At 70.2% G+C, this 459308-nt stretch carries 391 protein-coding genes and 42 pseudogenes (2 of these 433 running past the window's edge); 215 read left to right on the top strand and 218 right to left on the bottom strand.

All coding sequences use genetic code 11. From position 1 onward, the window contains the following. A protein-coding gene (locus QFZ76_RS47425; RefSeq protein WP_307680345.1) for a sugar ABC transporter permease crosses the window boundary here: on the top strand, positions 1–16 show its 3' portion. Its footprint begins 1256 nt before the window's first position; only the last 16 of its 1272 coding nucleotides appear in the window; the start codon falls outside the window, past its left edge; it ends in the stop codon at positions 14–16. Between the two features lie 74 nt (positions 17–90). Here QFZ76_RS47425 and QFZ76_RS47420 read toward each other — a convergent pair whose 3' ends face one another. Then, complete coding sequence (locus QFZ76_RS47420) at positions 91–498, bottom strand: SpoIIE family protein phosphatase (RefSeq protein WP_307679511.1); 408 nt, start codon at positions 496–498, stop codon at positions 91–93. 66 nt (positions 499–564) lie between these two features. On the opposite strand from QFZ76_RS47420, the gene QFZ76_RS47415 reads away from it, so the two are divergent. The 7 genes from QFZ76_RS47415 to QFZ76_RS47385 all read left to right on the top strand — a co-directional run bounded on the left by QFZ76_RS47415 (position 565) and on the right by QFZ76_RS47385 (position 8835). Further along, the gene (locus QFZ76_RS47415; protein ID WP_307679510.1) at positions 565–1362 is read left to right on the top strand and encodes an FAD-dependent monooxygenase; all 798 of its coding nucleotides are present in this window, start codon (positions 565–567) and stop codon (positions 1360–1362) included. Beyond that, a complete protein-coding gene (locus tag QFZ76_RS47410; protein WP_307679508.1) occupies positions 1359–2663 on the top strand; it encodes an MFS transporter in 1305 nt (434 codons plus the stop codon). The genes QFZ76_RS47415 and QFZ76_RS47410 overlap by 4 nt, the downstream gene beginning before the upstream one ends. Then, a complete protein-coding gene (locus QFZ76_RS47405) occupies positions 2660–3763 on the top strand; it encodes a maleylacetate reductase (RefSeq protein WP_307679507.1) in 1104 nt (367 codons plus the stop codon). Before QFZ76_RS47410 ends, QFZ76_RS47405 begins: the two co-directional genes overlap by 4 nt. After that, positions 3760–4620 (top strand): dioxygenase, encoded by an 861-nt coding sequence (locus QFZ76_RS47400; protein WP_307679506.1) that lies wholly within the window; start codon positions 3760–3762, stop codon positions 4618–4620. The genes QFZ76_RS47405 and QFZ76_RS47400 overlap by 4 nt, the downstream gene beginning before the upstream one ends. A 245-nt stretch (positions 4621–4865) precedes the next feature. Then, the gene (locus tag QFZ76_RS47395; RefSeq protein ID WP_307679505.1) at positions 4866–6218 is read left to right on the top strand and encodes an MFS transporter; all 1353 of its coding nucleotides are present in this window, start codon (positions 4866–4868) and stop codon (positions 6216–6218) included. Positions 6219–6721: 503 nt separating this feature from the next. Continuing rightward, the gene (locus tag QFZ76_RS47390; RefSeq protein ID WP_307679504.1) at positions 6722–7486 is read left to right on the top strand and encodes an IclR family transcriptional regulator; all 765 of its coding nucleotides are present in this window, start codon (positions 6722–6724) and stop codon (positions 7484–7486) included. Between the two features lie 233 nt (positions 7487–7719). Further along, positions 7720–8835 carry a PP2C family protein-serine/threonine phosphatase gene (locus QFZ76_RS47385; RefSeq protein ID WP_307679502.1) on the top strand — a complete coding sequence of 372 codons (1116 nt, stop codon included), beginning with the start codon at positions 7720–7722 and terminating at the stop codon, positions 8833–8835. 51 nt (positions 8836–8886) lie between these two features. Here QFZ76_RS47385 and QFZ76_RS47380 read toward each other — a convergent pair. The 4 genes and pseudogenes from QFZ76_RS47380 to QFZ76_RS47365 form a co-directional block, all read right to left on the bottom strand. Further along, positions 8887–9607 (bottom strand): annotated as a pseudogene (locus tag QFZ76_RS47380) (LacI family DNA-binding transcriptional regulator); the annotation flags it as partial. Positions 9608–9695: 88 nt separating this feature from the next. Next, a complete protein-coding gene (locus QFZ76_RS47375) occupies positions 9696–10358 on the bottom strand; it encodes a 3-oxoacid CoA-transferase subunit B (protein WP_307679501.1) in 663 nt (220 codons plus the stop codon). Next, on the bottom strand, positions 10355–11050 hold the full coding sequence (locus QFZ76_RS47370) for a 3-oxoacid CoA-transferase subunit A (protein ID WP_307679500.1): 696 nt from the start codon (positions 11048–11050) through the stop codon (positions 10355–10357). Before QFZ76_RS47370 ends, QFZ76_RS47375 begins: the two co-directional genes overlap by 4 nt. Continuing rightward, on the bottom strand, positions 11047–12252 hold the full coding sequence (locus QFZ76_RS47365) for a thiolase family protein (RefSeq protein WP_307679499.1): 1206 nt from the start codon (positions 12250–12252) through the stop codon (positions 11047–11049). Before QFZ76_RS47365 ends, QFZ76_RS47370 begins: the two co-directional genes overlap by 4 nt. A 71-nt stretch (positions 12253–12323) precedes the next feature. On the opposite strand from QFZ76_RS47365, the gene QFZ76_RS47360 reads away from it, so the two are divergent. After that, positions 12324–13205: a LysR family transcriptional regulator gene (locus QFZ76_RS47360; protein WP_307679498.1), complete on the top strand. Its 882-nt coding sequence runs from the start codon at positions 12324–12326 to the stop codon at positions 13203–13205. On the opposite strand, the gene QFZ76_RS47355 is transcribed toward QFZ76_RS47360, so the two are convergent. Then, positions 13186–13680, bottom strand: coding sequence for a recombinase family protein (locus QFZ76_RS47355; protein ID WP_307679497.1), 495 nt, complete (start codon positions 13678–13680; stop codon positions 13186–13188). The genes QFZ76_RS47360 and QFZ76_RS47355 overlap by 20 nt on opposite strands. Positions 13681–13743: 63 nt before the next feature. On the opposite strand from QFZ76_RS47355, the pseudogene QFZ76_RS47350 reads away from it, so the two are divergent. From QFZ76_RS47350 to QFZ76_RS47340, 3 genes and pseudogenes are all read left to right on the top strand, one after another. Continuing rightward, positions 13744–14838 (top strand): annotated as a pseudogene (locus tag QFZ76_RS47350) (GNAT family N-acetyltransferase); the annotation flags it as partial. A 930-nt stretch (positions 14839–15768) separates the two neighbouring features. Beyond that, positions 15769–17925, top strand: coding sequence for a hypothetical protein (locus QFZ76_RS47345; RefSeq protein ID WP_307679496.1), 2157 nt, complete (start codon positions 15769–15771; stop codon positions 17923–17925). Between the two features lie 5 nt (positions 17926–17930). Continuing rightward, positions 17931–19550, top strand: a complete 1620-nt coding sequence (locus QFZ76_RS47340; protein WP_307679495.1) for an ABC transporter substrate-binding protein — start codon at positions 17931–17933, stop codon at positions 19548–19550. A 296-nt stretch (positions 19551–19846) separates the two neighbouring features. On the opposite strand, the gene QFZ76_RS47335 is transcribed toward QFZ76_RS47340, so the two are convergent. Beyond that, the gene (locus tag QFZ76_RS47335; protein ID WP_307679494.1) at positions 19847–21382 is read right to left on the bottom strand and encodes a fused MFS/spermidine synthase; all 1536 of its coding nucleotides are present in this window, start codon (positions 21380–21382) and stop codon (positions 19847–19849) included. Between the two features lie 290 nt (positions 21383–21672). Here QFZ76_RS47335 and QFZ76_RS47330 point away from each other — a divergent pair, with 290 nt between their 5' ends. From QFZ76_RS47330 to QFZ76_RS47315, 4 genes and pseudogenes are all read left to right on the top strand, one after another. Continuing rightward, on the top strand, positions 21673–22533 hold the full coding sequence (locus QFZ76_RS47330; protein WP_307679493.1) for a DUF1963 domain-containing protein: 861 nt from the start codon (positions 21673–21675) through the stop codon (positions 22531–22533). Between the two features lie 115 nt (positions 22534–22648). Continuing rightward, a pseudogene (locus QFZ76_RS47325) lies at positions 22649–22762 on the top strand (IS5/IS1182 family transposase); the annotation flags it as partial. Between the two features lie 359 nt (positions 22763–23121). After that, the gene (locus QFZ76_RS47320; protein WP_307679492.1) at positions 23122–24183 is read left to right on the top strand and encodes a hypothetical protein; all 1062 of its coding nucleotides are present in this window, start codon (positions 23122–23124) and stop codon (positions 24181–24183) included. Between the two features lie 69 nt (positions 24184–24252). Beyond that, positions 24253–25362 carry a CapA family protein gene (locus QFZ76_RS47315; RefSeq protein WP_307679491.1) on the top strand — a complete coding sequence of 370 codons (1110 nt, stop codon included), beginning with the start codon at positions 24253–24255 and terminating at the stop codon, positions 25360–25362. Positions 25363–25518: 156 nt separating this feature from the next. Here QFZ76_RS47315 and polX read toward each other — a convergent pair whose 3' ends face one another. Continuing rightward, a complete protein-coding gene (gene polX / locus QFZ76_RS47310; RefSeq protein WP_307679489.1) occupies positions 25519–27273 on the bottom strand; it encodes a DNA polymerase/3'-5' exonuclease PolX in 1755 nt (584 codons plus the stop codon). A gap of 252 nt (positions 27274–27525) precedes the next feature. Between polX and QFZ76_RS47305 the strand changes: the two genes are divergently transcribed. The 4 genes from QFZ76_RS47305 to QFZ76_RS47290 all read left to right on the top strand — a co-directional run bounded on the left by QFZ76_RS47305 (position 27526) and on the right by QFZ76_RS47290 (position 32649). Then, positions 27526–28101, top strand: coding sequence for an IS607 family transposase (locus tag QFZ76_RS47305; protein WP_307679487.1), 576 nt, complete (start codon positions 27526–27528; stop codon positions 28099–28101). Continuing rightward, positions 28098–29549, top strand: a complete 1452-nt coding sequence (tnpB, locus tag QFZ76_RS47300; RefSeq protein ID WP_307679486.1) for an IS607 family element RNA-guided endonuclease TnpB — start codon at positions 28098–28100, stop codon at positions 29547–29549. The genes QFZ76_RS47305 and tnpB overlap by 4 nt, the downstream gene beginning before the upstream one ends. A gap of 422 nt (positions 29550–29971) precedes the next feature. Further along, entirely contained in the window at positions 29972–31189 is a 1218-nt protein-coding gene (locus QFZ76_RS47295; protein ID WP_307679485.1) for an IS110 family transposase, read from the top strand. Positions 31190–31602: 413 nt separating this feature from the next. Continuing rightward, the gene (locus tag QFZ76_RS47290) at positions 31603–32649 is read left to right on the top strand and encodes an endonuclease/exonuclease/phosphatase family protein (RefSeq protein ID WP_307679484.1); all 1047 of its coding nucleotides are present in this window, start codon (positions 31603–31605) and stop codon (positions 32647–32649) included. A gap of 106 nt (positions 32650–32755) precedes the next feature. Here the strand turns inward: QFZ76_RS47290 and fxsT are convergent, their stop codons facing one another. The 3 genes from fxsT to QFZ76_RS47270 all read right to left on the bottom strand — a co-directional run bounded on the left by fxsT (position 32756) and on the right by QFZ76_RS47270 (position 37566). Next, entirely contained in the window at positions 32756–34777 is a 2022-nt protein-coding gene (gene fxsT, locus QFZ76_RS47285) for an FxSxx-COOH system tetratricopeptide repeat protein (protein WP_307679483.1), read from the bottom strand. Between the two features lie 129 nt (positions 34778–34906). Continuing rightward, a complete protein-coding gene (locus QFZ76_RS47280) occupies positions 34907–35431 on the bottom strand; it encodes an ATP-binding protein (RefSeq protein ID WP_307679482.1) in 525 nt (174 codons plus the stop codon). A gap of 416 nt (positions 35432–35847) precedes the next feature. Then, complete coding sequence (locus QFZ76_RS47270; RefSeq protein WP_373464467.1) at positions 35848–37566, bottom strand: dolichyl-phosphate-mannose--protein mannosyltransferase; 1719 nt, start codon at positions 37564–37566, stop codon at positions 35848–35850. Between the two features lie 136 nt (positions 37567–37702). Here QFZ76_RS47270 and QFZ76_RS47265 point away from each other — a divergent pair, with 136 nt between their 5' ends. After that, on the top strand, positions 37703–37960 hold the full coding sequence (locus tag QFZ76_RS47265) for a hypothetical protein (protein ID WP_307679481.1): 258 nt from the start codon (positions 37703–37705) through the stop codon (positions 37958–37960). 231 nt (positions 37961–38191) lie between these two features. Here the strand turns inward: QFZ76_RS47265 and QFZ76_RS47260 are convergent, their stop codons facing one another. From QFZ76_RS47260 to QFZ76_RS47250, 3 genes are all read right to left on the bottom strand, one after another. Continuing rightward, the gene (locus tag QFZ76_RS47260) at positions 38192–38698 is read right to left on the bottom strand and encodes a SigE family RNA polymerase sigma factor (RefSeq protein WP_266446521.1); all 507 of its coding nucleotides are present in this window, start codon (positions 38696–38698) and stop codon (positions 38192–38194) included. Positions 38699–38988: 290 nt separating this feature from the next. Continuing rightward, on the bottom strand, positions 38989–41166 hold the full coding sequence (locus QFZ76_RS47255) for an MMPL family transporter (protein ID WP_307679480.1): 2178 nt from the start codon (positions 41164–41166) through the stop codon (positions 38989–38991). A 383-nt stretch (positions 41167–41549) separates the two neighbouring features. Next, on the bottom strand, positions 41550–42479 hold the full coding sequence (locus QFZ76_RS47250) for a haloalkane dehalogenase (protein WP_307679479.1): 930 nt from the start codon (positions 42477–42479) through the stop codon (positions 41550–41552). A gap of 213 nt (positions 42480–42692) precedes the next feature. Here QFZ76_RS47250 and QFZ76_RS47245 point away from each other — a divergent pair, with 213 nt between their 5' ends. The 5 genes and pseudogenes from QFZ76_RS47245 to QFZ76_RS47225 all read left to right on the top strand — a co-directional run bounded on the left by QFZ76_RS47245 (position 42693) and on the right by QFZ76_RS47225 (position 47499). Then, complete coding sequence (locus QFZ76_RS47245) at positions 42693–43322, top strand: TetR/AcrR family transcriptional regulator (RefSeq protein ID WP_307679478.1); 630 nt, start codon at positions 42693–42695, stop codon at positions 43320–43322. Positions 43323–43691: 369 nt separating this feature from the next. Beyond that, a complete protein-coding gene (locus QFZ76_RS47240) occupies positions 43692–44795 on the top strand; it encodes a 4Fe-4S binding protein (protein WP_307679477.1) in 1104 nt (367 codons plus the stop codon). A 269-nt stretch (positions 44796–45064) separates the two neighbouring features. Next, positions 45065–45592 (top strand): annotated as a pseudogene (locus tag QFZ76_RS52045) (YhgE/Pip domain-containing protein); the annotation flags it as partial. A 75-nt stretch (positions 45593–45667) separates the two neighbouring features. Next, positions 45668–46332 (top strand): annotated as a pseudogene (locus QFZ76_RS47230) (SDR family NAD(P)-dependent oxidoreductase). A gap of 192 nt (positions 46333–46524) precedes the next feature. Continuing rightward, complete coding sequence (locus QFZ76_RS47225; protein WP_307679476.1) at positions 46525–47499, top strand: NmrA family NAD(P)-binding protein; 975 nt, start codon at positions 46525–46527, stop codon at positions 47497–47499. A 494-nt stretch (positions 47500–47993) separates the two neighbouring features. Here the strand turns inward: QFZ76_RS47225 and QFZ76_RS47220 are convergent, their stop codons facing one another. The 5 genes and pseudogenes from QFZ76_RS47220 to QFZ76_RS47200 form a co-directional block, all read right to left on the bottom strand. Next, positions 47994–48995: an aldo/keto reductase family protein gene (locus QFZ76_RS47220; protein ID WP_307679475.1), complete on the bottom strand. Its 1002-nt coding sequence runs from the start codon at positions 48993–48995 to the stop codon at positions 47994–47996. Between the two features lie 148 nt (positions 48996–49143). After that, positions 49144–49296, bottom strand: a complete 153-nt coding sequence (locus QFZ76_RS47215; protein WP_307679474.1) for a hypothetical protein — start codon at positions 49294–49296, stop codon at positions 49144–49146. Positions 49297–49382: 86 nt separating this feature from the next. Beyond that, a pseudogene (locus QFZ76_RS47210) lies at positions 49383–50604 on the bottom strand (RNA-guided endonuclease InsQ/TnpB family protein). 408 nt (positions 50605–51012) lie between these two features. Next, positions 51013–51561, bottom strand: a complete 549-nt coding sequence (locus QFZ76_RS47205; RefSeq protein ID WP_307679473.1) for an SRPBCC family protein — start codon at positions 51559–51561, stop codon at positions 51013–51015. An 83-nt stretch (positions 51562–51644) separates the two neighbouring features. After that, positions 51645–51968 (bottom strand): zinc-binding dehydrogenase, encoded by a 324-nt coding sequence (locus QFZ76_RS47200; RefSeq protein ID WP_307679472.1) that lies wholly within the window; start codon positions 51966–51968, stop codon positions 51645–51647. Positions 51969–52595: 627 nt separating this feature from the next. Here QFZ76_RS47200 and QFZ76_RS47195 point away from each other — a divergent pair. The 3 genes from QFZ76_RS47195 to QFZ76_RS47185 all read left to right on the top strand — a co-directional run bounded on the left by QFZ76_RS47195 (position 52596) and on the right by QFZ76_RS47185 (position 55788). After that, positions 52596–53276, top strand: coding sequence for a TetR/AcrR family transcriptional regulator (locus QFZ76_RS47195; RefSeq protein ID WP_307679471.1), 681 nt, complete (start codon positions 52596–52598; stop codon positions 53274–53276). 159 nt (positions 53277–53435) lie between these two features. Further along, a complete protein-coding gene (locus tag QFZ76_RS47190; protein WP_307679470.1) occupies positions 53436–54233 on the top strand; it encodes a DUF899 domain-containing protein in 798 nt (265 codons plus the stop codon). A 160-nt stretch (positions 54234–54393) separates the two neighbouring features. Continuing rightward, entirely contained in the window at positions 54394–55788 is a 1395-nt protein-coding gene (locus tag QFZ76_RS47185) for a Mucin-2 (protein WP_307679469.1), read from the top strand. Between the two features lie 378 nt (positions 55789–56166). Here the strand turns inward: QFZ76_RS47185 and QFZ76_RS47180 are convergent, their stop codons facing one another. Continuing rightward, positions 56167–57360, bottom strand: a complete 1194-nt coding sequence (locus tag QFZ76_RS47180) for a serine hydrolase (RefSeq protein ID WP_307679468.1) — start codon at positions 57358–57360, stop codon at positions 56167–56169. A 254-nt stretch (positions 57361–57614) separates the two neighbouring features. Here QFZ76_RS47180 and QFZ76_RS47175 point away from each other — a divergent pair, with 254 nt between their 5' ends. Together QFZ76_RS47175 and QFZ76_RS47170 are read left to right on the top strand one after the other, a co-directional pair. Beyond that, positions 57615–60272 (top strand): glycosyl hydrolase, encoded by a 2658-nt coding sequence (locus QFZ76_RS47175; protein ID WP_307679467.1) that lies wholly within the window; start codon positions 57615–57617, stop codon positions 60270–60272. Positions 60273–60345: 73 nt separating this feature from the next. Further along, on the top strand, positions 60346–61164 hold the full coding sequence (locus tag QFZ76_RS47170; protein WP_307679466.1) for an IS5 family transposase: 819 nt from the start codon (positions 60346–60348) through the stop codon (positions 61162–61164). A 238-nt stretch (positions 61165–61402) separates the two neighbouring features. Here the strand turns inward: QFZ76_RS47170 and QFZ76_RS47165 are convergent. The 5 genes and pseudogenes from QFZ76_RS47165 to QFZ76_RS47140 form a co-directional block, all read right to left on the bottom strand. After that, positions 61403–63601, bottom strand: a pseudogene (locus QFZ76_RS47165) (bifunctional serine/threonine-protein kinase/ABC transporter substrate-binding protein). Then, complete coding sequence (locus tag QFZ76_RS47155; RefSeq protein WP_307679464.1) at positions 63601–63810, bottom strand: hypothetical protein; 210 nt, start codon at positions 63808–63810, stop codon at positions 63601–63603. The pseudogene QFZ76_RS47165 and the gene QFZ76_RS47155 overlap by 1 nt, the downstream one beginning before the upstream one ends. 248 nt (positions 63811–64058) lie before the next feature. Then, positions 64059–64385 (bottom strand): GYD domain-containing protein, encoded by a 327-nt coding sequence (locus QFZ76_RS47150; protein WP_307680342.1) that lies wholly within the window; start codon positions 64383–64385, stop codon positions 64059–64061. Between the two features lie 270 nt (positions 64386–64655). After that, positions 64656–65123, bottom strand: a complete 468-nt coding sequence (locus tag QFZ76_RS47145; protein ID WP_307679463.1) for an SRPBCC family protein — start codon at positions 65121–65123, stop codon at positions 64656–64658. 132 nt (positions 65124–65255) lie between these two features. Then, complete coding sequence (locus QFZ76_RS47140; RefSeq protein WP_307679462.1) at positions 65256–66692, bottom strand: 3-hydroxybutyrate oligomer hydrolase family protein; 1437 nt, start codon at positions 66690–66692, stop codon at positions 65256–65258. Between the two features lie 368 nt (positions 66693–67060). On the opposite strand from QFZ76_RS47140, the pseudogene QFZ76_RS47135 reads away from it, so the two are divergent. Both QFZ76_RS47135 and QFZ76_RS47130 read left to right on the top strand, forming a co-directional pair. Beyond that, positions 67061–68680, top strand: a pseudogene (locus QFZ76_RS47135) (IS200/IS605 family accessory protein TnpB-related protein). A 225-nt stretch (positions 68681–68905) separates the two neighbouring features. Next, positions 68906–69973, top strand: a complete 1068-nt coding sequence (locus tag QFZ76_RS47130) for an IS110 family transposase (RefSeq protein ID WP_307672140.1) — start codon at positions 68906–68908, stop codon at positions 69971–69973. Between the two features lie 43 nt (positions 69974–70016). Here the strand turns inward: QFZ76_RS47130 and QFZ76_RS47125 are convergent. Both QFZ76_RS47125 and QFZ76_RS47120 read right to left on the bottom strand, forming a co-directional pair. Continuing rightward, positions 70017–70311, bottom strand: a pseudogene (locus QFZ76_RS47125) (putative quinol monooxygenase). A gap of 86 nt (positions 70312–70397) precedes the next feature. Then, positions 70398–72959 (bottom strand): GH32 C-terminal domain-containing protein, encoded by a 2562-nt coding sequence (locus tag QFZ76_RS47120; protein WP_307679461.1) that lies wholly within the window; start codon positions 72957–72959, stop codon positions 70398–70400. Between the two features lie 453 nt (positions 72960–73412). Here QFZ76_RS47120 and QFZ76_RS47115 point away from each other — a divergent pair, with 453 nt between their 5' ends. The 10 genes from QFZ76_RS47115 to QFZ76_RS47070 all read left to right on the top strand — a co-directional run bounded on the left by QFZ76_RS47115 (position 73413) and on the right by QFZ76_RS47070 (position 83436). After that, entirely contained in the window at positions 73413–74435 is a 1023-nt protein-coding gene (locus tag QFZ76_RS47115) for a sugar ABC transporter substrate-binding protein (RefSeq protein ID WP_266446451.1), read from the top strand. Positions 74436–74577: 142 nt separating this feature from the next. Further along, the gene (locus tag QFZ76_RS47110) at positions 74578–75573 is read left to right on the top strand and encodes an ABC transporter permease (RefSeq protein WP_307679460.1); all 996 of its coding nucleotides are present in this window, start codon (positions 74578–74580) and stop codon (positions 75571–75573) included. After that, positions 75570–76406, top strand: coding sequence for an ATP-binding cassette domain-containing protein (locus QFZ76_RS47105; protein WP_307679459.1), 837 nt, complete (start codon positions 75570–75572; stop codon positions 76404–76406). Before QFZ76_RS47110 ends, QFZ76_RS47105 begins: the two co-directional genes overlap by 4 nt. Positions 76407–76481: 75 nt before the next feature. Further along, complete coding sequence (locus QFZ76_RS47100; protein ID WP_307679458.1) at positions 76482–77513, top strand: LacI family DNA-binding transcriptional regulator; 1032 nt, start codon at positions 76482–76484, stop codon at positions 77511–77513. A gap of 241 nt (positions 77514–77754) precedes the next feature. Then, the gene (locus QFZ76_RS47095) at positions 77755–78537 is read left to right on the top strand and encodes a DUF899 domain-containing protein (protein WP_307679457.1); all 783 of its coding nucleotides are present in this window, start codon (positions 77755–77757) and stop codon (positions 78535–78537) included. 366 nt (positions 78538–78903) lie between these two features. Next, a complete protein-coding gene (locus QFZ76_RS47090) occupies positions 78904–80031 on the top strand; it encodes a PQQ-binding-like beta-propeller repeat protein (RefSeq protein ID WP_307680341.1) in 1128 nt (375 codons plus the stop codon). A gap of 74 nt (positions 80032–80105) precedes the next feature. Continuing rightward, positions 80106–80600, top strand: a complete 495-nt coding sequence (locus QFZ76_RS47085; RefSeq protein ID WP_307679456.1) for a hypothetical protein — start codon at positions 80106–80108, stop codon at positions 80598–80600. 258 nt (positions 80601–80858) lie between these two features. Continuing rightward, positions 80859–81578: a hypothetical protein gene (locus QFZ76_RS47080; protein ID WP_307679455.1), complete on the top strand. Its 720-nt coding sequence runs from the start codon at positions 80859–80861 to the stop codon at positions 81576–81578. A 225-nt stretch (positions 81579–81803) separates the two neighbouring features. Beyond that, positions 81804–82397: a helix-turn-helix domain-containing protein gene (locus QFZ76_RS47075; protein WP_307679454.1), complete on the top strand. Its 594-nt coding sequence runs from the start codon at positions 81804–81806 to the stop codon at positions 82395–82397. 157 nt (positions 82398–82554) lie between these two features. Then, entirely contained in the window at positions 82555–83436 is an 882-nt protein-coding gene (locus QFZ76_RS47070) for a trans-aconitate 2-methyltransferase (protein ID WP_307679453.1), read from the top strand. Between the two features lie 16 nt (positions 83437–83452). Here the strand turns inward: QFZ76_RS47070 and QFZ76_RS47065 are convergent, their stop codons facing one another. From QFZ76_RS47065 to QFZ76_RS47055, 4 genes and pseudogenes are all read right to left on the bottom strand, one after another. Further along, positions 83453–84784, bottom strand: coding sequence for a cytochrome P450 (locus tag QFZ76_RS47065; RefSeq protein ID WP_307679452.1), 1332 nt, complete (start codon positions 84782–84784; stop codon positions 83453–83455). 187 nt (positions 84785–84971) lie between these two features. Then, a pseudogene (locus QFZ76_RS52040) lies at positions 84972–85733 on the bottom strand (terpene synthase family protein); the annotation flags it as partial. Between the two features lie 146 nt (positions 85734–85879). After that, positions 85880–86107 (bottom strand): annotated as a pseudogene (locus QFZ76_RS47060) (putative RNA methyltransferase); the annotation flags it as partial. A gap of 306 nt (positions 86108–86413) precedes the next feature. Continuing rightward, entirely contained in the window at positions 86414–86956 is a 543-nt protein-coding gene (locus QFZ76_RS47055; RefSeq protein WP_307679451.1) for a DUF1707 domain-containing protein, read from the bottom strand. A 92-nt stretch (positions 86957–87048) separates the two neighbouring features. On the opposite strand from QFZ76_RS47055, the gene QFZ76_RS47050 reads away from it, so the two are divergent. The 3 genes from QFZ76_RS47050 to QFZ76_RS47040 all read left to right on the top strand — a co-directional run bounded on the left by QFZ76_RS47050 (position 87049) and on the right by QFZ76_RS47040 (position 90669). Beyond that, positions 87049–88425, top strand: a complete 1377-nt coding sequence (locus tag QFZ76_RS47050) for an NAD(P)/FAD-dependent oxidoreductase (protein WP_307679450.1) — start codon at positions 87049–87051, stop codon at positions 88423–88425. 95 nt (positions 88426–88520) lie between these two features. Then, positions 88521–89720, top strand: a complete 1200-nt coding sequence (locus QFZ76_RS47045; RefSeq protein ID WP_307679449.1) for an NAD(P)/FAD-dependent oxidoreductase — start codon at positions 88521–88523, stop codon at positions 89718–89720. A gap of 10 nt (positions 89721–89730) precedes the next feature. Further along, positions 89731–90669, top strand: a complete 939-nt coding sequence (locus QFZ76_RS47040) for a sigma-70 family RNA polymerase sigma factor (RefSeq protein WP_307679448.1) — start codon at positions 89731–89733, stop codon at positions 90667–90669. 225 nt (positions 90670–90894) lie between these two features. On the opposite strand, the gene QFZ76_RS47035 is transcribed toward QFZ76_RS47040, so the two are convergent. From QFZ76_RS47035 to QFZ76_RS47015, 4 genes and pseudogenes are all read right to left on the bottom strand, one after another. Beyond that, positions 90895–91143: a hypothetical protein gene (locus QFZ76_RS47035; RefSeq protein WP_307679447.1), complete on the bottom strand. Its 249-nt coding sequence runs from the start codon at positions 91141–91143 to the stop codon at positions 90895–90897. Next, positions 91140–92158: pseudogene (locus QFZ76_RS52035) on the bottom strand (MFS transporter). Before QFZ76_RS52035 ends, QFZ76_RS47035 begins: the two are co-directional and overlap by 4 nt. A 454-nt stretch (positions 92159–92612) precedes the next feature. Then, a complete protein-coding gene (locus QFZ76_RS47020) occupies positions 92613–93425 on the bottom strand; it encodes an LLM class flavin-dependent oxidoreductase (protein WP_307679446.1) in 813 nt (270 codons plus the stop codon). Next, a complete protein-coding gene (locus QFZ76_RS47015; RefSeq protein WP_307679445.1) occupies positions 93422–94276 on the bottom strand; it encodes an alpha/beta fold hydrolase in 855 nt (284 codons plus the stop codon). Before QFZ76_RS47015 ends, QFZ76_RS47020 begins: the two co-directional genes overlap by 4 nt. A gap of 72 nt (positions 94277–94348) precedes the next feature. On the opposite strand from QFZ76_RS47015, the gene QFZ76_RS47010 reads away from it, so the two are divergent. Beyond that, positions 94349–95278 carry a LysR family transcriptional regulator gene (locus tag QFZ76_RS47010; protein ID WP_307679444.1) on the top strand — a complete coding sequence of 310 codons (930 nt, stop codon included), beginning with the start codon at positions 94349–94351 and terminating at the stop codon, positions 95276–95278. Positions 95279–95814: 536 nt separating this feature from the next. Continuing rightward, positions 95815–96606: a glutaminyl-peptide cyclotransferase gene (locus QFZ76_RS47005; protein ID WP_307679443.1), complete on the top strand. Its 792-nt coding sequence runs from the start codon at positions 95815–95817 to the stop codon at positions 96604–96606. Between the two features lie 211 nt (positions 96607–96817). Here the strand turns inward: QFZ76_RS47005 and QFZ76_RS47000 are convergent, their stop codons facing one another. Then, positions 96818–97156 (bottom strand): MerR family transcriptional regulator, encoded by a 339-nt coding sequence (locus tag QFZ76_RS47000; protein WP_307679442.1) that lies wholly within the window; start codon positions 97154–97156, stop codon positions 96818–96820. Positions 97157–98306: 1150 nt separating this feature from the next. On the opposite strand from QFZ76_RS47000, the gene QFZ76_RS46995 reads away from it, so the two are divergent. The 14 genes and pseudogenes from QFZ76_RS46995 (at position 98307) to QFZ76_RS46925 (ending at position 109459) form a co-directional block, all read left to right on the top strand. Next, positions 98307–98945 carry a hypothetical protein gene (locus tag QFZ76_RS46995; protein WP_307679441.1) on the top strand — a complete coding sequence of 213 codons (639 nt, stop codon included), beginning with the start codon at positions 98307–98309 and terminating at the stop codon, positions 98943–98945. A 155-nt stretch (positions 98946–99100) separates the two neighbouring features. Next, a pseudogene (locus QFZ76_RS46990) lies at positions 99101–99382 on the top strand (SDR family oxidoreductase); the annotation flags it as partial. Between the two features lie 240 nt (positions 99383–99622). Then, positions 99623–100362: pseudogene (locus tag QFZ76_RS52030) on the top strand (transposase). 449 nt (positions 100363–100811) lie between these two features. Beyond that, positions 100812–101309 (top strand): SRPBCC family protein, encoded by a 498-nt coding sequence (locus tag QFZ76_RS46975; protein WP_306934976.1) that lies wholly within the window; start codon positions 100812–100814, stop codon positions 101307–101309. After that, positions 101306–102154 carry a helix-turn-helix domain-containing protein gene (locus tag QFZ76_RS46970; protein WP_307679439.1) on the top strand — a complete coding sequence of 283 codons (849 nt, stop codon included), beginning with the start codon at positions 101306–101308 and terminating at the stop codon, positions 102152–102154. Before QFZ76_RS46975 ends, QFZ76_RS46970 begins: the two co-directional genes overlap by 4 nt. Positions 102155–102399: 245 nt before the next feature. After that, positions 102400–102690, top strand: coding sequence for a hypothetical protein (locus QFZ76_RS46965; protein ID WP_307679438.1), 291 nt, complete (start codon positions 102400–102402; stop codon positions 102688–102690). Between the two features lie 48 nt (positions 102691–102738). Next, positions 102739–103350 (top strand): cysteine hydrolase family protein, encoded by a 612-nt coding sequence (locus QFZ76_RS46960; RefSeq protein WP_307679437.1) that lies wholly within the window; start codon positions 102739–102741, stop codon positions 103348–103350. Then, on the top strand, positions 103341–104078 hold the full coding sequence (locus QFZ76_RS46955; protein WP_307680340.1) for an SDR family oxidoreductase: 738 nt from the start codon (positions 103341–103343) through the stop codon (positions 104076–104078). The genes QFZ76_RS46960 and QFZ76_RS46955 overlap by 10 nt, the downstream gene beginning before the upstream one ends. Positions 104079–104446: 368 nt before the next feature. Next, positions 104447–105481: pseudogene (locus tag QFZ76_RS46950) on the top strand (IS630 family transposase); the annotation flags it as partial. Positions 105482–105698: 217 nt separating this feature from the next. Further along, on the top strand, positions 105699–106793 hold the full coding sequence (locus QFZ76_RS46945) for an IS110 family transposase (protein WP_307672412.1): 1095 nt from the start codon (positions 105699–105701) through the stop codon (positions 106791–106793). 17 nt (positions 106794–106810) lie between these two features. Then, a pseudogene (locus QFZ76_RS46940) lies at positions 106811–107128 on the top strand (IS630 family transposase); the annotation flags it as partial. Positions 107129–107247: 119 nt separating this feature from the next. After that, positions 107248–108092: pseudogene (locus QFZ76_RS46935) on the top strand (GNAT family N-acetyltransferase); the annotation flags it as partial. Positions 108093–108100: 8 nt separating this feature from the next. After that, positions 108101–108556 (top strand): hypothetical protein, encoded by a 456-nt coding sequence (locus QFZ76_RS46930; RefSeq protein ID WP_307679436.1) that lies wholly within the window; start codon positions 108101–108103, stop codon positions 108554–108556. 63 nt (positions 108557–108619) lie between these two features. After that, complete coding sequence (locus QFZ76_RS46925) at positions 108620–109459, top strand: transposase family protein (RefSeq protein ID WP_307679435.1); 840 nt, start codon at positions 108620–108622, stop codon at positions 109457–109459. Between the two features lie 294 nt (positions 109460–109753). Here QFZ76_RS46925 and QFZ76_RS46920 read toward each other — a convergent pair whose 3' ends face one another. Next, the gene (locus QFZ76_RS46920) at positions 109754–110362 is read right to left on the bottom strand and encodes a DUF6817 domain-containing protein (RefSeq protein WP_307679434.1); all 609 of its coding nucleotides are present in this window, start codon (positions 110360–110362) and stop codon (positions 109754–109756) included. A gap of 181 nt (positions 110363–110543) precedes the next feature. On the opposite strand from QFZ76_RS46920, the gene QFZ76_RS46915 reads away from it, so the two are divergent. The 3 genes from QFZ76_RS46915 to QFZ76_RS46905 all read left to right on the top strand — a co-directional run bounded on the left by QFZ76_RS46915 (position 110544) and on the right by QFZ76_RS46905 (position 114060). Then, positions 110544–111446, top strand: coding sequence for a LysR family transcriptional regulator (locus tag QFZ76_RS46915; RefSeq protein WP_307679433.1), 903 nt, complete (start codon positions 110544–110546; stop codon positions 111444–111446). Positions 111447–111600: 154 nt separating this feature from the next. After that, entirely contained in the window at positions 111601–112929 is a 1329-nt protein-coding gene (locus tag QFZ76_RS46910) for a S28 family serine protease (RefSeq protein WP_307679432.1), read from the top strand. A gap of 429 nt (positions 112930–113358) precedes the next feature. Beyond that, entirely contained in the window at positions 113359–114060 is a 702-nt protein-coding gene (locus QFZ76_RS46905) for a 2-phosphosulfolactate phosphatase (protein WP_307679431.1), read from the top strand. A 291-nt stretch (positions 114061–114351) separates the two neighbouring features. On the opposite strand, the pseudogene QFZ76_RS46900 reads toward QFZ76_RS46905, so the two are convergent. Further along, positions 114352–114641 (bottom strand): annotated as a pseudogene (locus tag QFZ76_RS46900) (transposase); the annotation flags it as partial. A gap of 368 nt (positions 114642–115009) precedes the next feature. Beyond that, positions 115010–115990: a threonine/serine dehydratase gene (locus tag QFZ76_RS46895; protein WP_307679430.1), complete on the bottom strand. Its 981-nt coding sequence runs from the start codon at positions 115988–115990 to the stop codon at positions 115010–115012. Between the two features lie 907 nt (positions 115991–116897). Between QFZ76_RS46895 and QFZ76_RS46890 the strand changes: the two genes are divergently transcribed. After that, the gene (locus tag QFZ76_RS46890) at positions 116898–117038 is read left to right on the top strand and encodes a hypothetical protein (protein ID WP_307679429.1); all 141 of its coding nucleotides are present in this window, start codon (positions 116898–116900) and stop codon (positions 117036–117038) included. 314 nt (positions 117039–117352) lie between these two features. Here the strand turns inward: QFZ76_RS46890 and QFZ76_RS46885 are convergent, their stop codons facing one another. Then, positions 117353–118363, bottom strand: coding sequence for an NADP-dependent oxidoreductase (locus QFZ76_RS46885; protein ID WP_307680339.1), 1011 nt, complete (start codon positions 118361–118363; stop codon positions 117353–117355). Positions 118364–118474: 111 nt separating this feature from the next. Between QFZ76_RS46885 and QFZ76_RS46880 the strand changes: the two genes are divergently transcribed. The 3 genes from QFZ76_RS46880 to QFZ76_RS46870 all read left to right on the top strand — a co-directional run bounded on the left by QFZ76_RS46880 (position 118475) and on the right by QFZ76_RS46870 (position 120222). Next, positions 118475–119068, top strand: coding sequence for a TetR/AcrR family transcriptional regulator (locus QFZ76_RS46880; RefSeq protein WP_307679428.1), 594 nt, complete (start codon positions 118475–118477; stop codon positions 119066–119068). A gap of 556 nt (positions 119069–119624) precedes the next feature. Continuing rightward, positions 119625–119831 (top strand): hypothetical protein, encoded by a 207-nt coding sequence (locus QFZ76_RS46875; RefSeq protein WP_307679427.1) that lies wholly within the window; start codon positions 119625–119627, stop codon positions 119829–119831. A gap of 214 nt (positions 119832–120045) precedes the next feature. Further along, complete coding sequence (locus QFZ76_RS46870; protein WP_307679426.1) at positions 120046–120222, top strand: hypothetical protein; 177 nt, start codon at positions 120046–120048, stop codon at positions 120220–120222. Between the two features lie 7 nt (positions 120223–120229). Here QFZ76_RS46870 and QFZ76_RS46865 read toward each other — a convergent pair whose 3' ends face one another. Next, on the bottom strand, positions 120230–121162 hold the full coding sequence (locus tag QFZ76_RS46865; protein WP_307679425.1) for a LysR family transcriptional regulator: 933 nt from the start codon (positions 121160–121162) through the stop codon (positions 120230–120232). A gap of 84 nt (positions 121163–121246) precedes the next feature. Here QFZ76_RS46865 and QFZ76_RS46860 point away from each other — a divergent pair, with 84 nt between their 5' ends. The 4 genes from QFZ76_RS46860 to QFZ76_RS46845 all read left to right on the top strand — a co-directional run bounded on the left by QFZ76_RS46860 (position 121247) and on the right by QFZ76_RS46845 (position 124241). Continuing rightward, a complete protein-coding gene (locus tag QFZ76_RS46860; RefSeq protein ID WP_307679424.1) occupies positions 121247–122008 on the top strand; it encodes a sulfite exporter TauE/SafE family protein in 762 nt (253 codons plus the stop codon). A 557-nt stretch (positions 122009–122565) separates the two neighbouring features. Then, on the top strand, positions 122566–123393 hold the full coding sequence (locus QFZ76_RS46855) for an LD-carboxypeptidase (protein ID WP_307680338.1): 828 nt from the start codon (positions 122566–122568) through the stop codon (positions 123391–123393). Positions 123394–123465: 72 nt separating this feature from the next. Further along, a complete protein-coding gene (locus QFZ76_RS46850; protein WP_307679423.1) occupies positions 123466–123876 on the top strand; it encodes a hypothetical protein in 411 nt (136 codons plus the stop codon). Beyond that, a complete protein-coding gene (locus QFZ76_RS46845) occupies positions 123825–124241 on the top strand; it encodes a DUF6234 family protein (protein ID WP_307679422.1) in 417 nt (138 codons plus the stop codon). The genes QFZ76_RS46850 and QFZ76_RS46845 overlap by 52 nt, the downstream gene beginning before the upstream one ends. Here QFZ76_RS46845 and QFZ76_RS52025 read toward each other — a convergent pair. Beyond that, complete coding sequence (locus QFZ76_RS52025; protein ID WP_373464466.1) at positions 124183–124536, bottom strand: hypothetical protein; 354 nt, start codon at positions 124534–124536, stop codon at positions 124183–124185. The genes QFZ76_RS46845 and QFZ76_RS52025 overlap by 59 nt on opposite strands. A 3-nt stretch (positions 124537–124539) precedes the next feature. Here QFZ76_RS52025 and QFZ76_RS46840 point away from each other — a divergent pair, with 3 nt between their 5' ends. Beyond that, entirely contained in the window at positions 124540–125508 is a 969-nt protein-coding gene (locus QFZ76_RS46840) for an FAD-binding oxidoreductase (RefSeq protein ID WP_307679421.1), read from the top strand. A gap of 186 nt (positions 125509–125694) precedes the next feature. On the opposite strand, the gene QFZ76_RS46835 is transcribed toward QFZ76_RS46840, so the two are convergent. Together QFZ76_RS46835 and QFZ76_RS46830 are read right to left on the bottom strand one after the other, a co-directional pair. Beyond that, entirely contained in the window at positions 125695–125823 is a 129-nt protein-coding gene (locus QFZ76_RS46835; RefSeq protein ID WP_307679420.1) for a hypothetical protein, read from the bottom strand. Between the two features lie 61 nt (positions 125824–125884). Next, entirely contained in the window at positions 125885–126772 is an 888-nt protein-coding gene (locus QFZ76_RS46830; protein ID WP_307679419.1) for an aminoglycoside phosphotransferase family protein, read from the bottom strand. Between the two features lie 450 nt (positions 126773–127222). Here QFZ76_RS46830 and abc-f point away from each other — a divergent pair, with 450 nt between their 5' ends. Together abc-f and QFZ76_RS46820 are read left to right on the top strand one after the other, a co-directional pair. Continuing rightward, the gene (gene abc-f, locus QFZ76_RS46825) at positions 127223–128869 is read left to right on the top strand and encodes a ribosomal protection-like ABC-F family protein (protein WP_307679418.1); all 1647 of its coding nucleotides are present in this window, start codon (positions 127223–127225) and stop codon (positions 128867–128869) included. Positions 128870–129044: 175 nt separating this feature from the next. Next, positions 129045–129902, top strand: a complete 858-nt coding sequence (locus QFZ76_RS46820) for a phosphotransferase (protein WP_307679417.1) — start codon at positions 129045–129047, stop codon at positions 129900–129902. Positions 129903–131398: 1496 nt separating this feature from the next. Here QFZ76_RS46820 and QFZ76_RS46815 read toward each other — a convergent pair. Together QFZ76_RS46815 and QFZ76_RS46810 are read right to left on the bottom strand one after the other, a co-directional pair. After that, positions 131399–131991: pseudogene (locus QFZ76_RS46815) on the bottom strand (SDR family oxidoreductase). A 433-nt stretch (positions 131992–132424) separates the two neighbouring features. After that, positions 132425–133147: a VOC family protein gene (locus tag QFZ76_RS46810; protein WP_307679416.1), complete on the bottom strand. Its 723-nt coding sequence runs from the start codon at positions 133145–133147 to the stop codon at positions 132425–132427. A 506-nt stretch (positions 133148–133653) separates the two neighbouring features. Between QFZ76_RS46810 and QFZ76_RS46805 the strand changes: the two genes are divergently transcribed. The 3 genes and pseudogenes from QFZ76_RS46805 to QFZ76_RS46795 all read left to right on the top strand — a co-directional run. Then, a complete protein-coding gene (locus QFZ76_RS46805) occupies positions 133654–134610 on the top strand; it encodes a LysR family transcriptional regulator (protein WP_307679415.1) in 957 nt (318 codons plus the stop codon). A 408-nt stretch (positions 134611–135018) separates the two neighbouring features. Next, positions 135019–135435 carry a hypothetical protein gene (locus QFZ76_RS46800; protein ID WP_307679414.1) on the top strand — a complete coding sequence of 139 codons (417 nt, stop codon included), beginning with the start codon at positions 135019–135021 and terminating at the stop codon, positions 135433–135435. Positions 135436–136243: 808 nt separating this feature from the next. Further along, positions 136244–136491 (top strand): annotated as a pseudogene (locus tag QFZ76_RS46795) (LysR family transcriptional regulator); the annotation flags it as partial. A gap of 107 nt (positions 136492–136598) precedes the next feature. Here QFZ76_RS46795 and QFZ76_RS46790 read toward each other — a convergent pair. Beyond that, entirely contained in the window at positions 136599–139601 is a 3003-nt protein-coding gene (locus QFZ76_RS46790) for a protease pro-enzyme activation domain-containing protein (protein ID WP_307679412.1), read from the bottom strand. A 415-nt stretch (positions 139602–140016) separates the two neighbouring features. Between QFZ76_RS46790 and QFZ76_RS46785 the strand changes: the two genes are divergently transcribed. Next, entirely contained in the window at positions 140017–140370 is a 354-nt protein-coding gene (locus tag QFZ76_RS46785; RefSeq protein ID WP_307679411.1) for a hypothetical protein, read from the top strand. Between the two features lie 257 nt (positions 140371–140627). Here QFZ76_RS46785 and QFZ76_RS46780 read toward each other — a convergent pair whose 3' ends face one another. Further along, positions 140628–141044, bottom strand: coding sequence for a nuclear transport factor 2 family protein (locus tag QFZ76_RS46780; protein WP_307679410.1), 417 nt, complete (start codon positions 141042–141044; stop codon positions 140628–140630). Between the two features lie 179 nt (positions 141045–141223). Between QFZ76_RS46780 and QFZ76_RS46775 the strand changes: the two genes are divergently transcribed. Continuing rightward, a complete protein-coding gene (locus QFZ76_RS46775; protein WP_307679409.1) occupies positions 141224–142156 on the top strand; it encodes an NAD-dependent protein deacetylase in 933 nt (310 codons plus the stop codon). A gap of 280 nt (positions 142157–142436) precedes the next feature. On the opposite strand, the gene QFZ76_RS46770 is transcribed toward QFZ76_RS46775, so the two are convergent. Next, entirely contained in the window at positions 142437–142589 is a 153-nt protein-coding gene (locus tag QFZ76_RS46770) for a hypothetical protein (protein WP_307679408.1), read from the bottom strand. 66 nt (positions 142590–142655) lie between these two features. On the opposite strand from QFZ76_RS46770, the gene QFZ76_RS46765 reads away from it, so the two are divergent. Both QFZ76_RS46765 and QFZ76_RS52020 read left to right on the top strand, forming a co-directional pair. After that, positions 142656–143051, top strand: a complete 396-nt coding sequence (locus QFZ76_RS46765) for a GNAT family N-acetyltransferase (RefSeq protein WP_307679407.1) — start codon at positions 142656–142658, stop codon at positions 143049–143051. Positions 143052–144569: 1518 nt separating this feature from the next. After that, positions 144570–145418 (top strand): hypothetical protein, encoded by an 849-nt coding sequence (locus QFZ76_RS52020; protein WP_373464464.1) that lies wholly within the window; start codon positions 144570–144572, stop codon positions 145416–145418. Here QFZ76_RS52020 and QFZ76_RS46755 read toward each other — a convergent pair. Further along, positions 145352–146337 (bottom strand): IS5 family transposase gene (locus QFZ76_RS46755; protein ID WP_373464362.1). Its coding sequence is split into 2 segments (ribosomal slippage): positions 145352–145927 and positions 145930–146337, totalling 984 coding nucleotides; the frame shifts between segments, so codons are not numbered across the junction. The genes QFZ76_RS52020 and QFZ76_RS46755 overlap by 67 nt on opposite strands. 437 nt (positions 146338–146774) lie before the next feature. Between QFZ76_RS46755 and QFZ76_RS46750 the strand changes: the two genes are divergently transcribed. Then, positions 146775–146975 carry a hypothetical protein gene (locus tag QFZ76_RS46750; protein WP_307679406.1) on the top strand — a complete coding sequence of 67 codons (201 nt, stop codon included), beginning with the start codon at positions 146775–146777 and terminating at the stop codon, positions 146973–146975. A gap of 414 nt (positions 146976–147389) precedes the next feature. Here the strand turns inward: QFZ76_RS46750 and lpdA are convergent, their stop codons facing one another. Continuing rightward, complete coding sequence (lpdA, locus tag QFZ76_RS46745) at positions 147390–148802, bottom strand: dihydrolipoyl dehydrogenase (protein ID WP_307679405.1); 1413 nt, start codon at positions 148800–148802, stop codon at positions 147390–147392. Positions 148803–149128: 326 nt separating this feature from the next. On the opposite strand from lpdA, the gene QFZ76_RS46740 reads away from it, so the two are divergent. Beyond that, on the top strand, positions 149129–149761 hold the full coding sequence (locus QFZ76_RS46740; protein WP_307679404.1) for a TetR/AcrR family transcriptional regulator: 633 nt from the start codon (positions 149129–149131) through the stop codon (positions 149759–149761). Positions 149762–149821: 60 nt separating this feature from the next. On the opposite strand, the pseudogene QFZ76_RS46735 reads toward QFZ76_RS46740, so the two are convergent. After that, a pseudogene (locus tag QFZ76_RS46735) lies at positions 149822–150139 on the bottom strand (LLM class flavin-dependent oxidoreductase); the annotation flags it as partial. On the opposite strand from QFZ76_RS46735, the gene QFZ76_RS46730 reads away from it, so the two are divergent. Both QFZ76_RS46730 and QFZ76_RS46725 read left to right on the top strand, forming a co-directional pair. After that, positions 150138–150932, top strand: coding sequence for an NADP-dependent oxidoreductase (locus tag QFZ76_RS46730; protein WP_307679403.1), 795 nt, complete (start codon positions 150138–150140; stop codon positions 150930–150932). The pseudogene QFZ76_RS46735 and the gene QFZ76_RS46730 sit on opposite strands and share 2 nt — an antisense overlap. 185 nt (positions 150933–151117) lie before the next feature. After that, positions 151118–151816 carry an SDR family oxidoreductase gene (locus tag QFZ76_RS46725; protein WP_307679402.1) on the top strand — a complete coding sequence of 233 codons (699 nt, stop codon included), beginning with the start codon at positions 151118–151120 and terminating at the stop codon, positions 151814–151816. A gap of 174 nt (positions 151817–151990) precedes the next feature. On the opposite strand, the gene QFZ76_RS46720 is transcribed toward QFZ76_RS46725, so the two are convergent. Then, positions 151991–153211, bottom strand: coding sequence for a transposase (locus tag QFZ76_RS46720; RefSeq protein WP_307679401.1), 1221 nt, complete (start codon positions 153209–153211; stop codon positions 151991–151993). After that, the gene (gene tnpA / locus QFZ76_RS46715) at positions 153208–153630 is read right to left on the bottom strand and encodes an IS200/IS605 family transposase (RefSeq protein WP_307680337.1); all 423 of its coding nucleotides are present in this window, start codon (positions 153628–153630) and stop codon (positions 153208–153210) included. The genes QFZ76_RS46720 and tnpA overlap by 4 nt, the downstream gene beginning before the upstream one ends. Positions 153631–153785: 155 nt before the next feature. Between tnpA and QFZ76_RS46710 the strand changes: the two are divergent. Both QFZ76_RS46710 and QFZ76_RS52015 read left to right on the top strand, forming a co-directional pair. Next, positions 153786–154084 (top strand): annotated as a pseudogene (locus QFZ76_RS46710) (MFS transporter); the annotation flags it as partial. After that, the gene (locus QFZ76_RS52015; RefSeq protein ID WP_373464585.1) at positions 154041–154364 is read left to right on the top strand and encodes a hypothetical protein; all 324 of its coding nucleotides are present in this window, start codon (positions 154041–154043) and stop codon (positions 154362–154364) included. The pseudogene QFZ76_RS46710 and the gene QFZ76_RS52015, both read left to right, overlap by 44 nt. Positions 154365–154530: 166 nt before the next feature. On the opposite strand, the gene QFZ76_RS46705 is transcribed toward QFZ76_RS52015, so the two are convergent. Beyond that, positions 154531–155415 carry an alpha/beta fold hydrolase gene (locus QFZ76_RS46705; protein WP_307679400.1) on the bottom strand — a complete coding sequence of 295 codons (885 nt, stop codon included), beginning with the start codon at positions 155413–155415 and terminating at the stop codon, positions 154531–154533. Between the two features lie 64 nt (positions 155416–155479). On the opposite strand from QFZ76_RS46705, the gene QFZ76_RS46700 reads away from it, so the two are divergent. Further along, the gene (locus tag QFZ76_RS46700; RefSeq protein ID WP_307679399.1) at positions 155480–156091 is read left to right on the top strand and encodes an ABATE domain-containing protein; all 612 of its coding nucleotides are present in this window, start codon (positions 155480–155482) and stop codon (positions 156089–156091) included. Positions 156092–156107: 16 nt separating this feature from the next. On the opposite strand, the gene QFZ76_RS46695 is transcribed toward QFZ76_RS46700, so the two are convergent. Beyond that, entirely contained in the window at positions 156108–156581 is a 474-nt protein-coding gene (locus QFZ76_RS46695) for a helix-turn-helix domain-containing protein (protein WP_307680336.1), read from the bottom strand. A gap of 356 nt (positions 156582–156937) precedes the next feature. Here QFZ76_RS46695 and QFZ76_RS46690 point away from each other — a divergent pair. Continuing rightward, positions 156938–157477, top strand: a pseudogene (locus tag QFZ76_RS46690) (TetR/AcrR family transcriptional regulator). Between the two features lie 1123 nt (positions 157478–158600). Here QFZ76_RS46690 and QFZ76_RS46685 read toward each other — a convergent pair. Continuing rightward, on the bottom strand, positions 158601–159191 hold the full coding sequence (locus tag QFZ76_RS46685; RefSeq protein WP_307679398.1) for a TetR/AcrR family transcriptional regulator: 591 nt from the start codon (positions 159189–159191) through the stop codon (positions 158601–158603). 685 nt (positions 159192–159876) lie between these two features. Next, entirely contained in the window at positions 159877–160377 is a 501-nt protein-coding gene (locus tag QFZ76_RS46680) for a PaaI family thioesterase (RefSeq protein WP_307679397.1), read from the bottom strand. 102 nt (positions 160378–160479) lie between these two features. Between QFZ76_RS46680 and QFZ76_RS46675 the strand changes: the two genes are divergently transcribed. Continuing rightward, positions 160480–160947: a helix-turn-helix domain-containing protein gene (locus QFZ76_RS46675; protein WP_266451860.1), complete on the top strand. Its 468-nt coding sequence runs from the start codon at positions 160480–160482 to the stop codon at positions 160945–160947. Between the two features lie 755 nt (positions 160948–161702). Here QFZ76_RS46675 and QFZ76_RS46670 read toward each other — a convergent pair. The 3 genes from QFZ76_RS46670 to QFZ76_RS46660 form a co-directional block, all read right to left on the bottom strand. Continuing rightward, the gene (locus QFZ76_RS46670; protein WP_307679396.1) at positions 161703–162620 is read right to left on the bottom strand and encodes an alpha/beta hydrolase; all 918 of its coding nucleotides are present in this window, start codon (positions 162618–162620) and stop codon (positions 161703–161705) included. A 63-nt stretch (positions 162621–162683) separates the two neighbouring features. Continuing rightward, the gene (locus QFZ76_RS46665; protein WP_307679395.1) at positions 162684–163745 is read right to left on the bottom strand and encodes an alkene reductase; all 1062 of its coding nucleotides are present in this window, start codon (positions 163743–163745) and stop codon (positions 162684–162686) included. A 208-nt stretch (positions 163746–163953) separates the two neighbouring features. Next, entirely contained in the window at positions 163954–164745 is a 792-nt protein-coding gene (locus QFZ76_RS46660) for an SDR family oxidoreductase (RefSeq protein ID WP_307679394.1), read from the bottom strand. A gap of 406 nt (positions 164746–165151) precedes the next feature. On the opposite strand from QFZ76_RS46660, the gene QFZ76_RS46655 reads away from it, so the two are divergent. From QFZ76_RS46655 to QFZ76_RS46650, 3 genes are all read left to right on the top strand, one after another. Next, the gene (locus tag QFZ76_RS46655) at positions 165152–165718 is read left to right on the top strand and encodes a TetR/AcrR family transcriptional regulator (RefSeq protein ID WP_307679393.1); all 567 of its coding nucleotides are present in this window, start codon (positions 165152–165154) and stop codon (positions 165716–165718) included. 433 nt (positions 165719–166151) lie between these two features. Then, entirely contained in the window at positions 166152–166316 is a 165-nt protein-coding gene (locus QFZ76_RS52010; protein ID WP_373464577.1) for a CGNR zinc finger domain-containing protein, read from the top strand. A gap of 469 nt (positions 166317–166785) precedes the next feature. Then, on the top strand, positions 166786–167799 hold the full coding sequence (locus QFZ76_RS46650) for an NADP-dependent oxidoreductase (protein ID WP_307679392.1): 1014 nt from the start codon (positions 166786–166788) through the stop codon (positions 167797–167799). Between the two features lie 414 nt (positions 167800–168213). Here QFZ76_RS46650 and QFZ76_RS46645 read toward each other — a convergent pair whose 3' ends face one another. After that, positions 168214–169224, bottom strand: a complete 1011-nt coding sequence (locus tag QFZ76_RS46645) for an enoyl-CoA hydratase/isomerase family protein (protein WP_307679391.1) — start codon at positions 169222–169224, stop codon at positions 168214–168216. A gap of 73 nt (positions 169225–169297) precedes the next feature. Further along, positions 169298–170458, bottom strand: a complete 1161-nt coding sequence (locus tag QFZ76_RS46640) for an iron-containing alcohol dehydrogenase (protein ID WP_307679390.1) — start codon at positions 170456–170458, stop codon at positions 169298–169300. A 128-nt stretch (positions 170459–170586) separates the two neighbouring features. On the opposite strand from QFZ76_RS46640, the gene QFZ76_RS46635 reads away from it, so the two are divergent. The 7 genes from QFZ76_RS46635 to QFZ76_RS46605 all read left to right on the top strand — a co-directional run bounded on the left by QFZ76_RS46635 (position 170587) and on the right by QFZ76_RS46605 (position 180213). Then, positions 170587–171549, top strand: a complete 963-nt coding sequence (locus QFZ76_RS46635) for a LysR family transcriptional regulator (RefSeq protein WP_307679389.1) — start codon at positions 170587–170589, stop codon at positions 171547–171549. A gap of 289 nt (positions 171550–171838) precedes the next feature. After that, positions 171839–172750 carry an alpha/beta hydrolase fold domain-containing protein gene (locus tag QFZ76_RS46630; RefSeq protein WP_307679388.1) on the top strand — a complete coding sequence of 304 codons (912 nt, stop codon included), beginning with the start codon at positions 171839–171841 and terminating at the stop codon, positions 172748–172750. 195 nt (positions 172751–172945) lie between these two features. Further along, a complete protein-coding gene (locus QFZ76_RS46625; protein ID WP_307679387.1) occupies positions 172946–174835 on the top strand; it encodes a propionyl-CoA synthetase in 1890 nt (629 codons plus the stop codon). A gap of 92 nt (positions 174836–174927) precedes the next feature. Next, the gene (locus QFZ76_RS46620) at positions 174928–175137 is read left to right on the top strand and encodes a hypothetical protein (RefSeq protein WP_307679386.1); all 210 of its coding nucleotides are present in this window, start codon (positions 174928–174930) and stop codon (positions 175135–175137) included. Positions 175138–175326: 189 nt separating this feature from the next. Then, the gene (locus QFZ76_RS46615; RefSeq protein WP_307679385.1) at positions 175327–177069 is read left to right on the top strand and encodes a GAF domain-containing SpoIIE family protein phosphatase; all 1743 of its coding nucleotides are present in this window, start codon (positions 175327–175329) and stop codon (positions 177067–177069) included. Positions 177070–177809: 740 nt separating this feature from the next. Then, complete coding sequence (locus QFZ76_RS46610; protein WP_373464463.1) at positions 177810–178919, top strand: polysaccharide lyase family 1 protein; 1110 nt, start codon at positions 177810–177812, stop codon at positions 178917–178919. Positions 178920–179259: 340 nt separating this feature from the next. Further along, positions 179260–180213, top strand: coding sequence for a GNAT family N-acetyltransferase (locus tag QFZ76_RS46605; RefSeq protein WP_307680335.1), 954 nt, complete (start codon positions 179260–179262; stop codon positions 180211–180213). Between the two features lie 178 nt (positions 180214–180391). On the opposite strand, the gene QFZ76_RS46600 is transcribed toward QFZ76_RS46605, so the two are convergent. Next, positions 180392–180880, bottom strand: coding sequence for a hypothetical protein (locus tag QFZ76_RS46600; protein WP_307679384.1), 489 nt, complete (start codon positions 180878–180880; stop codon positions 180392–180394). 90 nt (positions 180881–180970) lie between these two features. Here QFZ76_RS46600 and QFZ76_RS46595 point away from each other — a divergent pair. Continuing rightward, positions 180971–181956 (top strand): IS5 family transposase gene (locus QFZ76_RS46595; RefSeq protein WP_373464271.1). Its coding sequence is split into 2 segments (ribosomal slippage): positions 180971–181378 and positions 181381–181956, totalling 984 coding nucleotides; the frame shifts between segments, so codons are not numbered across the junction. Between the two features lie 131 nt (positions 181957–182087). Further along, positions 182088–182462 (top strand): annotated as a pseudogene (locus QFZ76_RS46590) (cysteine hydrolase family protein). Positions 182463–182652: 190 nt separating this feature from the next. Here the strand turns inward: QFZ76_RS46590 and QFZ76_RS46585 are convergent. The 3 genes from QFZ76_RS46585 to QFZ76_RS46575 all read right to left on the bottom strand — a co-directional run bounded on the left by QFZ76_RS46585 (position 182653) and on the right by QFZ76_RS46575 (position 186953). After that, the gene (locus QFZ76_RS46585) at positions 182653–183528 is read right to left on the bottom strand and encodes a PhzF family phenazine biosynthesis isomerase (protein WP_307679383.1); all 876 of its coding nucleotides are present in this window, start codon (positions 183526–183528) and stop codon (positions 182653–182655) included. Positions 183529–183587: 59 nt separating this feature from the next. After that, a complete protein-coding gene (locus tag QFZ76_RS46580; protein WP_307679382.1) occupies positions 183588–184331 on the bottom strand; it encodes an SOS response-associated peptidase in 744 nt (247 codons plus the stop codon). Between the two features lie 279 nt (positions 184332–184610). Continuing rightward, a complete protein-coding gene (locus tag QFZ76_RS46575; RefSeq protein WP_307679381.1) occupies positions 184611–186953 on the bottom strand; it encodes a glycoside hydrolase family 95-like protein in 2343 nt (780 codons plus the stop codon). Between the two features lie 431 nt (positions 186954–187384). On the opposite strand from QFZ76_RS46575, the gene QFZ76_RS46570 reads away from it, so the two are divergent. From QFZ76_RS46570 to QFZ76_RS46535, 8 genes and pseudogenes are all read left to right on the top strand, one after another. Further along, complete coding sequence (locus QFZ76_RS46570) at positions 187385–188938, top strand: ABC transporter substrate-binding protein (protein WP_307679380.1); 1554 nt, start codon at positions 187385–187387, stop codon at positions 188936–188938. A 15-nt stretch (positions 188939–188953) separates the two neighbouring features. Continuing rightward, on the top strand, positions 188954–189880 hold the full coding sequence (locus QFZ76_RS46565; protein WP_307679379.1) for an ABC transporter permease: 927 nt from the start codon (positions 188954–188956) through the stop codon (positions 189878–189880). A 14-nt stretch (positions 189881–189894) separates the two neighbouring features. Further along, a pseudogene (locus tag QFZ76_RS46560) lies at positions 189895–190788 on the top strand (ABC transporter permease); the annotation flags it as partial. Positions 190789–191097: 309 nt separating this feature from the next. Continuing rightward, positions 191098–192063 carry an ABC transporter ATP-binding protein gene (locus tag QFZ76_RS46555; RefSeq protein ID WP_307680334.1) on the top strand — a complete coding sequence of 322 codons (966 nt, stop codon included), beginning with the start codon at positions 191098–191100 and terminating at the stop codon, positions 192061–192063. Further along, positions 192056–193084, top strand: coding sequence for an ABC transporter ATP-binding protein (locus QFZ76_RS46550; protein ID WP_307679378.1), 1029 nt, complete (start codon positions 192056–192058; stop codon positions 193082–193084). Before QFZ76_RS46555 ends, QFZ76_RS46550 begins: the two co-directional genes overlap by 8 nt. 116 nt (positions 193085–193200) lie before the next feature. Next, positions 193201–193857, top strand: a complete 657-nt coding sequence (locus QFZ76_RS46545; protein ID WP_307679377.1) for a hypothetical protein — start codon at positions 193201–193203, stop codon at positions 193855–193857. Between the two features lie 329 nt (positions 193858–194186). Beyond that, the gene (locus tag QFZ76_RS46540; protein ID WP_307680333.1) at positions 194187–195839 is read left to right on the top strand and encodes a glycosyl hydrolase family 28-related protein; all 1653 of its coding nucleotides are present in this window, start codon (positions 194187–194189) and stop codon (positions 195837–195839) included. 110 nt (positions 195840–195949) lie between these two features. Beyond that, positions 195950–197227 carry an alginate lyase family protein gene (locus QFZ76_RS46535; protein ID WP_307679376.1) on the top strand — a complete coding sequence of 426 codons (1278 nt, stop codon included), beginning with the start codon at positions 195950–195952 and terminating at the stop codon, positions 197225–197227. Positions 197228–197288: 61 nt separating this feature from the next. On the opposite strand, the gene QFZ76_RS46530 is transcribed toward QFZ76_RS46535, so the two are convergent. The 3 genes from QFZ76_RS46530 to QFZ76_RS46520 all read right to left on the bottom strand — a co-directional run bounded on the left by QFZ76_RS46530 (position 197289) and on the right by QFZ76_RS46520 (position 202918). After that, positions 197289–198515 (bottom strand): glycoside hydrolase family 88 protein, encoded by a 1227-nt coding sequence (locus QFZ76_RS46530; RefSeq protein ID WP_307679375.1) that lies wholly within the window; start codon positions 198513–198515, stop codon positions 197289–197291. A 129-nt stretch (positions 198516–198644) separates the two neighbouring features. Beyond that, a complete protein-coding gene (locus QFZ76_RS46525) occupies positions 198645–200546 on the bottom strand; it encodes a glycoside hydrolase family 97 protein (RefSeq protein WP_307679374.1) in 1902 nt (633 codons plus the stop codon). A 53-nt stretch (positions 200547–200599) separates the two neighbouring features. Further along, positions 200600–202918: a Tat pathway signal sequence domain protein gene (locus QFZ76_RS46520; RefSeq protein WP_307680332.1), complete on the bottom strand. Its 2319-nt coding sequence runs from the start codon at positions 202916–202918 to the stop codon at positions 200600–200602. 397 nt (positions 202919–203315) lie between these two features. Between QFZ76_RS46520 and QFZ76_RS46515 the strand changes: the two genes are divergently transcribed. Beyond that, positions 203316–204503 carry an acyl-CoA dehydrogenase family protein gene (locus QFZ76_RS46515; protein ID WP_307679373.1) on the top strand — a complete coding sequence of 396 codons (1188 nt, stop codon included), beginning with the start codon at positions 203316–203318 and terminating at the stop codon, positions 204501–204503. Positions 204504–204676: 173 nt separating this feature from the next. After that, positions 204677–204892, top strand: a complete 216-nt coding sequence (locus QFZ76_RS46510; protein WP_307679372.1) for a DUF4177 domain-containing protein — start codon at positions 204677–204679, stop codon at positions 204890–204892. A 240-nt stretch (positions 204893–205132) separates the two neighbouring features. Here the strand turns inward: QFZ76_RS46510 and QFZ76_RS46505 are convergent, their stop codons facing one another. Further along, positions 205133–205570: a hypothetical protein gene (locus QFZ76_RS46505; RefSeq protein ID WP_307679371.1), complete on the bottom strand. Its 438-nt coding sequence runs from the start codon at positions 205568–205570 to the stop codon at positions 205133–205135. 292 nt (positions 205571–205862) lie between these two features. Between QFZ76_RS46505 and QFZ76_RS46500 the strand changes: the two genes are divergently transcribed. The 4 genes from QFZ76_RS46500 (at position 205863) to QFZ76_RS46485 (ending at position 208892) form a co-directional block, all read left to right on the top strand. Further along, the gene (locus tag QFZ76_RS46500) at positions 205863–206693 is read left to right on the top strand and encodes an SGNH/GDSL hydrolase family protein (RefSeq protein WP_307679370.1); all 831 of its coding nucleotides are present in this window, start codon (positions 205863–205865) and stop codon (positions 206691–206693) included. Positions 206694–206907: 214 nt separating this feature from the next. Continuing rightward, positions 206908–207579, top strand: a complete 672-nt coding sequence (locus QFZ76_RS46495; RefSeq protein WP_307679369.1) for a formylglycine-generating enzyme family protein — start codon at positions 206908–206910, stop codon at positions 207577–207579. Positions 207580–207767: 188 nt separating this feature from the next. Next, positions 207768–208121: a hypothetical protein gene (locus QFZ76_RS46490; RefSeq protein WP_307679368.1), complete on the top strand. Its 354-nt coding sequence runs from the start codon at positions 207768–207770 to the stop codon at positions 208119–208121. A 114-nt stretch (positions 208122–208235) separates the two neighbouring features. Continuing rightward, complete coding sequence (locus QFZ76_RS46485) at positions 208236–208892, top strand: DUF3105 domain-containing protein (RefSeq protein ID WP_307679367.1); 657 nt, start codon at positions 208236–208238, stop codon at positions 208890–208892. A 139-nt stretch (positions 208893–209031) separates the two neighbouring features. Here QFZ76_RS46485 and QFZ76_RS46480 read toward each other — a convergent pair whose 3' ends face one another. The 9 genes and pseudogenes from QFZ76_RS46480 to QFZ76_RS46440 form a co-directional block, all read right to left on the bottom strand. Further along, complete coding sequence (locus QFZ76_RS46480) at positions 209032–210177, bottom strand: RNA polymerase sigma factor (protein ID WP_307680331.1); 1146 nt, start codon at positions 210175–210177, stop codon at positions 209032–209034. Between the two features lie 6 nt (positions 210178–210183). Further along, entirely contained in the window at positions 210184–210591 is a 408-nt protein-coding gene (locus QFZ76_RS46475) for a YciI family protein (RefSeq protein WP_307680330.1), read from the bottom strand. A gap of 105 nt (positions 210592–210696) precedes the next feature. Continuing rightward, positions 210697–210955, bottom strand: a pseudogene (locus QFZ76_RS46470) (hypothetical protein); the annotation flags it as partial. Between the two features lie 151 nt (positions 210956–211106). Further along, positions 211107–211865, bottom strand: coding sequence for a hypothetical protein (locus QFZ76_RS46465; RefSeq protein ID WP_307679366.1), 759 nt, complete (start codon positions 211863–211865; stop codon positions 211107–211109). Positions 211866–211919: 54 nt separating this feature from the next. Beyond that, positions 211920–212381 carry a DUF2199 domain-containing protein gene (locus QFZ76_RS46460; protein WP_307680329.1) on the bottom strand — a complete coding sequence of 154 codons (462 nt, stop codon included), beginning with the start codon at positions 212379–212381 and terminating at the stop codon, positions 211920–211922. Between the two features lie 169 nt (positions 212382–212550). After that, a complete protein-coding gene (locus QFZ76_RS46455) occupies positions 212551–213198 on the bottom strand; it encodes a histone-like nucleoid-structuring protein Lsr2 (RefSeq protein WP_307679365.1) in 648 nt (215 codons plus the stop codon). Between the two features lie 323 nt (positions 213199–213521). Further along, complete coding sequence (locus QFZ76_RS46450) at positions 213522–214250, bottom strand: spermidine synthase (protein WP_307679364.1); 729 nt, start codon at positions 214248–214250, stop codon at positions 213522–213524. 112 nt (positions 214251–214362) lie between these two features. Next, a complete protein-coding gene (locus tag QFZ76_RS46445) occupies positions 214363–216048 on the bottom strand; it encodes a ribonuclease J (RefSeq protein ID WP_307679363.1) in 1686 nt (561 codons plus the stop codon). Between the two features lie 457 nt (positions 216049–216505). Then, on the bottom strand, positions 216506–217165 hold the full coding sequence (locus QFZ76_RS46440; protein ID WP_307679362.1) for a dihydrofolate reductase family protein: 660 nt from the start codon (positions 217163–217165) through the stop codon (positions 216506–216508). 117 nt (positions 217166–217282) lie between these two features. Here QFZ76_RS46440 and QFZ76_RS46435 point away from each other — a divergent pair, with 117 nt between their 5' ends. Further along, positions 217283–218146, top strand: a complete 864-nt coding sequence (locus QFZ76_RS46435) for a LysR family transcriptional regulator (protein ID WP_307679361.1) — start codon at positions 217283–217285, stop codon at positions 218144–218146. Positions 218147–218704: 558 nt separating this feature from the next. Beyond that, complete coding sequence (locus QFZ76_RS46425; RefSeq protein ID WP_307679360.1) at positions 218705–219076, top strand: VOC family protein; 372 nt, start codon at positions 218705–218707, stop codon at positions 219074–219076. Positions 219077–219102: 26 nt separating this feature from the next. Here the strand turns inward: QFZ76_RS46425 and QFZ76_RS46420 are convergent, their stop codons facing one another. Then, positions 219103–219792 carry a response regulator transcription factor gene (locus QFZ76_RS46420; protein WP_307679359.1) on the bottom strand — a complete coding sequence of 230 codons (690 nt, stop codon included), beginning with the start codon at positions 219790–219792 and terminating at the stop codon, positions 219103–219105. Between the two features lies 1 nt (position 219793). Then, positions 219794–220954, bottom strand: a complete 1161-nt coding sequence (locus QFZ76_RS46415) for a sensor histidine kinase (protein ID WP_307679358.1) — start codon at positions 220952–220954, stop codon at positions 219794–219796. Positions 220955–221198: 244 nt separating this feature from the next. Here QFZ76_RS46415 and QFZ76_RS46410 point away from each other — a divergent pair, with 244 nt between their 5' ends. Beyond that, positions 221199–221807, top strand: a complete 609-nt coding sequence (locus tag QFZ76_RS46410; protein ID WP_307679357.1) for a hypothetical protein — start codon at positions 221199–221201, stop codon at positions 221805–221807. Between the two features lie 78 nt (positions 221808–221885). Here QFZ76_RS46410 and QFZ76_RS46405 read toward each other — a convergent pair whose 3' ends face one another. Both QFZ76_RS46405 and QFZ76_RS46400 read right to left on the bottom strand, forming a co-directional pair. Beyond that, positions 221886–222278: a VOC family protein gene (locus tag QFZ76_RS46405; RefSeq protein ID WP_307679356.1), complete on the bottom strand. Its 393-nt coding sequence runs from the start codon at positions 222276–222278 to the stop codon at positions 221886–221888. Beyond that, positions 222275–222577, bottom strand: coding sequence for a helix-turn-helix transcriptional regulator (locus QFZ76_RS46400; RefSeq protein WP_307679355.1), 303 nt, complete (start codon positions 222575–222577; stop codon positions 222275–222277). Before QFZ76_RS46400 ends, QFZ76_RS46405 begins: the two co-directional genes overlap by 4 nt. A gap of 227 nt (positions 222578–222804) precedes the next feature. Here QFZ76_RS46400 and QFZ76_RS46395 point away from each other — a divergent pair, with 227 nt between their 5' ends. Beyond that, positions 222805–223512: a DNA alkylation repair protein gene (locus QFZ76_RS46395; RefSeq protein ID WP_307679354.1), complete on the top strand. Its 708-nt coding sequence runs from the start codon at positions 222805–222807 to the stop codon at positions 223510–223512. A 96-nt stretch (positions 223513–223608) separates the two neighbouring features. Here QFZ76_RS46395 and QFZ76_RS46390 read toward each other — a convergent pair whose 3' ends face one another. Continuing rightward, on the bottom strand, positions 223609–223824 hold the full coding sequence (locus QFZ76_RS46390; protein ID WP_266453164.1) for a hypothetical protein: 216 nt from the start codon (positions 223822–223824) through the stop codon (positions 223609–223611). Positions 223825–223905: 81 nt separating this feature from the next. Next, positions 223906–224585: pseudogene (locus tag QFZ76_RS46385) on the bottom strand (hypothetical protein). A 148-nt stretch (positions 224586–224733) separates the two neighbouring features. Between QFZ76_RS46385 and QFZ76_RS46380 the strand changes: the two are divergent. Next, positions 224734–225081 (top strand): annotated as a pseudogene (locus tag QFZ76_RS46380) (alpha/beta hydrolase); the annotation flags it as partial. 68 nt (positions 225082–225149) lie between these two features. Here QFZ76_RS46380 and QFZ76_RS46375 read toward each other — a convergent pair. The 3 genes from QFZ76_RS46375 to QFZ76_RS46365 all read right to left on the bottom strand — a co-directional run bounded on the left by QFZ76_RS46375 (position 225150) and on the right by QFZ76_RS46365 (position 227952). Then, the gene (locus tag QFZ76_RS46375) at positions 225150–225416 is read right to left on the bottom strand and encodes a hypothetical protein (RefSeq protein WP_266451749.1); all 267 of its coding nucleotides are present in this window, start codon (positions 225414–225416) and stop codon (positions 225150–225152) included. Positions 225417–225776: 360 nt separating this feature from the next. Further along, entirely contained in the window at positions 225777–226262 is a 486-nt protein-coding gene (locus tag QFZ76_RS46370) for a hypothetical protein (protein ID WP_307679352.1), read from the bottom strand. Positions 226263–226440: 178 nt separating this feature from the next. Next, the gene (locus tag QFZ76_RS46365; RefSeq protein WP_307679351.1) at positions 226441–227952 is read right to left on the bottom strand and encodes a hypothetical protein; all 1512 of its coding nucleotides are present in this window, start codon (positions 227950–227952) and stop codon (positions 226441–226443) included. An 814-nt stretch (positions 227953–228766) separates the two neighbouring features. Here QFZ76_RS46365 and QFZ76_RS46355 point away from each other — a divergent pair. Beyond that, positions 228767–229759 (top strand): phosphotransferase enzyme family protein, encoded by a 993-nt coding sequence (locus QFZ76_RS46355; RefSeq protein ID WP_373464576.1) that lies wholly within the window; start codon positions 228767–228769, stop codon positions 229757–229759. An 89-nt stretch (positions 229760–229848) separates the two neighbouring features. Here QFZ76_RS46355 and QFZ76_RS46350 read toward each other — a convergent pair whose 3' ends face one another. Further along, positions 229849–230292, bottom strand: coding sequence for a hypothetical protein (locus QFZ76_RS46350; RefSeq protein ID WP_307679348.1), 444 nt, complete (start codon positions 230290–230292; stop codon positions 229849–229851). Between the two features lie 73 nt (positions 230293–230365). Continuing rightward, positions 230366–232951 carry an AMP-binding protein gene (locus QFZ76_RS46345; protein WP_307679347.1) on the bottom strand — a complete coding sequence of 862 codons (2586 nt, stop codon included), beginning with the start codon at positions 232949–232951 and terminating at the stop codon, positions 230366–230368. Positions 232952–233141: 190 nt separating this feature from the next. On the opposite strand from QFZ76_RS46345, the gene QFZ76_RS46340 reads away from it, so the two are divergent. The 3 genes from QFZ76_RS46340 to QFZ76_RS46330 are packed head-to-tail and all read left to right on the top strand — an operon-like array spanning position 233142 to position 236867. Beyond that, a complete protein-coding gene (locus tag QFZ76_RS46340; protein ID WP_307679346.1) occupies positions 233142–234188 on the top strand; it encodes an iron ABC transporter substrate-binding protein in 1047 nt (348 codons plus the stop codon). A gap of 34 nt (positions 234189–234222) precedes the next feature. Further along, positions 234223–235824 carry an iron ABC transporter permease gene (locus tag QFZ76_RS46335; protein ID WP_307679345.1) on the top strand — a complete coding sequence of 534 codons (1602 nt, stop codon included), beginning with the start codon at positions 234223–234225 and terminating at the stop codon, positions 235822–235824. Further along, entirely contained in the window at positions 235821–236867 is a 1047-nt protein-coding gene (locus tag QFZ76_RS46330; protein ID WP_307679344.1) for an ABC transporter ATP-binding protein, read from the top strand. The genes QFZ76_RS46335 and QFZ76_RS46330 overlap by 4 nt, the downstream gene beginning before the upstream one ends. A gap of 88 nt (positions 236868–236955) precedes the next feature. Here QFZ76_RS46330 and QFZ76_RS46325 read toward each other — a convergent pair whose 3' ends face one another. The 15 genes and pseudogenes from QFZ76_RS46325 to pdhA form a co-directional block, all read right to left on the bottom strand. Then, positions 236956–238161, bottom strand: coding sequence for a beta-propeller fold lactonase family protein (locus tag QFZ76_RS46325; RefSeq protein ID WP_307679343.1), 1206 nt, complete (start codon positions 238159–238161; stop codon positions 236956–236958). 191 nt (positions 238162–238352) lie between these two features. Continuing rightward, positions 238353–238676: pseudogene (locus QFZ76_RS46320) on the bottom strand (universal stress protein); the annotation flags it as partial. A 435-nt stretch (positions 238677–239111) separates the two neighbouring features. Beyond that, positions 239112–240227 (bottom strand): 1,2-phenylacetyl-CoA epoxidase subunit PaaE, encoded by a 1116-nt coding sequence (gene paaE / locus QFZ76_RS46315; protein WP_307679342.1) that lies wholly within the window; start codon positions 240225–240227, stop codon positions 239112–239114. Next, positions 240224–240769 carry a 1,2-phenylacetyl-CoA epoxidase subunit PaaD gene (paaD, locus tag QFZ76_RS46310; RefSeq protein WP_307679341.1) on the bottom strand — a complete coding sequence of 182 codons (546 nt, stop codon included), beginning with the start codon at positions 240767–240769 and terminating at the stop codon, positions 240224–240226. Before paaD ends, paaE begins: the two co-directional genes overlap by 4 nt. After that, entirely contained in the window at positions 240763–241629 is an 867-nt protein-coding gene (gene paaC / locus QFZ76_RS46305) for a 1,2-phenylacetyl-CoA epoxidase subunit PaaC (protein WP_307679340.1), read from the bottom strand. Before paaC ends, paaD begins: the two co-directional genes overlap by 7 nt. 9 nt (positions 241630–241638) lie before the next feature. After that, entirely contained in the window at positions 241639–241965 is a 327-nt protein-coding gene (gene paaB, locus QFZ76_RS46300) for a 1,2-phenylacetyl-CoA epoxidase subunit PaaB (RefSeq protein WP_307679339.1), read from the bottom strand. After that, positions 241962–242942 (bottom strand): 1,2-phenylacetyl-CoA epoxidase subunit PaaA, encoded by a 981-nt coding sequence (gene paaA, locus QFZ76_RS46295; protein ID WP_307679338.1) that lies wholly within the window; start codon positions 242940–242942, stop codon positions 241962–241964. The genes paaB and paaA overlap by 4 nt, the downstream gene beginning before the upstream one ends. A 33-nt stretch (positions 242943–242975) precedes the next feature. Beyond that, the gene (locus tag QFZ76_RS46290; RefSeq protein ID WP_307679337.1) at positions 242976–243821 is read right to left on the bottom strand and encodes an enoyl-CoA hydratase/isomerase family protein; all 846 of its coding nucleotides are present in this window, start codon (positions 243819–243821) and stop codon (positions 242976–242978) included. Continuing rightward, positions 243812–244584: pseudogene (locus tag QFZ76_RS46285) on the bottom strand (3-hydroxyacyl-CoA dehydrogenase family protein). The gene QFZ76_RS46290 and the pseudogene QFZ76_RS46285 overlap by 10 nt, the downstream one beginning before the upstream one ends. Continuing rightward, positions 244581–245396, bottom strand: coding sequence for an enoyl-CoA hydratase/isomerase family protein (locus tag QFZ76_RS46280; RefSeq protein WP_307679336.1), 816 nt, complete (start codon positions 245394–245396; stop codon positions 244581–244583). The pseudogene QFZ76_RS46285 and the gene QFZ76_RS46280 overlap by 4 nt, the downstream one beginning before the upstream one ends. Next, positions 245393–246574, bottom strand: coding sequence for a thiolase family protein (locus QFZ76_RS46275; RefSeq protein WP_307679335.1), 1182 nt, complete (start codon positions 246572–246574; stop codon positions 245393–245395). Before QFZ76_RS46275 ends, QFZ76_RS46280 begins: the two co-directional genes overlap by 4 nt. Next, positions 246567–248279: a phenylacetic acid degradation protein PaaN gene (gene paaN, locus QFZ76_RS46270; RefSeq protein ID WP_307679334.1), complete on the bottom strand. Its 1713-nt coding sequence runs from the start codon at positions 248277–248279 to the stop codon at positions 246567–246569. The genes QFZ76_RS46275 and paaN overlap by 8 nt, the downstream gene beginning before the upstream one ends. Before the next feature lie 75 nt (positions 248280–248354). Then, on the bottom strand, positions 248355–249875 hold the full coding sequence (locus QFZ76_RS46265) for a dihydrolipoamide acetyltransferase family protein (RefSeq protein ID WP_307679333.1): 1521 nt from the start codon (positions 249873–249875) through the stop codon (positions 248355–248357). Continuing rightward, positions 249872–250891: an alpha-ketoacid dehydrogenase subunit beta gene (locus QFZ76_RS46260; RefSeq protein ID WP_307679332.1), complete on the bottom strand. Its 1020-nt coding sequence runs from the start codon at positions 250889–250891 to the stop codon at positions 249872–249874. The genes QFZ76_RS46265 and QFZ76_RS46260 overlap by 4 nt, the downstream gene beginning before the upstream one ends. 5 nt (positions 250892–250896) lie before the next feature. Further along, positions 250897–252033 (bottom strand): pyruvate dehydrogenase (acetyl-transferring) E1 component subunit alpha, encoded by a 1137-nt coding sequence (gene pdhA, locus QFZ76_RS46255; protein WP_307679331.1) that lies wholly within the window; start codon positions 252031–252033, stop codon positions 250897–250899. A 120-nt stretch (positions 252034–252153) separates the two neighbouring features. Between pdhA and QFZ76_RS46250 the strand changes: the two genes are divergently transcribed. Continuing rightward, positions 252154–252654, top strand: coding sequence for an Lrp/AsnC family transcriptional regulator (locus QFZ76_RS46250; protein WP_266451715.1), 501 nt, complete (start codon positions 252154–252156; stop codon positions 252652–252654). Between the two features lie 63 nt (positions 252655–252717). On the opposite strand, the gene QFZ76_RS46245 is transcribed toward QFZ76_RS46250, so the two are convergent. Together QFZ76_RS46245 and QFZ76_RS46240 are read right to left on the bottom strand one after the other, a co-directional pair. Further along, complete coding sequence (locus QFZ76_RS46245; RefSeq protein ID WP_373464575.1) at positions 252718–254454, bottom strand: aldehyde dehydrogenase family protein; 1737 nt, start codon at positions 254452–254454, stop codon at positions 252718–252720. Further along, complete coding sequence (locus QFZ76_RS46240) at positions 254442–255488, bottom strand: histidinol-phosphate transaminase (protein WP_307679329.1); 1047 nt, start codon at positions 255486–255488, stop codon at positions 254442–254444. The genes QFZ76_RS46245 and QFZ76_RS46240 overlap by 13 nt, the downstream gene beginning before the upstream one ends. A gap of 341 nt (positions 255489–255829) precedes the next feature. Here QFZ76_RS46240 and QFZ76_RS46235 point away from each other — a divergent pair, with 341 nt between their 5' ends. Continuing rightward, on the top strand, positions 255830–256468 hold the full coding sequence (locus QFZ76_RS46235) for a hypothetical protein (protein WP_307679328.1): 639 nt from the start codon (positions 255830–255832) through the stop codon (positions 256466–256468). A gap of 125 nt (positions 256469–256593) precedes the next feature. Here the strand turns inward: QFZ76_RS46235 and QFZ76_RS46230 are convergent, their stop codons facing one another. From QFZ76_RS46230 to QFZ76_RS46200, 7 genes are all read right to left on the bottom strand, one after another. Next, positions 256594–257112 (bottom strand): flavodoxin domain-containing protein, encoded by a 519-nt coding sequence (locus tag QFZ76_RS46230; RefSeq protein ID WP_307679326.1) that lies wholly within the window; start codon positions 257110–257112, stop codon positions 256594–256596. A 6-nt stretch (positions 257113–257118) separates the two neighbouring features. Continuing rightward, positions 257119–257382, bottom strand: coding sequence for an SHOCT domain-containing protein (locus QFZ76_RS46225; protein WP_307679325.1), 264 nt, complete (start codon positions 257380–257382; stop codon positions 257119–257121). Between the two features lie 18 nt (positions 257383–257400). Then, complete coding sequence (locus tag QFZ76_RS46220; protein ID WP_307679324.1) at positions 257401–258129, bottom strand: CBS domain-containing protein; 729 nt, start codon at positions 258127–258129, stop codon at positions 257401–257403. A 28-nt stretch (positions 258130–258157) separates the two neighbouring features. Continuing rightward, positions 258158–260851 carry a bifunctional GNAT family N-acetyltransferase/acetate--CoA ligase family protein gene (locus QFZ76_RS46215; RefSeq protein WP_307679323.1) on the bottom strand — a complete coding sequence of 898 codons (2694 nt, stop codon included), beginning with the start codon at positions 260849–260851 and terminating at the stop codon, positions 258158–258160. A gap of 800 nt (positions 260852–261651) precedes the next feature. Further along, entirely contained in the window at positions 261652–262533 is an 882-nt protein-coding gene (locus QFZ76_RS46210; protein WP_307679322.1) for a universal stress protein, read from the bottom strand. Between the two features lie 5 nt (positions 262534–262538). After that, positions 262539–263561 carry a zinc-dependent alcohol dehydrogenase gene (locus tag QFZ76_RS46205; RefSeq protein WP_307679321.1) on the bottom strand — a complete coding sequence of 341 codons (1023 nt, stop codon included), beginning with the start codon at positions 263559–263561 and terminating at the stop codon, positions 262539–262541. A 26-nt stretch (positions 263562–263587) separates the two neighbouring features. Beyond that, a complete protein-coding gene (locus QFZ76_RS46200) occupies positions 263588–264493 on the bottom strand; it encodes a universal stress protein (protein WP_307679320.1) in 906 nt (301 codons plus the stop codon). Positions 264494–264809: 316 nt separating this feature from the next. On the opposite strand from QFZ76_RS46200, the gene QFZ76_RS46195 reads away from it, so the two are divergent. From QFZ76_RS46195 to QFZ76_RS46155, 9 genes and pseudogenes are all read left to right on the top strand, one after another. After that, positions 264810–266516, top strand: coding sequence for a SulP family inorganic anion transporter (locus tag QFZ76_RS46195; RefSeq protein WP_307679319.1), 1707 nt, complete (start codon positions 264810–264812; stop codon positions 266514–266516). A 195-nt stretch (positions 266517–266711) separates the two neighbouring features. Further along, positions 266712–267119, top strand: a pseudogene (locus QFZ76_RS46190) (oleate hydratase); the annotation flags it as partial. Between the two features lie 62 nt (positions 267120–267181). After that, the gene (locus tag QFZ76_RS46185) at positions 267182–267538 is read left to right on the top strand and encodes a zinc ribbon domain-containing protein YjdM (RefSeq protein ID WP_307679318.1); all 357 of its coding nucleotides are present in this window, start codon (positions 267182–267184) and stop codon (positions 267536–267538) included. Positions 267539–267688: 150 nt separating this feature from the next. Then, on the top strand, positions 267689–268030 hold the full coding sequence (locus QFZ76_RS46180) for a metalloregulator ArsR/SmtB family transcription factor (RefSeq protein WP_307679317.1): 342 nt from the start codon (positions 267689–267691) through the stop codon (positions 268028–268030). Beyond that, positions 268027–269760, top strand: coding sequence for a SulP family inorganic anion transporter (locus QFZ76_RS46175; RefSeq protein WP_307679316.1), 1734 nt, complete (start codon positions 268027–268029; stop codon positions 269758–269760). Before QFZ76_RS46180 ends, QFZ76_RS46175 begins: the two co-directional genes overlap by 4 nt. Then, complete coding sequence (locus tag QFZ76_RS46170) at positions 269757–269969, top strand: hypothetical protein (protein ID WP_307679315.1); 213 nt, start codon at positions 269757–269759, stop codon at positions 269967–269969. The genes QFZ76_RS46175 and QFZ76_RS46170 overlap by 4 nt, the downstream gene beginning before the upstream one ends. Next, a pseudogene (locus QFZ76_RS46165) lies at positions 269969–270426 on the top strand (ATP-binding protein). Before QFZ76_RS46170 ends, QFZ76_RS46165 begins: the two are co-directional and overlap by 1 nt. Positions 270427–270431: 5 nt before the next feature. Next, positions 270432–270827: an anti-sigma factor antagonist gene (locus QFZ76_RS46160; RefSeq protein WP_307679314.1), complete on the top strand. Its 396-nt coding sequence runs from the start codon at positions 270432–270434 to the stop codon at positions 270825–270827. 351 nt (positions 270828–271178) lie between these two features. Next, positions 271179–271529 carry a metalloregulator ArsR/SmtB family transcription factor gene (locus tag QFZ76_RS46155; protein ID WP_307679313.1) on the top strand — a complete coding sequence of 117 codons (351 nt, stop codon included), beginning with the start codon at positions 271179–271181 and terminating at the stop codon, positions 271527–271529. 43 nt (positions 271530–271572) lie between these two features. On the opposite strand, the gene QFZ76_RS46150 is transcribed toward QFZ76_RS46155, so the two are convergent. Beyond that, the gene (locus QFZ76_RS46150) at positions 271573–273942 is read right to left on the bottom strand and encodes a glycoside hydrolase family 65 protein (protein ID WP_307679312.1); all 2370 of its coding nucleotides are present in this window, start codon (positions 273940–273942) and stop codon (positions 271573–271575) included. A 345-nt stretch (positions 273943–274287) separates the two neighbouring features. Here QFZ76_RS46150 and QFZ76_RS46145 point away from each other — a divergent pair, with 345 nt between their 5' ends. Further along, the gene (locus tag QFZ76_RS46145; RefSeq protein WP_307679311.1) at positions 274288–274443 is read left to right on the top strand and encodes a hypothetical protein; all 156 of its coding nucleotides are present in this window, start codon (positions 274288–274290) and stop codon (positions 274441–274443) included. 335 nt (positions 274444–274778) lie between these two features. Here the strand turns inward: QFZ76_RS46145 and QFZ76_RS46140 are convergent, their stop codons facing one another. From QFZ76_RS46140 to QFZ76_RS46130, 3 genes are all read right to left on the bottom strand, one after another. Further along, positions 274779–275039, bottom strand: a complete 261-nt coding sequence (locus QFZ76_RS46140) for a hypothetical protein (protein ID WP_307679310.1) — start codon at positions 275037–275039, stop codon at positions 274779–274781. Between the two features lie 301 nt (positions 275040–275340). After that, on the bottom strand, positions 275341–277065 hold the full coding sequence (locus QFZ76_RS46135; protein ID WP_307679309.1) for a GAF domain-containing sensor histidine kinase: 1725 nt from the start codon (positions 277063–277065) through the stop codon (positions 275341–275343). 240 nt (positions 277066–277305) lie between these two features. Continuing rightward, on the bottom strand, positions 277306–277998 hold the full coding sequence (locus QFZ76_RS46130) for a response regulator transcription factor (RefSeq protein ID WP_307679308.1): 693 nt from the start codon (positions 277996–277998) through the stop codon (positions 277306–277308). A 426-nt stretch (positions 277999–278424) separates the two neighbouring features. On the opposite strand from QFZ76_RS46130, the gene QFZ76_RS46125 reads away from it, so the two are divergent. Continuing rightward, complete coding sequence (locus QFZ76_RS46125) at positions 278425–278898, top strand: pyridoxamine 5'-phosphate oxidase family protein (protein WP_307679307.1); 474 nt, start codon at positions 278425–278427, stop codon at positions 278896–278898. A 77-nt stretch (positions 278899–278975) separates the two neighbouring features. Here QFZ76_RS46125 and QFZ76_RS46120 read toward each other — a convergent pair whose 3' ends face one another. From QFZ76_RS46120 to QFZ76_RS46095, 6 genes are all read right to left on the bottom strand, one after another. Then, on the bottom strand, positions 278976–279599 hold the full coding sequence (locus tag QFZ76_RS46120) for a DoxX family membrane protein (protein WP_307680328.1): 624 nt from the start codon (positions 279597–279599) through the stop codon (positions 278976–278978). A 147-nt stretch (positions 279600–279746) separates the two neighbouring features. After that, complete coding sequence (locus tag QFZ76_RS46115) at positions 279747–282131, bottom strand: phosphoketolase (RefSeq protein ID WP_307679306.1); 2385 nt, start codon at positions 282129–282131, stop codon at positions 279747–279749. A gap of 271 nt (positions 282132–282402) precedes the next feature. Further along, a complete protein-coding gene (locus QFZ76_RS46110) occupies positions 282403–282843 on the bottom strand; it encodes a pyridoxamine 5'-phosphate oxidase family protein (RefSeq protein ID WP_307679305.1) in 441 nt (146 codons plus the stop codon). Positions 282844–283027: 184 nt separating this feature from the next. Next, complete coding sequence (locus tag QFZ76_RS46105) at positions 283028–283762, bottom strand: hypothetical protein (RefSeq protein ID WP_307679304.1); 735 nt, start codon at positions 283760–283762, stop codon at positions 283028–283030. Positions 283763–283808: 46 nt separating this feature from the next. Further along, positions 283809–284507, bottom strand: a complete 699-nt coding sequence (locus QFZ76_RS46100) for a pyridoxamine 5'-phosphate oxidase family protein (RefSeq protein WP_307679303.1) — start codon at positions 284505–284507, stop codon at positions 283809–283811. A gap of 47 nt (positions 284508–284554) precedes the next feature. Next, entirely contained in the window at positions 284555–285625 is a 1071-nt protein-coding gene (locus QFZ76_RS46095; RefSeq protein ID WP_307679302.1) for a zinc-dependent alcohol dehydrogenase family protein, read from the bottom strand. A gap of 292 nt (positions 285626–285917) precedes the next feature. Between QFZ76_RS46095 and QFZ76_RS46090 the strand changes: the two genes are divergently transcribed. After that, positions 285918–286277 carry a hypothetical protein gene (locus QFZ76_RS46090; protein ID WP_307679301.1) on the top strand — a complete coding sequence of 120 codons (360 nt, stop codon included), beginning with the start codon at positions 285918–285920 and terminating at the stop codon, positions 286275–286277. A gap of 45 nt (positions 286278–286322) precedes the next feature. Here QFZ76_RS46090 and QFZ76_RS46085 read toward each other — a convergent pair whose 3' ends face one another. Beyond that, positions 286323–286712, bottom strand: a complete 390-nt coding sequence (locus QFZ76_RS46085) for a hypothetical protein (protein WP_307679300.1) — start codon at positions 286710–286712, stop codon at positions 286323–286325. An 87-nt stretch (positions 286713–286799) separates the two neighbouring features. On the opposite strand from QFZ76_RS46085, the gene QFZ76_RS46080 reads away from it, so the two are divergent. Beyond that, entirely contained in the window at positions 286800–290201 is a 3402-nt protein-coding gene (locus QFZ76_RS46080) for a BTAD domain-containing putative transcriptional regulator (protein ID WP_307679299.1), read from the top strand. A 42-nt stretch (positions 290202–290243) separates the two neighbouring features. Here QFZ76_RS46080 and QFZ76_RS46075 read toward each other — a convergent pair. The 6 genes and pseudogenes from QFZ76_RS46075 to QFZ76_RS46050 all read right to left on the bottom strand — a co-directional run bounded on the left by QFZ76_RS46075 (position 290244) and on the right by QFZ76_RS46050 (position 297839). After that, positions 290244–291380 (bottom strand): annotated as a pseudogene (locus tag QFZ76_RS46075) (amidinotransferase). 509 nt (positions 291381–291889) lie between these two features. Continuing rightward, positions 291890–292705, bottom strand: coding sequence for an AfsR/SARP family transcriptional regulator (locus QFZ76_RS46070; protein WP_307679298.1), 816 nt, complete (start codon positions 292703–292705; stop codon positions 291890–291892). Positions 292706–293063: 358 nt separating this feature from the next. Further along, positions 293064–294278, bottom strand: a complete 1215-nt coding sequence (locus QFZ76_RS46065; protein ID WP_307679297.1) for a S9 family peptidase — start codon at positions 294276–294278, stop codon at positions 293064–293066. Next, the gene (locus tag QFZ76_RS46060; RefSeq protein WP_307679295.1) at positions 294275–294961 is read right to left on the bottom strand and encodes a TetR/AcrR family transcriptional regulator; all 687 of its coding nucleotides are present in this window, start codon (positions 294959–294961) and stop codon (positions 294275–294277) included. The genes QFZ76_RS46065 and QFZ76_RS46060 overlap by 4 nt, the downstream gene beginning before the upstream one ends. 5 nt (positions 294962–294966) lie before the next feature. Next, the gene (locus QFZ76_RS46055; RefSeq protein WP_307679294.1) at positions 294967–296574 is read right to left on the bottom strand and encodes a DHA2 family efflux MFS transporter permease subunit; all 1608 of its coding nucleotides are present in this window, start codon (positions 296572–296574) and stop codon (positions 294967–294969) included. Between the two features lie 488 nt (positions 296575–297062). Further along, the gene (locus QFZ76_RS46050; RefSeq protein WP_307679293.1) at positions 297063–297839 is read right to left on the bottom strand and encodes a 4'-phosphopantetheinyl transferase superfamily protein; all 777 of its coding nucleotides are present in this window, start codon (positions 297837–297839) and stop codon (positions 297063–297065) included. A 243-nt stretch (positions 297840–298082) separates the two neighbouring features. On the opposite strand from QFZ76_RS46050, the gene QFZ76_RS46045 reads away from it, so the two are divergent. The 9 genes from QFZ76_RS46045 to QFZ76_RS46005 are packed head-to-tail and all read left to right on the top strand — an operon-like array spanning position 298083 to position 308667. Further along, the gene (locus QFZ76_RS46045; protein ID WP_307679292.1) at positions 298083–299906 is read left to right on the top strand and encodes a fatty acyl-AMP ligase; all 1824 of its coding nucleotides are present in this window, start codon (positions 298083–298085) and stop codon (positions 299904–299906) included. A gap of 41 nt (positions 299907–299947) precedes the next feature. Next, positions 299948–300283 (top strand): acyl carrier protein, encoded by a 336-nt coding sequence (locus QFZ76_RS46040; protein ID WP_307679291.1) that lies wholly within the window; start codon positions 299948–299950, stop codon positions 300281–300283. After that, on the top strand, positions 300280–303327 hold the full coding sequence (locus tag QFZ76_RS46035) for a type I polyketide synthase (RefSeq protein ID WP_307679290.1): 3048 nt from the start codon (positions 300280–300282) through the stop codon (positions 303325–303327). The genes QFZ76_RS46040 and QFZ76_RS46035 overlap by 4 nt, the downstream gene beginning before the upstream one ends. Beyond that, entirely contained in the window at positions 303327–304349 is a 1023-nt protein-coding gene (locus tag QFZ76_RS46030) for a 3-oxoacyl-ACP synthase III family protein (RefSeq protein WP_266451672.1), read from the top strand. The genes QFZ76_RS46035 and QFZ76_RS46030 overlap by 1 nt, the downstream gene beginning before the upstream one ends. After that, entirely contained in the window at positions 304346–306280 is a 1935-nt protein-coding gene (locus QFZ76_RS46025; protein ID WP_307679289.1) for an HAD-IIIC family phosphatase, read from the top strand. The genes QFZ76_RS46030 and QFZ76_RS46025 overlap by 4 nt, the downstream gene beginning before the upstream one ends. Next, the gene (locus QFZ76_RS46020; protein WP_307679288.1) at positions 306277–306516 is read left to right on the top strand and encodes a phosphopantetheine-binding protein; all 240 of its coding nucleotides are present in this window, start codon (positions 306277–306279) and stop codon (positions 306514–306516) included. The genes QFZ76_RS46025 and QFZ76_RS46020 overlap by 4 nt, the downstream gene beginning before the upstream one ends. Next, a complete protein-coding gene (locus tag QFZ76_RS46015; protein ID WP_307679287.1) occupies positions 306513–306758 on the top strand; it encodes a hypothetical protein in 246 nt (81 codons plus the stop codon). Before QFZ76_RS46020 ends, QFZ76_RS46015 begins: the two co-directional genes overlap by 4 nt. Continuing rightward, positions 306755–307864 (top strand): alpha/beta fold hydrolase, encoded by a 1110-nt coding sequence (locus QFZ76_RS46010; protein ID WP_307679286.1) that lies wholly within the window; start codon positions 306755–306757, stop codon positions 307862–307864. Before QFZ76_RS46015 ends, QFZ76_RS46010 begins: the two co-directional genes overlap by 4 nt. After that, positions 307861–308667, top strand: a complete 807-nt coding sequence (locus QFZ76_RS46005; RefSeq protein ID WP_307679285.1) for a thioesterase II family protein — start codon at positions 307861–307863, stop codon at positions 308665–308667. Before QFZ76_RS46010 ends, QFZ76_RS46005 begins: the two co-directional genes overlap by 4 nt. On the opposite strand, the gene QFZ76_RS46000 is transcribed toward QFZ76_RS46005, so the two are convergent. The 5 genes from QFZ76_RS46000 to QFZ76_RS45980 are packed head-to-tail and all read right to left on the bottom strand — an operon-like array spanning position 308606 to position 315313. Further along, positions 308606–309484, bottom strand: coding sequence for an MBL fold metallo-hydrolase (locus QFZ76_RS46000; protein WP_307679284.1), 879 nt, complete (start codon positions 309482–309484; stop codon positions 308606–308608). The genes QFZ76_RS46005 and QFZ76_RS46000 overlap by 62 nt on opposite strands. Before the next feature lie 35 nt (positions 309485–309519). Beyond that, entirely contained in the window at positions 309520–311514 is a 1995-nt protein-coding gene (locus QFZ76_RS45995; RefSeq protein ID WP_307679283.1) for an AMP-binding protein, read from the bottom strand. Next, a complete protein-coding gene (locus QFZ76_RS45990; RefSeq protein WP_307679282.1) occupies positions 311511–312686 on the bottom strand; it encodes a thiolase family protein in 1176 nt (391 codons plus the stop codon). The genes QFZ76_RS45995 and QFZ76_RS45990 overlap by 4 nt, the downstream gene beginning before the upstream one ends. Positions 312687–312692: 6 nt before the next feature. After that, entirely contained in the window at positions 312693–314114 is a 1422-nt protein-coding gene (locus tag QFZ76_RS45985; protein WP_307679281.1) for an MFS transporter, read from the bottom strand. After that, positions 314111–315313, bottom strand: a complete 1203-nt coding sequence (locus tag QFZ76_RS45980) for a S9 family peptidase (protein WP_307679280.1) — start codon at positions 315311–315313, stop codon at positions 314111–314113. The genes QFZ76_RS45985 and QFZ76_RS45980 overlap by 4 nt, the downstream gene beginning before the upstream one ends. A gap of 110 nt (positions 315314–315423) precedes the next feature. Between QFZ76_RS45980 and QFZ76_RS45975 the strand changes: the two genes are divergently transcribed. The 3 genes from QFZ76_RS45975 to QFZ76_RS45965 all read left to right on the top strand — a co-directional run bounded on the left by QFZ76_RS45975 (position 315424) and on the right by QFZ76_RS45965 (position 317945). Continuing rightward, complete coding sequence (locus QFZ76_RS45975; protein ID WP_307679279.1) at positions 315424–316041, top strand: TetR/AcrR family transcriptional regulator; 618 nt, start codon at positions 315424–315426, stop codon at positions 316039–316041. A gap of 191 nt (positions 316042–316232) precedes the next feature. Beyond that, a complete protein-coding gene (locus QFZ76_RS45970) occupies positions 316233–316994 on the top strand; it encodes an FAD-dependent oxidoreductase (protein WP_307679278.1) in 762 nt (253 codons plus the stop codon). Positions 316995–317147: 153 nt separating this feature from the next. Beyond that, on the top strand, positions 317148–317945 hold the full coding sequence (locus QFZ76_RS45965; protein ID WP_307679277.1) for an IclR family transcriptional regulator: 798 nt from the start codon (positions 317148–317150) through the stop codon (positions 317943–317945). A 293-nt stretch (positions 317946–318238) separates the two neighbouring features. Here QFZ76_RS45965 and QFZ76_RS45960 read toward each other — a convergent pair whose 3' ends face one another. The 5 genes and pseudogenes from QFZ76_RS45960 to QFZ76_RS45945 form a co-directional block, all read right to left on the bottom strand. Continuing rightward, complete coding sequence (locus QFZ76_RS45960) at positions 318239–318523, bottom strand: hypothetical protein (protein ID WP_307679276.1); 285 nt, start codon at positions 318521–318523, stop codon at positions 318239–318241. Positions 318524–318542: 19 nt separating this feature from the next. Further along, a pseudogene (locus QFZ76_RS52005) lies at positions 318543–318836 on the bottom strand (aldolase/citrate lyase family protein); the annotation flags it as partial. 27 nt (positions 318837–318863) lie between these two features. Continuing rightward, entirely contained in the window at positions 318864–319259 is a 396-nt protein-coding gene (locus tag QFZ76_RS45955) for a hypothetical protein (RefSeq protein ID WP_307679275.1), read from the bottom strand. A gap of 124 nt (positions 319260–319383) precedes the next feature. Next, entirely contained in the window at positions 319384–319779 is a 396-nt protein-coding gene (locus QFZ76_RS45950; protein ID WP_307679274.1) for a nuclear transport factor 2 family protein, read from the bottom strand. Next, positions 319764–320216 (bottom strand): VOC family protein, encoded by a 453-nt coding sequence (locus QFZ76_RS45945; protein WP_307679273.1) that lies wholly within the window; start codon positions 320214–320216, stop codon positions 319764–319766. The genes QFZ76_RS45950 and QFZ76_RS45945 overlap by 16 nt, the downstream gene beginning before the upstream one ends. A gap of 9 nt (positions 320217–320225) precedes the next feature. On the opposite strand from QFZ76_RS45945, the pseudogene QFZ76_RS45940 reads away from it, so the two are divergent. Together QFZ76_RS45940 and QFZ76_RS45935 are read left to right on the top strand one after the other, a co-directional pair. Then, positions 320226–320777, top strand: a pseudogene (locus QFZ76_RS45940) (aldo/keto reductase); the annotation flags it as partial. Between the two features lie 68 nt (positions 320778–320845). Continuing rightward, positions 320846–321112 (top strand): hypothetical protein, encoded by a 267-nt coding sequence (locus QFZ76_RS45935; RefSeq protein ID WP_307680395.1) that lies wholly within the window; start codon positions 320846–320848, stop codon positions 321110–321112. Positions 321113–321254: 142 nt separating this feature from the next. On the opposite strand, the gene QFZ76_RS45930 is transcribed toward QFZ76_RS45935, so the two are convergent. The 9 genes from QFZ76_RS45930 to QFZ76_RS45890 all read right to left on the bottom strand — a co-directional run bounded on the left by QFZ76_RS45930 (position 321255) and on the right by QFZ76_RS45890 (position 330552). After that, positions 321255–322040, bottom strand: a complete 786-nt coding sequence (locus QFZ76_RS45930) for an enoyl-CoA hydratase/isomerase family protein (RefSeq protein ID WP_307679272.1) — start codon at positions 322038–322040, stop codon at positions 321255–321257. Further along, positions 322037–323284, bottom strand: a complete 1248-nt coding sequence (locus QFZ76_RS45925) for a cytochrome P450 (protein WP_307679271.1) — start codon at positions 323282–323284, stop codon at positions 322037–322039. Before QFZ76_RS45925 ends, QFZ76_RS45930 begins: the two co-directional genes overlap by 4 nt. 93 nt (positions 323285–323377) lie before the next feature. After that, positions 323378–324757, bottom strand: a complete 1380-nt coding sequence (locus QFZ76_RS45920; RefSeq protein WP_307679270.1) for a cytochrome P450 — start codon at positions 324755–324757, stop codon at positions 323378–323380. 10 nt (positions 324758–324767) lie between these two features. Beyond that, positions 324768–325328, bottom strand: coding sequence for an ATP/GTP-binding protein (locus QFZ76_RS45915; RefSeq protein ID WP_266451626.1), 561 nt, complete (start codon positions 325326–325328; stop codon positions 324768–324770). Positions 325329–325331: 3 nt separating this feature from the next. Continuing rightward, the gene (locus QFZ76_RS45910; protein ID WP_307679269.1) at positions 325332–325718 is read right to left on the bottom strand and encodes a DUF742 domain-containing protein; all 387 of its coding nucleotides are present in this window, start codon (positions 325716–325718) and stop codon (positions 325332–325334) included. Further along, positions 325711–326556 carry a roadblock/LC7 domain-containing protein gene (locus QFZ76_RS45905; RefSeq protein ID WP_307679268.1) on the bottom strand — a complete coding sequence of 282 codons (846 nt, stop codon included), beginning with the start codon at positions 326554–326556 and terminating at the stop codon, positions 325711–325713. Before QFZ76_RS45905 ends, QFZ76_RS45910 begins: the two co-directional genes overlap by 8 nt. Beyond that, entirely contained in the window at positions 326553–327719 is a 1167-nt protein-coding gene (locus QFZ76_RS45900) for an ATP-binding protein (RefSeq protein ID WP_307680327.1), read from the bottom strand. Before QFZ76_RS45900 ends, QFZ76_RS45905 begins: the two co-directional genes overlap by 4 nt. A 645-nt stretch (positions 327720–328364) precedes the next feature. Further along, positions 328365–329447 (bottom strand): tartrate dehydrogenase, encoded by a 1083-nt coding sequence (locus QFZ76_RS45895; RefSeq protein WP_307679267.1) that lies wholly within the window; start codon positions 329445–329447, stop codon positions 328365–328367. 202 nt (positions 329448–329649) lie between these two features. Beyond that, positions 329650–330552 (bottom strand): LysR family transcriptional regulator, encoded by a 903-nt coding sequence (locus QFZ76_RS45890; protein ID WP_307679266.1) that lies wholly within the window; start codon positions 330550–330552, stop codon positions 329650–329652. 47 nt (positions 330553–330599) lie between these two features. On the opposite strand from QFZ76_RS45890, the gene QFZ76_RS45885 reads away from it, so the two are divergent. After that, positions 330600–330881, top strand: a complete 282-nt coding sequence (locus QFZ76_RS45885) for a hypothetical protein (RefSeq protein WP_307679265.1) — start codon at positions 330600–330602, stop codon at positions 330879–330881. Here QFZ76_RS45885 and QFZ76_RS45880 read toward each other — a convergent pair. Continuing rightward, positions 330875–331987, bottom strand: a pseudogene (locus QFZ76_RS45880) (cation:dicarboxylate symporter family transporter); the annotation flags it as partial. The gene QFZ76_RS45885 and the pseudogene QFZ76_RS45880 overlap by 7 nt on opposite strands. Here QFZ76_RS45880 and QFZ76_RS45875 point away from each other — a divergent pair. Then, positions 331905–332249, top strand: a complete 345-nt coding sequence (locus QFZ76_RS45875) for a hypothetical protein (protein ID WP_307679264.1) — start codon at positions 331905–331907, stop codon at positions 332247–332249. The pseudogene QFZ76_RS45880 and the gene QFZ76_RS45875 overlap by 83 nt on opposite strands. Before the next feature lie 114 nt (positions 332250–332363). Here QFZ76_RS45875 and QFZ76_RS45870 read toward each other — a convergent pair whose 3' ends face one another. The 5 genes from QFZ76_RS45870 to QFZ76_RS45850 form a co-directional block, all read right to left on the bottom strand. Continuing rightward, positions 332364–334100: an amylo-alpha-1,6-glucosidase gene (locus QFZ76_RS45870; protein WP_307679263.1), complete on the bottom strand. Its 1737-nt coding sequence runs from the start codon at positions 334098–334100 to the stop codon at positions 332364–332366. 76 nt (positions 334101–334176) lie between these two features. Beyond that, positions 334177–335001 carry a carbohydrate ABC transporter permease gene (locus QFZ76_RS45865; protein ID WP_307679262.1) on the bottom strand — a complete coding sequence of 275 codons (825 nt, stop codon included), beginning with the start codon at positions 334999–335001 and terminating at the stop codon, positions 334177–334179. Further along, positions 334998–335969: a carbohydrate ABC transporter permease gene (locus tag QFZ76_RS45860; RefSeq protein ID WP_307679261.1), complete on the bottom strand. Its 972-nt coding sequence runs from the start codon at positions 335967–335969 to the stop codon at positions 334998–335000. The genes QFZ76_RS45865 and QFZ76_RS45860 overlap by 4 nt, the downstream gene beginning before the upstream one ends. Positions 335970–335989: 20 nt before the next feature. Next, positions 335990–337237, bottom strand: coding sequence for an extracellular solute-binding protein (locus QFZ76_RS45855; RefSeq protein WP_307679260.1), 1248 nt, complete (start codon positions 337235–337237; stop codon positions 335990–335992). 138 nt (positions 337238–337375) lie between these two features. After that, the gene (locus QFZ76_RS45850; RefSeq protein WP_307679259.1) at positions 337376–338422 is read right to left on the bottom strand and encodes a LacI family DNA-binding transcriptional regulator; all 1047 of its coding nucleotides are present in this window, start codon (positions 338420–338422) and stop codon (positions 337376–337378) included. Between the two features lie 490 nt (positions 338423–338912). On the opposite strand from QFZ76_RS45850, the gene QFZ76_RS45845 reads away from it, so the two are divergent. From QFZ76_RS45845 to QFZ76_RS45825, 5 genes are all read left to right on the top strand, one after another. Next, positions 338913–342575 (top strand): LamG-like jellyroll fold domain-containing protein, encoded by a 3663-nt coding sequence (locus QFZ76_RS45845; RefSeq protein ID WP_307679258.1) that lies wholly within the window; start codon positions 338913–338915, stop codon positions 342573–342575. Positions 342576–342697: 122 nt separating this feature from the next. Next, positions 342698–343387: a transcriptional regulator gene (locus QFZ76_RS45840; protein WP_307679257.1), complete on the top strand. Its 690-nt coding sequence runs from the start codon at positions 342698–342700 to the stop codon at positions 343385–343387. Positions 343388–343398: 11 nt separating this feature from the next. Continuing rightward, on the top strand, positions 343399–344403 hold the full coding sequence (locus QFZ76_RS45835) for an ornithine cyclodeaminase family protein (RefSeq protein ID WP_307679256.1): 1005 nt from the start codon (positions 343399–343401) through the stop codon (positions 344401–344403). After that, a complete protein-coding gene (locus QFZ76_RS45830; protein WP_307679255.1) occupies positions 344400–345587 on the top strand; it encodes a DSD1 family PLP-dependent enzyme in 1188 nt (395 codons plus the stop codon). Before QFZ76_RS45835 ends, QFZ76_RS45830 begins: the two co-directional genes overlap by 4 nt. Positions 345588–345670: 83 nt before the next feature. Continuing rightward, positions 345671–346453 (top strand): dienelactone hydrolase family protein, encoded by a 783-nt coding sequence (locus QFZ76_RS45825; protein ID WP_307679254.1) that lies wholly within the window; start codon positions 345671–345673, stop codon positions 346451–346453. A 35-nt stretch (positions 346454–346488) separates the two neighbouring features. On the opposite strand, the gene QFZ76_RS45820 is transcribed toward QFZ76_RS45825, so the two are convergent. Genes QFZ76_RS45820 through QFZ76_RS45810 form a run of 3 tightly spaced genes read right to left on the bottom strand, consistent with a single transcriptional unit; the run spans position 346489 to position 348725 of the window. After that, positions 346489–347583 carry an ArsO family NAD(P)H-dependent flavin-containing monooxygenase gene (locus QFZ76_RS45820; protein WP_307679253.1) on the bottom strand — a complete coding sequence of 365 codons (1095 nt, stop codon included), beginning with the start codon at positions 347581–347583 and terminating at the stop codon, positions 346489–346491. Next, positions 347580–348371, bottom strand: coding sequence for an MIP/aquaporin family protein (locus QFZ76_RS45815; protein WP_307679252.1), 792 nt, complete (start codon positions 348369–348371; stop codon positions 347580–347582). Before QFZ76_RS45815 ends, QFZ76_RS45820 begins: the two co-directional genes overlap by 4 nt. Positions 348372–348410: 39 nt before the next feature. Beyond that, positions 348411–348725 (bottom strand): helix-turn-helix transcriptional regulator, encoded by a 315-nt coding sequence (locus QFZ76_RS45810; protein WP_307679251.1) that lies wholly within the window; start codon positions 348723–348725, stop codon positions 348411–348413. Positions 348726–348928: 203 nt separating this feature from the next. Here QFZ76_RS45810 and QFZ76_RS45805 point away from each other — a divergent pair, with 203 nt between their 5' ends. Beyond that, positions 348929–349351 (top strand): arsenate reductase ArsC, encoded by a 423-nt coding sequence (locus QFZ76_RS45805; RefSeq protein WP_307679250.1) that lies wholly within the window; start codon positions 348929–348931, stop codon positions 349349–349351. A gap of 94 nt (positions 349352–349445) precedes the next feature. Here the strand turns inward: QFZ76_RS45805 and QFZ76_RS45800 are convergent, their stop codons facing one another. The 3 genes from QFZ76_RS45800 to QFZ76_RS45790 are packed head-to-tail and all read right to left on the bottom strand — an operon-like array spanning position 349446 to position 351096. After that, the gene (locus QFZ76_RS45800; RefSeq protein ID WP_307679249.1) at positions 349446–350426 is read right to left on the bottom strand and encodes an NAD(P)-dependent alcohol dehydrogenase; all 981 of its coding nucleotides are present in this window, start codon (positions 350424–350426) and stop codon (positions 349446–349448) included. After that, positions 350423–350671 carry a helix-turn-helix transcriptional regulator gene (locus tag QFZ76_RS45795; protein WP_307680326.1) on the bottom strand — a complete coding sequence of 83 codons (249 nt, stop codon included), beginning with the start codon at positions 350669–350671 and terminating at the stop codon, positions 350423–350425. The genes QFZ76_RS45800 and QFZ76_RS45795 overlap by 4 nt, the downstream gene beginning before the upstream one ends. Then, positions 350668–351096: a hypothetical protein gene (locus QFZ76_RS45790; RefSeq protein WP_307679248.1), complete on the bottom strand. Its 429-nt coding sequence runs from the start codon at positions 351094–351096 to the stop codon at positions 350668–350670. The genes QFZ76_RS45795 and QFZ76_RS45790 overlap by 4 nt, the downstream gene beginning before the upstream one ends. 112 nt (positions 351097–351208) lie before the next feature. On the opposite strand from QFZ76_RS45790, the gene QFZ76_RS45785 reads away from it, so the two are divergent. Both QFZ76_RS45785 and QFZ76_RS45780 read left to right on the top strand, forming a co-directional pair. Next, positions 351209–352570, top strand: coding sequence for a hypothetical protein (locus QFZ76_RS45785; RefSeq protein ID WP_307679247.1), 1362 nt, complete (start codon positions 351209–351211; stop codon positions 352568–352570). A gap of 78 nt (positions 352571–352648) precedes the next feature. Then, entirely contained in the window at positions 352649–352936 is a 288-nt protein-coding gene (locus tag QFZ76_RS45780; protein ID WP_266453152.1) for a metal-sensitive transcriptional regulator, read from the top strand. A 56-nt stretch (positions 352937–352992) separates the two neighbouring features. Here QFZ76_RS45780 and QFZ76_RS45775 read toward each other — a convergent pair whose 3' ends face one another. Beyond that, positions 352993–355158, bottom strand: a complete 2166-nt coding sequence (locus QFZ76_RS45775; RefSeq protein ID WP_307679246.1) for an MMPL family transporter — start codon at positions 355156–355158, stop codon at positions 352993–352995. Positions 355159–355264: 106 nt separating this feature from the next. Here QFZ76_RS45775 and QFZ76_RS45770 point away from each other — a divergent pair, with 106 nt between their 5' ends. Next, entirely contained in the window at positions 355265–355663 is a 399-nt protein-coding gene (locus QFZ76_RS45770; RefSeq protein ID WP_307679245.1) for a DUF302 domain-containing protein, read from the top strand. A 19-nt stretch (positions 355664–355682) separates the two neighbouring features. Here the strand turns inward: QFZ76_RS45770 and QFZ76_RS45765 are convergent, their stop codons facing one another. Further along, on the bottom strand, positions 355683–356144 hold the full coding sequence (locus QFZ76_RS45765) for an Lrp/AsnC family transcriptional regulator (protein WP_307679244.1): 462 nt from the start codon (positions 356142–356144) through the stop codon (positions 355683–355685). A 98-nt stretch (positions 356145–356242) separates the two neighbouring features. Between QFZ76_RS45765 and QFZ76_RS45760 the strand changes: the two genes are divergently transcribed. Both QFZ76_RS45760 and QFZ76_RS45755 read left to right on the top strand, forming a co-directional pair. Beyond that, positions 356243–357349, top strand: coding sequence for a histidinol-phosphate transaminase (locus QFZ76_RS45760; RefSeq protein ID WP_307679243.1), 1107 nt, complete (start codon positions 356243–356245; stop codon positions 357347–357349). Further along, positions 357346–357981 carry a YitT family protein gene (locus QFZ76_RS45755; protein ID WP_307679242.1) on the top strand — a complete coding sequence of 212 codons (636 nt, stop codon included), beginning with the start codon at positions 357346–357348 and terminating at the stop codon, positions 357979–357981. Before QFZ76_RS45760 ends, QFZ76_RS45755 begins: the two co-directional genes overlap by 4 nt. 113 nt (positions 357982–358094) lie before the next feature. Here the strand turns inward: QFZ76_RS45755 and QFZ76_RS45750 are convergent, their stop codons facing one another. Beyond that, positions 358095–359759, bottom strand: a complete 1665-nt coding sequence (locus tag QFZ76_RS45750; protein WP_307680325.1) for a VanW family protein — start codon at positions 359757–359759, stop codon at positions 358095–358097. A 458-nt stretch (positions 359760–360217) separates the two neighbouring features. Here QFZ76_RS45750 and QFZ76_RS45745 point away from each other — a divergent pair, with 458 nt between their 5' ends. Both QFZ76_RS45745 and QFZ76_RS45740 read left to right on the top strand, forming a co-directional pair. Further along, the gene (locus QFZ76_RS45745) at positions 360218–360688 is read left to right on the top strand and encodes an NAD(P)-dependent oxidoreductase (protein ID WP_307679241.1); all 471 of its coding nucleotides are present in this window, start codon (positions 360218–360220) and stop codon (positions 360686–360688) included. A gap of 4 nt (positions 360689–360692) precedes the next feature. Then, complete coding sequence (locus QFZ76_RS45740) at positions 360693–360947, top strand: NAD(P)-dependent oxidoreductase (protein WP_307679240.1); 255 nt, start codon at positions 360693–360695, stop codon at positions 360945–360947. Positions 360948–361097: 150 nt separating this feature from the next. On the opposite strand, the gene cpt is transcribed toward QFZ76_RS45740, so the two are convergent. Together cpt and QFZ76_RS45730 are read right to left on the bottom strand one after the other, a co-directional pair. After that, entirely contained in the window at positions 361098–361631 is a 534-nt protein-coding gene (cpt, locus tag QFZ76_RS45735) for a chloramphenicol phosphotransferase CPT (RefSeq protein ID WP_307679239.1), read from the bottom strand. Positions 361632–361722: 91 nt separating this feature from the next. Continuing rightward, entirely contained in the window at positions 361723–362310 is a 588-nt protein-coding gene (locus tag QFZ76_RS45730) for a carboxymuconolactone decarboxylase family protein (RefSeq protein WP_307679238.1), read from the bottom strand. A gap of 228 nt (positions 362311–362538) precedes the next feature. Between QFZ76_RS45730 and QFZ76_RS45725 the strand changes: the two genes are divergently transcribed. Continuing rightward, a complete protein-coding gene (locus QFZ76_RS45725) occupies positions 362539–363477 on the top strand; it encodes a hypothetical protein (protein WP_307679237.1) in 939 nt (312 codons plus the stop codon). A 129-nt stretch (positions 363478–363606) separates the two neighbouring features. On the opposite strand, the pseudogene QFZ76_RS45720 reads toward QFZ76_RS45725, so the two are convergent. From QFZ76_RS45720 to QFZ76_RS45710, 3 genes and pseudogenes are all read right to left on the bottom strand, one after another. After that, positions 363607–364128, bottom strand: a pseudogene (locus tag QFZ76_RS45720) (transcriptional regulator). 339 nt (positions 364129–364467) lie between these two features. Beyond that, entirely contained in the window at positions 364468–364923 is a 456-nt protein-coding gene (locus QFZ76_RS45715) for a pyridoxamine 5'-phosphate oxidase family protein (RefSeq protein WP_307679236.1), read from the bottom strand. Between the two features lie 61 nt (positions 364924–364984). Continuing rightward, entirely contained in the window at positions 364985–365611 is a 627-nt protein-coding gene (locus tag QFZ76_RS45710) for a glyoxalase (RefSeq protein ID WP_307679235.1), read from the bottom strand. A 310-nt stretch (positions 365612–365921) separates the two neighbouring features. Between QFZ76_RS45710 and QFZ76_RS45705 the strand changes: the two genes are divergently transcribed. Continuing rightward, positions 365922–369530, top strand: coding sequence for a WD40 repeat domain-containing serine/threonine protein kinase (locus tag QFZ76_RS45705; RefSeq protein WP_307679234.1), 3609 nt, complete (start codon positions 365922–365924; stop codon positions 369528–369530). Between the two features lie 42 nt (positions 369531–369572). Here the strand turns inward: QFZ76_RS45705 and QFZ76_RS45700 are convergent, their stop codons facing one another. From QFZ76_RS45700 to QFZ76_RS45670, 7 genes are all read right to left on the bottom strand, one after another. After that, a complete protein-coding gene (locus QFZ76_RS45700) occupies positions 369573–370466 on the bottom strand; it encodes an amidohydrolase family protein (protein ID WP_307679233.1) in 894 nt (297 codons plus the stop codon). Between the two features lie 123 nt (positions 370467–370589). Further along, on the bottom strand, positions 370590–370784 hold the full coding sequence (locus QFZ76_RS45695) for a DUF2795 domain-containing protein (protein WP_307679232.1): 195 nt from the start codon (positions 370782–370784) through the stop codon (positions 370590–370592). Positions 370785–370955: 171 nt separating this feature from the next. Continuing rightward, entirely contained in the window at positions 370956–372398 is a 1443-nt protein-coding gene (locus QFZ76_RS45690; RefSeq protein ID WP_307679231.1) for an FAD-dependent oxidoreductase, read from the bottom strand. Positions 372399–372473: 75 nt separating this feature from the next. Next, entirely contained in the window at positions 372474–373697 is a 1224-nt protein-coding gene (locus QFZ76_RS45685) for a polysaccharide pyruvyl transferase family protein (RefSeq protein WP_307679230.1), read from the bottom strand. A gap of 588 nt (positions 373698–374285) precedes the next feature. Next, positions 374286–375161 (bottom strand): 3-hydroxybutyryl-CoA dehydrogenase, encoded by an 876-nt coding sequence (locus tag QFZ76_RS45680; protein WP_307679229.1) that lies wholly within the window; start codon positions 375159–375161, stop codon positions 374286–374288. A gap of 55 nt (positions 375162–375216) precedes the next feature. After that, entirely contained in the window at positions 375217–378462 is a 3246-nt protein-coding gene (gene icmF, locus QFZ76_RS45675; protein WP_307679228.1) for a fused isobutyryl-CoA mutase/GTPase IcmF, read from the bottom strand. Positions 378463–378629: 167 nt separating this feature from the next. Beyond that, positions 378630–379850 carry an acyl-CoA dehydrogenase family protein gene (locus QFZ76_RS45670; RefSeq protein WP_307680324.1) on the bottom strand — a complete coding sequence of 407 codons (1221 nt, stop codon included), beginning with the start codon at positions 379848–379850 and terminating at the stop codon, positions 378630–378632. Positions 379851–380067: 217 nt separating this feature from the next. Between QFZ76_RS45670 and QFZ76_RS45665 the strand changes: the two genes are divergently transcribed. The 7 genes from QFZ76_RS45665 to QFZ76_RS45635 all read left to right on the top strand — a co-directional run bounded on the left by QFZ76_RS45665 (position 380068) and on the right by QFZ76_RS45635 (position 387743). Beyond that, positions 380068–380892, top strand: a complete 825-nt coding sequence (locus QFZ76_RS45665; RefSeq protein WP_307679227.1) for an enoyl-CoA hydratase/isomerase family protein — start codon at positions 380068–380070, stop codon at positions 380890–380892. Between the two features lie 149 nt (positions 380893–381041). After that, the gene (locus QFZ76_RS45660; RefSeq protein WP_307679226.1) at positions 381042–381674 is read left to right on the top strand and encodes a hypothetical protein; all 633 of its coding nucleotides are present in this window, start codon (positions 381042–381044) and stop codon (positions 381672–381674) included. Continuing rightward, positions 381671–384247 carry a putative PEP-binding protein gene (locus QFZ76_RS45655; protein ID WP_307679225.1) on the top strand — a complete coding sequence of 859 codons (2577 nt, stop codon included), beginning with the start codon at positions 381671–381673 and terminating at the stop codon, positions 384245–384247. Before QFZ76_RS45660 ends, QFZ76_RS45655 begins: the two co-directional genes overlap by 4 nt. After that, complete coding sequence (locus QFZ76_RS45650; RefSeq protein WP_307679224.1) at positions 384244–385386, top strand: acyl-CoA dehydrogenase family protein; 1143 nt, start codon at positions 384244–384246, stop codon at positions 385384–385386. Before QFZ76_RS45655 ends, QFZ76_RS45650 begins: the two co-directional genes overlap by 4 nt. Before the next feature lie 32 nt (positions 385387–385418). Then, the gene (locus QFZ76_RS45645; protein ID WP_307679223.1) at positions 385419–385838 is read left to right on the top strand and encodes a Zn-ribbon domain-containing OB-fold protein; all 420 of its coding nucleotides are present in this window, start codon (positions 385419–385421) and stop codon (positions 385836–385838) included. Then, a complete protein-coding gene (locus QFZ76_RS45640; RefSeq protein WP_266451573.1) occupies positions 385835–386989 on the top strand; it encodes a thiolase family protein in 1155 nt (384 codons plus the stop codon). The genes QFZ76_RS45645 and QFZ76_RS45640 overlap by 4 nt, the downstream gene beginning before the upstream one ends. A gap of 46 nt (positions 386990–387035) precedes the next feature. Beyond that, positions 387036–387743 carry an SDR family NAD(P)-dependent oxidoreductase gene (locus QFZ76_RS45635; protein ID WP_307679222.1) on the top strand — a complete coding sequence of 236 codons (708 nt, stop codon included), beginning with the start codon at positions 387036–387038 and terminating at the stop codon, positions 387741–387743. A gap of 44 nt (positions 387744–387787) precedes the next feature. Here the strand turns inward: QFZ76_RS45635 and QFZ76_RS45630 are convergent, their stop codons facing one another. Continuing rightward, positions 387788–388447 (bottom strand): TetR/AcrR family transcriptional regulator, encoded by a 660-nt coding sequence (locus tag QFZ76_RS45630; RefSeq protein ID WP_307679221.1) that lies wholly within the window; start codon positions 388445–388447, stop codon positions 387788–387790. A 140-nt stretch (positions 388448–388587) separates the two neighbouring features. Here QFZ76_RS45630 and QFZ76_RS45625 point away from each other — a divergent pair, with 140 nt between their 5' ends. Continuing rightward, the gene (locus tag QFZ76_RS45625; protein ID WP_307679220.1) at positions 388588–389196 is read left to right on the top strand and encodes a TetR/AcrR family transcriptional regulator; all 609 of its coding nucleotides are present in this window, start codon (positions 388588–388590) and stop codon (positions 389194–389196) included. 79 nt (positions 389197–389275) lie between these two features. On the opposite strand, the gene QFZ76_RS45620 is transcribed toward QFZ76_RS45625, so the two are convergent. The 4 genes from QFZ76_RS45620 to QFZ76_RS45605 form a co-directional block, all read right to left on the bottom strand. After that, positions 389276–390697, bottom strand: coding sequence for a 2-oxo acid dehydrogenase subunit E2 (locus tag QFZ76_RS45620; RefSeq protein WP_307679219.1), 1422 nt, complete (start codon positions 390695–390697; stop codon positions 389276–389278). Positions 390698–390701: 4 nt separating this feature from the next. Further along, the gene (locus QFZ76_RS45615) at positions 390702–391727 is read right to left on the bottom strand and encodes an alpha-ketoacid dehydrogenase subunit beta (RefSeq protein WP_307679218.1); all 1026 of its coding nucleotides are present in this window, start codon (positions 391725–391727) and stop codon (positions 390702–390704) included. Positions 391728–391732: 5 nt separating this feature from the next. Further along, complete coding sequence (locus QFZ76_RS45610) at positions 391733–392743, bottom strand: thiamine pyrophosphate-dependent dehydrogenase E1 component subunit alpha (protein WP_307679217.1); 1011 nt, start codon at positions 392741–392743, stop codon at positions 391733–391735. A 105-nt stretch (positions 392744–392848) separates the two neighbouring features. Further along, positions 392849–393352 carry a VOC family protein gene (locus tag QFZ76_RS45605; RefSeq protein WP_307679216.1) on the bottom strand — a complete coding sequence of 168 codons (504 nt, stop codon included), beginning with the start codon at positions 393350–393352 and terminating at the stop codon, positions 392849–392851. Positions 393353–393601: 249 nt separating this feature from the next. Here QFZ76_RS45605 and QFZ76_RS45600 point away from each other — a divergent pair, with 249 nt between their 5' ends. The 4 genes from QFZ76_RS45600 to QFZ76_RS45585 all read left to right on the top strand — a co-directional run bounded on the left by QFZ76_RS45600 (position 393602) and on the right by QFZ76_RS45585 (position 397857). Then, the gene (locus tag QFZ76_RS45600; RefSeq protein WP_307679215.1) at positions 393602–394867 is read left to right on the top strand and encodes an aromatic ring-hydroxylating dioxygenase subunit alpha; all 1266 of its coding nucleotides are present in this window, start codon (positions 393602–393604) and stop codon (positions 394865–394867) included. Further along, on the top strand, positions 394864–395688 hold the full coding sequence (locus tag QFZ76_RS45595; protein ID WP_307679214.1) for an SDR family NAD(P)-dependent oxidoreductase: 825 nt from the start codon (positions 394864–394866) through the stop codon (positions 395686–395688). Before QFZ76_RS45600 ends, QFZ76_RS45595 begins: the two co-directional genes overlap by 4 nt. A gap of 32 nt (positions 395689–395720) precedes the next feature. After that, the gene (locus QFZ76_RS45590) at positions 395721–397457 is read left to right on the top strand and encodes a PEP-utilizing enzyme (RefSeq protein ID WP_307679213.1); all 1737 of its coding nucleotides are present in this window, start codon (positions 395721–395723) and stop codon (positions 397455–397457) included. A gap of 73 nt (positions 397458–397530) precedes the next feature. After that, positions 397531–397857 (top strand): putative quinol monooxygenase, encoded by a 327-nt coding sequence (locus QFZ76_RS45585; protein WP_307679212.1) that lies wholly within the window; start codon positions 397531–397533, stop codon positions 397855–397857. Positions 397858–398355: 498 nt separating this feature from the next. Here the strand turns inward: QFZ76_RS45585 and QFZ76_RS45580 are convergent, their stop codons facing one another. The 4 genes from QFZ76_RS45580 to QFZ76_RS45565 are packed head-to-tail and all read right to left on the bottom strand — an operon-like array spanning position 398356 to position 401349. After that, complete coding sequence (locus tag QFZ76_RS45580; RefSeq protein WP_307679211.1) at positions 398356–399399, bottom strand: NADP-dependent oxidoreductase; 1044 nt, start codon at positions 399397–399399, stop codon at positions 398356–398358. A gap of 4 nt (positions 399400–399403) precedes the next feature. Further along, the gene (locus QFZ76_RS45575; protein WP_307679210.1) at positions 399404–399622 is read right to left on the bottom strand and encodes a transposase; all 219 of its coding nucleotides are present in this window, start codon (positions 399620–399622) and stop codon (positions 399404–399406) included. A gap of 3 nt (positions 399623–399625) precedes the next feature. Next, positions 399626–399946: a 2Fe-2S iron-sulfur cluster-binding protein gene (locus QFZ76_RS45570; RefSeq protein ID WP_307679209.1), complete on the bottom strand. Its 321-nt coding sequence runs from the start codon at positions 399944–399946 to the stop codon at positions 399626–399628. Beyond that, positions 399943–401349, bottom strand: coding sequence for an aromatic ring-hydroxylating dioxygenase subunit alpha (locus QFZ76_RS45565; protein WP_307679208.1), 1407 nt, complete (start codon positions 401347–401349; stop codon positions 399943–399945). Before QFZ76_RS45565 ends, QFZ76_RS45570 begins: the two co-directional genes overlap by 4 nt. A 439-nt stretch (positions 401350–401788) precedes the next feature. Between QFZ76_RS45565 and QFZ76_RS45560 the strand changes: the two genes are divergently transcribed. The 6 genes from QFZ76_RS45560 to QFZ76_RS45530 all read left to right on the top strand — a co-directional run bounded on the left by QFZ76_RS45560 (position 401789) and on the right by QFZ76_RS45530 (position 408919). After that, positions 401789–402931, top strand: a complete 1143-nt coding sequence (locus QFZ76_RS45560; RefSeq protein ID WP_307679207.1) for a substrate-binding domain-containing protein — start codon at positions 401789–401791, stop codon at positions 402929–402931. 65 nt (positions 402932–402996) lie between these two features. Further along, the gene (locus QFZ76_RS45555) at positions 402997–404586 is read left to right on the top strand and encodes a sugar ABC transporter ATP-binding protein (RefSeq protein ID WP_307679206.1); all 1590 of its coding nucleotides are present in this window, start codon (positions 402997–402999) and stop codon (positions 404584–404586) included. A 1-nt stretch (position 404587) separates the two neighbouring features. Then, positions 404588–405724: an ABC transporter permease gene (locus QFZ76_RS45550; protein WP_307679205.1), complete on the top strand. Its 1137-nt coding sequence runs from the start codon at positions 404588–404590 to the stop codon at positions 405722–405724. 512 nt (positions 405725–406236) lie between these two features. Further along, positions 406237–407379 (top strand): substrate-binding domain-containing protein, encoded by a 1143-nt coding sequence (locus QFZ76_RS45540; RefSeq protein ID WP_307680323.1) that lies wholly within the window; start codon positions 406237–406239, stop codon positions 407377–407379. A 74-nt stretch (positions 407380–407453) separates the two neighbouring features. Beyond that, a complete protein-coding gene (locus tag QFZ76_RS45535; protein WP_307679204.1) occupies positions 407454–407879 on the top strand; it encodes an ATP-binding cassette domain-containing protein in 426 nt (141 codons plus the stop codon). Beyond that, a complete protein-coding gene (locus tag QFZ76_RS45530; RefSeq protein ID WP_307679203.1) occupies positions 407876–408919 on the top strand; it encodes an NAD(P)-dependent alcohol dehydrogenase in 1044 nt (347 codons plus the stop codon). Before QFZ76_RS45535 ends, QFZ76_RS45530 begins: the two co-directional genes overlap by 4 nt. Before the next feature lie 283 nt (positions 408920–409202). Here QFZ76_RS45530 and QFZ76_RS45525 read toward each other — a convergent pair whose 3' ends face one another. The 3 genes from QFZ76_RS45525 to QFZ76_RS45515 form a co-directional block, all read right to left on the bottom strand. Further along, positions 409203–409703 carry a ThuA domain-containing protein gene (locus QFZ76_RS45525; protein ID WP_307679202.1) on the bottom strand — a complete coding sequence of 167 codons (501 nt, stop codon included), beginning with the start codon at positions 409701–409703 and terminating at the stop codon, positions 409203–409205. A 283-nt stretch (positions 409704–409986) separates the two neighbouring features. Continuing rightward, complete coding sequence (locus QFZ76_RS45520) at positions 409987–410751, bottom strand: SDR family NAD(P)-dependent oxidoreductase (RefSeq protein WP_217238095.1); 765 nt, start codon at positions 410749–410751, stop codon at positions 409987–409989. 74 nt (positions 410752–410825) lie between these two features. Continuing rightward, positions 410826–412067, bottom strand: a complete 1242-nt coding sequence (locus tag QFZ76_RS45515; RefSeq protein WP_307679201.1) for an acyl-CoA dehydrogenase family protein — start codon at positions 412065–412067, stop codon at positions 410826–410828. 262 nt (positions 412068–412329) lie between these two features. On the opposite strand from QFZ76_RS45515, the gene QFZ76_RS45510 reads away from it, so the two are divergent. From QFZ76_RS45510 to QFZ76_RS45495, 4 genes are read left to right on the top strand one after another with little or no spacing between them, the layout of a single operon-like run. Continuing rightward, positions 412330–413868, top strand: a complete 1539-nt coding sequence (locus QFZ76_RS45510) for an AMP-binding protein (protein ID WP_307679200.1) — start codon at positions 412330–412332, stop codon at positions 413866–413868. Positions 413869–413909: 41 nt separating this feature from the next. Further along, positions 413910–414515, top strand: coding sequence for a histidine phosphatase family protein (locus tag QFZ76_RS45505; RefSeq protein ID WP_307679199.1), 606 nt, complete (start codon positions 413910–413912; stop codon positions 414513–414515). Positions 414516–414552: 37 nt separating this feature from the next. Next, a complete protein-coding gene (locus QFZ76_RS45500) occupies positions 414553–415740 on the top strand; it encodes an acetyl-CoA C-acyltransferase (protein WP_307679198.1) in 1188 nt (395 codons plus the stop codon). A gap of 54 nt (positions 415741–415794) precedes the next feature. After that, positions 415795–416799: a PDR/VanB family oxidoreductase gene (locus QFZ76_RS45495; protein ID WP_307679197.1), complete on the top strand. Its 1005-nt coding sequence runs from the start codon at positions 415795–415797 to the stop codon at positions 416797–416799. A 52-nt stretch (positions 416800–416851) separates the two neighbouring features. Here the strand turns inward: QFZ76_RS45495 and QFZ76_RS45490 are convergent, their stop codons facing one another. Continuing rightward, entirely contained in the window at positions 416852–417346 is a 495-nt protein-coding gene (locus QFZ76_RS45490) for a hypothetical protein (RefSeq protein ID WP_307679196.1), read from the bottom strand. An 11-nt stretch (positions 417347–417357) separates the two neighbouring features. Continuing rightward, positions 417358–417579 carry a hypothetical protein gene (locus QFZ76_RS45485; protein WP_307679195.1) on the bottom strand — a complete coding sequence of 74 codons (222 nt, stop codon included), beginning with the start codon at positions 417577–417579 and terminating at the stop codon, positions 417358–417360. 5 nt (positions 417580–417584) lie between these two features. Between QFZ76_RS45485 and QFZ76_RS52000 the strand changes: the two are divergent. Both QFZ76_RS52000 and QFZ76_RS51995 read left to right on the top strand, forming a co-directional pair. Then, positions 417585–418792: pseudogene (locus tag QFZ76_RS52000) on the top strand (WD40 repeat domain-containing protein); the annotation flags it as partial. 408 nt (positions 418793–419200) lie between these two features. Continuing rightward, entirely contained in the window at positions 419201–419896 is a 696-nt protein-coding gene (locus tag QFZ76_RS51995) for a WD40 repeat domain-containing protein (RefSeq protein ID WP_373464574.1), read from the top strand. 6 nt (positions 419897–419902) lie between these two features. Here QFZ76_RS51995 and QFZ76_RS45470 read toward each other — a convergent pair whose 3' ends face one another. Continuing rightward, on the bottom strand, positions 419903–420805 hold the full coding sequence (locus QFZ76_RS45470; protein ID WP_307679192.1) for a hypothetical protein: 903 nt from the start codon (positions 420803–420805) through the stop codon (positions 419903–419905). Positions 420806–420987: 182 nt separating this feature from the next. Next, positions 420988–421758, bottom strand: a complete 771-nt coding sequence (locus QFZ76_RS45465; protein WP_307679191.1) for an SDR family NAD(P)-dependent oxidoreductase — start codon at positions 421756–421758, stop codon at positions 420988–420990. Positions 421759–421837: 79 nt separating this feature from the next. Between QFZ76_RS45465 and QFZ76_RS45460 the strand changes: the two genes are divergently transcribed. Further along, positions 421838–422710 (top strand): LysR family transcriptional regulator, encoded by an 873-nt coding sequence (locus QFZ76_RS45460; protein ID WP_307680322.1) that lies wholly within the window; start codon positions 421838–421840, stop codon positions 422708–422710. A gap of 54 nt (positions 422711–422764) precedes the next feature. On the opposite strand, the gene QFZ76_RS45455 is transcribed toward QFZ76_RS45460, so the two are convergent. After that, complete coding sequence (locus QFZ76_RS45455; protein WP_307679190.1) at positions 422765–423265, bottom strand: PaaI family thioesterase; 501 nt, start codon at positions 423263–423265, stop codon at positions 422765–422767. 297 nt (positions 423266–423562) lie between these two features. Between QFZ76_RS45455 and QFZ76_RS45450 the strand changes: the two genes are divergently transcribed. From QFZ76_RS45450 to QFZ76_RS45440, 3 genes are read left to right on the top strand one after another with little or no spacing between them, the layout of a single operon-like run. Next, the gene (locus tag QFZ76_RS45450) at positions 423563–424162 is read left to right on the top strand and encodes a sulfite oxidase-like oxidoreductase (RefSeq protein WP_307679189.1); all 600 of its coding nucleotides are present in this window, start codon (positions 423563–423565) and stop codon (positions 424160–424162) included. A 2-nt stretch (positions 424163–424164) separates the two neighbouring features. Then, complete coding sequence (locus QFZ76_RS45445) at positions 424165–424875, top strand: ferredoxin reductase (protein WP_307679188.1); 711 nt, start codon at positions 424165–424167, stop codon at positions 424873–424875. A gap of 20 nt (positions 424876–424895) precedes the next feature. Further along, positions 424896–425168: a DUF6510 family protein gene (locus tag QFZ76_RS45440; RefSeq protein WP_307679187.1), complete on the top strand. Its 273-nt coding sequence runs from the start codon at positions 424896–424898 to the stop codon at positions 425166–425168. A gap of 39 nt (positions 425169–425207) precedes the next feature. Here the strand turns inward: QFZ76_RS45440 and pgm are convergent, their stop codons facing one another. The 3 genes and pseudogenes from pgm to QFZ76_RS45425 form a co-directional block, all read right to left on the bottom strand. Continuing rightward, positions 425208–426848 carry a phosphoglucomutase (alpha-D-glucose-1,6-bisphosphate-dependent) gene (gene pgm / locus QFZ76_RS45435; protein WP_307679186.1) on the bottom strand — a complete coding sequence of 547 codons (1641 nt, stop codon included), beginning with the start codon at positions 426846–426848 and terminating at the stop codon, positions 425208–425210. A gap of 125 nt (positions 426849–426973) precedes the next feature. Further along, positions 426974–427414: an OsmC family protein gene (locus tag QFZ76_RS45430; protein ID WP_307679185.1), complete on the bottom strand. Its 441-nt coding sequence runs from the start codon at positions 427412–427414 to the stop codon at positions 426974–426976. Between the two features lie 408 nt (positions 427415–427822). Beyond that, positions 427823–428265: pseudogene (locus QFZ76_RS45425) on the bottom strand (sugar ABC transporter substrate-binding protein); the annotation flags it as partial. Between the two features lie 56 nt (positions 428266–428321). Here QFZ76_RS45425 and QFZ76_RS45420 point away from each other — a divergent pair. The 5 genes from QFZ76_RS45420 (at position 428322) to QFZ76_RS45400 (ending at position 433425) form a co-directional block, all read left to right on the top strand. Beyond that, complete coding sequence (locus tag QFZ76_RS45420) at positions 428322–428576, top strand: hypothetical protein (protein WP_307679184.1); 255 nt, start codon at positions 428322–428324, stop codon at positions 428574–428576. A gap of 114 nt (positions 428577–428690) precedes the next feature. Next, positions 428691–430016, top strand: a complete 1326-nt coding sequence (locus QFZ76_RS45415) for an ATP-grasp domain-containing protein (protein WP_307679183.1) — start codon at positions 428691–428693, stop codon at positions 430014–430016. 16 nt (positions 430017–430032) lie between these two features. After that, positions 430033–432081 (top strand): CocE/NonD family hydrolase, encoded by a 2049-nt coding sequence (locus QFZ76_RS45410; protein ID WP_307679182.1) that lies wholly within the window; start codon positions 430033–430035, stop codon positions 432079–432081. Positions 432082–432226: 145 nt separating this feature from the next. Next, positions 432227–433156, top strand: coding sequence for an ABC transporter ATP-binding protein (locus QFZ76_RS45405; protein WP_307679181.1), 930 nt, complete (start codon positions 432227–432229; stop codon positions 433154–433156). Further along, positions 433156–433425 (top strand): hypothetical protein, encoded by a 270-nt coding sequence (locus QFZ76_RS45400; protein WP_307679180.1) that lies wholly within the window; start codon positions 433156–433158, stop codon positions 433423–433425. The genes QFZ76_RS45405 and QFZ76_RS45400 overlap by 1 nt, the downstream gene beginning before the upstream one ends. Before the next feature lie 21 nt (positions 433426–433446). On the opposite strand, the pseudogene QFZ76_RS45395 reads toward QFZ76_RS45400, so the two are convergent. From QFZ76_RS45395 to QFZ76_RS45385, 3 genes and pseudogenes are all read right to left on the bottom strand, one after another. Beyond that, positions 433447–433620 (bottom strand): annotated as a pseudogene (locus QFZ76_RS45395) (VOC family protein); the annotation flags it as partial. A gap of 7 nt (positions 433621–433627) precedes the next feature. After that, positions 433628–434824, bottom strand: a complete 1197-nt coding sequence (locus tag QFZ76_RS45390; protein ID WP_307679179.1) for an IS110 family transposase — start codon at positions 434822–434824, stop codon at positions 433628–433630. Positions 434825–434909: 85 nt separating this feature from the next. After that, positions 434910–435314 carry a VOC family protein gene (locus QFZ76_RS45385; protein WP_307679178.1) on the bottom strand — a complete coding sequence of 135 codons (405 nt, stop codon included), beginning with the start codon at positions 435312–435314 and terminating at the stop codon, positions 434910–434912. Positions 435315–435520: 206 nt separating this feature from the next. Here QFZ76_RS45385 and QFZ76_RS45380 point away from each other — a divergent pair, with 206 nt between their 5' ends. Next, positions 435521–436720, top strand: coding sequence for a glycoside hydrolase family 64 protein (locus tag QFZ76_RS45380; RefSeq protein ID WP_373464459.1), 1200 nt, complete (start codon positions 435521–435523; stop codon positions 436718–436720). A gap of 89 nt (positions 436721–436809) precedes the next feature. Here the strand turns inward: QFZ76_RS45380 and QFZ76_RS45375 are convergent, their stop codons facing one another. Both QFZ76_RS45375 and QFZ76_RS45370 read right to left on the bottom strand, forming a co-directional pair. Further along, positions 436810–437610 (bottom strand): DUF6585 family protein, encoded by an 801-nt coding sequence (locus QFZ76_RS45375; protein ID WP_307679177.1) that lies wholly within the window; start codon positions 437608–437610, stop codon positions 436810–436812. Positions 437611–437656: 46 nt separating this feature from the next. Then, on the bottom strand, positions 437657–438760 hold the full coding sequence (locus QFZ76_RS45370) for a M20 family metallopeptidase (RefSeq protein ID WP_307679176.1): 1104 nt from the start codon (positions 438758–438760) through the stop codon (positions 437657–437659). 265 nt (positions 438761–439025) lie between these two features. On the opposite strand from QFZ76_RS45370, the gene QFZ76_RS45365 reads away from it, so the two are divergent. Both QFZ76_RS45365 and QFZ76_RS45360 read left to right on the top strand, forming a co-directional pair. Further along, entirely contained in the window at positions 439026–439979 is a 954-nt protein-coding gene (locus QFZ76_RS45365) for a LysR family transcriptional regulator (RefSeq protein WP_307679175.1), read from the top strand. 18 nt (positions 439980–439997) lie between these two features. Continuing rightward, positions 439998–440081, top strand: a pseudogene (locus QFZ76_RS45360) (GNAT family N-acetyltransferase); the annotation flags it as partial. A gap of 116 nt (positions 440082–440197) precedes the next feature. Here the strand turns inward: QFZ76_RS45360 and QFZ76_RS45355 are convergent. Together QFZ76_RS45355 and QFZ76_RS45350 are read right to left on the bottom strand one after the other, a co-directional pair. After that, positions 440198–440641 (bottom strand): GNAT family N-acetyltransferase, encoded by a 444-nt coding sequence (locus QFZ76_RS45355; RefSeq protein WP_307680320.1) that lies wholly within the window; start codon positions 440639–440641, stop codon positions 440198–440200. Positions 440642–440808: 167 nt separating this feature from the next. After that, entirely contained in the window at positions 440809–441291 is a 483-nt protein-coding gene (locus tag QFZ76_RS45350; protein WP_307679174.1) for an alpha/beta hydrolase-fold protein, read from the bottom strand. Between QFZ76_RS45350 and QFZ76_RS45345 the strand changes: the two genes are divergently transcribed. Next, positions 441266–441472 carry a hypothetical protein gene (locus QFZ76_RS45345; RefSeq protein WP_307679173.1) on the top strand — a complete coding sequence of 69 codons (207 nt, stop codon included), beginning with the start codon at positions 441266–441268 and terminating at the stop codon, positions 441470–441472. The two genes, QFZ76_RS45350 and QFZ76_RS45345, sit on opposite strands and share 26 nt — an antisense overlap. 188 nt (positions 441473–441660) lie before the next feature. Here QFZ76_RS45345 and QFZ76_RS51990 read toward each other — a convergent pair. The 3 genes and pseudogenes from QFZ76_RS51990 to QFZ76_RS45335 all read right to left on the bottom strand — a co-directional run. Continuing rightward, positions 441661–441942, bottom strand: a pseudogene (locus tag QFZ76_RS51990) (hypothetical protein); the annotation flags it as partial. Next, a complete protein-coding gene (locus QFZ76_RS45340; protein WP_307679172.1) occupies positions 441905–442558 on the bottom strand; it encodes a maleylpyruvate isomerase N-terminal domain-containing protein in 654 nt (217 codons plus the stop codon). The gene QFZ76_RS45340 and the pseudogene QFZ76_RS51990, both read right to left, overlap by 38 nt. 334 nt (positions 442559–442892) lie before the next feature. After that, entirely contained in the window at positions 442893–444485 is a 1593-nt protein-coding gene (locus tag QFZ76_RS45335; protein WP_307679171.1) for an amidase, read from the bottom strand. Positions 444486–444740: 255 nt separating this feature from the next. Between QFZ76_RS45335 and QFZ76_RS45330 the strand changes: the two genes are divergently transcribed. Continuing rightward, positions 444741–445004 carry a GlsB/YeaQ/YmgE family stress response membrane protein gene (locus QFZ76_RS45330; protein WP_266451468.1) on the top strand — a complete coding sequence of 88 codons (264 nt, stop codon included), beginning with the start codon at positions 444741–444743 and terminating at the stop codon, positions 445002–445004. Positions 445005–445168: 164 nt separating this feature from the next. Here QFZ76_RS45330 and QFZ76_RS45325 read toward each other — a convergent pair whose 3' ends face one another. From QFZ76_RS45325 to QFZ76_RS45310, 4 genes are read right to left on the bottom strand one after another with little or no spacing between them, the layout of a single operon-like run. After that, the gene (locus QFZ76_RS45325; protein WP_307679170.1) at positions 445169–446023 is read right to left on the bottom strand and encodes an ABC transporter ATP-binding protein; all 855 of its coding nucleotides are present in this window, start codon (positions 446021–446023) and stop codon (positions 445169–445171) included. Positions 446024–446036: 13 nt separating this feature from the next. Next, positions 446037–446819, bottom strand: a complete 783-nt coding sequence (locus QFZ76_RS45320; RefSeq protein WP_307679169.1) for an ABC transporter permease — start codon at positions 446817–446819, stop codon at positions 446037–446039. Beyond that, positions 446816–447649 (bottom strand): ABC transporter permease, encoded by an 834-nt coding sequence (locus QFZ76_RS45315; protein ID WP_307680319.1) that lies wholly within the window; start codon positions 447647–447649, stop codon positions 446816–446818. Before QFZ76_RS45315 ends, QFZ76_RS45320 begins: the two co-directional genes overlap by 4 nt. A 23-nt stretch (positions 447650–447672) precedes the next feature. Then, the gene (locus QFZ76_RS45310; protein WP_307679168.1) at positions 447673–448650 is read right to left on the bottom strand and encodes an ABC transporter substrate-binding protein; all 978 of its coding nucleotides are present in this window, start codon (positions 448648–448650) and stop codon (positions 447673–447675) included. 309 nt (positions 448651–448959) lie between these two features. On the opposite strand from QFZ76_RS45310, the gene QFZ76_RS45305 reads away from it, so the two are divergent. The 4 genes from QFZ76_RS45305 (at position 448960) to QFZ76_RS45290 (ending at position 452900) form a co-directional block, all read left to right on the top strand. Continuing rightward, positions 448960–450351, top strand: a complete 1392-nt coding sequence (locus tag QFZ76_RS45305) for an alpha/beta hydrolase family protein (RefSeq protein ID WP_373464458.1) — start codon at positions 448960–448962, stop codon at positions 450349–450351. A 49-nt stretch (positions 450352–450400) separates the two neighbouring features. Then, positions 450401–451255 (top strand): PaaX family transcriptional regulator C-terminal domain-containing protein, encoded by an 855-nt coding sequence (locus tag QFZ76_RS45300; RefSeq protein WP_307679167.1) that lies wholly within the window; start codon positions 450401–450403, stop codon positions 451253–451255. Between the two features lie 226 nt (positions 451256–451481). Further along, positions 451482–452315 carry a class II glutamine amidotransferase gene (locus tag QFZ76_RS45295; protein ID WP_307679166.1) on the top strand — a complete coding sequence of 278 codons (834 nt, stop codon included), beginning with the start codon at positions 451482–451484 and terminating at the stop codon, positions 452313–452315. Between the two features lie 12 nt (positions 452316–452327). Next, a complete protein-coding gene (locus QFZ76_RS45290) occupies positions 452328–452900 on the top strand; it encodes a GNAT family N-acetyltransferase (RefSeq protein WP_307679164.1) in 573 nt (190 codons plus the stop codon). Between the two features lie 18 nt (positions 452901–452918). Here the strand turns inward: QFZ76_RS45290 and QFZ76_RS45285 are convergent, their stop codons facing one another. The 6 genes from QFZ76_RS45285 to QFZ76_RS45260 all read right to left on the bottom strand — a co-directional run. Then, entirely contained in the window at positions 452919–453587 is a 669-nt protein-coding gene (locus QFZ76_RS45285; protein WP_307679163.1) for a hypothetical protein, read from the bottom strand. Between the two features lie 78 nt (positions 453588–453665). Then, complete coding sequence (locus QFZ76_RS45280) at positions 453666–454295, bottom strand: TetR/AcrR family transcriptional regulator (RefSeq protein ID WP_307679162.1); 630 nt, start codon at positions 454293–454295, stop codon at positions 453666–453668. Between the two features lie 62 nt (positions 454296–454357). After that, entirely contained in the window at positions 454358–456412 is a 2055-nt protein-coding gene (locus QFZ76_RS45275) for a discoidin domain-containing protein (RefSeq protein ID WP_307679161.1), read from the bottom strand. 192 nt (positions 456413–456604) lie between these two features. Continuing rightward, a complete protein-coding gene (locus tag QFZ76_RS45270; RefSeq protein WP_307679160.1) occupies positions 456605–457198 on the bottom strand; it encodes a hypothetical protein in 594 nt (197 codons plus the stop codon). Between the two features lie 224 nt (positions 457199–457422). Then, positions 457423–457998 (bottom strand): phosphatase PAP2 family protein, encoded by a 576-nt coding sequence (locus tag QFZ76_RS45265; RefSeq protein WP_307679159.1) that lies wholly within the window; start codon positions 457996–457998, stop codon positions 457423–457425. Further along, positions 457991–459308, bottom strand: partial view of a diacylglycerol kinase family protein gene (locus tag QFZ76_RS45260; protein WP_307679158.1) — the 3' portion only. The gene runs 65 nt beyond the window's last position; only the last 1318 of its 1383 coding nucleotides appear in the window; its start codon lies off the right edge, out of view; the stop codon is at positions 457991–457993. The genes QFZ76_RS45265 and QFZ76_RS45260 overlap by 8 nt, the downstream gene beginning before the upstream one ends.

The following is a 459308-nucleotide window of genomic DNA, read 5'->3' as shown; positions in this document are numbered from 1 at the left end:
ACACGGCCGGGCTTGACTCGTCCGTCTCCGGGCGCGGGGAGCCGACACCCGCTCAACGGCCCGCCGTAGCGCAGGGCGTTGGTGACCAGTTCACTGACGACAAGCTCGGTCGTGAAGACCGCGTCCTCGGGCAGGTTCCACGCGGACAACTGGGCACAGGCCAGTTCGCGGGCGCGGGCGACGACCGCGAGGTCGGCGGGCAGGTCCCACGTGGCGACCCGGTCGGCGCCCAGCGTCCGGGTGCGGGCCAGCAGGAGTGCGGCGTCGTCGGTGCGGGAGTCGGACAGCAGACTCCCGCACCGCCGTCTCGCACGTCTCCTCCAGGGGGCGGCCGGGGTCGGCGAGGGCGTCCCGGAGCAGGGCGTACCCGGCATCGGGGTCACGTCCTCCGGCCTCGACGAGGCCGTCGGTGCACAGGGCGAGCACGTTGCCCTCCGGCAGGTCGAATTCTGTGCCTTCCGCCTGCCCAGTGCCGCGGACATCCCCAAGGCCCGTCACGTCTGCGACCCCGAGCAGCCGATCTCGATCATCTCGCTGGGCCCTGAGCACCACCGGTTCAGCTTCATGCTCGACTCGGCTGACTCCTTTCCCGTCGAGCGGGAGCCCGACCGGGTGTGGGCCAGGGTCGCCGCTTACCTCGACCGCTCGCAGGCCGACCTCGTCCGCGTCGCCACGTACACGTTCCGCTCGCTCGTCGCGGAGCGCTGGCGCAACGGCCGGATCCTGCTCGCCGGAGACGCGGCCCACCGAATGCCGCCCTTCCTCGGGCAGGGCATGTGCTCGGGCATCCGCGACGCCCAGAACCTCGCCTTCAAGCTCGACGCCGTACTGCGGGGCGCCGACGACGCGCTCCTCGACACTTACCAGAGCGAACGCGAGCCGCATGTGCGGGCCATCATCGCCAAGGGCATCGAGCTCGGCCGCGTCCAGACCATGCGCGACCCGGTGGCAGCTGCCGAGCGCGATGCCCGCCTGATCGCGCAGCGCGAAGCTGACGGGCGCCCCGAGAAGATGCGCTTCCCAGGGCTCGGCCCGGGCCTGCGCGACGCGTCCCCGCAGGCCGGACACCTGATGCCACACGGCCGAGTGGAAGCGCACGGCACCGAGGGACTCTTCGACGAGGTCCTCGGCCGCGGATTCATCCTTCTCGTCGACGGCCGCGAGGGCGCATCGCTCGACGCCTCGGCCATCGGGCCGGCCGCCGGGCTCGGCGTGGCCCGTCCACCACCTCACCGACCGCCGCCTCACCACCGAGGGGATCACCGATGTCGGCGGCGTCTACGGACGCTGGTCACCACACTTGCCTCAGCAGTCGAGCCGGTACAGGCTCCTGCCACAGCTGGGGAAGGGATCCGGCCATGACCGCACCGTCCGTCACCCGCCCGCAGGCCCGCAGAGTGTCCGCGAGCACGTTCATGCTGATCGCGGCCTGGGTCGTCGCGTCCCTCGAGGGCTACGACCTCGCCGTGTACGGCGTCAGCGTGCCCGCGATCCTGGGCGACCCCTCGCTCGGCATCGACAAGGCCGAGGCAGGCACCATCGGCTCGCTCGTCGGCATCGGGATGCTGATCGGCGCGGCCCTCGCCGGGGCCCTCGTGCACCGCACCGGCCCGCGCCGCCTCCTGCTCGTCGGCACCACCGTGTTCTCGCTCGGCATGGCGGTCTGCACGTTCGCCGGTGGCGTCCCGTCCTTCGGGGCCGGACGTCTGGTCGTCGGCCTCGGACTGGGCGTCGTACTGCCGACGATCAACGCATACGTCGCCGACCTCAGCGAGCCCGGCCGCCGCAGCCGCAACATCGCCCTGATCATGAGCGGCTACGCGGTCGGCGCCCTGTGCTCCCCCCTGCTCGGCACGGCTCTGCTGCCCGACGTCTCGTACCGCCGGCTGTACGTGATCGGCGTGATCCCGGTGTTCCTGGCCATACCTCTGGTGATGCGGCTCCCGGAGAGCCCGTTCCACCTCAGCCGTACGGGCTGGACGGCCGAGGCGAGGGCGGTGGAGGAGCAGCTCGGTCTCGCCCCGTCGGACTCCTCCCCGACGTCGGACCCGGGTCGCCGCCTCGGTATCGGACCGCTGCTGACGGGCGGGCTCGCGGTCTCGACCGTGCTGTTCTGGTCCATGTCCTTCTGCGGACTGCTGCTGGTCTTCGGCATCAGCACCTGGCTGCCCAGCATCATGCAGGCCGCGGGCTTCTCCCTCGGCTCGGCGCTGCTGCAGACGGCGGCCATGTGGCTGGGCGTCGGCGTCGGCGTCGGCGTCGGCGTCGGCGTCGGCGGCCGGGTCGCAGACGCGCTGGGTGCCAAACGTGTGGTGGTCGTCGCGTTCCTGGTCGGCACATTGAGCCTCGTCGCGATGAGCACCCGCCCGCCGACACCCGTTATGTTCGTGCTCATGTTCATCAGCGGGTTCGGGTTCATCGGTTCGCAGATCCTCGGCAACGCGTTCATCGTCACGCGCTACCCGGACGCCCTGCGCGGCAACGGCCTCGCCTGGGCCCTGTCGATCGGCCGCTTCGGCGCGATCGCCGGCCCATCCCTGGGCGCGTTCGTCCTCAACTCGGGCGCCGACATCGAGTGGGCCTTCTACGCCTTCGCCGTACCGGCGCTGATCGGCGCGTTCGCGGCGGGCGCGGTACCCCGGGTGCGGGCGGTGACGGCATGACGCGGGTCGTCTACGAGTCCTGGGGCCAGCGGGTCGTCTTCGGGTCGGGCACCGCACGGGAGGACGTGGCGGCCGAGGTCGCGGGACTCGGCGCGCGCCGGGTCCTGGTGATCGCGGCCGAGGGCGAACGCGCCCTGTCCGAGGACATCTGCAAGGACATTCCCGTCGTGGCGACGTTCAGCGCCGTCAGGCCGCATGTGCCGGCCGAGGTGGCGCAGGCCGTGCGGGCGGCAGCCCGCGAACACACGGCCGACCTGCTGCTGAGCGTCGGCGGCGGCTCCACCACGGGCACCGCCAAGGCAGCCGCGCTCACCACCGGCCTGCCGATCCTCGCCGTCCCCACGACATACGCCGGCTCCGAGGCCACCCCCGTCTGGGGCCTCACCGAGGAGGGCCACAAGCGCACCGGCGTCGACCCGAAGGTGCTCCCCCGCATCGTCGTCTACGACGCGACCCTCATGCTGTCGCTGCCGACCCGCCTGTCGGTGACGTCGGGGCTCAACGCGCTCGCCCACTGCGTCGACGCGTGGTGGGCCCCCCGGCACAACCCGATCAGCTCCGCCCTGGCCGTCGAGGGCGTCCGCTCGCTGGCATCGGCGCTGCCACGCATCGTCGCCGACAGCCAGGACGTCGCGGCCCGCCGGGAGATCCTCTTCGGCACCTACCTCGGGGCGGTCGCCTTCGCGGGGGCCGGTTCCGGACTGCACCACAAGGTGTGCCATGTCCTCGGCGGCGCGTACGACCTCGAACACGCCGCCCTGCACTCGGTGGTCCTGCCGCACGTGGTCGGCCTCAACCTGCCCGCGGCACCCGAGGCGGCGCGGCACCTCGCAACGGCGCTCGACGAACGCACCGACCCCTTCGGTGCGCTGCTCGCCCTCTACACCCGGCTCGAACCTCCGCGCTCGCTCAGCGAGTTGGGACTGGCCGAGGAGGAACTCGACCGGGCCAGCGACCTCGTCATGGCACAGATCCCCGACACCAACCCGCGGCGCGTGACCCGCGACGAGATGCGCGAGCTGCTGGGGCACGCGTGCCGCGGGGACACCCCGGTGCAGATCCCGCTCACCTCCCCTCGCACGGAAGAGCACCCCCGATGACTGACACGACTGAACAGGAACTGACCGACACGGTCGTCGCGAGCTTCGACACCGCGAAGGACGAACGGTTTCGCGAGGTCATGCAGGCCCTCGTTCGGCACGCCCACGCGTTCGTGCGCGAGACCCGTCTCACCGAGGACGAGTGGGGCGCGGCGATCGAGTTCCTCACCGCGGCCGGTCACATCACGACCGACACCCGCCAGGAGTTCGTCCTCCTCTCGGACGTCCTCGGCATCTCCATGCTCACCGTCGCGGTGAACGAACCGGGCCTCGACGAGTCGACGCAGGCCACGGTCCTCGGCCCGTTCTTCGTCCAGGACTCGCCGGAGATCGAGCTCGGCGGGGACATCGCGGGCGGCGCGACCGGTGAGCCCGCGTGGGTCGACGGCCGGGTCACGGACACCGACGGCAACCCCGTCGCAGGGGCCCGCGTCGAAGTGTGGGAGGCCGACGACGACGGCATGTACGACGTCCAGTACGACGACGGCGGCCTCGCGGGGCGCGCACACTTCTTCACCGACGCCGAGGGCCGCTACCGGTTCTGGGGCCTCACTCCGACGCCGTACCCGATCCCGGACGACGGCCCCGTCGGCCAACTCCTCGACCACGCCGGCCGCTCGCCGATGCGCGCACCGCATCTGCATTTCATGGTGACGGCACCCGGCTTCCGGCGTCTCATCACGCATGTCTTCGTGGCGGGCGCCCCCTGTCTGAACGCCGACTCCGTCTTCGGTGTGAAGGAGTCACTCATCCGCCCCTTCGACCGTCACGAGGCCGGAACTCCGACGCCGGACAGCCGACAGCTGGAGGGACCGTGGACCTCGGCGACGTTCGACATCGTCCTCAGCAAGGAGTGAACCTTTTTAATTGCCTGTCGCACCGAGCCACCCAGCGCTAGTGTCCAGGTGCATCGAGTTGATCCACGAGGAGTTGCAGACATGGTCGGTCGCCCGAGCGCGCGCTGACGTTGTAGGCCGATCGGCCTGTCATCGCGTGCTGCCCTTGATGTCGCGGCACAGCGAGCCTTCTCCTGCCTGAACCGTCGGCGCACCTGTCGTGTGCCCGGTAGCGGGCCTCGTTGTCGGCAACCCGAGGGATCCCTGTGCCGTCCGCTTCCTCCGCCATATCCGATTCCGGTCGCCCCGTTCCGTCGAGCCTGTGGCGGGACAGCGACTTCCGCAGACTCTGGGTGGGGCAGACCGCCTCCCAACTCGGGGAACACACAGGTCTGGTCGTTCTTCCGCTCTTCGCCGTTCTGACGCTCAATGCCAGTGCCACCCAGCTGGGCGTCCTGCGTGCCGTGGGCCAGGCGCCGATCCTGTTGCTCGCGCTCTTCGTCGGCGCATGGGTGGACAGGTGGCGCACTCGCACAGTGATGGTGCTGACTGACGTCGGCCGGACCCTTGCCCTGGGTGCCGCCGCGGTGGCCGGCCTCTTCGGCTGGCTCGGCCTGCCCACCCTCTTCGTGACCGCCTTCGCCGTCGGGGCCCTGTCCGTCTTCTTCGACGTGGCATACCAAGCATCTCTTGTACGGCTGGTGCAACGCGATCAGCTGGTGCAGGGCAACAGCGCGCTCGAAGGCAGCCGGTCCGCGGCGCAGATCGGCGGTCCGGCCCTCGGCGGTGCGTTGGCGTCCCTGCTGTCGGCGCCGATCGCTGCCGCCTCCAGTGCACTGTTCTTCGCGCTGTCGTTCCTGTCCATCCGACGAATCCGTCGAGTTGAATCGAACCCGGAGCGCCTGGAGCGTCCCTCTTGGGTCTGGCGGCGGATCCACGAGGGTCTCCGTTTCGTCGTCCGCGACACCGCGCTGCGGACCGTGTGCCTGGCCTCAGCCGCCTTCCAGTTCTCCTTCGCGGCCGTGATGACCGTCTATCTGCTCTTCCTGCCGCGAGAACTTCACCTGTCCGGAACCGCCGTCGGGCTGGCACTCGCGGCGACAGGGCCGGGCGCACTCCTGGGCTCCGTCCTGGCCGCCCGCCTGCCGAACCGGTTCGGATACGGCCCGGTGCTCGTGGCCGCGGCCGCACTCGGCGACGGCGCGTTCTTGTGTGTACCCGCGCTGCACGGCCCCCCTGCGGTGACCGTCCCCGCGCTCGTCGCGGTCAACTTCGTCTTCGGGGTCGGCGGCCAGTTGGTGAATGTGGCGGTCATGGCCGTCCGACAGACCGTCACTCCAGACGGGATGCAAGGCCGCGCAGCCGCGACGATCACGTTTGTCGGCATGGGGCTGTCCCCACTCGGCTCCCTGTTCGGCGGATTCCTCGCACAGGAGTGGGGGTTGCGCACCAGTCTCCTGGCGACGGCTGGGGGCATGTTGCTGTCCCCGGCAGTGATGGCTCTGTCCCCACTCGCACGCCTGGGACGGACGCTTCCGGCCGCGCAGAATGCACCGCTGACGGCTGGCCGCTCCGAGGTTCACGAATCCGGCAGCCGCCCTTCAGGGGACGTCGAGTGACCTCGAAAGCCCTGTCCGGGCTCGTCAGCGGTTTCCTCGCCGGATTTTTCGGACTCCTGGCCCATCATCGCAAGGCAGCCGCCCGGTGGGGCGGCCGACGCGGCGTATGAGCGGTGAAGCGCGGCGCACAGCACAGCGGGTGTCCACCACCAGTCGATACGGCCGCAGACGCCCGCGCACTGGTCTGTGGAGTCGCCCACGAGGCAGGCGAGGCGAGCCGGTGAACGCCCGGCACGTGCGGTTCCTCGTGGACGCTCGGCAGAGGAGGCACGACATCGCGATGTGCCGGACCGGCCCATGTCCTGGGTACCGCAGAACAAAGGCGCCCTGCATGGGCCGGGCGGCGCGGCTCCGGGCAGCAGTGCCGAGCTCGGCATCACCTGGGTCGCCGCTTACGTGTACGGGGCAAAGTGATCTTCCAGGCCCTGATCGTGAGGCCGCGCGGAGTGGCAAGGAACCACGCGAACCTTGCCTGCGCCGCATACCCGGCGCACGCTGTTCGTATGGCTGCTCACGACGGCCCCGGCCCTACGCTCATCACCTCCGTGCAGCGGGCCTTCCGCCTGCTGGAGGCGGTGAGCGCGCACGAGAACGGCGCGCCGGCGAAGCAGCTGGCACGGGAGACGGGGCTGCCTCTGGCCACCGCGTACCACCTGCTGCGAACCTTGGTCCACGACGGATACCTGCGGAAGCTGGACGACGGCGGGTTCATCCTGGGCGACAAGCTGCAGACGCTCCACACCACGGGCCGCGGGCAGGCGCTGCTCAGCCGGGTCCGTCCGGCGCTCGCCGCGCTGCGGGACGAGCTCGCGACCGCCGCCTACCTCACCTTCTACGAGGACGGCGAGATCCGGGTCGCCGAGATCGTGGACAGCCCCCGGGCACCCCGAGTCGACCTCTGGGTGGGATTCGAGGACGCCGGCCACGCCACCGCACTGGGCAAGTCGGTGCTGCGCGAGCTGGACGAGGACTCCCGCAAGGACTACCTTTCCCGGCACCACCTCGCCGATCTCACGCCACGGACCATCACCCACGCCCCGGAACTGCTCCGGCGACTCGACTCCTCCCCCGTGGCGCCGGCCGTCACGGACATGGAGGAGTACGCCCTCGGCACGGTCTGTATCGCGGTGCCCGTGTACAGCGGGAACGTGCTCGGCTCGCTCGGCGTATCGCTGCGGGCGGACCGACTGTCCCGACTCGAGGAGATCCGGGCGCGACTGCTTCCGACCGCGAGCCGCGTGACCACCGGCCTGTCACTCACTATCTGAAAACCGTCTCCTTGTGGCACTCTGACTAATCCTCTTTCCTGAACCAAACGGACATTTCCGGAGCACACGCTCCGTACAAAGGTGAGGACTGCGGGCAAAACATGAGCCACACCCGAGTGCATGGTGGCGACTACGGACCGATACGGCGGCCCAGAAACCAAGCGGCCGCCTCGGGGACGGTGTCCTGGAATCGTGTCGCCGCACAGCTGGCCTCCGGTACGCCCGTAGTGCCCGTGTTGATCGTTTCCGCCATCGTGGTCGTCGACCTCCTCACCGGAGTCGGGCTGACCTGGCTGTCACTGCTCGCGGCCGGGCCCGCGCTGGCCGCCACCACCAGCGGACCGCGCGGAGTCCTCTGTGTCGGTCTCCTCGCCGGGGTGCTGAGCGCGGTGCTCGGCATCCATGACGGTGCACCGGGCCGCGAACTGGCAGCCGTGCTGTCCGCCCTGGTGGCCGTCACTCTGGCGAGTGCCCTGGCCAGCGCGTTGCGCGGGCGTCGCGAGCGGGTGCTCGCGGCCGTCCGCTCGGTCGCCGAAGCCGCCCAGCACGCGCTGCTCCAGCCCGTACCGGCGACCGTCGGCCCCTTCCAGGTGGCCGTGCGCTACAGCGCCGCGGCCGCGGAGGCCCGTATCGGCGGGGATCTCTACGCCCTCGTGCCCACCCCGTACGGGGTTCGGCTGATCGTCGGCGATGTGCGCGGCAAGGGGCTGCCGGCTGTGGGGATCGCGGCCCTGGTGGTCGGGGTCTTCCGCGAGGCGGCCTACGAGGAGCCCGATCTCCTCGCCGTCGTCGACAGGATCGAGCGGAGTCTGGCGCGCAATCTCAGCTGCGACGACTTCGTCACCGCCGTGGTCGCCGGACACCCCCGACCAGGCCATCTGGAGCTGGTCAACTGCGGACACGCTCCCCCGCTCCTGGTACACGGCTCCGGAGTGGTACCGGTGGAACCCGCCCATCCGGCCCCGCCGCTCGGCCTGCGCGCCCTCTCAGGTGAGACCCCCAGCCTCCAGATACTGCCCTTCGCCGACGGGGATCAGCTGCTGCTCTACACCGACGGGGTCACGGAGGCTCGCGACCACGGCCGTGAGTTCTACCCGCTCACCGAGAGGCTGGCGCAGCACCTGTCCGACGAGCCGGCACATACCCTCACAGCGCTCCACAACGAACTGCTGGCCCATGTGGGAGGCCGGCTGCACGACGACGCGGCGCTGCTCCTGCTCCGCAAGCCCGCCGTGCCCGAAGCGGCCGTTCTCGAGGATGTGTCCTTGCCGGACGGCGAAGTCATCGCCGCCCGGCACGTTCGGAGCGGTCCAGGCCCGGTCGAGCAGCGACATGACCGCACGGCGTAAGGTCCCGCACGACTCACCGGGATCGGGCACCCCCAGGTGGAATCACGCGACTCAGGCCTCGGACTCCGGAGCCGGTCCGCTGGTCCCCCTGACCACCAGTTTCGGGTCCAGCACGGCCTCCCGCGGTGCCGCGTCCTGACGCACCGTGGTGAGGCCGATGGGCATCAGGTGGGACAGATGACTGTCGTCGTAACCGACGACCGACATGTCACGGGGGACGTCGACCCCGCCCTCGTCAGCGACATCAACAGCCCCCACGCGCACCGGTCGTTGCCCGCCAGGACCGCGGTCGGCAGGGGCTGCCCGCGGTCGCGCTCCGCCAGGAGCGACTGCCCCGTCTCGATGCCCGACAGCTCGGTGTGGTCACCGGGAACGACCCGCACTCCGACTCCAGCCCGTGACGGCGCATCGCGGCCCGGTAGGCACGTCGCCGACCGGCCGACCCGGGACCACGACCGCCGTCGAGGTGCAGGATCCGACGGTGCCCCAGCTCGACAAGGTGATCCATGGCCTGTCGCACCCCCTTGCCCTCGGTCGAGTGCACGAAGTCGACGTGAGCGTGGGGCACCCGGCGACTGACCGACACGATGACCGTCCGACGCCCGAGCTCGTCGAGGTAGGCGGCCTCCGCGTCGGAGCCGAGCAGGATCACCGCCTCGCAACGATGGCCGAGGAGCGCCTCGATCGCCTTGGCCTCGCCCCGGCTCTGCGTGGCTGCGGAGAGCAGTACGTCGTAACCGAGCCGTTCGGCCTCGGGGTAGATGCCCGCGATGCGATATCCCACAAACCGTCCGGCACGATCCAGCTCCACGTTCACGGCCCCCGTAGGCGGGTCGGCCCACGTCAGCAAGGGCACGGTCTTAAGACAGCGTGATGCCGAGTCGCTCCGCCAGCTCGTGGGCGCCGATGCCGTACGTCTCCCGGATCCGTACCCCGTCGGGACCGACGTCGAAGACGCCGTGGTCCGTGTAGACGCGGCTGACACAGCCGACGCCGGTGAGGGGGTAGGTGCACTGCGGCACGAGCTTCGGCTCACCGGAGCGAGTGAAGAGCGTCATCATCACGTAGACGTCCTTGGCGCCGATCGCGAGGTCCATGGCACCGCCGACGGCAGGGATGTCGTCGGGCTTGCCGGTGGTCCAATTGGCGAGGTCACCCTCGAAGGCGACCTGGTAGGCCCCGAGGACGCAGACATCGAGGTGCCCGCCGCGCATCATCGCGAAGGAGTCGGCGTGGTGGAAGTACGCCGCGCCCGGCAGCTCGGTCACCGGGACCTTGCCGGCGTTGGTCAGGTCGGGGTCGACCGCGTCGCCCTCGGCCTTCGGACCCATGTTGAGCATGCCGTTCTCGGTGTGCAGCACCACTCCGGAGTCGGCCGGCAGATGGTCGGCGATCTTGGTGGGCTGCCCGATACCGAGGTTGACGAAAGCACCGGCCGGGATGTCGCGTGCGATGACGGCGGCCAGTTCGTCCATCGAGAGGCGGCGGTCGGCGCGCACCTGATCGCTTGACGTGGTGGTCATCGGGCCCCCTGCACGGTGTAGTGGCGGGCCTTCACCTGGACGACCCGGTCGACATAGATGGACGGGGTGACGACGGCCTCGGGGTCGAGCTTGCCGGGCTCGACGACCTCGTCGACCTGGACGATGGTCGTCGTCGCGGCCGTGGCCATGACCGGCCCGAAGTTGCGGGCCGTCTTGCGATAGACGAGGTTGCCCATCGCGTCCGCGACGTGCGCGCCGATCAGTGCGTAGTCGCCCTTGATGGGGTACTCCAGCAGGTACTTGCGACCGTCGATCTCACGCTCCTCCTTGCCCTCGGCCAGCGGCGTGCCGACCGCGGTCGGGCAGTAGAACGCGCCGATGCCGGCACCGGCCGCGCGCATCCGCTCGGCGAGGTTGCCCTGCGGCACGACTTCGAGCTCGATCTTCCCCGCGCGGTAGAGGCCGTCGAAGACCCAGGAGTCGGCCTGGCGCGGAAAGGAGCAGAGCACCTTGCGCACCCGGCCGGCGGCCAGCAGCGCGGCCAGTCCGACGTCACCGTTGCCGGCGTTGTTGGACACGATCGTGAGGTCCTTCGCACCCTGCCGGATGAGCGCGTCGATCAGATCGAACGGCATGCCGGCCAGGCCGAAGCCGCCGACGAGGATCGTGGACCCGTCCTCGATACCGGCGACCGCCGCATCCGCGCTCTCGACGACCTCCGCCCGGCTCACTGGGCCGACCCCGTGGCGTCGCAGTTCTCGAGTACGACGGCCAGCCCCTGACCGACTCCGATGCAGATCGCGGCGACGCCGTAGCGCTGCTTCGTCACGCGCAGCACCTTGGCCAGCGTGGCGAGGACGCGACCGCCCGAGGCGCCCAGCGGGTGCCCGATCGCGATGGCGCCGCCCTTCTGGTTGACGATGCCGGGGTCGATCTTCCACGCGTCGACGCAGGCGAGCGACTGCACGGCGAAGGCCTCGTTGAGCTCGACCGCGCCCACCTGGTCCCAGCCGATCCCGGCCCGGGCCAGCGCACGGTTCGCGGCCTCGACCGGGGCGTAGCCGAAGGCCTGCGGCTCCAGCGCCATCACACCGCGGCCGGCGATACGGGCGATCGGGTCGGCCCCGGTCATGGCCGCGGCCTGCTCGCTGCCCAGCAGCACCGCGGAGGCACCGTCGTTGAGCGGGCTGGCGTTGCCCGCGGTGATGGTGCCGCCCTGCTCCGGCGTGCGGAAGACCGGCTTGAGGCCGGCCAGCGCCTCCGGCGTGGACCCGGCTCGGATGCCCTCGTCGCGGGTCAGGCCGACGCCTTCGACCGGCACCACCAGGTCGTCGTAGAAGCCCGACTCCCACGCTGCGTGGGCGAGTTGGTGGGAGCGGGCGGCGAACTCGTCCTGGCGCTCCCGGGAGATCCCGAAGCGCTCCTGGAGCTGTTCGTTGGCCTCACCGAGGCTGACCGTCCACTCCTTGGGCATCCGCGGGTTGACCAGTCGCCAGCCGAGCGTGGTCGAGACCGCGGTGACATCGCCGGCCGGGAACGGCTTCGCCGACTTGGGCAGCACCCACGGCGCACGTGTCATGGACTCCACGCCGCCGGTCAGCACCACCTCGGCGTCGCCGGACTCGATCGTGCGGCTGGCCGTCATCGCCGCGTCGAGGCTGGACCCGCACAGCCGGTTGATGGTGGTGCCGGGCACGCTCACCGGGAGCCCGGCGAGCAGCGCCGCCATGCGGCCGACGTTGCGGTTCTCCTCGCCGGCGCCGTTGGCGTTGCCCCACACCACGTCGTCGACCGCGGCGTGGTCGAGGCCCGGCACCTTGGCGAGCGTCGAGGTGATCGCGGCGGCGGCGAGGTCGTCGGGGCGGACGCCGGCCAGCGCGCCGTTGAAGCGGCCGAACGGAGTCCGCGTCGCGGCATAGATGAAAGCACTCATGGCAGCGACGCTAGTACCGGGCCGCGATATTCTGAAGTACACATATGGCACACGATTGATACGGACGACCTATGGATCTGCGTCACCTGCGGTACTTCGTGGCCGTGGCCGAGGAGCGCCACTTCGGTCGCGCCGCCGAGCGGCTCAACATGGCCCAGCCACCGCTCTCCACGCAGATCCGCCAGCTCGAGGCCGAACTCGGCGTCGAACTGCTCCACCGCACCACACGCCGCGTCGACCTCACCGAGGCCGGCCGGGCCTACCTCGAGCGGGCGCGCGCGATCCTCGCCGACGTCGACGAGGCCGCCCAGCACGCACGGCTCGTCGCCGCCGGCTCGGTGGGCCACCTCTCCATCGGGTGCGTGGGCTCGGCGACGTACAGCCTCCTGCCCACGCTCTCGCGGCGGCTCACGGAGGAGCTTCCCGGCGTCGACTTCTCCTTCCGCGGCGAGATGCTCGCGCCCGACCAGGTCGAGGCGCTGCGCACCGGCGGGATCGACATCGCGCTGCTGCGCCCTCCGGCCGCCGACCTCTCCCTCACCATGCACACCCTGCGCCGGGACCGGCTCGTCGTCGCCGTACCGGTCGACCACCCCCTCGCCCGCCGGAAACGGCTACGCATCGCGGACCTCGCCGGCGCCGACCTGATCGTGCACTCCGCCGACCGCCGGTCGGTGATGTACGACGTCGTGCTGGGCCTTCTGCGCGACGCCGGCGTCGAGCCGCACATCCGCCACGAGGTCGGCGAGACCTCGACGCTGGTCACGCTCGTGGCCGGCGGCCTCGGCGTCGCAGTCGTGCCGGAGCCCGTGACCGCGTTGGCGCTCGACGGCGTCGTCTACCTACCGCTGGCCGGGGCCGACGCCCGCGTGGAGCTGGCCGTGGCCCACCGCCCCGACCGCTCCGAGCCACACCTGGAGCGCACCGTGGGGATCATCCAGGCAATGTTCTGATCACACGCCGCTTGTCCGCGTCCACGACGGGGCGCCGGCCGCCGACGCGGGCTCGGGCTCGAGTTCGGGTTCGGGTTCGGGTTCGGGTTCGGGCAGACTCCAGGCCGTTCTTGGTCTTGCGGACGATGTCGCGGCGCCGGTCCTCGGCGAGCGCAAGCGCCAGGTCCAGCACCAGGGAGCGTTCGGTGTGCTCGCCGGAGGCGATGCCCTCCCGGACCATCAGGGCGATACAGCGCTGGAAGAGGTCGTTCAGGACGATCAGTCCTTCCAGAAGGTTGCGGCCGAGGCGGTCGACTTCCTGGACGCAGAGCATGTCACCGTCGCGGAGATGGTCGAGGGCGGCGGCCAGACCAGGCCGGGCCGGGCCGGGCCGGTCGGCTACAGGGAGCTTGCCGCTGATCCTCCCTCGAAGACTGCTGTGCTGCGACCGGCGCCGCGGGAGGGCCGTAATTCGCGTGCCCTGGCCACGGGTCAACGCATGCACTGTGACCAGGCGCCACGAGTCGTGGTAGCGGTATTTCGAGGAGGCAGCGGCGCAATGGAGATCCGTTCCACGACCGATGAGGACCTTGACGTCTTCGTCGACACGGTCCATGCCGCGTTCGGGCACTTCCCGGAAACCCCGGTCGAGGGCGGCGGTCTTTGGTGGTCGGCGCTCGAAACGGACCGCTGCCCGCTCGCCCTGACGGAGGACGGGCGGCCCGTCGGCACCGCCGCCGCGCACTCCTTCGAGCTCACCCTGCCCGGTGAGACCCTCGTCCCGGCCGCCGGGGTGACCGCCGTCGGCGTCCTGCCCTCGCACCGGCGCCAGGGCGTGCTCAGCGCGATGATGCGCCATCAGCTCGCCGAGGTGCGGGCCCGCGGGGAGTTCCTCTCCGTGCTGCTGTCCTCCGAGGCCACGATCTACGGCAGGTTCGGCTACGGACCGGCGACCTACACGGCGCGGCTGACGGTGCCGCGCCACAAGGCCGCCCTCGCCGTTCCCCGGGCACGCGGAGGGGCCGACACGCCGACGACCGGCTCGGACACCGGCTCGGTTGAGGTGCTGCGTCGTGCCGAGTGCGGCGAGATCCTGGAAGAGGTCTACGACCGGTATCGCCGCGCCCAGCCCGGCGCGCTGTCCCGGCCGCACCGCTGGTGGGCCTTGCGCGCGGGGCAGCCCCCGATCTCGCCGGCGCCACGCTATGTCGCTGTTCACCGGGACGCCGACGGCGTCCCGGACGGGTACGCCAGCTACTCGATCGAGTCCGGCACCCTGACGGTCGACGAGACCATCACCACCGACGACGCCGTCTTCACGGCCCTGGTCCAGTTCGCACTCGGACACGACCTGGTCTCTCAGATCGTGTTCCAGCACGTCCCGCCCGAGCATCCGCTGCGCTGGCAGCTCGCGGACTTCCGCGCCGGCGAGGTGAGCGGCGCCATGGACTGGCTCTGGGTGCGGCTCCTGGACATCCCGGGTGCTCTGACGGCGCGCGGCTGGTTCACGGACGGCGAGCTCGTCCTCGCCGTCGACGACCCGTTCCTCGGCGAACACGGCCGTTACCTGCTGACCGTCCGGGACGGCAAGGCGGAATGCGTTCCGACGGATCGGGAGCCCGACCTGTCCCTGGACATCAGCGACCTGGGTTCGGGAGTCCGACGCGCACGCGGTGTCCCGTCGGCACCGCGCGGTGTCCCGGGCGGCGAAGGTGGCGTTCACCAGTCTCGTCACGGCGGCGCGGAAGTTGTCGACGGTGATGCAGTGCCGACGTACGTGCCGCAGCGCGGCCTCGCTCTCGCCGTGCACGCCGGTCGCCACGATCGCGCGGATGCCATGTTTGTACCCAGCGCGAAGATGGCCGGCAGCAGTCGGCGCTGGCGGACGTCACGGTCGATCCGCTGGCACCAGAGCTGATGTGCCTGTGGATCGAGCTCGCCGCCGCGGCCTCACGGCCGGATCATCAGGCCCACGCCTACTTCGTCGAACGCTAGGAACGCGGGCACACCCAGTTCGCCGAGGGCTCCACGACAAGGCAGAGCGCAGCAGGCTGCGCGAAGGCATCAGTCCCGAGAGCGCGGCGGTCCTCTTCCACGCCGTGCTCAACGGGCTCCAACTGCAGTGGGTACTCGACCAGGACCTCGACATCGTCGGACCCGTCACCAACTTCGTAGGCCTGCTCTTCGACCAGCGCGCCGGCGAATGAGCGGATCGTCCCCGGGCGGCCTCAGGGGAGCGATCACGGACGACGGCGACGATCCGTCGTGTTCCTCGCACGAGCAGCGGTGCCGTCCGGGCTGAACGTGCGCGACGGCGAAGCTGCGGTGCAGAAGGGGCAGCCAGAGGCCACGGAGGTGAAGTCCATGACAGGCGATCGCAGCGGCGGGGCCGAGACGTGAAATCCCCGCCTGCCACCGCGACACACCCACGGACGACAGCGGCCCGGCATTCACCACTCCTCAACTCCCTTTCCACGTAAGCACCGTTGTCCGGTAGACGGACTCGTGTTCCACTGATTGTTTTCTGGCGCATTGGTCACCGGTCATCCGCTCACGGGCGGGAGAGTTCTTCCATGGGGGGTCCGTGGGTGAAGACCTGGGGTTCGAGAAACTCCTCGACGAGGACGGCTTCTTCGCGCACCTGTTCGCGCGGTCGCCGTCAGGTGCCGACCGGAAGCCGCTGTACGGCCCCGACCTGCCCGTGGTGCTGCTCACCGGCGGCCCGGGCATGGGCAAGGGACGGCTGCTGCGTGCGGTGCGGGACGGTTTCGCCGCCAAGGTGCCGGTGATCCACCTGGACTGCGCCTCCCCGGTGTACGCGGACAGGGCCGGGCCGGAGCCGGACGCCCGCTCGGATACGACCGAGGCCCTGTTCGAGATCGCCCAGCGGCTGTACACCTGGCAGGGGACGGGCGGCTCGTTCGCCTTCCCGCGTTTCTTCACGGGCCTCGCGATGATCGCCACGGGGGCCGGGGAGGGCGCCCCCGAAGCGGTCGCGACGGAGGTCGAACGGTACGAGCATCTGTCCCAGAAACCGCGCCTCCGCGGCCTGGGCGCGGGTGACTTCTGGCGGGGCGTCCTCCATGGAGCCGTCCGCAACCTGCTGTCGACCCTCTTCGGGCAGACGCTCGACCCGTACTCCGCGGCCGTGAGCAACGCACTTCTGGACGCCCTCTTCGCACGCCTGGCGCCCCGGGGCAAGGCGGAACTGGAGCGGCTGTACGGCGCGTATCCCGGCGCGGCCGATCAGCCCAGGCACGGACTGCGCAATCTCGCCGCCGACTTCCTGGCCGGCGGCGAGGGCCGGGAGCTGGCGGAGAGCTTCCTCTTCCGGGCGCTGCGCGAGGACCTCGAAGCGGCATACGCCGGGACGGCGGGCTGGCTGTTCCGGGTCGGCCGCCCGGGGCTGCTGCTGGACCACGCCGAGTCGCCCCTGGGCGAGCGGCTGCTGAGCGCCGTACTCGACGACCGCAAGGGCGGGCAGCGCGACCGCTTGGTGATCGTGGGCACGGCGCGCCGGGCGGACGGCGGCGCCTTCCTGCACGGTGGGCTGCCGGCCCAGGCTCCCCCGGCGGAGTTCCGGCCCGCCGACGGCGGCCCTCCCGCCTGGTCCCGGCGCACGGGCTCAGGAGCGGACGGGGCACCGCCGGCGGACGGGGTGCTGCTGCTGCGCATGCCTCTTCTCACCGGCGACCAGCTCCGCGAGGAGACCCAGCGAAGACAGCAGCGCGGGGAGCCGGAGGGCGGCGCGAACCGCCGCCGTATCGATGCCGCCGTGGCCCGGCTGAGCGGCGGACGGCCGCACATGGTGATCCGGCTGGCCGCTGCTGCCGCCGCCTTCCGCATGCCGGCGGACGCCAACGACCGGGACCTCCTGGACGCCCCGTTGCGTCTGCCCGGCGGCGACCCCGAGCGGCCGGTGGCGGACGTACTGCTTCAGGATCTGGTCCTGGATCAGTTGCCGGTGCGGCTGCCGGATGTGCACCACGACCAGTGGCTCGATCTGCTCACGCATCTGTCGGTGGCGCACGACGAGGAGTGCGCCGGCGTCCTGCTCCGCCACCATCAGGCGGGCCGCGTCCACCACTTGACGGCACATCAGGTCTCCCAGCTGCTCACCGACACCGGGTGGCCCGGCTGCGAACGGCACTTCATCGGGGACTTCGGGCTGCGCCAGCTGCTGGTGCACCGGCTGTACGGCCTGCGCCCCGACGGCGCCGCCTGGTACGCCGACCACCACCTGCTGCGGGACCACTACACGAGCCGCGCGGCCGACGAGGAGGCGCCGCACGGCGCGGCGTTCCGCTCGGTCACGGCGCACCGGATGAACCACCATCTGGTCTCCGGCGGCGTGGACGACGTGGTCCGCCATCTGACCGCCACGCTGCCCGGCCGCCCCCAGGAGTGGTGCGCGGAGCTGCTGGAGATCGCCCAGGCGCCGTATCCGGGCGGAGCGGACACCCGGCGGGCACGCGCCCAGGGCCTGGTGCCCGTGGACGGACCTGCGCTGCGCCGCACCGTCGACCAGCTGCTGCACGCGGTGTGGCTGTGCGAGGAGCGGACCAGATCGACCGGCAAGACGGCCGAGACCCTGTCCACGTTGCTGGAGCGTCTCGTGGCCATGGACTTCGACGGCGCCGGACAACTCGACAGGACCGCCACGGAGTGGAAAGCCCTGGCGGCGAACGAGCAGCCGTTGCTGCACTGCACCTGCACCCGACGGCTCGGGCGACGGAGGTAACGGGGATGCCCAGATGGAAGAAGTTCCTCATCACGCTGCTGGGTCTGGGACTGATCGGGGCGGCCGTCTTCACCGGTTGCAGAATCTCCCAGCAGGAGGACACCTGCGCCGACGGCGTCGAGCGGACCGGCGGCGAGTGCATCGGCCTCAACGGTAAGAGCTACGACTTCGGCACCCCCGAGATCGCCGACGTGGCCCGGGCCATCGCACGTGAGAACAAGCGGATCGACGGCCAGCCCCACGTCACGGTGGCGATGATGCTGCCGCTCCAGTCGGACAAGGCGGCGCTGCGCCGGCAGATGCGCAGCGACCTCCAGGGTGCGTACCTGGGGCAGCGGCAGGCCAACGAGGGCGAGGGAGAACCGCCGAAGATCCGTCTGGTGCTGGCCAACCCCGGGCGGAACTACGAGCAACAGGAAAAGGTCGTGGACACCCTGCTGCGGATGGCCGACTCGCCAAACGACCGGCTGCGCGCCGTCACAGGGTTCAACCTCAGCCTCGACACGACAGAAGCAGCCGTCAAGCGACTGACGGAGCACAAGGTCCCGGTGCTCGCCTCCCGCATCAGCGGGGACCGGATCGCCAACGAGGACACAGCGGACGGGATGGCACACCAGCAGTTCCCCGGCCTGGCCCGGATCATCCCCACCAACCACGACGCGGCCCAGGCCCTGGCCAACTTCAACGGCGAACGGGGCCGGGAGAACCTCAAGACGGTGCTGGTCTACGACAAGCGCCCCGACAGCTACAACGAGTCGCTGGCGAAAGCGTTCAGCGGGATCGAGGAGAAGGGCCCGGCCGGGCCCGCCCCGATGCCGTTCGAGTCCCCCGCGATCGACGAGGCCGGCTCGACCGGCAACCAGTTCACCCAGCTGGCCAACAACATCTGCGACTCCCGGGCCGACATCGTCTACTTCGCGGGACGCACGCTGCACCTGCGGATCTTCGCGCTCAAGCTCGCCCAGGTGGGCTGCAAGGACCGGCACTACACCATCGTCAGCGGTTCCGACGCCGCCTCGCTGCGGCAGGACATGACGGAGAAGGACTGGGCGCAGCTGCGCGGCGAGGACGGCACGGCGAAGGTGACGGTGCAGTACGCCGCCCCCGCGCACCCGGAGGCCTGGAACACCGAACTGGCCCGCTGGAACAAGCAGTGGGACGCGGACCACGACCGCAAGCCCACCGCCGAGGAACTCCCCCAGTACCTCACCGAGCCCAAGACCGCCCTGGACACCCTGAAGAAGCGGATCGAGACCACGCGCAGCGAGGGAACGAGCCTCGGCTCGGCCCCGGACCTGGAGGACTCCCGGACGATGCTCGTGTACGACGGCCTCGTCACCATCGGCAAGGCACTGCACCAGACGCAGAGCGGCGGTCCCGAGGCGGTGCCCGGCCTTGAGGACGTCCGGGGACAGTGGTCGCTGCTCCAGTCCCGGCACCGCGTGCAGGGCACGAGCGGCCTGATCTGCCTGACCAGCGGTGGAAACGCATACGACAAGCCGGTCGCAGTCGTCGACCTGGACCCGGGTCTGGCGGGCGCCGGCACGCTGAGGTTCGTCGGCCTGGGCTGGCCCACCGGCCGGGAACAGCCGAAGAACTGTGTGATTCCCAGCAGCACGCCCTGACCGGCCCGAGGTGCTGCCGGAGGGGTCGGTGAAAGCGGCCTTCATCGGGCACTCGCCGAGGTGCCGGACAACGTCGCCTTCACACTGCTTGACCCCGCCGAACAGGGCCGCCGGATCGGAAACAAGGCCGGCCGGCCATGCCGACCTTCAGCCGCTCGCCGACCCGCAGGGACCGGTCGAGGCTCTCGGTGAACAGACAGCCGACGCACGGCGCAGCGAGGTGGGCCCTCTACCCACGCCTGCAGACCATCGAGCGACTGCTCGGCCGCGACCTGGAATCCGGCGAACAGCGCACGTCACTGGCTGCTCCGTGGACGGTAGGGCTGGATGAGCTGGTCGACGGGTGCGTAGTCGTCGGTGAGCAGTTGGGCATCGCCGATCCAGGAGGTGAGGTCCTCGCCGCTACTGATCTTCCAGCCGATCTGCCGGGCGTCCAGCGCCTCCTGGGTCGCGCGCAGGTCGACTGGTCGGTCGGAGGCGACGACCACCAGATTGCCGCCGTCGGAACTGGCGGTCGGGTCGAGGCCGATGTCGGCCGGAGCGCCGACGAGGGCGACGTGCTCGAAGGTCTCGCTGAGGGTGGCTACTTCGGCACGTGCGAAGGCCAGACCACCGTGATCGATGAGGTTGGCAACGTACAGGCCGCCCTCGTTGAGCACCCGCCGTACGTCTGTCAGCGCCTCCACCGTAGTGAGGTGCCACGGCACGCTGACGCCCCCGAAGGCGTCACCGACGACGAGGTCACGGCTGCCGGCGTCCAGTCGACGCAGGCCGAGCCTGCCGTCCTCGGCGCGTACGTCGATACCGGCTTGTGATCTCAGACCGAGCTGGTCGCGGTCGATGCGCACGACCCCGCTGTCGATCTCGGATACCAGGCTGCGCGTCCCGGGCCGCGTAGCGGCGAGGTAACGGGGAAAGGTGAGCCCGCCGCCGCCCAGGTGGTGGGCGGCAAGTGGCTCACCTTCGGGAAAGGCGGCATCGACCACCGACGCGATGGCGCGCACGTACTCGAACTTCAGGAAGGTCGGGTCGTCGATGTCGACGTAGGAGTGCCGCACGCCGTCCAGCACGAGTGTCCGGCCGCTGTCCCGGTCGGGGTCTGCGACGACCCGTGCGCAGTGGTACCTGGTCTCCGCGTCGCAGCCGCCGGGCGCGACGGTGGTGGCGAGGCTGCCGGCCACGACCACGAGTGTCAGGGCAGGGGTGCCGCTCCATCCACGCGTTCGCCACTCGACCAGCGCCGCGCCGACCACCAGCAGTGTTCCGAGGCCGATCAGGATGCCGCTGACCGGCAACCGCGATACGAGGACGAAGCCGGTGAGGACGGTGCCGACGATGGCGCCGACCGTGCCGACACCGGACAGTCGGCCGACAACCGTTCCGGTCTCGGCGAGGCTGGTCAGACGCAGCTTGGTCACGATCGGCGTCACCGCGGAGAGCAGCGCGCCCGGCACGAGGATGGTCAGCGACGCGATGAACAAGAGAATCGGTGGTGCCCACTCCCCAGTGGTGCGCAGCACGGCAGGGGTGAGCGCCACGACCGCTCCTGACACGCCGAGCGAGGGGCCTATGAGCCTGCGTGGATTGACCTGGTCGGCGAGGCGCCCACCCAGCCAGGAGCCGACGGCGATCGCGGTGAGGGCGATGCCGATCACCATGGTGCTGGTCTCGAGGGTGAGGCCGAGGTAGGGAGCCAGCAGCCGCAGAGCGACGATCTCGACCACCAGGACTGCGGCCGAGGACCCGAACACAAGCGCGGCAGCGGTCCGGGGACCCAGGCCGTGGTGGTGAGGCGTGCCGTCGGCGGCGGGCGACGAAGTCGATCTGGTCACGGGCAACATCCTTGCATGCAAGCCGTGTTCGGCCGAGTGGCTGGAGCAGTACACCAGCCGGGCACGACCCCGCCCCTGTCGCACGAGCGGCGTTTCGTCAGGGAGCGGTGAGTACGGTGATCGCAACGGCGCGGATGTAGCGCCGAGGGCAGTGGCGCCGGATGCGGCAGCTGTGGGTGGCGGTCCCGTTGCCGTGCCGGTTCCACCGGGACAAGGGGCCGGACAGCTCCTCCGTGGCCCGCCGACCGCTTCGACGCCGCTGTGTCAGTCCCTGCCTCTACGGTTTGCCCATGACTCCTGAGATGTGGAACCGGTTAGGTCCCTTCCGTGACGAGGCGATCGCGCGGGGCATACCAGCCGAGGACGTGGAGCGGTGGTTGGCCACCGCCCGCCCCTGCGCGACGCTGACACAGGACGGGGACGGGCCGGTGGTGGGCCAATTCGGCGGTCCGCTCCTGCTTCCGGCCGATACCCCGGACCCCGCCCACCCCTTCGTCGCCTCCATCGACCTGGCGGCCCTGCCCGCCGACGCGACGGACCTGCCCCTGCCCCCCGACGGTCACCTGCTGCTCTTCGCCTTCCCCGAGACCGCCGACTATGACGAACCCATGGGCAGTGTGGTGTACGTCCCCGTCGGCACTGCCGTGACGGAACGGGACAGGCACGCTTGGAACTCCTCCGAATTCCACGACTACGAAGCGATGTTCAAGGCGTTCCCGCAGGGTCCGCTGCGGGCCACGACCACTGTGTCGCTGCCCTGCCACGAGGCGGTCGAACTGCCCGGGAGAGCGGGGAGCGGGCCGCTTCCCGGGCATCCCCGCTCCGAGGAACTCGTCGAGGTCTGGGAGAGCACCCATGACGACATCGCCCCCGAGGGGCCGCTGCAGATCGGGGGATACGCCGATGAGGAGGCCGTCTACTACGACCCGGTCGCCGTTGCCGTGTCCACGGCCGCGAGAGCGGCGGAAACGGGCCGGTGGGACGGACCGGTTTCGGACGACGTCTCGGACTGGGTGCTCCTGGCCGACTGGCATGCCGGCATGGACGTGCAGGGCTGGGAGAGCGCCACCGTCCACTGGGTGATCCAACGCGAGGACGTGGCCGCGCGGCGCTTCGACCGTGCGTTCACCTCGGTTTACTGGAACCCCTGACCTGTCGTCATCGGCCCGGGGCATCAGCACGCTGCCTACCCGTTCCCAGGTGCCGCCGATCGTCCACCTCCGCAGCCGGTTGTCAACGCCCCGTCAGTTGCCGTACCGCTTCGGGTCGGTGGATTCCACGAGCGCGCGTGCCCACCAACCCGCGGCCGGGGCCCGAAAAGAAGGGGCTCCGGCCGGCGAACCGGACGCCCACCCAAGCGGCCGCTCCCGCGGCGGGCTGCCGAGTAGCCGGGCGTGCCCGCAGTGGCCGGCCCGGCCGGCATCAGGGCAGCCGCCGCCGAGGATGCTTTGGTGCATGAGCGGACAGGGGGGCCGGATGCCGGTGCTGCTTGGTCCTGCGGTGCCGGCGGACACGAGCACGGCCTGTTACCCCCGACGCGATGCGATGTCGACCGGGGACAGCCGGGCCGGTCGCTCGCCCTCGGATCGCCGGCGGCAGACCCACCTGGCAGGTCTCGCCGGGCGATCTTGGCGTGGGTCTTGCAGGATGGTCCCGGTTGCCCGGCCACGGAGGCTGCTGAGGGCAGCCGCTTCCCCTGCGCGGCGGACCGCCGCCCCATCGTTCACTCAGGAGCCCGCATGGCAGTTGTGGCGGAGGAACTGGAACCGGTCCTGGAGGACGCACGCCAGGCTCACACCGCGGTCCTCGACCGGCTCCGGGCGGATGCGGCGGTCACGCCGCCGGGTCCGTACCGGCAGATGCTCGAAGGCCAGGCGGCGCAGGTGCAGGTCGGTCTCCAGCGCATCCAGCATCGGGTACACGATCTGCGGCCCCGAGGGATTCTCGGCAACGCAGCCGACGTGACGCGGTTCGTCTCGCATGGTGCGATGCGCACGGTCATGCTGCCGCTGACGATCGGGACGGGGATCGTGCGGCGCGTGCTGCCCGGCGGCGGCCCGGCCGATGCGCGGCAGCTGCTGAGGAACGCGGAGGACGAGTACGCCGCTGCGGCACGGGCACTGGCCGCCTGCCGGGCCGGAGAGGTCCTCGCCGAGCAGGTGGACGACGAGGGCACCGCCGAGTTGCTCGGCTCGCTGCGCCGCCAGGACGAGGAACTGCTGCAGGCGCTGGAGGACAGCCTCGCCGAACAGGCACGCGCCGTCGTGGCATCCGCCAACGGTTCCGGCCCACCCGAGAATCAGCAGGGCGGTGTGGCCGACGCGGCCGGCCGGACCATGCGGACCGCTGTCAATCGGGCACGTCATGCCGCTCGCAGCGGCGTCCGATACGCCAGAGGTGGCGACTCCAGGGGGACGGTACGGGGTGTGCCCGAGCCCGGCCCCATGGCCGAGGAGGTCCTGGGGGCGGTCAGGCGGGAGGAGGACCTGCCGATTCCCGGGTTCAGCCAGCTCAGCACCGAGCAGATCCAACGCCGGCTGCGCTCGCTGTCCCAGTTGGATCTGACGGTGATCGAGGGCTACGAGCGCGCCCATGCGCGCCGCAGGAGAGTCCTGGACGCCATCGAACAGCTGCGCGGAGCCGAGCCGTGGACCGGCTATGACGCCATGAACACGGGCGATGTCGTCGCGAGCCTTCAGGACGCTCCCACCGACCAGGCCCGTCAGGTACTGGAGCACGAACAACGCCATCGCCAGCGCCAGGAGGTCATCTCCGCCGCGAAGGCACGCGCCTCCGGCTGACGAGGAACCGTCTCGGACCTGGTGTAGCGGGGCGACGCCGATGCGGTAGGCGCCGCCTAGGGTGGAGTTGTGGGCGACGGCATGGTGACGCTGTTCCTGTGCGGGGACGTGATGCTCGGTCGCGGCGTCGATCAGATTCTTCCGAACCCCGGTGATCCGGTGTTGCGGGAAGGCTACCTCGTGGACGCCCGATCCTACGTCCGGATGGCGGAGGCGGCCGACGGCCCGATTCCGGCTCCGGTCGATCCGTCCTGGCCGTGGGGTGAGGCGCTGCGGTTGCTGGAGGAGGCCGACCCGGACGTCCGGATCGTGAATCTGGAGACGTCCGTCACCTGCGCGGACGCGTTCGCGCCGGGCAAGGAGGTCCACTACCGCATGCACCCCGACAACCTGCCCGCCCTCACGGTTGCCCGGCCGGACGTCTGCGTCCTGGCCAACAACCACGTGCTGGACTTCGGCCGCGCGGGCCTGGACGAAACGCTCGGCTCGCTGGCCCGTGCGGGTCTGCGGACGGCGGGCGCGGGACGGGACGCCAACGAGGCGTACGCGCCCGCGGTGCTCCCGCTCTCCTCGGGTGGCCGCGTCCTCGTCTTCGCCCTCGGGGCACGCTCCAGCGGCATCCCGTCCGACTGGGCGGCGACCGCGGACCGCTCCGGCGTCGCCTACGTCCCCGACCTGTCGGCCGCCGCCGCCGACGCGGTGGTCCGGCACGTGGCCGCGACCAAGCGTGCGGGCGACCTCGTGGTGGTCTCCGTGCACTGGGGTTCCAACTGGGGTTACCTCGTCCCCCGCGACCAGATCCGTTTCGCGCACGCCCTGGTGGACGGTGGTGTCGACATCGTCCATGGACACTCCTCGCACCACCCGCGCCCCGTCGAGGTGTACCGGGAGCGGCTGATCCTGCACGGCTGCGGCGACTTCATCGACGACTACGAGGGCATCTGTGGCTACGAGGAGTTCCGCGACGACCTCCGGATCGCCTACCTCGCCACGGTGGCGGCGGGCACGGGACGGCTCACCGGCCTGCGCATGGTCCCCCTGCGCGCCCGCCGCATGCAGCTGGAGTCCGCGCCCACCGAGGACCGCACCTGGCTCCGCACCACCCTCGCCCGCATCAGCCGTGGCGTGCGCATCACCCTGGAGACCGACGGCACCCTGGCGGCGGAAACCGGACCATGACCCGAGGGCTTCGGCTGACCCTGCTCGGCGTGTGCGCGAGGAACCCGCCGCGCTTCACACCGGCGGGCCTTCTCCTGCGCCGCGCCCCGGATCACGAGCAGGGGCACTTGGTAGGGCTCGACCGCGTGATCGGTGGTGTGTCGCGCGGCTCCGGGATCACGAAACAGAGTGCCGCTTGGGTCGGCCGCCCTTGTCCAGGAACCGTCGCAGCCGGGTGTGCGGCCAGACGTTGATCACGTCCTCCTTGGTGAGCCAGCCGCGCTGGGCCGTGCCCACGCCGTATCGCATATGGGCCAGGTGGAGGGTGGAGTGGGCGTCGCTGTCGATCGCGAACTTCACGCCGTGCCGCCGGGCCCGCAGGATGTCCTCGTCACGCAGATCGAGCCGGTCCGGATGGGCGTTGACTTCCAGGGCCGTGCCGGTGCGGGCGCAGGCGGCGAAGATCTCGTCGAGGTCGGCGTCGATACCGGGCCGCTTGCCGAGGATGCGGGTGGTGGGGTGACCGATGATGTTGACATACGGGTTCTCGCAGGCCCGGACGATCCGCCGGGTCAGCGTGCCGCGGTCCTGGTTGAAGTGCGAGTGCACCGAAGCCACGCACAGGTCGAAGCCCGCCAGGAAGCCGTCCGGCCAGTCCACGCCGCCGTCGGGAGCGATGTTCAGCTCCACACCGTGCAGCAACCGCATGCCGCCCCCCTTGCCGTACGCGCGGTCGAGCTGCCGTACCTGATCGCGCTGGGCCACCATCCGCTCGTCGGTCATGCGTTGCATGTACAGGTCCGGCCCGTGGTCGGTGATCGCGTAGTAGCCGTAGCCGCGTTCCGCCGCAGAGCGGATCATCTCCTCCAGCGGGGCGAGGCCGTCGGTGAGGTCGGTGTGGGTGTGCAGGTCGCCCCGGATGTCGGACTCCGTGACCAGGTCGGGCAGTTCACCGCGCTGCCCGGCCTCGATCTCGCCGCGGTCCTCGCGCAGCGTGGGCTCGATCCACGGCAGGCCGAGCCGGGCGTACACGTCCTCCTCCGTCGCGGAAACGATCTTCTCGCCGCTCTCGGCGTCGAACAGCCCGTATTCGGAGAGCTTCAGTCCCTGATGCACGGCGATTTCACGGATCCGGATGTTGTGGGCCTTGGAGCCGGTGAAGTACAGCAGGGCGGCACCCCAGGAGTCGGGCGGCACGACCCGCAAGTCGATCGCCAGCCCCTTGCCGGTGCGAATCGACGTCTTCTTCTCGCCGTGGGCGATGACTTCCGTGACGTCCGGCAGCTCGGTGAACGCCCGCATGACGGGCATTGGCTTCGTCGCCGCGACGAGGACGTCGATGTCACCGATCGTCTCCCGGAAGCGGCGCAGCGACCCGGCGTATGCGCACCGCAGGCAACCGGTCACCCGGGACAGCCCGGCGACGGTCTCCTCGGCGAGGTCGAGGGCCACGTCGAGCAGGACACGGTCCCCGGAGGACTGCAGGAGCTCGATGCCGTGGAGGATCTTCTCCTCCGTCCTGGGGCCGAAGCCTTTCAGGTCGCGCAGCCGCTCCGCATGGATCGCGTCGGCCAGTTCCTCGACGGAGGAGATCCCCAGCTCCTCGTGGAGCGCCAAGGCCTTCTTCGGACCGAGCGCGGGGATGGCCGTCAGCTGCCGGACCCCGGCGGGGATCTTCGCCCGCAGCTCCTCCACGGCGGACACACTGCCGTCGCGGAAGTACTCGACGACCTTCTCGGCGATCGACCTGCCGACACCCGGGATCTGCTGCAGGCCCTTCACGTCGAGCGTCCCGACATCGGCGTGGTGACCGCCGATCGCGCGGGCAGCCTTCTCGTGGACACGCGCCTTGAACGCGTCCCCGCCGGTGATCGAGATCAGGTCCGCATACTCCTGGAACAGTGCGGCGACCTCGTCATTGGACCGAGCCACACCTCCAGGGTAGGCACGGAGCCACTGGTCAAACCCGGCCGGACCGGTTCCACGCGGCCACTGAAGTCGCGGTTGAGGTTGCTCGGCCCGCCTGCTCAGGCTTCTCGTCCGTCGCCGGCCTCGCTGTGCATGCCCATGCACAGAGCCCGGACGACGAAGACGTTCACTGCGACCAACGTCAGGGCCCATAATGCCAACTGTTGCGCGATTCATCAGTGAATCTCAGCGTTTCTTATCTGTTATCTTGATCGGGTGAAGCTTTCCGAGTGGGCGGCACGCAACGGTGTGCACTACCAGACCGCGTGGGCGTGGGCGAAAGAGGGCCGTATGCCGGTCCCGGTGCGCCAGACGCCATCCGGGACATGGCTGGTCGACGAGCCCGCCGCAGAGACGTCCGGCCGGGTCGTGGCGTACTGCCGGGTCTCGTCGGCGGACCAGAAGCCGGACCTTGACCGGCAGGTGGCCCGCGTGGTCCAGGGGGCGACTGGTCTCGGCCTGCCGGTCGCGGAGGTTGTGACCGAGGTCGGCTCGGGGCTGAACGGACGTCGGCGCAAGCTGCACCGGGTGCTGTCCGACCCGCAGGCGGCGGTGATCGTGGTGGAGCACCGTGACCGGCTGGCCCGGTTCGGCGTCGAGCACCTGGAGGCAGTGCTGTCGGCGTCCGGGCGGCGCCTGGTCGTCCTCGACCCCGCCGAGACCGCCGATGACCTGGTGCGGGACATCACCGAGGTGCTCACGTCGATGTGTGCGCGTCTGTACGGGCGGCGGGCGGCGAAGAACCGGGCCGCCCGTGCGGTGGCCGTGGCGACCGGAGAGGCCGCCGAGTGAAGAAGTTCCAGCCGCGGCCCGGGTTTGTCGTGCAGGCGTTCCGGTTCGCTCTGGACCCGAACGCCGCCCAGGAGGACGCGCTCCGTTCGCACTGTGGCGCGGCCAGGGCCGCGTACAACTGGGCCGTCGGCTGGGTCACGGCGTCGTGGTGGCAGCGCAAGGCCGAGGAGACCTACGGCATCCCCGAGGAGTCGCTGACGGATTGGCGGCCGTGGTCGCTACCGTCGCTGCGGAAGGCGTTCAACGCCGCCAAACACACCGATCCCAGGTTCGCGAGCTGGTGGGAGGAAAACTCCAAGGAGGCGTACAACACTGGCCTGGCAGGCGCCGCCGCCGCGTTCGACAACTACGCGAAGTCCAAGAACGGCAAGCGCAAGGGCGCCCGGATGGGTGCGCCGCGGTTCAAGGCCAAGCGGAAGGCGCGTCTGGCCTGCTGGTTCACCACCGGCACGATCCGCGTCGAGGCAGGCGGCCGGCACGTCACGCTGCCCCGGCTCGGAATAATCCGCGTCCACGAACCCACCGTCAAGCTCCTGACCCGCGTCCAGGCCGCAACGGCGCGGATCCTGTCCGCGACGGTCCGGCACGAACGCGGACGCTGGTTCGTCTCCTTCCAGGCCGAGGTCAAGCGAGACCTCGAACGCGTCGCCCGCCCGGACACAGCGGTCGGCATCGACCTCGGGGTGAAGACCCTCGCGGTGATGGCCGACAGCACGGGCGAGATCCGCACCGTCGCCAACCCCGGGCACTACGACCGGGCACGCAAGCACCTGCGCCGAGCCTCCCGCGTCGTCTCCCGACGCCAGGGCCCCGACCGGCGCACCGGACGCAAGGCGTCGAAGCGGTGGGAGAAGGCCAACGCCGCCCGCAACAAGGTCCACCACCGCGTGGCGAACCTCCGCGAAGACGCCCTGCACAAGCTCACCACCGCCGTGACCGCCGAGTACGGCACGATCGTGGTCGAGGACCTCAACGTTGCCGGGATGCTCCGCAACCGGCGTCTGGCACGCAGGACCGCCGACGCCGGATTCGGTGAGATCCGCCGCCAGCTCACCTGCAAGACCCAGCGCCACGCCACCCGCATGATCGTGGCGAGCCGCTGGTACCCCTCCTCCAAGACCTGTTCCGGGTGCGGCGCGGTGAAAGCCAAGCTGCCGCTGCACGTCCGGACCTACGAATGCGACGCCTGCGGCCTGGCCATCGACCGGGACGACAACGCCGCGCTCAACCTCGCCGCCCTCGCGGCGGCCTGCACCACTGGTACCGGAGTGGCCGGAGACCAGGACACCCCCGTGGTGTCGAAGCCTCGTGGAGCCGACCGTAAGACCCGCGCCACCCGCCCCCGCCGCAAGGCGGAGGCGGGGCGGGCAGGTGGCGCAACCCTGCCGCAGCAGCGGCAGACGGAAGCGAGAGACCGTCCTCAAGCCGAAGCCCTCACGCTTTGGTGACGATACGGACCTTCCGGGCAGAAATGCCCGGAACGCTGAGAACCGCTGAGGTTCTGAGCAACGGTAATGCGGCACCCACAGGAAGTTGGCGATCGCGCCGAGCCCTGCCACCGCTACACCGAAGAAGCGTGCCCACAGCGCTCCGATGAGCACGGCGCCCCGTTATCTTCTTCGCGGTCCTGCAATGGGGCCGCTGGCCTCCGGGCCCGGCATGACTTTTGCCCCCTGTCGATCGGATGACCTGGGGTGGTGTCACCGGGCCCGGGAGGTGTCCGTCGGAGACGCTGATCAGAGGTCCGGCCACCGTCCGGTCCGGCGCAATGCCGGACAGTTCGCGGGCGGCAGGTCTGCATAACGTGGATGCGCGAGCACGACACCCGAGCCGAGGCCGGCACCGTCAACACCCCTGGGGAAGGGGCGCGATGTTCGAGATCGAAGACGTGGGCGTGTTCCTGGGCCTGGACGTCGGCAAGACCGCTCATCACGGCCACGGGCTCACCCCGGCCGGGAAGAAGGTCTTCGACAAGCCGCTGCCCAACAGCGAGCCGAAGCTGCGGGCCGTCTTCGACAAACTTACGGCCAAGTCCGGCACCGTCTTGGTGATCGTCGACCAGCCCGCCTCGATTGGCGCCCTGCCGCTGACTGTCGCCCGCGATGCGGGCTGCCGTGTCGCCTACCTGCCCGGACTGGCCATGCGCCGGATCGCCGACCTCTATCCCGGCGAGGCCAAGACCGACGCGAAGGACGCCGCGGTGATCGCGGACGCGGCCCGCACCATGCCGCACACCCTGCGGTCCCTGGAGCTGACCGACGAGATCACCGCCGAACTCACGGTCCTCGTCGGCTTCGACCAGGACCTCGCGGCCGAGGCCACCCGCACCTCCAACCGGATACGCGGCCTGCTCACCCAGTTCCACCCCTCGCTGGAACGCGTCCTGGGCCCCCGCCTCGACCACCAGGCCGTCACCTGGCTGCTGGAACGCTACGGCTCCCCGGCCGCCCTGCGCAGGGCCGGTCGCCGCAGACTCGTGGAGCTGATCCGCCCGAAAGCCCCCCGCATGGCCACCCGGCTGATCGACGACGTCTTCGACGCGCTCGACGAACAGACCGTCGTCGTCCCCGGCACCGGCACCCTCGACATCGTCATCCCCTCCCTGGCCGCCTCCCTGGCCGCCGTCCACACCCAACGCCGGGCGATGGAAGCCCAGATCAACGCCCTGCTGGAGGCGCACCCTCTTTCCCCGGTCCTGACGTCGATGCCCGGCGTCGGCGTCAGGACCGCCGCCGTCCTGCTGGTCACCGTCGGCGACGGCACCAGCTTCCCCACCGCCGCCCACCTGGCCTCCTACGCCGGCCTCGCCCCGACCACGAAGTCGTCCGGGACCTCGATCCACGGTGAACACGCGCCACGGGGCGGAAACCGCCAGCTCAAACGGGCGATGTTCCTGTCCGCCTTCGCCTGCATGAACGCCGACCCGGCCTCCCGCGCCTACTACGACAAGCAACGCGCCCGCGGCAAGACCCACACCCAGGCACTCCTCCGCCTCGCCCGCCAACGCATCAGCGTCCTGTTCGCCATGCTCCGAGACGGCACCTTCTACGAATCCCGCCCGCCCGCGGACGTTGAGCTCGCCGCATAACCCCAGCAAGACCGAATCATCCCAAACCCGACAGGGGTGCCTTGACGAAGGACATAGAGGCACCCCCCGCCCCGCAAGGACGATGACGACGCCCAGAACGAGGTGCACCCAGCCCCAGCCCGCCAGACTGAACTCGACCACGTAATTGCGCGTCGCGATGAACAGCCGAACTCCCGAGCAACGTGATCCCTCTCAGCGTGGCGCGACGGCTCTCCGTCGGCACTCCGAGCTGTCGAAGGCGCAGACCAGACCGTCTCGGTGCCGCCGGTGGGCGCTCAACCACGCATTGGCCAGACGTTCGCCGACATCGCGTCGACCGAGTACGCCAGACCCGCAACCGTACGTACGTCACCTGCCGTCCCATGTCGGGAGCCCGGATGATCGCCGGGCGCGCACTTCCGAGTGGAGGACAGATGACGGACAGTGCCGTCGGCACCCCACGTGCCGCCGACCGGCATCGGCCGAACGACCGTGGCGGCCGACGCGGCCGGACGTTCGGGCTGCTGGGCTGTGGCGTCGTGCTCGCCGGACCGTTCGCTCTGCTCGTCGTACGGCTGACGGGGCTGGACGCGGGAACACCGCTCGCCGTGCCCATGGTGCTCTTCCCCTACGCGGCCGCACTCAGCGTGCTCGTGCTGAGCGCCATGCTCGCCGTTCCCGCTCTCCGCTCGCGATGGGCGGTGACTGTCGCCGTACTACTCACGGCACCTCAAGTCGCCCTGCTGGTGCCGCGCTTCATACCGGACCAGCAGCATGTCCCGGCCCGGTCAGCGGAGTTGCGCGTGGCCAGCCTCAACGCCGACCTCGGCGGAGTGGATCCGCGGGCGCTGGTGCGGCTCGTCCGGGCCGAGCGGATCGACGTCCTGGCCGTGCAACAGCTGCCGTCCGCCGGCGTTGCCGCGCTCGCCAAGGCCGGTCTGAGTACGTTGCTGCCGTACAACGAACTCCACCCGGAGTACGACTCCTCGATCTACTCGCGGATCCCGCTGACCGACGGCGGCACGCTGCACGCCGACACCGCCTGGCCGCAGACCACCGCCGACGTGAGAGTCGGCGGACGCACCGTACGGCTGGTGGCCGTCCACACCTACTACCCGCTCGGGGACCCGAAGCGCTGGACACGGGACATGACCGCCCTCACCTCCGTGGCCCGGCGCAGCGGCCCGGACACCGTCTTCCTGGGCGACTTCAACGCCTCCCTCGACCACGCGCCCATGCGTAAGCTGCTCGCGTCGGGCCTCATCGACACCCACGCCGAACTCGGCCGCGGATGGGCCCGCACCTGGCCTGTCGGCATGACGCTCATACCGCCACTGGTCCAGCTCGACCACGTGCTGCACGGCTCCGGCCTGGCGGGCGTCTCCGTCGGCGAACGGACCGTGCCGGGCACGGATCACCGCGCGGTCGTCGCCGTGCTGGCGCTGCTGCCGACGAAGGAGCGTGCCGGTGACCGCGACTGACCGCTCCCCCGGTCAGGGCGGCATCCCTCCTCGCACCAACGGGACAAGACCCAGCCGCGCCCGATGAGCGTTGCTGACCAGCCCGTCGGCTACTGAGCCGACGTCGTCAACGCAGACCGTTGACCAGAGCGAATGCATCCACGGTTTTGGGGTGCGTCCTGCCCAGTCGGGTGTGCAGGATCTGTGCGCCCCGGCGAGCGAGGTCCGCTGCGGTCGGGTCGTTCAAGCTGTGCAGGACTCGGGCCTTGAACAGCAGGACGTACCCGATGTACAGGTGATCCGGCGCATATCTGGCCTCGCGGATCTGCAGCGCCCGCGAGATCAGCGGCACGGCCGTGGCGTAGTCTCCGAGGTCGACGTGGACGTTCGCCAGTGCAATCAGGTCGAAGCTCACGAACGGGTCGTCCGGCCCGTACGCCGTCTCGTCGATCTGCAGCGCCCGCTCGGCCAGTGGCTGTGCCGCCCTGTGTTCGCCGAGGATGCACAGTAGCCGCGCGAGCGTGGCCAGGTCCGTCGCGATGGCGGGACTGTCCGCCGGCAGACAGGACTCGTGCAGGCGCAGCGCGCGTTCCGCCAGTGGGCGTGCCGTCTCCGGCGCGTTGAGGTCCTTGTGGATCTGGGCCAGGGTGATCAGGTCGAAGCCGGCCTCCGCAGCCCGGCCCTCGAGCGACTCGTCGATCGCGAGGGCACGTTCACACAGGGGCAGCGCCACCGAGCAATCCCCGATCTGGATGAGGAACTCCGACGCCAGCCTTAGCAGCACCGCCGTCTCCGCAGCGCACTCGGCCGGTGGATCGTCCTTGGTCACCGCAAGGACGTGCGGGAGCAGCTCCTGCCACCGCGGCCGCGCGTCCGGGTCGCCGTGGATGTCGTGCGGCACAGCCGCGAGCAGCGCACGACACAGCTGGACCCGAGCGTCAGTGCGTACCTCGTCCGGCATCGGGGCCCGGATGGCGGCCTGAACCAGCCGGTGCAGCACCAGGGACGCGTTCTCGCGTCTCGCGAGACCCAGACCAGCCAGGGCGCCGACCGTCGTGTCCCACACCAGCGGGTCGGCTGCGGCTCCGTTCAGCGTTTCGGGGCTGCCGGTGAACAGGTCCAGCGGGATCGGCTCCGGGGCCAGCAGGGCACACAGCTCCAGCAGCCGCACCGCCTGGGGCTGGTCCGTGTTCAGCTTTTGCACACTGAGCCTCCACAGGCTCGCGACCACCTCCGCCGCCGGCCGGTCGGCCAGCTCGCCCCGCGCGATCATGTCCTCCAGCCGCGACGTCAGCAGAGTGAGGTACTCCTCGGGCGCCGTGTGGTTGTAGCCCATGTACCCGGCCGCCTGCTCCAACGCCAGTGGCAGGTCCCCCAGTTGCTCGGCGATCCGTTCCGCCACCGCCTCGGTCATTCCGGGCACCCGCCCGACCAGCAGCTTCACCGACTCTTGCCTGGTGAACACGTCCAGTTCGATGACGCCGGCTCTGCCCGACCAGCCGCTCACCCTGGTCGTGACGATGACATGGCCGTTGCTCGCCAGGCCACCCGACGGCAGCGCGTGCGTGAGCGTGCCCGGTTTCTCCCCGTTGTCGAAGATGATCAGAAATGGCCTGTGGTCCAGCAGCTTGCCGTACACCCGTGGGATGGCCTGGTCGGAGCTGACCTCCGTCAACCCCAGCTGCCCGGCCAGCGATACGAAGTGCGACGCCACCAGATCGGAGTCCTCGGCGCCCACGAACGCGACGAACCGGTACTTCGACAGGTAGCGGTAGGCGTACTCGATCGCGAGTTGGGTCTTGCCGACGCCACCGAGCCCCTGCACAGCCAGCATCGCGACGCCGTTCCCCGAGGTGAGGCGCTGCCGCACCTCCCGCAACGTGGCGTCGCGGCCGGTGAAGTTGGTGTTGCGCGGCGGCAGCCGGTACGGCGCGGGCGCGAGCTGGTCCCGGGCACGGTCGCGGCGTGGCGCCTGCCACACCCCGACAACGGACAGGGGTATCAGGATGAGGAGCACCACCCACGGGTGGACACGCACATAGTCGAGCGGTCCCGGCCAACGACTCTGCCCAGACGCCGCGTTGAAGGCAAGACTGCCGACGAACAGTACGAGCAAACCGGCCACCGCGCTGGCCAGCGTTCGCCACATGGTTCCCTCTTCGGTAAGACGGCGACCGCAACAATCAACAGTCGGCGCGATCTTATCCCAGGAGCCGCACCGCCCAAGGGGAATCGACCAGCGTCAGCGGACCGTCAGCACCGGATGCGGGCCGGACAGTCATGCGAAAGACGGCCACCGATCGGCGGCCCACTCGAGCCAACCCGACCACCCAGGAGGCGGATCGCCAATCTCGTCCCCGTCGAGTTCCGTGGCGTCGGGCTCCTCGAACAGCGTTCTCCAGTGCAAGAGGTCCGCCTCGCTCATCGGGAAGGTCTGATCCGGAGTGGTCGATCGGCGATGGGCGATCCGGGCGAGTTGGGTCTCATGGTCCACCGGCACGTACACGAGGTGACAAGACGCGCTCACGGACTCCGCCAACCAGCGGATCGCGGACCTCTCGTCACGAGACCAGCAGCCGAAATCCAGGACCACGTCGGTTCCCAGCCTCAGCGCCTCCAGACCAAGCCAGAGCAGCCGTCCTTCCAGTACATCGCGCTTCCCGTCCGCATCCGGCTCTCCGAACAGCGGGATCATCCACTCATCAGGCGTCAGCCGCAGCGCACTGTGCTCCTTGGCCAGTTGCCGAGCCCTGGTGGTCTTTCCGGCCCCTGGTAGGCCGACCGTCAGGAACAACGTGGTCACACCCGGATCGTTCAGGGAAACCACGGGGAGGACAACTGCTTTCTCTGGCTTTCTCTGCTTTCGCCACCCGCTGAACCCCGCTTGCGCCGCGGCCGGCCCCGGCGGTGTTCCGTACTGGATCAGGCGGCGCGACCGGCCTTGAGGGCGGCCGCAGTGTCGACGACGCGGCGGGCCTGGTAGCGGGCCGCCTGCAAAGCCACTTCGCCGGGTGGGCCGTCGATCTCGGCCTGTTGCGGCGCCCGGCGTAACGCTGGTGGAACGTACGGTCAACGGCCGGCCGGGGCTGGTGGCTCGACGGGGCGGCGTCACCGTATCGGTGATGGCGTTCGACGTCATGGGCGACCGGATCCATCGCATCTGGGCCGTCCTCAATCCCAACAAGCTCCGCTCGTGGGCGCTCCGCCTGGTAGTCCAGCTCACATCCAGGTCTCGAGCCACATTCTGGTGTGCCAACTGGGATATGGAATCGTCTGACCCGTGTAGACGGGGAAGAAGTAGATGAAGTTCCAGGTGCTGAGCAGCACCAGCGCGCCTGCGGCCACCGCACCGCGTTTGCGGCGTCTTTCCTGCGTGCCCGGCGGGCCCAGCAGCGCGCCCAGCATCATCGCCACGGCCAGCCACAGGTACGGCACGAAGACGACGGCGTAGAAGGAGAAGATCGTGCGGTCCTGGTAGAGGAACCAGGGCAGGTAACCGGCGCCCGCGGCGCACAGGACGGCGCCGGCGCGCCAGTCGCGGCGCAGCGCCCACCGATAGAGCAGATACACGAGGGCGCAGCAGGCCGACCACCACAGGAGCGGTGTGCCCAGGGCCAGGACGGTCTGCGAGCAGTCGGCGGTCGTGTGGCAGCCGTCGGTCCCGGGTTTCGGCGATTCGTAGTGGAACAGCACAGGACGGCCCAGGACCAGCCAACTCCAGGGGTTGGACTCGTACTTGTGGGGAGTGTGCAGCCCCACATTGAACTGGTAGACGCCGTACTCGTAGTGCCACAGGCTGCGGAGCGGGGCCGGGATCCAGGACCAGGTGCCGCCGCGGCCGTCCGCCCAGTGTCGTCCGTAGCCGTTCTCGGACAGGAACCAGCCGGTCCAGGTCGCCAGATACGTCACGACAGCGACCGGGAGCAGGGACACCACCGACCAGCCGAGGTCCTTGCGCAGCACCGCCCGATAGGGGCGGCGCGCCCCGGCGACGCGGCGGGCGCCGACGTCCCACAGCAAGGTGAGGATCACGAAGAAGGCGAGGAAGTACAGGCCGTTCCATTTGGTGGAGGCCGCCAGTCCCAGGAAGAGGCCGGCGGCTAGCCGCCAGGGACGCAGTCCAGTCCCGGCATGGTCACCGGTGTGCGCGTCCGGACGACCATCCGCGTCAGCCGGGAGGGCTGCCGCGATCCGGGCCCGCGCCTGGTCGCGGTCGATGAGCAGGCAGCCGAACGCCGCCAGTACGAAGAACATGACGACGAGGTCGAGCAGAGCGGTGCGGCTCATCACGTAGTGCAGGCCGTCCACCGCCATCAGGGCGCCGGCCAGGCAGCCCAGCAGTGTCGAGCGGAACAGGCGCCGTCCTATGCGGCACAGCATCAGCACCGACAGCGTGCCCAGCACCGCTGTCATGAAGCGCCAGCCGAAGGGGGTGAGGCCGAACATCCACTCGCCGAGGGCGATCACCCACTTGCCCGTCGGCGGGTGCGCGACGAATGCCCCGGTGTCGGAGAGCGGGATCACCTGGGGGTCGGCCAGGATCTGCGGGTCGGCGATCTTACGGTCCGGCCAGGTGCTCTCGTAGCCGAGCCGCAGCAAGGACCAGGCGTCCTTGGCGTAGTACGTCTCGTCGAAGACGAGGTCGTGCGGCCGGCCCAGACGCCACACGCGCAGCAGCCCGGCCAGGAGCGCCACCAGCAGCGGCCCGCCCCACCCCGACCAGCGCGCCGGCCGACCCGACCCCACCGGGGACAGCCCCAGCGTGCGCCACACACGTGACCCGGTTTCGGGAAAGGGCACCACCAGGCGGTCACGCACGGACGTACGCGGACGCTCCACATACCCGAACAGGCGCAGCCGCCGCTCCCAGGAGGTCGGCCGGCGATTCGCCGCCTTCCGCGGTACGTCGACAATGGCCGACGCGTTCTCACGGATCACGTGGTCAGCTTTCAACTCGTCGAGAGCAGGACTAGTGGGGATCAGCTGCCCGGCGGTCGGTGGTCGGTGGTAGTCACGCCGGCTCAAGCAGCCCCGACCCATCGAGGACCGCTTGACCTGGCCAAGGCGCTACCTGGTGGTTGAGGTCCGTGAGGGCATCGGGACCGGCTCGGGCGTTGAGGGGCGGTACGGCATCGGCACCGGCCTGGTGGTCGACGTGCAGCTCGGCATCGGCACCCCCTTGGCGGTGGAGGCGGGTCGGACCGTCGACGGCATCGGCACCGGCCCGGTGGTCGACGTGCAGCTCGGCATCGGCACCCCCTTGGCAGTGGAGGCGGAGCGGGCCGTCGACGGCATCGGGGCCGACTCGGCAGAGGCGACGGGGCGATGCTGAGGGTCGGCAGACCCGCCCTGGGCGAATGAGCTCGGCATGACCATCAGTCCGACGCCGAGTCCGGCAACGGTCAGCACGGATCCGGTGGCCATCCAGGCCGTCCGGGCCCGCTGTCGGGCGCGAACACCGGCTTGCAGCCGGTATCGGTGCCGGTCCTCATAGGGCGTGTCCTTGTGGCTGTCACGCATCATGCGTGCCAGGTCCTGCTCGAAGTGATCCATGGCTCCTTCTTCACTCCACCGGCTCGACTGCCTCGGCAAGAAGCTGCCGCAACCGTGCGACGCCGCGTGCTGTGAGGGAACGGGCGGTGCCCACCGGACACCCCAGCACCTCCGCGACGTGCCGCTCGGGCAGATCCTGGTAGTAGCGCAGCACCACCGCGGCCCGCTGACGTGCCGGCAGCAGCGCCAACATGGCCTCCAACCGGGTCCGTTCGTCCACGGCGGCGGTCTCGTCTCCCACCTCGGGCGGGTCGGGCAGCTGGTCCACGGGGTGCTCGCCCCACCATCGACGCCGTGACGATCGAGCCGCGGCACGGGCCAGAACCCTGCGCACATACGCCTCGGGCGCCTGCTCGCCCACCTTCGGCCAGGCGAACCACAGCTTGACCAGCGCCTCCTGCAGCAGATCCTCGGCCCGGTGCCGGTCTCCACCGGTGAGCAGCCGCGCCAGGTGAAGCAACGCCGACCACCGAGCCGTCACGAACCGGTCGAACTCGTCGGCCCGCAACTGCCCCATCAGCGTCGTCCCTTACCTCAACACGCCCCTACACCTTCATAAAGACACTGACCCCTACCCCGCTATGCACCCCCGGCGTGTGGTCTGGCTCACACAGACCCTCGCTGACGGTGCCCACGACGCGACTTGGCTGCCCACCCTCCCCCTGTGCAGCCGTCGAAGCCTGACGAGCACCGGCCCGAACGCCGCTCTGCCCGGACTCGCCACGCACGGCCCCGCTCACGCCGCGAAGACGCGACAGGGGCCGAAGTGCCTCGGGGGGAAGGCACTTCGGCCCCTCTTCGCCGGGTTCAGACCCCGACGGGAACCGGCTTGTCGGTGTCGGCCGGCACGTCGCCCTCCTTGATGCCGTACCGCGTGTAGAAGCGGGCCAGCGGGCCCGGGGCCCACCAAGCCGCCCTGCCCATCAGCTTCATGACGGCCGACCCCAGCAGGATGCGCACCACCAGTACGTCCACCAGGACCGCGAACACCATGCCGACGCCGAAGAGCTTCATGGTCAGCACATCGCTCATCCCGATCGCCGCGAGCGGCACGCACATCAGCAACGCGGCGCTCACGACCAGGCGGCCGATGGACTGCAGCCCGGTCGCCACGGCCTCCGTGCTGTCGTTCAGCTGGTCGTACTGCTCCCGCATCCGGGACACCAGGAACACCTCGTAGTCCATGGAGAGTCCGAAGATCAGCGCGAACAGCATGATCGGCATGTTGGGCTCGATGTTGCCCGTCGGATCGAAGCCGAGCAGGCCGTTCAGATGGCCGTCCTGGAAGATCCAGACGAGCACGCCGAAGGTCGCGGACAGCGACAGCAGGTTCATCGCGATCGCCTTCAGCGGCAGCAGCACCGAGCCGAACGCGAGGAACAGCAGGATGTACGTCATCACCGCGATGTAGAGCAGCATCCACGGCAGGGTCTCGCCGAGTGCGTCCAGGGTGTCGTCGTAGACCGCCGACTCACCGCCGAAGTACGCGTGGGCGCCCGGCGGTTCGGGGACGTCCTTGAGCCGGTTCACCAGGTCGCGCGCATGGGTCGAGATCGCGTTGCCGTCGAAGGTGACCGACACCCGGGCCGTGGTGCCCTCGGCGCCGGTGATTCGGGCCGTCTTCGCGCCCTCGGTGGCGCCGAGCCGCTCAGCGTACGCCTGGAGCGCCGCGCCCTGCTCCTTCGAGGTCGCGTCGGACTTCAGCACGAGCAGCGAGTCGATGGACTTCACCGCGTCGCCGTCGAAGTCGCGCTCCATGGTGTTGAAGACCTGGCGGCCCTCGGAACTGCTCGGCAGCTGCTGTGCGTTGATGGAGCCGAATTCGATCTTGGAGAACGGCAGGGCGAGCGTCAGCAGCAGGCCCACCGCGCCCACCAACACGACTCCCCGCCGCCGCATCACTCCGTGCCCGAACCGGTACCAGGCACCCTCGCCCGCCACCGTCGGGCGCACGGCCTTCTTGCGGCGGCGCAGCGGGAAGGCATTGACCTTCGGGCCCAGCACGGCGAGCACCGCGGGCAGCGCGACCAGCGAGAAGAGCACCGACAGCACGACCGCGGCCACACCGCCGTACGACATCGACTTCAGGAACGTCGACGGGAAGAGGGTCAGGCCGGCCAGCGCCGCCGCGACCGTGGTGCCGGAGATCACCACGGTGCGCCCGGCCGTGGCGATCGTGCGCCCGAGCGCCGCTTCGCCGGTGTAGCCGCGTTCCAGTTCCTCGCGGTAGCGGCTCACGATCAGCAGGCCGTAGTCGATGGCGACCGCGAGACCCAGGATCGTGACCAGGCTCATGGCGAACACGGACACATCGGTGATGTTCGAGATGACCCGCAGGACGGCCATCGAGCCCAGGATGGAGAGCACGCCGACGACCAGCGGAAGTCCGGCCGCGACCAGACCGCCGAACACGACCAACAGGAACAGGAAGAGCACGGGGGCCGAGATGATTTCCGCGTGCCTCAGGTCGTGTTCGATCTTCTCACCGGCCTGATAGCCGGTGGGCACGGTTCCGCCCTGCAGGGTCTCCAGGCCGGGTGCCGGGATCTGGTCCTTGATCGCCTTGTACGAGTCCTCCTTGGCCTTCTCGCTGTTGCCGTGGAGGTTCAGCGCGACGTAGGTGGCGTGCCGGTCGTGGCTGACCTGCGCCGGCATCTTGGTCTGCCAGAAGTGCAGGTAGCCGGTCACGTCCGCCTTCGGCAGGGACTCCACCTGCTGGACGACCGCCTGCTGGAACGACGGGTCATCGACGGTGCGGTCCTCGTCGCGGTAGACGATCACGGCATCCGGTGTCCGCTGCGGGAACGCCTTCTCAGCGATCTTTTCCGCGTGCCGGCTGTCGGAGCCGGGGTCTTGGAAGCCGAGCGGTGTCAGGGAGCCGAAGACACCGGCACCGTAGGCCCCGGACAGGACGGCGAACAGCAAGGTCAGTACCAGCAGGGGCTTTCGTCTCCGGTGAAGCAGACGCCCAAAGCTGTCAAACATGATTTCTCCTGGATCGTTGGCGAGCGCCGGGCAGGACTGTGTGGCGGGGTCGTGGCGGAGTGCGTTCAGGTCGCCACCGGTCCGCCGCAACACCGCGCTCGAAGTGGTGGGCGGGAAGCTGAAGCCGGCCGAGTTCGACAGGGCGTGGCGGCTCAGGAAGTTGATGAGCCTGGGCTCATCGGGCGCAAAGGAGACACCTCTGCGCTGGTCGTACGCTCGTCGGCGGTTCGGCTGGCTGCCGGGCAAGGACGCTCTCGCCGGCCGCGAGGGCAAGTGCCGGAAGACGAGGGTCTGTCGGGACTCGGCCCAGCCCCGAGGTATCCGCAGGACTGCCGGCCGACGCGCTGCTCGCCGGTGTGGTGGGTGCTCGCGAGGACCGGCTGTCAGCCGAGGCCGAGGATGGCATCGACCAGCAGGTCCGGCTGCTGCTCCTGCAGGAAGTGACCGGCGTCGGGAACCGTCACATGGTCCCGCCCCTTCGCACCCGGCACGCGGGCGCGGAAGAGCTGCTCGTAAATGAGCGTGATGTCCTCGTGATCGGCGAAGGCGGTGAGGAACGGCTTCTCGAAGGCTGCCAGCCCGGCCCAGGCGCGGCGCAACATCGAGGCGGGCGGGTCCGTGGCGTCGAGCGACACCAGGTGCGGGAACTGCCGCACTCCGGCGAAGTGCCGCTCGGACGGGAAGGGGGCGTCGTAGGCGGCCGCTTCCTCCTCGGTGAGGACGTGGACGGTCTGGTTGAGGGCGCTGTCGGGACTGCCGACCGCCCACGAGGCGGTCAGGTCGGGCGACTCGGACTGCTCCCGCCAGCGCAGGAATGCGCCGGCCGCATGCGCGAAGTCCTCCGGAGTGAACGCGGCCATGACGTCCGGGTCGGTCAGGCCGGTGTTGGCGGCGACCACGGCCGCGAAACGGTCGGGTGTGACCCCGACGTGCACGAGGAAGACGAACCCGCCCCAGTCCTGACCGAACAGGGTGATGTCCGCCAGGTCGAGCTGGTCCAGCCAGGCGCCGGTCCAGCCCACGTGAGACTCGTAGGTGTACGCGGCCCGGTCGACCGGCTTGTCGGAGCGGCCGAATCCGATCAGGTCGGGAACCAGGACGCGTCGGCCGGCTGCCACCAACCCGGGAATCATCTTGCGGTAGAGGTAGCCCCAAGTCGGCTCGCCGTGAGCGAGGACCACGACCGGGCCGTCGGCCGGCCCCTCGTCGATGTAGTGCATGCGCAGGCCCTCACCGACCGTGGCGTACCGAGGCTCGTACGGCCAGTCGGGGAGGCCGACGAAGCGCTCGTCAGGTGTTCGTTCGTAGTCCATGCGAGGAACCATAACAGCGTTTTCATTGCTCACTCCAAACCCGTTCGCGTGCCACCTGACCGGACGGGCATCGATCGCCTCGTGCTGACCTGGCATTATTCGAGGAAGACCCGTTTCAAGGTTGGCGCGACCCTGGGTGGGTAGCACCAACCGACCGCAGCTCGATGCGTCACCGAGGGGGCATTCGTAACGCTGTTGCAATATGCTGGCGCCATGGCCAGGCTCAAGACACATGACGAAGCGCTCCGGCTCCGGCTCCTGCACCGCGCGGCCGCCACGGTCTTCGACCGCGGCACGGCCGCGCTGAGCCTGCGACAGCTCGCGGCGGACGCGAAGACCTCGACCACGGCGGTCTACTCGCTGTTCGGCAGCAAGGCCGGCCTGCTCAGCAGCCTGTACCAGGAGGCCGTGCGGCTCTTCGTCGAGCGCCTGGCCACCCTGCATCCGACGGACGACCCGGCCGGCGACGTGATCCGCATCGGGCTCGCCTATCGCGAATACGCCGTCGCCAACCCACATCTCTACGCGATCCTCTTCTCCGACCGCAGTGCCCAGTGCCCGTCCGACTCGGACAGGCCGCGCGAGACCGTCGAGACGTACCGGCCCCTCGTCGACGCCGTGAGCCGCGGGCAGCGGGCCGGGCAGTTCAGTTCCGCGTCCGACCCCGAGGTCATCGCACTGTCGGTCTGGGGAATGGCCCACGGCCTGGTCTCCCTGGTGCTGTCGGGCAACGAGCCGCAGGGGCTCGCGGTCGCCGACTGCTACGAGCGGGCACTGCGGGCGTTGGTGACGGGATGGCGAGCCGGGGAGGAGCCGGTTGCGGGGTTCGCGAATGTGACGTGACCCCGGAGCGGATTCTCACTCCGCGCCTGGACGTACCGTTCAGCGGGGCTTTCGCGAGGGGCCCGGCGTTCACGCCCGCGAGGACATCGCACCCTTCGGGGTCCCGGCCGCCCCCGACCACGTCCTGCCACACGGGGACCGGCACGCCGCTGGAGCACCCTCCGAGGGAGCGGGGATCAGGGCCGGACACCCTGCCGCCGACGTGAGTACCGGCTACGGGCCTGTTGCGGTACCGGACGAAGGGGCGCGGATCGGGGAGGGCCTGCCGTTTGAGCTTGCGTGCGGAAACTGATCGGTTTACGGTGGTGAAACTGATCGGTTTTTCGTCCAAGAGACGAGCCTCAAAACCCGAATCCCTAGGAGTATCGGATGACTGCCGCGCGCGATGTCGAGGGGCAACCGAGGGATCCCAGGCTTCCGGCGAAGCTGGCTGCCCACCCGTCGGTGCAGGCCGTACTCGCCCGGCGCAGGGCCGGTGACGCGGTGAACCCTCCGGCGGTGATCGACGCGGCCTGGCTGCGCGAGCTGTGCCTGGCGGCCGGTGCGGACGACGCGGCCGCGGTCAGCCTGGACCACCCCGACCTGGCCGGCGAGCGCGAGCACGCGCAGTCCGCACTGCCCGGCACCCGCACCCTGATCGCGATGGCGGTCCGGATGAACCGCGACAACTGCCGCTCCCCCGCCCGCAGCGTGGCCAACCAGGAGTTCCACCAGACCGACGAACAGGCCAACCACGCCGCCCGCAGCGTCACCCGGGCCCTGCAGGACGCCGGGTACCGCGCGCTCAATCCGTCGGTCGGTTTCCCCCAGGAGATGGACCGCTTCCCCAGGGAGCGGATCTGGGTGGTGGCGCACAAGACGGTCGCGGTGGCCGCGGGGCTCGGCGTGATGGGTCTGCATCGCAACGTCATCCACCCGAAGTTCGGCAGCTTCGTCCTGCTGGTCACCGTGCTGGTGGACGCGGAGGTGAGCGAGTACGGGCGGGCGCTGGACTACAACCCCTGTATCGACTGCAAGTTGTGCGTCGCCGCCTGCCCGGTCGGCGCCATCAGCAAGGACGGGGCCTTCGACGCGCTGGCCTGCACCACGCACAACTACCGCGAGTTCATGAGCGGGTTCACCGACTGGGCGCAGGCGGTCGCCGACAGCGAGGACGCCGCCGACTACCGCTCCCGGGTCAGCGATTCCGAGAGCGCCTCCATGTGGCAGAGCCTGACCTCGCCCCCCGGTTACAAGTCCGGCTACTGCCTTGCTGTCTGCCCCGCCGGCGAGGACGTCCTGGGCCCGTACCTGGACGACCGCAAGTCGTTCATGGACACCGTGCTGCGACCGCTCCAGGACAAGAAGGAAACCCTGTACGTCCTGCCGGGCTCACACGCGCAGGAGTACGCCCAGCGCCGTTTCCCCCACAAGCCCGTCAAGGAAGTAACCGGCGGCTGGCACCCCCCGGCGAAACGCTCCGCATCCCACTAGCCGGCGCCCCTTGTGGCCACCTCCCGCTCGTCCTGTGCAGAGGCTGTCGCTCATGTCTGCTGCCGACCGCCCGCACCCGTACTCGGTCGCGAAACTCTCGCCATCGTGGCCGAACACGGGAGCCTGCTCGTACCGCCTCCTCCCGCTGTGCCTTTGTAGTCGAGACCGGAGTAAGTCATGAGTGGCATTGCCCCTTCCGCGTCCTGCGCGCCAAACCTCTGTGGATCGCCAACGGCGTCATCACGGGCGTACTCGCGCTGCTGTTCACCGTGTTCTACGTCGGTGCCAACATCGACCCGGTCGACCACGTGAAGAAACTGCCCGTCGGTCTGGTCAACGCCGACGAGGGAGCCGCTGTCGGCGGCAAGCAGGTCAACCTGGGGGCGCAGATCACCGAGTCGATCGAGAAGTCCACCGCGAGCGGGGACAAGATCGACTGGAAGGTGATGGACGAGAAGGCGGTGAAGGAGGAGTTCGACGAGGGCAAGCTGTACGGCGCGCTCGTCGTCCCCGCCGACTTCACCTCCGCCACCACCGCACTGACCGACGCCACGACCACCGGAACCCCGGCCCGCCCGACACTGACGGTGCTGACCAACCAGTCCGCCGGCAGCATGGGATCCAGCCTGGCCCGGACGGCGACGACGCAGGCGGCCGAGAACGCCTCGCTCCAGGTGGGCAAGGAGCTGACCGCCCAGACCGGGACCGGGCAGACGAAGCTGCCCGCCGCGGCGCGCATCCTGCTGGCCGACCCGGCCTCCGTCACGATCCAGGACCGCCATCCGCTCGACTCACACAGCGGCCTGGGCCTGACGGCGTTCTACTACGCACTCACCCTCGTCGTCGGTTTCTCAAGGGATGCGGGAGTAATCATGACGACAAATCGACCGGTGGCACTCGTGACGGGTGCGTCATCCGGCATCGGCAAGGAAACCGCGCTCGCGCTGGTCGCAGCGGGTTTCGACGTGGCCGGCACAGGCCGCGACACCTCACGCGTCACCCCGCTCCACGGTGTGACCTTCCTCGACCTCGACGTGGCCAGTGACGCCTCGGTCACCGCCGCGGTCCAGCAGGTGATCGAGCGGTTCGGGCGGATCGACGTCCTTGTCAACAACGCCGGCATCGGATCGATGGGCGCGGCCGAGGAAACCTCCATCGCGCAGGCTCCAAGCACGCGGTCGAGGGCTACACCGAGTCCCTGGACCACGAGATCCGTGAGCACGGCGTCCGGGCGCTCATCGTCGAACCCGCCTACACCAGGACCGGATTCGAGGCCAACAGCGCGAAGCCCGACATGCCCCTGGAGGTGTACGCGAAGGGGCGACAGACCGTCGACCGCGTGATGGCGCAGGCGATCAGGGACGGCGACGCCCCCACCGTCGTCGCCAAGGCGATCGTCGCGGCAGCGACCGACGCCACACCGAGGGTGCGCTACACCGCCGGCCCCCTGGCCGGACGCGCGAGGGTCCTGCGCCGCGTCGCCCCCGCCGCAGTCTTCGACAAGCAGATCCGCAAGATGAACCGGCTGGCCGGCTGACGCGCAGTCCCACGCGGAGGCGGCGGCCACCAAGCTCAGCCCCTTCGCCTCACAGGGCGCCATCCAGCGGACCGTCGCACCCCGTGCAGGCCACTCCGTGCACACCGAGCAGCCCAAGACCGTCGCCGACCACCTCCTGGGCTTTCTCAACAGCTGACTCCCCCCACCACCAGACAGAGGACAGACACCCTGATGTCAGAGCGCAACCCCATCCTGATCGCCGGTGCCGCCGGCGAAATCGGCGGTGTGAGCCGGACGATGGTCGACATGCTGCTCGACCAAGGGCACCCGGTACGCGCGTTCGTGCGCCAGGACGACGAACGCGCGCACTCACTCCGCCAGGCCGGGGCCGAGGTCTTCGTCGGTGACCTGCTCACCATCGCCGACGTGACCGCCGCACTGAAGGGCGTCCGGCGCATCTACTTCAGCATGAGCCTGTCGCCGTACTACACCGACGCCGTCAGCCTGATGGCCGCGGCGGCGCGGGCCCAGGGTGACATCGAGGTGTTCGTCAACATCTCCGAGTACGAGCAGTCGTTCATGACCTTCGACAACATGACCGCGCCGGAGGAAGAACGGCGCGCGTGGCTCGGCGGACTCATCGCCAACTGGTCGCCGCAGCAACGCGCCCACTGGGTCGCCGAGCAGGTGCTGGACTGGTCCGGCCTCCCGACCGTCAACATCCGGGCGGCCATGTTCGTCGAGAACCCCCTGATGACCTGGCTGGCGCTGGAGCCGCTGAGCAAAGGTGAACTGCGCCTGCCCTTCGGCCACCACCGGCTCGCGCCCATCGCCGGTTACGACGTGGCGGAGCTGTGCGTGAAGATCCTGGCCGACCCGAAGCCGCACATCTCGAAGTCCTACGACCTCAACGGCCCGGAGCTGAAGGACATGCACGGGTTCGCGGAGGACTACGCGGCCGCGCTGGGACGCGAAGTCACGTACGTTCCCGAAGACGTCGAAACCTGGAACGAGACCTACGTCGACACCGCCCTGGCCGCGTTCCCGCACACCGCCGAGCACCTGAAGACCCTGACCCGGCTGATGGGCGGCGGCGGATACCGCGGCGCCACCGACCAGCTCGAAACCCTGCTCGGACGCCCGCCGAAGACCGTGCGGTGGGCGCTGGAGAACCACCCGCGCATCCGAAAGCTGGCGTCTGCCTGAACCGCAGAGCGATTCAGAGCAGGCCAATGTGAGCGGTGGTCCTGGCGGAGGTGCGCGCCGCAGTGTCCGAGGATGACCAAGGAGACAGAGTCCGAGTTGAGTCTCAGCCTTGCCCTGGACAGTGGGAGAGGCCGGGGCTCAACTCGCGCGTGAGCCCGGCGAGATAGGCGTCCAGGGGTTGGATGGGTCCCGGGAGGGCTTCCCGGAAGTTCCACCAGTGGATGGCCTCGACCTCCTCGTTGGCCCGGAAGTCCCGCGTATGCGTGGTGCGGCCCGCGGCACTCGCCGACGAACCAGCGGCTACCGGGCCGGCGGGCGGCACCTGCCGAGCGTCACGACGTGTGCGCCGGGCCCTGGTCATGGCCAGCGCGGGTCGAAAATTCCGGGAGCGCTGATCTTCCCTCCGAAGGCTCCGACCCGCGCCGTGAACGAGTAACGCGAACAGGGGCTACACCGAGTTCCGGTTTCCCAGAACCCGCTGTGTCACAGCCTGTTCAGGGACGCTGCGGCGGTACGCCCTCATGCACGAGATACGGATCCGTCACTGCCACCGGAAGCACGATCTCGTCGATGCGCGCCATCAGATCCGCGTCCAGCCTCACACCGGCCGCCTTCGCGTTCTCCGCCACCTGCTCCGGCCGGGAGGCGCCGACGATCGCGGCAGACACGTTGCTGTTCTGCAACACCCAGGCGACCGCCAGCTGAGCCAGGGTCAGGCCGGCTTCGTCGGCCAGCGGCTTCAGCTGCTGCACCGCCTCGAGCACCTCATTGCTCAGGAAGCGGCTGATCATCGCCGAGCCCTTGTCGTCCGTCGCCCGCGATCCGGCCGGCGGCTGCTCCCCGGGAAGGTACTTGCCCGTCAGCACACCCTGGGCGATCGGTGACCACACGATCTGCCCGATGCCCAACTCCTGGCTGGTCGGCACGACCTCCCCCTCGATCACCCGCCACAGCATCGAGTACTGGGGCTGACTCGACACCAGCGGGATCCGCAACTCCCGTGCCAGAGCGTGCGCCCGCCTAATCTGATCGGCCGTCCACTCGGAGACACCGATGTACAGGGCCTTACCGGAATGGACCACGTCGGCGAACGCCTCCATGGTCTCCTCCAGCGGCGTGAACCGGTCGAACCGGTGAGCCTGGTAGAGGTCCACGTACGAGGTCTCAAGCCTGCGCAGGGAGTTGTCGATCGACTCCATGATGTGCTTGCGCGACAGCCCACGGTCGTTCTTCCCGGGCCCGGTGGGCCAGTACACCTTGGTGAAGATCTCGATCCCCTCGCGACGCTCGCCCTTCAGCGCGCGCCCGAGCACCGACTCGGCGCGTGTCTCGGCATAGACGTCAGCGGTGTCGAACGTCGTGATACCTGCGTCAAGAGCAGCTCGCACACAGGCGAGGGCAGCTTCCTCCTCGACCTGCGAGCCGTGGGTCAGCCAGTTGCCGTAGGCGATCTCACTGATGATCATGCCGCTGTTGCCGAGATGACGGTATTCCATCGTCGAACCTCCCATTGCGTAGGTGTGCTCCCATGATCCTCCCCCCTGTCCGATCGCTGATGTCACCGGCCCCGGTGGATAATCCGCTGAGGGGGAGGCCGGGCGCGAGAGCGGCTTGCACCTCAGACTTGAGGGGACCGCTCACCCGTCACGGCGCGTGCACACGATGCGCACTGAAGTCCCGCGCCCAGGCGGGGAACCGGCCGACGGCCTCCGCGTCTTCGCCCGCCTCCGCACGCCGGGACAGGGTGTGCAGCGCCGCCCGTGCGTCATCCGCGAGCAGGTTCCAGCTCCACTCCACAACCGCATACAGGGTGCGTGAACCGTTGACTTGCACCTCGGGCTGAAGCCCGAGGATTCTGGCCTTCTCGACTTGTTGCTGTGCCGCTACGCGGCACGGGCTTCGGTCGGGAATCCGTGGCTTCCTGTTTCTTCACGCTGTGCCGGGATTGCTCCCGGTCTTACCGGCGCTCCGCAGGCCGATGCCGCCAGTCCGGCGGCCGTCTTCACATTGATCGCGGCATTGTGGTCCCGGTCGTGGACCGTGCCGCAGGCGGCACACGTCCACTCCCGGACATCGAGGGGCTTGGGTCCGTCCTTGACGCCGCAGGTGGAGCAGGTCTGGGAGGTCGGCTCGAACCGGCCGATCTCCACCAGAGTCCGCCCGTATCTTGCCGCCTTGTATTCCAGCATGTTCACGAACGAGGACCATCCGGCGTCGTGCACGGACTTGGCCAGCCTGGTGCGGGCCAGTCCCGCCAGACAGGTCCTCCACGGCGATCCCTTGGTTCTCGGAGATCAGCCTGGTGGAGAGCTGGTGGTGGAACTCGCGGCGGGCGTCGGTGACCTGGGCGTGGGCACGAGCGACCGTCAGGCGGGCCTTTTCGCGGTTCTTGGATCCCTTCTGTGTGCGGGACAGCTCCCGCTGGGCCTTCTTCAGCTTCTTCTCCGCGCGGCGCAGGAACCGCGGGGAGTCGATTTTCGTGCCGTCGGACAGGACGGCGAAGTGAGTGAGGCCGAGGTCGATGCCGATGGTGCGGTCGGTTTCGGGCATCCGTGCCGCGTCGGTGGCGGGGTCGGTGTCGATGACGAAGGACGCGAAGAACCTGCCGGCCGCGTCCTTGATGACGGTGACCGAGGTGGGGGTGGTGGGCAGGGTGCGCGACCACTTCACCTTCACCGGGCCGATCTTCGGCAGGTTCAGGCGGCCGCTGTCGGTGAGGTTCCAGCGGGCGTTGGCGGTGAACCGGATCGACTGCCGGGCATCCTTGCGGGACTTGAAGCGCGGGGCGCCCACCTTGGGGCCCTTGCGGGCGCCCTTCAGGGAGGCGAAGAAGTTGCGATAGGCGCCCTCGACATCGCGCAGGGACTGCTGCAGGACGACCGCGGAGACCTCGCCCAGCCAGGACCGTTCCGCTGTCCGCTTGGCCTGGGTGATCAGGCGGGTGGACAACTCCGCGGCCTTGGGCAACGGTTGCTCGGCCTTGCGGGCGTCTTCACGGGCACGCACCGCGTCGTTGAACACGACGCGCGCGCACCCGAACGCCCTGGCCAACGCCCTCTGCTGGCCGGGGTCCGGGTACAACCTGAAGGCGTACCTGAGCTGCATGACGATCACATTAGACATGCCGCACACCCACCGTCACGACGGAACATTCGTGCGAACGCTCGCCGCTCCTGCAGCCCAGTCCGGCTCCGCCGGAAGGACACCGCGACGCTCCGCGTCGCAACCATCAGATTCGCTTCACCCCCGGCGTGAACGCCGGGGGCACTGCGAATGAACCCCGGTAGCCGAGGCGGTGGGCGATCTCCGGCACCGACAAGCGCCGCCTCACCCGCCTGGTGGCCGCGGACGGCGAGGCGGGCGCACCCGCACCCGCGCCGCGCCAACCTCCACGGCGAACGGCAGCCCGCCAAGGTGGCAGCTCCACGCCGGGCCGGGCGGCCCGGGCCCGCTACGTGAACAGTTCGACCGAGGTGTCGAGCGCCAGCTCCGGAAGCGCGCATCCCACCCCTGTCAGGGTCGCCCGGCGGGACGGCTTTCCGCCTCCTCCTTGAGGTTGTGGAGCCAGGCGTCCAGCGACGCGTCGAGTGCCGCCTGCAGCGCGGGAGTGTCGGCCTCGACCGGATCGCCGGACCACGACTCCTCGGTGTGGACATGCACGCCGTCGCGCTTCTGGTGGAAGGTCCACACATGGACGGCGGTGATGCCCTGGGCCGGGCCGCCCCAGACGATGCGGCGCTCGGGGCTGACCTGCTTGACCGTTGAGGTGATGTCCCGCAGGCCGTGCACCGACCAGCGGAACACGGAGCCCGCTCGCAGCGGGCCGGGAGTCTCCTTGGTCACCTCGGTGACGTCGGGCTGCCAGGCGGGCCAGGCTTCCACGTCGGTCTGGATCTGCCAGATCCGGTCCAGCGGCGCCTGGATGACGATGTCGTCCCGGGTGATCACGGGAGCGTCGAGGTCGATGCCCGCCTGCTGGTGGGCGGCGGGGGTGCCTCCCGAGAGGCATGTGACGAGCGCGACCGGTACGGCGGCGGCCTTCGCGAGCAGAGTGGTGAGCATCGTGATTCTCCTTCGGACAGGACAGGACAGAACAGGACGGGACGGGAGAGGGCGGGGCGAGGACAGACGGTTCGGGCCATGGGCTACTGAACGAGGACGACCTTGCCGCTGACCGCGCCGGACCATGCCAGGCGCAGGGCGTTGGCCGCCTGGATCAGCGGGAGTTCGGCGGCGACGGCCGGACTGATGTCACCCCGCTGCAGGGTCGTGAGGACCTGGCTGAGGTCAGCGGGCAGGCGGGTGCGGAAGCGGATTGCGCGGCCCAGGAGCTTGAGTACTGGCCCCGCCGGCGGCGAGGAGGGCGAGGAAGCGGTCAAGCTGCGGCCGTCGGCGTGGCCGAGGACCGCGTCCGCGTCGCAGAGGGCCAGGTGGCGCGCTCGTGCGGGGATGTTGTCGGTGGTCGTCAACGGGTGAAGCTCAGGACGCGCAGCGTGCCGTGGTGGCAGGCCGAGGCGGTGCCGATGATCCGGGCCGGGGCGGCGGGCGCCAGTTGGACGAGCATCGAGCCCACTCCCCGTTGGCGCCGTGTACGAGGCTCGTCAGGCCGGCCCGTGCGCGCCTTGCGGTGCAGTATCTGCCAGGCGTGATGCCGTTGACCACCGTGACCTCCCCCCGCTTCGCGCCGACGCCGTCGGGACCTCGGTCACGTCCGCCGCGTCGAGCGGGACGTGGCCGGCCCTGTCCCCGGTCTTCGTCAGGGCCGGCCCCCGGGCGCCCTCCGGGCCGCGGTCGACCCGGTGCCCGCTGCCTGGACGGTGCAGACGTTCGGCGAAGGACACCCCGCTCGCCTCGATACGGACGACGACGACCTGGCCCCACCCGGACCACCTCGCGGCGCTCCTCTGCGTTGGTCTCTCCTGCGTTCACGGCTCTCCGTTACATTCAATCGCGTTCGTTAGAAGCTGTAACAAGCTTGCCCGGGCGAGATGGGTCACGTCAAGGGGATGCCGGAGGGTTTTTTAGAGGGGATGCCGTTAGTGATAGCCTCTAACGGGAGGTCGGCCGTGCCGGCCCGCGGAGAGAAAGTGGTGAGTATGGCGCCGAACACGGCATCCCCCCGGGACCGTTACCGGGCCCAGGTGCGAGCGGAGATCAAGGAGCACGCGTGGGGGCAGATCGCCGGCGCGGGAGCTTCCGCGCTCTCCCTCAACGCCATCGCCAAGCAGATGGGGATGAGCGGTCCTGCGCTCTACCGCTACTTCAGCAGCCGCGACGAACTGATCACCGAACTCGTCACGGACGCCTACCGCAGCCTGGCCGACGCCTTCCGTACCACCGCCTCGGACGGCCCCGACCTCGCGGGACTCGCTCACGCCATGCGCCGCTGGGCGCTCGAATACCCTCAGCGGTACTTCCTCATCTACGGCACACCCGTCCCCGGATACCACGCGCCGGACGCCGTCACCACGATCGCCGGCGACATCATGGCGACCCTGCTCGATGCCTGCACAGCCGAGGCGACCGAGGCGACTGACGCGACTGACGCGGACAACACGGCGGACGTCGGTGAAACGGCGTTCGACACCCACCTCGCCCACCACCGCCAGTGGGCCGGCGGCCACCCCGCCCCCGCTCCAGTCCTACGCCGCGCCCTCACCTTCTGGACCCGCCTGCACGGCGTCCTCTCCCTGGAACTCGCCGGCCACTTCACAGGCATGGGCTTCGACCCCGCCCAGCTGTTCGCGGCCGAGCTGGACGGCCTGCTCGGCCGCTGAGTCCTCCGGGGCCGCCGCTGCTCGGGGTGCAGCGGGGCAGGTCTCGATGCTGATACTCACCGCCGAGCGACCTCGGGTGACGAGAGGATGGAGACCCGGCCTCGGCGGATACTGGGCGGAGACGGACGAGCACAGCCGAGCGCAGCTGGGAGGATCGAGATGCCGACGATGCCGAACCTGCCCGAGGTGGTGTCGCGCGAGGAGTGGCTCGCCGCCCGCAAGGAGCTGCTGGCCAAGGAGAAGGAGCTCACCCGGGCGCGCGACCGGGTCAACGCCGAGCGGCGGCGGCTGCCCATGGTGCGCGTCGACAAGCCGTACACCTTCGAAGGCCCCAACGGGACGGTGGGCCTGCTCGACCTGTTCGAGGGGCGGCCCCAGCTGGTCATGCACCACTTCATGTGGATCTTCGACATCGATGCCGACGGCGTCGAGCACCCCCGCGACACCGGCTGCTCGAGCTGCTCCTCCGCAGCTGACCAGATCGGCAACCTGCGACAGCTCCATGTCCGCAACACCACGCTGGTCGCGGTGACCCGGGCGCCGTACGAGAAACTCGCCGCCTTCCGCGAGCGGATGGGCTGGACCTTCCCCTGGTACTCCTCGTACGGAAGCGACTTCAACTACGACTTCCACGCGACCGTCGACGACCGGATCGCGCCGGTGCAGGTCTTCCACCGCACCGAGGCCGAGCTGGCCGAGGCCGGGATGCCGTGGTCGGAGAGCATGCGCGGCGACTGGCCCGGCATCAGCGCGTTCCTGCGTGTCGAGGAAGAGGTGTTCCACACCTACTCCACGTTCGGCCGTGGCATCGATGAGTTCCACAACGGCTACCCCTATCTCGACCTCACCGCGCTCGGCCGCCAAGAGGCGTGGGAGGAGCCGAAGGGCCGAGCAGTCCCCCTCGGCCTTCACCTCGGCGGCCCGGCCTTGCGCCTCCCCGACGAGTACGACGCCTGACGATTTGGCCGTACGGCAGCGGACCTTCACGGGCTCTCGGTGATCACACGCGGAGGTGGCCCGGCCCGTGGCAGGATGACGGGACATTGACCCGAACGGCCGATGCCGCGTAGGCGTCCGAAGGAGCTGCGTGCAAAGCGACGGGTCGGAGAGCTGAGACATGGTCGCCTTCTACTCCTCCGCGCTGGACGGCGTCGCCGCCAACCCGGCCCTTCCCACACCGCTGCTGCTGCGGCTGATCGCCTTCGACGGCGGGGGCCACGGCCCGCCCTTCCAGGCCCTCCACCGGCCGGGGTTGCCCGAGTCGGCCGTGGCGGCGGTCCTCACCCACCCGGTCCTGGACACGCGAGTCCAGTTCGCGATGAGCGGCCAGGCGGATGCCGAGCAGCGGGCCCTGCTCGCGGACGACTCCTCGCCAATGGTGCGGGCCGCCGTCGCCGGCGGACCCGAGTGGACCCACGATCACCGGAGGAAGGTCCGTCCGCTGCCGGACGCCGTGTGCGAACGTCTCCTCGAAGACCCCGAACCGTCGGTACGGGGCGCGCTGCTGGGCTCGCGCCACTTGGCGCCGTCCTTCCTCGCCTCGCTGGTCCAACATCCCGATCCGGCCGCACGACGTGCTGCCCTGCGCGTCTGGGACGAACTGACGGCGGACGGGCGCGCCGCGCTGCTCGACGACCCCGACCCTGAGGTACGGCGGTCGGCCGCGCTGTGCGCGTGTCCGCACGACGCACAGCTCACGGCAGCGCTGCTCCGCGACCCCGCCGCTCTGACCGAGGCGCTGCGCCGCGGGCTCCTCGACCGCGCGGACGCCGGCCGGTTCCTCACCGAAGGCGTCCACCTGGTCGAACTCGCCAGCAATCCGTCCCTGCCGGCCGAACTCGTGGACCGTCTCGCCGTCGACCCCGACGACGAGGTGCGGCTCGCCGTCTCCCTCCGACCCGAGCTGACCGAAGACCGACGCGCCGCGATCGACTTCACCGTGGCCCCGCACACACGGGGTGACGTGGACTGGGTGGCGGCCGGCATCGCCGATCAGGACGTGCTGCACCGGGCCGCGACCTCCGCCCATCCACTGCTGCGCCGCGCCGCGGCCCGCAGCCCCCACCTGCCACCCGATCTCCTACGGCTCCTGGCCGAGGACACGGACGTTCTCGTGCGCACCCATCTGGCCGTGTACCACCCCGACACCCCGGAGGAGGTCCTGATGAGCGTGTACGCACGGCTCGGCGGGACGTTCTCGGCCTGGATGGTGACCGGCCACCCCCGCTTCCCCCGCGAAGGCCTCGCCGCCCGCTACGCGGACCACCCGGACGGCATCTACCGACAGCTGGCAGTCCGCGATCCCGCCGCCGGCCCCGACCTGATCGAGCGGCTCAGTCACGACCCGGACGTCTGGACACGTCAGGCGGCAACCCGCGACCCCCGCCTGCCGCTCCCCCGCCTCATCGAGGCTCTCACCCTGCCCGAGCTGGCCTCCAGCGCGGGTGACAACCCGGCCCTACCTCCGAGTGAGATGGCCGCGGTCATGGACCAGGCCGGGGTGCCCGCATGACGACAGGCGCCTGAAGCGACGCGGCCGAAGCACCAAGAGCCGATCCGCACCTGGAGCCGACCGGAGCGGGCAGTCGGCGGGCGGTGCTGACCAGGGGGTTGCACGAGGCGGTAGGGAGCGACCAACGGGAGCCGGGGAGCGGGTGCCCACCGGACGGCAACCACGAACACGCCTGTCACCCAACGGCGGACCGAGCACGGCGAGTACGACGCCCTGGGAGGCATGCCCCTCTCCCCCAGCCGACGCCAACGCCAGTGCCGGGCGCGGCCAACCCGGGCGCCCCCGTCCGCCGCGCCGCCGAAGACCTCCGTTGCTTCGCAGCCCACCCGCTGATCGACCCAACCGTCTGCTGAGCCACCCGCATATCGATACACGCCGTCAAGCGACCGACTCTTCGGTGCTCGGCGTGCGGGTGAGTAGGTCGGCGACCCGAGCGATCATCTGGCTCTCCTCGCCGTTGCGGGCGGTCGTCGGGTGGTACGCGAGCACAAACCGGCGTCGCTGGTCACGGGTGGAGAACGCGGCGTTCTTGTAGCCGTACGTCTCGCCGGTCTTGCCCCACCAGGTGATGCCGTTGACGGTGGCCTGCTGCAACCCGGTGCTGTAGCGGGCCGGACTGCCGTCCAGCATCCGCACGTCGTCCGGCGGCAGGGTGAACATCAGCCGAAGCAGCCCGGGCGGAAGTAACTCACCGGAAAACAGCGCAATGAGCATCCGGTCGACATCACCCGTCGTGGAGACCATGTCGCCGTCACCCCGGACCGACGAATTGTCGTACACAGTGATGTCCCGCAAACCGCCGTCAGCCATCTTGAGGTAGCCGTGCACGTGCCGGCCATGGATGCGCGGGTCGTCGCCTGGTACGACGGTGTTCGCCAGGCGCAGCGGGCGCAGGATGCGGGCTTCGACGGCCTCCCCGTACGGGCGGCCGGTCACTGTGTCGATGATCAGCGCAGCGAGGACGTAGTTGATGCCGCGGTACTCCTGCCGGGTGCCCGGCGCGAACTTCAGCGGCCCGTGCGTCGCCGTCGCCACCCACTCCCGCGGCGTCCAGTGGTCGAAGCGGTGCTGGAACACCTCCTCCGCAGTCTCCGGTTCCGGTATGCCGACGTGGTCGGGCAGCCCGCTGGTGTGGTTCAGCAGGTGCGCCACGGTGACAGCCGCGTACCGCTCCGGCAGCAGCCCGGGCAGGACCCGTCGCACCGGCGTGTCCAGCTTGATCCGGCCCTCCGCCACCAACTGCAGTACCACCGTGGCGACGAAGACCTTGGTGATGCTGCCGACCCGAACCTTGTCAGCCGCCCTCACCGGCCGCCGCGTCCTGATGTCGGCCACGCCCGAGGTACCGCGCCACTGGCCGGCTGCGCCGCCGATTCGCAGCTGGGCAGCGGTCGACGGCGGGTTCTCGAGGTAGTCGATCGCGGCCTGCAGAGCGGTGGGGTCCAGCGGCGGGAGCGGCATGGGCGAGGCGGCGGCGCGAGGCGTGGGCAGTGCTACGCCGGCGGCCAGCGCGGCGGTCCCTGACAGCGCGGCTCTCGTAAAACCCCTTCGTGACATGCGCGTTGAGATCATGCCCTACACGCTGTCAGCAGGCAGGCATCGGGGGCACCCCCGAGTGATCCCTGATCCCGCCCTGACCCCTCCCGCACAGCCGTTGGGCCGCAACCGCCCGACCAGGTACGGGCACGCACCTCACGTTCTGGTGCGCGCGGGCCCAAATCCTGGCAGGCGCCGGCCAAAGATTCGGCAAGCCCTTGGGGTGTGCCCCGTCGCGCGTGATCAGGTCTGCCCCGACGGCTGTATCAATGCCCGTTTGGGAGGACCTGGTGTCAGCACCGACCCGTAAGAGACGATGGTTCACGATCTGTGCCATCACCGCATCCGCCGCGCTCGGCGCCCTACCCGCAAGCGCCGCGCCCGGCCAGAACAGCAGCCCGTTCGGGGCCCGCACCCTTGCCCAACTCGCCCACCAGCGCGCCCAGTCGACAGACGGCATCACCGCCAGGGCTGTCACGCAGGACGGTGACGGCGATGACGGCAACGAGGCCGACGAGATAGCCGAGGGAGCCGACCAGTACGCCGAGGCCCGAACCTCGCCGGGCATCGTGGCTCCCGGCGCGTACGGCGCCGCCTGGAGCAGCCTGAACAAGCTGCCCAACACTGGCGGCAGTTGGCGCAACGTCACCGATCTGCCGTACAACTCCGACGACGCGCGCTACCGCGACTACGACTCCAACTCCAGTGGTGGTTCCGGATATGTGACCGGCCGTATGGCGGCGATGGCTGCCGACGACGACGGTTATGTCTACGCGGGCAGCGCGGGAGGCGGAGTGTGGCGCTCCCGGAGCGGCGGCGGGCACTGGCAGCCGATCAGCGACAAGCTGTCCTCGCAGTCGACCGGGGCACTCGCGCTGGACGGCGGCGACCGGCTGTGGCTGGGCACCGGCGAGGCGACCACCAATGCGGACGCCTATCTCGGCAGCGGCGTCTACGTCCTGTCGAACCCGCACCACGGCACCTTCTCCTCCCGCAGCCGGGTCGGCGGCGACGAGCTGGAGAGCACCACCATCCACCAGCTGCGCTTCGGCGGCGGCAAAGTCTGGGCGGCGACCAGCGCGGGCGTGTGGAGCCACTCCACGAAGGAGCTCAGCGGTTCCTGGAAGCTGGAGTTCGCACCCAACCCCCGCTATCTGCCCGGTGGTTCGCTGGCGAGCGACCCCGACGCCGCGTACAAGAACATCGCCAACGACATCGCGATCGACCCGAAGGACCACTCGAAGGTGGTCCTGGCGGTCGGCTGGCGCAGCGGTGACGACTACAACGGCTTCTACACCAAGGATTCCCACGGCACCTGGACGCGGATCAGCAGCGGACTGGGCGACCTCCCCGCCGACGCGGACGACGTCGGCAACGTCACCTTCGCCCGCTCCGCCGACGGATCGCGCTACTACGCGATCGACCAGTCGCCGGAGCAGCTGAACACCAACCCGGACAGCGGCCTGGAGGGCATCTACGTCTCCAAGTCCGGTTCCCCCACCGGTCCCTGGACGAAGATCGCCGACTACAAGGGCCTCGCCGCCGACGGCTCCGCGCTGACCTCCAGCGGCTACATGCCCGGCGTCCAGGCCTGGTACAACCAGTTCCTGACCGTCGACCCGGCCGACGCCGAGCACGTGTACGCCGGGCTGGAAGAGGTCTACGAGACCAAGGACGGCGGCAGCACCTGGTCGACGGTCGGCCCGTACTGGAACTTCGGCTTCTCCTGCTGGAGCATCGACCCGGCCAAGCAGACCGGTGACTGCCACCAGACCACCCACTCCGACCAGCACGGGGTCGCGATCGGCAGCTACCACGGCAAGCCGTACGTCTACGTGGGCAACGACGGCGGTGTCTACAAGCGCCCGGTCGACGGCCGTCAGGACGCGTCCGGCCACGCCACCGACTGGACTTCGCTCAACGACGGCACCATCGACACCCTCCAGTACTACTCGGTGGGCATCGGCAAGGACGTCGACCACGGCGGCGTCTCGGTCACCGGCGGCCTCCAGGACAACGGCCAGTCCCTGCTGCGCAGCAACGACACGGTGATGGGCTCCAACTTCGGCGGCGACGGCGGCGACACCCTCACCGACCCGGCCAACGGCTGCGACATCGCCGAGGAGTACGTCTACCTCGCCGTCCAGGTGACCCAGAACTGCGCCGTCAACGACGGCTCCTGGGTCGACGACCCCAGCAAGATCACCTCGTACTCCGTCGCCCCGCCGGACAACGAGACGGGCGAGGCCCGCTTCATCGCCCCGCTCGCGGCCGACGCCAAGAACAGCTCCACCTGGATCGCGGGCGGCCGCCATGTATGGGTGCAGACCCATGGCTACGCCATTCGCAGCGGCGACGAGTGGACCAGCGCGTACGACCTCGGCGAGGGACACACCGCCACCGCGGTCGCCGCCAGCGGCGGCAAGGTGTACGCGGCATGGTGCGGCCCCTGCAACAACCAGGGCTTCACTCGCGGGATCGCCGTGGGCAACGCGGACGGCACCGGCTGGCACGACATCACGCTTCCGACCACCGGTGCGGCCGGCACCGTACCCAACCGCTACCTCAGCGGCTTCGCCATCGATCCCACGAACGCGGACCACGCCTACCTCACCGTCAGCGGATTCTCGCGGCAGTGGACCGAAGGGCCCGGCGCCGGCGTCGGCCACGTCTTCGAATCGAAGGACGGCGGCACCACCTGGACCGACATCTCCGGCAACCTCCCCGACGTGCCCGCCGACTCCGCGGTCGTCACCGCGGGCGGCGGCCTGGCCGTCGCCACCGATCTCGGCGTCGTCTACCGGGCCCCGGGCCGCACGAAGTGGCAGCGCGTCGGCTCGCTTCCCGCAGTCGCCGTCCTCCAGCTGAAGCTCAGCCCGGACGGAAAGACCCTTTACGCGGCCACCCACGGCCGCGGCATCTACACCATCGGCGTCAGCGGCCTCTAAGGGGTCCTTGCAGAATGATCCTTTTGTGGCACGGTGGAGATGTATGTGATCCCGTCTTTTGTGGGGTGTGACCATGGCGCGGCGGAAGCCGTGGGAGGTCAGTGACGAGTTGTGGGCGGTGATCGAGCCGCTGTTGCCGAAGCATGAGCGTCGTTACAGGTATCCGGGCCGCAAGCGGATCGATGACCGCAAGACGCTCCAAGGTGTGTTGTTCGTCCTGTACACCGGTGTCCAGTGGGAGTTCCTACCGCAGGAGTTGGGGTTCGGTTCGGGTCCCACGTGCTGGCGGCGGCTGGCCGAATGGCAGGAGGCCGGGGTGTGGGAGGAACTCCAGCGGGTGCTGCTGGATGGGTTGCGGGCGGCCGACCGCCTCGACTTCTCCCGCGCCACGATCGATGCGTCACACGTGCAGGCCAAGCGGGGGCGAAGCAGCCCAAAAGTCGGCCCGAGCCCGGTTGACCGCGCACGACCGGGCTCGAAGCATCACGTCCTGACCGACGCCCGCGGCACTCCGCTGCGGGTGTCTCTGACCGGCGGGCACCGCAACGACGTCACCCAGCTCCTGCCCCTGATCGACAGTCTTGGGCCGGTGCGGGGCAAGCGGGGCCGGCCACGGCGCAAGCCCCGCGCGTTATACGCCGACCGCGGCTACGACCACGACATCTACCGCCGCCGCTTGCGCGAGCGCGGCATCACACCGAAGATCGCTCGACGGGGCCAGCCGCACGGCTCAGGCCTGGGCAAGGTCAGGTGGGTCGCCGAGTCCGCGATCGCCTGGCTCCACGGCCCCCGCCGCCTACGGATCCGCTGGGAAGTACGCGACGACATGCACGACGCCTTCCTCCAACTCGCACATTGCATGACCCTCGCCCGCAAGAGCCCCGCTTTCTGAAAGCACCCCTAAGCCACACGCCACGAGGGAGGGGGATCCCGGAGCCGGCTTCGTCGGACTCCGGGATCCCCCTCCCTCTCGTACGGCACCACGCCGATCCCGCCTCCAGGCGACGGCCGCCCACGCCACGAGCACGCTGTCAGAGCAGGGGCGGGACCTATGCTCATGCGTGGCAGCCGGTCCCCGAACAGCCGGGCGACCCAAGAGGCCGTTCCTCCCCGGACGTGCCGCGTTCAGGTCACCCTTGAACTGGCGTGACCTGGTCGTTGCGTCCCAGGAAGCGGAAGACATTCCCCTTCGCCTGGAACAGGAAGTACAACGCGCCGCGCGGCTCCAGAGTGTGGGAGCCGTCGGTGAAGCGGAGGGTCTTGGCGAGTCCCCGGTAGGTGCCCGTGAAGAGGCGCTGGGCCACGGCCCCCGCCTCGATGTCGGCCGTTCCGCCCTGTCTTTCTCCAGGGCGCGCGTGACCAGCCCCACGGCGTCGTACGCCTCCGGCGCCCAGCGCCCGGGCGCCGTGCCGTATCTGGCGCGGTAGGCGGTCCTGAAGGTGCGGGACACGCTGCCGGGGTCGGTGAAGGGGGTGCCGAACAGCCAGTCCTGGCCCGCGGTTCCGGCCTGCTGGAGGAAGGTCGGGCGCATGATGTGGCAAGTGGCCAGGCGCGGTCCGGTGAAGCCCGCGTCGGCGAGTGCGCGGGCGCAGCGTGCGGCGCGCTCGGGTGATGTGCCGCTGAAGACGACGGCCTGCGCCTTGGCGGCGAGGGCGGCGCGGACGGCGGGAGCGAAGTCGTCGCTGCCAGCCGCAACGGGGTGGACGCTGGTCGTGCCCTCATCGGGCGGCTGCAGCCTGAGCCGGTTGGTGAGTTCCCAGCCCGTCCGGCCCGCCGCCCGGTCGTCGATGACGGCGGTGCGGTCCACCGGTCGTACATCGGTCAGATACGAGGTCAGCGGAATCGCCAGGAAGGACTCGGGCGCCCGGGTGACGCGCAGGGTGCGCAGATTCGCCGACAGGAGACTGTCGTCGCCAACGGAGATCAGCACCATGGCCGTGCGCGCGTCCTGGTAGAGCGGGCCGGCGGCGAGCGCCGCGACGGCCGTGCTGGGGCCGAGGACCGCGCTCACCTTGGCCTCGGTGAAGCGCCGGGCCGCCTGCTTGGCTCGGGCCGCCTCGCCCCGGTCGTCGACCGTGTCCAGGGCGAGGCGGAACGTGATGCCCGCGCGCGCGTTGTGCTGCTCCACGGCGAGCCGCGCCCCGCGCTCCTGTGCCACGCCGTCCGCCTTGTTCGTGCCGCTCAGGTCGGCCTGGAAGCCCAGAGTGTGCACGGGAAGGGCGCCGTCCGAGCCGCCGTTGGATCCCCGCCCTGCGAGATAGGCGGTGACCCCGCCGCCGACGGCGACCACGGACGCCGCCGCGCTCCCCATCAGCAACACGCGCCGTCGGGTCGGAGGATGGGCGTCCTGGGAGGCCGAGGGCGCGGGGTCGTCGGCCGCGTCGCCGGACGTCGGCCTCGGGGAGCGTTGGGGGGTGGGCACGTCCAGTGCCCGTGCGGAGCGCTCGGCGACCATACGCAGGACCGCGGGCGGCAGCGAGCCCTCCTCCCGGCCTTCGGAGATCTGACGCGCGAGCGAGACCCGCGGGTCACGCAGCGCGGTCGCGACCTCCCTGGCCGTCGGCCGCTCGGCCGGGTCCTTGGCCAGGCACCTCCCGGCCAACGCCCGTAGCTCGCCTGGGACGTCCGTCAGGTCCGGCTCCTCGTGCACCGTACGGAACAGGACACCCGCCGCGGACCCGCTGCCGAACGGCCGTCGGCCCGAGGCCGCGTATGCCAGGACGCAGCCCAGCGCGAAGACGTCGCTCGCCGGGCCGACCTCACCGGCGCGGGCCTGTGCCTGTTCCGGCGCGAGGAAGCCGGGCGTGCCGACGACGGCGTCGGGTGCGGTGAGCGCGGTGGCGCCCGCGGCGTGGGCGATGCCGAAGTCGATCAGGCGGGGGGCCGTCGAGAGCGAGCAGGACGTTGCCCGGTTTCACGTCGCGGTGCACAACTCCCGCGTCGTGTACGGCGGTCAGCGCGTCGGCCAGCCGCGATCCCAGGGTGCGTACGGCGGCGACGGGCAGCGCACCGAAGGCGTCGACCGCCTCGGCCAGCGACGGCCCGGGGACGAACTCCGTGGCCAGCCAGGGCTCCCGGCCCTCCGTGTCGGCGGCCACGACCGGCACCAGCCAGCGCCCGGTCAGACCGCGGACCGCCGTCACCTCGCGCCGGAACCGGGTGCGGAAGACCGGGTCCGCCGCGTGCTCGGCGCGGATCGTCTTGAGGGCGACGAGCGCCCCGCCCGCCGTACGGGCGAGGTAGACGACGCCCATGCCGCCCGCGCCGAGCCGGGCCAGCAGCCGGTGCCCGCCGATCTCCTCGGGGTCGTCGGAGGTCAGGGGCCGCATCAGAAGTCGACCTGGCCCACGTAGGAGTACCGGCCGCCCTTCACCTCGTAACGGAAGATCTCGTACCCCTTGAGCGACCCGTACTCCTCGTCGAACGCGTACGGCCGGACGAGTCCCTTGTACGTTCCCTTCGCCAGCAGGTCGTACAGCCCCTCCCGGGAGGGCCGGCCGCCGGCTTCGGTGAGGCGGGTGATGACCATGCGGGCCACGTCGTATGGAGGTACAGCCGACAAGCACTGAACCGCACACCGCGACGTCGCAGCCAAGGCGCACCGTTCCCCTGATCACGACGACCACAAGCCCCCTGGAATCACCGGTTCACCATGCGTCCGCCGTGATGCTCATCGGTAACCGGCTTCATATGGCAACCAGTTGACGATCACGTGGCACAGCCGTGCCTCGGCTGTCACACACCCGGCACAGACCCGACACCGGCTCTGATCCATTACATGTAGCGCTATGCGCCAGGAGCGCGGTATTGGACTTGCCCGGCTGTGCGCAGGGCCTGCAATGTTTCGTCGACGGTCAGGAGAACGGTCGTCTCGAACGAGCTGAGTGCGCCGCCTCCGCTGATCGCCAGCGCAACCGCGGCCATGGACACGTTGTCCGGCGCCTCCCACAGGTTGTAGCCGTCGTGCGTGCCGAAGGCGTACCAGAAACCATGGAGCTTCCCGCCGACGGACTCGATGTACGACTGAGCGGCCTGTGCGCGGTCCTCCGGGTGGTCGATCAGCCGCGCCCAAGTCTCCGGCGCGTAGCTGAACCTCGATAGGTAGAGCGGCATCATGTCTTCCTTTCGTCCCGCCAAGGGATGCCACCGCGGGGCGGAAAACGCACCGGCAGCGGCCCGCATATCCCCCGAACGGCCGGGACGATGACCGACACGGCGGTAGTCCGCGGATGAAAGACCGACCCTGCGTCCATGGGCGGCCGGCTCTGCGCGTCCGGTTCGTCGGCCAACCGCCTGAACGGCCTGGACGGCTACCAGGCGATCACCTGCCACCGCCTCGCCTCCGGTGTCGGCTCCGCCGAGCCCGGGCGCGGTCGACTTGGGTCAGCCGACCGTTTCGACGTACGACGCCAGGTTGGCCAGCGAGGAGGCGATCCCGGCCTCGTGGACCTCTTGGTCGATGCCGGGAGGCACGTCCGTGGCGGTGACGGTCACCTCGGTCCCCTCACCCGCGGCAGCGAGGTGCCAGGTCATCGTCATGGTGCCCGCGAACGACGGGTCGTCGGCCTCGAACACCGCCCGCTGCACCACGCGCTCCGGTGGCACCAGGTCGGCGAACGCAACGTCGACGACATCCGTCGCATCTGAGGTCTTGCCGGGACTGTCGGAGGCGTCGAGGTAGGTGAGGACCATCCGAAACCCTCCGCCAGGCCGGGGATCCCACCGCTCGACCCGCCCGCGCATACCGTCCGGCGGCAGCCAGGCCTCGAGCGACTCCCGGTCGAGGAGGGCGCCGTAGACGGTCGCCGGTGGTGCCGCGATCACCCGGCTGGCGCGGTCGGTCCTGCTCATGAGCCGATCCTAGGGCCGAAGAGATCCCGCACGGCAGAGAACCCCGCCGACGTCGCGCCGGAGACCCCGTCGCCCCCGGGAGGCGACGCCGGAGCCAGAGCACCAACGCGACCAACCGCCTGGACAGTGCGCCTAGTCCAGCTGACAGCCGGTGAGCAGTGTCGCGGGGTCCGCTCCGGGCGGTCGCTGGACGGTGTGGTCGGCTGGGGGGAGGCCGTGTCCGGTCAGCCACCGTTCCAGCGCTGTGAAGGCGGAGCGATGGCAGGGGACCATCGGTCGGAGCTTGGCGGGGAAGGCGTCGACGAGTGAGTCCGTATGGGTGCCGTCCTCGACGCGGTAGTAGCGCAGCAGTGCGCCCCGTCCGGCCTCGCGCACCATGCGGGCGTAGACATCGGAGTCCTGGCTGATGGGCAGCAGCACGTCGAGAGTGCCGTGCAGGGTGATCAGCGGCTTGCTGATGCGCCCGGTCAGGGCGATGCGGTCGACGGCACGGTGGACCGCGGGCGGCCGGGTGCCGAAGTCGTAGTCGGCGTCGCAGCCCGGGGTCCCCGAGGCGCAGAACGGGTTGCCCGCCTCGATCGCCCCGTCGAAGCCAGGGTCCAGCTCCTCGCGGTAGATGCGCTGGGTCAGGTCCCAGTAGACCTGGTGGTGATAGGGCCACAGGAATTCGGAGCCCGCCGGATAGCCGGCCTTGTGCATGGCCTTCAGGCCGTCCTCGGCGCCGGGACCACCGGCCGCGTAAGCAGGGTAGGCGCGCAGCGCGGGCGGCAGGAAGGTGAGCAGGTTGGGGCCGTCGGAGCGCCAGAGGGTGCCTTCCCAGTCCACTCCCCCGTCGTACAGCTCGGGGTGGTTCTCGAGCTGCCAGCGCACCAGGTAGCCGCCGTTGGACATGCCTGTGGCGATGGTGCGGGCAGGGGGCCGGTGGTAGCGCTGCGCGACGACGGCGCGGGCGGCCCGCGTGAGCTGGGTGAGGCGCGTGTTCCACTCGCTGATGGCGTCGCCGGGCCTGCGGCCGTCGCGATGGAAGGCGAGGCCGGTGTTGCCCTTGTCGGTGGCGGCGTAGGCGTAGCCGCGCGCGAGCACCCAGTCGGAGATCGCGCGGTCGTTGGCATACTGCTCGCGGTTGCCCGGGGTTCCGGAGACCACCAGTGCGCCGTTCCAGTGGTCGGGCAGCCGGATGACGAACTGTGCGTCGTGGTTCCAGCCGTGGTTGGTGTTGGTGGTCGAGGAGTCGGGGAAGTAGCCGTCGATCTGGATTCCGGGAACGCCGCTCGGCGTGATGAGGTTCTTGGGAGTCAGGCCCGCGAAGTCGGCCGGATCGGTGTGGCCGGAGGCCACCGTGCCGGCCGTGGTCAACTCTTCCAGACAGTCGGCCCGTTGGAAGGCAGCGCCCGGCACGTGCACCCGGGCCCGGCCGGCGCAGTGACCGCCCGTGCTCCCCTCCGCACCGGCAGCCGGCACCGCCACGGCGAGAAGCGAGAAGGCGGCCGCGAGCGACAGCGCACCGGACACGGCACGCCGCCCGATCCGTCTACGGGGCGGTGCGGTGACGGCACGAGGTGGCTGCATCCGAGACCTCCAGGTCGAGTGGTTGACAGGCCGCAGGCTAGGGGCCGATCACCGCCCGGGACATGTGCCGGCCCGCCATGACAGCGGTCCGAACAGAGGCGTCACACACCATGGCAGGCCGTGTCGCGCCACACGGCAAGGCCGAGGAGGGAAAGGGGTTGGGAGCTGCTGCCGCTGGGGTGCGTTCAAGAGCGTTCTGGTGGGCAGGAGTGAGCGCGCGGGGTCTGTGTCGAGTCGCGCGCCTCGGCCGTGGGGCTGGTTCTCGGTGGGGAACTGACGTTCTTGCATCGAATGCGTGACCTTCCCAGGGTGGCGCTCGTTTCTCATGGTGACGGGATCTTCGGGTGGGGCCGGGCGGGGGTGACGGGGTGGGTGAGCTGAGGAGCATTGCGCCGCCGTTCGTCGCGTCCGGTCCCAGTGGTGTGGCCGTCCGGACCCGCCTCAAGGACCTGACGCCGGACGATGAGAAGGTGTTGCGTCTGGTGGGGGCGCATCTGAGGTCGCTGGCTTCGAAGGATCTCAAGGCGCGTTGCCGGGATGGCATGGAGTATTCCGGTGAGGCGTGGGCGGTGCGTAAGCGGGAGTTGACGCCGCTGTCGTCGTCGCGGTGGGCGGGCAGTATCACCAAAGCCACGCATGACCAGTGGGCGCTGGCCCGGCGTGGTCAGCTCGCACACATCCAGAACCTGGAAGCGGGCGTCCGTACCATCGAGGACCGCCTGTCGCTGCCGGTCGGGCAGAAGGGGACGAAGAAGGCGCCGGGGGGTTACCGGTCGCGGCGGGAATGGCATGCCAAGTCGCGGCGGCTGCGGGTGCTTCAGGACCGGCTGGCCGCAGCGCGGGCCGACCGTGAGGCCGGCCTCGTGCACGTCGTACGCGGCGGCACATGCCTGGCCCGCACCCGGCACCACCTGGAGGCGGCACAGCTCACGGAGTCTACGTGGCGCGGGCGTTGGGAGGCGGAGCGCTGGTTCTGCCAGGCGGACGGGGAGTCCGGCAAGCGCTACGGCAACGAGACGATCCGGGTCAGCCCGGACGGCGAGGTGAGCATCAAGCTGCCCGCGCCGCTCGCGCATCTGGCGAACTCCCCGCACGGACGGTACGTCCTCGGCTGCCAGGTCGCGTTCGCCCACCGGGGCGAGGAGTGGGCGGATCGCGTCGCGGCCAACCGGGCGATCGCCTACCGCATCCACCTCGATACCGGCCGGGACCGCTGGTATGTGACCGCGTCCTGGCAGCTCCCGCCCACCCCCGCCCTCCCCATCGAGGCCGCGCTCGCCCACGGTGTGATCGGTGTCGACATGAACGCCGACCACCTCGCCGCCTGGCGCCTCGACACCCACGGCAACCCGACCGGCACCCCGCGCCGCTTCTTCTACGACCTGACCGGAACCGCCGAGCACTGTGACGCCCAGGTCCGCCACGCCCTCACCCGCCTCCTCCACTGGGCCCGAACGTGCGGCGTGGGCGCGATCGCGGTCGAGGACCTGCACTTCACCGCCGAGAAGACCCGGGAGAAGCACGGCCGCAAGAAGCGCTTCCGGCAACTGATCTCCGGCATGCCCACCGGCAGACTCCGCGCCCGGCTGTCTTCGATGGCCGACCAGACAGGTATCGCCGTCATCGCCGTCGACCCGGCCTACACCAGCCGCTGGGGCGCCCAGCACTGGCAGAAACCCCTCACCACCACAACCCGCACAACCACTCGCCACGAGGCTGCCGCCGTGGCGATCGGAAGGCGCGCCCAGGGACACCCGATCCGGCGACGGACGACACCGCCCCCACACGACCAGAGTGATCGTGTGGGGCATCGGACCGTCCAGGCCCGACCAGGCGTTCCTGGGCGTGAGGAACCCCGCCCCCGCATCCCCGGACCACGGACACGATCCGTCGGCGCCGGACGCGGAGCGAACGCGGGCAACCAGAACGCCCAACACCGTCCGGGGCGTTCGGCTGAGCAGCAGTCCTGGCAACAGGACTCACAGTGATGATTGCGGTGGCACCGCTCGGAGGTCTGACTCAAGGACTCACTGGCGCTTCGGCTGTCTGTCGGGAGAACCGTCGGCCTGTCGGGCGGTGCCACCGCGCGCGTGCCGGTCAGGCGTTCGTGACCTCATAGGAGCCCGGCCAAAGGTCCCATCACTGTCTTGTCCGTCCGCCCGACCGGCGCGTGCCCTCCCTGATGCGTCGTACGGAAGGACAGCACGTCCAGCATGGCAGCAGATGAGATAGCGGTCATTGGCGGGATCGACACCCACACCGACCTGCACCAGGCGGCCGCGATCGACACCGTGGGCCGGCACCTGGCCACCGAGCCGTTCCCGACCGGTCCCGCCGGCTATGAGCAGCTGCTCCACTGGCTGCGTTCGCACGGCGAGGTTCTGGCGGTAGGCATCGAGGGCACCGGCGCCTACGGGGCCGAGATCGCCCGTTTCCTGACCACAAAGGGTGTCACCGTCATCGAGGTCGACCGACCCGACCGCAAGGCCAGGCGGGACAATGGCAAGTCCGACCCGGTTGACGCCTACGCCGCCGCGACCGCCGTGCTGTCCGGCCGGGCCTCGGGCATTCCGAAGACCCGCAACGGGATCGTGGAGGCCATCCGCACCCTGCGGGTGGCCCGCAGTTCGGCCGTCAAGGCCCGCACCCAGACCATCAACCAGATCCGCACGCTCATCATCACCGCACCGGCCGCGGTGCGCGAGAGGCTGCGCGGCCTGGCCACCGGCGAGCTGATAGACGCCCTGGCCCGGTCCCGGCCCGTGGGCGACCTCGCGGATCCGGACTGCGCGGTCAGGATCACGCTGCGACGGCTCGCCCGCCGCTGCCAGCGGCTGGAGGAGGAAATCGCCGAAGCCGACGCGGACCTGGGCCCGCTGGTCACCCGGGCCGCACCACGGCTGATCGCTCTGCCCGGCGTCGGCCCCGAGAGCGCGGGCCAGCTGCTGACCACCGTCGGCGACAACCCGGACCGCCTGCGCTCGGAAGCATCCTTCGCCCACCTGTGCGGTGCCGCCCCGCTGCCGGCCTCCTCCGGCCGCACCAACCGGCACCGCCTCAACCGGGGCGGAGACCGCCAAGCCAACCGGGCCCTGCACACGATCGTGCTGGTCCGCATGCGCCACGACCAGCGCACCCGCGAGTACGTCGCCAGACGCACCGCCGAAGGCATGACCAAGAAGGACATCATGCGCTGCTTGAAACGGTTCGTCGCCCGCGAGGTCTACCAGCATCTACCCCGCCCTCACATCACCGCCGAACAGCTCAAACAAGCCGCTTGACGGTCTATAGGAGCTTCTCCCGCTCAGTCCCTAGGAACGGTTGTCAGGTCACCGGCTCGAGGAAGGTCAGCACCGAGGCGTCCTCCTCGATCAGCGGGGCGAGTTCGGTGTTGAACGGGCCTCCGTAGGGGGCCTTCAGGTGTGCCTGGAAGGCGTCCTCGTCCCGGTACACCTCGAAGATCCAGAAGGCGCGCGGGTTGGACGCCTTCGTGTAGACGTCGAAGGCGAGGGTTGCCGTCTTCCTCACGCACTTTCTGGGCGTAGTCCCGCAGCAGGCCGGCGATGTCGGCCTCCGCGCCCTCGCGGGCGGTGAACTCGGCGAGCAGGGTTTTGTTCACGGTGTGGGGTCCTCCATGATTCTCCGTGGTTCACCACGGGTCTCCGTCGTTCTCTGTGGTTTGCCGTGGTTCTCCGTGGTTCGGGGTCAGTCGCGGTAGGAGTCGAGGTGCCAGACGCCGGCCCGGTCCAGCTTGACCGAGCCGTTCTCGGCGAAGACCTCGACTCCCCGGCTGGCGGGGTCGGGGAAGATCTGGTCGGTGATCACCGCTTCACCGCTGCCTCCGAAGACCTCGACGGACGACCAGTCGACGAGGATCCGCAGCTTCACCTTGCCGTTCTTGGGCTGCAGCGGGGCTCGCTGGACGCCGGGGAAGGTGCTGTTGAAGTCCACGGCGCCGGAGCGGGTCCGGTCGACGTACAGCTCCCGTGTCGTGGTGTCGTATCCGATGACGGTCTCCTCGCCGCCCGCGCCGGTGCGCACCTTGAGGCCGAAGCGTTCGGCGTCCTTGAGGGAGAAGGTCGCTTCGATGTCGAGTGCCTTGCCCTTGGCCGCGGGGCCGATCAGGGGCTTGGTGGTGTTGTTGACGGTGACGCCGGTCGCCGTCGCCGGGCTGTTCCGCCGCAGAGTCTCCAGGCTGTCGACCGGCTTGCTGGTGAGCCGGATCTGACCGTTGATCGTGCGTAGGGCCATCTCGCGGGGGATGCTCTGCGTACCGCGCCAGGGGGAGGTGGGAACGGCGCCGCTGTAGTCCCAGTTGTTCATCCAGCCGATCATGTACCGCTTGTCGCCCGGTGCGTTCTCCCAGGACACCGCCGCGTAGTAGTCCTTGCCGTAGTCGGCCCAGTCGGCGCGCTGCACGACGGACTTGGCGGCCGTGTCGGCGGTGGTGAACTGGTCGGCCATGATGTGGCCCCAGCCGGCGGTGTTCATGTCGACGATCTGGATACGTGCCTGCTTGCCGGCGTAGGGACGCAGGTCGAAGGAGGCCCAGTCCAGGGTCTCGCTGTTGGAGCCGGTGGCGCTGCGGACGATCTCGCCGTCGACGATCAGATTGACGGACGTCTCCTGGGAGACGGGCTGGGCCTCGGTGTCGGACAGCATGATGTGGTCGACGTTGAGGTGGCCCCAGCCGCCGGTGTTGTCGTCGACGATCCTGATCTGCCCCTTCTTGCCGGCGAGGTCGCCGACGTCCCAGGACGCCCAGTTGAGCGCCTCGGCGTCCTTTCCGGTGGCGCTGCGCACCACTTGGCCGTCGACGAGGAGTTCGACGGCGGTCGGGCCGGCGGCGCCGACGGGGTGGTTGCCGCCGCCGATGAGGAAGTTCAGGTGCTTCTTGTCGATGGTGAATTCGGGTGAGGTGAGGGTGCCGGTGGTGGAGTCGCCGTTCAGGTAGGTGTTGACCAGGCCTTCGCCCAGGAACCCGGAGACCTCTTGCTGGTTGGGGAGGGTGCCGGTGGCCGGTGCCGGGCCGAAGGCGTCTCCGGTCGTCGTCCAGTCGCCGTAGCCGGCGCCCTCGAAGTCGGCGAGGACCGTGCCCTCGGGCGGCGGTCCCTGCTCCATGACGGTTCCGGGCTCGTGCGGGTGCCGTCCGCCGCCGACCTTGAAGTTCACGTAGGAGCTGTCGACGGTGAATTCGGGTGAGGTGAGGGTGCCGGTGGTTCCGTCACCCGAGTGAAAACTGTTGGCGAGGCCCTTGCCGTCGAACCCGTCGACGGTTCCCTGCCCGGCCAGTGCCCCGGCCGCCGGTCCGTCGCCGTACGCCGTGCCGGTGGTCGTCCACGTACCGAAGCCGGTGCCCTCGAAGTCCTGGACCACCGTGCCGCTGGGCGGGGTGTAGGTGCCCTTGTCGTCGGCGGTGAACTTCTTGCCGTCGAAGTCGCCGATGAAGTACTGGGCGGCCGAACCACCGGCGATTCCACCGGGGTTGATGTTGACGACCAGGACCCACTTGATGGTGTTCTCGTCCCCGTCGACCGCGAGAGGGTACAGGTCGGGACACTCCCACACGCCGCCCGTCGCGCCGGCCGGCCCGAACTCGCTGAGCAGGTCCCAGTCCTTGAGGTTCTTCGACGAGTAGAACTGCACCTTGTGCTCGGTGGACAGCGACACCGTCATCAGCCAGCTCTTGGTCGGTGCGTACCACTGGACCTTGGGGTCGCGGAACTCTTTGGAGCCGATGTCGAGGACGGGATTGCCCTGGTACTTGGTCCAGGTGCGGCCGCGGTCGGTGCTGTAGGCGAGCGCCTGCGCCTGGGTGCCCGTGTCCTTGGCGAAGCTGGTGTATATCGCCACCATGGGCGGGTTCTTCTTCGTGCCGAACCCGGTGGTGTTGTTCCAGTCGACGACCGCGCTGCCGGAGAACACCATCTCCTCGTCGTCGTGCGCCAAGGCGAGCGGCAGCTCCTTCCAGTGCACGAGGTCCTTGCTCACCGCGTGTCCCCAGGACATGTCGCCCCACGAGTTGCCGTTGGGGTTGTACTGGTAGAAGAGGTGATATTCGCCCTTGAAGTACACAAGGCCGTTGGGGTCGTTCATCCAGTTCTTCTCCGGCGTGAAGTGGAACTGGGGCCGGTAGGTCTCGGAGTACGGCGGGGTGTCGGCAGCGACGGCCTGGGGCGCCGGCGGGGCGGCGGACAGGGCGCAGACGGTCGCCACCGCCGCGATCATCCGTGTGCGGGCATGCCGGGATACACGTCCAGAACTCATGGTGTCTCCTGTGCCGCGGCCGACCACGCAGCGGAGCCTGCTGTTCGGCGTGGGACCGACCGAAAAGTGACACCTTGCCGACGCCGTCGTCCGCGGCGTCGGCAAGGAGTGTCATCGTTGACTTGTGTCATCGATGACATCGAGTGGCCCGATGATGGGGGCAACTCGGCCGGTGCGTCAACCGGTTCGGGGTTGATGTGCTCCAACACGGCGCGGACGCCTGCCATACGGCCTCAGCCGTGGTGAGCCGCGCCAACTGGCGGAGGCCCACGGGCGGACAACGGCCGCGGGACGTTGCCGATTTGTGACGCGTACAGGGCATTGACGTTTCCGGAAGACGGGGGCCATCATCCTCGCCATGCGGTGTCAACGATGACATAAGTCAACGATGACACCTCGGGACGGCATGCTCCGATGCCGGCCGCGCCGCTCGCAATCCCGCAGGAGTCGTTCATGCCTCGCACCGCTCGTCTGCCCCTTTCCCTCCTCAGAGCCGCTGCGTGCACGGGCATCGCGGCCCTCACCCTGACGGCCTGCGGATCCGGCTCCGGATCGACGTCCGCCGGCACCGGTTCAGGCGACGTCAAGGTCGGTCTCATCACCAAGACCGACACCAATCCCTTCTTCGTGAAGATGAAGGAGGGCGCGGAGAAGACCGCGAAGGCCGAGGGCGTCACGCTCATGACCGCGGCCGGCAAGTTCGACGGCGACAACGCCGGTCAGATCACGGCCCTCGAGAACATGGTCGCCTCCGGCGTGAAGGGCGTCCTGATCACCCCGAGCGACTCCAAGGCCATCGTGCCCGCGATCGCGAAGGCCCGCGCCAAGGGCGTCCTGGTCATCGCCCTGGACACCCCGCCCGAGCCGGAGAGCGCGGTCGACGCCCTCTTCGCCACCGACAACCTCAAGGCCGGCGAGCTGATCGGCGAGTACGCCAAGGCAGCCATGAAGGGCAAGACCGCCAAGATAGCCACCCTCGACCTCGCACCGGGCGTGTCCGTCGGCGTCCAGCGGCACGACGGCTTCCTGAAGGGCTTCGGCATCGACGAGAAGGACCCGGCGGTCGTCTGCTCTCAGGACACCGGAGGCGACCAGGCCAAGGGCCAGACGGCGATGGAGAACTGCCTCCAGAAGGAGCCCGGCATCAACGTCGTCTACACCATCAACGAACCGGCCGCACTCGGCGCTTACACCGCGATCAAGGCCAAGGGCCGGGAGAAGGACGTCCTGATCGTCTCCGTGGACGGCGGCTGCACCGGGACCCAGGCGGTCAAGGACGGCACGATCGCCGCCACCTCCCAGCAGTATCCGCTGAAGATGGCCGCCGAGGGCGTCAAGGCCGTCGTGACGTACGCCAAGGACGGCAAGAAGGCGTCCGGTTACACCGACACGGGTGTCACCCTGATCTCCGACAAGCCGCAGGACGGCGTCACGTCCAAGGACACCGCCTACGGCCTGGAGAACTGCTGGGGCTGAGCCGCCTTCGAGGCCCGTACGCCTCCGCCTCTTCCTTTTGCGGGGCGGCCGTCCCTTCCTCCCTGACCGGGGGACGGCCGCCTGTCCTCTTGTCCTCCGACCAGGGCGGGCAACGACCTCCGTCTTCCGACAAGGATTTCGCATGACAGCCACGACCACGCCGTACGCCGAGCTCAAAGCACCGACGACAGCCCGCAGACTGCTCACGGCACCGACCACCGGCCCGTTGGTCGCCCTTCTCCTGGCCTGCGCCTTCTTCTCCCTCTCGACCGACCAGTTCCTCACTGGCGGCAACTTCTCGCTCATCGTGCAGCAGGTCATGGTCGTCGGCACTCTCGCCATCGGACAGACCCTGATCATCCTCACCGCGGGCATCGACCTGTCGTGCGGTGCCGTGATGGCGTTCGGCAGCATCGTGAACGCCAAGATGGCCGCCGAAGGATCCCTGCCCCCGCTCGTCGCCATCGCCCTGGGCCTGGTCGTCTGCGGCGGGTTCGGTCTGCTCAACGGGCTGCTGGTGCAGAAGATCCCGCTGCCGCCGTTCATCGTCACCCTCGGCATGCTCAACGTCGCGTTCGCGCTGACCCACATCTACTCCGAGGAGCAGACGGTCACCAACCTGCCCGGCCCGCTGACGGCCCTCGGGCAGACCTTTCCGCTCGGCCGCACCGACATCACGTACGGCTCCCTGGTCACCATCGCCCTGTTCCTCCTCCTCGCCTACGCGCTGAGCAGCACCGGCTGGGGCCGGCACGTCCACGCGCTGGGCGACAGCCCGGAAGCGGCGCGCCTGAACGGCATCCGCACCTCCCGGCTGACCATCGGCGTCTACACCGTGGCCGGCCTCCTCTACGGCATCGCCGCCCTGCTGCTCATCTCCCGCACCGGAGTCGGCGACCCCCAGGCGGGACAGACCGACAACCTCGACAGCATCACCGCCGTGGTCCTCGGTGGCACCAGCCTCTTCGGCGGACGCGGATCGGTCCTGGGCACCTTCATCGGCGTCCTCATCGTCGGCGTCTTCCGCAACGGCCTGCAGCTGATGGGTGTCGCCTCCATCTACCAGACCCTGATCACCGGAGTCCTGGTGATCCTCGCGGTGACCATCGACCAGCTCTCCCGGAAGAAGGCCCGATGACCGCCACCTCCTCCCCCGCCCCCGTCCTGCAGGCCCGCGGGCTGGTCAAGCGCTACGGCCACGTCACCGCCATCGACGGCGCCGACTTCGACCTGCTGCCCGGCGAGGTCCTCGCCGTCATCGGCGACAACGGAGCCGGCAAGACCAGCCTGATCAAGGCCCTCACCGGCGCGCTGACCCCCGACGCGGGCGAGATCCGCCTCCACGGCGAACCCATCACCTTCTCCGGGCCGCAGAGCGCACGCGCCCACGGCATCGAGACGGTGTATCAGGACCTCGCCGTGGCCGCCTCCATGGACATCGCCTCGAACGTGTTCCTCGGGCGCGAGCTGCGCCGCCCCGGGGTCCTCGGCAGTGTCCTGCGCATGCTGGACAAGAAGCGCATGCGCCAGGAGGCCGCCGAGCACATGTCCGATCTGAAGATCGGCCTGCGCTCGCTGACGCAGTCGGTCGAGACGCTCTCCGGCGGACAGCGGCAGGCCGTCGCGGTCGCCCGTTCCGTCGCCTGGGCCCGCAGCGTCGTCGTCATGGACGAGCCCACCGCCGCCCTCGGCGTCAAGGAGTCCGGGCAGGTCCTGGACCTCATCCGCCGCGTCCGGGACAAGGGCATGCCGGTCGTCCTGATCAGCCACAACATGCCGCACGTCTTCGAGATCGCCGACCGGATCCACGTCCACCGACTGGGCCGACGAGCCGCCGTGATCAAGCCCTCCGACTACTCCATGGCGGAGGTCGTCGCCATCATGACCGGCGCGCTCACCGTCGACGAGGCCGGAGATACTGTCGTAGCGGATTCCAAAGCGGCGAAGGCCGCGGGCGTCCAGGCCAACTGACGTACCACTGAAGCACGCACGGATTCCGGCCGAGGCCGCGGCCGGAACCGACGAGCACAGGAGACCGTTTCCTCCATGGCAGCGAACCGCCGCCCCACCCTGGCAGACGTCGCCCGAGAAGTCGGCGTCAGCGCCAAAACCGTCTCCCGCGTCCTCAACGAGGACGGGCCCGCCTCGACGCGGACCAGAGAACAGGTCCTCGCCGCCGTGGCCAAGCTCGGCTTCCAGCCCAACCTCATGGCCCGCAACATCCGCGTCGGCGGACCCGACACCACCGTCGGACTGGTCATCCCCGACCTCGGCAACCCCTTCTTCGGAGCCGTGGCCCGGAGCATCGAGGACACCGTCCGCGATCGCGGCCTGACCCTGCTCATGGGTTCCTCCGCCGACGATCCCGACCGCGAACGCGCGCTGACGGACAAGTTCCTCGCCCGCCGCATCAGCATCCTGATGGTCGTGCCGTCCGTCGGCGCCGACCACTCCCATCTCAAGACGCACCGCGCCGCCGGACTGCCCGTCGTGTTCCTCGACCGCCCGGGAGTAGGCCTGTCCACGGACAACGTCGTCAGCTCCAACCGCGCAGGCACCCACGACGGCGTCGCCCACCTGATCGCCCACGGCCACCGGCGCATCGGCTTCATCGGCGACCTTCCCACCAAGCTCTACACCCGCCGCGAGCGCATGGCCGGATACCGCACGGCCCTGCAGGAAGCCGGCCTTCCCTACGACCGCTCCTTGGTCACCAACGCCCACGACCGGCACGGGGCCTGCGCCGCGACCGACCAGCTCCTGGACCTGCCGGATCCTCCCACCGCCCTGTTCGCCGGCAACAACATCGTCGCGCTGGGGATCATCACCGAACTCGCCCGCAGCAAGCGCAGGGACGTCGCCGTCGTCGCCTTCGACGACGTGGAACTCGCCGAGGCACTCGAACCGGCCCTGACCGTCGTCGCCCAGGACCCCGAAGACATCGGCAGAGCGGCGGCGACCACAGCCCTGGCCCGCCTGGACGGCGACCGCTCTCGCGCCCGCACCCTCACCGTCCCGACCCGCCTGATCGTCCGGGGATCGGGAGAACGGCTTGCTCCGGTGCTGCAGGAAAGCTGACCCTCTCGGCGGACTGCTACTGACCAGAGGCGGGTGTCAGGTCTGCCCTCGGCGCGACTGGATCAGCACCCACGCGCGCTCTCGGAGCGCGTCTGTGAACCTGTCAGCCCGACGTGGTCCGCCCAGTTTCGGCGAAGGGTCCCCTGCCGCGATGAGTTCCGGCCAGGTCGCGAGTCTGTTCTGGTGAGCGTCGTGGCGCGTCGTACGACGCTGCCCGGCACGAGCCACCACGGAGGACACCATGACGACCACGCCGAGTGACCCGACCACCGCCCTGCCCGGCCGCCCGCCCGTCGTTGACCTGGCCACCTGGCAGACCGCCCGTGACGAGGTTCTGGTCCGCGAGAAGGCGCACACCCGTGAGGGCGACGCGATCGCCGCGGCCCGGCGGCGGCTGCCGATGGTGGAGCTCGACGGGACGGTCGAGGTCGTCGGACCCGACGGCCCGGTCCCGTTCCTGGATCTGTTCCAGGGCCGCGACGAGCTCGTGGTCTACCAGCACATGTGGTACGACGGCGCGCCGCACCAGGGGCAGTGCGAGGGCTGCACCACCACGGCCTGGCACGTGAAGGACGCGGTCTACCTCAACGCCCGGGACGTCTCGTTCGCCGTCCTGACCACGGGCCCGTGGGACGAGGTGGCCTCCTACGTCGAGTTCATGGGCTACACCCAGCCCTGGTACTCGGTGCGCGACGTGGCCGCGCCGGTCGGCGGCGACATGGGCTACCTCACCTGCTTCCTGCGCGACGGCGACCGCGTGTTCCTCACCTACTCCACGACGGGCCGTGGCAACGAGCGGGTCAACGGGTCTCTCGGCCTGCTCGACATGACGCCCTACGGCCGCGGCGAGGCGTGGGAGGACAACCCCGAGGGCTGGCCCGAGGGGCGCAGCCCCTGCTGGTCCTGGCGCTCGGACGCGGACGGGAACGCCACCTGGGGCCCGACCAGCCGCCCCGTACCGCAATGGACCCGCCCCGGTGCGACCCCCGTGGAGACCCTCGGCCGACACGGCCACCACCACTGACGCGCCTTGTCGACGGCATCGGCACGAGATGTCAGGTAGTGCATGCAGGCGCCGTCCAAGGCCAGTACTCATCACGCCCTGCTCACCGCCGGGGAGGTGATCGTCCCTCGCGGCGGCACTTTCGTGGCCGTCAAAAGCGGTCCGGGGAGAGGGAGTTGCCGACACGCGCGTGGACGGTGGGCGTGAGGCAGATCGAGTTCGCGTGGGCGTCGGGCCCCGAGAGCGGGAGGAGATTCCCGCCAGGGCGCCGCGCTGTCCGTCTGCGCAAGGCGTCCTTCCGCGGCCGCTCGCGGTGCGGGATCATGCCCACCAGTGGCAGCGACCGGTGTCACCGCGGGGCTGGGGCGCGAGAACGGGGTGCACCAAATGAAGGCGCTGGGGCGGAGACTGAGACGGGGGCTGGGGCTGGGGCCAGGTGCTCCAACGGCCCTCGAGCCGCCGTCGGATGGCGCACAGGTCAGCGGCCCGGACATCGTGAGCGCCGGCCCGGAGAGACAGCTGTGGGCCTTCTCCCCGGGCCGATGGAGCATGTCGACGCCGGCCGTGGCGGACGGCGGCGTGCACGTCAGCAGCGGATCGGGACTGTACGCCCTGGACGCGGCGACCGGACAGGAGCAGTGGCGGTTCGTCACCAGTGGCGATCGGATCAAGGTCTTGGCGCCGACGGTGGCCGATGGGGTTGTGCACTTCGGAACCGGTCACGCCGACGGTCTCGCCTACGCGATGGACGCGCTCACCGGGCGTCAGATCTGGCAGGTCGCCACCGGTGCCCCCGTGACCTCGCGCCCGGCGGTGGTCGACGGAGTGGTGTACCTCAGCAATGAACAAGGCCTGTCGGCTCTCGACGCCGCCACCGGCGAACGGCGGTGGGTGCTGGCGGGCAACCCGGTGCTCGGGAGTCCAACGGTGGCCGACGGTGTGGTGTACGTGCACATCGGTGGGTCGAAGGAGGACAAGGGTGTCCATGCCCTGGACGCCGCCACCGGAGAGAAGCGCTGGAGATTCACCACCGGCCGCGAGTGGAACGAGGACTCAAGACCGGCGGTCGCCGACGGAAGCGTCTATGTCACCAGTCATAACAGCCTGCACGCGGTTGACGCGCTCAGCGGCCGGGAGCGGTGGGCATTTGACGCGGACCACTACCTGACCTCGACTCCCGCGGTCCGGGGCGACAGAGTGTACGTCGGCAGTTGGGACCACCACTTGTACGCGGTGGACGCCGACATCGGGGAGCTGTACTGGAAGTTCCCCACCGAGGGGGCGGTGGCGTCCTCGCCGGTCCTGGCCGACAGCCTGGTCCACTTCGGTTGCTGGGACAACACCCTGTACACGGTGGACGCCGCCACCGGCGCGTCACACGCCACGTTCACCGCCGGCGACTGGGTGGGCTCACCGACGGTCGCGGACGGCGTGGTCTACGTCGGCACCCGCGACGGTCACCTCTACGCTCTGCGGTCCTCGGCCCTCGAACAGTCCCGGGACGCCACGAACTGATTCCCCATGATGCCTGTCATCGGGCGGGCATAGGGTTCCGCGCATGAAATCGTTGATCACTGCCGTCCGCGAGCATGACGAAGCTGCGAGTTTCCTCGCTTGGCCGGGCGATTTCGACCTGGCCCGAAGCGACCATGTCGAGGATGTTCACCTCGCCTCGGGCGCCGCGCTGGGAGGGATTCGCCGGCGACGGCGCCGGGGGCACCTTCTTCTTCTGCGGCGAAGGTGACGAGGAACGTCCCGTCTTGTATGCGGACTCCGAGGGAGGTGCGGCGCTGGTTGCGATCGGCCTGCCCGAACTTCTGCGGCTCCTGCTGGTCGCCCCTTGGTGGCGCGACTGCCAAACGTTCACCGCGGAGGAAAGCCGCAAGCTCGAGGCCGAGTACCTGGAGGAGATGCCAGACCTCGTGCCCCGACGGGACCGTGCCGCCGCGGCCCTTGGCCTTGCCCTTGCCGCTGAAGGGGACGTCTTGGCCCGCTTGCGGGAGGTGGCACTCGGGATCGGAAAGGACTTCGCCCTGATCTTCACGCCGGAGGGCGAGCCCTACGATCCTCTCTTCGAGGGCTGAGAGGCATCGTGGTGGCAGACGGCAGAAGCCGTTCACGACAAAGGATGAGCCAGCAAGTGCGCAGCGGGGCCCATCGAGGTACAGGACCGGCTCCCTCCGGCAACCTCCACTCCCTGAGCGCTGTCGGCTGACCCGGGCGATGTCCGAGCAGTTCCGATCGAACACGAGCGGTGGCCGCGCTCGGTGCGGCGAGCCCCGAAGGTGCTCACAGCCGGAAAATGAGTATGCGACTGCGCGGCCTCAACCGATCATGTGGGTATGACCGGTCAACTGGCGATCAGTATCTTGACTTTGCAGCATAGGATTCCGGATGACTGGGCGGCGGATCCCTGGGCCGAGGTGCGGCCTCTGATCGACGGCGTAGATGTTCTGAAGGAGGTCCACCCGGAAGGGCTGGCACCCAGTCGCCGATACTGGAGGGGGCCCGCCGAGAGCTGGCCGCTGGCGGTCACGGAGGAACCTCGCAGAGTCATGATCGCCGAGCCGACCTGCACGGCCGGCTGCTGCGGCGCTCTGTACGTCACCATGCGCAGCGAGGGCGATCGGGTGATCTGGGACGCCTGGGAAAACACCAGCGACATCACCGCCGTGCCGACGGACTTCCGCTTCGATTCCCTCCAGTACGAGACTGAACTCGCCCGGGCCGCAGCGGATCGCAGCTGGGAAGAGCCGGTGGACACCGTCGCCCGGCTCCTCGAGCAGACCCTTGCGGACAGTGGCTGGTTCGAGCGCTGGCACTGCGTCCTCACGAGTGTCTCGCCCCGACGCGAGGAGCCCGGCGTCCCCGCGGAGCTCACCAGCCCCGAGGGTGTTGACGTCGAGTTCCACCAGGTCCGGGGACCGGGCGAGCGTACGAATTCCTACGGGTACGAGTTGTTCGTCACCCGCGACCAGTCCCTGGAAGAGCAGGTCCGGCGGCTCGCGGACCGCATTCTGGCGGACGATCCGCGGAAGACTGCTGAGATCCGAGAATACTGAGGACCAACTACTGCCGCGACCGGATGAGTTCGCCGGGTCGGTGAACGAGGAGCGGCCGCCGGCGGGCAGGAGGGATGCGGCGGATCGTGCTGCTGCCGTGCTGTCCGAGATGCTTCCGCTCAACGAGCTGGTGTACGGCTGGCCGATGGGGTTCGCGCGCCGGAGCGGAGCCTTACGTGATCACGCCAGGCGCGCGCCTTGCGTATGGAGCATACGATGTTGCCTATGACGCAAGACAATGGTGAGCTCGACAGCCTCGTACGCAAGCGGATCCGCGCACTGCGCGTGGCACAGGGCTGGTCCCTCGACGAGCTGGCCACCCGCGCCCGGCTCAGCCCGTCCACGCTCAGCCGTATCGAGAACGGTCAGCGCCGCCTCGCGCTTGATCAACTCGTCACCCTCGCCCGCGCCTTGGACACCTCACTCGACCAGCTGGTCGAGACGGCCAGCGACGATGTCATCTCCAGCCCGATGATCGACGCGGCCCGCCGGCGGATGCAGTGGCCCGTCCGTGCAGACCCGGGTATGACCGTTGTACGTCAGCGCATGACAGACCCGCCGCCCGACAGCCCCTCGCGTCTGCGTGCCCACCCCGGCCGTGAATGGCTCGTCGTCCTCTCCGGTACGGCCGTCCTGCTGTTGGGCAACCGGCGCTTTCGCGTGGAGACCAACCAGGCCGCGGAGTTCCCGACGATGCTCCCGCACGCCATCGGCGCCGAGGGCGGGCCGTGCGAGGTCTTGGGGATCTTCGACCGGGACGCCCGCCGCGGCCACCAGCGCGACGAGGGCACCGATGACGCGAGCCGCCCGTCTCCGTGAGGACACCGCCCCTCAGCCGCGTCTCCGGGCGGCAAGGGGTCGTATCAAGCCGCAGCGTCGAGGGCTTCTTGCGCAGCCGGCACGCCAAGCGGCCATCGTCTTGCCGTTTCGGGAAGCGGCAGCGCCGCACGCCCGTGATTCTCTTAGCGTCGTCGGCATGACTCACACACCCCCGCGCGCATCGCACGACCACGAACCGCACGCGGCCCACCAGCACGGAGCGGACCACGACGCCGACGGCCAGGCGGAGATCCTCGACCTGGACGCTGAAGTGCTCGCCGAGCACATCGCCTCCATCACCGCATGGCTGCCCGTCGGAGCCGGCCCTCGTCACATCGTGGATCTGGGCTGCGGAACCGGGACCGGCACCTTCGCACTGCTCGAGCGCTTCCCCCATGCCGAGGTGACCGCCGTCGACACCTCGACCAGCCACCTGCATCGCCTGTTCGAGAAGGCCACGAAACTGGGCCTGGCCGACCGGGTACACCCCGTCCAGGCCGACCTCGACGCGACTACTTGGCCCGACCTCGGCACGCCCGAACTCGTCTGGGCATCAGCCTCCATGCACCACATGGCCGATCCCGACCGCACCCTGCGCCAGGTCCACGACACGCTCGCGCCGGGCGGGCTGTTCGCCGTCGTCGAACTGGCAGGCTTCCCGAGGTTCCTGCCCGAAGACGCCCCCGAAGACCGCCCCGGTCTCGAGGAACGCTGCCACGCCGCACTCGACCGGCACCACGCCGAACACGTGCCGCACCGCGGCGCCGACTGGGGATACAAGCTCACCGCTACCGGCTTCACCGTCGAGGCCGAACGCACCATCACCGTGCACATCGGCCCACCCCACACCGACGCAGTCGGCCGCTACGCGCTCAACAGCCTGCGCCGCATGCGCAGCAGGGTCGCCCGGACACTGACAGCCGAGGACCTCACCGCCCTCGACCGGTTGCTCGACACCGACAGCCCCCACAGCATCCTGCGCCGCGGCGACCTGACGGTCCGAACCGAACGCATGGTGTGGGCCGCACGACGCACCTGAAGGCGCCATGCCGAGCTCAGTAGACGAAAGCCGCGGTCCGACGGGTCACCACCATAGGCAGAGAGTTCGGCCTCATCGTTCCCTTGACCAGCGGCGTGACCGTCACATCGGTGGCGTGTCGCAACCGCCAGTGCCGGAGCACCGTCGCCACGATCAGCGGAACCTCCGTAAGGCCGTACACATCACCGATGCACTTGCGGGTTCCGACCCCGAAGGGCATCTGCGCTTGCTTCTGCTCGGCCGTCACCCGGTCGGGCAGCCACCGGTCGGGATCGAAACGATGAGGAGAGGGGAACGCCTTCGGATCACGGTGGAGGCAGTACAGGCTGAACACCACATCCGCGTGAGCGGGAATCCGATACCCGCCGATCGTTGCCGGGCGGGTGGTGACACGGCTGAGGAGCCAGAACGGCGGGTACAGACGCAGGACTTCGGTCAGGACGCGTCTGAACACCGGCAGGTTCCCCAGGTCCTGGGCGTTGAGTTGCCGATCTCCGACCGTACGGCGCAGTTCTTCGAGGACGGCTCCTTCCGCGTCGGGGTTCTCGGCCAGGCTGTGCAGCAGCCACGCGGCCGCGCTGCCGGTGGTCTCGATGGCGGTCATCAGCATGCTGATGACCTGCTCCTTGAGTTCGGTGTCGGTCAGCGTGGCACCGGTGTTCTCGTCGGTCGCGTGCATCATCGCGGACAGCAGGTCGCCGCGGTCCCGCCCGTCGGCGCGATAGGTGCGGATCTCCCTGCGGATGATGCGATGGATGCCGCTCAGGGCGGTGTCGAACGCGATGTTGATCGGCAGCGGCACCTTGTGCACCCAGGCAGCGGGGATGAACATCCGTCGGTACAGCCCTGCCAGCATCGGCGGGAAGAGCCGTTGGATCTCCTGCGCCGCGTGCGCGGCGCCGGGCCCGGAGAACAGTGTCCTGGTGACGACTTCGGCAGCCAACCGGTGCATGGTCCGCACCATTTCCAGTTGCTGCGCATCGCTCCAGGAGCGCGCCAACGTGTCGGCACACTCCTCCATCACCTTGGAGTACTCCACGATCCTGCGGTGGTGAAAGGCTGGTTGCAGAATCGGACGCTGCACCTTGTGGTCCGCGGTGGGACACGTCGCCACACCATTGCCCGCCAGGGACCGCACCCCCTCGATGAAGATCCCGCCCTTGTCGAAGGTGACCGGGTCGTTGAGCAACTGCCGTACCAAGTCCGGCCTGGTGACCAGATGAAGGGGCTTCGTGCCCACGCGTACCACCGCCACGCCGACGTGGCGGTGCTGCCGTTCGAAGAAGAGCAGCGGATCTCGCAGGATCTGCCACAGGTGTCCGGCCAGCGGCATGGCGCCGGGTAGCACCGGCGGGACGATGGCCTCTGAGGCCGTGGTAGCGGCGGGACTCGTAGTGCCAGGCGACGTTTCCGGCCATCATGTGGCCCACGCCTTCCAGGTACCGGTCCACGGCGCCGCCCAGCGGATGGTCCTGGTAGCGGGCCCGCAGCACTCGGGACAGACAGGTGTACTCGTCGTCGGCGTCCCTGAGCTGTTCCAACAGGACGTCCACGGCACCCTGCACGGTCAGGCCGTGGTGGTGCATCAGCGACAGCAGCAGGTTCATACCGTCGCCGGAGATCATTTCCTTGCGCAGCGAGAACAGGTCATTGACCAGTACCACGTGTGCCCCCGCGACGCGCCACACGCCGGCCAGGTCGGGGTCCTGTGCCATCACGCCGGTCAGGTCGACGCCCAAGCCATGTTCGATGGGCACCATGACCGTCTCCCCGCCGGTGGATATGCGGCGCAGCGGGAAACAGACATCGGGGTGGGCGGGGTATCCGGTGGCACGTATGGCGTTCTCCATGGCCAGCGCCTCGGCCCAGCGCCGCTGGGTGCGCGCGTGCCGGTTCCGGATCCCCGCGGGCATCGCACTGGTCAGGTCCGCCCAGACGTCTTTGTAGGCGGTGGAGTAGGGGCTCGCATCGAGACCTGTGCCGTCGAGCATCCGCATGAACTCCCCGTAAGCACCCCATTCATGGACAGCCATGTCATCGAGGGCGAACAGCAGTGTGTACAGCCGGCTGATGCCGCCGATCCGGTCGGCTGCGGCGGTGGGGTAGCACCAGCACGACCAGCGAGGAATCTTCTGCCTGAGGAACGCGTCCCTGCTCTGCTTGTCCGTGAAGGGCACCGATGCCTGCAGCCAGGCGTGGTCGGCGTCCGTCACGGCTTCGTGTCCGGGGTGCAGCCGTGCCTGCCCCGGGTACGGAATCGTGCCGATGCGGATACGTGTCCCCAGAGCCAACGCCATCGCATACCTTGCCATGCTCCGCCTTGTCGGTGGGCTTCGGCAGTGGTGGAGACAGAGCGTTGCAGCGTCGGCAACCGTGGAGGAAGGCGTTCACCGAGGCGCGTGGTGGGCCGGCGCGGCTCGCCCTCTCGTCCACGCGCCGTCATGGATCCCCGTGTCAGGAAACGGTCCCGCGCCCGGGCCGTGGCCGCGTCGTCGCCGCTGGTAGCGCGGGTGCCCGTGAGGAGGCTGACGTAGCCGTGGCGGAAGATGTCGAAGGTGTGGCCCGCCGCGCAACGCAGTGCGCCACGGTCGGAGTGCAGACGGGTACGGCACCTCGGGCAGCGCAGCAGGTCGAGGAACGGTTCGAGGGCAGGGGGAAGCAACACGGGCACGCGGCACTCCTGGCAACGGTGACGGGAAGGGACCGTGCCTGCGCACGCTCAGGAAGTCGCAGCCCCCGGAGGGGACGGACCCGGCGCCCGGGCCGCCTCGTACGGGCAGCACCGGGAAGGAGGTTCACGCAGCAGGCACGCCAAGGAGGGCGACGCCGTCCGGCATCGCCCTCAATGCCTCCCGGTCACAGGAAGCAGTAGTGCGGGGTGCTCAGGAATGCCACGCCACGATTCTACGAGCTTCAACGCAGGTGCCGGGCGCCGCCGACGACGTCAAGAGGACACGGCCCAGTGCCGGATGGAACCTCAACGCCGGGCGTGGCGGATCGTCAATCGTCCGAATTCCATGGCCCCAGAGATACGGATCGTCGGCCCGCCCGGGCGGGAATGCAGCCGGACCTTGTAGCGCACGTCCTTCCACCCAGTGCGCAAACCCTCGACGTCAACGACCGCGTCGCGAGGCACCGTGATCTTGACCCTGCCGGTGCCGAGCTGCAATTCGATGTCGACTACCGGATGCTCGATGACCGCCTGGGACAGATCCAGGCGCACCCTCCCGAACGCGGACTCGACCTTGAGGAACCGAGGTACCCGCCATACGCCGCGCCGCTTGATCCGTCCGCCAGCGACGGCGATCGTTGACGTGGCGCCCGGCTGCTCTTCCGGGAGTGAGGCCAGAGCCGACACGAGCTCGCTCTGCGCCTTGGCGGTAAGCACACGGTGGAGGCGTTCGTCCAACTCCTCGTCCGTGATGAGCCCTTCGGCGTACGCCTCCTGCAGGCGACGCACGGCCGTGTCGCGGTCGTCTTCGCCGATCAGCGACGGCGAGTCTTCCGGTAAGGGGGGCACCGTTTCACCGTACTGCCGTGCCGACGATGCGAACGCGCCAAGGTCCGTGGTCGCTTCCCTCCGCCGGCAACGCCTCGGCTGGAGTGACGAGCTTGACGGCAACGGCCTCGCAGCGAGCCCTGATGGCGAGAGACCGGCCGGGACGGGGGCCGCCGGCACAGACCCGGGCGCTGCACCGCTGTCCGCGGCGGCGCCACGGCGACGCCCGCCACCCCGACGTGCCCGCCTCCCAGCGCAGAGCACGCGCCCGCATCCGCAGCGAAAGGAGCGGACGCTCTCTCGCACCCGCAGCCCGACACCGCCTGGCGGCCAGTGACTCAGAAGCCTCGGAAAACGCCGTCGTCGTCGACGGCGGCCTGACCCTCGCCCGGGTCCTGCACGTCCACGGCATCTCCGCAACGGTCTACGAGGCCGACCCCACAGCACAGTTCCGCACGCAGGGCGGCCAGCTCGACATCCATGAGGACGACGGACAGCGCGCGCTCGCCGACGCCGACCTCACCGACGAGTTCCGCGCGATCATCCACGAAGGCGCTGAGGCGGCGCGCGTGCTCGACCAACACGGCAAGCTGCTGTTCGACGCGCCCGACGACGGCACTGCGCGGCGTCCCGAAGTGCTTCGCGGCGACCTGCGCCGGATCCTGCTCGATTCTCTGCCCGACCGGACGGTCCAGTGGGGCCACAGGGTCACCGGTGTCCGGCCCCTCGGCGATGGCCGACACGAGCTGACCTTCGCCGACGGCGCGACCGTGACCAGCAGTCTCCTCGTCGGCGCCGACGGCGCCTGGTCGAAGATCCGCCCACTGCTCTCCGACGCCAAGCCCGAGTACGTCGGCACGACGTTCATCGAGACCTACCTGTTCGACGCCGACGAGCGGCACAGCGCGACGGCCGAGACGGTCGGTGTGGGCGCGATGTACGCACTGGCCCCGGGTAAGGGGATCATCGCGCACCGCGAGGCGGGGAACATCCTGCACACGTACGTCGAGCTGAACCGCTCCGCCGAGTGGATCGCCGCCATCGACTTCACCGACGCCGCCGCCGCGACCGCTCGGGTCGCGGCCGAGTTCGACGGATGGGCTCCGGAGCTCACCGCGCTGATCACCGACGGCGAGACCGCTCCGGTCGCGCGCATGATCCACACACTCCCGGACGGACACCGATGGGAGCGCGTGCCCGGAGTGACGCTCCTCGGCGATGCCGCCCACCTGATGCCGCCGTCCGGTGACGGCGCGAACCTGGCGATGTTCGACGGCGCCGAACTCGGTAAGGCAATCGCCGCTCTCGCCGACGACTTCGAGACGGCACTCACCGCCTACGAGGAGGCGCTGTTCGCGCGCACCGAACCCTTCTATGCCGACGCGCACGAAATGCTGGACCTCTGTCTCGGCGACCGCGCACCGTTCGCATTCATCGACCTCTTCAACGGTGGTCCCCGGCCTCAGAACGAGACACAGGAGCAGCTCTGAGCGCTGGTTCGGTGACCCGCGTCACACCCGCCTCCTGTCAGCAATCGGAGCGCCGTCTCGTTCAAGGGGCACGCGAACGAGACAGGAGCAACGCCATGAAGCACCGCATCGTCGTACTCGGCGCCGGATACGCCGGGGCCTTCGCCGCCGGAAACCTGGCCCGTCGGCTCTCCCCCGCCGACACCGAGATCACCGTCGTCAACGCCGTGCCCGACTTCGTTGAGCGGATGCGGCTCCACCAGCTCGCGATCGGCCAGGACCTCACGTTCCGCAAGCTCGCCGACGTGTTCGCGGGCACCGGGGTGCGGCTCCGCCTGGCGCGCGTCACCGGCGTCGACCCCGAGCGCAGGACCGTCGCCGTGACCGGCGAGGACGGCGAGGACGGCGAGCTCACCTACGACACGCTTCTCTACGCGCTCGGCAGCTCCGTAGCCCACCATGGCGTCCCCGGCGTGGCCGAGTACGCCTTCGATGTGACCGGCCGGTCCTCGGCGCTGCGTCTGCGCGAGCGCCTGGCCGGCCTGGGCGAGGGCGGCACCGTGCTGGTCGTCGGTGAGGGGCTGACCGGCATCGAGACCGCCACCGAGTTCGCCGAGTCCCGGCCCGACCTCTCGGTCGCGCTCGCCGCCCGCGGCGAACTGGGCGCCTGGCTCTCCCCGAAGGCTCGCCGTCACCTGCGCCAGGCCTTCGACCGGCTCGGCATCACCGTCCACGAACACACCGCTGTCGAAGCCGTCGAGCCGACACGGGCGATCGCCGGCGGTGTCGCCGGGCCGTACATCCCGGCCGATGTGACCGTGTGGTCGGCCGGGTTCGCCGTACACCCCATCGCGGCCGCCAGCGGCCTGGAGGTCGCCGAGACCGGCCAGATCGTCGTCGACCGCACCATGCGCTCGGTCTCGCACCCGGACGTCTACGCCGCCGGTGACTGCGCCTACGCGATCGGCGAAAACGGCCGGCCGCTGCCGATGTCCTGTGCCTCGGCCGGGTTCACCAACATGCAGGCGACCGCCGCGATCATCGCGCGCCTGACGGGCAGCGAGGTCCCAGCCACCGGGCTGAAGTACTACGGCAACCACATCAGCCTCGGGCGGCGGGACGCGATCTTCCAGATGGTGGACGAGGACGTCCGGTCGAAGTCCTGGTACCTGGGCGGCCGGACCGCCGCGCGGCTCAAGTCGGGCGTACTCAAGGGGGCCGGGTGGGGCATCGCCCACCCGACCTTCGGCATGCCGAAGCGCAAGCGTCGCCTGGCCACCGCCCCAGACCGGGCCGGTGTAAGGGTCGCCGCATAGGCTGCTCCGCATGGACAGCGCAGCCATCGATCGGTTCGAGGCCAGCCGGGGCCGGCTGGCCTCGCTGGCGTACCGTCTGCTCGGCTCGGCCGCCGACGCCGAGGACGCCGTGCAGGACACGTTCCTGCGCTGGCAGGCCGCGGACCGCGAACGGGTCGAGGTGCCGGAAGCCTGGCTCACCAAGGTCGTCACCAACATCTGCCTCGACCGGCTCCGCTCGGCGCAGGCGCGCCACGAGCGAGCAGCCGGCGCCTGGTTGCCCGAGCCGCTCCTCGAGGGCGACCCGATGCTCGACCCTGCCGACACCTTCGAACAGCGCGAATCGGTGTCCTTGGCCGTACTGACCCTCTTGGAGCGCCTCTCGCCGGTCGAGCGGGCCGTCTACGTCCTGCGTGAGGCCTTCTCGTACAGCCACGCCGAGATCGCCGGGATCCTCGACATCACCGAGTCCGCGAGCCAGCAGCATGTCCACCGCGCTCGGATCCGGGTCGCCGCCGAGCGCCGCCGCGGCGGCCAGGCCGACCCCGCGTCCGCGCGCCGGGTCGTCGAGGAGTTCCTCGCCGCCGCCATGTCCGGGCGCACGGAACGGCTGGTGGCGCTGCTCACCGACGACGTGACGGCGGTCTCGGACGGCGCCGGACTGGCCAAGCGGCTGTTGCGGTACAAGACGCGTGAGCGGGTCGCCTCCTACGTGCGGGCCGGCTTCAAGCCCACGCCGGCGAAGCGGCGGCTGGCCGGCGGCTCGCCCGCGATGCATATCGCGTGGGTCAACGGCTCCCCGGCCGTCCTCGCCGTGGTCGACGACCGGGTCGTGGGCGCCGTGGCGTTCGAAGTCAGCGACGGCAAGGTCGCGTCCCTGCGCGGCATCGCCGCCGCAGACCGGCTCGTGCGCCTCAACGAGGCCTGGCGGCAGCAGGAACCCGACGCGCCGGTCATCAACGCATGGTGACCGGAGCCAGCAGCGTGTCAGCGCCCTGCAACGGCTGCGATCCGCCCTGACCGAGGGCGGGACGGCGGTAGGAGCCGCCGCCATCATCGCTTTGCTGGACCGAGCGGTCTCTCTGCTCGGAGGCTGGCGACACGTCGGACCGGCTTCCCACTCCCACACCAGCCGGCCCGGCAGACAGTGCCCTCGCCGGGGAGCTCGGGCGAGCGCCGGCCGGGCCGCTGTTGTTCAGAGGGCGTTCTGCGACTGTTCGACGGGCTCTCGGGACACCTGGTCCTTGGCCGGTACGCGGTCGATGATCCAGATGTTGCGACCCCTATCGACCAGGAATGCCCACAGGGCGAGCACGAGCGCGCCTGCTGCCACGACGAGGGCAGCCAGGAGGGCTCCTTCGACGCCGTGAGTTTCCGCGAAGCCGCCGGAGACCGCCTGTCCGGCGGCTGTCCCGAGGGGGCCGCCGGCGCACAGGACGGTCATGGCGATCGCAGCCCGGGCAGTGGGGCCAGCCGCTCGGTCAGGGCGTAGATGCTGATCATGTACGGCGCGACGGTGAAGCCGGCCAGCGCGACGGCGACCGGAAGGGACACGAGCTGGGCGCCGATGAAGAGGATCAGCATGCCGCCGAAGAGTGCCGTGGCGAACGAGACGTAGCGGGCGCGCAGGGAGAACCGCTGTGGGAGCCAGGCGCAGGCGAGGCCGGCCAGGGCACTGCCGATGCCGAACTCGGCGTACAAGAGCCCGGAGGCGCCGGGCTTGTCGATCGTGCCGGCGTACACGGTGACGGCCGTCTGGACTGCTCCGAAGACCGCCCCCATGGCAACCATCGCCAGGAACATGACGGCCAGGGGACGACGTGGCAGGTGTGCGCCTTCTCGTGCTCGCCTGAAGAGGGTCGGTGCGTGGAGCGGTGGGCGTAGAGCAGTGCGAAGGGAAGGGTGCTTCCCGCGATCAGGAACATGGTCGCCACGGCGGGGGCAAGGGGGCTGAGTGCGGCCAGCAGCCCGACGAGCGCGGGGCCGGCGACGAAGCTCAGCTCATCCGCGGATGCCTCATAGGACAGCGCCACGGGCAACAAATGGTGCGCGTCGTGCGAGCGCACCAGACGGGACCAGTGCACTCGTACGAGAGGACCGACTTGAGGTTGCGTCAGGCCCACCAGAGTGGCCGCCGCGAACATGCCCTCCCGGGTGCCGTGACTCGCGACCAACAGGGCGGCCCAGGCAGCGAAGTTGGCGAGTGCGGCAGCAACGCCGACGGCTCGGTGGCCGTGGCGATCCGCCAGGGCCCCCACCAGGGGGCCGCCGATGGCAATGGCGATGCTCTGGGCCGCGCTGGCGAGGCCGGCGAAGGCGTAGCTGCCGGTCGATGCCTGGAGCAGGATGAGACTGGCGAGGGCCGAGGCCGCGTATGGCAGGCGGGCGGAAAATCCCAAGGGGAAGAAGCCGGCGCCCGCAACGCGCAGCAGAGAGCGGTATGACACTGATGTCTCCATCGGGCACGTCGAGGAGACGCGCCTCCCAGCCACCAACGCGTCGACGAGCCCGATTCTGCTCGTCAACGTAGCGGAGGCGGCTGAGGGCTGTACAGGAGCCTTCAGCTGAAGTGAGTTGAACGGTAAGACCGCAGGGGGCCTTGTCCAGCGAGGCGACCTATGCGGCGGCTGAGCTGCGGGCAGACGGCCAAGAGGAGCGCAAAATTGGGCAGGGGGCCGATCGCCGCGATCGTCACGGGTGACTCTGCGGTGTCCAGCACACCGGCCAGTGATTCGACGGCGGGCCGGGAATCCTCGGCATGCGCCGGATGGGGGCGAGCCGGACGCTCCCCCGAGACCGTCCTTGCCGTGAGCGCATTCCGCACGATGAGGGTGCGGGTATACCGGTGATGTGGGTAGCTGCAGCGGAGTGTGTGCAGGAGGCGCCTCGTAGTCGAACGGCGCGACCGCGTCCTCACGCCGCTGGGCCGTCCTGGATCACGCCGCGCACGGCGTCGAGCCGTACACCCGGTTCGAACTCCGCCAGCCGCCACGTCGCGCCGGCCTGCGCGTACGGCTCGGGATCGACACCGGGCGGCAGACTGACGGCGATGTCGTACGAGGACATCTCGCCGTGGCGCAGTTCGGTGAGGGCGCCGACGGCCTCGGCGAGCTGATCCGGGTGCTCGAGATTGACCGGGAAGAAGCCGTCGAGCCGGGCGGCCCTGCGGATCGGCTTGACGTTGCCCGGGAATCCGGCGGCCCACACCGGCACGCCGGGCCGCTGAACCGGTCGCGGCAGGAACGTCATGTCGTCGACGGTGTAGTGCTCGCCGCGGTGATGCACCGGCTCGCCGGACCAGGCGGCGGCCAGGATCGCCAAGGACTCGTCGAGCATCCGCCCGCGCCGCCGGTCGTCGACCTCCTCGCCGGTCTTGGACAGCTCGCCGGCGAACCGGTCACTGCCGAGGCCGACGCCGAGGGTGAGGCGGCCGTCGCTGAGTCGATCCAGCGTCGCGGTCTCCCGCGCGACCTTGGCCGGCCGTCGACGGGCAAGCGCCGACACCATCGGGCCGAGGCGGAGCCGCTCGGTCGCGGTCGCGATCGCCGCCAGCGCGATCCACGAGTCGGCGACCTGTCGGACCGGCGCCCGCCAGCACAGGTGATCCCACACGAAGCAGCCGTCCCACCCGGCTTCCTCCGCGTCGGCGGCCAGGCGCGCGACCACCCGCGGGTCGGCGAGGTCGTCGAAGAGCGGCAGCCAGAGGGCCGACCGTAGCCGGTTCATGAGCGGCCTCCTTCTGTGTGCCGCGCCAGAGCCGACACGAAGTCGTCCCACACCGGCCTCGGCAGGTCGTGCCCGGCTCCCTCGAGGACCAGCAGCTCCGCACCGGGGATCGCGTCGCGCAGCGCCTCTCCGTGTGCCGGCGGAAGGAGTGGGTCGTGGTCGCCGTGGACCACGAGCGTCGGCGCCGCGATGTCGCCGAAGCCGCCTCGGGCCGGCCCGTCGAACTCGATGGCGTAGTGGTTGACCAGAGTCGACGCGTAGCTCCTGGCGCGCGCCACGTCACGTTCGACCAAGGCTCGGATCTCGGCCTCGTCGAAGTACGGCGAGCCACCGGCGTACGCCCTCGAGGCGGCGACCACGTACTCGACGACCGCGGCCGCGTCGGAGGCATCCGGCTCGGCCGGCATGGCCAGGTCGCTCGACGGCGGCGGCAGATCGTCGGCCCCGGTCGAGCTCGAGACGAACGTCAGCGACGCCACCCGATCGGGATGGTCCACCCCGAGCATGAGTCCGATCCCGCCGAACATCGATTGACAGACCACATGGGCGCGCTCGATGCCCGAGACGTCCTGGATGCCAAGCACGTCCAGAGTCAGGTCGGTGAACGAGTACGCCGGCTGTCCCGGTGGGTAGCAGGCCGAGCGGCCGGTGTCCCGATGGTCGTAGCGGACCACGAACCGGCCACGGGCGGCGATCTGTTCGCACAGTTCGGCGTCCCACCACAGCATCGAGGCGGCCGACCCGGCGACCAGCATGATCGGCGGGGTCGCACGGTCGCCGAAGGTCTCGACACACAGCTCGGTGCCGTTGATTTTGAGGAGTTGCTCGCCGTGAGATTGATGTGGGGTCATGTCTGGCACGCTAGAGCCCGCGCATCGATTGTGAAAAGCGATGATTTCCGATTGATTCGATCGCTTGTGGCAATGGGCGTCGCTACGCTGGAACACGTGAGCAACGTCGAGCTGCGCCATCTGGCGGCGATGGCCGCCATAGCCGAGGAGGGCTCGTTCGGTCGGGCGGCCACCCGTCTCGGGTACACCCAGTCGACGGTGAGCCAACAGATCGCCGCGTTGGAGAGGGCCGTCGGCGGTCCGGTGTTCGACCGGCCGGGCGGCCCCAAACCGGTACGGCTCACCCCCCTGGGCTCCGTGGTCCTCAACCAGGGTCGCGAACTGCTGGCGAAGGCGGAGGCATTGACGGACGCCGTGGACCGGTTCAAGGCGGGAGACGGCCGGATCGACATCGGCACCTTCCAGAGCGTGTCCAACGTGATCCTGCCGTCGGTCGTACGCCGGCTGCGAGACGAGCACCCCGGCTGCGACATCAGGTTGTCCGAGGAAGAGCCGGAGCAGCCGCAGATCGGTGACCTCGACCTGCTGTTCTACGACGGCCGCATCGACGGCGACGTCGAGCACCGCAAGCTGCTCGACGATCCGTACCTGCTGGTGGCAGGCGCCGGCACCTTCCCCGACGGTCCGGTCCCGCTGGAGCGGCTCGACGGGGCACCGATGGTGGCCTGGCCGCTGACCTGCGACCAGCCCCTGATGGAGCAGGCCCTCGCCCGCAGCGGTGCCCGTCCGCAGGTCGTGTTCCGCAGCGCGGTCAACGACACCCTGTTGTCGATGGTGCGAGCCGGCCTGGGATCGGCGGTGCTGCCCTGGCTCGCCATCCGCGGTGCCGATGTCCCGTCCGACAACAGGCTCCGTGTCCACGAGCTACAGCCGTCCCTGCCGTCGCGGGAGATCCACCTGCACTGGCGGGCCGGACGTACCCACTCACCACTTGCCCGCCGGGCCATCGAGATCGCCGTCGAGGTCGCGGCCGATCTCGCGCCGCCGCCGGCCAGTGCTTGATGCGCTCGTAAGCATCATGCTGCTGTTCGCGGCGGGTTCCGTCCGGCGCGGTGGCCCGGATGCGCGACGACGCTGCTGCGGGCATCTCTTCCTTCGTCAGCACCACACACCGCGGACGCCCCACGATCACGGTCGCCGGTCGCCTGCGGTCGACGGATGGACCGCACGTGCGAAGAGTGCGCCGAAGGCCCGAGATGCCAAGGTGTCCGGCCCTCAGCTCGTCGGCGCATCCGTGTGACGCACCAGGAGGGAGTGACTCTGTGCGCCAGGGAACACCAGCCGCACGCCGAGCAGCATTCGCATGGGCCCGCCGACGGCCGACGGCCCTGTCGGCGGGTTCTGGATGCGGTAGGGCGGGCCACCAGTTCGGCACCTCACGTCACACGGGAAGGACCGGATCGAGCAACCGCGCATGGGCAGCAGGGATGGTGGCGGTAGCCGTCGGGGCACTGCTCACCGGCGCTGTCGGGGCGTGCGGCGCCGCCGACCATGACAGTGCTGTGCACTCAGCGGTCGACCTTGCCGACCGTGACCGCGTGCCGGCCTCCAGCCCGATGATGTCCGCACTCGACGATACGACCGGGACCGGGCCGGGAGTGCCTCTTGGGTCCAGCTCTCACGGCGTCCAGTTGCTGCGGGCTCAGGTTCGGGAGACCTTTCCCCACGATCCTCTGGCCTTCACCCAGGGCCTGGAGTTCCGCGGCGGAACCCTGTACGAGAGCACGGGACTGGTCGGTCAGTCCTCTCTGCGCGCAGGGCCGCCAGGCAGGCCGCCCACGGTGTATGCCGAGCTGCCGGCGCCACTGTTCGGCGAGGGCATCACTCTGGCCGGCGACAAGTTGTGGCAACTCACCTGGCGCAACGGCATCGCCATCGAGCGCGACCCCACCACTCTCGCGGAACGCCGCCGGGTCACGTACGAGGGCGAAGGCTGGGGCCTGTGCCACCAACGCGTCGCCGACCAGGAACGGCTCGTGATGAGCGACGGCACGAGCCGGCTCACCTTCCGTGACCCCAAGACCTTCAAAAGCACGGGCGGCATCAGCGTGCGCCAAGGCGGCCAACCGGTGACATACATCAACGAATTGGAATGCGCGCCCGATGGCTCCATCTACGCCAACGTCTACCTCACGGACACGATCGTGCGCATCGACCCGCACACCGGCGCCGTCACCGCGCAGATCGACGCCGCCGGACTCCTGACGGCATCGGAAGCCGACCGAGCCGAGCAACTCAATGGCATCGCCGCCGTACCAGGAACGAACGAGTTCCTGATCACCGGCAAGCACTGGCCTCGCATGTTCCAGGTCGCCTTCGTCCCGGCGTGAGCCGCCCGTCCGACCGGTTGGGCGGACAGCCGGCGCCGGCGGGTCCTGCTCCATCGCCTGCGGAGAGGACCCGTTCCCAGCAGGCGGTGACCATCCGTGCGTAGGTCTCAGCCCCAGGGCCGTGGACGAAGTTGCCCGGAACGCTGTGCGTGCGTCCCGGGCAGTGGGTGGCTTCGCGATGTTCTTTGGGGATTTGCAGGCTTCAGCCGTCTCAGGCCGCGGCCGTCGGGTTTGCTGATGCGGCGGCGTCGCGGTACTCGGCGTTGATGCGCTGGGCTTCTTTGAGCTGGTCTTCAAGAATGATGATGCGGCAGGCGGCCTCGATGGGGGTGCCGTGGTCGACGAGTTCCCGGGCGCGGGCGGCGATGCGCAGCTGGTAGCGGGAGTAGCGGCGGTGTCCGCCTGCGGAGCGGAGCGGGGTGATGAGGCGGGCTTCTCCGATGGCGCGGAGGAAGCCTTGGGTGGTGCCGAGCATTTCGGCGGCCCGGCCCATGGTGTAGGCGGGGTAGTCATCGTCGTCGAGTCGGCCGTACGTGTCGTCTGCTGTCACTTGCACCTCTCTGTGGAACGCGTGGAGGGGCCCTGGTGCCGTATGACACCAGGGCCCCGAAGGAACAGCTACACCATCTGCCGGCCCCGGTACTGCGCCGGCCTTCTGTCTCCGCAGACCCGACCCAGATGCTGTCGGGGATGCTGGGATCGCGGTTGCTTGACCGGAGACCACCTCACTATCGATGTCCTGCGGTACCCGGGCTCAAGACTTCCACCCGGGCGATCCTGATGGCGCTCAGCTCCTCCGTTCTTCCCTCAATGATCAACTGCTTGCCAAACGGGGAACTACGTACTGCTGGCACTTCTCGTACTGCTGGTACTGCTCCACTACGTACTGCTGGTGATGCGAACTGCTCAGCGGCCTACGACAGCGCCACTCTTCGACAGCCAGCCCCGTCGCCCGTCCTGCACCTGCTCCGGCTTGGAACCCCACTGCCGAACCTCCCGGCGCGCGCGTCCGCAGCCGACGCCTTCACCGAGGTACTGCCCACTCCACTGCTGGTACCGCGAACTGCACCTGCGGGTACTGCCACTGCGTCAACCGCAGTCCTCACGGCGGCCCCTGATCACTGCAGCCACCCGGTCCGGCCGTCAGTCCCGTCACCGTCCTGCAACCACCCTGGCTCCGGAACTCCACCACCGCACCGCACAACGAACCACAACTGCCTACTACCGACCGGCAGTTCGTGTCTGCCAGGCCCTGCTGTCTCTCTGCGCTACGAGGGAAACCATAACCACACCACCACCCAATGTCTACTCCAGCAAAAACAGATTTCCGCGCGTTCACCACCGAAGAAATCAACCCCGAACAGCGATGAAGAACGACGCCACACAGAGCCGACCGGAGACATGCGACGCGAGTCGCCTCAGCGCAGCAACGGCCGTCCGGCACGGCACGGCACGGCTGCCGATCGCCCCAGCGGCAGAGCGGAGCTCAGCAGGGCAGACCCACACGGCGGGCTGAAGCCGCGTCAAACGGCGGGGTGAGGTCAGTACGAGGCGCTCCCCTGCGATCGTCTGCTCGTACGCATCAGTCTGCGTGTCAATGGCCCGGCTGATCGCCTCTGCTCGCCTGCCCCGGAAGGCCGGGAAGGCAGAAGCCATGGCGGTGGCCTTTGGGTGTCTTGGCCCTGCTAGAACAGTCTTTGGTGGGCATCCAGGAGCGCGACCGTAAGGTGCACCGGCCGCTGTGGCGGGCCGGCCTTGAGGTAATCCCGAACGCGGTGCCGGACGGCACGATGCCGTTCGTTCACGGATACGGTGCCGAGGAGGTGGGCAGCGGGTTCTCCCACCGGTACGACACCCCACGGCTCGTCGAGCGGCTCAATGAGGACTGGTACCACCTCGCCGTCTCCTCGGGTCTTCTCGACCATCGGCGCGAGTTCCTCGTCCAGCTGCCGCAGGGCACCCGGACGCACCGGGCTGCCCTGCGGAACATGCATGGTGGCGGCCACACCGCGCCGGCCGTCTGGACCCGGGTCCGGCTCCTGGAGCGCTGGGACATCATGGGGCGGGGTGCGGCTTCAGCGTTCCTCGGCGTGCACGAGCGCCACCCGGGCTTCGCCATGATGGCGCTCGACAGCAGCGTGTACGTCTGTGCCTCGACGGGCGAGATCGGCGTCGATGTGCTCGCGGTACCCCACCCGGACCGCTCGGAGAACATCCTGCGGCACCTGGAGTGGATCACACTTCACGACAGCCCCTACGTCAACCGCGAGTTCAAGGAGCGGATCGCCGTCTGGCTCGGGGCCCGCACCGGGAGCGCTGTCAGCCCTTCAGACCGTTGACGACGCGGCCCGGCGGTAGGCACGAGGAGGACAACAGCGAGGCCGGCGAGGCGATCAGGTTCTTCGTCACGGACATCCTGCGGTCACATCGACGGGCGTCAGCATCGCGGCCGCCGCCCTCTCCGTGATCTTCAATCTCGCCGAGTCCGCCCAGGGCCATCCGATCCTTCGCCCGGACGTGGGCCAACGAGCTCAAGGCCCGGAACATTCGGGTCAACGCGATCTCCCCGGGTACGATCGACACTCCTGGGCTCGACGCCGTGGCGGGTACGGGGGACACGCCCGCCACCAAGTCACACTTCGCCGCAGGTGTCCCACTCGGCCGGATCGGCCGCGCGGACGAGGTCGCCAACGTCGTGGCCTTCCTCGCTTCCGAGCAGAGCAGCTTCGTCCTTGGAGCCAACCTGTACATCGACGGCGGCGAGAACCAGATCTGACCCCTCGGCCGGGGGGGACCATCGCGCGCGTCTGCGACGGAGATGGTCGACGGGTTCTCCGTGCGATCAGCGGCCGTGGGGCAAGTGGATGTGCGCGGGCTGCCGCTGGACGGGCAGCGCACCTCGGTGGAGGGCGATGGCCGCCCGCCTCGGCGGGGATGGTAACCGGGAGGCGCTGGTGCACTGCATCACCTCCAGCCCGTGGGACCCGCGCATGTGCGGGCCCGGCCGGCCTGGAGGATGCACGTGGCGATCGGTCCGAAGGCGCTTGTCGTCGACGACACCGGCTACGTCAAGGACGGGGCTGCCTCGGCGTGTGTGTCCAGGCAGTACACCGGCCCCGCGGGCAAGGTCACCAACTGCCAGGCGGGCGTGTCGCCGCACCTGGCGCACGATCATGCCTCGGTGGCGGTGAACTGGCGGCTGTTCCTGCCCACTTCGTGGAAACCCGCCTCTGCGGAGGCCGATGCGGCCAAGGTCGTCCGCCGCACCCGCCGCACCCGCCGCACCCGCCGCGGCATCCCCGACCAGGCGGGGCAGGTGGAAAGTGGCAGCTGGCCTCGGACATGATCGACGAGATCCGGTCGTGGGGCGTCGATGTTCCCCTGGTCGTGGCGGATGCCGGATACGGCGATGCCGCCGCCTTCCGCCGCGGCCTGGAGGGGCGCAAGTTGCCTCACGCGGTGGGGATTTCCTCCCGCTTCGAGCGCATGTACTCGCGGTTCGTCGTCCTGCACCTCCGCCCCGCCGGCCACGGCATCGGCCGAGCCACCGACGAAGTGGAACTGCCCGAACGCTGGCTGCTGGCGAAATGGCCGGCCGGTGAGAGCGAGCCGGTGCAGTTCAGGCTCTCCAGTCTGCCCTCCGGGATGCCGCCGGCCACCCTGGTGCGGCTGGTCACGCCGCGCTGGTCCACCAGGAACTCCATGGCCACAGCGGCCCTTTGCTGCGCCGACCCCATTGAGCGGTGTGCATCGTGAAGGTGCTGGTCACGGGTCTGGCGTGAGTTGTCTTCGGCGTACTCGTGCTGGTCGTGGGCGGCAGTCTGAGGTGTAGATCGTCTGGCGGGTGCGGGTTTGGCGATTTCTCGCCCGCCGTCTCGGGTTGCGCTCGTACGCTCCGGCGCATGGTGGACCCCGAGGTGCATGAGCGAGCCACCGCGCGCCGCGCGGAACGGGGGGCACCGAAGCTGCTGGGCTATTGCGGGAGCAGAAGGTTTTGGTCGGGTCGCTGCCAGAGCAGCGGCCGGCCCGGTTAATCGGTTGCGGACCTTCGGGATGGCGTCTCACACCAAACTTTCTCAGCCAGCAGCGCTCCGGCGACGACACGACGGACACTGCGCCGTTGACACGGCGAACACGACGAGACCGCGAGGGTATGTACTGACAGGTGTCTGCCTCGGGCAGGCGCTGGCCGCGATGCTCGTGGCATGACCAAAACGAGTGTCCCGATCACTGTCTTCGCCCGTACAACGTCCAGCCCCGCGCACACCTACCAGGTCATCGTGCCGATCGACCTCGCCCAGGTGTTCAAGCCGTGGGGACCGTTCCCCGGCGTCGCGGAAGTGCGCGACCAGACCGGCACCTGGAACCGGCCGGGGACGTCGCGCCAGACCTGGTTCACCGACGGCTCCAAGGCCGACGAGCGGCTTACCGAGATCGCGGAGGGTCACGGGTTCGCCTATGAGCTGAGTGGCTTCACCAACGTGCTGGCCAAGCTGATCTCCGGGGTGCGCGGCGAGTGGTCGTTCCTGCCCGATGGGACCGGCACGTCGATCCGGTGGACGTACGACTTCCGGCCGCTGCCAGGCCGCCGCTGGATCGTCGCGGGGCCGTTCAAGCCGCTCTGGGCCCGCTACATGCGCGCTGCACTCACCAGGATGGTGACCGTGGTGCAGGAAACGCCCGGTGGCATCATGGAGGAGTGAGCGACCTGAGCTTCGGCGCCTTACTGCGCGGCTGGCGCGACCGCCTCGACCCGGCCGATGCCGGCTACACCCGGTCGGCCCGCCGCCGCGCCCCTGGCCTGCGCCGCGAGGAACTCGCCGAGCTCGCCGGCCTCTCCGTCGAGTACGTGCTGCGCCTGGAGCAGGGCCGGGCCACCAATCCCTCCGCGCAGGTGGTCTCGGCCATCGCCCGCGCGCTGCGGCTCGCCCCGGCCGAGCGCGACCAGTTCTTCCGCGCTGCCGGTCTGCTCGCCCCGCGCGACCATACCGTCGGCACGCACGTGCCGCCGAGCATCCGCCGCCTTGTTGCCCGCCTCGGTGACCTCCCGATCGGCGTGTTCGCCGCCGACTGGAGCCTGCTGTGGTGGAACGCCATGTGGACGGCTCTGCACGGCGACCCGTCCGGCCTGGCGCCCGCCGAACGCAACCTCGCCCGCGCACTCTTCGGCACGGGAGAGGGGCGCTGGCACCTGTACCCCCTTTCATCGGCGGCCGGAGAGTACGCGTTCGAGACGGCGATCGTCGCGGACCTGCGCGAAGCGGTCGCCCGCTATCCGGCCGACCCGGAGCTGACCGCGCTCGTGGACGGGTTGCGCAGGGCCTCGCCGTTCTTCGGTGAACTGTGGGCCGTGGCGGGCATGGAGCAGCTGACCGGGGATCTGAAGACGATCAGCCATCCCGAGCTTGGCGACGTAACCCTGGACTGCGACGTGCTGACCTTGCCGGGAGCCGACCTGCGCATCGTCACCTACACAGCGGCCCCGGGAACCCGCGGCGCCAACCAACTCGATCTCATGCGTGCGTCCCGGCTCAGCGAAGCCCGCTGACAATCGGGGCGCTGAGGAACTCATTCGGCATCTGACCGTTCATCGCAAAACATCCTGCGGGGTGCCACAACACGGCCCTCGTCGGTGTGTAGGAGGCATCCGGACGTCAACCACGACCCCTTCGGCACTCGGCCCGGCTCCCGCACCGGGGCGCGACATCCGACCGCAAGACCACTAGCCGCAGTCGCGCGCGAGCCCGTATTTCCGGACGCTCACGAGCTCGGCCGGCAACCGCTCCCCGTGACGTGATTGACAGCCTGCCGTTCCTGCACGAGCGCGACGTCGCCGTGCTGGGCAACGACGGCGTGCAGGACGTGCAGCCGTCCGGCTACGGCCCGGACCTGACCAGGCCGGTGCACACGGCGAGCCTGGTCGCCCTCGGTCTCTGGCTCATCGACAACATGGAGCTCACCGAGCTCACCGAGCTCACCGCGGTGTGCCGCGGCGAGCCCCGCTGGGAGTTCTTCTTCGCCGCGCTGCCCTGGCGAATGGTCGGGATCACCTCCAGCGCCAGCAATCCAGTTACGGTCTTCTGATCTTCGCACCGCAACCCGCCCCCAGTTCTTCAGAAAGGACTTCTGTCCATGCCCACTACGGCAGTTCTCGTCATCGACATGCAGAACGGGTTCCTGCACCCGAAAGGATCCCTCGCCAGGGCCGGTATGGGTCTGCCGGACGCCGAGCCCGCCATCCGCGCGACCCGGGGCCTGCTCGCCGCAGCCCGCAGGTCCGGACTGCCCGTGCTCTACACCCGGCAGGTCATCACCGAGGGCGGACCGGAGATGTCCCCGGGGTGGCGCGAGGCCGCGGCACCGGCCCTCGCCGTCGAACCACGCATGCTCAGCCACGGCAGCTGGGACGCCGAGATCCTCGACCGGCTCGCTCCGGTCGCGGGCGAAGTGGTCGTCGACAAGAACCGCTACGACGCCTTCCTGTACACCGACCTCGAGGACACGTTGCGCGGCCTGGGTGTTACGCGCCTCCTGGTCGCCGGGGTGCTGACCAACGTGTGCGTCGAGTCCACCGTGCGTTCCGGGCTGGAGCGCCGCTTCGACGTCGCGGTGGCCAGCGACGCTACCGCCGCCTACGACGGATTCCTGGCGCCCTCGCTCGCCTCGATGCGGGCGCTGTTCGCGACCGTGGCCCCCTGGTCCGAGCTCATCGCGAATTCCGACACCGAGAGGACATCCGCGTGATTGAGAACAAGGTCGTGGCCATCACGGGTGCCAGCGGCGGGATCGGGCGAGCCACCGCCGTCCGCCTGGCCGCACGAGGTGCGAAGGTCGTGCTCGCGGCCCGCACTGCCAAGGCACTCGACGACCTGGTGGAGGACATCCGGTCCGCCGGAGGACAAGCCGTGGCCGTCGCCACCGACGTGACCCGCCGGACGGACGTCGCCGCGCTCGTCGCGACCGCGGTGGCCGAGTTCGGGCGACTGGACGTCATGGTGAACAACGCCGGGATCGGACCGGTCTCCGCGCTCGACGAGCTCAAGGTCGACGAGTGGGACCAGATGGTCGACGTGAACCTCAAAGGGGTGCTGCACGGCATCGGCGCGGCGCTACCGGTGTTCCGGCGGCAGAACGCGGGCCAGTTCGTGACCGTGGGCTCGGTGGCGGGCATGGCACCAACACCCACCATGGCCGTCTACGGCGCCACCAAGACCGCGGTCCGCGTCCTGTGTGACGGCCTCCGCGTCGAGGCAGGCCCGGACGTGCGGGTGACCCTGGTCTGCCCCGGTTTCGTGGCCACCGGCTTCGTGGCCACCGTCTCGGACCCGACCGTCCGCGCCACGCTGGAAGAACGCCGCGACGCCATGGCCATCAAGCCCGAGGCCATCGCGGACGCGATCGTCTTCGCGGTCGACCAACCCGCGGAGGTGGACGTGAACGAGATCGTCGTCCGCCCGACGGCACAAGCCTGACACCGTCGGGTCCGCCCGCGACGCGCTGGCTCCGCAGTGGCCGGTCGCCGGTGAAGCGGCTGTACGGGAACGGTTCCAGCTTCTGGGGCGGCGCCCAGACAGCAGCCAGCTCGCCAGGCTCTCGACCACGACGGCAGGCGTCGGCGGTGACGAGTTCGACGTCTCCCAGGGCGGGGTCCGCGACCGCCACTTCTTCCATCGTCCTGGTGGTCGTGTACGGATCCATCACATGACGCCCCCCCCAGCGTCCGAGTCGGAGTTGAGAGGGCCAGACCGTTCTTCGCGCTCGCTGATCCGGATGAGGCGGCATATGGCCAAGCTAGTGTGCTGCGCCGGAAATCCTGAGGGTTAGTAAGTACCCTGTCGTCATGTCGCATTCGGGGCCTTCTGCTGCAGAGATCACGTTGTCCGAGGCCGAGCGTGCCGAGTTGGTGCGCCGGACGCTGATGCCGCACCGGCGCTCGGCCGAGAAGGCCCGCATCATCCTGGCGTGCGCTGACGGCATGTCAAACGCGGGTGTCGCACGGCTCGTCGGTGTCCAGGCCAAGACGGTCGGCAAGTGGCGTCGGGCTTTCGCCGCAGAGCGGATGGCTGGGCTTGAGGACGCCGGCTGGATCGGCCGGCCGAAGGCCGACCTGATCCTCGACGATGCTGAGCGCAGGCAGCTGCAGCAGTGGGCGCGGCAGGCGAAGACCGCTCAGTTCCTCGCGTTGCGGGCCAAGATCGTGCTGCGCTGCGCGGAGGGCGGGACGAACCAGCAGGCCGCGGCCGACCTCGGCATCGACAGGTCGACCGTGGACCGCTGGCGGGCCCGGTTCATCGCGAAACGCCTCGATGGTCTGCAGGACGAGCCACGCTCGGGCCGGCCGCCGTCGATCCTCCTCGACCAGGTCGAGGAGGTCGTCGTGGCCACCCTGGAGTCGGTCCCGGGCCAGGACACGCACTGGTCACGGGCCTCGATGGCCCAGCGCACCGGCCTGTCGAAGTCGACGATCGGGCGGATCTGGAAGCGGTTCGGCCTCAAGCCCCACCTGCAGGACTCCTTCAAGCTGTCCACGGATCCGCAGTTCGTCGCCAAGGTCGTCGACGTGGTCGGCCTGTACCACCACCCGCCCGAGAAGGCGGTTGTGCTCTGCGTGGACGAGAAGAGCCAGATCCAGGCGCTGGACCGCTCACAGCCGGTCCTGCCGATGATGCCGGGCATGCCCGAACGCCGTACCCACGACTACCTGAGGCACGGCATCACCAGCCTGTTCGCCGCCTTCAACATCGCCGACGGCACCGTCATATCGGCACTGCACCGCCGCCACCGGGCGATCGAGTTCAAGAAGTTCCTGATCCGGATCGACAAGGCGGTGCCCGCCGGCCTCGACGTCCACCTCGTCTGCGACAACTGTGAGACTCGTGGGGTGCCGCCGGGGGCCGGAGCCTGACCCGTGCGACAACTGGCCTCAGCTGCCTTGGAGTAGATCTGTCGGTTCCGGCCCCCCGGCGATGCTTGCTGCCGCCGGACCGGCGGGCGTGTCCCGATAGGGGCCTTGCCCTACAAGGCACCATCACAGTTCTGACCGCCCACCCGGCCCGGCGTCGGCCATCAGCCCCAGCCGATGAAGGAGCCGCGTGACCGTCACCAGCATGCCCCAGCCGACCCTGCCCGCACAGCGGGCAGCACAGCCCGCGGAGGACGTGATCCTCGGGGTCGACACCCACAAGGACGTGCACGTCGCCGCAGTGATCACCGTGCTCGGCGCACTGCTGGCTCACCAGGAGTTCCCGACCACCGCTGCCGGATACCGCCAACTCCTCGCCTGGGCCCGCTCCTTCGGCATCCTGCACCGTGCCGGAGTGGAGTGCACCGGATCCTACGGAGCCGCCCTGGCGCGCTTCCTGCGGCAGGAGAACATCCAGGTCATCGAGGTCAACCAGCCTGATCGTGCCACCCGGCGCAAGCGGGGCAAGACCGACGCCGTCGACGCGGACGCCGCTGCCCGTGCCGTTTTGTCCGGACGCGCCACCACCACGCCGAAGACGGGTGAAGGCCCGGCCGCGGACCTGCGCGTCCTCAGACTGGCCAAGGAATCGGCCGTCAAGGCCCGCACCCAGGCGATGAACCAGCTCAAAGCCGTACTCCTGGGCGTCGACCCCGTACTGCGCGAGTCCTTGTCCGGACTCAGGAACCCGGCGCTGATCGCGCGGTGCGCGGACGGCCTTGCCGACAGCAACGACGCGGCCGCCTTCACCCTCCGGCTCCTGGCCCGCCGCATCCAGCACTTGACCTGCGAGGTTAAGGATCTCGCCCGCCGAGTCACCCGGGCCGTCCGCGCACACCGCCCGCAGCTGCTGGAGATCGTCGGCATCGGGCCGGACAGCGCCGCAGCCCTCCTCGTCGCCGCCGGCGACAACCCCGACCGGATCGCCACCGAGGCGTCATTCGCCGCTCTGTGCGGCGTCAGCCCGGTCGAACAGTCCTCCGGCAAGACCCAGCGCCGACGGCTAAACCGCGGGGGCAACCGGCAGGCCAACGCCGCCCTCTACCGCATTGTCATGACCCGCATCCGCTGGGACGAGCGCACCCGCTCCTACCTGGAGCGACGCACCAAACAGGGCATGTCGAAGCGTGAGATCATCCGCTGCCTCAAGCGCTACGTCGCCCGCGAGATCTACCACCAGATCCAGCCGAAGACGGTCACCCCAAATCCCTCTCCCGCAACTTGACGAAACATAGGGGCATCTACGCCACCCACAACACCGCCGAGATCAGGACGTGGCTCGGTAAGCACCCACGCTTCCACGTCCATTTCACCCCCACCGGCTCCTCCTGGATGAACCAGGTCGAGCGGTGGTTCGGCCTGCTCACCGACAAGCTCATCCGCCGCGGCGTCCACACCTCCGTGAAGGCGCTGGAGGACGACATCACCGCATGGATCGACACCTGGAACGAGAACCCGCGGCCCTTCACCTGGACCAAGACCGCCGACGAGATCCTCAACTCCCTCGCCGACTACCTCACCAAGGTCGGAACCACCGGCCAGAAAACAGAGCAGAACTAACCCTCAGGATTTCCGGCGCGTCACACTAGGCGTCCGTCGCGAGGCCGCGCTGATCACGAGACCGCTCGTCCGGGCCGGATGCGGGTGTGAGCGGTCGCCGGTTCGTCTTGATCCCGGCTATGACGATTGTGCTGGGTAGGCCGGCTGTCGACGGGGTACGCGAGGCCATGGCCTCGCTGCGGGAGTGGCACTACGACGAAGCGCCGATGCAGTTGCATTCCGTGGACATCGGCTGGAACTACCGGTTCGGAACGGCCGAGACGGCCGCGGTGGTCCGGGCCTGGAGTCGGGACGGGCGGATTCTCGCGGTCGGGATGCTCGATTCGCCGACGCTGGTGCGGATGACGCTCGCTCCGGACGCTTTCCAGGGTGAGGACTTGGCGCGGCGGCTCCTCGAGGACTTCTCGCTGCCTGAGCGCGGCGTGCTGCCGGAAGAAGCGGTGTCCATCGAGGCGCCGCTGGGCCTGCTGCTCCACGACCTGCTGAGCAAGGAGGGCTGGGGCGTCGACGAGCCGTGGACGCCGCACTTCCGCGACCTCACCGAGCCGGTGGAGGACCCCGGCGTGCGGATCAAGTCGATCGGCCCAGAGCAGGCGCAGGACTTCGCCGACGTTCTGCGGTCGGCGTTCAACACCTCGCAGCCTACGCGCGAGTACCGGCACGCGATGTCGGCGGGACCGTTCTACGCCGACGCCCGCTGCCTGGGCGCCTATGGCGACCTGGGCAGCGTAGCGGCGGTGGTGACGGTGTGGTCGGCCGGCCCGGGGAAGCCGGGGCTAGTCGAGCCGATGGGCGTCCACGAGGACCACCGTGGTCGCGGCTACGGCCGGGCGATCACCGTGGCCGGGGCCGCCGCGCTGCGGGAGATGGGCTCGTCGAGCGTGCGTGTGCGCACGCCGAGTTCCAACGTCGGCGGTGTCGCCACGTACAGGCGGCCGGGTTCGAGGTGCGGCCGGAGGTGCGGGGCAGCGCATGGTGGACCCCGAGGTGCATGAGCGGATCACCGCGCGCCGCGCGGAGCTGGATGAACTCGAAGAGCAGCTGGTCAAGCAGCTGTCCGAGGTGCGGGCCGAGCGGGACGAGCTGGCCGTGGCGGTGCGGGTGTGGCAGCGGATGAGCGAGCAGCTCGCTGACGAGCGGGCAACGGCCGGGTCGCCGGTGGTGCAGGTGGCGGGTCGGGCGGTGCGGCTGATCCCGGACCGTGCGTCAGGGGTGGCCGAGTCCGCGCTGCCAGCGGACTACCAGCGCATCCTGGCCGCCGTGCGGCAGGCCGGCGGGCCGGTCGTCACGCGGGCCGTCGGTGAGGCGTTGGGTCTGGACACCGGGGTGCGGGGCAAGCTGGAGCCGCTGCGCGGGAAGTTGACCAAGCTGGCCGATCGCGGCTGGCTGTACAAGCGGGGAGACGGCAAGTTCACCGTGCGCCTGTAGTCGCCGGACTCGAAGAGCGGGCGGGCGTAACCGGCGGGCCCCCCGGCGGCAGTTGAGTTTGGTGTGAAGAAAAACAACGAAACCGTCGAGGGCCCTGACGGCCTTGTCTACACCGCCCGCCTGCCACTGTCGAGCGCCACCTTGAACTATCTCGCCGATCTGATCCGCGGCCACTGCAAGAAGATCCGCTCGCCGTGGCGGGCGCTGCCCGCCGGGAAGATCGCTGGGATCGTGCTGGCAGTGCTGCGCTGTGACCAGCGGCCCGGCGACCTGGCCGGCGGCAACGGCATCCACCGCACCACCGTAAGCCGGTGGGTGCGCGAGGTCGTCGGCCTGCTGGCCGCCCGCGCCCCGCGCCTGGACCGCGCGCTCAAGGAGATCGCCCGAATGGGCGGCATTGTACTGATGGACGGCTCGCTGATACGCACCCGACGCCGCACCGGAGACGCGAACCGGAAGAACTACGCCGGTAAGAGCAAATGCCACGGACTACTCGCGATCGCACTCACCGACGATCGTGGCCGGCTGCTCTGGGTCTCCGCGGCCCGGCCCGGACGCACCTCGGAGATCACCGCCTGCCGACACGACCACCTCACCGCCCATCTGCGCGCGACCGGCCTCGGCGCCATCGCCGACCTGGGCTTCATCGGCCTCGATGACAACGACGACCCGGAGGCCGACCCGGCCGTGATCACCGGCTACAAGGCCGCCCGCAACAGGCCCCTGACCTCCGGCCAGAAACTGTCGAACACCGTGCTGGCCGCAGTCCGCGCCCCGGTCGAGCACGGCTTCGCCCATCTGAAGAACTGGCGCGTCCTCACCAAGCTCCGCACCGACCCGAAGTCGGCGACCGCCCTGGTCAGGGCCCTGCTGGTGCTAACCAACCGCGAAATCGCCCGCTGACCGATGATCTTCGCGAGAGGCATCCGCCCACGACCAGCCTGAGAATCCCGAAGACGACTCACGCCAGACCCGTGACCTGCGACTTCACGATGCACACTGCTCATTGCGGCCCTGCTCGCCGACCAACCGGACGGCGTACCTGTGGCAGCCGTGTCGCGATCGCCGTCAACGCGATGAGGCCCGCCGCGGTGTCCGACGGCCAATTGCCTGTCTGCGTCCCTGCGTGGGTCATCGAATGCGGCGGGACCGACCCCGCCCTGAGTCAGTGTGTGTAGGCCTTCCACGCTGCCGGTTTCAAGTTGTGCGCGGCGCGCGCTCACCCGGAGGCAACTGCGCGGACGCAGCAAGCACCGAACGGCAGTCGAGCCAGGCGTCAGCACTTAGCAAGTCCTGAAGTCGAGCGAACAAGGCGAGCAGCTCAGAGCTCCACTTGTCGCGAAAGACAGCATCGACACGGGCAAGGTCGATTTCGTTCGCTGCCGACAGTTCGGCGAAGTCCCGGCGCGACTGTGGTCCTGGAATGGAGGAGCAACCGGTGAACCGGTCATGGAAGTCCGCGTCGCCTTGGCTGAGAGACGGGTAGGTGGCCTTCCGGTCGCATGAGGCGTACAGGTACACGATGGCCTCAGCCTCGACGCCGATCACCGCGGCAAGGTCCTCACGGCGGTCCAGCGGCAGCAGGGCTGTGGGGAAGCCGTCCGTGCCGTAGAACGCGTGACAGAGTCCGGCGAGTTGGAGGGCCGGGCGGGCTTTCCATGTTGCGAGCTGAGCCTGTACGCGCTTGAGGTGGGCAAGGAGAGTGCCACCGGGGTGCGCGATACCTTCGGCGCCGAACTCGCGCAGGAGAGCAACTGCCCGGTCGGTCGCGGCAGGGCCAGAGGCAGAGGCAGAGGCAGCAGGCACTGTGTCCGTCTCCTTTCGGCGAAAGGGTGGTCGGCACCCGCACAGCGCCTTCGCCCGGTCCGGATCCGCGTGAAAGCACTGGGCGGGTTGCCGCCTGGGCCCTGCAACGATCCTCTGGCAGGCCAGCACCCCAGTCAATCCTGGGAATTGCTCGCTTGACCTTAGGGATAACTTGGATGCCATGACTCTGGACGATCTCCGCGTGTTCGTTGCCGTGTGCCGAGCGGGAAGCCTCAGCGCTGTGGCCCGGGACCTGTCCTGCACACAGTCAGCGGTGAGCCAGCACGTCAAGCGCCTGGAGCGAGAGACCGGCGTGAGCCTGCTGGAGCGTCAGCCGCGCGGAGTCGTGCCGACAACGGCGGGGCGGATCCTGTGCGACGCCGCCGCCGAGGGGATCGGCGGGCTCGATCTTGCGCTACGCCGCCTCGGCGATCTTGTGAACGGAGACAGCGGCTCCGTGCGGATCACCACGGGTGGAACGACAGTCCGGCATTTCATGGCCGAAGCGATCGTCTCCTTCCGCCGGCGCTACCCGAGGGTGAGCCTGGAGTTCCAGACCGAAACGTCCAGTCGCGGCTGCTTCGACGCCCTTTTGGCCAGCAACCTCGACCTGGCCTGGATCACGATCGGCGGTCCCGTGCGCGGCATCGAACAGCGCCCCGTCGTCGATCTGCCCTGGGTGCTGGCCGTGCGACCCGACGACCCACTCGCGGCTCGCAGGCATATCGACGTCTCCGACCTCACGGGCATTCGCCTCGTCCGACTGCCGCCGAACTCCACCTCCGGCGCCCACCTGGACGCCGTGTTCGCTGAACTGGGCATCCGGGCAGGCTCGGACACGAGCGTCGCCGACTGGGATACGGCTCTGCTGCTGGCCGAACTCGGCTTGGGTCACGCCGTCGTACCCGCTGTACCGGGTCTAGCCACACCTGCCGATGGTGGCCTACGCCTCCTCCCCATTCCCACTCTGCCGCCACTGTCCGTGGGCTGGGCGGTACGCCGCTGGGACGCGCTCTCCCCGCTCGCTCGGGCCTTTGCCGACACGGTCGCCGACCAATGTGCGGAGACATCCATCATTGCGTGAGTCGGAGCCAGGCTGAACAGCAAGCGGAGGGGCGGCTGAGGAGTCCTCGTGATGTGGTCCCTCCCCCGGCCGGGGGAGAGGGCTCCCTCGCGCGCGGGATCTTCCTGGTGCCGTCGCCCGGTGTACTGAGGCAGTCGGCACTGAAAGGACTCGCATGCGCACCCTCACCAGACGACGTCTGCTCACCTCCGCGGCCTCGGCGGCGGGCCTGGCCGCCGTACCTGTGCGGGCCGCGGACCGGACCCACGCAGGGGCCGATGACGTGGTGGCCGCCCTGTGGGCGCTTCCGGGCCTGCGGGTCATCGAGGAACGGCCGGGCGCCGAGCCTGGATACCGCTTCTTCGTGCTCGGCCTGCGCCAACCGGTCGACCACAACGACCCCGAGGCCGGGACCTTCGAGCAGCGCCTTACCCTGCTCCATACTGCCGCCGACCGGCCCACCGTCCTGTTCAGCACCGGATACGAAGTGCCGCTCATGCCGCGGCGGACCGAACCGGCCGTCCTGCTGGGCGGTAACCAACTCGGCGTCGAACACCGCTTCTTCGGCACCTCGCGTCCGGCGGCCCTCGACCTCACCCATCTGACGATCCGCCAGGCCGCCGACGACCACCACCGCGTGGTCCGCCTCTTCCGCCGGCTGTACCCCGGCGCATGGATCTCCACCGGCGGCAGCAAGGGCGGCATGGCCAGCGTGTACCACCGCCGTTTCCACCCCCACGACGTGGACGGCACCGTGGCCTACTCCGCCCCGAACAACGTCGACGACCGCGAGGACTCCGCGTACATACGGTTCCTGGAGCACGTGGGCACCGCCGCCGCCCGCGACGCCCTGAAGACAGCACAGCGACAGATGCTGCTGCGCCGCACATATCTGGTCGCCCGCTACGAGGCCTGGGCAGCCGCCACCCATGACACCTTCCGCATCATCGGCAGCGCCGACAAGGCACTGGAGCTCGCCGTCCTGCGAGTGCCGTTCATGTTCTGGCAGAACCACACCGCTGCGGACGCCCCCGCCATCCCCGGCCCGGACGCCTCCACCGACGTGCTGTACGCGTGGCTGGAAGAGACGGCCGCCCTGCCCGTCTACGCCGACTCCACAGCCCGGAACTACATCCCCTACTGGTACCAACTCGGCACACAAATGGGCTACCTGAACGTTCCCACCGCCCATTTGGACGGACTCCTGCAGTACCGGGACGGCATCGAGCCCCGCAGTTTCGTGCCGCGCGACATCCCGATGCACTTCGACGCCGAGGCCATGCCCGACATCGACCGCTGGGTGCGGCGGCGCGCCAGTCGGCTGCTCTTCGTCAACGGCACCCAGGACCCGTCCGTCGCGGAGCCCTTCCGGCCCGGTCCCCGCGACGCGCGCGTGCTGTGGGTGCCGGGCGGCAACCACCACGTCACGATCGCGGGCCTGTCCCCCGCCGACCGCGCGGAGGCTGTCACAGCGCTTCGCCGGTGGGCCACAGGCAGCGGCTGAAGTCCCCAACGTCGCCAGGTCCCGCTCAGGCACATCGTCCATCGAAGTGCTGGAAGCCGCGCCACTCCCGCTGGGCGGACTCGCGAAATGCCTCCTGCGGCCGGTCGGCCCGGCGCCCGTTCAGGAAGCCGCGGTAGGTCGTCCTCGCAGACGGCGAGGTACGCATGAGCGGCGGTCAGCGTCTTGTGCCCGAGGATTCGCGACGCGATGTGGACGGACAGGCCGCCGGCGACGGCCTCGGTGGCGAACATCCCGGCTTGTGTCCACGCAGAGGCTGTGTGCGGGTGACCCCATGTGGGGATTGAGCAGGCGTGTCGTTGCGGACCATTTCGCAGCGCAGGCAGCTGAAGTGTTGCATTCCGAGATCGTCGATGTGACGCGGATCACTCTCTGGGTAGCTTCGGGCAGGCATGCGCGATCATGACCGGAATGGACGCTCGTTTTCTTGGCATCTCCGAGTTGGTCGAGACCCCGTCTGTGGCGGTCGTAGTCGACGTGATGCGTGCTTTCACGGTGGCCGCCTGGGCCTTTGCCCAGGGGGCGGAGAAGATCGTTCTCGCTGAGTCGCTGGACGAAGCCCTGGCGCTCAAGGCTCGCCACCCGGATTGGGCGGCGCTCAAAGACGGTCCGCCCGCGCCCGGGTTCGACATGGTCAACTCGCCGGGCCTGCTGCGCTCTGTTGACCTTGGCGGACGGACCGTTGTGCAGAAGACCACAGCAGGGACGGTCGGCGCCCTCGCGGTCAAGGAGGCGTCTCTGGTGCTGTGCGCCAGCTTCGTGGTGGCGGAGGCAACGGCCCGGCTCCTGCGGACGCGCAAGAGTGACACTGTCACGTTCGTGGTCACTGGCGACAATGGGCAGGCCGATGAAGATCTGGCGTGTGCTCAATACATCGCCCACAGTGTCACGGAGGGGGGAACGGATGCTGCTGAGTTCATCCGCCGCGCTGCCGAGTCGCGCGCCGCCGCCGAGTTGGCGGAGGGTGTGCGTCAAGGAGTCCATCCAGATGACGTTGCACTCTGTCTTGAGCTCGACCGGTTCCCCTTTGCCATGGTGGCGACCCTGGAAGGTGCGCTCATGGTCCTCCGTCCGTGCGCCACGCTTTCGCTGACCGCCGACGCCTCGATCTGATCCCTGGTGAGGTCCCACTCGCACCATGCGGGAGCCGGCACCCCGTCGGGTATGCGGCGCCACTGCAGGTCCCGACGACGGTGGTTCTGGGTGGCGGCACGCGGCTGACCCAAGGGGTGCGACGGCGGCTTCGCGAAGCCCGATGGGCGGCGAGCCGGGCCAGGGACCGACCGCGGAAGTCGGTGAGTTCTTCGACCGTCTGCCCGACTGGGCCAGCGTTTCCGGAGCTTGGTGATCTGTTCCTTGAGCCGGGCGATCTGGGCCTCGAGAGGTTCGGGAATCTCGTCGGTGCTGGTCGGTGCTGGTCGGCGCGTCCGGGCGGAGCCAGTGGCTGATGTCGACCGCGTCGACCGCGAGGACCAGGCGCCCGTCGGGGGCCCGCGGCATGGGCAGGCCGACCAGTACCTGCCGCAGCCGCAGCAGATCGACGTTCCCGCTGTTCAGGGCCTCGTCCATGGCAGCGTGTACCCGCGCCGGTGCTCGGCCACCAGCGTCAGATCCACCGGCGCCCTCACCGGCCCCTCCGCGCACAGCACCACGTCAACCAGCTCGAACAGTTCCTCCCCGCGCGGCCAGGCCATGTGCGACCGGGGCGGGGGCCCGCGCGTCGATGGCCGGCGGACCTGACTGTTCGCCGCATGGCTGTCCTTGTCCCGCTTCCGGGTGGTGATCCCGGTCTGGGACTGCGCGCGGCGAACTTCCCCACCGGCAAGACTCTGGCCCACCGGCGGGCCGAGAAACAACCATCCCCGAACCCACCCTTGACTCCCTGATCACCCTGGGATGGATCGGCCGCGCCGAGAACCTGGTGATCGCGGGCCATCGGGCACCGGCAAGAGCCACTTCACCGCGGCCTGGCCCCGGCCGCGGTCGAGAAGGGCCTGCGGGTGGCTTGGTTCACCCTGGAGACGGCCACCAGTCTCAGAGCGCTCGGCTTCCCGAGCGATTCTCAGGACCTGTGCGTGGGAGCCGCGCCAATCCAGCGGTGATAGGCATCTACGTCGACGTTGCTGCCGCACACAATGGTGACGACGTGCCGGCCGGCGAAGCGGTCACGGTCTTCGAGGATGGCCGCGATGCCGAGCGCGGCCGACGGTTCGACGACGAGGCCGGCATGGTCGAGAAGCATCCGCATACCGGCGATGATCGACACCTCCTGGACCAGGACGGCGTCGTCGGCGACCAGGAGGAGGTCGTCCAGGACGGCCGGGATGGGACGCCGGCCGGCGACGCCGTCAGCGATGGTGTTGGTCGAGTCGGTGGTGACGACCCGCCGCCTGCGCCACGAGTGTGTCAGCGCCGGTGCGCCCAGCGGCTGGACGCAGATCACCTCGACCTCGGGGGCCAAGGCCTTCACCACATGGCCGACACCGGTGGCCAGCGCCCCGCCGCCGAGAGCGATCAGGACGGCGTCGAACGACGGCACGGTGTCCACCAGTTCCAGGCCGATGGTCGCCGCGCCCTCGCAGGTCTCGATGTCCAGGCTGTCTTCGACCAGCCGGATGCCGTCGTGCCGCGCGATGGCCGCCGCCCGCTCGCGAGCCAACTCGTGGTCGCCGTCCACCAGCTCCAACCTGGCCCCCAACGCGCGGATGCGATCAAGCTTGGCCACGGTCGCGAAGCGGGATGCCACGACGGTCACGTCGAGCCCCCTGCCGCGACCGGACCAGGCGAGGGCCTGGCCAAGGTTGCCCGCGCTGGCGCACACGACGGCTCGCGAGTCATGGTCGGCGAGCAGACTCGCCACCACCTCGGTGCCGCGGGCCTTGAAGCTGCGGACCGGGTTCGCCGTTTCGAGCTTGATACTCACCGTGCACCCGAGGCCGGGCTCCAGCGCCTCGCAGCGGTACAGCGGAGTGTCGAGAAACATCGGGTCGATGACCCGGCGAGCCGCCCGGATCCGAGCAGTGTCGAGGCGCGTCTCCTGCACGACACAGCAGCGTAGCGCCATCGTGGCCCCGAGGCCCCGAGGCCGCGACCAGGCGGGCTTCGCGGGCACCGTCGAGGCTGATCTGCTGGGCCACCTGTCGGCGTCGACCAGCTCGTCGCCCTTCAAGGCGAGCCCGGTCAGGCGGCCGCGCTGCAGGCCGGCGGCATCCATCAACTGGTAGGCGAACCAGCGTCACCGGGCCACCTGGCGGCGCCGGCGCAGTGTGGCAGGCGGAACAGAGGGCAGGAGGCCGCCGCAGGGGGTGCCGTAGTCGTGCAGCGCCGTCCCTCGGCCGATCCGATGGAACAGACTGCTGCCCAAGTCCCGCTCCAGCGCCTGGGCAGACGCGTCACCACCAGCCCTACGACCACCCCGGCTACGGCGAGCAGCGGCAGCTGCGCCTGACAGACCCGCCCTGCCCTGCCCTCAGACGGTTGGACCGCGTCGGTCGCGGCAGGGGCGAAGCGGGCGCCGCAGCCCTGCGGACAGCGGGTGGCCTTGCCGACTCCGGTCGGGGCCGACGACGGTTCGGCGTCGCGCACTCCGGTCCCTGCGGTTCCTGGCTGTTGGAACCCGACCCCACGCATTCCAGTCCAGTTCCTACAGAAGTTACGGAAGCTACGGAAACTACGAGGCTCGGGGCCGTGCCGTCGCGCCGAGGTGCTGGAACGGTGGGAAAGGGCTGGGAACAGGCCCGGACCAAGGCAGGTGCTCCACAGGGCCGCTCCGCCCAGGAGGTGGCGCTATGGCTGGCCAGGTCAGCGAGAGGCTTCCGCAGGAGCGGGCGGCGCGGGGCCGGGCCGCCCGGGCGGATGCGCCGCGCTCCGCTCACGCGGAGTACCAGCCCTCGGCGACTGGCCGCCAGCATGGCCATCGCCGGACGCGAGAACGGCTACGCGGATGAGCGATGCGCCACTTCGCCGGCCTGGGCAACCTCGCCGTATGGTACGCCCGGGCCGACATGGACGCGCTGCGGAAGCTGGCGGACCGGAAGCTCGGAGCGCGGGGCCGCGAGCGCACCCGGCCGAGCAGCACCGTCCGAAGATGAGAAGGCTGATTGCCGCGAGGCCTCCGAGATTCTCGGCGAATTCGGGTGCGCGGTCCGGGTCTTGGTTTTCCTGGCCGTTTCGGTAGCGGCGCAGGGCCAACCCGTAGGCGAATCCGGCGACCCAGGCGGCGATGAAGCCGCTGCCGTCCGTCACAACGGCGAGTTCGTACGACGCTGCCGCGAGGCCCAGCGGACAGACCTGCCGCCACTCCTCGCCTGTGCTCGCAGAGTGGACGTCGAGCAGGCCGCCGTCACGGGCCAACCCGAGAAACCCGCCGCCGCCTCGGCGGGCCGTGCCCACAAACGGCACGCTCCTAAGGGACCGTGAGCACGATCTTGCCCTGGACGTGTCCTCGGGCGGCGCGTTCGTGCGCTGCTCGGGCATCCGCGAGCGCGAACGTGCTGTCGATCGCGACGCGGACCGTGCCCGCGTCGAGCAGGCGTCCCAGTTCAGCGAGCTGTGCACCGTTCGAGCGGACCTGGGCGGTCGAGACCGTGACGCCCAGCTTCGCGGTCTCCGCTTCGTCGAAGTCCCCTGGGAGCACGGGGAACTGGGCGCCGCCGCGCTTGAGCGTGCGCAGGAAGCGGCTGCTGTCGGGGCCACCGACGGTGTCGAGAACGAGGTCGACGTCGTGCACGAGTTCCTCGGGGCGACTCTTGGTGTAGTCGATGAACTCGTCGGCGCCGAGCTCGTTCAAAAACCATTCATGCGCGCCCGATGCCACCGCGATGACACGTGCACGCCTCCATTTCGCCAGCTGTACTGCGAAGTGCCCCACGCCGCCCGCGGCGCCGTTGATGAGCACCGTCGTGTCGGCGTCGAGGGTCGTCGGGCGATGCCGTGCCTCCTGGAAGGGCGAGGGGTGATCGTGTCCGACGTCGATCAGGAACTGCCACGCCGTCAGCCCGGCCATGGGCGCCCCGGCGGCGTGCACGTGGTCGATGCCGACCGGCTTGCGCGCGAGGTCCGACGCAGGCGCGGCAACGTACTCGGCGTATGCGCTGCCGTGGAAGCTGGGAAAACGCAGAAGACCGAAGACTTCATCACCGACCGAGAAGTCCTCCACATCCGCGGCGGCGGCCTCGACGACGCCCGACACGTCCGTCCCCGGAATCACCGGCAGCCTGACCGTCGATTCCGTTTCCCCGGGCATCCTGGTCATCCCGCCGCGCAGGTACCAGTCCGGAGGGTTGATGCCGACCGCGTGCACGCGAACGAGCACCTCACCCGGCCCCGGCTCGGGAGTCGGCGCCTCGTCGTAACGCAGAACCTCAGGGCCGCCGTGCTCATGCAGCCGGATGGCCCTCATCGTGTGTCTCGGCATCGTTTTCTCCTGCCCGCGGTGCGGGATAGTCTTATCCGGATCAGCGCTCCACATAAGTGGACCACTGATCCGAATATATGGACCACTGATCCGGATAGTCAAGAGGGAAAGATGCGGGCCGACGCCAGGAAGAACCGCGACCACTTGCTCGCCGTCGCGGGCACCGCCCTCACCGAGCAAGGCGTCGACGTAGCAATGCGCGACATCGCCCGCAGGGCCGATGTCGGGCTCGCGACACTGCTGCGTCACTTCCCGACACGCGAGGCACTGCTCGAGGCCCTGCTCCACACGAGCTTCGACGAGCTGACGGCAAAGGCAGGCGAGCTCGAGACATCGAGCTCGCCCGAAGAGGCTCTCGTTTCGTGGCTACGCGACTGCGTCGCGTGGACAACCGAGTACCGGGGCGTGACCGTGCTGATGACAGCCGCCATCGAGGACACCGAGTCCGCACTCCACACCTCGTGCGTCACCCTGCGCGCAGCCGGTGCGCGGCTCCTCGCCCGCGCCCAGGCCGCGGGCACAGCGCGGACCGACATCGACGGCACCGACCTGTTCGCCCTGATAGCGGCGCTCGCGTGGCTCGGCGATCAGCCCTCGCTCGCCCCACGCGCCGATCACCTCTTCGATGTTGTGGCGAGCGCGATCCTCACCGGTGCAGCGAGCAGCGATGCCGAGGCAGAACGCCGCCCTCGCGCCCGTAGCTGAAATCGTCGCGCACGCTGACCGGCGAACGAGGACACCGGCGTCGAGCCACGCGCTCCAGGGCGCGGACCGCAACCGCCGGGAAGCGGCCGACGAAGGCGGCGGCACGCAAGCTGATCAGCGCCCTGGTCGGCCCCTGACGCTCGGGGCGCCACTCGCCTCGTCCGCGCGCCCTTCCTACCGACCGCCCGTTCCCTCGGAAGGCCAATGCTCAACCCAGCGGCGGCAACAGGCCGCCGCTCGAAGGCAGGTACTCAGGACGGCTCGCTCACAACGTCAGTCACACGAGACCTGACACCCTGAATGACGCCCGACCGTCAGAGGGTGAGCGGCAACGCGTCGCCCACCGCCCGCTCGGTGCCGTCCGACGGCGAGTTGATCACCTTGCACGGTCTTCGGCCGGCAGCGCGCGCAAGCCAAAATCCCATGCCGCAACGCATCGAGCGCCTGTCCCCCGCGTCGGCGGACGGCACCGGCCACTGCGTCGCGGCGCCGCCATTCACCCGACTGACGCACCCGAAGTGCATGCATGAATGCCAGACATGTCTCGTTTGTTCTCATGACTCACATAAAGCGCACCGTCACGGTGCTTTCCAGCCTCGCCCTCAGTGTCGCCGTCCTCGGCGGCTCCGCTGCCGCCGAGGAAGCAAACCAGCGCCCCCTCGCGGCCCACTCGGACTCCAAAGAGTGCACCGGCCAAGACAGTCTGGGACTGACCCTGCTGGGCATCCCTCTGCTGGGATTCTTCTACCCGACTGACTGCTGACCGACCGGCGTCGCGCGTCACCGCCGCGCACGCCACAGCGGCCCCTCATCCGCCTCAGCGGTGAGGGGCCGACGAGCGCCATCGCCCAGCACACACCGACCAGGCCGGACGCCGAAGCCAAATCGGCCCCGATGAGACCAACCGCGCACGGATAGGCAAGCTGCCCGCCCACCAGCCAGGGAGGGCGCGTGCGCACCGATCAGAAGACACTCTGGTGGTACGGCATCCCGCCGTCGCCGTCACGCTGATCACCTGCACCACCGTCGCGATCACGCTCTACCTACTCCTCCCCGGCCCCGACGGGTCCGACGGGTCCGACGGCTTGGGGTGCTTCGAGCTCCTCCGCCCAGGGGAACTGACGCACCAGCAGCAGAAGCCACGCACCAACTGATGACCGACTACTGACGATCAGCTACTGCCGCAAAGCACTGGCCCGGGGCAACAGGCTCGGGCCGTGCCGCCTGTCGCAGGTGTTCGGCCAGCGCCGTGGCGGACGCGGGCCGGTCCTTCACGCCCCAGGCCAGCAGGAGGTGACGGCTGGCCCAGGGGTCCCGCAGTTCGCACACGTCGAGGGGCCGACCCGTGTCGAGGGCGCGGCGCGGTACGACGGCGAGGCCTACGCCGGCGGTGGCGAGAGCGATCAGGACGTTGAGATCGGCGACGGTGGTGCGGTACCGCGCCGCCGGGGCGTGGGGACCGAGGTGTTCGTCGATCCAGCGGTGCAGCGCGGATTCGGCGTCGAGCCCGACCAGCGGGTGCTCGGCCACCTCGCCGTAGGACACCGCACTCCGTCCGGCAAGAATCCCGCCGGACTGGCCGATCACGACGAGGGAATCGTCACCGAGGGCTTCCAGGTCGAGGCCGCAGTCGCGGGCATCGTCGTCGACCACGACTCCCAGGTCCGCCTCGCCGTCGGCGAGCATGCGCACGGTGTGCGGGGTGCGGCTTTCCCGGACCGTGACGTCGACGTCCGGGTGGGCCCGGAGGAACGACACCAGGGCCTGCGGCACGAGTCGGTGCATCGCCGAGCTACCGCTCAGCAGGGTCAGCCGGGCGGTCGGTGACCGGGTGTAGCTCGCGACGGCGCTGTCGAGCCGGGCCGTCCGGTCGAGGACCTCGTGGGCGTGCCGGGCCAGGGTCGTCCCCGCCGGAGTGGGCCGCACGCCCCGGCGGCCGCGCACCAGCAGCTCCACGCCGGCATGGTGTTCGAGCGCACGCACCCGCGCGCTGGCCGATGGCAGGCTCAGGTGCATCCGACGCGCGCCCGCCGTGATCGACCCCTCCGACACGATGGCGAGGAACAGCCGCAGATCGTCCAGGTCATAGCGCACATGCTCGAGCCTATGGTGCAGCCTTAGGCTGGGTGCGCGGATCGCGCATTGTGAGCCCGCCGAGAAGCGGGCGATGCTCGACAGGTGTCCGAGACCCTGCTCGTCCTGCTGGCCGGTGTCGCCGCCGGGGCGCTCAACGCCGTCGGCGGAGGCGGCACCTTCGTGGCGCTGCCCGCGCTGGTCGCGGTCGGCATGTCCCCGGTGACCGCTAACGCCTCGTCGACGATCGCTCTCGTCCCCGGCGCGGTGGCCGGTGCCTGGGTCTACCGACGCGAACTGGCCCCGGTCGGGGACACTTCCGTGACAGCGCTGACCACGGCCAGTGTGATGGGGGGTGGCCTCGGTGCGGGTCTGTTGCTTTTGCTTCCGTCGGAGGCGTTCGACGCCGCGGTGCCGTGGCTGCTGGCGTTCGCCACGGTGCTGCTCGCCTTCGGGCGCCGCCTCTCCGGTGCGCTGAGTACGACGCTGGGTCGCCCGGTCGCGATGAGTTCCGGGGCCGTTGTGACCGGCCAGTTCCTCCTCGCCCTGTACGGCGGTTACTTCGGTGGTGCCGTAGGCATCATGATGCTCGCCCTGTGGGGCATCGGCCTCGGTGTCGACGCCGCGGCCGGCAATCCGATGCGGGTCACCCAGCTCGCGGCCGTCTATCTCAGCGCGACCGCACTGTTTCTCATCGCCTCGGACGCGCGGAGCGCTCCACTGGTCCTCACGACCATGCTGGCCGGCGCGGTGGCCGGCGGCTTCGGCGGCGCCCATCTCGCCCGCCGTCTCCCCGCCCGGCTGCTGCGGAGCATCGTCCTGACCACCGCCGTCACGATGACCGTCCTCTATTTCGTGCGCAATTGACGCCGGGGAGGCTCAAGTGATCTCCCGAGGACCACTTTGGCGCATGAACTCCTCACCTTCGTAGCAGAGGGAATCCTGGGCGAAGTTCGCGTCGCACCCAAGGAGTTGGAAGACCTGCCAACGGCCTGCGCGCCAGGGAATGCTCGGCGGGTTGTTCCTGAGACGCGGATTCTCGGCCCCCCTCACCACTCGCGCGTTCACCGCCATCAGCCACTACGGGATCGGCTTCGCCATCCAGCAGTACAGCGAGGAACTCGGAGCCGCAGCGGTACTGCGTAACCGCGCGCCGGCTGTGAGCGCTCTGCTGGGCGGTGGATCGGTATATGGGTCGCGTGGTGTTGCGCGTGTCGGGATACTGCGTCGGTGACCGGTTCCGCACTGCCTCAACTGCTTCGACCTCGTGCCCTGGCGCCCGGAGATCTCGTCGTCATCGCATCGCTGTCCGGTCCGCTCCATGCCGCTCACGAGCCGGACCTCGAGCAGGCGGTGGTCGTGCTCGAGCGGATGGGATTCCGCGTGCGTCGGGCACCGCTCCTCGAAGCAGGGCGGCACCGTTGGTGGAGCGCGGCTCGTCCGGCGAGATCGCCGAGGAGTTCAATGGACTACTGCGTGATCCCGAGGTGCGCGCGATCATCGCGCATGACGGCGGTCAGACGGCGCTCGGTTACCTCGATCTGATCGACTTCGAGGCGATCACTGCCGACCCCAAGCCGATCCTCGGCTACAGCGACATCTCGCTGCTGCATCTGGTGCTCTATGCGCGCACGGGCCTGGTCGGCTTCCATACCGACGTGGCCACCCCTGGACTCGGCGGACACTGGCAGACTGCGCCCGCAGCGGCCCAAGCGGTCCTTGAGAAGCTCTACTCGACGCTGCTGACCAGCGACGAGGCGATCGGTGCGCTGCCGGTCACCCCGTCGTGGGAGTGCTGGCGTGCCGGTCGCGCCGAAGGCCGGCTGATCGGAGGGGTGATCAACCGCATCGTGTTCGCGCAGGCGACGCCTTTCGCACTGCCGCTCGAACGGTTCGACGGCGCGGTGCTGTTCTGGGAGGAGATGGGCGGCCAGGCGTCGTACCTCTGGAACTATCTACAGGTGCTGCGGCACTGCGGCATCCTCGATCGGATCTCCGGCATGGTCGTGGGCGTCCCGCACGCGATCGAGGGGATCGAGGGGCCTGACTCGTCCCCGACGCTCCCCGAGATCGTCCTCGACGTTCTCGGCGACCGTGACATCCCGGTCCTGGGCAACGTCGAGTTCGGACACGCCGGCCCGAATCTGCCGATGCCGGTCGGTATCCGCGTCGCCCTCGACGCGCAGCAGCGGACACTGTCGCTGCTCGAACCGGCAGTACGGCCGCACGCGATGACGGGACCGGTCGGCTGAGCAACGCGGATCAGTGAGCCGACGGCCTCGGCAGCGTCAGCGTCACTTCCCCCGCCGAGTGCACCGCGCGGGATGAGCGCGTATGCCGTGGTTTTCCTGATCCTGATCCTGATCCTGATCCTGGTCGCGGTGTGGTGCTTCGCGGGCCGGTTCTTCGCCACGCGTCCGATCATCGCCGAGGCGTTCAGCCGCTGGGGCCACATCCTGCTGCCGCTCGTGCTGACCGCTATGGGCCTGAAGTGGGCCAGAGCCCTGTTCCACGGCCCCACCGTCGGTGACCGGGTGCGGTTGGCCTGTGGTGTCCGTCAACGGTCACAGGACGGTGCCGTGCCGGGTACGGCGATACCCCGCCGGGAGAAGAGCCTTCCGGATCCGGAGTCGTTACGGGCCGGGCTGGGGCGGAACCGTGGCCTCCGTGGTGCAGTGGAGCAGTGGCCTGGTGGCGAAGAATCCGGAACAGCATCCACAAGCGTCGGCGACTGAACAGGAAATACCCCACCGGCAAGGAAACTGGAACCGCGGGACGTCGGCCGTCCCGGCTGACAGACGCCGCGGTCGCGTTGCTACTGACGGTGGCCGATGCCTTTGCCCTTGCGGGTGTCGCACTGTTGATGTTCCTGGTGGGGATGTCGCACTCCGAGCCATCGGTGGGTCGGCCGACGAGCGGGCAGCACGCGTCGTTCCTTCAGCTGGCCCTGGTCTGGGTCATCCCCGGTGCGCTCGCCCTGTCGGCCTACATCCACGCGCGGTTACGCATGCCGATCACCAGCGTCGTACAAGGACTGTTCTTCATCGTCGGCACGACGCTGGCCATTGGAGAGACGAACATGCTGCTGTCCCTCGGCTGAAGCGAGAGAGGTCGCCTTGGCTGCCGGTACTCCAGTCCGAGCGCATTCTCCTGGCAGACCCGGCTGGGACCGACTGCGGGCTGCCGGGAGCCGGGCGGCCGTGCCGGACGACCTCGGCCGGCCCGTCCTCCGCAGCGGCGGGGACGATCAGTTCCCCGCCGTTGAACCGGGCCCGGACCCGGGTGTCGACCAGCTGGTGCGGGACCGAATACCGCACCCCGTGGACGGAGATGGTGGCGTCCCAGTCCCCTCGTCTCATGCTGCTGAACGCGACCGCGAACGGCTTCTTCGGCAACGGATGCAGGCGCCCGCGTTCCTCCGCCAGGAGCTCGGCGGGCTTGCGCCGACTGGCCCGGTGGACCGGGTTGTCGACCTTGTCGCAGAGTCACGGCGGCAGGCCGCTTCCAGGTGTCCGAACGGCCCGTACCGCTCAAGCAGTTGGCGTCCGTGGACACCGAATCCGCCTTCACGATGCGGACGGTCGCCTCGATCCGCCCTAGGTTTCCGGGTCGGCCTGCAGGCAAGTACGGCACGGGCTGCCGGACCGTCCCCGTCCGATGTCCGATTGCGGCCTTCGGTTATCGGGACGCAGGCGGCACCAGCGGGACGACCTTCATCGGCGGTACGCCGGGGTTCGCACGCGTCCGCTCGCCCACGCGGCTCTCGTCCTCCCTGCCCGAGTCCGGCGACCCGCACGGTCCGGTCTCGTTCTTCTTCCTCCTGCCGGGCCTCGGGGAGATCCTGCGCGTCAACGGTTCGGTGGCCGCGCACAAGGGCGCGGAGACGACCGTCGACATCGAGGAGGCGTACGTGCAGTGCGCACAGGCCGTCCTCCGGTCCCGCCTGTGGCAGCCCCCCGCCCCGGCTGAGTCGGCCGCCGCGATCGCGGGTGACGGGCCATTGTGCCGACCCGGCGTCGCCGAGTTCCTGGCCGCGGCACCGTTCCTCGCACTGTCCACCTGGGACTCGTCCGGCGGTGCTCGTCGCCGACATCGACGGACGCCCGGTGCGACGGGCCTACTCGGCCTCGTCCGCGCCTGGGGCGTCCCGGCTGGAGGTCACCGTCAAGCACATCGAGGGCGGCCGGTTCTCCGCCCACGTACACCGGAGTCTCCGCGCCGGCGACCGCATCGCGGTGCGCGGCCCGTCGGGTCCTTCGACGCCGAGCCGCAGCCCCCGGACGCGATCGTGCTCGTCGCAGCAGGCAGTGGGCAGCGGCGTGGCGCCGGACGCCCGTCACCGCCCAGCATGCCCGAGGAGAGCGTGAGGATCGTCGAGTTGTGCCGGAAGCGTCAGCGTCCGCTCGTCGAGCCGGCCGGGACACTCGGTCTGCACGTCGCCGCAATGACGGTCCTCGTCTCGGATCTGCCCAAGACCCCGCCGTCGTCATCCGCGCCATCACTCCGGTCATCGAGGCGTTGGAGCCCCCTGTCCACCCCGTGCCGTTTCTCTTTCATGCATGGGGCAGCGGCATTTCGATGTCCAGCTCGATGCCGCTGGAACCGGAGGAGTTCTCATCCGCCAACTGCGCGAGATGGTCCGCGAAGCCCGCCTGCCCTACGTGGAGGACGGAGGCCGCCACATCCTCATCACACCGGTCATCAGCCGGAGCCACGCGCCGTCCCCGACGCGCAGCCACGCGGTCAGTTCGCCGCCAGGACCCGTTCGAGCGTGGCGTAGCCTGCCGGTTCCCAGGTCGGTTTGCCCCCGGGCAGACCGAGCCTGCCGTTTCGTCCGATCCCGATCAGGCCCAGGGCGCGCAGGACAGCCCAGCCGCGGGCCCGGGTGATGGTGGCGTCATCGGCGTGCTCATAGGCGTCGAAGAACCGACTCGCCGCGCCGGCAGGCAACAGGATCCACGCGGCTGAGAGATCGGTCGCGGGATCGCCTGCGCACATCTCGCCGAAGTCGATCACCCCGGCGAGCGTTCCGTCCCGGACGACCACGTTTGCCGGGTGCAAGTCACCATGCAGCCAGAGCGGCGCGCCCTGCCAGGGGGGTGCTGCGACGGCCTTCTCCCAGACTTCCCGTGCAGCGTCAGCAGTTTTGTAGTCGGTGATGACCTCGAACCAGCCATCGGGCTCCACCTGCAATCCGGCCAGAGGGATGCCGCGCGTAGGGTTGGCCGGGGCGTCGGCGGGTGCCTTGTGATGCAGCACGGCAAGGAACTCCGCGAGGATTTCGGCCGCGTCGATGCGGGTGATCGGCGCGTGATCAGCCGGCTCACCCTCGACCCAGCGCGCGATCGTCCAGGTGTGCTGGAACAGGCTCGAAGGCTTGCCGATACGCAGCGGAGTGGGCGTCGGCAGCGGCAGAAGCTTCGCCAACACCGGCAGCCACGTCTGCTCAGTGTGCAGTAGGGCCGGCGCACGCTCGGTACGCGGCAGGCGCACGGCCAGCTCCTCCCCGAGACGCCATTGCTGGTTGTCCCAGCCTCCGTTGACGTCTCGGAGCTCGAGGCCTGCGAGATCCGGATGCTGATCCCGTAGCAACGCCCGCACCAGGTCCTGCTCGAACTTGACCTCGTCCATCAATGAGCCCTCCGATCGCTGGCATGCGGCGGCACGCTAGCACCGGCCGAACGCGGCAGACGAAAGTAACGTACGGCCCTGGTCCGGCTGATGGCATCGGCCCCGCGAATCGCCCGGTGGCAGGCAACTGGCCCCAGACACGCATCAACCAACCAGTGAACAAAGGCGCTCGGGCGCCGGGGGCGTGGACACTGGACAGGCCTCTGCCGACCTCTGCCGGCCCGGCTTGCGGCACCGGGGGCGGAATCCGTAGGAACGGGGCTGGGTGCGGGACGGCGAGCTCGGGCGGGTGGTACGGATCAGGGACTTCGTGACACGCACGAGTTGAGACGATACGGATCGTCTTGTATGGTGGGGGCATGGCTTTCTTCTACTTCCTCTGAGTCCGGGCACGGCCGACGCCGCCGTTTCTGCTACCCGTAGACACTTCACATCCCCAGGGAAAGTCATATGCGCGAACGCGCCCATACTGCTGTGCCCGCTGCCGTGGCGCAGCTGTCCGTCAAGGACGTGACCAAGTCCTACGGCACCCGAACCGTCCTCGACCAGGTTTGCTTCACCGTCCGCCCCGGCGAGAAGGCCGCCGTCATCGGCGAGAACGGCTCCGGCAAGTCCACCTTGCTGCGGCTGCTGGCCGCAGCCGAAGTACCGGACGCCGGGGAGATCACCGTCAGCTTCCCCGGCGGCACCGGCCACCTCGCCCAGACCCTCGACCTCGACCCGCGCTGCACCGTGCAGGACGCTGTCGACTTCGCTCTGGCCGAACTGCGCGGTATGGAGCGCCGGTTACGGATGGCGGAGGAGCGTCTCGGCGAGGCGTCGGAAGAGGAACTCGCCGCGTACGGCGAGCTGCAGATCGCGTATGAGGAACGTGGCGGATACGAGGTGGACACCCGCGTGGAAGCCGCCATGCACGGGCTCGGGCTCGGCGGGATCACCCGCGACCGCATGCTCGGCTCGCTCTCCGGCGGCGAGCAGTCACGGCTCGCGCTCGCCTGCGTGCTGGCCGCCTCCCCCGACCTGCTGCTCCTCGACGAGCCGACGAACCATCTCGACGCGGCGGCCGTGCGCTGGCTCGAGGAGTATCTGCGTGCGCACCGCGGCACCGTCGTCGCGGTCACCCACGACCGCGGCTTCCTGGAGCGCATCGCCACCGCGATCCTCGAGGTCGACCGGGATGCGCGCATCGTGCACCGGTACGGCGATGGCTGGGCCGGCTACCGCGCCGCGAAGGCCGCCGCCCGACGCCGCGCGGAGCAGGAACACGCGGGCTGGCTCGAGGAGGTGGCCCGTGCCGAGGAGCTGCTTGAGGCCGCCGGGAAGAGGCTGGCCACTACCGGCAAGGACCCGCGGCAGGGCTTCGGCAAGCACCGCCGATCGCATGAGGCAAAGCTCGGCGGGCAAGTGCGATCGGTCCGGGAGCGGTTGGCCCACCTGCGGCGCAACCCGGTGGCGGCGCCACCCGAACCCCTGCGGTTCACGGCGGCGCTGTCGGCGGCAGGCGGTACGCATTCCGTCGAGCGTCCGCTCGCCGAGCTCGACGGCGTGAGCGTCGGTGAGCACCTGCGTCTGGCCGGGCTGCTGGCGATCACACCCGGGCAGCGGCTGCTGGTCACGGGCGAGAACGGGGCGGGCAAGACGACCCTGCTCCGTGTCCTGGCGGGCGACCTGGAGCCGGACGCGGGCACGGTACGCCGTCCGGCTCGGATCGGGTACTTGGCGCAGGAGCTGCCCGCGCGCTCCACGCGTCGCCCGCTGCTCGCCGCCTTCGCGGCCGGGCAGCCCGGGCTGCCGGAGGAGTACGCCGAACAGCTGCTGGCTCTGGGGCTGTTCCGTGAAGAGGACCTGCACGTCCCGGTCACGGCGCTGTCCGCAGGGCAGCAACGGCGGTTGCAGATCGCGAGGCTGGTGACCAGGCCCGTGGACCTTCTCGTACTCGACGAGCCGACGAACCACATCGCGCTCGACCTGGTCGAGGACCTGGAGGCGGCGCTCGCGGCCTACCCGGGGGCAGTCGTCGCGGTTTCGCACGATCACGGCTTCCGCGAGCACTTCCCGGGGGAGCGGCTGGAACTGCGCGGCGGCCGCGGGTGCTGACCCCCCGGCTCCTCCACGAACTGCCTGCACGCCTCACCTCGACCTGCCCAACAGTCAGCAATCCACCTGGAGTGATTGAGTCAGGACCGATTTCCTGACGCCACAACACCGGGCTCACCGCACCTCCGCCGCAGTCGACGCGGCTGTCGGAGCAGGGCGTGATCTCGGACTCGCCGTGGCTGATGCCACGGTGCTCCATGACGTCTTCTCTGTCGTTGTCCACCTTGCGCCCTCACCCGTCGTGGCCCGGATTCCCACTGTCCTGCCGCAATCTGAAGCCCTCGATTCCCTTGCCCGCCGCCAGCGGGCGGAACTGGACGTGGCACGATGGCTCGCCGACCAGGGAACCCCCGTGATCCCTCCCAGCCCGCTCGTGCCCCTGGACCCCGTTCAGCGTGACGGGTTCTCGATGACGTTCTGGCAGTTCGTCGAGGAGGACCGGGGCGAAGAACCCGACTACGTGGCGAACTCCGAAAGCGTTGCTGACCTGCACGCTGCGATGCGCGCATACCCGGGCCGTCTGTCTTTCCTGTCCGCGGCCGATCCGCAGTTCATTGCAGAGAGCCTCGGTCAGCTCGAAAGGCTCCCCAGCCTCATCGGCGCGTCCGAGCTGGGCCGAGCACGACGCGAGTGGCAGATCCTGGAACCTCTTGTGCGCTCACGCACGGCGTTCGAGGAAGCGTTCCCGGGGATCGACCTCCAGCCCATCCACGGCGACTCTCCGACCGCGAACGTCTTCTCCGGGACGGACGGGGACCTCTACTCCGACTTCGAGCTGGTCACGTTGGGCCCCGTCGAGTGGGACCTGGCGGCTCTCGGGCCGGTCCACGAATCCGCCTACAACCGCGGCGCGCAGCACAACGGCACGAGACTGCTGAACGAGGATGTCCTGAGCTTCGTGAACGCCGTGGGGATGCTGCGGGTCATCGCCTCCCTCACGCTCGTGCCGCAACTGCCCGAGCTGGTGGAGTATCTCAAGCCGTCCGTCGACCAATGGCAGACGATGCCGTTCGCCGGGGGCATGGCCGACTGACACCGCCCTCAAACGGCCCGTGCTGCAGCACGGGCCGTGTGCGCTGCTCCTCGCCGAAGTGCTCTTCGTGCCTCAGCACGTTCGATCACGAGGAGTACCTGGTGCCAATGATCCACTGGACCGAGACGAACACGCCCCCGTTCCGCCCGCCGGCATTCAGCTTCCAGAACGCACGTCAACCACTGCAAGCGATGAGCCGCCGCATCACCCGGAACCTCCCCGCCATGGCGACAGCCCGCCAGAGTCCTTCCACCCGCACCGCCGGGCCCGCAGCCACCGGGCCCGCTGTTGGGCAGACGCCTCGTTCGGTCCCCGCCAGAGAGGGATGGAAGTACTCCACACGTTCTCCGGCTTCCTGTGCCCGGACTTCGCCATGAGTATCGGGTCCCAGCCCGTTCCCTGTGGAACGCGTGGAGGGGCCCTGGTGCCGTATGACACCAGGGCCCCGAAGGAACAGCTACACCATCTGCCGGCCCCGGTACTGCGCCGGCCTTCTGTCTCCGCAGACCCGACCCAGATGCTGTCGGGGATGCTGGGATCGCGGTTGCTTGACCGGAGACCACCTCACTATCGATGTCCTGCGGTACCCGGGCTCAAGACTTCCACCCGGGCGATCCTGATGGCGCTCAGCTCCTCCGTTCTTCCCTCAATGATCAACTGCTTGCCAAACGGGGAACTACGTACTGCTGGCACTTCTCGTACTGCTGGTACTGCTCCACTACGTACTGCTGGTGATGCGAACTGCTCAGCGGCCTACGACAGCGCCACTCTTCGACAGCCAGCCCCGTCGCCCGTCCTGCACCTGCTCCGGCTTGGAACCCCACTGCCGAACCTCCCGGCGCGCGCGTCCGCAGCCGACACCTTCACCGAGGTACTGCCCACTCCACTGCTGGTACCGCAAACTGCACCTGCGGGTACTGCCACTGCGTCAACCGCAGTCCTCACGGCGGCCCCTGATCACTGCAGCCACCCGGTCCGGCCGTCAGTCCCGTCACCGTCCTGCAACCACCCTGGCTCCGGAACTCCACCACCGCACCGCACAACGAACCACAACTGCCTACTACCGACCGGCAGTTCGTGTCTGCCAGGCCCTGCTGTCTCTCTGCGCTACGAGGGAAACCATAACCACACCACCACCCAATGTCTACTCCAGCAAAAACAGATTTCCGCGCGTTCACCACCGAAGAAATCAACCCCGAACAGCGATGAAGAACGACGCCACACAGAGCCGACCGGAGACATGCGACGCGAGTCGCCTCAGCGCAGCAACGGCCGTCCGGCACGGCACGGCACGGCGGCGGAACCGTCGACATGGAGCGGTTGCCAAGGTGCAGGACGTCGACCGGCATGCCAACAAGGGCTGTCCCTCGTCCACTCGTAGGAGTGAAGACCAGTAACTCGCAGATGCCCGTGGGCCGCCTCACGATGATCAACTGAAGCGGCTCGTCAAGGGGAGCGCCGGGCTCGCACAGACCCGCTCGACCGCGCACGCTTGGCTACCTGAGGCCGCCGTTGCTCTGGAGAAGCTGGGCGTTGATCCATCCGGGGGGCGTGAAGCGCATCAGGTCCGCCTTCTGCTCCTCGGCCATCCACCCGGTGTCGGTCGGCCCAGGATTGATCGCGTTGCAGGTCACTCCCAGGTGGGCGAGCTCGTGGGCGGCGGCCGACGTGATCCGGTCCATCGCTCCCTTGCTTGCCCCATACGGGAGGTTGCCCGTGGTGTGGTCGCTGGTCAGGCTGACGATGCGCCCGCTGCCATGCTGTCCGCGAAACCGCAGCCCGCACTCCCGGATCAGCAGCCAGGTTGCGCGCGCATTGACCGCGAAGTGCAGGTCGAAGCTCTCCACCGTGGTGTCCAACAAGCCGGAGTCGACCGACACTCTTCGGGCGCACCCGGCTCCATTCCCCACCGCATGCGTGCGTCGTACGGCGTCCAGTACGTGAAGGCCACGTCCCACCCGGTCCGGGCCAAATTCGCCACCACGGACGCCGCAATCCCCGCCGAACGTCCTGCCCCTGTGACCAAGGCAAGAGGGCGCCCCGCCTCCCCCGCGTCCTGCGGACTCCCCACGCGCGTCTCGCCACTCATGATGGCGCCCAGCGAGTGGCCGAGCAGCACGACAGCGTCCAACAGCTGCGCGTCCAAGAGCGGCCTCGCGGCTCCGAGGTTGAGCAGCTCGGAACCAGGGGTCGTCGTAGTCGTGGTCGTAGAGGCGACCGGCGCAGCAGCTGCTCAACTGCCGCAGGCACACCTCCTGCGACGAAAACGGAAACAGAATCTGAAGTCCTTTGCGGCGCCCTCATCGGTGTCTAGGACGGAGCACCGCGAAAGCCGCCTCTCACGGCTGTCCCGAAGGCCGGGCGGCGGCGATGGCATTGCGACGACATCTTGGACTCGTCACGGCTTCAAGGCATTTGAGCGGACTGACTCCCGTGCCTGCGTACGGGTCAGGAGCCAGGGAAAGCAGTGTGACCTCGTCGCCGACCTGCGCGTCCAACACCGCCCACCCGACAACAGCCCGCTACCGGGGCCTCCGTACGGAGAACTCGTTGCCGTCGGGGTCGAGCATCAGCATCCGGCTGCCGTCGCGCTCGCCGATGTCGGTGTGCGTCGCGCCGAGCGAGATCAGGCGGTCGACCTCCGCTTCCCAGTCTGCGTCGGCGGGGAGCGCAAGCTCGAAGTACAGCCTGTTCGTGCCCGTCTTCGGCGCCACCGGTGGGCCGCCCCACGTGATCTTCGTACCGCCGTTCGGCGATTGGATCGCGGTCTCCTGGTCCTGGTCCCAGACCAGCGGCCACCGTAGCGCCTCGCTCCAGAAGTAACCGACCTCCTGCGTGCCGTCGCAGGCCAGTGCTCCGATGAAGCCGGTGTCGGCGAGGAAGTTGTTGCCCGCCTCGATTACGCAGAACTCGTTGCCGTCTGGATCGGCGAGCACCACGTGCCCTTCTTCCGGGAGTTGGCCCACGTCGATGTGTTTCCCGCCGAGTTCCAGCGCCCTGGCCACCGTCTGCTGCTGATCGTCCGAGGAGGTGCTCGTCAGGTCGAAGTGCGCCCGGTTCTGGCCGATCTTCGGCTCCTGGCTCGGCAGGAAACGGATGCGGAACCCGGCGGGATCAGGGGGCAGGATCGCGACGTCGTCGTCCGAGCCGTCGGCCAACTCCCAGCCCAGGACGCCGGACCAGAACCGCGCCAGGCCCGACGGCCGGGTCGCGTTGAAGCAGATCGCGAACAGTTGACTGGTCATACCCCGTGCATCTCCGATCCGCTGACGGACGATACGGCGCCTCGCCTCCCCGCGGGCGCAGCCTAGGGGTGGCCGTGTGGTACGCGCATCCGAGTTTTCCGTCGCGAGGGCGCCCGGTCCGCCACAAGATGACGACCCTGCGGAACCGCACCGTCGTCCACGCCACCGGCTGAGCCAGCCCATCACGCCGGGGCGGCAGCCGGTTCACCCTCGGGAGTGCCCGGCGCGGGTATGGCGGGGTCGCAGACCGTCAGATCCAGGTCGAGGCGTCTGTCTGGACTCCTTGTCCTGCCTGGCCAGGTCGGCGTGGCCAGCGGCCTTGGTCGCTCATCGCAGGGGACGACCGCCTCATCGGCCCGGCCGGCATCACCGCCCGCAGCAGGGCAGCCCCCTGGCGGCGTCTTGGCGACACGGCACGACGTCAACCCCGCTCCATCGGACTACCGATAGAAGAGCCGATGCCGGCTATCGGACCTCCGATGCGAACAATGGATACGATGGCCGCCATGAAGAACCGGACGCCCGAGACCTCCGAGACCGCGGCCGGCGTCGGCGGGCAACTCCCGGCGCACGCCGACCTCAACCTGCTGCGCACCTTCCTGGCCGTCTATCGCGCCGGCACCTTCACCGCCGCCGCGCCCGTGCTCGGGCTGTCCCAGCCCACGGTGACCGCACAGATCCGCACCCTGGAGCAGCAGACCGGCCGCGAGTTGTTCACCCGGCTGCCGCGCGGCGTCGAACCCACCCCCCTCGCCCACGCACTCGCCGCCCAGACCGCGGGTCCGCTCGACGCGCTCGCCGCCCTCGAAGGCGGCGGCCCCCTGGCCGGGCCCGCCACACCCGTACACCTCGCCGGCCCGTCGGAACTGCTGTGCGTGCGCGTCCTGCCCGCCCTGGCGCACCTCGCCGCCGACGGCGTCCAGCTTCGCGTCGCCCAAGGGCTGCCTGAACCGCTGCTGGAGGAGTTGCGGGCGGGCCGCCACGACCTGGTCATCGCGACCCGGCGCCCCCGCGGCCGCGCCCTGGAGTCGGTGCCGCTCGCCGACGAGGAGTACCTGCTGGTCGCCGCCCCCACCTGGGCCGAGCGCATCACCGCGCACCCACAGGCCGACGATCTGTGCGTCGCCCTGCGCGAGGTCCCGCTTGTCAGCTACGCCGAGGACCTGCCCATCGTGCGGCGTTACTGGCGGACCGTCTTCGGCAAACAGCTCACCAGCCGCGCTGCGGTCACCGTGCCCAACCTGTACGCGGTCCTGTCCGCGGTCAACGCCGGCGCCGGCATCAGCGTGCTGCCCCGCTCGCTGTGCCAGGAATACCTCGACTCCGGCCGTCTCGCCCTCCTGCACGAATCGGAGGAACCGCCGCTGAACACCCTGTTCCTCGTCCAGCGACCCGGCACCGAAGCCAACCCCGACGCGATCCGGGTGCGCGACGCCCTCCAGCGCGCCGCCCGCGACTGGTAGGCGGGCAGCCGTTCGGGCCGCGCCGAAGCCATCCGTACGCCATGCAGAGCAAACGAAGGCGTTCCGCCGGCGTGGACTCGCGTGCATGAGGAGACGAAGACCATGAGGCACAGGGCAGTCAAGCGCAGGAGTGAACCACCCAGTACCTGCACTTCACCCTCTACAGCCTGCGCCACGAGGGCAGCAGCAGCGCCCGCCCCGACATCGACATCGACATCGACATCGACATCGACGATACGGCCCCCGTCGTCGCCGAGTCCCATCGTCGTGAACTCACCGGGCCGGGACGAAGCCCAGCGCCGGAGTGTCGGGTCGTTGAGGTCACCGTGGGCGGCGAAGTTGACGACGTAGGACGACACAGTGTCAGTTGTAGGAACCTGGCAGCGTTGTGGTGCGTCAAGCCCTGACATGGAAAGAGAGACCAATCCGCCCTGGATGGCAGGCTGCTTGACATTGCTCGCAGGGGCGCTCGCGGGTTACGGCGCCTACCGGCTGTCCCGCGCGGCGCGCCGGACCTGCGCCGTCGTCCTTCGGGAACACCCGAGCCTGTTCGATCTGTGGACATGGGAAGCACCGTTGACGGTCCTCGCGGCGGGATTCACCGGCTTGGCTGCGTGGGCGCTGCCGGCAGTCATGCTGCGGCATCGAAAACGCCGGTATCGGAACTTGTTGTTACCAGCCGCGGTCTTCCTGGCAGCACTGATCGCGCTGACATTGGTGCACTTCGCCTGGCTGGGAACCCCGCTCGGTGTGGGAAACGACACCAATGGCAACTGCCCCCCGGACAATGTCCCACCCTGGTGGCCTGGGTGGCTGCCTACGTGAGGCGGGGCAACGGATCGCATTCGTGGTCGGCGTTACGATCGGACGCCGTTGTGACCACGTTGTTCCGGCGAGGGTGGTGGCGTCGGCCAGGGTGTACTCGGCGAAGCCACCCGGCGCAGGCCGCCGTGGAGGGCGACGCGCCGCCCCGGACTGATGCCGGTCCCCCCGTCACCCACCGCGTCGGCGGTGCCGACCACGTCGAGGCCGCACGCCTCGACCTTCACCCGCACCTGTCCAGCGTCGACTCGGGCTCGGGCACGTCGGGGTTATGCGCAGGGTGTCGGACCCGCCGCGGGTCGGATCCGTGGTCAGCCGGGGGCTCCTCGGCACACCACGCCCACCGACAGACCGGAATTCACCGCTGGCGAGGAGCCGCCCGAGTCGGCGTCGACCGCGAGGTCCTCCATCGTTCCGTGCCGCCGGGGACGTACCCGCGTCGAAGTCCTCCATTCGAACGTCGGCCAAGGCCACCGGGCTGCGGAGTTCCGCAGCGCCCTCCGCTGCGGCGCGGATCTCCGCGGCGTTCTCCTCACCGCCGTTGGCTCCGGCGCTGAGGCCGGCCGGGTCGACCGGCGGGATGACGCCGCCCGGGGTGAAGAGGATCTTCACCATGTGCTCTCCTGAAGGGGTTCTGGACCTGCGTCGTCACCGCCTGCGCCGCGGATCGCCGCTGGCAGGCATCTTGACGACGCTCTTGACGTCAGGCCGCCGTCCCATCGAAGTACCAATAGAAGAGCCGATCACAGCTATCGGAACTCCGATGCAAAAGACTGACCCCGGCGCACGCCAACCTGAATGAGGTCGAGGGCTGGGGCTGTCACAGCCCACCGTGAGCGCGCAGATCTGCGCCCTGGAGCAGCAGACCGGCCGCGAACTGTTCACGCGGCTGCCGCGCGGCGTGGAACCACCCCGCTCGCCCATGAACTGCGGCCCACTGACCGGGCAGACGACGCCGTACTCCTGGCCGACCTATCGGAACTGCCGTGCGTATGCGCCCTGCCCGCCCTGGCATCCGTCGCCGCCGACGGCGTCCAGTTGCGCGTCGCCCAAGGGCTGCGAAGGCGTCTCGCTGGATGACGCCAGCCACAAACTCCGCCTGTCGCGGTGATGCCCCGCCGACCACGCGGGTCGGCGGGGCATCACCGTTGTGTCGTCGGTAGGCGTCAGCCGATGTAGCCGGCCACGTCCGCGAGCACCTGGGTGGTGCTGCTGGCGTAGAAATCGATCTTGCCGTCGGAGCCGACCGGCACGATCACCTGGTTGGCGATGGTCTTGCCCTGTACCCAGTTCAGGTTGGACGCCGTCGGGCGGGTGCCGCCGTCGGCCCAGGCGGTGAGGTAGCCGGTGCCGGTGGTGCCGGTGACGGTGACGGTCAGCACGACGGCCTTGACGCCGGTGGACGGAATGGCGTCTCGGCCCGAGATCTGCAGGGCCAGTGTCTTGCCGGCGCCCAGCGCCGTCGTCGTACGGGTGTCCAGCAGGCGCAGCGGAGTGACGGTGTGGAAGGCCGAGCCGCTGGTGGAGAAGTAGCCGGAGACGTCGGCGATCACGTGACTCGTGCCGTGGACGTAGAGGCTGACGTTGCCGTCGGAGCCGATCGGCACGACGACCAGGTTGGGGATGGTGGTCCCGGTGGCCGCCCAGTTGACGTTGGAGGCGGTCGGGCGGGTGGCGCCCTCGGGGTAGGCCTCCAGGTAGCCGGAGCCTACGGTCTGGGTGGCCGTCAGGTTGAGGACCACGGAGGAGGCGCCGGTCGGCACGCCCCCGTGGCCGCGGACCTTGAGGCTGACCACCGCGTTGGTGATCTTGGTGGTGGTGGAGATGCCGACCTTGGAGCGGGTGTCCAGCAAGCGGGTCGGCTTCAGCGCCGTGTACGCGGACCCGGTGGTGTTGTTGGTGTAGTAGCCCTGGACGTCGGCGATCACGTGGGTGGTGCTGCTGGTGTAGAGGTCCACCACGCCGTCACCGGCCACCGTGACGGTCGACGAGGCGGCAATGGTCTGGCTCGCGCCGGTCCAGTTGAGGTTGCTGGTCGACGGCTTGGCGGTGCCGTCGGCCCAGGCGATCAACGAACCCGAGCCGGTGGTGCCGGTGACCGTGAGGTTGAGCACGACGGCGGTCACGCCGCTGCTGGGGATCCCCCCGGCGCCCTCGATCTTGACCGGGGCGGTGCCGCCCGCGACCAGAGGTTTGGTGGACGGGACGGAGCTGAGGCCCCAACCGGTGCCGTTGCGGGTGTCCAGCAGGCGCTTGGGGCTGCTGAGCGGGTGGAAGGTGGAAGCACCCGTGGCCGCGGTGCCCTTGGCCGCGCACAGCGAAGTGATCAGGCCGGCCTCCTTGGGCGAGCCCAGGCCGGTGACCTCGTCGTAGCCGGCCGCCGCCGCGTAGCCGGTGGCGTATACGGAGTTGCTGCCGCTGGTGACGTCCCAGAAGTTCGTCGGGTAGCTGCTCCGCGCGGCCTTGTAGAGGCCGTTGTTGAGGAAGCCGACCCGCCCGTTCGTCTGGCAGGCCGCGCCGGCGTTCGCCTGGACGATGGCGGCGGCCCATGTCGGGGCCGCGCCGCTGGTGCCGCCGATGATGCCGGGGACGGGGCTGGAGGAGGCGCTGTCGTCCTGGTAGTAGATCGGGTAGCCGGTGTACGGGTCCGCCAGGGCGGAGACATCCGGAACGGCACGCTTGGCGGTGGTGGCGACACCGCCCTGGTAGACGACGGGAGCCCAGCGCGAGGAGATGCCGCCGCCGCTGCCGCCGGTGTCGTTGTTCCACGCCTTCTGGGTCGCGGTGCTGCCCGAGCCGGTCATCGTGGTGCCACCGACGCCGGTGACGTAGGGCTGGCTCGCTGGGTCGTCGACGGCCTTGGCGGTGGAGCCGGTCGAAACGTAGCAGTCGCTGGAGCCGTCGTCGCCCGAGGCGGCGACCACGCTCTGGCCCTGCGCCGCGGCCTCCGCGAAGATGGCGTTCTCGGCGCTCGCGGTCGCGCTGTTCTCGGCTGCCTCGCACACGCCCCAGCTGGAGGAGATGACCTGCGCCTGGTCGTCGGTGACCATCCGCTGGTAGACGTCGAGCACGTTCTGGTCGGTCGCGGACTGGGCGTCCACGCCCTGGTAGTCGATGATGCTCGCGCCCGGCACCAGACCGATCAGGTCCTCGATGTCGAGCGCCGACTCCACGCCGACCGATCCGTCGGTGGCCGGCGCGCCGGCTCCTGCCGCCGTATCGACGTACACGGTGGAGACCGAGGTGCTGGTGCCCACGCAGGACTGGTACGCGGCGATGCTGGCGGCATCGACGTTCTCCAACTCGAACACGGCCACGGTCTGCCCCGCGCCGACAGTGGCGGAGCTGCTCATACCGTAGGTGCCGGCCAGCTTGTCGGGGCTGTAGTAGTCGGTGCCGTCGGTGAAGCCCGAGCCGGTGAAGTCAGTGCAGAGTCCCGGGCTGTACGCGTGCGGGGCCACGGCGCGCGAGCCGCGTCCGGCGGCAGAGCTGGTCTTGCCCGCCTGACGCACGGATGAGTGGTGGCTGGTGATGCTGTTGATGTCGCTCAGGCCCACGATCCCGGTCACCGACGCCGCGATGTTGGCGGGCAGCGCGGGGGCCGCGGTGTTCATGTAGTCGGTGGTGCCGTCTTTGAGCCGGACGTTCCGGAAGCCGGTGTCGAAGGCGTCGGACGCCTTTGCGACGGTGGTGGTGACCGGGATGGTCAGGCCGTCCGGGCTGGCCTTGCCGGGAGTGAGGCCGGCTGCCTTCAGTGCCTGGGACACCTGGGCGATGGTGGCCGGCGTCGGGCCGAAGACCGAGGCGAAATGTCCCTTGGCCAGGTAGTGGTGGTACAGGGAGTTGCCCGGGGTCGATACCGCGGTGACGAAGTCGGCCAACGCCTTCGGGTCACGCGGGGCGAGGTTCACACCGATGTGCAGCGTGGTTCCCGATGGAGTCGCGCCGGCCGCGGTCGCGCCGACCGGAACGTGGGGGGCCGCGCCTATTCGCTTGGGCGGGTGCGATCCTGCCCCACCCCCATCGGTGACCGCGCCATGGGCGGCAGTGGCGGCGACAAGGAGAGCGACAGCGGCGACGGTTGCCGCCATGATCCCCCGAGCCCGTCTGCCGGTCTTGTCCGCCGTGTGTCTGGGACGTCCCAGCGCAGCGTGGACCCTCTTGGTCATGCGGAATCTCCCTTGAGAACTGACACACCGTCATACGCGTGGATAGGCAGGGCCGGTGGTCGAAGCCTCACCTGGCGGCCGACCAGCCTGCGCCAGCATGCGCGCACGCAGAAGCAACCCCCCTCAACCAGATGTGTGTGTACTTTTCTTATCAGGAGCGGACAGATGTTGACCTCAGTCCCACCGGAACCATGGGGGGATCTTTGCGACATGCAGAGACAAGGTTGTCAACCGGGCCGGATGTGTGCCCACGCAACGGGACGCCAACTCGACGGCCAGTGGGGATTTTGCCTCTGTTGACTGGCCCTTCGGGCTTCTGGCCGTCTTGGCGGGCAAGATCGGCTGAGCCCGAAGGACGCAGAGCAGAGGACTGGCGCATGGGTGAGGGAGACGGTGGCCGGCGCGGGTCTACGCCGTGGCCGTCGCGGCACTGCTGGCCGTGGCAGGGACCCTCTACGCGTCGGGCGTGGATCGCGTCGACGATATGGGCAAGGTGATCGGCGTGATCGGCGTGGTCGCCGCACTGCTCGGCCTGCCGCCGCTGCTCGTAACCGCCTTCCGGTTCCAGCAGGGTGCACCCGGTGAGGCGTCACTGGCAGACGCCGCTGACGCTCTGGCGGTGGCGGTACGGCGCCAGTGGGAGGCGGAGGCAGAGGTGCGGCGGCTGAACTATCCGTACCCGCTGCCGGTCTACTGGTCCGCAGCCGACCGCGAGTTGACGGTGACCGGACTCGTCCCGGCCGGTGGGGGGTCCCCCACTACGGCATAGGCCAGAAATGCGCCTTACGCCCGGTTGGGGACTATTTCCGTACCTCCGTACCTCCGTAAGAGATCGACTCCCATGAACCATGGGCCGGCGATGCATCGGCCGTACTGGTCACGGATGGACGGTCACAACCCCTGAGTTGGCCGCGAGGCTGTGCAGGCGGCGCAGCGGGAGCAGGCCGCGGCTGCGGCGTGTTCGCTCTCCGGATCTGGGCGGCGCGAGCAGGAGCGCCGCCGCCCTGATGCCGCTCGGCCTGTGGCTCAGCTTGGGGCAACAGGCGTGATGTGGCTCAACACGCAGAGCCAGCGACCGTCTCGTTTCACGAACACGTCGGTCGTCCACTCGTCCGCGTCGTAACGCGTGCCTTGGTAGTGGGCTGTGTTCGTCACGCGTCCGGTGATAACCGCCGTACCGTTGTAGACGCGAACCCTTGGTTGCGTCACGAGTTCCATCGCCGAGTGGGCCAGCTCCCCGGACTCGACGAGGGAGAGGAACTGCTCCTTCGAGGCGACGCCCGACTCGGAAACGATCACCCACTCGTCAGCCATGAAGTCGGCGATACGCACGGGATCATTGGCGACGATCGAAGCAGCCCAGTCCGTCACCAGGCCGATCAATCGAGCGTCTGCCGCATCTTCGCCTGGCGCCTGCGGGTCCGAATACGGTCCTTCGTCCACGTCCCGACCGTAACCGCGACAAGCCGACTCGGCGAGGGCAACACGCGCCGGGCTGTGCCCTGTGCCACACCGGCAGGCCCATCATGCAGGGGGTCGCGACCGCGGTTCCATGATGACTACGGCTATGCATCGTCCGGCTGTGCCCCGTGTGGTGGCAACCGGTTCCGTACCCTGGCAACATGCGCATGCGCCCCACTGTGAGCTGGACCCCTGCCGACGACCTGCCGCCGGGCACCACGGATCTGGAGCCGGTCGCCGGTGCGCTGAGCACTGGTGGGGTGCTGGTACTCAGCGGGGCGGGCATCTCAACGGAGTCGGGCATCCCCGACTACCGGGGCGAGGGCGGCAGCCTGAGCCGGCACACTCCGATGACCTACCAGGACTTCACCGCCAGCGCCCAGGCCCGGCGCCGGTACTGGGCGCGCAGCCACCTCGGCTGGCGCACCTTCGGTCGCGCCCGCCCCAACGCCGGCCACCGGGCCGTGGCCGCGTTCGGGCGGCACGGCCTGCTCTCGGGTGTGATCACCCAGAACGTCGACGGCCTGCACCAGGCCGCCGGCGCCGAGGGCGTCGTGGAACTCCACGGAAGTCTGGAGCGGGTCGTCTGCCTTTCCTGCGCCGCCTTCAGCCCGCGCCGCGAACTCGCCCGGCGGCTGGAGGAGGCGAATGCGGGCTTCAAGCCGGTGGCCGCCGCAATCAACCCGGACGGTGACGCCGACCTCACCGACGACCAGGTCGGGGACTTCCGCGTGCTGCCCTGCACGGTCTGCGGCGGCATCCTCAAACCGGACGTGGTGTTCTTCGGCGAATCCGTTCCGCCGCAGCGCGTCGAACACTGCCGCACACTGGTCCGTGAGGCGGCCTCGCTGCTGGTCCTGGGCTCCTCTCTGACGGTGATGTCCGGGCTCCGGTTCGTCCGCCAGGCAGCCGAGGCCGGGAAGCCCGTACTGATCGTCAACCGAGACCCCACCCGAGGCGACCGGCACGCCGTCACCCGGGTCGCACTCCCGTTGGGCACCGCCCTCACCACCGTAGCCAGCCGACTGGGCCTCCCCGTCGACGACGACGAGGAGGCGGCCGGGCGAGGTAGTGACGGGGTACCCGGCCGGTGATGCTGTGGCTCTCGGTGAGAGGAGCGGGTGATACGTGAGCATGCCGTAGCGGCCGTTACGGGGGTGGCACCAGCGGCGTTATGTTCCCGGCACTGACAACCGCTGAGCGACGCCGACCTGCACAACAACAGCGAGCCCCACCCCGCAACATGCGGGACGGGGCTCGTATTCGAGCGCCGGGCAGGCCTTGCACCTGCATCTCCCCGCAGGAAGCGGGACGTCTTTCCTTGGACCACCAACGCACCACCGGGCGCCATGAGTTGTAGCGGCCAGCTCAAGATCAATCATAGCGGACCTTGCCGCTTGCCAAGCCCGAGGCTCGCGTTTGTCCGCAGCCTGCCGACGGGCCGCCGACAGGCATGACGGTCGCCGCCACCGGCGCGATGACCGGCGCACTGGAATAGCTCAGCCGCAACCAGATGAACGAACTCAAGAGGCCGACCGACTCCTCGTTCCCTGATCCGGTCACCAAACCCGGCACCGACATTACGATGGAAGAGTGACGGTCAAGTACGAGTGGCGGGGTGACTTCGACAATGCCGCCCTCAACGCGCTCCACGCTGACGCCTTCGGCCACCCGATCGCTCAGACGGACTGGCGAGAACGACTTGAGCGCCACAGTCTCGGCTGGGTCTGCGCCTGGGAAGACGGCTCTCTGATCGGCTTCGTCAACGTCGTCTGGGACGGTGGAGCCCATGCCTTCATCCTGGACACGATGGTCGCACAGCATCGCCGGGCAAGAGGTGTTGGCGCCGCGCTGGTCGCAACCGCAGCCCACGAAGCCCGCGCCGCACAGTGCGAGTGGCTCCACGTCGACTTCGAGGAGCACCTGCGGTCGTTCTATTTCGATGTCTGCGGCTTCAAGGAGACGGCAGCCGGTCTGATTGCTCTATGACGCCGTGGGCAAGCAAAAACGGACCCCTGCGGGGCGAGGCCAGGGGCTGCTATTCGCCGCCGGGGCGGATCGCAGGGCTCTCACCCGCAGCACGTCCGGGGCGAACGCGGCTGGCAGCGGCAGCTGCGGTACCCGTGGCGCAGCTCCCTGTCGTAGTCGCGCTCAGTGCCGCGGCGCCGGCGGCGATGATCGGCATGCTCCGGCCGTCGATCGCCGGCGTCTACGAGTCGGCCGACTGAGCACCCACGAGCCCTGCGGCGTGATGCCGACCGGGAGGACCTCGAAACGCGCCGGGTCGAGGTTCGCGAGTAGGCTCCCCGCCCGACGCAGGACACGGAGTGCTTCGTGCTCTGCCGCCGAACACCACTGTCGCGCGGATTCCCACTTAGCTGGCCATGGCGCCGGACCCTCCTACTGCATGTCGACTGCCCTGCGCGGCTGCCAGGAACCGCCGAAGCACCGGGCTGTAACGGCTCGTGACGCGCTGCGCTGGGAGACGTTCACGGCGGCGCGGCGGCGTGCTGGTCGCGGCAACCGGGTGCACTGCGACCTCATCCAGAACGCCGCGGGGGGTCCGAGCCGACAACATCCGGGCCCTGGAGGCCGATTCGGACTGTCTGCCGAGGGAGCGACCGGATGGTGAGGTGGCCGCACACCTGCGGGCCGGGCGGGCCTCGTCCCGTGCGATGGAGCGTGAGGCTCCCCGACTCAAAGGGACTGGGCTGTCTCGCAGCGTCAGACCCTCGTGGGGTGTCCGGCTGAGCGTGGCCGACACGGCAAACGGGTGATGTGGCGACCGCCTCGCTGTAGTGGGTCGTTGAAGAGGTATGGAAGCCTTCGGTAACTGCCCCGAACCCGACCCCGACGCCCGGCCTGCCGTCCATGAAGTAGACAGCTGCGTGTGGTGCGGACAGCTGCGCGAGGCGGACGCCCGGGCCCGGCCGGTGCCGGCTGCGCAGGGGAAACGTTCGCCCGCGCCCTGGCTGGTGCCGCCGGGACTGCCCCCGCGTCCTGCGCAGGCCGACGAATGACGGCGGTGCGGACGGTGATGGTCACGCTGGCTGCGGTCACGATCGTCGCTGCGACGGTGTCCGTCGTCCTGACGGGATGATCCCATCCCATGCGGCACCAGGTCGACAACGACAACAGGGCGCTCCCGTCTTCACCGTCGCCCAGTTCGTCACGCCCTTCCGACGATCGATGCTTCGGCGGATGAGACCACGACCTCCCGTATGCGGCGGCGATCGCGCGTCCACGCGTTGATGGTAGAAGTTTTCCCGGCGCCGATCCCGCCCCGCTCCCCGTTGCCCGCCACCGCACCCGGAGCGGCCTGACCGACCCTCCACCACAGCGGCTGCTCGGCAAGGTCGTTGTCGTCACCCGTGCGGCCGGCGGCAAAGGCGCGGCGGAAGCCGAGGCACTGACCGGGGAGGGCGCCCGAGTGATCGCCACCGACGAGGCGAACCTCCGCGGGACGCCGCTGGGCCGCACCGGGACCTTCGCCGCATCGCCCCGCTCGTGGTGTTCCTGGTGTCCGACGACGCGTTCTTCATCATCGGAGCGGAAATCCCGGTCGTCAGCGGCCTCACCACGCACGCCGGCGCCAAGCCGATCTCGGAGGCCCTGCGCACAGACGCCCTACACAGACGCCCGAGCAGTCTGATGCAGCAGGCCGCAACTGCGTACGCTGCCGTGATGACGAGACATCCGGATTTCGGCGTCCTTCTGCAGCGACTGGCGGATCACAGGAAACTCGACTTCAGCCTTCTCGCCCGGCGGGCCGAGGTCGAGGATTCCGAACTCCGGGCCGTACTGAGGGGCACGCCTCCGGAACCGGCACTGCTGCGGAGGCTCGCGTCCGTGCTCGGATACTATGCCGCGGACCTTTTCGTCCTTGCCGGAGCACCGGTGCCGGAGGACCTCGCACCGCTGGATGCCACAGCGGTGCCCTTGGTGCCCCAACTCGTGAGAAGCGCCGTGTCGTTGCCGCCGGAGGGCAGGCGCGAGTTGATCCGTTTCGTGCGGTCGTTGCCGCAGGAGGACCGCACTGTTCCAGGTCGGGCCCTACAGCCGTATGAGCAGTACCAGCCGAGCTTCGGCGCAGTACTTCTGCAGATGCTCGCCAACCGGAACCTGTACTGGACGGGGGCGGTCCAAGTCATGTACGAACTGTCGGGCCTGTACGTGAGTCCGTCCACGATCGGTGGAGTCGGGCGCGGCAAGGTAGAGCTGACGCGTGACCTGCTGGCCGATTTCGCTGTCGTGCTGGGTATCCCCCTAGGCCCTGTCTGGAATTCGAATCACGAGTGTGGTGCGATGCTGCGGAGCCAGAGCATCGCACCACACAGGTGCAGTCCGGCCTCGTAGCTCTCCGGGGTCTTGTCGTACCGGGTAGCGATACCGCGCCAGTTCCGCAGCCGGTTGATGCACCGTTCCACGGTGTTGCGCTCTTTGTAGAGTGTCGCGTCGTGCGAGACTGGCCGCCCGCCGGCCCTGCCACGCTTCTTGCGGTTCGCAGCCTGGTCGGCCTTCTCCGGGATCACGGCTCGGATCCCGCGTTGTCGCAGGTAGCGGCGGTTGCGTCGGGACGAGTACGCCTTGTCCGCGGCCACTGCATCCGGCCGGGTCCGCGGGCGCCCGACCGGGCCGCGCACTTTCACCCGTTCCAGGACCGGGGCGAACTGCGGACTGTCGCCGGCCTGCCCGGGCGTGAGGACGAACGCAAGCGGGCGACAGCGTCGGTCGGCCGCCACATGGATCTTGCTCGTCAGTCCGCCCCGGGAACGCCCCAGCTCGGCGGCTTTCAAGCGGGCCCGGTGTCGTCGGTGGACCCGTCGCCGCTCGACGCGCGCCTCGTCCTCGGCCTGTCCGTCCTGCGTTCTTTGCTCCTTGTCCTCGCCCCCTTTTCGGCCTCGACGGCCATTTCCAAGGCCGCCAACTGCTCGGGGTCCAGGGCCATCCCGGCGGCGTGGTGGTGGGCCCGGGCGGTCGCAGAGTCCACGCTGACCAGGCCCAGATCAGCCTGGCCGCGGGCAGCGGCCTCGGCGATCACTGTGTGCATCAGGTCCTGGAAGACGCCACGCGTCGCCCAGATCCGGAAGCGGTCGTACGCGCTCTGCCAGGGCCCGAACTCGGTCGGCAGGTCACGCCAGGGGCTACCGGTCCGGAACCGCCACATCACCGCGTTGAAATGTTTCCGCAGGTCGGGGATGGGCCCAACCGCGGCAATCGGGAGATGGGGCTCGATCAGGGCCCACTGCTCATCGGTGAGATCGCCTCGCGCCATGACTGACGGCCTATCAAGACCGAGCCCCCGCGCGCAGGCGATCTACCGAACTCCTGATCCGAGCTCCAGACAGGACCTAGGAGACCTGGTGGCGATGGCCGGCCCTGTCGGCGAGACCAATACCCAGTTGGGCGACCGTGTCCCGCGGCAGCATAGGGCCGGTCCCGATATGGCCGTCCTCATCGCGGAGCTTCGGCGGCTGAGCGCTGAGCAGGTCCGACAGGCCGGCACGAAGGCGGAAGCCTGGTTGCGCTGACCACCGCATCCTGCCGTCCGATCGGGCCATCGGGGACCGGGGGACGTCGTTCCATGGCAGTGGACGGGGCCTCACCCGACCTGCACTCGGCAGCCCCTCAAAGCCGGTCCACGCAGCCCGAGGCCGAAGCGCCACCGCGCCTGACGCCAGGCGGCATCGGCCTCCTCTCATCGGCCTCCTGATGAGCTTCCTCATCGTGCGCTGGTACCTGTCGGCCCACCACCGGGACAACCCCGGCGACGGCTGCCCCAACGCCGCCTTGCTCTACGAGATCGGGCGCTCCGCGGACGCAACCAGGCAGGCCTGCACCGACGGCCGCTGGTTGTCATCGACGGCTTCGCCGCCCGCCTGGCACCCCGCGATCCGCCGTCGGCGCGTGTGAAGTCCCTCAGCCTTCTAGGCATGTTGGCCGAGAGCTGCTACTCCCCCGCGCCCTGACCGACCGGTGCAGCTCGCCGACGAACTCCTCGAACAGGGCATCCGCAACGCCCTCGCACTGGTGGATGCCGAGCAGCACAAGTGAGACACCAGCCGCAGGGTAGTGATTTCCGACGGGCTCCCGCCATGGCGCACGTGCACCGAATCGCCGTCCTGGCCGTAGACGGGGTACGCGCCTTCGAACTGGGCATTCCCGACCGGGTCTTCGAGGCGCAGACGGCCGCTACGAGGTCCTCACCTGCATAACCACCCCTGCCTCGGATCCCCCCAACAAGGGATCAGGGCCCCTTGGCAGCTCGATGTCGCGAATGCGATCCGAGCACCAACGGGCCCCGTTGCCGCTGCGCCGAGCGCCCTGCTACATGTTGATCATGTGGCCCGCGAGGCCGTGGACGGCTTCCTTGACCGCCTCGCCCAGGGTGGGGTGGGCATGGACGTTGCGGGCGACCTCGTGGACCGTGAGGTCCCACTGCTGGGCCAGGGTCAACTCGGGGAGGAGTTCGGTGACGTCGGGGCCGATGAGGTGGCCGCCGAGGAGCTCGCCGTACTTTCCGTCGCTGATCAGCTTCACGAAGCCGGTCGCGTCGCCCAGGCCGTGAGCCTTGGCGTTCGCGGTGAACGGGAACTTGGCGACCTGGACGTCGAAGCCCTTCTCCCTCGCCTGGGCCTCGGTGTAGCCGAAGCTGGCGATCTGCGGCTGGCAGAAAGTGGCCCGCGGGATCATCACATAGTCCAGCTCCATGGTCTCGGCGTCCGCGATCGTCTCGGCGGCGACCACGCCCATCGCCTCGGCGGCGTGCGCGAGCATCAGCTTCGCGGTGACGTCCCCGATGGCGTAGATGTGCGGGACCGAGGTGCGGCAGCGTCCGTCCACGTCGATCGCGCCGCGCTCGGTGACGCGTACGCCGGTGTTCTCCAGGCCGTAGCCGGTGACGTTCGGCGCGAAGCCGATCGCCTGCAGGACCTTGTCGGCCTCCAGGACCTGTTGGGCGCCGTCCTTGCCGGTGACCGTGACGCGGACCTGCGGGCCGGACTCGTCGATCGACTCGACGCGGGTGGAGGTGAGCACGTCGATGCCCAACTTCCGGTACTGCTTGGCCAGTTCGGCGGAGACCTCGGCGTCCTCCAGCGGGGCGATCCGGTCCAGGAACTCGACGACGGTGACCTTCACGCCGTAGTTGTGCAGCACGTAGGCGAACTCGACGCCGATGGCCCCGGCGCCGGCGATCACGATCGACTGCGGCAGGTCCTCGGCGAGGATCTGCTCCTCGAACGTCACCACGCGCGACGTACGGCGGGTGCCGGGCAGCAGCTTGGGGCTCGCCCCGGCGGCGATGATGCAGTGATCGAAGCCGATGGTGCGGGTGTTGCCGTCGTAGTCGGCCACCTGGAGCGTGTGCGGGTCGAGGAACGTGCCGCGACCGCTGATTTCCGTGATCTTGTTCTTCTTCATCAGGTAGTGGACGCCCTTGACCCGGCCGTCCGCGACCTTCCGGCTGCGGCGGAAGGCCTCCCCGTAGTCGAAGGAGACCTCGCCCTCGACCTTGATGCCGAAGGTCTTCGCCTCGCGCGTGAAGATGTGCGCGAGCTCGGCGTTGCGCAGCAGGGCCTTGGTGGGGATACAGCCCACGTTCAGGCAGACCCCGCCCCAGTACTTCTCCTCGACGACCGCGACGCGCTTGCCCAGTTGGGCGGCCCGGATGGCGGCTACGTATCCGCCGGGGCCGGCGCCGAGTACGACGACGTCGAAGCGCTCACCCTGCTCGTCCATGGACGGCTTCCTTTCCACTGGGGCGGCCGGCTCCCGCGAGGGGCCGACTCGCTCCCGATCGAACAACCTGTTCATCAACTCGACAGCGGCGGCACGCGCCACCGCCCGCCGCAGGGGAGCCGGCGGAGGACGAGGGAGGCGCCCATGTGTTCACCATCTCGGCAGCGGTCCCCGGACATCCGCTTCAGCGCCCCGGCGCCGTGATCTATGCCCGCGATCCTGCGCTTTCCCACGGCTCCGTCCGCCTTTCGGAGACCTTGCCACAACGCCACCGACCGACCATGAGTCATTCACTGACCTCAGGTCATTGAATATACGATGGTCGCATGCGAGCGCCAAACCGACGACAGATGTATGCGGAGCAGACCCGGGCAGACCTGGTGGCGGCCGCACGGAAGCTGTTCGTGGCCAACGGGTTCGCGGACACGTCGGTCGAGGCCATCACCGGGGCGGCTCTGGTGAGCAAGGGCACCTTGTACCACCACTTCCCGGACAAGAAGGCGATGTTCGCCGAGCTCTACACGGAGCTGATTCAGCAGGTCGGCGTCCTGGCAGACGCAACGTCCGAGGCGATCCGTGCGACACCGCACCAACCCGCCATGGCCGCGGTGGCCGACCTCACGCACGCATTCCTGCGGCGAACCATCGACGACCCCCTGCACCGGGAGCTGATGGCCCAGGCGCCCTCGGTCCTGGCAGGCCAGTACCGGCACATCAACGACACCGTCGCCCAGCCTCCGATCGAACGGCTGCTGACCGTTCTGGCCGAACGCGGTGAACTGCAACCGGACGTTCCCGTCGCCACTGTCGCCCGCCTGCTGCTGGCCGCCCTGTGCGAGGGCAACCAGATCATCGCCGCCGCGGCGGACCGGGAGGACGCCCTCACCAGGACGTTCCGCGCGATCACCCTGCTGATGTCCGGCCTGGCGGCTGACGGCATCAGCGCCCGGTCGACCTGAACCGGCGTCTCGTGGAAGGCGCCGACGCTCAGCAGTCCTCCTCGGTCAGCCGGCCCGGAACTACCGTGCCGCTTCGTCCTCGATGTCGCGGACCAACTCGATGGCCCGGCCCAGGGTGGCGAGTCGGGCGTCGAGGCTCTCGCCGGCGGGGTAGAAGCGAACGGTGTCGACGCCGGCGTCGCGCCACACGCGCAGCCGTTCCCGCACCATGTCCTCGGTTCCGATCAGCGTGGTCGCCAGCACCATCTCGTCGGTGACCAGGTCTGCCGCGCCGTCCCGGTCCCCGGCCTGCCAGCGGGTCCGGACCTCGGCCGCCACCTCGGCCCATCCCTGCCGGCTGTAGGCGTTGTTGTAGAAGTTCGTGGTCGCGGAGCCCATGATGGACGGCCCCGCGATCGGCCGCGTCCTGGTGTCCAACGCCGAGGGCTTCGCGCCCGGCGACTACGTGGTGCATGTCCTCGGCTGGCGCGACCACGCGGTCCTCGACGCGGCGGGCGCCCAGAAGGTGGATCCGAATCTCGCACCGCTCACCGCCTACCTCGGTGTGCTCGGCGTCCCCGGCCTCACCGCTTACATCGGGCTGGAGCGGTTCGCGAAGATAAAGGAGGGCGACACGGTCTTCGTCTCCGGCGCGGCGGGCGCCATCGGCACCCAGGTCGGTCAGATCGCCAGGCCGAAGGGCGCCGGACGGGTGATCGGCAGCGCGGGCTCGGACGAGAAGGTCAAGCTGCTCATCGAGGAGTACGGCTACGACGCGGCGTTCAACTACAAGAACGGGCCGGTCGCCGAGCAGCTGGCCAAGGCGGCGCCGGACGGCATCGACGTCTTCTTCGACAACGTCGGGGGCGAGCACCTGGAGGCGGCGATCGGCGCACTCAGGCTGCACGCACGGATCGTCCTGTGCGGGATGGTCTCGCAGTACAACGACGAGAAGGTCGTCGGGCCGCGCAACCTGTGGAACCTGTCCGTGACGCGTTCCGACATCCTGGCGTTCATGTTCAGCGAAGAGCTCGACCTCCAGCCGGACTTCGTCCGCGAGGTCGGCGGCTGGCTCGCCGAGGGCAAGCTCCGCTACCGCGAGACCGTGAGGGAGGGCCTCGACGGCACCTTGGACGCCTTCCTCGCGCTGATGCGGGGCGAGAACGTCGGAAAGATGATCGTCAAGCTCTGAGTCCGCCTTCACTGGACCGTGAAAGGGCCTGCCGTACGTACGGCAGGCCCTTTCACGTTGATCCTGGGCACGGTCGGCGTGCCATGGGCGGACGCATCGCCTCAGCGCAGAGCGCTTGCGCTCACCGACTCTCCCTGTTTAGTATTACAGTCATACTTCAATAATCTACTTCACCAGGAACCTCCATGGACCTCTCCACCAGCACCGCCCTTGTCACCGGAGCCAACCGGGGCTTCGGCCGGGCCCTCGCCGCCGAACTGCTCAGCCGCGGCGCCACCGTCTACGCCGGCGCCCGCAACCCCGACCAGGTCGACCTGCCCGGTGTCAAGCCGATCGCGCTCGACATCACCGACCCCGCCTCCGTCGCGGCCGCCGCCGAGGCCACCGGCGACGTGACCATCCTGGTCAACAACGCGGGGTCCTCCACCGGCGCCGACCTTCTCGCCGCGGACCTGGACGACATCCGCCTGGAGATGGACACCCACTACTTCGGCACCCTGTCCGTGACCCGCGCCTTCGCACCCCAGATCGCAGCCAACGGCGGCGGGACGGTCCTGAACGTCCTGTCCGGCCTGTCCTGGGTCAGCTTCCCGGAATTCGGCGCCTACTGCGCCGCCAAGTCCGCGGAATGGTCACTCACCAACGCCCTGCGCCTGCAACTCGCCGACCAGGGCATCCGCGTGGCCGGCCTGCACGTCGGCTACATGGACACCGACATGGTCCGGGCCGTCGACGCGGCCAAGTCCGACCCGGCCGACATCGCGCGGATCGGCGTGGACGGCATCGCCTCCGGCGCGTACGAGATCCTCGCGGACAACGCCGCCCGCCAGGCCCAGGCCGCGCTGGCCGGAGGCGTCTCCGTGCTCTACCCGCAGCTCCCCTGAGGGCCGGCCGCCCAGGAACCCGCACCGAGCCGGTGGATGCCGGTGCTCGCTGCCGCAAACGCCGTGCCGTCGCCCGCCGGCATGCACGTCCGTTGATCCGTCGCCACGTACGTCTGCCAGCGGAACGTCGTGACTCCACCCACGACTGAAGTCGCGGGCTTCCTGCGTCGGTGGCTAAGCACCGTCGCAGAGGACCAGCCCGGCCCTGTAGAGCACGTTCAGTGCGCCCACGCGGTCGGCGTTCTCCACCAGGCCGCACTTGACGCACTCGAACTTCGCTTGGGTGACGCGGTTCTCCTTCGCCACGTGCCCGCATCCGCCGATCTCGGGTGGGCACGTGCGGGAGGTGTTGCGGGCGTTCACCGGGATCACGCGGCGAGCGGCACTCTCAGCCTTCTGCGCCAGGATTCCCAGGAAGATGCCCCAACCAGCGTCCAGGATACTGCGGTTGAGTCCGGCCTTCGCAGCGGCTCCGTTCGGGAGGAACGCGCCTTCCTGCTCGGGGTCGGGCTTGGGCGCCGGGGCCTTGGTCATCCCGGCTGTGTTCAGCCTCTCATGCCCGATCACGTCGTGTTCGCGGACCAGGGCGAGGGCTGTCTTGTGGTGGTGGTCGAGTCGTTGACGCCGGATCTTCGCGTGCAGCTTCGCGACCTTCCGCGCTGCGGCGCGGTGCTTCTTCGTCCGGCGCCGGGTGCGCTTGGGGAACGTCGAAAGGTGCTGCTGCGCGGCCGTCAGTTCTTCGGCCATCGCCTCCAGGAACTTCGGGTTCTCCTGGTGGACTCCGCCCGAGTCGGTGAAGAAGTGCACGGTGCCCATGTCGATGCCGACGATGCTGCCGGTTGCGGGCAGAGGCTCGGGCGGAACCTCGTCGCAGACCAGCACGACGTACCAGCGTTTACCTTCGCGCTTGATGCTGATCGTCTTGACCCGGCCGCGCACGGGCCGGTGCTGGTGCACGCGGACGTGACCGACTCCTTGGAGACGCACGCGGGTCTGCGGATCGTGCGGGGTGGAGTCCCAGCGGCAGCCGTCGCCGTCCTTCGCAAACGTGACGGTGTCGAAGTGGCCAACGCCCTTGAACCTGGGGTAGCCGGGTGTCAGACCGGCCTTCACGCGCCGGAAGAAGGCTTGGAACGCCTTGTCCAGGCGCCGCAAGGTTGCCTGCTGGCTGGAGAAGGACCAGCATCCATGACGCTCCGGATCGAACGCCCGGATCTCCTTGAGCTGCGCGGACTGGTCGCCGTACTTGACGCTCGTCTTCGAACTGTGCCGGTAGGCATCCCGGCGTTCCTGCAACGCACCGTTGTAGAGCGAGCAGTGATCACGAAGCATGTCCCGAAGGGCCGCTTCCTGCCCGACTGTCGGCCTGAGAAGGAACTTGTAGGCCCGCATCAAGAGCGGGCCTCCTTCTTCCAGGGGCGTTCCCACTGGGTGTTGATGTACTTCTCCACGGTGGCCGCGCTGACCGCGCCAACCGAGGCAGCGAAGTACGACGACGACCACAAAGTGGGCATCCGCGACTTCAGGTGCGGGAACTCCGCTCGCAGTACGCGGGAGGTGAAGCCCTTGAACTGGTTCGCGACGTACGAGGCGGACGATTTCGGGTCGTGCTTGACGAACAGGTGCACGTGGTCCGGCATCACCTCAAGGGCGATGATCTCCCACCCGCGCTCGTCTGCCTTGTCCCGGATCAGTTCGTCCAGACGTTCCGCGACCCGGCCGCCGAGGACCGGGCGGCGGTACTTCGGGCACCACACCACGTGGAGGCCGAGGTCGTACACGCCGCCGGAGAATCGGCGAACATTCCTGGTCACAGTCACACGATCATTATACACATGCCGCAGGTCTAGCGCGGCAGAAGGGCGGTACAGGTGAACAGTGCAGATCCGTGCACAGAGTTGAGGTCAGAGCAGCCCAGAGAAGCCATTCCCCACCCCGCTAAAGCGGGGCGTCCCCTGGCTAGATCCTGATGGAACAGCACCGCAAGCAACCGGTTCGGGGCGGCAGCGCCGTCTGGGCCGTGATCATCACCAGCATGGCCGGATTCATCGCCGCGCTCGACAACCTGATCGTCACCACCGCCCGCCCCTCCATCCGCGAGGACCTCGGCGGCGGCCTCGAGGACCTCGAGTGGCGGTGAGCGCCTACACCCTTACCTTCGCGGTCCTGGTCATGTTCGGCGCGTCCCTCGGTGACCGCTTCGGCCGCCGAAGACTGTTCGCCATTGGCCTCGCGATCTTCACCGCGGCCTCGGCCGCGGCCGCGCTCCGAGGAGCAGGGCATCGCCTCCGGTGCCAACAACGCGATCCGTGAGGTCGGCGGGGCCATCGGTGTCGCGTCGCTGGCGGCGGTGTTCTCCGCCCAGGGCGGCTACCGGTCCGCGTCACTGTTCGTGGACGGGCTGGTCCCGGCGCTGTGGGTCGGGGCCGGTGCGGTCGGCCTGGCGGCGGCCCTGGCCTTGCTGCTGCCCCGGCAGCGCAAGGCCGATGGCCCGGCTGCCGGCCTTGCCGCGGGAGATGCTCCGGCCGGCGTCCCGGTCGCGACCTGAGGCTTGGACCGAGGGGCGGCCCAGCCGGTCACGGCTGGGCCGCCCCTCGGCCTGTCCTGCCTTCCAGGCACCTTCGCCGTGCGGGGTCATCACACCGTGGTCGAGGGCCCGCTGGACAGCGCGTCTTTCAGCTCGGCGCTCGACCGGCTGAGGGGCACCGCTTCCGTCACCGTGGGGGCTCACCGGCTCGTCCGCCGGCCAGGAAAGGCCGCAGGTGCGCCAACAGCGCCTCCGGTTGCTCCTCCGGAACGAAGTGGCCGCACTCCGGGATCTCGGCACCGGTGACGTCGTCCGCGTAGCCACGCCAGATCTCCAGTGTCGGCAGGCGGGCAGGCAGTCCCGCGGAACCCCACAGCGCCAGCAGCGGCATGGTAAGGCGGCGGCCTTCGGCGGCGTCGATGTCGTCGAGCGCCGTGTCCTCCTCCATGGCGCGGTAGTCGTCGAGGCTCGCGCGCAGGGCGCCCGGGCGGGAGAACGCACGGACGTAGCCGTCGACCGCGTCGGCTGTGAGTCCGTGGCGGTTGTAGGTCCACCGCTCGAAGAAGTACTCGAGATACCCGCGGATGTCGTGCCCCACCAAGCGCTCGGGCAGATCGGGCTGCATGTGGAACAGCCAGTGCCAGTACCCGGAGGCGAGCGAGGCGTCCAGGCGGCGGAACATCTCCCGCGTCGGAACGATGTCGAGCACGGCCAGCCGCTCCACCTGGTCCGGTCGGTCCAGCGCCCAGCGGTGCCCCACGCGCGCGCCGCGGTCGTGGCCCACGACCATGGCCCGCTCGAAGCCGAGCGCCTCGACGAGACCTGCCATGTCGGCGGCCATACGCCGCTTGCCGTAACCAGAGGCGGGCTTGTCGCTCAGGCCGTATCCGCGCAGGTCCGGCGCCACAACCGTGTGGTCGGTGGCGAGATCCGCCAGTACCGGCCGCCAGCAGTCGGAGGTCTGCGGCCAGCCGTGGAGGAGGACGAGCAGAGGTCCGGACCCGGCTTTGACGAAGTGCAGGCGGACCCCGTCCACCTGCGTCACTCCGGTCGTCGCTGTCGGCTGTCCCATGGATGCGCCTTCCTGTCACGAGCTAACCGTCTTTGACGGTTCGGCTAGCGGGCAAAATGGAGGCGTGGCAGTGGCAACGGACAACATGTGGATCTGGGATGGCGGACGGGTCTGCCTGGACTTCGCCAACACCCTTCGCAGCCGATGGAGAACCACCCCGGAGGAGACACTCCGGGGACCGGACGACCTGATGGGCTGGCTCCGGGAGGCCCGTCTCCTCGCACCGGCGACCACCGATCCCGCCACGGCAGCCGCTCTCACGTCCGCCCGCCGGCTGCGCGAGACCGTCGACCGGGCCGTACTGGCGGTCGCCGACGGCCGACTGCCCCCATCCGGCGACGTGACACTGCTCAACCGATCGGCAGCGGCGGCCCCCCGACCCGCCCTGCAACTCGTCATCACCGACGACCGCCTGGAGCCCGCCGGCACCACGACCCTCGCCGACGACCCCACACTCGCGCTGGCGCTCATCGCCCAGGACGCCGTCGACTTGCTTCTGTCCGCCGAGATCCGACGCGTACGCGTCTGCGGAGCGGACCACTGCGCACTGCGCTTCCTGGACCGCTCCCCGGCCCGCAACCGCCGCTGGTGCTCCATGTCCCGCTGCGGAAACCGCACCAAGGTCCGCCTCCATCAGGCGCGTACACGGCAGAGCGGCGGGATCACGGAAAGCTGACGGAGGAGTCCTCAGCTCACCCGGCGGGCCTCATACGAAATGCCGGGCCGGGAACGCTTTCGATCTCTTCCGCCTGCACGGCGTGGCCCCGTTCGCAGCGAATCTGGACGTCGACGTGCGCGCCGCACTCGCGGTGTCGCGCCAGTACCGCCGGGCCCTCCGGGTCGGCGCGGTAACGGTCACCCCACTCCAGCAGCCCCATCACGGCCGGCACCAGATCCATGCCCTTAGCGGTGATCACATACTTCGGCCGACTCCGCGAACCGGGCTCCTTGTACGTCTCGGTCGCCAGGATCCCTTCCTCCACCAGCATCCGAAGCCGCGTCGCCAGCAGGTTACGAGGACAGCCCAGGACACGTTCGAAGTCCCCGAACCGGGACGAGCCGTACCACACCTCACGCAGGATCAGGATCGTCCACTTCTCGCCCACGATCTCAAGAGTCCGCGCGATCGAGCAGTTGGACGTGTCCCGGTCGAGTCGAGGGTCCATGCCGGTGTCTTGAAGAACTTCGGTCCACGCATCCATGGGAGCGATCCTAACCGAGTTTGGGTTTACTTATAGATACTCAGCCGTCGGCGCCGCAACCCGGCCGCTCGACCTGGCTGCACACGAGAAGGACCAAGGCCCTCACAAGATCTTTCATCGCACCGATCCGCCGGACCGGCCCGAGCGCAGATGTCACGACCCACCCGGGGTGTCCACCTCGAAGCGCGAGCCATCCACATGGCCTCACGAGCGTAATATTATATATGTGAGGCCATGGACTCGGCTCGGGCCGCAAGGCAATGGCATTACATCGCGACGGGAGGAAGCCTGTGGCGCGCTACGCCAAGGAACACAAGTAGGTGACGCGGCAACGGATCATCGAGACGGCCGCCACCGATTCAAGCAGGACGGCATCGACGGCTCGGGCATCTCGACACTGATGGCGGACGCCGGGCTCACCAACGGAGCGTTCTACGCCCACTTCGCCTCCAAGGACGACCTCGTCGCCCACGTTGTCGCCGATCAACTTCGCACGCAGGCGGGGGGACGACACACTGCCGGCGGGCCGACAGGGACTCGAGGAGTTCATTCGCGGCTATCTGTCGCCCGAGCACCGCGACCAGCCCAGCACCGGATGCCCCTCCGCCGCGCTGCTCGACGAGATCGGCCGCTGCGCGGACGCCACCAAGCAGGCGTACACCGAGGGCGCGACGGCCATCGTGGAAGAGATCGCCACCCGTCTGGCGCCTGGGGATCCGCAGTCCGCTCGCGGCAACGCCATCGGGCTCTTCACCATGCTGGTGGGGACGCTGCAACTGTCCCGCGCGCTCGCCGACCGCAAGTTCGCCGACGAGGTCCTCGAGCAGGGAATCGCGAACGCCCAGACGTTCATGCGCTAAGGGGAACGACCGAGCCGCAACTGTGCGGCGGTCCACCTCCGCCAGGCGCTGAGCGAGGGCATTGAGCCGAGCCCGGATGCGACAGCCGTTCCGCGCGTCCGGGCATGGCCACGCGCGGACTCGTGAAGTGGCCCTCCGACCTCAACTCATGACCGGTTGACGGGCGTCGACCACGCAGGGCCGGAGAAGCCTCCAACCTCCCCGGCGCACATGCCGCCCGCCCCTGTCACCCACTACCGCTCGAGGAAGTCGAGGGCTTCCGCCACGAACCGCTCGTGGAACTGGAAGATGCCTCGAGTGGACCGGGGGTGCCCTGGTTCCGTCGCGCCGCGACCGTATAGGCGTCCGTCCGTTCCGCGCTCCGCACCTCGCCCGCCGCCCCCGGCGTCGTCTTCGGCAAGACCTCAGATGAGTACGGACGGCTGTCCGCTCCAGCGCACGCTCGACGCCGTCGGGGAGATGTGGACACTGCCGATCCTGCGCGACACCGGCCGCGGACTCTGCCGCCGCACCGGCCAAACGCCGCCTCGCTCCAGCCGGGCAGCGGCACCCGATCCGGTGTCACGGACCCGCCCGGATTGAGTCGTCCTGTTCGGCTGTGGGCTGGAGCGGCCAGTCCGCGAGGAAGCTGGTCACGCCCTTCGGAAGGACCTGGCGTGCTGAGCCAGGAAGTCCTGGCCGCATTGATGAGAATCGTCGCTATCGGCGAGATCCGTTCTTCATCCCCATTGGATCCGCCACGGGCCTCCCGCCACTCCGGAACACTCGGCCTGGTTCTGATGGTTGCGGAGCGAGCAGGAAGGGCCGTCGATGCCGACGACTGCGGTCCGTTGCGTTGCAGGAGCCGGTCGAGCATCGCCGCGGCGACGACGACATCCCGAAGGCGCCGGGCACAGGCGGCGATCCCGACGTCGGCGGCAGGGCCTGGAGAATTCCGACACCGCTGGCAGATCACTTGGAAAGGGACGAAGGCGCCTTCCTGAGCGGCCGGAGGCAGCCGAACTCGTCGATGGTCAAAAGGTTGGGTCCGGCGAAGAACCGCATGCGGGTCTTTCAGAAGCTTTGGCTGCCTGTGTGGGCTGTTCCCCCGAGAGTCACAGCCTGCGGCCAGGATGGTGATGCGTCAGACGCGTTGCCCGGCATCCAGCAGGGCGAGGGCGTTGTCTATCCCCTGATCGAGGAGCTCCTTGGCGAGCTGAGTGTCGGTCAAGGCGCGGGACAGCTGCAGTGTCCCGGCCATCAGCCCGAGGAGGCTGAGCGCCTTCACGTGTGCGGAGGACGGGGCCTCGGGCGCGATGCGGGCGGCAATGCCGTCGATGAGGATCAGCACGCCGTCGGTGTACGCCTGCCTCGTCGTGTCAGTGCAGCGCCCGATCTCGTCGAGCAGAGCGGCGTTGGGGCAGCCGTCGCCAAGGCTGCCGCGGTGCTGGGGCGACAGGTACCCGCGCACAATCTGCTCGAGTCCGGCACGGCCGGGTGCGGCCCGCGCGACGACCTCCTCGGCCTGCACCTTCAACTGGTCGGCGATTGCCGTGGTGACGAGGTCGTCTTTGGATTCGAAGTGAGCGTAGAAGGCCCCATTGGTCAGCCCCGCGTCCTTCATGAGCGTCGAGACCCCGGAGCCGTCGATACCGTCCTGCTTGAACCGGCGGCCCGCCACCTCGATGATCCGCCGCCTCGTCTCCGACTTGTGCTCTTTTCCGTACCGCACCACAGCACACGCTCCTTCGCCGGCCGGAAGGACCGGTTGCCCTTCACCGACTTCGCCAGTCTATTACATTGCGAACATAATCCAAAGAGTCGACAGCGGCGACGGCTGAGCATCGGGCTTTCATCAGTGACGGCTGACACGGTCCCGGCATCTGAACTCGCCCTCGTAGGTGGGGCTCATGGTGTCGGCCGTCACCGTGAGCATCGCCTACCGCCTACCGCCTACCTGCAGATCGGCCACGGCGGCGACGACGAACTGCTCAACACCCTCCGCAAGCTCTGGCCGACCCTGCTGCTCCTCAACCGGCCCGGCGCCGACCTCGCCACCTGCGCCAAGGACATCGAAGACGGCCTCGCGGACGTCATCACCGTCGACACCATGGCACTCGCCAACCCCGACCTCGTCGAGCGCGTACGCGCCAACGCCCCCATACACACCCGACCCCAAATACACCTTCTACGGCGGCGGCGCAGCCGGCTACACCGACCACCCCGTCCACGCCGCTTGTTCAGAGCGCCCGACGCCCGAGGGAAACGTCTCCCCGGGCGCCCAAGCGTGGCTGTGACACGCACCAACCAGCCTCACAGTCGACGAGTCACCCAGGGGCAGCGGGACGCCGTCGAGCGGATTATCGATGCACTCCCTGTCCGCCCCGACTGCCCCACCCGCCTCGTCTCTGCCTGCCCAGTCACACCCGAGGGACGGGTACCGGGATGAGCATGCAGCTGCTGGTGGCGTGGGCGAGGAGACGGTCTTTCGCGTCGACCAACTGGGCCTGGGCCAGGGCGGTTTGGCGGCCCTTGTTGACGACCGTGCCAATGGCGCGCACTGGGCCCGTGTCCACGGTGACCCGTCGCAGGAACTTCACGGTCAGGTCGAGCGAGGTGTACGCCATGCCCTGCGGGAGGAGGGACTGGACTGCGCAGCCCGCCGCCGAGTCGAGCAGGGTGGCGAAGATGCCGCCGTGCACGCTGCCGATCGGGTTGTAGTGCTCCTCCCCCGGTGTCAGCGAGAAGACCGCCCTGCCGGGCTCCACCTCGTCCAGGGCGAAGTCGACGGTGAGGCTGATCGGCGCCCTCGGCAGCCGCCCCGCCTGCACTTCGCGCAGGAAGTCGATGCCGGCCATACACCCGGCGGCCTCCGCTGAGATCGCGGGATCGTCCCAGTGATACGTACGCGTTCGCCCCACGGTCCAGCGCCCTTCTCTGACTCTCAGCTGACTTTTTCAAGTGAAGCTAGACTTTTGGTCGCCTGACTGTCAATGACGAAGCCAGACCTTTACGATGGCAGGATGGAGTGGCTTGAGGCGAGTACGGAGAACTGCCCCGTCCAGCGCACGCTCGATGTGATCGGGGAGAAATGGACGCTGCTGATCCTGCGTGACGCCGTCAACGGAGTCCGCCGCTTCGACGACTTCCACCGCCACATCGGCCTGTCGGAGGCCGTCCTCAGCGACCGCCTCCGCAAGCTGACCTCGGCCGGCATCCTCAAGACCGTCCCCTACCGGGAGCCCGGCAGCCGCTCCCGCAACGAATACCGCCTGACCCGCAAGGGCTGGGACCTATGGCCCGTCCTGATGGCGCTGACCCAGTGGGGCGAGGCGTACACCCTCGGTTCCGAGGGTCCTCTACTGGACGTCCGCCACACCGAGTGCGATGCCCCCGTCCGCGTCGTCGTCGAGTGCTCCGCGGAGCACTCAACTCTCACTCCCCGTGAAGTCACCGCCCGGCTGGGAACAGGCGCCCGTCTCCGGTCGTGAGCCATCGACCTCGCGGTCGCGGGCGGGACGGCGCCTGAGGGGCAACGGCGGCGGAGTTGGACCGCGTGACGGGGCGCACGGTGCTCGTGATGTCCGACCAGCCACCCACGCCGACGTCCTCCCCTGAGTGCCTTGCGTCCCATGCCGGCCGTGAAGAGCGGAGTCTGGCGGTGCGGACCGGGACAGGTGGTCCGTGGCGGGATGTGCACGAGCGGTACGGGCCTTGAACCGGGTCTACGACTGGAGAGACATAGGCGACGGCGTTCCCCTTGACCTGGGTGGAAGGTTCTCCACAGGGCGGGACGTGCGTGGCCCTGCGGGTGCCGGACGAGCCGGGCCGGCAGTACGGCGTGGGAGGCAGGAGCAGGGCCGGTGCGGTCGTAGCCGAATGCACCGTAGACCAGGGGGGTAGGAAGGCCGGCTGGTAGTTGGTCGCTTTGTCGACGGGGAGTCTCGCCGGCTGGACCGCGACCTTGGCGCCGGCCGACCGGACGTGACGGATCCTCGTTCCCGGTCGGCGACCCGAGAGTCGGCGAGCTTGGTCGCGCACGGCGGTGCGCGCGGAGGCGACGCCGCCGTCGTGGTCGGTCGTCTCGACCGTCGCCTTCGGGACCGGGACTACGCCGCCTGCCGGACCGGGACGAGGTCGCGTGCGTCGCGGACCTGAGCGCCGCAGCAGCCCATGTCGGCGTCCGTCCACCGTCCCGGTCCGGCAGGTGCGCGGATCCTGCGACTGCCGCGCCCGTACCGCTCGGTCAGATCTTCGTCTTCTCCCGGACCCACGCGCCGATCTGTGCGATGGCGGCGTCGACCTCCGGAATGCGGCCGGCACCGTAGACGTAGGAGTGCTGGCCTCCGGGGACCACCACGGTCGCCGTGTCGATTCCGGCGTCCTTGACGCGGGCGGCGAACTCCTCGTCCTCGCCGGCCAGGACCTCGTACGTTCCCCAGGAGACGAGGGTCGGGGGCAGACCGCTCAGGTCCGCCCGGTTCAGATTGATCCTGGTGTCCGTGAACTCGATGCCCGTGCCGCCGATCCAGGCATCCCTGAAGAACTCCAGCAACTGCTTGCTGAGAATCTTGTCCGTCCCGGCGTTGGTCACCATGGTCTCGTTGGCGATCTCGAGGTCGCACCAGGGGGAAATCGACACGATGGCCCCGGGCAACGGCTGCTTCTTGTCGCGGAGACGAAGCGCCAGGGCGACGGCGATGAACCCGCCGATCGAGTGGCCGATCGTGATGATGTTCCCCGGCTCATACCCTTCGGAGAGCAGCCAGTTGAAGGCCGCCTCCGCGTCGTCCACCTGAGCCGGGTACTTGTGCTCCGGCGCCCGCCTAAAGTCCAGGACCAGTACGGGGGCCCCGACGGCCTTGGCGATATGGCCGGCGAGCTTCCGGTCGACGACCGCCGACGAAAATACGGAACCCCCGGCGTGACTGTGCAGGAGGACGTAGTCGGTGTTGGCGTCGACGGGTTCGCACCAGATTCCCAGCACGCCACCCGCGTCCACCTCCCGATAGGTGACACCTTCCGGCTCCCGTGCCATGAGATGGGAGCTCTCCACCCGGGTCCGGTTCGCGTCCAGTTCGGACTCGGGAATCACCATCGCGGCGAAAAAGTCCGCGAATTCGAGCGCTTCCGGGCTCAGTTCAACTGCAGCGTGCTCAGACACGTGGCACCTCCATGGGGCCAGCTGGGCATACCAGCCCGCCAGGACCGGTATCGCCGGGGATTGTCAGGCAGTGAGGGTGGGGTAATCGGTGTAGCCGGCCTCGCCGCCGCCGTAGAAGGTGGCGGGGTCGGGGGTGTTCAGCGGCGCGCCGGCACGTACGCGCTCGACCAGGTCGGGGTTGGCGAGGGCCATCACGCCGACGGTGACGATGTCGGCGATGCCGTCTTCGATGTCCTTGGCGCGGGTGGCGATGTCGGTGCCGGCCCGGTTGAGAAGCAAGGTGTTCGGCCACAACTTCCGGAGTGTGTGCAGGAGTTCGTCGTCGCCGCCGTGGCCGATGTGCAGGTAGGCGAGGTCGAGGGGGGCGAGGGCGCGCACGAGTGCGGGGTACAGCTCGTGGGTGTCGCTCTCGGCGATGTCGTTGAACGGGTTGCCGGGGGAGATACGGATGCCGGTGCGGCCGGCGCCGATCTCGTCCGCCACCGCGGTGGCGACCTCCACCGCGAAGCGGATGCGGTTCTCGACGGAGCCGCCGTACTGGTCGGTGCGCCGGTTGGTGTTGGTGGCGAGGAACTGGTGCACGAGGTAGCCGTTGGCGCCGTGGATCTCGACGCCGTCGGCGCCGGCCGCGATGGCGGCCGCCGCGGCACGCCGGAAGTCCTCGACCGTCGCGGCGACCTCCTCGGTGGTCAGCTCGCGCGGTACCGGCATCTCCTGGAGCCCGGACGCGGTGAACATCTCGCCCGCCGGCCGGACCGGGGAGGGGGCGACAGGCTGCCGGTGGTGGAAGGTGTTGTCGGGGTGGGACATCCGTCCGGCGTGCATGAGCTGGATGACGACGCGTCCGTCGACGCCGTGCACGGCGTCGGTGACCTTGCGCCACCCGGCGATGTGCTCCTCGGTGTAGATGCCGGGGGTGAGCGGGTAGCCCTGTCCGTCGGCGCTGGGCTGGGTGCCCTCGGTGATGATGAGGGCGTGCGAGGCGCGCTGGGCGTAGTACTCGGCGTTCAGCTCGGTGGGTATGCCTTCCGGCGTGGACCGGTCCCGCGTCATGGGGGCCATCGCCAACCGGTGCGGCAGGGAGATCTCCCCGGCGACGATCGGGTTCCACAGGGCGTTCAACATGGATGTTTCCTCAATGAAGGGTGAGAGAGAGCAGGGAATGGGTGGCGGGCTGCCGCGAGTGTGGAAGGCAGGCTGCGCGGAGGAGGTGTTGGAAGGGGCCGTCGAGGGTGCGGACGGGCTGGCCGTGCACCTGACCGCCGCCATGGCAGTGCAGCGGCGGGCGTGCCGTTGTCGGAAAGGGACTCCCGCACGGGAGTCGAGGCGGCGGTCAGCCGCGGTAGCGATCGGCCGGGACGCGCTGCGACAGGTTCGGGACGAGCGTCTGACGCGCCTTCTCGAACGACTCCCAGTCGCTGATATCCGGCAGTGACGGGATGGTGACGGGCTCCCCGGCGTCGAGGCCCGCGAACGCCGCGTCGACGGCGTCGTCCACACTCATGATCCACTCGTCGGGGAACGCCTCGAGGTCGGCGCCGGAGCCGTCCCAGAACTCCGAACGGACAGCGCCCGGCAGCACGGCCTGCACGGTCACAGGGCTCTCGGCGAGCTCCTGCTGCAGAGCCTGGGTGAACGTCAGCACGTAGCTCTTGGTGCCGCTGTAGACAGCGCTGACGGGCAGGATGTTGAGAGCCAGGGCAGAGGAGACGTTCACCACGGTGCCGTGCCCGCGGGCCGTCAGGCCCGGCAGGACCGCGGTGGTCAGCCTGGTCAGCGAGGTCACATTGAGGTTGATCAGCGCCTCGGAGGCCGCGGCGTCGGAGGTCGCCAGCGGCGTGAACAGCCCCCCGCCGGCGTTGTTGATCAGTACCTCGATGCTCTCGTCGGTGCGCAGACGCTCCTCGACCACGGAGACCTGCGCCGCATCGGTGAGGTCGGCGGCGACGACGTCCACTGCGCGGCCCGTGCGGCTGCGGATGTCCGACGCCAGCGTCTCCAGCCGCGCGGTGTTCCGGGCCACCAGGATCAGGTCGTAGCCCCGGTCGGCAAGCCGCTGCGCATAGGCGGCACCCAGGCCGGCGGACGCACCGGTGACGACAGCGGTCTTGTTCTGCGTGGTCATGGGTGGATCTCATTTCTGGGCTGGCGGATGAGTAGAGGGGCCAGAGCGTCGGTCCCGCTTTAGATTACGATAGGTATCTAACGCAGTCCAGTCAACGTCCCCGCCGCCCGCAGTCACCGCCCGCAGTCACCGCCCGCGGTCGGAGGCCGCTAGACGTGAACGCCGGACACCTGGGTCGACGGCCGATCAGGTTCGGATGGAGGATCCTCGGGCACATGGTCGCCGTGGACGGTTTCGGGCCCACTTGTCGCCAAAGAGGCTGAACAGGCTCCGTCCGCCGCTGCGCACGCGCTCCACGGGATTTTGCACCGGCCGTACAGAAAAGGGCCGCTGTGGTCGGGCGCCTCGGCCGCCCCACTTCGCATATGATAGATGCACTCTACTATCTAATGTGGGCAGGTGACTGATGAGTCGCGTTTCGCAAGCACAAGCGCTCGAGAACCGCAGGCGTGCGGTCGCCGCGGCCGCCCAGCTCTTCCGGGAGCGCGGCGTGAACGGCATCAGCGTCGCCGATCTGATGAAGTCCATCGGGCTGACCACGGGCGGCTTCTACAAGCAGTTCCCCTCCAAGGAGGCCCTGGTGACCGAGGCGGCTCAAGCCGCTTTCGGGGACCTTGACCTACTCCTGGCGTCATTCGATACGACCCACGGCGATCACGACACCGCGCGCGGCGCCCTCGTCGACTTCTACCTGTCGGCCGAGCACCGTGACCAGCCCGGCACCGGTTGCCCCACCGCGGGATTCGCAGGGGACGTGGCTCGCGAGCCCACAGCGGGGGAGGTGCGCGAAACGTACGCAGCCGGAGTCGAGGAATTCGCCGCGTGGATGTCCACCGACACCAACGACGGCCTTCCCATGGTGGCCACTCTGGTCGGCGCGATCCTGCTTGCCCGGGCCACAGCAGGCACAGAACTGTCGGAGAAGATCCTCGAGTCGACCCACAAAGCCCTGACCGCACCACAGGGGCCTTGACGGAAATCCTGAACACGAGCTACCCGACTGGGGCCAACACCACGTGATTAAGGGGTTGTTGGCCCGTCAAGGGGATTGGTTGCCATGCGTCGACAAGGACGTACTTCCCGTAACCGATCTCGCGGAGCCCCGCCGCTGCCGTCGTCCTGGCGTCGAGCCGGCGACTGCACGAGACGGTCGCCCCAGCCGTACTCGCGGCCGCCGGCGGTCGGCTACCCGCATCCAGCGACGTCACAACCCTGAACCCAGCAGCAGCTGAGGCCCTCACCCACTCTGCACATAGCCAACGGACGGGCCCCTGGAGCCTGCCGGCACCACGAGCATCGCCACCGATGCCGCAGCAGCGCCGACACTGATCGCCCAGGACGCCGTCGATCCGCTCCTGTCCGCCGAGATCCGCCGCGTGCGCGTCCGCAGCGCGGACATGTGAGCCCTGCGCCTCCTGGACCGCTCCCCCGCCGACAACCGCCGCCGGTGCTCCATGCCCCGCTGCGGCAACCGCACCAAGGTCCGCCTTGACCAGGCCCGTGACAGACGGAGTGGGCACACCGCCCGGAGGCTGAGCCCACCGCCAGACCGAGCCCACGACGAGCCCTGACGCAACCGCGCTCAGCTCACCCGGCGGGTCTCCTACGAAATGCCGGGCCGGGGGCGCTCTCGATGTCTTCCGCCTGCACGGCGTGGCCCCGCTCACAGCGAATCTGGACGTCGACCTGCGCGCCGCATCCGCGATGTCGCGCCAGTACCGCCGACCCCTCCGGGTCGGCGCGGCAACGGTCACCCCACCCCCGCAGCCCCATCACGGCCGGGACCAGAGCCGTTCTCTTGGGCGTGACGAGGACAACCGAGGACGCGTTTCGAAGTCGCTGAAGCGATGCCGGCGTCCCGAAGAGCTTCAGCCCCCGCAACCATGGGCCCCCAACCTATCTGAGTTTACTTTTCTATACTCAGTCGGTAGCGTCATGACCAGCACATCAACCCGGCCGCACGCGACAAACGGGCGCGCAGGAGACCTGCGCGAAGAATCGCATCGACCACTGGAACACCCACACAGAAAGGCGGCCGACATGAAGGCATTCGTCGTCGAGAAGTACGGCAAGGACGGCGTGCGCGCCGCGGAGGTACCCGAGCCCACCGTCGGAGACCGCGACGTCCTGGTCAGCGTGAGGGCCGCCAGTATCAACCCGCTGGACAAGATGGTGCGCAACGGGGAGTTCAAGCAGCTCCTGAAGTACAAGCTTCCGTTCGTGCTCGGCCACGACGTGGCCGGCGTCGTGACGCGGGTCGGCTCCGCCGTACACGGCCTCAAGGCCGGCGACGAGGTCTACGCCCGTCCGCGTGACCTGCGGATCGGAGGCTTCGCGGAGTTCATCGCGATCGACATGGACGATGTCGCGCCCAAGCCGGCCTCCCTCACTTTCCAGGAGGCAGCCGCCGTGCCGCTGGTGGCTCTGGCCGCCTGGCAGATCCTCGTCGACCGTGCCCATGTGAAGCCGGGTCACAAGGTGCTCGTCCACGCCGGTGCCGGCGGCCTCGGCTCGACAGTCATCCAACTCGCCAAGCACCTCGGCGCCACGGTGGCGACGACCACGAACACCGACACCGAAAAGTCGGTCAGGAGCCTCGGCGCCGACGTCGTCGTCGACTACACCAAGGAAGACTTCTCGAAGGTGCTGTCCGGCTACGACCTGGTGTTGGACTCCGTGGGCGGAGCGAACCTCGAGAAGTCGCTGACCGTGCTGAAGCCCGGCGGCCTGGCCATCAGCGTCGTCGGCCCGCCGGACGCCGGCTTCGCCAAGCAGCTCGGCGCCCCCTCCTTCATGGGCCTGGTCATGAGCACCCTCAGCCGCAAGATCCGCAAGCAGGCGAAGGCGCTGGGCGTGCGCTACGAGTTCTTCTTCATGCAGGCCAACGGCTCCCAGCTACGCAAACTCGGCGCCCTCTACGACAGCGGGAAGCTCCGCCCGGTCATCGACAGCACCTTCCCGTTCGACCAGACACTCGAGGCGATGTCGCACGTCGAGCAGAGCCGTACCAAGGCCGGCAAGGTCGTGGTCTCGATGGTGCCGGACAACGACTGAGGCGGTGCCGGCCGCGGAGAGCCGCCGCTGTAGGCGTCTCGGTGCCATTTCGCGGGCCATATGGCTCGCCATGCAGCGCGCCATACGCTTCTACGCCGACCCGAACCCGAGCCGTGGTCAAGCTCCCGCACCCGTTGCGTGTTCGGGAGTGTGATCACGGCGGACGAGCCGCCCCGCCTGCGGGAGCCCGCCCAGGCAGAGACACGAGGACTTCCCGGGTCGGGGAGACGCACCTACGGCGCGCAGCTCTCGACTCTCATGACTCACGCATGACTGACTACAGTCAGAGCGCCTTCCGCTCCCGCTTCCGTGACAACCTGGTCGGCGGGCCCGCGCTCCCGTCTCCTTGAAGCGCGCCCCTCCCCCACGACCAGCCCCTTGCGCGAGGCAATGCCCTCCTCACGGTGGACCTGCTCAGGACGGCAGCGTCCGTCCTCCGAGCGACGCACGTTGCCAGTTGGGCGTGCGGTCCTTGTCGACGAGGGCAGCACGAACCCCCTCCAGAAAGTCCGGCGTGCGGATGGTCGTGCGCGTGAGGGCGAGTTCGGCGCCGAGGCACTCGCGCAGCGTGCGCTGCCTGCCCCGGGCCAGCAGGGCGTGAGTGATCTCCAGGCTCTGCGGCGAGGCGGACTCCAGGGCGGCCAGCGCGGCTGCCGCCCAGGGGGTGTCGAGGTGGCGCAGGCGTTTCTCGATCTCGCCGAGGGATGGCGCGCCGAACGCCCAGTCCACGTCCCCGCGTACCTCCGCCAGTCCGCTCTCCGCCACCGGGGAACGGCCGGCGAGGCGGTTGAGGACGATGTCCACAGTGTCGCCGGGGTTGTCGGCCAGGGCATCCCCGACCCCCTCCAGCGCGTCCGCGGGAACGAAGTGTGTGGCCAGCCCCGTGTACAGGGCGTCGGCCGCGTCGAGCCGGTGCCCCGTCAGTCCCAGGTACATGCCGAGCGCGCCGGGCAACCGCGGCAGAAAGCAGCTTGCCCCGACATCCGGGAAGAACCCGATCCCGGTCTCGGGCATCGCCAGCACCGCGCGCTCGGTGACGACGCGGAAGCTGCCGTGGACGGACAGACCGAGGCCGCCGCCCATGCACAGGCCGTCGATGAGCGACACGACCGGCACCGGATATTCGGCGATCCGGGCGTTGAGCCGGTACTCGGAGGCGAAGAACAGCTCACTGGCCTCGGCATCCCCGGCGAGGCTGTGCTCGCGGATCGTGCGGATGTCTCCACCGGCGCAGAACGCCTTCGTGCTGGTACTGGCAAGCATCACAGCGGACAGCGGTGTGTGCTCCCACTCGGCGAGCACACGGTCGATGGCGACGACCATGCCTGTCGTCAGGGCGTTGAGGGCCTTGGGGCGGTTCAGCAGGATGCGGCCGACGCCCCTGTGGACGTCGGCGAGAATCTCGACCGCTGCGGTATCAGTCATCGGTCGTCATCTCATCATCTCGTCATCCGCGGACCTGGCTGTCGTGGCCATGACGTTCCTCACTCGCCGGGTGTCAGGCGTAGATCTGCGCGTAGAGATCCTGGATCTCGTCCGTGGTGGGTAGGACGGGGTTGTTGGCGGGGGATCCGGACGCGAGCGCCTGCTCGGCCATGAGGGGCAGCAAGCGGAACCACTCGTCCTTGTCGATGCCGTGGGCTCGGGGGGTGGGCACCTCAAGATCCTGGCACAGGGTGCGGAGCGCCTCCACGAGCATGTCGGCGGCCCAGGCGTCACTGTCACCGTCGGTGGCGGCTCCGAGGGCGCGGGCGCAGTCGGCGTACCGGCTCGCGGCGGCGGGCACGGAGAACGCTGTCACCGCGGGGAAGAGCATCGCGTTCGACAGACCGTGGGCGACGTGGAAGTGAGCGCCGATCGGGCGGCTCATGCCGTGCACGAGCGCCACGCTGGAGTTGGAGAAGGCGATGCCGGCCTGGGTCGCGGCGAGCATCATCGCCTCGCGAGCCTCGGTGTCTGTCCCGTCGGCGTAGACGCGGCGGAGGTGTTGGCCGATGGTCCGGATCGCGTTCAGGGCAAGGCCGTCGGAGAACGGATTGGCCTTACGGCTCACGTACGCCTCGACGGCATGAGTGAGCGCGTCGACGCCGGTGTCGGCGGTCAGCCGGGGCGGCATCGACAGGGTCAGTTCGAAGTCGACGACGGCGGCGACCGGCAGGAACGCCGGCCCCGGACAGAGCATCTTCTCGTCCGTGGCGCTGTCGGTGATGATGGTGAACTGGGTCGCCTCCGAGCCACTGCCCGCGGTCGTCGGTACCGCGATCACCGGAAGCGCCGGGCCGAGGTTGGTGTGCGGGGCCTTGTAATCCCGCATCTGCCCGCCCTGGACGCCCAACAGGCCCAGGGCCTTGGCGGTGTCCATCGGGCTGCCGCCGCCGAATCCGATCACCGAGTCCGCCCTGTGCTCGCGCAGCACGGTCAGGCCCGCGTCGAGCGAGTCGGTCGTCGGATCCGGGACGGTGCCGGCGAACAGGTGCGGCCGCAGTCCGGCATCCCTCAGCGTCGCCATCAGTCGCTCCGCGGCACCGGTCCCGGCGAGGAATCCGTCCGTCACCAGCAGGGGGCGGTGCAGGCCCAGCCCCCGGACGACGTCGCCCAGCTCGCCGACGGCGCCGCCGCCGACGCGCAGGATCCGCGGGAGGGAAATGCTGGCAACCATGGCGGCCCTCTCAGCAAGAACGGCGGGGCATGTCGCGCCCGCTGCCCCGACTGTGCGGTCCCGCGCCGTGTGCAATCAACCACCAATAGCGCACATCCGCTGTGCAGAAATGCAGATAGCGTCGAGCCGTGCACTCCCACTCCCCTGACGAGAACCCTGCCCCGCATCCGACCGGCTCCCATCGATCCGTCGATCCACGCAAACTCCGCGCGGACGACCTGCGCTACCTGCTCGCGCTGTCCCGTACCGGACGCCTGGTGACAGCCGCCGACGCCCTCGGCGTGGACCACACCACCGTGTCACGCCGTATCGCCGCATTGGAGAAGAGCATCGGCCTGCGCCTCATCGAACGGGGCACGGAGGGATGGACGCTGACGGACATCGGACGAGCCGTCTCGGAGAACGCACGCGCGATCGAGGAGGCCGTCGACCGCGTCGTCGACACCGTGGCGGGCCAGGACTCGCCGTCCCTGCACGGTACGGTGCGCGTCAGCGCGCCCGACGGCTTCGGCACCGCCTTCGCCACACCCGCCCTCGTACGGGTGCGCCGCAGGCACCCCCGGCTCCAGGTGGAACTCATCACCGCGACACGGCAGCTCACCCTCCGCCCGTCCGGTTTCGATCTCGCTCTCGTCATCGGCGTTCCCTCCAGCAGCCGCCTGGTGACCGAGCACCTCACCGACTACACGCTGGGGCTCTACGCCTGTGACGACTACCTCACGCAGTACGGCCGGCCGGAGACGGTGGCCGAACTGCGCGAGCACCCGCTCATCTTCTACATCGAGTCGATGCTGCAGGTCGGCGACCTCGACATCGAACGCCACCTTCCCGGAATGACCCCGGCGTTCTCCTCGACGAACGTCTTCGCCCAGCTCGAAGCAACCCAGCAGGGGGCCGGCATCGGCGTCCTGCCGGCCTTCCTGACCCAGCGGACGAACCTGCGCAGGCTGCTCGCCGACGAGATCGACATCCGGCTCCCCATCACCCTGGCCGTCCGCCGCGAGGCCGTGACGCACCCCGCCGTACGGGCCCTGTGGACCGCTCTACGGCACGAGGTCGCCGACCGGACGGCCGAACTGATGCCGGAGTGAGCGTCCGCCGATCTCACCCTCCGGTTCCGTGGCCGATGCACGACTACAACCTTCCACATGTGCCGTCGGCAGCCATGCACGCATCGTCGGAGGCCCAGGATGCGCTCGACGCGGCGATTTCACCGGGCACAACGACGGTGCCAAGTGCGCAGCAGCACAGCCCTCCCGGGTGATTTCACCCTCAGCTGAGTTTACTTTCTTACACTCAGCCAATAGCGTCATGGCCAGCACATCAAGCCGGCTGCCGCGAGGGAACCGGCACGGCACCCGCCTGAGAAGGAGCACCACCATGGGAGTAAGCCCAGAGGCACAGCAGTTCGCGGAGTTCCTCGCGAGTGTGAGCGCGAAGTCGTCGACACCGGGCCTCGACCTGGCTGTCGTCCGCGACATCGTCGACTCGAACCACAAGGCGTCCACAGAGCCGGAAGGCGTCACCTACGCCGAGGTCGACGCGGGCGGCGTCCCCGCTCTGTGGGCGATCCCCGAGGGTGCCGATCCCGACAAGGCGCTGCTCCACTTCCACTTCGGCGGATCCGTCACCGCCTCCATGCACTCGGACCGCAAGGCCGCCGGCCATATCGCGAAGGCGGCCGGCGCCCGCTCGCTCGTCGTGGACTTCCGCCTGGCGCCCGAACACCCCTACCCGGCGCAGCTCGACGACGCCGAGACGGCCTACCGGTGGCTGCTCTCCCAGGGCTACCAGCCGCACAACATCGGCAGCACCGGCCACTCCATCGGCGGCACCCTCGCGGTCCTGCTCCCGCTGCGCCTGCTCGCCAAGGGCGAGGCCACCCCGGGCGCGATCGTCAGCGTCTCGCCGTGGACCGACCTCACCATCCAGAACCCGTCGGTGGACGAGAACGAGGACAACGACAAGATGCTCAGCCGGAACACCCTCGAACTCTTCCGAGGAGCCTGGCTGCAGGACCCCACCGTGGACTTCACCGACCCCGCGATCAGCATCGCGAACGCCGATCTGACCGGCCTGCCGCCCACGACCGTCCACTACGGCGAGTACGAGACCCTCGCCGACGACGGCGCCCAGCTCGGCCGCCGACTCGCGGACTTCAAGGTCATCTCCGAGGTCCACCCGATGCCCGAAGGCCAGCACTCCTTCGTCCTGGGCGCCGGGCGCGTACCCGAGGTGGACCAGGCGATCCAGCAGATGGGCCAGTGGCTCCGCAAGCACCTCGGCGCGTGAGCAGCAGCTGCACCTGACGGCCGGGTGGCGTCTGCCGGCCAGACCGCCCCCACCACCGCGATGCCGGTGACCGGTCCGCCGGTCTCCGGCATCCTGCTCGACCATGCCGGGCGGCATGCGGTACTTGTGTCCCACACTGTTTCCGCACGCAGCACCACCACCGTCCCTCGATGCCACGAAGGAGTGCGCGACGCGATGGGAACGTACGAGGACGTCTTCCGTGCCAGTACCGAGGACCCGGAGAGCTTCTGGCTGAAGGCGGCTGAGGGCATCGACTGGGATGTCACTCCGCAACGCGCCCTGGACTCCTCGGGCGCCCCTTTCTACCGCTGGTTTCCCGACGGGCGGCTCAACGTCTGTTTCAACGCGCTCGACCGGCACGTCGAGGCCGGCCGCGGCGAACAACCCGCGCTCGTCTACGACTCCCCCGTGACCGACACCCGCCGCACCTACACCTACGCGCAACTGACGGACGAGGTGGCGGCCTTCGCCGGAGCACTCGCACAGCTCGGCGTGGGACACGGCGACCGCGTGGTGATCTATATGCCGATGGTCCCCGAGGCAGCCGTCGCGATGCTGGCCTGCGCTCGGATCGGCGCCGTCCACTCGGTCGTCTTCGGCGGATTCGCCCCGCGCGAGCTCGCCCTCCGCATCGATGACGCGGCCCCCAAGGTGATCGTCTCCGCCTCCTGCGGCATCGAGGGCAAGCGGGTCATCGCGTACAAGCCGCTGCTGGACCAGGCGATCGAGCTCGCCGTCCACAAGCCGGAGAAGAGCGTGATCCTGCAACGCCCGCAGGAGCCGGCCGCGCTGGGGCCGGACGATCTCGACTGGGCCGAGCTGGTCGCCGCCGCGCCGCCGGCCGACTGCGTTCCCGTCCCCGCCACCGATCCCCTCTACATCCTCTACACGTCCGGAACGACCGGAAAACCCAAGGGAGTCGTGCGTGACTGCGGCGGCTACGCGGTCGCACTGAACTGGTCGATGGGCGCCGTGTACGACGTGGGCCCGGGCGAGACGATGTTCACCGGCTCCGACGTCGGCTGGGTCGTCGGGCACTCGTACATCGTCTACGCGCCCCTGCTGGCCGGCGCGACGACGGTCCTGTACGAGGGCAAGCCGGTCGGCACTCCGGACGCGGGCCAGTTCTGGCGCGTCGCCGCCGAATACCGGGCCAAGACCATGTTCACGGCGCCCACCGCCTTCCGGGCCATCCGCAAGGAGGACCCCACGGGGACACTCACCGCGGACTACGACCTCTCCCACCTGCGCTATCTCTTCCTCGCCGGCGAGCGCCTCGACCCCGAGACCTATCACTGGGCGAGTGCCCTGCTGGGCGTCCCGGTGATCGACCACTGGTGGCAGACCGAGACGGGCTGGCCCATCGTCGCCAACCCTGTGGGCATCGAGACCGCTCCCCTCAAGCCCGGCTCGCCCACCCGCCCCTTGCCGGGCTGGGACGTCCGCGTCCTTGACCCCTCCGGCGAGCCGGTGCCCGCGGGTGTCGACGGTGCGATCGTCGTGAAGCTGCCCCTGCCGCCCGGCGCGCTCCCCACGCTCTGGAACGACGACGACCGCTACGTCGCCTCCTATCTCTCCGCCTATGACGGCTACTACCTCACCGGCGACAGCGGCCACATCGACGACGACGGCTACGTCTTCGTCATGGGCCGCACCGACGACGTCATCAACGTCGCCGGTCACCGGCTGTCCACCGGCAGCATGGAAGAGGCCCTGGCCGCCCACCCCGACGTCGCCGAATGCGCCGTCATCGGCGTCGCCGACGAACTCAAGGGACAGATCCCGCGCGGCTTCGTCGTCCTGAAAGCAGGCAGCAACCGGGAACCGAGCAAGGTCGAGGCCGAACTCGTCCGACTCGTACGCGAACGCATCGGCGCCGTCGCCTCACTCAAGGACGTCACGGTCGTCGCCGCCCTGCCCAAGACCCGCTCGGGCAAGATCCTGCGCAAGACCATGCGCGGTATCGCCGATGGCCATGACGAACCCATCCCCTCCACGGTGGACGACCCGGGCGTCATCGAGACACTGCGCCCGGTCCTCCGCCGCGCCGGTCACACCCCGTGAACGGCTGACAGCGACCTGGCCGACGGTGAGCGACCGCGTCCACCGGACTCCGCGGCACAGCCCGTCGGCCAGGGCGGCGGTACCTTTTGATTATGGGAACCGACGCCCATGCCTTCCTCAGCGATCTCGCTCGGGGCCTCGCACCCCGAGCGGATCAATTGGGCGACGTGGTGCTGCAACACCTGCTCAGCGAGCTTCCCGAGGTGTGGAAGTACGAGGACATCGCCGCCGTGGCGCCGGTGGCGTTGTCCGAACACATCGCCACCGTTCTGGATTTCCTCGAGCGCGGCCCCTTGATCTGACCGAGGTCACGACGCCGCCCGCCGCCATCGAGTTCGCCTGCCGACTCGCTGATCACGGGGTGCCGATCAGCCAGCTCCTTCGCGTCTATCGGCTCGTCCACGCGGGTCTGCTTGATCAGCTCTACGCAGAGACAACCCGTGTCGCCGGGTCCCAACAGCTGGCCAACGACGACGGTCACCCTGAGCGCGATGGGCTTCGAGTACGTCGATCGCACGGCGGAACAGGCTGTAGCGGCCTACCAGAGGGAACGCGACCGCTGGCTGCAACGACGGCTGATCGTGATCAACGAGGCCGGGACACGGATCGGGACCACCCTGGACACCACCCGCACCGCGCAGGAACTGGCGGACGTCGGTGCCGACCACCTCGCCGACCTCGTCACCGTCGACCTCCTTTGCTCCGCCCTCCAGGAGGAGGGGACGTACCCCGTGGCCGATCCTGCGACGCTCCGCCGCATCGCCCACGCTGTCTCGGACAGCTGCCCTGACCCGGCAGTAGCCACAGGGCAGACGTTCACCTACCCGGAAGAATCGGAGCCGGCTCGCGTACTGGCCACCGGACAACCGTTCCGGCTCCGCATCACCGCCGACGACATCCCCCCATGGCTGGCGATGTCGGCGGACCACGAGCTCGCCCTGCGGGCCATGGGCCTGCGCTCCATACTCCTGGTCCCGCTGTGGGCCCGTGGAAGCCCGCTGGGACTCGCACAGTTCGTCCGCCGTCGAACGGCGGAGCCCTTCGATGACGACGAGCTGCTGCTGGCCCAGGAGATCGCGTCCAGAGCGGCGGTGAACATCGACAACGCCCGTCGCTACACCCAGGAGCGTTCCACCGCTCTCACCCTCCAACGCAGCCTGCTGCAGCACCACGTGCCGGAGGAGTCCTCCGTCGAGACGGCATCGCGCTACCTGCCCAGCGGATCGCGAGCGGGCGTGGGGGGCGACTGGTTCGACGTGATACCGCTCTCCGGAGCCCGCGTCGCTCTCGTCGTGGGCGATGTGATCGGTCACGGCCTGCATGCCGCGGCAACCATGGGCCGACTACGGACGGCCGTCCGCACCCTGGCGGACATCGACCTGACACCCGACGAACTGCTCACCCACCTCGACGACGTGGTCATCCGCCTGCAGCGCGAGGAGGAACGGGGTACGGACGAGATCAGCGCCACCTGCCTGTACGCGGTCTACGACCCTGTTTCCCGCACGTGCTCCCTGGCCAGCGCCGGACACCTTCCGCCGGCCGTGGTGACTCCCCCGACGGCTGACGACGATGCCTCCGGATCCGGCGCGGTCGACCTCCCGGAACTGCCGATCGGCCCACCCCTGGGCCTGGGTGGACTCCCCTTCGAAACCGCCCAGTTCGAACTGGCACCGGGCAGTCGGCTGGTGCTGTTCACCGACGGCCTCGTCCAGAGCCCCTCTCGTGACCTCGAGACCGCCCTCGCACTGCTGCGCGACGTTCTCGCCCGAGCACCGGCGTCCCTCGAGGAGACCTGCGACGAACTGCTCTCCACACTGCTGCCCAGCCGCCCCGCTGACGACGTCGCCCTCCTTGTGGCACAAACCGCAGCTCTTGACGCCGATCACGTCGCCTCGTGGGACCTCCCCAGCGACCCGACCGTCGTCTCCGAGGCCCGCGTCCACGCATCCGATCAGCTGATCGCCTGGGGTCTGGAAGAACTGGCCTTCACCACCGAGCTCGTGGTCAGCGAACTGGTGACGAACGCCATCCGCTACGGCAAGAGCCCCATCCAACTGCGGATGATTCTTCAATCCGCCCTGACGCGCGAAGTGTCAGACGCCAGCAGCACCTGCGCCGCGCCCGGGTCTTCGACGAGGGCGGCCGCGGCCTGCTCCTCGTCGCCCAGCTCACCGAACACTGGGGCACGCGGCACAACCGCGAGGGCAAGGTCATCTGGGCGGAGCAGCTGATTCCCGTCTCTCTTGCCGAAGTGTCGTCCGCAGTGGTGTGAGGTTCTGCGAGATGCAGGGGGATGTCAGCGGTGTTGGGTCCAGTGCCCAGTGCCCGCTGTCGCGAGAGTGGCGACACCGGGTCGTGACGACCGTCCACCGCCCCCGGGGCCCCGCCACGCTGGAGCACTGCCGCCCCCGCCGCCTGATGCCTCTGAGCGCCACATCGGTAGTCACGTACATCATCCGAGTTCACGTATGGAAACACGGAGGAAAGCCGAGGCCGGTGCCGCCTGGGGAGCTTCGTTACGGCGAAAACGGTCCGGCGCGGAAGACAATCGTTTACAGAAGCAATGTACCGACCGGGCACCGGGGCGCCGGGATCGCGATCGTGGCGCCATAGCGCTCACCGCGACGCGAACCAGCACGCAATTCGCCTTCTCCACGGTTCAGCCTTCCCGGACCCTTGCCACGTCGCCACGGGACCCCTATCGTCGCCGAGCAGAAAGCGCTTTCTCGGGGCCGGGGACCGTTCCGAGGAGGTCGACCGTCGCGGTGGGCGCCGCGACTTGTGCACGAGCCGCCAGCGATCCGGCACGGGGCTGTCCTGCGACATCGACGTGCCGTCGAACGAAAGGCCCCCGAGCCACGCGAGGAGCAACGGGGTGCCCACTCGGTTCGAATTGACGGTTCACCGACAATTCTTCGCCATGTGCGGCAGCAACTTAAGGCCAGGTCAAACGAAGAATCAGGAGACATCCATGCAAAGAAGAGCCGCCCTACGACTTTCCGCCGCATCAGCGGCGATGGCACTCGCGGCCGGCGTCGGCGTCGTGCTGTCGATGCCGGAGGCATCCGCGGCGACCGGTTCCGCAACCGGGTACGCCACCCAGAACGGTGGTACCACCGGTGGAGCCGGCGGCAAGACGGTGCGGGCCACCACGGGAACCGCGATCCACGCGGCCCTGTGCGGCCGAGCCAGCAGCAGCACGCCGATCGTCATCGAGGTCGAGGGCACCATCAACCACGCCAACACCGCCAAGGTGTCGGGCGAGAGCTGCAACACCGCCGCCGGAGTGCTCGAGCTGAAGCAGATCAGCAACGTCACGATCGTCGGCGTGGGCAGCGGAGCCGTTTTCGACCAGCTGGGCATTCACCTCCGTGAGGCCAGCAACATCATCATCCAGAACGTGACGGTCAAGAACGTGAAGAAGTCGGGATCGCCTACTTCCAACGGCGGTGACGCCATCGGCATGGAGAGGGGGGTGCGTAACGTCTGGGTCGATCACACGACTCTGGAAGCGTCGGGCGGGGAGTCGGAAGGGTACGACGGCCTCTTCGACATGAAGGACAACACCCAGTACGTGACGCTGTCGTACAGCATCCTGCGCAACTCCGGACGCGGCGGTCTGGTCGGCTCCAGCGAGAGCGACCTCTCGAACGGGTACATCACCTACCACCACAACCTCTACCAGAACATCGACTCCCGCGCGCCCCTGCTGCGCGGCGGAACGGCCCACATCTACAACAACCACTACGTGAACCTCAACGAGTCCGGCATCAACTCCCGTGCCGGGGCGCGCGCCAAGGTGGACAACAACTACTTCGAGGACTCCAAGGACGTCCTGGGCACCTTCTACACGGACGCGGCCGGCTACTGGCAGGTCAGCGGAAACGTCTTCGACAACGTGACCTGGTCGAGCCCCGGCACCGAGAACCACCCCGCCGGACCCAACCCGCAGTCCAACACCACGGTCAGCATTCCTTACGGCTACACGCTCGACCCCGCCGCGTGCCTGCCGAACGTCGTGAGCCGCACGGCCGGAGCCGGCAAGGGTCTCCAGGTGTCGAACGGCAACTGCACCGTGTAGGCACCTAGGTCGGCCCCGACCACCCGCCCACGTCCTGTACACCCGTCCCACCCCCAGCCCGACCTCCGGTCCGACCCAGCCCAGCGGTATCAACCTGAGCCGGGCCGGACCGGACGGCTCTCGGGATCCGACAGCCAAGACGCTCCAGACGACTGACGAAACCCAGCCGACGACCCCCAACTCCCGGCCGGCCAGGGCTCCGCGGGACATGGCCGCCCGTTCTGCCATCGGCTCCGCCGCCACGACGAAGCGCTTCGCGTGTTGTGCTGCTGACAGCCGCGATCGGCGCCCCCGGAAAACGGTTCGACGGCTTCGCGGAGTCCTGGCACAGTGGCGCACCATGGCGAACGTCGAGCTCCTGACCGCCGCAGACGTGCAGCTCATGCAGGGTCTGGCGCAGCGTGTCACCGCCACCCGCCCGGACCTGGTGAACAGCGACGCGACGTTCGGCGAGCTGGCCTGGAACTGGGGCAAGGGGCACGCCGGCGACGGCGCGAGCCGGCCGCGTCGGCTGTGGTTCTCCGGCGGTGAGCTGGTGGCGTGGAGCTGGGCCCATCTTCCGCACCAGGTCAGGCGGAGCGACGGGTCGGTGAAGGACGTCACCAGCGCCTATCTCGCGTATCAGGTCCATCCCGACCACGCCGGGCTGGTTGACGAGGTGATCGACTGGTACGACGGTACGGCGGCGGGCATCGAGCGTACGGTGATGCCGAGCGCCGCCGATGAGTTCGCCCTGAAGCGATGGGCGGCGCACGGCTACGAGACCGACCCGGCCTCGCTCGGTGACGCCGGGTCCTGGACCCAGCTCAACGAGCGGGACCTCACCGACGTCGAACAGCCGGTACTGCCAGACGGATTCCGGTTCCGTACCGCCGACGAGGCCGGGCCGAAGGCCGCGGTCCAGGCCCATCTGGACGCCTGGGCTCCCTCGACGTACTCGGCCGAGGCCTACCAGGGCGTCCGGCAGACGGCGACGTATCGCGGCGACCTGCACATCCTGGTGGAGGCGCCGGACGGAACGATGGCATCCTCGACGATCATGTGGCTCGACGAAGCGAACAGGACCGCTGAGTTCGAGCCGGTCGGGACGCATCCGGACTACCGGCGTCTGCGGCTGGCAAGGGCGATGCTGCTGCACGGGATGCATCTGGCGCGGGCGGCCGGGGCCACTCATATGACGGTCGCCTGCCTGGGTGCGCCGGGGCATCCCCAGGCGCGCGGCCTTTACTACAGCGTCGGATTCCGGGAGCTCACGCGGGACGCGCCGCTCATCAAAACCAAGACCGCGGGCTGAGCACTGGTCGTTCGGGTAGGCGCCGGCCAAGCCAGGGTTCGGGCCACGAGGAGTCCGCGTTGACGCGCGAGCCGGCGCGTACGGTGCCGCTGTTCCGATTACAGGTCCTGGTGGCCATCAGCGGAGCCGCTGGAAAGCTACGCCCGGTGCAGCGCACCGACCGTGGACCGAACCGGCGTCACCACGTCAGGGTCAGCGAACCTCGGACCGGCAGGGTGTGCCAGCGGTCGGCGTACTCGTCGAACCGGAACACGATCCGGTCGACCACCGAAGGGATCTCCCGCGCCGTCACATACGCCGGCAGCTCCCGCGCCTGGCCGTGCCGCACCTCCCATACGGGTACGGCGATGCCCGCCAGCTCCTCCGACCTGGCCATGTCGGCCTTCGCCTGAGGGGACGACTGCACTCGCTTCGACTTGCGACGCCGGGCGGCCTTGGCGCGCTCCGCGGGGTCGGCGGGCCAGAACAGGCCGTTGTCACCGGCGGCCAGCCGCCCGTAGACCCCGAGCTCGATGCCCGCCTCCGCCTCGACGAGGAAGTGCACCAAGTCATGAGGAAGATACGGATGCCCCCCGGGCCCGTTGCGCGGGGCGAGCGCGGCACCGGTCTCGCGGTGCACGGCGATGTCGTAACTCGTACCGGGCCCCTTGGTGAAAACAACGCGCATGCCCTGCACGCTAGGTCCTGTCTGGAGCTCGGATCAGGAGTTCGGTAGATCGCCTGCGCGCGGGGGCTCGGTCTTGATAGGCCGTCAGTCATGGCGCGAGGCGATCTCACCGATGAGCAGTGGGCCCTGATCGAGCCCCATCTCCCGATTGCCGCGGTTGGGCCCATCCCCGACCTGCGGAAACATTTCAACGCGGTGATGTGGCGGTTCCGGACCGGTAGCCCCTGGCGTGACCTGCCGACCGAGTTCGGGCCCTGGCAGAGCGCGTACGACCGCTTCCGGATCTGGGCGACGCGTGGCGTCTTCCAGGACCTGATGCACACAGTGATCGCCGAGGCCGCTGCCCGCGGCCAGGCTGATCTGGGCCTGGTCAGCGTGGACTCTGCGACCGCCCGGGCCCACCACCACGCCGCCGGGATGGCCCTGGACCCCGAGCAGTTGGCGGCCTTGGAAATGGCCGTCGAGGCCGAAAAGGGGGCGAGGACAAGGAGCAAAGAACGCAGGACGGACAGGCCGAGGACGAGGCGCGCGTCGAGCGGCGACGGGTCCACCGACGACACCGGGCCCGCTTGAAAGCCGCCGAGCTGGGGCGTTCCCGGGGCGGACTGACGAGCAAGATCCAAGTGGCGGCCGACCGACGCTGTCGCCCGCTTGCGTTCGTCCTCACGCCCGGGCAGGCCGGCGACAGTCCGCAGTTCGCCCCGGTCCTGGAACGGGTGAAAGTGCGCGGCCCGGTCGGGCGCCCGCGGACCCGGCCGGATGCAGTGGCCGCGGACAAGGCGTACTCGTCCCGACGCAACCGCCGCTACCTGCGACAACGCGGGATCCGAGCCGTGATCCCGGAGAAGGCCGACCAGGCTGCGAACCGCAAGAAGCGTGGCAGGGCCGGCGGGCGGCCAGTCTCGCACGACGCGACACTCTACAAAGAGCGCAACACCGTGGAACGGTGCATCAACCGGCTGCGGAACTGGCGCGGTATCGCTACCCGGTACGACAAGACCCCGGAGAGCTACGAGGCCGGACTGCACCTGTGTGGTGCGATGCTCTGGCTCCGCAGCATCGCACCACACTCGTGATTCGAATTCCAGACAGGGCCTAGGTGGACTGCCCGTCGTACGCACCTGGTTTTCCAGTGCGTGTGGCGGGCTCGCCACCGGTGTTGCGGCAGTCGCGACGCCTCAAGGGCTGAGAACGGACACGGAGATATCTGCCGCGCTTGCGCAGGGCGATCGACGGTGCCCGGGCTGCCGGCATCCCCGTGATCTACGTGGTGATCGGGTTACGGCCAGGGTGACGTCGTGGTTACCAAGAGGCGTGGGAGCGCGTTCTCGGGCAGCGACCTCGACCTGGTACTCAGGGCTCGCGACATCGACAGCCTTGTTCTCACCGGCATTGCCACCAGCGCTGTAGTGCTGTCCACCCTGTGGCACGCCATCGACCCGGACTTCGGCCTCACCGTCCTGGCAATGCCTGCCTCGACACCGACCCCGAGGTGCACACGATGCTCATCGAAAAGCTCTTCCCGCAGTGGGCAGATGTCCTCACAGTCGAGGACTGGCTCAAAGCCATCGCGCGGCAATAGCGGGAGGCGGTTCGGACCCTCGTGTGCGTGTCGAGACGGCATCGTCTTCCGCGCTGCCGACATGGAGCGAGCCAGGCGATCGGACTCGGTGCCGGTCTCGATGAGGGTGGCCGAGTTGCGCCGTGCCGGGTGGATTGAGCGGTTGGGGGACTGGGCGCGCAGCGGCGAAGTGACCGGCATGGCCGGCGCCTTAGCCGATGCGGGCTCCTGCGCCGCCGACACGGACGCGCCGGTCACCCGCGCGGAGCGTCACCGTGAGTTCGCCAGGGCGTCCCAGATCCTCGCCCTGGTGCAGGGTGAGGACGGCATCCTCGGGGACCAGGCCGAACTCACGGGCGTACGCGCCGAACGCGGCGGCCGCGGCCCCGGTCGCCGGGTCCTCGACGACGCCGCCGACGGGGAACGGGTCACGGACATGGAAGACGGTGGCCGACTCCCGCCACACCAGCTGGACCGTGGTCAGGTCCAAGCGGTGCATCAGAGCTTCGAGGCGCGGGAAGTCGTACGCGAGATCTGCGAGGCGGGCACGTGTCGCCGCCGCGAGAACGAGATGGCGGGCGCCGGCGAACGCGATACGGGGCGGGAAGGCCGGGTCGAGATCGGTGGCCGGCCAGCCGAGCGCGGCGAGGGCCTCCGCGAGGTCGGCGTCGGCGATCTCCTCGATGTGCGGCTCCACGCTGGTGAGCGTGGCCCTGACGGTCCCGCCTTCCTCGGTCACCTCCACCGGCACGGTGCCGGCCCGCGTCGCGAACACCAGCTCGCCCGGGCCCATCCGCTCGGCGAGCGCGACGGCGGTCGCGACGGTGGCGTGCCCGCAGAACGGCACCTCGGCCTTGGGACTGAAGTAGCGGATGCTGTACGCGCGCCCCTCCTGGCCGCCGAGGCCTTCCGGGGGCGCGGTCAGGAACGCGGACTCCGAGTATCCGAGCTCGGCGGCGATGGCCAGCATGTCGCTGTCGTCCAGGGCGGTGGCGTCCAGAACGACGCCGGCGGGGTTTCCGCCGTCGGGGGCACTGGAGAAGGCGGTGTAGCGCAGTACCTCGGGTCGCGGCGCGTTCGTCGTCATGCTCGCGGCAACGCGGGGCGGGCCTGCGGCTATTCCTGGACGGGCGGACCGCTGCACACCTACACGGCGATCTCGTCCAGGAGGTGAGGGCCGTTGTTGCGGACGTTGTTGACGGATGGGGAGACCGGCCGGGCGTCCAGGTGGCCGTCGGCGGGCTGAGTGAGCAGGGCGCGCAGGTCGTCCGGGTCCTGGTGGTGGGGGTCGAGCCACGCGTCGTAGTGGTCCGGTGGGAGGGCGAGCGGCATGCGGGGGTGGACTCGGCCGGCCGCGTCGGTGGCCTCGGTGGTGAGGATGGTGCAGGTCACCAGCCAGGCGGCAGGGTCGTCGTCCCGCTGGATCTCCGGGTTGCGCCAGTACTCGTACAGGCCGGCGAGCGCCATGACCTGCTCGTCCTCTGGATGGATGAAGTACGGCTGTTTGCGGGTCTTGCCGGTGGCGGGGTCCTTGGCCTCCTCCCACTCGTAGAAACCGTCGGCCGGCAGCAGGCAACGGCGGCGGGCGAATGCGCGGCGGAAGGCGGGTTTCTCGTGCACGGTCTCGACTCGCGCGTTGATCATCCGCGCGCCGATCTTCAGGTCTTTCGCCCAGGAGGGCACCAGGCCCCAGCGCAGCGGCCGCAGCTCACGCTCCGCCGCTTCGGCATCGTCCTTCTCGCGTGGGACGCGCTCGAGGACAGCCCACACGTTGTCGGTCGGGGCGACGTTCCAGTTCGGCGCCAGTGCCTCCTCGGCACGCCAGTCGGTGACCTGGAAGAGCTGGACCAGGTCCTCGGGGCTGCGAGTGGAGGCGTAGCGACCGCACATACAGACCACTGTGCCACCGCCTCCTCAGCCCGCAAGCACGCTGGTGCATGTCGCGTGGATGGATGTCCGGACCACACCGCTGGTGGCAGTTCCTCCGACGAAGCCGCGAAGGACTCGGCCGCTGTCGCGGAGACCGCGGCGGACTCCAAGGACTCCAAGGATCCCAAGGACTCCAAAGGCGTCAGCGGCTCGTTCACGACCGGCACCGTCACCTGTCTGGCGCCGGGCAAGTACATCGTGGCGGTCACGGACAAGGACGACAGCAGACGGCCATGGTGGTCAGCCGGGCAGCCCCCAGCGCGGTGCCTCTTCGTTCGGCTCGACAGGCGTGATCCTCAGGTCGGGACGGTCGCCCCTGGCGGTGATGAGCGCCGACTCCCCCTTGCGCAGGGCGACTTGGATCGCACCGTCGCCCACGGACGCGTACCGCAACCGGCGTCCCGTGCCGTCCCGTACCTCGATCGGGCCGGTGATGCCATGCCGTACGACGCAGGGGGCGCCCGCCTCGCTGTGCAGCCGGATCCAGCGGGTCACCCCGTCCTTGCGTACGGCACTGAGCAGGAAGGCTCCCTGGGTACGGAAGTTGTGCACTGTCAGATCCGCCCAGGCAGCCGGCAGCGCGGGGAAGACACGGATGATGCCGCCCCAGGACTGGCAGACCATGTCGTGCAGGGACTGGGCGGCCGAGAGGGGGGTCTCGATGACCGGGCCCGTTTCCTGGTACATGGTGTTGGGCTGGATGAAGCGGGTCATCAGCTGGCCCAGGTAGCTGAGCGCGTCCTCGCCCTTGCCCAGCAGCGCCGACATCGAGGCGGCGCCGGTGAACGTGTAGCCCTGGAGGGCGCCTTCGAAGCCCACCCAGTGGGCCAGTGACTTCTCGATCAGCGCCCTCTCCTCGGGCGTGCGGCCGGTCAGTTCGTACAGCGGGTAGACGGCCAGGAGATGCGAGTAGTGGCGGTGCGACTTGGCGAAGGGTATGTCCGCGCCGATCATGAAGCCGTTGCCGTCGGCCGGATAGTCGGCCCGTCTGGCCAGGACCTCGCGCCAGCGCGGTGCCGACTCGTCGTCGATCCGCAGGAGTTCGGCGGATTCGAGGAGCGTACGGCAGCCCCACGTGAGCAGCATCAGGTCGTAGTTGCAGTCCCGCGAGTTGCCCCCGTACTCGGGCGAGAAGGTGGCGGGCAGGTGCAGTTTGCCGTCGGCGCCCGGCTCCAGGAAGTGCAGGTAGTAGTTGATCGCTTTGCGGAGGAGGGGGAAGAGGACGTCGCGGAGGATCGACTCGTCCATGGTGTGGCGGTAGCTGAGCCAGACGTTGTGCAGGGCCCAGGTGAGGTTGCCGACCTCGGGAGTCGGCGGGTCCTGGCCCGGGATGCCGACGCCGTAGCCCAGGACGGGGCTCGTCGCGCCGCCGTTGACCAGCGAGGCATCGGTGGTGCGCGGGATGCCCAGCGAGTCGGCGCGGTACGCGGGCGCCATCTCCGCCGTCAGGTTGTCCCTGAACTCGCTCAACGCCCGTGTGACGGCGTCGAGTTCGAGGTGGTTGGAGGCGTGGATGAGCCAGTACTCCAGTTGCACGTTCAGGTTCCACCAGGTCGCCGGCCAGGGCGTCGACTCCAGCCAGGGCCCGCAGGTGGCCATCACGGGTGCGTCGCGCCGGGCCGCGGACGCCGTCTTGTACAGCTGGATCCAGTAGAAGCGCTGCATGCGCGCGTCGGGCAGCGAGAGGAAGCTCTTCCGGTAGAAGGCATGCCACCAGGCACGGTGTGAAACCGCCAGCGCGTCGTACGCGAGCTTCGAGGCGTCGCGGACCGCGGCCAGCGCCGGCCCGAGTGCCGTCGACTTCGGATACGAGTGCGCGACATGGGCGTACAGGGTCCGCACTCCACCGCGCGTCCGCTCCCGCCACGCGGTGACATGCTGCCCGCCGGACCGGAGCGGCTGTACGGCGGCGGAGATGCCGTCGTGCTCGCTCGTCTCCGCGGGCGGGTTGGGCTCGTATCCCTGCGGCAGCGGGCGGAACGCGGCGCGCGGGCTGACCGCCTCGGCCGGGTGGAACGCCCATCCGAAGTCCCGCTCGCCCTGGCTCGGCGTCACCTCGACGGCCAGCGTGGAGCGGGAGGTGTGCACCAGGGCGCGGATCGTGAGGGTGCCCCGGTCCGTGGTGAGCGTGCCGGTCAGCTCGGCGTCGCGCAGGCCGAGCCGCCAGTCCAGGCCGGTGATCGTGCCCACCGGCTCCAGCGTGAAGTGGCCGATCGGCAGCCGTGCGAGCCCGAACAGCGAGCCGAACTGCGGGCGGTGGTCCTGCACTTCGGAGTGCTGCACGTTGAAGCGGACGGCTTGGAAGGTGCCGTCCTCGGCAGCCGGTTCGGCGTAGATCCCCGAGCCGAGGAAGCCGTTGCCCAGGAACGGGCCCTCGTACCAGGTCTTCGGCATCCGCTGCCAGACCAGGTCGGCGTCGTCGAGGACGGTGCGCCAGGGATCGGAGCCGGCCGGCGCGGTGTCCGCCGCTCCGGCCGGGGTGGGCAGGCCTCCCGCGAGCAGCGTCCCGCCGAGCACGGAGCCGGTGGCAAGCACGGTACGTCTGGACGGACGGCTGAACGGTCGGCTGGACGGGCTGGGCATCGCGCCTCCTGGAGGCTCGTACGACTTACGGAAATTCATCGGATCTATCCCAGAGCGCAAGGTAGAGATGATGCGACAGGTCGTCAATACATCCAGAAGAGATCCGATGTGTTGAGTCATACGGAAGATGCCAGGCACGCCGGAGTACGCGCCCCGGCCGGCCGCGTGACCCGGCAAGAGGCGGACACATTCACGGACATGGACAGCCGTGCGGTCGCGCCCGCTGACCTGACACTCACCGACCCGGAACAAAGATCAGAGTTCCGCTGCACACCCCTTGACCCACTCACCGGCACCAACCGCATAATGGCAAGCCGTCAGTCGTCCACATATCTAAACCTGGTTTTCTCTTATGGACGGTCCGTGATCGACTCGGTTCGGTCGAGCGAGCGCACATGGGCCATGGAGGCACAGTGACCGGTTCAGGCTCAGTGACCACTCGTGCGAGCGCCCCTCGCGCCCGACAACGCGCCGCGGGCGCGTTGCTGTCCGCCCTCACGCTCGTGGGCGTCTCCGCTTGTTCCGTCGCCGGTGCCGACCCCATCGGCGAAGGTCCCGGCACCCTGCGCATCGTCCTGCCCGAGGAGCCGCCGACCCTGGAGCCCTGTGACGCCTCGCTCACCGCGACCGGACGAGTGACCCGCGCCAACATCACGGAGGCCCTCACGGAGCGCGATCCCTCCACCGGTCGGCTGGAGCCGGCCTTGGCCGTCAAGTGGGCACGAGCCTCCGCCACTTCCTGGACCTTCACGATCCGCGAGGGCGTCACCTTCCATGACGGTTCGCCCTTCACGGCCGCCGCGGCCGCGTTCTCGATCAAGCGCGCCACCGATTCGGCCATCGACTGCAACGTCGACGGATACATCTTCAGCGACAGCGAGGTCACCGCCACCGCCGTCGACGACGCGACGCTCGAGGTCAGGACGGCCGAGCCCGACCCGATCCTCCCCTTACGCCTGTCCTTCGTCGAGATGGTGCCGACGAGTACGGACCCCGGGTCCCGGGTGCGTGAGCCGATCGGGACCGGGCCGTACCGGGTCGACGAGTGGAGCCAGGGCCGCTTTCTGCGGCTCAAGCGCTACGCCGACTACTGGGGCGAGACCCCCGAATTCGCCGCGGCCAAGTACGTGTGGCGGGCGGAGGGCAGTGTGCGCGCGGCCATGGTCACCAACGGCGAGGCGGATGTCGCCATCGGGCTCGCCCCCGAGGACGGAGCGGGCGACCGTGCGGTGGAGTTCACCACCAACGAGGTCTCGTATCTCAGGATCGACGCCACCGAGGCACCTCTCGACGACATCCGGATCCGCCGGGCCATCAACTACGCCATCGACAGGGAAGGCCTGGTCACGGCCGTCTTCTCGGGCCGCCCCAGCGGGCAGCTGGTGTCGAAGGGCGTCACCGGGTACAACCCGCGGATCAGGCCGTGGCCGTACGACCCGGAGCGCGCCAAGGAACTGGTGGCCCAGGCCCGCGCCGACGGCGTACCGACCGGCACCACCATCACCCTGATCGGCCGCAACGGCATCTACCCGAAGGCCGCCGAGGCCATGGAGGTGGTGCAGGACGGCCTGCTCAAGGCCGGACTGAAGGTCGAGATCAAGATGCTCGACGTCAACGCCTGGCTGGAGTACCTGCTGCGCCCCTTCCCCAACGGCAAGGGCCCCACCCTCCTCCAGGCCCAGCACGGCAACCAGGCGGGAGACGCCGCCTTCACGATGGGACAGATCTACGGCAGTGAGGGCGCGCAGAGCAGCTACGGCACCCCCGCGCTCGACGCGGCGATCGAGAAGGCCCAACTGGCCTCCGACGACCAGCGGCAGAAGGCGTTCGCGGAGGCCTTCGCCCAGCAGAACGACGAGGTCGTACGCGATGCCGTGATGGCCAACATGACCGGCATCCTGGCCCTCTCCCCCGACATCCGCTACCGGCCGGACTCGGCGACCAACGACGAGATGCGGCTCGCCGACATGCGCCGCGCGGACTGAGGAAGGAGCGGACCGATGTTCATCATGCTGCGCCGCCGCGCGGTCTCCAGCGTCATCCCCCTGCTGGTCGTGGTCCTCGGGGTGTTCTTCCTGGCCCGCCTCACCGGAGACCCCGCCAATCTGTATCTCCCGCTCAGTGCGACACCCGAGATGAGGGCCGAGTTCGCCGCCCGCAACGGCTTCGACCAGCCGCTGGTCAGCCAGTTCGGCGACTACGTGGCACAGGTCGCCCGTCTCGACTTCGGTGAGTCGCTGCGCACCGCCCAGCCGGCCGGCGAGGCGGCGCTGCGGGCCTTCCCCGCCACCCTCCAACTGGCCGGGTGGACGATGCTGCTCGCCATCATGGGTGCCGTGGTGATCGGCAGCCTGGCGGCCTACCGTCCCAACTCGGCGACCGACCGGATCGCGAGCTTCCTGTCCTCGACGGCCGCCAGCGTCCCCGACTTCTGGTTCGCCATCATGGGGGTGCTCGTCTTCGCGGTGACGCTGGGCTGGCTGCCCACCTCCGGCACGAACGGCGCGACGGCCTGGGTCCTGCCCGTGGCCACGCTGCTCATCCGGCCGTTCGGGGTGCTGGTCCAGGTGGTCCGTGGCGCCATGGTGTCCGCGCTGTCGGCCCCTTACGTCAAAGTGGCGCGCAGCAAGGGCGCCAGCGAGGGAAGAGTGGTCTTCGGACACGCCCTGCGCAACGCCGCGGCGCCGGTGCTCACGGTTGCCGGTGACCTCGCCGTAGGTCTCGTCAACGGCGCGGTCGTCGTCGAGACGATCTTCGGCTGGCCGGGCATCGGCAAGCTCATGATCGACTCGGTGCTGCAGCGCGACTTCGCGGTCCTGCAGGCGGCTGTGCTGGTGACCGCTCTGGTGATCTTCGCGCTCAACATCCTGGTGGACATCTGCCACGCGCTCCTCGACCCACGTGTGCGACTGCGGGCGGCGGCGTGAGTCAAGGAGGCGACATGCTCCGGACGGAGCCGAACAGCGGCCAGGACAACGAGCCCGGCCTGAAGCCGGACAAGCAGGCCTCGGACCTGAAGCCGGACAAGCAGGCGTCACGTCCCAGATGGCCCGCTCTGCTGCTCCAGGACCGGTTCGCCTTCGCGGCGGCGCTGGTGCTGGTCGCGGTCGCGGTGTGCGCCGTACTGGGCCCCCTCCTGGTCGGGGATCTGGCGACGCGTCAGAACCTGCGTGATCCGGGCCGGCCGCCTTTCAGCCTCGACCACGGCTGGGCCTATGTACTGGGCAGCGATTCCCTGGGGCGGCCCGTCGCCGCACGGCTGATAGCGGCGGCCGGCACGACGATGTCGGTGGCCGTGCCCGCGGTGCTGTGCTCACTGGTCGTCGGTTCGATCTGGGGCATGTGGGCGGGTTTTCACGGCGGTTGGCGCGAGAACGTGTCGCTGCGGATCGCCGACGTCATCCTCAGCTTCCCGTCCCTGCTGCTGGCCGTCGTGGTGCTCTACGTCTTCGCGCCGAGCGCCGCCGCCATCGTGCTGGTCCTGTCCGTCGCCCGGATCCCCGTCTATCTGCGCACCGCGCGAGCGGAATCCGCCGAGCTACGCAGCCGGCTGTTCATGGACGCGGCCCGCACCTTCGGCACCGGCAGCTGGGCGTCCATCCGACGCCACGTCGCTCCCACGGTCCTGCCCACCCTGCTCACCGTCGCGGCCCTCGACTTCTGCTTCGTGATGCTGACCGAGTCGTCGCTCAGCTTCCTGGGGATCGGCATCCAGCCGCCGGACGTGAGCTGGGGACTGATGGTGGCTCAAGGACGGCAGGAGTTGAGCAGCGCCTGGTGGATCGCGGTCTTTCCCGGTCTCGCCATCGTCGTCACCACCGTGTCGGCGACCGTCCTCGCGGCCTGGGCCCGGTTGTCGACGGACCCGGGGCAGCGGTGGCGGCACGGTCTGCCGGGCCGTCGGCGCATGCTGCGCCGCCGTGCGGCGGCCGACCGCGGCGCGAAAGCGTCGGTCCCGGTGGACGAGCGCGAGGCAGCCGCCTCGACGCGCGCCGTCGAGCACGACACCGCTGCGCCCGGCCGGATCGTCGGTCATGACGGGCATGACGGGCATGACGGGCATGACTCCACCGGACCCGGCCCGGCCCTCGGGCACGGCACCACCGCGCCGGTTCCCGCAAGCGCGCGGCCGGAGCCCGACGCCCTGGTCGTGGAAGGCCTCTGCGTCGACATCCACACCCCGGCCGGCCCGGCCGCCGTGGTGCGCGGCGTGAGCTTCTCCGTGCGCTCCGGCGAAACGCTGGCCCTGCTGGGCGAGTCCGGATGCGGCAAGAGCATGACCGCGCACGCCGTCGCCGGTCTGCTCGATCCCGCCGCGGAAGTCGTGGGCGGACAGGCCCGGTTGGACGGCGACGACCTGCTCGCCCTCTCGGGCAGGTCCAGGCGCAGGCTCGCCGGCCCCGGCCTGGGCATCGTCTTCCAGGACGCCCTCAGCGCGCTCAACCCCGTTCACACGGTGGGCGCGCAGCTCGCCGAACCGTTCCGTATCCACGAGAGGCTGTCCCGTCGCGCCGCGCGGGCCAAGGCGGTGGACCTGATGGAGCGGGTCGGCATCCCGGAGGCCCACTCGCGGGCAGGCGCCTACCCGCACCAGTTCTCCGGAGGTATGCGGCAACGGCTGCTGATCGCCATGGCGGTCGCGCTGCGCCCGAAGGTTCTGCTGGCCGACGAGCCCACGACGGCACTCGATGTCACCGTGCAGGCCCAGATCATGGATCTCCTCGGCGAACTGCGCGGCGAGCAGCGGATGGCGCTCGTGCTCATCACCCACGACCTGGGGCTCGTCTCCGATCATGCGGACCGGGTCGCGGTCATGTACGCGGGTACGGTCGTCGAGACGGGCCCCGTGGCCACGGTGTTCGGCAAGCCCAACCACCCGTACACCCGAGGGCTGTTGGAGTCGGTGCCGGCCGAGCAGCACAAGGGCGCCCGGCTGAGCTCGATTCCCGGGAGTCCGCCCGATCCCCGTTCCGTGCCCACCGGTTGTGCCTTCCGTACGCGCTGTCCGATGGCCCGCGAGGTGTGCGCCACGCACCGGCCGACACTGATCGCGACCGGGGCCGACCGTGCCGCCGCCTGTCATTTCGGGAAGGAACTCGCCGATGCCTGAGCCGGGGACGCTGCTGGAGGCCACCGGCCTGGTCAAGAGCTTCGCGGTACCGCGCACCGCGAAGGGCAGTACGAGGATGCGCGCGGTCGACGGGGTGGATCTGAGCCTGGGCCGCGGCGAGACGCTCGGCCTGGTCGGCGAGTCCGGCTGCGGAAAGTCCACGCTGGCCAGGATCCTGCTGATGCTGGAGCGCCCCGACGAAGGAACCGTTCGCTTCGACGGGGTCGATCCCTTCACCTTGTCCGGCGCGCGCCTGCTCGCCTGGCGTCGCAAGGTCCAGATGGTCTTCCAGGACCCGTTCGGCTCGCTCAACCCCCGGCTGTGTGCGGCGGATCTGATCGGCGAGCCGTGGCTCACCCACCGGGACCTCGTGCCCGCTTCCCAACGGGCGGCACGCGTGGGCGAGTTGCTGGAGATGGTCGGGCTGCGCGCGTCCGACGCCCGCCGTTACCCGCAGGAGTTCTCGGGTGGTCAGCGGCAGCGGATCGGCATCGCCCGCGCGCTCGCGCTGGAGCCCGAGGTCATCGTCTGCGACGAGCCGGTCTCCGCGCTGGACCTGTCGGTGCAGGCACAGGTTCTCAACCTGCTCGGCGACCTGCGGGACGAGTTGGGGCTGTCGTACCTGTTCATCTCGCACGACCTGTCCGTGGTGCGGCACGTGGCCGACCGCGTCGCCGTGATGTACCTGGGCAGGATCGTCGAGTCGGGCCCGGCGGAGGAGGTCTTCGAGCGCCCGTACCACCCGTACACGGCCGCCCTCCTGTCGGCGGCACCCTCCTTGGCGGCCGGCGGTGGCAAGGCGAAGCGGGAGCGCATCGTCCTCACCGGCGAGATCCCCTCACCGGCCGACCCGCCGTCCGGATGCCGGTTCCGGACCCGGTGCTGGCGTGCGGAGGACATCTGCGCCGAAACCTCCCCCAGTGCCGCGTTTCCGCTCGCAACGACCTCTCACACGGCAGCCTGCCACTTCCCACTGGAGGAGACCGCCGCGTCCAACAGCGGCACCACTATGGGCAGATGAGGAAGGCGCGAGCAGAAAAGGGCCTCTACGGAGGGCAGTTGCCTGCGGGAACTCGGCCGGTGCGTCTTCACCGTCAACCCCACGTTCGACGACCCACCCCCCACAGGAGGACCCGCATGCGCCCACGCCGATCTCCCCACCCCACTGAGGGACCGACTCCGACCTGGCGCCGCAAGGCGATCGTGGCCGCACTGGCAGCCGCCCTACTGGCCGGCCCTGGCATCGCCCAGGCCGCGCCGCCGTCCGCACCCGCATCCGCATCCGCATCCGCATCCCAGTCACGCGTGGCCGCGGCCACGATCACCTGGAACCTCGAACGAGCCACCAACCCCACCGCCGACCAGCGAGCGGCCTACGACCTCATCACAGCCGCCATGAACGCCGCCGTGGCCCGCTACAACAACCTCAGCGACCTGGGCAAGAGCATCACCGTCCGGTACGACCCGGGCGTGCCCACCGCCGACGGCAACATCAACGGAACCATCCGCTTCGGCAACCGGAGCTACATGACCGAGCGGACCGCGCTGCACGAGATCGCCCACACCATTGGGGTCGGCACGAGCGCGGGCTGGTCCACTCTCGCCGCCGGAGGCACCTGGCGCGGCGCCCAGGCCACCGCGCTCGTCAAGCAGTTCGACGGATCGGGCGCCACGCTCTCCACCGGCGGTGGGCACTTCTGGCCCTACGGCCTGAACTACGACAACGAGTTCTCGAACACGGCGGCCGACCGCCACGTCCAGATCGTCTCGGCCATGGTGCGTGACGGCCTGTAGCCTCCCCGGCAACACCCCCCGTACCGGCGCCCGCGCACACATCTGCGCGCGGGCGCGGTACGGGCTTCCCGGCCCTGACGACCGCCGTGCAGCCGTGACGCGGGCGGGGATGCGGCCGCACGCGTTCACTCATCTGACCTGGGCGGGGCCAACCGGACCCTCAAGGTCCACACCAATAAACCCTGCACAACCTCTTTCGCCCTCAAGGGTGTCGTGGCATGCTCACCGCTCAACGCACACCTGAACGTCGTTCACATCCATGAAGTCACATGGAAGGGCGTACGGACATGAGGCACGTGCACGCGGTCGCCATGGGCGACCGGAATGTCATGAGCATGACTAGGCGAGCCCTGTTGGGAAGCGCTGTCGCCGTGGCGGCCGGGGGCGCCGGCACCGCGGTGGCAGCGGACGCAGGTGCCGCGTCGCCCGACACCCCGGTCCTGTGGCGGGAGTTCAGGCACACACCCTTCACTCATCCGCAGATCCCCTACGTGGGACGAGCCGGTTGCCACGGCGGCGCGGTGCGCCTGCCCCGCCGTCCCGTCGTCGCCGACGTACGCGACTTCGGCGCCGTGGCAGACGGCACGACCGACTCCGCCCCCGCGATCAACCGTGCCGTCGCCGCTGCCGGCCGGGCCGGCGGTGGCACGGTCACCATCCCGCCCGGCACGTTCCGGATCGACGACGTGATCCGTGTGGACCGCTCGAACGTGGTCCTCCGGGGCGCCGGCAGCGGCCGTACGACGCTCTACGCGGCGAAAAACCTCACCGAGCTGATCGGCGTGTACGGCTCCCGCTACGGCGGCGACAAGTCGGCCTGGTCGTGGGCGGGCGGCCTGATCTGGCTGGCCCCCAGGGCCCGTTGGCACTCTCTCGTCACCGCGATCAGGGCAAAGGCGTGGCCCTTCGAGGGCTGGACGGGCAACCGGCGCGACGAGTGGCGGACCCTCACCACGGTTGCCCCGGCCCGGCAGGGAACCTGGACGATCACGGTCACGGATCCGTCCTCGCTGCGCCCCGGCACCCTGGTCCTCCTTCGGCTCACCGACGACACGGACCACACCCTCCTCCAGCACATGTGCGGCGGCGGCCCGGGACCGGAGGCCTACGTCTGGGACGACAAGACGAAACTGACCTCGTACGTCCCGTACGAATGGCCCGTCCGTATCGCCCGGGTCCACGGCCGGAAGGTCACCCTGGAACGCCCGCTCCCGCTCGACGCACGCCCCGAGTGGAGTCCGCAACTGACCACCCACGTACCCGCGTTGACGGGCTCGGGCGTCGAGGGCCTCACCCTGGAGGCGGTGGAGACCCCGCAGCAGCCACACCTGCTGGACCAGGGCCACAACGGGATCGTCCTGCAGTGCGCGTACGACTGCTGGGTGGACGACGTGACAGTCCGCCACGCCGACAACGGCTTCGGTCTCGTGGCCGCCTCCGCGTGCACCTTGCGCCGCACACGCGTGACGGGCCGCGGCTCCCATCACCCCTACTACTGCCGCGAAGGGTCGCACGACAACCTCATCGAGGACTTCACGATCGAGGAGCGCACCAGCCCCGTACCGCCGAACACCCAACTGCACGGCATCAATGTCGAGGGACTGTCCTCGTACAACGTGTGGTCGCGCGGCGACATGCGGATGGGCACCTTCGACAGCCACCGAGGCCTGCCCTTCGCCAATGTCCGCACCGACATCACCGTGAACAACAACGGCCGCCACGGCGGTGACGCGAGCGCCGGCCCGTTGTTCGGCGCCCGTTTCACGCACTGGAACATCCGCGTGACCAACAGCCGCGCCGGCCTGGTCAAGATCGACGGCCTGGCGCCGTACTCCGCCACCGTCGGCATCGACGAGGTCAGGGAGTTCGACCAGATCGACGTCCCCGATTTCACGGGCGACCTGCACACGCGCCTGGAACTGTACGGCAGCCCTCATGCGGTCCGGCCGCGGAACCTGTACGAGGCGCAGCGCGAGCTGTAGCGCGCGGTGGTGGACGAAGAACCCGCCGTTCAGCTGCCCGTCTCCTCGGCCCGCCCCTGAGCACGGAGGTCACCAAGCCGTGCGTTCACCTGCATGAACGGAGTGGATTGATGCGCGCAAGACCATGCCTGGGCGTCCTCTTGGCGGCCGTGACCGCGTTCACCGCCGTCGCCGTCCCCACCGCCTCGGCGCGAGTGACGGCACATCCCGCGCCCAAGGCCCCGCACACGTCCGTCCTGGACGGCAAGCGTCTGCAGCAGACCAAGATGCGCCTCGATCTCGGCGACCCGCACCTGCGGCGAGCGGTCACGGCGTTGACGGCTCGCGCCGACAGGTGGCTCGGCCAGGGCCCCTGGACGGTCGTCGACAAACCCAGACCCGCACCCGGCGGCGACGTCCACGACTACCTCAGCCAGGCTCCGTACTGGTGGCCCACTCAGCGCCCGACCCCGGAGAACCCGTGGGGCTGCCCGTACGTGCAGCGCGACGGCGAGCGGAACCCAGAGGTCGACTCCGGTACCGACCGCCAGGACGTGGAGAAGACCTTCGACTCCGCCTACGACCTCTCTCTCGCCTGGTACTACACCGGCGAGCAGCGGTACGCCAGGAAGGCCGGGCAGGTACTGCGCACCTGGTTCCTCGATCCGGCCACGCGGATGAACTCGAACCTGAACCACGCCCAGTTCATTCCGTGCAAGTACGACGGTCGCGCCATCGGCATCATCGACTTCTCACAGTCGTACACCAGCGTCCTGGACGCGCTCGCCCTTCTGGACACCGGTGCCCCGTCCTGGACCGAGAAGGACCGCACCGGCATGGCGAAGTGGAACACCGACTTCCTCAGCTGGCTCAAGAACAGCGACTTCGGCAAGCAGGAGGCCGCCGCCACCAACAACCACGGCACCTTCTACGACATGCAGCTCGCCGCCCTCGCCCACGCGACCGGCGACCGGAGCCTCGCCCGCCGAACGGTCCTGGACGCCGCGAGCAAGCGCATCGCGCCGCAGATCGCGTCCGACGGCAGCCAGCCGCAGGAACTGTCCCGGACCCGCAGTTGGCACTACTCGACCTTCACGCTGGTCGCCCACACCCGGCTCGCGGCCATCGGCCGGCACGTCGGCGTGAATCTGTGGGCGTACCGGGGCCCGGACGGGCAAAGCCTGTTCAAGGCGGTGGAGTATCTGCTGCCCGCCGCCACGGCGGCCGCGGCCTGGCCGCATCCGGAGCTCGCCTTCCACCGCTACGCGGCGACTGACGTCGTACACGCGGCCGCCGACGCCGGAGACACGCGAGCGCGAAGAGCCGTTCCGGTACTGGAGGCGCCGCCCGGCGGCGACCTGTGGGCGCTGCGCCCGGCAGCGGAGCAACTGGACTCCATCGCGGGCTGATGGACCCCAGCGCTCCCGGGCCGGCGGTTGGCGACGGTCAGCCGGTCAGCCGGTCAGCCGGTCAGAGTGCGGACAGGTCGATCGCCCGGTCCACATCCTCCGGCTGCAGCACGCGCAGGATTCCTTCGAGCAGGTAGTAGTCGGCGTACGGAAGGGAGATCTCGATGCCGTCCTCGGCCGGCCGGTTCCGGGTACAGCGCGCCACGACCGCCTCCGCGCGGGCCGAGTTCCTCGTGAGGCAGGTCTGCGACAACGCGGCGAGCAGCCGCAGCGCCACCTCACGATAGGAGCGGCTGCCGGTGGCCGTGGACAGGTCGAGCAGACCGCATGCCATGATCGCTCCGGCCGAGGCATCCTTGATGTCGTGAGGCTGCTGCGGCGCACGGTAGTCCCACACCGGAACGTGGTCCGGAGTCAGGGCTCGCACCGCGAAGTCGGCGAGCTTGCGCGCTGTGGCCAGGAACTCCGGGTTTCCGGTCCGGCGGTACATGGTGGTGAATCCGTAGATTCCCCAGGCCTGTCCGCGCGACCAGCAGGATGTGGGGCTGTAGCCCTGCACGGTGTTCGGGCCGATCGGCGCACCGCTGTCCGGGTCGAAGTCGAACACGTGCGGGGTCGATCCGTCGGTGCGCGGGAACACCCGCTGGGTGGTCTTCGTGTGCTCGACGGCTATGTCCAGGTACTTCGCGTCGCCGGTCTGCCGGCTCGCGAACGCCAGCAGGTCGAGATTCATCATCGTGTCGATGATGACCCGGCCCGCGTTCTTCTGATCGGTCAGTGGGCCCCACGCCCGGATGAAGCGTCCGCGCGGGTTGTAGCGCTGGATGAGGGAGTCGGCGGCTTGCAGGGCGCCGGTCCGCCAGGCGTCCTCGCCCGTCAGCCGCCAGGCGGTGACCCACGACGGGTAGAAGAGGAAACCGAGGTCGTGGGTGCCGGTGTCGTACTGACGCGGAGCCAGCTTCTGCGCCGACGCCGGCGCCCACGCGCGAAAGGCTTCATCCTTGCTGTAGAGCCAGGCCATCCACAGTGTTCCGGGCCAGAATCCGCCGACCCAGTCGCCGCCCTGCGAGTAGACCCACTTCTCGAATCTCGTCCCGACGGGGAAACCGTTGACGCCCGGCGCGACGGCGCGGATCTTCTCGACCGCATAGTCGGCCGCCGCACGGAGCGTGCGCAGGGTCGGTGCCGGTGTCCGAGCGTCGACGGCGCCCGCAGCTGGTGTCGGGGAAGCACATACCGCTGCGGCACCGGCCGCCGTGGCCAGCACAGTACGCCGGGAAACACTCATGCGCGTCCCTCCAACTGGGCGACGGGAGAAAGGAGTTGACCGAGCTTTGCACAGCAGACCCGGCGCTGCACACCCATGTGAGTGATGTTCACGCACATGAACGCGCAGCGCGGCAAGTCCTCCCGGGCCTCAGCGGTAGCAGGTGGTGATGCCCGGGGACCAGGGACACGCGATCCCGGCGAAACCGCCGTTGGTGACGACATCGACGCTCAGCCTGTCACCGCCGCTCACGACCTGTCGGTCCTGGACGAGGCCGTCGGTGCCGTCCCGGATCGTCTCGACCAGCCACCGTCCGGGGCCGATGGTCAGCGGTACGTCGGCCGAGCGGGCAGCGCCGGCGTACACCCCGCCCAGGAACCAGCGGTCGCCGCTGCGACGGGCGAGTACGGCCTCCTGGCCCGGTTGCCCAGCCAGCAGCCGGGTGTCGTCCCAGGCCGCGGGGAGCTGGTCGTAGAAGGCCCGGGCGAGCGGGCGGGCGTCGTACGACTCGGGGCTGCCCGCGAACATCTGCAGGCCCGACTCGTAGGCGACGGCGAGTCCGGTCTCGGCCGCGTCGGAGTTGGGGCGCAGGCCGACGCGCTGGAAGGCGCCGGGGGTGAAGTCCATGGAGCCGATGACGTTGCGGGTGAAGGGCAGGGTGGTGAGGTGAGCGGCGGTGTTGGTGCGCTTCTCCTCGCCGGCCACGCCCTCCAGGGTCATGACCTGCGGCCAGGTGCGCTGGATGCCCTTGGGGATCGTCGAGCCGTGGAAGTTGACCATGAGGTGGTGGGCGGCGGTCTCCTTGAGGATGGTGTCATACCACTGCAGCATGGGCTGCGCCTCGGAGTCCATGAAGTCGATCTTGACGCCCTTCACGCCCCAGCGTTCCAGGGTGGGCAGCCACTGGGCGCGTTCCTCGGCTGTGTCGAGGTCGCGCTGGTGGATCCAGACGATGATGCCGACGCCTTTGGCGCGCGCGTAGTCGACGAGCTCGGGCATCCAGCTGTTGGTCTGCCAGTCGGGGTCGGTGGTGTCCCACTCGTCGGCCTTGAAGTACCAGCCGGCGTCGACGGCCTCGTAGGGCCAGTGCCGCTCGGCGGCGTAGTCGACGTAGGCCTTCTGGGCGGCGAGGCTCTGGCCGGCTGGGCGGCCACCGGCGAGCCAGGTCCACAGCACCGTGCCGGGCCGGATCCACGAAGGATCGGCGATCTTGGAGGCGGGGGCGAGGTCGTCGGTGAAGGTGGACCGGGTGACGGTGGCGAGGTCACCGGTGACCATGGCCCGCCACGGGGTGGCGAGGCGGCCGTCGGTGCGGACCCGGTCGTCCGCGAGCTTGACCCGGTAGGTGCCGGTGCCCTGGTCGTGGGCGAGCCTGGCACCGGAGTACGCGCCGGTGAGGTCGGACTCGGCGAGCAGGGTGTAGCCGCCGTCGGTCGCGAACAGTGCCTGGTCCGAGTACTCGCCGGTCGGCGCGGTCGCGGCGGTGTACTGGACGAACTGGCCCTCGTTGTCGGCCCGGTAGGTGCCGAGCCAGGCGCTCGCGTCCGGCGGCAGGTTGAACGCGGAGGTCTCGCCGAGCACGTCGCCGTACCCGGTGGGCAGGACGTACCGGTAGGCGACGCCGTCGGCGGAGGCGCGGACGACGAGGTCGAGCCGGGCACCGGCCGAGGTGGCGAACGACAGACGGGATTCGTTCATGCGGACCCGGCGGTCCAGCCGCTTGCCGGACTTCGTCCGGTACCGCTCGTCGATCAGCCGGTCCTTGCGGTGCAGGAAGCGCAGGCCCTGGGAGAGGTCGGCCTGTTCGGTGACGATGCCGACGGGGGACGGTTCGACGACCGTACGGCCGCCGCGGGACACCGCGAGGCTCAGCGTGCCGGTGGTGTCGTCCAGGGATATCCGCGCGCGCGGTGCGTGGGCTGCCGCGGACAGGGACCAGACGCGGTCGGAGGAGTTGACGTCCTGCTCCGCCCGTGCGGGAGCGGTGGTGAGGAGTGTGGCCGCCAGCCCGGCGCAGAGCGCGGCGACCGCGGTCCTGATCGGAACCGCCATGAGAGACCTCCTTGTTGATGAGGTGGGGTGGTGTGTGTCCGTGCGAGCGGTCGCTACGGCAGTCCCCAGGCGGGGCCCGGTTCGGTGACGGTGACGGGCGCGATGACGAGGTCGGGGCGGGAACCGGAGTGGACGAGCACCTCGCGGCCGCGGGCCAGGTCGATGGCGAGGGTGCCGTCGCCCAGGTCCTGGGTGCGGGCCGGGGTGCCGTCGTCCAGCAGCACGGTGAGGGGCCCGTCGAGACCGTGCCGGAGTGCGAGCGGTTCGCCCGCCAGGCTCCTGATCCGGATGAACCGGGTCTCCCCCGCCTTGCGGACGGCGCTGACCAGGAAGGCACCCTGGGCACGGAAGTTGTGCAGGGTGAGGTCCGCCCAGGCGGTCGGGACGGCCGGGAAGACGCGGATCACGCCGCCCCAGCTCTGGCAGAACATGTCGTGCAGGGACTGCGAGGCGGACAGCGGGGTCTCGATGACCGGACCGGCCTCGGTGTAGTGCGTGTTGGGCCGGCAGGGGTAGCGGGTGGCGGGGTCGAAGAACTTCCGCAGGTAGGTGATCGCGGTGTCGCCGTCGCCGGTCATCGCGTACATCGATGCGGCACCGGTGTAGCTGTATCCCCGGTGGGCGCCGGTCAGCGCGTGCCAGCGGACCATCGACTTCATGATCAGGTCGCGGCTTTCGGGCTGGTCCCAGTTGACGAGGTACAGCGGGTACACCATCAGCAGGTGCGAGTAGTGCCGGTGGGACTGCGCGTACGGGGTGTCGGCGCCGATCATGAAGCCGTTGTCGTCGACCGGGTACGGCGTGAGCCTGGCCAGCACCTCCTGCCAGCGCGGGGTCAACTCGTCGTCGATGCCGAGGCGTTCGGCGGCCTCGATGAGTGTCCGGCAGCCCCAGCGGATCAGGGCCAGGTCGTAGTTGGTGTCCTGCGGCGGCACGACGGGGTATTCGGGAGAGAGTGTGCTCGGCAGGTGGAGTTTGCCGTCGCTGCCCGGGCTGAGGAAGTGCAGGTAGTAGTTGATCGCCCGGCGCAGCACGGGGAAGACCGTGTCACGCAGCAGGGACTGGTCCATGGAGTGCCGGTAGGACAGCCACACGTTGTGCAGCGCCCAGGTGAGGTCGCCCGTCTCGGCGCCGGTGCCCGGCTGACCCACCGACCGGTTGGCGAACATGTCGGAGCTGCGGCCGACGCCGGAGCTGTCGGCGCGGTAGGCGGCGGGCACGTTGGCGATGAGCTGTTCCTGGTTCTGCCGCACCGTGGTGGCGAGCGCGTCGAGCTCCAGGTGGTTGAAACCGTGGATGAGCCAGTACTCCAGCTGGACGTTGAGGTTCCACCACACAGCGGGCCAGGGCGTGGGCTCCAGCCACGGACCGGAGGTGGCCATGACGGGGCCGCCGGCGCGGCTGGCGGAGGCGACCTTGTAGAGCTGGATCCAGTGGAAGCTCTGCAGCCGCTGGTCGGGGAAGGAGACGAAGCTCTTCCGGTAGAACGCGTGCCACCAGCGGGTGTGCCGCCGTCTGAGCACGTCGTACGACGCCGCGCGCCGGAGGTTGCGCAGCGAGTCGGCCTCGGCGGCGGTGTCGGAGGGGTGGCTGTGTCCGACGCTGAGCAGCAGGTCGTCGCCGGTGCGGCGGTAGGCGGTGGCGGTCTGGCCGCCGCCGGTGAGGGGCTGAAGGACCTGCTCGGTGCCGTCGGCGCTGGTGCGGGTGGTCCAGGGCGGGTTGGCGGTGTAGCCGGAGGGTGGAGCTTCGCTGATCTTCCGCGGGCTGACGGCCTCCTCGGGGTGGAAGGTCCAGGTGACCTGTTCGCCGCCGTCGGCCGTCACCCGGACGGCCAGGACCTCGTCGTGGATGAGGGCGGCCAGGGTGAGCGTGCCGGCGGTGGTGGTGAGGGTGCCGGTGAGTTCGGCGTTCCACAGGCTGAGCCGCCAGTCGACGGCGGTGATGGTGCCGGTCGGTTCGAGGGTGAGGTGGCCGACCGGCAGCCGGCAGGTGCCCCAGCCGCTGCCGAACTGCGGCCGGTGGTCCTGGACGCGGCCGTGCTGGACGGTCAAGCGGATCCGGTGGGTGTCCGGCTCCTGGTAGATCATGCTGCCGAGCAGTCCGTCGCCGAGGAACGGACCTTCGTACCAGAGGGTGGGCAGCCTGGCCCACAACAGGTCCTGGCCGCGCAGGAACCCGGCCCAGGCGCCGTCGGAACTCATCGTGTCTCGGAGTCTCCAGGGGCGTCTGCCCTCGCCGTCGGACGGCATCTGCTGTTCATGCTCTTCGGCGTGGGCGGTACCCGGCAGGGCCGCGGCCGCCGCTCCGCCCAGCGCGGTGCCGAGTACGACTCTGCGGGGCACCTTCGAGTGTTGCTCCGGCTGTGAGGTCATCATCGTCCTCCAGACCTGAGGGATCCTTGATACATCGGGTGTATCGGCGAACCTAGGCAGCGCCCGTGTACCTGTCAATAACTTGGACGGTCGGGGAGATTGGCTACGGCCAGGCGAAAAATGAGCCAATCTGCCCGTCTTCTCATATCGGCAAGCCTCACCCAAGCCCTCTACTCCTCCGATGTATTCGGCAGAGCGGGCAGAGTGAATCGAGAAGCGCGGCCGGCTGGCTGGATGTGTGTGGGGGAAAGAGACGGCCGTACGCCTGTCCATCGCCCAGCCGCCAGGCCCCGAGCCCATGCCGATTCAACTCACTTGTCGAGCAGGGCTGTTGACAGTTTCGAGGATCGGCGTCACGGTGTGGGTTCTCGCGTGCACCGGGCCTGGAGGTCATCCCTTGGCTGGTTCTTCCGCACCTCACTCGGACAGCGACCTGGTCGAACTCGTACGAGGACTTCAGCCCCTGATCCGCGCACACGCCCTGCGCACGGAGCAGGAACGGCGGGTGACGGGCGAGGTCGTGGCGGCTCTCACGGACGCCGGGCTCCACCGTATGAACGTCCCCCGCCACTACGGCGGTTACCAGACCCCCTTGCGCACCCAGGTCGACGTACTGAGCGAGGTCTCGGCCGCCTGTGGGTCGACCGGGTTCATGGCGCTGATCCAGGCCGGGTGTGCGTTCATCGCGGCGCTCTTCCCGGACGAGGCGCAGGACGAGATCTTCACCAGGCCCGACGTACGGGTCAGCGGCACCCTCATCCCGAACGCGAAAGCCCTCCCGACGGAGGGCGGTTACCTGGTCGACGGAACCTCCCCCTTCGCCACCGGCTGCCAGGACGCCGACTGGCATCTCCTGACCGCCCTGGCCGACACCGGGGAGGGAAGGCCACCCGACATGCTGTGGACGGCCATCCCCATGACCGACCTCGAAGTCCTCGACGACTGGAACGTCACCGGTCTGGCCGGGAGCGGCAGCAACAGTGTCGTCGCCCACGACGTACACGTGCCCGCCCACCGTGTCCTGCCCCTCGGGCCGTTGCTGGCCGGCAGCTTTCCCTCGCGACGCAACAGCGCCGACCCCTTCTACGGGATGCCGGTCCTGCTGCTGTTCTGCGCCTGGACGGCCGCGGGCGCCCTCGGTCTGGCCCGGGCCGCCCTGGCGGAGTTCAGCGAGCGCATCCACCAGCGTGGCATCACGTACACCTTCTACGAACGCCAGCACGAGGCCCCGGTGACGCATCTCCAGATCGCCGAGGCCGCGATGAAGATCTCCAGTGCCGAACTGCTCACCGCGGACTTCGTGACGCTGATCGAGTCGAGGGTCGCCGACGGCAGGCCGTACTCGACACAGGAACGGGCCCGGATCAGGGCTCAGTGCGGCTATGCGACCCGCCTGTGCAAGGAGGCCGTCGACCTGATCGGCTCCGCCTCCGGCGCCTCGTCGCTGCACCGCGAGGTGCCCGTCCAGCGTGCCGTACGTGACCTCAATGCCCTGAGCCTCCACTCCTTCGTCAACCCCGCCGCCAACTTGGAGCTCTACGGACGGGTGCTGTCGGGACTCGACGCCGGAACGCCGTTCCTCTGACGCGGAGGAGGAGGGCGCGCGCCTCTTTGCTTGGCGGTGGTCGGCACCAGGTCTGCCCGGACCTGGAGGGAAGGTGCCAACGCCCGGCTGTCCACGCCGGTCAACCCGCGCATCGAAGACGTGATTGGCTGACCCCGGCCACCACCGTCGAAACGCAGGAGGACACCGCAGTCATGAGCCACGCCTACGCCTACGAGTACAAGGTCGTCACCTTCAGGGAATCACTGATCGGTGACGCACTGGACAGCGACAAGCTGGAGAAGGCCCTCAACAAGCACGCCGCGGACGGCTGGGGACTCAAGGCGATCACCTCCGCCGGCGTCAAGGGCCGCATAGGGCCCGGTGCGGTCGAGGGCCTGCTCCTCACCTTCGAACGCCCCCGGGCATAACACCGGGGCACCACACCACTCCGCCCGCGAAGGGCCCGTGCACTCGACGCTGAGGACGCGTTGGGGGCGGCGGCGGTAGGCAGCAGTCCCGTTGCGCCCCGGAGACCCGGAGGGGACCCGCGTCAGTCGCCTCCCCCGAAGCCGCCGCCGTAGTCCCCCTCCACGTCTGCCATGTCGCCGGTGTGGTCGACGAGGTCCCCACGTCCGGGACGGTCGCTGGGCCCGTCAGGGGACCGGCGGTCAGAGACGGCAGCAGACGCCTGCCGGGGCGGGGGGAGCGCCCCCCCTTGAGACACTGAAGCGGGTCTCGGGGGTCTCGCCGGACAGGACCCGGGCGACCGCGGCGCGGCAGCTGCGGGTGAACAGGGGCCAGGGACGGGACGCTTCGGGCGGCCACGCCGCCGCGAGGAGGGACAGGGCGGCCCACGGCACCATCCACACAAGCGTCCACCATCCCGGGTCCGGGTCGGACAGGTCCGAAACCCCGTTGCGGAGGAGCATGGCGTTCATGGACATCCCGAACGACACCACGAAGGCGGCGCGGTCGCCGGTCAGACTCAGCACTTCGTCGCGCAGCGCCGTCGACCAGCTCATGTCGCCCATCCAGATGTGAGTGAGGGTCGGCACCTCGGTCTCCAGCCAGACGCTGACCGGGAAACCCGGGTCGGTGTCGCACACGTCGGCGCCTGCGGACCGGGACAGGACCAGCCACCATCGCTGCGCCGGAGCTGGCCGACCTCGTGGCCCGGTACGCCAAAGCAGGCGGGCGCCACCTCGTCTGTCCCCTCTGCTTCGACGCCTGCAAGCTCGACAAGCAGCGGGGAGCTACCACCTTCAGCTATTGGCCAAGGCGCGGATCAACCAACATCAACGAGCAGGACGACAACGGACGGCGGTGCATCCAGCGCAGGGCACCGCGAGCCGCGCCTTCCTCATTGACGCCGCCGCAGCCCGGCACGAAGCTCGGCGCATGACCACGCACCCGTACACGCGGTATGTCGCCATCGGCGACAGCCAGACAGAAGGCATCGGCGACGGCGACGACCTGCACGGTTACCGGGGCTGGGCGGACCGGCTCGCCGAGATCCTGGCGGACGGGCACCCGGACTTCGCCTACGCCAATCTCGCCGTACGCGGGAAGGTGACCGCGCAGATCAGGGCGGAGCAGCTCGGACCGGCCCTCGCGCTGAAGCCGGACCTGGTGACCGTGATGGCGGGCATGAACGACCTGGTGCGCCCCGGGTTCGACGCCGAGCGGGTGGCAGGGGACATCGAGGAGATGTTCGCCCGGCTCACCGAGTCGGGTGCCCGGGTGGCCACCGTGACGTTTCCCGACCTGGGGAAGGTCTCCCCGCTCGCGCGCCGTGCGCTGCCGCGCGTCCTCGACCTCAACGCCCGCCTGTGCGCCGCTGCGAATCGCCATGGCGTAGCGGTCCTCGACACCTTCCCTCATCCGGTGACGGCCGACCCGCGGCTGTGGAGCCCGGACCGGATGCACGCGGGGCCGCTGGGCCACGCCCGGATCGCGTCAGGCATGGCCTGCACTCTCGGTTTGCCGGGTCACGACGACTGGGCCGCACCACTGCCCCGGCTCGCTCCGGTCTCCGCCCTGCGCACCGCGAGCGGCGATGCTCGCTGGGCCGTGGCATTCCTGGGCCCCTGGGCCTGGCGACGACTGCGGGGCCGTTCGTCGGGAGACGGACGCACGGCCAAGCGGCCCGAGCCAACGCCGTGGGCCAGGCCGCACGGTGCCGGGTCACAGGGGGAGGCAGAGGGACGCGCGGGTTTCCCCGGTGGATGACGAATTCACGGTCGACGGGTCGTCTGGTACCCGCGATCACGAGGGTCCTCCACTGGACACCTTCCATGGCGAAGCAGAAGTAAAGGACGCGGGTTGAACACAGCCCGTCCAGGCGTCTCTTGACGAGGACCTCGGACACGCCGGTGGCCGTCCGCAGTGCCGTGAGCGTGGCCCGCCCTGGCGAACCGACGCATCTCGGTAGGATCTCTTGATCATGGACGTGATCGCGGGAAACGAGATGGTCGCCATCCCACCGGGGCGGGTAACGCTCTCGGACCGGCGGACCCAGCGCAGTTGGTCGGTAGAGCTCGCGCCCTACCAACTCGCGGCATTCCCGGTCACCCAGGCGCTGTACGCACAGATCACCGGCCGGCGGCCGAGCACCGCCCGTGGGGACCAGTTGCCCGTTGAGTGCGTTTCCTGGTGGGACGCGGCACGGTTCTGCAACGCCCTGTCCCTGCGCGACGGGTTCACGCCCGCCTACCACCTCGGTGCCGACAGCGAAGTCATCGAGTGGGAAGCGTCCGCCGACGGGTACCGGTTGCCGACCGAAGCGGAGTGGGAACACGCCTGCCGTGCCGGTACGACCGGGCCGCAGTACGCGCCGCTCGACGAGATCGCCTGGTACCGCGGCAACTCGCACGAGCGCATCCATGCCGTGGGCGGCAAACACCCCAACCCGTGGGGTCTCTACGACATGCTCGGCAACGTCTGGGACTGGTGCTGGGACGTCTACGACGCCGAGGTCTACGGCACCTACCGGGTGCTCCGTGGCGGTGGTTGGTTCGATGAGCACTGGAGTTGCCGGGCCTCTGCACGGCGCCGCAGCCACCCGACGTTCCAAGTCGACGACGTGGGCTTCCGCATCGCCCGCTCCATCGTGTGACGACTGCTTCCCGCACGTCTCGAACGCGCCGCCCGCCACCTCCGCCGACAGACGGCGCACCTCGTTCCCACTCAGGGCACCCTGACCACGGGCAACGCCTACAATCACGCGTGATGGGGAGCCGGAGACAGGACACGACCCGCGGAGCGTGGTGGGCCACGCGGATCGCGACGCTCTGCCCTGCTCTGGTGGTCCTGCTCGCTGCCCTGGTGGCGTGTCTGGGCTTTGCGGCGCACGCCGACAGCTCACAGGCCGCCTTGATGACGACGCTTTCGGCCTCGACGATCCCGACGGCCGCGCCGGCCGATCACCACACGGCAGCGGTCGCGCACCCGGCGGACTGCCCTGTCGGCGATATGTGCTGCCGCGCAGCAGTCAACGGCATGCGAGCCGTGCTCGTCGCTCCGGCCCAGCCCTTGCACGCGATCCTGCCGCGCACGCCGGACGTACCCAGGCAGCCGGACACCTCGGCGTGCTCCACCGAGCCGGTACCGACCGGACGCGCTCCCGACCTGCACATCCTCCAGGTGCAACGGACCTGACGGATCTCACGGCGCCGTACGCTCGCGCGTGCCGCCGACGACGACATCCGTCCATCACCCTGTACCTACCGCCGCCCGACGACAGCGCGCGGCGAAGACGAGGACCACACAGTCATGAGCAAGACCAGCAAGAAGGCGGCCTCCGCGTCCCGTAAGGCCCGGATAGAGGAGCTGCGCCGCGTCGAGAGAGCCCGGGAGCGTCGCAACCGGATCATCACCATCAGCATCAGCACGGTCATCGTCGTCGGCCTCGTCGGCTGGGGCGCGTACTACATCAACGACGTCAACGAGAAGGACGAGCAGCAGGCCGCCGAAGCGAAGAAGCCCGTGAGCGGCGAGAAGACCTGGGCCGCGAAGAAGCTCACCCAGAAACACGTCCAGGGCACCGTGAAGTACCCGATGGACCCGCCGGTCGGAGGCGACCACAACCAGGCCTGGATGACCTGCGACGGCACCGTCTACACCGAGGCCATAGCGAACGAGAACGCGGTCCACTCCCTTGAACACGGGGCGGTCTGGGTCACGTACAACGACAAGGCCACCGACGCGGACATCAAGACGCTGAGCGACAAGGTCTCCACGACCCCGTACACGCTGATCAGCCCGTACAAGAACCAGACCGGCCCCATCGTGCTGTCGGCCTGGGGCAAGCAGCTCAGCGTGACCAAGGCATCCGACCCGAGGATCGAGCAGTTCCTCACCAAGTACGTCCAGGGCGCGCAGACCCCGGAGCCGGGCGCCGCCTGCACGGGCGGACTGACTGCCTCATAAGGGATACGACAGTGACCGCACCGGACGCCACGGAAGCCGACGACCGGGCGCGGTCACGGGCGCGGTCACGGGCTTCGCCGGTGACATGTCGCATCACCCGCCGCCCCGCCGCCCCGCCGGAACGACTGCCACCCGCCGCTCAACCACGCAGCTGCGCGTTGAGCCGTGCGGCCTGCCGCGTGAGGTGGACGTGTTCGGGGAGGCTGGGCGCCGATCGGGCGGCTTCGGCGTAGAGCCGTGCTGCGGTGGCTGGGTCGCCGTCGCGCTCGTGCAGGTACGCCGCGACGGCGGTGTGGCGGGGCAGGGCGGGGTCGAGCTCCGCCAGGGCGGACAGTCCGGCCCGCGGGCCGTCGGCCTCGCCGACCGCGACGGCCCGGTTGAGGCGGGCCACCGGGCTGTCGGTGAGGCGCACCAGTTCGTCGTACCACTCGACGATCTGCACCCAGTCGGTCTCCTCGGCCGTCGGGGCGTCGGCGTGGAGCGCGGCGATGGCGGCCTGGGCCTGGAACTCGCCCAGGCGGTCGCGGGCGAGAGCTGCCTGGAGCACGCCGACGCCCTCGGCGATCATGCGGGTGTTCCACAGGCTGCGGTCCTGCTCGGCAAGGGGCACGAGATTGCCGTCGGGGCCGGTCCGTGCCGGGTGCCGTGCGTGGTGGAGCAGCATGAGCGCGAGCAGGCCCGCGACCTCCTCATGGTTGGTCTTCGCCGCCAGCTGACGAGTGAGCCGGATCGCCTCGCCGGCGAGGTCGACGTCGCCGGAGTAGCCCTCGTTGAAGACCAGGTAGAGCACGCGCAGGACCGTGGCGACGTCACCGGGCTGGTTGAACCGGACGCCCGAGACGGTCCGCTTGGCCCGGCTGATGCGCTGGGCCATGGTGGCCTCCGGCACGAGGTAGGCCTGCGCGATCTGCCGCGTGGTCAGGCCGCCGACCGCGCGCAGCGTGAGCGCGACGGCCGAGGCCGGTGTCAGGGACGGATGCGCGCACAGGAAGTACAGCCGGAGCGTGTCGTCCGCCACCTCGCTCGGGCCGGGCAGGGGCTCGACCTCGACCCGCACCTCACGGTGCCGCCGGGAGGTATCGGCGCGGGCGGCGTCGAGGAACTTGCGCCAGGCCACGGTGACCAGCCACCCCTTGGGGTCCCGAGGCGGGTCGTCCGGCCACACACGCACGGCCTCGACCAGGGCGTCCTGCAAGGCATCCTCGGCCGCCGCGAAGTCTGCTCCGCGCCGGCCGAGGATCCCGATCACCGTGGGGGTGAGGGTCCGCAGCAGGGACTCGTCCACCATGCGTCACTCCGTGATGGTCGGGGGCGCCGCGTAGAACGGGCGCAGCTCGAGCCACTCGTGGATCGGCTTGCCACCCGCCCCCGGCGCCGCGGACAGCTCGCCGGCCAGCTCGAGCGCCCGCTCGTAGGTGTCGACGTCGATCACCATCCAGCCGGCGATCAGGTCCTTGGTCTCCGCGAACGGGCCGTCCGTGATCGGCGGACGCCCCTCGCCGTCGTAGCGGACGAACGTGCCCTCCTGGGAGAGCGCCTGACCGTCGACGTACTCGCCAGTGCCTTCCAGCCGAGCGGCGAAGTCCTGCATGTACTGAACGTGGGCCGAGATCTCCTCCGGCGTCCACTGGTCCATCGGCACGTCGTTGACCGCTGCCGGCGCGCCCCGGTAGTGCTTGAGCAGCAGGTACTTGGCCATCATGTTCTCCTTGATGTTGTACGGCCCATTGTGGCCGTGTTCACTGCGGGGACGGAGCCGGACTCGGGTTCTCGACATCCCGCCGCGAGATTTTTCCGGCGGAGTTCAAAAGACACCGCGCACTCCGCGGTGGCGGCAGGAGGCGGCAGAGGGAGCCGCGACCGCGCTCGGCAGAGTCGTCTCGAAGTCGATCAGCTTCGCCCATGTCGGGGTCACGACGATCCGGACCAGGCCGTCGTGGAGCGAACACACTTCTGCCTCCCTAACGGACCCGTTGCTCGGGCGTCATCTCGTAGGTGCTGTTCGCCTCGAGATACTCGTCCGGGATGCCGTCCACGACGTCCAGCTCGGCCCGACCGCGGATGCGGGGATCTGAGCCGGCCGGGGCCGTCAGGGCCTGCGATCGGCGGTTTCCAGGGCTGGTTCCAGGGCTGGTTCCAGGGCGAGGAAGAGGCTTGATGCCTTGTGCGAGCGGGAGTCCTTCGCGGTCCGTTCCCAGCCGGCGGCGGCCCCGTTCAGTCCGTTGAGGCCCGCACCGCCTCCTCCCAGGCGTGGGGACTGCGGTAGTGGCTCCTGTGTCCTGCGGCGAGCACGGACCGGAGCTCCGGGAGATGCGGAGTATCCGCGGGGAGTTGCAGGCGCGCGAGGAGAGCCAGTGCGGCCGTCGGCTCCAGGTCGCCGTAGACGTCGTGGTAGCCGGCCAGCAAGCCCTTGAACAGCGGCACCTGCAGCGCGGGGAGCCGCACGACCGTGTCGTACGCCTTCTGCTTCACGAGCCAGGGCACGGGGCCTGAGCAGGCCAGAACCCGGCCGGCACGGCGAAGCAGGGCGTCCGATCCTCCTGCGACGACGTGGTCGATGTCGTTGCCGAGTACCTCGGCGAAGGCCGTCGCGGCGGTGCTGCGATCCTCGAACCAGTCGACCCAGAGCGAGTAGGTGACAGCCTCGGCATCCCGGTCCGCCTCCAGCCGTCGGCGATAGCCGTCCCACAGAACGTCGGCGGGCAGCGGCCCCCGCGGACCCCGGTCCGCGAACCCGATCTCGCACGTCACCCAGTAGTCGTCGAGAAGATCAAGCATCCCGAAGGCCAGCCGCACCTGCTCGGCCACGTCCATGCGCTCGTCGGTGAACACCTCGCCGGCCCAGGAGTGCGCGATCTCGTTCGCGGTAAGGGGCCGCTCCGGCTCCTCGACGCCGACCCACCCGTCACCGACCTCGACAACGCCCCGCTCGGCGAGCCAACGTCGCGCGTCCTCCATGGCTTGCGTCTCCATATGAAAAGTATGACAAGCCGTGAAGTGGCGTCCGACTGCACGCCCGACGCCGGGTCAGGCGTTGCTGTGCTTGGGATGGAGGACTGCCTCGGTGATCTCCCGGACCCGGTCCATGGTGATGCCGGTCCGCTGTTCGACCGCTAGAGGGTGATCGGTGGGCTCCAGCTCGATGAGCGGACGTCGGCCGACGGGACGAGTGTGGGGGTGGGTCTTCAGGTTGGTGGTGCTGGGTGAGTAGAGCCCCAACTCGGTGGTCAGCCAACCGAAATAGGGGGGTTCGGCTTCCCGGCCGGGCGTCTCCCACATCTCCAGGGCGCGCGCGAAGCTGTCCCGGCTGAGGGAGACCCAGACACCCCAGGAGAACACCGCATCGCTGTCGGCCACGGGTATCTCGATCAGGCCTTTGATGAAGAAGTGTTCACCCTTGATGATGCACTGGTCGGAGGAGAGCATGCTGGCGGAGTCGTCTGCAAAGCTCTCGGACCAGACGTCGGGGGCACTGTTGCGAGTGGTCAGGCCAGGAACTCAGCAAACGGTCTGTGAGGTTCTTCGGTCCGGGGCGACACGGCCTCCACTGATCAGGTCGGCCACCGCAGACGCCGGGGAACGGCCGGCGGGCGGCCTCCAACCTTGACCGTGACGACTACAAGGCCCGGCACGCGGTCGAGTGCGACATCAAGGGCGCTCACAGTGATGCTTCGTACGCATCGCGGATACTTTTCGGGATACACCCGTGGTCATTGACGAGATAGCCGTTCGCGCGGGCCCAGAGGCGTATCGCCTCGTCCTCCGGACTGCGATCGGGCATACGACGCCCGGCGGCCATGCCTGTGTTGCCCGAGAGGAGCCCTTCCAACTGGTCCGCCACATCGTGGAAGAAGGCGAACAGCGAGGTGTATTCGCGGTCTTTGGGGAGGGACCCTTCGCTCCAAGATCCGACGCTCCCGGTGCGTGTGTTCAGGAACTTCCCGTAGAAGCCGTCTCTTTCCGCGGAGATCGGCACCCACTCCCGGCGCCAGGACGGGTGGTCAGGGTCTCCCGACGGTGCCATCTCCTCCATGGCCACCTGGTGGAGGTGGACACGCTCGATGTCCGTGAGACCAAGAAGGAGTCCACCGCTGGGGAGGACCCCTTGGCACCCCAGCGCCACCAGACACGAGCGGACATCAGGTTGCCTGCCGGCATCGAGGTCGTTCGCCAAAAGCCACTGCCGCATCGCCGGTGGCAGTTTGAGGCCCATGCGCGTTTCGGCTTCACTGATGGCCGTTGAGCTCCCCGGTCCGCCGAGGGAAGCGAAGACGCCAGGCTCGTGCTGCTCGAGCCACGCGGTCACGCGGCCCCAAGCCTGTCGTACGTCTCCTGCCTCGTGCGTCGGCGTTCCACTCACGTGCGATCTCCAGCTCGGTCGGGTGCGGGCGCATACGGAGTACGCCCGCACGCCCTGCTGGTCCCCGGGGACGTTGGCCCGGGCTTCCGGGCTGTGAAGTCGTTTGTCGGTAGGAGAGGCGACCGCTGATCATCCATGGGCAGACCGTACTCGGGGCCACTGACACCGATGCTCCGCCGAGCCGGTCCGTGATCAGTGCAGGTCGCGAAAGGTGGTCAGCGGACTCGCCCTGGCGAAGCGCCTGTGTGACGATCGGCGTCAGGCCTGTCTCAGTTCCCGTCGGCGGCTTTCCGCGCCACGTAGACGGTGTTGGCCGCGGTTCCTCCTTGCAGTGGGTTGTTGAAGTCGACGACGTGAGCTTCCGATTCCGAGAAGACATCTGCGAGGACGGAGTTGAACTGTTCGTCCGGCGGATCGTTCGACCAGAGGGCGAAGACGCCATCGGGCTGGAGGCGGGCGGCGAGGGCGCGCATGCCGGCGGGCTGGTAGAGCGTCGCGTGACGTGGGTGCAGCACATGGCGTGGCGAATGGTCCACGTCCAGCAGGATGGCGTGGAAGCGGCGGTCCGGCTCCCGGGGATCCAGACCGCAGGCATCGTCGACCATCGCGAAGAAGTCACCCTGGACCAGGCGGCAGCGGGGATCCGACGCCAGGGAGGCGCCCAGCGGGACCAGCCGCCGCTGATGCCAGTCGATGACCTCGCCGAGTGCGTCGATGACGACCAGGGAGCGGACACGTGGGTCGTCCAGGGCGGCCTGGGCGGTGTAGCCGAGGCCGAGCCCGCCCACCACGACGTCGAGTTCGGGGTGCGGCAGTTTCGCCAGGCCGAGCCGGGTCAGGGCGATCTCGCCCGCCGTGAAGAGGCTGGACATCAAGAACTCGTCCCCGAGCTTCACTTCGTACACATCGTCGCCCGATGCCGGGTCCCGTCGGCGCCTCAGACTGATGTCGCCCATCGCCGTCGGGCGCCAGTCGATCTCCTCGAAACGCGCGCTCATCCGTTCACCTTTCTGATGCCGACGATGCGTACGCCGGGGCCCTGCTCTGCGAGCTCAGCGCTGTGCACTTCCCTGCCGTCGGCCGGACAGGGAAGTGCCAGTCGGGGAAATGTCAGGCGTCGATGATGACGGGGATGATGAGGGGCTTGCGGCGGTAGGTGCGGAACGCCCAGTTCGCCACGGCGCGGGCGAGGAGCTGTTCGAGCTGGTGCGCGTCGCCGACGCCCTCCTCGGCCGCGGTGGCCAGCGTCTTCTCGATCACCGGAATGACCGGTTCGAAGGTGGTGTCGTCGTGGACGAATCCGCGGGCCAGGAAGTCGGGGGTCTCGGCGAGGGCGCCGGTGTCGGCGTCGACGATCGCCACCACCGTGACCACGCCTTCCTCCGCGAGGGTGAGGCGGTCCTTGAGGGAGGCTTCGGTGGCGCCGCCGACTTCCATTCCGTCCACGTAGACGTTGCCCGCGGGCACCTTGCCGGTGATCGACGCGCGCCCGTCGACGAGGTCGACGACGACGCCGTCCTCGGCGATGACCACGTTCTCGGGATCGACGCCGGTACGGATGGCCAGATCGGCGTTGGCCCGCAGGTGGCGCCATTCGCCGTGTACCGGCATGACATTGCGGGGCTTGACGATGTTGTAGCAGTAGACGAGTTCACCGGCACTGGCGTGCCCGGAGACGTGCACCTTGGCATTGCCCTTGTGGACGACATGGGCGCCCCACCGGGTCAGCCCGTTGATCACCCGGTAGATGGCGTTCTCGTTGCCGGGGATCAGGGAGCTGGCGAGCAGGACGGTGTCGCCCTTGCCGATCCGGATCACGTGGTCGCGGTTGGCCATCCGCGACAGAGCGGCCATCGGCTCTCCCTGGGATCCCGTGCACACCAGGGTGATCTTGTGGTCGGGGAGCTTCTCCAGCTCCTTCATGCTGACCACGAGGCCGCGCGGAACCTTCAGGTAGCCCAGGTCGCGGGCGATGCCCATGTTGCGGACCATGGAGCGGCCCACGAAGGCGACCTTTCGGCCGTGCTGGTGAGCGGCGTCCAGGACCTGCTGGATGCGGTGAACATGGCTGGCGAAGCTGGAGACGATCACCCGACGTGGCGCGGTGCGCAGAACCTGCTCGATCGCGGGGTTCAACTCGCGCTCGGAGACGGTGAAGCCGGGCACTTCGGCGTTGGTGGAGTCGGTGAGGAACAGGTCGACGCCCTCCTCGCCGAGGCGGGCGAAGGCGCGCAGGTCGGTGATGCGGTCGTCCAGCGGAAACTGGTCCATCTTGAAGTCGCCGGTGTGCAGGACCATCCCGGCGCGGGTACGGATCGCGACCGCCAGAGCGTCCGGGATGGAGTGGTTGACCGCGACGAACTCGCAGTCGAAGGGCCCGAACGCGCGCCGGTCTCCCTCACGCACCCGCACCGTGCGGGGCCGGATGCCGTGCTCCTTGAGCTTGGCCTCCAGGAACGCCAGCGTCAGCTTCGAGCCGACGACGGGAATGTCCCGACGCTCGCGCAGCAGATACGGCACGCCCCCGATGTGGTCCTCGTGGCCGTGGGTGAGCACCACGGCCACGATGTCGTCGAGGCGATCCCGGATCGAGGTGAAGTCCGGCAGGATCACATCCACGCCGGGCTGGGTCTCCTCGGGGAACAGCACGCCGCAGTCGACGATGAGCAGCTTGCCGGCGTGCTCGAAGACGGTCATGTTGCGGCCGATCTCACCGAGGCCGCCGAGGGCGACGACCCGCAGACCTCCGTCGGGCAGTGGCGGGGCGGCTTGCAGCTCTGGATGCGGATGGCTCATACCGTGACGTTACCGGAGAGTGAGAAAGGATGATCCATTGCCTGCGCGGTCTCTTCGTCTAGACGTCTGGTCTCACGCCCCTACGAGTGCCCTGGATCACCTGGCCCACACGGCCACCGTGTACGTGATGCACCTGGTCAACTGCGGAGTGAGCACTCACTCCGTCCAGGCGTCACAGAGTTTGGCGGGTCAAGGCGCCCACCCAGCCGCTCCGGCTCCCCGCCAGGCCGGCCGATCGCCGGTGGCAGCGGTTCGGTCGGTGATCTCCAGCAGGTTCCGCAGTTCCTCCGGGCAGAAGTCCGACGGCTTCGTCCTGATCGGCGAACCGCAGCGCGTCTTCGACGGCAAACGGCGCGGCCCGGCCTTCCCCCGCCTTCATCCACTACGGCGTGACCCTGTAGCCGCCGGCCCGAGGCCCACGGCTCCATCGACCTCGAATCCGAGGCCCGCGACCTGGTCAGGATGGAGAACCCGGCAAGATCCGGTACTTGAGGTGGGTGACGCCGGGCGCCTCGACGGCCCGGACCTGCTCGAGTCGCACGTTCGCGTTCCCGAGGTTGTCGAGGAGGCGTGATCCGCCACCGAGCAGCACCGGAACGACGTGCAGTTCGAGCTCGTCCAGCAGTCCCGCTGCGAGGTACTGCTGAGCGACCTGGCCGCCGCCCCACAGCATGACCTCCTTGCCACCGGCGGCCTTCTTCGCCTGCTCGAGCGCGGAATCGATTCCGTCGGTGACGAAGTGGAACGTGGTCCCTCCCGCCATCTCCACCGGGTCACGTGAGTGATGGGTGAGGATGAACACGGGGTAGTGGTAGGGCGGGTTGTCACCCCACCAGCCCGTCCACTGCTCGTCGCCCCAGGCACCACCGCCGACGGGGCCGAACATGTTCCTGCCCATCACCCCGGCGCCGATGTTCGCGAGCGCCTCCTCGAACACCGGCGTGCTCGGGTTCACCTCGCCTCCCTGCTCGCCGTGGGATCGGCGCCAGGCGGCCAGTGGAACCACCCAGTCGTGGAGCCGCTCGCCACCCTCGCCGAGCGGGTTCTCCTCGCTCTGGTTCGGGCCTGCGACGTAACCGTCCAGCGAGATCGAGATGTGACACCTGAGCTTGCTCATCGTGCCTCCTCAGTCGGCTCGGCACCCCGTCCGGCGCCCTCACCAAATGAGCATGGACCGATCTGTAGATGACGTCTAATGCCAATCCCCCGAAGGACACATAGATATCCTTGATCTGTGCTGAACCTGGTCCATCTCAAGGTGCTGGCCGCGGTGGCGCGACACGGGTCCGTGACCGAAGCGGCGAAGGAGCTGCACTACTCGCAGCCGTCGGTGAGTCATCATCTGTCGCGCATGGAAGCCGCCACCGGAGTCAAGCTCGTCCAGCGGGTGGGTCGTGGGATCCGCCTGACCCCGGAGGGCAAGCTGCTGGCCAACCGGGCCACCGAGATCATGGGACGGGTGGACGCGGCAACCAACGAGCTGGCCGCGCAGGTCGGTCTGCGGACGGGGCGGGTTCGCCTCGCCGCCAACGCGTCCGTACTGAGCACGATCGTGCCGAAGGCAGCCGCCGCGCTGACCGAGGCGTATCCGGGCCTCAAGCTGAGCGTGATCGACAGCCATCCGGTAGAAGCGCTGCAGATGCTGCGGCACGGCGAGATCGACGTCGCACTCGTGTTCCGGTACGCGCACGCTCCGCTGGAGGACGACGGATTCCGCATGATCCACGTCGCCGACGACCCGATCTACCTGGTGAGCCGGCGCCCCGACGACAGCATCGCCAACCATCGCCACTCCGCCTGGATCGGCGGTTGCGAACGGTGCCAGGGCGAGCTGACCGCCGTCTGCCGACACCATGGCTTCACCCCACGCATCGAGTCCGTCTGCGACGACATGGTCGTCGTACAGGCCCTCGTCGCCGCCGGCATCGGTGTCACCACCCTGCCCGGACTCGCGCTCCGAGCCCACCGCCTGCCCGACGTCCACACCACCGAGATACCCGGCTTCCCCCGCCAGATCTACACCGTCACCTTCGGCGATCCACCCGACCCACCCGCCACCAAGGCGCTGATCCAAGCCATCCAGGACTCCGCCCGGTAGGAGTCGGTCCGGCGAGCGGCAAGGCCGGCGAGCCTCGTGCGCGGCTGAGCGCCATGGAGCACTCGAGAGTCCGGGGACTTGTCCTGCCCGCTCGACTGACATCGCTCGTCGACCGCGCGGACTCTGGTGTCACCCGGGCGATGCCGCGATGACCCAGCTCATCCCGTGGTTCAAGGACCGGCCAGCAGGACGGACGCGCCGGTCACACTGCCTTGGCTTGACGTGGAACAGGCCGTTCTCGTTGCCCCAGGCTTTGCCAGTGGCGGGTCGTAGCGCCCACTTTCTCGGCCTTCGCCACGAGCCTGGGCCGGTAGACACCGCATCGGCCCCGTCATCTGCGGGCTCAGATGAAGAGGGCGATGAGGTGGAGTGCGGCCAGGCCTGGTATGCGTCGGCGTCGGCGTCGAAGCCTGGCGGGCGGCCTCCCGCGCGGCCTCGCGCAGACGGTGGCCGAGCTGGTCGGCCGGCAGCGGGACGACGGCCCGTATGCCGCGCCGGCGGAGATGTCCACGGATCGCATAGGGTCCGGCCGGGTGGTCACCGGGCACACTGGCCGACATGCCTGTCTCGTTGCATCACATCGTCATCGACGCCCATGACCTGCCCGCGCTGGCCCGGTTCTGGGCCGAGGTGCTGGGCTGGCGCATCCTGTCCGAGCGGGAGCGGGAGGTCGTGATCGGGCCGGACGAGACCGCGCCCGTAGGCATCTGCTTCATGCCGGTGACGGACCGTAAGGTCGTCAAGAACCGTCTGCACCTCGATCTGACGTCCGCTGCGGAGGACCGGGAGGCCGAGATCGAGCGCATCCTCGCACTCGGCGCCCGCAGGGCGGAGGTCGGGCAGAGCGGCGACGAGTCATGGACCGTGCTGGCCGATCCGGAGGGCAACGAGTTCTGCGTGGTCCGCCCGAAAGAGACCCTCGTCGGCTAGGACGCGTTCAGGCCTTGGGTGCCCTCTCACAGCAGGCCGAGGTCCCGGGCGCGCAGGGCGGCCTGGGTGCGGTCGCGCAGGGCGAGGCGCTGGAGGATGCGGGAGACGTGATTCTTGACCGTGCCCTCGCTCAGATACAGCCGCGCGGCGATCTCCCGGTTGGAGTGCCCATGCGCCAGGAGCCGCAGGATGTCGATCTCTCGCGGACTCAGCGCGACGGCGGGAGCCTGCGCGGGAACGGATCCGGCAGCAGGTCCGGCGACGGTTCCGGTGGGCGGCAGGGAATCGGTGAGGCGCCGGGCGACGGACGAGTCGAGCTGGGTGACACCCGCGTGCGCCAGACGCACCGCGTGCGCGAGGTCCTCGGCCGGCAGGTCCTTGAGCAGGTACCCGTGCGCACCGGCCCGCAGCGCCTGGACGACGTACTCCTCGTCGTCGAACGTCGTCAGCATCACCACCCGGCACTCCGGCGCCCGCTCGCGCAGCACGGCGACCGCCTCGACGCCGTCCATCACCGGCATCCGTACGTCCATGAGGACGACGTCCGGACCCAGCTCCAGGGTCTTCGCGACGGCGTCCCGGCCGTCCGGGGCCGTGCCGACGACCGTGATGCCCGGGCGGATGGAAAGCAGGGAGGCGATGCCGTCGCGGATGAGCCGCTGGTCGTCCACGACCAGTACGCGCACGGCGGGGGTCGATTCGGGCGGCTGGTCCATGTCAGGCCTCACGCCTCTCCTCGGGCCGCCCCGTCTTGCCGCGCGGCACGGTCACTGTAAGGCGGGTTCCGGTGCCCGGGCTGCTGTCGACGGCCACGCTCCCTTCCACCAGGTGCACCCGCTCCCGCATCCCGAGCAGCCCGAACCCGGTGGCCGCCGAGTCCGGTGCGAAGCCGCATCCGTCGTCGGTGACCTCCAGCTGTGCCGCGTCCTCGGCCAGGTGGACCACCACCCTCACCCATGAGGCCCCCGCGTGACGGCGCGCGTTGGTCACGCCCTCCTGTGCCGCCCGGTGCAGCGCGGTCAGTTCGGCCGTGCCGTAGCCGTCCTCGTCGCCGCTGACCTGGACCGTGACCCGCGGCCGGGGGCCGCCGTCCTGGGCCAGCGCGGCCAGCGCGTCCGACAGGTCGGGACGCGCCGCCTCGTCGCGCAGCGTGCGGACGGACTGTCGTACGTCGCCCAGCGCGAGCCGCACCGAACGCCTCGCCTCGGCCAGGGCCCGCTGGGCGGCGTCGGGGTCGAGGGCCCGGAAGTCCTCGGCCATCTCCAACTGCACGGACATCGCCGTGAGATGGTGCCCGAGGCTGTCGTGGATGTCCCGGGCCAGCCTGTTGCGCTCGGTGGCGGCGGACAGTTCGGCGACTCGGGCGGCATACGCCTCCAGTTCGCTCCGGGCACGCTGCTCACCGACGGCCACCGCGGCCATCGAGACCGCCAGCACCAGGCCGACGCAGAGCATCAGCAGGTCGGACACGTGCTCCGGATCGCGATACCAGCCGGGCGCGGTCAGCAGGTACGCGACGAGCAGCCCGGCCAGGCAGAGCGCACTGAGCGCGAGCGCGGTCGTGCGCCCGAAGGCGAAGTAGGCGGTGAACGGCAGCAGTACGAACAGCACTTGGGACAGTCCCGAGACGTCGAGGAACACCACCGCGCCGATCAGCCCGCAGCGCGCCAGCAGCAGCGGCGCCCGGGCCGCGGGCCGCCGGTGCCCGACCGCTTCCAGGGCGAACAGCGCTCCGATCACGGCGACGAAGGCCGGCATCCGCCAGACCTGGGGCCCTGGGCCGTCGCCCAGACCGGCCACCGCGTAGTACAGACTGCCGATGAGCACCGCGCCGTACAGCAACGGCGCCACCCACCGCACGGGCACATACGCCGCCATGCGCACCCCTCTCACCCGTCGCCGTCAGCGTAGGCCGGGCATCAGGGCAGAGGGACGCCGGCGGGGAAACTCGGGACGGTTCGGGACGGACGGCACCTGCCGAACGGCACAACACGCGACGCAGGACCGTGACTTACGGCCTTCGAAACCCGTCGTCCTTCATCTCCCGTGGCTTGCCGGCCGCTCCCTACGGTGGCGCTCCTGGCCCACTGCCGTGGCCGGCCTCATCCCTCTGGAGCGGCTCATGTCCTCGTCCACCTTCCGTGCCGGTGCCCTGTGCGGCCTGCTGTCCGGTCTTCTGATCTCCCTGCCCGCGCTGGTCGAGGCGTTCACCGGGGAGACCTCCGCGACCAGCGTGCCGTCCGCCCTCTCCCCCGCGCTCGCCCTGCCGCTGCTCGCCGCTCTGCACCTGCGGCAGGGGCCGGCCGCCGGGCGCCTCGGGGAGATCGGTCACGCCGTGAACCTCGTCGGGCTCGGTCTGTTCGGCGGGGCGGCGTTCGCCTCGAACCTGGTGCTCTTCTACTTCGACGACGCCCTGATCGAGGAGACCCTCACCGGACCCACGATCCCCGCACTGATCTGCTCCGCGACCGTCTTCGCCGTGGGCTGCGCCCTGTTCGGGGCTGCCATGGTCCGCGCCCGGATCCTGCCGAGGGTCCCGTCGTGGGGATACGCCACCGTCCTCCCGCTGTTCGCGTTCCTGACCTCGCTGCCCGATTCCCTGCTGACCATCGCGCTGCACGTCCTGGTCGGCGTCATCCTGATGTGGCTGTCGGCGGCGCTGTGGCGGACGGCGACCGGCGAACCCGCGAAGGCGGCGGAGACCCCGGTCGGTTCGGGTCGGCATCCGTGACACGGATCTCGGACCGGACGTGAGTCCCGGGCGCGGTCCGGTCGCCGGCGCGCCCGAACTCCGTACCCGACCGACCGCCTACTGCGGCTTGGTCGCGATCTGGATCAGGTTGCCGCAGGTGTCGTCGAAGACGGCGGTGGTGACGGGGCCCATCTCCAATGGCTCCTGCGTGAAGCGGACGCCGAGGCCGCGCAGGCGCTGGTGCTCCGCCTTCACGTCGTCGACGGCGAACTGGGCGAGTGGGATGCCGTCGTTGACGAGCGCGTCGCGGTAGGGCTTGACGGCCGGGTGGCCGGCGGGCTCGAGGAGGAGTTCGGTGCCGTCGGGCTCGTCGGGCGAGACGACGGTCAGCCACCGGTCCTTCTCGCCGACGGGGACGTCGTACTTCTTCACGAAGCCGAGGATCTCGGTGTAGAAGTGCTCGGCCTTGGCCTGGTCGTCAACGAAGACGCTGGTCAGATGGATCTTCATGCGGTGTTCTCCTTCGATCCGGACGTGTCGGGCACGAGCCACCGCTCGGCGATCTGCCGCAGCGGGGCCGTGTTCAGGTCGTGGAACTTGTAGCGGCCCTCCCGCCTGGTCTCGACGAGCCCGGCGGCCTCCAGCACGGCGAGGTGCTGGGAGACCGCCTGGCGCGAGATGCCGAGCTGGTGCTTCATGCTCAGTCGGGCGCAGATCTCGAACAGTGTCTGTCCGGACTTCTCCGTGAGCTCGTCGAGGATGGTGCGGCGCGTGGGGTCGGCCAGGGCTTTGAAAAGGTCGTCGGCCACAACCACATGATAGGCAACTATTCACTTGCCTATCAAGTCGAGGTGCGCCGTGTCGCGAGCCGGCCGGCAGAACCTGCTGGTCGAGGGCACCCTCGTCAGATCCGGCGACCGCTCCCGCCTCGTTCCGTCTGTCAAGACCCGGGACGCCCAGGCCACAGCAGATCCTGCGTCCCGTCGGCCCGGAATCAGGCTGCGACTGAGCACCTCGGGCGCTAGCGTCCGTGAGCATGGCGACTGGCACCCTGAAGAAACTGCGGTCCGAGCTGAGGGATCATGCGGAACCCAATGTCCGGGCGCAGCTGGTGCGGGTGCTCAGCCCCGCGGACGACGACGAGCTGCTCGGCGTACGCGTTCCGGTGATGCGCCAACTGGCACGGCAATACCGGCAGTTGCCACTGGGAGACGTGGACGTTCTGCTGCACAGCCGGGTGCACGAGGAGCGGTTCGCCGGTCTGCTGGTCCTCGCCGAACAGGTGCGGACCGCCCCGGCTGCCGACCGGAAGGCCCTCGCCGATTTCTATCTGGCACGCACCGACTGCGTGGACAACTGGGATCTGGTGGATGGTTCCGCGCACGTCGTGCTGGGGCCGTGGCTCCTGGACGGACCGTCGGACGCGCTGGACATACTGGATGAGCTGGCCGGGTCGGCGTGGCTGTGGGACCGCAGGATCGCCGTGCTGGCCACGTTGGCACTCATCCGAGCCGGCCGCTTCGAGCCGACCTTCCGACTCGTTCTCAGGCTGTGTCGGGATCCGGAGCCGCTGATCCACAAGGCGTTGGGGTGGATGCTGAGGGAGATCGGCCGCCGGGACGAGCAGCTGATGGTGGACTTCCTCGACCGGAACCTCGCCGAGCTGCCGCGGATCACTGTGCGGTACGCGACCGAGCGCCTGGCGCCGGGTCGGCGGGCCCGGTTCGTGAAGACGCGTCAGTAGTGTTCGTTGGCTCTGCCGATCTCGCCTGGTCACCGGCATGCTGGTCGGTGTGGGACTCGGAGAGGTGGAGGTGGAACAGCTCCGAGGCGGGTGCTGTCAGACCTCGTGCGGGGCGAAGAGTTCGAGGTGGCCGCAGGAAGAGCACCGATAGGCATCGATTTGGTACCGCGGACGCCCCCAGCGCTTGGCTCCCCCGAAGATCCCCCGCTCCAGTGGCCCGGGTATCCAACGGGAGAACCCGCTCGCGTGGTCACCGCCGTCTTCTATGAACCCGGGCTGCAGGTCGGCGGCCTGGCAATGGGTGCACTTGATCTCCACGAACGTACTGTAGGGCAGGCCGGGACGGCCGTGCTGCTCAGGTGTTCCGTACTGCTCGCAGGGATCGACGGGGGCTCAGCGCCCCGGCCGCGCGAAGTGGGCGTAGGGCGGATACGGCTTGAAGCAGATCAGAACCTCGATGGGGTGCCCGCCGCCGGGCTGCTGGACCAGTGCCGGAAGCGACGCCATCAGCGCCGAGTGGCCTTTGGCGACGCCCTTCTGGCGCGGGCCCCAGCCTGCCGCGTGGGCGAAGTACGTGGCAGTCTCGGCGAACAGGTCCCGGCTGCCGAACAGGAAGAACGTTCGGGCGTGGGTGGCGTGCCGCAGGCCCCCGGTCTTGCCCGGAGGCCGGTCCGCTCCCCGCGTTCTCGCCAGGAGGCGGCATCACGAGCGGTGCGTGCCTCGTCGGTGCGTACGGTCAGCGGATTGCCGTTCACCAACTTGCGCCGCAGCTCGGGTCATTTGCTCGGGCGCAAGCCGAGCGTGTGGTGGGCCGGGACCAGGTCGACCGGCTCGCCGACCCCCTCGTCGGGCGGGACGCCGTCGCGCAGCGGTACGTGGACGATCGTGTGGCGGGAGTAGGCGGCGAAGGAGAACAGGCCCGCGAGCCGGTTCAGCCCGTCGTGGTCGCCGAGCAGCAGGCCGATGGGCGTGGGGGCGCGTAGTGAGGTGTGGCGAAGAGGCTTCCGGGGCTGGACGACACGGTGCTCGCGCGACCCGGTCCGGGGCCTGAACTGGCGCAGCCTCAGACGCATACGGAGTACCTCATGGGCCCCAGGATCGTGGGAGGCCAGCCTTCTCGGCAATGGAATTCCGCCCACCCAACTCGGGACAGGCCCGAGCCTCCACCGACCCCGGAGCGGTTCAACCCCGCTGGTCCCCGAGGGCCTGCAAGCAGCCACCCCCGGAGGCTGGCCGGCGCTCAACCAGTCACACCGCAAACCCGAAAGGCTCGCCTCGGTCACCCTGCTCGACCCCGGCGGCTTGGAGAAGGTGGGCCTGCGCTTCTTCGTCTGGATCTTTGCCAGCCTCTTCGCGACCTTCGCCCCCAAGGCGCTGCGCCCGCGGCTCGCGTCCTGGCTGGAACAGCCGGTGCTCGTGGTTCCCGAGTTGCGCGCATGGATCCAGGCGAGCCGTCGGGCCTTCCGGATACGCCGCCCCGCGCCGCTGCCTCTGACGGAAGACGAACTGCGCGCCATCCGCACCCCGCTCTACCTCGTCCTCGGCAAGCGAAGCCTGCTCGTGCACCCGGCCTGAGCCGCTGCCCGGCTTCGGACCCTCGCCCCGCCCGACCCCGAACATGTACTGAACCGGCATGGTCAAGGCATGTCGCCGCGCCAGTCGAAGTGTCGGCCGTCCGCAGCACGAGGGGCGTACAGAGCGCGACCGCCCGGCCCGCAGGCACCTATCTCCGTCGCCAGAGCCACGCCCCCGCGCAGCTCGCTCTCGGGCCTGCCCGTGATGTCCAGCAGCAGACCGTCCAGCGGCCCGCCCACCAGTTCCACGTACACGTGGCCAGGCCGGGGCCCGGCATCGTCGTGGTCGGCACCATAGACGCGGCCGCGCATGAACTCCAGCTCATCCATGCCCTTCAGGCTCGCACCCGCCACTGACAATCGCTGACCGTTGCATGCCCTCGAAGGCGCGACCCACGCTGAAAGCCTCCGGCTACGTCGTGCTTCGCGACGCTGCGACACGCTCGGTCTGCTGCTGACCGTCCTGGCACCGCCGCCAACCCGCGCGCACGCAAGCCTGGATGAACGTCGGCTATCGCACCACCCCATGGACCACGGCGCCGGCCCGCGCAGCAACGTCCAGCCCGTCCAGCCCGTCCAACGCCCGCCGGGCACCGAGGGCTCGTGGTGATCCCCACACACGCTGGACCATCGAGCGCAGCATCGGGTGGCCCACGCAGCTCGCGATGACCGATCTGGCGGCCCGCGGGCTCACCCGCTCAGTTGAGCCAGCCGTTTCGCCGCGGCCGGATCGCCCGCATCGGCGCGATCCTGCAACTCCGCGATCGCAGCCGCATCACCCCGCTCGGCCAGCACCTTTGCCAACTCCTCAGCCTCCATGAAGGCCCAGTCCTCGGGATCGTCCTCGCATTCCAAACGCTCGCAGGCATCCAGCGCGTCCAGGTACTCCGCGTGGAGACTGGCCGGGTTCTGCCACACCGCGTCCGAAAACGTCCACACCTTCACCGCGCCTGCCACATCACCGCGCTCGGCCAGCAGCTCAGCCAACCGTCTCGTCGTAGGGGCGTCGTCGCCATAGGTCCGGGCCCACAGCCGCAGAGCGCCTTCCGCATCGCCGTGCTTGGCCAGCAGCTGCCCCAACCGTCCTGCCGCGTTCCGGTCTCCGGCATCTGCCCGGGCCCGCAACTCCGCGATGGGAACCTGGTTCGGCACACTGCCGCCTGATCGATTTTCCACTACCGGTCACCTCATCCGCGAGTCCGAGGAGCGCTGGCAACGGCACAGCCGTTTCCCAAAGCGTAGACACTCCACGGGGCCAAGACGAGGGTCCAAACGGATCGCCGAATGCGCCGATGATCCCCCGATGATGGTGTCGCAGCGCCCGGCTACGTTGCTCGACGGTGCGGCGGAGTGTTCAGGAGGGCACCCGGTAGACGAACGAGGGGAACGGGTCCGTCGTCGCCGACTGCCAGGCCCGTCTGATCTCGTCGGGCACCATGGTGCGGGCATGGGCGAAGGCGGTGAGGCAGGCTGCGTGGACGGCGGTCAGGTCGGTGCGCCGGGTCAGGGCGAGCAGGTGGCGCAGGGCGGAGACGGCATCGTCGAAGCGGCTTGCGGTGAGGTGGGACTCGGCCGTCGCACAGAGGGTGTCGGCAAGGTCTGTGAGGATGGCGGCGAGCAGCCCCTTCCTGAGCTCGGGGTCCGCCTCCATCAGATCCCGCAGGATACTCTCGGCCTCGTCGTAACAGGCCAATGCCTGCTCGTCGTCCCCGATACGGCGAAGGGACCGGGCGAGGATTGCCAGACGCTGCGCAGTCAGGGACTGGTACGCGTCCCAGTCGGTCTCGGCGAGTCGGCGGGTGATGGCCACCGCCTCCCGTGCGTGGTCCACCGTGTCGTCCACGACGTCGACATGGCGCCGCTCGATGACGAGGTTGGCCAGCGTCCGGGCCAGTTCCGGTTCGTACTCCTGGGGATCGCGGTGGGCGGCTCGGCGGTAGACGGCGACGCTGCGCTCGGCGGCCTCGACGGCCTGGCGGTGGGCGCCCCTCTGCCCGTGGCAGTAGGCCAGCTCGTCCAGAGCGCAGGCGAGCAGCGGCTCGTAGACAGCGGGATCGGTGACGGCGAGCCGGACGCACAGATCCGACAGTTCCTGCAGATCAGCCAGTTTCTGCGGATCAAGCTGTTCGTTCCGGTCGAGGGGGACTGCGGGGGACACTCCCCTCCCCCCGGCAACGAAGGCACGGATTTCCAGGGCAAGGACGAGCCGGTGCTCGCCGGTGTCCGGGGTCCGCCGGACCAGCGTGCGACACACGGTCACGGCCCCCTCGGCGCTCTCCCGCGCACGCGGCAGGTCACCGGTCTTCCAGTGGCACCACGCCAGGTCGGTCAGAAGCTGGGCGCGCAGCTGCAGGATGTCGGGGTAGAACCACGGGGTGACCTGGTCGGTCCACCAGTGGGCGTCGATGCCGGCCTCGATGGCCTCCTCGTACCGGCCCAGAGAGCGCAGGCCACCGGTCAGCTCGATCAGCACGCGGACCTGCACCTTCAGAGTGCGCAGCAGCACCTTCAAAAGGGGCATCGCGCGCAGCAGCATGGCGCATTCCATGTAGAGGACCACGGACTCCTCGACGCGGCCCATGCTGCCCAGTACCGACGCTTGAATACGCAGCGCACCGACGTAACTTCCCAGTGACTTGTCCCTGCCCCTGGGCACTGCATCCCGGTAGGCCTCCACGCACTGCCAGGCCGTCTCCAGAGCCTCGTCGAGTCGGCCCAACTCTGCCAGGACCAACGTGCGCACGCGCAGGGCGTAGGCGGTCTGCGTCTGGGTCAGCCGGGCGCCGACGAAGGCCAGGGACTCGTCGGCCGCGGCGAGCGCGTCCTCGTTCCGGTCGCTCAGATACAGCGCGTCGGCGTGCTGCACCAGGGCACGCGCCAGGCCATCACAGTTGCGCCGGCGAGTGCCTCCACGAAGGACGAGAGCGCGGTACACCGTGACAGCCTCCTCACTCCATGCGAGCCGCCGCGCCGGCGGCCGTTGCCATGCCAGGAACAGCCCCGGAGTGAGGCACCGCAGCAACGCGGCACCGAGCACCGGCCCACCCACGCCGACGCCTGCCCGCGCCAGCATCCGCGGCACAGGCAGAAGGATCCGCACAGCTCCCATCCGCTCCCCCCTTTCACGGAGTTGACTTGATGACGACCGGGACCACGCCTTGGTTGCACAAGAAGCCAAGGTGACCGCTCTCGACTCGACGGCATCAGCCGTGGGCTGTTGGCCGGTTGTTCGGTCGGCACCTTCCGGCCCAGGTCAGCGCGTCCTCGGCTTGAGCAGCCGGGGTGGTGACGAGGTCGGCCGCGGAAGGAAGGTCGGTGCGTGGGGAGTCGCCGGCCAACTCGGCCTCCCGGCCGCGCCATCGGTCGAGACAGGGGTGGGCGAGGTACGGGCGGTGTACGCGCGAGCGCGCTCACACAGCCGACGTTGCCGCAGCCGCACAGGGCGTCACCGCCGCCGACGGCCCGGATGTGGCCGACGGCGCCGACGGCTCCGTCCGCGCCGCGGAACACCTCACCGAGGGCCAAGGAACTGGCCCGACATGCGAAGTAACCGTCCACGAGGCCCGATGCGGGAGCACACAGCGGCGTGGTTGTGCCGGCGCGGACAGGTGGCCCCTGGCCGGCCGGTGCGGAAATCGGCTTGTGGCTGTCGGCTGCATGATCAAGGCTGACTCGCGATGATGCCCTTGACTGAGATCGATCGACTGAAGCGGACCGTGTCCGAAGCATGGGACAGCCCGGTCGCCGACCAGGTCGCCGCCCGGTGGGGTTACCCGGCCGGCACTGCCAGGTGGTGGCGCTCCAGCGCCTCGCATGTGTTTGTGCTCCCGGACAACGGCCGACGGCGCTATCTGCGGTTCGTGCCCGGCTCGTATCGTGGACCGAAGCCCCTGACCGCGGTGGCCGAGCTGATGGCGCGGCTCAGCGACAGCGGCTCGGCGGTGGTGCGGCCGGTCGCCGCCGAGTGCGGGGCCCTGACCATGACCGTGGCGACCGCGCTCGGCGCCATGCACGCCATGGTGGTCGAACCGGCGCCCGGCGAGGAAATCGACGTCAGCGAACTCACCGCATCGCAAGCCTGGCACTGGGGACAGGCACTGGCACGTCTTCACTGCGATGCCGCCGGACTTGATGCCGGGCTGCCCGAATCCTTCGGCGAACTTCCGGAGATCGGCGAACTGTTCCCCGACGACACCGCGTTGGTCGAGGCGACGGCGAGGCTCACCGCCATGATGAGCGACTTGCCACGTTGCCAGGACCACTGGGGCGTGGTGCACGGCGACTTCGAACTGGACAACATGGCCTGGGAAGACGGCCGGCCGACCGCCTACGACTTCGACGAGGCCGCCCTCTCCTGGTACGCCGCCGATATCGCCTATGCGGTACGCGACCTGACCGACCACACCGGCCGGCCCGCGACCGGCCACTGGGCGCGGTTCGACGCCTTTCTCGACGGATACCGCAGCGTGCGCCCGATCGACGACGAGGAGGTGGGCCGCCTGCCGCTGTTCGCCGGCCTGCATGCCGCGGCTTCTCTCGTACGCATCACCCGGGCGCTGGGCGAACCCGCCCAGCGCGAACCGGAATGGCTGTCCGAGCTGCGCAACGATCTGACCGACATGGCCCGCACACACCGGCAACTCGTGATCGACATCGGCCGACAGGCGGGCTGAGGGATCCACTGGAGACGTCAAGGGCTGATGTCGGAGCGTTGACAACTTCTCGCCCGCAATGTGGACCTTGCTGCCGCGCCCCGGGCGCCTCACCCCACGGAACGGCGCCGACGCACTCCCACCAGGCTTCCCGTCGCGAGGGCGAGCACGAACAGCGTGAGCCCGATGAAGATCACGGGATTCACCCAGCCCGGCACCAGCTCGCTTCCCACGCCCTCCGACGTGACGCACTGCGCACTGACCGGCAGCGTCTCCCGCGTCACGATGTGATCGCCCTGCAGGCCCCGCGCCGCACACAGTTGGTCCGGGTCCAGAATGTAGAACCCCGACATCAGACCCCACGCGTACGCGCCGAACGCCGCCGCGCCCGCCATGACCGCGACCAGCGCGCACGTCGTGGCGCTCGGCAGGTGCCACCCGCTGCCCGGTAGCCGCGTGCAGGCCCGTCGGGCGAGCGCCGCGGCGGCGACCACGCACACACAGGGCGCCAGGAACGGCGCAAAGGTCAGAGTGAGGAACAGAAAGCCGGCCATGCCTGCCCAGACATCGCGGGGGAAAGATCGGTTCCTCGTTCAGTCCTCAAGCACAGCACAGCCGACGCACCCGTCAGAACAGTCTGCGCGTCAGACGTGTGGCCACTGCCCCGTACGTCACGCCGAACGCCAGGGAGACCAGCAGAGCCAGAACCGGGGAGTCGTCCCGCAGGTAGGGATAGACATGGAAGTGCGTCAGGTAGATGTACAGCGAGCTGCCCGCCAGGATGCCCGCGAGCCGGTTGAGCGGGTCCGTGCTGGGCAGGGCCGGGATCCACAGCACCAGCATCAGGCCGCCCACGACGATCGAGGTCCGTAGGGACTGGCCGTCGGGGAACAGCCCCGGCACGGTGATCAGCAGGACGGCGGTCAACAGCAGCCGGTGCGCCGTCGTGCGGGCGCGCGCCGCCGCCCAGCCCAGTGCGAACAGGAAGAAGACGACGGTAGGGCTCAGGTGGTACCGGATGTGTGCCAGGCCCCAGGGGTCGTAGCGCCCGACCAGTCCCACGGCGACCAACCCCAGGGCGAAGCCGAACGGGCTGCGCCGCTCGGCACGGTCGAGCAGCGGGACCGCCAGCAGCACCGCGAGGCCGGTCAGGAAGTAGACCAGCGCCTCGACGAACCAGTACCGCCACTCCGGGTCCGAGTTGTCCTGTGGGAACAGGCTGTTGGCCAGCACGAGGTTGGCCAGGTCGTATTCGCGGGTCAGCAGCAGCGCGAGGGTGATCCACACGATGCTGGGTACGGCGATGCGCGCGATGCTGCGCGACAGCCTGCGCAGGCGCTCCGGGCGTTCGTGTGCGGTGAGGTGGAAGCGGGCGAAGTTGAAGCCGGCGACACCGAGCAGTACGTGGGCGCCGCCCTGGACGGCGAACACGGGGATGTGCGAGCCCACGATCAGGACGATGCCGATCGCGCGCAGGGCTATTCCGGTGTCCAGGGTGCGTCGCAGCCCTCGCTTTCGGCCGGGGCCCCCGGCCGGTCGCCGCGTCGCGTCAAGGACGTGCAGCTCCCGGATCGGTGTGGTGTGCCAGTCGGTGGGGAGCACGCCCAGCGCCTGCTCGAGCCGCAGGGACATCTCGACGTAGGAGAGTGAGTCGCCGCCCAGGCTGACGAAGCTGCTGTCCTCGGTGACGTCGGTGCGGTCGAGGATCTCGGCGTAGAGGGTGCGGAGGTCGTCGGTGGACGTGCCGGACCGGGGCGGCGCCTGCGACTCGCGCGCCAGTCGCCGTACGGCCTCATGGTCGGGCTTGCCCGAGGCGAGCCGCGGGAGCTCGGGGACCATCCGTGCGTGAATCGCGCGGGGCGGCAGACCACAGCTGTCCGCGACCAGACGCCGGACGCGTGCCGCGTCGACGCCCTCGGCGCGGAGCGCGAGCACGGCCAGCACGTCGTCGTCGCCCGCGCAGGACGCGCGTATGCCGTGCTCCCCCAAGATCGCCTCGACGCGCCGCGGGTCGATCCGCAGGCCCAGGATCTTGGCGAACCGGCTGCGGCGCCCCACGATCTCGTACAACCCGTCGGGGGCCCGGCGGGCGATGTCTCCGGTGTGCAGTTCCTCGACGGTCCGTCCCCGTGCGAGGTCCGCCGCGCTCTCGGCGTAGCCGAGCATGACGTTCGGGCCCGAGTAGACCAGTTCGCCGGTGTCCGGCTCGTCGATGCCGTCCACCGGTCCGATCCGGAAGGAGCCTCCAGGGATGGGCACTCCGACGGCCTGCGGGCGCTCGGCGGCGAGGGCCGGAGGCAGGTACGCCATGCGGGCCGTCGCCTCGGTCTGCCCGTACATCACGAACAGCTCCCAGCCCGCGCGGCGACCCGACTCGGCGTAGTGGGTGACCCGTTCGGGCGCCAGGCGGCCCCCGGCCTGGGTGACGTACCGCAGGTGGGGCAGGCGCATGTGCTCGAAGCCGACCCGGTCGAGGAGGTCGAAGGTGTACGGCACCCCGGCGAGCGAGGTGCCGCGGGCGGCGCGGAACTCCTCCCAGAAGTCGGCGTCGGCCACCGACCGTTCGGTGAGGATCAGTCCGGCGCCGCGCAGCAGATGACTGTGGATGACGGACAGGCCGTAGCAGTAGTGCGGAGGCAGGGTCGTGGCAGCGCGGTCGGTGTCGCGGATGCCGAGGTAGGTGGCGATGGACTCGGCGTTGGCCTGGAGGTTCTCGGCGGAGAGCCGGACCAGCTTGGGCGAGCCGGTCGAACCGGAGGTGCTGAGCAGCAACGCCAGATCCGGGTGCAGGGTGTGGGCGCTCTCGGGCCGCCGTTCGTCCAGCAGCCAGGTGCCGTGGCCGTCCGGCCGCGCGACCACATCCGGGTCGTACGCGGCGCTCAGGGCGTCGATGGTGTCGGCGCTGTCGCCGGGGACGAGCAGAACGGGGTGGCCGGCCGAGAGGGCCGCGAGGTGGACGACCAAGGCGTCGAGGCGGTTCGCCCCGGCCAGCAGGACCAGGCGGCGTGCGGGGCCGAGGCGTTCGGCGGTGGCGGCGACCCGTTCGGCGAGTGCGCGGTAGCTGACCTCGCCCTGTGGCGTGATGAGTGCGGTGCGGTCGCCGTACGACGCGAGGTCCCGTGCGAACGGCACCCCATGCCGCCGTACGGATGGTCGCGGGAAGGGCACCGTGGTGCGCCTGTTGGAGACGGTGGGCGGGGGCGAAAAAGCCATGAAAGGGTCTATCACGGGCGCGCGACCTCTCTGCGGCACGTCCGCAATTAGCACAGATCCCTTGACGGTTAGGCAAGCTTTACCTTATTCATAGCATGCTCACAGTTGGCTGAAAAGCTTCGTTCCGCCGCTCGCTGATCGACGACGCGACCCGCGGCGTATCGGCGGGCCACGCAGGAAGGCACACCCCATGCGACGCCCCTCGGCTCGCCGGATCACCGCGCTCGTCACGGCCGGCCTGCTTCTTCCCGCCCTCGCCGCCTGCGGCTCCGACAACGACAAGGGCGGCTCCGCGGACGGCGGCGACTCGACCCTCGTCATCTACTCCGGGCGCAACGAGAAGCTGGTCAAGCCGATCCTGGACAAGCTGGAGAAGGCCGTCGGCAGCAAGGTCGAGGTGCGGTACGGCGACAGCGCCGAACTGGCCGCGCAGATCCTGGAGGAGGGCGACCGCACCAAGGCCGGGCTGTTCTTCTCGCAGGACGCGGGCGCGCTCGGCGCCCTCTCCAAGGAGGGCATGCTGGCGAAGCTGCCGCAGTCGAGCCTCGACGAGGTGGACCCGGCCTACCGCGGCGGCGCCGGCGACTGGGTGGGGCTGTCGGGGCGTGTGCGCGTCATCGCGTACAACCCGGACCAGGTCACCGAGGACGAGGTCCCGGACAGCGTCCACGACGTGGTGAAGCCCGAGTGGAAGGGCAAGGTCGGCTTCGCGCCCACCAACGCCTCCTTCCAGGCCTTCGTCACCGGCATGCGCGTCCTGGACGGCGACGACGCCACCCGCGAGTGGCTCAAGAGCCTCAAGGCCAGCGGCAAGACGTACGCCAACAACCTCGCCACCCTGGACGCCGTCGAGTCCGGCGAGGTCTCCCTCGGTCTGGTCAACCACTACTACTGGTACGAGCGGGTCGCCGAGAAGGGCGAGGACAAGGTCAACGCCAAACTCCACTTCCTGCCTGGCAAGGACCCCGGCGCGCTGATCAACGTGGCCGGCGTCGGCATCCTGAAGGACGGCGGCCAGACCGCGACCGCCCAGAAGGCCGTCGACTACCTGCTGTCCGAGGAGGCGCAGACCTACTTCGCCGACAAGACGAAGGAGTACCCGCTGGCCGCGGGTGTCACCAGCAGCGTCGAGGGCCTGCCGTCGTTCGGCTCCCTCAACGCCCCCGACATCGACCTCGGCAAGCTGGAGTCACTCCAGGAGACCCTGGCCATGCTCCAGGACGTCGGGCTGGTCTGAGGACCGCGATCCCGACGGAAACCGTGAGCGCAACGTGACCACAGCTCGACCCGCGGCACGTCCGGCCGGAGCACCCGCTCCGGCCGGGCACCGACGCCTCCGCACCACCCGCGGGGACGGCGCAGGCTCCGGCCGCCGGCCCCCGCTGGTCCTGCTCGTCCCCGCCTGCGTCGCCGCCCTGTTCGCCCTGCTGCCGCTCGGCTACCTCGCCGTCCGCGCCCTCGAACGCGGTCCGGGCTACGCCTGGGATGTCGTCGCCGACGAACGCACCCTCCAACTCGTCGGCCGCAGCCTCGGCCTGACGGCGGTCGTCGTGGCGGCCTGTCTGGTCCTGGGCATCTCGCTGGCCTGGCTGACCGTGCGCACCGCCCTGCCGGGAGCCCGCGCCTGGTCGGTGCTGGCCACCCTGCCGCTCGCCGTGCCCAGCTATGTCGCCGCCTTCACCTGGCTCGCCGCCGTACCCCAGGCCGCCGGGTTCGTCGGGGCCGCGCTCGCGCTGACCCTGGTGAGCTTTCCGTACGTCCATCTGCCGGTCGCCGCCGCGCTGCGCGGCATCGACCCGGCACAGGAGGAGGCCGCCCACTCCCTCGGCCACGGCCACCTGCGCACGTTCCTCCGGGTCACCCTCCCCCAACTCCGTCCGGCCGCCGCCGGCGGGGCGCTGCTCGTCGCGCTGTACGTGCTCTCCGACTTCGGCGCCGTCTCGCTGATGCGCTACGACACGTTCACCCGGGCCATCCACACCTCCTACCGCGCCTCCTTCGACCGCACCCCGGCCGCCGCCCTCAGCGTCGTGCTGGTGGTGATGACGGTGGCGCTGGTCGCCGCCGAGGCCCGCACCCGGGGCCGTGCGGGACACGCGAGGACCGGCGGCGGAACGGCACGCCCCGCCGCCCCGGTCCCGCTGGGACGGTGGCGCCTCCCCGCCCTCGCCTGGTGCGCGACGGTGGCGGCCGCCGCCGTCGCCCTCCCGCTCGGCACCCTCGGCTACTGGCTGACCGTCGGCTCCTCCGCGACCTGGGACCTCGGCGCTCTCGGCCAGGCAGCCCGGGCCACGTTCGGCGTCGCCGCCGCCGGAGCCGCCCTCACCACACTGCTCGCGCTGCCCGTCGGCGTCATCGCCGCACGCCACCGGGGGCGCGGTGCCCGACTGCTGGAGCAGGCCGCCTACGCGGGACACGCGCTTCCCGGCATCACGGTCGCGCTGTCCCTGGTCTTCTTCGCGGTCCGCTACGCCTATCCGCTCTACCAGCAACTCCCGCTGCTGGTCTGCGCGTACGCCGTCCTCTTCCTGCCGGTCGCGGTGGCCGCCACCCGGGCCGCCGTCCTGCAGGCACCGCCCGTGCTGGAGGACGTGGCCCGCTCGCTCGGCAGGTCACCGCTGCGGGTCCTGCGCGAGGTGACCGTGCCGCTGGCCGCACCAGGGGTAGCGGCCGGTGCCGCCCTCACCTTCGTCGTCTGCATGAAGGAACTGCCCGCCACTCTTCTGCTGCGCCCCACGGGCATGGACACGCTCGCCACCCGCCTGTGGACCGAGACGGGAACCGGATCCTTCGCGGCCGCCGCCCCCTATGCCGCCGCGCTGATCCTGCTCGCCGCCGTCCCCTCCTACCTCCTGGGCAGGCACCGCTCATGAACGACGTCCACATCGTGCAACTGGTCAAGTCCTACGACCCCGAAGCCCCCGTCCTCCAAGGGTTGGACCTCGCGGTGCCGGGCGGTTCGCTGGCCGCCGTGCTCGGGCCCTCCGGCTGCGGCAAGACCACCTTGCTGCGCATCGTCGCGGGGTTCCTTCGCGCCGACTCGGGCACGGTCACCGTCGGCGGGCGCACCCTGGCCGGCCCCGGCGTCCATCTGCCCCCGGAGCGGCGCCGTGTCGGGATCGTCCCGCAGGAGGGCGCGCTCTTCCCGCATCTGAGCGTGGCGCGCAATGTGGCCTTCGGGCTGACCGAGCTCGACCGCGGGGAGCGGCGCCGCCGTACGGAGGAGATGCTCGACCTGGTCGGGCTCGCCGGGTACGGCGACCGCATGCCGCACGAGCTGTCCGGAGGACAGCAGCAGCGCATCGCCCTGGCCAGGGCACTCGCCCCGCGGCCCGCACTCGTCCTGCTCGACGAACCCTTCAACGCGCTCGACAGCGCCCTGCGCACCGGGGTGCGGGCGGACGTACGCGCCGCCCTGCGGGCGACCGGGGCCACGGCGCTGTTGGTCACCCACGACCAGCAGGAGGCGCTCTCCACCGCCGACCTCGTGGCCGTCGTACGGGAGGGCCGGTTCGTCCAGTGCGACACCCCGCAGGAGCTCTACCGGCGCCCCGCGGATCCATGGGTCGCCGGTTTCGTGGGCGACGCGGTACTCCTGAGGGGGACGGTCGGCAGCGGCGGCTCCACGGCGACCACACCGCTCGGCACCGTGGCGTTGGCCTCACCACCGAACGGGCGGCGCACCGGCACGGTGGTACTCCGCCCCGAGCAGTTGCGACTGACCGACGCGGACGCCGCGGGGGTGGTGCGGGGCACGGTGACCGACGTGTGTTTCTACGGCCACGACGCCAAGGTGACCGTCGCCGTACGGGGCCTCGACTCCCCGGTGGACGTCCGTGTCGCGGGTCCGCTGTCGGTCGGCCCCGGCCAGGAGACCGGCATCCGCGTGACGGGCGAGGTCACGCTGCACCCGTAGCGCTTCGCATGGTGGTCCTGGAAGCGCGGACGCGCGTGACGCCCCGGACGCGTACGTCCGGGGCGTCCGGCCGCGGTGGCCGCTTTCCTTACACCGCGGCGATGCCCTCCATGCCGGAAGCGGCAAAGGTGGGCAGTCCGGTGGCCGTGGTGACCTTCGTGAGGGAGCCGTTCCGGCCGATGCGGAAGCCGTCGACGGTACCGGAGACGGCGTTCTGCACGTACAGGAACTTCTCGTCCTCGGTCACGGCCAGGTCGATGACTCCCTGCGACAGGGCTGACGGGGGCGTGGCGATGCCGACGTCGTTGGTGAGCGCGAGCCGGCCCTGCCGGTCGGTGCGGTAGCCGGTGACGGTGGAGTTGCCGGTGTTGCCGCCGTAGAAGAAGTCGCCGGCGCGTTCCAGCCAGCACAGCGTGTCCTGGCCGTTGGCCAGGGGCTTCTGGACGAGCTTGAGGCGGCCGTCGGCGCGCACCTTGTAGGTGCTGACCGTCGATTTCTCGGCCTCGGCCACCAGCATCCGGCCGGACCGGTCGAAGGTGATCGCGAACGGCACGCCACCGGCCGAGTCGTTGACCACCGCCCGGTGCGCGGGACGTCCGTCGCGCCGTATCGGGAAGACCTCGATCGTGTTGGCGGACTTGGTGGTGACCACCAGCTCACGGCCGTCCGGGGTGAACGCGACCTGGCCGGGTGAGCTGCTGAACAGCGGCACCTTCGCGTTGTCCAGGCCCAGCGAGCGATGTGAGCCGGAAAGCGGCACCAAACCCTTCGCGGTGATCCGGAAACCCTGGACGCTACCTGCTCCGCCCGCGTTCATGACGTACGCCAGCCCGCCGGACACGGCGATCGAGGCGGGGAAGTCACCGCCCGAGGACACCACTTGACGAACTGTCAGTTTCTGGTCCTCGACCCGGAACGAGGTCACGGTGCCACTGCCCGCGTTGACCGCCAGCAGTAACCCGGACCTGTCGTCGTAGACGAGCGAGCCCTGGGAGGCGAGCGAGTCGGTGGGGGCGTCGACCTGGTCACCGCCCTTGCCCCCGGTCGCGTAGTCGCCCGCGGCGGTCAGCGCGCCGTCGTCGCCCCGCTCGAAGGCGTGGATGGTGTTGCCGGCGAGCTCGTTGCCCTGCACGAAGACCGCGTGATCGGCCTTCGCCGTACGCCCGGACCGCTGGGGCTCCCCGGCGGAGGCGAAGTTCACCGTCGTGACAGCCGCCGCGGCGGCAAGGATCCCGGCTCCCGCGACGGTCAGCCGGACCTGTAGCGGTGACCTGCGCCTGGTGTGCCTGCTCATGCGTTGCTCCTCGGACCTTCCGCGCCACCACGGGCGGTGACGGGCAGCACCAGAGTTGGTCATGTGGCCGGCGAGGCGGAGGGGTTCGGCTGTCGCGTCAGGCTCTCGTAAGGTCTTCTCCCCTGGTTCCTCCCGGGCCGCTAGCGCATCTCGCCCGCTCCCGCGTAGGGATGCGGGCTGGTGAGCGGGCTGCCCTCGGCGAAGCGGGTGTCGTGGCTGCCGCGCAGCACGATCACCGGGCAGGGGGCGTGGGCGGCCACGGTCAGACTCACCGAGCCGAGCAGCAGTTCGGTGATTCCGCTGCGGCCGCGGGTGCCCAGGACCAGGGCGCCGGCGTGCCGGCCCTCCCGTACCAGTGCGTACTCCGGCTCCTCGGGCAGCACGTCGGCGGACACCTTCAGGTCGGGGTGACGGGCCTGCGCACGGCGCGCCGCGCCCTCGGTGATGTCCGCCCACTCCGCCGCGGCACGGCTCTCGGCCGAGCCGTCGAAACCTACGACAACACTGCGAACCATGGCTTCTTCCTCCTCAACGGGGATGTGACTCCAGCCTGGTGGTGCAGGGGCCGCAGGTCCTGGACCGGGGCCGATGGGCCCTGGGTGCAGGCAGGCGCGGCGAGGTCCAACGGCCGTCTCCACGGGGCCCGTTGGACCGCCACGACTCGATCAGCGGCCCGGAACCGGCCGAGGTGCGCCTTGCCCAGGCCTGGCCGTCGGTGTGCAGCCGCTGAGGTCGGGGCAGCACCTGCACGGTTCGGCTCACCGGCACGCCTGCTCCACCCGGCGCTTCTCACCGCCGCCGTCCAGGGACACCTCCACGACCCGCCCACCCCGGTTCCTCGACCGCCGTACGCCACCGGCTCCGCACGGCCGGACCGAGCGGATGCCGGGTGGCGCGCCCGCCGTGCTGTGCCATGTCGGGCCGGTCGAACGGATCCCGGATGCCCTCGTTCAACTGTCGAAGTCGACGGTGAGCGTGTCGGCGGCGGCGAAGGTCTGGCAGGTGAGGACGTAGCCCGCGGAGACTTCTGCGGGTTCCAGCGCGTAGTTGCGGCGCATGTCGGCCCGGCCATGGGTGACGAGGGCGCGGCAGGTGCCACAGACTCCCCCCTTGCATGCGAACGGCAGGTCGGGGCGCGCCTGTTGGGCGCCGTCGAGAACCGAGCGGTGCCGCGGCACGGAGAACGTGGTGGCCCGGCCGTCGAGGACCACGGTGATCTCGCTCGTCGGGTCGGCGGAGGTGACGTCGTTGCGTTCGGCCGCGGGCGGAGCGGGTGGCTCGTCGTCCGCGTGGAACAGCTCCTGGTGGAGGCGGTCGGGCGGGACACCGAGCCCGGAGAGGACCGCGCGGGCGTCACGGACCATGCCGTGCGGGCCGCACAGCCACCAGTGGTCGACACCGCCGACATCGACGAGGGCGTCGAGCAGCTCGGTGAGCCGGTCGGCATCGAGCCGGCCGGAGAGCACCTCGGCTTCGCGCGGCTCGCGGGACAGGACGTGGGCGAGCTGGAAGCGGGCCGGGTACCGGTCCTTCAGGTCGGCCAGTTCGTCCGCGAACATCACGGTGCCGGAGCGCCGGTTGCCGTACAGGAGGGTGATGCGTGAGGCCTCGTCCGCGTCGAGGACGGACGCGGCGATGGACAGCATCGGCGTGATACCGGATCCGGCGGCGACCAGCACATGGTGGCCGAGGCGGCCGGCCTCGGTGGGTCCCGGAGTGAAGACGCCCGCCGGGCCCATGACTTCCAGGATGTCCCCGGGGCGTACGCCGTGGACGAGCCAGGAGGAGAACAGCCCGCCCGCCACGACGCGGACGCCGATACGGGGCGGTGTGCCGGCCGGTGAGCAGATGGAGTACGAGCGCCGCTCGTCGCGGCCGTCGATCGCGCGGCGCAGGGTGAGGCACTGGCCGGGGAGGAAGGCGAACTCCTCGGCCAGGCGGTCGGGGATGTCGAAGGTGAGGGCGGCGGCATCGGCGCACAGCGGGTCCACGGCGGCGACGCGCAGGGCGTGGAAGGCCGGACGGCGGCGGACCCGGACGGCGGCAGGGGATGCGGAGTTGGTCATGAGAGGTCCTTGACGTGCTCGAAGGGCTCCAGACAGGAGCGGCAGCGCCGAAGCGCCATGCAGGCGGTCGCGGCGAAGCGGGAGATCTCCTCTGTGTCGGCCGAGGTGCAGCGCGGGCAGGGTACGGCGGCCGGGGCAGGGCTCAGGGTCAGCCAGACCCGTCCCGGTGCGGAGTCCGGGTTCTGGCGCGGTCCGGGCGGTGCGATGCCGTGCTCCGCGAGTTTGCGGCGGCCTTCGTCGGTGATCCGGTCCGTGGACCACGGCGGGTCGAGCACCGTGACGACCCGCACGGCTGGAAAGCCGGCGGCCCGCAGCCGGGTGACGACCTCGGCCCGTATCTCCGCCATGGCGGGGCAGCCCGAATAGGTCGGAGTGAGCCGCGCGACCACGGTTCCGTCCGGCTCCACCTCTGTGCCGCGCAGGACTCCGAGGTCGAGGAGCGTGAGCATGGGGAGTTCGGGATCAGGCACCTCGGCGGCGATGCGCCGGGCGCGTTCTGCTCGTTCCGCGCGGCGTTCGGTGCGTTCCGTCGTGGTCACCATGCCGCGTCCGGGTGGGCGCGGGCGACGCTCTGCAGTTCGGCGAGGAGGGGTGCCAGGTGCTCGGTGTGGTCCGCGTTCCGGCCGGAGCCGGGGACGCGGGGCATGGATGCGGGACCGGGCGGCATGACCTCGGCCGGCTCGAGTCCGGCCCTGCCGAACACCTCGGTGAGCGACGCGAGAGTCCGGTCGGCGACAGCGGCAGGGGTCAGGCCGAGGCGGGCCGTGGTCCGGTCGGTGAGAAGCTCGTCCAGCCATGGGGCGATGTCGCGCAGCGCGGATTCCAGGCGGGCGCGGGACTCCTCGGTCCCGTCGCCGAGCCGTACGGTCCATCCGGCGGCGTAGTGGCGGTGGTAGGCAAGCTCCTTGACGCTCTTCGCGGCGATGCCGGCCAGTACCGGGTCGGGCGCGCCGGTCAGTTCCTCGAACAGGGCCAGTCGCCAGGTGGAAAGCACCAGCAGCCGGGCGACGGTGAACGCGAAGTCACCGCCCGGCAGTTCGGCGAGCCGCACGTTGCGGAAGCCGGCCGGGTCGCGGAAGTAGGCGTACGCGTCCTCGCCGCGCCCCGTGCCGTCGGCCCGGCCGGTCCTGGCGTACAGCAGACGCGCCTGGCCGAGCAGGTCCAGGCCGATGTTGGCCAGCGCCAGTTCCTCCTCCAGCTCGGGGGCGCGGGTGCACCATTCGGCCAGCCGTTGGGCGGACACCAGGGCGTCGTCGCCCAGTGCCAGACAGCAGGCCGCCAGATCGCCGGCGTCGACGCCGTCCGGGACGGCCTGGTCGACGCCGTGCAGCGGGTCGGTGAAGCCGGTGCCGAACGCCCACCGCGAGTTGTCGTGATCGACGTACAGGTCCTCGTCGCTCATGCGCTGCTCCTAGATGTGAGGGACGTCGTCGGGGATGTCGTAGAAGGTGGGGTGCCGGTAGACCTTGTCGCCGCTCGGCGCGAAGAAGGGGTCCTTGTCGCCGCTCGGCGCGAAGAAGGGGTCCTTCTCGCCGGGGGTGGACGCGGCGATGGTGTCCGAGCGCACGGCCCAGATGCTGACGCCCTCGTTGCGCCGGGTGTACAGGTCCCGGGCGTGGGTGAGGGCCATGTGGTCGTCGGCCGCGCGGAGGGAGCCGACGTGGACGTGGTTGAGGCCGCGCTTGCCGCGGACGAACACCTCGTACAGCGGCCAGTCGCCCTTGGTGGTCTCGCTCATGCCGCTGCTCCTTCACGCGTGCGTGCTGCCTGCTTGGCCGCGTGCGCGGTGGCCGCCTCGCGCACCCAGGCGCCTTCCTCATGCGCCGCCCGGCGTCGCGCGATCCGCTCGGCGTTGCACGGCCCGTCGCCGGAGATCACCCGTTGCAGCTCCGCCCAGTCGGGGCTGCCGAAGTCGTGGTGTCCACGCTCCTCGTTCCGGCGCAGCTCGGGGTCGGGCAGGGTGACGCCCAGCTTCTCGGCCTGCGGCACGGTCATGTCGACGAACCGCTGCCGCAGTTGGTCGTTGGTGTGCCGCTTGATCTTCCAGGCCATGGACCGGGCCGAGTTGGGCGAGTTGTCGTCGGGCGGGCCGAACATCATCAGCGACGGCCACCACCAGCGGTTCACGGCGTCCTGCACCATGGCCCGCTGTGCGTCGGTGCCGCGCATCATGGTCAGCAGCAGTTCGTATCCCTGCCGCTGGTGGAACGACTCCTCCTTGCAGACGCGGACCATGGCGCGTCCGTAGGGCCCGTACGAACTCCTGCACAGTGGCACCTGGTTGCAGATCGCGGCGCCGTCCACGAACCAGCCGATCACGCCCACGTCGGCGAAGGTGCGGGTCGGGTAGTTGAAGATCGAGGAGTACTTCTGCCGGCCCTCGATCAGCCGCTCGGTCATGTCCGAGCGGTCCGCGCCGAGGGTCTCGGCCGCCGAGTACAGATACAGCCCGTGCCCAGCCTCGTCCTGGACCTTCGCGAAGAGGATCGCCTTGCGGCGCAGGGACGGGGCACGGGTGATCCACTCGCCCTCCGGCTGCATGCCGATGATCTCCGAGTGCGCGTGCTGGGCGATCTGCCGGACCAGCGTCTTGCGGTAGCCCTCGGGCATCCAGTCCCGGGGCTCGACGCGCTGGTCGCGGGCAATGGTGTCCTCGAAGGCCGACTCGAGGCCCCGGGTTTCCGGGGGTGCGCCGGTGGCGGCGGGTGTGTTCATGGTGTCCGTGTCCCGTCGTGATCGGTGGGTGGGTCAATGGCCGCGGAAGGCGGGGCTGCGGCGTTCGAGGAAGGCCGCGACGGCCTCGTGGTGGTCGTCGGTGGCGCCGAGCCGCCGCTGGATCACGGCCTCGCGCTCCAGCGCCGCCGGCAGGGGCGTGGTGGCAGCGGACCGCAGCAGTGCCTTGGCCTCCCGGTGGGCGGCGGTGGGCCCAGCGGCCAGCGAGCGGGCGAGAGCCAGCCCTTCTGCCGCGGCCGTGCCGTCCCCGACGACGCGGTGGACCAGGCCCCAGTGCTCGGCGTCCCGTGCGGAGAACTGATCGCCCAGGAGCATGAGTCCGGCCGCCCGCGAGGGGCCGAGCTGGCGGGCGAGAGCGCGGGCGACGCCGGAGTCGGAGGCCAGTCCGATGCTGGTGAAGGCGGTCGCGAAACGCGCGCCTTCGGCGGCGACCCGCACGTCGGCGCAGAGGGCGATGCCGAGTCCGGCTCCGACGCAGGCTCCCTCGACGGCCACGACGAGAGGGACCGGCAGCGCGTTCAGCTCCTTGACCAACGGGTTGTAGTCGTTGGGAATGGTGGCGAAGGCCGTGGCGGGCGCGGTCTTCAGCAGCCGGGCGTGTTCCCTGAGGTCCTGGCCCACGCAGAAGTGCTTGCCGCGGGCGGTGATCAGGGCCGCTCGCACACCGCGTGCGGTGTCCGTGGTCAGACGCCGTGCCGCCATGAGGAGTCCGCTGCGCAGGTGGGTGTCGAGGGTGTTGCCGCTCGCGGGTCCGCGCAGTTCGATGACGGCCACGGCATCGGTGACGTCGTACGCCACCCCGTACGGGGCGGGGTACCCGTCCGCCCGGGACTCGGCGGTCGCCCCTTCGGTCACGGCCATGGGTAAAACCCCTGACCGGTCTTGCGGCCCAGTTCGCCGCGGGCGACCTTCTCCCGGAGCAAGGCCGGCGGGGCGAACCGTTCTCCGAGTGTCCTTTGCAGGTGTTCGGCGATGGCCAGCCGTACGTCGAGACCCACCACGTCGGTGAGGCGCAGCGGCCCCATCGGGTGCCGGTAGCCCAGGCACATGGCCGTGTCGATGGCCTCCGGGTCGGCGACCCCCTCCTCGACCATGCGGATCGCCTCCAGACCGAGGGCGAGGCCGAGGCGGCTGCTGGCGCGAGCACCAGTTCGACCAGCGCGGAGACGGGCACCGGGTTGAAGAAGTGCATGCCCAGGAAGAGTCCGGGCCGCTTCAGGGCCGCCGCGAGTTCGGTGACCGGCAGGGAGCTGGTGTTGGTGGCGAGCACGCACCGCTCCCCCACGGCCTCTTCGGCGGCGGCGAGCAGCCGGGCTTTGAGTGCGGCGTCCTCCGGTACCGCCTCCACGACCAGATCGGCGTCGTGCGGCAGTCCGGCGATCGAGGTCACGGCGGTGACCCGGTCCGGTACGTCATCGGCCACGGGGCCGCCGAGCCCCCCGCGCTCGGCGGCCCGCCGCAGCCCGGCGGCGATCCGGTCCAGGGCGACGGCCGCGGCCGCGCCGTCGTGTTCCACGACGACCACGGACGACCCGGCGGCCGCGAAGGACTGGGCGATACCGGCGCCCATCCGGCCGCCGCCGATCACCCCCACGACGGCGGGTGGTGCTGATGCCGAGGTCATTCCGGGCCTCCGTTCATCTCGTCTTTCTCGTCTTTCTCGTCTTTCTCGTTCTTTTCGTTCTTCTCGTTCTTGGCCAGGAAGCGCGTCATGCGCTCCTTCTTGTCGCGGCCCTCGAACAGCACGGCCTGGGCGAGGTCGTCGGCCACCGGATGGGCACCGGGAGCGTCCGTGACGAGCTTGGTCAGGCGCAGGGCGAGTCCGGAGGAGCGGGCCATGCGGTCGAGCAGGACGTGCGCTTCGGCGATCAGCCGGTCGGCCGGTACGACGTCCATGACCAGCCCGCAGGCGTGCGCGGCCGTCGCGTCGAGGTTCCGCCCGGCGAGCAGGACCTGTTTGGCCACCGACTCGCCGACCAGCTCCCTGAGCCGCCAGCACGCACCGGCGGCGGCCAGGATGCCCAGGCCCGGCTCGGGGTTGCCGAAGACGGCGTCCGGCCCGGCGATCCGGATGTCGCAGGCGTACGCCAGTTCGGCGCCGCCGCCGAGCGCCCAGCCGTCCACCGCGGCGACAGTGGGCATGGGCAGCCTGCGCACCCGCTCGAACAGTCGGCTGTTGATGCCCTGAAGCGCCTCGTCCCGACCGCGCCGCCGCAGTTCGGCGATGTCGGCGCCGCCGGCGAAGACCTCACCGTGACCGGTGAGCAGCAGCAGCCTGGGGTCGCGTTCCAAGTCCTCGCAGACGTGGTGCAGTTCGGCGATCATGCGGCCGTTGATGGCGTTGCGGGCCTCGGGCCGGTGCAGGGTGACGACGGCCCGGTCCGCGTGCTCCTCGACCAGCAAGGTGTCGTACGACCTACTCATGGGCGTGCTCATGGCCGCTCCACCAGCATCGCCACGCCCTGCCCGACGCCGACGCACAGGGTTGCCAGGCCCCGGCGGGCGTCCTCGCGTTCCATGCGTCCGAGCAGGGTGAGCAGGATGCGGGCGCCGGAGCAGCCGAGCGGGTGGCCGAGGGCGATGGCGCCGCCGTCGGCGTTGACCCGGTCCTCGTCGAGTTTCAGCCGGCGGACGACCGTCAACGCCTGTGCGGCGAAGGCCTCGTTCAGCTCGACCGCGTCCAGGTCACCTGCCTGCCAGCCGGCCCGGTCCAGCGCCTTGGCGGTGGCCGGCACGGGACCGAGCCCCATCAGGTGGGGCTCGACCCCGGCCGAGGCGGCGGTGACGACGCGGGCCCGGGGAGTGAGCCCGTACCGCTCGACCGCCGACCCGCTCGCCACCACCAGGGCCGCGGCCCCGTCGGACAACGGCGAGGAGTTACCGGCGGTGACGATCCCGTCCGCGCGGAAGACGGTGCGCAGCGCGCCCAGCTTCTCCAGCGACGTGGAGGGCCGGGGCCCCTCGTCCTGGGTCACCTCGCCGTCCTTCACCGGCACCGGGACGATCTCCTTCGCGAAGCGGCCCGCCTGCTGGGCGGCGAGCGCCCGCCGGTGGCTGCGCAGTGCGAAGGCGTCGGCGTCGAGGCGGGTGATGCCGTCCAGGGCAGCGACCTCCTCCGCGGTCTCGCCCATCGACAGGGTGGTCGTAGCGGGGAAGCGGGGGTTGGTGAAGCGCCAGCCGATGGAGGTGTCGTGCACCTCGCCGGGCCGGGCCCAGGGCGTGCCGGGCTTGGCCATCACCCAGGGGGCGCGGGTCATCGACTCCACTCCGCCCGCCACGACCAGGTCGGCCTCCCCCGCCCGTATCGCCTGGGCGGCCGAGGCGACGGCCGTCAGCCCGGAGGCGCACAGCCGGTTGACGGTGTATCCGGGCACGGTGTGCGGCAGTCCGGCCAGCAGTACCGCCATCCGGGCCACGTCCCGGTTGTCCTCGCCGGCCTGGTTGGCGGCGCCGAGGATCACCTCGTCCACGGCGTCGGCCGGGATCCCGGAACGCCGGACCGCCTCGCCGACGACGAGGGCGGCCAGGTCGTCGGGGCGTACGGCCGCCAGGGCGCCGCCGTGACGGCCCTGCGGGGTGCGGGCCCCGTCGATCAGATAGACCTCGTCAGGCATCGGTGTTCTCCTCGGTCGGAGCGGGCGCGTGGCGACGGGACTGGACGACCGAGAAGCGGCCCGTGACGAAGGCCGGGTCGGTGAGGGCGGCATTGGCGGCGGGGTTGGCCGCGGTGCCGTGGAAGTCGCTGAAGGCGGCGGACTGGTTGACGAAGACGCCGCCGGTCAGGTTCTCCGACAGGTGCACGCCCGCCTCCAGCGCGGTCGCGCGAGCCGCCTCCAGTACGCCCTCGTCGGTCGCGTACACGGAGGCGGTCAGGGCGCCGTGCCGCCGTACGGTGTCGTGCAGAAGCCGCAGGCTGTGTGCGGTGGAGTCGGTGCCGATGACGAAGGAGACCGGTCCGAACCACTCGCTGGTGTAGGTCTTTTCGTCGGCCTCGGCGTCGAGCCGGGCCACCAGCGGCGTGCGGATCACCGCGTCCGGGTGGTCGGGGTGGGCCAGGTCGCGGGAGGGGTGGGCGGTACGGTCCAGGGCCGCCGCCTCCACCAGGCGCCCCAGTACCCCGGCGTTCACGATCGCGCCGAGGGTGGCTGCGGCACGGGCCGGGTCGTCGAGCAGCTTGTCCAGGGCGGTGCCCAGGTCGGCGGCGAACTCGTCGGCTGTGCGCGGCCCTTGGTCGGTGTCGATGCCGTCGCTGGGGACGAGGATGTTCTGCGGGGTGGTGCACATCTGGCCGCTGTAGAGGGAGAGCGAGAACCCGAGGTTGCGCAGGAGTCCCGCGTAGTCGTCCGTGGAGTCGACGACAACGGTGTTGAGTCCCGACTTCTCGGTGTGGACGACGGCTTGGCGGGCGTTGGTCTCCAGCCAGTCGCCGAACTCGCTGGAGCCGATGAAGTCCACGATGCGTACGTCGGGATGGGTGGCGAGGGCGGGCGCGGTGCGCTCGTCGTCGCGCTCGGCGGCGAGCAGCACCACGTCCGGGTCGAATCCGGCCTCGGCCAGGACCTCGCGGGCGATGCGCACGGTGATCGCCAGCGGCAGTACGGCCCGCCGGTGCGGTTTGACCACCACCGGGTTGCCGGTGACCAGGCTCGCGAAGAGCCCGGGATAGCCGTTCCAGGTGGGGAAGGTGTTGCAGGCGATCAGCACCGCCACGCCGTGTCCGACGGGGGTGAAGGTCTTGTCCATGACGAGCGGGCCGCCTCTGCGCTGCGACTTGCTCCAGCGGGCGGTGGCCGGGTGGCGCTTCTGCTCGTGCCAGGCGTACGCCACCGCTTCGAGGCCGCGGTCCTGGGCGTGCGGGCCGCCGGCCTGGAACGCCATCAGGAAGGGCTGGCCCGTGGTGTGCTGCACGGCGTGTGCGATCCCGAAGCTCGCCGCGTTCAGCCGGGACAGGATCTCGGCCGCGACACCGGCGCGGGTGTCCGGGCTCGCGATGCGCCACGCCACGGCGGCGGACCTGGCCGTCGCCACGGCCACCTCGGGCACCAGGTGGGGGTAACTGACGCCGAGCGGGAAGCCGTAGGGGGAGACCTCGGCGGCGGGGACGGTGCCGGTGGTGGGGTGCCCTTCGAGGGGGAAGGGCCGGCCGAGAAGGCCACGGAAGGCGGCCTCGCCCAGCTCGGGTTCCCCCGGTCCGTACACGGAGGTGCTGGGGTTTTCCGGGTACGGCGACCAGTGGTCGCGGGCGGCGACGCGCTCCACCGCCTGGTGGAGCAGATCCGTATGACGTGCGAAGAAGTCGGGGTGTTGGTCGGTGGACACGAGAGCTCCTGGCCGAACGTTCGGTAGGTGAGTGGGTGCGGGGCACCCAGGAGGACACGAGAAGGACGGGTCGGATCAGACGTCGGCGAGCAGGATCGCCGGGCGCTCCACGCAGTCGGCCACATAGCGCAGGAAGCCGCCGGCCACTCCCCCGTCGCAGACGCGGTGGTCGAAGCTGAGGGAGAGCTGCATGACCTTGCGGACCGCGAGGGCGCCGTCCACGACCCACGGTTTGTCGACGATGCGTCCCGCGCCGAGCAGCGCGGCCTCCGGGTGGTTGATGATGGGCGTGGATCCGTCCACGCCGAACACCCCGTAGTTGTTGAGGGTGAAGGTCCCGCCGGTCAGTCGGTCCGGCGGCAGGTGCCCGTCGCGGGCGAGTTCGGTCAACCGGGTGAGTTCGGCGGCCAGTTGTACGGTCGTCATGCGCTGGGCATCTCGGACGACCGGGACGACCAGCCCGCGCTCGGTCTGGGCGGCGAAGCCGAGGTGCACCTCGCTGTAGCGGACGATCTCCCGCCGCTCGGTGTCCACCGTGGAGTTCAGCTCCGGGTAGCGGCCGAGGCCGGCGACGCAGATGCGGGCCAGCAGGGCCAACAGCCCGACGCGGCGGCCAGGTTCGGCGGCCTCCATGGCCTTCTTGACCTCGAGCAGCCCGGTCGCGTCCACGTCGACCCAGGTGGTGGCGTCGGGAATCTCGGTGCGGCTGCGGGAGAGCTTGTCCGCGACGGCACGGCGGACTCCGCGCAACGGGATGCGCTCGGGACCGTCCGAGGCGGGGCGTTCCCGCGAAGCGAGCGCGGGCGCCGACGCCCACTGCGCCGGGGTGTTCGGTGCCGGGGCGGGTTCCGTCGGCGCCTGCGTGGCGGCACGGACGACGGCCTGCTCCACGTCCCGTCTCAGCACGACGCCGGCGGGACCGGACGGCACCAGAGCGGCAAGATCTATCCCGTGGTCCCGGGCCATCCTCCGTACGAGGGGGGAGATCACCCGGGGTGCGTGTGGCGCGAGGCCCACGGCCGGGTCCTGCGATCCTGCCGCGACCGGGGCGGGGTTGCCGTCGTGCGCCAGTATGCCGACGCCGATCGGGGCCTCGGCATGTGCGGCGCCGGAACCGGAGGTGCTCGCGCCCCCGGACGCCTCACTCGGGGCCACCACTGCGGCGCGCCGACGCCGGCGGCGCGAAGTCGCCGGGCCATGGCCGGTGCCGTAGCCGATCAGGACGTTGCCGGAACCGGCCTGTTCCTCCTCCCGGTAACGCTCCACGGCCGCGTCGGCCGACACCGCCCCGCCCGGCGCCGTACCGCAGGGACCATCGGCCGTTGCGGCCCCGCCGGAGGCGTCCGCGCCCACCGTGATCAGCGGCTCCCCCACCGCCAGGGCCGTGCCCGCCTCCGCATGCAGACGCAGCACTGTGCCCGCGTACGGGACCGGTACCTCGACCGCGGCCTTGGCGGTCTCGACGTCGACCACGATCTGGTCGATCGTCACCGTGTCTCCGACCGCGACCTTCCATTCGATGATCTCGGCTTCGGCCAGGCCTTCGCCGAGGTCGGGCAGCCGGAACAGCTGCTCCTCAAGCGTCGCGGTGGTCATGCGACCGCTCCCCTCAGCAGGTGCCGGGGGTCCGGCTCGTCGGCGAACTGGAGGCGGTCGACCGCGTCGAGGATCCGGTCGACGCCGGGCAGGTGCGCGTGCTCCAGCTTCGGCGGCGGATAGGGGATGTCGAAGCCGGCGACCCTCAGGACGGGCGCAGCCAGCGAGTGGAAGCAGCGCTCCTGTACGCGTGCGGCGATCTCCGCCCCGACGCCGGCGAAGCCCTGGGCCTCCTGGACGACCAGGCAGCGCCCGGTCCGGCGTACCGATGCCGTGACCGTCTCGTCGTCGAAGGGCACCAGCGTCCGCAGATCCACGACTTCCAGGTCGATGCCCTCGGCCGCCGCGGCTTCCGCGGCCGCCAGGGCCACCGGAACCGACGGCCCGTACGCGACGACCGTGGCGTCTCGGCCCTCCCGCCGGATCGCCGCCCGCCCGAACGGCTGCGCGTCGCGCCGCTCCAGGTCGGTGTCCTCCCTCGACCAGTACAGCTTCTTCGGCTCCAGGAAGACGACCGGGTCGGGGTCGGCCACGGCGTCCCGGAGCAGCCAGTACGCGTCCTCGGCCGTCGCCGGGGTGACGACCTTCAATCCCGGTGTGTGCGCGTAGTACGCCTCGCTGGAGTCGCAGTGGTGCTCGACTCCGCCGATGCCGCCCGCGTACGGGATGCGGATCACCATCGGCAGCGAGAGCCTCCCCCGGGTGCGGTTGCGGAGCTTGGCGACATGCGAGGCGATCTGCTCGAAGGCCGGGTACGCGAAGGCGTCGAACTGCATCTCCACCACGGGCCGGAAACCGCCCATCGCCATGCCGACCGCCAGTCCGACGATGCCGGCCTCGGCCAGCGGGGTGTCGAAACACCGCTGCTCGCCGAAGTCGCGGGTCAGTCCGTCGGTGATCCGGAAGACGCCGCCGAGCGGGCCGACGTCCTCGCCGAAGACGAGGACACGCTCGTCCTCGCGCAGCGCGTCGCGCAGTGCGGTGTTCAGCGCCTGCGCCATCGTGACCTTGGCCATGGCCGTCAGTCCTCCTGAGTCTGAAGCGTGGTGGGTTCGTCGGTCTCGGCCAGCTCGGCGGCCAACAGGGCGCGCTGTTCGCGCAGTTGCGGGGTCGGCTCGGCGTAGACGTGGTCGAACAGTTCCAGCGGGTCGGCGGCGGTGTCCGCGTTCATGCCCGCGCGCAGCTCGGCGGCCGCGGCCTCCGCCTCCTCCCGCACAGCCGCGACGTCCTCGTCGGTGAGTACGCCGCGGGCCCGCAGGTAGGTCTCCAGCCGGCTGAGCGGGTCGGCGGCGCTCCACTGCTCGACCTCCTCGTCGTTCCGGTAGCGGGTGGCGTCGTCGGCGTTGGTGTGCGCGTCCATGCGGTAGGTGTGCGCCTCGACCAGGAAAGGCCCGTGCCCGGCACGGGCGTGCCCGACGGCCGCGGTCAGCACCGCCAGGACGGCGACGAGGTCGTTTCCGTCGACCTGTTCGGAGCGCACCCCGTAGCCGATGCCCTTGTACGCGAGGGCGGGCGCCGCGGTCTGCCGGGCCAGCGGCACGGAGATCGCGTACTTGTTGTTCTGGACGAAGAAGACGACCGGCGCGCGGAAGACGGCCGCGAAGTTCAGTGCCTCGTGGAAGTCGCCCTCGCTGGTGGCCCCGTCCCCGGCGAGGGCCATCGCCACCCCGTCCCCGCCCGTGCGGCGCAGTGACTCCGCCATGCCGGTGGCGTGCAGCACCTGAGTGGCCAGCGGCGTGCACTGGGGTGCGACGCGGGTGGCGGCCGGGTCGTAGCCGCAGTGCCAGTCGCCGCGCAGCAGCGTCAGTACCTCGAGGGGGTCGATGCCTCGGGTGACCAGGGCCACGGAGTCCCGGTAGGTCGGAAACAGCCAGTCGTCCGGGCGCAGCGCTAGCACGGCACCGACCTGGCAGGCCTCCTGGCCCCGGCTGGACGGGTAGACCGCGAGCCGCCCCTGCTTGGTGAGCGCGGTGGCCTGGGTGTCGAACCGGCGCCCCAGGACCATCCGCCGGTAGGCCTCGTGCAGGGCCTCGACCGGGGGCTCGGCGTATCCGGTGGGCGGCTTGGCCACGGGGGTGCCGTCCTCGGCCACGAACCGCACCGGCGTGAGGGACGGCAGGAGGCCGTGGACCGTCTGTCGGAGGCTCTTCACGGACATGGAGGGCACTCGCTTTCTCTGGACACTTGACAGGAGAATGGTCGCCACTACGGAATATGTGTTCAATACTTCGGCTGAACCGGCGATGAACTGCCGAGCTGAGCGCCCTGGGAGGGCAATGTGTCCGAGGAAACCTCCACCCCGGGGTCGGTGCCCGGACGAACTGCCGTTCCGCTCGACGACATCGACCGGCAGATCCTGAGCCGGCTCCTCAAGGACGGCAGGGTGTCGGTCCGGGCGCTCGCTGAGGACGTGCACATCTCGCGGGCCAACGCCTACACGCGCATCGGCAGGCTGGTGGCCGAGGAGGTCATCACCGGCTTCACCGCGCAGCTCAATCCGCAGCGGGCCGGCCTCGGCACGAGCGCCTATGTGACGCTGACCATCGAGCAGAACGCCTGGCGCGACATCTCGCGTGAACTGCGCGACATGCCGTACGTCGAGCATGTCGTCCTCGTCACGGGCGACTTCGACGTCCTGGTGCTCGTCCGCGCACCGGACAACCTGGCGCTGCGCCGGGTCGTGCTGGAGAACATCCAGGCCGTGCCCGGGGTGCGCTCGACCCGCACCTGGCTGGTCTTCGACGAGGTGCGGGGACGTGGGGCCGACTGGACCGCCTGACCGCCCGGCCGGTGCCCGGGGGCGCGGTTCGGCCCCGGGCACCGGCGTTGTGGCCCGCCCGGCTCAGACGTCGACCAGCGCGACGGCGGAGCCCACGTCCGGCACCAGCACCTGTTCCGACCCCGCGGCCGGAGTCGCGACCGCCGCGACGTGCCGCCGGGACCGCACCACCCGGAACCGCCCCGTGACGAAGTGGGCGCCCGCGGCGGGAAGATCCGCGCCGGCCGAGGAGGGGTCGGCGGGGAAGTCCTCCGCGAGGTTCTGCACGAGATGCACTCCGGCGTCCAACGCGGCCGCCTCGGCGACCGCCAGCACCAGCGGGTCGGTCGAGTGCACCGCGGCGTACAGCGCGCCGTGGCGGCCCACCGTGCCGCGGAACAGCGCCAGACTGTGCGCGGTCGAGTCCGTGCCCACCAGGAAGGAAACCGGTCCCGGCCACTCCCGGGCGTAGATCCGCTCGTCCTGCGCCCCCAGCCGGACGAGCAGCGGGCTGCGCACATCGACGCCCGGATGGTCCGGATGGCGCAGCGCCCCGGAGGCGTGCACCACGGTGCCCTGCCGTGCGGCCTGGGCGAGACCCGCCCGCACCTCGTCGCCGACGATGGCGCCCAGCAGCCTCGCCACCCGTGCCGGGTGTCCGAGCAGCCGGTCCATGGCCTCACCGAGGTCGGCTCCGAAGTCCCTCAGGCTCCTTGGCCCTTCGTCGGTCGCGATGCCCCTGGTCGGCACCAGGATGTTCTGCGGCGTGGTGCGGACCATGCCGCTGCACCGGCACAGGGCGTGCGCGAGGCCGCGTACGAGACCCCGGTAGTCGTCGGTGGAGTCGACGATCACCGCGTTCAGGCCGGTGCGGTGGGCGAACACGGCGGCCTGACGGGCGTGCTGCTCCAGCCAGTCGGCGAACCGCGCCGAGCCGGTGAAGTCGACGATGCGCACGGCCGGGTCCGTGGCCAGCCGCCGGTGCAGCCGTTGCTCCGGTTCCGCCACCGCCAGGGCCACGATGTCCGGCGAGTGACCGGCCTCCGCGAGCACCTGGCGGGCGACGCGCACGGTGATCGCCAGCGGCAGCACGGCCCTCGGGTGCGGGGCGACGATCACGGGGTTGCCGGTCACCAGGCTGGCGAAGAGTCCCGGGTAGCCGTTCCACAGCGGAAAGTCGGGGCAGCCGATGAGCAGCGACACCCCGCGCGGCACCAGGGTGCAGGTGCCGCGCATCTCCACCGGCTCCCCGCTCCCTCGGGTGCCTCCCCAGAGCAGGTCCGCGGGAACGCGTTCCGACTCGGCGAAGGCCTGGGCCACTGCCTCCAGCGCGCGGTCCTGGGCGGGCGGCCCGGCCGCCCGGAACGCCGCCTCGAGAGGCTGGCCGGTGGTGTGGTGCACCGCGAGGGCCAGCTCATGGCTGCGGGTGTTGAGCCGGCGCAGTATCTCCACGGCGAGCCCGGCACGCTGGTACGGCCCGGCGGCGCGCCATCCTGCCGTGGCCCGTTCGGCCGCCGCGACCAGCGCCGCCGGGTCGCAGCTCGGGTATCCGATTTGCATGCCGATGCCGTACGGGGAGGACTCGGTGGCCACCCGGCCGGTTTCTCCGGGCTGGTCGAGGTCGAAGGGCCGTCCCAGCAGCGAGCCGAAGACCTTCGCCGCCGTTCGCGTGGATCTCATGCCCGCGTCGGCGGCATCCTGTCCGGTCGCCTCCGTGAAGGGCCGGCGGCATTCACCGGCCGCGAGGGCCCGGACGGCCTCCTGGAGCAGCGCGCGATGCCGCTCATAGGTACTGGGGCGCACGGCTTTCAGCCTCTCCAGGCAGCGGCGAGCGCGAGCAGGGCGTCGTTCTCCTCCGGCAGACCGATCGTCACCCGGACGCCCTCGCCGAGGAACGGGCGGACCACCACCTTCCCGTCGAGGCAGTGCACGGCGAAGTCCGCGCTCTCCTCGGCGAGCGGGAGCCAGACGAAGTTGGCCTGGGAGTCGGGGACTTCGAAGCCGAGCGCACGCAAGCGCAGGGTCACGCGCTCCCGTTCGGCGACCGTGAGCGCCGAGCGTCGGACGACCTCCGCGCGCTCGCCGAGGGCGACGACGGCGGCCTCCTGGGCGAGAGCGCTGACGCTGAACGGCACCTGGGTCTTGCGCACCTGGGCGGCGAGCTCGGGTGGCGCCACGCAGTAGCCGACCCGCAGCCCCGCCAGGCCGTACGCCTTGGAGAAGGTCCGCAGCACCGCCACGTTCGGCCGGTCGCCCAGCAGGTCGAGGGCGTCGGGGACCAGCGCCGGATCGGCGTACTCCCGGTATGCCTCGTCGACGACGATCAGCACGTCGTCCGGAACGCGGTCCGCGAACTCGCTGAGTGCGCGCTCGCCGACCGCGGTGGAGGTGGGGTTGTTGGGGTTGCAGACGAAGACGAGGCGGGTCCGGCCCGTGATCGCCGCGGCCATGGCGTCGAGGTCCAGCGCGTGGTCACGCAGCGGGACGCGTACCGCCGTACCGCCCGCGACCGCCGTGAGGATCGGATACGCCTCGAAGGACCGCCGGCCGAAGACGACCTCGTCGCCGGGACCGACGACCGAGTGCAGCAGCTGGCCGCAGACCTCGGAGGAGCCGGCGCCCACCGCGATCCGCCCCGGCTCGACCCCGTGGTGCCCGGCTATGGCCCGGACCAGCGAGGCGGCGCCCATGTCGGGATACCGCGACACGCCGCCGGCCAGCTCCGTGAGCCTGCCGGCGACCCCGGGCAGCAGCCCGTACGGGGATTCGTTGCTGGCCAGAGCTGCCGCCCCGGGCAACTTGCGGCCCGGGACGTAGGCGGGCAACTGCGTCAAAGACGAACGGACACGCACCATGCTCGACTCACTTCTGAAGCGCTGGGCCCGAGGCCGTGTCTCCGGGCTCTTGACAGGGAAATCGTGAGCAGCGAATGACAAATGCTCAACTGTTTGCAGAATTCGGCGACTGATCCCGGAATCACTGACCCCGGCGCAGCAATCCGTCTCATCGCCCGCATCCGCAGGCCCCCGCCACGAGACGGACTGCTCGCCCGTCACCGGACGACGGCGGCCCTCGCTGATCACAAGTCGGCCACATGGCCCTTTCCCGCACACCGGCTGTCGGCACGGCCCGCGAAGACTGCACCGGCACAGTTCGCGAGGTGTCCGCGCCTCGCCCGCTCCGATCGAGGGAGACCATGTCCAGGACCCCACTCGCACACGGGTCGCTGACGTCACTGTTGGCGGCTCTCGCACTGCTGACGGCCGGCTGCTCGGGGACGGCCGACGGCGCGGAAGCCGCCGGCTGCCGCGAGAGCGACCGCTGGTCGGCGAAGGAGCGAGCGCAGTGGCTGCGCCCCAGTGTGTCGTTCCCCGAGCCCACGGCCGACGAGGCCGCGGCCGTCGTGATCCGCCCGCGCGACAGCGAGGACGGGGGGCCGCTGTGCGAACCGGTCACCGTACAGGTCGAGTTCTGGGAGCTCACCGCCACGGCAACGGGCACGGACATGACGTCCGTACAGCGCTACCAGCTGGCCACCGACGGAACGGAGAGCCGGGCCATCGGCTTCCCGCCGGGCCTTTCCGCCGCAGAGCGCGGCGCCTGCACCGGCGTTCTCATGGCGGCGTACCCGGGCGCGCGCCTGGCCGAGGCCGAACTGCCCGCGGACATCGCCCATCCGACGTCCGCACCGACGGCGGACGTGGAGTTCGGCACCGACCGGATCGGTGCGTACAAGCTGCTCCCGCCCTCGGATCCGGACCAGTGCGCCACGGACCGGCAGCCCACGGCGGTCCCTCCCGCCACGTCGGGCCCGTGGCCCAGCTACCACCCGTGACCAGTGGGCACGTCGGGCACAGCGACACGCCCCCATCGGTATCCATGTTCACCGGGTCTCATGGCGTCCGGATCAGTGCCACGGACGACATTCGTTGTTCCGGCCCACTTCAGGGCCGGCCGCGGTCAATGGTGTTCCATCGTGGAACCGGCGAGTTCTGCGGCGATCCCGTGGGCCCACGCCTCGATCTGTGCGCGGTCGCGGAAGTCACCTCCCTTGCCCTGCTGGATGATCTGACGGGCGATGAAGCCCCGGGCGCCCTCGGTGAGTCGGCCGCCGAAGGTGGCGTGGCCTCGTGCATCCAGCCGGGTGACGAGACGGGCCACGCCGGGAGCCGGCGGGATGTCCCGCTCGCTCGCCGACGGGTCGAGCGGTCCGCTGCTGAACAGCCAGACCGGAAGCCGGCCGAGCGCCTTGCGGTGCCGGCGGGCGAAGCGGGTCGCGTCGCGCTGCCAGCGTCCGGCGTACAGCCCGCCGCCGATGAGTACGGCGTCGTAGGCGGTGAGGTCCTGCACCTCGGCCGCGGACCGGACGTCCACGTCGACCTGCCGGTCACGCAGGGCCTCGGCGATCCACTCGGCGATCTCGGCGGTGGAGCCGTTCTTCGTGCCGTAGGCGATCAGCACGCGTGCGGTGGTGGTCATCGGGGGTCACCTCGCTTTCTTCGACGGCGGCTTTCCGTGTCCGTGCTCGAGCACGGACAGCCGCCGGACGTACTCGTCGTCGTCGATCTCGCCGCGCGCGAACCGTTCGCCGAGCAGCCGCTCGGGCGACGCTTCCGCACCGCGGGTACCTGTCGGCGGGTGGCGCAGCAGCAGCACCAGGGCGGCGATCAGCACCGCGCCGAGGGCGAGCATCATGAGTGTCATGAGTGTGTAGTCCCAGCCGCTCGTATGGTGGTCGTACCAGTTCATGTCCTCACCTCCTTCCTGTCACGGCCTGCGCAGCCGGCTCTCGCCGATCCCGTGCACGGCCGGCTCGTCCGGCCGCAGGTGCGTGTCGTCGTACCGGTGGGTGAGGTGGTCGACGACGGCCACCACGCCGTCCACCTGGCCGCTCATATTCACGACGATCGGAACCTCGCTGGCGCGCTCGAGTTGGCCGTCCAGCGTGACCACCCCGTCGGTGACCGTCACACCGATCGTCTGCGGCGCCAGCCACAGGGCGCGTACCAGCACCTCGTCGACGATCTCGGCGCGGATGTCCTCGTCCGGGCGCAGGAAGACCTGGAGCAGATCGCGCCGGGTGACGATGCCTGCCAGCCGGTCCTCCTCGTCCAGTACCGGCAGCCGCTCGACGCGGTGTCCGGCCATCGTTCGGGCGGCTCCGGCGATGGAGTCGTCGGCGCGTACGGTGATCGCCGGGCTGCTCATCAGCTGTTCCGCCGTGCGGGCCCGGGCCTTGGCGTCGGTCCTGCGGGCGGCGCGGGTCAGGCGCGGGCGCCACTTGGGGCGCTGGTGTCCGGGCTCCTCCTGCTGCGCCTGCCGGAGCATCAGATCGGTCTCGGAGATCACCCCGACGACCTTCTCGTCCTCGTCCACCACGGGCAGTCCGCTGATGCGGTGCTCCGCCAGCAGTGCCGCGACCTCCTTGAACGGGGTCGTCGCGGCCACCCGCACGACTTCGCTCGTCATCACTGTGCTGACCTTGCGGTGCTTCATCGTCGTCTCCTTCTCCGGAACCCGCGACTCAGCGCAGTCGGCGCAGATACGGGTCGTGCGGGCTGCGCGGCAGCAGGCGGATCCGTACGTCGAGGGCGGTGACCCCGTCCGGGCGGGCCACGACCGGGTTCAGGTCGGCCTCGGCGAGCTGCGGCAGGTCGCACGCCAACCGCGACAGGCGGAGCAGCAACTGCTCCAGGCCCGCCAGATCGACGGGGCCGCTGCCCCGGTGACCGAGCAGCAGCGGGGCGCAGCGCGGCGCGGTGATCAGGTCGTGCACATCGCGGTCGGTGAGCGGGGCGAGCCGGGCCGCGTGGTCCGCGAGCACCTCGGTCGCCGTACCGCCGAGGCCGAACAGCACGAGCGGCCCGAACACCTCGTCCTGCACCATTCCCGCGACCAGTTCGGTGCCGCGTCCGGCCATCGGCTGCACGAGCACCCCGGTCATCACCTCGCCGAAGCGCGCGACGAGACCGCGGTACGCGGCCCGCAGCTGCTCCTCCCCTTCCAGGTCGAGGAGCACAGCGCCCTGGTCGGTCTTGTGCACCAGGCCCGGCCAGTACGCCTTGAGCACGACCCGTCCCTCGGGCCCCGCGAGCCGGGCGGCGGCATCCACGACGGCCTGTTCGTCCTCGGCCCAGGCCCAGGGCAGCTGCGGGATGCCGTAGCGGTCGAGGAGTTCGGCGCAGCCGCGCGGGTCCAGCCAGCCGCCCTCGGGGTTCTCGGCGAGGAAGGCGTCCGCCTGGGCGCGGGCGCCCGTGGTGTCGACGCCGGGCAGTTCCGGGACCGTGCCGGGCGGCCGGGCGAGCCAGCGGGACCGGGCGGCGGCGTGCGCCAGGGCGCGTGCGGCGGCCTGCGGATCGGCATACGCGGGCAGGGCGCCCTGTCCGGTGTGCAGCAGCAGGACGGACTCGGCCTGGTCGAGCAGGGCCACGGCGACCGGGCGCGTCCAGTGCGCGGGGACCGGCCCGGCGAGCGCGCGGACCGGATCGTCCCCGGTCGCCGCCATCAGGGCGGTCGGCACGAGCGCCACCAGGACCGCGTCGACGGCGTCGTGGGCGGCCAGGCGGTCCACACAGGCGCGCAGCGCCTTGCCGCCGGCCGCGGCGGTCGTGTCGATCGGATTGCCGGCGCTCGCCCCGGCCGGCAGCAGTTCGAGGAGTTCACGGAGGAGGCCGGCGGGCAGTTCGGGCACGGTCAGCCCGGCCTCGGTGCACGCGTCCGCGGCCAGTACACCGGCCCCGCCCGCGTTCGAGACCACGGCCACCCGCGAGCCGGTCGGCAGCGGCTGGGAGTTCAACAGGGCTGCGGTGTCGAGGAGTTCGCCGATACTCCGGGTGGCGATGACGCCGGCCTGCGTGAACAGGGCCTGCCTGGTCACGGTGGGCGTCGCGGCCGCGGCGGTGTGGGAGGCCGCTGCTCGCCGCCCGGCGTCGGAACGGCCCGCGTCCACCGTCAGCACCGGCATCCGCCGGGCGACCCGGCGGGCGGTACGGGAGAAGGCGCGCGGGCTGCCGAAGGACTCCAGGTGCAGCACGGCCAGGTCGGTCGTGCCGTCGCTCTCCCACCACTGGAGCAGGTCGTTGCCGCTGACGTCGTACTTGTCGCCCAGCGAGACGAAGCTCGACACCCCGATGCCCAGCCGGGTCAGCCCGCCGAGGAGCGCGATGCCGACGCCGCCGGACTGCACGGCGACACCTGCGGTGCCGGGCAACGGCCGGTGCGCGGCGAAGGTCGCGTCGAGGCGTACCGCCTCCTCGGTGGTGGCGATGCCCAGACAGTTCGGGCCGACCAGCCGCATTCCGTAGCGGCGTACGGTCGCCAGCAGCGCCGCGGCCTGTTCGACGTCGAGCCCGGCGGTCAGTACCACCAGGGCCCCCACTCCGGTCTTGCCGCACTGTTCGGCCACCTCGGGAACCGCGCCCGCGGGCACCGCGAGAACGGCGAGTTCGGGAGGCTGGGGCAGCGAGGCGACCGACGGGTGACAGGGGGTGTGCTCGACGGTGTCCGCGTGCGGGTTGACCGCCATCAGGCGGCCGGTGAATCCCGCCCGCCGAATGTTCCTGAGCACGGCCCGCCCCACCGAGCCCGGCCTGGTGCCCGCCCCGACGACCGCGATGGAGCGGGGGCGCAGCAGCGGCCGCAGACTCGCGGTGTCGGCGACGCGGCCCCGTTCGTCGAGGGCCGCCAGGTAGGTCTCGTCCTGGTCCAGCCGTACGAGGCTGTAGACCTCGTCGCGGTCCCGGCGGCGCTCGGTCCGCAGTCCGAGGTCGGTGAAGACCCGCATCATCTCGTGGTTGTCGGCGAGTGTGGCGGCGGTGAACGCGGTGAGGCCCGCCATGCGGGCGGCGGTCACCAGGTGTTCGAGGAGCAGGGTGCCCACGCCGCGGTGGTGGAGACCGTCGGCCACCGCCACGGCGATCTCGGCGGCGACCCGGTCGGCGTTGACGTGGTACTCGGCGGCTCCGACGACCTGCCCTTCGAGCAGCGCCACGAGCCCCTGGTATCCGGGTTCCGGATCGGCGCAGATCCGGTCGGCGGCCTGCCGGCCGGCGAGCCGGCTGGCCCCGAAGAACCGCAGCCGCCGGTTCTCCGCCGACATGGTGTCGTACAGCCGCAGCACCTGGTCGTGGTCCTCCGGCCGCGCGGACCGGATCGCGACTGTGCTGCCGTCGGCCAGAAGCGCGTGGGTCTCCCGCGCGCGGCGTGCGGTCTGCGTCATGACGCCTTCCTCTCCCTGGGTCCCTGGGTTCTCCTTCCACGGTCCAGGACCCCGGGGCAGCGCCACAGGGCCTGTCCGGGGACCGGAGCAGGGCCGTTCGGCCCCGATTCCGAGGCGTGCCGGATCAGGCGGTGCCGACGGGAGACGTGACGTCGGGGAGTACGGGGAGCACCTCGAACACGTCGGTCAGCCGGACGGCGCGCAGCATGCGCAGAACGCGCGGACTGCCGATCACGAGCCGTACGCGGCCGCCGCACCGCAGGGCGCGGTTGCGGGCCCTGCACAGGGCGGACAGTCCCCTACAGCCTGCGCGGAACGGATGTACGGGTCCACGCTACGGCCTGCCCACCATCGAAGGCGCGGGCGCGCGTGGCCCCCGGCCCGTCCCGCCTCTCCCGATGCCCACTGCGGCTCAAGACGCATGGACACGGCGTGCAGCTGCATCGCTTTCGAAGCCGGGCGGCACTGTGCCGGACTCCCCGGGAGGGTGGGTCGCGCCGTACGACGACAGCGGGCTCGACGCGCGGTCAGACGCGGCGCACGCGCGCGTCGAACGCGCTGACGCCGCCCGGGGCCACCAGGCCTCCCGGTGTCGCGACCACGGAGGCCGACCTCGATCTCGGCGAACCGCGGCAGGCCGGCTGCCGTCCGGGAGAGCCGCCGCTGCCGCTGCTCCAGGCCTTCGAGGCCGGCCGGCCCGCTGCCGCGCGATCCGCAGACGTACGTCCCGGATCAGACGGACGTCCCGGATCAGACGGACGTCCCCGATCAGACGGCGAAACTCTGAACCGGCCCGCGCATCAGGCCGGCTGCGGTACGACGGCGACCGGGCAGGCGGAGTGGTGCAGCACCGTGTGGGCGACCCGTCCCAGCTGAAGGCCGAAGAAACCGCTCTGGCGCCGGGCTCCGACCACCAGCAGATCGGCGGTGACCGACGCGTCGAGCAGTACCCTGCGGGCGGTGCCCTCGGCGGTGCGCCGGTGGAGTTGCACGGACGGGTGCTCCGCGGCCACTTCGTTCAGCGCGGCCTCCAGCGTCTCGGCGGCTCGCTGTTCGTGCATCCGGGCCGGACCGCCGGCCAGCAGGGGGTGTTCGGTGGTCTCGTGCCCGGGGCATCTCCAGGCCCGTACGGCTTCCAGGACGGCGCTCCGCCGCTCCGCTTCCTGGAAGGCGAAACGCACAGCAGCCGAACTCCGCGCCTCCTCGCCGACGCCGAGCAGGACGCGCCCCTGCGCTCCGGGCTGCGCCCGGAGGTCATGGCTGCCGCGCAGCACGATCACCGGGCAGTGCGCGTGGGCGGCGACCGCGAGGCTGACCGAGCCGAGCAGCAGCTCGGCGATGCCCCCGCGCCCCCGCGCCCCCAGGACCAGCAGGGAGGCGCGCCGCGCCTCGGTCACCAGGGCGGGCACCGGCCCGTCGGGCACCACCTCGGCCTCGACCTTCAGGTCCGGTCGACGGCGGTGGGCGCGCCGCACGGCGGCATCGACGATCTTGTCGGCCAGTATCTGCTCGGACGTCCTGCCGAGTTCCTGGGCGAGCGCCGCGCCTTCGTAACGCTCCCACAGCGAGGCGTACACCAGCCGCAGCGGCACCCCGCGCAGTGCGGCCTCGTCCGCCGCCCAGTCCACGGCGCGCAGACCGGGTTCGGAGCCGTCGACGCCCACGACGACCGGAAGGTCCACCGTTCTCACCTTCCCGCACCGAGGTCGAAGACGATCCGGGCCTTGACCTGGCCGCTGAGCACCTCGCTGATGGACTCGTTGACGGAGGCGAGCGGGCGGGTCTCGTAGATCACCCTGGTGCGGCCCGCCGCGTGCAGCTGGAAGACCTCGGCGAGGTCCTGCCGGGTACCGACGATCGAACCGATCACGCTGGTGCCCTTCAGAACGGTGTCGAAGATCGGAACCTGGACCGTGCCGTGCGCGGGCAGCGCCACCATGACCAGCTTCCCCCCGCGCCGCAGCCCGGAGTTGACAGCCGCGAAGGCAGCCTCGTTCACCGCGAGAGCGATCGCCGCGTGCGCACCTCCATACCTCTGGAGCACCTCGCCCACGTTGTCCTTGCGGGCGTCGATGACGAGGTCGGCGCCGAGTTCCGCGGCCAGGTCGAGCTTCTCGTCGGTGATGTCGATCGCCACCACCCGAGCTCCGGCGATCTTCGCGTACTGCACCGCCAGATGACCGAGACCGCCGACACCCGAAATCGCGACGAGCTGGGTGGGCCCGACACCGGCCACCTTCAGCGCCTTGTACGTGGTGACGCCGGCGCAGGTCAGCGGGGCGGCGTCGAACGCCGTGATGCCCTGCGGCACGGGCTGCGCGAAGTCGGCCCAGGCCAGCATCTTCTCCGCGTACCCGCCGTCGCACCCGTAGCCGGTGTTGACCTGCTGCTCGCACAACGTCTCCCAGCCGGACAGGCAGTGCTCGCACCGCCCACAGGCCTTGCCCAGCCACGGCACGGCGACCCGCTGCCCGACGGACAGGTGGGTGACGCCGTCACCGAGCTTCTCGACCAGGCCCACGCCCTCGTGACCGGGCACGAACGGCGGGTTCGGCCTGACCGGCCAGTCGCCGCGGGCGGCATGGATGTCGGTGTGGCACAACCCGGACGCCTCGACACGGACGCGGACCTGGCCCGGGCCGGGCTCGGGATCGGGGCGCTCCTCGATGACCAGGGGTTCACCGAGGACTCGTACGACCGCTGCCTTCATGGTTCTTGCTCCTCGGGGATGGTGCGTCAGCCGTGCGCGACGACGGCGACGGGGGCGGTGGAGTGGTGCAGGACGGCGTGCGTGACCGGTCCGATGTGGGCGCCGATCGGGCTACGGCGGATCTTCCTGCCCACGACGACCAGGGAAGCCTCACGGGAAGCGTCGACCAGGTGGTTGGCCGGGCTGCCGGCACGGGACTGCTCGACGACCTCGACCGTCGGGAACTTCTCCCGCCAGGGACGCAGCATCTCGGTCAGTACGGCGGTGTCCTGCCTGCCCAGCTCGGCGTTGAGCTCGAGGTCCGCGGGCAGGCCGTAGGCGAAGTACGGCGGCAGGTTCCAGCCGTGGACGACCCGCAGGGCCGTGTCCCGCCGAGCCGCGGCGTCGAAGGCGAACTCGATCACGGTGTCGTGCGGACTGTCGGTGTCGAGGCCCAGGACGACAGGCCGGAACGGGGCCGCGGCGGACGGGATTCCGGCCGGGTCCATCGCGTGCTCGTCCGCGGCCTGCTCCCCGGCGCGAACCAGGACCACGGGCACTTCGACGTGGGCGACGACGGCCTGCCCGACGGAGCCCACCAGGAAGCCTCCGAGCCCGCTGAGGCCACGGGAGCCGAGGACCAGCAGTTCGGCGTCCTGTGCCGCGCCCGTCAGCACGTCGCCGGGCCGGCCGCTGAGCTGTTCCACGGTCACGTCCAGCCCGGCATGGCGCAGCCTGAGGCCTTCCGCCGCCTCGCGGGGGATCCGCTCGCTCCAGTGCTGCTGTGTCTCCGCGCCGAGGAGCGGTGCCTGGGCCATGGGCTCGGGGACGGGCTCCCAGACGTGCACGAGCTTCAGCGGCAGGCCGCGCAGCTTCGCCTCGCGGGCCGCCCATTCGGCTGCGGCCCGGCTCTCGGCCGAGCCATCGAGACCTGCGACAACGTTGTGGACCATCGTTCTGCCTCCTGAACGGGGATGTGATTCCAGCGTCACGCTGCCGAGGCCTGTGGTGCAGGGGCCGCAGGTCCCCGACTGGGGCCGATCGGCCCTGCGGGCGGCAGGCGCGGTGACACCATGGGCCCGCCGACCGACGCGGACGCCGACCGGCCGCGCACCACTGCGAAGGGACAGGACGGGAACTGAACCGTCCCTTCCGCACGGCCTGTTGGGCTCCCGACCGCCGGCCCTGCAGGGCGTGGGCGGACCGTTCGGCCTCTCGCGGGCGTCCGTTCGCCAGTGCATGCTGATATCCCTCGTCAGAAGGAGGACCATGTCCCCGAGCTCGGACGGCAGTGTTCCGGTGTGGCGCCGTCTGACACCCGGGCTCGCCACGCTCCTCGGCTACCGGGGCTCGTGGCTGAAGGGTGACGTACTGGCCGGAGTGACGGTGGCCGCCTATCTCGTGCCCCAGGTGATGGCGTACGCGGGCGTGGCCGGTCTGCCGCCGGTCGCCGGGCTGTGGGCGATCCTGCCCGCGCTCGCCCTGTACGCCGTGCTCGGCTCCTCCCGCCTGCTGTCGGTCGGCCCGGAGTCGACGACCGCGCTGATGACGGCCACGGTGGTCGGTCCGCTGGCGGCCGGGGATCCGGCCCGGTACGCGACACTGGCGGCCGCACTGGCGATCGCGGTCGGCCTGCTGTGCGTGGTGGCGTGGGCGGCGCGGCTCGGCTTCGTCGCGGATCTGCTGTCACGGCCGGTTCTCATCGGCTATCTGACGGGCGTGGCGCTGATCATGATGGTCGACCAGCTGCCCAAGCTCACCGGCGTCGACACCACAGGCTCCGCGTTCTTCCCTCAGCTCTGGTCCTTCGTCCGGGACCTGCCGAACGCCCACCCGGCCACCGTCGTCTTCTCCGCTGTCGTGCTGGCCTTCCTCCTCATCGCCGCCCGGTACGTCCGCGCCGTGCCCGGCCCTCTGCTGGCCGTGGTCCTCGGTACGACGGCTGTGGCGGTCTTCGGACTCGACGACGGGCACGGCATCAAGGTCATCGGCGACGTGCCGGCGGGCCTGCCCGGACTCGCCCTGCCTGACCTGACCGACCTGCCGCATCTCCTGCTACCCGCCCTGGGCGTCCTCCTCGTCGGCTACACGGACTTCATCCTCACCGCACGGGCCTTCGCCGCCCGTGACGCGAACGCGCTGGACGCCAATCAGGAGTTCCTGTCCCTGGGCGCCGCCAACCTCGGTGCGGGCGCACTGCACGGCTTCCCGGTGAGCAGCAGCGCCAGCCGTACCGCGCTGGCCTCCTCGGCGGGCGGCCGCAGCCAGGCGTACTCGCTGGTCGCCGGGGCGGCAGTCCTGTCGGTCCTGCTGTTCCTGAGCCCGCTGCTGTCCCGCACTCCCACGGCGGTGCTGGGCGTGCTCGTCGTCTACGCCGCCATCCGCATGATCGACCTGACGGGTTTCCGCAAGCTGGCGTCCTTCCGCCGCCGGGAACTCCTGCTGGCATTCGGCTGCCTGGCCGGGGTCCTCGTCCTGGACATCCTGTACGGGGTGCTGGTCGCCGTCGGTCTGTCGGTGGCGGAGCTGTTGACCCGGGTCGCGCGCCCGCACGACGCCGTCGAGGGGCTGGTGCCCGGCGTGTCCGGCATGCACGACGTCGACGACTACCCCGAGGCCCGTACGATCCCCGGCCTGCTGGTCTACCGCTACGACTCCCCCCTGTTCTTCGCCAACGCGGAGAACTTCCTACGCCGGGCCCTGGCCGCGGTCGGCACACAGGAAGTTCCCGTGCGCTGGTTCGTCCTCAACACCGAGGCGAACGTGGAGGTCGACATCACCGCCCTGGACGCGGTCGACGAACTGCGCCGCGAACTCACCGACCGCGGCGTCGTCTTCGCCCTCGCCCGGGTCAAGCAGGACCTGCGGGATGATCTGGAGGCCTACGGTCTGGTGGAGACCGTCGGCACCGGGCGGATCTTCCCCACCCTGCCGACGGCCGTGGCCGCGTACCGGACATGGTGCCGCGAGCAGTAGTCACCCGTCCGACGGAGGCGTACAGGGCCGAGGGCCGAACAGTGCGGGCCTCTTCGGCCCTCACCCGAGTGGGCCCGTCGGGCCGATGTGCCCGCATCCGTGGGGCCGTTCGGCCCCTCTTCGCCCAGCGCCTCGAAACGGCGCCGACACAGGGGCCGTTGCCGGGCGCAGCAGGAACGACACCACATCCGGGGTCCCGGCCGCGCCGGCAACCACACGCCCAAGCCGATGACGATGTGCTCCGGCCGGGAGATCCTCGACGAAGTACTCCACCATCTGCGGTTCGACGAGGCGGTGGCGGCCCGTGTCCGGGAGACCTCCACCGTCGTGCCCTGCCTGATGCCGTACGTCACCAGCCAGTTCCTGGTCCGCCGCCGCGACGACCGGCCCAAGGTCGTGCCCGAAGGGTCGGTGAACCTCGCCTTCATCGGACAGTTCGCCGAAGTGCCCGACGACGTCGCCTTCACCTTCGAGTACTCCGTACGCACCGCCTGGACCGCGGTGGCCGGACTCCTCGACCTCGCCAAGCAGCCACCTCCGGTCTACAAGGGCCACCACGATCCCCATGTGCTGGCGAGCGCGCTGGAGACCATGCACCACCGCCCCTCCACAGCCGGCGGCCGACCACCAGCCGGCCGGCGTGCGGCGCCGGATACTCTGGCGCGATGATCGATAACCTCCCTTCTTGTCCGAAGTGCTCCTGTGAGTACACCTACGCCATGAACGCCCTTGTGGTGTGCCCGGAGTGCGGCCACGAATGGGCACCCGCGGAGAGCGGTGCGGAGGGTGGAGGACCCGCCGGGGAGCGGGTCGTCAAGGACGCTGTGGGCAATGTGCTGCGGGACGGCGACACCGTCGTCGTCAAGGCGCTCAAGGCCAAGGGGAGCCCCTCGGGGATCAAGGCAGGCACCAAGGTGCGCGGAATCCGGCTGGTCGACGGCGTCGACGGCCACGACATCGACTGCAGGATCGACGGTTTCGGAGCCATGCAGCTCAAGTCGAGCGTGGTCAAGAGGGCCTGATCCCGCCCGCCGGGGCGGCCCGGTAGTAACAGGATGCTGAATTGCATAATTTCGCAATTGGTTAGATGCTGTGTTGGCTGTGTCCGCAGGTAGCCGTGGGCGCAGCCTGCACCGGCCCCGGGTGGGGCGTTGTCCGGGAAGCCGAGGGTCATGTCCGTTCCGCTGTACCAGGCCACGGCCGATTTCTTCCGGATGCTGGGACATCCCGTACGGATACGGGTGCTGGAGCTGCTGCAGGACGGGCCGAGACCGGTACGGGAGCTGCTGGCCGCGATCGAGGTGGAACCCTCCAGCCTGTCGCAACAGCTGGCGGTCCTGCGCCGCTCGGACATCGTCACATCCAAGCGCGAGGGCTCGACCGTGGTGTACGCGCTCGCCGGCGGGGACGTCGCCGACCTGATGGGGGCCGCGCGCAGGATTCTGACCGAGCTGCTGGCCGGGCGGAACGAGCTGCTGGCCGAGCTGCGGAATACCGAGGTCGCCGCGCGATGAGGATCCCCTTCTGCCGGGCCGTGGCCCGGCTCACCGCACTGCTGCCCGGCCGCACGGATCTGGCGGAGATGCGCCGCGACCCACGCCGGGACCTGCTGGCCGGCCTCACCGTGGCGATCGTCGCACTGCCGCTCGCACTCGGCTTCGGTGTCTCCTCCGGGCTCGGCGCGGCGGCGGGGTTGGCGACCGCGGTGATCGCGGGCGTGCTCGCCGCCGTGTTCGGCGGGTCGAATCTGCAGGTGTCCGGGCCGACCGGCGCCATGACGGTCGTGCTGGTACCGATCGTCACCGAGCACGGGGCGTCCGGGGTGCTGACCGTCGGGCTGATGGCGGGCGTCATGCTCGTCGCCCTCGCCCTGCTCAAGGCCGGGAAGTACATGCAGTACGTGCCCGCGCCCGTCGTGGAGGGCTTCACGCTCGGCATCGCCTGCGTCATCGGGCTGCAGCAGATTCCCAACGCCCTCGGGGTGCCCAAGCCCGAGGGCGACCGCGTCCTCGTGGTGACCTGGCGCGCCTTGGAGGAGTTCGCGACCCACCCGAACTGGACCTCCGTCGCCTTCGCCCTGGCGGTCGCCGCCGTCATGCTGATCGGCGCCCGGCGGCGGCCCACGATCCCCTTCTCCATCCTCGCGGTGATCGCGGCCACCCTCATGGCACAGGCAGGCGGCCTGGACGCGGCGCAGCCGATCGGCGACCTGCCGTCCGGCCTGCCCGCCCCCTCGCTCGCCTTCCTCGACCCGGGCGCGCTCGGCTCGCTGCTCGCCCCGGCAGTCGCGGTGGCGGCGCTGGCAGCCCTGGAGTCGCTGCTGTCGGCCTCGGTCGCCGACGGCATGACGGTCGGCCAGAAGCACGACCCGGACCGTGAGCTGTTCGGTCAGGGTCTGGCCAATATCGCCGCGCCGCTGTTCGGGGGCGTACCGGCGACCGGCGCGATCGCCAGGACCGCCGTCAACGTTCGTACCGGGGCGGGGTCCCGGCTGGCGGCCCTGACCCACGCGGCGGTCCTCGCAGTGATCGTCTTCGCGGCCGCACCCCTCGTCTCCAAGATCCCGCTGGCGGCGCTGGCGGGCGTGCTGCTGGCCACCGCGATCCGCATGGTCGAGGTCAGCTCGCTCCGGGCGATGGCGAGGGCCACCCGCTCCGACGCGTTGATCCTCGTGCTGACCGCCGTGGCCACGCTCGCCCTCGACCTCGTCTACGCCGTGATCATCGGCCTGGTGGTCGCCGGCACCCTGGCGCTGCGCGCGGTCGCCCAGCAGGCCCGCCTGGACCAGGTGCCGCTGGACCGTGGTGACCACAGCGCCGAGGAGCACGCGCTGCTGGCCGAGCACATCGTCGCCTACCGCATCGACGGGCCACTGTTCTTCGCCGCCGCCCACCGCTTTCTCCTGGAGCTGACCGAGGTCGCCGACGTGCGGGTCGTCATCCTGCGCATGTCCCGGGTGACGACCATCGACGCCACCGGCGCCCTGGTCCTCAAGGACGTGGTGGAAAAGCTCAATCGGCGCGGCACCGTGGTCATGGCCTCCGGGATCCGCCCTGGCCAGCGCCAGGCGCTGGAATCCGTGGGCGCGTTGGAGCTGCTGCGCCGGGAGGGGCGTGAGTACGCCACCACGCCGGAGGCGATCCGGGGCGCACACACCTACCTGGAGTGCGTCGGTGTCATGCCGACTGTTCCCGCCCAGACGTCCCGGCCCGTCAGCCGGGAAACAGAGGAAGCCGCCGGATGAGCACTCCGCCCATTCCCCTGCGCAAGGTCGAGGTCTCCGGCGCCGAGGAGTTGCTGTCGGAAGGCCGCGCACCGGGGCGGCCGGTGTCCACGCGGCGGGTCCTGACCGTCGTACGGCCTGGTCGGCAGATGGGGGACTTCGAGTGCCTCCTGCCGCGCCCGCGTCCCAAGACGGTGACCGCATTCCCTCTCACCCCCGCGGAGGCGTGATGAACGCCCGGCTCGAAGCACTGCCCCACCGGCATGTGCTCACACTGCCCGCGATGCCGTCCGCGGTCCGCATGGCCCGGGAGACCGCCGAACAGGTGCTGGCCGAGTGGGGCGTGAACCCGCGCCATCCCACCGTCGGCCCGGCCCTGCTGATCCTCAGCGAGCTGGTCACCAACAGCGTCCGGCACGCCGCGGCGCTCTCCCCGCAGATGACCGTCATCTACGCGGCCGGCCCGGACTGCCTGGCCTTCGCCGTCCACGACCGTCACCCCCACCGGCCCTCGTTGTACGCGCCGGCCACCCGAACGAAGGCGGGCGGTCTTGCCACCGTCATGGAGCTCACCCTCGGCCTGGGGGGGGCACGGCGGTGGTCCGGGGGGACGCCGACGGCAGGGGGAAGAGCATCTGGATCACCCTTCCCTTCCGACCGAACACGCCGAACGCGCAAGGAAGTTGACGATCATGACCATCGAGTGGCGCTACACCGTCGAGCAGGACCTCGGCATCCTGCCCGTCTCCGGACACCTGGGCCCGGAGGCCGTCCGTCGCTTCACCGGTGCCGTCGGCTGGGTGGTGGGACGCGGCACCGGTCCGGTCATCGTCGACCTGAGCGGGCTGCGCGGCTGGTCGGCCGAGGGGCAGTTGGCGATCATCGAGGCCGCGGGGCGTCTCGCCGAGGCGGGCCGCGGCCTGGAACTGGCCGCGATCCCCGCAGACGGCTCCCTCGTGCCCAACGGGGAGTGCCGGCCCATCCCCGTGCACGCCGACCTGGCCGACGCACTCGCGGCACACAGCACGCGGCACGGCGAGCCACCGGAGGGCCGCCACGAGTGGCGGACGACAGGGTGGCCGGCTTGAGACACCGCGGGCCGGTGCGCCCGGTGGGTCCGGCCGGGTGCAAAGGCACCGTCGGGATCACGTACGGGTACGACGGTGCAGATGCCGTCCCTCGTGACGACGGCCTCGTCCTCGGCGAAGTCCGGCACATCCGCCTTCGCGGCAGTCGTCTGGGCGGTCAGTGCCGAACCGCGCCCAGCGGCCTTCATGTCACCACCGTGGGATTCGGGCGGCGCGGTTCTCGTGCGAGATTTCGGCATGGCCGCTGTCGCACGCGAGGATGAGCCGCATGTGTGTGACGAGTGGGTGTATGCGAGGCGCCGAGGACCGGCCCATAGGGCCGTGCTGCTCCGCCGGGGAGGGGACGGCACGATGAGCACGCCGCTGTACCAACTGAAGGCCGAGTTCTTCAAGACACTCGGCCACCCGGCGCGCATCCGGGTCCTTGAGCTGCTGAGCGAGCGCGAGCACGCGGTGGCGGAGATGCTGCCCGAGGTCGGGATCGAGCCGGCGCACCTGTCACAGCAGCTCGCGGTATTGCGCAGGGCGAACCTGGTGGTGACCCGCAAGGAGGGCTCCACCGTGTACTACTCGCTGACCAGCCCGCATATCGCCGAGCTGCTCGGGGTCGCCCGCACCATCCTGTCCGGGGTGCTCGCCGGGCAGGCCGAACTGCTCGCCGATCTGCAGGCCGCCCAGACGCAGGCGGAACCACCGTCGTAGGGACCCCCCCGAACTCGCCGCGCTCGCCGAACCGACCGCGACCTCAGTCGGGGAGCTCCAGCCGGCAGATCTCCCCCGGCTGCACGCCGACCGAGCGATCGGGAAGGTGGACGTCGATCGGGGAGCGGTCGGACGACGGTACGGCGATCTCCAGCCACCCGCGCTCCAGACGCAGGCGCACGCCCCAGTGGCCCTGGTAGCGGAGCTCGAAGCCGTAGGAGGAGAGCTCGGGGAGGGGCACCGGGTCCAGCCACAGAGCGCCGCGCCTGGGCTCCAGGCCGGTCAGGCCGCGCTGGACCAGGTCCAGGGTGCCGGCCATGGCACCGAGGTGGAGGCCCTCGCCCGTGGTGCCGTCCTGGACGTCGGCGATGTCACCCCTCAGTGCCTCCTGGCAGAACGTCCAGGCATCGGCGCGGCGGGCCCGGGCGAGGACCCAGCCGTGCACCAGTCCGCTGAGGGTGGAGCCGTGGCTGGTGCGGCGCAGGTAGTAGTCGACGGTGCGGCGCCAGGTGTCCTCGTCGAGCCGGTACCCCAGCCGACGGAACAGCCCTTGGAGTTCGTCAGGCGAGAAGAGGTAGCCGAGCATCAGTACGTCGGCCTGTTTGGACGCCTGGTAGCGGTTGGCGGTGTCGCCCTCCGCCTCCAGGATCCGGTCGAGCCGCCGGATGTCGTCGTACCGCCGGCGGTATCCGGCCCAGTCCAGTTCCTCCAGCTTGCCGTAGTCCTCGAACTGGCTGATGACCCCGTCGTGGAAGGGCACGTGGAGCGTGCGCGAGACGTCCTCCCACTGTTCGAGTTCGCCGACGTCGAGTCCGGTCCGCTCGACGAGTTCCCGACGGCGCGGTTCGGGCAGGGTGTCGAGGAGTTCCAGGGCGCGGGCCAGCACCCAGGCGGCCGTGACGTTGGTGTACGCGTTGTCGTCGAGGCCCGGCTCCGCCGCCCAGGGGTAGGCATCGTGGTACTCGTCGGGACCGACGACCCCGCGGATGCGATGCCTGCCCAGTGTCTCGTCGTACACCGCCGAGTCCGCCCAGAAGCGGGCGATCTGCAGCAGCATCTCGGCGCCCTTGGTGTGCAGGAACTCGGTGTCGCCGCTGGCCTCGCAGTACTGCCACACGTTGTACGCGATCGCCGATCCGACGTGGTACTGCAGCCGGGAGTGATCGGGCAGCCAGCGTCCGGAGCGCGGGTTGAGGTGCAGCCGCTGGGTCTCCTCGCGGCCGTCGCTGCCGCTCTGCCAGGGATACAGGGCTCCGCGCCGGCCGCGGTCGCGGGCGGCGGAGCGGGCGCGCTCCAGGCGTCGGTGGCGGTATTGCAGCAGGGCGCGGGAGACCTCGGGGAAGTGCAGGTTGAGGTAGGGCAGAACGAACAGCTCGTCCCAGAACACGTGCCCGCGGTAGGCCTCACCGTGCAGCCCCCGGGCAGGCACGCCCACGTCGAGGTCGGCGGTGTGCGGGGAGAGCGTCTGCAGGACATGGAACAGGTGCAGCCGCAGGATGCTGCCCGCCTCGCCCGGCACGTCCAGCTCGGCCCGCCGCCACAGCTGGTCCCAGGCCGTCAGGTGCGACTCCAGCAGCTTGTCGAAGCCGGGCGCGCGGCCCACCCGTTCGATCGCGGCGTGCAGCGGATCGCTGATCGCCAGGTCGCGTGAAGTGTGCAGGGCGACGGTCTTGTCGACGGTGGCGGTCCGGCCGGGAGCCAGGCGCAGGCACACCCGCTGGACGGCCCGCGTCAGCTCGTGCTGTGCCGTGGCCGGCACGTCGGCGGTCAGCCGGGCCGCCATACCGACCCGGATGTCGGAGGTGCGGGTACGGCAGCGCAGCCAGACCGCGTCCGGAGCGGCGGTACCGGTGTCCACATGAGTCAGATGACGCCCGTCCAGTTCGCGGTAGCGCGGCACGCCGGAGTTGGTGACGCTCCCGTCCAGGGCGGACTCGACCGCGAGGTCACCGGAGAATCCGTCGGCGGTGAACTCGGTGCGCAGGGCGGCCAGGTGGGGTTCCGCCATGTGCACGAGCCGCTCCTGGCGGACGGACAGGGCGCGTCCCTCGCCGAGCCCGTAACGCGTCCGGCGCTCCAGCAGCCCCGAGGCCAGGTGCAGGACCTGCCGGTGCTCCAGCACCTCTGCGGTGTCGGGGGTGAGCCACTGCTGCCCTTCGACTCGGAAGCGCAGCGGCAGCCAGTTCGGCAGGTTGACCATGTCCTCGTTCTCGACCTCACGGCCTGCCACCTCGGAGGTGAGCCTGTTGTAGCAGCCGGCCGCATAGGTGCCCGGGTAGTGCACGTCGTCCGCGACGCACTCGGGCAGCGCCCCGCGGGTGGCGAAGTAGCCGTTGCCCAGCGTGCACAGGGACTCGCGCAGACGCTCCTGAGCGGGATCGTAGCCCTCGTACTCCCAAATCCGGTCCGTCACTTCGGCGCTCCTCAGACGAGCAGTTCTGCGAGGTCTCCTACTACGACGTCGGCACCGTGCCGCAGCAGTCTCCCCCGTGTCCGGGCCGTCGGCGCGGTCCACGCCGACGACGAGGGTGAAACCACCGCTACGGCCCGCCCCCGGACTCACCCGCGTCGACGGGCCGCTTCCAGGAAGAGGCCAGGTGTTCCACGCGGCCGCCTGAAACCGAGCGAGTCGGTGATCACGGCGTCCGTGTCGAACACCGCGGCCCCGACATCCCACAGCGCGCGTGCGACAGCACATCGGAGCGCCGGGCAGCGGGCGTCCTGGCGGTTCACGGCCACTGCGTCCCATGGCGGGCACGTGGCCCGGTCGCAGACCGTAGTGCTCGGCCTGGTCCGGGGCCTCGACGGCCAGCAGGTCCGTGGCGGCGGCACCGTTCCGGAGTACCTCGCGGGCCGGTCCTTCAACCATGGTGCGGCGTACCCGTTCACCGGGATGGTGGCCATCGCGTCATGAGGAAAATCGTGTCGAGCAGCTGGGACGCCTTCCGCTCGTGGCCCTCGCCCGCGCGTCAAAGGTGCGCCCGCGCGCCTGAGCCCCGCGGCCCCCGAACCACACGGTCTCTCCGCTCATGGCGGACTACCTCGCGCCGAGCAGGTTGGATGGGCGTCGGCGTCCTGCGAAGGCGTCGCCGCAGGAACCGAAGGGCCATCGCGTCGAACGCCGCCGCGAGGACGAACGTCACGCCGGTGGCCACGATCAGCAGGACCGCGAACCGCCCCCCGACCTCCGCTGTGAGTCTCGTACCCACTGCCCTCGCCCCCTTCGGATCGACACCGTTTCCCTCGCTGTCATCCAACTCCGATACCACGCGCGGCGCATGAGCCGAACGGCCCACCGCACCACCCGATCGGCCCTGTCGGCCGGGCGTCCTCGTCCTCCACCGCGGACCGACCGGCCTCCCACATCCGCGCCTCTTGCGCGGTGGCGGGCTCGGGGACCAGTGACCCCGAACGGTCGGTCCACACGGTGACGGCGGTGCCCGACGCGCCGCCGGGTTCGGCCTCCGCCCGGTCCGTGCGCGTCGATCCGGCGGCCAGAGCGTGCTTCATCGTGCCGTCGCCTGACCCGCGAGCAGACCGCCGAGCAGGGCAAGCGTCCAGCTGACGAGGACGATCCATGCCTCTGCCTCATCGCTGCGGCGCTTGAGGGGATCGCGCCGCCCAGAAGGGCTCGAGGTCCGGTCGGCGGCGCGGACCCGTGAGCGCGGCCATGGGTACGGCGCCTGCGTTCAGCGTCGATCACGGGATCGCGGGAGACATGGGCCGAGTGGCCCTGTCCTGTGGAGAACGGGCGGTACGGCGCAGCGCCTGCGTGGTGATGCACCGCGTCCGCTGCCCTTCCGTCGCGCTCCTACGACTCCTGCACCGGTACGCGCCACACCAGTGTGGTGCCTCCGCCTGCCGGGCTGCTCAACTCCAGCGCTCCGCTCAGCTGCTCGGCCCGCTCCGCCATGTTGCGCAGGCCGCTGCGGCGGCCGTCGGCCGGAATGCCCACGCCGTTGTCGGAGACCGTGACCCGCACTTCACGTCCGTCGGTTTCCAGCACCACGTCGGCGCGACTCGCACGGGCGTGCCGGGCAATGTTCGTGAGGGCCTCGGAAAGGACAGCCACCACTTGGTCGGCGATCTCCTTCGACACGTGAGTGTCCAGGAGCCCCTCGATGCGCACGCTGGGCGCGAAACCCAGTACGAGCGCCGCCTCACCGGCCACGCGTACCGCGCGGGCCCGCAGACCGGGGCCGGATGCTCCCTCCCGCTCCCGCAGTCCGAAGATCGTCGACCTGATGATCTTGATGGTCTCGTCGAGATCGTCCACCGCCCGCAGTACGCGCTCGGAGGCCTCCGTGTGTTCGATGAAGCGGCCGGCACTCTGCAGCGTCATGCCGGTGGCGAACAGCCGCTGGATCGCCAGGTCGTGCAGGTCTCGGGCGATCCGGTCGCGATCCTGGAGTACGGCGATCTGTTCGGCGTCCCGGCGGTGCTCCGCCAGTTCCATCGCGACCGCGGCCTGGGCGGCGAAGGCTTTCAGCGGTTCGGTCTCCTGCTCGGAGAAAACCGTGCCGCCCGCTTCTCGGACCAGCAGGACGACACCGCGTACACCGTCACCTGAGCCGATCGGGACGGCCACGGCCGGGCCCAGCCCCCTGAAGCGCGGCGGACCGGCCGTGATCCGTTCGTCGTCGGAGACGTCCGGGCTGGCGACAGCCACCCCATGCGTGAACGCCTCACCGATCAGGCTGCCGTCCACGGGCAGAACCAGTCCGCGGTGTGCCTCCGCCTCCTGCCCGATGGCCAGTTCCACCGTGAGCGCGTCAGTGTTCTCCATGGGCACGGCGACCACCGCCAGGGCCGCCCCGGTGATCTCTGTGGCGCGTTCGGCGATCAGCGCCAGTACGTCACCACGCGCGCTGCCGGACATCAGGCTGTGGGCGATCTCGGCGCTGGCCCGCAGCCAGCGCTCGCGGAGCCGGGACTCCTCGTACAGGCGGGCGTTGTCGATCGCGACGCCGGCCGCCACGGCCAGCGTGGAGAGCACCGACTCGTCGTCCTCGTCGAACTGCAGCCCTTCCCGCTTCTCGGTCAGGTACAGGTTGCCGAAGACCTGGTCCCGGACCCGGATCGGGACACCCAGGAAGGTGTTCATCGGCGGGTGATGGGGCGGGAAGCCGTACGAGGCAGAATGCTCCGAGAGCTTCGTCAGCCGCAGGGGCTCCGGATTCCGGATCAGCTCCCCCAGGATGCCGTGTCCCTCCGGATAGTTGCCGATCTGGGTGATCTGTTCTTCGGTGACCCCGACCGTGAGGAATTCCGACAAGCGCTTGCCGTCCGGCCCGATGACCCCCAGTGCGGCGTACTCGGCGTCCACCAGTACCGCAGCGGCCTGCACGATGCTGTACAGCGCCTGCTCGAGATCCAGCTCGCGGCCGACCGAGAGCACCGCCTCCAGCAGGCTGTGCACGCGGTCGCGGGTACCACGGGCCGCGTCAAGGCGGGCCTGCAGCTCCTCCAGCAGCTCGTCCAGCCTCAGCTGCGGCAGTCGTGTCCGAGCCGCGTGAGACTCCTCCGAGCTTTCCACCTGGCCCTCCAGATCCCATCCGTGTTCCGTCCACCCGCCACGTTAATGGTCCACAGGAGTGAACGGCACCGAACGGGCCGGAAGCCCGGAGCCTCGGTCGGCGCCGATGGCCGGTTCCGCAGGAGCCGTTACGTACTCGGTGAGGCCAAGCCGGTTGGTGTAGCCCCACCGGGGTCACCCACGATGTCGCGGAAGACGACCGGGGCGCCCACCTCGGCGCGCGCTCGTCGGCGCGGAGCTTCAGCGGCGTTCGTTCTCGAGCCGGTCCTGTGCCTGGGTGGCGATCACCGCGGCCTGGATGCGGCGTTCCACACCGAGTTTGGCCAGCAGACGGGAGATGTGGTTCTTGACGGTCTTCTCGGCGAGGTAGAGACGCAGGCCGATCTGCCTGTTGGTCAGGCCCTCACCGATCAGGGCGAGGATCTCCCGCTCGCGCTCGGTCAGACCGGGCAGCGCGTCCGGCTCCGGCTCCTTGGCGTCCTCCCCGCGCAGCCGTGCCATCACCTTGGCGGTGGCGCTCGGGTCGAGCAGGGACTGGCCCGCGGCCACCGTACGGACCGCCGAGACCAGGTCGGAACCCCGGATCTGCTTCAGCACGTACCCGGACGCCCCGGCCATGATCGAGTCCAGCAGGGCCTCCTCGTCGTCGAACGAGGTCAGCATCAGACAGGCCAGCTCCGGCATGCGGGAACGCAGCTCCCGGCACACGCTCACGCCGTCGCCGTCGGGCAGCCGGACGTCGAGAACCGCCACCTGGGGACGCAGGGCGGGAATCCGTACGAGGGCCTGTTCCACCGTGCCGGCCTCGCCGACCACGGTGATGTCGGGCTCGTCGTCGAGCAGGTCGTGGACACCTCGCCGTACCACCTCGTGGTCGTCCAGCAGGAAGACCCGGATCGGGTTGTCGGTGCCGGGCCGCTCACTGTCCGCCATCGGATGCTCCTCGTCCGGCCTGTCGTCCCGGTGTCCGCTCGTGGAGGGAACCGGCCTTCGTCACTAGATCCTTCTCGCTCATGGGCCGAAAGACCAGGGCCGGTCGGCCCTGATTCCTCGGCGGCTCGGCCTCCTCGCGGCGATGGGGGCCACCGGACGGAGACAGGGGGCCGAACGGCCCTAGGCTTCCGCGATCACCGGGCGTTACATCGAGGTGTCGGGCCCTGTCCGTGGTCCGTCGACCCGGCCCGGCGCCTCTCGCTGCTCGACAGTCGCCGGTCACCGCCGAAGCCAAGGAAGGCCGAGGCCGAAGATGCCATTGCGGCCCACCAGCCACCGGCTCGACGAGCCGTGCAGCAGCCCTTCCGCACCGGCGGCATCGGCGGGCAGCACGCAGTGGGCCACGAATCCGCACGGAAGACTGCCATGACCGACAGGAACGCCCACCCCTCCTCTGCCGAACCGCGTCACAGCATGGAGCTGGACGGCTCGGAAGCTCTTCGGCTGCTCGGCAGCGTGTCCTTGGGCAGGATCGTCTTCACCCGCCACGCGTTGCCGACCATTCGCCCCGTCAACCACGTGCTGGACGACGGCGACATCGTCATCCGCACCCACGAGGGCGCGGCTCTCACCTCGCACACCCGCCCGGCCGACGGGCGAGGGGTCGTCGTCGCCTACGAAGCCGATGACATCGACCCCGTCACGCACCTCGGCTGGAGCGTGGTCGCCACCGGGTACGCCCAGCTGGTGACCGATCCGGACGAGCTGGCTCGCTACCGGGCGATGCTGCGCCCCTGGCTGCATCGGAGCATGGACTACGCGGTGCGCATCCGCCCCGACCTGGTCACCGGTGTGCTGCTCACCGCGACGGACGAGTCCCTGTCGGCCGACGGTGAGTGACGGCCTGAGCGGCCGCTCACGCACACAGGGGCACCGCCGCATGGTCGCAGCGGTGCCCCTGACCGGGACCGGTCAGGTCACAGCAGCCAGCGGTTGCGGTTGACGAACGGCAGCCGCGCCCACACCCGGCCCAGTCCCCAGGTGGCTCCGGCACCCGCCGCCGCGAGGGCGATGAGCACCACGGCGTAGACGAGGTGGTAGTCGGCGAACGGGTTGGTCGACATGCTCGCCGAACCGTCGGAGAGGTTCTTGGCCGGCGGCCACTCAGCGATCCACATCAGCGCCATCATCACGGTGCCGGCCACCGCGGCGAGCCGCAGCCCGATGCCCGCGATCAGGGCGACGCCGACACCGAGCAGACCGAGCATGAACAGCCAGTCGGCCCAGCCGGCCCCGGCCCAGTCGTGGAACGTGGACTCCATCGGCCCGACCGCGACACCGCCGAGGAAGCCCTCGGTCGGCGACCCACCGTCGATCCAGCCCCTGCCGGAACCGGTCGCATAACCGAAGCCGAACGTCTTGTCCAGGAACGCCCAAAGGAAGACGAACCCCGTCAGCAGACGCAGCCCGGCGAGGACGTGCGCCTGGGTCGCTGTCGCCGCCGCGGTCCTCGCGTCGGCGTCCGCGGGAGCCGTGCCCGTCCTGCGCAGGGACGGGAGGTGGAATCCCGGGTGCCGGTGGGAGTGGTCGTGGACTGCCATGATGCTCATCCCTCCAAGGGGTGACGCGGGGTCTCGATGACTCTCGTTGCGTCTTCAATGTCCCGCTGCGGCGACCGGGATCGAAGGGACTGCGAGGCCCCGGGGGCGGGGCCGAACGTCCCTGCTTCCGGGGCCTGTTGGAGCCGTTCAGCCGTCCCAGGTCCAGTCGGCGACCTCCGGCAGGTCGGTGCCGTGTTCGCGGATCCAGGTGTGGTGGCGCAGCCGGGTGTCCTCCATCCGCTGGCGTACGGCGGCGGCGCGTACCGCGAGGCCCGGGACGCGGTCGATGACGTCCATCACCAGCCGGTAGCGGTCCAGGTCGTTGCGGACGACCATGTCGAACGGCGTGGTCGTGGTGCCGATCTCCTTGTAGCCGCGTACGTGCAGGTGGGCGTGGCCGGTGCGCCGGTAGGCCAGGCGGTGGATCAGCCACGGGTAACCGTGGTAGGCGAAGATGACGGGCTTGTCGGCGGTGAACAGGCCGTCGTACTCGAAGTCGCTCATGCCGTGCGGGTGTTCCTCGCTCGGCAGCAGGCGGGCGATGTCGACGACGTTCACCACGCGAACGGACAGCTCGGGCAGATGCGCGCGCAGCAGTTGCGCGGCCGCCAGGATCTCCTGGGTGGGGACGTCGCCCGCGCAGGCGAGCACCACGTCGGGTTCGCGTGAGCCGTCCTCGCTGCCCGCCCAGTCCCAGATGCCGGCGCCGCGCGCGCAGTGGGCCTTGGCCTGTTCCATGGACAGCCAGTCGAAGCAGGGCTGTTTGCCGGCGACGATGACGTTGACGTAGTCGCGGCTGCGCAGGGCGTGGTCGGCCACGGACAGCAGGGTGTTGGCGTCCGGCGGCAGATAGACCCGTACCGCTTCGGGACTCTTGTTGAGGATGTGGTCGACGAAGCCCGGGTCCTGGTGGGAGAAACCGTTGTGGTCCTGGCGCCACACGTGCGAGGTCAACAGGTAGTTGAGAGAGGCGATGGGGGCCCGCCAGGGCAGGCGGCGCGTGGTGCGCAGCCACTTGATGTGCTGGTTGACCATCGAGTCGACGATGTGCACGAACGCCTCGTAGCAGGAGAACAGCCCGTGCCGGCCGGTCAGCAGATAGCCCTCCAGCCAGCCCTGGCAGGTGTGCTCGGACAGGATCTCCATCACCCGGCCGTGCCGGTCGAGGTCTTCGTCCACCTGGAGCGTCTGTGCCTGCCAGGCCTTGCCGCTGGCCTCGTACACGGCCTGGAGCCGGTTGGAGGCGGTCTCGTCGGGGCCGACCAGGCGGAAGTCGCGCCGGCCGGCGGTGGCCTGCATGACGTCCCGCAGCAACTCGCCCAGGACGCGGGTCGGTTCGTGCAGGGTGGCGCCCGGTTTGTCGACCTGGACGGCATACCGCTCCAGCGGCGGCAGGGGCAGCTCGCGCAGCAGCAGGCCGCCGTTGGCGTGCGGGGTCGCGCCGAGGCGCCGTACTCCCGCCGGGACGCAGGCCAGCACCTCGGGCCGGGGACGGCCGTCCTCGTCGAACAGCTCCTCGGGCCGGTAGGAGCGCAGCCACGTCTCCAGCTGCCGCAGGTGCTCGGGGTTGTCCCGGACGGCGGAGAGCGGCACCTGGTGGGAGCGCCAGGTGCCCTCCACCGGCAGCCCGTCGACCTGCGCCGGTCCGGTCCAGCCCTTCGGGGTGCGCAGCACGATGACCGGCCAGTGGGGACGCTCCGTCGCACCCTCCTCGCGGGCGGCCCGCTGCAGGGCGGCGATCCGGTCGAGGGCAGTGTCCATGGCCTCGGCCATGCCGCGGTGGACGGCGGCCGGGTCGTCGCCGGTGACGTGGATGGGGTCGTGGCCGTACCCCTTGAGGAGCTCGTCGAGTTCCGGCTCGGGGAGCCGGGCGAGCACCGTCGGGTTGGCGATCTTGTAGCCGTTCAGGTGCAGGATCGGCAGGACGGCGCCGTCGTGGACCGGGTCGAGGAACTTGTCGGAGTGCCAGGAGGCGGCCAGCGGGCCGGTCTCCGCCTCGCCGTCGCCGATCACGCAGGCGACCAGCAGGTCCGGGTTGTCGAAGGCGGCACCGTAGGCGTGAGAGAGGGCATAACCGAGTTCGCCGCCCTCATGGATGGAACCGGGCGTCTCGGGCGCTACATGGCTGGGCACCCCGCCGGGGAACGAGAACTGCCGGAACAGCCGCGCCATGCCGTCCGCATCCCGCGTGATGTCCGGGTAGGTCTCGCTGTACGAGCCCTCCAGCCAGGAGTTGGCCAGCACGGCGGGTCCCCCGTGTCCGGGGCCCCAGATGCACAGGGCATCCAGTCCACGGGCCTTGATGACACGGTTGAGATGCGTGTGCACCAGGTTCAGGCCCGGAGAGGTGCCCCAGTGGCCGAGCAGCCGCGGTTTGACGTGTTCCGCGCGCAGCGGCTCGGTCAGCAGCGGATTGGCCATCAGATAGATCTGGCCGACGGCCAGATAGTTCGCGGCGCGCCAGTGGGCGTCGAGCGCCCTCAGCTCCTCCTCGGTGAGCCGGGCGTACGCCTGCTGCGTGTCGACGGACATGGGAGATCCCTTCCGGGTCGGGGTGTCGATCGGAGGTACGAGCCGGTCCATGCCTTCCACCCTCGACCGGCGACCGGGTACCCGACAGGGCCAACCGGCCCACCCCTGGTCCCGAGGTGTCCCCTCACCCGTCGGCGATCCGTCGGCGAAGGGTCGGCGATGTGTCGGCACCGCGACCGCGGCGTCGGTCTCGCGGGTGGCCTCGATCAGGGCCGGACGGTGGGGACGCCGACACGGCCGGTACTCGTCAGGTCCTCACGTCCTCACGTCCTCACGAATTCAGCTGCACGCCGTACTGCGTGCGGACGCCGACGAGCTCGCGTCCGGTGACCAGCTCGGGTTCGATGCGCAGGAAAACCTCCTCGGGCGAGGGTGCCCAGGAGCGCGGGCCGATCCGGGACAACCGCTCGTACTCGGCCGGGTCGGCCACCACTGCGGCCCGGCCGGTGACGACGACGCTCCAGCCGGAGTGCGTGACGGCGTCCACCTCGTCGGCCTCGAAAGCGACGACCGCGCCGTCGACCGCGCGAACCAGTTCCGAGGCCGCCGACGATCGCAGCAGTACCGCTCCGTCTCCGTCCAGGCAGAAGTTGACCGGGAGGACGGCAGGCAGGGCCTGACGCGTGTGGACGATGCGACCGAGAGGCACCTTCGCCAGCAGGCGCAGGCACTCCTGCCGGTCGAGTTCGCGGAAACCGTCATTGGGATACATGGCCAACCGTCTTTCACGTGATACAGCGGTTGCACCCCATCGTCGGCCGGTCGACGCCACCCGGGGAAAGGCCATCGGTCCCGCCCCTGCCGGAGAACGGCCCCGGAACTGCGGACGGTCGCCTCGGGCCGCACACGCGGTGCGCCCGGCAGGGCCCTGCCCGAGAACGGCCCGGCGCCGCCGGCTACTCCTGTTGCACGTGCCCGTCCGCGGACGCGGCGCTCACAGCGTCGTCCTGCCCCACAGAGGGACGCGGAGGACGGGCGCGCAGGACCGACACGTCCATGTGGAGTTCGTCCGGACGGATGTCCAGCCGCGCCCACATCGCGCAGGCGGCGAGCAGGTTGAACGGTCGGTGTGGGGCGCAGCGTACGTCGGAGGCCAGCGCCGGAAGGTTTTCAAGCCGCTCGGCCAGGGCGCGGGCGGCCGCCTCCGCGTCGGCCGCGTGGGGGCCACTCGTCGTCGGCACGGGCTTGCCGGTGCCGGACACCAGCGCTTCGGCGAGCAGCAGCCGGGGGCCGTGCGCGGCCGCCCACCGGTCCGGCTGGGTGGTCGCTGTCGTGCCGGGAGCCACCTCTACCAGTCGCCCCAGCATCCACGCGGCCTGCGCGACACCGGTGGCCAGGACACCCGCGCCCGCACCCGCGGACCAGGGGCGGTTCCCCTCGCCGGACCGCGCCCGGCCCAGCGCCTGCCACCCGTCCGCCCGATCCGTCGAAGGAACCGGTACCGACATGGGCGCCTCCAGCACGAGCGCGGCCCGGCCGCCGGACGTCAGGTGCGTGTTGAGCGCTTGCACCGCCGTCTCGGGGTCGGACCCCTGCCCGGCGAGGGAGAGCGCCGGTACGTCGAGTGCGGCCCAGGCGAACCTGCCCAGAGCCACCGAACCGACATCGACTCCGACCACTCGCGCTTCCATGCCTCCAAGTCCACCACAGGCCCCGGCCGACGGGGCCCGGCATCGCTCACCCGCCGCCCGAGGAGCCCTCGCTGATCTCACGGCCGGTGATCTCAACAGGTTCGATGCACACCCACAGGTCGCGTCGACCGCCTGCCCAGGGCGCGCTGTGCACCTGGTCCGCCAGTCGGCGTACGGTGTCCGGATCGGTCACGGCACGGGCCCGGCCGCGTACCAGCACGCTCCAGCCCCGGCTGAGCGCCTCGTCGATGTGGTCGACCTCGAACGCGACCCGGCTGCCGAGGACTTGGGCGTGCGCGGAGCCGGGGGCAGTCCTGAAAGCGATCGTGCCGTCGACGACGCCGTAGTTGACGGGCAGGACCGTCGGCCCTTCGTCGGTGATCACCGCGAGTCTGCCCACCCCGTGCCTCGCCAGCCGCCTGCGGCATTCCTCGGCGCTGAGCGCCACGAGCTCCGGGTGCCGGGCGGCCTGTCCCAAACCGGGCGGCAGATCCAAGTTGCCACCGGTGAGCTCCGTGACACTGGTTTCCAAGGCACCCGCAAGCCGGAGGAGGGTGCCCTGCCCCGGCGCAGCGGTCGGCGTGCTCTCCAGGTACCGGAGGTAGCTGGGAGCCATCCCCGCCCGGTCGGCCGCCGCGCGTAGCGACAGGCCGAGTTCCGCCCGGCGCCGGACGAGACGGCGCCCGAGGTCGCCCCGCGCCCGTCCGGTCCGTGCGTTCGTCTTTGCCGAGGCCTGGTCGAACACAGCTCTCGCCTCCTCGTCTTCTCACGCCGTTGTCTCACGCCGTTGTCTCACGCCGCGGGGACAGCCAGCGCGTCGTGCCGCTGTCCACCGAGCACCACCTTGAGCGCGCCCGTGTCGGCGGCGCGGGCGAACACGTCGTACGCCTCCTCCATCTGCTCCATCGGGAAGGTATGGGTGACCAGCTGCGACGTGGGCAGCCGGCCGGCGGCCGCCATCCGCAGCAGTGTGGGCGTGGAGTGGGTGTCGACCAAGCCGGTCGTGATGGTCACGTTCTTGATCCACAGGTCTTCGAGGTGCAGTGTCGCGGGCTTGCCGTGGACGCCGACGTTGGCCACGTGCCCGCCGGGCCGGACCATCCGCGTGCACACCTCGAAGGTCTCCGGCAGGCCGACCGCCTCGATGACCACGTCGGCTCCCAGCCCGTCGGTGAGGTCGGCGATCAGCTCCTCGGGGGCTTCGCGGGCGTCGGCCACGGTGTCGGCGCCGAGCGCCTTGGCGGCCTCCAGCCGGCCGGCGGCCAGGTCCACGGCGACGACCCGCTCGGGGGCGAACAGGCGGGCCGTGGCGATGGCGGCCAGCCCTACGGGGCCGGCCCCCACGACGGCGACGGTGTCTCCCGGCCGCACGCGTCCGTTGAGGACGCCCACCTCGTAGGCGGTCGGAAAGATGTCGGCCAGCAGGACGGCCTGCTCACTGTCCAGGGAGCCCGGCAGCGGGTGTACGGACAGGTCGGCATGGGGCACACGCACGTACTCGGCCTGCGTGCCGTCGATCAGGTGCCCGAGGATCCAGCCACCACCACCGCGGCACTGGCCGTACATCCCTTCCCGGCAGTACCGGCAACGGCCACAGCCGGTGATGCAGGAGACCAGAACCCGGTCCCCGGGCCGCACGGTACGCACGTCACTGCCGACTTCGACGATCTCGCCGACCGCCTCATGCCCCAGCACCGTGCCGGAGCGCACCTCGGGCACGTCGCCCTTGAGGATGTGCAGGTCCGTACCGCAGATGGTGACGGCGTCGACGCGCACGATCGCGTCCGTGGCCTCCTTGATGCCCGGATCGGGAACCTCCTCCCAGGCGGATTGTCCGGAGCCGTGGAAGACGAAGCCTTTCATGATCGTTCTCCCTTGGTCTGGCGGTTCTGCCGCGTGACACCGACGCATGGTCCGGTGGGGCCGCGGGATGCGGGGCCGGAGACACCCCACATGTCCAGCGTGCCCGTAGCGGCCGGCGTCCGCTTGGGCCGGTCGGCCCCCGTCACCGGGCCGGCCGGGACCGTCCGGGCCGGCGGACCGGGCATGGAGCCACGGGCGAGCCCCGTCCGTGGGTCGAACGGTGACCGGTGAACGGAGGAGACCCTCGACGATCTGCCGGACGACCGACCTCGCCGGAAGACGGAGCTTCGAGGTGCTCCTGCTGGAAGACCCCGAGGGCGCCGTCGCCCGCCTGCGTGCCTTGGTGGAGACGAGCGACGACCCCGAGTACGCCTCCCGTCTCGCGCTCGCCCTCCGCGTCGCGGGCCGACACCAGGAGGCCCGGCAGTGGCGGGACCGTGCGGCGGAGCGCTACGACGAACTGGTGCTGCGCCATCCGGACGCGTACGCCGACCACGCCGCCGACTTCTGGCTCATGGTGGGAGCCGACGTCGGGCGAGGCCTCCAACTCGCCCTGCAGACCCTGGTCATGCGTCAGACGACCCGCTCGTACGCCCTGGTCCGGCGAGCCGCCTTCGCGGCAAGCAATCAGCCGGCGCATGTCACGACGTAGGAAACGGCAACCATCTCGGTGTTCTGGCTCGAGTCGTCCAGTGCATCATCGGCCAAACGCCGTGCGCTGTGTGCTGCCATCTCCGATCAACACCTCACGGACCCCGACGGCGTCCACGGTGATGGACCCCGTCCGGCGCTCCGCGCGCAGCACCGCGCGGGCCGCTCCGAGGATCTCCTCGTCCGTCTCCACCCCGGATGCCGTCAGGACCTGGAGCAGCCGGGTCCACCACACGTCGGGGTCCGTCTCGTACGCGTCCAGCACCCGTACGCCGTAGCCGCCGCCCACGCTGTTCCCGGCGCTCCCGGCCAATCGTCGGCGGACCGCATCCCTCAGCGCGACGTGCAGGTCGTGGACGGTTCCGCGCCCGGAGTCCGTGAGCCCGGGGGCCGACCCTGCGGCCAACGCAGTGGCCACCCGCTCCACTTCGGTCACTGAGACTCTCCTTCAGTTGTGCGGGTTGTGCGATGTCGTGTCCGTCACGATGGGCGAGGGTGCTGCAATGCTGATGAAATTCCGGTGATGTGCGGGAGCGGAGGCTTCGCGGTGGACGGGGGAACTCCTCGGCGGCTTCGGATCGAGGTGCTCGGGCCGTTACGGGCCTGGCAGGGCGGAACACGCCTGGATCTGGGGCCTGTCAAGCGGCAGGCCGTGCTGGCCGCGTTGCTGCTCCGGCAGGGGGCTGTGGTGAGCCATGACCAACTGCTCGACTCGGTGTGGGGGTCGCAGCCGCCCGGGTCCGGCCACAAGGTGCTGGCCAGTCACGTCAACCCGCTGCGCAGGGCACTCGACGCCGACGGCACCCGGCCCACGGAGTCGCTGATCCGCAGCGGCAAGGGCTGGTACCGCTTCGTCGCCGACGACGTCCGGCTCGATGTGGCGGACCTGACCGAGCGGGGCGACGAAGCACTGCGCACCAAAGCGCTCGGCGACCTGGCCACCGCGACGAACCAGTTGTCCGGAGCGCTCGCACTGTTCCAGGGCGAGCCCTTGGCCAACCTGCCCGGACCGTACGCGCAGGCCGAGCGGGAGCGGCTGCTGGAGCGCCGCCGAACGCTCCGGCTGGCCAGGCTCGAGTCTCTGGTCCTGCTCGGCCGGTTCACCGATGCCCTGGACGACCTCGCCGCGCTGTCCGCGTCCGATCCCTACGACGAGTCACTGTTGGCCTTGCGCATGCGGGCGCTGTACGGCTGCGAACGCCAGGCCGAAGCACTGAACGCCTACCAGGACATGCGCGTACGCCTGCGCGACGAACTCGGAGTCGATCCCGGTGAGGAGCTCCGCCGGGTGTACGAGGCGGTGCTGCGCCAGGACGACACCTGCCTCCTCGGTCCGGCGGCGCCTCCCGCGCACACACTCTCCCAGCTCGATCACCGCGACGACCCGGCAGCAGCCGCGCCGAAGCGACCAGGGTCACAGGAGCTACCCGCTCACCCGCCACGCGACAGCGCGCCGCCCGCCCCGGCCGAACTGCCCCACGATGCCGCGGGGTTCGCCGGCCGCACCGAGGAACTCGCCAGACTGCACGCGCTGCTCCCGGCCGAGCCCGGCCCAGGGCCGGCGAACACGGTGGTCATCTCCGCCATCGGCGGAGCCGCCGGCATCGGCAAGACCGCGCTGGCCGTGCACTGGGCACACCAGGTCCGCGACCGCTTCCCGGACGGCCAGCTGTACGTGAACCTGCACGGATTCGATCACGACCGAGAGCCACTCAAGGCCGGCGAAGCCCTTGAACTGCTGCTGCGGAGCCTGGGGCTCGCGGCGTCCGAGATCCCCGCGGACGACGAGGCGCAGGCACGCGTGTACCGCACCCTGCTGGCCGACCGACGATTGCTGGTCCTGCTGGACAACGCCGCCTCGGCGGAGCAGGTACGCCCGCTGCTTCCGGGCACCCCCTCCTGCTGCGTCGTCGTCACCAGCCGCAACCGGCTCGGTGATCTCGTGGCCCGCGACGGGGCACACGCCCTGCCCTTGGACCTCCTCCAGCCGGCCGAGGCCCGCGCACTGCTGAGCGAGGCACTCGGCGCGGACCGGCTCTCCGCCGAACCACTCGCGGTCGACGAACTGATCCGGCTGTGCGGCAGCCTGCCACTGGCGCTGCGCGTGGCCGCCGCGAGGCTGGCGGGCGATCCGGGCCTGCGCCTGGCCGAGCTGGTCACGGAGATGACCGAAGGCAAACGGCTGGAGGCCCTGGAGCCGTACGAGGACGAGAACTCCCCGTTGCGCACGGCCTTTGGGGCGTCGTACCGAGCTCTGGCTCCTGCCGCGCGCCGGCTGTTCCGCCTGCTCGGCCTCTTCCCCGGACCAGAGCTCACCGCCGAGGTCGCGGCAGCCCTCATGGACGTACCGCTGCACCAGGGCCGCCGCCTGCTCGGCGCCCTGGCCGCCGCCCTCCTCATCGAACCCGAGACGGTGGGCCGGTACCGCTTCCATGATCTCCTTCGCGAGTACGCGCAGGAACGTGCGCAGGTGGAAGATGCGGCGGCGGATCGTGACGCCGCGTTGCGACGCGTCCTGATCTGGTACGTGCACGCCGCTCGCGCCGCCGCCGGAACCTGGCTCTTCCCTGAACTCCCCCGCGACCTCGGCCACACCGGCCGGCCGGACATGCCATCCGCTGCTGGAGCTGACCAATGGCTGGAGGCGGAGCGGGCGAACCTGCTCGCACTCATCAACCATGTCGGCCGCCACGGTCCCCGCCCCGTCGCCTGGCACCTGGCCAACGCGCTGTTCGGCTACTTCTGGCTGCATCTGCCGCGGGCTACGTGGCAGGCCGTCGCACAGACCGCACTGGACGCGGCCATCGCCGAAGGCGACTTGTTCGGTCAGGCAGCCATGCACAGCAGTCTCGGACTGCTCCGGTCCGACCGGGGTCACGTCAAGCAGGCGTTGGATCATCACGCGCGCGTAGGGGACATCAGCCGGGAACTGGGTTGGGCGACGGGCGAGGCAGCGGCCCTCGGGGGCACAAGCCAAGCGGAATGGAGTATGGCGCGACTCGCCAGTGCCCACGCGCATGTCACCACCGGCTTGCGGATCACACGGGAAACCGGAAATCGTCATCTTGAAGCGTTGGGGTTGGTCGTCCTAGGAGTGACCTGCCGGGATCTGGGCCGGCTACGCGAGGCCGCCGATCAGCTCGAACTGGCCATCAGCCGGAATGCGGAGATCGGCTGGAACGACAACAGCCTGGCTCTGCAGAACCTGGGCTGGGTGTACTGGGAGCTCGGCCGTCTGGCCGACGGCCTTGACGTCCTCGGTCCCGAGGTGACCACTGACGCGCGGGGCCGATACCGCAACGACCGCGCCATGATGCTCGACGCCGTCGCCAAGATCAACATCGAGCTCGGCCGCCACCACGAGGCGCTGGAACAGGCCGAGCGTGCCTTTGCCATGGTCAAGGAGAGAGGGCGGCGCTGGATTCAGGCCAGCATCCTCAACACGGTCGCCACTGCTCATCAAAAGCTGGCGGATTTCGACCGATCGCTGCGGACCGGAAGGCTGGCTCTCACCCTGGCCCGCGAGGCGAGATACAGACGCACCGAGGCGGACAGCGTCCTGGGCCTCTCCCTGACACACCAGCAACTGGGCCGCCACAACGAGGCCCGCAGCCATGCCGAGCAGGCACTGAGCCTGGCACGCGAACACGGTTTCCGCGTGGTGGAGGGCCAGGCCCTGACCATCCTGTGCGGGATAGCGGAGTCCGAGGCGTCCTACGCGACAGCCCTCGCCCTCGGCCAGGAGACACTCGCAATACACCGTCAGACCGGCCACCGGCTCGGCGAAGCCCGCACGCTGGTGGTCCTCAGCCGCGCCCTCCACAGGACCAAGGACGCTGCCGCCGGGACTGCCAGGCAGCAGGCTTGGGACATCTTTTCGGACGTCGGCGTGCCCGCGGAGGAGTACAAGGATCTCGACTGGTGACATGTGCACGGGCGGACGGTTGGGACGGGGCTCACTTCGACATCAATCGGGGCCGTACGACTCGAGCGTGCCGCGCCGACGGATGTCGAGTGTCGCGCAGTGGAACGATCCGCCGAACGGCGCGTAGTGCAGCAGGTCGCACGGGATCGGCTCGAACCCCCACGCTTCGAGCGCGCGCAGCATGCCGGTGTGGTGCCGCTCCGCGATCACCTGCCTCTCGTCGATCACCAGCATGTTCATGCTGAGCCCACCTGCGGCACATCGAGGTGATCTTGAGCAGGCGCTCATCGATCGGATCGGGTTCGGGGGCGATCAGGATGTCCCACGAGCTCAGCACCTCGGGCAGGCGGTCGACGTCGATGCATTCCGGACTGACCAGCGCCTTGCCGGGCGCGAGCGGGACGAACGTCGTGTCGATGTGCATCGGCGTGCGGCAACGGCCCTCGATCGCGTGGATGCGATAGCCGGGCCCGAGATGGCGGCGCAACCAGTCGATGCCCATGCGGTTGGTGACATTGCTCCGCGTGACGAACAGGTCGCGTCCCGCGCGTACGAAGTCCGCGGCGTCGAAGACCGGCTCGAACTCGGTGAGGATGTAGCGCACGGGCTCGCCGGCCTCGGGGACACGGAAGTCCGCCTCGAACAGTTCGTCGGTCAGCTGCGGCTTCGGCGCGGCCGTCCAGCGCGCACCGCGCCGGAGGTAGTCCTTGAGGACCGTGCGGTAGGAGTGGGTCTCGAAATACCGGCACGGCCATGCCATCGGGGTCTCGATGATCTCGTCGCCGATCACGAGCATGCTGTCACGCGGACAGGTGGTGCAGAACCCGCGCGACGACCAGTCGGGGGTGCCGAAGCGTCTCCTGTGGTCGACCGCGTCCGGGCGCCTGACCGTGACACCGAGGGACTGCAGGAGGGCGATGAACTGATCGAGCTCATGCTGCGCCCGCTCGATCAGCAGGCGCGGGTATCTGACCCGGCGACCCGTCCGGCGACCCGTCCCTGCACCCGCGCCACCCACGGCGGGATGTTGCAGGTCACGACGGAATGACCGGAGGGGATCGTCGCTCCGTCGAGGCGCCCGACGATGACCTCCTCCAGCGGGTCCCACTCGTTGTGTGAATTGACCGGCGAAACGAGAGGCGCCGCCGTCAGAATGCCGGGTCTCTGCACTGCCTCCATGCCTGATCGCTTTCGATCGCGACAGATCCAGCCAGTTCCCGAATGCCCCGAACGGGACAGCTGGCACCAGGCTGCCGGAGCACAGGGCCGGTGGAACGGGTCGACCTGGACCGGGCGTCCGTCCGGTCCTCCGCGACACGGCGGAGGATCCGATCAGGCACAGCGAGCGCAGGACTGTTCAGACACCGGTCATGAGGCCTCCTCTCTGCGGCGCGTGGAACACGCCACGGGTGAGGTGTGCGAGGGGCGAGAACGCACAGTGGCGGGCTGTGCGGCATGGGTTGGGCTGTCTGCCCGGACCCGCACCAGGGCCACGGTCACGGCACCGTGGCCGCTGCCCGCTGCCCGCTGCCCGCTGCCCGCTGCCCGCTGCCCGCTGCCCGCTGGTACACGGCCGCGCACGGCACCCGGCTCTCCCCGCCCGGTGCGGGGGCAACTGCAGCCTAGCCACGAGCAGTTGAGTGACTGTAAATGCCGTATAAAGCGTCCACGAATGCGCCACCCCGCAGTCAGTGCATGGCCGGGATGACGCCGGCCGCCTCCAGGCGGGCCGGGTCCGCTCTGAGTATGGCCTCGTGGGCGACGCGCAGGGTCGGACCCGGCTCGACTCCGAGCTCCTCTTTGATCACCCGGCGGGCGTTGCGGTACGTCCCCAGCGCGTCCCCCTGGCGGCCCGCCCGATACAGGGCGACCATCAGCTGGCGGTAGAACGGCTCCCGCAGCGGATGTTGGACGAGGAGGCCCTTCAGGTCCTCGATCACCTCGTGATGGCGGCCCAGGGCCAGCGCGGAGTCGATGCTGAGCTCGGTGCAATTCAGCCGTTTTTCCTCCTGCACAGCCACGAAAGATTCAATTTCCAACGACCCTTGAATTCCCTCCAGAACGGGGCCCCGCCATAGGGACAACGCTCTGCGGAGAAGTTCGGAGGAATGCAGGAAATCGGCCGCGCAGTACCGTTCTCGGCCACGGGTGTAGAGCGTCTCGAAAACTTGAAAGTCTGTTGTGTCGCCGCTCACATCCAGGATGTATCCCGGTGATGTCGTGGCGATCGGAGACGTTCCTCGAGGATTAATGAGGACTTTGCGCAGCTGTGAGACGTACACGCGCAGACTCGCGAAGGCGCAGCGCGGCGGACCCTGTTCCCAGAGTTCCGCCACCAGCTTGTCCCCCGGTACGGTCTCCCCCGCCCTGATCAGCAACAGAGCGAGCAGTTTTGCCAGCTTGGGCTGCTCAGGCGTCAGGTCGACGCCGCCGCGGGACACCCGCAGCCGCCCCAGCAGCTCATAGCGAAGCGCGTGGTCAGCCTGTAAACAGGACAGGGACACGACAACCCCCCGAATGCGCGAAACGCATTCAACTAAATTCCGGTTCCCCCGTCCGACCCCAGGTCTGGGGCGCCATACGGACAGCAGTTTACTGCTATGCCGTGCAGCTTATGCGAGGTCGTTGCATGATGCCAGTCCGTTCCGTTACACAGCCATTAAGGGGAATGAAAATCCGGCGGCCCGGAACCGAGCCGCCCGGAGATAAACCTGCCACCGTGAACCGGACCGCGGAATGACATTCGGCCAGGAGCCCGGCCCACGGGTGAGCGGGCCGGGCTGTCCGGGCCACGGGTGAGCGGCCGGGCCGTCCGGGCCGGCAGCATGCCGCGGCGGCACCCCCGGGAGGGCGGGCCGCCGGTCAGGCCGCCGTCTGCCGGTCCGCCCCGAGTGTCTCCAGCAGCCAGGAGAAGAGCCGGTCGTGGAACAGCCGCATCGCACCCGAGTGGCAGTGCGCCCCACCTCCCTCATCCGTCGTGAAGACATACAAGGTCTTGGGCGAGTTGAGCCCCGTGTACACCTTCTTCGCGTGCTCCAGACCGGCGAAGAACAGGTCCTCCTCCGCGTCGAGGACGAACACCGGGCAGCGCACCCGGCCGATCACCTCCGACAGGCCGAACGCGGGCAGCCGGCGCAACAGTTGGGACGGAGTGTCCGCGCCGAAGGTCCACAGCGTCTGCCGCAGCAGCCAGCGGGTGAAGGTCTGCTGAGCGGCGATCCCCCAGATCACCGGGTCGGCGAAGTCGTCGCATCCCTGCTCGACCCACTCCAGGACGAACGGCGGCAAGCCCACGACGTCGCCCAGCTGCCAGACCGCGTCATGCGCGACGCAGCCGGCCAGACGGTGCTCGAAGGCCGCGGCCCGCACCGCGAGCAGACCGCCGAGGCTGGTGCCGACGAGGGTCAGACGGTCGGGGTCCACTCCGGGCAGGGACAGCGTGTGGTCCACGACCGGCGTGACCACGTTTTCCCAGTCGGGGCGGAAGACCAGCCCCTGCTCGCGCAGGACCGAGCCCTGTCCGGGTCCCTCGAAGCACAGACAGTGGTACCCCCGGGCGAGGGCCGCCGCCGCCACGAAGAAGTAGCCCTCCTCGACGGTGGAGTCGAGGCCGCCGTGATGGATGATGGTCGGCCTGGGTTCGCCCGAGTCGTCCGCCCGGTAGAAGTAGGCGGGCAGTGAGGTGTCCTCGTAGGGAATGCGGACGAACTCCGGGGGCCGGTCCATGAGTTCGGCCGCGTCGGCGAAGGTTTCCCGGGACAGCCGCATCAGCCGCAGCGCCTCCGGGTCCCGTGGTTGTTCGCGCTGGAAGAACTCGGCGGTGCGGTAGTAGTTGTGCGCCCGCAGCAGGGCGGCGCGGGCGTCGACGGAGCGGCCCTCCGCGCGGGCGGCGGTGCCCAGCCGGTGGACGCGTTCGGCGAGAGTGGTCCACGCGTGCCGCCAGGCCGCGGTGTCGCCGTCGGGGATGTGTGCGGCGACCGCGACGACCTCGCCGAGCTGCGCTCCGCCGTAGTCGGCGTAACCGGCGGTGCGCAGTGCCTGGTAGTCGAAGGCGGGGTCGTCGAAGAGGAATTTCATGGCAGCGGCTCCTGTGGTGGTGGGAGGTGCTCCGGTGCCGTGCCGGAACCTGTCCCGGCGCGGGTCGTGCGGGTGCCGTTCAGGAACGTGTCGACGATCGACTCGGCGAACGCCGCAGATTCCACGGGGCGTTGACGGAGAATCAGCCGGGCTGCCATCGGCCCGACGAGCAGTTCGACCGCGTCGTCCAGGTCGAGGTCGGCACGCAGCTCACCGCTCGCGACGCCGTCCCCCAGCGCCCTCAGCATGGCCTCGCGCCGTGCGGCGACGACGGTGTCCTCGAACCGCTCCACCAGCTGGGGGCGGCGCACCGCCTCACCGAGCAGGCTGCCGATCAGCCGGTGCAGGTTGGTGTCCTGGCCGCGGTGGCGCAGCTGGTCCACGAGGGCCACCAGCTGGTCCCGCAGGCCGAGTCCGTCCAGCGGCGGCACGGGGAGGTCGAGGGTGCTCAGCGCGGCCAGCACCAGCTCCTCCTTGTTGCGCCAGCGGCGGTAGATGGTGGCCCGGGCGACGCCCGCGCGCTGGGCGACCAGGTCCATGGACAGGTCGCCGAAACTGCATCCCTCGCTGAGCAGGCCGAGCGTGCTGTCCAGGATCGCCCGGTCGGCGGCGGGGTCGCGCCGGCGGCCACCCCGGGGAGTGTGTCCCGGGGCGGCCGCCGGACGGTCGACGTGTGGCGGCATACGGTTCAGACCTCCGTGGTGTGGACCTGTTTGTTCGCGGTCGTCTCTTCGGCGCCGGGCGTACCGGCGGCCGTACGGGAAGGCAGGAGCAGCAGGCAGACGAGAGCGCCGAGGAACGTGACGCCGGCGGCGACGAGGGACGTGAGGTGCATGGCCGAGACGAACGCGTCGATGGCGTGGGCCGCGAGCTCGGAGCCGGGCGCGCCCAGCTTCTCCGCGGCGGTGAGGGTGGCGGCGACGGATTCCTGCGCCGTGTCACGGACCGGGGCGGGCAGCGGCGCCAGGTGGTCCTCGATCCGCGAACGGTAGGTGACGGAGAGCACCGATCCGAGGACCGCGACCCCGAGGGCGCCGCCCACCTGCCGGAAGGTGGTGTTGACCGCCGCTCCGGTGCCCGCGCGGTCCTGGGCCACGGCGGACATCGCGGCGGATGTCGCGGGGGGCATCACACAGGCGATGCCGACGCCCATGACGAACAGGACGGACTCGATGACCCAGACCTCGGTGTGTTCGTCGATGGTGGCCACGGCGAGGAAGGCGAGCGAGGTGAGCAGCATGCCGGCGGCGCACACCGGCCGCAGTCCCACGCGCGTGGCGGCGAGCGTGGCCGGTGGCGAGAACGCCAGCTGGGCCACGGCGAGGGGCAGCAGCAGGCAGCCGGCCTCCAGCGGGCTCCAACCCCGCACGCTCTGCAGGTAGAAGACCAGGAAGAAGGTGGCGCCGAGCAGGGCGAAGAAGACCAGGCCGATCACGGTCACGGCGGCGGAGAAGCGACGGTCGCGGAAGAGAGCGAGGTCCAGCGCGGGGCGGGCGCTGCGGCGCTCCCAGAGGGTGAACAAGGCCAGGACCGCGAGGCCGCCGAGCACCGGCCCCCAGACCGTGGCGACCGCCCAGTCGTCCGACTCGCCGCCCCGGATCACGCCGTACACCAGGATGGTCAGACCGGCGACGGAGAGGACGACGCCGAGCGGGTCGAAGCCCGTGCGCTCGGGGTCGCGGGACTCGGGTACGACGAACAGGGCGGCGACGGCGCCGATCACCACGATGGGCAGGTTGATCAGGAACACCGAGCCCCACCAGAACCGCTCGAGCAGCGCGCCGCCGGCGATGGGGCCCAGCGCGACGGCGAGTCCGGCGGCGCCCGCCCAGACACCGATGGCCTTGGCGCGTTCGGCGGGCGGGAAGACGGCCATGATGATCGCGAGGGTGGCGGGCAGCACCAGGGCGCCGCCGACGCCCAGCCCCGCCCGGGCGATGACCAGTTCGTCGGCGCTGTGGGCGTAGGCGGACCACAGGGAACAGCCGCCGAAGACGACGAGCCCGGCCAGCAGCGTGCGTTTGCGTCCGCAGCGGTCGGCGAGCACGCCGGTGGTGAAGAGCAGAGCGGCGAAGACGAGGGTGTAGGAGTCGATCGACCACTGCAGCTGGCTCTGCGTGGCCCCGAGGCCGACGGGTGCCGGCTCGGCGAGCGTCTTCAGGGCCACGTTCAGGATCGACGTGTCCAGGACGACGAGGAGGAGGCTCACCAGCAGGACCGCGAGGACGCGCCACCGGTGCGGGTGGGCGGGCTGCGGGGTCTGCGCGGCGGGCTTGAAACGGGGCTGGGATGTCACGGATTCCGCTCCTCGGAAGGAAGAGGGGGTGCGTGAGCCGAGTGCTGTTCGCGTGCCGTGTCCTGCCGACGCTAGACCCGGCGGGCAATCGAGTCAACGGTGTATCGAAACATCGTTGACTCGATTGCACGCTCCCCGGTCGGGCGCGCTTCACTGGTCGCTACGGCCCCTCCGGCTCACGGCACACTGCCGAGCAACGGCCGTTGAAACCTGGCCCATCGGTAGCCGTCGGCGCCCCGGCACCCAATGCCTCTGTGGACCGAGACCCCTGACGGCCTGCCACCGCCCTTGCAATCCCGGCGCGTTACCGAGGAGCCGTCCCACGGTCACAGCGCCCGTCGGCCCACCCGCCCCACGGTCACAGCACCCCGTCGCCCCACCCCCCTCCGAACCCAGCGCGCCCGCACACACAGCTCCACGGCCGAGGAACCCTGCCAACCACCCACCACCCCTGCAATCCCGGCGCGTACCGAAGAGCCGCCCCACGGTCACAGCACCCCGTCGCCCCACCCGCCCTCCGGGCCCAGCGCGCCGGCGACGAGAAAGTGGCCGACCTGTTCGCAGCGCAAGTGCCAGCCGTCTGCTGTTCGGTCCAGCCGCCAGCCGCCGTCCTGCGGCTCGGGCCGGAGGCGCAGGCGGGAGAAGTCGTGCGTCAGGCCGACGCCAAGTGCCTTCGTGTAGGCCTCCTTCAGCGTCCACAGGCGGACCAGTCTCAGGTTCCGCTCGGCCGGCGGCAGCCCGCTCAGTTCCTCCAGTTCCTCCGGATGACAGAACTTCTCGGCGAGTCCGGGTGCCAGCAAAGGGCGGTCCGACGCCTCCACGTCCACTCCGATCCGGCGACCGCGGGCCACGCCGACCACCAGCATCCCGGCCGTGTGACTGATGCCCACGTCCAGTCCGGCGGGCCGGTGCAGGACCGGCCGCCCGTTGCCGTCACGGCCCACGACGACCCGGCCCGGCTCGGTGCCGGCCACGGCCGCCACCACGTGTCGCAGCAGCAGCCGGGAGCCCAACAGCCGGGCTCGTACGAGGGGTTCGCGTGCGGTGCGGTAGCGCGGCCAGTCCGGGCCGAGCACTTCACGCGCGGCCGAGACCGTCTCCCCTCCCCCTTCTCCCCACTCGTCCAGGCGGCCGTGGCAGACCGCGTAACCGTGCCGCAGCACGGCCTCACGGACCGCGCGCCGGCCCGCCGCGGGCCCGGGCCCCACAGGTAGGGAGCCCCCATGGGCCGACTCCTGCTCGGCTCGGGCGTCCGGATCCACCATCGGCCTCCTTCACGTCGCCGTCAGGCACTGCGTGCCAGCACCGAATGTGCCGCTCCGTGTACCCACCGTTGTATCCGCTCGGGCGACGGCCGTCCGGGGAACCCCGAACCCGTGACGTGCGCACCAATTTTCGCTTTACGTCTCCTTTTCACGGCACCCCAAGGCTGAGGTCACCGGGTGGCACTCGGTGCCTCCCGAAAGGTTCCATGCCGCACCGGTCACCGACCGCGGAAAGGACAGCCTGTGCCGCACCAGCCTGACCCCCGAACGTTGACGGACGCCGTACGAGCCGGCGTGGACCGCCATCCCGACCGTGCCGCCTTCGTGTACCTGCACGAGGACGGCCTGGGGATGCGGCCCGAGGAGCTCAGTTACGCCGATCTGGACCGGCGGGCCCGCGTCGTGGCCGCCCGGCTGCGCCACGCGACCAAGGGCGGCGACCCTTCCCGCCCGGTCCTGCTGCTGTACCCACCGACGCTGGACTTCGTCACCGCCTTCCTGGGCTGCTTCTACGCCGGCCGTACGGCCATTCCGGCCCCGCTGCCCGACGAACCCGGCGAACGACTGGCCCGGGTCAGCAGCATCCTGCAGGACGCCAAGGTGGGCGCCGTGCTGACCCTGCCCGCATACCGGCAGGCGATCGGCGCCTGGCTGGCCGCCTCCGGGGAGCAGGACGTGATGTGCCTGGCGACCGGCGCGGACGAGGACGACGGGGCCGACGCCGGCCTGTGGACCCCGCCCCGGGTGGGCGGCACCGACGTGGCCTTCCTCCAGTACAGCTCCGGCTCCACCAGCGAGCCCAAGGGCGTGATGATCACGCACGCCAACCTGGCCGCCAACCAGGAGGCCATCCGCTCCGCCATGAAGACGCCGCGGGGTGTCGTGGCGGGCAGCTGGCTGCCGCTCTACCACGACATGGGGCTCATCGGCATGACGCTGCACCCCTTGTGGGTGGGCGGCACCAGTGTGCAGATGTCACCGATCTCGTTCGTCAAACAGCCGGCCCGCTGGCTGCGCATGATCCACGACTACCGGGTGGAGGGCACCGCCTCGCCCAACTTCGGTTACGAGCTGTGCGTCCGGCGAGTCTCCGAGGAGCAGTCGTCCGGCCTGGACCTGTCCAGCCTGCGGGTGGCTCTCAACGGGGCCGAGCCGGTGCGCGCCGACACCCTGCGCGCCTTCGTCCGGCGCTTCGCCGGCAACGGACTGCGCCCCGAGGCCCTGCTGCCCTGCTACGGCCTGGCCGAGAACACCCTGCTGGTATCCGGCAACGACCCCGACGCGCCGCCCGTGGAACTCACCGTCGACGCCCAGTCCCTGGAACAGGACGAGCTGCGGCCCGCCCGCACCGACCACCCGAGCCGCACCCTGGTCGGCTGCGGCCGCCCGAAGGACACCGAGGTCCTGATCGTGGACCCGATGACCCTGCGGGTACTGCCCGAGGGGCAGGTCGGCGAGATCTGGCTGCGCGGACCGTCGGTGGCCGTCGGCTACTGGAACCGGCGCGAACTCACCGCCCGCACCTTCCAGGCGGCGACGGCGGACGGCCGGGCCGGATACTTCCGCACCGGCGACCTCGGGGCCCTGCTCGACGAAGAGCTCTATGTCACCGGGCGGATCAAGGAGATGCTCATCCAGCACGGCCGCAACCTCTACCCGCAGGACATCGAGCAGGCCGTCCAGGAGTCGGGGGACGCGTTCCGGCGCGGCGGCGGCGCGGTGTTCGGCGTCACCGACGAGGCGTCCGACCGCACCCACGTCGTCGTGGTGCAGGAGCTCAGGCCGCAGGCGACCGGTGACGAGGAGCCCCTCGCTCCCCTTGCCGCCTCCGTGCAGGCGCTGCTCAGCCGCCAGTTCCAGCTGCCCGCGGTGAACGTGGTGCTCGTCCGGCCCGGGGTGATCCGCAAGACCACCAGCGGCAAGACGCAGCGCACGCTCATGCGGCAGCTCTTCCTCGACGGCGGCCTGCCCGTGCTGCACCAGCGCCTGGAACCCGCGGTCGCCGCCCTGCTGCCCGCCACGGACACGGCGCCCCGGCCCACCACCGCCGCCGCACCCCGCCACTGACAACTGCCGTCCGAGTCCGAGTCCCGAGAGAGAAGTAGGCCATGAGCATCGCCCCCACCACGCACACCGCCCCGGCCCGCCGGCCCGTGGAGCGTTCCGTGCCGCACGGGAACGCTCCCGACCTCGACCTGTGGCTGACCGAACGGGTGGCCTTCCACCTGCACCGGGCGCCCGACGAGGTCGACCCCGACACCCCGCTCGCCGACTACGGCATCGACTCGGTCGCGGCCATCAGCATCTGCGGCGAGATCGAGGAGCGCTACCGGCTCCCGGTCGCGCCCACCATCGCGTACGACTTCCCGACCGTCCATGCGATCACCGGTCACCTCGCCGAACGCCTGGCCGACAAGGCGAAGCACGACGAGGCCCCCTCATGACCGAGCGTGAACCCGTCGCGGTCGTCGGCATCGACTGCCGCTTCCCCGGCGCCCGCGACGCGCAGGAGTACTGGTCGCTCCTCATGGACGGACGCGACGGCACGGACCGCGTGCCCGAACAGCGCTGGGACGCCGACCGCTACCACGCCGTTGCACCGCACACCGCCCAGGAGGCCCGGCCGCCGGGCCGCAGCAACACGGTGCGCGGCGGCTTCATCGCCGACCCCGATGCCTTCGACCCCGGCTTCTTCGGGATCGCGCCGCGCGAGGCCGCCGCCATGGACCCGCAGCAACGGCTGCTGCTGCAGTGCGCGTGGCGGGCCGTCGAGGACGCCGCGCTCGCCCCGCAGGACCTGGCCGGCACCGACACCGGCGTGTTCGTCGGCGTGATGGCCAACGAGTGGGCGTTCCTGCAACTCGCCGACTACGACCGGATCACCGCCCGCCACGGCTTGGGCAACGGCTACTTCATGGGCGCCAACCGCGTCTCGTACCACCTCGACCTCAAAGGCCCCAGCCTCGCGGTGGACACGGCCTGCTCCTCCTCGCTCGTCGCCGTCCACCTCGCGGTGAACGCGCTGCGCGCCGGAGAGTGCGACCACGCCCTCGCGGCCGGCACGAACCTGATCATGACGCCGGTCATCAACATCTTCTACAACCAGGCCGGCCTGTCGGCGCCGGACGGCCGCTGCAAACCGTTCAGCGCCTCGGCCGACGGGATCGGCCGGGCCGAGGGCGTGGCGGTGCTGGTGCTGCGCAGGCTGAGCGACGCCCTGGCGGACCGTCAGCCGGTGTACGCGGTGCTGAAGGAGACCGGGATCAACCAGGACGGGCGCAGCAACGGCATCACGGCGCCCAACCGCTGGGCGCAGCAGCAGCTGATCGAGTCCGTGTGGCAGCGGGCCGGCGTCACCGCCGACGACGTCCGCTTCGTGGAGGCGCACGGCACCGGGACCTTGCTCGGCGACTTCATCGAGGCTCAGGCGCTCGGTGAGCTGACCAGTGGCCGCAGCGGCGGCAGCGTCGCGCTGGGCTCGGTCAAGAGCAACTTCGGGCACGCGGAGGGCGCGGCCGGGATCGCCGGGCTCATCAAGGCCGTCCTCGCGCTGCACCACCGCACGGTGCCGCCGAGCCGGTTCGCGGACGACGAGAACCCGAGGCTGGACCTGTCCGGGCGGCGGCTGTCCCTGCTGAGGTCGCCGCTCAAGCTGCCGTCCGGCACCGTGCACGCCGCGGTGAGCAGTTTCGGCATGGGCGGCAGCAACGCGCACGCGGTGCTGGCCTCCGCGCCCCGCGCGGTCCACCGCGGCAGGTCCGCGGCGCCGGGCGTGTTCACGGTCTCGGCCCGCACCCCGCAGCGGCTGCGGGCGAATCTGCTGGCGCAGGCCGATGCCCTGGCCCGCCGTCCCGGGAACCAGCTGGCGCAACTGTGCTGGACCAGCAACCGCGTCAAGTCCCGGCTGCCGCACCGGGCGTCCGTGGCCGCGGGCGATCTGCCCACGCTGGTCGCAGGGTTGCGCAAGGCCGCGGAGCACGCCGACGAGACCGCGCGGGAGGACGGCGGGCGGCGTGGCGTGCCGTCGGTGGCGTTCGCCTTCACGGGCCAGGGCGCCCAGCACCCCCGTATGACCGCGTCCTGGTACCGGTCGTGCCCGGCCTACGCGCGCCACCTCGACGAGATCGACCAGTTGATCGCCCCGCACACCGGAGTGTCCGTGCGCGACCTCATACTCGACGGCGACGCGGAGATCCAGCGCGCGCGGCTGGCGCAGCCGGCGCTGTTCGCCGTCGGGTATGCGATGGCCGCCACCCTGACCGAGGCCGGGATCAGGCCGTCGTACGTGATCGGGCACAGCATCGGCGAGTTCGCCGCCGCGTGCGCGGCCGGGGCGCTGGACGTGGCGGACGCGGCGCGACTGGTCGCCCGGCGCGGGGCACTGATGGAGAAGCTCCCCGAGGACGGCGGGATGCTCGCGGTGGGCCTCGCCGCGGCCGAGGTGGAACCGCTGCTGGCGGGGCGGGCACGACTGGGCGTGGCCGCGGTCAACGGTCCGCGCAGCACAGTGATCTCCGGGGACCTGGGCGAACTGGCCGCAGTGGAAGCGGAGTTGGCCGGGCGCAAGGTGCCCGTGCGGCGGCTCACCGTCTCTCATGCCTTCCACTCGCCGCTGATGCGGCCCGTGGTCGAGGAGTTCCGCCGGGAGTGCGCGGACGTGTCCGACCGGCGGCCGGCCCTTCCGGTGTTCTCGACGGTCCACGGCCGTGAGCTGAGCGGCGAGGAGACCATGGACGCCGACTACTGGGCGCGGCAGATCACCGAGCCGGTCCGGTTCGCCGAGGCCGCGGACGCGCTCCTCGCCGGCGGTGTCACCCATGTGGTGGAGATCGGTCCGCGCGCGGTGCTGACCCCGCTGCTGTCGCGGCTGCGGGCGGACGGTGACCATGCCGTGAGCCTGCACAGCGCGCACCCGGGCGAGCACGCCCCCGGACACCGCCCCCAGGAGTTGTTCGGGGAGCTGTGGTGCGCCGGTCTCACCCCGGACTGGGACCTGCTGTACGCCGATGCGGACCGGGTGCCCCGTCGGCTGCCGCCGTACCTGTTCGACGAGTCGTTCCGCTCCTGGCGTTCGGGCAGCGCCCCGAGGCTTGTGGAACCGTCCGCGTCGTCCGTCCCCCCTGGCGCGGACACCACGGCGGTACCGAGTGGCGCGGACCGCGGGGAATCGTCCCCGTCGGCGTCGGCGGGGGAACTGCCCGACTCCCTCGCCGCCCTGACCCGGCGTCTGGTGTGCCGGGTCGGCGGGCACGACCCGGCGCAGGTGCACGACCACGACCGGCTCCACGAAGACCTGGGCTTCGACTCGATCCGGGTCATGGAGCTGAAGACCCGGATCGAGGACGCGCTGCCGCGGCTCGGACCGCTCCCGATCGAGGACCTGCTCGCCAGCCTGCGCACCGTGGCCGACCTCGTCGGCTACCTGCGCGGCCAACTCGACGACAGCTCCGTCACCCCCGTACCCGTGACTCCGGAAGGAACACGCTGATGGCGCCTCCCACCGCGTACCTGGCCTCGGTCGGCACCTGCCTGCCCGGCGACCCGGTGGACAACGCGACCCTGGCCAAGCTCGTCGGCGTCGACGAGACCTGGGCCGAGATGTTCATCGGCAACACCAGCCGGTACTTCGCCGTCGACCTGGCGACCGGCCAGGTCCGGCACAGCCTGGCCGACATCGCGACGACCGCCGCCGACCGGGCGCTGGCGGAGGCCGGCCTGGAGCCTGGCGACGTTGACGGCATCGTCATGGGCACCGCCACCCCGGACCATCTGATGCCCGCCACGGTGAACCTGGTCGCGGACCGGCTCGGCATCGACAACGTGCCCACCTACCAGCTCCAGTCCGGCTGCGCCGGTGCCGTACAGGCCCTGGACGTGGCCCGCACCCTGCTGCTGGCCGGGCGCTGCGCCACCGTGCTGGTGATCGGCGGCGACGTGTGCGCCAAGCATCTGGAGACGGACTTCGACCCGGGCAGCCGTACCTCCGCCGAACTCGTCAACTACGTGCTGTTCGGCGACGGGGCCGGGGCGGCCGTGCTCAGCACCGAGGCCATGGGCGAGGGCATCGAGATCCGGCAGGTGCTCAACCGGCTGGTGGGCCTGGGCCGGGCACCCGGCCAGGTCATCGACTGGTTCGGGCTCGGCGACCGGCACAGCGACCGCACGGCGGTCTTCGAGGACTACAAGGCGATCGAGGAGGCGGTGCCGGTCATGGCCGGGCAGATGTTCTGGGAGCTGCTGGACGACCTCGGCTGGGGCGCCGGCGCGGTGGACTTCCTGCTGCCCCCGCAGCTCTCCGGCCGGATGAGCGACCGTATCTCCGCGGGCATGCCCGCCCCGGACGCCCGCCGCGTCAACGTGGTGCGCACCGTCGGCAACAACGGCAACGCCCTGCCGTTCCTCCAGCTCGCCGAGCTGCTGCGGCAGTGGGACGGTCCCGGGCGCGCGATCGCGGTCGCCATCGAGTCCAGCAAGTGGATCAAGTCCGGTATCGCGCTGGAGCGGTCATGACCAAGACCGAGAACCACACGCTCGGTGCGTCCGGCGCCTGGCACGACGCGCAGGCTCTCGGCGCCCTGCGCGCCCTGCGTCGGGCGGGCACGCTCGCCGCCGAGTACACCCGCGTACCGGCCCTGCTGGCGCGCATGCCCGCAACCGACCTGCCGGCCGCCGGCCAGCTGCTGGCCCGGCTCGACCCCAAGGAGGTGTGCCGCCACGCCGACGTGCCGGTGGTCACCGTCGCCGTCACCGGCCACTCCACGGTGGCCCCGGTGGTCGCCCCCCTGACCGCGGAACTGGCCCGCCACGGAATGCTGTTGGAGGCGAAGGTCGCGCCGTACGGCTCGTATCTGCAGGATCTGATGCGGCCCGCGGCGGCCGGCGACGACCAGCCCCAGCTCACGCTCTGCCTGCTCGACGCGCACATGGTGTTCGACGACGTCACCGTGCCCTGGCGGGTCGAGGACGTCGAGGCCGCGGCACGGGCCCGGCTCTCGCTCGTCGCCGGTGCCGTGCGCACCCACCAGGAGGCCGGGCGGGGCCTGCTCGTCCTCAACACCGTTCCCCTGCACCGCCGTCACACCCACCAGCTGGTCGACCTGCGTTCCCGCGCCCGGCTCGGCGCCGTGTGGCGGGACTTCAACCGCGGGCTGCTGTCCCTCGCCGAGCAGCACCCCTCCGTGGTCACCGTGGACCTCGATCCGCTGCTGGCCGAAGGAGTTCCCGCGTGGGATCCCCGCACCGCGCAGTACGCCCGGGCCCGGCTGTCCGACGCGCTGCTCGCCGCCTACGCCCGGGAAGCCGCCCACGTCGTCCGCGCCCGCCTGGGCCGCACCCGCAAGTGCCTGGTGCTGGATCTGGACGGGACGCTGTGGGGCGGGGTCCTCGGCGAGGACGGAGCCGGCGGCGTCGAACTCGGCGCCGGTCTCAGAGGCGAGGCCTTCCAGGAGTTCCAGCGGGTGATCGGGCAACTCGGCGCGCAGGGCGTGCTGCTGGCGGTCAGCAGCAAGAACGACACGGACACGGTGCGCGAGACGCTGCGCACCCATCCGGCCATGGTGCTGCGCGAGGGCGACTTCGTCCGCGTCAACGCCAACTGGAAGGCCAAGCACGACAATCTCCGCGACATCGCCGACCGGCTCGGGCTCGGCCTGGACAGCTTCGTCTTCGTCGACGACAGCCTCTTCGAGTGCGGGCTGGTCGCCGAGCAGGTGCCCGAGGTCGCCGTGGTGAGGGTGGACGACGAGCCCGCCCTGCACCCCTCGGCGCTGCTCGCCGACGGCTGGTTCGACCTGTTCGAGCTCACCGAGGCCGACCTGGAGCGGGCCGGCCGCTACCGCACCGAGGCCCTGCGGCAGGAGTTCCGCGAGGACTTCGGCTCCTACCAGGACTATCTCGAAGGACTCGGACTCGAGGTCGCCCTGCGCCCGCCCGAGGAGTCGGAGCTCGCCCGGGTCTCCCAGCTGACGCTGCGCACCAACCAGTTCCACCTGGCCACCGAACGCCTTCAGGTCCCCCAGGTGGCAGAGCGGATGGAGCGTCCCGGAGGGTACGTGCTGGCGGTGCGGGCGCGTGACCGGTTCGGCGATCACGGCCTGGTTGGCGCCCTGTTCCTGCGGCGCGACAAAGAAGTGCTGCGCATCGACAACTTCGTCCTCAGCTGCCGGGTGTTCTCCCGGGGCATCGAAAGCGCCTGCGTGGCGGCGGTGCTGGAGTTCGCCCGGGACACCGGCGCGAGCGCCGTGACGGGCCGCTTCGTGCCCTCGCCCCGCAACTCCGCCTTCGCCCCGTTCTACGCCGAACACGGCTTCGCCGTCACCGGCACCGACCCGGACCATCCCGACGCCGTCGCCTTCCGGCACGACCTCGTCGACATCGCCCCCGCCCCCGCCCATCTGCGGCTGCAGGCCGCATTCGGGCCGTTCGACGGAGACCCCACATGACCACCGCCCTCGCCGACGCCGAAGAGTTCCGCACCCTCCTGGAGGAGGAACTCGGCCTGCCCATCCGGCCCGAGGACCTCGACCGGCCCCTGGACGACTTCCCCGACTGGGACTCGGTGCTCCTGCTGCGGCTGGTGACCGTCGTGGAGAACCTCGTCGGCCGGCCCATCCCGGTGGTCGACCTGCTGGAGACCCGGACGTTCCGCCAGATGTACGAGGTGGTGATGGGCCGGTGACCACGCCCCAGGCCGATCCCGCGTCCGTATCCGTATCCGCCGAACCCGAGGCCTGCCTGCACTTCCACGCCCTGTTCCTCGACACCCGGCTGGACATCGTCCTCTCCCCCGGCCTCGGCAGGCGGATGCGGGCCGGCCTCGCCCGCCTCGTCACCGGCGGTGGGGACGGGCCGAAGGCCGACGGCGCGTCCGTTGTCCCGGAAGAGGCCCGCGTCTTCGAAGAGAAGGGAACGGCCCGATGATCCCCATGACCGAGTTGCGGAGGTTCGCCCTCCCCCACGCGTACGCCCAGGGCATCCCCGCGGATGTCGTCCACCGGGTGCTGCGGAACGTCAGTGAGAGCGCCGAGGACGAGGATCCCGGCGGCTGGACCCGCGAGTGGTCGTCGCTCGCCAAGGCGGCCGAGGCACGCGGCCGCGATCTGGACGCGGTCCGCTCCTACACGATGGCCCGCTTCCCGTACGTCGACGGGCCCGCCCGGCAGGCGGCACAGAACGGCGGGGTGGAGGCCTTCGACCGCTGGCGCAAACGAGTCCGCGGCATCTCCCGGCTCGATCTGCCCTTCGACGGGGCGGGCTTCGCCTGCTGGGCCGCCGGGCTGTCCCAGCGCAACAGGCTCCCGCTCATCCTCGTCCTGGGCGGCGTCACCAGTACGAAGGAGCAGTGGGCCCCGGTGCTCGCCGGAGCCGACCGGCTCGGCGCGGCCGTCGTGGTCACGGAACTGCCCGGCGTCGGCGAGAACACCCTCACCTACGGGACGGACAGCACGCGCATGCTCATCCATCTCGTCGACCTGCTCGGCCGTGCCGCCGACGCCTCCCGCACCTGTGTCGTGGGCCTGAGCTTCGGCGGGCACCTCGCCCTGCGGCACGCGCTGGAGGACGACCGCATCCGGGGACTGGCCATCGCCGGGGCCCCGGTGCGCGACGTCTTCCTCCGCGCCGCCCACCACCCGCTGCTGCCTTGCCTGATGACGCAGACCCTGTCGCATGTGATGCGGACGCCGGTGGACCGGCTCCCGGCCGCCCTCGCCGACTGGGGCGTGGACGAGGCGGAGCTCGCCCGGCTGCGTACCTCGGTCGCGTACGCCGCGAGCCGCGACGACGAGGTCGCGCCGCCGTCCGACGTCCGGTTGCTGGAGCGGACCGTTCCGCACCTGCGCCTGGTGGAGAACGACGCCCTCGGCACCCGGCCCGAGCAGGCGGCCGAGACCCGGCTCTGGCTGCTGTCGCAGGCGCTGCGCATGGCCGGCACGGCGAACGGCGTACGCCGGGCCGCCTCGGCCCGGGTACGGGTCCTGCGCGCCCGCCGCCGCCTCGCCGGTACGTCGGCCGGAGCCCCTGCATGACCACCACGGCCGCGGTGTCCTGCCTCGGCCGGGCGCCCCGCGAGGACGCCCGGCTCAGGCTGTTCTGCTTCCATCACGCGGGCGGCGGCGCCTCGTTCTACAACGCGTGGCCCGGGCGCCTGCCGTCAGACGTCGACGTCCTGCCGGTGCAGTTGCCGGGCCGCGAGGCACGCTACCGCGAGCCCCGCTTCCAGGACGCGGGCGAGGCCGTCGAGGCTCTCGGGCGCGAGCTCGGGCCCCGGCTCGACGAGGGGCCCTGGGCCGCCTACGGCCACAGCATGGGCGCGATGGTGGCCTTCGCGCTGACGGCGGCCCGGCTGCGGGAGGGGGGCCGCCCTCCCGAGGCCTTGTTCCTCGGGGCGTACGCGGCGCCGCACGTGTCGTCGACACTGCCGTCGGCCGACCGGTACGACGACCGTGAACTGGCCCGTCTGCTGGTGGACTTCGGCGGTCTGAGTCCGCAGTTCCTCGGACGGGACGACTGGCTGCGGGTGTTGCTGCCCATCCTCCGCGACGACCTGCGCATCTGCGCGACCCACCGGCGCGCCGGGCTCCCGGACCCGGACGACGAGGAGGCCCGGCTGCCGCTCCATGTCGAGGCCTTCGCGGGCGCCGACGACCCGCTCGTGGCCCCGGACGCGATGCGGGCCTGGGGGCGGTACGCAAACAGCTTCCGCTTGACGACCGTCCCCGGCGGTCACTTCTTCCCACGCCAGGCGCCCGACCCGTTCTTCGACCGGCTCAGTCCTTCGCTGGCCCGGCTTGTCGCGGAACCGGGCGCACCACCTTCGGCACCCGGCTGATGCGACGTTGGATCTCGTCGGCGTTCTTCTCGTAGCGCGGGCGCTGCTCCTGGACTCCCGGCATGACCCACAGCGGCCGTGACGAGGCGTCGGCGAAGCGGAGTCCTCGGGTCTGGGGCCGCAGTCCGGTCAGGGTGAGCGCGAAGGGTTCCAGGTAGTCGATGTCGTCGTCCGAGGTGAGCCGGAACGGCCGGTCGTGGCCCGGGTAGATGACGTCGGACACGGTCAGGACCCGCTCGATACTGCGGGCGGCCTGGTCGGCGTCCCAGAAGACCAGGGGGTTGCGTTTGGTGCGGGCGACGTACGCGAAGTGCAGGGCGTCGCCGGTGATGGTGGCCCGTCCCCGCTCGGTCTGCACGGTCACGCCGATGCTGCCGGGCGAGTGGCCGGGAAGTGCGATGACGTCCACTCCCGGGATGATCTCCTCCCCGTCCGTGACCTCGCGGACGGGGAGTTGTTCGAGGAGCAGCCCCGTCCAGGCGGGCGTGGCCCAGTCGTTGGCGTGCGGGGTGTGCGCGTACCGGCGCTCGTCGGGGTGGAGGACCAGGGTGGCCTGCGGGAACAGGTCGATGTTCTGGACGTGGTCCCAGTGGGCGTGGGTGAGGACGACGGTGTCGATGTCCTCGGCGTCGAGGCCGTGTACGGCGAGCGCGTTCCACAGGAAGGGGCGGCGGCCGACGTGGGCGGCGTCGACCAGGATGTTCCGGTCCCGTCCGGCGGCGTCCGGGCCGCGCACCAGGAACACCCCGCAGAAGGCGGGATAGCCCTGGTCGGTGTCGATGGCGAAGCCGGGCAGGAGGATGTCGATCGTCGGCATGGAACTCCCTTGGTCCGTGGGCGGGTTGCCCGCTGTCACTGGTCCTGCAGGGCGGTACGGATCGCGTCGAGGCACGCCGGGTTGACGAGCGTGGACAGGTCGCCGGGCGCCTCGCCGGTGACGAGGCTGCGGATGAGCCGCCGCATCACCTTGCCGTTGCGGGTCCTGGGCAGCTCCGGAACGGCGACCACCCGGCCGGGCCGGAACGCGGCGCCGAGAGCGTCGGCGACCCGTGCGCGGATCCGCTCGGCCTCCGGTGCGCCGAGGGTGCGTCCGGCGGCCGGGACCGCGAAGCACCACAGTGCCTCGCCCTTGACGGGGTGCGGTATCCCGACCGCGGCCGCCTCGGCGACGGCAGGGTCGCCGGCGACGGCGTCCTCGGCCTCGGCGGGTCCGAGGCGTTTGCCGGCCAGCTTGATGACGTCGTCGAGGCGGCCGTGGACGAACCACTCCTCGCCGGTCCGCGAGACGAGGTCGCCGTGGGACCAGCGGCCCGGCCTGCGGCCGAAGTAGGTGTGGGCGAAGCGTTCACGCGCCCGCCACAGCCCCCGGGTCATGCCCGGCCAGGAACGCCGTACGACCAGCTCGCCGACCTGTCCTTCGGGCGGCTCGGCGCCCTGGTCGTCCTCGATCGCCGCGTCGATGCCCAGGCAGGGGCCCGAGAAGCCGCACGGCGACTGGGGCAGGGTGGGCGCAGAGGCGAGCAGGGATCCGCCGACCTCGGTGCCGCCGCAGATATTGATCACCGGGCAGCGTTTGCCGCCGAAGTCGGCGAAGTACCAGCGCCATGCCTCCTCCGTCCACGGTTCGCCGGTGGAAGCGAGGACACGAAGCCGGGACGGCGCGGCCGGGTGTTGCGGGTCGCGGCCCATCAGCATGCGGGACAGGCTGGGCGAGCTGCCGAAGACGGTGACCCGATGGTCGTCGAGCAGCCGCCACAGGCGGGTGACGTCCGGGTGGTCGATCGCACCCTCGTACGCCAGGACGCTCGCGCCGGCGAGGGTGGCGCCCACGGCGACGAGCGGGAACATGATCCAGCCGGGGTCGGTGACCCAGAACGCCACGTCGTGCGGCCGCAGGTCGAGGTTGTACCGGGTCTCGCTGCCGACCTGGGCCGGGAAGCCGCCGTGGGTGTGGATCGCGCCCTTGGGGCGGCCGGTGGTGCCCGAGGTGTGCAGCAGGAGGAAGGGGGCGTCGGCGGGGAGGGAGACGGTCTCGGCGGGCTCGGCGTCGGCGAGCCGGTGCCAGGTCGTCGTCGTGCGACCCGACGGGGCGGCCGGCTCGCACTGCGACACGTCGGCTTCTTGGGAGGAACATGACTCCAAGGCGTCCCGTGGCGTGCCCGGCTCCTCGGGAACGACGACGAGTCGACGGACGCACGTGGCCTTCTCCAGGGCCGTACGGGCCACCGTCTGCATGTCGTGCCGGCGTCCGTTCCGGGTGACGGCCGCCGCGGTGACCAGGATTTTCGCCCCGGCGTCGACGAGCCGTACGGCGATCGCCTCGGCGCCGAAGCCGGAGAACAGCGGCACCAGCACGGCGCCGATGTGCGCGCAGGCGAAGAGGAGGACGAAGGCCTCGGGACCGGGCGGCAGGTACCCGGCCACCCGGTCGCCCGCCACGACCCCGAGGGCGCGCAGTCCGCCCGCCACCCGGGCGCTGCGGGCGGCGACCTCGTCGTAGGAGAGGACTCCCCTGCTGCCGTCCTCCCGTTCCCAGCGCAGTGCGGGAGCCTGCCCGCGCCCCTGCCGCAGATGGCGGTGGAGACAGGAGTCCACGAGGTTGGTGCGTCCGCCCGGGAACCAGCGGGTGAAGGCGATGCCTCCGGTGTCGTCGCACACGCGCGTCGGCGGTGTGTGCCAGACGATGCCGATGTCCGGCAGGGCGCGCTCCCAGAACCACGGGGGGTCGGCGGCGGACCTGGCCTGCAGTGCGCGGTAGCCGCCGTCGATGCCGTGCCTGCGGCAGAAGGCCGCGATGTTGCCGTGTTCGGTGAACTCCGGCGTGGGGTCCCAGACGTCCGCGTTCATGGGGTCCCGCCCGGGTTCTCGATCAGTGCGGCGATGCCCTGGCCGCCGCCGATGCACAGGGCGATCACGGCCAACCGGCCGCCGGTCCGCCGCAGTTCGTGGGCCGCCTTGAGCAACAGGACGGTGCCCGTGGCGCCGATGGGATGGCCCAGGGCGATCGCCCCGCCGTTCGGATTGACGCGGTCCGGATCGAGCTTGAGGCCGTCCATGACGGCCAGGACCTGGGCCGCGAACGCCTCGTTGAGTTCGATGACGTCGATCTCGTCGAGCGTGAGGCCGTTGCGACGCAGCAGGCGGTGGATCGCGTCGGCCGGTGCGACGCCCATGATCTCCGGCTCCAGCGCGGTGACGACCGCGTCGCGCAGCCGGCACAGCGGTGCCAAGCCGGGGCTGAGATCGGCCGAGCGCATGAGCAGCACGGCGGCGGCACCGTCGTTGATGCCGGCGGAGTTCCCCGCGGTGATGGTGCCGTTCTGCGAGAACACGGGAGCCAGCCCGGCCAGCTTCTCCGCCGTGGTGCCGGGCCGGGGATGCTCGTCCCGCTCGACGACACCGCCCGGGGTCGCCACAGGCACGATCTGCTCCTCGAAGCGTCCCTCGCCCATGGCGACGGCGGCCCGGCGCTGGCTCTCGGCGGCCCACCGGTCCTGGCGCTGCCGCGAGACGGTGTACCGGTCCGCCACCACCTCGCCGGTCATCCCCATCGGGTAGCGCCCGAAGGGATCGGTGACCAGGGAGACAGTGCCGTCGATGGTCGGCTTCCCCGGGAGTTCGTCGGGGGCCCGCTCGCTGTAGTCGAGCAGCGGCTGACGGGTCATCGACTCGTTGCCGCCCGCCACGACGACGTCGGCCTCGCCGAGGGCGAGGCTCTGCGCGGCCGACCAGACGGCCTGCAGGCCGGACCCGCACAGCCGGTTGACGTTGTACGCGGTGGTCGTCACCGGCAGTCCGGCGGCCAGGGCGGCACGCCGGGCGTTGAACGCGTCGGGGCCCACCTGGCCCACGCAGCCGAGGACGACCTCGTTCACGGCGCCGAGGTCCAGCCCGCCGCGGACGACCGCCTCACGGATCACCAGGGCGCCCAGCCGGTGCGCGGGAGCCGAGCTCAGCGCGCCCTTGTACCGGCCGATCGGGGTACGCGCCCCGTGGACGACGGCGATGTCTACGGGCATCGGGTGTCACTCCTTCGCTGAGGGTTCCGCGTCCGGGCCGGACGCGCTGGATGCACCACGGGACACGCTGGGCGTGGCGGACGCGCTGGACGTCGCCGGGTGTGCGGTGAGCACGGTGAGGGCGTCCCGGTCGGGCCGGATCAGGAGCGCCGAGAGCACGGCACCGGCGATCAGCAGGCAGGCGGCCAGGTCGAAGGCCCGGCCGTAGCCGACGGCCTCGGTGGGTGCCGCGTCGATGATCCGCCCCGTGACATAGGGGGCGAGCAGGCTGGACAGGGCGGCGAGGGCGTACGACAGTCCCAGGGCGGCGCTGCGCCGGCCGACCGGGCAGATGTCCGCGATCGCCGCGTTGGTCAGCGGGGTCTGTCCGTTGGCCGCGGAGAACGCCACGATCAGCAGCGGCAGCAGAGCGGCGGGACCCGCCCGGGTCACGAGCAGCAGACACACGCCGGCTACGAGTGGCAGCAGCGCGCCGACCAGTCCCTGCGCGACCCGGGCGGACACCCCTTTCCGCAGCAGCCGGTGCGCGACGACTCCCGCGGTGAGGACGAGGACGGCCATGGACAGGGCGGGCAGCCCGACGATCCCGCTGATCTGCGCGTCGCTGAAGCCCGCCTGGTCCTCCAGGAAGAGCGGCAGCCAGGCGAAGCCCAAGGAGAGCGTCCACATGACGGTGAAGGTGGCGAAGGTCGCCCCGAGCCAGGTGCCCGTGGTGACGATGCGCCGGAAGGGGACGGCGGGGCGTTCTCCGTCGGCGGTGTCCGTCGGGACGTCCTGTGCCGACGGTTCGTCACCTGCCGGTCCGGGGCCCAGGTGTGCGGCGTACGGACCGCCGCCACCGATCCGCAGCCAGACCAGCATCCACACCAGCCCGGCCGCCCCGAGCAGGCCGAACGCGGCCCGCCAGCCGAGGGTGTTGCTGACCAGGACGACCAGCGGGGCGGCCAGGACGGTGCCGCCCGCGCCGCCCGCGACCACGACGGCCGAGGGCAGGGCGCGCCGCTTCTTGGGATACCAGGTGAACGCCGTGTAGTTGGCCAGCGGGAAGCCCGGCCCCTCGCCCGCACCGAGCACCACCCGGGTGGCGACGAGCGCCCCGAACCCGGTGGCGGGGAGGAGGATCGGCAGTTGCGCCACCGCCCAGACCAGGGCGAGCACGGCGAGCAGGGGCCGGGGGCGGATGCGGTCGCCGAGGAAGCCGACCGACACGGCCGAGAGGCTGAACAGGAGGTAGAAGCTGCTGGCGATGGTGCCGAACTCGGTGGCGGAGAGCCCGAGGTCGTCCTTGATGGGGCCCGCGGTCAGGCCGAGTACCGCCTTGTCGGCGGCGTTGACGACGATGAAGAGCGCCAGCATGGCCAGGACGGTGCGGGCCCGGCGGCGGGTGCCGTCCGCCATGGCCGACCTGGTGTTCGTTCCGACGGTCATGCGCGGGCCAGACGTTCGTCGAGCCAGTCGAAGACCCGCTGGTGGAAGCGGAGCGCCGCGCCCTCCTGGCAGTGTTCGCCGGCCCCTTCGGCGGCGGTGAACACCATCAGTTCCTTCTCGCAGCGCAGGGCGTCGTGCACGCGTTGGGGCTCGCCGCGGAAGGCCTCGTCGTTCTCCGCGTCGAGGACGAGCGTGGGACACGTGACGCGCTCGACCGCGGTGTCGAGGTGGTACGGCGCGCAGGCGCGCAGCGCCTCGGCGGGTGTCTTGGCGCCGAAGACCCACATACCGTGCCGGACGAACCAGCGCGCCTGGATGCTCTCGGCCATGCGGACGGCCAGCGCGGGCCCGGCCAGGTCGTCCCGGCCGTCCGTCACCCACTCGGCCAGGTGGGGCGGCAGGCCGCGGAGCGGCACTTGGCAGAAGTCGTACACGCCGTTGTGCAGCACGCACGCCGCGAAGCGGCCTTCGAAGGCGGCGGCCCGAGCGGCCAGCAATCCGCCGAAGCTGGTGCCGAACAGCACGAGCTTCTCAGGGTCCACCTCCCGACGGCTCAGGGCGTGGTCCACCACGGGGGTGACCACGTGTTCCCAGTCCGGCCGGAAGACCAGGCCCTGCTCCCGACGGACGGACTGCTGGCCTGGTCCTTCGAAGGCGAGGACGTGGTAGCCGCGGCGCAGCGCCCCGCCGGCCACCATGAAGTACAGCTCCTCCAGGGTGGAGTCGTAGCCGCCGTGGTGGATCACTGTGGGACGGCGACGGCCTGTGTCGTCCGCGAGGAACAGGTATCCCGGGAGGGTGGTGTCCTCGTAGGGGATCCGCAGGGGCACGACCGGGGTGTCGAACAGGTGCGCCGCCTGGGCGAAAGCCTGCCGTGAGTACCGGGCGAGGCGGGCCGACTCGGGGTCGGAGTCCCGGTCCTCGACACGGAAGAAGTCCGCGGTCCGGTAGTAGTTCGAGGCCCGCAGGAGGGCCTCGCGGGCGCTGACCCGGTGGCCGGCCGCGAGCGCCTCGGCACCCACCTGGTGGAGGCGTTCGCCGACGGCTGTCCACTCCCGGCACCAGGCCGCCACGTCGCCGTCGGGGATGGTGCGGCAGACGGCCAGCACCTCGCCGAGATCGGCGCCCGCGTAGGCGGCGTGCCCGGCCGTGCGCAGCGCCTGGAAGGCGAACGCCGCGTCGTCGAAGAGAAACGTCACCGGGACCCCCATTCCCAAGACGGAACGGAACAGGGCCGTTCCGTTCTGCGCGGAACGTACACCCGGCCCGGACGGAACGCAACCGTTCCGTCCGGTGCTAATCTCGCGCAGTGGAATCGACCAGCCGCGACGACGTCGAGCGCAGAGCCACGGGCTCCGCGGTCCTGCGGGAGTCCGTGACCGAGACGATCAGACGGGCGGTGTTCGAGGAGCTGGCCGAGACCGGGTTCGCCCGGATGTCGATGGAGGCCGTGACCCGCCGGGCCCGCGTCGGCAAGGCGGCCCTCTACCGCCGCTGGCCCTCCAAGGAGGCGATGGTGGTGGAGCTGGTCTCCGAGGCCGCTGCCGAACACCTCCCCACGACAGCCGACTCCGGCTCCCTGCACGACGACGTCGAACGGTTCGTCCGGGACACCATGGCCGACCTCAGCCATCCGCTCGTCGGCCGGATCATCCCCGACCTGGTGGCCGAGTCGGCCCGCAACCCCTCGCTCAGCGCGGCGCTGCACACGGCGGTGCTCGCTCCCCGGCGCGCCGCGGTGGCGACGCTGCTGCACCAGGCGATCGACCGCGGCGAGCTGCCGCCCGACATCGACATGGGCCTGGCCGTCGACCTGTTCGGCGCCCCGCTGTACTTCAGGATGCTCGCGGTCGGCGGACCCACCGACGACGCCTACGTCGCCCGCCTCACCCGCGCCGTCCTCGCGGCACTGGCCGCCGGCCGCTGAGCGGCGGCCCGACGGCCAGCCGGCCCGATGGCCCGACGCACTCACGCGCGTCACCGGGCGCGGGGATGATCCGGCTTGCGCAAGGTCCCGCCGGGGCTTGCGGCTGTACCCCGAGAAGCTCGTCCACGACGTGGCCGGCTTCCCCGCCGTCCGCGGCCAGGACCTGGTGGACCGGCTGGCCGAGCAGGCCGGTGCGGTGGAACCCGACCTACCTGCTCGGGCACGGGGGCACCTACCTCGACGACGCGGGCGAGGGCGTCGTCGCCACCACCGACGCCGGCGCGCGGATCACCGCGGGGGCGGTGCTCGTCTGCGGCGGAATCGGCAACTTCGTCCCCCGCGAGCTGCCGGTGGACTCCGAGCATCTGGGCCGGGGGCTGCGGTACTTCGTGCCGCGGGTGGACGAACTCGCAGGACAGTACGTCGTGGTGGTGGTCGGCGGCGGGGACTCCGCGCTGGACTGGGCGTTGTCGCTGGAGCCGATCGCCTCGTCGGTGGACGCTCGTGCACCGACGTACGCGGTTCCGGGCCCACGAACGCACCGTCGAGCAGGTGCACGCATCGTCCGTGCGGGTCCTGACGCCCTACGCGGTCGAGAAGGTCTCCGGCGACGGGTCGGTCGACGCGTCGCTGTCGGAGGTGGTGGTCACGGGTTCGGACGGCGACCGCATCAGCCTGCCCGCCCAGTCCGTCGTCGCCGCGCTCGGCTCATCGCCGATCTCGGCCCGATGGAGCAGTGGGGACTGGAGCTGCGCCGCCGGCGCATCCTCGTCGACCGCACGATGCGTACGAACCGGCAGCGCGTCTTCGCGGCCGGCGACATCGCCGACCACGATGGCAAGGTCAGCCTCATCTCGATCGGCTTCGGCGAGGCGGCCCTCGCCGTCAACCACATCGCCTCTCTGCTCGACCCGGCACGCTCGCTCACGCCGGGGCACTCCTCCGATGCGTGATTGCCTGGCTCCCGTTCACCGCCGCGGCCCGCTACGGAGGAGCACCTCAGCACTTCCCGCGCATTTGCACAGCCCTCATCGTTACGCTGTCCAATACGACGTTCCATTCAACGTCTTACCACCTTCCTCAGTACGGGACGGGAGCAAGAATCCATGGCCACCAAGGCCCAGCCCGGCACCGGCGAGCAAGGCGGTCCCGACACGACCGCGCCGACCATCCAGACGGTGCAGCGTGCGGCGCTGATCCTCGGCTCGTTCACGGTCGGCAAGCCGCACATGAGTCTCAACGAGATCACCGCGCGTCTCGGGGCGAGCAAGGCGACCGCACACCGCTACACGAAGGCGCTGCGGGCGGCGAACCTGCTGCGCTACGACGAGCGCACCTCGCTCTACTCCCTCGGCCCCCAGGTGCTCACGCTCGCTGCGGCCGCGCGGGCCGGCCTGCCGATCGTCGCCGCCGCCGAGCCGTACATGGAGGAACTGGTCCGGCGCATCGACGAGACGATCGTGCTGTCGGTCTGGGACGGCGAGTCGCCGACCGTGGTGCGCTCGGTGGACAACACCGCCCACATGGTCCGCATCAGCGTCCGGGTCGGCTCGCGCCTCGACCTGACCTCCTCGGCGCAGGGACGGATCTTCCTCACGTTCCTGCCCCCGGACCAAGTACCGACGCTGCCGCGTTCGGTCCGCAAGTCGTCCGAGCTCACCGAGGAACTCACCGCCATCCGGCAGCATGGGCTGTCGGTCAACTCCCCCGCCATCAACGGGGTCCGCACCATCGCGGCGCCGATCTTCGAGGGCGACACGATCAGCGGCACGCTCGCGGTCGTCGGCACGACGGCGACCGTCCCCGACGACGTCAAGTCGCCGATGGCCCAGGCGCTGCTGGAGACCACCCGCGCGCTGTCACAGCGGCTGGGCACCTCGGACGGCACACCCAACGGGGGCTGACGCACTCATGGGATCGACTGGCCCACCGCGGAGTGCGGCGGGCCGGCTGTCGTGATCTGCACGGTACTGACGGTGTGACAGATCGCGGGAGGCCTCCGGCCCGAGTGAATGCGTGTGGCATTCGCTCCGCCCGGAGGCCCTTGACTGTCCGAGCGCCGGTGCCCCGTACTCCCTTTCGTTCAGGGAAGCAGGTCGGCCCACGGCGGGACGAAGAAGTCGATGTTCACGCAGGGCGCCTTGCACCCAGCCGCCGAACGCCACCGCCGCGAGGCGGGCGGCCTCGCGCACCCGGTCTACGCACTGCGCAGCACTGCGGGATCCGCCAGCAGGCCCAGGTCGGCCGCGAGGTCGGTGCTGCCGACGAAGCACACGTCGAGAGGGGCGAGCAGATCCGGCAGAGAATCGGTGCCGGCCGTCTCGATCTGGCCGCCCAGCACCGGCGGGTCGTCCTGCTCGGCGCGCAGGACGGAGGCCAACGGGACCGCACCGACCCGGGCGGCCCTGTTGGCCACGCTGACCGACCGGCGGTCGGCGGGCGCAAAGCGGGTCGCCGCCACGAGTGCCTCGGCCTGCGACACGGGTGAGCATGGACAGCTGGATGCCCGCCGCTCCGGCCTCCAGCAGCCGGTTGACGGCGGCGGCGTCCACCTCGGGCACGCGGACCAGGGCCGGCAAGCCGCACGCATGCGCGTGGCGCACCAGGTCGACGGCGTTCTGCTCGGTGAGCGGCGAGTGTTCGAGGTCGATGACCACGAACGCGAACCCGGCCGCCTCGGCGAACTCCACCACGTCGGGCGAGGCCAGCTTGACGAACGTACCGACGGCGGGTTCCTCCGTCGTCAGGGGCGCGCGCAGCCGCCGCAGCAGCAGATGGACGTCACCCACGGTCATCGCATCCTCCCGGGACGGGCGAGCGCCTCACGCCGACGGCAGACCGCGCCACGGCACGATGTCGACCTCGGCGCCGGCGTGCAGCACGACGGTCGGCTCCAGGCGCGGCGCGAGGATCGTGTTGCCCGCGGCGTCGGGCAGGGTGACCTCGTCGGTCCAATTGACGACCGTGACGTCGGCCCGTCCGCCGACCGCCAGGCGCCCGTAGCCCTCGGTGTCGAGCCCGAGCAGCTGTGTGGGGGCGACGGTGGCCCGCCGGATGCACTCCTCCAGCGGCGCGCCGAGCGCGACCAGCTTGGAGATGCTGGTGGGCAGGTCGAACACCGGGCCGCGCCAGTTGCGGGCGCTGGTGTCGGAGCTGAGGATGTCGGGCAGGAATCCGTCGGCGATCGCCCGGCGCGCCACCTCGAAGCTGTACGGCATCTTTCTCTGCAAGACGGCGTCAAGCAGAGCGATACGCAGGTGGGGCGACGGGCCTACCGGCACCTCGCCGCACGAGAGGCGGACGGGGTGTCAGGAAGCTGGTTCCGGGCTGCGGCCGGGGGCGTCAGGCGAGCTGCCGCTGCACCTCGCCGCTGTCCCAGTAGTCCGTGCGGCGCGTGATGAGGCCGCCGGCGACGGTGAACACGAAGACTCCGCGCACGCGTACGGGGCGGTCGCCCGCCGAACGCATCCGGAACGTCATGACGTACGGCACCGCGGCCGACTCGCCGTCGACGAGGAAGCTCTCGGGCGCGTAGTGCAGGTCGCCGAAGTTCTCGAGGAACCCGGTCAGCGCGGCGCGGTACTCGGCGCGGCCCTTGCGGCTCTGTCCCATCGACGATGTGTGCTCGTTGACGAAGTCCTCGGCCACGCAGGCGGCCACGGCGTCGGCGTCGTGCGCGTTCAGTGCCGCGAGGTACGCCTCGACGGCGGCGCGGGTGTCCTTCAGGACGAACCCCACTTCTTGCGGACCGAGTCGAAGACGCGCTGGTCGTGGGAGATCTCGACGACGTTGCCGTCGGGGTCCTTCAGGGCACAGATGTAGCCGACGGGCTCGGGCATCTGGCGGGGCTCCCAGTGCAGGCAGCCGAGCTCGCGGGCCCGGTCCGCGAGCGCGTCGACGTCCTCCCGCGTCGGCACCTCGATGCCGAGGTGCGCGAACGGGTGCAGCAGGCCCAGCTGGTTGCCCTTGTCCTTGTTGAACGACACCAGGACGAGCACGAACGGTGTCTCGGCCTGCTGGTCGTTGGAGAGCCAGACGCTCTCGCCGTCGGCGTCCTTGAACCGCTCGACCACGACCAGCGGAGTCAGTGCGGTGTAGAACGCGATCGCCTTGTCGAGATCGCCGGTCGGCAGCGCGACGTGAGTCCAGCGTGCCGAGGTGAGGCCGGTGGCCACGGTACCTCCATGGTGAGTGGTTCGGATTTCTTCGAGCCTAGGTCCGCAAGCACCCGCGGGTCGATGTGCTGCGGACACAACACGCAGGCCAGGGATGCTGGCCCCGCGCGACATCGGTTTGCGGCCTGCCGCTGTGCGAGCCTGCGAGAGGACAGCGACAGGGCGTCGGCTGGGAAGACGAGGGCAGGCATGCACTACCGGATTCTGGGTGGGACAGGCATTGAGGTGAGTCAGCTCTGTCTGGGGTCGATGATGTTCGGCGCCTGGGGCAACACCGACGAGGCGGAGTGCCACCGCATGGTGACGACGGCGCGGGACGCCGGGGTCAACGTCGTCGACACCGCCGACGTGTACGCCTTGGGCGAGTCGCAGGAGATCATCGGCCGGGCGCTGAAGGGACGGCGCGACGACGCCGTGCTGGTGTCTAAGGTCGCGAGCCGGATGTCCGCGGGCACGCTCGACCGCAACAGGGGCGGCGCCTCCCGGCTGTGGATCACACGTGCCGTGGAGGACAGCCTGCGCCGGCTGGGGACGGACCACCTGGACGTGTATCTCGTCCACCGTCCTGATCCCCACACCGACGTCGAGGAGACCCTCGGTGCGCTCAGCGACCTGGTGCGGCGGGCAAGGTGCGGGCGAAACAGGCCGAGGACGAGCGCCCCGTCGGCGATGAGGTTGACCGTGCCGGTGACAAGGACCTCAACGAGGCGATGCGCGACTGTGTGCGCTGCGCGCTGGACCTGCTCACGACCGACTACGGCATCGACCGCCAGTTGGCGATGGCGTATCTCAGCGCGGCAGGCGACTTCGCGGTCTCCCAGGTCGTCGACGACGTGAAGGGCGTCCACGCGAAGATCCGCAAGTCCGACTTCCACGAGGTCCGCCGACCGGCCTGACCGGCGGATGCACGCTGGTGGGCGCTGACGCTCAGGCCCCCGAGAAGGACCCGGGCGGCACTTCAGCCGTCTGGTCGCCCTGCGGATGACGCCGTCCGCGCTGACGGCGACAACCCGCTGGGAGCGCTTCGCTGCGGGGCCGTCAGGTCACGGCTGGGCGCTGGTTGAGATGTGCCGTCAGGAGGTGGGCGTCGAGCAGGGCGACGTCGGCCGTGCGGTCGGCTCGTGCGTAGCCGGCGAGCATGCGTTTGGTCAGGACGAGGGCCTCGGGCGAGCGTCGGACGAGCGGTCTCGTCCATGCGTCGACGGCATGGTCCAACTGGTCCAGGGGCGCGACCTTGTGGAGGATACCGAGCCGGTGGGCGGTGGCTGCGTCGAACACGTTGCAGGTGAGCATGAGTTCGCGGATCCTGGCGACGCCGGCTTCGGAGATGAGGCGCCCCATGGCTCCTCCCCAGGCGGGCGGGAGTCCTACCCCGACCTCCGGCATCCGGAACTGACAGGTGTCCGCGCCGGCGCGCAGGTCGCAGTAGGCGGCGAGCGCGAGGCCCGCGCCGATGACCTTGCCGTGGAGCCGGGCGATGGTGACGGCGTGCGTGCTCTCCAGGGCCTGGCACAGGCGGTGGGCCTTGTCCGCGATGCGCCGCAGGGTGGCACCCGTCGGATCCAGGGCGAGGGCATCCACGTATTCGTGGCGGTCGGCCCCCAGACAGAAGTCCTCACCCATGGACGACAGCAACACGATGCGGATGTCGGGCCGTTCGTGGAGGCCGTCGAACAGGGCGATGAGGTCGTCGAGAACGGCCACGCTCAGCGTGTCGTCCTGTTCGAAGGGGTTGAGGCGGACATGGAGGACGGGGCCGTCCTGCTCGGCGAGTACGGCCTTGGCGGTGGGGGCAGTGACGGTGACGGTGGAGGTTTCGTTCATGCGAGGGCGACGTCCAGCTTCAGCAGGCGACGGAAGGCCACCCGGGGCGCCCTCGGCGGGCGGCGCACGAGGGTGAGGCGGGGCAGGCGTGTGACCAGTTGACGGAGCAGGGTCTGGGCCTCAAGGCGGGCCAGCGGCGCGCCGAGGCAGTAGTGGATGCCACCGCTGAAGGCGAGGTGGGCGGGTTTGCGGTGGAGGTCGAATCGCTCGGGATCGCTGTGTCTGGCCGGGTCCCGGTGGGCCGCCCCCACCATGAGGTGGACCATTTCGTCCCTGCGGACCTCGAAGCCCCCCAGGGTGCAGTCCTTGGCGGCGACCCGGCTGATGACGTGCGTGGGAGAGTCGTAGCGCAGCGTCTCCTCCACGAAGGCGGGCACCAGGTCCGGACTGGTGGCGACCAGGTCCCACCGCTCCGGGTCCTCGACGAGCAGGAGCGTCATGGTCGACAGCAGGGTGGAGGTGGTCTCCAGGGCTGCGAGGAGGACGAACAGGGCCAAGAAGTAGACCTCTTGGTCCGCCTTGTCCTGGTCCGGTTCGATGGCGTCCCAGGCCTCTATCCATCGGGACACGGGGTCCTCGCCGAGGTGGGTACGCCGGTCGCGTACTAAGTCGACGAAGTAGTCGCGGAGTTCGGCCATGGCCACGTCGGACGTGGCCAACTGGCTGGCCGAGGGCAGCAGTTCCTGGGTGAAGACCTGGTCGTGGGTCAGTTCGCGCAGGCGCGGCCAGTCGGCGCTCGGCAGGCCGAGCCAGTCGCCGATGGTGGCGACCGGCAGCTCCTCGCTCACCAGGGCGGCGAAGTCGGCCTCCCCGGCGTGCAGGTGGTCGGCCAGGGAGTCCAGCAGGCCGTCGGTCACCCGGCGCACCGTCCGGCCGATCCGCTCGATGGTGCCGCGGTCGAAGGTGCCGGCCGCCCGGCGCACCCTGGTGTGCTGCGGGGGGTTGAGGGCAGGCATGGTGCTGCCTATCTCGCGTGAGGAGGGGGCGCTCCAGCGGGTGCGCGGGCCCTGGCGCTCCCGCCAGCTCTGGTCCGGCTCCAGCCAGTCGCTGCTGCGGAGTATCTGGTCGCACATGCTGAAGCTGGTCACGAGGGAGCCGCCCCAGGGGGCTGGGCTGACTCCGCCCCTCGACCGGAGTTCCGCGTAGATCGGAAAGGGATTGGCTTGCCCTTCGGCCGTCCGCAGACGGGAGAAAAGGGCGACGGTGGCCCGGCGGTCGGATGACGGAGTCGTGGCACTTCCCACGATGACGGCTCCTTTCTGAGCATCAGCCGCCATACGTACCCGTGGGGTGCTTGAAGCATCCAATAACACAGTGTTCTCGTAGGGTTACTTACATCACTCGCCCCTTGTCCACGCCAGGAAGCGGCTGAACAGCCCTCCCTTGGGCTGCGGCGCGGCATGGGCCGCCTTCCGGGACGCGGACGCGGCGGAAGGCTGCGCGGCAGGGGCGGACAGCTGTCCTGTCCGGGCGTCCACGGGCTTCACGGGCGCGGCGGCGGCCGACGTCACCGTGCGCGGGGAGAAGCGGACCGGAATGGTCACCAGAGACCGGCTCCACGGCGCCGGTACCCAGGCGAGTTCCTTGAAGGCGACGCGCATCTCGACGTCGGGAAGCCGGTTGAGCAGAGTCTCGACCGCGGTGACCGCGATCATGAACGCCGGGTCCTTGGCGGGGCATCCGTGGGGGCCGGCGCCGAAGGCCAAGTGCGCCTTGGCACTGAGCTGTTCACGGTGCTTGGTCAGCTTGGGATCGTTGTTGGCCGCCGCGAAGGAGATCAGGACCGGCTCGTCGGCCGCGAGCGTCCTGCCGCCCAGTTCGACATCCTGGGTCGGGTAATGCGCCGCGTAGTTGGCGATCGGTGCGTATTTCCACAGCGTCTGGGACACGGCGTCCTCGACCGGCAGGCCGACCTGCCAGTCCTCGCTGAGATACAGCGCACTGCTGGTGCCGATGGTGGCCGACAGGGGTGCGGTGCCGCCGGAGAGCAGGGTCACGAGCTGGTGCAGCACCTCCTCGTCGGTCAGCTCCGCGGAGTGCTGCATCAGTCGCGTGGTCAGGTCCTCACCGGGCTGGCGCCGTTTGAGAGCGATCAGTTCGGCAAGTGCCCCGCCCAGCACCTGGTCCGCTCCGGCGGTGCCTTCGAAGATGCCGCTGATCCCGACGATGACGCGGTCGCCGATCTCGGGCGGACAGCCGAACAGGTCGCTGAACACCAACAGCGGAAGCGGCTGGGCGTAGTCGGCCATCAGCTCCGCCTGACCGCGGGGCTCGGCGCTGAACTGGCTGATCAGGTAGTCGGCGGACTGCTGGGTCTGCCTGACGAGTTGGAGTTCGTCGACGGTGGCCAGGCTGTCGGTGACCGCCTGCCGCAGCCGGGCGTGTGCCGCGCCGTCGCTGAACAGTGCGTTGGGGCGGTAGCCCATCATGGGCAGGGCCGGGCTGTCCTCGGGGACGCGTCCTTCGTTCAGCGCCTTCCAGCGGCGTGAGTCCCGGACGAACCAGGCGGGGTTCTGCAGGATGTACAGGGCCGCGTCGTAGCTGGTGACCAGCTCGACCTGGACGCCCGGTGCGATGTCGACGGGGGCACTGGGACCGGTGGAGCGCAGGTGAGCGTAGTGACGCTCGGGGTCTGCGCCGAACTCGGGCCCGAACAGCTGGACGTTCTGGTGCGCGGGGCAACCGGCCGGTATGCCGGATGTGTTGAACTGCTGCATGCCATGGCTCCTAGCCGAGTATGGACATAAGGTGCTTCACCAAGGTGACGAGCGCCTTTGCCGAAGACTGCTGACTGCGGACGTCGCAATTCACGATGGGTGTCTCGTCGGAGAGGTTCAGCGCCTCGCGCACTTCGTCGAGCGGGTAGTCGGTGGTGCCGTCGAAGCGGTTGACACCGATGGCATACGTCAGGCCGAAGCTCTCGACCCGGTCCAGGACAGGGAAACTCTCGTGCAGACGCTCGGGGTCGACGAGGACCAGGGCACCCAGCGCTCCCCGGGACAACCCCTCCCACACTTCCTTGAATCGTTCCTGTCCCGGCGTTCCGAAGAGATACAGGACCAGCGTGTCGCTGAGGGTCAGCCGGCCGAAGTCCATCGCCACGGTCGTCTTCGTCTTGTCCGGCGTCCCCGTCAGGTCGTCGAAGCCCTCGCTGGCCTCGGTGATCTCTTCTTCGGTCTGCAGCGGTTCGATTTCGGAGATGCTTCCGATGCAGGTGGTCTTCCCGACTCCGAAGTGGCCCACTATGAGGATCTTCACCGCGTGGGAGACGTCTGGATCCAGGTACACGAGTTACGCTCCGAATCGGGTGTGCAAGCCATCGAGCACGGCGCTGAGCAGTTCGCGGTCGGGACGTTCGGCGTGCGGTATGGGCTTCCGCACGAGGATGAGGCCGTCCTCCTCCATCTGCGCCAACAGAATGCGCACGATGCCCAACGGCAGGTGTGTGTGGCCCGACACCTCGGCCACGGACAAGAAACCATCGGTCACCAGGTCCATGACCTCGCGCGCTTCCGGGGGAAGCGTGCGCGCCGCGGCCGACGCATCCGGTTGCGCGGTCACCAGCGTGGTGTGCTCGTACTCGTGGTCCGCGGGAAGCGCACGCCCCATCGAGATCACGAAGAGAGGGACTAAGGCGGAGGTCAGCTCCAGCTCCTGCTGATCCGGATCGTCATGCATCGCCGCCCCTCTCTCCCCGAGGCGCCCCGCCCGCGCTCAACGTAGGCACCACGTCGTGCAGCCGCGTGGTGAACTCCTCGATATCACAGTCGTGTTCGGCGGCCGCAGCCAGGAAGGCACCGTCACCGGCCGCGATCAGGAAGATCCATCCGTGCTGGAACTCGATGACCGTCTGCCGCCACTCGGCGTCCTCCAGACCGCCCGCGAACTGCGACGTGACACGACTGTAGGAGTGGATGCCCGTCATGGCCGCCGCGATCGTGTCCGCAAGGTCCTTGCTCATCCCGGAGGTTGCTCCGCGGGGGAGCCCGTCGGAGCCGAGCAACACGGCGTGCAGAGCACCGGGGACATCCGCGACCGCCTTGTCCAGCTCGGGCAGCACGAATCCGGAACCGCTCACGCCCTCACGCCGGACCCCCTCGCCGTCCTCACCGGCCTCGTCCGCGCCTCTCACCCTCGGCGGCGAGGTGAGGTTGTCTCCCAGGCGGGCGACGAGCCGGTGCATGCGGAAGGAAATCTGCTGCAGGTCGACATCGGGCTCCGCGGCGGCGGCGAGGTAGGCACCCTGCCCCGCTCCGATCAGAAAGATCCAGCCGTGCGAGAACTCGATGACCGTCTGGTTCCACCGCCGCTCCTGCGCCGGCCCGGCGAAGTGAGCGGTGGCCCGGCTGAGCGACTGCATCCCGGCCATCGCGGCGGAGATGGTCCGCACGTCCTTCTCGGTCAGTCCGTCCGTGGCGCCGCGGGGAAGACCGTCCGCAGACAGCACAACGGCGTGCAGGGCCCGAGGCACGTTGTCCACGATGTCCCTGACCATCCACGACATGTCTGTGGTCATGCCTCTTCGGACCCTTCGGGCTCAGAAGCGTCAAGGCCGCGGCCTTCGAGCGTGCCGCGCTGGAGAGCGCCCAGGCCGCCGCCGGAGCGGCGAGGGCCCTCCTTGGGTATCGCGGTCCCGCTCGTGGCGCCGCCCGTGCCGGCGACGCTTGCGACCGGGGGCTTGCGGCCTCCTCGCTTCGGCAGGCCGTGCACCGTGCGCGCCGCGGTCTGCTCCACGCTCTCGACGCGTCGGATGCTGCTGACGGGAGCCTCCGTGACCGGTGGCGGGGTCTCCTCCATGGTCCACAGCTCCTCGGGCAGCAGGACGACGGCCCGGACACCGCCGTACCGGGAGAAACCGGTGACGTCCACCTTGAATCCGTACTGGCGGGCGATCAGACCGACGACGGGGAAGCCGAACTTCGGCTGCGTCCCGAGCTGCGACAGGCGCGCGATGTCGTCGCCGGACAGCAGCGCGGACGCCTTCTGCCGGTCCTCGTCACTCATGCCGACGCCGGCGTCGTCGATCACGATGCACACGTTCTTCTGGATCCGCTGGAACGTCACTTCGATCGGCGCGTCGTGCTGGGAGAAGCTGGCGGCGTTGTCGAGGATTTCAGCGACGGCGAGGGCAACAGGCGCGACCGCGGACGGTTTCAGCGCGATGCCGCTCTGCTGCATGATCTCGACCCGGTGGAAGTTGCGGATCTGCCCCATGGCGCTGCGTACGACGTCGTAGACGCTGGCGGCCTGCTTGCGGCGGCCCAGAGGCGCACCGCACATGACCGCGATGCCCTGGGCCTTGCGTGCCATCTGCGCGTTGGCGTGGTTCACGTCCAGGAGATCGGCGAGGACGGGGTGTCCTCCGTACTTCCGCTGGATGTTGTCGAGGAGTGTCGTCTGCTCGGCCGCGAGGCTCTGCAGGAAACGGGCGGCCCCCTTGAGGACGGCCTTGGTGCTCTCCTCCGCCGCCTGCTCGGCTGCCTGGATGGCAGCGTCCTGCTCGTCGGTGAACTTCTTCAACTCGGCTCGCGAGAGCGCCAGTTGGCGTTCGACCGCCTCCAGCTTCTGCGTCAGCGCGGCCTCGGTCTGCCTCTTCCTCACCCCCAGGGCTCTGTTGCGGACGACGAGTACCGAGACTGCGACGACGGCTATCGCCGCTACCGCAACCAAGCACCACATGAGCGCGTCTCGATTCATGGAAACCTTCCCGGCGCGTGGCATGCAGACATCGACGGATACACCTCGCGAGGATCGCTGGCACATCCACGAGGAACTGCATGACCGCTGTTGCACGAAGAGCAGGCCGACCTCGAATCAGCACCGAAGCCGAGTGGATCAAGGTCGCAGACGCGGGAATGCTACCACCGCACAGCGAGCCCCAAGAGGCACCCCCTGTGACGTTACGTGCTCCCAACGCAACTGTTATGAAAGGTCGTTGGGCCTGACCTCAGTCACCGTCACGGTCGACCTTCGAGCCCCTCGCAGCATGGCCACGGGTCACCCACCAGTCTTCACAAAGGCAACAGCGAACGTTCATCAGAGACCGCGTTCTCCCGTTGCTTGACCCCGTGACGAGTTCGCCATCGCCCAGGCCCTTCTGCCCGGGCAGCGTCACCGCTGCCCGTCATGTGCCGTACGGGCGCGGAACACACAGTGCCGGGCCCCGAGCAGGAGTAACTCGTGGACCCGGCACGGGGCGGCCGCCGGTCCCGTCGGGGCGGCCTGTCCCGGTCTGTCGGCGCGACGTCAGAGACAGGCCGGGACGTTTCGGTGCGCGCCTGCGCGCGGCGCGAGTGGGTGGGCGGCGACCGGAGGAGTTGGCGGTCAGGCGCCGAGGGCGTCGATGAGGGCCTTGGTGACGTCCTCCGTCGAGGCGGTGCCGCCGACGTCGCGGGTGAGGATACCGGCGCCCGTGGTCGCTTCGATCGCCTTGTGCAGGCGGGCCGCGTGGTCGGGCAGGCCGAAGTGCTCCAGCATCAGGGCGGCGCTGCCGACCGCGCCGACCGGGTTGGCGAGGCCCTGGCCGGCGATGTCCGGGGCGGAACCGTGGACCGGCTCGAACATGCTGGGGAAACGGCGCTCGGGGTTGAGGTTGGCGCTGGCGGCCAGGCCGAGGCTACCGGCGAGGGCGCTGCCGAGGTCGGAGAGGATGTCGGCGTTGAGGTTGGAGGCGACGACGACGGAGAGGTCCTCCGGCTTCAGCACGAACTTCGCGGACATGGCGTCGACGAGGACGCTCTCGGTCACCACGTCGGGGTAGTCGGCGGCGACGCGCTTGAAGACGTCGTCCCACAGGACCATGCCGTACTGCTGGGCGTTGCTCTTGGTGACGGACGAGACCTTGCGATGCGTACGAGTGCGGGCCAGGTCGAAGGCGAAGCGCATGATGCGTTCGCAGCCCACCTCGGTGAACAGGGCCGACTGGACGGCGACTTCACCGCCCTGCCCGCGGCCGGAGAGGTTGCGGCCGCCGAGGCCGGCGTACTCGCCCTCGCTGTTCTCCCGGACGACGACCCAGTCCAGTTCGGTGTGGTCCGCCTTGCGCAGGGGGCTCTGGACGCCGGGCAGGAAGTGCACGGGGCGGATGTTGGCCCACTGGTCGAAGCTCTGGCAGATCTTCAGCCGCAGGCCCCACAGACTGACGTGGTCGGGGACGCTGGGCCAGCCGACGGCGCCGAAGTAGATGGCGTCGAAGTCCTTCAGGCGCTCCAGGCCGTCGTCGTCCATCATCTTGCCGGTCAGCTCGTAGTAGCCGCAGCCCCAGGGGAACTCCTCCCACTCGAAGGCGAAGGCTCCCTGGGAGTCGGCGGCCAGCGCGTCCAGGACGGCGCGGCCCGCGGCGACGACTTCGACGCCAACGCCGTCGGCGGGGATGGCGGCGATGCGGAAGGTGCGGGTTGCGGTCACAAGGTGCCTCCGGTGATGGGGTTCCCCTGCTCGAGCGGGAGCCGGGAGCCGGGTGATTCGGCGTCTTCTCCGACGCCTTCTTCGACGTCTCCGAGTCAACCCAGTCGGTGCCCGCCCCGTCCAAGACCAGCTTCCGATACGGCCCATAGGTGCAACCGATCGGTCTGGCAGCCAGGGTCGTACCGCGGCTGTCGTACCGCGGCTACGGCACGCGCAGGCCCTTCCGCTGAGCGTACGAACGGGTCAGCTCCAGGAAGGCGCGGGCGCCCGGCGTGAGATGGGCCGGCAGGCTGATCATGGCGACGTGGAGATGTGCCGTGGGCTCGATGGACGCCACGACGGCACCGCAGCGGCGGGCCAGCCGGGTCCAGGACGCGGGCAGCACCGCGATGCCGACCCCGGTCAGCACGAGCGGGAGGATGGAGGTGCGGTGGTCGACGACCGCGACGATGTCGGTGCCCTCGGTGTGCGCGGTGATGTCGTCGACGATGGTGCGCATCAGACTCCCGCCCCGGGAAGCGATCAGCTTGCGCCCTCCGAGGTCCTCCGGACGCAGGGTCGCCCCGTCCTCCACGTCTCCGCCCGCACCGGCCACCACGACGAACGGCTGCTCCTCCACGGGCAGGACGTCGAGACCGGACACCGCCACCGGCTTGGCCGCTCCGAGAAGCCCCAGTTCGCAGACGCCGCCGCGGACGAGGTCCACGGTTTCCTCGGGTGTGAAGGCGGCCCGGCTGCTGACGGTGACGGACGGGTGCAGTGCGGCGAAGCGGTGGATCAGGCCGGTCAGCGGCTCGATGCCGGGTGAGGGCATGGCGGCCACCTCGACGGTGCCGCCGTGCAGACCGGACAGGGCCGCGGCCCTGTCCCGTACGGCCGCCAGGTCGCGCAGCACGCGGCGGCTCGGTTCGAGGAGTTCCGCCCCCGCCTCGCTGAGTACGACCCCGCGGCCCATCCGGTGGAACAGCGAGACGCCCAGATCGGCTTCCAGGTTCGCCATCGCCTGCGAGAGCGAGGGCTGCGCCACGTGGAGCGCGGCGGCCGCCTTGCTGAATCCGCCGTGCTCCACGATGGCGAGGAAGTATTCGAGCTGCCGGGCGTCCACCGTTCCTCCTGCTGCCACCGGCCTCGGGCAATGGGCGGACGCTATCGGTGGTTGGCCGGGACCGCCTCGTCGTCCTCGGCCGGCCGCGCTGCGGGCACTTCGGCTGCGGCCGGCGGTTCGTCGACGACGACGGTGGGTTCGGCGGCTCCGTCAGGCGGCGCTGCCTGCTTACGCCGCGCGGTGGCGTCCGCGTCCGGTGCGGGTGCCTCTTCGACCGGCGCGAGGGCGTCTTCCCGTATCTCGCCGGACAGTACCCGGCGGGCGCCCGCGTCAGGTCGAGGCCGTTCTCCCAGCGGGCGACGAAGAGGGTGGCGACCGCGTTGCCGTAGAAGTTGACCAGGGCCCGGCACTCCGACATGAACTTGTCGATGCCGAAGACGAGCATGATGCCCGCGGCGGGGACGGAGCCGACCGTCGACAAGGTCGCGGTGAGCGCGATGAAGCCGCCGCCCGCGACGCCCGCCGCTCCCTTGGACGTCAGCAACATGACGGCGAGCAGGCCGAGTTGCTGTCCGACGGAGAGGGGGGTGTCCGTGGCCTGCGCGATGTAGAGGGTGGCCAGGGACAGGTAGATCGCGGCCCCGTCGAGGTTGAAGCTGTAGCCGGTCGGCACCACCAGGCGGACCGTGGGCTTCTCGGCGCCCATGAACTCCAGCTTGCGCATCAGGCCCGGCAGCGCGGGTTCGGCGGTGGAGGTGCCCAGGATCAGGAAGAACTCCTCCTTCAGGTAGCGGAAGAGCTGGAAGATGTTCAGCCGCACGTACGCGGCGAGCACGCCGCCCAGCACGACCACGACGAACAGGACGGAGGTGACGTAGAAGAGCAGGATCAGCGAACCGAGGCTGGTCAGGGTCGACAGACCGAACTTCCCGATGGCGTAGGCCATCGCCCCGAAGGCGCCCAGCGGGGCCACCTTCATGACGAACGACAGCACCTTGAACACGACTTCGGTCAGGCGGTCGACCCCGGCGATGATCGGCTCGCCGACCTTGCCGACGGACTTCAGCGCGATCCCGAAGAGCACCGCGAGGAAGATCACCTGCAGGATGTCTCCCTCGACGAACGCACCGAAGAAGCTGTTCGGCACGATGCCCGTCAGGAACTCCCACCAGTGCTGGTGCTCCCCCGTCTCGATGTACTGGCCCGCGTCACCCGAGACGTCCAGCTGGGAGGCGTCGGCGTGCACGCCGTCGCCGAGCCGGAAGATGTTGATCGCGACCAGCCCCGTCGCCATGGCCACGATCGTGCCCAGCTGGAAGTAGGTCAGCGCCTCGATCCCGGTGCGGCCCACCTTCTTCAGGTCCGCGACTCCGGCGACGCCGCCGATGATGGTGAGGAACACGATCGGCCCGATGAGCATCTTCATCGCCGTGATGAACGTGGTGCCGATCGGCTCCATCGACGTGGCCAGATCCGGCCACCGCCAGCCGAGCACGATCCCGATGACGATCGCCACCAGCACCTGCACGTACAACTGCCGGTACCACGGCTTCTTCCTCACCACGGCGTCGCCTGCGGCTTCCTTCGGGGCATGCGTCATTGCAACCTCCATCCGGGCACGGGTAGGGCCTGCCGGCGCACTCCCGGACGAGAAACACGCACCCCTGGCGGGATGCAGCGCGTCCGGTGCCGGCTTCGAAGGCCCGGGTACGACACCGGGTCCCGACCGGTCGTCGCACCACCTACCGGCACAGTGAAGCCGGTCACAGATGAGGAGGTCCACGACCAAAAACCGATGCCCCGTATAGGCAGTGCCTATACGGGTGCCGTGGTCGGACCGACGTCAGCGCATGCCGTATGCAGGCGGCCGGTCAGTGGCTGGTTCGGGTTGCGTGTGCCTCGGCGAGGAGGAGGTAGCTGCCGGCGGTCCAGGTGTAGGCGCGGTCCCGCAGACCCGTGCCGGTCAGGGCGTCGAAGTTCTCCGCGAACCCGTACGTTTCGCACAGGGCGCGGAAGCGGGCACTGACTTCGTCCGCCAGCCGGTGGTGGCCGGCCCGGCGCAGGCCGTCCTCGACGAGGACCGTGGCAGGGGCCCAGATCGGGCCGCGCCAGTAGCCGTCGGAGCGGTAGTGCGGCGAGGTGGGCAGCTCGGTGGCCAGTCCGTACGCGGTCAGGTGAGCCTCGAGCCGGCCGGCCAGCACGCCGCTGACCTCGTCCGGCAGATGCTCGCCCAGCACGATGGGCATCAGGTCGAGCAGGCTGGCACTGCTCCAGGTGTCCCCGCTGCCGACACCCCGGGCGACGAACCGTTCGCCGGTCCAGAGCTGGTCGAGCATCGCCGCCTGGGTTGCCGCAGCCGTTCGCGTCCACCGGCGAGCTTTCTCCGGCCACCCCAACTCACTCGCGAGTTGCGCAAGTTGGTGCAGCTGGAGGACGAGGAAGGCGGCGAGGTCGGCGGTGACGACCACGCGTTCGGGGTCGAAGGTGGTGGCGTTGTCCCAGCCGCTGTCGTTGCCGTGCTGGTAGTGGGGCAGTGCGGCGCCGGGGGCGCGCCGGGTGGTGAGCCAGAAGTCCGTCCAGCGTTCCAGCCGGTCGTACGTCTCGGCCAGTTCGGCCTGCCCGAGGGGCGTGCTCAGCCGACGGCGCAGGTGACCGAACGCCCAGCCGTGGATGGGTGGTTTGACGAAGTTGTGGAGGACCTCGGAGTGGGTGACCGAGTCGGGCAGCGCCCCGCTCTCGTCCTGGTGGTCGAAGGGCAGGTGGTACTGGTCCCAGGCCAGTTCGGGGCAGCCGGGGGCCAGGGCAAGGGCGTTGAAGCAGTGGTCCCAGCTCCAGACCTTGTCCATCCAGTGCTTGGACATCAGTACGGCGGGCCGGGTGACCAGCCCTGCCGGGCGTACGGTCGCGGACCAGATGACGTAGGCGGCGAGTTCGGCGGCCGGGGTGGCGGACGAGCGCCAGGGGGCCACCGTGTCGACGAAGTCCGCGAAGGAGTTCCGCGCGGCCTCGACGATCTTGCCGAAGGCTGCCGCCGACACGTACGGCGGGCGGGCCGTGTCGAGTTCCTCGATCGCGATCTCCCAGGGACCGTCCGCGTCGGCGGCGACCGTGAGGCCGCGGTCGGCGCTGCCCAGGGCCTGGCTGCCGAACGTGTCGGTCACCGTGCCGGAGAGCACGGTGACGCGGTAGCGGCGTCCGGTCTCGTACGAGGTGAAAACGTGCGCGCCGGCGGCCGCGTCGTGGAAGAAGTAGGTGCCGCTGAACGGGGTCAGCGTCGGGGCCGCCGCCGCGACGCGCAGCGGCAGTCCCGTACCGCGCAGGCGTACGGTGTCCGGCGACTCGTAGGCGAGGTCGGCGCGGCCGGTCGCGCCGATCCAGCTCAGCAGACCCGGTGTCGCCTCCACATGGGTCTCGGCGCGCTCGCCCGTCGCGCCATCGAGCGGCATCAGGCGCAGGACGGCGTGCATGCCGTTCTGGTGCGAGACGAGGTGGAGGTCCTCGGCATACGTCTTCTCCGCCACCACGGGAGAGATGTCGAACCAGGATCCGTGGGTGCTGAAGGGGATGTCGTGGACGGAGAAGGCCGGGCCGGATCGGTCGGCGGTCATGAAGCGTCACTCGTTTCTCGGGCAGGGGTGGCGGACCGTCCGGCGGACGGACGGTGGGGCCGTGGCGAGGGGCGGGTCAGTCCTTGACCGCACCGGCGGTCACGCCGGCGGCGACGTAGCGCTGGGCGAGGACGAGGATGACCGCGGCCGGCAGCGAGGCCACGACGGCGGTGGCCATGATGGCGTTCCACTCCTGGTTGTTGTTGCCGATGTAGTGGTAGATGCCGAGGGTGATCGGTTCGTGGGCGCCGCCGTTGACCAGGGTGCTGGCGAAGATGAAGTCGGACCAGGACCACAGGAACGCGAACAGCGACACCGTGACGACGGCGTTGCGGCTCATCGGCAGGACGATCGACCAGAAGGTGCGCAGGGGTCCGGCGCCGTCCGTCCTGGCCGCCTGGAGCAGTTCGCCGGGGATGCCGGACATGAAGGCGGTGAAGATGAGTACGGCGAAGGGGACGGCCAGGGTGGAGTCGGCGACGATCAGGCCGGGGACGGACTGGAGCAGGCCGAGGCTGAGGTAGATGGCGTAGAAGCCCATCGCCATGATGATGCCGGGGATCATCTGGGCGGCCAGGAGGACGAAGCCGAGGATGCCGCCACCGCGCGGGCGCAGCTTGGCCAGCGCGTAACCGGCCGGGGCGGCCAGCGCCACGGTCAGGGCGACGGTGCCCAGGCCGATGACGAGGCTGGTGCCGAGGTAGGGCAACTGCTGGTCCAGGACGGCCCGGTAGCCCTCCAGGGTGGCGTCGGCGGGGAACAGGTCCGGCGGGGTCTTGCGCATGTCCTGGGCGGGGGTGAAGGACACGTTGAGCATCCAGTAGACCGGGAAGAGCATGATGCCGGTCAGCAGGAGGCCGATGGCCGTCTTTCCCCACGTACGCTTGCCGTTTCGGCTCATGACGACTCCTGCTTGCGCTGGACTCGGACGTACACCAGGCCGAAGACCAGGGCGGCGATCACCAGCAGGTTGCCGACGGCCGCTCCCGGGCCGAAGGCGGGCAACAGGTTCCCGAAGCCGAGCTGGTAGGACCAGGTGGCGAAGGTGGTGGACGAGTCCGCCGGGCCGCCCTTGGTCATGATCCAGATGATGTCGAAGACCTTGAGCGTGTAGACCAGCCCCAGGAGCAGGGTGATCGCGGACACCGGTCGCAGGAGCGGGAAGGTGATGCTCCAGAACCGCCGCCAGGGACCGGCCCCGTCGAGGGCGGCGGCCTCGTACAGGCCGGCGGGAATGGACTGCAGGCCGCTGTAGAGCACGACCAGGTTGAACGGGACGCCGATCCAGATGTTCGCGATGATCACCGAGGTCAGCGACCAGGAGGGCGAGGTCAGCCAGTTCACCGGGCCGATGCCGACGGCGTGCAGGGCGGCGTTGACGATGCCCGATTCGCTGTTGAGCATCCATGACCAGGTGGAGGCCGACACGATCAGCGGCAGCAGCCAGGGCACCAGGAACAGGGCGCGCAGGGTGGCCGAGAGCCGGAAGTGCTGGTTGAAGAAGACCGCGAGCGCCAGGCCTATGACGTACTGGAAGGCCAGGCAGACGGCGGTGAACACCACGGTGTGGAGCAGGGCGGGGGCGAAGGTCGGGTCGTCGAAGACGGTCCGGTAGTTCGCGAGGCCCGTGAACGGCGCGTCGCCCTGGACGAAGGAGCGGACGGTGTAGTTGCGCAGGCTCAGGTCGAGGTTGCGGTAGAGGGGATAGGCGTAGAAGAGGACGAGGTAGAGGGTCACCGGGGCGAGGAAGGCCCAGGCGGCCCACTGCTGGGAGCTGGGGCGGCGCCGTGTCCCGGACGGTGCGGTGGGGGCCGCACCGCTGTGGCCGGGCACGGGCCGGCGGTGCGGCACTTGTGTCGTGTGAGTCATCAACGGGCCCCTGAGAGCTGTTACTTGGCGGCGGACTGGGCGGCGGTCAGCGCGTCCTTCGGTGACTTCGAGCCGCTGAGGGCGGACTGGACGGCCTTCCACATCTGCTCGGAGATCTTGGGGTACTTGGTGCCCAGGTCGTCGCTGGTGCGGCCCTTGGCCGCCTTGACCGCGTCCACCCAGGGCTGCAGCCCGGGGTTGCCCGCCACCTGCTTGTCCTGGACCTCGGTGGTGGGGGCGACGTAGGAGAGGGTGGTGTCGGTGTCGTACAGGTTCTGGGTGCTGGTCAGGCAGGTCGCGATCTTCTGCGTGGTGGCGTAGCGGTCGGTCGAGTCCTGGACCGGGAGGGTGACGAACTCGCCGCCCGTCGGGGCCGCGGCGCTGCCTCCGTCGGCGCCGGGGACGGGTATGACCCCGTAGTCGAAGCCTGCCTTCTCGGCGTTCGCGAGCTGCCAGGTGCCGTTCTCGCTGAACGCGTAGTCGCCGGTCGCGAACTCCTGCCAGCTGGTGGTCTGGGTGTTGTTCAGCACGGAGTTGGGGGCGTAGCCCTTGTCCAGCCAGTCCTTCCACAGGGACAGCGCGGAGACGGCCGCGGGCGAGTCGAGTTCGGTCAGCTTCGCGCCGGAGCCCCAGAGCCACGGCAGGAACTGGAAGCTCCCCTCCTCGGTGCCGATCGCGGAGAAGGTGATGCCCTTCTTGCCGGCCTGCTTGACCTTCGCCAGGGCCGCGGTCAGCGTCTCCCAGTCCTTGACGGAGGAGATGTCCACGCCGGCCTGCTTGAGCACCGCCTTGTTGTAGTAGAGGGCGAGGGTGTTGGCGCCGATCGGGGTGCCGTAGGTCTTGCCGCCCGACTGGCCGGCGGCGAGCAGGTTGGGGTCGACCTTCGACGTGTCGAGCTTGTTGTCGTCGGTCGTGGTGAGCACGCCCGCCTCGGCCAGGGTCGACACCACGGGGTTGTCGACGATGAGGACGTCCGGGGAGTTGCCCTGCTGCGCCGCCAGAAGTGTCTTGTTCGCCAGGTCGCTGGTGTCGAACCCGGTCCGCTTGATCTTCACGCCGGCCTCGGTGCCGCAGGCGTCGAGCAGCTTCACCCACGCCGAGCCCTTGGCGAACTGCGGGTAGGGGTCCCAGATGGTGTACGTGTCGTTGTCCGCCGCCTGTGTCCCGGTGCCCCCCGAGCCGGAACCGCAGGCGGTGGCGCTGGTGGCGACTGCCAGGGCGGTCAGGGCTGCGGCGGTCAGGCGGCGCCTTCTGGAGAAGCTGTTCATGGCGGTTTCCTTTGTTTTTGGCATGCGGGTGCCGAGGGCGGGGGTTCCGGGTGGGGCGGGCACGCCGAACGGCAGTGATGAGTGGTTGATGAACGGTTCGAGCGTCCGGTGGGGCGAAGGCAGTGAGGAGGGGTGTGGTCAGGGCGTCGTATCGGGCCCGGCGTCCGCGATGGGCGTGGTTCCCGCGGGCCCGGTGCTGGCCCGCAGGGAGATCGGCGGCACGAGGAGGTGGTGCCGGGGCGGTGCGTCGGGATGGTCGAGCCGTTCCACCAGCAGGTCGACGGCGAGACGTCCCATCTCCGCCGCCGGTACGTCCGCCGCGGTGAGCTGCGGGGTCACCGTCTCCGCCCAGCGGCCGGCCACGACCCCGGTGACGGAGAAGTCGCGCGGCACATGGCGGCCGGCCTCGGCCAGCCCTCGGTAGAGCCCGCCCAGCGCGGCCTCGTTCAGTGTGACCAGCGCCGTGGTGGCGGGGTCGTCGTGCAGGATCCGCTCCAGACAGGTCTGGCCCGAGGCGGCGTCGTCGCCGCAGCAGTACGTCCGGACCGTCAGGCCACGCTCGGCCGCGGCCTTCGTGAAACCGTCCAGGCCCCGGTGCGCGGACTCGTATCCCGCCCGCAGCAGCTGCTCAGGACGGTTGACGAAGGCGACCCGGCGGTGGCCCAGGTCCGCGAGGTGATGGACGCACCGCTGCACCAGCGCCGTGTGGTCCAGCCCCACCCACCAACTGCCCTCGGGACGTGCGGTACGGCCGATGGCGACGGAGGGGAAGTCCAGCGTGGCCAAGTGCTCCGCACGGTCGTCCTCCAGCCTGATCTCCATCAGAATCGCCCCGTCCACCCGCCGCTCCCCCAGCAGGCGCTGGAAGGAACGGTCGCTGTCGACTCCGCTGGGGGACAGCAGCACGTCGTAGTCGTAGGTCGCGGCGGCCTCCACCACGCTGCCGATGAAGTCCAGCTGCATCCCGGTGTAGTGGTTCCCGGCCGGCGGGAAGACCAGGCCGATGGTGCTGGTCCGTCCGTTGGCCAGGGCACGCGCGCTGGCGCTGGGCCGGTAGCCCAGCTCGTCGACGACCTGCTGGATCTTCCGGCGCGTGTCGTCCGAGACCGGGCGCTTGCCGCTCAGCGCGTAGGAGACGGTGCTGCGCGAGACACCGGCCCGCCGGGCGATCTCACCGATGTTCACGGCAACTCCTAGATCGAACCGGTTCGATTCCCCGAGAGAAGGGCTCGCCGGTCGGGTGGGACTGGAGGAACGAAAGCAGGGCGACTGCCGGTCGTCGAACCGGTTCGCGTGAAGTGAAGGTAGGAACATCCCGGACGGCTGTCAACACCTCGGGCCACACATCCGCAACCTGGCGGAAATGGCGGGAGCACCTGGTGTCGGAGGGATTGCTGGGGAAGTTTCCCGGTGCTAGCTTCGCCGAACCGGTTCGAGGAGGCGATCCTTCCGGCAGCCGCGGGTCCGATCTGCGGCCACTGAAGCGCGGAGCCGCCCGTACCTGCCACCTCAAGAAGAGCCTTGCCTCTGCGACGCGCCCTAGTCGAACCGGTTCGACTCGCCCCCTCTCGCCATCCTCCGAGCCGCACGGAACCCACGGAGACACTGTGCGACGACGAGCAGCCGACCGAGGTGGCCCACCGGAACCGCTCACTCAAGGATTAGGACGCAATCCATGCCATCCGCTGACAGATCCACCCGGCGCCGAGCCGCGGCCGCCGTGGCGATGACTCTCGGCGCGGGCCTGCTGGCCGCACCGGCCGTGCCCGCGCAGGCGGCCGACACACCCCTGCCCACGGCCCGCTACACCTTCGACCAGGACGACCTCGCCTCGGGCCGGATCACCGACAGTTCGGGCAACGGCCTGACGGCGAGCCTGGTGAACGGCTCCACCGCCCAGTCCGTCGCGGGCACGGAGGGAGGCAAGGCACTCGCCCTGCCCGGCGGGGCGCCCACCTCGAACGGCGCGTACGTCCGCCTTCCCCGCGAAGTACTCGGCGACGCAACGGACTTGACGGTCTCCGCCCGCGTGAAGTGGAGCGGCGACACGTCGTCCTGGCAGCGGATCTTCGATCTGGGCACCAACACCACCAAGTACCTCTTCGCCACCCCGTACAACGGCAACGGGCTGCTGCAGACCTCCGTGACCACCGGCGGAGGCGGCGCGGAGGCACAGGTCCGCGGCTATGCACCGCTCCCCGCCGACCAGTGGCGGACCGTCACCGTCACCCTGGACACCTCCGCCGGCCGGATCACCACCTACCTCGACGGCGTGGCGGTCTCCTCCACCGAGACCAGCATCAAGGCCCGGGAGGTGCTGGACAGTTCGGCCACGGCAGCCGGTTACATCGGCAAATCCTTCTGGCCGGATCCACTGCTCAAGGGTGCGGTCGACGACTTCACCGTGTGGCACGCGGCGCTCAACTCCGAGCAGGTGGCCGGCCTGGTCGGGAGCGTCCCCACCCTCCAGGAGCTCTCGAACACGTCCTTCGAGGCCCGTACGACGACCGGAACCGCCCCGTCCCTCCCCGCCGCCGTCCGCTCCTCCTTCTCCGACGGCTACGACCGTGACACGCCGGTCACCTGGGACGCCGTACCCTCCGACGAGTACGCCCGACCCGGGACGTTCACGGTCGCCGGTACCGCGGCCGGACGCGCGGTGAAGGCGACCGTCACCGTGGTCCGCGAGGGGCAGCTCACCGTCGACCTGGGCTCGGACACCGGTGCCTTCCACGGCGGCGCCTCCGGCACCCTCTACGGCGTGTACGGGCCGGACGTCCCCACCAACAACCTCATCGAGGGCATGGGCCTGCGCACGGTCTCCACCAAGGCGCAGGACGGCCCGCAGCACCCCGGTGCCGACGCGCTGGAGGTGGTCAAGCCGCTGGCCGACTCCACCGACGGCGACGTGTACATCTACATGACCGACATCCACCGCGGCTTCCCGTACCAGTGGCCGGGCGACACTCCCGAGGAGAAGCTCAAGCTCTACAAGGAGAAGATCGCGGGACAGGTCGACCAGGTCCTGAAGCTGCCGAAGGAATACCAGGACAACATCGTCTTCGTGCCGTTCAACGAGCCCGAAGGCAACATGTTCGGCACCGGCGAGTGGAGCTACAACAAAGTCAGCTGGCTCAACGACCCCGACGACTACTTCGCAGCCTGGGACGACTTCTACAAGCTCATCAAGAGCAAGATGCCCGACGCCCGCATCGCCGGCCCCAACACCAGCGTCCTCTACGACCAGGTGAAGGGCTTCCTCACCCACGCCCTGGCCGCCGGCACCCTCCCGGAGGTCATCACCTGGCACGAGCTGAGCCACCCGGAGGCGGTGCGCGAGAGCGTCGCCAAGTACCGGGCGTGGGAGAAGGACCTGTTCAAGGGCACCGACCGCGAAGGCACCCAACTCCCCGTCAACATCAACGAGTACGCCTTCAACTACCACACCTCGGTCCCCGGCCAGATGATCCAATGGGTGTCCGCGATCGAGGAGTCCAAGGTCGACGCCGACATCGCGTACTGGAACATCGACGGCAACCTCTCCGACTCCGCGGTGCAGTCGAACCGCGGCAACGGCCAGTGGTGGCTGCTGAACTCGTACGCCTCGATGAGCGGGCACACGGTCAAGGTGACCCCGCCGTTCCCCGGCGAGAACTACACCATGCAGGGCGTCGGCACGCTCGACGAGAAGAAGAAGCAGGCCCGGCTGATCTTCGGCGGCTCCACCGGCAAGGGGCACATCACCTTCGACAACGTCCCGAAGAAGCTCTTCGGCGACCGGGTGCACGCCTGGGTGCGGGAGATCGACTGGAGCGGGCAGCTGGGCGACTCGCCCGGCCCGAAGCTGCTCAGCGAGCAGAACCTGAAGGTCGCTGACGACGGCACGGTCGTCGTCGACTTCGGCGACGGCGCGCTGCCGAAGCTGGCAGAGTCCTCGGCGTACGAGATCGTCCTCAGCCCGGCCGGCAAGGCGAAGGCCGCGCAGTCCCCGCCCGTGCGCTGGCAGGCTTCGTACGAGGCGGAGGACGCCGCCCACACCGGGTCCGGCTACTCCAGGAACGGCCCGGAGGGCTCGCCCCGCGACGTGTCGAAGTTCTACACCTCCGGCGGCTACGACGTGGGCGGTCTGCGTACCGGCTCGGACCTCACGCTCGACTTCACGGTGGACGTGCCACAGGACGGCACGTACGACCTCAGCGTCTTCGCCAACTCCCTCAACACCTTCGACAAGGTGAAGGAACAGGGCCCCACCAACGTCTTCCTGGGCGTTGACGGCAAGGCGGACAGCGAGCAGGAGCTGTACCTGCCGCTGGGCTACAAGTGGGTGGTCTGGGATCACACCGACACCAAGGTCGAGCTCACCAAGGGCAAGCACTCCCTCACGCTCGCCGCGAAGAGCGCCGACGGCAGGCGCGCCACGAAGGGCGACGCCATCGTCGACCGCCTCACCCTCTCCCTCCCGGAGGCGGGCGCCGGCACCCAGGTGTACGAAGGCGAGCTGGCCTGGCCGGGCGGCGGGGCGCAGCCCGTCTACGAGCTGCCGAAGCGGGCCGGAACCCCGGCCGGCGGCTCGGGTGCGGTGCAGCTCAAGAAGGCCCAGACCGCGACGTTCTGGGTCTACTCCCCCACCGACCGCGAGGCCACCCTCGAGGTCGACACCCTCGCCGGCTCGGGCGCCCGGCTCTCTGTGAACGAGCACGACGTCCTGCGCCTGTCCAAGGGCACGAGCAGCGTGGCGGTCTCCCTCTCGGGCGGCGTCAACAAGGTCACGGTGACCGGAGGTTCGTCCACCACCCTTGTCGACCGCCTCACTGTCACCCCCACCGAGGGGGCCCTCGACGCGCGTACGTACGAGGCGGGCCACGCCGAACTCGCGGGCTCGGCCACGCTCACCCCGCTCTCCCTGGCCACCGACGGCACGGCCATCACCGGTATCGGCGGCGAGCCCGGCAACGGCAACACCGCGACGTTCAGTGTCGCCGCCGGCCGGACGGGCCTGTACGCGCTGCGCATCCGCTACTCCAACCCCGAGCAGGCGGAGGCCACCCACTACAACCCGGACCCGCTCGCCCGCCACGCCGACATCAGTGTCAACGGCGGCGAGACGCGGCGCGGCGGCTTCCCGCACAGCTTCCACCAGAACAACTTCTGGGAGCTGACCGTCCCCGTCCTCCTGAAGAAGGGACAGAACACGATCGCCTTCCGCTCCGAGGAACTGCCGAACTTCGACGGCACCACCTACGCCTCGGACACCTTCCCCGGCGTACCGCTCCGCTCCCGCTACGCACCGCTGATCGACCGGATCACCGTCGCACCGTACGCACGAGAGGCGCGATGAGGTAAACACCGCCGGCGGCGAGGTGAGGCGCGCGAAGGCCGGGCAGCGGGACACCGCGTCCCGCGCCCTGCCGACAGCGCGCCCACCTCGCCGTCGGCGGCGTGTAGTCTTATTATCCAAAGATGGAACTTCGGTCTAACCCAGTGCCCGGAAGGGGCCTCGTGGAACGCTTCGTGGACGGATCCTCAGCCGAGGCGGACGAGCACCTCATCCGTGAGACCGAAAAGATCGCTGTCGCCCTGGGCCGCATGTTCCCGGGCCTGTGCGAGGTGGTGGTGCATGACCTGCGGGACCCGCAGCATGCGATCCGGGCGATCGAGAACAACCTCTCCGGCCGCCAGGTCGGGGACTCCGTCACGGAGCTGGGCCTGGCCCGTATCGAGGATCCCGGCTACCCCAGCGTCATCCAGAACTACCCCAATCAGTTTCCCGACGGCCGCCCGGCCAAGAGCACGTCCATCGGGATCAAGAACACCTCCGGCGAGTACATCGCGGCCCTTTGCCTGAATCTGGACGTGTCGGTGCTGTCACCGGTGACGCTGGCATTGTCGAACCTCGTGGCCACGGACACCGAGCACCGCGAACAGCCCCTGGAAACCCTGCGGGACCGCAACGCGCGCGAGCTGCGCCAGGCGGTGGAGGAACTGGCCGCGGAGCGCGCCGCGACCCCCCGGTCGCTGAGCAGGGAGGACAAGAAGGCACTCGTACGGCAGCTGCACCAGGACGGCTACTTCGACTCGCGCGATGCCGCGCAGACCATCGCGGACCTGCTCGGCGTGTCCCGGGCGACCGTCTACAACTACAGCAAGTGAAGGACCGACTCGTGACCGCCGCCGGACCGACCACCGACCCCGTGCCGTCTCCCTCGTCCGGCTCGGGCCGGCCACCGGCCGCGCGCCGCCTGCTGCACATCACCGAGGAGCAGTCCGCCACGCTGGTGGACGACGAGCTGGCCCTGGAAGCGGCCCGCGCCGCCTTCGCCGCGACGGTGGACGGCACGGTCTTTCCCAGCCTCGCCGTGCACGGCTCCGACCCGCGCAACCGGTTCACCCTCAAGCCGTCCGCGTCCCCGACGCACGCCGGGGTGAAGATCGGTACCTACTGGCCGGGCAACGGTGAGCACGGGCTGCCGCGCCACCACTCCACCCTGCTGCTCTTCGACCAGACGATCGGCAGGATCGCGGCCGTCCTGGAGGTCGGCACCGCGAACGCCTACCGGACCGCCGCGGCCGACGCCCTCGCCGTCGACCTGCTGGCCCGTGCCGACTCCGCCACCCTGGCCGTCTTCGGCACCGGACACCAGGCGGCCCACGAGGTACGGGCCGTCAGCCGCGTCCGCCCCATCGCCGAGGTCCTTGTGGTGGGACGCACCGCCGAGCGTGCCGAGCGGATGACCGCGGCACTGGCCGCACAAGGACACGACGCCCGGAGCGTCGGCGCCGAGGAAGCCTGCGCCCGGGCCGACGTGATCGTCACCGCCACCACCGCCACGACCGACACCCCGCCACTGTTCGAGGCCGCGTGGATCCGCCCCGGTACGCACGTCTCCTGCATGGGCGCCGCCGCCCCCGGCAAGCGGGAACTCCCGCCCGAACTGTTCGGCCGCGCCCGCGTCTTCTGCGACCTGCCCGAACAGGCCCGCCGTATGGGCGAAAGCCAGCACGCCCCTGCGCAGACGATCCTCACCCCGCTCGGCGAGGTCCTCACCCGCCGCGCCGCGGGACGCACCGACGACAGCGACCTCACGGTCTTCGACAGCTCCGGGATCGGAGTGCAGGACCTGTATCTGGGCCTGGCCCTCCTGAAGAAAATGGACCTCTGCCTGTGACCGTCCCCGCCAACGCCACCAGCGCCACCAACGCCGACTCCGCCCGGACTCTGGCCGATCCCGACACCCCGTTCGCCGTCGTCGACGTCCGCAAGACCCGGCGCAACGTCGAGCGTCTGGCAGCCAGGGCCGACCGGCTCGGGGTCGCCCTGCGCCCCCACGTGAAGACGGCCAAGAGCCTCGACGTCGCCCGCCTGCTGCACGACGGAACGCCCTGCCCGGTCACCGTCTCCACCCTCGCCGAGGCCGAGGCGTTCGCCGACGGCGGCTACACGGACATCACCTACGCCGTCGGCATCGACCCCCACAAACTCCCGCGCGTCCTCGCGCTGCTGCGCCGCGGTGTCACCCTGCGCGTCCTGCTGGACAGCACCGAGCAGGCGGCGTTCGTCGCCGAAGCCTCCCGCCGGGCCGGCCTTCCCGTCCCCGCCCAGATCGAGATCGACTGCGACGGCCACCGCGGGGGCCTCAGGCCCGACGCCCCCGCGCTCACCGAGATCGGGCAGATCCTGCACGACGCGGGCTGTCTGGACGGCGTACTGACCCACGCGGGCGAGTCCTACTTCGCCTGCACCGCCGAGGAACAGCGCCTGGCGGCGCAGAACGAACGCGACACCGCCGTCGCCGCGGCCGAGCGGCTGCGCGCGGCCGGCCTGCCCGTGGCCACCGTCAGCGTCGGCTCCACCCCCACCGCCCACGCGGCCGAGGACCTCACCGGAGTCACCGAACTGCGCGCGGGAAACTACGTGTTCTTCGACCTGGTGATGGCCGGCCTCGGCGTCTGCCGCATCGAGGACCTCGCCCTGTCGGTCGTCGTCACCGTCATCGGCCACCGCCCCGAGCACGGGTGGGTCGTCACCGACGGCGGCTGGATGGCCATGTCCCGCGACCGCGGCACCGCCGTCCAGGCGCAGGACCAGGGCTACGGCCTGGTCACCGACCTGGACGGCACCCTCGTCCCGGACCTGGTCATGACGGCCGCGAGCCAGGAACACGGCACCCTCACCGCCCGCGACGGCGCCCACCTGCCCGACCTCCCCATCGGCACCCGCCTGCGCATCCTCCCCAACCACGCGTGCGCCACCGCCGCCCAGCACCGCGGCTACCACGTCATCGACGGCGCCCGCACCACGAACACCGCACCGGCGATTCAGACCTTCTGGGAGCGCGTCACCGGCTGGTGACCAGCCCTGTACGTACGTGTGCCAACACCACTGGCCCCTGGCCGCGTTCCGCGCGCCGGCCGGAGGGTTGGTTGGATGACTGCGTGGACGAGGCAATCGAGTGGACCGACCGCCGCATCGTCGACGGCGGTGCCGTTGAGCAGGGCTTTCGTTTGGCCCGAGAGGCCGGTGTCGTTCCGGGCGTGCTGTGGCTCCCGCCGTCGCCCATCGCGTCGCCGGCTCCTCCGGTCCTGCTGGGGCACGGGGGCAGTGGGCACAAGAGGAGCGAGCGGACCGCCAGTCCGGCTCGCTGGTTCGCGTCCCATGCCGGCCTTGCCGCACTCGCTGTCGACGGGCCCTACCATGGCGAACGCGTCCCCAGCCCGCTGTCGGCCGCGGAGTACCAGGGCCGCATCGCCGATGAGGGGATCGACGTCGTCCTGGATCGCATGGCGGACGACTGGCAGGCGGCTGTGGGCGCCCTCGGGGCCTTGGGCATGGTGGACACCGACCATCTCGCCTATCTGGGAATGTCCATGGGAACCCGGTTCGGCATCCCTTTGGCGGCCGCCCTGGGCGACCGACTCCGCTGTGCCGTCCTCGGCAAGTTCGGCCTTCGGCAAGGACCGGCCCTGCACCAAGGCCTGGAAACGCCAGAACGCATGGCGACCGACGCCCGACAGATCACCGCCCCAGCCCTGTTTCACGTCCAATGGCACGACGAGATCTTCCCCAGGGACGGCCAGTTGGCCCTCTTCGACGCACTGGGCTCACCGGACAAGCAACTGATCGGCTACACCGGGCCCCACGCAGAAACAAAGCCCGCTGCCATAACCCTCTGGCGCGACTTCGTTTTCCGTCACCTGGCCGCGGCTCCGCATCGTTGAGATGCGTGGACGGGCGCCCCTCGCACTGGGCCTCGTCAGGCTTCGGCGGCGATGAGTTCAGCGATCTCGCGGGTCGCGTCGCGGGCCGGGCGTCCCACCCCGATGAGGGTGGCGGAGGCCGGCCCGGTCCAGTCGCCGTAACCGAGAAGGTGCAGACGCGGCTCATCCACCGCCCGCGTACCGGCGGTGGCGATACGACCCCGCCGGCCGCGCAGACCGAGCGGCGCCAGGTGGGAGAGGGCCGGGCGGAAACCGGTGCACCAGATCACCGCGTCCGCCGGCGCCCGAGTGCCGTCGGCCCAGACGATCCCGTCACGGTCGAGGCGTACGAACATCGGCGACGCCTTCAACAGACCGGCGTCCCGGGCCTCCCGCACCGGTGGTACCGCGACGATGTCACCCAACGACGCCACGCCCTCGGTGTCGGTGCGCCCCTCGTCCAAGGCACGCCGACGAGCGGTGGCCACGTCGAACAGGGCCCGGCCGTCGATGTCGTCGGCGAGAAAGCGGGGCGGGCGCTGCGTGACCCAGGTCAGTTCGGTGTCGTACGCGAGGTCGGCCGCGATCTGCGCACCAGAGTTGCCGCCGCCGACGACCACGACCCTCCCCCCACCTTCGGCCGGGAGGACCCCCAGCCCGCCGAAGTGACGCGGGTCGCGGTACTCGACGGTGTGCAGTTGCCGGCCCCGGAAGTCCGACCGACCGGGGACCGCGGGCAGGAACGGGCGCCACCACGTGCCGGTGGCACTGATGACAGCCTGGGCCTGCCATGTGCCGGAGTCGGTCTCGACGCGCAGCGACCCGTCGCCGGCCCGGTGCACGCCGACGACCCGTACGGGACGGTGCACCGGGAGGCCGTACCGGTGCTCGTACTCCGTGAGATACCCGACCACATGGCCCGCGTCCGGATACGTCTCCCCCGCCTGGACGGGCATCGGCCGCCCGGGCAGGGACGAGTACGCGGCCGGTGAGAACAAGTGCAGGGAGTCCCAAGCGTGTTGCCAGGCACCGCCGGGTGCGGGCTGGGCGTCGAGGATGACGAAGTCCAGGCCGAGGCGGCGCAGGTGGTAGCCGGTGGCGAGCCCGGACTGGCCGCCGCCGATCACCACCACGCCCGTCCGACGGGTCATTCGGCGGAGCGACCGGGCATGAAGACGACCGCGACCAGGGCCAGACCGACCACCGCGCCCACGAGTTGGGCGCCGATGAACCCCAGGACCGAACCCGGTGCGATGCCCGCGAACGTGTCGCTGAACGCGCGGCCGACCGTCACCGCCGGGTTGGCGAAGGACGTGGACGAGGTGAACCAGTACGCGGCGCCGATGTAGGAGGCGACCGCGACGGGGGCGAAGCGGAGGCGGTCGGTGCGGGCCAGGCCGAAGATCAGCAGGATCAGCCCGGCCGTCGCGACGACCTCGCCGAGCAGCAGATGGCCCGCCGAGCGGTCGTGGGTGGACCACTCCACCAGCGGCTTGCCGAACATGGCGTCCGCCAGCACAGCACCCGCGATGGCGCCGACGACCTGGGCCGGGACGTAGACGGCGACCTCACGGGCGGTGACGCCGTCGCCGCCGCGCCGGGCGGTCCACCACTCGGCCAACGTGACGGCCGGGTTGAAGTGCGCGCCGGAGACCGGGCCGAGCAGCAGGATCAGGATGCCGAGGCCGAAGACGGTGGCGATCGAGTTGGCCAGGAGCTGGACGCCGACGTCCTTCGTCAGTTCGGTGGCCTGGATGCCGGAGCCGATCACGATCGCGACGAGGAGTGCGGTGCCGAGGAGTTCCGCCGCGGCCCGGGCGGTCAGCGGCGTACGGGGCGGGGTGGCGCCCGGCGCGGGCCGGGGCTCGTGCCCCGGCGTGGCGGAGGTTACGGCGGGCTCCCCGGCTCTGTCGTGTTCGGTGGCCTCGGTGGCGGTCAACAGGACTCCTCGGTGGGGACGGACGGCGACGGGCGCCAGTCAGGGACAGGACCGCTTGATGTTGTTCTCGGCGGTGGCGCGCGCGGTCTCCGCGAGGTCGGCGAACTGACCGGCCAACGAGGCGATGACATCGGGCCTCAGCCGGTAGTAGGTGAACCGGCCACACGGCTCCGTCTCCACGATCCCCGCCTCGCGCAGCACCTTCAGATGATTGGAGACGTTGGTCTGCTTGGCCCCCGTTTCCTCGATCAGGTGCGTGCTGCAGAGCGTCTCCCGGGCCAGCAGGGTGACGATCCGCAGCCGCATGGGGTCTGCGAGAACCCGCATCAGATCAGTGTCGACCGACGTCATCATGGGCTGATACTGTCACATCACTCGGAGCTGATACCAGCCTGGGGTGGATCGTTGGAACCCGCCGAAGGGGGTTCTCATGACCACGTCCCCGCGCACGCGGGCGTGCTCGGGGAGACGCTCGCACGGTGGCCGACGCGCTGGGGCCTCAGCCTCCCGTACCCCTTACGCAGACCTCTCTTGATCCGTTCACGAAGGAAGAACCCATGTCCTCCGCCAGCCCGCTCGCCTCCGTGCTGTTCGTCTGCGTCCACAATGCCGGGCGCTCGCAGATGGCCGCCGGATTCCTCAACCACCTCGCGGGCGACCGGATCGAGGTTCGTTCCGCCGGCTCCGTTCCCGGCGACCAGGTCAACCCGGCCGCGGTCGAGGCCATGAAGGAGGTCGGTGTCGACATCGCCGACGCCAAGCCGAAGATCCTCACCACCGAGGCCGTCCAGGCGTCCGACTACGTCATCACGATGGGCTGCGGCGATGCCTGCCCCATTTTCCCCGGCAAGAAGTACCTCGACTGGGCTCTCGAAGACCCGGCCGGCAAGGGCGTCGAGTCCGTCCGCCCCATCCGCGACGAGATCAAGACCCGCATCGAGGCTCTGATCGCCGAGATCGACGCCGAGCAGGAGGCCTGAGCGGCGTGGCCGACTCCGGCATACGCGAGGTCATCGTCATCGGCTCTTCGACGACGCGATCTTCGTCGGCGGGGCTTGACCACGATGTCTGACCTCACATGGCGATGACGATCTTGCCCCGCGCACGGCCCTGCTCCAGATGCCGGATGGCTTCCGGAACCTCGCCCAGCGAGTACGTCCTCTCGATGACCGGCGTGACTTTGCCGGCCTCGATGAGTTGCGTCAGGAGCTCGAGGTCCGCGTTGCGTTCCGCGGACATCAGGCCGCGCAGCTTCTGCTTGGTGAACGGGGACAGGAGCATCGCCTGGAGCGTGCGGTCCACGCCTTGCAGCCACCGTCCGTCCCCTTCGCCGCCCACCAGGACGAGGGTTCCGCCAGGGGCGAGGGCGCGCCGCAGGAGTGACAAGGGGCGGTTGCCCGCGGTGTCGAGGATGAGGTCGTAGCGGCGGGCCCCGTCCGCGACGTCCGCGAAGTTCTCGCGGTTGTAGTCGATGACGTGGTCCGCACCGATCGACCGGACCAGTTCCGTCTTCGTCGTGCTGCACAGGCCCGTGACCTCCGCCCCGAAGGCCTTGGCCAACTGCACGGCGTACGTTCCTATGCCTCCCGCCGCGCCGATGACCAGGACCTTGTGTCCTGCCTGCACCTGCCCTCTGTCGCGCAGGCCCTGAAGGGCGGCGAAGGCGGCGGTGGGAACGGCTGCCGCCTGCTCGAAGGTGAGGTTGGGCGGCTTCGGTGCCAGCTTGTCCTGCCGACCACGCGCGTACTCGGCGAAGGAGCCGTCGCAGGTGCCGTACACCTCGTCGCCCGGGCGGAAGCGCGTCACGTTGGTGCCGACCGCCTCGACCCGCCCCGCGACATCCAGGCCACGGATGCGGGATGCGGGGGCGCGAAGCCCGTATCCCATCAGGCGCATCAGATAGGGCATGCCCGTCATGCAGTGCCAGTCGGCCGGGTTCACCCCTGCCGCGCGCACCTGCACGAGCACGTCGTCGGGCCCGGGTTCCGGGGTGGCGATGTCCCTGAGTTCCAGGACTTCCGCCGGGCCGTACATGTCCTGAACAACTGCCTTCACGGTGTCTCCTCTTCATGGTCCGAGTACTGGAACACGTCGTCCAGTGGGACTTGGAACACCTTGGCGATCTGGAATGCCATCTCCAGGGAGGGCGAGTAACGGCCCTGTTCGATGGCGATGACGGTCTGGCGGGATACGCCGATCCGGTCCGCCAGTTGGGCCTGGGTCATTTCTCCGTGCGTGAATCGGAGGGACCGGATCGAATTCGTGACTCTGGTGGGCTTGGGTTTCGGCTTGGGCTTCACCACGGCTGGAAGCCTCGGCGGTACGCGACGATCCTGGCGGCGGACCCGAGGATCGCGGACAGGACGAACGCCAGGTAGATCGCGTTGGAGATCCAGAAGTGGTCCAGCTCGGCCATCGACATGCCGAGGGCCGACACTCCGCCCACGACAAGGAACGACTGGCCGACGTATTCGCCGAACCGAATGATCTCCTTGTCGCGCTGGTCCTTCTTGCGGGCGTCCTTCGGCGAGAAAGTCGCGACGAGGATGTGCAACACGATCGACGCGGCGATCGAGGCGCCGACGGCCCACAGCATCGCGGACACGTACGCCACATCGGCGAATGCGGTGTCGCCCGCCCGCCCAAGAATGACGGCGCCGTAGGCCGCATATGTGGCGATCGCGAGGACCGCCATGATCCACGCGCTCTTCTCTTCGAATGGCATGCCGCGAATGTAAAGCACAGCAGACATGGAGTCAAGATTTCTTTACATTGCTGGACCCTGGAATCAGCGCCTGACGCCCACGGGTGCCTGGAGCGGTCACTATGTTGGCCGCATGACGAGCCTCGATCATCCGCGACTGTCCGGGCTGGGCCGGAACCCAGCAGCTCCCGTGGATGTCCTGGTGCGCCTGGCCGCACACGCGGCCGGCCGACACGGAATGTCGATGCGTCGCGGACGGCTGGCGGACGCCGTTGTCGAGGCATTGTTGACGCACGGCGACGACGACACCGCGGTGAGCCTGCACGGTGACCGGCTCTCCCCGGCGATGCGCCGCAGAATCGCCGAGCATCCCGACCCCGCGATCCGGGACGCGTACGCGGACTTTGTCCGCTACACCGTGGACCGCCAGGTGACGATCGGCATCGAAGCCCTTGAGGAGGCCCACGGCCGGCCTCGGACTGCACTTGTCGGCGCGCCGAGTCCGAAGCTGCGCGCCGCGGTCGCGCGAGACTGGTACGACCGGCCGGCAGCGGTGCAAGCGGCCCTGCTCGCCGACCCGGACCCACTGGTCCGTGCAGCCGCCACCGTGGGCAAGGAACCAGGTGTCCCGCCGGAATGGCGGGACCGCTGCCTTGCCGACCCGGCCATGCGCGTCAACGTGGCGCGCTATGTCCCGCTCACGTCGGACCAGTTCACCCAGCTCATGCGGACCGAGGACGAAGAGGTCTATCAGGCTGTCGCCACAAACCCGCACCTGTCCGCCGACATGGTTGCCCGGCTCCTGGACATCGACGACCCGGCCGTGCGCGTCGCGGTGGCGCAGAGCCGCCACGTCGACACCGAAACCCGGAACCGGCTGTATGCGCTCGTCGAGGCCGAACGCGCGGACGGAAGCATCGAGGCCTGGGTGGCGCTGAACTGGAACTTCACCGAACCGGACTGGCTGCGCGAAGCGCCCCTCGATGAGCGGATGACCTACCTGGACTGCCAACAGACCATTTTCCGGCGCGTACTGGCCTCCTGCCGCGACCTGCCCGAGGAGGCATGGCGGCGACTGGACAACGACCCGGACCTCATGGTCCGCCGCGCCGCCGCCCGCCGGCCGGACGCACCGCCGGACGTCCTGGAACAGCTGGTACGCGCCCACGGCGACGTCTTCCACATCCGACCGCTGCTCGTCGAGCACCCCAACTTTCCCCGCCACACGCTGCGCACGCTCGTCGACGAACCGAGCCCGAACGTGCGCTACGTCGCGCTGCAGGACCCCGAGCTGCCCGTGACAGCCCTTCAGCAACTCGCCGCCGCTGAGGACGCCTTCCTGCGCCGCGGGGTCGCCCGTCACCCCAACATCACGGATGCGCTGCTGGAGCGACTGCTTGCGGATCCGTCCCCCGAGGTCGCCGACGATGCCGGTGCGAACCCCGCGCTGCGGCCCGCCCGGATGTATCGAATCCTCGCCGAGGCCGGTTTGTGAGTCCCCACATTGGACCTGCTCCTCGTTCCCCCGACCGCGGGAGTACATTACCCCTAGGGGTATGAGTGAGGAGTGATGGTGGATCTGGAACTCGCGGGTGCGGAGCTGAAGTCCGTGCTGAACCGGCTGCGCAGGGCGCAGGGCCAGATCGCCGGAGTGATTCGGATGATCGAGGAAGGCCGGGACTGCGAGGACGTGGTGATGCAGTTGTCCGCGGCCTCCCGTGCTCTCGACCGGGCGGGGTTCGCCATCATCGCCACTGGTCTGCAGCAGTGTTTGACGGACACCGACGGCGACGGCAGGACCGATGAGAGTCGCGAGCAGATGCGCGCCCGCCTGGAGAAACTGTTCCTTTCGCTGGCCTGAGGCGGCGATGCGGACCGCTGCGTCGATGGGCACGGACGCGTGTGATCACTGTCAGCTCAGCCGTGCGAGAAGCGGATCTTCGGCAGCACCCGGCGCAGCCAGGCCGGTGACCACCAGGCGGCCCGGCCGGTCAGGCGGAGCAGGACCGGGAGCAGTACGAGCCGGATGAGGAAGGCGTCGAGCAGGACGGCGACGCCGAGGACGATGCCCATTTCCTTGGGCGGCAGCGGGTCGGCCAGTGCGAAGGTGAAGAACACGGCGACCATGACCGCGGCCGCGGCGAAGACGACCCGGCCGGACTGCGCGAGGGCGCCGACGACCGCCTGCCCGGGGTCGCCCGTCCGCTCGTAGTTCTCCTTGGCGGAGGAGAGCAGGAAGACGGTGTAGTCCATGGCGATGGCGAAGATCATCGCGAAGAAGAAGACCGGCCCCCATCCGTCGAGGAAGCCCTGCGGTTCGAAACCGAGCAGGTCCGAGAGGTGCCCGTCCTGGAAGATCAGCCTGGCGACGCCGAAGGCGGCAGCGGTGGCGAGGAGGTTCGTCAGCACGCCGATGGCGGCGACCAGCGGGGCCTGCAGGGCGACCAGCAGGAGGAGGAAGCCGAGGACCAGGATGACCCCGATGACGAGCGGTGCCTTGTCGTCCAGGGCCTGCTTGAGGTCGAGGTTCTCCAGGGCCGCGCCGCCCACCAGCGCGTCGTCGGGGAGCTCTGCGCGCAGCGTGTGCACGGTCTTCGTCAGCGAGGGATCGGACGGGTCGACGGACGGCATGGCCTGGACGAGGCTCCAGCCCGATCCGTCGGCCGCCTGCTGAGCCGGCAGCACACCTGCGATGCCGTCCGTCGACGCGAGCGCCTCGACCGTGGCCGCGGACCGGGCGTCCGGTACGACGATCTGCAGCATGCCCGGCGCACCCTTGCCGAAGGTCTCCTGGACGAGGGCGTACCCCTGGCGCGAACTGTCGTTCTCGGGCACGACCTTGATGGACGGCATCGCCGTCTTCAGCCCGAACACCGGCACGGCCAGGGCGATGAGAACAGCCAGTGCGAGGGCACCGAAGCGCAGTGGCTGCCGCCACAGGCGCTCGCCCCAGGCACCGAAGCGCGGTGACTCGGTCCGGTCGGTCCGCGTACGGGGCAGCGCCCACTTGTTGACGTTCGAACCGAGCTTGGCGAGGACCGCGGGCAGCAGCGTCAGGGTGGCGGCGAGGACGAAGACGACGGAGAGCATGATGCCGACCGCCATGGTCCGTACGGCGGGCGCGGGCACCAGCATCACCGCGGACAGACTGACGAGCACGGTCAGCCCCGACAGCAGGACCGCCTTTCCCGCGGTGTCCATGGTCTCCTCCACGGCACGCCGCCGGTCACCGCTGTGCGCCAGGGCGGCGCGGAACCGGATCACCAGGAACAGCGCGTAGTCGATGCCCAGGGCGAGCGCGAACATCAGGGCGAAGTCCATGGCCCAGATGGAGATCGGCGTGACGTGGCTGATGAGGACGAGGGAGCCGACCGAGGCGGCCAGCCCCGCCATCGTGAGCAACAGCGGCAGTCCCGCGGCGACCAGCGAGCCGAACGCCACGACGAGGACCGCCAGGGTCACCGGCCAGGACAGGATCTCGGCGTGGATCATCGCCTCGAGGTTGGCCGTGTTGAAGTCGCTCCACATCACCGAGGAGCCGGTGGCCCGCACGGTCACGTCGTCGGTGGACAGCTCGCGCAGCGGCTCCTTGAGGTCCTCCGCGGCGCGCACCATGTCGTCGGGGTCGGCCGCGGCACCGCCCAGGACGACGGCGGTCCGGCCGTCGCGACTGATACTCGCACCGGGCTGAGGCGCCACGACCTCGCTGATCCGGTCGTCGGCCATCAGTTCCTTGGTGACCTCGGCGATGACCCGCTGCACCGCCGGCTCGCCGACCTGGTGGCTGTGCGAGGACACGACGACCTGTATCGCGGAGGAACCGGTGCCGCCGAAGTGCTTCTCGGCCACTTCGCGCACCTTCACCGACTCCGAGCCGTTGCTCTGCCACCCCGCGCCGGAGAGCGCCGAGGTCACCTGCGGAGCGAAGGCCCCCAGCACGGCGACGACGACCAGCCAGCCGATGAGCACCTGCTTGAAGTGCCCGGCGGTCCAGGCGCCGAGCCGCCCCAGCGGGCCGGCCGAACCCGGCGGCGAGGGGTCTTCGGCTTTCCTGCCGGGCGCGCCGGTGGTGGTTGTGGACATGCTTCCTCCTTGGGGCGTAATACCCCGTGGGGTATCCTGCAAGACAGACAATACCCCAGGGGGTATTCGGTCCGGCTCACGCCACCCACTCGAAGGGATCCACGCAATGCGCTACGACCGCACCGTGCAGGTAAAGAGCGACTTCGCCACCACCGTCACGGCGGTGCGCGAGGCGCTGGCCGAGCAGGGATTCGGCATCCTCACCGAGATAGACGTCACCGCCACTCTCAAGACCAAGCTCGACCACGACATGGAGGACTACCTGATCCTGGGCGCCTGCAACCCGCCCCTCGCCCACCGGGCCCTGGAGATCGACCGCACGATCGGGCTGCTGCTGCCCTGCAACGTCGTTGTACGCGCCGAGGGGGACCACACCGTCGTACAGGCCCTCGATCCCGGCACGATGACCGCCCTCACGGGACTCGAAGCCCTGCGCCCCGTGGCCGAAGAGGCGGCACGCCGATTTGACGAAGCCCTGAGCGCGCTCACCCGGCAGCCCGCGTGAGACACGGGCCCCGCACCCCTCAGCCCTGGGCGGCCTCTTCGATGAGCGCGCGGATCCGCAGCGGCATCTCCTCGCACAGCGAGATGGCCGTACTGGTCCGTGTCACACCCGGCGCGGCGACGATCCGTCCGGTGATCCGATGCAGGTCGGCGGTGTCCCGGGCGACCACCTTCACCAGCAGGTCCGCCTCTCCCGTGGTCGAGTGCATCTCGACCACCTCCGGAATGCCGCGCAGGGTCTCCATCGCGCGCGGAGAGCTGGTCTGACTCAGCGCGATCGACACGAAGGCGACCAGCCCACGGCCGAGAAACGCCGGGTCGACACGGCGGGTGAACTCTCGGAGCGCTCCCACTTGCTGCATGCGCTGCAAGCGGGAACTGAGGGTGTTGCGTGCGATGCCCAGCCGTGCCGCGAGCGCCAGGGCGGTGGCGTCCGGCTCGTCGTCGATGGCCAGGAGGATCTTTGCATCAAGGCTGTCCACCTGAACATTCTGTCACTGATGCCATGACTCTGGTTTCATCCTGCTCAGCTGAAAAGAGAGGTGTTGCACATTCGGCGCTTCCTTTGCAGGCTGGCTGCATGCCCGAGTCCAGTTCGACGCGGTCCGTCCGGCGATCTCCCGCCCTGCGCACCGCGCTCTCCGCCATACCGCCCTACGCCCCCGGCCGCCGCGCGTCATCCGACCTCACCGCGGCACTCGCGTCCAACGAAAGCCACTTCGCACCCCTGCCGTCCGTGCAGCAGGTCGTACAGAACGCCGCTCGGACGGTCAACCGCTACCCGGACATGACGAGCACCCGCCTGCGCGAGGAAATCGGCGCGTTCCTTCAGACCGATCCCGGCCACATCGCCGTCAGCCCGGGAAGTGTCGGAGCACTGCAGCAGCTCATGACCTCGTTCTGCGACGAGGGCGACGAAGTCGTCTTCGCCTGGCGCTCGTTCGAGGCCTACCCGATCCTCGTCCAGCTTGCCGGCGCCCGGCCTGTCCCCGTTCCGCTCACCGCGGACGAGGAGCACGACCTCGACGCCATGGCGGCCGCGATCACCGATCGAACGCGGATGGTGCTCCTGTGCGTGCCCAACAACCCGACCGGTGTGGGCATGACCCAGGCTGACCTGGTGGCATTCCTCGACCGGGTCCCGCCGACCGTGCTCGTGGTGGTCGACGAGGCATACGCCGAGTACGTCGACTCGCCGGGCCACGCCGCCGCCCTGAGCCTGCTCGACGACCGCTCCAACGTCTGTGTCCTGCGCACCTTTTCCAAGGCGTACGGACTCGCCGGTCTGCGCGTCGGATACGCCGTGGGGCCCGCCCATGTCGCGGACGGCCTCCGGCGGGCAGCGCTTCCCTTCGGAGTCAGCGCTCCGGCCCAGGAGGCCGCGATCGCCTCGCTCGCCGCAGCCGAGGAGTTGCGCGCACGCGTCACGGCCCTGGTCCGGGAACGGAGACGAGTCGTCGAAGCGGTTCGGGACCAGGGATGGTCCGTGCCCGACAGCCAGGCCAACTTCTTCTGGCTGCGCGCGAACGGCCGCCCGCTGAGCAGACTGCTCACCGCGTTCGACGACGCGGAGATCCTGGTACGGCCCTTCGCCGACGAAGGAATCCGCATCACCCTCGCCGACCGCGCCACCAACGACCGCGTCCTGCGGGTCCTGTCCGACGTGCGTCGCGGAGCAGAACTGTGAACACCGCGACAGCCGAAGCCCCGTCCACCGACCGCGTGATACCGCACAGCCCTGCCGAGGACGTCCTCGGTATCGCCGTCGGCACACTGGTCACCTCGTTCGGGCTCTTCCTGATCAACACCACAGGTGCGGTCACCGGCGGTACCGCGGGCCTCGTTCTGTGGCTCGCGCAGACCGTGCACTGGCCGTTCGCCGCCGTCTTCGCCCTCGTGAACCTGCCCTTCGCCGTCCTGGCCTGGACACGAAGGGGATGGCGCTTCGTCGCGAGTTCGGTGCTGGCGGTGTCGTTGCTCTCGGTGTTCTCCCTGCTCCATCCCATGTACATCGAAGCGGCACAGGTCAATCCGCTGTACGCCGTGCTCATGGGCAATCTCGCCGCGGGCATCGGCCTCCTCATCGTGCTCCGCCACCATTCCAGCCTCGGTGGTTTCAACGTCGTCGCCCTCATGTGCCAGGACAGCCTGGGATGGCGAGCCGGGTACGTGCTCCTCGCGCTCGACGCCACGGTCGTCGCGCTGTCAGCCCTGACGGCACCGTTTCACACCGTCGTACTGTCCGCGGCAGGCGTCGTCGTCCTCAGTCTGGTCCTCGTCATGAACCACCGGCCCGGCCGCTATCCCGTGGCGCTCTGAGCGGCGGGCGGGTTCACGGGCCGGTCGGCTGCGCCGGCGTTCGGTGGTGTTGTGTGACAGGGCCTCGGGCGGGGGACCCGTCGCCGTCCGCTCCCTCGCGGACCGACCGGCACTCAGTCGCAGGTGACGCTGTCGCGCGGCACGTAGCGGGTCTTGAAGGTCTCGCGCCTGACTTCCTCGCCGCCGTCCTTGAAGACCCGGTCGACCGCCACGTCGAAGCCTTCGAGCGGGGTCTGCGGCACGCACTTCTCCTCGGCACCCTCGCGGGTTCCCGGCTGCTCCACGTTGGTACGCGGGCCCTTGACGGCCTCCACCGCGTCGTACTTCTTGGTGCCGAGGAAGGTGACCGTGACGGAGGTGTCGGTGGCGCTCGCCTGGATGTAGAGGGCGTTGCCCGAGTCGTTCCTGAACCTCAGGTCGATGCTGCCCCAGGCCACCGTCGCCTCCCGGCCCTCCGGGTAGCGCTCGATGTAGAACGAGTGCGCCCGGTACTCCAGCGGTTTCACCCCCGCGAAGAACATGGCGTTGAAGACCGTGGTGGCGACCGTGGACACGCCCCCACCGGCTGCCTTCTCGAACTGGTCGTTGTTGATGATGATGCCCTCGACGAACCCGTTGGCCTTGGTCCGCTCGCCCACGGTGCGGTTCAGGCTCCAGTCCTCGCCGGGGCGCACGACCGACCCGTCGATCAGCTCCGCGGCACGGCCGATGTTGGTGACGCGGTACGGCTCGGGCTCGAAGTTGACCGTGAAGGTGGACAGCTTCTCCTTGATGCCCAGCCGGCCGACGTTGTCGCCGGTCAGCTTCGGCTCCACCTTCTCGGTGGCCACCGCCCCGGTGCGGGCCGCCCCCGTCCGTGTCAGGAGGGGCAGTACGGCCGTTTCGACCGCCTTGGCCGTGATCTCCTGCCCGGCCTTGCCGTTCGAGGCCACCACCACGCGCCCGCCGTCCAGGCTCAGCTTGGCGTCGACCGCCTCGCCGGTGGCCCGCGCGAGCGGACCGGCCAGTGCCGCATCCGCCAGCAGCCCCCTGCCGTCCAGTGCCGGTGTGAGCCGGTTCGCCTTGTCCGGTTTCATCGCCAGGTGCTCGCCGAGCGTCGCCGGACTGATCTCGATCTTCCGCCCACCCGCGGTGAGGGTGACCGGGGCCGACATCGCGGGCCCGGCGAACTCCTTGATCGCCCGGTTCACCTCCGCCTCGCCGACCCGTGGCTCGGTGGTACGGATCGGCAGACGGACCGCAGCCGTCCCCTGGCCGGGGACAGAGGAGGCCGCCAGAGCCTCGAGCGCGCCGTCCACGTCCAGGGACTGCCCGGACACCGGCTTCGCGGACACCGGCTCGCCCGCGTGGAACGTGACGCCGCCCTCGCGGGCCTTCCGGCCGTGTGCCTTCGCGGTCCTGGCCAGCGCGGCACGGGCCTTCGCCTCGTCCACACGGACGACCGGCTCCACTTCACGATCATCGCTGGTGAACAGGCGGCCGATCACGGTGAACGGGTCGCTCCCCGCGCGCGCGGCGCGGGCGACGGTCTCTTCGCCGTCCAGAGAGAAGCCCGCCACTTCGATGGCGGCGGTGCGGTCGCCGATGCGCACCTTCACCGGCTCCGACCAGGCTCCGCCGAGGGTGCTCTGCAGCTTCTCCCGCGCCTGCGAGCGGCTCATCCCGCCGATGTCCACACCGCTCACCCGGGTGCCCCCGGGAACCTCGCCGCTGGAGACCAGCAGGCCCACCACGTACAGCCCGCCGAAGGCGAGACCCGCCGCGCCGGCCGCCACCAGAGCGACGCGGCCTATTCGGCGACGGCCGGCCGGCGTGGCGTCGGCGGTGTCGGCGGGTGGGCCGAGAAGGGATGAGCGGAGCACTGGTTCTCCTCGTCTGTGACCGGTGGTGCTGTCGGGATGTTCGTGGTGACTCCACCGGCTCGATCACCGGATCCGCCGGGCGTGGACACAGCACGGGCACTCCCCGCCGGACCAGTGCTACTCGGCCCCTCGGCACGTATCCCCCAGTTAACTAAGTCTCTTAGTTGTACCAGCAGCATCGGCCGCATTTGTCTGTTGTGGCGCTTCCCACAGTCCCACCGTCGGCCGCTTTGGCCTCGATGTGGATCAAAGGAATCCGAACCGGCTTCACTCCGGGTCGGCAACGAGCACTTCCACGCCGCTGGCCTGCAGCGCGTCGAGCTCTGGCGCCGAGAGGCCGGCGTCGACGATGACGAGGTCGAACGCGGTGACGGATGCCGGCACGGCGTCGCGGTCTCCTTCGCCCCGGGCGCAACGCCACCGCCACCGCCGACCACACCGTCGCCCTCATGATGGCTGCGGCGCGACGCGTGCCCGCCACTCATGCGGACCTCGCCGCAGGCACCTGGCGAGGTGACTACTACATGTTCGAAAAGATCGGGCCGGAGCTCGAGGGCAGCACCGTCGGGATCATCGGATACGGCGCCATCGGCTCCCGCGTCGCCCGGATCCTCCGCGGCTTCGGCGCCCAGGTGCTCGTCGCCAACCCCTATGTCCGTGCGGACGATGTGTCACCGGCCGAGGTCACCGACCTGGCGGACCTCATGCGGCGCTCCACGTTCGTCACCGTCCATGCCCGCGCGACTCCGCAGACCGAGGGCTTGATCTCCCGGCAGCTGATCGACCTGATGCCCGGCGGGCGGCGTGCTGGTCAACTGTGCCCGCGGGTCCCTCGTCGACTATGACGCCGTGTGCGACGCCCTGGACGCCAGAAAGCTCTTCGGCGCGGCCTTCGACGTCTTTCCCCGTGAGCCGATCCCCGCGGACTCACGCCTGCTGACGACACCCAACATCGCCATGACGCCCCATCTGGCCGGCGCCAGCAACCAGACCGCCTTCAACGCCGCCTCCATCGTCGCCTCGGAAGTAGCCGGATTCCTGCAAGGCCGACCACTCGCGCACTGCGCGAATCCAGAGGTTCTTGCCGGACTCTGCATGACCTGATCCCTGGTCCCCGTCTCCCGGTCTCCCGGTCGCCCGCAAGCCCTTGCCCGGCTCCGGCACCCGGGGCGGGGAGGTGACCTGTTCCAGGGAGTACACGGTGCCGGTACCGCGCGGCCGACGGCCGCGGACACGTCCGCAACGGTCCGTCGATCAGCTCACGTAGGCGGCGATGGTCCGCGCACACACCAGTGACTCGGTGTGCGTCGTGTCGACCTCCAGGTCGTAGATCACCCCTTGGTGAACCACGTCTGCCTGCAACGCGGCCATTCCCTGGACCCGGTCACCTCGTGCGATCTCACGGCCCGCGGCCACCGCACGCTCACATCTGACGCCGACCCACAGCACATCCAGTCCGCCGAGAGCCTTCTGCCACCGCTGCTGGGACGCCGCTCCGCCGAGGAAGACATCATCGACGATGACCCCGGCGCCGGCCCTGGCCATGGCCACGACGCCCTCGATCCAGGCTGCGTCCAGCGCCCGGAAGCCCGGCCCGACGATCACTCGGCCATCCGCGGAGAACGTGATTCCCTCGTCCGAGACCTGCATCCGCGCGGGCATCGCGTCGACGAGCGAATCGACCCCGAACGCCAGCCAGGGATCCGGCAGTACGGCCTGCAGGCACCTCACGATCCCGGACTTCCCCGAGCTGGAACCACCGTTGAGGATGATCATCTGAGTCGTCACCGCGCCACAGCCTCCCCCAGGACACAAAACGATTTCTGCCGACACTGCACTGCTGCGAGAACCCGGTGAACGTTGAGGCCCGAGGACGCCGTCAGCGCATCGGGGGCAGGCCGGGCTCCGGCGGCACCTGGAGGGAGTTCAGAGTGAAGGCCAGTAGGTGGTAGTGGCCCACCAGCATCGGCAGCTCTATCAGCTGACGCTCCGTCAGGTGCCTGGTCAGCCCTTCCCACGTCGGCCCGCTGATCCGTGCGGCTGAGCGCAGCTCGTCCGTCGCCCGCAGCAGCAGGGACTGGCGTTCCGTCCAACCCGGCGCGTCGGGACCCTCCGCCACCCGGTTCATGTCGTCCGGTGACAACCCGGCCTTCGCGGCGATCCCCACGTGCTGGCCCCACTCATAGGGCGAATCGCAGTTGCGCGCCACCCTGAGGATCACCAGCTCACGGTCGGCGAAGGGAAGCTCGCCCGCGAGCAGCAGTCGGCTGCTGAACGGAAGCCAGGCGGCGAACAACTCCGGATGACGGGCCAGCGTGGCGAAGACATGTGCCTCGCCGAGCGAAGACACACCGAGCCCGAGTGAGCTGATGTCGGCGGACAGCGTCTCCCGCACGGACTCAGCCCATTCCTCCGCGGGCTGCGGCGGAATGCGGGGCGCGGCGGGCGACAGCGGCGGCTCTGGCACGCGGCCACGCTACGCCACGCACAGGCCGGAGGAAACGCCGACGACAAGCCATGTGTGCTCAGCCAGGAACCCCGTACAAGGACGCCCGCTCACGGCGCTCGGAGTCTCGCCCATGGCCGAGTCGCCCAGACGGTAGTGGCACCGCTACGTACGCCGAACCGGCCACTCCGCGGGGCGGGACGGCGGGCCGAGGTGCACGGTGGCCGGGCTCGGTGGAACCTGAGGATCATGCAGCGTAAGAGCGGCCGGGGCGACGCAGGTCACGACGTGGAAGCCGTTCTTGACGAGCTCTACGCCACGCCGCCGCCCGGCTTCGTGGCTCGCCGGGAGGAACTGGCCGCCGCGGCCCGGACAGTCGGACGTGCCGAGGATGCCCGCCTGATTCACGCGGCCCGCCGTCCCACCCTCGCCGCATGGGCAGCCAACCTGCTGCTTCGCTCCCAGCCCGAGGAGAGCCGGCGCTTCCTGGAGCTGGGGCGTGCTCTGCGGGAGGCCTACCAGACCCTGGACGCCGACGGCGTCAAAGAGCTCTCCGCGCAGCGCCGCCGCGTCGTCGCCGCCCTGTCCCGGCAGGCCGCCCAGCTGGCCCGTGACGCAGGGCACGGGCTGTCGGACAGCGCCCAGCAGGACGTCGAATCCACTCTGCTCGCCGTGCTCGCCGACCAGGACGCAGCCGACCAGTGGGCCACCGGCCACCTCACATCCGCCCTCACCCCACCGTCGACGTTGCCCTCCGGCACCGCGCCAACAGCCAAGCCACCGCGCAAGCCGCCCACGCGCACGGCCGCGCCGCCGCCGGCGCGGGCCCGCGCGAAGGACGAACTCGCCGACCGGCGCCGCCGACGGCAGGAGGAACTCACCCGAGCCAGAAAGGCAGCCAGGGCGGCCGAGCAGCGCCTCCGCGACGAGCGTGCGGCACACACGGATGCTGACGCGTTGTGGCAGCGGGCACGCGACCGGCACGACCAGGCCAGCCGACGAGTAGCCGCTGCCGAGCAGCAACTGCGGCAGGCACGCGAGGAACTCCAGCAAGCCGACCAAGCACAGCGGGAGGCCGAGGAACGGCGACAAGCTGCCGCCGACGCCCTGGCACGCGCTGAGCAGGCGGCTCGCGAGGCCGCCCAGGAGGTGGAACGCCTGGCCGCACCCGGGGGCCACCACGGATAGGGGCGTGGCCGACCCGAGGCCACCCGATGCACAGGTCTCGTCGACAACGGCACCGGCCCTTCCGGGCGGTGCCCGCGACTCAAAACGGCTGACGAGACGGCATGCGGAACAGCATGCAACGCGGAACCGTCAGGCCGCGAACCCCACGTTGGTCACATACTCGTACTGACCCCACTCGGAACCGAGGTCCACCACCACGTCACTGACCCAGGCGTCGTCCAGAGCCTCCGCGTCGTCATTGGCCCACGCCTCGACGATGCGATCCCAGCACCTGGGACTGGTTGAGCGGATGTAACTCCACCCGGATGCCGCGGCCTTTGCGATTGAGACGGGCCGGCAAGTAGCGGACCACGTTCTGCCGGCGCACCGTGCGATACGCGGTCTCGATCCTCTCCAGGTTCCGCCGCGAGGGACTGCGCCTGCCGTCGAGCCAGGCCTTGAGGGTGCGGTCGGTGACGGTCAGTCCGGCCTCGCGGGCCGCCCGGCGGGCATGGTCGGAACGCGTGAGGTACGGCAGCCGGGCCAGCAGGCCACGCCGAGCAGTGACCGGGGTGGCGATGATTTGGCGAGTGCGTCGAGCTGGCGAGCGACGGCTTCGTGGCCCTTGATGCCGCGAGCCCCGTAAAGGAAGTCGTCGCCGAGCCCGACCACCGGATCGTCGGCGCGGCAGCCACACTGCTGGAAGCGGGCGAGGACTACACCGCCCCTGAGTACTGATCGCCACGAAGGCATCCGGTGACCTGCGTGAAGACCTGAACGGCAGTGCCAGACTTCGAGCGGGGCGACCGCGATCGGCCGGGATCCGTCGGGATGCGTCGGGATCCGTCGGGATCCGTCGGAATCGGATCCACTCGACGGATGGGCACGCCGGCACACACGCGGAACGCTTTCCCGGCCGGCCGGATACCGCCGCCTTCACCGCCGCTCCGAGGGCGATGCCGAGCACTTCCTTGCCGCTGCCGCCGCAGCCGCCGTATTGCCGTGCAGCGGTCAGCCGAGCCAGTGGCCGTCGCGCATGAGGTCACGTCCCTGCAGTTCGTTCGCCTCTCGCCAGGCCTGGATGCGCCGCGGCCGGATCAGGAAATACTGGTAGGGCTCGTCGAGCTCGCGCGGGTCGAACCCGGTCCTGGTCGCGAACGCGTCGCCCGCTTTCGGGCCGAGGTCGGCGATGTCCACCGGCTCGGCAGTGCCCTCGACGACAACGACGTCGCGCGTGGGCCCGAGGCTGAGCCGCACCCGGCTGTCCGCCAGCAGGTTGCGGCCGGTGACCGAGGCGCGCGGGGTCGAGATGATGAACGCGGTCCCGTCCCAGAGGTAGGACAGCGGGATGAGGTGGACGCCGCCCGGGGAGCCCGACGTCGCGACCCAGAGATCGACGTCGCCCTCCAGTCTCGCGCGAGTGTCCCTCAGCCTCTCCTCAAGTTCACGCGGCGACGCGCTCGTCATGCTTCCTTCAGCCACTTCGTAAAGATCCTTTCCGACGGCCAGTCAGGGCAACAGTGGCACATCAAGACGTGGGCGTCAGTGCTGCGGCCTCCCATGCGAACCCGTCAGGGTCGGTGAAAGCCCCGACATCGCCGCCGATCATGATCCGGTGCGATCCGCTGCCGTCGGGAGAGACGCCGACGACCTTGGCCAGGCCGCGGCGCTTGTACAGCGCCAGCTTGACGGGACCCGTCCCGGTGGCGAACTCGACGTACTTGCTGCCGTAGCTCTTCGCCACGGCGAGGCCACGGTCGACGTAGAACCGCTTGCTCTCGGCCATGTCCGTGACTCCCAGCAGGAGCACGATCTCCTCGATCTGCCGGGTGGCCGGGCCGGTGTCCTTCTTCGACGAAGACGCGACCTGCCAGATCGTCCCGTCCGGGGCCTGTACGACGCCCCCGTAGCCCCACAGCGACTTGGCGGCGGGCTTGAGCGTCGCGGCACCGGCCTCCACGGCGGCGTCGATGAGGGCGTTGACGTTGGCCGGCTGGGAGACCACGAGCGACAGGGTGAACCCGCGGAAGCCGGTCGTCGGTGCCTCCGAGGCCCGAAGGCGTATCTGGCTGCCCAGGCCGAAGGCGGCGGTGTAGAAGCGGTTGGCGGCCGTAGTGTCGGCCACGTCGAGGGTGACGAATTCGATGGATGCCATGACCAGAACGCTAGCTACCGCTCGGCGGCCGGCGCTTCTTGATTCCTGACCGGTCTTGTCACCTGTTGTGCCACAGAGGGCGTCGCCGTAGGCCGGCCGCGGACGCGGCGAAGCGCTCGCACGAGGGCGCTCAGGCGCTTTCCCGGGCCAGATGCTCCTGGCCGCCGCCCCATGGCCGGGAAGCCGAAACCGGTCAACGAACCTCACATGTCCGTAACCAGCGGATCGTTGACGAATTCGAATCTTGTGGCGACTCTTGGCAATTCGTTCGTTTGACAGTTCGTTCGTCGCGACCCGATGGAGACCCTGGATGTCCGACGCGAGCGCTGTGTGGGCCGTGGGTGAGGTCGTCGCCGGCCTGTACGAGGTCGTCGAGGTGCACGCGCAGGGCGGGATGGGGCTGGTGTACCGGGTCCGGCACCAAGGGTGGAGGACCGACCTGGCGGTGAAGAGTCCCCGCCCGGAGATGTTCGTCACCGAGGCGTCCAAGCGGCGGTTCGTCGAGGAGGCCGAGGTCTGGGTGTCGCTCGGCCTGCACCCGCATGTGTGCGCCTGTCACTACGTGCGCACCTTGGGCGGGGTCCCGCGGGTGTTCGCCGAGTACGTGGCGGGGGGCAGCCTCCGTGACCGGATCGACGACCGGTCGCTCTACCGCGGCGGCCACGGTCCGGCACTGGCTCGCATCCTCGACATCGCCATCCAGGTCGCCTGGGGCCTCAACCACGCGCACACCCACGGCGTCGTGCACCAGGACATGAAGCCCGGCAACATCCTCCTTGAGCCCGACTGGACCGCCAAAGTGTCCGACTTCGGCCTGGCCCGGGCGCGCGCAGCGACCCTGTCTCAGTCGTCGGAGGTGCCCGGCGCGGCGAGCATCCTGGTCTCCGCCGGGGGCATGACACCGGCCTACGCCTCGCCGGAGCAGGCCACCGGCCAGCGGGTCGGCCGCCGCAGCGATGTCTTCAGCTTCGCCGTTTCGCTGCTGGAGCTGTTCACCGGCGGTGTCACCTGGCGTGTCGGCTTCGCGGCCCGAGCGGCGCTCCGCGAGCTGCTCCGGCACGGCCCGGCCAGGTCCGATCTTCCCCCGCTCCCAGCGGACTTGGCCGACCTGCTCGGCCGGTGCCTGGACGACGACCCGGCCCGCCGGCCCGCGGACCTCGCGGACATCGCGGCGCACCTGCGCGACGTCTACCGGCGCCACACCGGGCAGCCCCACCCGCGCCCGGTGCCCAGCGCCGCCGAGCTACGAGCCGACGAGTTGAACAACCGGGCGCTGTCCCTGCTCGACCTCGGCCGACCGACCGAGGCACGCGCCGCCTTCGACGAGGCGTTGTCGATGGACCCCCAGCACCTGGAGGCCACATACAACCGGGGCGTGCTGCTGTGGCGCGCGGGCGAGCTCACCGACGACGTGCTCGTCCACCACCTGGAGAACGCGCGGGCCACGGCTGTCGAACCCTGGGTCGCCGGGCACCTGTTGGCACTCGTCCACCTCGAACGGGGTGACGTCGCGACCGCGCGAGCCCTGCTGACCGACGCGGTCCGCCAGTCGGGCGGCGACGCCGAGGTCGCCGAGGCACTGCGGACCGCGATGGCCGCACCGGCCGTCGGCGCCGGCGACACCAGCGTGAATCTCGGCCCCAAGACCTTGGTGACCGATGTCTGCGCCGCACCGGACCGCAGCGTCGCGCTGTCGGCCGAGAAGATCTTCAGCAGGCTGGCGCTGTGGGACCTGCGGACGGGCGAGCGCATGGCGGTCCGCAATCTGCACTGCATGGTGCGCAGCATCGACCTGGGCAACGAACGCTACGCGCTCATCGGCGAGCGCGACGGGACCCTCCAGCTCTACGACGCGTTCCTCGACCAGCCACTGCGGCGGTTCCCTGGGCACCCCGCCGAGGTGACCGCCGTCCGTCTGAGCCCTGACGGCATGACCGCACTGTCCGGGGACATGAAGGGCACCGTCCGGTACTGGGACCTGGAGGAGGCCCGCTGTCTCCACGTGTTCGAGGGCGACGACAGCCCGGTGCTGTCACTCGGCATCAGTGCGGACGGGCGCGTCGCCGTCTCCGGCCACTCCGACGGCAACGTCCGGGTCTGGGACCTGCGGGACGGCCGCCGTGTGCACACCCTGCGCGGGCACACGGACGTGGTCGTCGAGGTTTGCCTGAGCGTCGACGGCCGGTTCCTCCTCACCGGAGGCCAGGACGGCACCCTGCGGATCTGGGACCCGGCGGACGGCCGGTGCCTGCACGAGCGCCACACCGACGGGGGGACCGTCCAGTCGGTGCGGATCAGCCTGTTCAGCCGATGGGCGCTGACCGGCCATGACGACGGGTCGGTGCGGATCTGGGATCCCGAGAACGGCCGGTGTCTGCGGACGCTCACCGGGCACGCCAAGACGGTGCAGTCGGTGTGGCTGAGCACCGACGACCGGTGGGCGCTCAGCGGCAGCCAGGACGAGACCATGCGCCTGTGGGAGCTGCCGCCGAGCTATTCCGACACGTGCGCCCCGAGGCTGTGCCGGCCCCGGTCCACCGCCGAACTGGACGCCGTCGCGGCGCGGGCACAGCGGCTGCTCGCCGACGCCGAGCAGGCCGTCGGTGAGGGCCGCCTGGTCGACGCTCACAGGCTGCTGACGCAGGCACGAGCGCTGCCGGGGCACGAGCGCGCGCCGCGCCTGACGGCAGCCTGGGCCACGCTGACCCGGTTGAGCGTCCGCACCGGCGTCCGGGCGGCCAGGGCGGCGCGGACACTGCGCGGCCACAGCTCCTGGGCCATGGGCGCCGCCCTGAGCGGGGACGGGCGCCTGGCCGTGTCGTACGGCGGGTTCGAGGAGGCGGTCCGGATCTGGGACGTCGGCACCGGCACGTGCCGGCACGTGCTGGAGGGACATACCTCGGGTGCGAGCGCGGTCTGCCTCACACCCGACGGCACCGTGGCTCTCTCGGGCAGCATGGACGCCACCGTCCGGGTCTGGGACGTCGACACCGGCAACTGCCGGCACGTTCTCGTCGGCCACGGCAGGAGCGTCACGGCCATCGACGTCACACGCGACGGCCGGTTCGCCCTGTCCGCCGACGGAGCCGGCCCGTTGCGCCTGTGGGACCTCGCCGACGGCGACTGCGTCGCGACCGTGGCGGCGCCGGGCGGCACCACACGGGTGGCCATGAGCGCGGACGGCCGAAGAGCCGTGACCGGGGGCTACGACGGCGCCGTGCGGGTGTGGGACCTGACCACCGGCCAACAGGTGCGGACGATGAGCGACCACAACGGCAGCGTTCTCGCGATCTCCCTGAGCGCTGACGGCCGTACGGCCCTCTCGGGTGGCCAGGACGGCCTGGGACTCGTGTGGGACGTCGACACCGGTGAGCGCATGCAGGTGCTGGACGGGCACACCCACGTGGTCATGGACGTCGCGCTCACCCTCGACGGCCGGTTCGGCCTGACCGCGAGCGCTGACGCCACGATCTGCGTGTGGGACGTTCTGACCGGACGCCGCGTCCAGGTCCTCCGGGGACATTCCGACGTGCTGTCGGCGGTCAGCGTCGGCGCGGACGCCCGCTTCGTGCTGTCCGCCAGCCACGACCGCACCCTGCGCCTGTGGGAGCTGGACTGGCAACTCCAGGCGCGCGACCCGGCGGACTGGGACGAGGGAGCCAGACCATGGCTCGAGATCTACGCGGCGCTGCACACCCCGTTGGCGGACACCAGACCCTCGGACGGCCCCGGCCGGCTGCCGTCCCGCCGCGGCACCCCGGTGCTCACCGACACGGACGTCGAGGAACTCCTCCTCGACCTCCAGCACGCAGGCTACGGCTGGCTGCGTCCGGAGGGCGTGCGAGCCCAGCTCGACGTCATGGGCGTCTCCCGGGCATCTCCCGGGCGAGGAGGTCGCCTTGACGAATCGTCGCCCTGACGAACCGGGCGCGGCAATTCAGGGCGTCGTGGCGGCAGTTGCCTACAGCCCGAAGAGCCGCGCCCCGTTCTCGTAGCAGACTCCGCGCAACCACGCATCACCCAGTCCGAGCCGTTCGAGGACCTCGAGCTGATGGACGTACTCGTAAGGGATGTTGGGGAAGTCGGACCCGAGCAGAATCCGATCGCCGAGGTCGGCGAGCCGGCCGAGTTCGGTCGCCGGAAAAGGGCTGAAGCGCTCGCTGAAATCCGTGAACACCATGGTCGTGTCCAGGCGTACCTCTGCGTACCGCTCGGCCAGGTCCAGGAAGTCGGTGTACTCCGGCATTCCCATGTGCGCCACGATCAGGGGCAGACGCGGATGCCGGGCGAGGATCCGCCCCACCGGCTCCGGCCCGGTGTGTTTGCCGGGTGCGGGACCCGAGCCGCAGTGCATGACCACAGGGACTCCTACCTCGGCCAACATGCCCCACACCGGATCGAGCAGCTCGTGAGTCGGGTCGTACGCCCCCACCTGCACATGGGACTTGAAGACCCGGGCCCCCGCCTCGACCGCCGTGCGCACATACTCCTCCACGCCCTCCTCGGGATAGTGGGTGGCCGTGTGCAGACAGTCGGGCGTACGTCCCGCGAAGTCGGCGGCCCATTCGTTCAGCCAGGGCGCCATGCCGGCCTTGTGCGGATAGAGCATCGCGGTGAAGGCGCGGACTCCGAACTGCCGCAGCAGCGCGACCCGTTCGTCCTCCTCCTGCCGATAGGTGATGCCCCACTCGATGCCGGTCGCCGGGCCGACCGCATCGAAGTACTCCCACACCTTGCGCAGGACGCGCTCCGGCATGAAGTGCGTGTGTACGTCGACGAGCCCGGGGACCCCGATCCGTCGCCGAAACCTCTCCACCGCCTCGGCTTCACCCGGCCGTACGCGTCGCGCAGTCATGTCCTCACTGTCACGTACACGCGCCGTCGGAACAACTCCCTTGATCCTCGCGGCGCCCCCGCCGCCGCCCGCGCCCTGTGACGCACGGTGCGCAGCGGCAGCGGTCGCGTGATGGTTCTGCGGTCACTCGGACCCGAACACCGCCTGGCTGACGTCGTTGGGCCCGTCGAACTTCTTCTTGGGCAGGGACTCGATGCGCTCCACGAGTGAGCTGTCGGCGCCGTTGTCCCGTGCGCGCCGCGCCATGTCCTTCTGGTCGGCCGGGTAGTCGGCTCCCTTGAGTGCCTTCTGCAGATCGATGGGGCTGATGCCGGCCATGTCTGCATCCTTCCAAGAGCACTTGCTGTTCGGCTTGTGCGAGTACCCGGCCTCCGCGTGCACATTCGGAGATCGCCGCACCGGCCGAGAGGTATCGACCGTGGTCAGACGGAGCGTGCGCCAGTCGGCAGGACGGCGCCGACACGGTCGGCGGTCACGGCCCGTCGGGCTCTACCAGCGCGGAGCGGGTGCGGTCCCGGTGCGCAGGCGGGCGCCCTGACGCAGCAGCTCGTCCTGGACAAGCGGGTGGGCCACCTCGCGCGGGGCGCACCCCTGGCGCACGGCCAGGGCCGCGCACACGCCGGCCGCCTGCCCGGTGGCCATGGCGATGGGCATCACACGGTAGGAGGAGTGCGCCACGTGCGTGCCCGAGATGCAGCGCCCCGCGACCAGGAGCCGGTCCGTCTCCCGCGGCAGCAGACAGCGCAGCGGGATGTCGTAGAAGCGGCCGGCGGGTACGCGCTTGAGGAGGGTGCCGGTGCCCTCGGGGTTGTGGATGTCGATCGGGTAGGCGCCGTGCGCGACGGCGTCCGGGAAGGGGCGTGCGGCCAGGATGTCGTGGCCGGTGAGCTTGTAGTCGCCCAGGATGCGGCGGGTCTCCCGGACGCCGATGTGGGAACCGCTCTGCACGACGTACGACTCCTCGAAGCCGGGGACGTGGTGGCGCAGGAAGTGGTCGATCTGCGCGAGCTGGCGGCGGGCCAGATACTCGGCGCGGGTCAGGTCCCAGACATTGACCCCCAGCGCCTTGGTGACGCGGGTGCTGTTGACGCTGACCTCGCCGGGATGCGGGGTGGCGAAGAACAGCACGTCCTCACGGGGCAGGGTGAGCTCGCCGTCCGCGGTGGCCTCCTGGACGAGGTCCCACAGGCCGTGCACGCCGCGCCACTGGTCGGGGTGGGTCCGGACGTACTCGGCGAACCGCGGGCGGACGAAGTCCGCCACCCGGAACATGAGCGTCATCGGCTGCACGAGCCCGTCCTCGTCACGGCCGATCTCGTACGGGGCTCCGCAGGCGGCAGCGACATCGCCGTCGCCGGTGCCGTCCACGACCACGCCGGCGTCGATCGCCACCGGTCCCGACTTGGTCTCGAACACCACCCGCCAGCCGTCCTCGAGCGGCAGCGCCGAGGAGGCGAAGGAGTGGAACAGCATCCGCACCCCGGCCTCGTCGAGGAGATCCAGCAGCACCAGTTTGAAGATCTCCGGATCGAACGGCACCGTGTAGCCGGTCTCGACGGAGGGCGGGACACAGCCGCCCCGCTCGGAGAGCCGGTCGAGCAGCCGCCACAGCACGCCGGCGACGACCGGTTCGCCCTCGCCGTGGTCGGTGGGCAGCAGGCGGGTGGCGTCCCCGTCCCCGAAGACGGCCTGTTTGTGCTCGTTGTGGAACGACATCAGCGGCATGACCAGCGCCGCGGTCGCGTTGCCGCCGAGGAACCCGTAGCGCTCGACGAGCACCACCTCGGCGCCGGCCTCGGACGCCGCGAGCGCGGCGCCGCAGCCGGCGGGGCCGCCGCCGACCACGAGGACGTCGGTCCGGCCCGCGTACCGGGCGGAGCGCGGCGGCAGCGTGACCGTGCGGTGTTCTCGGGGTTCTTCCAGGATCGGCATCGGGTGCTCCCGTCGACGGCCTTCCGGGTACGGACATCGAGGCACGGGCCGGCCGGGTCCGGCGGCCTCGGCCGGTCAGGCCCCCGCGCTCTCGACGGTCCTGAGGCCGTCCGGGCGGTCGATGCCCTCGGCGGCGCCGCCCATGCCCTCGATGGTGTCAAGCAGGACGCCGCAGCGGGCGCAGGTCTTCCTGGCCAGCCCGCACAGCTCGCCGACGCGGGAACGCAGCTCGTGGTGCCGCTGGGGGTACTCGTCCCACAGCCGGTCCACTTCCGCCAGCAGCAGTCCGGCCTGCTCGCGTGCCACCCCGACCAGCGCAGGCGCGCCCATCCGGCGGGCGAAGTCGAAGACCTTGCCCGAGTAGGGCAGCGGCAGGAACGGCAGCCCGGACAGGGCGGCGAAGATCAGGAAGTGCAGGCGCATGCCGACGGCCAGATCCAGATGGCGCATGAAACCGAGGACCTGACCGGGGCTGTAGGTGCCGTTGAGGATGCGCCCGTGCTCCGGTGCGGTCATGTGGGACAGCACCGCGTGCGCGTGCCGTACGTCGTGGCGTTCCATCGGGAGGAACACCACGTGGGCGTCCAGGCGCCGGACCAGGAAGTCCGCCACGTCGGCGAGCAGCGCGTGATAGTCGCCCTCGTCGAGCTTCTCGGCCGCCCGGCCCGGTTCCCGTACCGACATGCCCACCAGCCGGCGGGCGGTCGGAATGCCCTCGTTCCTCATCATGCGGTCCGTGAACGGCTCCGGAGTCAGCAGCAGCGCCGGATCGGCGGTGACGGTGACCTCCCGCTCGACGCCGACCTCCTCCAGGACCAGCCGCGACTCCTCGTCGCGCACCACGACGTCGTCCATCTTCGGCAGCACGTCACGCACCGCCTCGCGGTCCTCGGCCTCCCGCAGCGGACCCGCGCCGACGGCGTAGGCGAAGGTCCGTACGCCCCGGGACTGCGCCGCGCGGACCACCCGCAGGTACCGGCGCGCCTCGCCGTCGTAGAGGACGCCACCGCCGCCCATCACCAGCAGGTCCAGGCCGGACAGTGCGTCCATCACCTGGCTCTGCGCGACACCCTCCCAGTTCACGACCTCGTCGACACCGCGGTGGTGGAGACGGGTGTGCTCGGCGTCGCGGCTGAAGACGACCAGTCGGGCGTCCGGGCGATGGGTACGCAGACAGCCCAGGACGCAGGTCAGGATCGATTCGTCGCCGATGTTGAAGCCGCCGTAGGAACCGAGCACGCCGATGCGCGGGCCCGGTATGCCGCTGATCGGGTGCAGATGCTCGTGCGGAGTGGTCATCTGTGGGCTCCCGTCGCGTCGGAGTCGGTCGCAGGTAGGGACGTCGGTCCGGAAGGTCAGGGACAGGCTGCCGGTCCCTGACGGAATACGGGGTCGGGCACGTCGCCGCCGCGGCGGACGCATCTGCTCTACCGGCTGGGTTGCCGTGGACCGGGAGGGCAAACCCTCCGAGCGGGAGGGGCGGGGCGGAAGCCGACGGTGTTCGGCCCGTCCGCTCCGGCAGGCAGCCGTCCCCGCGTCCCGGGCACCCCCTGCCCCTGACACGGCGCGCTCACCTGCCCCCTGTCGGGGGCAGGGCAGCTGGCTCGGGACGCATCTCCCCGCCGGACGTGGTCCGTCTCAAGGCCGGTCGGCGCACGCGGCCGGTCCTCCGATGCGCACGCAGGCACGGCCCTGGCATGGGGGGGGCGGCGAGCGCATTACATGTACCGCCGGCTTGGCCGAGCAGGTCACAGCCGGCCGAGCTGGTACTGCGCGCCCGCCGTGTCCATCAGGGCCCAGTGTGCGCCGAACTTGCCATCACGGAGACCGCCGAGCCGCGCAGCACCTTGTACGCGAAGTCAGCTGTGCCGCCTGCACGACTCACCCTCACTGTCGCGCGGTGTGGTCGTAGAACCCGTGCCCGCTCTTGCGGCCCAGGCGGCCGGCGGCGACCATGCGGCGCAGCAGCGCGGGAGGCGCGTACAGCGGCTCCTTGAACTCCTCGTACATCGACTCCGCGACCGCCTGTGCGGTGTCGAGGCCGATGAGGTCGAGCAGGCGCAGGGGGCCCATGGGGTGGGCGCAGCCCAGTTCCATGCCGCGGTCGATGTCCTCGGGGGTCGCGGAGCCGGTCTCCACCATGCGGACCGCGGCGAGCAGATAGGGCACGAGCAGTGCGTTGACCACGAAGCCGGAGCGGTCGGTCGCCTCGACGACCTCCTTGCCCAGGGCTTCGGAGGCGAAGGCCCTGGCCCGTACGAGGGTGTCGGGACTTGTGGTGAGGGCCGGGATGATCTCTACGAGGGTCTGTACGGGTACGGGGTTGAAGAAGTGGATGCCCAGGACATGGGTGGGGCGCTGGGTGGCCACGGCGAGGTCGACGATGGGGATCGACGAGGTGTTGGTGGCCAGAATGGCCTCGGGGTCGGTGACGACCTGGTCGAGGGTCTTCAGGACGCCGGTCTTCAGCTCGCGGTTCTCGGCGACGGCCTCGATCACGAACTGGCGGTCGGCCAGGTCCTTGAGGTCGTCGGTGAAGGTCAGGCGGGCGCGCGCGCCGTCCCGTTCCTCCTCGGTGATCTTGCCGCGGCGCAGACCCCGGTCGAGGGAGGCCTCGACGCGTCGGCGGCCGGCCTCGGCTGCGTCGGAGGACGACTCGGCGACGAGTACGTCGATGCCGCTGCCGCTGAGAGCGGCGACTTCGGCGATGCCGGAGCCCATGAGGCCGCAGCCGACGACACCGAGACGCGAGACAGTTTCCATGCGGGTGGCCCTTTGCGTGAAGCGGAGAGTGGACAGGCCTGTGCTCAGGCCGTGTTCAGACGTTGCGGCGGTACTCGCCGCCGACTTCGAAGAACGCCTCGGTGATCTGCTGGAGTGAGCAGACCCGGGCGGCGTCCATCAGGACGGCGAAGGCGTTCTCGCCGCTGGTGGCGGCACGCTTGAGTTCGGTGAGGGCGGCCTCCGCCTCGGCGCGATGGCGGCCGCGGAAGTCCTCGACGCGGGCGAGCTGGGACTGCTTCTCCCCCTCGGTGGCGCGAGCCAGTTCCACCGTCCCGTGCTCGCTGTCACCGCCGGGCTTGCGGAAGGTGTTGACGCCGATGATCGGCAGCGTGCCGTCGTGCTTGCGCTGTTCGTAGAGCATCGACTCGTCCTGGATGCGGCCGCGCTGGTAGCCGGTCTCCATGGCGCCAAGGACTCCGCCGCGCTCGCTGATGCGCTCGAACTCGGTGAGGACGGCCTCTTCGACGAGGTCGGTGAGTTCGTCGATGATGTACGAGCCCTGGAGCGGGTTCTCGTTCATCGCCAGGCCCCACTCGCGGTTGATGATCAGCTGGATGGCGAGGGCGCGGCGGACGGAGTCCTCGGTGGGAGTGGTGACGGCCTCGTCGTAGGCGTTGGTGTGCAGGCTGTTGCAGTTGTCGTAGATCGCGATGAGCGCCTGCAGGGTGGTGCGGATGTCGTTGAAGTCCATTTCCTGGGCGTGCAGGGAGCGGCCCGAGGTCTGGACGTGGTACTTGAGCTTCTGGCTGCGCTCCCCCGCCCCGTACTTCTCGCGCATGGCGACCGCCCAGATGCGGCGGGCGACCCGGCCGAGGACGGTGTACTCGGGGTCCATGCCGTTGGAGAAGAAGAAGGACAGGTTGGGCGCGAAGTCGTCGACGGACATGCCGCGGGCGAGGTACGCCTCGACGTAGGTGAAGCCGTTGGTGAGGGTGAAGGCGAGCTGGCTGATGGGGTTCGCGCCGGCCTCGGCGATGTGGTAGCCGGAGATGGACACCGAGTAGAAGTTGCGCACTCCCTGCTCGATGAACCACTCCTGGATGTCGGCCATCATCCGCAGGCTGAACTCGGTGGAGAACAGGCAGGTGTTCTGGCCCTGGTCCTCCTTGAGGATGTCGGCCTGGACGGTACCCCGGGTGTTCTGCAGGACGTAGGACCGGATCTCCCGGTTCTCCTCGGCGGTCGGTTCGCGGCCGTGTTCGGCGGTGAAGGCGTCGAGCCGCTGGTCGATGGCCGTGTTGAGGAAGAAGGCCAGGACGGTGGGGGCCGGGCCGTTGATGGTCATGGAGACCGAGGTGGTGGGGGACGTAAGGTCGAAGCCCGCGTAGAGCGCCTTCATGTCGTCGAGGGTGGCCACGGAGACGCCCGAGGTGCCGACCTTGCCGTAGATGTCGGGGCGCAGGGCCGGGTCGTGGCCGTAGAGGGTGACCGAGTCGAAGGCGGTCGACAGCCGGGTGGCCTCGCTGTCCTTGGACAGATAGCGGAAGCGGCGGTTGGTGCGCTGGGGGTCGCCCTCACCGGCGAACATCCGGGCCGGGTCCTCTCCCTCGCGCTTGAACGGGAACACGCCCGCGGTGAAGGGGAAGCGGCCGGGCAGGTTCTCCGCGCGCAGGAAGCGGAGCAGTTCGCCGTGGTCGGTGTAGCGGGGGAGGGCGACGCGAGGGACGAGGTTGCCGGAGAGGGACTCGCGGACCAGGGCGGTGCGCTGCTCACGTCCTCGGGTGACGGTGATCAGTTCCTTGCCGGAGTACGCCTGTACGGTCTCCGGCCAGTCCTCCAGCAGGCGTCGCGCGGACGCGTCGAGACCTTCCTCGGCGTCGGCGAGCAGTTTCTCGACGTCGGCGGTAGGTGCTTCGACGGCGGCCAGTTCGTCCCGTACGGCGGTCAGGCGCTGGACGCGCCGGGCGGCGTCGGCCTGTGTGGCGGTGTCGGCGTGGTAGCCGCGTACGGTCTCGGCGATCTCTGCGAGGTAGCGCACCCGGGTGGTGGGCACGATCTGCGCGGCGCCGCTGGAGTGGCGTACGTCTGTCGCCGGGAGGATGCCGGGGCCGGCCGCCAGGCCGCGTTCGGTGAGCAGGCCGAGCAGGTGCTGGTACAGGGCGGTGACGCCGTCGTCGTTGAAGGTGGCGGCGCTGGTGCCGTAGACCGGCATGTCCTCGGGACGCGAGCCGAACGCCTCGCGGTTGCGCACCAGTTGGCGGCCGACGTCGCGCATCGCGTCCGCCGCGCCGCGCCGTTCGAACTTGTTGATGGCGACGACGTCGGCGAAGTCCAGCATGTCGATCTTCTCGAGCTGGGAGGCGGCACCGAACTCGGGCGTCATGACGTACAGCGAGACGTCGGAGTACGGGGCGATGGCGGCGTCGCCCTGTCCGATGCCGGGGGTCTCCACGATCACCAGGTCGTATCCGGCGGCCTTGCAGGCGGCGATGGAGTCGGTGAGGCCTTCGGGGAGTTCGTGGTGGCCGCGGGTGGCCAGGGAGCGGAAGAAGACCCGGTCGCCGTCCAGGCTGTTCATCCGGATGCGGTCGCCGAGCAGGGCGCCGCCGCCGCGCCGCCGGGTCGGGTCGACGGCGAGCACGGCCACCCGCAGCTTGTCCTGCTGGTCGAGGCGCAGCCGCCGTACGAGTTCGTCGGTGAGGGAGGACTTGCCCGCGCCGCCGGTGCCGGTGATGCCGAGGACGGGGACGGAACGTGCAGCCGCGGCGCGGCGGAGTGCGCCGAGGTCCTCCTCCGGCACGGTGGCTGCCTGCAAGGCGCTGAGCAGCCGGGCGAGGGCAGGGCGTTCGCCGGCGAGTACAGCGGCGAGCTGGGCGGGGGTGTCCTCCCAGGGAGCCGTGTCGCAGTCCCTGATGATGGTGTTGATCATGCCGGTGAGGCCGAGGCGCTGCCCGTCCTCCGGGGAGAAGATCCGCACCCCGGCGTCGGAGAGCCGCTGGATCTCCTCGGGGACGATCACCCCTCCCCCGCCGCCGAAGACCTTCACATGACCGGCGCCGCGTTCGCGGAGCAGTTCGGCGAGGTATTCGAAGTACTCGACATGGCCGCCCTGGTAGGAGCTGACGGCCACGCCCTGGACGTCCTCCTCCAGCGCGGCGTCCACGACCTCGCCCACCGAGCGGTTGTGGCCGAGGTGGACGACCTCGGCCCCCTGCGCCTGGAGGATGCGCCGCATGATGTTGATCGAGGCGTCATGGCCGTCGAAGAGGCTGGACGCGGTGACGAGGCGCACCGGGTGCTGCGCTTGGTGAAGCTGCGGTGTGCTGGTGCCATCGCTCACGGTGTACTCCGGACGGCCTGCCCGTGGGGACGGGCGACGGGTGGGGGCTCAGATTACTAGGACGTCCTAGTAAAATACTAGGACGTCCTAGTATTCGGAAGCTTCCTTCATCGGCTGACTGTAGTCAATGACAAGAAACCAGGGCGGGACGCACTGCCGACGCTCCGTCAGGAGCCCGCGGCTCCCGCCTGACGCGGCTGCCGGTACGGCTTCACCGCGCGGCGCGCGATGGCGAAGCGATGGGTCTCGGACGGACCGTCATAGATCCGGAACGGCCGTACCTCCCTGATCAGTCGCGCCAGCGGGGCATCCTCGGCCGAGATGCCCAGCGCGCCACAGATCTGCACCGCCCGGTCGACGATCCGGCCCACCGCCTCGGCCACGAAGACCTTGGACACCGAGGAGAACTGCGCGGCACTCGCGGAGCCGTTGTCCAACTCCCAGGCGGTACGCCAGATCAGCGCGCGGCTCGCCTCGATGTCGATCTCGGAGTCGGCCAGCATCTGCTGCACCATGCCGAGATCCCCCAGCAGCGAACCGAACGCCTCGCGGGTCCCGGCGCGCTCCAGGGCGACGTCCCGGGCGCGGGTCGCGGCGCCGAGCCAGCGCATGCAGTGCGTCAGCCGGGCGGGACCGAGCCGGACCTGGGCGTTCTCGAAGCCCCGGTGCACCTGGCCGAGCACCTGGTCCTCGCCCACCACGCATTCCTCGAACACGAGCTCGCTGTGCCCGGCGAAGAGGCTCTCGTCCAGCGTGTCGATGTTCCGGACGATGCGCATGCCCGGGTTGCCGGCGTCGACGAGGAACATGGTGGCGCCGCCCGAGCTGCCGGGGCTGCCGTCGGTGCGGGCCATCACGATGGCGAAGTCGGCACCGCTGGCCCCGGTGATGAACCACTTGCGCCCGTCGATGCGCCAGCCGCCGGGGACGCGTACCGCCGTGGTGCGCAGCGCACGGGGGTCACTGCCGGCCCCCGGCGCCGGTTCGGTCATCGCGAAGCACGAGCGGTACTCACCGGCGGCCAGCGGGCGCAGATAGCGGGCCTGCTGTTCCTCGGTGGCCACCTTCTCGAGCAGGTGCATGTTGCCCTCGTCCGGGGACGCGCAGTTCAGCGCCAGCGGGCCGAGCACGGAGTACCCGGCGGCTTCGAACACCACCGCCTGCCCGCGCAGGTCGAGCCCGTGCCCGCCCCACCGCTTCGGGACGTGCGGCGCGAACACTCCCGCCTCACGGGCCCCCTTCTGCAGGGTCTCCCGCAGGGCCTGTGGCGCGTCATGGACGGACCCGCCGCACTCACGCTCGGCCGGGATCACCACCTCGCGGACGAACTCGGCCGTGGCCTCGGCAAGCCGGGCGACTGACGGATCGACATCGAACTGGATCGGCATGGTTCCTCCGGCCGACAGGCGTACGGGCGCCAGTGCCCGTCGCATCGCCGAAACTGTACAACGGGTCAAGTATCTCGCCCACCAGGTGAGCGAAGAATGCTGTGCGGCATGGATCACTCGACGAGAACAGAGGACAGCCCATTGCCGAAACTGTAGAGCGGGACCAGTATGTGAGCGCCCTTCTCAAGCAGGTCCCGATGACGGGAGAACTCCTCCGATGAGCACCCAGCCGGTCCGGGTCGTCCGCCACTCCGACGGAGTCGTCGAGCTCTTGCTGGACGACCCCGGACGGGGAAACGCCCTGGATCTCCCGACCGCCGAGGCCCTGCGCGACGCGGCCGCCGACGTCACCGCGGATCCGGGCGGCGCGGTCCTGCTGCGGGCGGCGGGCGGGAACTTCTGTGTGGGCGGTGACCTGCGCGCCTTCGCCGGACGCGGGGCGGACACCGCCCCCTATGTGCACGCGGTCGCCTCCGCCGCGCACGAGGCCGTACAAGCCCTGCACGAGCTGCCCGTGCCCGTGGTGGCCGCCGTGCGCGGCGCGGCGGCGGGCGGCGGAATCGGGCTGGCCCTGGCGGGCGACCTCGTCGTGGCGGCCCGGTCGGCGCGCTTCCGGCTGGCGTACACGGCGATCGGGCTCACCCCGGACTGCGGCGCCTCATGGATCCTCCAGCGGCTGCTGGGTCCCCGGCGCGCGGCGGACCTGATCCTCACCAACCGGGTCCTGACCGGCGAGGACGCCGAGCGGTGGGGGCTGGTGTCCCGGCTCGTGGAGGACGACGACCTGGACGACACGGCGTACCGGACCGCCGCCGAGCTGGCGGCCGGCTCCGGTGCCGCGCTGCGGGCCGCGAAGGAGCTGCTGCGGGCGGGCGCCGAGGCGCCGCTGGAGAAGCAGCTCACCGAGGAGGCGCGCTCGATCGCCGCTCTGGCGGGCGGCACGGAGGCCCAGGCCGCGATGGACTCGTTCCTCGCCGCACGGTCCCGCGGCCGGGCGCCTTCCGCTCGGTCGACGCAGGAGAAGCCGCAAAGTGTTTCTTGAGTTCCTCTTCACTAACAGGGTCGCTCGGGCGTAACCTCCGGGCAACACTGATCGCAGTCCCCTGCGACGCACGACCCGTCGCGGTCCCTGCGACCCGGCAACCGTCGCCGCGCGGCCTCAGCCCGCGCCCCACAGGAAAAGGTGTGGAGATGCATTCTGCTGCCGCGGAGCGGACAGACACACTCGACAAGTCCCTGACCGACGCCGTCATCGACCTTGTCCTGCGCGGCATGTGGCGCGGCGTGCCGGAGGACCGGTACCGCCCCCTGGTCGACGCCGGGCTCGCCATGGTGAAGGGCCCGATGGTGCTGCCCACCGAGTACGCCAAGACCGCCGCGGCGAAGATGCTGCGGCTTCCGGCGGACTCGGAGCTCCAGGACCAGATCAACGCGGTCTACGAGGCGTTCCTGCCGGTCAACCGTAAGGTGCGCGAGGTCTGCACGGCCTGGCAGTGCCGCCCGGACGGCAGCGTCAACGACCACACCGACAGCGTCTACGACGCCGAGGTGCGCGAGATGCTGGAGGACGTGCACGAGGCCATCCAGCCCGTGCTGCGCAGGCTGGAACGGCTGGTCGCGGGCAGCGGCCGGTATCTCACCGGCCTGGAGGAGGCGCTCGACCAGTTCGACGACGGCGGCGCCCAGTGGCTGGCCTCGCCGCTCTGCGACTCGTACCACACCGTGTGGATGCGGCTGCACCAGGAACTGCTACTGGTCCTGGGGATCAGCCGGGCCGACGACGAGGCGCTCGAGGAGCAGTTGGTCCGAAGGAGCCGGGGGTGAGCATCACCGACCGACCGGCGGGCACCGTCGCCCACCTTGAGGCCACAGGCCTCGCCCTGGTGCCGTACGGCCAGGGAAGAAGTCGCGGACTCGACGCCGATGAGCTGGGCGCGCACGGCATCGCGATGGACCGGCTGGTGGCCCTCGGGCTGCCGGTGGTCCCGGGACTCACTGTGCCCACGGGCTCCGCGCGGGCGCTGGGCGAGCCCGGCACCGCGCAGGCGGCCGTCGCACTCGTCGAGCAGCTGTCGGGACGCCGGGTCGGCGACCCCGCCCGGCCGCTGCTGCTGCGGCTGTCCGCCAGCGCGCCCGGCGAGGTCGCCGGGCTCCCGCCCGACCTCGCCTGTCTCGGCGCCACCCCGGACAACGCCGAGGACCTGTGCACCGTCATCGGCCGCGCGGAGGGACTGTACGAGGCGTGGGCCGCCACGGTCCGGATGATCGCGGAGTACGCCCTCGACATCCCGGCCGCCGTGCTGGACGACGCGCTCCTCGACGCCCCCGAGCCCCGCGACCGGGTCGAGGCCCTGCTGTCCCTGGTCGCCCAGCACACCGAGCGGCCCTTCCCGGTCGCCCCGGCCGAGCAGCTCGCCCTGGCCGCCCGGGCGGTCCTGGGCCGCTGGAACTCGCCGCGCGCCAGAAGGTCGCGCAAGGCTCAGAAGCTTCCCGCCGACCTGGGCATCGCCCTGCACGTACAGGCGCTGCGCATCGGCCCCTCGGACCGCTCCGGCTACGGCACGGCGGTCAGCCGCCACCCCGAGACCGGCCGCTTCTCGGCCGAGGGCTCCTTCTTCCGGGGCGTACGCCGCAGCGCACCGCCCCCGCACACCGGCGAACCGCTGAAGAAGCTGACGGCGGGCACGACCCTCCTCGAGCATTCGCTGCTCACCCTCGAACGCCATCTGCACGCGCCGGTGTCCGTCGACTTCGAGGTGCGTGACGGCGAGATCTCCCTGCTCGCCGCCTCCGTACAGAGCCGTCCGCCGCTGCGCGCCTCGGTGTGCCTGGCGGCGGACCTGGCCCAGGACGGGGCACTGGAGAAGGAAGACGCGGTACGCCGGATCAGTCCCGCGCAGGTGCAGGAACTGTTGCACCCGCAGCTGAAGCTGACCGGCGACGAAGACCTCCTGGTCCGCGGGCTGCCCGCGTCCCCCGGGGCCGCGACCGGCGTCATCGCGCTGTCCAGCGAACGCGCCCTGGAGCTGGCCGCCGAGGACAAGCACGCCGTCCTGGTCATGCACGAGACCACACCGGCCGACGTCCCCGGCATGCTGTCCGCCGCCGCGGTACTGACCGGCAGCGGAGGCATCGCCTCGCACGCGGCCGTGGTGGCACGCGGGGCCGGCAAGCCGGCGGTGTGCGGTGCCGAGGGTCTGCGGGTGGACCGGACGGCGGGCACGGTACGGATCGGGGACCGGCTGCTGCACGAGGGCGACCCGGTGTCGCTCGACGGCCGCACCGGCGCCGTCTACGCCGGAACGCTGACCATCAGCGTCGCCGGACCGCCGCCCGAGCTGTCCACCCTGCTGGAGTGGGCCGACGACACGCGCCGGCTCGGAGTACGGGTCAACGCCGACACCGCGGCGGAGGTGAACACCGCCGTCGCCCTCGGCGCCGAGGGTGTGGGCCTGTGCCGTACGGAGCACCAGTTCCTCGGCGAGCGGCTGCCGCTGATCCGCAGCGTCATCCTGGCCGCCGACCCCGCGGCCCGCGACGAGGCCCTGGTCGCCCTGGAGCACGCCCAGCACGAGGACTTCAAGGCGCTCCTTGCCGCGGTCGGCGACCGCCCGGTCACCGTGCGCCTGCTGGACGCCCCGCTGCACGAGTTCCTGCCCGCTCCCGGCGAAGCCGGTGACGAGGCGGCGGAGCAGCGGGCCGCGTCACTGCGCGAGGCCAACCCCATGCTCGGGCTGCGCGGCGTACGTCTGGCGCTGCTGCACGAGCGGCTGTACCCGGCGCAGGCCGAAGCGCTCTTCTCCGCCTGGGCCGATGTCGCCGCGACCGGCGTCCGGCCCCAGCTGGAGGTGATGATCCCGCTCGTCAGCATGCCGGAGGAGCTGGAGGCGGCGGCCTGGTTCGTGCGCGACGCCGCCGCGACGGTGGCCGCCCGCACCGGCATCGAGGTGCCGTACCGGCTGGGCACGATGATCGAGACGCCGCGGGCCGCCCTGATGGCCGCCGAACTCGCCGAGCACGCCGAGTTCTTCTCCTTCGGCACGAACGACCTCACCCAGCTCACCTACGGCTTCTCCCGGGACGACGTGGAACGCCAGGTGCTCGCCTCCTACCAGGAGCGCGGGTTCCTCACCGCCAGCCCGTTCGCCCGGCTCGACCCGCACGGCGTCGGGGCGCTGATCGCCCTGGCCGTGGAGCGGGCGAGGAGCGTACGGCCGGACATCAAGCTCGGCGTGTGCGGTGAGCACGGCGGGGACCCCGAGTCGATCGCGTTCTGCGACGACCTGGGACTGGACTACGTCTCCTGCTCGGCGCACCGCGTGCCGGTCGCCCGCATGGCGGCGGCCCACAGCGTGCTGCGCGGGCGTGGGAGCGAGCGGAACAGGACAGCGACATGACCACTGTGACCGATCCCGCCGGCGGAGTGACCGAGGCCTCCGAGTCCGGACTGTCCGAGTCCGAACTCGAGGATCTGCGCGAGACCGTGCGGTCGGTGTGCGCGGACGCGGGCGGCATCGCGGCGGTGCGCTCGCTCGACGAGCACTCCCCCGGCATCCACGCCGAACTGTGGGACACCCTCGGCCGCCAGGTGGGCCTCGCGGCCCTCGGCCTGCCGGAGGACGTGGGAGGCATCGGCGGCCTCGCGGAGATCGCCGTGGTCTGCGAGGAACTCGGCAGGACGCTGACGCCGGTGCCGCTGCTGTCCTCCACCGTGCTGGCCGGGCAGGTGCTGGCCGGCTGCGGTACCGCCGCGAAGCCGCTGGCGGAGCTGGCCGAAGGCCGGGTGCACGCGCTGGCGGTGGCCGCACCCGACGGCGTGTGGCGGCCGGACGCCGTGCCGGTGGGCGTTACATGGCGAGGTGGCGTCGCGATCCTTGACGGCACCGCGCCCTTCGTCCTGGACGGCGCCGACGCCGAGACTCTCGTGGTCGCGGCGACCGGTCCCGACGGCGTGGACCTCTTCCTCGCCGACCCGCGCGAGCCGGGCGTGACCGTCCGCCGGGTGCCCACCCTGGACCTGAGCCGGGGGCAGGCGGTGATCACGTTCTCCGGTGCCCGGGCTCGTGCGCTGACCGCCGGGGGCGAGGGGACGGAGGTCGTCACCCGCGCCCTGGACACCGCCCTGGTGGCGCTGGCCGCCGAGCAACTCGGCGGGGCGCAGGCGGCGTTGGACATGACCGTGGCGCATGTGCGGGACCGTACGCAGTTCGGCAGGGCGCTCGGCAGCTTCCAGGCGGTCAAGCACACCTGCGCGGACATGCTGCTCCAGGTGGAGTCCGCGCGGTCCGCGGTGCTGCGGGCGGTCCGCGCGGCCGGGTCCGCGGACGCGCTCGCCGAGGCCGCCGCGGTGGCTCAGTCCTGGTGCGGCGAGGCGTTCACGTTCGTCGCGGCGGAGTGCGTCCAGCTGCACGGCGGCATGGGCTTCACCTGGGAGCACGACGCGCACCTGTACTTCCGGCGCGCGCAGTCCGACGCCGTGCTGCTGGGCGGTACCGCGCACCACCGGGAACGGCTCGCCGGACTGCTGGGCTGGTAGCCCGTCAGACGGCTGGAGGACAGGACGAGAGCATGACCACCAGACTCATCGACGACGGCCTGTTCGACGGCGCGGACCCCCCGCGCCTCGTGGGTGCGCGCTGCTCCGGCTGCGGCACCGTCGTCTTTCCCCGGCAGGACTCCTGCCCCAAGTGCTCGGACGGGACCATGTCCGCGCATCCCCTGCCGGTGAGGGGCCGGGTGTGGTCGTGGACGCTGCAGGCGTTCCCGCCCAAGCCGCCGTACCGGCCGCCGGCCGATGGCTACCGGCCGTACCACGTGGGCTATGTGGACCTCGGTGACGTGCTGGTCGAGGCGCGGCTGGAGATGTCCCGCCCGGAGGTACGGATCGGGCTTCCGGTCCGGCTCACCACGGTGCCCGCCTACCAGGACGAGGACGGGACCGACGTGCTGACCTTCGCGTTCCGTCCGGATCAGGGAGAGCAGCGATGAGCCGGGACGACGACATCTACGTGGTCGGATGCGGGATGCATCCCTTCGGCCGCGACGAGTCCGTCACCGGGATGGACATGGCGGTACGGGCGGTGCGGGAGGCGCTGGCCGACGCCGGTGTCGCCTGGGAGGACATCGGGTACGCGGCGGGCGGCTCCGACGTGTCCGGCAAGCCCGACACCCTGGTGGGCCGACTGGGACTGACCGGTGTGCCGTTCGTCAATGTTCAGAACGGCTGCGCGACCGGCGCCTCGACGGTGCTCGCGGTGGCCAACGCGCTGCGGGCCGGTGAGGCGTCGCTGGGGCTGGCCGTGGGGTTCGACAAGCACGAGCGGGGCGCGTTCCATGTGTCGGCGGCCCGTTACGGTCTCCCTGACTGGTACGCGGAGACCGGGATGATGCTGACGACCCAGTTCTTCGCTCTGAAGACGCAGCGCTATCTGCACGAGTACGGAATCCCGGAGCGGGCGCTGGCCATGGTGGCCGCGCGGGCCTTCCGCAACGGCTCCCGTCACCCCCTGGCCTGGCGGCGCAAGGAGCTCACGGAGGAGGAGATCCTCCTCTCCGCCGAGGTGAGCCCGCCGCTCACCCAGTACATGTTCTGCTCCCCGGGGCAGGGCGCGGCCGCGCTGGTGCTCGCGCGCGGCGACCGCGCCTTCGACTTCTGCGAACGGCCCGTCAAGCTGGCCTCGTTGGCCTTCCGGACCAGGCGGTTCGGCTCGTTCGAGGTGTTCTCGCCCTGGCTGCCGCCGGGACCGCACCGCAGCCCGAGCGTCGACGCCGCGGAGGCCGTCTTCCGGGGGGCAGGGCTGCGGCCCGCCGATGTGCAGGTGGCCCAGCTGCAGGACACCGACAGCGGCTCGGAGTTGATTCACCTGGCCGAGACCGGGCTGTGCGGGCACGGCGAGCAGGAGGAGCTCCTGGCCGCGGGAGACACCGACCCCACCGGCCGGATCCCCGTCAACACCGACGGCGGGTGCCTGGCGGGCGGCGAGCCCGTCGGCGCCTCGGGACTGCGTCAATTCCACGAAGTCGTACGGCAGTTGCAGGGCCGCGCACCAGGAGTGCAGGTGCCGGGCGGTCCCCAGGTGGGCTTCACCCACGTGTACGGGGCGCCCGGGATCAGCGCGTGCGCGGTGCTGACGGTCTGAGCGGCGCACGCCACCGCCGACAGGCGGAGAACCGAGGAGAGCTGTCATGAGCGAGCCCAGAACCGCCCTGGTCACCGGCGGCGCGCGCGGGATCGGCGCGGAGATCTGCCGGCAGCTCGCGGACCGGGGGCTGCGGGTTCTGGTCGGGGCGCGGAAGCGGGAAGCCGCCGAGGAGGTGTGCCGTGCCATCGGTCCGGCGGCGCTGCCGCTCGCCCTGGACGTGGGTTCTCCGCTGAGCGTCACCGAGGCGGTGCGCGAGGCCGGGGAACTGCTCGGCGGGGGCGGAATCGACGTACTGGTGAACAACGCCGGGGTGTCCCTGGACGGCGAAATGCGGCCGCCTTACCTCGACGAGGAGGTCCTGCTCTCGACCCTGGACGTCAATCTCCTGGGTGCCTGGCGCGTGGCCGAGGCGGTCGTCCCGGGCATGGTGCGGGCCGGCTACGGACGCGTCGTCAACCTCACCAGCTCGTACGGCTCGCTGGCCCTGATGGACTCCGGCCGGCACCCCGCCTACCGCGTCTCCAAGACCGCACTCAACGCGCTGACCCGGATGCTCGCGGGCGAGTTGGCCGGCACGGGCGTCCTGGTCAACGCGGCCGACCCCGGCTGGACCCGCAGCGGCATGGGCGGCGCGGCCGCCCCGCGCGGGCCGGAGGAGGGCGCGGACACGCCCGTCTGGCTGGCGACTCTTCCGGAGGGCGACGGGACGACGGGCGGGCTGTTCGCCGAGCGCAGACCGCTGCCCTGGTGAACCGGCTCTTCCCGGACGGGTCCTAGGGGCGTCCTAGGGGTCCCCTAGGCCGGTGCGGTCGCGGACTCGGCCTTCTGGTCGGCGGCGACGATGCGCAGCGCCAGGGACCTGACCGCCTCCTGCACGGACTGGGACGGCATCCGGGACAGCGGCCCGCCCTCGGCGCGCAGCGCGGTCACGAGGATGGTCGTAGTGATGAAAGTGCGGACCGCGAGCGCCTGCGAGGCGTGCCGCGCCTTGGCCGCCCGCGGACTCCGGGCGGTGCTCTCGGGCAGATAGTCGTACGCACGCTGGATGTGCCGCTGCTCGAACTCGTCACGCAGCAGCTTGATGGTGCCGTTGGCGGAGGCGATCTGGACCTGGTAGAGCCGGGCCTCGTCCGGGTTCTTCTCCACCCAGTCCCACACAGCGTCGATGGTGCGGATCAGGCCCTCGGCGTCGCCCGGCTCGGTGTCCGGGCGGGCCGTCTCCACGACGGTGTTCAGCTGGTCGAAGACCCGCCGCATGGCTAGTTCGAGCAGTTCTTCCTTGCCCGCGAAGTGGTAGTAGACGGCCGTGGGCACCACCTGTGCCTCGTCCGCGATGTCCTGCACACTGGTCTCCGCGAAGCCGTTGCGGCCGAACACCCGGACGGCGGCGCTGATGATGTGCTGACGTCGCGAAGGACGGTGGGCGGGCTGCTTGCCGTTCGTGGTGGCCATCATGCTCCCTGCCGGTTGCCGCGACCGGTGCCTGTGAGCCCCGGCGTACTGACCATGTTATCCAGTTACTCCCGCAGGTCGAGCCCGTAAACCCTGGTACCCGCGTGGCTCCCGGGCAGCAAGGTCACGGCATACTTGACACCATGACTACATCCGGAACCCGCGCAGCTCACCGCCCTTCGCGCAGGCAGTGGGTGATCGAGGCAGCCACGGAGCTCTTCGCCACCCAGCCTCCGGACGAGGTGACCGTGGCGGACATCGCGGCTCGGGCGGAGATGACGTCGGCCGCGGTGTACTACCACTTCTCCTCCAAGGACCAGGTCCTGGTGGAAGGTATGCGGGTGTTCGCCGCCGCGCTGCGCGAGCAGTTGGAGACGCTCACGGAGGCGCACGAGCCCGGCGCGGACATCGGCCCGACCGTCACGGCGCTGGTGGTCTGGCTGGGCGAGCACCGGTCCGCCGCGACCGTGTTCTTCGTGTCCTCGGCAGGGATGAGCCAGGAGGCGGAGGCGCTGCGGCACGAGATCCGGACGCAGTTGCTGGAGGAACTGGTACGGCTGATCCGCAAGGGCCGTGACCCGGTCACGGACGCGGAGGCGGCGGTGATCGGTCTGGGGGTGCTGGCGCTGCTCGAGACCGCGGCGGTCTCGCAGGTCCGGGGAGACGACGTCTACCGCTCCCTCGGGCACCGTTCCTTCCTCAGCGAGGTCGGCCGGCTCGCCGAGCGGATCGCCGATCCGGCGGTCGAGTAGCCGTCCCGGACACAGTGGGCCGCGCCCGCCGACCGGATGGGTGGGAAACGGTCGACGGGCGCGGGGTCGGGGGAGGTCGTCAGACCAGGAGCCGCAACGGTTTCCGCAACAGCTCACCGACCGTACGCAGATACTCGGCCGCCGGCGCCCCGTCCACGGCACGGTGGTCGAAGGTGAGGCTCAGGGTGAGCACCTGGGTCCGTCGCGGCTGGTCGTCCACCCACTCCACGCCGTCCCTGAGCCGGCCGACGCCCAGGATGGCGACGTTGCCGGGGTTGATCACGGGCGTGAAGAAGTCGACGCCGTACCCGCCCAGCGAGGTGACGGTGAACGTGGCGCCTTCCAGCAGCGCCGGGGAGATCCGGCCGGATCGGGCGCTCTCCGCCAACTCCCTTGATCTGCGGGCCATTTCGGGCAGCGAAAGCTCCGCCGCGTCCCCGATCACCGGGACGAGCAGGCCGTTCGGCACCGCTACGGCGAACCCGAGGTGGATGCCCTCGTACAGGTGAACGCCGTCCTCGAGCACCCCCGCGTTGAGCAGCGGGTGTTCACGCAGGGCCAGTGCGGCGGCCTTCATCAGGAAGTCGCCCAGGCTGGGCACCGGCAGGTCGCTGTCGGCCCATTCCTGCTTCAACTGGGCCCGCAGGGCCACGACGGCGTCCATCCGCACCTCGTAGCCGTGCGTCAGCTGCGCCATCTCCTGGAGGCTGGCGTGCATCCGGCGGGCGATGGTGCCGCGCATTCCGGTGAGGGGGATGACGTCCCCGGGCTGGGGTGAGGCGGTGGCCTTGCGGACCGTCGCCGGGGGCGGTACCGGTGCGGCCGCCGGGGTGGCGGCGTCGAGGTCGGACCGTCTGATCCGTCCGCCCGCACCCGTGGGGTGTACGTCCGCGAGGTCGATGCCCCGTTCCTTCGCCAGGCGACGGACCAGGGGGGAGGTGGGGGTCACCGGGTCTGTCCCGAGAACGACGGGCGGCTGTGTCTCCTGGGCCAGCAGGTGCTCCTCCACGTCCTCCGAGACGATTCGGCCGCCGGGCCCGGTGCCGCGTACGGCGGTGAGGTCGACGTCGGTCTCGGCCGCCACCCGGCGGGCGTTGGGGGAAGCCAGGAGCCGACCCGCCGAGCCGTTGAGCGCAGGAGTGCCGTTGAGCGCAGGAGTGCCGTTGAGCGCCGGGGCCGTGGAGGCAGCGTCCCCGGCAGTCGGCACCGCTTCCGTGCCGGTGGCCACAGCAGGCCCAGTGGGCGCAGCCCCGGGCGGCTGCTCGCCTTCGGCCAGCAGCCAGCCGATGAGCGCCCCTGCCGGAAGGGTCGCCCCGGCCTGGACCGCGGGATGGAACAGTCCCGCGGCCTCCGCCTCGACATCCACGTCGACCTTGTCGGTCGCCAGCCGCAGCAGGGCGTCGCCCTCCGCGACGGCGCCGCCGGTCGGCACGAGCCACTCGTCGATCGTGCCTTCCTGCATGGTCAGGCCGATCTTCGGCAGCAGAACCTCGACCGCCATTCGGTCACGACCTTTCGAGGAGACGACGGCAGCCCTGCACGATGCGGGCCTGGTCGGGCACATAGGCCTTCTCCAGCACCGGGGAGAAGGGCACCGGGGAGAAGGGGGCGCCGACACGCAGGACCGGCGCGTCCAGATAGTCGAAGGCGGCGTCCTGGATCTGGGCGGCGATCTCCGCGCCGAGCCCACCGAAGGTGACGGCCTCGTGCACCACGAGGGCCCGGTTGGTGCGGCGGACGGAGGCGATCATCGTCTCCGTGTCCAGGGGCTGCACGGTGCGCGGGTCGATGACCTCGACCTCGATGCCCTCGGCGGCCAGTTCCTCGGCCGCCGCGAGGGCCTCGCCCACCATGCGGCCCAGGGCGATGACGGTGACGTCGGAGCCGTGGCGCGCGGTGTGGGCCTGGCCGAGCGGGATGCCGTAGATCTGCTCGGGTACTTCGCTCTTGCTGCCGAGCAGGACCTTGTTGAGCATCACGACGACCGGGTTGTTGTCCCGGATCGCGGAGACGGTCAGGCCCTTGGCGGTGTACGCGTCGGACGGCATCACGACCTTGAGGCCGGGTACGTGCGCGAGCCAGGCCTCCAGGCTCTGGCTGTGCTGGGCGGCGGCGCCGAGGCCCGCGCCCGACGCGGTGGTGATGGTGAGCGGCACCGACACGGAGCCGCCGAACATGTACTTCATCTTGGCGGCCTGGTTGACGATCTGGTCCAGGCAGACGCCGATGAAGTCCATGAACATCAGGTCGACGACCGGGCGCAGTCCCCGGGCGGCGGCGCCCACGCCCAGGCCGACGAGCGCGGCCTCGGAGATCGGGGTGTCGATCATGCGGCGGGGCCCGAACTCGTCGAGCAGGTTGTCGAACATGCGGAAGACGCCGCCGTACCCGGCGACGTCCTCGCCGGCGACGAAGACGTCCTCGTCCTCCCGCATGACCTGCGCCAGGCCCTCGTTGAAGGCCTTGACGTAGCTGAGCTTGCGGCCCGTGCCGTCCGGGGCGGGGGCCGGAGCTTCGGTGATGGTGGTCATGGCGGTCATCCCGAGTAGACGTTGAGGAGGAGGTCTGCGGTGTCGGGCAGCGGGCTGGCCTCGGCGTACGCGATGGCCTCGGCGATCTCGTCGCGGGTGCGCTGCCAGGTGTCGTCCAGCTCGGCGCGGGTGGCGGTGCCGTCGGCGATCGCCCGGGCTTCGAGCAGGTCGATCGCGTCACGGGCCTTCCACTCGTCGACCTCCGCGTCCGAGCGGTAGGGGTGACGCAGTCCCTTGACGCCCTGGTGGTCGTAGTAGCGGTAGGTCTTGGCCTCGATGAACATGGGGCCCTCACCGGCCCGGGCGCGGGCGACGGCCTCGACGGTGGCCTGGTGGACGGCGGCCGCGTCCATGCCGTCGACGATCACACTGGGCATGCCGTAGGAGGCGGCCCGGTCGGCGACGTCGGTGATCAGCATGTGCTTCGACTGCGGGGTGAACTCGGCGTAGCCGTTGTTCTCGCAGATGAACAGGACCGGCAGGCGCAGGATCGCGGCCATGTTGGCGGCCTCGTGGAAGCTGCCGATGTTGGTGGCGCCGTCGCCGAAGAAGGTGACGGCGATGTTGTCCTCGCCGCGGTACTGGGCGGCGAAGGCGGCGCCGACGGCGATCGGGATGCCGGCACCGACGATGCCGTTGGCGCCGAGCATGCCGAGGGTGACGTCGTTGATGTGCATGCTTCCGCCGCGGCCGAGGCAGGCGCCGGTGACGCGGCCGTACAGCTCGGAGTACATGTGCTTGAAGCTGACGCCCTTGGCCACGGCGTGCCCGTGTCCGCGGTGCGTGGAGGTGATCTGGTCGTCGTCACGGAGGGCCGCCATCACGCCCGCGGCGACGGCTTCCTGACCGACGTAGAGGTGCAGGAAGCCGGGCAGCTTGCCGGCCTCCATGAGTTTTCCCGCCTCGGTCTCGAACAGGCGGATGCGCACCATGCGCTCGTGCAGATCCCTGATGACCTGCGCGGATGCCTGGTTCGCGACCGGATCGGCCGACTTCTTCGATGCCCTTTGAGCCATCGTCCGCCCCTTCGCCCCGAGCGAGGTGTGTTCACGCAATCGGACTTTGTTGTGCCGGTCTACAGTAACCAGCAGGGGCACCTTACTGAAGAGGTTCTCTAATTACTACGGCTCGGACCGACCCGGCTCCCGAACGTCTCCGCGCCCGTCGACGAGCTCCAGCGCATTGCCCTCCGGATCCGCCCAGAAGCTGATCCGGCGACCGCGCGCCCACACGACGACCGGGTCCGACAGCGGCTGGGCTCCCCCGGTCGCCAGAGCCGTCACGACCGGGTCCATGTCGTCCAGGTGGAAGGTGAGATACGCCAGCCCCCGGCGCGCGGTCAGCGGCAGGGCGGACGGGGCGGGGGCCGGGGCGGACTGGGGCCGGATGAGCTTGACGCGCCCGCCGGAGGGCACCTGGAGCCAGACGACGAGCAGCTCATCACCCAGACCCGCCGGAACGCTGACGGAAGCCGGGATGCGGGAGCGGTGCACCTCGAAGCAGCCGAGCACCTCGCGGTAGAAGCGCTCCATCAGCTCCAGGTCACGTACGACGACGCCGACCTCGAACGGCTCGGTCATGCGCGCCCGCGCCTCAGGCACCTGATCGGCCCTGTCGTCGGCCATGACACCGCCTCTCCGTCGAGCGTCCGTCCATCACACTCCCGCAACTGGAGCCGGTCAATAGAAAGATCGCCTCACGCTTGGACCTTTTTGTCCCGGGCGAAGACGATGTGACCTGCGGGTCGCCGGGCTGCCACTTCCGCACTTTCTATTGACAGACAACACTTACCCCTGTTGTCGTGTCGCTCACAGCCCAACTGCCGTATCAGAAGCCCTTCCCAAGCTCGCGGCTGGAAGGATTGTGAGGACATCGTGGTCCAGACCAGTTCCCCGGAGATCCGGGCGGACGACGCCGAGCGTCAGCCGCCTCCGGCGCCGGAATACAACTCGTGGATCGGCCAGGACCGCTCCACCGACGCCGCGGGCATCGCCATGCGGCGGGAGGCGGCCGAACTCGTCGAGCGTGTCATGAAGCACTACCGTGACAACACGACGCACGAGGCCGAGGACCAGTGGACGGAACCCGTCGCCAACTACCTCGACGCCGACCGCTGGCAGCGTGAGACGGACGCCGTCCACCGGAGCGTTCCGATGCCGCTCGCCATGTCCTGCGAGCTTCCCGGACCGGGCACCTACAAGGCCCTGGACGTGCTCGGCATCCCCGTTCTGATCACCCGGGACCGGCAGGGCGTCGTCCACGCGATGATCAACGCCTGTCGCCACCGCGGCGCCCAGCTCGTCGAACCGGGATGCGGTGTGTCCAAGCGGATCACCTGCCCGTATCACTCCTGGTCCTACGACCTGGCCGGAGAGCTGCGCGGCGTGTACGCCGAGAAGACCTTCGGTGAGGTGCCGCGCGAGGGACGCAGCCTGGTGCGGCTTCCCGCCGGTGAACGCGCCGGGATCGTCTTCGTGTCGCTCGACCCGGCCGCCGAGCACGACCTGGACGCCTGGCTGGGAGACCTTCAGCCGCTGCTCGAAGGGCTCCGCTTCGCGGACTGCCACCACTACGCGAGCCGTGAGCTGCTCAGTCCCAACTGGAAGGTCACCCTCGACGGCTACCTGGAGACGTACCACTTCGCCTCGCTGCACCCGAAGACGGTCTTCGAGACGAACTTCTCCAACATGATGGCCCACGACACCTGGGGCCCCCACCAGCGCCTCGCGGCGGCGCTGCGGCCCATCGCCGACGTGGTGGACCTGCCGGCCGACCAGCGTGACCCCGGTGACCTCGTCGGAGCCATCTACTGGCTCTTCCCCGGCCTGGCCATCGCCGGCACCTGGCGCAATAAGATCGCCGTCTCCATCGTGATCCCCCGTACGGCCACCGAGTCGGTGACCCAGCAGATCATCCTGTTGCGCGAGCCGGCCGTCACCGAGGAGGAGCGCCAGGCCGCCGACCAGTTCGGCGAGTGGTTCTACGAGGTGGTCCGCGACGAGGACTACGCGACCACCTACGGCGTCCAGCGGAGCCTGAAGGCCCTGGACGGGACGGACTTCGTCTTCGGACGCAACGAACCCGGACTCCAGCACTTCCACCGGACCATCCACAGTCTCTTGGACGAGGCGTCCAAGTGACCAACCCACAGCACTCGCAGGAGAACAACATGGTGGCTACGGGCAGCCTCGACGGACGTGTCGCGGTGATCACGGGCAGCACACGCAGTATCGGACGGGCCATCGCCGAGGCCTTCCTGGCCCAGGGCGCCACGGTCGTCATCAGCGGCCGCTCCGAGCTCAAGGGCAAGCAGGCCCTGGAGGAGCTCGGCGCCGGGGACCGGGCGGTCTTCCACCCCTGCGACGCCAACAGCCAGGAGGACATCGAGGGCCTCGCGGACTTCGCCGCGGAGCGCTTCGGCCGGCTCGACATCTGGGTCAACAACGTCGGCGGCACCTCGGGCTTCGCCCCCGTCCACCAGCTCAGCGACGAGGCCTGGCACAACGCCCTCAACCTGAACCTCAACGCCTACTTCTACGGCACCCGCCGGGCGCTGCCGAAGATGCTGGAGGGCGGCTGGGGCCGCATCATCAACATCTCCTCGGTCGAGGGCAAGCAGGCCAACAAGCCGGCGATCAGCCACTACATCACCAACAAGCACGCCATCCACGGCCTCACCAAGGCGACCGCCTTCGAGTACGGCACCCAGGGCATCACCTGCAACGCGATCTGCCCCGGCGCGGTCGACACCGACCTGATGCGGGAAGCCGGGCCGGCCGCGGCCGAGGCCGAGGGCATCTCGTACGAGGAGTGGCTGGGCCGGTTCGCCGAGCATGCCGCCACCAAGAAGATCACCACCGTCGAGCAGATCGCGGGCCTCGCCTCGCTGCTCGCGAGCGACGCCGGCGCGGGCATCACCGGCACCCTGATCAGCGTCGACGGCGGAACGGCACAGTGGTGAGCGGCGGAACGGACAGCGGGAGCCCCCTCGCCATGAAGCACTGGATCACCGACTGGCAGCGCGACGAGCGACTGCCCCACTACACCCGGGCCAACGCGGGCGAGACCCTGCCCGAACCGGCCAGCCCGCTGGGCTGGACCCTGGTCTGGCGGCGCGGTCTGCAGGGCTGGCGCCACAGCTTCGTCCAGTTCGGCATCTATCGAGGGGACGAGGTGACCGGCCCCAGACCTCCGTTCGTCGGAGTCTTCGGCGGTTACTTCTACCTCAACCTGTCCCACCTGCGGCTGTTCGGCATCCGCATGGGGCAGACCGCGGACCAGATCGACGCGGCCTTCGTCGGCCAGCGTTCCGACACCCCCGTGTACGTGGCGCACCCCGACGACCAGGACGCGGAGCTGACGGCCAAGGCCACAGCGACACTCCAGCGGATGCTCGGCCAGAGCGGTTATCCGGAGGCCGACGCCGACCGCGAGCGGCTGCGCCGGACCCGCCGCGAGCGGCCCGACCTGACGCGACTGTCCGACGTCGAGCTGGTGGAGCGTGCGCGCTCCCTGCTGGACGACGTGGAGACGACCTTCCACCGGCACGTCGAGTCGTCGCTGCCCGCGTCCGTCGGACCCGCGATCCTCGCCCCGCTGTGTGCGAGCGTGGACCGTCCCGGCGCGATGCTCGACCTCATCGGCGGGCTCGGCGCCGTCGACTCGGCCGGCCCCGCGGCGGGTCTGTGGACGCTGTCCCGCCAGGTGGCGGCCTCACCCGAGCTCATGGCACTGTTCGACCAGGGAACGGCCGCGGTGGAGCAGGCCCTCGAAGGAGCCGCCGGGGACGTCAAGGCGTTCCGGGACTCGTTCGAGGAGTTCCTGGCCGAGTCCGGCGACCGCGGACCCAACGAGTGGGACATTCACGCGCTGTCCTGGGAGGCCGCGCCGATCCAGGCACTGGCCCTGGTCGACCGGATCCGCAACAGCTCCGACGGGGACTCCCCGGCCGCCCGCCACCAGCGGCTGGCGGATCACCGGAAGGCGACGGCGGCGGAGATCCGGGCCGCGCTTCCCGAGGACGCGCAGCCGATGTTCGACGCCGGTATGCACGCCTCCAACGTGTGGATCCCCGCCCGCGAGCGGACCAAGGCGAACTGCGTGACCGTCATCAACGAGATCCGGATGGCCGTACGCGAACTCGGCCGCCGCGGTGTCGAGGCGGGGCGCTTCGCAAAGCCCGAGGACGTGATGATGCTGCTGGACACCGAGCTGGACGACTATGTCGCCGACCCGGACCGGTTCGGCTCAGACATCGCTCAGCGGCTGGACGAGTACGCCCAACTGACCGAGCTGGAACCGCCGTTCTTCATCGCGGAGGACTCCCGGACCGAGATCGACAGCTGGCCGCGACGCAGCGAGGAGCGGTCCGAACCGGCCGTCGAGGGTGACGTGCTCAAGGGCGACGGCGGCAGCCACGGCACGTACACCGGCAGGGTGCGGGTGGTCACCGACCCGGCCTCGTGCGAGGCACTGGAGCCGGGCGAGGTGCTGGTGGCGCCGATCACGGACGCCGCCTGGACCCCGCTGTTCCTGGTCGCCGGAGCGGCCGTCGTGGACGTGGGCGCGCTCAACAGCCACGCCGTCGTGGTCTGCCGCGAGCTCGGCATTCCGGCCGTCATCTCCGTCGAGGGCGCTACGCGGCGGCTGCGGGACGGCATGGTGATCACGGTCGACGGCGAAAAGGGCACGGTCACCGTGGACAGCGTCCCGGCGGCACTCGTCATCTGAACGGCCCGCGGGCCCGTCGCTCCTTCCTGACCGAGGGGCGGCGGGCCCACGGGCACGACCGGAAAGGACCACCGTGGCAGAGGAAAGCGCGACGGAAATCATCGTCGCCGGCTGGATGGACTACGAGCCGGCGGACCGCGACACGATGCTGGGTCACCTCGTCGAGGTCGGGAAGCGTACCCGTGAGGCGGAGCCCGGCTGCCTGGACTACGCCATGACCGCGGACCCCTCCGACGAACGCCGCATCCGGGTCTACGAGCGATGGGTGTCCCAGCAGGCCCTGGACGAGCACTTCACCACGGCACACATCAAGGACTTCCGCGCGGCCACGACGGGGCTGACCCGGGTGGGGGTCTCCATGAAGATCTTCAGCATCGGGGCGAGTCGCGCCATGCGATAGGCGTACGCGCATGCGGAAGGGGCGTCAGCCACGGCTGACGCCCCTTTGGTGCGTGCGTGCGCGGGCGTCGCTGCTGACGTCCCCGTGGAGCATGGGCGGATGCAGCGGCCGACACCACCGCACCGCATGCGCGATGGCCGCGCCACACGGGCCCGGTGAAACGTGCGCGTGCCACGGCCGCGCAACGCGCGCGACGGACCACGGCACATGCACGGATACCGCAGCCGACGCGCCCGTGGAACATGCACCAATAACCCAGCCGGCACCCCCACACCGCACGCACGATGATCGCACCACACGCCCCCATGAAGCGGTGTGCGTGCCACAACCGGCGCCCCGCACAGCACGCGCGACGGCCACGGCACAGCCCCGTAAAACGTGCGCGGATCCCGCAGCCGATCCGCCCGCACACCAGGGCGGACGGCACGGGAGAGGGGCGCCTCGGCGCACCGCACCCCTTGGAGTGTGCGCGCCTGTCGTGGCCGACGGCCCTCTGAACTACGTGCGGCTGTACGGATCCTCGGCCAGCCGGACCAGCATCTTGCCGATGTTGCCGCCGTCCAGCAGGGACAGCAGGGTGCCGGCCGCGCTGTCGAGGCCGTCCGTCACCGTCTCGTGGGCGGTGATGCGGCCCGAGCGGAGCCAGTCGGCGACGCGGGTCTCGAACTCCGGCCGCAGGTCCTCGTGGTCGCGGACGATGAAGCCGCGCAGGGTGAGCCGTTTGAGGACCGCCTGGATCAGCTGGTTGATGTCGGTGGAGCGCCGTTCGCCGCCGAACTGCGACATCATGCCGCACAGGGCGATACGACCGCCCGTCCGCAAGGCGTGCAGGGCGGCGGCGAGTTGCTCTCCGCCGACATTGTCGAAGTAGACGTCGATGCCGTCGGGCGCCAGCCGGGACAGGGCGTCGCGCACCGGCTCGGCGCGGTAGTCCGCGGCGGCGTCGTAGCCGAACTCCTTGACCAGCAGGGCACACTTGTCGGGCCCTCCGGCGGTTCCGACGACGCGCTCCGCACCCAGCAGCCGGGCGAACTGTCCGGCGGCGGTGCCCACGGCGCCGGCCGCCGCCGACACGAAGACGGTGTCGCCGGGCCGTACCTCGGCGATCCGCGCGAGCCCGACGTAGGCGGTGAAGCCGGTCTGTCCCAGTAGACCCAACCACGTGGGCAGCGGGGCCAGTTCCGGGTCGATACGGCCCGCCGCATCAGTGTCCTCGGGGGCGAGCACGGCCCACTCCCGCCAGCCGAGCTGGTGGCGTACGAAGGTGCCCGGCGGCACCGAGGAGCAGCGGCTCTCCTCCACGACGCCGAGGGCCCGGCCGTCCAGCGGCGATCCGGGCGTGAAGTTGTGCGTGTAGTGCTTCTCGGTGCTCTCCAGCCGTCCGCGCATCGACGGGTCGACGCTCATGTAGAGGTTGCGGACGAGCAGCTGTCCCTCGCCGAGGGGCGGAAGGGGTCGCTCTTCCACGGCGAAGTCCCCGAGGGCCGGCTCGCCCTCGGGTCGGCGCACCAGGCAGACCACCCGGGTGGTACGGGGAGACACCGGCTCACTCCGCCGGCGGCTGTGCGCCGCGCCGCTGGGCGAGGCGGCCAACCCAGCCGGCCATCTGGAGGTCGGCATGGCGCAGTTCGCCGGACTGCCAGCGGGCTTGGAAGTCGAAGATGCCCTGCGCCCCGGTCCTGGGGTCGGTCACCTCCACCAGCCCGTCCTCGGTGAGCCGGTACACCTGCCCGGTCAGCGGATGGGTCACTTGCTTGGCACTCACGGCTCACTCCTGCGCTCTGCGGCGTACGCCGCGTTTGGTCACGGTCACCGGGCCCTCGACCCGGAGCCGGCAGGCGAGCCGGGTCAGGCCGTCCACCGGCTTGCGCAGGGCCTCGATGCCCTCGCGCTCCAGCGGGCCCACGGGCGAACAGTTCTCGGCGCCTTCCTCGACCGCCACGAAACAGGTGCGGCAGGTGGCCTTGCCGCCACAGACGGTGGGCCAGCGGTAGCCGAGCCGCTGGGCGGCGCTGAACAGGTCCTCGCCGTCCCGCACCTCCAGCTCGACGCCTGAGGGCCGGACCGCCACCCGGTGGGTCACGGTCACTTGTTCATCCACTGGTCGAGCGTCTGGTTGAAGTGGCGGATGCGGCTCTCCTGGTAGTTGGCCAGGGTGATGCCCGGCTTGCGCATCGTCTTCAGGCCCTGCTGGACGTACGGGAGGTTCTCGCAGTCCTGGTCGAAGACCGGCCCGAGCACACCGAGTTCGGGAATGTCGGCGAAGAGCATGTCCTCCGGCACCCAGCGGATCTTGACCGGGGGCGGCATCTCGCCGGGCTCCTTCGGGGCCGACATAAAGATGATCTCGGCGGTACAGGAGTCGGGGTCGAGGCCGTTCGGCTTGAACCGGTAGATGATGTTGGACTTGGCGCCGCCCCAGGGGTTGAAGTTGGGGAACAGCAGGTAGTTGATGGCGTCCAGCAGCTCGGTGTCGGCGGTCTGGGTGAAGTCCTGCTGCGAGGTGGCCGCCAGCTGTGCGCGCATCCGTTCGGCGAGGACCTGACGGGCGCTGCCGCCGGGCGGGATCGCCGGCATCTCGTCGCCCTCCTCGATCACCAGGTCACGGCCCTGGGCCGCCGCGTAGAAGGCCCGCGAGTCGTAGAACGTCTCCAGTACGTCCTCCTCCGTGACCGAGTCGGCCACGTGCGGGCTGGGGGCGCCCTGGATGTTGATCATGCGGTTCCAGTTGGGCTGGTCCGCCATGACGTCGTACTGGGAGTTGGCGTCGGCGAGCCAGGGCAGCATTTGCGGGTGCGTGGCGATCACGTGGAAGGACTCGATGAACGCGTCCTGGGCGATCTTCCAGTTGCAGGGCAGCACCTTGGCGATGTGCAGCGACTTGTAGCGGTCCTGCAGCGGCCAGATGTAGTACTCGTCGAAGGTGCCGCGGTAGCTCTCGAAGGACTCCGCGTACGGGTCCATGTTGATGAACACGAAGCCGCGCCAGGTGGCCACCTTGGCCTCGGGAAGCGCGAACTTCTCGGGGGTGACATGGGGGAAGTCCCACACGCAGGGCGGGGTCTGCATGGTGCCGTCGAGGTTCCAGGCGAAGCCGTGGAAGGGGCAGCGCAGCTCGCTGACGTTGCCGCTCGAGGTGCGCAGTTTGCGGCCGCGGTGCAGGCACGCGTTGACGTACGCCCGGATCTCGTCCGGTGCAGTGCGCACGATGATCAGTGAGTCGTCGCCGATCTCGTAGATCTCGTGGTCGCCGACCTCGGGGATCTCGCTCTCCAGGCAGGCGAACTGCCAGACGCGGCGCCACACCTGGCTCATCTCGCGCTCGGCCCATTCGCGGGAGGTGAAGCGGGTGGTGTCGATGTCCTCGCTGCCGATGTAGTCGTTGTTGACGTACCTCAACGCGGGGGGAACCGGCCGGCTGTCCCGGTCGAGGTAGTCCTGGACGCTGGGCCCGGGACACCGCGCCGTGCCCAACTCCGACGTTTCGTCCATGTTCTCTCCTCCGGCAGAAACTTTAGAGTGAGTGTAGTTATTAGTCCCGGCCGGGAGCAACACTCACGACGCCGTCCAAGCCATCAGAGAACCCGGTTACGAGGGTGTCGGCATTGCCCACCTTGAATTCGTTACGAACGGCCCCCTCCCCAAGTCCGTCGGAGCGTGTCACACTCCGTCGCACCCGAGGCTGTAGAGCCTCACAAGTTTCTCCATGGCCTGGGGCAATGTCTGCCCCGTGTCGGCCACAGCGTCGCCGGGCTCTCCCGGCAGCCCGCGCCGTCCCCCACGACGGCGGTCCATACAGCCCACTCGATCACTGCACGTGCCGTCCCGACCCTGGGGCGACACAGGATCAGCCTGCACAGAGCCGACCGCCGCGGAAGCGCGAGCGACGCGGACCACGGCAGTCAGGCCCACACCACGGGAGTACTCAACGATGAGTTCCACACCCGGACGCGCGGTCCGTCGCGCGCTCACCGCGATCGTCCCCATCACCACTCTGCTCACCCTCGCGGCGTGCGGCACCGACGCGACTCCGGCCGCTGATTCCGCGAAGGCCACGGGTGCCGACTCCCCCGGCCTGACTGCGGCCAACAAGGCGGCGGAGGAATACTCCCAGCGCCCGACACAGATCCCCCTCACCGATCCGGTGGGCAAGAAGATCCCCAAGGGCAAGACGATCGACTACATCCTCTGCGGCGTCCAGTCCTGCAAGGACCTCGCCGACTTCTTCACCTCCGGCGCCGAGGAGCTCGGCTGGAAGGTGAACCAGATCGCCACCCAGGGCACCCCGGAGTCCGTCCAGGCCGCCTACGAGCAGTCCCTGCGCAACAAGCCGGACGCCGTCATCTCCTCCGGATTCCCGCGCGCCGTCTACGCCAAGCAGCTCGCGAAGCTGAAGAAGGCCGACATCCCCGTCATCCAGTCCAACGCGGACGACGTGCTGGGCGACGGCCTCTCCCTGCTGAAGAACGGCCCCGAGGAGGTCAAGACCAACGGCGAGATCCTCGCGTCGTGGGTGGTGTCGGACAGCAAAGCCAAGGCGAACACCGTCTATTTCAACCTCCCCGCGTACACCATCCTCAAGCCCGTTCAGGACGGCTTCGAAGGCAAGTACAAGGAATGGTGTGACGGCTGCGCGCTGGACGTCGTCGACGTGCCCATCACCGCGGTCGGCAAGGACATGCCGGACCGGGTGGTCTCGTACCTCCGCTCGCACCCAAAGGTGACCCACGTCGTCTACTCGCTCGGCCTGCTCAACGTGGGCGTCCCCGCCGCGCTGAAAACCGCCGGAATCACCACCACACGCACCATCGTCAACGTCGGTGACGCGCAGAACTACCAGTACATCGACAGCGGCCTCACCGACGCAGCGCTGGCCCTGAACTCCCACGAAATGGCGTGGATCATGGTCGACGCGCTGGCTCACCACTTCACCGGCCAGTCCATGGACACCGCCCAGAAGGCGGTGGTGACGAACATGCTGGTCACCAAGGAGAACCTCCCGTCGGCCGACGAGGACTTCCCGCTCATCGTCGACTACCAGAAGCAGTTCAAGGCGCTCTGGGGCAAGAGCTGACCGAACCGGGCCGCCGCCGGCAGCATGCCGGCGGCGGCACCTTTCGATGGATGGATGGAGTAGCGGTGCACGCTGATACGTCAACGGAGACGTGGCACGGGGCGGACGGGACGTCGGACGAGGCGGACCGGCCGGTGCTGCGGGTATCCGGGCTGTCGAAACGATTCGGTGGGACTCAGGCGCTGACGGATGTGGATCTCGACCTCGCGCACGGCGAGATCCACGCGCTGATCGGGCCCAACGGTTCCGGCAAATCCACCCTCATCAAGATCCTCGCCGGATACCACCACGCCGAGCCGGGAGCGGTCGCCGAACTCGACGGCGAACCTTTCGACCTGGGTCAGGTCACCGGCTCACGGCACGACCGGCTGCGCTTCGTCCACCAGGAGCTGGGGCTCGTGAACGAGCTGAGCGCGACGGACAATCTCGCGCTCAGCCGGGGCTTCGCCCGTACGGCGTTCGGCAACATCCGCTGGTCGGAGATGGAGCGCCGGACCACCGAACTCGTCGAGCGGTTCGGCCTCGGCATCGACGTGCGCCGGCCGCTGGCGATGGCCACCCCCGTCCAGCGCGCGGTGGTGGCCATCGCCGCCGCCCTGCAGGGCTGGGAGGGGCGCCGCGGCGTCCTGGTGCTCGACGAGCCGACGGCCGTACTGCCGCCCGGGGAGGTGGCCCGCCTCTTCGACATCGTGCGCGAGATCCGCGACGCCGGTGCCAGCGTCCTGTACGTCTCGCACCGCATGGACGAGATCTTCGCGCTCGCCGACCGGGTCACCGTGATCCGCGGCGGACGCCGGATCGCCACGCGCGCCGTCTCCGAGCTCACTCCCCGGTCGCTGGCGGAGCTGATGGCGGGCGAGGAGATGGAGACCGAGCACCGGCCGCAGGAACCCTCCGGTCCGGCCGAGGCCGTAATGGAGGTCCGCGACCTGTGCGCCGGACCCCTGCGCGGGGTCGGTTTCGACCTGGCGCGGGGCGAGCGGCTGGGCATCACCGGCCTGGTCGGCTCCGGCCACGAGATCGTGCCGTACGCGGTGTGCGGAGCGTATCGGGGCCCGGTGCGCGGAACGGTGCGGCTCCCGGAGCGCTCCGAGCGCTGGACCGACGTGAAGGACGCCGCCGCGCTGGCCATCCCGCTGGTCCCCGCGGACCGGGCCGGCGAGGGAGTGATCGGCGACTTCTCGGTCGCGGAGAACCTCACCCTGCCCCTGCTGGACCGGCTCCGCGCCCGGGCCGGACGGCTGCACCGGCGCCGCGAATCCTCGCTCGCCGAGGAATGGATCCAACGGGTGGGCGTGCGCACGGCGGGACGCGGCGCACGGATCACCACACTGAGCGGCGGCAACCAGCAGAAGGTCGTCATGGCCCGCTGCCTGGCCCAGCAGCCGCCGGTACTGGTGCTGTGCGAGCCCACGGCGGGCGTCGACATCGCGACCCGCCTCCAGCTCTATGACCTGATCGAGCGTCAGGCCGCTGACGGCATGGGCGTGATCGTGTCCTCCTCCGACACGGAGGACCTGCTCGCGCTGTGCACTCGCGTCCTGGTGGTGCGGGACGGCCGGATCGTGAAGGAGATCAGTGGCCGGGACATCACCGAGTCCGCGCTGGTGCATGCCATGGAAGGGACCGAGTGGTCCCTGGAAGGAACCGAGTGAAATGACATCCACCCCGACCCGAGCCGCCGAGCCGCAGACCACTTCACCGGACCTGCCCGCGGTGTCCGCCGTCAGCGCAGGGGGCACGCTCGGCCGACGCGCGACGGCCGCCCTCTCGTTCCGCAACGTCGGCGCCGTCTATGTGTGGCTGCTGATCGTCGTGCTCTTCTCCGTATGGGTGCCGGACACCTTCCCGACCGTCACCACGGTCAAGCAGGTCCTGAACGGCAACTCCGTGGCCGGGCTGGTGGCGCTCAGCGTGGTGCCTCCGCTGGCCGCGCGGGTCTTCGACCTGTCGGTCGCCTTCACCATGTCGCTCACCAGCGTGCTGACCGCCCACTTCCTGGTCTCCTCGGGCTTCGGCCCCACGACCTCGATCGCGTTGGCGATGACGGCGGCCCTGCTCGTCGGGGTGATCAACGGGGTCGTGGTGGTGATGCTGCGGGTCGACTCGTTCATCGCCACGCTGGCCACCGGCGCGCTGATCCAGTCCCTCATCACCATGGTGACCAACGACAGCTCCATCACCGGGGTCCAGCTGCTGGCCAAGCCGTTTTCGAGCATCGCCCAGCTGGACATGGGCGGCGTCACGCTGCCGGTGCTGTATCTGCTCCTCGCAGCGGTGGCCATCTGGTTCCTGCTGGAGCACACCGCCACCGGGCGCCGTCTGTACGCGACCGGGTTCAACGAGAACGCGGCACGTCTGCAGGGTGTGCGTACCGACCGGCTGCGCTTCATGACCCTGGTCACGTCCGCGCTGCTGTCCGGTTTCGCCGGAGTCGTCTTCGCGTCCTCCGTCGGGTCCGGGTCACCGACCGCCGGTACGCCGTATCTGCTGTCGGCCTACGCGGCGGCCTTCGTCGGAGCGACCCAGCTGCGTGCGGGCCGCTTCAACGCCTGGGGCACGGTGATCGCGGTCCTGCTGCTCGGCACGGGCATCACCGGGCTCGGGCTCGCCACCAGCGCGCAGTGGGCCACGAGCCTGTTCACCGGCTCGGTGCTGATCATCGCGCTGGTCCTCACGGGCGGGCGAATCTCGCTGCCGGCTGTGCTGCGCCGCCGGAGGTCGCCGTCGGTCGCCGACCCATCGGTCCCCGCCGTGGCTGATGGAGTACCCACCTCGGACAAGGAAGTCTGACATGAAGGCGGTTCAGTACCGCACGGTGGGAAGCGCGTGTGGCTGGACTCCGTAGGCGCTGAGGCGACCCTGGCGGTGGCCGCCGCGTCGCCGGCAGCGGCGGCATCGGCGGCTGGCTGCACCCTCGCGGTCGGCTTCGGCGGCGGCCTGCCGTTCGAGGGTCCGCCTCGGCGCCCTACTGGGGCAGCCGTGGTGAGCTCCTCGATGTGGTCGAGCTCGCGCGGCAGGGGCTCGTCTCCTCCCACGTCGGGACCTTCTCAGCCGTAGGGCCTCACAACAGGTTTCTTGTCGGCCTGGGGCAGCGTGTGCCCCGTCTCGGCCATAGCGCCGCCCGCCTCCTCGGCGGCCCGCGCCGTACCCCACGACGGCGATCCACACACCCCGCTCGATCACCTGAGCGTGCCGCTCCGGCGTGGGCGGCACAGGATCCGCCTGTACTGAGCCGGCCGCCGCGGACGCGGGAGCGACGCGGGCCACGGCAGCGCAGGCCCACACCACGGGAGTACTCAACGATGAGTTCCAGACCCGGACGCGCGGTCCGTCGCGCGCTCACCGCGATCGTCCCTGTCACCGCTCTGCTCGCCCTGGCGGCGTGCGGCGCCGACACGACTCCGGCCGCCGATTCCGCCAAGGCGACGGCTGCGGACTCCCCCGGCCTCACCGCGGCCCGGAAGGCGCTGGCGAAGTACTCGGAGCGTCCCACCACGATCCCCGTCACCGAACCGGTGGGCAAGAAGATCCCCGCGGGCAAGAAGATCGACTTCATTCTCTGCGGCGTGCAGTCCTGCGAGGACCTGGCCGACTTCTTCACCGCCGGGGCAAACCAGCTCGGCTGGAAGGTCGAGAGGATCCACACGCAGGGCACGCCGGAGTCCGTCCAGTCCGCCTACGAGAAGGTGCTGCGCAACAAGCCGGACGCCGTCGTCGCCTCCGGATTCCCGCGCGCGGTGTACGCCAAGCAGCTCGCGCAGCTGAAGGAGGCCGGTATCCCGGTCATCCAGTCGAACGCCGACGACGTGGTGGGCGACGGCATCGAGCTGCTGAAGAACGGGCCGAAGGACGTCGCCGTCCAGGGCGAGATGCTCGCCTCGTGGGTGGTGTCCGACAGCGGTGCCGAAGCCAACACCGTCTACTTCGACCTGCCCGCCTACACCATCCTCAAGCCGGTCAAGGACAGCTTCGCCGCCAAGTACAAGGAGTGGTGCGAGGGCTGCGCGCTGGACACCGTCGACGTGCCGATCACCTCGATCGGCAAGGACATGCCCGACCGCGTGGTGTCGTACGTCCGCTCGCACCCGAAGGTGACCCACATCGTCTTCTCGCTGGGCCTGCTCAACGTGGGCGTCCCGACCGCGCTGAAGACCGCCGGCGTCACCGACAAGAAGATCGCCGTGAATGTCGGCGACGCGCAGAACTACCAGTACATCGACAGCGGCCTGAGCAACGGCGCGATGGCACTGAACTCGCACGAGACCGCCTGGCTCCAGGTCGACGCGCTGGCCCGCCACTTCACCGGCCAGTCGATGGAGGTGGACCAGAAGGCGGTGCTGCCCAACATGCTGATCACCAAGGACAACCTGGTCGCCACTCTTGAGGAGTTCCCGCTCGTCGAGGACTACCAGGCGCAGTTCAAGGCGCTCTGGGGCCTGAGCTGACCGACCCGGCCCCGCCGCCGGCAACGGGCCGGCGGCGGGGCCGTTCGAAGGAGGGAGCAGCGGTGCACGCTGACATGCCAACGGAGACCACGAAGCCACCGCAGGCAACACGAAGGCCGCCCGGGACCGATGAGAGCGACCGGGCCGTGCTGCGGGTGTCCGGGCTGTCGAAGCGATTCGGCGGAACCCAGGCGCTCAAGGACGTCGGCCTCGACATCGCGCACGGCGAGATCCACGCGCTGATCGGGCCCAACGGCTCCGGCAAGTCCACGCTCATCAAGATCCTCGCCGGTTACCATCACGCCGAGCCCGGAGTGGTCGCCGAACTCGACGGCGAGCCTTTCGACCTGGGCCAGGTCACCGGCTCGCGGCACGACCCGGGGGGATGGGTCGCCCTTCCCCCTGTGCTGCGCCGCCGTAGGTCGCCGTCGGTTGCCGATCCCTCGGTCACCGCCGAAGCTGACCAGGGGCGCACCCCGGACCAGGAGGTATGGCAGTGAAGGCAATTCAATACCGGACGATCGGCAGCCCGCCGGAGGTCGTCGAGGTTCCGGTGCCCGAGCCGGGCCCGGGCCAGGTGCTGCTGAAGGTGACGGCCGCCGGCCTGTGCCACTCCGACCTCGCGGTCATGAGCTGGCCGCAGGAGCAGTTTCCCTATCCGTTGCCGATGACGCTCGGTCACGAGGGTGTCGGCACCGTCGCGGCCCTGGGCAGCGGGGCCACCGGGGTGGCGGAGGGCGACGAGGTGGCGGTGTACGGCCCGTGGGGCTGCGGCCGCTGCCGCACGTGCGCCGAGGGCAGGGAGAACTGCTGCCCGCACGCCGCCGGGCTCGGCATCATGCCGCCCGGGCTCGGCTCCCCGGGCGCGCTCGCGGAGTACATGGTGGTGGACTCACCGCGCCATCTGGTGCCGCTGAACGGACTGGACCCGGTACAGGCCGCGCCGCTCACCGACGCCGGACTGACGCCGTACCACGCGATCCGCGCCTCCCTGCCCAAGCTCGTGCCGGGCAGTACGGCGGTGGTGATCGGCGTCGGTGGCCTGGGCCATATCGCCGTACAGCTGTTGCGTGCCCTCACCCCGGCCCGGGTGGTCGCCCTCGATGTGAGCAAGGAGAAGCTGGAACTGGCGCTCACCGTCGGGGCCCACGAGGCGCTGGTCTCCGACGGCGGGGCGGCGGCTCGGGTGCGGGAGCTGACCGGCGGCATCGGGGCCGAGGTGGTGCTGGACTTCGTCGGGGCCGAGGCGACCCTGGCGGTCGCCGCCGCGTCGGTGGCGGTGGCGGGCGATGTGACCGTCGTCGGCATCGGCGGAGGCACGCTCGCGGTCGGGTTCGGCGGTGGTCTGCCGTTCGAGGTGTCCGCGTCGGCGCCCTACTGGGGCAGCCGGAGTGAGCTCATCGACGTGGTCGAGCTCGCGCGGCAGGGGCTCGTCTCCTCCCACGTCGAAACCTTCTCGATCGAGGACGCGCCGCTGGCGTACGAGCGCCTGCATGCCGGGGAGATCAACGGGCGTGCGGTGGTGCTGCCGCACGGGTGAGTGGGGGGCGCGGTCGTGGTTTTTCGCCCCCGCCGCCCCTACCCGTCCCATCCTTCTGGGGCTCCGCCCCAGACCCCGCTCCTCAAACGCCGGAGGGGCTGACTTCCAGCCCGTCCAGCGTTTGAGGACGAGGCCCGTTCAGGACCGCAGCGCAAACGCCGGAGAGGCTGACTTCCAGCCCGTCCGGCGTTTGAGGACGAGGACCGTTCAGGGCCGACAGCGGGGGTCTGGGGGCGGCAGCCCCCAGGGGACGGGAATGGGTGGGGGCGGCGGGGGCGAGAACTCACCGAACCGGCACCCCCGCACCCACCATCCGCTCCACGCACCGCCCCAGCACCGTCAGGAACTCCGGCGTCTCCCAGGGCCCCAGGTCCACTCGCCCCGTGTCGTCCACGCCCAGGTCCTGCACGTCGTACCGTCCCCGGCAATGGCCGAGGGTGAAGTAGCAGACCTCGCCGAGGCCGTGCCGCTTCAGGTAGAGAACCGGACGGGGCGCTTCGTCGAGCGCCGCATCCCTCTCGGCGAAACCCCGGCACGGCCCGGTGTACTCGGCGTGCAGCAGCACCTCCAGCTCGCCGTGCAGCTCGCACACGTACAGCTCATCCGTCACCGTGAACGGCTCGATCCCGGCGACCAGCGGATGCTCCGGCCGGGTCACGCGTACCTCGTACGGCGCGATCGGCGGATGGGCCAGGAACTGGCTGCCGAGCACCCCGGCCAGCTCCCCGAGGAGCCGCGGTGTGGTGAACACCCGCGGCCCGCCGTCGGCCGGCGCCTCGATCACCGAGATTGGTGCCGTGCAGGGCGAGCCAGCGCCCGCCCCGCTCGACGAAGCGTGCCAGCGCGGCCCTTTCGGAGGGACGGGGCCGCACGTCGCAGGTGTAGGTCACCAACAGGTCGGCCTGTTCCAGGGCGGGTACGCAGTCGTAGTCCTCGTACACCCGCGTGCGGACCCGTGAGTGATCGCCCAGCAGGTCCAGCAGCCGCAGCCGCGCGTAGTCGAAGTCGTGCCACCTCCCGCCGCAGACCAGTACGGCGTCCAGGCGGCCGGCCGGGCCCGCCACAGCTCAGTACTGGACGCGGGTGAGCAGCCCGCCGTCCACCACGAGGTTGACACCGACGCAGAAGGAGCCGGTCCGGCCGAGCAGGAAGGCCACGGCCGCGGCCACGTCCTCCGCGGTGCCGTAGCGGCCGATCGGCAGCTTGGCGAGGACCTCTTCGTACACCTCCGGGCGGCTGGTGCGGATGGTCTCCCAGGCGCCGCCGGGGAAGTCGATGGGGCCGGGCGAGACGGTGTTGACCCGGATGCCCTTCGGGGCGAGGGCGTGGGCGAGGGCGGAGGCGTGCTGGACGACGGCCGCCTTCAGGGCGGAGTACGAGTTGGCTCCGGCCGGACGGGCGGTGTCGGAGGCGTTGGTGGTGCCGATCGCCACGACGGCGGCCCGGTCGGAGGCCTCCAGATACGGCAGGGCCGCCTCGACGAGTCCCGCGAACGGGATCAGGTCGCCGCGCAGGCTGGCCTCCCACGACTCGGGGCCCTTGACGTTGCCCGCCGAGACGTTGGACACCAGCAGGTCCAGGCCGCCGAGTTCAGCGGCCGCCCGCTCCACGAAGCCCGCGAGCGCGGCCGGGTCGGTGACGTCGACCGGCTCGGCGAACACGGTCGCTCCCTCGCCGCGCAGTTCGGCGGCGGCCTTGGCGAGGGCCTCCTCGCCACGGGCGCACAGTGCGAGGGCACAGCCCTCGGCGGCCAGCGTCCCGGCGATCGCCCGGCCGATGCCCCGGCTCGCTCCGGTCACCAGCGCGTTCGCACCTGTCAGTCCCAGATCCATCGATGTCACTCCTCAGTCGTTGCGGGTGTCGCTGTTGCGGGTGTCGCTGTTGCGGGTGTCATGCCACCCATGGCTCAGTTGCCGGACAGTTCGGAGAACGGCACCTTGTCGACCCGCGGCTCGCCCGGCAGCTTCAGCACCCGCTCGCCGATCAGGTTGCGCTGGATCTGGTCGGTGCCGCCGGCCAGCCGGTAGCCGGGGGCGCCGAGGAGGTGTTCGGTCCAGGCGAAAGTGCCCGGCTCGCCGGTGTCGGCGGTGATCCGGGCGCCCATCAGTTCGGCGGCTGCCTGGCCGGTGCGGGTGAGCAGGTCGGATGCCATGAGCTTGGTCAGCGAGGCTTCGGGGCCCGGCCGTCCGCCGGCCGCGCTCGCCCGGGCGACGCGGTCCACAGTGGCGGCGCGCAGCGCGCTGCGCACGTACAGGTCGGCGAGGCGCTGGCGTACCAGCGGGTCCCCGGTCCGGTTCAGGGAGCGGGCAAGGGCGAGTACGTCGTCGAAGGTGCCACCCTTGCGCCGGTTCCCGGAGCCGGAGGCGGTGCGCTCGAAGGCGAGGGTGGCGTTGGCGACCTCCCAGCCCTGGCCGGGGCGGCCGATCCGCAGCCCGTCGGGGACGCGTACGCCGCTCAGGAACACCTCGTTGAAGGAGGCGCCGCCGCTCATCTGGCGGATGGGGCGGATCTCCACGCCCGGGCTGTCCATGGGGACCAGGAAGGCGGTGATGCCGGCCTGTTTGACGACATTGGGGTCGGTACGCGCGAGCAGCAGGCCGTACTCGGCGAACTGGGCGCCCGAGGTCCACACCTTCTGGCCGTCGATCACCCACTCCTCGCCCTCGCGCCGGGCGCGGGTGCGCAGGGCGGCCAGGTCGGAGCCGGCGCCGGGTTCGCTGAAGAGCTGGCAGGCCAGCAGATCCGTACGGAGGAAGGCGCGGGCGTACGTCTCGCGCTGCTCGGGCGTCCCGAACAGGGAGACGGACATCGCGACCAGCCGCACCGTGACGCTGATCAGCTCGGTGGACGGCGGTACGTCGAACTCCGCCTCCTCCTGCGCGAAGAGGGCCGCGTGGGCGGCGGTCAGGCCCTGGCCGCCGTTCTCCGTGGGCAGGGTGAGGGCCTGGTAGCCGGCGTCGTGCCGGGCTCGCTCGTAGGCGCGGCGGCGGTCGAGCAGCCGCCGCTCCTCTTCGTCCGTGAGGTTGTGGAAGACGGCGAGCTCGGCGGCGGTGTGAGCGGTGGTCTCGGCTGCCCGCCGGGGTTCGAGCGTCGTGGCAAGCCACTGCCGGACCTCACCCCGCCACTCGTTCACGTTCGGTTGGGGCATGGTGACCTCCTCGGCACACGGGTCGGACGGCACTTGCCGGACTGCACTTACCAGACGGCTGCTTCAGTAACAGCGGCTCGGAGCGGAGCAGCACACCTGCCCAACGAGGGTGAGTGCCTCCGGCTCGGGTCAGAGTGTTCCGTACTTTCTTGATAAACGCTACAGTCTTGGCGTCGCCTCTCCCACCTGCCCGGCCGCTGGGCAGACGGGGTGCACCCGGTGGAGCGAGAGAGACGACGGACCGAGGAGCGCCGGAGGATCCATGTCCCTACAGCCACTCGACCTGCGTGCCCGCGAACTGCCGAACGCGACCGCCCTGGCCGACGACACCGAGAGCCTGTCCTGGTCCCGGCTGGCCGACCAGGTGGCACGCGTGACCGGTCGCTTCCTGGAGGTCGCGCCCGAGCCGGAGGACCGGGTCGCCGTCCTGGGCGACAACGCCGTGGCCACGCTGGTGGCCCATCTCGCCGGTCTGCGGGCCGGCGTCGGCACGGTGGCCGCCTCCCGGCAGCTGACCGCCCGGGAACTGGTCGACCTGCTCACCGACGCGGGCGCCAAGGCGGTGATCAGCGGCCCGGCGGGCGAGTCGGCCGCCCGGCAGGCGGGCGCGGAACTCGGCCTCCCGGTCGTCGTGCACGGAACGCCGGCCAAGGACGACGCCATCGACTGGACGCAGTGGCTGGCCGACGCGGAACCGGTACCGGTGCCCGTCGGCCGCCCCGCCCGCCCGCCGTTGGTCTACACATCGGGCACCACGGGACGTGCCCGCGGCACCGAGGTGCGCTGGGTGCAGGGACCGGTGACGGACAGCGCCGCGTACCTGGAGGCGGTGGCCGCCCGCCCCGGCTTCCCGCCGGGACCGCACCTGGTGTGCGGTCCGCTCCAGCACAACGGGCCGCTCACCTCGCTGCGCCATCTCGCGGCCGGCCGCCCGGTGGTGATCCTCGGCAGGTTCGACGCCGAGTCGTTCCTGCACCGCGTGGAGCGCTGGCGGGTCACCTCCTCGGTGATGGTTCCGACCCACTTCACCCGCCTGCTCACCCTGCCGGCGGAGGTGCGCGAACGCTACGACGTCTCCAGCCTGATGCAGGTCGCTCACACCGGCTCCGCATGCCCCCCGGAGGTGAAGCGGTCCATGATCGACTGGTTCGGTCCGGTGCTGACCGAGTCGTACGGGGCCAGCGAGGCCGGCACGGTCGCGCGCATCAACAGCACCGAGTGGCTGGAACACCCCGGTTCGGTCGGGCGCGTCCAGTCCCCCTTCGACGTCCTCGTGACCGGCGACGACGGCAGCCCCCTGCCCGCCGGGGAGCTCGGGCTGCTGGCCTTCCGGGCGCCGGAGGGCCGCGGCGTGCGCTACCACGCGGACGAGGAGAAGACCAAGGCCGCCTACGTCGCCCCCGGCGTCTTCACCCTCGGCGACATCGGCTACGTCGATCCGGACGGCTACATCTTCATCACCGACCGGGCCGCGGACGTCGTGGTGTCCGGCGGGGTGAACCTGTACCCGGCGGAGAGCGAGGCGGTGCTGCGCGAGCACCCGGGGGTCGCCGAGGTGGCGGTCATCGGCGTGCCCGACCCGGACTTCGGCGAGTCGCTGCGCGCCCTGGTCGTCGTGACCGAAGGCAGCGGGCCGGAGGACGGCGAACTGGACACGTTCTGCCGCGAGCGGCTGGCCGCGTACAAGTGCCCGAAGTCGTACGAGGTCGTCCCCGAGCTCCTCCGCAACGCCATGGGCAAGCTCGACAAGCGGGCGATGCGCCGCCCGTACTGGGACTCCGACCGGACGATCGCCGGCTGAGCACCGCCATTCCCCCTCACTCCTCGTACCAAGGACGCTTCATGACGGAACTTCTGCTCGTCCGGCACGGCCTGCCCGTCTCGGGCGTGTTCGACCCGAAGCTGTCGCCGGAGGGCGTCGCCCAGGCCGAGCGCCTCGCCCCATGGCTGGCGGACGAAGGCATCGACGCCCTCTACACCAGTCCGTACCAGCGCGCCCGTGAGACGGCGGCGCCGCTCGAACGGCTGACGGGCATGACCGCCACCGTGCTGGACGACCTGCGCGAGTGGGACACCGACGTCTCGCACCCCTACACCCCGCCGGAGCAGATCCTCCCGGACGACCCCCGGTCGGTGGCGCTGTCCGAGGGACGGTACGAGGACTTCGTACCGGACCTGGACTGGGACGCCTTCCGGGCCCGGGCGGTGGGCGCCATGAACACCATGCTGGACGCCCACCCCGGCGAGCGGATCGCGGCCGTGTGCCACGGCGGAATCACCAACACGTACCTCGCGACCGTGCTCGAGATCCCCCGGATGTTCTGGTTCCACCCCGGCTACACCTCCGTCAGCAGGGTGCGGCGGATGCCCGGGGGCCGGATCGTCCTGCACTCGGTGAACGAGACCGCCCACCTGGTCGCGGAACGTTCCGTAGACGCCGTCCTCTGATCCGCTGATCCGCCCACATCCACAGGAGGTCCCGGACATGCCCGGATCCGTCATCGTCGCCGGAGCGAGAACGCCCGTCGGCAAGCTCATGGGTGGGCTGAGCAGCCTGTCCGCCGCCGACCTCGGCGCCCACGCCATCCGCGCCGCGCTGTCCGCGGCGCTGCTGGACCCGGCCGCCGTGGAGGCCGTCGTGATGGGCCATGTCGTCCAGGCCGGGGCCGGTCCCAACACGGCCCGGCAGGCCGCGGTGGCCGCCGGCATCCCGTTCGCCGTACCGGCGAGCACCGTCAACAAGCTGTGCCTGTCCGGGCTGCACGCCATCGCCCTGGCCGATCTCATGATCGCCTCGGGGCGCCACGAGGTGGTCGTGGCGGGCGGCATGGAGTCCATGTCCGGCGCCCCGCATCTGCTGCGCGGGTCCCGCACCGGCTGGAAGTACGGGGCGACGACCGTCGAGGACGCCCTCGACCGCGACGCGCTGACCTGCGCCTTCGACGGGGTCTCCATGGGCGCGGCCACCGAGCGCTACCAGCGGCCCTTCGCGTTCACCCGCGAGGAGCAGGACGAGTACAGCGCGCTGTCGCACGAGCGCGCCCACCGCGCCCAGGAGTCCGGCGCGTTCGCCGCGGAGATCGCCCCGGTCACGGTGGCCGGGCGCCGGGGCGAGACGGTGGTGGAGGCCGACGAGGGCATCCGGCCGCAGAGCACCGCTCAGAGCCTCGGGCGTCTGAAGCCGGCCTTCTCCTCCGAGGGCACGATCACCGCGGGCAACGCGTCCCAGCTGTCCGACGGAGCAGCGGCCGTCGTCGTGATGAGCGCGGACCGCGCCCGCCGGGAAGGCCTGACCCCGCTCGCCGAGATCGGCGCCTACGGCACCGTCGCGGGCCCCGACCCCTCGCTGCTCGTGCAGCCGGCCGGCGCCATCCGCGACGCCCTGTCCCGGGACGGCCGGCTGAAAGCCGCCGACCTCGACCTGTTCGAGATAAACGAGGCGTTCGCCGGGGTGGCCCTGGCCTCCGTCCGGGAACTGGACATCCCCCTGGACAGGGTGAACGTCAACGGCGGCGCGATCGCTCTCGGCCACCCGGTCGGCATGACCGGCGCCCGGCTCGTCCTGACCCTCGCCCAGGAACTGCGGCGGCGCGGCGGCGGCACCGGGGCCGCGGCCCTCTGCGGAGGCGGCGGCCAGGGCGACGCGCTGCTGCTGCATGTACCGGGCGTCTGAGGCTCCGGCCTCCCGCCTTCGTCCCCCACCCGTACGAGACTCAGGTTGACGCACATGACCAACCAACCGCTCCAGGTCCTCCGGAGCCCCGAGGCGCCGCAGTCCCAGGCGGACCCCGGCGAGGCGACTCTCGTCGTGGACGCCCGCATCGATGCCGCCGACGGCGTCGTCTCCCTCGTCCTGCGCCACCCGGACGGCGATCCGCTCCCGGCCTGGACGCCGGGTGCCCACATCGACGTGCTGCTGGACAACGGCCTCATCCGTCAGTACTCGCTGTGCGGGCAGCCGGCCGACCGAGCGGCCTGGCAGATCGCGGTGCTGCGCGCACCGGACGGCCGCGGCGGCTCCTCGTACGTCCACGACCGTCTCGCGCAGGGCTCGGCCGTGCGGGTGCGCGGACCGCGGAACAACTTCCCGCTGCGCCCGGCCGAGCACCACCTCTTCATCGCGGGCGGGGTCGGTATCACTCCGATCCTGGCGATGGTGGAGGCCGCCGAGGCCGCGGGAGCCGACTGGCGCCTGTTGTACGGCGGCCGTACCCGCGAGTCCATGGTGTTCCTCGACCGCCTCGCGCCCTACGGGGACCGGGTGCTGATCCGGCCGCAGGACGAGTACGGCCTGCTGGACCTCGCCGCCTTCATCGGCTCGCCCCGCGCGGGCACGCTGGTGCACGCCTGCGGTCCCGAGCCGCTGCTCCGGGCCGCGCAGGAGCAGTGCGCCGGCTGGCCCTCCGGCACGCTGGGCGTCGAGCGGTTCGCCCCCGTCCAGCCAGCGGTCGAGGCCGCACCGGCCGACGCCTTCGAGGTGGTGCTCGCACGGTCGGGGCGCACGCTCACCGTGCCGCCCGACCGATCGGTGCTCGAAGTGGCGGAGGAGGCGGGTGTACCGGTGCTGTTCTCCTGCCGGGAAGGCACCTGCGGCACCTGTGAGACGGAGGTACTGGAAGGTACGCCGGACCACCGGGACTCACTGCTCGACGAGGACGAACGGGCCGCGGGCGACACCATGCTGATCTGCGTCTCGCGTTCCTGCGGCCCCCGGCTGGTGCTCGACCTCTGACCTCCACGGACCGGCTCCCGTTTGGCGCCGGAAGGCGTCCGTGCTGCGGCATTCACCACCCCTGCGAGGAAGCGGGCGCCGGGCTGCCTACGGAGAAGTAGTGGCGTCCCCTCTCGCCGGCCATCATCCACAGGGCCGCCACATCGATACCGGCGATCACGAACACCGCGAGGCTGGGCGCCCCGGCGACCAGCGAGCCGAGGGAACCGAGGACCGTCCCCAGCGACACGAAGGCCAGGCACACGATGAGCACCACACGGACCCAGGCCCGGCGCTTCCGTGCCAGGACGACGCAGACGGCCTGGAGCGCCGCCAGCCCCCAACAGAACAGGGCCACGAACCAGGCCGTGGCCATCGGCATGAGCAGGTCCTGCCCGTGCTCCTGCTTGCTCTGGTTCTCCTCGACGACTGCCCAGCCGCCGAAGACCGTGCCGAGCGCGTGCGCGGTGACGATCACAAGAACGAAGATGAGGGCCCCGGGCATGCGCTGTGCCGTCGGCGGATCGGACGGACCGGCCGGACCGGGCTGATACGGGGAGTTCTGCATGGCCGATCACCTCACGCTTTGATGAAGCCGCGCACGTGGTCCGAGGTCCACTCGACGGCGACGTCGTGCCACTGCGACAGGTCCACGCCGCACTGTCGCGCGCACTCCTGCTGCACGGGCACGCCTTCCGGGTGCGGGTAGTGCAGGAACGCCTCGGCGCACGGCTCGCCCGGGGCGCCGTTCTCCAGGCCCGTACGGCGAGGCGAGCCAGCCGCTGTCGCCGTTCGCCTCACCGGTCATGCGCAGTACGTCGCCGACGACCCGGGTGGTGACGCTCGCCTATGTGAAGGCGTGCGGCGGCGACGTGATCGAGTGGGAGCGGCGCGGGCGCGAGGCGTCGGCCGAGGTGGCCGCCGAGTCCGCCGACGACGAGGGCTCCCGACCGCCGTACCGCGGTCTGACCCGGTTCGAACCGGGCGACGCCGAGCTGTTCTTCGGCCGCGACCAGCTCGTGGAGCGGCTGAGCGAGCTGAACCGCAAGCATCGCTTCACCGCCGTCTTCGGCCCTCCGGCAGCGGCAAGTCCTCGCTGTTGCGCGCCGGCCTGATTCCCCGGCTGCGCACGCCGGTCGAGGGGGAAGCGGAGGTGCCTCCCGCGGCCGTACGGATCCTCACCCCCGGTGCGGACCCGCTGCGCACACACGCCGACCGGATCGTGCCCGTACCCGGCAGCGACGCCGACACCTGGCTGATCGTCGACCAGTTCGAGGAGCTGTACACCCTCGGCGCCGGCCCGGCCGACCGGGACACCTTCATCGACCGCCTCGTCGCCGCCACCGACGCCGACAGCCGGCTGCGCGTCGTCATCGCGGTGCGGGCCGACTTCCTCGGCCGCTGCGCCGAACACCCCGGTCTCACCGCCGCGTTGCAGAACGCCACGCTGCTCGCCGGGCCGATGAGCCGCGCGGAGCTGCGGGAGGCCATCGTCCGCCCGGCCGCCGCGGCCGGCCTGATCGTCGAGCGCTCCCTGACCGACCGGCTCCTGGACGAGGTGGAGGGCGCCCCGGGCGGCCTGCCGATGATGTCGCACGTCCTGCTGGAGACCTGGCGCCACCGCAGCGGCCGCGTCCTGACCGAGACCGCGTACGAGGCGGCCGGCGGGCTGCACGGAGCCGTCGTCCGTACGGCCGAGCAGGTGTACGGCGAACTCACCGCGCCGCAGGCGGAGTTGGCTCGCCGTATCCTGCTCCGCCTGGTCGCCCCGGGCGACGGCACACCCTCCCCCACTCTCGGCTTCGCTCAAGCGGGGGGACCCCCGTCCCGTCGCCCCACCGAGCACGCGGAACTCGGCTTCGGCAGCCCCGCCGACACCCGAGTGGTACTGGAACGCCTGGTCCGTGCCCGTCTCATCACCTTCGACGACGGCACGGTCGACCTCGCCCACGAAGCCCTCATCACCGCCTGGCCCCGCCTGCGCGCATGGATCGACGCCGAACGCGACCGGCTGCGCGTCCACCGCTCGCTCTCCGAGGCGGCCCGCACCTGGCAGGCACTCGGCCAGGAGAACGCCGCCCTCTACGCCGGCTCGCGCCTGGACGCCGCCCGCGACGCCTTCCCGCGCGACCTCGCACCGCAGGACCGCCCCGGCAACGAACTGACGCCACTGGAAAGGCAGTTCCTCACCGCCTCGCTCCGGCGCCGGTACCGCACCGCTCGAGTGCGCCGCACGGTCGTGGCCGTACTCGCCGCGCTCACCCTGATCGCCACCGGCACCGCCGTCGCCGCCCTCCAGGCGCGCGCCACCGCGCAGGCCGAACGGGACGACGCCGTCTTCGGCCGGCTCACCGCGGAGGCCGACCGGGTCCGCGACACCCACGCCGGGCTGGCCGCCCGGCTCGACGTCGCCGCGTACCGCATGCGCTCCACGCCGGACCTGCGGCCCCGGTTGACCTCGGACGCGGGCCGGGTGCTGGCCACCCGGCTGCCGGGCCACGACGGCATCGGCAGCTCCGTGGCGTACGCGCCCGACGGCCGCACGCTCGCCGGCGGCGGCCATGACGGCACGGTCCGGCTGTGGGACACCGGCACGGGGAGGCCCCTGGACGAACCGCTGCGACTGAGCACGGGACCGGTCGGCGCGGTCGCCTTCTCCCCGCCTGATGTCGACCTGCTGGTCGCCACCGGGAAAGGCGGCGGCCTCCAACTGTGGGACGTACGAGACCGGTTGCGGCCCCGTGCCGTCGGCCGGCCGCTGGTGAGCCACGACGAGGAGAACGTCGTCTCCGTCGCGTTCGCCCCTGACGGCCGGACGCTGGCCACCGCCGGCGACGACGGGACTGTACGGCTGTGGGACGTGCGCGACCCGGCCCGTGCCGAGCCCTACGGCCAGGAACTCACCGGGCATCTCGACACCGTCACCTCCGTCTCGTTCAGCCCGGACGGCGACGCCCTCGCCTCCGCCGGCTACGACCTGACGGCCCGGGTGTGGACCCTGGACACGGACCGCGCGGCGGACCACGTCTGCGACCGCACCGGCGGCGTCCTCACCCGCGCCGAATGGGAGGAACACCTGCCGCAACTCGGCTACCGGGCTGTGTGCGAGGGGCGTTAGGGGCGCTCAGGGAACGGTGAACTCCAGCACGGCACCTTCCTTGTTCTGCGCGACGATGGTGACCTTCAGATCGTCGCCCCACTTGGCCACACCGCCCTGGCCGCCGAGCCGCATCACGGAGCTGGGCGTCTCGAAGGTGACGGAGTCGTCCCCCGGGGTGACATGCACCTCCACCCCGTTCGCCGTGATCCACTCCGGCGAGGTCACCAGGACCTCGCACGCGCCGTCCGAGCACGCGTCGGTGTTCTTCCCGTCCGCCGCCTTGGGCAGCGGGCCGGTGGGGTCGGGCGTGGCCGGGGCGGTCTCCTCGGTGGGCTTCCAGCCCGGAGCGCACTGCTCGGCGCTCTTGTACGCGGCCGCGAGCTGCGGGTCCTTCTTGGTCAGCGCGAGCAGGTCCGGTCGGGGCGAGGTGAGGGACTGGACGAGCTTGTCGACGCCCGCGGCACTGCCTTCCGCGTCGTCAAAGGCCGCGCTCGGGGACACACCGTCCAGTTCGGTCACGACGCCGTTCACCTTCTTCAGCCAGGCGTCGAGCAGCCGGTCGGCCGCGGGAACCCCCGACCGGTCGAGGGCCTCCAGGTCGCTTTCCACGTCCTCCACCGCCGACGGTGTGCCGGAAAGGTAGCTGACTGAGAGGACTTCCGGGGACAGATCGTCCTCGGCCGCCTGCCGGATCTCCTTCAGATCCGTGGCGCTGTCCGTCCGCAGCTCCTTGATTGCGGTCGTCGACTCGCACATGCCGCCGACCCACTCCACCAGTTCCTCGGACGGCGGCCGGGTCGGCGTCGGCGCGGCTGATCCCTTGTCGTTGCCGGACGCGTCGGCCTTCTCGTCCGCCCCGCCCCCGCAGCCGCCGAGAGTCAGGACCAGCCCGGCGGCCACCACGACGACGCTCCCTCTCTTGACCATCCAACTACCTCTCTCCGTGCTGTGACCCCGTCTTCGCGGGCCGGACGCCGGCACCGTGGGTCCAGTTCAGCGCGGCACGGATTGTTCAGTCACCCGGTCCGCCGCAGTGAACAACGCCGGTGACCGCGCAGAAGCCACGGCAGAGGCAGGAGGTTCTCGTCGGCGTTCCGACGGCGACCGCCCTACCAGGGCACCGAGCCCTGGTCGTCGGTGAAGGTGCCGGTGGGTCCGTCGGCGGGGACGGTGGCCATCCGGACGGCGGCCACGGCGCCCTGGGCGGCGGTGCGGTGGCCGGAGTGGTTGTTCAGGTCGGTGGCGCAGTAGCCGGGGCAGACGGCGTTGACGAGGATGCCGTCGGGGTGCAGATCCCTGGCGTACTGGACGGTCAGGGCGTTGAGGGCGGTCTTCGACGGGACATAGCCGACGGCGAGGGGGAGGTCGGCGGCGCTGAGTCCGGCGTAGACCACGGCGGCGATCTCCGGATCCGTCCCGGCGGCCAGTGAACCGGCGCTGCTGGAGACGTTGACAACGCGCGGGGCGCTCGACCGGCGCAGCAGCGGCAGCAGGGCGTTGGTGACGGTGATGACGCCGAAGAAGTTGGTGTCGAAGATGCGGCGGATGACGTCGAGGTCGGCGGAGCGGGGCCGCTGGGCGGCCAGGTCGCTCCCCGGGGGACGGGCCACGCCCGCGTTGTTGACCAGCGCGTCGAGCCGGCCGTGCCGGGCCTCGACCGCGTCGGCGGCCGCGGCGGCAGAGGCGGGGTCGGTCACGTCGAGCACGACGGAGGTGGCGTCGGCGCCGGTGGCGCGCAGTTCCGCGGCGGCCTTCTCACCGAGCTCGGCGCTGCGGGCGCCGATCACGACGATGTGCCCGAGGGCGGCGAGCTGCGCGGCGATCTCGCGGCCGATGCCCTTGTTGGCGCCGGTGACCAGAGTGATCATGGTGTCGTTCATGACTCCATGACGCCATGGTGCGGTCCGCGCAGGCCAACACCGATGTGGTCTCGGTCGATACTCTGCGGGTATGGACGCAGTGGAGACGCGGGAGCTCACGTATTTCGTTGCCGTCGCCGAGGAGTTGCACTTCGGCCGCGCGGCCCGGCGGCTCGGCATGGCGCAGCCGCCCCTGTCTCGCGCCATCCAGCAGTTGGAGCGGCGGATGGGCGTGGTGCTGCTGGAGCGCACGAGCCGCGGGGTGACTCTGACGCCCGCGGGCCTGGTCTTTCTCGCGGAGAGCCGCAAGGCACTCGACGCGGTCTTTGCCGCGGTGCGGCGGGCGCAGCGGGCGGGGCAGGTCGCGCCGCGGCTGATGGTGGCGATGAAACCCGACGGGGACGCGGGCCTGTTGGAGCGGATCATGCCGGTGTACCGGCGGGGCCCTGATGCCGTCGAGGTGGAGGTGGTGGTGTGCGGGATCGGCGAGCAGGCGCGGATGCTGCGCGACGGGCGCGTCGACCTCGCGTTCCTGCACGCCCCGCACGACGACCTCAGTGGGTTCGACACCGAACTGCTGCTGACCCAGGACCATGTGGCGGTGCTCCCCCGTCACCACCGGCTGGCCGACCGCTCCGCCCTGGTGCGGGCCGACCTCGACGGCGAACCGGCCCCCCGCTGGCCCGGCCTGAGTCCGGAAGAGGCGAGCGGCCCGGAGGTGCGCGACTGCGGGCAGTTGATGCAACTGGTCGCACTGGGCCAGGTGGTCGCCGTGGTCCCGGAGTCGGTGCGGCGCCACGCGCGGGCGGACGTGGTGTGTGTGCCGGTGCTCGACGTGCCGCGGAGCTCGGTCCTGTTGGCGTGGCCCGAGCGGACGCGGTCGCGTGCGGTGGCCGCGTTCGTCCGGGCAGGCACGGAGGTCGCGGTCGCTGGTCCGGTGCTGGAGGCGGCGCGGCTCCCCGGGCGGGGATGACCGCGACCGGTTCCGGGAAGGCGCCTGCCGGACGACCCGGCGGCGCCCGTCCGGTCAGTCCTCGGAGACGGGCACCGGGAACAGCAGGCAGCTGCTGGTGGCGTGGGCGAGGAGGCGGTCCTGGGCATCGACCAGCGTGGCCTCGGCGAGGGCCGTCTGACGGCCCCGGTTCACGATCGTGCCGATGGCACGCACCCTGCCCGTGTCCACCGTGATCCGCTTCAGGAACTTCACGGTCAGGTCGAGCGAGGTGTACCCCATGCCGGGCGGGAGTGTGGACTGGACGGCGCAGCCCGCCGCGGAGTCGAGGAGGGTGGCGTAGACGCCGCCGTGCACGCTGCCGATGGGGTTGTAGTGCTCCTCCCCCGGCAACAGGGAGAACACCGCCCTGCCCTCTGCCACCTCGTCGAGGGTGAAGTCCAGGGTGGCGGCGACGGGCGGGCCCGGCAGCCGGCCCGCCTGCAGCTCCTGCAGGAGGTGCAGGCCGGAAGCGCGCCCGACGGCGGCCGCCGTGATCGCGGGGTCGCTCCACTCGTATGTGCGTGACCGTCCCATACCCCACTGCCTCCCAGCTGACTTCGTCAATCGAAGTTAGCCGTACGACGATGTGACTGTCAATGAGGAAGTCAGGCATGACGTGGTGATCAATCGACTCGTGCCGTTCGCTCCGTGCGCTCGTGGACCAGTCTCGGTGCACGCGTGGGCTGTCCGACTCGGCGTGGGCGTCCTAGCCTGTGCGACGCCGGCGTTCGGGGACCCGCCCTGTGCGGCCGGTGGTGAACGGGGCCGCTCCCCCCGACACTGACTACAGAGCCTCGCACGCCCCCGGCGGACGCACCCAGGAGATGACCCGTGAACTCCTTCTCCCCCGGCTTCCAGGGCCGAGCCCGACAGGTGGCCGACAAGCTGCCGCCCGGGCAGTACCCGACCGAGTCGTTCCCCGTCCTGTCGGCGGGCCCCACGCCCAAGGTCCCCGTCGAGTCGTGGCAGTTCACCGTGACCACCGAGACCGGCCGGACGCACGCGTGGACCTGGGACCAGATGATGGCCCTGCCCCAGCAGGAGACCGTGCAGGACATCCACTGCGTCACGCGCTGGTCGAAGTTCGACACACGGTGGCGGGGCGTGTCGCTGGACACCTTCTTCGAGGACGTCGAGACGGCCGCCGACTACGTCGTGGTCAGCAGCTACGGCGGTTACACCACGAACCTGCCGCTGGAGGATCTCCTGGACGGCCAGGCATGGCTCGTCCACACCTTCGACGACTTTCCGCTGTCGCCGGAGCACGGCGGCCCCGCCCGGCTCCTCGTGCCCCACCTGTACTTCTGGAAGTCGGCCAAGTGGGTGCAGGGCATCCAGCTCACCGACGAGGACGAACCCGGGTTCTGGGAGAGCGTCGGCTACCACAACTACGGCGACCCGTGGCGCGAGCAGCGCAACTGGGGCGACTGAGCGTGGCCGTCGTATGGCGCCGGGCGCGGCTGGTGGAGCGTGTCCCGCAGAACGCCACAGCCCGCACCCTGGTCTTCACCGTCCCCGGCTGGCCCGGCCACCTCCCCGGTCAGCATGTCGACGTGCGCCTGACCGCCGACGACGGCTACCAGGCCGTGCGCAGCTATTCGCTGGCCGCGCCCGCCGACGGCAACCGCGTCGAACTGGGGGTGCAGGCGGTGCCCGACGGGGAGGTCTCGCCGTATCTGGCCGACGCGCTGCCCGTGGGCTCGGAGGTGGAGGTGCGGGGACCGCTCGGGAACTGGTTCGTGTGGCGGCCGGGGCGGACCGAGCCGGTGCTCCTGGTGGGGGGCGGCTCGGGGGTGGTCCCGCTGACGGCCATGGTGCGCGCCCACCGCCAGTCGCTCTCGCGGGGCGCCTTCCACCTGCTGTACTCCGTGCGCAGTGCGGACGACGCCTGGTACCGCGAGGACCTCGCCGACGGGCACCCCGATCTTGACGTCCGCCTCGTGTACACCCGCAAGGCGCCGCCGGGCACCGCCCGCGCCCCGGGCCGGGTCACGGCAGCCGACCTGGCGGAGGCGACGGCCGGACTGCTGCCGGCGAGCCCCGTCTACGTCTGCGGCCCCACCGGGTTCGTCGAGGCGGTCGGCGATCTGCTGACCGGCCTGGGACGGGATCCGGCGACCATTCGCACCGAACGCTTCGGCTGACCCCGACGTTGGAGGACCTCGTGCCAGACACCGCCGCTCATCTCGATGGCAACTGCCTTGCCGGACCGCTCTCGGAGATCCTCTCCGTGGAAGCGACCGACGCCTGGTGGCGCTGCCCGGAGTGCGCCCGCTCGGGGCCGCTCGCCGAGTTGCACGTCTACGGCCCCGAGCCCGGTCTCACCGCCCGCTGCCCCGGCTGCGCGCACGTGGCGCTGCGGCTGGTGCGTGAGGAGCGGTATGTGTGGCTGACGCTGGGCGGGGGCGCCGGCGCGTTCCGTTTCGCCGTCGCCTGAGCCCCCGCCCGGGCCGCCCGCGCCACCCGGTCCCGGCGGTCAGCTGCCGAGGGCCGCCATCACCACGTCCTTGGCCTCCTCCTGGACCCGGCGCAGGTGGTCGGGTCCCTGGAACGACTCGGCATAGATCTTGTAGACGTCCTCGGTGCCCGAGGGGCGGGCGGCGAACCAGGCGTTCTCGGTGGTCACCTTGATGCCGCCGATGGCCGCCCCGTTGCCGGGGGCCTCGGTGAGGACGCCGGTGACCGCCTCGCCGGCCAGGGTGTCCGCGGTGACCTGCGCGGGCGAGAGCTTGGCCAGCAGCGCCTTCTCCTCGCGGGTCGCCGGGGCGTCGATGCGGGCGTAGGCGGGATCGCCGAAGCGGGCCGTCAGGGCGGCGTAGTGCTCCGACGGGGTCTTCCCGGTGACGGCGGTGATCTCGGAGGCGAGCAGCGCCAGGATGATGCCGTCCTTGTCGGTGGTCCAGACCGAGCCGTCGCGGCGCAGGAACGACGCGCCGGCCGACTCCTCGCCGCCGAACCCGAGCGAGCCGTCGACCAGGCCGTCCACGAACCACTTGAAGCCGACCGGCACCTCGACGAGGCGCCGGCCGAGGTCGGCGGCGACGCGGTCGATCATGGAGGACGACACCAGGGTCTTGCCGATGCCGGTGTGGTCGGGCCACTGTTCGCGGTGGGCGTACAGGTAGGCGATGGCGGCGGCCAGGTAGTGGTTGGGGTTCATCAGACCCGCGTCCGGGGTGACGATGCCGTGCCGGTCGGCGTCGGCGTCGTTGCCCGTGGCGATCTGGAAGCGGTCCCGCTGCTCGATCAGCGAGGCCATCGCGTACGGCGACGAGCAGTCCATGCGGATCTTGCCGTCCCAGTCCAGCGTCATGAAGCGCCAGGTCGGGTCCGCGAGCGGGTTGACCACGGTGAGGTCGAGCCGGTGCTCCTCGGCGATCCGGCCCCAGTAGGCGACGGAGGCCCCGCCGAGCGGATCGGCGCCGATCCGGACGCCGGCGGCGCGGATCGCGTCCAGGTCAAGGACGGCGGGCAGGTCGGCGACGTAGGTGCCGAGGAAGTCGTGGCGCCCGGTACCGGGGGCCGTGAGGGCCCGGACGTACGGGATGCGGCGTACGTCCTTCAGCCCGGCCGTGATGATCTCGTTGGCGCGGTCCTGGATCCAGGACGTCGCCTCGGATCCGGCCGGGCCGCCGCTGGGCGGGTTGTACTTGAAGCCGCCGTCCGCGGGCGGGTTGTGCGAGGGGGTGACGACCACGCCGTCCGCGAGGCCGGTGGCACGACCGCGGTTGTGGGCGAGGATGGCGTGCGAGACGGCCGGTGTGGGGGTGTAGCCGTCGGCGACATCGATGAGCACGGTCACGTCGTTGGCGGCGAACACCTCCAGTGCGGTGACCCGGGCGGGCTCGGACAGGGCGTGCGTGTCGGCGCCGAGGAAGAGGGGCCCGTCGGTGCCCTGCGCGCTGCGGTACTCGCAGATGGCCTGGCTGGTCGCGGCGATGTGGTCCTCGTTGAACGCCGTGTTCAGGGAAGATCCGCGGTGTCCTGACGTACCGAACGCCACCCGTTGCCCCGGGTCCGCCGGGTCGGGGTGCAGCGCGTAGTACGCGGTCACCAACCGGGCGACGTCGACAAGGTCCTCGGGACCGGCCGGCCGACCCGCTCGTTCATGCTGCATGTGCGTTCCTCCGCATGGCTTGCTCCGTCGCTCGACGTCCCATCTTTCCTCGTCACGGGTCGGGTGTGCGAGGGCCCGGCCGCCGTGCAGTACAGCGAGCGGGTCGCACGGGACCTCGCGTGACGTCAGGCGTCGTCGACCGTCGCGGTGACGGGCGTGCCGGTCTCGACGGTGCGGCTGACCGTGCAGAGCCGGTCGTGGGAGGACTTGACCGCCCTCGGGAGGATCGCTCGGGCGCGATCCGCACCTTCTCCGTCCGCGAACGCGACGGAGAAGGTGACCGCGAGGTCGGTCATCCGGTTGCCGAGCTCGTCACTGATCTTGTTGCCGGTCACCGCGACGGAGAACTTGGTGGGCTCCGCGTGGCGGCTGGTGGCGACGTCGACGTCCACCGCCGTGCAGCCTCCGAGTGCGGCGAGCAACAACTCGACCGGGGTGAACTCGGTGCCCCCGTGCGGATCGGAGCCGGTGCCGAAGCTGATCGTGCCGCCGCGGGCGTTCGTCGCGGTGAAGTGGCCGGTGCTGGTTCGCTCGACGGTGACGGAGCGCAGGGAATCTTCGGTCATGCCGTCGACACTAAGACCTGTACCGGCCACTTGGCGCGCGACGGCGGCCCCGGCCTCACCGACGATGAGATCACGGTCCGCGTCTGCCTCAACACCTGTCGGAGGTCAGCGGATCCTGGCGCCGTACACGTGGTCGACCGTCATCGCCAGCAGCACCCGGCGAAGCCGGACTGTCGACCCAGGAGATCGGGTTTCTTCAGCCCTGCGTCACCGGCACGGCTCCCGACCTCGAACCCTGCCCCGAGCTCCTGACCGCCTTGCGAGCTCGCCTCCAGGGGCTGGACGAACAGATCGACCTGCTCATCCGCTCCCGCCAGGTCCTCCACGACTACATCGATGCCACCGAACGGCATGCTCCCTCCCGCTGAGAAGGAGCGGGAGGGTACCTGGCAGGGCCTGCGCTGTCGTCTACTTGCCCCACAGCTTGCGGTACGCCTCGCGGTATCCCTTCGGGTCCCAGGAGGATCCGCCGCCGCTGTTGGCCGCCGTGGTGATGTGCGCGCCGGGGCGATGTAGCCGCCGGCGGGCTGGTGGGCGAAGGCGCGGTTGAACTCGTCGACGATCTGCCAGCCCTGCTCGGACAGCGGCTCGGGCACCGTGGCCGCCTGGAACTGCTTGCTGTTGATGCGCTGGAAGGCGGACGGGTCGCCGTCGCCCGCCCCGATGCTGAAGGGGGCAGCGTCGCCCTGCTTGCCGCCCGCCCGCAGCGCGGGTGCCGCGTCGGCGAAGTACAGGTCGTTGATGGCCACGGAGTTCGTCCACTTGGTGCCGAAGCGGGACAGCAGCGCGGAGACCCCCTGCGGGGTGCGGCTGCTGGCGTCGGCGATCGGGATGTCGGTCGTGGACAGCACGGGCCCTGCTCACCGCGCTGCGCGACGGGCAACTGCACTCGGCTGGGCTGGACGTGATGATGAACGAGCCGCGCACGGACCCGGCCGACCCGCTGTTCGCCGAGCCGCACCTGGTGGTGCTGCCGCACGTGGGCTCGGCGACGGAGGAGACACGCGCGGCGATGGTGGGGCTGGCGGCACGGAATATCGAGGCCGTACTGGACGGGGACAGCGCGCCGACTCCGCTGCCGGGGACTCGGGGACTCGGGGGACGGCCCGCGCGACGAGCAACGCGTGCCCACGTCGATGTGCTGCCCTCGGTGACCAGTTGACCAGCGGTGTCGCCCGTCAGTGACGAGGGCGTCAGCGGGCAGGAGGTTGGCCGCGCACCTCACGGGTACTCCGACGATCTTCCGATGTGAGCCGCGGGAAATCGGGAAGGTGCCGTGCCTGACAGGAACGTGAACGATGCGAAGAACATCTTTGTGCTCGGCCTCGACGAGGCCAACCTGCCGACGCTCCACGCGGTGCCGGGTGCGAGAGCACTGCGCTTTCACCCCTTGCTGTCGACCGACGAACTGCAGGGCGGCGAGGTGTCGGTGCCGGAGCTCATCGACAAGGCCCAGGGGATACTGGATGCCTTCGACGGAAGCATCGACGCGATCGTCGGCTACTGGGACTTCCCGGTCAGCACCATGGTCCCCGTCCTCGGCGAGCGCTACGGAACCCGCAGCACCAGCCTGGAGTCGGTGGTCAAGTGCGAGCACAAGTACTGGAGCCGGCTCGAGCAGCAGAAGGTCACCGACAGGATCCCGCGGTTCGGCAAGGTGGATCTGGAGGCCGACGACCCCCGCCCCCCGGAGGGCGTGCGCTTCCCCATGTGGCTCAAGCCGGCGCTCTCCTACTCCTCCGAACTCGCCTTCGGCGTCAAGGACTTGGACGAGTTCCGGGCCGCCGTCGCCGAGATCCGTGAGGGAATCGCCCGGGTCGGCCGGCCCTTCGAGTACATCCTCGACCGAATCGAGCTGCCGCCCGAGATGCACGGCGTCGGCGGGCAGGTCTGCCTCGCGGAGGAGGAGATGTCGGGGATCCAGGTCGCCGTCGAAGGCTACGTCCATCAGGGCGAAGTGACCGTCTACGGCGCCTTGGACTCCATCAACTACCCCGACACGCCCTGCTTCCTGCGCCACCAGTACCCCTCCACCCTGCCGCCGCAGGTGATCGGGCAGCTCCACGACGTCACCCAGCGGGTGATGCGTCAGATCGGCTTCGACTCGGCCACCTTCAGCGTGGAGTACTTCTACGACCCGCAGAGCCAGGAGATCCGTCTGCTGGAGATCAACCCCCGGCACTCCCAGTCCCACGCCGAGCTGTTCCAGTACGTCGACGGCGTACCCAACCACCACTGCATGCTCAGCCTCGCCCTCGGCGACGACCCGCACATGCCGCATCGGCAGGGGCCGTACGCGATGGCCGCGAAGTGGTACTACCGCTGGTTCACCGACGGGGTGGTGGGCCATGTGCCCTCGACCGAGGACCTCGCCCGCATCGAGCGCGAGACCGACGGCGTGCGCGTGGACGTCACGCCCGAAGCGGGGCAGCGACTGTCGGGACTCCCCCAACAGGACAGCTACAGCTTCGAGTTGGCCCACATCTTCACCGGCGGCAGCGACGAGGAGGACCTGCGGGAGAAGTACGACCACTGCGTGGCCGCACTGGGATTCACCTTCGACGAGAGCCCGCGAGAGTTCGACGACAGCCCGCGAGAGTAAGGAGCGCGTCGGCCCTATGCGTTACGTGACCAACCTGCCGTACGCCACCAAAGAAGAGGAGCACGTCCGCATCCCGATGTCCGACGGCGTACAGCTGTCGGCACGCATCTGGCGTCCCACGTCCTCGGACGACGAGCCCGTGCCCGCGGTGCTGGAGTACATCCCCTACCGCAAGCGCGACCTCACCTCAGTACGTGACTCCATCCACCACCCGTACATCGCCGGGCACGGCTACGCCTGCGTCCGCGTCGACGTGCGCGGCACCGGTGACTCGGAGGGGGTACTGAAGGACGAGTACCTGGAACAGGAACAGGCCGACGCCGAAGAGGTCCTCGCCTGGCTGGCCGAGCAGCCCTGGTGCGACGGCCGCACCGGCATGATGGGCATCTCCTGGGGTGCCTTCGCCGCGCTCCAGGTGGCCGCCCGGCAGCCACCGAGCCTGCGCGCCATCGTCATCGCGTCCTTCACCGACGACCGGCACGCCGACGACATGCACTACATGGGCGGGGCCATGCTCTCGGACAACCTCGCCGAGGCGGGCACCATGTTCGCCTACGCCACCTGCCCGCCCGACCCCGCCGTGGTCGGCGACCGCTGGCGCGACATGTGGCACGAACGCCTGGAGAACACCGGTCCCTGGGTGCTTCCGTGGCTGCGCCACCAGCGCCGCGACGACTACTGGCGCCACGCCTCGGTCTCCGAGAACCACCAGGACGTACGCTGCCCCGTCCTCGCCTCCAGCGGCTGGGCGGACGGCTACTCCAACGCCGTGACCCGTCTGCTCGGCAACCTGGACGTGCCCCGCAAGGGGCTGATCGGTCCCTGGTCGCACAAGTTCCCCCACCTCGGAGAACCCGGCCCGGCCATCGGCTACCTGCAGGAAGTGGTGCGGTGGTGGGACCACTGGCTCAAGGGCGTCGACAACGGTGTCATGGACGGCCCCATGCTGCACACCTGGATGCAGGACAGTGTGCCTCCGTCCACCTCGTACGAGGAGCGGCCGGGCCGCTGGGTCGCGGAACCCGCCTGGCCGTCTCCGCACATCCACCCCGTCACGTATCCGCTGACGCGGCACCGGATCGGCTCCCCGGACCCGCCGAGCGAGGAGGCGGCGGCCGGCGAGGGCGACGGCGCCGCCATGACGGTGCGCTCGCCGCTGTCCGTCGGCCAGTTCGCGGGCAAGTGGGCCTCCTACAACGCGCCCCCGGACCTGCCCTACGACCAGCGCGAGGAGGACGGCGGCTCGCTCGTCTTCGAGACGGAGCCCTTGACGGAACGGCTCGAGATCCTGGGCTCGCCGACCGTGGAACTCGACCTCTCGGCCGACGAGCCGGTCGCGATGGTGGCCGCGCGCCTGTCCGATGTGAGCCCCGACGGCGCCGCCACCCGTGTCACGTACGGTCTGCTCAACCTCACCCGGCGGGACAGCACCGAGGCCCCCGAGCCGCTGGAGCCGGGCCGGCGCTACCGCGCGACCGTCCACCTCAACGGAGTGGCGCAGGCCTTCCCGCCCGGACACCGCATCCGCCTCTCCCTATCCACGTCGTACTGGCCGCTCGCCTGGCCGCCCCCCAAAAGGGCCCTGCTCAGCGTCCACGAGAACTCCAGCACCCTCACGCTCCCGGTCCGCCCGACCGACGAACCCGACGAGGTGCCGCCGAACCCGTTCGACGAGCCCGAGGGAACGGCGCCCCTGGCTGTGACCCGGCTGACACCCCTCGAGCAGCGGTGGGACGTGAAGCGGGACCTGATCGGCTACCACGCCGCACTGGAGATCGTGAAGGACCAGGGACTGATCCGCTTCGACGGCATCGGGCTCGATGCCGGCCGTCGCGCCTACGAGCGCTACGCGACCGTCGCCGACGACTTCACGTCCGTCAGCGGCGAGTCCACCTGGACCATGCGGTTCCGCCGCGAGGACTGGGACATTCGCGTCGTCACGCACACCCGGCTCAGCTGCGACGAGCGCGACTTCTTCGTGGACGCCACCCTGGACGGCTACGAGGGCGACCGCCGGGTGTTCTCCCGCACCTGGAACGAGACGGTGCCACGCGACCTGCTCTAGGCGCCTTGGACTGGTACCGCGGTACCAGTGGACCGCCGAAGAGTCTCCCGTGGTCCCAGAGTGGGGAGGGGATGCCCTCATAGCGTCGAACACAGGTGCCGCGGTGTGCCCGTGGCCGAGTTCGAGGCGAGGAAGGCCCACTCCCATGATCGAAGCGCGTGAGCTGACGAAGCGGTACGGGGACAAGACGGTGGTCGACCACCTGAGCTTCACCGTCAAGCCCGGTGAGGTGACCGGCTTCCTGGGCCCCAACGGCGCGGGCAAGTCCACGACCATGCGCATGATCATCGGCCTGGACTCCCCCACCGGAGGCTCGGTGACCGTCAACGGGCGTCGTTACGCCCAGCACGCCGCGCCGTTGCACGAGATCGGCGCCCTGTTGGAGGCCAAGTCCGTCCACCCCGGGCGCACCGCGGTCGGTCACCTGATGGCGCTCGCGCACACCCACGGCATCTCCCGCCGCCGGGTGGACGAGGTCATCGAGCTGGCCGGTCTCGGCAGTGTGGCCGGCAAGCGGGTGGGCGCCTTCTCGCTCGGCATGGGCCAGCGGCTCGGCATCGCGGCGGCCCTGCTCGGCGACCCCGCGGTCGTCATGCTCGACGAACCGGTCAACGGCCTCGACCCGGAGGGCGTGCTGTGGGTGCGCCATCTGCTGTCCGGGCTGGCCGACGAGGGCCGCGCGGTGATGCTCTCCTCGCACCTGATGAGCGAGACCGCGCTGATCGCCGACCATCTGGTGATCATCGGGCGGGGGCGGCTGCTCGCGGACACGACGGTCGACGACTTCGTACGGGAGGCGGGCGGCGGCGGTGTGAAGGTCGCCACCGCCGAGGCCCAGAAGCTGCGCTCGCTGCTGGCCGGCCCGGATGTCACGATCAGCTCCTCCTCGGCCGAGGAACTGCTGGTCTCCGGGCGTGACGCCCGTGAGATCGGGGCGATCGCCGCTCAGCACGGGGTGCCGCTGTACGAACTCACCCCGCAGTCCGTCTCCTTGGAGGAGGCGTTCATAGAACTCACCAGCGACGCCGTGGAGTACCACAGCGCCCCCGCCACCACCGCCCGAGAGGCCGCCTGATGACCGTCACGACCCTTCCCACGGTGTCGGTCCGCACAGTGACCGGCCGCCGGGTGCTGCGCTCGGAGTGGGCCAAGTTCTGGTCGCTGCGCTCCAGTTGGATCACCCTGGGCGTCGCCCTGCTCCTGCTGATCGCCATCGGGGCGATCGCCTCCGCCACCTACAGTCCCGACGCCGCCACGAACGACGGGCCGCCCGGCCCTGGTCCCGGCGGCGCGAGCGAGGCGATCAGCGTGGCCCTGACCGGCTCGACCTTCGCGGGGAGTTGAACGCCGTCCGCAGGGCTCTGCTCAGACGACCGGCTCACCGATGCCCAGCATGTTTCCCTCGCTGTCACGGAACCAGGCGGCCCGTTCACCCCGGGCTCCCTTGCTCGGGTAGTTCCCGTCGATGTCGGCGATTCCGTCCTTCGTTCGGAACCCGGGCAGGTCGACCTCTTCGAACACCACGCCCCGCTTCCTAATGCTGTTGTCAAGCAGCCGTAGTCACTGGAGGTGCGACTTGATAGCACCGTCGGTCACGGATCAGGGCCCACAGAACGTTGACGCGTCGGCGGGCGAGGGCGAGCACGGCCTGGACGTGCTTCTTCCCCTCCGCGCGTTTGCGGTCGTAGAACTTCCGCGAGTTCGGGTCGCAGCGGACGCTGACCAGCGCGGAGGTGTAGAACACCCGCTGGAGCCTGCGGTGGTAGGTGATTGGCCGGTGGAGGTTGCCGCTGACCTTGCCCGAATCGCGAGGTGCGGGGGCGACTCCGGCGAAGGCTGCCAGAGCATCTGGCGAGTCGAATTCCTCCAGGCCGCCGCCGACAGCGGCGAGGAACTCCGCGCCGAGCACGGCTCCGATGCCCGGGACGCTCAGGAGGATGTCGGCGAGTTCGTGCTCTCGAAACCGGCCCTCGATGAGCTTGTCCATCTCAGAGATCTGCTGATTGAGGGCCATCACCTCCTCTGCCAGGGTGTGGACCAGCTTCGCGATGGTCTTCTCCCCGGGGACGGCGGTGTGCTGGCGCTCGGCGGCCTCGACCGCGGCCTCGGCCAGGGATCTCGCGTTGCGGACCTTGCGGTTGGCCAGCCAGGTGGTCAGCCGCGAGATCCCGGCGCGGCGGATCGCGGCCGGGGTCTGGTAGCCCGTCAGCAGCCTGAGAGGCCCGGTGTTGGTGACCTCCAGGGCCCGCTCCAGGGCGGGGAACATGCTCAGCAGGGTGCCGCGCAGGCGGTTCACTGCGCGGGTGCGGTCCTCGACCAGGTCGGCCCGGCGTCCGGTCAGCAGCTTGAGCTCGATGGCGGCTTCGTCGCCGGGGTGGATGGGCCGCAGGTCGCGGCGCATTCTGGCCTGGTCGGCGATGACGTAGGCGTCGCGGGCGTCGGTCTTGCCCTCGCCGCGGTAGCCGTCGGAGGCCCGGTTCACCAGCCGGCCGGGCATGTAGAGGACTTCCTGACCGTGGTTGATCAGCAGGGCCAGCAGCAGCGCGGGTTCCCCGCCGGTCATGTCGATGGCCCAGGTGACCGGGCGGCCGTCGGCCAGGTCGAGGACGTCACCGATCAGTTTCAGCAGCTCGGGTTCGTCGTTGGCGACCCGCCGCGACAGCAGCGGCTTGCCGTCGGCATCCACCGCGAGGCCGTGATGATGGCCCTTGCCGCTGTCGATCCCCGCCCATATCCGGCTCATCGCGCTCCTGACGTGTGTGTTCGTGCTGTTCGTGCCACGGACGACCTCGCCGGCATTGCTCTACGCAGCGACTTGTTCGCACTTCCTAATCGGCGGCCGAGTCGTCGTGGGGTGCCGGGCGGCGAAGCGAGGCAAGCCACGAGACGGCAGCCGCCTGATAGCCACACCCAGCACCCCTGGGCGACCCAACCCTACGAATGGCTCGATCAACCCGATCAAGACGGTAGAGCTGCCTGAGTTCGGACACGACGGTCTCGATGTCGTCCACCTCCCATCCCATCTGGGTGAAGGTGCCGGGCGAGGTTCCCGCCGACTCGAACAGGGCGAAGTCCGTGCCGCCGCACCGATACAGCAGCCCACCGGGCCGTTCGTCGACGGGCTCCAGTCCGAGCTGCTCGGCGTAGAAGCGCCGCGCACGGTCCAGGTCCTGGGCCGGAAGCCTGGTCGCCACGCGTCCCCGGGCCAGGATGTTCCTGTCGTCTGCGTTCATACCTCCACTGTGCCGTGCACCGCCTGCTGATGCCCCGCCGCGGATCCGCCGACCGGACGACACCGAGCGTGACTGACCGGGCAACACACATCCACGCCCTATGCATTGACATGTCCTCGTCCCAGCGCGACGCTGAGAGCGCTCTCAATAGGTACGGACCAAGCTCCGCTCCTGCTCGATTCCCCCCACTCGCACGGAGGTCGAGAGTGCTCCCCCCACACAACAGACACCCACTCGCAGCCCTGGCCGCGGTAGCCGCCCTGCTGGGCGCGCTGCTTGCCTTCGCGGCGCCGTCGCCCGCGCAGGCGGTGCCCGCCACGATCCCCCTGAAGATCACCAACAGCTCCGGCCGCGGCGAACCGGTCTACATCTACAACCTCGGCACCCTGCTCTCGACCGGCCGGCAGGGCTGGGCCGACGCAGGCGGCACGTTCCACCCCTGGCCCGCCGGCGGCAACCCGCCCACACCGGCACCGGACGCAGCCATCCCCGGACCGGCCGCAGGGCAGTCGACCACGATCCGGATACCCAAGTTCTCCGGTCGGATCTACTTCTCCTACGGGCAGAAGCTCGTCTTCAAACTGACCACCGGCGGCCTGGTGCAGCCCGCCGTGCAGAATCCGAGCGACCCCAACCGGAACATCCTGTTCAACTGGTCGGAGTACACGCTCAACGACGCCGGGCTGTGGCTCAACAGCACCCAGGTGGACATGTTCTCCGCGCCGTACGCCGTGGGTGTCCAGCGCGCCGACGGCAGCACCGTCAACACCGGCCATCTCAAGGCGGGCGGATACAACGCGGTCCTCAACGGCCTGCGCGGGCAGTCGGGCGGCTGGGGGAACCTGATCCAGACCCGGTCCGACGGGACGCCACTACGTGCGCTTGCACCCGGGTACGGGCTGGAGACCGGGGCCCTGTCCGCCTCCGTGATGGACGACTACGTCAACCGCGTCTGGCAGAAGTACGCGTCGACGACATTGACGGTCACGCCGTTCGCCGACCAGCCGAACACCAAGTACCACGGCCGGGTCTCGGGCAACGTCATGAACTTCACGAACAGTTCCGGCGCCGTCGTCACCAGCTTCCAGAAGCCGGACGCGAACAGCATCTTCGGCTGCCACAGGCTCCTCGACGCGCCCAACGACGCGGTGCGCGGGCCGATCTCGCGCACCCTGTGCGCAGGCTTCAACCGCTCCACCCTGCTGGCCAACCCCAACCAGCCCGACGCCTCGGCGGCCGCCTTCTACCAGGACGCCGTCACCAATCACTACGCGCGGCTCATCCATGCGCAGATGGCGGACGGAAAGGCATACGCCTTCGCCTTCGACGACGTCGGCCATCACGAGTCCCTCGTCCACGACGGCAACCCCCGGCAGGCCTACCTCACACTGGATCCGGTCAGCTGACCCGGTGCCCCGCACGCGGTCACGGCCGCGTGCGGGGCACATGCGGCTGTGCAGGCGCCCGCCGCCAGGTACACCGTGACACCTGCTCCTCAGCCGTAGAGGTTCGCGGCGATGGTCAGGAAGACGAGAAGGTTCGGCACGGTCTCGACCTTGGCGAGCGCCCAGGCTCTGGGCTGTCCGTGCTGCCGGACGGCCACGAAGCCCCCGCCGACATCGATCGTCGCGACGGCCGACCAGGGCAGGACCCCTTCGCGTTCGGTGGAGATACCGGTGGCGTCCACGCTGAACGGGCCGTGACTCACCTTCTGACCCTCACGGACCGCCTCCCACACCTTCTGGGCCTGGGCGCGGGCGATGGCCTCGGAGATCAGGGGCAGCCAGGTCCCGAAGTCGGCGAAGCGGGACGAGATCTGCACCTTGGTGCCGTTGGGCGCTACCAGGGTGGAGGTGTGCGTGGTGTTGTAAGGGGTCTTCGTGCCCTTGTAGATGATCACTTCCTGGACGGTTTCCTGGTAATGGACCGCTTGGTCCCAGCGGACCGCGAACAACTGACCGGCGCCCCTGTCCACGAGCAGCCCCCTCTCGAAGAGGTGCAGGCGTTGACTGCCGAGCTTCTTCCGGAAGTTGGGGCTGTTGAGCAGGGCACCGATGCTCAGCGCGGAGAAGAACAGGGGATACCACGCGACCCACCAGCTCGTGTAGACCCACAACAGGGTGCCTCCGGTCGCCAGGACGGCGATGCCAGTCAGGGAAGCGGCGATGAACAGTCCCCGGTACTTCTCCTGCATGTTGACCTCCTTCCTCGGCAGGAAGGTGTGTTCGAGTCGGCCGAAGCCTCTACGGGAAGCCAGCTGGGCGGCTTCAGGGGACGGGGAACCCGGCACGCTCATACAGGGGCCTCGGTTTCGTTTCGGAGCGGCACTCGGCAAGGCCGCTTCAGCCGGTCGTGTGATCAATGAGGTGAGCGAGCAGCCGGGTGCGGGGGATCATCTGCGCGACCTCGACGTACTCGGTGTCCGCATGCGCGCCACCGCCCACGGCGCCCAGGCCGTCCAGCGTCGGACAGCCCGCCGCCGCGGTGTAGTTGCCGTCCGAAGCACCACCGACGGCGCTCCCCCGCAGCGGTTCCTGGCCCAGTTCCGCGGCGAGCCGGGAGGCGAGGGCGAACAGTCCGGCGGAGGACTCCGGTTCCATGGGCGGCCGTTGCCTGCCACCCAGCACTTCCAACCGGGTTCCGGGCGTCCGGGCGGTGAGCCCTCGCATGAGCTCGTCGATACGGTTCTGTGCCGTCGTGCTCGGTGCTCGCACGTCCACCGACACCCGCGCCAGCGCGGGCACCGTGTTGCGCGCGCTGCCGGCCGACAGCAGGGTGGGCGTGACGGTCGCGAAGCCCAGGACTGAAGGGGCGGCACCGACGGCGCCCATCGAGTCCCCGAGGCCGACGACGGCCAGCACCTGGTGAGCGGCCTCGACCGCGGCGTTGACTCCCTTGTGCGGTTCCAGACCCGCGTGCGCGGCTCGGCCGTGCACCACGACCTCGTATCGCGAAGTGCCCTTGCGGGCGGTCTTGAGGGCACCCCCCTCGTCCGCGGACGCCTCCAGCACGAAGGCGGCCGCGCATCCCCGCACGGATTCCTCGATCAGCCGCCGGGAGGTCGCGGAGCCGACTTCCTCGTCCCCGTTGACCAGTACGCACACTCCGTCCGGGGAGGGCAGGGAGGCCAGCGCGTGGAACAACTGCACAAGGCCCGCCTTCATGTCCAGGACCCCAGGGCCACGGGCGATCCCGTCGGCAACCGACCAGGGGTGCTTCCGGAGCGAGCCCATGGGCCACACCGTGTCGTGATGTCCCATCAGCAGGACCCGCGGAGCGCCGAAGCTCCACCGCAGATGGGTCACACCGTCGATCACGATCGTCTCCGGCGCGGCCCCCAACAGCCTCGCCCCGAGGGCGCCGACCACCTCGGCGCTCCGCGCCAGCGCCGCGTGGTCCGCCGAGAAGGACTCGCACAGCACGAGGTCCTCCAGATCGGCCAGCATCGCCGGCAACGTGAGCGCAGGCCCCCGGGTCACCGGTCCCGCCCCATCCCAACTCCCCCTCGTGACAACACACTTCACCCCTTCGGATCTCATCGGCCATGGGGTGCGGCGGAGCTCGCTCCCCCTCCGACGCTCCGCCGCGTGAACGACGTTAGGGTGAGGCAAGGCATTCCACCAGCGACTGGATTGCATGGGACCTATGCGCCTGAGGAATGTGTCGGGAACGATGGTGGTGGCTGGATGAGGACCTTGGCGAGGGAGGAACGTGTTCGAGATCGACGCACTGCGGCTGCTCGTGGCCGTTGCCGAGACCGGATCGTTCACGAAAGCAGCGGTCCGGCTCAACTACACGCAGTCCGCGGTGTCCCGACGGATCGCCACCCTTGAACAGCAGGCGGGCGGACCGCTGTTGGAACGGCTTCCTCGGGGCGTACGGCTGAACCCCGCCGGCCGTACGCTGCACCGGCACGCCACGGAGGTGCTCGACCGACTGTCGCGGGCGGAACGGGAACTGGCCGTGCTGCACGCGGGGCACGGCGGGCTGCTGCACATGGGCGCGTTCGCCACCGCCAACATCTCCCTGGTGCCCACCGCCCTGCGGGCCCTCCGGGACGCCAGGCCGGATGTCGAGGTCGTCGCGGTCGAGGGCCCGACCCACACGCTGGTGGAGCGCCTCACGGACGGAGCGCTGGATCTCGCCGTCGTCAGCGACTACCCGTCCGGTCTGCCGCCGGCCGACGGTGTCACGACGACGATGCTGTGCGAGGACGAGCTCCTCGTCGCTCTCCCCCGCGAGCACCGCCTCGCCGGCGCCAGGACGGTCGACCTGTGGGAACTGCGCGACGAGGCCTGGCTCCAGAACGCGTACGGCGACCGTCCCACGATGCTCGCCGACGCCTGCTCGCGGGCGGGTTTCACCCCCAGGAAGATCATCCGGATCGCGGAGTGGTCCGGGAAGTTCGGCTACGCGGCCGCCGGACTCGGGGTTGCCCTGGTGCCCTCGCTGGCCGCCTGGGCGGTCCCCGACGAACTCGTCCTGCGCCGCCTCACCGACCCGGCCCTGCGCCGGACCGTACATGTGGCGCTGCCCGCTGCCCCGCTACAGGCGGCACTCACCCTGCGGGACCTGCTGCGCGCCACCTTGACCACGACAGAGCCGCAGGCCGTCCCGGGCGAGCACCGCAAGGTTCGACATAACCGATCGACGCCCCGATCGTGATGGCGTTGGCTGACCGGCATGCCAGAACTGCGTACCGATCGTCTTCTGCTCCGCCGGTGGCGGGAGTCCGACCTCGGACCGTGGGCGGCGATGAACGCCGAGGTTTGGGTGGTGGGCGCTCGAACCTACGTTCCCGGGCAGTGATGCGCCGGATCGGCATGATCCGGGACCCAGACGACGACACGAGCGACGTACCGGCTGAACATCCGCACCCCGCCTCACGTTCCGAGGGCGCCCTCATCCGGCCGTCGCACCATGTACACGTCGATCGGGTCCTGAACCTCCACGGTGAACCCGTGGCGCTCGTACAGTCGCCGGGCGGCGCTGCCCTGCAGGACGTTCAAGCGGACGAGCGCGCCGTCGGCATCGGTCCGGTCCAGCACGTACCGCAGGACGGCCGAACCGACCCCGCGGCCCTGCAGGTCCGGAGCGAGATAGAAGTGCTCCAGCCACCGCCCGTCCTCGGCCGGACGCACCGCGACACAGCCCGCGAAGGCACCGTCGGCCACGATGACCGACGTGTGCTGCGGGGAGAAGGAATCCCGCAGCCGCTGCCGGACTCGATGCTCGTCGAACCGTCCCAGTCGCTCCAGGTCCGGGCGCATCACCGTCGCCCGGAGCTCCGCGATCGCCTCGACGTCCGCCGGTTCTGCGGGCCGCAGCACCCATTTGACGGGATGGTCCGCTCCGATCGCAGGCGCCGCCTGAACCGGTCGAACCGGCCGGAGCCCGTCTGCCCTCGCACTCGTATCCACGGCCGGAGTATTTCAATGACGCGCGGTGATCACACACGCATCGAGATCATGCGTGGAGATGCCTTGACCGCGGCTCACTTGCGCTGCTGGAAGATCCACTCGCGGATGCCGTCGATGTCGTAGGCGATCGTCCGGGTGCTCAGGTGATTGTTGATGGAGTTGTCGGTCTCGCCGGCAGGCACGACGGTGCCCTTCTTCAATGCCGCGTAGTTGATGGATGTGCCCTTGGCGGCCATGGCCGCCACGTCGGTGGCGAACTGTGCGGCGGTGGACCTTCCGTCCCAGACGGCGCGGCTGGCTTCGGCGCCCTCCTTCTCCAGTGCGGCCGTGATCTTGTTCTCGCCGGGATAGGCGTTGTCGCCGCCCTGGGCCACGACGATCCACAGCCTGTCGTCGGCCAACGGCTCGACCTTCGTGGGATCCCACTGGCCGGCGACGATGTATGAGGCGGCGAACAGGTCGGGATACTCGATGCCCATGACGATCGACATGATGGCGCCCATGGACTGCCCGGTGGCGTAGAGCCGGTCGGTGTCGATGCTGTACTGGCTCGTCACCTCGTCACCTCGTCACCTCGTCGACCAGCCGGACGGTGGTGTCGAGCAGGTCCGTGACGACGTATCCGTCGCGGTCGTCCACGACGGAAGTGGAGTACTGGGCGCGAGCACGAAGGCCGGCCGCTGGGCCTGGTCCTCCGGACTCGCCCAGCAGATGGCGCCGTTGCCGAGAGCTGCTTGAAGTCGTCGACGACGAGGTTCGACACCTTGGTTGTGCTGACCGCCGTGCTGCTCGCGTCGTACGTGGAACCGTCGGTGGCCGTGACGGTTCCTGCCTGCGTCACCGATGCCTCGGCCTTCAAGGAGGCGCCGTCGTCGTCGGGCGACATCTCGACGATGACGTACTTGCCGTTCGCGCCGTTCTGGGCGGTCGTGGGCGGTGTTCGCGTAGACCTTGGTAATGGTCCTGCCGTCCCCGGTGAAGGTCTTCTTGGAAAGCTTCGCGGTGTCGATCGCCTTGGGGTATTCGAGTGCGACGGCGGTCAACTTCTGGCCGTCGCCGAAGACCTCGGTGATCGCGGTGGCATCCTTGACGCCTCCGCTACCACTGTGGCCACGCTGCCCTGCCCTGTGAAAGCCGAACCCGGGGCGACACCCGCCCGGTGGCGGACGATCAGCCGAGGACGAGCGGAAGTTTCGCGGCCAGTTCACCCAGTTCGGCCTTCTCGGCTTCGGCCGGGGCACGCCGTCCGGTGCCGATCAGCAGCGCGTCCTTGTCGGAGAAGGACGGGGGAAACGCCGTACCGGCGATCCTCTCCAGCAGTTCACGTGACCGGGCGAGCCCCTCGGCGGGCGGTTCCGTCGCGTCCGGGAGGTGCGCGATCAGGTCGAGGTGGTGCAGCGTCCACTCCAGGACGTACGCATGGAGGTAGTCGCCCGCGGTGAGCACCTGGTCGCGGGTGCGGACCCGGAGCGCGGAATCGGCGAGTTCGGCGGCGCGACCGGCGGCGGAACCGACGTCGTCGAGGTGGAACTTGAGCAGCCACGGCTCTTCGTACGCGGCGGCCAGGCGGACGATCAGCGCGTCGAGCGGGTCGTCGCCGGTCGGGGTGTCGACGAGGTCCCAGTACGTCACCGCGTCCCGGGTCGGTTCCGTCTCGGCGGGGGTGACGAGGGTGATCAGGACGTCCTGAGCGTCGATGATCAGGTGGCACACCAGGTCCCGCACGAGCCAGCCGGTGCAGCCGGACGGCCGCGCGAAGTCCTCGTCCTGGAGCTCGGCGACCGCTGTGCGCAACGCTGGCCAAGAGTGTGAGAAGAGATCCACGGCCGCAAGCTAGCAGCGCCCGACCCCCGCGGCGACCGGTTTCGCCCGCCCGGCTACAGCGCAGCCTGGCGGCTGCCCAGGTCAGAGCCCCAATGCACGGCGATGTCCCAAGGCGGAGGTCCGCCGACGAAACAAGCCGCGGAGCTTGGCCGGCTCCGGGGTCCGACTCCTGCTCCGGGTGCAACTCCGAATCCCGCTCCGAGTCCGACTCCAAACCCCGGTCCGACTCCCGCTCCGAGTCCGACAGCGCGGGAATCGCCTCGGAAGGCTTCGGCGACGGCCCCGTCGTACCGACGTGGTGCGCCTCAACACGCAGGCCACAGACCACGGTTGGTCAGAAACCCACGTCCGCGGGACGGTATGTCGGCGGGCGGCGCACTCGGCCGGCCTGCTCGTAGGCGTAGGCCAGGCGGAGCAGGGTCGGCTCGCTCCACGCCGTACCCATGAACGTCAGACCGACCGGCAGGCCGAACGCGAAGCCTGCCGGGACGCTGATCGCCGGGTATCCGGCGAGCGCGGCGGGCGTCGAGGCGCCGCCGCCGTGGCTGTCCCCGCGGATCAGGTCGATCTTGGCCGGCGGTCCGGTGGTCGGCATCACCAGCGCGTCCAGGCGGAATCGGCGCAGGACCGCGTCGATGCCCTCCGCGCGCGACAGCCGGTGGTTGGTGGCCAGTGCCTCGCGGTACTCGCGCTCGGTGACGTGCAGTTCGTGCACCGTCTCCAGTCCGTCCTGGCGCACATAGCGCAGTTCGCGGTCGGCGTGCGCACGGTTGAACGCGATGAGCTCCGCCAGGCTGCGCGGATGGTCGCCGCGGGCGCCGGCCAGGTAGGAGTTCAGCCCGCGCTTGAACTCGTACACCTGGACGGCCGGCGAGCTGGGCAGGTCCTCGAGTTGCTCGGCCGTGGGAATGTCGGCCGGGTCGACCACGGTTGCGCCGGCCTCCCGCAACGTGGCGATCGCGCGCTCCGCGATCTCGTCGGCGTGGTGGCTGTAACCGAAGTACACCGCGCGGGGTACGCCGATCCGCGCACCCCGGAGTCCCCCGGCATCCAGGAACCGGGTGTAGTCACGATGGAAGTGCCCGCGGCTCGCCTCGGTCGCCGGATCGCGGCCGTCGACGCCGACGAGGGCGCCGAGCAGGATCGCGGCGTCGCGGACCGTGCGCGCGATCGGGCCGACGCTGTCCTGGCTGGGCACCCCGGGGATCACTCCCCCGCGCCCGACCAGTCCGACGGTCGGCTTCACCCCGACCACGGAGTTCGCCGAAGCGGGGTCGATGATCGAGCCGTTCGTCTCGGTTCCGATCCCGGCGACGCACAGGTTGGCCGCGGCGGCGACCGCCGCACCGGAGCTGGACTCGTTCGGCGACCGGTCCAGCTTGTACGGGTTCCGGGTCTGCCCGCCACGGGCGCTCCACCCCGCGTGGTGGGTGAGTGACATCCCGCCTGCCCACTCGCTCAGGTTGGTCTTGCCGAGGATGACGGCACCGGCCGCACGTAATCTGGCGGCGACTGTGGCGTCCGCTGTCGGCCGTAGGCCTTCCAGGGCGAGTGATCCGGCCGTGGTGTGCATCCGGTCCGCGGTCTCCACCAGGTCCTTGAGCAGGATGGGGATGCCGTGCAGCGGCCCGCGGCGGTTGCCTTCGGCGTCCAGGCGACGGGCCTCCCGCAGCGCGTCGGGGTTGACCTCGATCACCGCGTGCAGGAGCGGATCGATGCGTTCGATCCGCTCCAGGTAGTAGCGGGTGAGCCGTTCGGCGTCGAGCCGCCCGTCGTCCATCCGCCGACGGAGCTCGGTGATGCCCAGCTCGTCCAGTTCCCCCGCCGCGGCATGGGCCTGGGCCGGAACTGCGCCGAGCAAGGGTGTGGCTGCCGCGGCGGTGCCGAGCGCGAGCACGCTCCGGCGCGTGGCGTTGGTCCGGTCCATTGGGTGCGGCTCCTTCATTGGATGGCCGACGCGGCACGTCCTCATGCACCGGAACGCTATAGACGTCGCCGGCGTATCTCGCTCCGGCGGTCCCCCGACTCGGTACTGGAAAGAACCCCCTGCCTGACCGGGGGACACCCGGAATGCCATGCCCGGCGCACCGGCGGACGAAGGGAGTCGTGATGAGAGACGGACTGATGCCTTCTCGACGGGGCACTCGTTCGATACCAACGAGTGAGGGGTGACAGACCGCTCATGGAGATCTCAGGCGTCATCAGCGCAATTGTCATCGGTATCGTGATCGGTGTTCTCGGCCGACTCGTCGTCCCCGGCCGTCAGCGGATAGGCATCCTCTGGACGATCGGGATCGGCATCATCGCGGCGTTCATCGGAACGGGCATCGCATCCGGCCTCGACGTCGCCGACACCGAGGGCGTCGACTGGGTCGAGTGGATCATCCAGATCGCACTCGCGGCCTTCGGTGTCGCCGCGATCAACAAGGTGAAGCTGCGCCGCTGACCGGCAGCCGCACCACGCTCGGCGGATTCCAGGCAGCCCACGCAGTCCGGCCGCGCCCGCGCGGTGCTCCGAGCACCGCGCGGGCGCGGCCGGCGTCGTGCCGACGTCCGCGCAGGACACTCGGCCGGCGGATCCCGGCCGTGTGAGCGGCAGCCGCCGACGGCCTACTCGGAACCGACCACTTCGGTCTGCGCCTTCGTCGGAGCCGCCTGCGGCATCCGGTCCGCGACCTGCGTCCCGTTCACGTCGCCGCTGTGCCTCTTGGCTCGCTGGATCTGTTCGTAGACGTGGGCGCGGAGTTCGGCGAAGCGGGTGCTGGAGCGGGTGTGCAACTGGTCGCGTTCGTCGGGGAGGTCGATGGTGAGGTCCTCCTGCACGACGGTCGGGGACGTGGACAGGATGAGGGTGCGCTGTCCGAGGTAGACCGCCTCGTCGATGTCGTGGGTGACGAACAGGACGGTGACACCCAGTTCGCGCCACAGGCGCCGGATGAGGTCCTCCAGGTCGGCGCGGGTCTGCGCGTCGACCGCCGCGAAGGGCTCGTCCATGAGCAGCACCTTGGGCTCGTACGCGACGGCGCGGGCGATGGCGACGCGCTGCTGCATCCCTCCGGACAGCTGCCACGGGTACGCCTGGTGGGCGTCGGCGAGACCGACCACTTCCAAGGCGTGGTCGACCAGTTCGCGCTCACGTGCCTTTCCGAGCTTCTTGCGGCGCAGCGGCAGGGCGACGTTGTCCCGTACGTTCATCCAGGCGAACAGGGAGCGGCCGTACTCCTGGAAGACGACCGCCATGCCGGGCGGCGGCCCGTCGACCGGGCGGCCGTCCAGGCGCACTTCGCCACTGGTGGGAGTGAGCAGTCCCGCCATGCACTTGAGCAGGGTGGTCTTGCCGCAGCCCGACGGACCGACCAGACACACCAGTTCGCCCGCGGCTATGTGAAAGGTGAGGTTGCGCAGCGCCTCGACGTTGCGGTGGCGGCCGGTGTAGATCTTCTGCAGGTCCTGTACGTCGAGCATCGACGTCTCCTTGTCAGGGGTTGCGCTGTGCGCGGCGCAGGCCGTGGTACCAGGCCAGGGCGCGGTTCTCGGCGAATCGGAAGAGCAGGGAGAGGAGGAAGCCGAGCAGGCCGAGCAGCAGGACGCCGCTCCACATCTCGGGGATGGCGAAGGAGCGTTGGAACTGGACGATGGTGAAACCCAGTCCGTTGCTGGAGGCGAACATCTCGCTGATGACCATCAGGATGATCCCGATCGACAGTGCCTGCCGCATGCCCGTGACGATCTGCGGGCTCGCCGATCTGAGCACCAGGTGCCACAGGCGCGTCGGTCCCGTGATGCCGTAGGACCGGCAGGTGTCGCTGAGCACCTCGTCGACGGCGCGGACGCCCTCGACGGTGTTGAGCAGGATCGGCCACATGCAGCCGCTGACGATGACGATCACCTTCATGGTGTCGCCGATTCCGGCGAACAGCATGATCACCGGTACGAGTACGGGTGGCGGGATGGCACGGAAGAGTTCCAGGACCGGCTCCAGTACGTCCCGTACGACCCGGCCCGTGCCCACCACCAGCCCGAGTCCCACTCCGGCGACCACGGCGAGGAGGTAGCCGGCGGTGAGCCGGAGCAGGCTGGGCAGGACGTCCGACCGGAGCCGCTCGGGTGTCCAGACCTCGCCGAACTTTCCGAGGGTGGTGGAGAGCGGCGGGAGATAGAAGTCGGTGCTGCCGGCGCTGGTGAACCACCACAGGGCGAACAGGGCTCCGGGCAGGCCGCCGGCGAGCAGGGCGCGCCGGAACACGGTGTGGACGGTCATCCCTCGGCCCCTCTCCTGCGGTTCGACTGGTGCCAGTGCAGCGCCCTGCGCTCGACCGCCCGTGCCACGAGGTTGATGGCCACCCCGAGCAGCCCCGTGACCAGCACCAGGGCGTAGACCTGCGGTACGGCGCCGGAGGACTGCGCGACGGCGAGCTCGCGCCCCAACCCCGGGGAGCCGATGACCAGTTCGGCGGTGACGGCGAGGACGAGAGCCACCGTGGCGGCCAGCCGTACGCCCGTCATCACGTAAGGCAGCGCGGTCGGCCACATGACGTGCCGTACCCGCCCCCACCTGCCCAGCCGGTAGCTCCGGGCCGTGTCGTCGGCCACCGGGTCGACGTCCTGCATGCCTGCCAGCACCTGGACGAGCACCTGCCAGAAGGAGGCGTAGACCACCAGAAGCAGCTTCGACCGCAGGTCCGTTCCGTACATGAGCACCGCGACGGGGATCAGGGCCACGGACGGGATCGGCCGCAGGAACTCGATGGTGGAGGCGGTCGCGGCACGCAGCAGGGGCACGGAGCCGATGACCACCCCGGCCACCACGCCCGCCCCGACCGCGATGGCCAGGCCCAGCGCCCAGCCGGTCAGGGTGTCGCCGAGGGCGGTCCAGAACGGGTCCTCGGCGAGCAACTGCCACAGGGCACGACCGGTTTCCGAGGCCGGGGGCAGGTAGTCGGCGGACACCAGGCCGACGTGCGGCAGTACCTCGAGTACGGCGACCAGTCCGGCCAGTCCGGCCAGGCCGCGCAGGGCAGCGGTGGGAACCGGGCGGCGCCGGCCGGAGGCGCTGCCGGAACCGATGGCCGGCCCGGCAGCGGGCGCCATCACAGGGGTGAGGTCGTGGTGGCTCACGAGAACAGGGAGTCCAGATCGGGCTTCTTGTCGCCGAAGAGGCCGTCCTTCTCACTCAGGGAGGCCAGCTTCTGTAGGGAGGCCATGTCGACGCTCGCCGGCCAGCTGGGCAGCGTGAGCTTCTGCTGCACATCGCCGCTGATCTTGGTGTAGGTGGCGAGGATCTGACGCGCCTCGTCCGGATGGTCGGAGGCGTACTGCAGGGACTCGGCCATGGCCTCGGTGAACTTCTTCACCAGGTCGGGGTTCTGCTGCTGCACCTGGGTCGAGGTGAAGTACGTCGCCACGGTGAGCTTGGGGTCCGTCTCGGCGAACGGCGAGGCCACCACGCGGGCACCCTGTCCCTTGGCGATCGTCATCGCGGGCTCGCCCATCCAGGCGGCGTCCACCCGCCCGCCGTCCAGCGCGGCCGGCATCTGGTCGAACGGGATCTCGACGAACTTGACCTTCGACGGGTCTCCGCCTGCCTGACGGACCGACTCGCGCACCGTCGTGTCCCCGATGTTCTGCAGGGTGTTCACCGCGACCGTGCGCCCGGCGAGGTCCTTGGCCGACTTGATCGAGCTGTCCTGCTTCACGGCCACTCCGGTGACGTCGGCACCGACCTTGCCGTTGGAGGCGGCGCCGTTGGCCACGGACTTGACCGGAACTCCCTTGACCTGGGCGATCATCAGCGACGTGGTGTTGCTGAACCCGAACTGGAACTGACCGCTCACCACGCCGGGGATGATGGCCGCGCCGCCCTGGGCGCTCACCATCTCCAGCTTGATGCCGCGGCTGTCGAAGAAGCCCTTCTTCTGCCCCAGGTAGAGCGGCGCCACGTCGACGATGGGGATGATGCCGACCTTCACCGTGGCGGTCTTGTCCCCGCTCGAGGCCGACGGCCCGCTCGATCCCGAGTCCGAGGACCCGCAGCCGGCTGCGCCGACGATGGTGAACAGTACTGCGGCAAGCCCGATAATGCGCCTTTGCATGGGCTCCTCCTGACGGAAGGCAAACGGGTGGATGGTGTGAGTGGCATGAACTGCCCTGGTCACGAGGTGCGCGGACGATGGGTGAGGCAGCGAAGCGGCGAACGGGCCACGGCTGCTCGACCACGACTCAGCACTGAATGTTGTGCACTTTCTTGACGGCGGCAATCTACACACCTACCTTCGCGCTGTCAGCACTCCGGACAAGCGAGGTTGCGACAGCTTCGCCCCACCCCTACCCCCACCGGGAAACCCGCCGAGCGGGCACCCGTTGGCGCCCACGGCCCGCCCGCCCGAAAGGGAGCTACGCCCGTGAAAACCCGCACCAGAACCCGCACCCTGGTCGTCCTGGCCGCTCTGCTCCTGTGCGGCCCGGTCTCCCCGGCCGCCCGCGCCGCCGACTCCACCACCCATGTCGAGGGCACGCTGCCGTCCGGCGCCGCCTACCTGATGGACATGCCCGCGCGCTGGAACGGCACCGTCCTGCTGTACAGCCACGGCTACCGCCCGGCCGGGTCGCCCAACCCCGCCCAGAACGCTCCCGACGACGCCACCAAGTCCCTGCTGCTGAACGCCGGTTACGCACTCGTCGGCTCCTCGTACGCCACCACCGGCTGGGCGGTCACGGACGCGGTGCCCGACCAGCTCGCCACCCTCGACGCCTTCACCGGCCGGTTCGGCCCGGCCCGCGAGACCATCGCCTGGGGCACCTCCTACGGCGGGCTCGTCACCACCGCCATCGCCGAACGCCACCAGCGGCGCATCAACGGATCGCTCTCGATGTGCGGCCTGGTGCAGGGCGGCGTCGCGAACTGGAACAGCACCCTCGACCCGGTATTCGCCCTGAGGACCCTGCTCGCGCCGGACTCCGGCATCCCGCTGACGGGACTCGGCAGCCAGGGCGAGGCCGCCGCGGCGGCGAACACCCTGTCCGCGGCCGTGGCCGGCGCCCAGTCCACCAGCACCGGCCGGGCCCGTATCGCACTGGCCGCCGCGCTCCACAACATCCCCGGCTGGAACAACCCCGCCCAGCCCCGCCCGGCACCCACCGACTGGGACACCCAGGAGGCCAACCAGTACCAAGGGGTCATGGGCCTGATCCTCTACCCCGCGTTCTCCTGGCGGCAGGAGGCGGAAGGCCGCGCGGGCGGCAACATGTCCTGGAACACCGGCGTCGACTACACGGCGATGCTCCACCGCTCCCCGCTCCACAACGAGGTCACGGAGCTCTACGCCAAGGCCGGCCTGTCCCTGCGCGACGACCTCGCCACGCTGAACAAGGCGCCCCGCATCAAGGCCGACCGGGGAGCGGTCGAGAAGATGGCCCGTACGAGCTCCTTCACCAGCGGACTGACCAAGCCCCAGCTGGACATCCACACCACCGGCGACGGACTCATCCCCGTCCAGGCCGAAAGCGCCCTGCGCCGGGCGGTCGCCGCCGCGGGCGCCGCTCCCCTGCTCCGGCAGTCCTACGTCGAGAACGCGGGCCACTGCACCTTCAGCCCCGGCGAGCAGGTCGCCGCCCTGCACACCCTGGAGGACCGCATCGCCACCGGCCGTTGGAAGGCCGCCGACCCCGACGCCCTCAACGCCCGCGCCACCGAGGCCGACCCCACCACGCCCGCCCGCTACGTGCACTACCGCCCGGCGTCCTACCCGCGTCCTTATGACCTCGCCCACCCCGCCGACCGCGTCCGCGGCTGACGCCCGGTCGCCCGCGGGGGCTCCGGCGGGCGACCGTACCCTTGTCGACGTGCACGAAGAACCCCGGCAGACCGCCGTCGACGCCCCCAGCGGACCGCAGCTGCGCCCCCAGTCGCTCATGCTCGCCTTCTTCGGCAACCACGTTCTGGACGAGGGGCCGCTGTGCGTGTACTCGGGCAGCATCATCGACGTCCTCGCCCGGGCCGGAGTCGGCGAGCAGGCCGTGCGTTCCACCCTCTCCCGCATGGTCAACCGCGGTCTGCTGCAACGCCAGCGCGAGGGACGCCGCATGTACTTCGGCCTCACCCCGCAGGCCGCCGAGATCCTCCGGGACGGAAGCAAACGCCTCTGGCACACCGGCGCCGTCAACGACGACTGGGACGGCACCTGGACCCTCCTCGGCTTCTCCCTCCCCGAGTCCTGGCAGCGCCAGCGCCACGACCTGCGCTCCCGGCTCACCTGGTCGGGCTTCGGCGCCCTGTACAGCGGCCTGTGGATCGCACCCGGTGACGTCGACGTCTCCGGCATCGTCGCCGAACTCGGCCTCGCCGCCCACGTCAAGATCTTCCACGCCACGGCCGACGACGCGACCGACGTCGGCCTGATGATCCGCGACACCTGGGACCTGGACAGCGTCGCCGCCCGGTACGCCGACTTCGACAAGCACTGGACCGCCTGGCTCGACACCGGCTCCGGCGACCCGGTCGGCAACCGGCTGCGCCTGATCAGCGAGTGGCTCGACATCATCCGCACCGACCCACGCCTGCCCGCCCGGCACCTCCCCGCCGACTGGCCGGCGCAGCCCGCGCACGACACCTTCCACCGCATCGCCGACCAGACCGCGGCGCCCGCCCGCCGGATGGCCGCCGAACTGCTCGACACCATTCCCCTGCGCTCGTCCTGAGCCGCCGCGCACGGCCGTTCCCCCACACCCACAGGTGGAGACGGTGCTCGCACGCGTCCGTATGCGATCAACGCGTTCACGAGCGACCGTGGTACCCATGGGCCCGTCCCGGCGCGACGTCGGCCGGGAGGGCGTCGGCAGCGCGGCGGCCGGAGCTGTCGTGGCGCCGGGTCCCTGTGTCCGCCCCGGTCCTCTCGCGTCTCGACCTGCCTCGGAGGTGATCGCCATGTGCCGGTGGCTCGTCTACTCAGGGACTCCGCAACTCCTCGAAACCATCCTGTACAAGCCCGCGCACTCACTCATCGACCAGAGCCTGCACTCCCGGATGGGCGTGGAGACGACCAACGGGGACGGCTTCGGTATCGGCTGGTACGCGCAGGACGCGGACCTCGGCAGCCCGGCCGTCGTCCGCGAGACCGGACCGGCGTGGAACAACCGCAATCTGCGGGAGATCGCCGGGCACGTCAGGTCCTCGCTCTTCTTCGCCCACATCCGCGCGTCGACGGGCACGGCAGTGCAGCAGACCAACAGCCACCCCTTCCGGCACGGCCGCTGGATGTGGATGCACAACGGAGCCATCGCCGGCTTCCCCGCCATGCGCAGGGACCTCTGCCTGGCCGTGGACCCCTCGCTGTTCGCCGCCATCGAGGGATCCACGGATTCCGAGGTGATGTTCTTCCTGGCGCTCACCATGGGACTCGAGGACGACCCTCCGGGGGCGGTCGCCCGGATGGCCGGGCTGGTCGAGCGCACGGGTCACGCACACGGCATAGCCGCCCCGCTGCAGATGACCATCGCGACCACCGACGGCGAGAGCGTCTGGGCGTTCCGCTACGCCAGCGACGGCGACGCCCGCTCGCTGTACTACAGCAGCCGCGTGGACTCACTGCGGGCCCTGCACCCCGACATATCGTTCCTGAAGGACCTGTCGGAGGAAACGCGCCTCGTCGTGTCCGAGCCCCTGGGTGATCTGCCAGGAGCCTGGAACGAGGTGCCGGAGCACAGCTACGGCGTGGTGCGAGCCGGCGCGGACGAACTGCGCTCCTTCGCACCGGCCTGAGATCGTGGTGGTATGACCATCGACGTTCGCCCGGCTTCGGTCTTCGAAGACGTCCGCACCCTGCTCGGTCCGAAGTCACCCGGAGCCAACGTCTGTTGGTGCCTGAGCTACCGGATCCCCTCCAGGCTCAACAACGAGCTTCGCGGACCGGCCCGCGGTGAGTACGTCGCCGAGCTGTGCCGTACGGGCCCCCCTCCGGGAGTGCTCGCCCACGACGGCGACGAGCCGGTCGGCTGGGCCGCGGTGGCACCGCGCTCGGACACCTCCTTCGCGCGCAACCGCAAGATCCCGTACATCGACGACCTGCCGGTCTGGTCGCTGTGGTGCATCCGCGTGCGCCCCGGTCATCGGAAGAAGGGGATCTCCCACGCCCTGATCGCCGGCGCGGTCGGATTCGCCCGCGCCCACGGCGCACCGGCGATCGAGGCGTACCCCCTCGACAACGGCGACGCCAAGGTCGACCTGACGATGGCGTACACCGGACTGCGGAAGAATTTCGAACGCGCCGGGTTCACCCACGCCGCCGACACCACGTCGGTGCTGGCCGGACACCCCCGCATCCTGATGCGGCTCGACCTGCGCTGAACCGGCCCTCGCCCGGCCTCACGCTCGCTTCAGCATCACCACGAGGCCGGCCGCCACCAGCCACAGTCCCAGCAGCATGGAAGTCAGCCAGGCACTGAAGGGCCCGGCCAGGCACAGCACACCCACGACGAGTGCGGCCCAGGTCAGCCACGAGGGCAGCATCTTGATGTCTTCCGTGCCGCGGGTGGTGCGCCAGATGGCGAGAAGCAGCACGGCCGCGCCCACCATCGCCGCGATGAGGCCCCCGTACGCCACCTCCAGCAGCAGGATCGCGATCAGGGCCGTCTCGGGTACGACCCGGAAGACGTCGACGTTGTTCGCGGTGATTCCGTAGGCGTTCCCGGCGATCGCCGAGATCATGAGGAGCACGACGAAAACGGTCCCGCCGGCGAGCGCGAAGGTGGAGCGCCTGCCGGCGGCGCGTACCAGTACCGGCAGGAAGCACAGGAACGCCAGCCCGCCCGCGAGCAGCAGCAGGGCGGAGGTCACGGACAGCGCCTGATTGCTGTCCTTGGAGTAGAAGGTGACGATCTCCCGGATCGCGTCGTCGTCCTCGGTGTCCGGCGTCCGCCAGGTCAGGACATGGCCGGCGATCATCAGTGCGCCGGCCAGGATCCCGGCGATCCCGGCCCACAGGGGCCTGCTTTCTCCCGCCCGGGTGGTTTCCTCGCTCTGCGACGCCGACATGGTGGCCTCCCGTCGGAGAGTCCCCCGAGATGGTCGTTTCCTCATCCCATCCTGCGCCGGAAACGGGCATGGCGCCCCTCAGTGAAGGACGTCCGGCCGGGGCGTCGAGGTGCTGTCGGCGTCGACCAGGCCGGCGATGTGGGCGGTGACCGTGTCGAGGATGTCGGTCCAGGTGGTGGCGTCGCCGAGCACCAGGTAGTTGAGGGTCAGGCCGTCGGTCATGGCGGCCAGGTAGCGGGCCAGTACCGGCACGGGGACACGCAGTCGGAGGCGCATGTCCTGGCGGAGCTGGTCGATGAGCTCGGTGTAGGCGTCGGCGTACAGCTCGTACTGGCGGCGCGCCAGGTGCTCGAAGCCGGGCTGGCGCAGCGCGTGCTGGGTGAGTTCGTAGGTGAGCATGTGTTCGTCGGGATGGGCGCGGACGTGGTCCCAGTAGGCCTGGAAGCCTGCCCGGACGGTCTCTTCGAGCGTGGCTCTGGGGCGCAGGGCCTCCTTCACCAGGGTCACGTAGTGGTCGGTGATAGTGGTGATCACGGACTCGATCAGCGCCTGCTTGGAGTCGAAGCAGTAGTGGAAGACGCTCAGGGACACGTCCGCCTCGGCGGCGATGGACCGGGTCGTCGTCTTGGCGACGCCGTCCCGGGCCATCGCCCTGATCGCCGCTTCCGTGAGCTGCCGGCGCCGTTCCACCAACGGCATCCGAGCCATATGCGCGTCCTGTCCTCGTGCTCTCGTGCTCTTGCCGGGCTCTTGCCGGGCGAGGTCGGCCGTCAGCTGCTGTGGACGCCCACCTCGTGGAGCGAGTATCCCCAGTCGGTGCCGCGGTCGAGGCCCAGCACGCGGACGTAGCGGGCGGGTGTGCCCGCGAACCGGGCCGTGTCCAGGCCGCCGTCACCGGCGGTCGTGGACCAGGCGGTCCGCCAGCTCACACCGTCGGTGGAGAGTTCGATGCGGTACGACTTCCCGTACGCGCGTTCCCAGTCGAGCGTGACGCGTCCGACGCGGTGGGTGGCGCCCAGGTCGATCCGCAGCCACTGGTCGTCGCTCCAGTCGCTGGCCCAGCGGGTGCCGCCGTCGCCGTCCACGGCGCGGCCGGGCGCGTAGCTGGTGACCGGGTTCGACTCCGCCGAACTGGCCGTGGCCGCGGCGCCCTTGGCGAGGTTGACCCCGGCCTGGTGCCGCTCGGACCCTCCCCAGGTGTCGAGGTAGGACTCCGCCCCGCCGAAGAGGTCGTCGACCACCTTCTGACCGCCGACGCGGCGGATGTCCTCGATCCAGTCCGGGACGAGGCCGTAGTGCGCGGCTCCGTCGGTGTTCAGGTCCCAGGTGCGCTGACCGGTGGTCTGCCTGTCGATGACGGAGCCGCCGTCGACGCTCTTGAACGGGTACGTGACCTTGTCGGCGGCGTCCGCGCCGCGCGGGGCGGGATGGTCGCCGATACCGTTGAAGTCGGTGCCGTAGCCGTATCCCACGCCATACTTCTCACGCAGCGCGGCCGTGCGCTCGGCCTCCGCGCTGAACTCCTTCGAGCCGTGCATGTACTGGGCGACGAAGCCGCCGAGCGCGTAGACCCGCTCGGTCCAGTTGAGGTCCATCCAGCTGTGCGAGGAGAGCACGCCGGGATACGAGGCGGCCTCGAAGATGTCGAGCACCCGGCCGGTGGCCTTCACGCTCATGTGGTCGATCTCCAGCATCATCTTGCGTTTCATCATGCCGCGCACGGCGTACTCACCGAGGTCCGTGAGGCCGCGGACGTTGCACTGGGCGTCCGCCTCGTACTCCGGGACCTCGACGCCGTCCGGGAGGTCCGCCTCGGCCTCAGTCGCCGCGCCGCCGATGGGGTTGTCCTTCTGCGGTCCGGTGCACTTCTCCGTCCGCCAGAAGGTACCCGTCGACAGGAACTGGCCGACGTTGATCGCCGTACCGAGCCCGTGCTCGTCGAAGCGGACCCCGCACAGCGCGTTGTCGAACTTGTGGCACAGGAACATGCTGCGCACACCCAGCCCGTACAGCTCGTCCAGCCCGGCGTCGATGTCGGCCTTGCTGCACTGCGCGATGTCCAGGATCTGCTTGCAGCCGAACGGCTCGGAGGTCTCGACGCCCAGGATGACCGCCAACTTGCCCTGCTCGATGACCTGTCGGGCCTGCGCGCTGTCGAGGACGATCCGGAACCAGCCCTTGCCGGGGCCGCCGTACATCTTGTCGATGTAGGCCTGGAGGTCGTAGGTCAGCTTCGCCTGGAGCCGGATCGAGGTCATCTCGTCGCAGCCGCGGTCCTTGAAGGGGTACACCGAGCAGATCATGCCGTTGGTGACGAGGTCGTTGACGAGGACGCGCTGTCCGCCGCGCCAGGCCCGCTCCACCCAGGCGTAGTAGTTCGCCTGATGGGTCATCGAGTCGTACGCCGGCCAGTCCTTGAACGTGGGCCAGCCGACCGGGTCGTGCCTGCCGTCACCGCCGTGGGTGATGTAGTCGAAGATCGCGAGCGTGCCGTCCGGGTAGTGCTCGGGACAGTCCTTGAGCGCGTCGGCCACGCCGGCCTCGGAGAACGTCTTGCCGCAGATGAGCCGGCCGCCGAAGGCCTCGTTGGACATCAGGTGGTTGTGCGCGTCGACGAACCCGCGCACCTCGCCCTCGGCGTTGGTGCCGGTGAACGGCTCGCCGCTGACGTTGATCTGGGAGTCCGGCGCCGGCCGTGCGGTCGGCACCCACCAGTCGGTGCCGGCCGCCGAACTCGGCGTGGGGCCGAGGGCCATGGCCAGCACGAGGAGGAGCAGCGAGACAACGGTGACGTCTTTGCGCCTGCGGTACGGGCGTCCGGTCATGGTCACTGCCCACGTCCCTCGGTCGGCGGGGTGGCGCGGTCGAGGAGCCCGACGATCCCGGGACCCGAAGGCGGGATTGTCATGACCGGCGCAAGATATGCGACGAGGATCGCGACAGGAGGGGTTCCGAGTCAAGGGTCCGGGACAAGTGACCTGATGAGGCGGTGGCACCGCAGGACGCCGATTCTCGCCTCAGCGCGCATCCGTCCTGGGAGCGTGTCCCGCGGTGAACCGTTCGGCGGCAGACCAGAGTTCGGCTGCGCGCTGTGGGTCGTAGGACTCCCGCGACGAGCGGTCCACCCGGGCGCGGTCGACGTAGGAGCCGGTCGGCGCCCGGGTCGTGCCGAGGACGACATCGGCCAGGCAGCGGCCCGCGGCGCTGCGGCTGGTGGCGAGCGGGGTGAGGGTCAGCGCCGACAGGACGCGGCGCATCGCGAACCGGGAGACGGGGTCCGCGTTGCGGGCGAGGCCGGTGCCGGGGACGAAGCCGGAGTTGTAGGCAACGGCGTCGATCCCGGCCCGCAGGCGGCGCGCGTACTCGTGCACGAGGTGGAGGGCGGCCAGCTTGCTCGTCGAGTACGCCGTGCGCCCGGCGGCGGTGGTGTCCGGCTCGGGGAAGGCACCCGCGCGGACCAGGACGTCCGGGGACCTCCAGGCCGGGCCGGGCACCATGCCCAGGTTGTGCCGGAAGTCGCCGAAGTGGGTGTCGCTGACGGTGATCACGATCCGGGCGGGAGCGGCGAAGCGGTCCCGGAGCAGGCGGACGAACAGGTGGTTGGCGAGCACCGCCAGAAAGACCCTGCGGCACCCCCGGCCTCGCCACCCCCGCTCACACCCCGCGAACAGCGGGCGGGTCCAGCGCCTCGATCCACCCGTTCCCGTGCCCACGGCTCGGCCACCACGCCGTCACACGCCCCCGAACCACAGCACCGCAGCCGACCGTGGCGTGTTCGGCACCTCACCATGTCCCTGCCCGTGGGCATCCCTGGGCGGGCGGAACGCGCCCCTGCTCAGTCGTCCCAGCGGGCCGCCGCGAGGACCGCGGCCGCCGCACCTGTGCCCAGTACGGCGCCGGCGACGACGTCTCCCGGGTAGTGCACGCCGGTGTGGATCCGTGAATAGCCCACCGCGCAGGCCAGCAGGCCGAGGGGAACCGTGGCGGCCGGGAACGCGGGTCCCACGGCCGCGGCGAAGGCGACGGCCGAGGCCGTGTGGCCCGAGGGGAAGGACGCGGAGGCCGGCATGGGCACGTGCCGCCACGGAAACGGCGAGTCCTCGGCGCGGTGGGGCCGAGGCCGGCGGACCAGGCGCTTGCCGAGCAGGTTGGCGGTCGTCGAGGCGACGCCGACGGCGGCGAGGCCCAGAACGGCGGCGCGGCGCGGCCGCCCGGGGCGCAGCGCCAGGAACCCGGCGACCACGAAGGAGATCTTCGAGTGGTCCGCCGCCGCGGACAGCCGCCGCAGGGCGGCGTCCAACGCGGGCGTCCTGGTGACCGTCACGGCCTCGTAGAGCGCCTGGTCGAGGGCGGCGAGATCACGCATCAGACCTCGCTGTGACCGGTCGTGCGGCAGCGGGCGGTCAAGCATCGCTCTGCTCCTGGTTCGTGCGGATCGGAAGGGGATCGTGGCCGAGCGCGAGGCGGACCACCCGCCGCCAGTCGACGGACGGGGCGACGTAGGAGGCGCCGGGACGATGTCGGGGCACGCGCACGCGCAGTGCGCCGGGACGCACCGTGCACACCACGGGAGGGGGCAGGGTGAGCGCTTCACCGTCGACGGCCACCGGGATGAGCTCCTCGTCGGCGTTCACGACCACCCGACGCGAGGTCAGGGAGGTGATGCTGCTGGCCCGTTCGCCGCGCAGCGCCAGTTCGGCGGCCTGCGCCGCGCCCTCCACTCGGATCGCGATCACGCCGAGCGTGCCCCCGTCGAGCCGCGGTCTGCGCCCGCCGCCGAGGGGGTCGGCCCGTCCGTAGGGGTTGTTGCTCACCAGCAAGGTCTGCGGGGCGTGCACGCGGGCGTCGTCGGTCTGCACATCCAGGACCGTGCCGGTCTCGCCGACCAGCAGGCCCGGCAGGTGGTCGAGCGCGGTGGCGGCCTTGGCGTCCCGGTAGTCGGGGCTCTGGACGATCTCCGCGTATGCCCCGAAGGAGACTGTGTTGACGAACGGCCGCCCGGCCACGTCACCCAGGTCGATACGGAGTTCCACGCCGTCCGAGAGGGCGTCCAGGCCGCTCACCGGATGGTCGCGGTCCAGGCCCAGGTCCATGGCCAGGTGGTTGCGGGTCCCGGCCGCCAGGACGACGAACGGCACACCGTGCTCGGCCGCCACTCCCGCCACCAGGGCCTGCGTGCCGTCACCGCCCGCCACGCCGAGCAGATCCGCGCCCTCGGCCACGGCCCGCCGGGCCAGCGTCACCGCGTCCGGTCCGGCGTCGAGGTCGAGCATCATCACGCGGGCGCCCAGCGCCTCGGCCCGCTCGGCCAGTCCGTGCCGGGAGACTTTTCCGCCCCCGGACCGCGGGTTCATGATCAGAACCGGGCGCCGGGGCGGCCGGGCCGAACGGGAGCGTACGCCGTGCGGCTTGCGCAGGCGCCGCAGCGCGCTCCGGGCGCAGGCCAGCGCCGCCGCCCACAAGGCGAGCGCGGTCACCGCCACCGGCCACAGGCCCGATACGGCGTACAGGATCAGGACACCGACGGGTGCGGCCAGCGCCAGCAGGGCACCGAGCAGGCGCGCCACTCCCCGGTGCGCGAGGGCCCACCAGATGCCCGCGCCGGCCAGGGCGAGCCCGGCCAGGCCGAGCAGCAGGATGAACCACTGACCGGCGCCGGCGACCACTGACGCGACGGCGCAGGCCACGCACAGCAGGGCGAGCCGGGCCAGCGCTCGCGCG

This window comes from Streptomyces sp. V4I2 (assembly GCF_030817655.1).
GTDB classification, from domain to species: domain Bacteria; phylum Actinomycetota; class Actinomycetes; order Streptomycetales; family Streptomycetaceae; genus Streptomyces; species Streptomyces plumbiresistens.
The sequence above is the reverse complement of the archived record's forward strand: the minus strand, read 5'-3'. Positions and strand labels throughout refer to the sequence as shown.

Excerpts from the sequence above, each read along its gene's own strand:
- QFZ76_RS46050 (WP_307679293.1), bottom strand. The coding sequence starts at position 297,839 with ATGGTGGATCCGGACGCCCGAGCCGAGCAGGAGTCGGCCCATGGGGGC.
- QFZ76_RS46655 (WP_307679393.1), top strand. The coding sequence starts at position 165,152 with ATGAGTCGCGTTTCGCAAGCACAAGCGCTCGAGAACCGCAGGCGTGCG.
- QFZ76_RS45625 (WP_307679220.1), top strand. The coding sequence starts at position 388,588 with ATGACTACATCCGGAACCCGCGCAGCTCACCGCCCTTCGCGCAGGCAG.
- QFZ76_RS45390 (WP_307679179.1), bottom strand. The coding sequence starts at position 434,824 with ATGAGCCGGATATGGGCGGGGATCGACAGCGGCAAGGGCCATCATCAC.
- QFZ76_RS47220 (WP_307679475.1), bottom strand. The coding sequence starts at position 48,995 with ATGGAATACCGTCATCTCGGCAACAGCGGCATGATCATCAGTGAGATC.
- paaE (WP_307679342.1), bottom strand. The coding sequence starts at position 240,227 with ATGACCAACTCCGCATCCCCTGCCGCCGTCCGGGTCCGCCGCCGTCCG.
- QFZ76_RS45560 (WP_307679207.1), top strand. The coding sequence starts at position 401,789 with ATGAGTTCCACACCCGGACGCGCGGTCCGTCGCGCGCTCACCGCGATC.
- QFZ76_RS47400 (WP_307679506.1), top strand. The coding sequence starts at position 3,760 with ATGACTGACACGACTGAACAGGAACTGACCGACACGGTCGTCGCGAGC.
- QFZ76_RS47090 (WP_307680341.1), top strand. The coding sequence starts at position 78,904 with ATGAAGGCGCTGGGGCGGAGACTGAGACGGGGGCTGGGGCTGGGGCCA.
- QFZ76_RS46410 (WP_307679357.1), top strand. The coding sequence starts at position 221,199 with ATGTCCTCGTCCACCTTCCGTGCCGGTGCCCTGTGCGGCCTGCTGTCC.
- QFZ76_RS46345 (WP_307679347.1), bottom strand. The coding sequence starts at position 232,951 with ATGGCTTTTTCGCCCCCGCCCACCGTCTCCAACAGGCGCACCACGGTG.
- QFZ76_RS46405 (WP_307679356.1), bottom strand. The coding sequence starts at position 222,278 with ATGAAGATCCATCTGACCAGCGTCTTCGTTGACGACCAGGCCAAGGCC.
- QFZ76_RS45515 (WP_307679201.1), bottom strand. The coding sequence starts at position 412,067 with ATGCCCCAACCGAACGTGAACGAGTGGCGGGGTGAGGTCCGGCAGTGG.
- QFZ76_RS46010 (WP_307679286.1), top strand. The coding sequence starts at position 306,755 with ATGATCCCCATGACCGAGTTGCGGAGGTTCGCCCTCCCCCACGCGTAC.
- QFZ76_RS47255 (WP_307679480.1), bottom strand. The coding sequence starts at position 41,166 with ATGTTTGACAGCTTTGGGCGTCTGCTTCACCGGAGACGAAAGCCCCTG.
- QFZ76_RS46475 (WP_307680330.1), bottom strand. The coding sequence starts at position 210,591 with ATGGCCAAGTACCTGCTGCTCAAGCACTACCGGGGCGCGCCGGCAGCG.
- QFZ76_RS46880 (WP_307679428.1), top strand. The coding sequence starts at position 118,475 with ATGCGGGCCGACGCCAGGAAGAACCGCGACCACTTGCTCGCCGTCGCG.
- QFZ76_RS45745 (WP_307679241.1), top strand. The coding sequence starts at position 360,218 with ATGCCGGCACGGCGTCGCGGTCTCCTTCGCCCCGGGCGCAACGCCACC.
- QFZ76_RS46180 (WP_307679317.1), top strand. The coding sequence starts at position 267,689 with ATGTCCGTTCCGCTGTACCAGGCCACGGCCGATTTCTTCCGGATGCTG.
- QFZ76_RS45520 (WP_217238095.1), bottom strand. The coding sequence starts at position 410,751 with ATGGATCTGGGACTGACAGGTGCGAACGCGCTGGTGACCGGAGCGAGC.
- QFZ76_RS46275 (WP_307679335.1), bottom strand. The coding sequence starts at position 246,574 with ATGCCTGACGAGGTCTATCTGATCGACGGGGCCCGCACCCCGCAGGGC.
- QFZ76_RS46630 (WP_307679388.1), top strand. The coding sequence starts at position 171,839 with ATGGGAGTAAGCCCAGAGGCACAGCAGTTCGCGGAGTTCCTCGCGAGT.
- QFZ76_RS46790 (WP_307679412.1), bottom strand. The coding sequence starts at position 139,601 with ATGACCAAGAGGGTCCACGCTGCGCTGGGACGTCCCAGACACACGGCG.
- QFZ76_RS46600 (WP_307679384.1), bottom strand. The coding sequence starts at position 180,880 with ATGCGCGTTGTTTTCACCAAGGGGCCCGGTACGAGTTACGACATCGCC.
- QFZ76_RS45790 (WP_307679248.1), bottom strand. The coding sequence starts at position 351,096 with ATGCCATTCGAAGAGAAGAGCGCGTGGATCATGGCGGTCCTCGCGATC.
- QFZ76_RS45310 (WP_307679168.1), bottom strand. The coding sequence starts at position 448,650 with ATGCAAAGGCGCATTATCGGGCTTGCCGCAGTACTGTTCACCATCGTC.
- QFZ76_RS46020 (WP_307679288.1), top strand. The coding sequence starts at position 306,277 with ATGACCACCGCCCTCGCCGACGCCGAAGAGTTCCGCACCCTCCTGGAG.
- QFZ76_RS46675 (WP_266451860.1), top strand. The coding sequence starts at position 160,480 with ATGGAGTGGCTTGAGGCGAGTACGGAGAACTGCCCCGTCCAGCGCACG.
- QFZ76_RS46105 (WP_307679304.1), bottom strand. The coding sequence starts at position 283,762 with ATGGAAGCGCGAGTGGTCGGAGTCGATGTCGGTTCGGTGGCTCTGGGC.
- QFZ76_RS46730 (WP_307679403.1), top strand. The coding sequence starts at position 150,138 with ATGATGGACGGCCCCGCGATCGGCCGCGTCCTGGTGTCCAACGCCGAG.
- QFZ76_RS46725 (WP_307679402.1), top strand. The coding sequence starts at position 151,118 with ATGGACCTCTCCACCAGCACCGCCCTTGTCACCGGAGCCAACCGGGGC.
- QFZ76_RS46705 (WP_307679400.1), bottom strand. The coding sequence starts at position 155,415 with ATGGGACAGCCGACAGCGACGACCGGAGTGACGCAGGTGGACGGGGTC.
- QFZ76_RS46905 (WP_307679431.1), top strand. The coding sequence starts at position 113,359 with ATGGACGCTCGTTTTCTTGGCATCTCCGAGTTGGTCGAGACCCCGTCT.
- QFZ76_RS45375 (WP_307679177.1), bottom strand. The coding sequence starts at position 437,610 with ATGAGCGTGCCGGGTTCCCCGTCCCCTGAAGCCGCCCAGCTGGCTTCC.
- QFZ76_RS46130 (WP_307679308.1), bottom strand. The coding sequence starts at position 277,998 with ATGGCGGACAGTGAGCGGCCCGGCACCGACAACCCGATCCGGGTCTTC.
- QFZ76_RS45985 (WP_307679281.1), bottom strand. The coding sequence starts at position 314,114 with ATGACCGTCGGAACGAACACCAGGTCGGCCATGGCGGACGGCACCCGC.
- QFZ76_RS47360 (WP_307679498.1), top strand. The coding sequence starts at position 12,324 with ATGGATCTGCGTCACCTGCGGTACTTCGTGGCCGTGGCCGAGGAGCGC.
- QFZ76_RS47180 (WP_307679468.1), bottom strand. The coding sequence starts at position 57,360 with ATGATCTCAACGCGCATGTCACGAAGGGGTTTTACGAGAGCCGCGCTG.
- QFZ76_RS46420 (WP_307679359.1), bottom strand. The coding sequence starts at position 219,792 with ATGGACCAGCCGCCCGAATCGACCCCCGCCGTGCGCGTACTGGTCGTG.
- QFZ76_RS45405 (WP_307679181.1), top strand. The coding sequence starts at position 432,227 with ATGATCGAAGCGCGTGAGCTGACGAAGCGGTACGGGGACAAGACGGTG.
- QFZ76_RS45430 (WP_307679185.1), bottom strand. The coding sequence starts at position 427,414 with ATGACCGAAGATTCCCTGCGCTCCGTCACCGTCGAGCGAACCAGCACC.
- QFZ76_RS46290 (WP_307679337.1), bottom strand. The coding sequence starts at position 243,821 with ATGGCCGTGACCGAAGGGGCGACCGCCGAGTCCCGGGCGGACGGGTAC.
- fxsT (WP_307679483.1), bottom strand. The coding sequence starts at position 34,777 with ATGTGGCGAACGCTGGCCAGCGCGGTGGCCGGTTTGCTCGTACTGTTC.
- QFZ76_RS46195 (WP_307679319.1), top strand. The coding sequence starts at position 264,810 with ATGTCCCCGAGCTCGGACGGCAGTGTTCCGGTGTGGCGCCGTCTGACA.
- QFZ76_RS47145 (WP_307679463.1), bottom strand. The coding sequence starts at position 65,123 with ATGAGCAGGACCGACCGCGCCAGCCGGGTGATCGCGGCACCACCGGCG.
- QFZ76_RS45920 (WP_307679270.1), bottom strand. The coding sequence starts at position 324,757 with ATGCAGCAGTTCAACACATCCGGCATACCGGCCGGTTGCCCCGCGCAC.
- QFZ76_RS46355 (WP_373464576.1), top strand. The coding sequence starts at position 228,767 with ATGCCCTTGACTGAGATCGATCGACTGAAGCGGACCGTGTCCGAAGCA.
- QFZ76_RS46120 (WP_307680328.1), bottom strand. The coding sequence starts at position 279,599 with ATGGCAGTCCACGACCACTCCCACCGGCACCCGGGATTCCACCTCCCG.
- QFZ76_RS46200 (WP_307679320.1), bottom strand. The coding sequence starts at position 264,493 with ATGGTCCACAACGTTGTCGCAGGTCTCGATGGCTCGGCCGAGAGCCGG.
- QFZ76_RS47070 (WP_307679453.1), top strand. The coding sequence starts at position 82,555 with ATGACTCACACACCCCCGCGCGCATCGCACGACCACGAACCGCACGCG.
- QFZ76_RS46235 (WP_307679328.1), top strand. The coding sequence starts at position 255,830 with ATGTCCAGGACCCCACTCGCACACGGGTCGCTGACGTCACTGTTGGCG.
- QFZ76_RS47405 (WP_307679507.1), top strand. The coding sequence starts at position 2,660 with ATGACGCGGGTCGTCTACGAGTCCTGGGGCCAGCGGGTCGTCTTCGGG.
- QFZ76_RS45910 (WP_307679269.1), bottom strand. The coding sequence starts at position 325,718 with ATGCATGACGATCCGGATCAGCAGGAGCTGGAGCTGACCTCCGCCTTA.
- QFZ76_RS47095 (WP_307679457.1), top strand. The coding sequence starts at position 77,755 with ATGACGACCACGCCGAGTGACCCGACCACCGCCCTGCCCGGCCGCCCG.
- QFZ76_RS46810 (WP_307679416.1), bottom strand. The coding sequence starts at position 133,147 with ATGACCAGTCAACTGTTCGCGATCTGCTTCAACGCGACCCGGCCGTCG.
- QFZ76_RS46280 (WP_307679336.1), bottom strand. The coding sequence starts at position 245,396 with ATGAGCACGCCCATGAGTAGGTCGTACGACACCTTGCTGGTCGAGGAG.
- QFZ76_RS46565 (WP_307679379.1), top strand. The coding sequence starts at position 188,954 with ATGTTCATCATGCTGCGCCGCCGCGCGGTCTCCAGCGTCATCCCCCTG.
- QFZ76_RS46240 (WP_307679329.1), bottom strand. The coding sequence starts at position 255,488 with ATGGTGCGTGTCCGTTCGTCTTTGACGCAGTTGCCCGCCTACGTCCCG.
- QFZ76_RS45370 (WP_307679176.1), bottom strand. The coding sequence starts at position 438,760 with ATGCTGGCCGATCTGGAGGACCTCGTGCTGTGCGAGTCCTTCTCGGCG.
- QFZ76_RS47410 (WP_307679508.1), top strand. The coding sequence starts at position 1,359 with ATGACCGCACCGTCCGTCACCCGCCCGCAGGCCCGCAGAGTGTCCGCG.
- QFZ76_RS47250 (WP_307679479.1), bottom strand. The coding sequence starts at position 42,479 with ATGGACTACGAACGAACACCTGACGAGCGCTTCGTCGGCCTCCCCGAC.
- QFZ76_RS45620 (WP_307679219.1), bottom strand. The coding sequence starts at position 390,697 with ATGGCGGTCGAGGTTCTGCTGCCGAAGATCGGCCTGACCATGCAGGAA.
- paaD (WP_307679341.1), bottom strand. The coding sequence starts at position 240,769 with ATGGTGACCACGACGGAACGCACCGAACGCCGCGCGGAACGAGCAGAA.
- QFZ76_RS47290 (WP_307679484.1), top strand. The coding sequence starts at position 31,603 with ATGACGGACAGTGCCGTCGGCACCCCACGTGCCGCCGACCGGCATCGG.
- QFZ76_RS45785 (WP_307679247.1), top strand. The coding sequence starts at position 351,209 with ATGACGAGCCTCGATCATCCGCGACTGTCCGGGCTGGGCCGGAACCCA.
- QFZ76_RS45325 (WP_307679170.1), bottom strand. The coding sequence starts at position 446,023 with ATGCTCGACGTACAGGACCTGCAGAAGATCTACACCGGCCGCCACCGC.
- QFZ76_RS46545 (WP_307679377.1), top strand. The coding sequence starts at position 193,201 with ATGCGCCCACGCCGATCTCCCCACCCCACTGAGGGACCGACTCCGACC.
- QFZ76_RS46450 (WP_307679364.1), bottom strand. The coding sequence starts at position 214,250 with ATGAGCGCGCGTTTCGAGGAGATCGACTGGCGCCCGACGGCGATGGGC.
- QFZ76_RS47115 (WP_266446451.1), top strand. The coding sequence starts at position 73,413 with ATGCCTCGCACCGCTCGTCTGCCCCTTTCCCTCCTCAGAGCCGCTGCG.
- QFZ76_RS45565 (WP_307679208.1), bottom strand. The coding sequence starts at position 401,349 with ATGGACGAAACGTCGGAGTTGGGCACGGCGCGGTGTCCCGGGCCCAGC.
- QFZ76_RS46350 (WP_307679348.1), bottom strand. The coding sequence starts at position 230,292 with ATGGCCGGCTTTCTGTTCCTCACTCTGACCTTTGCGCCGTTCCTGGCG.
- QFZ76_RS45840 (WP_307679257.1), top strand. The coding sequence starts at position 342,698 with ATGGAACTTCGGTCTAACCCAGTGCCCGGAAGGGGCCTCGTGGAACGC.
- paaC (WP_307679340.1), bottom strand. The coding sequence starts at position 241,629 with ATGAGCGACGAGGACCTGTACGTCGATCACGACAACTCGCGGTGGGCG.
- pdhA (WP_307679331.1), bottom strand. The coding sequence starts at position 252,033 with ATGTCCGTGAAGAGCCTCCGACAGACGGTCCACGGCCTCCTGCCGTCC.
- QFZ76_RS45320 (WP_307679169.1), bottom strand. The coding sequence starts at position 446,819 with ATGACCGTCCACACCGTGTTCCGGCGCGCCCTGCTCGCCGGCGGCCTG.
- QFZ76_RS45690 (WP_307679231.1), bottom strand. The coding sequence starts at position 372,398 with ATGCCGATCCTGGAAGAACCCCGAGAACACCGCACGGTCACGCTGCCG.
- lpdA (WP_307679405.1), bottom strand. The coding sequence starts at position 148,802 with ATGGACGAGCAGGGTGAGCGCTTCGACGTCGTCGTACTCGGCGCCGGC.
- QFZ76_RS45275 (WP_307679161.1), bottom strand. The coding sequence starts at position 456,412 with ATGACCGGACGCCCGTACCGCAGGCGCAAAGACGTCACCGTTGTCTCG.
- QFZ76_RS47045 (WP_307679449.1), top strand. The coding sequence starts at position 88,521 with ATGAAGCACCGCATCGTCGTACTCGGCGCCGGATACGCCGGGGCCTTC.
- QFZ76_RS46265 (WP_307679333.1), bottom strand. The coding sequence starts at position 249,875 with ATGACCACCGCGACGCTTGAGGAGCAGCTGTTCCGGCTGCCCGACCTC.
- QFZ76_RS51995 (WP_373464574.1), top strand. The coding sequence starts at position 419,201 with ATGCGCTCCACGCCGGACCTGCGGCCCCGGTTGACCTCGGACGCGGGC.
- QFZ76_RS46080 (WP_307679299.1), top strand. The coding sequence starts at position 286,800 with ATGTGCGGGAGCGGAGGCTTCGCGGTGGACGGGGGAACTCCTCGGCGG.
- QFZ76_RS45410 (WP_307679182.1), top strand. The coding sequence starts at position 430,033 with ATGCGTTACGTGACCAACCTGCCGTACGCCACCAAAGAAGAGGAGCAC.
- QFZ76_RS46140 (WP_307679310.1), bottom strand. The coding sequence starts at position 275,039 with ATGAAGCACGCTCTGGCCGCCGGATCGACGCGCACGGACCGGGCGGAG.
- QFZ76_RS47140 (WP_307679462.1), bottom strand. The coding sequence starts at position 66,692 with ATGCAGCCACCTCGTGCCGTCACCGCACCGCCCCGTAGACGGATCGGG.
- QFZ76_RS45330 (WP_266451468.1), top strand. The coding sequence starts at position 444,741 with ATGGAGATCTCAGGCGTCATCAGCGCAATTGTCATCGGTATCGTGATC.
- QFZ76_RS46660 (WP_307679394.1), bottom strand. The coding sequence starts at position 164,745 with ATGACCACGCAGAACAAGACCGCTGTCGTCACCGGTGCGTCCGCCGGC.
- QFZ76_RS45535 (WP_307679204.1), top strand. The coding sequence starts at position 407,454 with ATGCCAACGGAGACCACGAAGCCACCGCAGGCAACACGAAGGCCGCCC.
- QFZ76_RS46175 (WP_307679316.1), top strand. The coding sequence starts at position 268,027 with ATGAGGATCCCCTTCTGCCGGGCCGTGGCCCGGCTCACCGCACTGCTG.
- QFZ76_RS46395 (WP_307679354.1), top strand. The coding sequence starts at position 222,805 with ATGGCGACTGGCACCCTGAAGAAACTGCGGTCCGAGCTGAGGGATCAT.
- QFZ76_RS46485 (WP_307679367.1), top strand. The coding sequence starts at position 208,236 with ATGAGCAAGACCAGCAAGAAGGCGGCCTCCGCGTCCCGTAAGGCCCGG.
- QFZ76_RS45420 (WP_307679184.1), top strand. The coding sequence starts at position 428,322 with ATGATGAACGAGCCGCGCACGGACCCGGCCGACCCGCTGTTCGCCGAG.
- QFZ76_RS45845 (WP_307679258.1), top strand. The coding sequence starts at position 338,913 with ATGCCATCCGCTGACAGATCCACCCGGCGCCGAGCCGCGGCCGCCGTG.
- QFZ76_RS47015 (WP_307679445.1), bottom strand. The coding sequence starts at position 94,276 with ATGACCCCACATCAATCTCACGGCGAGCAACTCCTCAAAATCAACGGC.
- QFZ76_RS45760 (WP_307679243.1), top strand. The coding sequence starts at position 356,243 with ATGCCCGAGTCCAGTTCGACGCGGTCCGTCCGGCGATCTCCCGCCCTG.
- QFZ76_RS47415 (WP_307679510.1), top strand. The coding sequence starts at position 565 with ATGCTCGACTCGGCTGACTCCTTTCCCGTCGAGCGGGAGCCCGACCGG.
- QFZ76_RS46915 (WP_307679433.1), top strand. The coding sequence starts at position 110,544 with ATGACTCTGGACGATCTCCGCGTGTTCGTTGCCGTGTGCCGAGCGGGA.
- QFZ76_RS46585 (WP_307679383.1), bottom strand. The coding sequence starts at position 183,528 with ATGACGACGAACGCGCCGCGACCCGAGGTACTGCGCTACACCGCCTTC.
- QFZ76_RS45605 (WP_307679216.1), bottom strand. The coding sequence starts at position 393,352 with ATGGCCGACGACAGGGCCGATCAGGTGCCTGAGGCGCGGGCGCGCATG.
- QFZ76_RS45540 (WP_307680323.1), top strand. The coding sequence starts at position 406,237 with ATGAGTTCCAGACCCGGACGCGCGGTCCGTCGCGCGCTCACCGCGATC.
- QFZ76_RS46185 (WP_307679318.1), top strand. The coding sequence starts at position 267,182 with ATGATCGATAACCTCCCTTCTTGTCCGAAGTGCTCCTGTGAGTACACC.
- QFZ76_RS46375 (WP_266451749.1), bottom strand. The coding sequence starts at position 225,416 with ATGGATGAGCTGGAGTTCATGCGCGGCCGCGTCTATGGTGCCGACCAC.
- QFZ76_RS46025 (WP_307679289.1), top strand. The coding sequence starts at position 304,346 with ATGACCAAGACCGAGAACCACACGCTCGGTGCGTCCGGCGCCTGGCAC.
- QFZ76_RS45685 (WP_307679230.1), bottom strand. The coding sequence starts at position 373,697 with ATGACCACTCCGCACGAGCATCTGCACCCGATCAGCGGCATACCGGGC.
- QFZ76_RS45770 (WP_307679245.1), top strand. The coding sequence starts at position 355,265 with ATGCGCTACGACCGCACCGTGCAGGTAAAGAGCGACTTCGCCACCACC.
- paaA (WP_307679338.1), bottom strand. The coding sequence starts at position 242,942 with ATGAACACACCCGCCGCCACCGGCGCACCCCCGGAAACCCGGGGCCTC.
- QFZ76_RS46800 (WP_307679414.1), top strand. The coding sequence starts at position 135,019 with ATGGAAAGAGAGACCAATCCGCCCTGGATGGCAGGCTGCTTGACATTG.
- QFZ76_RS46535 (WP_307679376.1), top strand. The coding sequence starts at position 195,950 with ATGCGCGCAAGACCATGCCTGGGCGTCCTCTTGGCGGCCGTGACCGCG.
- QFZ76_RS45505 (WP_307679199.1), top strand. The coding sequence starts at position 413,910 with ATGACGGAACTTCTGCTCGTCCGGCACGGCCTGCCCGTCTCGGGCGTG.
- QFZ76_RS45265 (WP_307679159.1), bottom strand. The coding sequence starts at position 457,998 with ATGCTTGACCGCCCGCTGCCGCACGACCGGTCACAGCGAGGTCTGATG.
- QFZ76_RS46415 (WP_307679358.1), bottom strand. The coding sequence starts at position 220,954 with ATGGCGGCGTATGTGCCCGTGCGGTGGGTGGCGCCGTTGCTGTACGGC.
- QFZ76_RS47130 (WP_307672140.1), top strand. The coding sequence starts at position 68,906 with ATGGCAGCAGATGAGATAGCGGTCATTGGCGGGATCGACACCCACACC.
- paaB (WP_307679339.1), bottom strand. The coding sequence starts at position 241,965 with ATGAGCGAGACCACCAAGGGCGACTGGCCGCTGTACGAGGTGTTCGTC.
- QFZ76_RS46740 (WP_307679404.1), top strand. The coding sequence starts at position 149,129 with ATGCGAGCGCCAAACCGACGACAGATGTATGCGGAGCAGACCCGGGCA.
- QFZ76_RS46095 (WP_307679302.1), bottom strand. The coding sequence starts at position 285,625 with ATGAAAGGCTTCGTCTTCCACGGCTCCGGACAATCCGCCTGGGAGGAG.
- QFZ76_RS46605 (WP_307680335.1), top strand. The coding sequence starts at position 179,260 with ATGGCGAACGTCGAGCTCCTGACCGCCGCAGACGTGCAGCTCATGCAG.
- QFZ76_RS47195 (WP_307679471.1), top strand. The coding sequence starts at position 52,596 with ATGGCGCCGAACACGGCATCCCCCCGGGACCGTTACCGGGCCCAGGTG.
- QFZ76_RS46975 (WP_306934976.1), top strand. The coding sequence starts at position 100,812 with ATGACCAAAACGAGTGTCCCGATCACTGTCTTCGCCCGTACAACGTCC.
- QFZ76_RS46525 (WP_307679374.1), bottom strand. The coding sequence starts at position 200,546 with ATGGCGGTTCCGATCAGGACCGCGGTCGCCGCGCTCTGCGCCGGGCTG.
- QFZ76_RS45635 (WP_307679222.1), top strand. The coding sequence starts at position 387,036 with ATGAGCGAGCCCAGAACCGCCCTGGTCACCGGCGGCGCGCGCGGGATC.
- QFZ76_RS45930 (WP_307679272.1), bottom strand. The coding sequence starts at position 322,040 with ATGAACGAAACCTCCACCGTCACCGTCACTGCCCCCACCGCCAAGGCC.
- QFZ76_RS46425 (WP_307679360.1), top strand. The coding sequence starts at position 218,705 with ATGCCTGTCTCGTTGCATCACATCGTCATCGACGCCCATGACCTGCCC.
- QFZ76_RS45990 (WP_307679282.1), bottom strand. The coding sequence starts at position 312,686 with ATGCCCGTAGACATCGCCGTCGTCCACGGGGCGCGTACCCCGATCGGC.
- QFZ76_RS46340 (WP_307679346.1), top strand. The coding sequence starts at position 233,142 with ATGCGACGCCCCTCGGCTCGCCGGATCACCGCGCTCGTCACGGCCGGC.
- QFZ76_RS47105 (WP_307679459.1), top strand. The coding sequence starts at position 75,570 with ATGACCGCCACCTCCTCCCCCGCCCCCGTCCTGCAGGCCCGCGGGCTG.
- QFZ76_RS45495 (WP_307679197.1), top strand. The coding sequence starts at position 415,795 with ATGACCAACCAACCGCTCCAGGTCCTCCGGAGCCCCGAGGCGCCGCAG.
- QFZ76_RS46060 (WP_307679295.1), bottom strand. The coding sequence starts at position 294,961 with ATGCCGCCACACGTCGACCGTCCGGCGGCCGCCCCGGGACACACTCCC.
- QFZ76_RS46110 (WP_307679305.1), bottom strand. The coding sequence starts at position 282,843 with ATGTATCCCAATGACGGTTTCCGCGAACTCGACCGGCAGGAGTGCCTG.
- QFZ76_RS47110 (WP_307679460.1), top strand. The coding sequence starts at position 74,578 with ATGACAGCCACGACCACGCCGTACGCCGAGCTCAAAGCACCGACGACA.
- QFZ76_RS46035 (WP_307679290.1), top strand. The coding sequence starts at position 300,280 with ATGACCGAGCGTGAACCCGTCGCGGTCGTCGGCATCGACTGCCGCTTC.
- QFZ76_RS46625 (WP_307679387.1), top strand. The coding sequence starts at position 172,946 with ATGGGAACGTACGAGGACGTCTTCCGTGCCAGTACCGAGGACCCGGAG.
- QFZ76_RS47020 (WP_307679446.1), bottom strand. The coding sequence starts at position 93,425 with ATGAACCGGCTACGGTCGGCCCTCTGGCTGCCGCTCTTCGACGACCTC.
- QFZ76_RS45670 (WP_307680324.1), bottom strand. The coding sequence starts at position 379,850 with ATGCCGATCCAGTTCGATGTCGATCCGTCAGTCGCCCGGCTTGCCGAG.
- QFZ76_RS45725 (WP_307679237.1), top strand. The coding sequence starts at position 362,539 with ATGCAGCGTAAGAGCGGCCGGGGCGACGCAGGTCACGACGTGGAAGCC.
- QFZ76_RS46575 (WP_307679381.1), bottom strand. The coding sequence starts at position 186,953 with ATGCCCAGCCCGTCCAGCCGACCGTTCAGCCGTCCGTCCAGACGTACC.
- QFZ76_RS46885 (WP_307680339.1), bottom strand. The coding sequence starts at position 118,363 with ATGCCGAGACACACGATGAGGGCCATCCGGCTGCATGAGCACGGCGGC.
- QFZ76_RS46695 (WP_307680336.1), bottom strand. The coding sequence starts at position 156,581 with ATGGACCCTCGACTCGACCGGGACACGTCCAACTGCTCGATCGCGCGG.
- QFZ76_RS45995 (WP_307679283.1), bottom strand. The coding sequence starts at position 311,514 with ATGAACGCGGACGTCTGGGACCCCACGCCGGAGTTCACCGAACACGGC.
- QFZ76_RS46930 (WP_307679436.1), top strand. The coding sequence starts at position 108,101 with ATGGTGGACCCCGAGGTGCATGAGCGGATCACCGCGCGCCGCGCGGAG.
- QFZ76_RS46225 (WP_307679325.1), bottom strand. The coding sequence starts at position 257,382 with ATGAACTGGTACGACCACCATACGAGCGGCTGGGACTACACACTCATG.
- QFZ76_RS45490 (WP_307679196.1), bottom strand. The coding sequence starts at position 417,346 with ATGCAGAACTCCCCGTATCAGCCCGGTCCGGCCGGTCCGTCCGATCCG.
- QFZ76_RS45775 (WP_307679246.1), bottom strand. The coding sequence starts at position 355,158 with ATGTCCACAACCACCACCGGCGCGCCCGGCAGGAAAGCCGAAGACCCC.
- QFZ76_RS46750 (WP_307679406.1), top strand. The coding sequence starts at position 146,775 with ATGAGCTTCCTCATCGTGCGCTGGTACCTGTCGGCCCACCACCGGGAC.
- QFZ76_RS46000 (WP_307679284.1), bottom strand. The coding sequence starts at position 309,484 with ATGCCGACGATCGACATCCTCCTGCCCGGCTTCGCCATCGACACCGAC.
- QFZ76_RS45640 (WP_266451573.1), top strand. The coding sequence starts at position 385,835 with ATGAGCCGGGACGACGACATCTACGTGGTCGGATGCGGGATGCATCCC.
- QFZ76_RS46510 (WP_307679372.1), top strand. The coding sequence starts at position 204,677 with ATGAGCCACGCCTACGCCTACGAGTACAAGGTCGTCACCTTCAGGGAA.
- QFZ76_RS45680 (WP_307679229.1), bottom strand. The coding sequence starts at position 375,161 with ATGGAAACTGTCTCGCGTCTCGGTGTCGTCGGCTGCGGCCTCATGGGC.
- QFZ76_RS46875 (WP_307679427.1), top strand. The coding sequence starts at position 119,625 with ATGACTCACATAAAGCGCACCGTCACGGTGCTTTCCAGCCTCGCCCTC.
- QFZ76_RS46325 (WP_307679343.1), bottom strand. The coding sequence starts at position 238,161 with ATGAGCAGGCACACCAGGCGCAGGTCACCGCTACAGGTCCGGCTGACC.
- QFZ76_RS46040 (WP_307679291.1), top strand. The coding sequence starts at position 299,948 with ATGAGCATCGCCCCCACCACGCACACCGCCCCGGCCCGCCGGCCCGTG.
- QFZ76_RS45700 (WP_307679233.1), bottom strand. The coding sequence starts at position 370,466 with ATGACTGCGCGACGCGTACGGCCGGGTGAAGCCGAGGCGGTGGAGAGG.
- QFZ76_RS46580 (WP_307679382.1), bottom strand. The coding sequence starts at position 184,331 with ATGTGCGGTCGCTACGCCTCCACTCGCAGCCCCGAGGACCTGGTCCAG.
- QFZ76_RS47365 (WP_307679499.1), bottom strand. The coding sequence starts at position 12,252 with ATGAGTGCTTTCATCTATGCCGCGACGCGGACTCCGTTCGGCCGCTTC.
- QFZ76_RS47185 (WP_307679469.1), top strand. The coding sequence starts at position 54,394 with ATGGTCGCCTTCTACTCCTCCGCGCTGGACGGCGTCGCCGCCAACCCG.
- abc-f (WP_307679418.1), top strand. The coding sequence starts at position 127,223 with ATGCGCGAACGCGCCCATACTGCTGTGCCCGCTGCCGTGGCGCAGCTG.
- QFZ76_RS45810 (WP_307679251.1), bottom strand. The coding sequence starts at position 348,725 with ATGATGACGTCGGTCGACACTGATCTGATGCGGGTTCTCGCAGACCCC.
- QFZ76_RS47120 (WP_307679461.1), bottom strand. The coding sequence starts at position 72,959 with ATGAGTTCTGGACGTGTATCCCGGCATGCCCGCACACGGATGATCGCG.
- QFZ76_RS47010 (WP_307679444.1), top strand. The coding sequence starts at position 94,349 with ATGGGCGTCGCTACGCTGGAACACGTGAGCAACGTCGAGCTGCGCCAT.
- QFZ76_RS46910 (WP_307679432.1), top strand. The coding sequence starts at position 111,601 with ATGCGCACCCTCACCAGACGACGTCTGCTCACCTCCGCGGCCTCGGCG.
- QFZ76_RS46115 (WP_307679306.1), bottom strand. The coding sequence starts at position 282,131 with ATGTCCGTCGACACGCAGCAGGCGTACGCCCGGCTCACCGAGGAGGAG.
- QFZ76_RS45385 (WP_307679178.1), bottom strand. The coding sequence starts at position 435,314 with ATGAACGCAGACGACAGGAACATCCTGGCCCGGGGACGCGTGGCGACC.
- QFZ76_RS46030 (WP_266451672.1), top strand. The coding sequence starts at position 303,327 with ATGGCGCCTCCCACCGCGTACCTGGCCTCGGTCGGCACCTGCCTGCCC.
- QFZ76_RS46665 (WP_307679395.1), bottom strand. The coding sequence starts at position 163,745 with ATGTTGAACGCCCTGTGGAACCCGATCGTCGCCGGGGAGATCTCCCTG.
- QFZ76_RS45875 (WP_307679264.1), top strand. The coding sequence starts at position 331,905 with ATGAGCATCTTCATCGCCGTGATGAACGTGGTGCCGATCGGCTCCATC.
- QFZ76_RS46440 (WP_307679362.1), bottom strand. The coding sequence starts at position 217,165 with ATGAGCAAGCTCAGGTGTCACATCTCGATCTCGCTGGACGGTTACGTC.
- QFZ76_RS46805 (WP_307679415.1), top strand. The coding sequence starts at position 133,654 with ATGAAGAACCGGACGCCCGAGACCTCCGAGACCGCGGCCGGCGTCGGC.
- QFZ76_RS46775 (WP_307679409.1), top strand. The coding sequence starts at position 141,224 with ATGCGCATGCGCCCCACTGTGAGCTGGACCCCTGCCGACGACCTGCCG.
- QFZ76_RS47225 (WP_307679476.1), top strand. The coding sequence starts at position 46,525 with ATGTCAGAGCGCAACCCCATCCTGATCGCCGGTGCCGCCGGCGAAATC.
- QFZ76_RS46520 (WP_307680332.1), bottom strand. The coding sequence starts at position 202,918 with ATGACCTCACAGCCGGAGCAACACTCGAAGGTGCCCCGCAGAGTCGTA.
- QFZ76_RS46530 (WP_307679375.1), bottom strand. The coding sequence starts at position 198,515 with ATGAGTGTTTCCCGGCGTACTGTGCTGGCCACGGCGGCCGGTGCCGCA.
- QFZ76_RS46160 (WP_307679314.1), top strand. The coding sequence starts at position 270,432 with ATGACCATCGAGTGGCGCTACACCGTCGAGCAGGACCTCGGCATCCTG.
- QFZ76_RS45400 (WP_307679180.1), top strand. The coding sequence starts at position 433,156 with ATGACCGTCACGACCCTTCCCACGGTGTCGGTCCGCACAGTGACCGGC.
- QFZ76_RS46650 (WP_307679392.1), top strand. The coding sequence starts at position 166,786 with ATGAAGGCATTCGTCGTCGAGAAGTACGGCAAGGACGGCGTGCGCGCC.
- QFZ76_RS46550 (WP_307679378.1), top strand. The coding sequence starts at position 192,056 with ATGCCTGAGCCGGGGACGCTGCTGGAGGCCACCGGCCTGGTCAAGAGC.
- QFZ76_RS47040 (WP_307679448.1), top strand. The coding sequence starts at position 89,731 with ATGGACAGCGCAGCCATCGATCGGTTCGAGGCCAGCCGGGGCCGGCTG.
- QFZ76_RS46500 (WP_307679370.1), top strand. The coding sequence starts at position 205,863 with ATGACCACGCACCCGTACACGCGGTATGTCGCCATCGGCGACAGCCAG.
- QFZ76_RS47080 (WP_307679455.1), top strand. The coding sequence starts at position 80,859 with ATGACCGGTCAACTGGCGATCAGTATCTTGACTTTGCAGCATAGGATT.
- QFZ76_RS47375 (WP_307679501.1), bottom strand. The coding sequence starts at position 10,358 with ATGACCACCACGTCAAGCGATCAGGTGCGCGCCGACCGCCGCCTCTCG.
- QFZ76_RS46215 (WP_307679323.1), bottom strand. The coding sequence starts at position 260,851 with ATGACGCAGACCGCACGCCGCGCGCGGGAGACCCACGCGCTTCTGGCC.
- QFZ76_RS47150 (WP_307680342.1), bottom strand. The coding sequence starts at position 64,385 with ATGCCGCTCTACCTATCGAGGTTCAGCTACGCGCCGGAGACTTGGGCG.
- QFZ76_RS45665 (WP_307679227.1), top strand. The coding sequence starts at position 380,068 with ATGAGCACCCAGCCGGTCCGGGTCGTCCGCCACTCCGACGGAGTCGTC.
- QFZ76_RS45645 (WP_307679223.1), top strand. The coding sequence starts at position 385,419 with ATGACCACCAGACTCATCGACGACGGCCTGTTCGACGGCGCGGACCCC.
- QFZ76_RS46125 (WP_307679307.1), top strand. The coding sequence starts at position 278,425 with ATGACCGACAGGAACGCCCACCCCTCCTCTGCCGAACCGCGTCACAGC.
- QFZ76_RS46960 (WP_307679437.1), top strand. The coding sequence starts at position 102,739 with ATGCCCACTACGGCAGTTCTCGTCATCGACATGCAGAACGGGTTCCTG.
- QFZ76_RS45285 (WP_307679163.1), bottom strand. The coding sequence starts at position 453,587 with ATGTCGGCGTCGCAGAGCGAGGAAACCACCCGGGCGGGAGAAAGCAGG.
- QFZ76_RS45295 (WP_307679166.1), top strand. The coding sequence starts at position 451,482 with ATGTGCCGGTGGCTCGTCTACTCAGGGACTCCGCAACTCCTCGAAACC.
- QFZ76_RS45660 (WP_307679226.1), top strand. The coding sequence starts at position 381,042 with ATGCATTCTGCTGCCGCGGAGCGGACAGACACACTCGACAAGTCCCTG.
- QFZ76_RS47035 (WP_307679447.1), bottom strand. The coding sequence starts at position 91,143 with ATGACCGTCCTGTGCGCCGGCGGCCCCCTCGGGACAGCCGCCGGACAG.
- QFZ76_RS45905 (WP_307679268.1), bottom strand. The coding sequence starts at position 326,556 with ATGACCACAGACATGTCGTGGATGGTCAGGGACATCGTGGACAACGTG.
- QFZ76_RS47320 (WP_307679492.1), top strand. The coding sequence starts at position 23,122 with ATGGCAGTTGTGGCGGAGGAACTGGAACCGGTCCTGGAGGACGCACGC.
- QFZ76_RS45865 (WP_307679262.1), bottom strand. The coding sequence starts at position 335,001 with ATGAGCCGAAACGGCAAGCGTACGTGGGGAAAGACGGCCATCGGCCTC.
- QFZ76_RS47100 (WP_307679458.1), top strand. The coding sequence starts at position 76,482 with ATGGCAGCGAACCGCCGCCCCACCCTGGCAGACGTCGCCCGAGAAGTC.
- QFZ76_RS46230 (WP_307679326.1), bottom strand. The coding sequence starts at position 257,112 with ATGACCACCACCGCACGCGTGCTGATCGCCTACGGCACGAAGAACGGC.
- QFZ76_RS45510 (WP_307679200.1), top strand. The coding sequence starts at position 412,330 with ATGTCCCTACAGCCACTCGACCTGCGTGCCCGCGAACTGCCGAACGCG.
- QFZ76_RS47170 (WP_307679466.1), top strand. The coding sequence starts at position 60,346 with ATGGCGCGGCGGAAGCCGTGGGAGGTCAGTGACGAGTTGTGGGCGGTG.
- QFZ76_RS45965 (WP_307679277.1), top strand. The coding sequence starts at position 317,148 with ATGGCCACCAAGGCCCAGCCCGGCACCGGCGAGCAAGGCGGTCCCGAC.
- QFZ76_RS45695 (WP_307679232.1), bottom strand. The coding sequence starts at position 370,784 with ATGGCCGGCATCAGCCCCATCGATCTGCAGAAGGCACTCAAGGGAGCC.
- QFZ76_RS46065 (WP_307679297.1), bottom strand. The coding sequence starts at position 294,278 with ATGAAATTCCTCTTCGACGACCCCGCCTTCGACTACCAGGCACTGCGC.
- QFZ76_RS46330 (WP_307679344.1), top strand. The coding sequence starts at position 235,821 with ATGAACGACGTCCACATCGTGCAACTGGTCAAGTCCTACGACCCCGAA.
- QFZ76_RS47295 (WP_307679485.1), top strand. The coding sequence starts at position 29,972 with ATGTTCGAGATCGAAGACGTGGGCGTGTTCCTGGGCCTGGACGTCGGC.
- QFZ76_RS45590 (WP_307679213.1), top strand. The coding sequence starts at position 395,721 with ATGAAGCACTGGATCACCGACTGGCAGCGCGACGAGCGACTGCCCCAC.
- QFZ76_RS45860 (WP_307679261.1), bottom strand. The coding sequence starts at position 335,969 with ATGACTCACACGACACAAGTGCCGCACCGCCGGCCCGTGCCCGGCCAC.
- QFZ76_RS46645 (WP_307679391.1), bottom strand. The coding sequence starts at position 169,224 with ATGACTGATACCGCAGCGGTCGAGATTCTCGCCGACGTCCACAGGGGC.
- QFZ76_RS45615 (WP_307679218.1), bottom strand. The coding sequence starts at position 391,727 with ATGACCACCATCACCGAAGCTCCGGCCCCCGCCCCGGACGGCACGGGC.
- QFZ76_RS45465 (WP_307679191.1), bottom strand. The coding sequence starts at position 421,758 with ATGAACGACACCATGATCACTCTGGTCACCGGCGCCAACAAGGGCATC.
- QFZ76_RS46205 (WP_307679321.1), bottom strand. The coding sequence starts at position 263,561 with ATGAAGGCAGCGGTCGTACGAGTCCTCGGTGAACCCCTGGTCATCGAG.
- pgm (WP_307679186.1), bottom strand. The coding sequence starts at position 426,848 with ATGCAGCATGAACGAGCGGGTCGGCCGGCCGGTCCCGAGGACCTTGTC.
- QFZ76_RS47190 (WP_307679470.1), top strand. The coding sequence starts at position 53,436 with ATGCCGACGATGCCGAACCTGCCCGAGGTGGTGTCGCGCGAGGAGTGG.
- QFZ76_RS45900 (WP_307680327.1), bottom strand. The coding sequence starts at position 327,719 with ATGTGGTGCTTGGTTGCGGTAGCGGCGATAGCCGTCGTCGCAGTCTCG.
- QFZ76_RS46155 (WP_307679313.1), top strand. The coding sequence starts at position 271,179 with ATGAGCACGCCGCTGTACCAACTGAAGGCCGAGTTCTTCAAGACACTC.
- QFZ76_RS46445 (WP_307679363.1), bottom strand. The coding sequence starts at position 216,048 with ATGAGCCATCCGCATCCAGAGCTGCAAGCCGCCCCGCCACTGCCCGAC.
- QFZ76_RS45290 (WP_307679164.1), top strand. The coding sequence starts at position 452,328 with ATGACCATCGACGTTCGCCCGGCTTCGGTCTTCGAAGACGTCCGCACC.
- QFZ76_RS46850 (WP_307679423.1), top strand. The coding sequence starts at position 123,466 with ATGAGCGCGTATGCCGTGGTTTTCCTGATCCTGATCCTGATCCTGATC.
- QFZ76_RS45715 (WP_307679236.1), bottom strand. The coding sequence starts at position 364,923 with ATGACGAGCGCGTCGCCGCGTGAACTTGAGGAGAGGCTGAGGGACACT.
- QFZ76_RS47205 (WP_307679473.1), bottom strand. The coding sequence starts at position 51,561 with ATGCTCACCACTCTGCTCGCGAAGGCCGCCGCCGTACCGGTCGCGCTC.
- QFZ76_RS46005 (WP_307679285.1), top strand. The coding sequence starts at position 307,861 with ATGACCACCACGGCCGCGGTGTCCTGCCTCGGCCGGGCGCCCCGCGAG.
- QFZ76_RS45470 (WP_307679192.1), bottom strand. The coding sequence starts at position 420,805 with ATGGTCAAGAGAGGGAGCGTCGTCGTGGTGGCCGCCGGGCTGGTCCTG.
- QFZ76_RS45550 (WP_307679205.1), top strand. The coding sequence starts at position 404,588 with ATGACATCCACCCCGACCCGAGCCGCCGAGCCGCAGACCACTTCACCG.
- QFZ76_RS47075 (WP_307679454.1), top strand. The coding sequence starts at position 81,804 with ATGACGCAAGACAATGGTGAGCTCGACAGCCTCGTACGCAAGCGGATC.
- QFZ76_RS45335 (WP_307679171.1), bottom strand. The coding sequence starts at position 444,485 with ATGGACCGGACCAACGCCACGCGCCGGAGCGTGCTCGCGCTCGGCACC.
- QFZ76_RS47260 (WP_266446521.1), bottom strand. The coding sequence starts at position 38,698 with ATGGGGCAGTTGCGGGCCGACGAGTTCGACCGGTTCGTGACGGCTCGG.
- QFZ76_RS45870 (WP_307679263.1), bottom strand. The coding sequence starts at position 334,100 with ATGACCGCCGACCGATCCGGCCCGGCCTTCTCCGTCCACGACATCCCC.
- QFZ76_RS45705 (WP_307679234.1), top strand. The coding sequence starts at position 365,922 with ATGTCCGACGCGAGCGCTGTGTGGGCCGTGGGTGAGGTCGTCGCCGGC.
- QFZ76_RS46465 (WP_307679366.1), bottom strand. The coding sequence starts at position 211,865 with ATGGAGACGCAAGCCATGGAGGACGCGCGACGTTGGCTCGCCGAGCGG.
- QFZ76_RS45610 (WP_307679217.1), bottom strand. The coding sequence starts at position 392,743 with ATGGCTCAAAGGGCATCGAAGAAGTCGGCCGATCCGGTCGCGAACCAG.
- QFZ76_RS46610 (WP_373464463.1), top strand. The coding sequence starts at position 177,810 with ATGCAAAGAAGAGCCGCCCTACGACTTTCCGCCGCATCAGCGGCGATG.
- QFZ76_RS47085 (WP_307679456.1), top strand. The coding sequence starts at position 80,106 with ATGACGAAGCTGCGAGTTTCCTCGCTTGGCCGGGCGATTTCGACCTGG.
- QFZ76_RS45315 (WP_307680319.1), bottom strand. The coding sequence starts at position 447,649 with ATGGCGCCCGCTGCCGGGCCGGCCATCGGTTCCGGCAGCGCCTCCGGC.
- QFZ76_RS45280 (WP_307679162.1), bottom strand. The coding sequence starts at position 454,295 with ATGGCTCGGATGCCGTTGGTGGAACGGCGCCGGCAGCTCACGGAAGCG.
- QFZ76_RS46640 (WP_307679390.1), bottom strand. The coding sequence starts at position 170,458 with ATGGTTGCCAGCATTTCCCTCCCGCGGATCCTGCGCGTCGGCGGCGGC.
- QFZ76_RS46540 (WP_307680333.1), top strand. The coding sequence starts at position 194,187 with ATGAGCATGACTAGGCGAGCCCTGTTGGGAAGCGCTGTCGCCGTGGCG.
- QFZ76_RS47340 (WP_307679495.1), top strand. The coding sequence starts at position 17,931 with ATGCCCAGATGGAAGAAGTTCCTCATCACGCTGCTGGGTCTGGGACTG.
- QFZ76_RS45955 (WP_307679275.1), bottom strand. The coding sequence starts at position 319,259 with ATGCCGTACAGCTTCGAGGTGGCGCGCCGGGCGATCGCCGACGGATTC.
- QFZ76_RS46495 (WP_307679369.1), top strand. The coding sequence starts at position 206,908 with ATGGACGTGATCGCGGGAAACGAGATGGTCGCCATCCCACCGGGGCGG.
- QFZ76_RS46170 (WP_307679315.1), top strand. The coding sequence starts at position 269,757 with ATGAGCACTCCGCCCATTCCCCTGCGCAAGGTCGAGGTCTCCGGCGCC.
- QFZ76_RS45650 (WP_307679224.1), top strand. The coding sequence starts at position 384,244 with ATGACCACTGTGACCGATCCCGCCGGCGGAGTGACCGAGGCCTCCGAG.
- QFZ76_RS47390 (WP_307679504.1), top strand. The coding sequence starts at position 6,722 with ATGGCTGCTCACGACGGCCCCGGCCCTACGCTCATCACCTCCGTGCAG.
- QFZ76_RS47330 (WP_307679493.1), top strand. The coding sequence starts at position 21,673 with ATGACTCCTGAGATGTGGAACCGGTTAGGTCCCTTCCGTGACGAGGCG.
- QFZ76_RS46890 (WP_307679429.1), top strand. The coding sequence starts at position 116,898 with ATGCGCCACTTCGCCGGCCTGGGCAACCTCGCCGTATGGTACGCCCGG.
- QFZ76_RS45630 (WP_307679221.1), bottom strand. The coding sequence starts at position 388,447 with ATGATGGCCACCACGAACGGCAAGCAGCCCGCCCACCGTCCTTCGCGA.
- QFZ76_RS46620 (WP_307679386.1), top strand. The coding sequence starts at position 174,928 with ATGGGAACCGACGCCCATGCCTTCCTCAGCGATCTCGCTCGGGGCCTC.
- QFZ76_RS46260 (WP_307679332.1), bottom strand. The coding sequence starts at position 250,891 with ATGGCCAAGGTCACGATGGCGCAGGCGCTGAACACCGCACTGCGCGAC.
- QFZ76_RS46830 (WP_307679419.1), bottom strand. The coding sequence starts at position 126,772 with ATGGACGAGGTCAAGTTCGAGCAGGACCTGGTGCGGGCGTTGCTACGG.
- QFZ76_RS45820 (WP_307679253.1), bottom strand. The coding sequence starts at position 347,583 with ATGACCCGTCGGACGGGCGTGGTGGTGATCGGCGGCGGCCAGTCCGGG.
- QFZ76_RS46615 (WP_307679385.1), top strand. The coding sequence starts at position 175,327 with ATGGGCTTCGAGTACGTCGATCGCACGGCGGAACAGGCTGTAGCGGCC.
- QFZ76_RS46220 (WP_307679324.1), bottom strand. The coding sequence starts at position 258,129 with ATGAAGCACCGCAAGGTCAGCACAGTGATGACGAGCGAAGTCGTGCGG.
- QFZ76_RS45500 (WP_307679198.1), top strand. The coding sequence starts at position 414,553 with ATGCCCGGATCCGTCATCGTCGCCGGAGCGAGAACGCCCGTCGGCAAG.
- QFZ76_RS45855 (WP_307679260.1), bottom strand. The coding sequence starts at position 337,237 with ATGAACAGCTTCTCCAGAAGGCGCCGCCTGACCGCCGCAGCCCTGACC.
- QFZ76_RS47245 (WP_307679478.1), top strand. The coding sequence starts at position 42,693 with ATGGCCAGGCTCAAGACACATGACGAAGCGCTCCGGCTCCGGCTCCTG.
- QFZ76_RS46840 (WP_307679421.1), top strand. The coding sequence starts at position 124,540 with ATGCAGGCGCCCGCGTTCCTCCGCCAGGAGCTCGGCGGGCTTGCGCCG.
- QFZ76_RS45805 (WP_307679250.1), top strand. The coding sequence starts at position 348,929 with ATGTCCTCCGCCAGCCCGCTCGCCTCCGTGCTGTTCGTCTGCGTCCAC.
- QFZ76_RS45710 (WP_307679235.1), bottom strand. The coding sequence starts at position 365,611 with ATGGCATCCATCGAATTCGTCACCCTCGACGTGGCCGACACTACGGCC.
- QFZ76_RS45455 (WP_307679190.1), bottom strand. The coding sequence starts at position 423,265 with ATGGGACGGTCACGCACATACGAGTGGAGCGACCCCGCGATCACGGCG.
- QFZ76_RS47240 (WP_307679477.1), top strand. The coding sequence starts at position 43,692 with ATGACTGCCGCGCGCGATGTCGAGGGGCAACCGAGGGATCCCAGGCTT.